477 protein-coding genes, 10 tRNA genes and 3 pseudogenes (2 of these 490 cut by a window edge) are annotated in these 457388 nt (G+C 48.9%); 191 read left to right on the top strand and 299 right to left on the bottom strand.

Translation table 11 applies throughout. From position 1 onward, the window contains the following. The 5 genes in view from hflX to QUE61_RS05430 are tightly spaced (at most 53 nt apart) and all read left to right on the top strand, a layout consistent with a single transcriptional unit that may run on beyond the window. Positions 1 to 613, top strand: the final stretch of a protein-coding gene (hflX, locus tag QUE61_RS05450) for a GTPase HflX (RefSeq protein WP_286306265.1). It extends 644 nt beyond the left edge of the window; the window shows 613 of its 1257 coding nt (coding positions 645-1257); its start codon lies beyond the left edge, outside the window; it ends in the stop codon at positions 611 to 613. Beyond that, positions 570 to 1976, top strand: a complete 1407-nt coding sequence (gene hflK, locus QUE61_RS05445; protein WP_458574705.1) for an FtsH protease activity modulator HflK — start codon at positions 570 to 572, stop codon at positions 1974 to 1976. Before hflX ends, hflK begins: the two co-directional genes overlap by 44 nt. 20 nt (positions 1977 to 1996) lie before the next feature. Beyond that, positions 1997 to 2866 carry a protease modulator HflC gene (hflC, locus tag QUE61_RS05440; RefSeq protein WP_286306263.1) on the top strand — a complete coding sequence of 290 codons (870 nt, stop codon included), beginning with the start codon at positions 1997 to 1999 and terminating at the stop codon, positions 2864 to 2866. An 11-nt stretch (positions 2867 to 2877) separates the two neighbouring features. Beyond that, the gene (locus QUE61_RS05435) at positions 2878 to 4053 is read left to right on the top strand and encodes an ATP phosphoribosyltransferase regulatory subunit (protein WP_286306262.1); all 1176 of its coding nucleotides are present in this window, start codon (positions 2878 to 2880) and stop codon (positions 4051 to 4053) included. Between the two features lie 53 nt (positions 4054 to 4106). Then, positions 4107 to 5438: an adenylosuccinate synthase gene (locus tag QUE61_RS05430; protein ID WP_286306261.1), complete on the top strand. Its 1332-nt coding sequence runs from the start codon at positions 4107 to 4109 to the stop codon at positions 5436 to 5438. On the opposite strand, the gene QUE61_RS05425 is transcribed toward QUE61_RS05430, so the two are convergent. Continuing rightward, complete coding sequence (locus QUE61_RS05425; RefSeq protein ID WP_286306260.1) at positions 5433 to 6728, bottom strand: MFS transporter; 1296 nt, start codon at positions 6726 to 6728, stop codon at positions 5433 to 5435. The genes QUE61_RS05430 and QUE61_RS05425 overlap by 6 nt on opposite strands. Before the next feature lie 61 nt (positions 6729 to 6789). After that, positions 6790 to 6876, bottom strand: a tRNA-Leu gene (locus QUE61_RS05420). Between the two features lie 74 nt (positions 6877 to 6950). On the opposite strand from QUE61_RS05420, the gene rnr reads away from it, so the two are divergent. Together rnr and rlmB are read left to right on the top strand one after the other, a co-directional pair. Next, positions 6951 to 9278: a ribonuclease R gene (gene rnr / locus QUE61_RS05415; protein WP_286306259.1), complete on the top strand. Its 2328-nt coding sequence runs from the start codon at positions 6951 to 6953 to the stop codon at positions 9276 to 9278. After that, positions 9275 to 10036, top strand: a complete 762-nt coding sequence (gene rlmB / locus QUE61_RS05410) for a 23S rRNA (guanosine(2251)-2'-O)-methyltransferase RlmB (protein ID WP_286306258.1) — start codon at positions 9275 to 9277, stop codon at positions 10034 to 10036. Before rnr ends, rlmB begins: the two co-directional genes overlap by 4 nt. Here rlmB and tal read toward each other — a convergent pair whose 3' ends face one another. After that, complete coding sequence (tal, locus tag QUE61_RS05405) at positions 10037 to 10981, bottom strand: transaldolase (protein WP_286306257.1); 945 nt, start codon at positions 10979 to 10981, stop codon at positions 10037 to 10039. A gap of 47 nt (positions 10982 to 11028) precedes the next feature. On the opposite strand from tal, the gene rpiA reads away from it, so the two are divergent. After that, positions 11029 to 11754 carry a ribose-5-phosphate isomerase RpiA gene (gene rpiA, locus QUE61_RS05400; protein ID WP_286306256.1) on the top strand — a complete coding sequence of 242 codons (726 nt, stop codon included), beginning with the start codon at positions 11029 to 11031 and terminating at the stop codon, positions 11752 to 11754. Positions 11755 to 11760: 6 nt separating this feature from the next. Here rpiA and QUE61_RS05395 read toward each other — a convergent pair whose 3' ends face one another. Both QUE61_RS05395 and argA read right to left on the bottom strand, forming a co-directional pair. Further along, entirely contained in the window at positions 11761 to 12033 is a 273-nt protein-coding gene (locus QUE61_RS05395) for an oxidative damage protection protein (protein WP_286224866.1), read from the bottom strand. A 77-nt stretch (positions 12034 to 12110) separates the two neighbouring features. Continuing rightward, positions 12111 to 13460, bottom strand: a complete 1350-nt coding sequence (gene argA / locus QUE61_RS05390; protein ID WP_286306255.1) for an amino-acid N-acetyltransferase — start codon at positions 13458 to 13460, stop codon at positions 12111 to 12113. An 85-nt stretch (positions 13461 to 13545) separates the two neighbouring features. Here argA and hrpA point away from each other — a divergent pair, with 85 nt between their 5' ends. The 10 genes from hrpA to xth all read left to right on the top strand — a co-directional run bounded on the left by hrpA (position 13546) and on the right by xth (position 27120). Further along, positions 13546 to 17496, top strand: a complete 3951-nt coding sequence (hrpA, locus tag QUE61_RS05385) for an ATP-dependent RNA helicase HrpA (RefSeq protein ID WP_286306254.1) — start codon at positions 13546 to 13548, stop codon at positions 17494 to 17496. 65 nt (positions 17497 to 17561) lie between these two features. Further along, positions 17562 to 18548, top strand: a complete 987-nt coding sequence (locus QUE61_RS05380) for a YVTN family beta-propeller repeat protein (RefSeq protein ID WP_286306253.1) — start codon at positions 17562 to 17564, stop codon at positions 18546 to 18548. A gap of 10 nt (positions 18549 to 18558) precedes the next feature. Then, a complete protein-coding gene (locus tag QUE61_RS05375) occupies positions 18559 to 19308 on the top strand; it encodes a polysaccharide deacetylase family protein (RefSeq protein ID WP_286306252.1) in 750 nt (249 codons plus the stop codon). Between the two features lie 13 nt (positions 19309 to 19321). Further along, on the top strand, positions 19322 to 20320 hold the full coding sequence (locus QUE61_RS05370) for a sterol desaturase family protein (protein WP_286306251.1): 999 nt from the start codon (positions 19322 to 19324) through the stop codon (positions 20318 to 20320). Between the two features lie 18 nt (positions 20321 to 20338). Further along, positions 20339 to 21208: an EI24 domain-containing protein gene (locus QUE61_RS05365; protein ID WP_286306250.1), complete on the top strand. Its 870-nt coding sequence runs from the start codon at positions 20339 to 20341 to the stop codon at positions 21206 to 21208. Continuing rightward, a complete protein-coding gene (locus tag QUE61_RS05360; RefSeq protein WP_286306249.1) occupies positions 21201 to 22016 on the top strand; it encodes a competence/damage-inducible protein A in 816 nt (271 codons plus the stop codon). Before QUE61_RS05365 ends, QUE61_RS05360 begins: the two co-directional genes overlap by 8 nt. Before the next feature lie 187 nt (positions 22017 to 22203). Beyond that, positions 22204 to 23619: a type I glutamate--ammonia ligase gene (gene glnA, locus QUE61_RS05355; protein WP_108508496.1), complete on the top strand. Its 1416-nt coding sequence runs from the start codon at positions 22204 to 22206 to the stop codon at positions 23617 to 23619. A gap of 23 nt (positions 23620 to 23642) precedes the next feature. Next, positions 23643 to 24779 carry a nitrogen regulation protein NR(II) gene (gene glnL, locus QUE61_RS05350; RefSeq protein ID WP_286308296.1) on the top strand — a complete coding sequence of 379 codons (1137 nt, stop codon included), beginning with the start codon at positions 23643 to 23645 and terminating at the stop codon, positions 24777 to 24779. After that, a complete protein-coding gene (gene ntrC, locus QUE61_RS05345) occupies positions 24776 to 26239 on the top strand; it encodes a nitrogen regulation protein NR(I) (protein ID WP_286306248.1) in 1464 nt (487 codons plus the stop codon). Before glnL ends, ntrC begins: the two co-directional genes overlap by 4 nt. Positions 26240 to 26268: 29 nt before the next feature. Beyond that, the gene (gene xth, locus QUE61_RS05340; protein ID WP_286306247.1) at positions 26269 to 27120 is read left to right on the top strand and encodes an exodeoxyribonuclease III; all 852 of its coding nucleotides are present in this window, start codon (positions 26269 to 26271) and stop codon (positions 27118 to 27120) included. A 1-nt stretch (position 27121) separates the two neighbouring features. Here xth and QUE61_RS05335 read toward each other — a convergent pair whose 3' ends face one another. Genes QUE61_RS05335 through QUE61_RS05320 form a run of 4 tightly spaced genes read right to left on the bottom strand, consistent with a single transcriptional unit; the run spans position 27122 to position 33306 of the window. Next, a complete protein-coding gene (locus tag QUE61_RS05335; RefSeq protein ID WP_286306246.1) occupies positions 27122 to 29248 on the bottom strand; it encodes a M3 family metallopeptidase in 2127 nt (708 codons plus the stop codon). Between the two features lie 50 nt (positions 29249 to 29298). After that, entirely contained in the window at positions 29299 to 30168 is an 870-nt protein-coding gene (gene folD / locus QUE61_RS05330) for a bifunctional methylenetetrahydrofolate dehydrogenase/methenyltetrahydrofolate cyclohydrolase FolD (protein WP_286306245.1), read from the bottom strand. Between the two features lie 17 nt (positions 30169 to 30185). Continuing rightward, complete coding sequence (locus tag QUE61_RS05325) at positions 30186 to 30818, bottom strand: response regulator transcription factor (protein WP_286306244.1); 633 nt, start codon at positions 30816 to 30818, stop codon at positions 30186 to 30188. Then, entirely contained in the window at positions 30781 to 33306 is a 2526-nt protein-coding gene (locus QUE61_RS05320; protein WP_286306243.1) for a PAS domain-containing sensor histidine kinase, read from the bottom strand. Before QUE61_RS05320 ends, QUE61_RS05325 begins: the two co-directional genes overlap by 38 nt. 234 nt (positions 33307 to 33540) lie before the next feature. Between QUE61_RS05320 and aceE the strand changes: the two genes are divergently transcribed. From aceE to lpdA (QUE61_RS05305), 3 genes are read left to right on the top strand one after another with little or no spacing between them, the layout of a single operon-like run. After that, on the top strand, positions 33541 to 36237 hold the full coding sequence (gene aceE, locus QUE61_RS05315) for a pyruvate dehydrogenase (acetyl-transferring), homodimeric type (RefSeq protein WP_286306242.1): 2697 nt from the start codon (positions 33541 to 33543) through the stop codon (positions 36235 to 36237). A 7-nt stretch (positions 36238 to 36244) separates the two neighbouring features. Continuing rightward, complete coding sequence (aceF, locus tag QUE61_RS05310; RefSeq protein ID WP_286306241.1) at positions 36245 to 37555, top strand: dihydrolipoyllysine-residue acetyltransferase; 1311 nt, start codon at positions 36245 to 36247, stop codon at positions 37553 to 37555. 9 nt (positions 37556 to 37564) lie between these two features. Beyond that, positions 37565 to 39346: a dihydrolipoyl dehydrogenase gene (gene lpdA / locus QUE61_RS05305; protein ID WP_286306240.1), complete on the top strand. Its 1782-nt coding sequence runs from the start codon at positions 37565 to 37567 to the stop codon at positions 39344 to 39346. A gap of 81 nt (positions 39347 to 39427) precedes the next feature. Here the strand turns inward: lpdA (QUE61_RS05305) and QUE61_RS05300 are convergent, their stop codons facing one another. Beyond that, a complete protein-coding gene (locus QUE61_RS05300) occupies positions 39428 to 39988 on the bottom strand; it encodes a phasin family protein (RefSeq protein WP_286223029.1) in 561 nt (186 codons plus the stop codon). A gap of 217 nt (positions 39989 to 40205) precedes the next feature. Between QUE61_RS05300 and QUE61_RS05295 the strand changes: the two genes are divergently transcribed. From QUE61_RS05295 to QUE61_RS05285, 3 genes are all read left to right on the top strand, one after another. Then, complete coding sequence (locus QUE61_RS05295) at positions 40206 to 41069, top strand: histone deacetylase family protein (protein WP_286306239.1); 864 nt, start codon at positions 40206 to 40208, stop codon at positions 41067 to 41069. Next, positions 41066 to 41950 carry a DMT family transporter gene (locus tag QUE61_RS05290; protein ID WP_286306238.1) on the top strand — a complete coding sequence of 295 codons (885 nt, stop codon included), beginning with the start codon at positions 41066 to 41068 and terminating at the stop codon, positions 41948 to 41950. The genes QUE61_RS05295 and QUE61_RS05290 overlap by 4 nt, the downstream gene beginning before the upstream one ends. A gap of 85 nt (positions 41951 to 42035) precedes the next feature. Then, on the top strand, positions 42036 to 43091 hold the full coding sequence (locus QUE61_RS05285; RefSeq protein ID WP_286306237.1) for a serine hydrolase: 1056 nt from the start codon (positions 42036 to 42038) through the stop codon (positions 43089 to 43091). A 3-nt stretch (positions 43092 to 43094) separates the two neighbouring features. On the opposite strand, the gene QUE61_RS05280 is transcribed toward QUE61_RS05285, so the two are convergent. The 10 genes from QUE61_RS05280 to QUE61_RS05235 all read right to left on the bottom strand — a co-directional run bounded on the left by QUE61_RS05280 (position 43095) and on the right by QUE61_RS05235 (position 52632). Further along, positions 43095 to 43901 (bottom strand): IclR family transcriptional regulator, encoded by an 807-nt coding sequence (locus tag QUE61_RS05280; RefSeq protein ID WP_286306236.1) that lies wholly within the window; start codon positions 43899 to 43901, stop codon positions 43095 to 43097. A 97-nt stretch (positions 43902 to 43998) separates the two neighbouring features. Then, positions 43999 to 45027, bottom strand: coding sequence for a quinone-dependent dihydroorotate dehydrogenase (locus tag QUE61_RS05275; protein ID WP_286306235.1), 1029 nt, complete (start codon positions 45025 to 45027; stop codon positions 43999 to 44001). Beyond that, on the bottom strand, positions 45020 to 45781 hold the full coding sequence (locus QUE61_RS05270; RefSeq protein ID WP_286306234.1) for an arginyltransferase: 762 nt from the start codon (positions 45779 to 45781) through the stop codon (positions 45020 to 45022). Before QUE61_RS05270 ends, QUE61_RS05275 begins: the two co-directional genes overlap by 8 nt. Beyond that, positions 45778 to 46515 (bottom strand): leucyl/phenylalanyl-tRNA--protein transferase, encoded by a 738-nt coding sequence (gene aat, locus QUE61_RS05265; RefSeq protein ID WP_286306233.1) that lies wholly within the window; start codon positions 46513 to 46515, stop codon positions 45778 to 45780. Before aat ends, QUE61_RS05270 begins: the two co-directional genes overlap by 4 nt. A 15-nt stretch (positions 46516 to 46530) precedes the next feature. Further along, entirely contained in the window at positions 46531 to 47085 is a 555-nt protein-coding gene (locus QUE61_RS05260; RefSeq protein WP_286306232.1) for an NUDIX hydrolase, read from the bottom strand. Continuing rightward, on the bottom strand, positions 47082 to 48896 hold the full coding sequence (locus QUE61_RS05255) for a chorismate-binding protein (protein ID WP_286306231.1): 1815 nt from the start codon (positions 48894 to 48896) through the stop codon (positions 47082 to 47084). The genes QUE61_RS05260 and QUE61_RS05255 overlap by 4 nt, the downstream gene beginning before the upstream one ends. Positions 48897 to 48900: 4 nt before the next feature. Next, a complete protein-coding gene (locus QUE61_RS05250) occupies positions 48901 to 49476 on the bottom strand; it encodes a peptidylprolyl isomerase (protein ID WP_286306230.1) in 576 nt (191 codons plus the stop codon). Between the two features lie 42 nt (positions 49477 to 49518). Then, entirely contained in the window at positions 49519 to 50814 is a 1296-nt protein-coding gene (locus QUE61_RS05245; protein ID WP_286306229.1) for a Y-family DNA polymerase, read from the bottom strand. 6 nt (positions 50815 to 50820) lie between these two features. After that, positions 50821 to 51267: a LexA family protein gene (locus QUE61_RS05240; RefSeq protein ID WP_286306228.1), complete on the bottom strand. Its 447-nt coding sequence runs from the start codon at positions 51265 to 51267 to the stop codon at positions 50821 to 50823. 57 nt (positions 51268 to 51324) lie between these two features. Beyond that, positions 51325 to 52632: a replication-associated recombination protein A gene (locus QUE61_RS05235; RefSeq protein ID WP_286308294.1), complete on the bottom strand. Its 1308-nt coding sequence runs from the start codon at positions 52630 to 52632 to the stop codon at positions 51325 to 51327. A 76-nt stretch (positions 52633 to 52708) separates the two neighbouring features. Here QUE61_RS05235 and QUE61_RS05230 point away from each other — a divergent pair, with 76 nt between their 5' ends. Next, a complete protein-coding gene (locus QUE61_RS05230) occupies positions 52709 to 53251 on the top strand; it encodes a TIGR00645 family protein (protein WP_286306227.1) in 543 nt (180 codons plus the stop codon). A 15-nt stretch (positions 53252 to 53266) separates the two neighbouring features. Here the strand turns inward: QUE61_RS05230 and QUE61_RS05225 are convergent, their stop codons facing one another. The 4 genes from QUE61_RS05225 to QUE61_RS05210 are packed head-to-tail and all read right to left on the bottom strand — an operon-like array spanning position 53267 to position 56580. After that, complete coding sequence (locus tag QUE61_RS05225) at positions 53267 to 53755, bottom strand: DUF3429 domain-containing protein (RefSeq protein ID WP_286306226.1); 489 nt, start codon at positions 53753 to 53755, stop codon at positions 53267 to 53269. Continuing rightward, a complete protein-coding gene (locus QUE61_RS05220; protein WP_286306225.1) occupies positions 53736 to 54593 on the bottom strand; it encodes a 3-hydroxybutyryl-CoA dehydrogenase in 858 nt (285 codons plus the stop codon). The genes QUE61_RS05225 and QUE61_RS05220 overlap by 20 nt, the downstream gene beginning before the upstream one ends. After that, complete coding sequence (locus QUE61_RS05215; protein ID WP_286308293.1) at positions 54590 to 55306, bottom strand: glutathione binding-like protein; 717 nt, start codon at positions 55304 to 55306, stop codon at positions 54590 to 54592. Before QUE61_RS05215 ends, QUE61_RS05220 begins: the two co-directional genes overlap by 4 nt. A 35-nt stretch (positions 55307 to 55341) precedes the next feature. Next, positions 55342 to 56580: a methionine aminotransferase gene (locus QUE61_RS05210; RefSeq protein ID WP_286306224.1), complete on the bottom strand. Its 1239-nt coding sequence runs from the start codon at positions 56578 to 56580 to the stop codon at positions 55342 to 55344. Positions 56581 to 56628: 48 nt separating this feature from the next. Between QUE61_RS05210 and QUE61_RS05205 the strand changes: the two genes are divergently transcribed. Genes QUE61_RS05205 through QUE61_RS05195 form a run of 3 tightly spaced genes read left to right on the top strand, consistent with a single transcriptional unit; the run spans position 56629 to position 59986 of the window. Beyond that, entirely contained in the window at positions 56629 to 57903 is a 1275-nt protein-coding gene (locus tag QUE61_RS05205; protein WP_286306223.1) for a SulP family inorganic anion transporter, read from the top strand. 51 nt (positions 57904 to 57954) lie between these two features. Further along, a complete protein-coding gene (gene yaaA / locus QUE61_RS05200) occupies positions 57955 to 58734 on the top strand; it encodes a peroxide stress protein YaaA (protein WP_286306222.1) in 780 nt (259 codons plus the stop codon). Positions 58735 to 58774: 40 nt separating this feature from the next. Then, positions 58775 to 59986, top strand: coding sequence for a DUF2863 family protein (locus QUE61_RS05195; RefSeq protein ID WP_286306221.1), 1212 nt, complete (start codon positions 58775 to 58777; stop codon positions 59984 to 59986). Between the two features lie 15 nt (positions 59987 to 60001). On the opposite strand, the gene QUE61_RS05190 is transcribed toward QUE61_RS05195, so the two are convergent. Next, positions 60002 to 60382: a hypothetical protein gene (locus QUE61_RS05190; RefSeq protein WP_286306220.1), complete on the bottom strand. Its 381-nt coding sequence runs from the start codon at positions 60380 to 60382 to the stop codon at positions 60002 to 60004. 37 nt (positions 60383 to 60419) lie between these two features. After that, a complete protein-coding gene (locus tag QUE61_RS05185; RefSeq protein WP_286306219.1) occupies positions 60420 to 61409 on the bottom strand; it encodes a malate dehydrogenase in 990 nt (329 codons plus the stop codon). A gap of 108 nt (positions 61410 to 61517) precedes the next feature. Here QUE61_RS05185 and QUE61_RS05180 point away from each other — a divergent pair, with 108 nt between their 5' ends. The 23 genes from QUE61_RS05180 (at position 61518) to QUE61_RS05070 (ending at position 83249) form a co-directional block, all read left to right on the top strand. Beyond that, positions 61518 to 62252 carry a GntR family transcriptional regulator gene (locus tag QUE61_RS05180; RefSeq protein ID WP_286306218.1) on the top strand — a complete coding sequence of 245 codons (735 nt, stop codon included), beginning with the start codon at positions 61518 to 61520 and terminating at the stop codon, positions 62250 to 62252. Between the two features lie 169 nt (positions 62253 to 62421). Then, on the top strand, positions 62422 to 62847 hold the full coding sequence (sdhC, locus tag QUE61_RS05175; RefSeq protein ID WP_286223006.1) for a succinate dehydrogenase, cytochrome b556 subunit: 426 nt from the start codon (positions 62422 to 62424) through the stop codon (positions 62845 to 62847). 10 nt (positions 62848 to 62857) lie between these two features. After that, positions 62858 to 63223 carry a succinate dehydrogenase, hydrophobic membrane anchor protein gene (sdhD, locus tag QUE61_RS05170; RefSeq protein WP_286306217.1) on the top strand — a complete coding sequence of 122 codons (366 nt, stop codon included), beginning with the start codon at positions 62858 to 62860 and terminating at the stop codon, positions 63221 to 63223. A gap of 3 nt (positions 63224 to 63226) precedes the next feature. Next, positions 63227 to 65002 carry a succinate dehydrogenase flavoprotein subunit gene (gene sdhA / locus QUE61_RS05165; protein WP_286306215.1) on the top strand — a complete coding sequence of 592 codons (1776 nt, stop codon included), beginning with the start codon at positions 63227 to 63229 and terminating at the stop codon, positions 65000 to 65002. A gap of 16 nt (positions 65003 to 65018) precedes the next feature. Then, positions 65019 to 65723: a succinate dehydrogenase iron-sulfur subunit gene (locus tag QUE61_RS05160; protein WP_108508463.1), complete on the top strand. Its 705-nt coding sequence runs from the start codon at positions 65019 to 65021 to the stop codon at positions 65721 to 65723. Then, the gene (locus QUE61_RS05155; RefSeq protein ID WP_286306214.1) at positions 65720 to 65977 is read left to right on the top strand and encodes a succinate dehydrogenase assembly factor 2; all 258 of its coding nucleotides are present in this window, start codon (positions 65720 to 65722) and stop codon (positions 65975 to 65977) included. Before QUE61_RS05160 ends, QUE61_RS05155 begins: the two co-directional genes overlap by 4 nt. A 30-nt stretch (positions 65978 to 66007) precedes the next feature. Next, a complete protein-coding gene (gene gltA, locus QUE61_RS05150) occupies positions 66008 to 67321 on the top strand; it encodes a citrate synthase (protein ID WP_286306213.1) in 1314 nt (437 codons plus the stop codon). A 31-nt stretch (positions 67322 to 67352) separates the two neighbouring features. Beyond that, positions 67353 to 68762 carry a 3-isopropylmalate dehydratase large subunit gene (gene leuC, locus QUE61_RS05145; RefSeq protein WP_286308291.1) on the top strand — a complete coding sequence of 470 codons (1410 nt, stop codon included), beginning with the start codon at positions 67353 to 67355 and terminating at the stop codon, positions 68760 to 68762. Between the two features lie 19 nt (positions 68763 to 68781). Further along, a complete protein-coding gene (locus QUE61_RS05140) occupies positions 68782 to 68994 on the top strand; it encodes a hypothetical protein (RefSeq protein ID WP_286306212.1) in 213 nt (70 codons plus the stop codon). A gap of 2 nt (positions 68995 to 68996) precedes the next feature. Beyond that, positions 68997 to 69644 carry a 3-isopropylmalate dehydratase small subunit gene (gene leuD, locus QUE61_RS05135; protein WP_286306211.1) on the top strand — a complete coding sequence of 216 codons (648 nt, stop codon included), beginning with the start codon at positions 68997 to 68999 and terminating at the stop codon, positions 69642 to 69644. Between the two features lie 53 nt (positions 69645 to 69697). Beyond that, positions 69698 to 70768 carry a 3-isopropylmalate dehydrogenase gene (gene leuB / locus QUE61_RS05130; protein WP_286308289.1) on the top strand — a complete coding sequence of 357 codons (1071 nt, stop codon included), beginning with the start codon at positions 69698 to 69700 and terminating at the stop codon, positions 70766 to 70768. A 24-nt stretch (positions 70769 to 70792) separates the two neighbouring features. Beyond that, entirely contained in the window at positions 70793 to 71956 is a 1164-nt protein-coding gene (asd, locus tag QUE61_RS05125; protein ID WP_286306210.1) for an aspartate-semialdehyde dehydrogenase, read from the top strand. 12 nt (positions 71957 to 71968) lie between these two features. Further along, positions 71969 to 73339, top strand: a complete 1371-nt coding sequence (locus QUE61_RS05120; protein WP_286306209.1) for a FimV/HubP family polar landmark protein — start codon at positions 71969 to 71971, stop codon at positions 73337 to 73339. Beyond that, positions 73340 to 74164 carry a tRNA pseudouridine(38-40) synthase TruA gene (gene truA / locus QUE61_RS05115; protein WP_286306208.1) on the top strand — a complete coding sequence of 275 codons (825 nt, stop codon included), beginning with the start codon at positions 73340 to 73342 and terminating at the stop codon, positions 74162 to 74164. It abuts the gene before it with no gap. Between the two features lie 2 nt (positions 74165 to 74166). After that, entirely contained in the window at positions 74167 to 74850 is a 684-nt protein-coding gene (locus QUE61_RS05110) for a phosphoribosylanthranilate isomerase (protein WP_286306207.1), read from the top strand. 31 nt (positions 74851 to 74881) lie between these two features. Then, positions 74882 to 76075, top strand: coding sequence for a tryptophan synthase subunit beta (gene trpB, locus QUE61_RS05105; RefSeq protein ID WP_286306206.1), 1194 nt, complete (start codon positions 74882 to 74884; stop codon positions 76073 to 76075). 4 nt (positions 76076 to 76079) lie between these two features. Further along, positions 76080 to 76880 carry a tryptophan synthase subunit alpha gene (gene trpA / locus QUE61_RS05100; protein ID WP_286306205.1) on the top strand — a complete coding sequence of 267 codons (801 nt, stop codon included), beginning with the start codon at positions 76080 to 76082 and terminating at the stop codon, positions 76878 to 76880. A gap of 19 nt (positions 76881 to 76899) precedes the next feature. After that, positions 76900 to 77802: an acetyl-CoA carboxylase, carboxyltransferase subunit beta gene (gene accD / locus QUE61_RS05095; protein ID WP_286306204.1), complete on the top strand. Its 903-nt coding sequence runs from the start codon at positions 76900 to 76902 to the stop codon at positions 77800 to 77802. A 30-nt stretch (positions 77803 to 77832) separates the two neighbouring features. Beyond that, a complete protein-coding gene (gene folC, locus QUE61_RS05090; protein ID WP_458574731.1) occupies positions 77833 to 79110 on the top strand; it encodes a bifunctional tetrahydrofolate synthase/dihydrofolate synthase in 1278 nt (425 codons plus the stop codon). Positions 79111 to 79113: 3 nt separating this feature from the next. Then, on the top strand, positions 79114 to 79878 hold the full coding sequence (locus tag QUE61_RS05085; protein WP_286306202.1) for an SPOR domain-containing protein: 765 nt from the start codon (positions 79114 to 79116) through the stop codon (positions 79876 to 79878). Positions 79879 to 79880: 2 nt separating this feature from the next. Then, positions 79881 to 80432 (top strand): CvpA family protein, encoded by a 552-nt coding sequence (locus QUE61_RS05080; RefSeq protein WP_286306201.1) that lies wholly within the window; start codon positions 79881 to 79883, stop codon positions 80430 to 80432. Positions 80433 to 80434: 2 nt separating this feature from the next. Next, positions 80435 to 81973: an amidophosphoribosyltransferase gene (gene purF, locus QUE61_RS05075; protein ID WP_108508449.1), complete on the top strand. Its 1539-nt coding sequence runs from the start codon at positions 80435 to 80437 to the stop codon at positions 81971 to 81973. A gap of 70 nt (positions 81974 to 82043) precedes the next feature. Continuing rightward, positions 82044 to 83249, top strand: a complete 1206-nt coding sequence (locus QUE61_RS05070) for an O-succinylhomoserine sulfhydrylase (RefSeq protein ID WP_286306200.1) — start codon at positions 82044 to 82046, stop codon at positions 83247 to 83249. Here QUE61_RS05070 and QUE61_RS05065 read toward each other — a convergent pair whose 3' ends face one another. Both QUE61_RS05065 and modB read right to left on the bottom strand, forming a co-directional pair. Then, entirely contained in the window at positions 83250 to 84362 is a 1113-nt protein-coding gene (locus QUE61_RS05065) for an ABC transporter ATP-binding protein (protein ID WP_286306199.1), read from the bottom strand. Next, a complete protein-coding gene (gene modB, locus QUE61_RS05060) occupies positions 84355 to 85005 on the bottom strand; it encodes a molybdate ABC transporter permease subunit (RefSeq protein ID WP_286306198.1) in 651 nt (216 codons plus the stop codon). The genes QUE61_RS05065 and modB overlap by 8 nt, the downstream gene beginning before the upstream one ends. Before the next feature lie 154 nt (positions 85006 to 85159). Between modB and QUE61_RS05055 the strand changes: the two genes are divergently transcribed. The 19 genes from QUE61_RS05055 to mnmH all read left to right on the top strand — a co-directional run bounded on the left by QUE61_RS05055 (position 85160) and on the right by mnmH (position 98201). Further along, on the top strand, positions 85160 to 85534 hold the full coding sequence (locus tag QUE61_RS05055) for an ArsR/SmtB family transcription factor (RefSeq protein WP_286306197.1): 375 nt from the start codon (positions 85160 to 85162) through the stop codon (positions 85532 to 85534). 45 nt (positions 85535 to 85579) lie between these two features. Next, entirely contained in the window at positions 85580 to 86953 is a 1374-nt protein-coding gene (soxC, locus tag QUE61_RS05050; protein WP_286306196.1) for a sulfite dehydrogenase, read from the top strand. A 7-nt stretch (positions 86954 to 86960) separates the two neighbouring features. Next, positions 86961 to 88055, top strand: a complete 1095-nt coding sequence (locus tag QUE61_RS05045; RefSeq protein WP_458574704.1) for a c-type cytochrome — start codon at positions 86961 to 86963, stop codon at positions 88053 to 88055. 31 nt (positions 88056 to 88086) lie between these two features. Further along, a complete protein-coding gene (locus QUE61_RS05040) occupies positions 88087 to 88413 on the top strand; it encodes a c-type cytochrome (RefSeq protein ID WP_286306195.1) in 327 nt (108 codons plus the stop codon). A 110-nt stretch (positions 88414 to 88523) separates the two neighbouring features. Continuing rightward, entirely contained in the window at positions 88524 to 88976 is a 453-nt protein-coding gene (gene soxY / locus QUE61_RS05035; RefSeq protein ID WP_108508443.1) for a thiosulfate oxidation carrier protein SoxY, read from the top strand. Positions 88977 to 89028: 52 nt separating this feature from the next. Next, the gene (gene soxZ / locus QUE61_RS05030; RefSeq protein ID WP_286306194.1) at positions 89029 to 89337 is read left to right on the top strand and encodes a thiosulfate oxidation carrier complex protein SoxZ; all 309 of its coding nucleotides are present in this window, start codon (positions 89029 to 89031) and stop codon (positions 89335 to 89337) included. Between the two features lie 45 nt (positions 89338 to 89382). Beyond that, a complete protein-coding gene (gene soxA / locus QUE61_RS05025) occupies positions 89383 to 90231 on the top strand; it encodes a sulfur oxidation c-type cytochrome SoxA (protein ID WP_286306193.1) in 849 nt (282 codons plus the stop codon). A gap of 15 nt (positions 90232 to 90246) precedes the next feature. Next, positions 90247 to 90855 (top strand): sulfur oxidation c-type cytochrome SoxX, encoded by a 609-nt coding sequence (gene soxX, locus QUE61_RS05020; RefSeq protein WP_286306192.1) that lies wholly within the window; start codon positions 90247 to 90249, stop codon positions 90853 to 90855. 20 nt (positions 90856 to 90875) lie between these two features. Continuing rightward, positions 90876 to 92606, top strand: coding sequence for a thiosulfohydrolase SoxB (gene soxB / locus QUE61_RS05015; protein ID WP_286308205.1), 1731 nt, complete (start codon positions 90876 to 90878; stop codon positions 92604 to 92606). 53 nt (positions 92607 to 92659) lie between these two features. After that, entirely contained in the window at positions 92660 to 93067 is a 408-nt protein-coding gene (locus QUE61_RS05010) for a DsrE family protein (protein ID WP_458574730.1), read from the top strand. 141 nt (positions 93068 to 93208) lie between these two features. After that, positions 93209 to 93526, top strand: a complete 318-nt coding sequence (locus tag QUE61_RS05005; RefSeq protein WP_286308201.1) for a hypothetical protein — start codon at positions 93209 to 93211, stop codon at positions 93524 to 93526. 8 nt (positions 93527 to 93534) lie between these two features. Further along, positions 93535 to 94662 carry a YeeE/YedE family protein gene (locus tag QUE61_RS05000; protein ID WP_286308199.1) on the top strand — a complete coding sequence of 376 codons (1128 nt, stop codon included), beginning with the start codon at positions 93535 to 93537 and terminating at the stop codon, positions 94660 to 94662. Between the two features lie 16 nt (positions 94663 to 94678). Beyond that, the gene (locus QUE61_RS04995) at positions 94679 to 95110 is read left to right on the top strand and encodes a YeeE/YedE family protein (protein ID WP_286308196.1); all 432 of its coding nucleotides are present in this window, start codon (positions 94679 to 94681) and stop codon (positions 95108 to 95110) included. A 4-nt stretch (positions 95111 to 95114) separates the two neighbouring features. Continuing rightward, the gene (locus tag QUE61_RS04990; protein ID WP_286308194.1) at positions 95115 to 95552 is read left to right on the top strand and encodes a YeeE/YedE family protein; all 438 of its coding nucleotides are present in this window, start codon (positions 95115 to 95117) and stop codon (positions 95550 to 95552) included. Positions 95553 to 95581: 29 nt separating this feature from the next. Then, positions 95582 to 95926, top strand: a complete 345-nt coding sequence (locus QUE61_RS04985) for a protein tyrosine phosphatase family protein (RefSeq protein ID WP_286308192.1) — start codon at positions 95582 to 95584, stop codon at positions 95924 to 95926. Positions 95927 to 95934: 8 nt separating this feature from the next. Beyond that, positions 95935 to 96240 (top strand): 4a-hydroxytetrahydrobiopterin dehydratase, encoded by a 306-nt coding sequence (locus QUE61_RS04980; RefSeq protein WP_286308190.1) that lies wholly within the window; start codon positions 95935 to 95937, stop codon positions 96238 to 96240. Positions 96241 to 96245: 5 nt separating this feature from the next. Beyond that, positions 96246 to 96683, top strand: coding sequence for a DUF2244 domain-containing protein (locus QUE61_RS04975; RefSeq protein WP_286308188.1), 438 nt, complete (start codon positions 96246 to 96248; stop codon positions 96681 to 96683). A 49-nt stretch (positions 96684 to 96732) separates the two neighbouring features. Then, positions 96733 to 97158: an acyl-CoA thioesterase gene (locus QUE61_RS04970; protein ID WP_286308186.1), complete on the top strand. Its 426-nt coding sequence runs from the start codon at positions 96733 to 96735 to the stop codon at positions 97156 to 97158. Then, complete coding sequence (gene mnmH, locus QUE61_RS04965; RefSeq protein ID WP_286308185.1) at positions 97155 to 98201, top strand: tRNA 2-selenouridine(34) synthase MnmH; 1047 nt, start codon at positions 97155 to 97157, stop codon at positions 98199 to 98201. The genes QUE61_RS04970 and mnmH overlap by 4 nt, the downstream gene beginning before the upstream one ends. A gap of 1 nt (position 98202) precedes the next feature. Here the strand turns inward: mnmH and QUE61_RS04960 are convergent, their stop codons facing one another. Next, on the bottom strand, positions 98203 to 99381 hold the full coding sequence (locus tag QUE61_RS04960; protein WP_286308183.1) for an acyl-CoA dehydrogenase: 1179 nt from the start codon (positions 99379 to 99381) through the stop codon (positions 98203 to 98205). A 96-nt stretch (positions 99382 to 99477) separates the two neighbouring features. On the opposite strand from QUE61_RS04960, the gene QUE61_RS04955 reads away from it, so the two are divergent. The 5 genes from QUE61_RS04955 to QUE61_RS04935 all read left to right on the top strand — a co-directional run bounded on the left by QUE61_RS04955 (position 99478) and on the right by QUE61_RS04935 (position 105078). After that, the gene (locus QUE61_RS04955) at positions 99478 to 100185 is read left to right on the top strand and encodes a queuosine precursor transporter (protein ID WP_286308182.1); all 708 of its coding nucleotides are present in this window, start codon (positions 99478 to 99480) and stop codon (positions 100183 to 100185) included. Continuing rightward, positions 100182 to 101150, top strand: coding sequence for a protein-methionine-sulfoxide reductase catalytic subunit MsrP (gene msrP, locus QUE61_RS04950; protein ID WP_286308180.1), 969 nt, complete (start codon positions 100182 to 100184; stop codon positions 101148 to 101150). The genes QUE61_RS04955 and msrP overlap by 4 nt, the downstream gene beginning before the upstream one ends. Positions 101151 to 101153: 3 nt before the next feature. Continuing rightward, complete coding sequence (locus QUE61_RS04945; protein WP_286308178.1) at positions 101154 to 101762, top strand: protein-methionine-sulfoxide reductase heme-binding subunit MsrQ; 609 nt, start codon at positions 101154 to 101156, stop codon at positions 101760 to 101762. Further along, positions 101759 to 103399 carry a gamma-glutamyltransferase family protein gene (locus QUE61_RS04940; RefSeq protein ID WP_286308176.1) on the top strand — a complete coding sequence of 547 codons (1641 nt, stop codon included), beginning with the start codon at positions 101759 to 101761 and terminating at the stop codon, positions 103397 to 103399. The genes QUE61_RS04945 and QUE61_RS04940 overlap by 4 nt, the downstream gene beginning before the upstream one ends. 71 nt (positions 103400 to 103470) lie before the next feature. Further along, positions 103471 to 105078 carry an ABC-F family ATPase gene (locus QUE61_RS04935; protein WP_286308174.1) on the top strand — a complete coding sequence of 536 codons (1608 nt, stop codon included), beginning with the start codon at positions 103471 to 103473 and terminating at the stop codon, positions 105076 to 105078. On the opposite strand, the gene QUE61_RS04930 is transcribed toward QUE61_RS04935, so the two are convergent. From QUE61_RS04930 to ygfZ, 10 genes are all read right to left on the bottom strand, one after another. Further along, the gene (locus QUE61_RS04930; protein WP_286308172.1) at positions 105075 to 105308 is read right to left on the bottom strand and encodes a DUF1289 domain-containing protein; all 234 of its coding nucleotides are present in this window, start codon (positions 105306 to 105308) and stop codon (positions 105075 to 105077) included. The two genes, QUE61_RS04935 and QUE61_RS04930, sit on opposite strands and share 4 nt — an antisense overlap. Positions 105309 to 105311: 3 nt before the next feature. Next, entirely contained in the window at positions 105312 to 106505 is a 1194-nt protein-coding gene (locus tag QUE61_RS04925) for a GNAT family N-acetyltransferase (protein ID WP_286308170.1), read from the bottom strand. Positions 106506 to 106528: 23 nt separating this feature from the next. Further along, positions 106529 to 106912, bottom strand: a complete 384-nt coding sequence (gene gloA / locus QUE61_RS04920; protein ID WP_286308284.1) for a lactoylglutathione lyase — start codon at positions 106910 to 106912, stop codon at positions 106529 to 106531. A 1-nt stretch (position 106913) separates the two neighbouring features. Further along, positions 106914 to 107660 carry a peptidylprolyl isomerase gene (locus QUE61_RS04915; RefSeq protein WP_353506505.1) on the bottom strand — a complete coding sequence of 249 codons (747 nt, stop codon included), beginning with the start codon at positions 107658 to 107660 and terminating at the stop codon, positions 106914 to 106916. Between the two features lie 73 nt (positions 107661 to 107733). Continuing rightward, complete coding sequence (locus QUE61_RS04910; RefSeq protein ID WP_286308169.1) at positions 107734 to 108012, bottom strand: BolA family protein; 279 nt, start codon at positions 108010 to 108012, stop codon at positions 107734 to 107736. Beyond that, a complete protein-coding gene (locus QUE61_RS04905; protein ID WP_286308167.1) occupies positions 108009 to 108560 on the bottom strand; it encodes a septation protein A in 552 nt (183 codons plus the stop codon). Before QUE61_RS04905 ends, QUE61_RS04910 begins: the two co-directional genes overlap by 4 nt. Then, positions 108557 to 108967, bottom strand: a complete 411-nt coding sequence (gene msrB, locus QUE61_RS04900) for a peptide-methionine (R)-S-oxide reductase MsrB (RefSeq protein WP_286308165.1) — start codon at positions 108965 to 108967, stop codon at positions 108557 to 108559. Before msrB ends, QUE61_RS04905 begins: the two co-directional genes overlap by 4 nt. A 21-nt stretch (positions 108968 to 108988) precedes the next feature. Continuing rightward, positions 108989 to 110455 carry a protein adenylyltransferase SelO gene (locus QUE61_RS04895; protein ID WP_286308164.1) on the bottom strand — a complete coding sequence of 489 codons (1467 nt, stop codon included), beginning with the start codon at positions 110453 to 110455 and terminating at the stop codon, positions 108989 to 108991. Between the two features lie 2 nt (positions 110456 to 110457). Further along, positions 110458 to 111315: an NRDE family protein gene (locus QUE61_RS04890; protein ID WP_286308162.1), complete on the bottom strand. Its 858-nt coding sequence runs from the start codon at positions 111313 to 111315 to the stop codon at positions 110458 to 110460. A gap of 17 nt (positions 111316 to 111332) precedes the next feature. After that, a complete protein-coding gene (gene ygfZ / locus QUE61_RS04885; RefSeq protein WP_286308160.1) occupies positions 111333 to 112265 on the bottom strand; it encodes a CAF17-like 4Fe-4S cluster assembly/insertion protein YgfZ in 933 nt (310 codons plus the stop codon). A 98-nt stretch (positions 112266 to 112363) separates the two neighbouring features. Here ygfZ and mltG point away from each other — a divergent pair, with 98 nt between their 5' ends. From mltG to QUE61_RS04855, 6 genes are read left to right on the top strand one after another with little or no spacing between them, the layout of a single operon-like run. Next, on the top strand, positions 112364 to 113431 hold the full coding sequence (mltG, locus tag QUE61_RS04880; RefSeq protein ID WP_286308159.1) for an endolytic transglycosylase MltG: 1068 nt from the start codon (positions 112364 to 112366) through the stop codon (positions 113429 to 113431). A 3-nt stretch (positions 113432 to 113434) separates the two neighbouring features. Continuing rightward, positions 113435 to 114070 (top strand): dTMP kinase, encoded by a 636-nt coding sequence (gene tmk / locus QUE61_RS04875; protein ID WP_286308158.1) that lies wholly within the window; start codon positions 113435 to 113437, stop codon positions 114068 to 114070. Positions 114071 to 114123: 53 nt separating this feature from the next. Further along, positions 114124 to 115263, top strand: coding sequence for a DNA polymerase III subunit delta' (locus tag QUE61_RS04870; protein ID WP_286308156.1), 1140 nt, complete (start codon positions 114124 to 114126; stop codon positions 115261 to 115263). Between the two features lie 11 nt (positions 115264 to 115274). Beyond that, on the top strand, positions 115275 to 116063 hold the full coding sequence (locus QUE61_RS04865; protein WP_286308153.1) for a TatD family hydrolase: 789 nt from the start codon (positions 115275 to 115277) through the stop codon (positions 116061 to 116063). Beyond that, positions 116060 to 116773 carry an ankyrin repeat domain-containing protein gene (locus QUE61_RS04860; RefSeq protein ID WP_286308152.1) on the top strand — a complete coding sequence of 238 codons (714 nt, stop codon included), beginning with the start codon at positions 116060 to 116062 and terminating at the stop codon, positions 116771 to 116773. The genes QUE61_RS04865 and QUE61_RS04860 overlap by 4 nt, the downstream gene beginning before the upstream one ends. Positions 116774 to 116830: 57 nt before the next feature. After that, positions 116831 to 117310 carry an ion channel gene (locus QUE61_RS04855; protein WP_286308149.1) on the top strand — a complete coding sequence of 160 codons (480 nt, stop codon included), beginning with the start codon at positions 116831 to 116833 and terminating at the stop codon, positions 117308 to 117310. A 4-nt stretch (positions 117311 to 117314) separates the two neighbouring features. Here QUE61_RS04855 and QUE61_RS04850 read toward each other — a convergent pair whose 3' ends face one another. Continuing rightward, entirely contained in the window at positions 117315 to 118295 is a 981-nt protein-coding gene (locus QUE61_RS04850; protein ID WP_286308147.1) for a DUF3108 domain-containing protein, read from the bottom strand. A gap of 36 nt (positions 118296 to 118331) precedes the next feature. After that, positions 118332 to 118907, bottom strand: a complete 576-nt coding sequence (locus QUE61_RS04845; RefSeq protein WP_286308144.1) for an HNH endonuclease — start codon at positions 118905 to 118907, stop codon at positions 118332 to 118334. A 420-nt stretch (positions 118908 to 119327) separates the two neighbouring features. Between QUE61_RS04845 and QUE61_RS04840 the strand changes: the two genes are divergently transcribed. The 3 genes from QUE61_RS04840 to QUE61_RS04830 are packed head-to-tail and all read left to right on the top strand — an operon-like array spanning position 119328 to position 123839. Next, entirely contained in the window at positions 119328 to 122240 is a 2913-nt protein-coding gene (locus QUE61_RS04840; protein ID WP_286308142.1) for a molybdopterin oxidoreductase family protein, read from the top strand. Continuing rightward, the gene (locus QUE61_RS04835) at positions 122233 to 122883 is read left to right on the top strand and encodes a 4Fe-4S dicluster domain-containing protein (protein WP_286308141.1); all 651 of its coding nucleotides are present in this window, start codon (positions 122233 to 122235) and stop codon (positions 122881 to 122883) included. Before QUE61_RS04840 ends, QUE61_RS04835 begins: the two co-directional genes overlap by 8 nt. Further along, positions 122883 to 123839, top strand: a complete 957-nt coding sequence (locus QUE61_RS04830; protein ID WP_286224678.1) for a dimethyl sulfoxide reductase anchor subunit family protein — start codon at positions 122883 to 122885, stop codon at positions 123837 to 123839. Before QUE61_RS04835 ends, QUE61_RS04830 begins: the two co-directional genes overlap by 1 nt. On the opposite strand, the gene QUE61_RS04825 is transcribed toward QUE61_RS04830, so the two are convergent. From QUE61_RS04825 to QUE61_RS04805, 5 genes are read right to left on the bottom strand one after another with little or no spacing between them, the layout of a single operon-like run. Then, on the bottom strand, positions 123836 to 124555 hold the full coding sequence (locus QUE61_RS04825) for a GntR family transcriptional regulator (protein WP_286308138.1): 720 nt from the start codon (positions 124553 to 124555) through the stop codon (positions 123836 to 123838). The genes QUE61_RS04830 and QUE61_RS04825 overlap by 4 nt on opposite strands. 44 nt (positions 124556 to 124599) lie before the next feature. Then, a complete protein-coding gene (locus tag QUE61_RS04820) occupies positions 124600 to 125772 on the bottom strand; it encodes a UxaA family hydrolase (RefSeq protein ID WP_286224676.1) in 1173 nt (390 codons plus the stop codon). 46 nt (positions 125773 to 125818) lie between these two features. Further along, positions 125819 to 126100 (bottom strand): SAF domain-containing protein, encoded by a 282-nt coding sequence (locus QUE61_RS04815; RefSeq protein ID WP_108508403.1) that lies wholly within the window; start codon positions 126098 to 126100, stop codon positions 125819 to 125821. Positions 126101 to 126127: 27 nt separating this feature from the next. Further along, positions 126128 to 127138 carry an Ldh family oxidoreductase gene (locus tag QUE61_RS04810; RefSeq protein WP_286308136.1) on the bottom strand — a complete coding sequence of 337 codons (1011 nt, stop codon included), beginning with the start codon at positions 127136 to 127138 and terminating at the stop codon, positions 126128 to 126130. Beyond that, on the bottom strand, positions 127135 to 128070 hold the full coding sequence (locus tag QUE61_RS04805; RefSeq protein WP_286308133.1) for a hydroxyacid dehydrogenase: 936 nt from the start codon (positions 128068 to 128070) through the stop codon (positions 127135 to 127137). Before QUE61_RS04805 ends, QUE61_RS04810 begins: the two co-directional genes overlap by 4 nt. A gap of 96 nt (positions 128071 to 128166) precedes the next feature. Between QUE61_RS04805 and QUE61_RS04800 the strand changes: the two genes are divergently transcribed. Next, entirely contained in the window at positions 128167 to 129147 is a 981-nt protein-coding gene (locus tag QUE61_RS04800; RefSeq protein ID WP_286308131.1) for a Bug family tripartite tricarboxylate transporter substrate binding protein, read from the top strand. 46 nt (positions 129148 to 129193) lie between these two features. Here QUE61_RS04800 and QUE61_RS04795 read toward each other — a convergent pair whose 3' ends face one another. From QUE61_RS04795 to QUE61_RS04770, 6 genes are read right to left on the bottom strand one after another with little or no spacing between them, the layout of a single operon-like run. Continuing rightward, the gene (locus QUE61_RS04795; protein WP_286308130.1) at positions 129194 to 130915 is read right to left on the bottom strand and encodes an L-aspartate oxidase; all 1722 of its coding nucleotides are present in this window, start codon (positions 130913 to 130915) and stop codon (positions 129194 to 129196) included. A 17-nt stretch (positions 130916 to 130932) separates the two neighbouring features. After that, positions 130933 to 131541, bottom strand: coding sequence for a fumarate hydratase C-terminal domain-containing protein (locus tag QUE61_RS04790; RefSeq protein ID WP_286308128.1), 609 nt, complete (start codon positions 131539 to 131541; stop codon positions 130933 to 130935). A gap of 8 nt (positions 131542 to 131549) precedes the next feature. Then, entirely contained in the window at positions 131550 to 132425 is an 876-nt protein-coding gene (locus QUE61_RS04785) for a fumarate hydratase (protein ID WP_286308126.1), read from the bottom strand. 12 nt (positions 132426 to 132437) lie between these two features. Continuing rightward, a complete protein-coding gene (gene sdhC / locus QUE61_RS04780; protein ID WP_286308124.1) occupies positions 132438 to 132800 on the bottom strand; it encodes a succinate dehydrogenase, cytochrome b556 subunit in 363 nt (120 codons plus the stop codon). Beyond that, positions 132797 to 133147: a succinate dehydrogenase gene (locus tag QUE61_RS04775; RefSeq protein WP_286308122.1), complete on the bottom strand. Its 351-nt coding sequence runs from the start codon at positions 133145 to 133147 to the stop codon at positions 132797 to 132799. Before QUE61_RS04775 ends, sdhC (QUE61_RS04780) begins: the two co-directional genes overlap by 4 nt. Then, positions 133147 to 133878, bottom strand: coding sequence for a succinate dehydrogenase/fumarate reductase iron-sulfur subunit (locus QUE61_RS04770; RefSeq protein ID WP_286308119.1), 732 nt, complete (start codon positions 133876 to 133878; stop codon positions 133147 to 133149). The genes QUE61_RS04775 and QUE61_RS04770 overlap by 1 nt, the downstream gene beginning before the upstream one ends. A gap of 82 nt (positions 133879 to 133960) precedes the next feature. On the opposite strand from QUE61_RS04770, the gene QUE61_RS04765 reads away from it, so the two are divergent. Then, complete coding sequence (locus QUE61_RS04765) at positions 133961 to 134821, top strand: LysR family transcriptional regulator (RefSeq protein ID WP_286308116.1); 861 nt, start codon at positions 133961 to 133963, stop codon at positions 134819 to 134821. Here the strand turns inward: QUE61_RS04765 and QUE61_RS04760 are convergent, their stop codons facing one another. The 4 genes from QUE61_RS04760 to gcl are packed head-to-tail and all read right to left on the bottom strand — an operon-like array spanning position 134822 to position 138972. Continuing rightward, entirely contained in the window at positions 134822 to 135427 is a 606-nt protein-coding gene (locus QUE61_RS04760) for a YqiA/YcfP family alpha/beta fold hydrolase (protein ID WP_286308115.1), read from the bottom strand. Positions 135428 to 135433: 6 nt separating this feature from the next. Beyond that, positions 135434 to 136333: a 2-hydroxy-3-oxopropionate reductase gene (gene glxR, locus QUE61_RS04755; protein ID WP_458574722.1), complete on the bottom strand. Its 900-nt coding sequence runs from the start codon at positions 136331 to 136333 to the stop codon at positions 135434 to 135436. Positions 136334 to 136373: 40 nt separating this feature from the next. Beyond that, positions 136374 to 137150, bottom strand: coding sequence for a hydroxypyruvate isomerase (hyi, locus tag QUE61_RS04750; RefSeq protein WP_286308114.1), 777 nt, complete (start codon positions 137148 to 137150; stop codon positions 136374 to 136376). A gap of 31 nt (positions 137151 to 137181) precedes the next feature. After that, positions 137182 to 138972: a glyoxylate carboligase gene (gene gcl / locus QUE61_RS04745; protein ID WP_286308112.1), complete on the bottom strand. Its 1791-nt coding sequence runs from the start codon at positions 138970 to 138972 to the stop codon at positions 137182 to 137184. A gap of 128 nt (positions 138973 to 139100) precedes the next feature. Here gcl and QUE61_RS04740 point away from each other — a divergent pair, with 128 nt between their 5' ends. The 4 genes from QUE61_RS04740 to QUE61_RS04725 are packed head-to-tail and all read left to right on the top strand — an operon-like array spanning position 139101 to position 143249. After that, positions 139101 to 140015, top strand: coding sequence for a LysR family transcriptional regulator (locus tag QUE61_RS04740; protein WP_286308110.1), 915 nt, complete (start codon positions 139101 to 139103; stop codon positions 140013 to 140015). A 34-nt stretch (positions 140016 to 140049) separates the two neighbouring features. Continuing rightward, positions 140050 to 140682, top strand: a complete 633-nt coding sequence (locus QUE61_RS04735; protein ID WP_286308108.1) for a hypothetical protein — start codon at positions 140050 to 140052, stop codon at positions 140680 to 140682. 40 nt (positions 140683 to 140722) lie between these two features. Next, positions 140723 to 142363 carry a thiamine pyrophosphate-binding protein gene (locus tag QUE61_RS04730; protein WP_286308106.1) on the top strand — a complete coding sequence of 547 codons (1641 nt, stop codon included), beginning with the start codon at positions 140723 to 140725 and terminating at the stop codon, positions 142361 to 142363. 40 nt (positions 142364 to 142403) lie between these two features. Then, on the top strand, positions 142404 to 143249 hold the full coding sequence (locus QUE61_RS04725; RefSeq protein WP_286308105.1) for a M48 family metallopeptidase: 846 nt from the start codon (positions 142404 to 142406) through the stop codon (positions 143247 to 143249). Between the two features lie 44 nt (positions 143250 to 143293). Here QUE61_RS04725 and QUE61_RS04720 read toward each other — a convergent pair whose 3' ends face one another. The 8 genes from QUE61_RS04720 to gltX all read right to left on the bottom strand — a co-directional run bounded on the left by QUE61_RS04720 (position 143294) and on the right by gltX (position 148302). After that, positions 143294 to 144289 carry a Bug family tripartite tricarboxylate transporter substrate binding protein gene (locus tag QUE61_RS04720; RefSeq protein WP_286308103.1) on the bottom strand — a complete coding sequence of 332 codons (996 nt, stop codon included), beginning with the start codon at positions 144287 to 144289 and terminating at the stop codon, positions 143294 to 143296. A gap of 111 nt (positions 144290 to 144400) precedes the next feature. Continuing rightward, entirely contained in the window at positions 144401 to 145474 is a 1074-nt protein-coding gene (locus QUE61_RS04715) for a TauD/TfdA family dioxygenase (protein WP_286308101.1), read from the bottom strand. A gap of 171 nt (positions 145475 to 145645) precedes the next feature. Beyond that, positions 145646 to 145825, bottom strand: coding sequence for a hypothetical protein (locus QUE61_RS04710; RefSeq protein WP_286308099.1), 180 nt, complete (start codon positions 145823 to 145825; stop codon positions 145646 to 145648). Between the two features lie 52 nt (positions 145826 to 145877). Then, complete coding sequence (locus QUE61_RS04705; protein ID WP_286308097.1) at positions 145878 to 146471, bottom strand: hypothetical protein; 594 nt, start codon at positions 146469 to 146471, stop codon at positions 145878 to 145880. 114 nt (positions 146472 to 146585) lie between these two features. Continuing rightward, positions 146586 to 146662 (bottom strand) — tRNA-Asp (locus QUE61_RS04700). A gap of 31 nt (positions 146663 to 146693) precedes the next feature. Further along, positions 146694 to 146769, bottom strand: a tRNA-Glu gene (locus QUE61_RS04695). Positions 146770 to 146788: 19 nt separating this feature from the next. Further along, a tRNA-Ala gene (locus QUE61_RS04690) sits at positions 146789 to 146864 on the bottom strand. A 34-nt stretch (positions 146865 to 146898) separates the two neighbouring features. Further along, a complete protein-coding gene (gltX, locus tag QUE61_RS04685) occupies positions 146899 to 148302 on the bottom strand; it encodes a glutamate--tRNA ligase (RefSeq protein ID WP_286308278.1) in 1404 nt (467 codons plus the stop codon). A 38-nt stretch (positions 148303 to 148340) separates the two neighbouring features. On the opposite strand from gltX, the gene hslO reads away from it, so the two are divergent. Further along, a complete protein-coding gene (gene hslO / locus QUE61_RS04680; protein WP_286308095.1) occupies positions 148341 to 149315 on the top strand; it encodes an Hsp33 family molecular chaperone HslO in 975 nt (324 codons plus the stop codon). On the opposite strand, the gene ftsB is transcribed toward hslO, so the two are convergent. From ftsB to QUE61_RS04660, 4 genes are read right to left on the bottom strand one after another with little or no spacing between them, the layout of a single operon-like run. After that, complete coding sequence (gene ftsB, locus QUE61_RS04675; RefSeq protein WP_286308094.1) at positions 149316 to 149642, bottom strand: cell division protein FtsB; 327 nt, start codon at positions 149640 to 149642, stop codon at positions 149316 to 149318. Positions 149643 to 149655: 13 nt separating this feature from the next. Further along, entirely contained in the window at positions 149656 to 150948 is a 1293-nt protein-coding gene (gene eno / locus QUE61_RS04670; protein WP_286308092.1) for a phosphopyruvate hydratase, read from the bottom strand. Between the two features lie 50 nt (positions 150949 to 150998). Further along, a complete protein-coding gene (gene kdsA, locus QUE61_RS04665; RefSeq protein ID WP_286308089.1) occupies positions 150999 to 151862 on the bottom strand; it encodes a 3-deoxy-8-phosphooctulonate synthase in 864 nt (287 codons plus the stop codon). 10 nt (positions 151863 to 151872) lie between these two features. Beyond that, a complete protein-coding gene (locus QUE61_RS04660) occupies positions 151873 to 153534 on the bottom strand; it encodes a CTP synthase (protein WP_286308087.1) in 1662 nt (553 codons plus the stop codon). Between the two features lie 92 nt (positions 153535 to 153626). Between QUE61_RS04660 and QUE61_RS04655 the strand changes: the two genes are divergently transcribed. Next, a complete protein-coding gene (locus QUE61_RS04655; protein ID WP_286308086.1) occupies positions 153627 to 153815 on the top strand; it encodes a superinfection immunity protein in 189 nt (62 codons plus the stop codon). A gap of 96 nt (positions 153816 to 153911) precedes the next feature. Next, complete coding sequence (gene acnB / locus QUE61_RS04650) at positions 153912 to 156497, top strand: bifunctional aconitate hydratase 2/2-methylisocitrate dehydratase (protein ID WP_286308084.1); 2586 nt, start codon at positions 153912 to 153914, stop codon at positions 156495 to 156497. 81 nt (positions 156498 to 156578) lie between these two features. Here the strand turns inward: acnB and QUE61_RS04645 are convergent, their stop codons facing one another. The 4 genes from QUE61_RS04645 to QUE61_RS04630 all read right to left on the bottom strand — a co-directional run bounded on the left by QUE61_RS04645 (position 156579) and on the right by QUE61_RS04630 (position 162390). Beyond that, positions 156579 to 156836 (bottom strand): hypothetical protein, encoded by a 258-nt coding sequence (locus tag QUE61_RS04645; protein ID WP_286308082.1) that lies wholly within the window; start codon positions 156834 to 156836, stop codon positions 156579 to 156581. 65 nt (positions 156837 to 156901) lie between these two features. Next, entirely contained in the window at positions 156902 to 157675 is a 774-nt protein-coding gene (locus QUE61_RS04640) for a spermine/spermidine synthase domain-containing protein (protein ID WP_286308079.1), read from the bottom strand. Next, positions 157676 to 161662 carry a phosphoribosylformylglycinamidine synthase gene (gene purL / locus QUE61_RS04635; RefSeq protein ID WP_286308078.1) on the bottom strand — a complete coding sequence of 1329 codons (3987 nt, stop codon included), beginning with the start codon at positions 161660 to 161662 and terminating at the stop codon, positions 157676 to 157678. Positions 161663 to 161700: 38 nt separating this feature from the next. Next, on the bottom strand, positions 161701 to 162390 hold the full coding sequence (locus QUE61_RS04630; RefSeq protein ID WP_286308076.1) for an ABC transporter ATP-binding protein: 690 nt from the start codon (positions 162388 to 162390) through the stop codon (positions 161701 to 161703). A 1-nt stretch (position 162391) separates the two neighbouring features. On the opposite strand from QUE61_RS04630, the gene QUE61_RS04625 reads away from it, so the two are divergent. Further along, positions 162392 to 163054 (top strand): arylesterase, encoded by a 663-nt coding sequence (locus QUE61_RS04625; protein WP_458574721.1) that lies wholly within the window; start codon positions 162392 to 162394, stop codon positions 163052 to 163054. 3 nt (positions 163055 to 163057) lie between these two features. Here the strand turns inward: QUE61_RS04625 and QUE61_RS04620 are convergent, their stop codons facing one another. From QUE61_RS04620 to ispD, 9 genes are all read right to left on the bottom strand, one after another. Further along, the gene (locus QUE61_RS04620; RefSeq protein WP_286308074.1) at positions 163058 to 164497 is read right to left on the bottom strand and encodes a peptidylprolyl isomerase; all 1440 of its coding nucleotides are present in this window, start codon (positions 164495 to 164497) and stop codon (positions 163058 to 163060) included. Between the two features lie 13 nt (positions 164498 to 164510). After that, positions 164511 to 164586 (bottom strand) — tRNA-Val (locus QUE61_RS04615). A 26-nt stretch (positions 164587 to 164612) separates the two neighbouring features. Continuing rightward, a complete protein-coding gene (lon, locus tag QUE61_RS04610; protein WP_286308071.1) occupies positions 164613 to 167045 on the bottom strand; it encodes an endopeptidase La in 2433 nt (810 codons plus the stop codon). A gap of 159 nt (positions 167046 to 167204) precedes the next feature. Beyond that, positions 167205 to 168569 (bottom strand): ATP-dependent Clp protease ATP-binding subunit ClpX, encoded by a 1365-nt coding sequence (gene clpX / locus QUE61_RS04605; protein ID WP_286308070.1) that lies wholly within the window; start codon positions 168567 to 168569, stop codon positions 167205 to 167207. A gap of 15 nt (positions 168570 to 168584) precedes the next feature. Further along, complete coding sequence (gene clpP, locus QUE61_RS04600) at positions 168585 to 169202, bottom strand: ATP-dependent Clp endopeptidase proteolytic subunit ClpP (RefSeq protein ID WP_108508366.1); 618 nt, start codon at positions 169200 to 169202, stop codon at positions 168585 to 168587. Between the two features lie 31 nt (positions 169203 to 169233). Further along, complete coding sequence (gene tig / locus QUE61_RS04595; RefSeq protein WP_286308066.1) at positions 169234 to 170565, bottom strand: trigger factor; 1332 nt, start codon at positions 170563 to 170565, stop codon at positions 169234 to 169236. Between the two features lie 51 nt (positions 170566 to 170616). Continuing rightward, positions 170617 to 170703: transfer RNA gene (locus QUE61_RS04590), tRNA-Leu, on the bottom strand. Positions 170704 to 170755: 52 nt separating this feature from the next. Then, on the bottom strand, positions 170756 to 171250 hold the full coding sequence (gene ispF, locus QUE61_RS04585) for a 2-C-methyl-D-erythritol 2,4-cyclodiphosphate synthase (RefSeq protein WP_286308063.1): 495 nt from the start codon (positions 171248 to 171250) through the stop codon (positions 170756 to 170758). A 9-nt stretch (positions 171251 to 171259) separates the two neighbouring features. Continuing rightward, entirely contained in the window at positions 171260 to 172015 is a 756-nt protein-coding gene (gene ispD / locus QUE61_RS04580; protein WP_286308061.1) for a 2-C-methyl-D-erythritol 4-phosphate cytidylyltransferase, read from the bottom strand. Between the two features lie 46 nt (positions 172016 to 172061). On the opposite strand from ispD, the gene mfd reads away from it, so the two are divergent. Both mfd and serB read left to right on the top strand, forming a co-directional pair. Beyond that, positions 172062 to 175676, top strand: coding sequence for a transcription-repair coupling factor (gene mfd, locus QUE61_RS04575; protein WP_286308059.1), 3615 nt, complete (start codon positions 172062 to 172064; stop codon positions 175674 to 175676). 13 nt (positions 175677 to 175689) lie between these two features. Next, the gene (gene serB / locus QUE61_RS04570) at positions 175690 to 176562 is read left to right on the top strand and encodes a phosphoserine phosphatase SerB (RefSeq protein ID WP_286308057.1); all 873 of its coding nucleotides are present in this window, start codon (positions 175690 to 175692) and stop codon (positions 176560 to 176562) included. 3 nt (positions 176563 to 176565) lie between these two features. Here the strand turns inward: serB and QUE61_RS04565 are convergent, their stop codons facing one another. From QUE61_RS04565 to QUE61_RS04535, 7 genes are all read right to left on the bottom strand, one after another. Further along, entirely contained in the window at positions 176566 to 177750 is a 1185-nt protein-coding gene (locus QUE61_RS04565; RefSeq protein ID WP_286308274.1) for an acetyl-CoA C-acyltransferase family protein, read from the bottom strand. Between the two features lie 83 nt (positions 177751 to 177833). Then, on the bottom strand, positions 177834 to 179192 hold the full coding sequence (gene rimO, locus QUE61_RS04560) for a 30S ribosomal protein S12 methylthiotransferase RimO (protein WP_286308055.1): 1359 nt from the start codon (positions 179190 to 179192) through the stop codon (positions 177834 to 177836). Between the two features lie 51 nt (positions 179193 to 179243). Beyond that, positions 179244 to 179804, bottom strand: a complete 561-nt coding sequence (phaR, locus tag QUE61_RS04555) for a polyhydroxyalkanoate synthesis repressor PhaR (protein WP_286308054.1) — start codon at positions 179802 to 179804, stop codon at positions 179244 to 179246. Positions 179805 to 179849: 45 nt separating this feature from the next. Further along, a complete protein-coding gene (locus QUE61_RS04550; protein ID WP_286308052.1) occupies positions 179850 to 180590 on the bottom strand; it encodes a 3-ketoacyl-ACP reductase in 741 nt (246 codons plus the stop codon). A gap of 29 nt (positions 180591 to 180619) precedes the next feature. Next, entirely contained in the window at positions 180620 to 182236 is a 1617-nt protein-coding gene (phaC, locus tag QUE61_RS04545) for a class I poly(R)-hydroxyalkanoic acid synthase (protein WP_286308050.1), read from the bottom strand. A 142-nt stretch (positions 182237 to 182378) separates the two neighbouring features. After that, entirely contained in the window at positions 182379 to 183170 is a 792-nt protein-coding gene (gene pgeF, locus QUE61_RS04540) for a peptidoglycan editing factor PgeF (RefSeq protein ID WP_286308048.1), read from the bottom strand. Then, entirely contained in the window at positions 183167 to 184201 is a 1035-nt protein-coding gene (locus QUE61_RS04535) for an RluA family pseudouridine synthase (protein ID WP_286308046.1), read from the bottom strand. Before QUE61_RS04535 ends, pgeF begins: the two co-directional genes overlap by 4 nt. Before the next feature lie 35 nt (positions 184202 to 184236). On the opposite strand from QUE61_RS04535, the gene QUE61_RS04530 reads away from it, so the two are divergent. Continuing rightward, a complete protein-coding gene (locus QUE61_RS04530; protein ID WP_286308272.1) occupies positions 184237 to 185061 on the top strand; it encodes an outer membrane protein assembly factor BamD in 825 nt (274 codons plus the stop codon). Here the strand turns inward: QUE61_RS04530 and alr are convergent. Next, a complete protein-coding gene (gene alr, locus QUE61_RS04525) occupies positions 185054 to 186139 on the bottom strand; it encodes an alanine racemase (protein WP_286308270.1) in 1086 nt (361 codons plus the stop codon). The genes QUE61_RS04530 and alr overlap by 8 nt on opposite strands. Before the next feature lie 48 nt (positions 186140 to 186187). Here alr and lplT point away from each other — a divergent pair, with 48 nt between their 5' ends. Then, positions 186188 to 187507, top strand: a complete 1320-nt coding sequence (lplT, locus tag QUE61_RS04520; protein ID WP_286308044.1) for a lysophospholipid transporter LplT — start codon at positions 186188 to 186190, stop codon at positions 187505 to 187507. Here the strand turns inward: lplT and QUE61_RS04515 are convergent, their stop codons facing one another. From QUE61_RS04515 to scpA, 9 genes are all read right to left on the bottom strand, one after another. Beyond that, the gene (locus QUE61_RS04515; RefSeq protein WP_286308041.1) at positions 187508 to 188008 is read right to left on the bottom strand and encodes a DNA polymerase III subunit psi; all 501 of its coding nucleotides are present in this window, start codon (positions 188006 to 188008) and stop codon (positions 187508 to 187510) included. It lies immediately after the preceding gene. After that, positions 187998 to 188525: a ribosomal protein S18-alanine N-acetyltransferase gene (rimI, locus tag QUE61_RS04510; RefSeq protein ID WP_286308039.1), complete on the bottom strand. Its 528-nt coding sequence runs from the start codon at positions 188523 to 188525 to the stop codon at positions 187998 to 188000. Before rimI ends, QUE61_RS04515 begins: the two co-directional genes overlap by 11 nt. After that, entirely contained in the window at positions 188485 to 189210 is a 726-nt protein-coding gene (gene tsaB, locus QUE61_RS04505; RefSeq protein WP_286308037.1) for a tRNA (adenosine(37)-N6)-threonylcarbamoyltransferase complex dimerization subunit type 1 TsaB, read from the bottom strand. Before tsaB ends, rimI begins: the two co-directional genes overlap by 41 nt. 16 nt (positions 189211 to 189226) lie before the next feature. Continuing rightward, positions 189227 to 190816, bottom strand: a complete 1590-nt coding sequence (gene aceB / locus QUE61_RS04500; RefSeq protein WP_286308035.1) for a malate synthase A — start codon at positions 190814 to 190816, stop codon at positions 189227 to 189229. 84 nt (positions 190817 to 190900) lie between these two features. Beyond that, positions 190901 to 191362, bottom strand: coding sequence for a VOC family protein (locus tag QUE61_RS04495; protein WP_286308033.1), 462 nt, complete (start codon positions 191360 to 191362; stop codon positions 190901 to 190903). Between the two features lie 5 nt (positions 191363 to 191367). Beyond that, complete coding sequence (gene accC, locus QUE61_RS04490) at positions 191368 to 193380, bottom strand: acetyl-CoA carboxylase biotin carboxylase subunit (protein ID WP_286308031.1); 2013 nt, start codon at positions 193378 to 193380, stop codon at positions 191368 to 191370. 22 nt (positions 193381 to 193402) lie between these two features. Beyond that, positions 193403 to 194935 (bottom strand): acyl-CoA carboxylase subunit beta, encoded by a 1533-nt coding sequence (locus QUE61_RS04485; protein WP_286308028.1) that lies wholly within the window; start codon positions 194933 to 194935, stop codon positions 193403 to 193405. A gap of 8 nt (positions 194936 to 194943) precedes the next feature. Further along, positions 194944 to 195975, bottom strand: coding sequence for a methylmalonyl Co-A mutase-associated GTPase MeaB (meaB, locus tag QUE61_RS04480; RefSeq protein ID WP_286308026.1), 1032 nt, complete (start codon positions 195973 to 195975; stop codon positions 194944 to 194946). Between the two features lie 9 nt (positions 195976 to 195984). Then, positions 195985 to 198162 (bottom strand): methylmalonyl-CoA mutase, encoded by a 2178-nt coding sequence (scpA, locus tag QUE61_RS04475; protein ID WP_286308025.1) that lies wholly within the window; start codon positions 198160 to 198162, stop codon positions 195985 to 195987. A 152-nt stretch (positions 198163 to 198314) separates the two neighbouring features. Here scpA and QUE61_RS04470 point away from each other — a divergent pair, with 152 nt between their 5' ends. After that, positions 198315 to 198953 (top strand): GntR family transcriptional regulator, encoded by a 639-nt coding sequence (locus QUE61_RS04470; protein WP_286308023.1) that lies wholly within the window; start codon positions 198315 to 198317, stop codon positions 198951 to 198953. Between the two features lie 46 nt (positions 198954 to 198999). Here QUE61_RS04470 and QUE61_RS04465 read toward each other — a convergent pair whose 3' ends face one another. Together QUE61_RS04465 and QUE61_RS04460 are read right to left on the bottom strand one after the other, a co-directional pair. Continuing rightward, positions 199000 to 199341 (bottom strand): c-type cytochrome, encoded by a 342-nt coding sequence (locus tag QUE61_RS04465; protein ID WP_286308268.1) that lies wholly within the window; start codon positions 199339 to 199341, stop codon positions 199000 to 199002. 17 nt (positions 199342 to 199358) lie between these two features. Continuing rightward, positions 199359 to 199673, bottom strand: a complete 315-nt coding sequence (locus QUE61_RS04460) for a c-type cytochrome (protein ID WP_458574729.1) — start codon at positions 199671 to 199673, stop codon at positions 199359 to 199361. 195 nt (positions 199674 to 199868) lie between these two features. Here QUE61_RS04460 and QUE61_RS04455 point away from each other — a divergent pair, with 195 nt between their 5' ends. After that, entirely contained in the window at positions 199869 to 200324 is a 456-nt protein-coding gene (locus QUE61_RS04455; protein WP_286308018.1) for a RidA family protein, read from the top strand. On the opposite strand, the gene QUE61_RS04450 is transcribed toward QUE61_RS04455, so the two are convergent. Together QUE61_RS04450 and QUE61_RS04445 are read right to left on the bottom strand one after the other, a co-directional pair. Further along, on the bottom strand, positions 200321 to 203824 hold the full coding sequence (locus tag QUE61_RS04450) for a UvrD-helicase domain-containing protein (protein ID WP_286308265.1): 3504 nt from the start codon (positions 203822 to 203824) through the stop codon (positions 200321 to 200323). The two genes, QUE61_RS04455 and QUE61_RS04450, sit on opposite strands and share 4 nt — an antisense overlap. 5 nt (positions 203825 to 203829) lie before the next feature. Continuing rightward, positions 203830 to 206682, bottom strand: coding sequence for a PD-(D/E)XK nuclease family protein (locus tag QUE61_RS04445; protein WP_286308015.1), 2853 nt, complete (start codon positions 206680 to 206682; stop codon positions 203830 to 203832). A 122-nt stretch (positions 206683 to 206804) separates the two neighbouring features. On the opposite strand from QUE61_RS04445, the gene trxA reads away from it, so the two are divergent. The 5 genes from trxA to QUE61_RS04420 all read left to right on the top strand — a co-directional run bounded on the left by trxA (position 206805) and on the right by QUE61_RS04420 (position 212369). Beyond that, positions 206805 to 207131 (top strand): thioredoxin TrxA, encoded by a 327-nt coding sequence (trxA, locus tag QUE61_RS04440; RefSeq protein ID WP_215372305.1) that lies wholly within the window; start codon positions 206805 to 206807, stop codon positions 207129 to 207131. 274 nt (positions 207132 to 207405) lie between these two features. Then, positions 207406 to 208668 (top strand): transcription termination factor Rho, encoded by a 1263-nt coding sequence (gene rho / locus QUE61_RS04435; protein ID WP_108508340.1) that lies wholly within the window; start codon positions 207406 to 207408, stop codon positions 208666 to 208668. A 120-nt stretch (positions 208669 to 208788) separates the two neighbouring features. Beyond that, positions 208789 to 209151 (top strand): type B 50S ribosomal protein L31, encoded by a 363-nt coding sequence (locus QUE61_RS04430; protein WP_108508339.1) that lies wholly within the window; start codon positions 208789 to 208791, stop codon positions 209149 to 209151. 99 nt (positions 209152 to 209250) lie between these two features. Beyond that, on the top strand, positions 209251 to 210969 hold the full coding sequence (locus tag QUE61_RS04425; protein ID WP_286308011.1) for an ArnT family glycosyltransferase: 1719 nt from the start codon (positions 209251 to 209253) through the stop codon (positions 210967 to 210969). Positions 210970 to 210977: 8 nt separating this feature from the next. Next, positions 210978 to 212369, top strand: coding sequence for an MATE family efflux transporter (locus QUE61_RS04420; RefSeq protein WP_286308010.1), 1392 nt, complete (start codon positions 210978 to 210980; stop codon positions 212367 to 212369). A gap of 2 nt (positions 212370 to 212371) precedes the next feature. Here the strand turns inward: QUE61_RS04420 and QUE61_RS04415 are convergent, their stop codons facing one another. Further along, positions 212372 to 212701: a winged helix DNA-binding protein gene (locus QUE61_RS04415; protein WP_286308009.1), complete on the bottom strand. Its 330-nt coding sequence runs from the start codon at positions 212699 to 212701 to the stop codon at positions 212372 to 212374. Between the two features lie 185 nt (positions 212702 to 212886). On the opposite strand from QUE61_RS04415, the gene QUE61_RS04410 reads away from it, so the two are divergent. Beyond that, positions 212887 to 213102, top strand: coding sequence for a hypothetical protein (locus QUE61_RS04410; protein WP_286308008.1), 216 nt, complete (start codon positions 212887 to 212889; stop codon positions 213100 to 213102). Positions 213103 to 213114: 12 nt separating this feature from the next. Here the strand turns inward: QUE61_RS04410 and QUE61_RS04405 are convergent, their stop codons facing one another. From QUE61_RS04405 to QUE61_RS04390, 4 genes are read right to left on the bottom strand one after another with little or no spacing between them, the layout of a single operon-like run. After that, a complete protein-coding gene (locus tag QUE61_RS04405) occupies positions 213115 to 213579 on the bottom strand; it encodes a glycine zipper family protein (protein WP_286308007.1) in 465 nt (154 codons plus the stop codon). A gap of 59 nt (positions 213580 to 213638) precedes the next feature. Continuing rightward, positions 213639 to 214604: a Bug family tripartite tricarboxylate transporter substrate binding protein gene (locus QUE61_RS04400; RefSeq protein ID WP_286308006.1), complete on the bottom strand. Its 966-nt coding sequence runs from the start codon at positions 214602 to 214604 to the stop codon at positions 213639 to 213641. Between the two features lie 6 nt (positions 214605 to 214610). Continuing rightward, on the bottom strand, positions 214611 to 215174 hold the full coding sequence (locus tag QUE61_RS04395; RefSeq protein WP_286308005.1) for a disulfide bond formation protein B: 564 nt from the start codon (positions 215172 to 215174) through the stop codon (positions 214611 to 214613). Then, complete coding sequence (locus QUE61_RS04390) at positions 215171 to 215329, bottom strand: DUF5993 family protein (protein ID WP_286308004.1); 159 nt, start codon at positions 215327 to 215329, stop codon at positions 215171 to 215173. Before QUE61_RS04390 ends, QUE61_RS04395 begins: the two co-directional genes overlap by 4 nt. A 63-nt stretch (positions 215330 to 215392) precedes the next feature. On the opposite strand from QUE61_RS04390, the gene QUE61_RS04385 reads away from it, so the two are divergent. The 3 genes from QUE61_RS04385 to QUE61_RS04375 are packed head-to-tail and all read left to right on the top strand — an operon-like array spanning position 215393 to position 217791. Beyond that, positions 215393 to 216616, top strand: a complete 1224-nt coding sequence (locus tag QUE61_RS04385) for a CaiB/BaiF CoA transferase family protein (RefSeq protein WP_286308003.1) — start codon at positions 215393 to 215395, stop codon at positions 216614 to 216616. Continuing rightward, the gene (locus QUE61_RS04380; protein WP_286308001.1) at positions 216613 to 217398 is read left to right on the top strand and encodes an enoyl-CoA hydratase/isomerase family protein; all 786 of its coding nucleotides are present in this window, start codon (positions 216613 to 216615) and stop codon (positions 217396 to 217398) included. The genes QUE61_RS04385 and QUE61_RS04380 overlap by 4 nt, the downstream gene beginning before the upstream one ends. 9 nt (positions 217399 to 217407) lie before the next feature. Next, positions 217408 to 217791, top strand: a complete 384-nt coding sequence (locus QUE61_RS04375; protein WP_108508329.1) for a DUF2237 family protein — start codon at positions 217408 to 217410, stop codon at positions 217789 to 217791. A gap of 4 nt (positions 217792 to 217795) precedes the next feature. Here QUE61_RS04375 and QUE61_RS04370 read toward each other — a convergent pair whose 3' ends face one another. From QUE61_RS04370 to QUE61_RS04360, 3 genes are read right to left on the bottom strand one after another with little or no spacing between them, the layout of a single operon-like run. Beyond that, positions 217796 to 218488: a fumarylacetoacetate hydrolase family protein gene (locus QUE61_RS04370; protein WP_286307999.1), complete on the bottom strand. Its 693-nt coding sequence runs from the start codon at positions 218486 to 218488 to the stop codon at positions 217796 to 217798. 8 nt (positions 218489 to 218496) lie between these two features. Continuing rightward, positions 218497 to 218949 (bottom strand): cupin domain-containing protein, encoded by a 453-nt coding sequence (locus QUE61_RS04365; RefSeq protein ID WP_286307997.1) that lies wholly within the window; start codon positions 218947 to 218949, stop codon positions 218497 to 218499. Between the two features lie 8 nt (positions 218950 to 218957). Beyond that, complete coding sequence (locus QUE61_RS04360; RefSeq protein ID WP_286307994.1) at positions 218958 to 219524, bottom strand: 5'-methylthioadenosine/S-adenosylhomocysteine nucleosidase family protein; 567 nt, start codon at positions 219522 to 219524, stop codon at positions 218958 to 218960. A 17-nt stretch (positions 219525 to 219541) separates the two neighbouring features. On the opposite strand from QUE61_RS04360, the gene QUE61_RS04355 reads away from it, so the two are divergent. Continuing rightward, on the top strand, positions 219542 to 220060 hold the full coding sequence (locus QUE61_RS04355; protein WP_286307991.1) for an adenine phosphoribosyltransferase: 519 nt from the start codon (positions 219542 to 219544) through the stop codon (positions 220058 to 220060). On the opposite strand, the gene QUE61_RS04350 is transcribed toward QUE61_RS04355, so the two are convergent. Next, entirely contained in the window at positions 220061 to 220729 is a 669-nt protein-coding gene (locus QUE61_RS04350; RefSeq protein ID WP_286307988.1) for an RraA family protein, read from the bottom strand. 78 nt (positions 220730 to 220807) lie between these two features. On the opposite strand from QUE61_RS04350, the gene QUE61_RS04345 reads away from it, so the two are divergent. Further along, positions 220808 to 221785 (top strand): tripartite tricarboxylate transporter substrate binding protein, encoded by a 978-nt coding sequence (locus QUE61_RS04345; protein WP_286307986.1) that lies wholly within the window; start codon positions 220808 to 220810, stop codon positions 221783 to 221785. A 5-nt stretch (positions 221786 to 221790) separates the two neighbouring features. Here the strand turns inward: QUE61_RS04345 and QUE61_RS04340 are convergent, their stop codons facing one another. From QUE61_RS04340 to QUE61_RS04315, 6 genes are all read right to left on the bottom strand, one after another. Continuing rightward, positions 221791 to 222438: a DsbA family oxidoreductase gene (locus tag QUE61_RS04340; RefSeq protein WP_286307984.1), complete on the bottom strand. Its 648-nt coding sequence runs from the start codon at positions 222436 to 222438 to the stop codon at positions 221791 to 221793. Next, a complete protein-coding gene (locus QUE61_RS04335) occupies positions 222439 to 222615 on the bottom strand; it encodes a hypothetical protein (RefSeq protein ID WP_286307983.1) in 177 nt (58 codons plus the stop codon). Between the two features lie 80 nt (positions 222616 to 222695). Further along, complete coding sequence (locus QUE61_RS04330; RefSeq protein ID WP_286307981.1) at positions 222696 to 223712, bottom strand: DUF6352 family protein; 1017 nt, start codon at positions 223710 to 223712, stop codon at positions 222696 to 222698. Between the two features lie 5 nt (positions 223713 to 223717). Further along, on the bottom strand, positions 223718 to 224170 hold the full coding sequence (locus QUE61_RS04325; protein WP_286307979.1) for a Smr/MutS family protein: 453 nt from the start codon (positions 224168 to 224170) through the stop codon (positions 223718 to 223720). A 2-nt stretch (positions 224171 to 224172) separates the two neighbouring features. After that, a complete protein-coding gene (locus QUE61_RS04320) occupies positions 224173 to 224817 on the bottom strand; it encodes an LON peptidase substrate-binding domain-containing protein (RefSeq protein WP_286307977.1) in 645 nt (214 codons plus the stop codon). 22 nt (positions 224818 to 224839) lie between these two features. Beyond that, positions 224840 to 225106, bottom strand: coding sequence for a hypothetical protein (locus QUE61_RS04315; RefSeq protein WP_286307975.1), 267 nt, complete (start codon positions 225104 to 225106; stop codon positions 224840 to 224842). A 45-nt stretch (positions 225107 to 225151) separates the two neighbouring features. Between QUE61_RS04315 and QUE61_RS04310 the strand changes: the two genes are divergently transcribed. After that, positions 225152 to 225529, top strand: coding sequence for a carboxymuconolactone decarboxylase family protein (locus QUE61_RS04310; protein WP_286307973.1), 378 nt, complete (start codon positions 225152 to 225154; stop codon positions 225527 to 225529). Here QUE61_RS04310 and QUE61_RS04305 read toward each other — a convergent pair. Then, a complete protein-coding gene (locus tag QUE61_RS04305; protein WP_286307971.1) occupies positions 225526 to 225954 on the bottom strand; it encodes a CBS domain-containing protein in 429 nt (142 codons plus the stop codon). The genes QUE61_RS04310 and QUE61_RS04305 overlap by 4 nt on opposite strands. Before the next feature lie 86 nt (positions 225955 to 226040). Here QUE61_RS04305 and QUE61_RS04300 point away from each other — a divergent pair, with 86 nt between their 5' ends. The 3 genes from QUE61_RS04300 to QUE61_RS04290 are packed head-to-tail and all read left to right on the top strand — an operon-like array spanning position 226041 to position 227297. Next, a complete protein-coding gene (locus QUE61_RS04300) occupies positions 226041 to 226451 on the top strand; it encodes a gamma-glutamylcyclotransferase family protein (RefSeq protein WP_286307969.1) in 411 nt (136 codons plus the stop codon). A 57-nt stretch (positions 226452 to 226508) separates the two neighbouring features. Beyond that, a complete protein-coding gene (locus QUE61_RS04295) occupies positions 226509 to 226892 on the top strand; it encodes a glycine zipper family protein (RefSeq protein WP_286307967.1) in 384 nt (127 codons plus the stop codon). Positions 226893 to 226907: 15 nt separating this feature from the next. Further along, the gene (locus QUE61_RS04290; RefSeq protein ID WP_286307965.1) at positions 226908 to 227297 is read left to right on the top strand and encodes a hypothetical protein; all 390 of its coding nucleotides are present in this window, start codon (positions 226908 to 226910) and stop codon (positions 227295 to 227297) included. Here the strand turns inward: QUE61_RS04290 and QUE61_RS04285 are convergent, their stop codons facing one another. The 4 genes from QUE61_RS04285 to QUE61_RS04270 all read right to left on the bottom strand — a co-directional run bounded on the left by QUE61_RS04285 (position 227298) and on the right by QUE61_RS04270 (position 229043). Beyond that, positions 227298 to 227678 carry a BLUF domain-containing protein gene (locus QUE61_RS04285; RefSeq protein ID WP_286307963.1) on the bottom strand — a complete coding sequence of 127 codons (381 nt, stop codon included), beginning with the start codon at positions 227676 to 227678 and terminating at the stop codon, positions 227298 to 227300. 75 nt (positions 227679 to 227753) lie between these two features. After that, positions 227754 to 227894 carry a hypothetical protein gene (locus tag QUE61_RS04280; RefSeq protein ID WP_286307961.1) on the bottom strand — a complete coding sequence of 47 codons (141 nt, stop codon included), beginning with the start codon at positions 227892 to 227894 and terminating at the stop codon, positions 227754 to 227756. 17 nt (positions 227895 to 227911) lie between these two features. Then, complete coding sequence (locus QUE61_RS04275; RefSeq protein WP_286307959.1) at positions 227912 to 228691, bottom strand: heme-dependent oxidative N-demethylase subunit alpha family protein; 780 nt, start codon at positions 228689 to 228691, stop codon at positions 227912 to 227914. Continuing rightward, positions 228675 to 229043, bottom strand: a complete 369-nt coding sequence (locus QUE61_RS04270; protein WP_286307957.1) for a phage holin family protein — start codon at positions 229041 to 229043, stop codon at positions 228675 to 228677. Before QUE61_RS04270 ends, QUE61_RS04275 begins: the two co-directional genes overlap by 17 nt. Before the next feature lie 46 nt (positions 229044 to 229089). On the opposite strand from QUE61_RS04270, the gene QUE61_RS04265 reads away from it, so the two are divergent. Next, a complete protein-coding gene (locus tag QUE61_RS04265) occupies positions 229090 to 229344 on the top strand; it encodes a TIGR02450 family Trp-rich protein (protein ID WP_286307955.1) in 255 nt (84 codons plus the stop codon). After that, positions 229335 to 229745 (top strand): PIN domain-containing protein, encoded by a 411-nt coding sequence (locus QUE61_RS04260; protein ID WP_286307954.1) that lies wholly within the window; start codon positions 229335 to 229337, stop codon positions 229743 to 229745. The genes QUE61_RS04265 and QUE61_RS04260 overlap by 10 nt, the downstream gene beginning before the upstream one ends. A gap of 289 nt (positions 229746 to 230034) precedes the next feature. Here QUE61_RS04260 and QUE61_RS04255 read toward each other — a convergent pair whose 3' ends face one another. Together QUE61_RS04255 and QUE61_RS04250 are read right to left on the bottom strand one after the other, a co-directional pair. Beyond that, positions 230035 to 230601 carry an SRPBCC family protein gene (locus tag QUE61_RS04255; protein ID WP_286307953.1) on the bottom strand — a complete coding sequence of 189 codons (567 nt, stop codon included), beginning with the start codon at positions 230599 to 230601 and terminating at the stop codon, positions 230035 to 230037. A gap of 12 nt (positions 230602 to 230613) precedes the next feature. Then, a complete protein-coding gene (locus tag QUE61_RS04250) occupies positions 230614 to 230919 on the bottom strand; it encodes a hypothetical protein (protein ID WP_286307951.1) in 306 nt (101 codons plus the stop codon). Positions 230920 to 230986: 67 nt separating this feature from the next. Here QUE61_RS04250 and QUE61_RS04245 point away from each other — a divergent pair, with 67 nt between their 5' ends. Next, positions 230987 to 231397 carry a PaaI family thioesterase gene (locus QUE61_RS04245; RefSeq protein ID WP_286307949.1) on the top strand — a complete coding sequence of 137 codons (411 nt, stop codon included), beginning with the start codon at positions 230987 to 230989 and terminating at the stop codon, positions 231395 to 231397. A 2-nt stretch (positions 231398 to 231399) separates the two neighbouring features. Here QUE61_RS04245 and QUE61_RS04240 read toward each other — a convergent pair whose 3' ends face one another. Beyond that, positions 231400 to 231576 (bottom strand): hypothetical protein, encoded by a 177-nt coding sequence (locus QUE61_RS04240; protein ID WP_286307947.1) that lies wholly within the window; start codon positions 231574 to 231576, stop codon positions 231400 to 231402. 31 nt (positions 231577 to 231607) lie between these two features. Next, the gene (locus tag QUE61_RS04235; RefSeq protein ID WP_286307945.1) at positions 231608 to 232198 is read right to left on the bottom strand and encodes a malonic semialdehyde reductase; all 591 of its coding nucleotides are present in this window, start codon (positions 232196 to 232198) and stop codon (positions 231608 to 231610) included. Positions 232199 to 232262: 64 nt separating this feature from the next. Between QUE61_RS04235 and QUE61_RS04230 the strand changes: the two genes are divergently transcribed. Continuing rightward, positions 232263 to 233288 carry an isocitrate/isopropylmalate dehydrogenase family protein gene (locus QUE61_RS04230; protein WP_286307944.1) on the top strand — a complete coding sequence of 342 codons (1026 nt, stop codon included), beginning with the start codon at positions 232263 to 232265 and terminating at the stop codon, positions 233286 to 233288. Positions 233289 to 233294: 6 nt separating this feature from the next. Here the strand turns inward: QUE61_RS04230 and QUE61_RS04225 are convergent, their stop codons facing one another. The 9 genes from QUE61_RS04225 to cysS form a co-directional block, all read right to left on the bottom strand. Then, complete coding sequence (locus QUE61_RS04225) at positions 233295 to 233822, bottom strand: superoxide dismutase family protein (RefSeq protein ID WP_286307941.1); 528 nt, start codon at positions 233820 to 233822, stop codon at positions 233295 to 233297. Between the two features lie 100 nt (positions 233823 to 233922). Next, positions 233923 to 234078 (bottom strand): DUF2256 domain-containing protein, encoded by a 156-nt coding sequence (locus tag QUE61_RS04220; RefSeq protein WP_286307939.1) that lies wholly within the window; start codon positions 234076 to 234078, stop codon positions 233923 to 233925. Next, positions 234075 to 234875: an alpha/beta hydrolase gene (locus QUE61_RS04215; RefSeq protein ID WP_286307937.1), complete on the bottom strand. Its 801-nt coding sequence runs from the start codon at positions 234873 to 234875 to the stop codon at positions 234075 to 234077. The genes QUE61_RS04220 and QUE61_RS04215 overlap by 4 nt, the downstream gene beginning before the upstream one ends. Positions 234876 to 234896: 21 nt before the next feature. Beyond that, a tRNA-Ser gene (locus QUE61_RS04210) sits at positions 234897 to 234991 on the bottom strand. A 22-nt stretch (positions 234992 to 235013) separates the two neighbouring features. Next, positions 235014 to 236264 (bottom strand): aspartate kinase, encoded by a 1251-nt coding sequence (locus QUE61_RS04205; RefSeq protein WP_286307935.1) that lies wholly within the window; start codon positions 236262 to 236264, stop codon positions 235014 to 235016. A 51-nt stretch (positions 236265 to 236315) separates the two neighbouring features. After that, positions 236316 to 237596 carry a tRNA lysidine(34) synthetase TilS gene (tilS, locus tag QUE61_RS04200; protein ID WP_286307933.1) on the bottom strand — a complete coding sequence of 427 codons (1281 nt, stop codon included), beginning with the start codon at positions 237594 to 237596 and terminating at the stop codon, positions 236316 to 236318. Next, on the bottom strand, positions 237556 to 238533 hold the full coding sequence (locus QUE61_RS04195) for an acetyl-CoA carboxylase carboxyltransferase subunit alpha (protein WP_286307931.1): 978 nt from the start codon (positions 238531 to 238533) through the stop codon (positions 237556 to 237558). Before QUE61_RS04195 ends, tilS begins: the two co-directional genes overlap by 41 nt. Before the next feature lie 37 nt (positions 238534 to 238570). Next, positions 238571 to 239209 (bottom strand): DNA-3-methyladenine glycosylase family protein, encoded by a 639-nt coding sequence (locus QUE61_RS04190; RefSeq protein WP_108508298.1) that lies wholly within the window; start codon positions 239207 to 239209, stop codon positions 238571 to 238573. Further along, positions 239209 to 240618 carry a cysteine--tRNA ligase gene (gene cysS, locus QUE61_RS04185; RefSeq protein ID WP_286307930.1) on the bottom strand — a complete coding sequence of 470 codons (1410 nt, stop codon included), beginning with the start codon at positions 240616 to 240618 and terminating at the stop codon, positions 239209 to 239211. The genes QUE61_RS04190 and cysS overlap by 1 nt, the downstream gene beginning before the upstream one ends. Positions 240619 to 240698: 80 nt before the next feature. On the opposite strand from cysS, the gene QUE61_RS04180 reads away from it, so the two are divergent. The 3 genes from QUE61_RS04180 to QUE61_RS04170 are packed head-to-tail and all read left to right on the top strand — an operon-like array spanning position 240699 to position 242806. Further along, positions 240699 to 241487 carry a tetratricopeptide repeat protein gene (locus QUE61_RS04180; protein WP_286307929.1) on the top strand — a complete coding sequence of 263 codons (789 nt, stop codon included), beginning with the start codon at positions 240699 to 240701 and terminating at the stop codon, positions 241485 to 241487. 11 nt (positions 241488 to 241498) lie between these two features. Then, on the top strand, positions 241499 to 242002 hold the full coding sequence (locus QUE61_RS04175) for a peptidylprolyl isomerase (RefSeq protein ID WP_286307927.1): 504 nt from the start codon (positions 241499 to 241501) through the stop codon (positions 242000 to 242002). A gap of 15 nt (positions 242003 to 242017) precedes the next feature. Further along, complete coding sequence (locus QUE61_RS04170; RefSeq protein WP_286307925.1) at positions 242018 to 242806, top strand: UDP-2,3-diacylglucosamine diphosphatase; 789 nt, start codon at positions 242018 to 242020, stop codon at positions 242804 to 242806. On the opposite strand, the gene QUE61_RS04165 is transcribed toward QUE61_RS04170, so the two are convergent. Further along, positions 242799 to 243593: an inositol monophosphatase family protein gene (locus tag QUE61_RS04165; RefSeq protein WP_286307923.1), complete on the bottom strand. Its 795-nt coding sequence runs from the start codon at positions 243591 to 243593 to the stop codon at positions 242799 to 242801. The two genes, QUE61_RS04170 and QUE61_RS04165, sit on opposite strands and share 8 nt — an antisense overlap. 80 nt (positions 243594 to 243673) lie before the next feature. Between QUE61_RS04165 and QUE61_RS04160 the strand changes: the two genes are divergently transcribed. Together QUE61_RS04160 and cysE are read left to right on the top strand one after the other, a co-directional pair. Next, complete coding sequence (locus QUE61_RS04160) at positions 243674 to 244429, top strand: RNA methyltransferase (protein ID WP_286307921.1); 756 nt, start codon at positions 243674 to 243676, stop codon at positions 244427 to 244429. A gap of 23 nt (positions 244430 to 244452) precedes the next feature. Further along, on the top strand, positions 244453 to 245211 hold the full coding sequence (cysE, locus tag QUE61_RS04155) for a serine O-acetyltransferase (protein ID WP_286307919.1): 759 nt from the start codon (positions 244453 to 244455) through the stop codon (positions 245209 to 245211). Positions 245212 to 245235: 24 nt separating this feature from the next. On the opposite strand, the gene QUE61_RS04150 is transcribed toward cysE, so the two are convergent. After that, complete coding sequence (locus QUE61_RS04150) at positions 245236 to 245856, bottom strand: FKBP-type peptidyl-prolyl cis-trans isomerase (RefSeq protein ID WP_286307917.1); 621 nt, start codon at positions 245854 to 245856, stop codon at positions 245236 to 245238. 32 nt (positions 245857 to 245888) lie between these two features. Here QUE61_RS04150 and QUE61_RS04145 point away from each other — a divergent pair, with 32 nt between their 5' ends. Both QUE61_RS04145 and QUE61_RS04140 read left to right on the top strand, forming a co-directional pair. Then, a complete protein-coding gene (locus QUE61_RS04145) occupies positions 245889 to 247223 on the top strand; it encodes a cupin domain-containing protein (protein ID WP_286307915.1) in 1335 nt (444 codons plus the stop codon). A gap of 118 nt (positions 247224 to 247341) precedes the next feature. Beyond that, complete coding sequence (locus QUE61_RS04140) at positions 247342 to 247554, top strand: hypothetical protein (RefSeq protein ID WP_286307913.1); 213 nt, start codon at positions 247342 to 247344, stop codon at positions 247552 to 247554. A gap of 63 nt (positions 247555 to 247617) precedes the next feature. On the opposite strand, the gene bamC is transcribed toward QUE61_RS04140, so the two are convergent. Genes bamC through QUE61_RS04095 form a run of 9 tightly spaced genes read right to left on the bottom strand, consistent with a single transcriptional unit; the run spans position 247618 to position 259008 of the window. Continuing rightward, on the bottom strand, positions 247618 to 248751 hold the full coding sequence (bamC, locus tag QUE61_RS04135) for an outer membrane protein assembly factor BamC (RefSeq protein WP_286307911.1): 1134 nt from the start codon (positions 248749 to 248751) through the stop codon (positions 247618 to 247620). 15 nt (positions 248752 to 248766) lie between these two features. Next, positions 248767 to 249666, bottom strand: coding sequence for a 4-hydroxy-tetrahydrodipicolinate synthase (gene dapA / locus QUE61_RS04130; protein WP_286307909.1), 900 nt, complete (start codon positions 249664 to 249666; stop codon positions 248767 to 248769). Between the two features lie 14 nt (positions 249667 to 249680). Further along, positions 249681 to 250253, bottom strand: a complete 573-nt coding sequence (locus QUE61_RS04125) for a class I SAM-dependent methyltransferase (RefSeq protein WP_286307907.1) — start codon at positions 250251 to 250253, stop codon at positions 249681 to 249683. Positions 250254 to 250264: 11 nt separating this feature from the next. After that, positions 250265 to 251467: a tryptophan--tRNA ligase gene (locus tag QUE61_RS04120; protein ID WP_286307905.1), complete on the bottom strand. Its 1203-nt coding sequence runs from the start codon at positions 251465 to 251467 to the stop codon at positions 250265 to 250267. A 19-nt stretch (positions 251468 to 251486) separates the two neighbouring features. After that, positions 251487 to 252329 (bottom strand): 3',5'-nucleoside bisphosphate phosphatase, encoded by an 843-nt coding sequence (locus QUE61_RS04115; RefSeq protein WP_458574728.1) that lies wholly within the window; start codon positions 252327 to 252329, stop codon positions 251487 to 251489. A gap of 15 nt (positions 252330 to 252344) precedes the next feature. Then, a complete protein-coding gene (gene zapE, locus QUE61_RS04110) occupies positions 252345 to 253448 on the bottom strand; it encodes a cell division protein ZapE (RefSeq protein WP_286307899.1) in 1104 nt (367 codons plus the stop codon). Between the two features lies 1 nt (position 253449). Beyond that, the gene (lpdA, locus tag QUE61_RS04105; protein ID WP_286307898.1) at positions 253450 to 254886 is read right to left on the bottom strand and encodes a dihydrolipoyl dehydrogenase; all 1437 of its coding nucleotides are present in this window, start codon (positions 254884 to 254886) and stop codon (positions 253450 to 253452) included. A 10-nt stretch (positions 254887 to 254896) separates the two neighbouring features. Then, complete coding sequence (gene odhB / locus QUE61_RS04100) at positions 254897 to 256102, bottom strand: 2-oxoglutarate dehydrogenase complex dihydrolipoyllysine-residue succinyltransferase (RefSeq protein ID WP_286307896.1); 1206 nt, start codon at positions 256100 to 256102, stop codon at positions 254897 to 254899. A gap of 50 nt (positions 256103 to 256152) precedes the next feature. Continuing rightward, entirely contained in the window at positions 256153 to 259008 is a 2856-nt protein-coding gene (locus tag QUE61_RS04095) for a 2-oxoglutarate dehydrogenase E1 component (RefSeq protein WP_286307894.1), read from the bottom strand. A 303-nt stretch (positions 259009 to 259311) separates the two neighbouring features. On the opposite strand from QUE61_RS04095, the gene QUE61_RS04090 reads away from it, so the two are divergent. Further along, complete coding sequence (locus tag QUE61_RS04090; RefSeq protein ID WP_286307892.1) at positions 259312 to 259992, top strand: helix-turn-helix domain-containing protein; 681 nt, start codon at positions 259312 to 259314, stop codon at positions 259990 to 259992. A 52-nt stretch (positions 259993 to 260044) separates the two neighbouring features. Here QUE61_RS04090 and QUE61_RS04085 read toward each other — a convergent pair whose 3' ends face one another. From QUE61_RS04085 to QUE61_RS04005, 17 genes are all read right to left on the bottom strand, one after another. Next, positions 260045 to 260383, bottom strand: a complete 339-nt coding sequence (locus QUE61_RS04085) for an H-NS histone family protein (RefSeq protein ID WP_286307889.1) — start codon at positions 260381 to 260383, stop codon at positions 260045 to 260047. 282 nt (positions 260384 to 260665) lie between these two features. After that, positions 260666 to 261070 carry a PaaI family thioesterase gene (locus QUE61_RS04080; RefSeq protein ID WP_286307887.1) on the bottom strand — a complete coding sequence of 135 codons (405 nt, stop codon included), beginning with the start codon at positions 261068 to 261070 and terminating at the stop codon, positions 260666 to 260668. Beyond that, the gene (locus tag QUE61_RS04075; protein ID WP_286307885.1) at positions 261070 to 261483 is read right to left on the bottom strand and encodes a VOC family protein; all 414 of its coding nucleotides are present in this window, start codon (positions 261481 to 261483) and stop codon (positions 261070 to 261072) included. Before QUE61_RS04075 ends, QUE61_RS04080 begins: the two co-directional genes overlap by 1 nt. A gap of 21 nt (positions 261484 to 261504) precedes the next feature. Further along, positions 261505 to 261581, bottom strand: a tRNA-Pro gene (locus QUE61_RS04070). 19 nt (positions 261582 to 261600) lie between these two features. Continuing rightward, positions 261601 to 261951 (bottom strand): MerR family transcriptional regulator, encoded by a 351-nt coding sequence (locus tag QUE61_RS04065; RefSeq protein ID WP_108508275.1) that lies wholly within the window; start codon positions 261949 to 261951, stop codon positions 261601 to 261603. Next, the gene (locus QUE61_RS04060; protein WP_108508274.1) at positions 261926 to 262246 is read right to left on the bottom strand and encodes an integration host factor subunit alpha; all 321 of its coding nucleotides are present in this window, start codon (positions 262244 to 262246) and stop codon (positions 261926 to 261928) included. Before QUE61_RS04060 ends, QUE61_RS04065 begins: the two co-directional genes overlap by 26 nt. A gap of 65 nt (positions 262247 to 262311) precedes the next feature. Then, positions 262312 to 264753: a phenylalanine--tRNA ligase subunit beta gene (gene pheT, locus QUE61_RS04055; RefSeq protein WP_286307883.1), complete on the bottom strand. Its 2442-nt coding sequence runs from the start codon at positions 264751 to 264753 to the stop codon at positions 262312 to 262314. Positions 264754 to 264761: 8 nt separating this feature from the next. Continuing rightward, on the bottom strand, positions 264762 to 265805 hold the full coding sequence (gene pheS, locus QUE61_RS04050) for a phenylalanine--tRNA ligase subunit alpha (protein WP_286307881.1): 1044 nt from the start codon (positions 265803 to 265805) through the stop codon (positions 264762 to 264764). 12 nt (positions 265806 to 265817) lie between these two features. After that, positions 265818 to 266180 carry a 50S ribosomal protein L20 gene (gene rplT / locus QUE61_RS04045; protein WP_108508272.1) on the bottom strand — a complete coding sequence of 121 codons (363 nt, stop codon included), beginning with the start codon at positions 266178 to 266180 and terminating at the stop codon, positions 265818 to 265820. A gap of 16 nt (positions 266181 to 266196) precedes the next feature. Then, positions 266197 to 266394: a 50S ribosomal protein L35 gene (rpmI, locus tag QUE61_RS04040; protein ID WP_108508271.1), complete on the bottom strand. Its 198-nt coding sequence runs from the start codon at positions 266392 to 266394 to the stop codon at positions 266197 to 266199. A 104-nt stretch (positions 266395 to 266498) separates the two neighbouring features. After that, entirely contained in the window at positions 266499 to 267020 is a 522-nt protein-coding gene (infC, locus tag QUE61_RS04035) for a translation initiation factor IF-3 (protein ID WP_215372542.1), read from the bottom strand. A gap of 44 nt (positions 267021 to 267064) precedes the next feature. Beyond that, entirely contained in the window at positions 267065 to 268987 is a 1923-nt protein-coding gene (thrS, locus tag QUE61_RS04030; protein WP_286307879.1) for a threonine--tRNA ligase, read from the bottom strand. A 76-nt stretch (positions 268988 to 269063) separates the two neighbouring features. Next, a tRNA-Val gene (locus QUE61_RS04025) sits at positions 269064 to 269140 on the bottom strand. An 18-nt stretch (positions 269141 to 269158) separates the two neighbouring features. Next, complete coding sequence (locus QUE61_RS04020) at positions 269159 to 271117, bottom strand: RelA/SpoT family protein (RefSeq protein ID WP_458574727.1); 1959 nt, start codon at positions 271115 to 271117, stop codon at positions 269159 to 269161. Positions 271118 to 271189: 72 nt separating this feature from the next. Continuing rightward, on the bottom strand, positions 271190 to 273010 hold the full coding sequence (locus QUE61_RS04015) for an alpha/beta fold hydrolase (RefSeq protein WP_286307874.1): 1821 nt from the start codon (positions 273008 to 273010) through the stop codon (positions 271190 to 271192). Further along, positions 273007 to 273660: a CoA transferase subunit B gene (locus tag QUE61_RS04010; protein ID WP_108508268.1), complete on the bottom strand. Its 654-nt coding sequence runs from the start codon at positions 273658 to 273660 to the stop codon at positions 273007 to 273009. The genes QUE61_RS04015 and QUE61_RS04010 overlap by 4 nt, the downstream gene beginning before the upstream one ends. 36 nt (positions 273661 to 273696) lie before the next feature. Beyond that, on the bottom strand, positions 273697 to 274392 hold the full coding sequence (locus tag QUE61_RS04005; RefSeq protein WP_286307872.1) for a CoA transferase subunit A: 696 nt from the start codon (positions 274390 to 274392) through the stop codon (positions 273697 to 273699). A 103-nt stretch (positions 274393 to 274495) separates the two neighbouring features. Between QUE61_RS04005 and QUE61_RS04000 the strand changes: the two genes are divergently transcribed. Further along, complete coding sequence (locus QUE61_RS04000; RefSeq protein WP_286307870.1) at positions 274496 to 276166, top strand: electron transfer flavoprotein-ubiquinone oxidoreductase; 1671 nt, start codon at positions 274496 to 274498, stop codon at positions 276164 to 276166. On the opposite strand, the gene QUE61_RS03995 is transcribed toward QUE61_RS04000, so the two are convergent. Genes QUE61_RS03995 through QUE61_RS03985 form a run of 3 tightly spaced genes read right to left on the bottom strand, consistent with a single transcriptional unit; the run spans position 276155 to position 279292 of the window. Continuing rightward, the gene (locus QUE61_RS03995; protein WP_286307868.1) at positions 276155 to 277315 is read right to left on the bottom strand and encodes an MFS transporter; all 1161 of its coding nucleotides are present in this window, start codon (positions 277313 to 277315) and stop codon (positions 276155 to 276157) included. The genes QUE61_RS04000 and QUE61_RS03995 overlap by 12 nt on opposite strands. Positions 277316 to 277321: 6 nt before the next feature. Beyond that, positions 277322 to 278425, bottom strand: a complete 1104-nt coding sequence (aroC, locus tag QUE61_RS03990; RefSeq protein WP_286307866.1) for a chorismate synthase — start codon at positions 278423 to 278425, stop codon at positions 277322 to 277324. 15 nt (positions 278426 to 278440) lie between these two features. After that, the gene (locus QUE61_RS03985) at positions 278441 to 279292 is read right to left on the bottom strand and encodes a YihY family inner membrane protein (protein WP_286307864.1); all 852 of its coding nucleotides are present in this window, start codon (positions 279290 to 279292) and stop codon (positions 278441 to 278443) included. A gap of 48 nt (positions 279293 to 279340) precedes the next feature. On the opposite strand from QUE61_RS03985, the gene wrbA reads away from it, so the two are divergent. From wrbA to QUE61_RS03965, 4 genes are read left to right on the top strand one after another with little or no spacing between them, the layout of a single operon-like run. After that, complete coding sequence (wrbA, locus tag QUE61_RS03980; RefSeq protein ID WP_286307862.1) at positions 279341 to 279946, top strand: NAD(P)H:quinone oxidoreductase; 606 nt, start codon at positions 279341 to 279343, stop codon at positions 279944 to 279946. 3 nt (positions 279947 to 279949) lie between these two features. Next, the gene (locus QUE61_RS03975) at positions 279950 to 280336 is read left to right on the top strand and encodes a DUF2069 domain-containing protein (protein ID WP_286307860.1); all 387 of its coding nucleotides are present in this window, start codon (positions 279950 to 279952) and stop codon (positions 280334 to 280336) included. Between the two features lie 9 nt (positions 280337 to 280345). Beyond that, positions 280346 to 281764 (top strand): FAD-binding oxidoreductase, encoded by a 1419-nt coding sequence (locus tag QUE61_RS03970; protein WP_286307859.1) that lies wholly within the window; start codon positions 280346 to 280348, stop codon positions 281762 to 281764. Then, a complete protein-coding gene (locus QUE61_RS03965) occupies positions 281761 to 282315 on the top strand; it encodes a histidine phosphatase family protein (protein ID WP_286307857.1) in 555 nt (184 codons plus the stop codon). The genes QUE61_RS03970 and QUE61_RS03965 overlap by 4 nt, the downstream gene beginning before the upstream one ends. On the opposite strand, the gene QUE61_RS03960 is transcribed toward QUE61_RS03965, so the two are convergent. The 4 genes from QUE61_RS03960 to QUE61_RS03945 are packed head-to-tail and all read right to left on the bottom strand — an operon-like array spanning position 282308 to position 288379. Further along, positions 282308 to 282643: a P-II family nitrogen regulator gene (locus QUE61_RS03960; protein WP_286307855.1), complete on the bottom strand. Its 336-nt coding sequence runs from the start codon at positions 282641 to 282643 to the stop codon at positions 282308 to 282310. The genes QUE61_RS03965 and QUE61_RS03960 overlap by 8 nt on opposite strands. Beyond that, entirely contained in the window at positions 282640 to 285735 is a 3096-nt protein-coding gene (locus tag QUE61_RS03955; protein ID WP_286307854.1) for an efflux RND transporter permease subunit, read from the bottom strand. Before QUE61_RS03955 ends, QUE61_RS03960 begins: the two co-directional genes overlap by 4 nt. Before the next feature lie 11 nt (positions 285736 to 285746). Continuing rightward, positions 285747 to 287093: an efflux RND transporter periplasmic adaptor subunit gene (locus QUE61_RS03950; protein ID WP_286307851.1), complete on the bottom strand. Its 1347-nt coding sequence runs from the start codon at positions 287091 to 287093 to the stop codon at positions 285747 to 285749. Continuing rightward, positions 287093 to 288379, bottom strand: coding sequence for a TolC family protein (locus QUE61_RS03945; RefSeq protein ID WP_286307849.1), 1287 nt, complete (start codon positions 288377 to 288379; stop codon positions 287093 to 287095). The genes QUE61_RS03950 and QUE61_RS03945 overlap by 1 nt, the downstream gene beginning before the upstream one ends. Positions 288380 to 288641: 262 nt before the next feature. Here QUE61_RS03945 and QUE61_RS03940 point away from each other — a divergent pair, with 262 nt between their 5' ends. Then, a complete protein-coding gene (locus QUE61_RS03940; RefSeq protein WP_286307846.1) occupies positions 288642 to 289601 on the top strand; it encodes a sodium-dependent bicarbonate transport family permease in 960 nt (319 codons plus the stop codon). 94 nt (positions 289602 to 289695) lie between these two features. After that, on the top strand, positions 289696 to 290703 hold the full coding sequence (locus QUE61_RS03935) for an MBL fold metallo-hydrolase (protein ID WP_286307844.1): 1008 nt from the start codon (positions 289696 to 289698) through the stop codon (positions 290701 to 290703). Between the two features lie 64 nt (positions 290704 to 290767). Here QUE61_RS03935 and QUE61_RS03930 read toward each other — a convergent pair whose 3' ends face one another. The 12 genes from QUE61_RS03930 to QUE61_RS03875 all read right to left on the bottom strand — a co-directional run bounded on the left by QUE61_RS03930 (position 290768) and on the right by QUE61_RS03875 (position 303579). After that, positions 290768 to 291013 carry a hypothetical protein gene (locus QUE61_RS03930; protein WP_286307842.1) on the bottom strand — a complete coding sequence of 82 codons (246 nt, stop codon included), beginning with the start codon at positions 291011 to 291013 and terminating at the stop codon, positions 290768 to 290770. Between the two features lie 7 nt (positions 291014 to 291020). Continuing rightward, positions 291021 to 292370 carry an FAD/NAD(P)-binding protein gene (locus QUE61_RS03925; protein WP_286307840.1) on the bottom strand — a complete coding sequence of 450 codons (1350 nt, stop codon included), beginning with the start codon at positions 292368 to 292370 and terminating at the stop codon, positions 291021 to 291023. Between the two features lie 23 nt (positions 292371 to 292393). Next, positions 292394 to 295471: an efflux RND transporter permease subunit gene (locus tag QUE61_RS03920; RefSeq protein WP_286307838.1), complete on the bottom strand. Its 3078-nt coding sequence runs from the start codon at positions 295469 to 295471 to the stop codon at positions 292394 to 292396. A gap of 3 nt (positions 295472 to 295474) precedes the next feature. Beyond that, positions 295475 to 296710, bottom strand: coding sequence for an efflux RND transporter periplasmic adaptor subunit (locus QUE61_RS03915; RefSeq protein ID WP_286307836.1), 1236 nt, complete (start codon positions 296708 to 296710; stop codon positions 295475 to 295477). Positions 296711 to 296718: 8 nt separating this feature from the next. Further along, complete coding sequence (locus QUE61_RS03910) at positions 296719 to 297999, bottom strand: TolC family protein (RefSeq protein WP_286307835.1); 1281 nt, start codon at positions 297997 to 297999, stop codon at positions 296719 to 296721. A 64-nt stretch (positions 298000 to 298063) separates the two neighbouring features. Next, complete coding sequence (locus QUE61_RS03905) at positions 298064 to 298447, bottom strand: hypothetical protein (RefSeq protein ID WP_286307833.1); 384 nt, start codon at positions 298445 to 298447, stop codon at positions 298064 to 298066. A 112-nt stretch (positions 298448 to 298559) separates the two neighbouring features. Further along, positions 298560 to 298841 carry an HU family DNA-binding protein gene (locus QUE61_RS03900; protein ID WP_286307831.1) on the bottom strand — a complete coding sequence of 94 codons (282 nt, stop codon included), beginning with the start codon at positions 298839 to 298841 and terminating at the stop codon, positions 298560 to 298562. A 269-nt stretch (positions 298842 to 299110) separates the two neighbouring features. Further along, positions 299111 to 299992, bottom strand: a complete 882-nt coding sequence (locus QUE61_RS03895) for a DMT family transporter (protein ID WP_286307828.1) — start codon at positions 299990 to 299992, stop codon at positions 299111 to 299113. A 61-nt stretch (positions 299993 to 300053) separates the two neighbouring features. After that, positions 300054 to 300245 (bottom strand): hypothetical protein, encoded by a 192-nt coding sequence (locus QUE61_RS03890; protein WP_286224502.1) that lies wholly within the window; start codon positions 300243 to 300245, stop codon positions 300054 to 300056. 97 nt (positions 300246 to 300342) lie between these two features. After that, positions 300343 to 300699, bottom strand: coding sequence for a Rap1a/Tai family immunity protein (locus tag QUE61_RS03885; RefSeq protein WP_286307826.1), 357 nt, complete (start codon positions 300697 to 300699; stop codon positions 300343 to 300345). A 35-nt stretch (positions 300700 to 300734) separates the two neighbouring features. Further along, on the bottom strand, positions 300735 to 301853 hold the full coding sequence (locus QUE61_RS03880; protein WP_286307824.1) for a DUF3300 domain-containing protein: 1119 nt from the start codon (positions 301851 to 301853) through the stop codon (positions 300735 to 300737). Between the two features lie 28 nt (positions 301854 to 301881). Beyond that, positions 301882 to 303579, bottom strand: a complete 1698-nt coding sequence (locus QUE61_RS03875) for a cation:proton antiporter (RefSeq protein ID WP_286307822.1) — start codon at positions 303577 to 303579, stop codon at positions 301882 to 301884. Between the two features lie 388 nt (positions 303580 to 303967). Here QUE61_RS03875 and QUE61_RS03870 point away from each other — a divergent pair, with 388 nt between their 5' ends. Continuing rightward, positions 303968 to 304516, top strand: a complete 549-nt coding sequence (locus QUE61_RS03870) for a GNAT family N-acetyltransferase (RefSeq protein WP_286307820.1) — start codon at positions 303968 to 303970, stop codon at positions 304514 to 304516. Positions 304517 to 304526: 10 nt separating this feature from the next. Here the strand turns inward: QUE61_RS03870 and QUE61_RS03865 are convergent, their stop codons facing one another. The 8 genes from QUE61_RS03865 to hemP form a co-directional block, all read right to left on the bottom strand. Further along, entirely contained in the window at positions 304527 to 304919 is a 393-nt protein-coding gene (locus tag QUE61_RS03865; protein WP_286307817.1) for a VOC family protein, read from the bottom strand. 67 nt (positions 304920 to 304986) lie between these two features. Continuing rightward, a complete protein-coding gene (locus tag QUE61_RS03860) occupies positions 304987 to 305763 on the bottom strand; it encodes an ATP-binding cassette domain-containing protein (protein WP_286307816.1) in 777 nt (258 codons plus the stop codon). A 1-nt stretch (position 305764) separates the two neighbouring features. Continuing rightward, positions 305765 to 306808 (bottom strand): FecCD family ABC transporter permease, encoded by a 1044-nt coding sequence (locus QUE61_RS03855; protein WP_286307815.1) that lies wholly within the window; start codon positions 306806 to 306808, stop codon positions 305765 to 305767. Then, positions 306805 to 307707, bottom strand: a complete 903-nt coding sequence (locus QUE61_RS03850) for a heme/hemin ABC transporter substrate-binding protein (RefSeq protein ID WP_286307813.1) — start codon at positions 307705 to 307707, stop codon at positions 306805 to 306807. Before QUE61_RS03850 ends, QUE61_RS03855 begins: the two co-directional genes overlap by 4 nt. Continuing rightward, entirely contained in the window at positions 307704 to 308786 is a 1083-nt protein-coding gene (locus QUE61_RS03845) for a hemin-degrading factor (RefSeq protein WP_286307811.1), read from the bottom strand. Before QUE61_RS03845 ends, QUE61_RS03850 begins: the two co-directional genes overlap by 4 nt. A gap of 9 nt (positions 308787 to 308795) precedes the next feature. Then, positions 308796 to 311099, bottom strand: coding sequence for a TonB-dependent hemoglobin/transferrin/lactoferrin family receptor (locus QUE61_RS03840; protein ID WP_286307809.1), 2304 nt, complete (start codon positions 311097 to 311099; stop codon positions 308796 to 308798). A 140-nt stretch (positions 311100 to 311239) separates the two neighbouring features. Then, complete coding sequence (locus QUE61_RS03835; RefSeq protein WP_286307807.1) at positions 311240 to 311827, bottom strand: energy transducer TonB; 588 nt, start codon at positions 311825 to 311827, stop codon at positions 311240 to 311242. A gap of 1 nt (position 311828) precedes the next feature. Continuing rightward, the gene (gene hemP, locus QUE61_RS03830; RefSeq protein WP_353506499.1) at positions 311829 to 311966 is read right to left on the bottom strand and encodes a hemin uptake protein HemP; all 138 of its coding nucleotides are present in this window, start codon (positions 311964 to 311966) and stop codon (positions 311829 to 311831) included. A gap of 287 nt (positions 311967 to 312253) precedes the next feature. Between hemP and QUE61_RS03825 the strand changes: the two genes are divergently transcribed. Next, complete coding sequence (locus QUE61_RS03825) at positions 312254 to 313375, top strand: MFS transporter (protein ID WP_286307806.1); 1122 nt, start codon at positions 312254 to 312256, stop codon at positions 313373 to 313375. A gap of 2 nt (positions 313376 to 313377) precedes the next feature. Beyond that, complete coding sequence (gene senB / locus QUE61_RS03820; protein ID WP_286307804.1) at positions 313378 to 314346, top strand: selenoneine biosynthesis selenosugar synthase SenB; 969 nt, start codon at positions 313378 to 313380, stop codon at positions 314344 to 314346. On the opposite strand, the gene egtD is transcribed toward senB, so the two are convergent. The 6 genes from egtD to QUE61_RS03790 are packed head-to-tail and all read right to left on the bottom strand — an operon-like array spanning position 314320 to position 319373. Beyond that, on the bottom strand, positions 314320 to 315237 hold the full coding sequence (egtD, locus tag QUE61_RS03815; protein WP_286307802.1) for an L-histidine N(alpha)-methyltransferase: 918 nt from the start codon (positions 315235 to 315237) through the stop codon (positions 314320 to 314322). The genes senB and egtD overlap by 27 nt on opposite strands. Before the next feature lie 13 nt (positions 315238 to 315250). After that, entirely contained in the window at positions 315251 to 316393 is a 1143-nt protein-coding gene (locus tag QUE61_RS03810) for an SUMF1/EgtB/PvdO family nonheme iron enzyme (RefSeq protein WP_286307800.1), read from the bottom strand. Then, complete coding sequence (locus QUE61_RS03805; protein ID WP_286307798.1) at positions 316390 to 317676, bottom strand: ATP-grasp domain-containing protein; 1287 nt, start codon at positions 317674 to 317676, stop codon at positions 316390 to 316392. The genes QUE61_RS03810 and QUE61_RS03805 overlap by 4 nt, the downstream gene beginning before the upstream one ends. Beyond that, positions 317673 to 318254, bottom strand: coding sequence for an SRPBCC family protein (locus tag QUE61_RS03800; protein ID WP_286307797.1), 582 nt, complete (start codon positions 318252 to 318254; stop codon positions 317673 to 317675). The genes QUE61_RS03805 and QUE61_RS03800 overlap by 4 nt, the downstream gene beginning before the upstream one ends. 10 nt (positions 318255 to 318264) lie before the next feature. Next, positions 318265 to 318993 (bottom strand): cytochrome c biogenesis CcdA family protein, encoded by a 729-nt coding sequence (locus QUE61_RS03795; protein ID WP_286307794.1) that lies wholly within the window; start codon positions 318991 to 318993, stop codon positions 318265 to 318267. Continuing rightward, positions 318993 to 319373, bottom strand: a complete 381-nt coding sequence (locus QUE61_RS03790) for a thioredoxin family protein (RefSeq protein ID WP_286307792.1) — start codon at positions 319371 to 319373, stop codon at positions 318993 to 318995. The genes QUE61_RS03795 and QUE61_RS03790 overlap by 1 nt, the downstream gene beginning before the upstream one ends. A gap of 92 nt (positions 319374 to 319465) precedes the next feature. On the opposite strand from QUE61_RS03790, the gene QUE61_RS03785 reads away from it, so the two are divergent. Then, a complete protein-coding gene (locus QUE61_RS03785) occupies positions 319466 to 319828 on the top strand; it encodes a DUF2784 domain-containing protein (RefSeq protein WP_286307791.1) in 363 nt (120 codons plus the stop codon). Between the two features lie 451 nt (positions 319829 to 320279). Here the strand turns inward: QUE61_RS03785 and QUE61_RS03780 are convergent, their stop codons facing one another. The 5 genes from QUE61_RS03780 to QUE61_RS03760 form a co-directional block, all read right to left on the bottom strand. Continuing rightward, positions 320280 to 320555: a heavy-metal-associated domain-containing protein gene (locus QUE61_RS03780; protein ID WP_286307789.1), complete on the bottom strand. Its 276-nt coding sequence runs from the start codon at positions 320553 to 320555 to the stop codon at positions 320280 to 320282. A 7-nt stretch (positions 320556 to 320562) separates the two neighbouring features. Continuing rightward, positions 320563 to 321024: a hypothetical protein gene (locus QUE61_RS03775; protein WP_286307787.1), complete on the bottom strand. Its 462-nt coding sequence runs from the start codon at positions 321022 to 321024 to the stop codon at positions 320563 to 320565. A gap of 101 nt (positions 321025 to 321125) precedes the next feature. After that, positions 321126 to 321455 (bottom strand): copper-binding protein, encoded by a 330-nt coding sequence (locus QUE61_RS03770; RefSeq protein WP_286307785.1) that lies wholly within the window; start codon positions 321453 to 321455, stop codon positions 321126 to 321128. Positions 321456 to 321553: 98 nt separating this feature from the next. Further along, positions 321554 to 321736, bottom strand: coding sequence for a hypothetical protein (locus QUE61_RS03765; protein ID WP_286307783.1), 183 nt, complete (start codon positions 321734 to 321736; stop codon positions 321554 to 321556). Then, positions 321736 to 321861, bottom strand: coding sequence for a hypothetical protein (locus tag QUE61_RS03760; protein ID WP_286307780.1), 126 nt, complete (start codon positions 321859 to 321861; stop codon positions 321736 to 321738). Before QUE61_RS03760 ends, QUE61_RS03765 begins: the two co-directional genes overlap by 1 nt. A gap of 148 nt (positions 321862 to 322009) precedes the next feature. On the opposite strand from QUE61_RS03760, the pseudogene trxC reads away from it, so the two are divergent. Continuing rightward, a pseudogene (gene trxC / locus QUE61_RS03755) lies at positions 322010 to 322375 on the top strand (thioredoxin TrxC); the annotation flags it as partial. Between the two features lie 4 nt (positions 322376 to 322379). Here trxC and QUE61_RS03750 read toward each other — a convergent pair. Next, positions 322380 to 322892: a class I SAM-dependent methyltransferase gene (locus tag QUE61_RS03750; protein ID WP_286307778.1), complete on the bottom strand. Its 513-nt coding sequence runs from the start codon at positions 322890 to 322892 to the stop codon at positions 322380 to 322382. Positions 322893 to 323092: 200 nt separating this feature from the next. On the opposite strand from QUE61_RS03750, the pseudogene QUE61_RS09535 reads away from it, so the two are divergent. The 4 genes and pseudogenes from QUE61_RS09535 (at position 323093) to QUE61_RS09520 (ending at position 324626) form a co-directional block, all read left to right on the top strand. Then, a pseudogene (locus tag QUE61_RS09535) lies at positions 323093 to 323595 on the top strand (cryptochrome/photolyase family protein). Then, positions 323585 to 324088 carry a cryptochrome/photolyase family protein gene (locus QUE61_RS09530; protein ID WP_353506497.1) on the top strand — a complete coding sequence of 168 codons (504 nt, stop codon included), beginning with the start codon at positions 323585 to 323587 and terminating at the stop codon, positions 324086 to 324088. The pseudogene QUE61_RS09535 and the gene QUE61_RS09530 overlap by 11 nt, the downstream one beginning before the upstream one ends. Further along, positions 324072 to 324308, top strand: coding sequence for a hypothetical protein (locus QUE61_RS09525; protein ID WP_353506496.1), 237 nt, complete (start codon positions 324072 to 324074; stop codon positions 324306 to 324308). Before QUE61_RS09530 ends, QUE61_RS09525 begins: the two co-directional genes overlap by 17 nt. Positions 324309 to 324362: 54 nt before the next feature. Next, on the top strand, positions 324363 to 324626 hold the full coding sequence (locus QUE61_RS09520; RefSeq protein WP_353506495.1) for a hypothetical protein: 264 nt from the start codon (positions 324363 to 324365) through the stop codon (positions 324624 to 324626). A gap of 64 nt (positions 324627 to 324690) precedes the next feature. Here the strand turns inward: QUE61_RS09520 and QUE61_RS03740 are convergent, their stop codons facing one another. Continuing rightward, complete coding sequence (locus QUE61_RS03740) at positions 324691 to 325104, bottom strand: MEKHLA domain-containing protein (RefSeq protein ID WP_286307776.1); 414 nt, start codon at positions 325102 to 325104, stop codon at positions 324691 to 324693. 8 nt (positions 325105 to 325112) lie between these two features. Beyond that, complete coding sequence (locus tag QUE61_RS03735) at positions 325113 to 325295, bottom strand: hypothetical protein (RefSeq protein ID WP_159074887.1); 183 nt, start codon at positions 325293 to 325295, stop codon at positions 325113 to 325115. A 122-nt stretch (positions 325296 to 325417) separates the two neighbouring features. On the opposite strand from QUE61_RS03735, the gene QUE61_RS03730 reads away from it, so the two are divergent. Beyond that, positions 325418 to 325657: a GNAT family N-acetyltransferase gene (locus QUE61_RS03730; protein ID WP_286307774.1), complete on the top strand. Its 240-nt coding sequence runs from the start codon at positions 325418 to 325420 to the stop codon at positions 325655 to 325657. Continuing rightward, a complete protein-coding gene (locus tag QUE61_RS03725; RefSeq protein WP_286307772.1) occupies positions 325657 to 326520 on the top strand; it encodes a ChaN family lipoprotein in 864 nt (287 codons plus the stop codon). Before QUE61_RS03730 ends, QUE61_RS03725 begins: the two co-directional genes overlap by 1 nt. On the opposite strand, the gene QUE61_RS03720 is transcribed toward QUE61_RS03725, so the two are convergent. Continuing rightward, a complete protein-coding gene (locus tag QUE61_RS03720) occupies positions 326490 to 326801 on the bottom strand; it encodes a hypothetical protein (protein WP_286307771.1) in 312 nt (103 codons plus the stop codon). The genes QUE61_RS03725 and QUE61_RS03720 overlap by 31 nt on opposite strands. 103 nt (positions 326802 to 326904) lie before the next feature. Between QUE61_RS03720 and QUE61_RS03715 the strand changes: the two genes are divergently transcribed. Both QUE61_RS03715 and QUE61_RS03710 read left to right on the top strand, forming a co-directional pair. Next, positions 326905 to 327042 carry a hypothetical protein gene (locus tag QUE61_RS03715; protein ID WP_286307769.1) on the top strand — a complete coding sequence of 46 codons (138 nt, stop codon included), beginning with the start codon at positions 326905 to 326907 and terminating at the stop codon, positions 327040 to 327042. 55 nt (positions 327043 to 327097) lie between these two features. Then, positions 327098 to 327697 (top strand): MOSC domain-containing protein, encoded by a 600-nt coding sequence (locus tag QUE61_RS03710; RefSeq protein ID WP_286307767.1) that lies wholly within the window; start codon positions 327098 to 327100, stop codon positions 327695 to 327697. Here QUE61_RS03710 and QUE61_RS03705 read toward each other — a convergent pair. Next, positions 327682 to 328092: a thiol-disulfide oxidoreductase DCC family protein gene (locus QUE61_RS03705; RefSeq protein WP_286307766.1), complete on the bottom strand. Its 411-nt coding sequence runs from the start codon at positions 328090 to 328092 to the stop codon at positions 327682 to 327684. The two genes, QUE61_RS03710 and QUE61_RS03705, sit on opposite strands and share 16 nt — an antisense overlap. A 36-nt stretch (positions 328093 to 328128) precedes the next feature. On the opposite strand from QUE61_RS03705, the gene QUE61_RS03700 reads away from it, so the two are divergent. Beyond that, positions 328129 to 328428 carry a hypothetical protein gene (locus tag QUE61_RS03700; protein ID WP_286307764.1) on the top strand — a complete coding sequence of 100 codons (300 nt, stop codon included), beginning with the start codon at positions 328129 to 328131 and terminating at the stop codon, positions 328426 to 328428. A 3-nt stretch (positions 328429 to 328431) separates the two neighbouring features. Here QUE61_RS03700 and QUE61_RS03695 read toward each other — a convergent pair whose 3' ends face one another. The 7 genes from QUE61_RS03695 to QUE61_RS03665 form a co-directional block, all read right to left on the bottom strand. Then, entirely contained in the window at positions 328432 to 329073 is a 642-nt protein-coding gene (locus QUE61_RS03695) for a hypothetical protein (RefSeq protein WP_286307762.1), read from the bottom strand. A 15-nt stretch (positions 329074 to 329088) separates the two neighbouring features. Next, the gene (locus QUE61_RS03690; RefSeq protein WP_286307759.1) at positions 329089 to 329226 is read right to left on the bottom strand and encodes a hypothetical protein; all 138 of its coding nucleotides are present in this window, start codon (positions 329224 to 329226) and stop codon (positions 329089 to 329091) included. Positions 329227 to 329306: 80 nt separating this feature from the next. Next, complete coding sequence (selD, locus tag QUE61_RS03685) at positions 329307 to 330356, bottom strand: selenide, water dikinase SelD (protein WP_286307757.1); 1050 nt, start codon at positions 330354 to 330356, stop codon at positions 329307 to 329309. Positions 330357 to 330369: 13 nt separating this feature from the next. Further along, on the bottom strand, positions 330370 to 331155 hold the full coding sequence (locus QUE61_RS03680) for a DUF748 domain-containing protein (protein WP_286307756.1): 786 nt from the start codon (positions 331153 to 331155) through the stop codon (positions 330370 to 330372). Between the two features lie 33 nt (positions 331156 to 331188). Then, positions 331189 to 331449: a SemiSWEET transporter gene (locus QUE61_RS03675; RefSeq protein ID WP_286227265.1), complete on the bottom strand. Its 261-nt coding sequence runs from the start codon at positions 331447 to 331449 to the stop codon at positions 331189 to 331191. A gap of 29 nt (positions 331450 to 331478) precedes the next feature. Then, a complete protein-coding gene (locus QUE61_RS03670; protein ID WP_286307754.1) occupies positions 331479 to 331754 on the bottom strand; it encodes a heavy-metal-associated domain-containing protein in 276 nt (91 codons plus the stop codon). Positions 331755 to 331821: 67 nt separating this feature from the next. Beyond that, positions 331822 to 332523, bottom strand: a complete 702-nt coding sequence (locus tag QUE61_RS03665) for a haloacid dehalogenase type II (protein ID WP_286307752.1) — start codon at positions 332521 to 332523, stop codon at positions 331822 to 331824. A gap of 94 nt (positions 332524 to 332617) precedes the next feature. Between QUE61_RS03665 and QUE61_RS03660 the strand changes: the two genes are divergently transcribed. Continuing rightward, positions 332618 to 333763, top strand: a complete 1146-nt coding sequence (locus tag QUE61_RS03660; protein ID WP_286307751.1) for an alpha-hydroxy acid oxidase — start codon at positions 332618 to 332620, stop codon at positions 333761 to 333763. A 1-nt stretch (position 333764) separates the two neighbouring features. Here QUE61_RS03660 and QUE61_RS03655 read toward each other — a convergent pair whose 3' ends face one another. After that, the gene (locus tag QUE61_RS03655) at positions 333765 to 334580 is read right to left on the bottom strand and encodes an ABC transporter substrate-binding protein (protein ID WP_286307749.1); all 816 of its coding nucleotides are present in this window, start codon (positions 334578 to 334580) and stop codon (positions 333765 to 333767) included. 75 nt (positions 334581 to 334655) lie between these two features. Between QUE61_RS03655 and QUE61_RS03650 the strand changes: the two genes are divergently transcribed. Further along, on the top strand, positions 334656 to 335651 hold the full coding sequence (locus QUE61_RS03650) for a substrate-binding domain-containing protein (protein ID WP_286307746.1): 996 nt from the start codon (positions 334656 to 334658) through the stop codon (positions 335649 to 335651). A gap of 13 nt (positions 335652 to 335664) precedes the next feature. Here QUE61_RS03650 and QUE61_RS03645 read toward each other — a convergent pair whose 3' ends face one another. Then, positions 335665 to 336135 (bottom strand): methyltransferase family protein, encoded by a 471-nt coding sequence (locus QUE61_RS03645; protein WP_286307744.1) that lies wholly within the window; start codon positions 336133 to 336135, stop codon positions 335665 to 335667. Next, complete coding sequence (gene yjgA, locus QUE61_RS03640; RefSeq protein ID WP_286307742.1) at positions 336136 to 336651, bottom strand: ribosome biogenesis factor YjgA; 516 nt, start codon at positions 336649 to 336651, stop codon at positions 336136 to 336138. A gap of 69 nt (positions 336652 to 336720) precedes the next feature. On the opposite strand from yjgA, the gene QUE61_RS03635 reads away from it, so the two are divergent. Then, positions 336721 to 337662, top strand: coding sequence for a DnaJ C-terminal domain-containing protein (locus QUE61_RS03635; RefSeq protein ID WP_286308263.1), 942 nt, complete (start codon positions 336721 to 336723; stop codon positions 337660 to 337662). Between the two features lie 11 nt (positions 337663 to 337673). Beyond that, positions 337674 to 337982: a chaperone modulator CbpM gene (locus QUE61_RS03630; RefSeq protein ID WP_108508183.1), complete on the top strand. Its 309-nt coding sequence runs from the start codon at positions 337674 to 337676 to the stop codon at positions 337980 to 337982. Here QUE61_RS03630 and QUE61_RS03625 read toward each other — a convergent pair whose 3' ends face one another. Together QUE61_RS03625 and QUE61_RS03620 are read right to left on the bottom strand one after the other, a co-directional pair. Beyond that, a complete protein-coding gene (locus tag QUE61_RS03625) occupies positions 337983 to 339167 on the bottom strand; it encodes a pyridoxal-phosphate-dependent aminotransferase family protein (RefSeq protein ID WP_286224443.1) in 1185 nt (394 codons plus the stop codon). Positions 339168 to 339445: 278 nt separating this feature from the next. After that, positions 339446 to 340579, bottom strand: coding sequence for an alanine--glyoxylate aminotransferase family protein (locus QUE61_RS03620; protein WP_286307740.1), 1134 nt, complete (start codon positions 340577 to 340579; stop codon positions 339446 to 339448). An 81-nt stretch (positions 340580 to 340660) separates the two neighbouring features. Between QUE61_RS03620 and QUE61_RS03615 the strand changes: the two genes are divergently transcribed. Then, on the top strand, positions 340661 to 341509 hold the full coding sequence (locus QUE61_RS03615) for an ion transporter (RefSeq protein WP_286307738.1): 849 nt from the start codon (positions 340661 to 340663) through the stop codon (positions 341507 to 341509). A gap of 5 nt (positions 341510 to 341514) precedes the next feature. Here QUE61_RS03615 and ppc read toward each other — a convergent pair whose 3' ends face one another. The 6 genes from ppc to QUE61_RS03585 form a co-directional block, all read right to left on the bottom strand. Further along, on the bottom strand, positions 341515 to 344325 hold the full coding sequence (ppc, locus tag QUE61_RS03610) for a phosphoenolpyruvate carboxylase (RefSeq protein WP_286307736.1): 2811 nt from the start codon (positions 344323 to 344325) through the stop codon (positions 341515 to 341517). Between the two features lie 4 nt (positions 344326 to 344329). Then, positions 344330 to 345352 carry a type I glyceraldehyde-3-phosphate dehydrogenase gene (gene gap, locus QUE61_RS03605; RefSeq protein WP_286307734.1) on the bottom strand — a complete coding sequence of 341 codons (1023 nt, stop codon included), beginning with the start codon at positions 345350 to 345352 and terminating at the stop codon, positions 344330 to 344332. Positions 345353 to 345382: 30 nt separating this feature from the next. Further along, complete coding sequence (fba, locus tag QUE61_RS03600; protein WP_286307732.1) at positions 345383 to 346447, bottom strand: class II fructose-bisphosphate aldolase; 1065 nt, start codon at positions 346445 to 346447, stop codon at positions 345383 to 345385. Positions 346448 to 346455: 8 nt separating this feature from the next. Then, the gene (tkt, locus tag QUE61_RS03595) at positions 346456 to 348450 is read right to left on the bottom strand and encodes a transketolase (protein WP_286307730.1); all 1995 of its coding nucleotides are present in this window, start codon (positions 348448 to 348450) and stop codon (positions 346456 to 346458) included. Positions 348451 to 348470: 20 nt separating this feature from the next. Beyond that, positions 348471 to 349478 (bottom strand): class 1 fructose-bisphosphatase, encoded by a 1008-nt coding sequence (locus QUE61_RS03590; RefSeq protein WP_286307729.1) that lies wholly within the window; start codon positions 349476 to 349478, stop codon positions 348471 to 348473. A gap of 80 nt (positions 349479 to 349558) precedes the next feature. Further along, a complete protein-coding gene (locus QUE61_RS03585) occupies positions 349559 to 350017 on the bottom strand; it encodes a tetratricopeptide repeat protein (protein WP_286307727.1) in 459 nt (152 codons plus the stop codon). A gap of 83 nt (positions 350018 to 350100) precedes the next feature. Between QUE61_RS03585 and QUE61_RS03580 the strand changes: the two genes are divergently transcribed. After that, entirely contained in the window at positions 350101 to 350295 is a 195-nt protein-coding gene (locus QUE61_RS03580; RefSeq protein ID WP_286307725.1) for a hypothetical protein, read from the top strand. Between the two features lie 105 nt (positions 350296 to 350400). Here the strand turns inward: QUE61_RS03580 and QUE61_RS03575 are convergent, their stop codons facing one another. The 9 genes from QUE61_RS03575 to QUE61_RS03535 form a co-directional block, all read right to left on the bottom strand. After that, a complete protein-coding gene (locus QUE61_RS03575) occupies positions 350401 to 351840 on the bottom strand; it encodes a PucC family protein (RefSeq protein WP_286307723.1) in 1440 nt (479 codons plus the stop codon). 104 nt (positions 351841 to 351944) lie between these two features. Then, positions 351945 to 352157, bottom strand: a complete 213-nt coding sequence (locus QUE61_RS03570; protein ID WP_108508171.1) for a light-harvesting protein — start codon at positions 352155 to 352157, stop codon at positions 351945 to 351947. Positions 352158 to 352167: 10 nt separating this feature from the next. After that, entirely contained in the window at positions 352168 to 352320 is a 153-nt protein-coding gene (gene pufB / locus QUE61_RS03565; RefSeq protein WP_108508170.1) for a light-harvesting antenna LH1, beta subunit, read from the bottom strand. A gap of 267 nt (positions 352321 to 352587) precedes the next feature. Continuing rightward, a complete protein-coding gene (locus QUE61_RS03560; protein ID WP_286307721.1) occupies positions 352588 to 352986 on the bottom strand; it encodes a VOC family protein in 399 nt (132 codons plus the stop codon). Between the two features lie 34 nt (positions 352987 to 353020). Next, a complete protein-coding gene (locus tag QUE61_RS03555) occupies positions 353021 to 354214 on the bottom strand; it encodes a BaiN/RdsA family NAD(P)/FAD-dependent oxidoreductase (RefSeq protein WP_286307719.1) in 1194 nt (397 codons plus the stop codon). Further along, positions 354211 to 355596 (bottom strand): TAXI family TRAP transporter solute-binding subunit, encoded by a 1386-nt coding sequence (locus tag QUE61_RS03550; RefSeq protein WP_286307717.1) that lies wholly within the window; start codon positions 355594 to 355596, stop codon positions 354211 to 354213. Before QUE61_RS03550 ends, QUE61_RS03555 begins: the two co-directional genes overlap by 4 nt. 10 nt (positions 355597 to 355606) lie before the next feature. Then, entirely contained in the window at positions 355607 to 355795 is a 189-nt protein-coding gene (locus tag QUE61_RS03545; protein WP_108509323.1) for a YgaP family membrane protein, read from the bottom strand. 26 nt (positions 355796 to 355821) lie between these two features. Continuing rightward, positions 355822 to 356127, bottom strand: a complete 306-nt coding sequence (locus tag QUE61_RS03540) for an ArsR/SmtB family transcription factor (protein ID WP_286307716.1) — start codon at positions 356125 to 356127, stop codon at positions 355822 to 355824. Between the two features lie 11 nt (positions 356128 to 356138). Further along, positions 356139 to 357002, bottom strand: coding sequence for an MBL fold metallo-hydrolase (locus tag QUE61_RS03535; protein WP_286307715.1), 864 nt, complete (start codon positions 357000 to 357002; stop codon positions 356139 to 356141). Positions 357003 to 357092: 90 nt separating this feature from the next. On the opposite strand from QUE61_RS03535, the gene QUE61_RS03530 reads away from it, so the two are divergent. Next, complete coding sequence (locus QUE61_RS03530) at positions 357093 to 357914, top strand: sulfite exporter TauE/SafE family protein (RefSeq protein WP_286307714.1); 822 nt, start codon at positions 357093 to 357095, stop codon at positions 357912 to 357914. A gap of 55 nt (positions 357915 to 357969) precedes the next feature. Here QUE61_RS03530 and QUE61_RS03525 read toward each other — a convergent pair whose 3' ends face one another. Then, positions 357970 to 358395: a universal stress protein gene (locus QUE61_RS03525; protein WP_286307713.1), complete on the bottom strand. Its 426-nt coding sequence runs from the start codon at positions 358393 to 358395 to the stop codon at positions 357970 to 357972. Between the two features lie 103 nt (positions 358396 to 358498). Between QUE61_RS03525 and QUE61_RS03520 the strand changes: the two genes are divergently transcribed. Together QUE61_RS03520 and QUE61_RS03515 are read left to right on the top strand one after the other, a co-directional pair. Beyond that, complete coding sequence (locus QUE61_RS03520) at positions 358499 to 359914, top strand: MBL fold metallo-hydrolase RNA specificity domain-containing protein (RefSeq protein WP_286307712.1); 1416 nt, start codon at positions 358499 to 358501, stop codon at positions 359912 to 359914. A 2-nt stretch (positions 359915 to 359916) separates the two neighbouring features. Beyond that, positions 359917 to 360777 carry an NAD(P)H-hydrate dehydratase gene (locus QUE61_RS03515; RefSeq protein WP_286307710.1) on the top strand — a complete coding sequence of 287 codons (861 nt, stop codon included), beginning with the start codon at positions 359917 to 359919 and terminating at the stop codon, positions 360775 to 360777. Here the strand turns inward: QUE61_RS03515 and QUE61_RS03510 are convergent. Further along, the gene (locus tag QUE61_RS03510) at positions 360774 to 361286 is read right to left on the bottom strand and encodes an HPP family protein (RefSeq protein WP_286307709.1); all 513 of its coding nucleotides are present in this window, start codon (positions 361284 to 361286) and stop codon (positions 360774 to 360776) included. The two genes, QUE61_RS03515 and QUE61_RS03510, sit on opposite strands and share 4 nt — an antisense overlap. A 69-nt stretch (positions 361287 to 361355) precedes the next feature. On the opposite strand from QUE61_RS03510, the gene QUE61_RS03505 reads away from it, so the two are divergent. Genes QUE61_RS03505 through QUE61_RS03490 form a run of 4 tightly spaced genes read left to right on the top strand, consistent with a single transcriptional unit; the run spans position 361356 to position 364959 of the window. Then, positions 361356 to 362240, top strand: a complete 885-nt coding sequence (locus QUE61_RS03505; protein ID WP_286307705.1) for an LpxL/LpxP family acyltransferase — start codon at positions 361356 to 361358, stop codon at positions 362238 to 362240. Positions 362241 to 362271: 31 nt separating this feature from the next. After that, on the top strand, positions 362272 to 363063 hold the full coding sequence (gene pcaD, locus QUE61_RS03500) for a 3-oxoadipate enol-lactonase (RefSeq protein ID WP_286307701.1): 792 nt from the start codon (positions 362272 to 362274) through the stop codon (positions 363061 to 363063). Positions 363064 to 363095: 32 nt separating this feature from the next. Further along, positions 363096 to 364085: a Bug family tripartite tricarboxylate transporter substrate binding protein gene (locus QUE61_RS03495; RefSeq protein WP_286307699.1), complete on the top strand. Its 990-nt coding sequence runs from the start codon at positions 363096 to 363098 to the stop codon at positions 364083 to 364085. Continuing rightward, positions 364072 to 364959: an amidohydrolase family protein gene (locus tag QUE61_RS03490; protein ID WP_286307697.1), complete on the top strand. Its 888-nt coding sequence runs from the start codon at positions 364072 to 364074 to the stop codon at positions 364957 to 364959. The genes QUE61_RS03495 and QUE61_RS03490 overlap by 14 nt, the downstream gene beginning before the upstream one ends. 15 nt (positions 364960 to 364974) lie before the next feature. Here the strand turns inward: QUE61_RS03490 and QUE61_RS03485 are convergent, their stop codons facing one another. Both QUE61_RS03485 and sodB read right to left on the bottom strand, forming a co-directional pair. Continuing rightward, the gene (locus tag QUE61_RS03485; RefSeq protein ID WP_286307696.1) at positions 364975 to 365556 is read right to left on the bottom strand and encodes a urate hydroxylase PuuD; all 582 of its coding nucleotides are present in this window, start codon (positions 365554 to 365556) and stop codon (positions 364975 to 364977) included. A gap of 18 nt (positions 365557 to 365574) precedes the next feature. Continuing rightward, positions 365575 to 366156, bottom strand: coding sequence for a superoxide dismutase [Fe] (gene sodB / locus QUE61_RS03480; protein WP_286307694.1), 582 nt, complete (start codon positions 366154 to 366156; stop codon positions 365575 to 365577). Positions 366157 to 366312: 156 nt separating this feature from the next. Here sodB and QUE61_RS03475 point away from each other — a divergent pair, with 156 nt between their 5' ends. Then, a complete protein-coding gene (locus QUE61_RS03475; protein ID WP_286307692.1) occupies positions 366313 to 367257 on the top strand; it encodes a hydroxymethylglutaryl-CoA lyase in 945 nt (314 codons plus the stop codon). A gap of 12 nt (positions 367258 to 367269) precedes the next feature. Here the strand turns inward: QUE61_RS03475 and QUE61_RS03470 are convergent, their stop codons facing one another. From QUE61_RS03470 to QUE61_RS03455, 4 genes are read right to left on the bottom strand one after another with little or no spacing between them, the layout of a single operon-like run. Continuing rightward, a complete protein-coding gene (locus QUE61_RS03470; protein WP_286307690.1) occupies positions 367270 to 368007 on the bottom strand; it encodes an enoyl-CoA hydratase/isomerase family protein in 738 nt (245 codons plus the stop codon). 2 nt (positions 368008 to 368009) lie between these two features. Next, positions 368010 to 369173, bottom strand: coding sequence for a CaiB/BaiF CoA transferase family protein (locus QUE61_RS03465; protein ID WP_286307688.1), 1164 nt, complete (start codon positions 369171 to 369173; stop codon positions 368010 to 368012). Between the two features lie 40 nt (positions 369174 to 369213). Further along, positions 369214 to 370230 (bottom strand): cytochrome d ubiquinol oxidase subunit II, encoded by a 1017-nt coding sequence (locus QUE61_RS03460; RefSeq protein WP_286307686.1) that lies wholly within the window; start codon positions 370228 to 370230, stop codon positions 369214 to 369216. Next, the gene (locus QUE61_RS03455) at positions 370231 to 371586 is read right to left on the bottom strand and encodes a cytochrome ubiquinol oxidase subunit I (protein ID WP_286307683.1); all 1356 of its coding nucleotides are present in this window, start codon (positions 371584 to 371586) and stop codon (positions 370231 to 370233) included. Between the two features lie 101 nt (positions 371587 to 371687). Between QUE61_RS03455 and QUE61_RS03450 the strand changes: the two genes are divergently transcribed. Continuing rightward, complete coding sequence (locus QUE61_RS03450; RefSeq protein ID WP_458574720.1) at positions 371688 to 372314, top strand: cysteine dioxygenase family protein; 627 nt, start codon at positions 371688 to 371690, stop codon at positions 372312 to 372314. On the opposite strand, the gene QUE61_RS03445 is transcribed toward QUE61_RS03450, so the two are convergent. The 4 genes from QUE61_RS03445 to QUE61_RS03430 are packed head-to-tail and all read right to left on the bottom strand — an operon-like array spanning position 372311 to position 376182. After that, positions 372311 to 373639, bottom strand: a complete 1329-nt coding sequence (locus QUE61_RS03445; protein ID WP_286307681.1) for an NAD(P)/FAD-dependent oxidoreductase — start codon at positions 373637 to 373639, stop codon at positions 372311 to 372313. The two genes, QUE61_RS03450 and QUE61_RS03445, sit on opposite strands and share 4 nt — an antisense overlap. 35 nt (positions 373640 to 373674) lie before the next feature. After that, positions 373675 to 374448: a 3-hydroxybutyrate dehydrogenase gene (locus QUE61_RS03440; RefSeq protein WP_286307679.1), complete on the bottom strand. Its 774-nt coding sequence runs from the start codon at positions 374446 to 374448 to the stop codon at positions 373675 to 373677. 40 nt (positions 374449 to 374488) lie between these two features. Further along, positions 374489 to 374989, bottom strand: a complete 501-nt coding sequence (locus QUE61_RS03435) for a YqaA family protein (protein WP_286307678.1) — start codon at positions 374987 to 374989, stop codon at positions 374489 to 374491. After that, complete coding sequence (locus QUE61_RS03430) at positions 374989 to 376182, bottom strand: CaiB/BaiF CoA transferase family protein (RefSeq protein WP_286307676.1); 1194 nt, start codon at positions 376180 to 376182, stop codon at positions 374989 to 374991. Before QUE61_RS03430 ends, QUE61_RS03435 begins: the two co-directional genes overlap by 1 nt. Before the next feature lie 75 nt (positions 376183 to 376257). Here QUE61_RS03430 and QUE61_RS03425 point away from each other — a divergent pair, with 75 nt between their 5' ends. The 7 genes from QUE61_RS03425 (at position 376258) to cynS (ending at position 383488) form a co-directional block, all read left to right on the top strand. Further along, on the top strand, positions 376258 to 377352 hold the full coding sequence (locus QUE61_RS03425) for a choloylglycine hydrolase family protein (RefSeq protein ID WP_286307674.1): 1095 nt from the start codon (positions 376258 to 376260) through the stop codon (positions 377350 to 377352). A gap of 2 nt (positions 377353 to 377354) precedes the next feature. Continuing rightward, entirely contained in the window at positions 377355 to 378524 is a 1170-nt protein-coding gene (locus QUE61_RS03420) for an acyl-CoA dehydrogenase family protein (RefSeq protein ID WP_286307673.1), read from the top strand. A gap of 2 nt (positions 378525 to 378526) precedes the next feature. Then, positions 378527 to 379705: a CaiB/BaiF CoA transferase family protein gene (locus QUE61_RS03415; RefSeq protein ID WP_286307671.1), complete on the top strand. Its 1179-nt coding sequence runs from the start codon at positions 378527 to 378529 to the stop codon at positions 379703 to 379705. Between the two features lie 156 nt (positions 379706 to 379861). After that, the gene (locus QUE61_RS03410) at positions 379862 to 381241 is read left to right on the top strand and encodes a CmpA/NrtA family ABC transporter substrate-binding protein (protein ID WP_286307669.1); all 1380 of its coding nucleotides are present in this window, start codon (positions 379862 to 379864) and stop codon (positions 381239 to 381241) included. Positions 381242 to 381246: 5 nt separating this feature from the next. Beyond that, a complete protein-coding gene (gene ntrB / locus QUE61_RS03405) occupies positions 381247 to 382131 on the top strand; it encodes a nitrate ABC transporter permease (protein ID WP_286307667.1) in 885 nt (294 codons plus the stop codon). Beyond that, positions 382121 to 383029 carry an ABC transporter ATP-binding protein gene (locus QUE61_RS03400; RefSeq protein WP_286307665.1) on the top strand — a complete coding sequence of 303 codons (909 nt, stop codon included), beginning with the start codon at positions 382121 to 382123 and terminating at the stop codon, positions 383027 to 383029. Before ntrB ends, QUE61_RS03400 begins: the two co-directional genes overlap by 11 nt. A 15-nt stretch (positions 383030 to 383044) precedes the next feature. After that, complete coding sequence (gene cynS / locus QUE61_RS03395) at positions 383045 to 383488, top strand: cyanase (protein ID WP_215372525.1); 444 nt, start codon at positions 383045 to 383047, stop codon at positions 383486 to 383488. 38 nt (positions 383489 to 383526) lie between these two features. On the opposite strand, the gene cls is transcribed toward cynS, so the two are convergent. The 4 genes from cls to QUE61_RS03375 are packed head-to-tail and all read right to left on the bottom strand — an operon-like array spanning position 383527 to position 386504. Beyond that, positions 383527 to 384996, bottom strand: a complete 1470-nt coding sequence (cls, locus tag QUE61_RS03390; RefSeq protein WP_286307664.1) for a cardiolipin synthase — start codon at positions 384994 to 384996, stop codon at positions 383527 to 383529. 1 nt (position 384997) lies between these two features. After that, positions 384998 to 385777: an endonuclease/exonuclease/phosphatase family protein gene (locus QUE61_RS03385; protein ID WP_286307661.1), complete on the bottom strand. Its 780-nt coding sequence runs from the start codon at positions 385775 to 385777 to the stop codon at positions 384998 to 385000. Further along, positions 385743 to 385946 carry a hypothetical protein gene (locus QUE61_RS03380; protein WP_286307658.1) on the bottom strand — a complete coding sequence of 68 codons (204 nt, stop codon included), beginning with the start codon at positions 385944 to 385946 and terminating at the stop codon, positions 385743 to 385745. The genes QUE61_RS03385 and QUE61_RS03380 overlap by 35 nt, the downstream gene beginning before the upstream one ends. Before the next feature lie 9 nt (positions 385947 to 385955). Then, positions 385956 to 386504, bottom strand: a complete 549-nt coding sequence (locus tag QUE61_RS03375; RefSeq protein WP_286307657.1) for an LOG family protein — start codon at positions 386502 to 386504, stop codon at positions 385956 to 385958. A gap of 74 nt (positions 386505 to 386578) precedes the next feature. On the opposite strand from QUE61_RS03375, the gene QUE61_RS03370 reads away from it, so the two are divergent. From QUE61_RS03370 to QUE61_RS03360, 3 genes are read left to right on the top strand one after another with little or no spacing between them, the layout of a single operon-like run. Beyond that, positions 386579 to 387274, top strand: coding sequence for an ABC transporter permease (locus tag QUE61_RS03370; RefSeq protein WP_286307655.1), 696 nt, complete (start codon positions 386579 to 386581; stop codon positions 387272 to 387274). Further along, positions 387267 to 387956 (top strand): ATP-binding cassette domain-containing protein, encoded by a 690-nt coding sequence (locus QUE61_RS03365; RefSeq protein ID WP_286307653.1) that lies wholly within the window; start codon positions 387267 to 387269, stop codon positions 387954 to 387956. The genes QUE61_RS03370 and QUE61_RS03365 overlap by 8 nt, the downstream gene beginning before the upstream one ends. 27 nt (positions 387957 to 387983) lie before the next feature. Beyond that, positions 387984 to 388610: a YbhB/YbcL family Raf kinase inhibitor-like protein gene (locus QUE61_RS03360; RefSeq protein ID WP_286307651.1), complete on the top strand. Its 627-nt coding sequence runs from the start codon at positions 387984 to 387986 to the stop codon at positions 388608 to 388610. Positions 388611 to 388657: 47 nt separating this feature from the next. Here QUE61_RS03360 and QUE61_RS03355 read toward each other — a convergent pair whose 3' ends face one another. The 11 genes and pseudogenes from QUE61_RS03355 to apbC form a co-directional block, all read right to left on the bottom strand. After that, a complete protein-coding gene (locus tag QUE61_RS03355) occupies positions 388658 to 388951 on the bottom strand; it encodes a hypothetical protein (protein ID WP_286307649.1) in 294 nt (97 codons plus the stop codon). A gap of 5 nt (positions 388952 to 388956) precedes the next feature. Next, a complete protein-coding gene (locus QUE61_RS03350; protein WP_286307647.1) occupies positions 388957 to 390015 on the bottom strand; it encodes a formate dehydrogenase subunit gamma in 1059 nt (352 codons plus the stop codon). Between the two features lie 27 nt (positions 390016 to 390042). Then, positions 390043 to 390270 (bottom strand): hypothetical protein, encoded by a 228-nt coding sequence (locus QUE61_RS03345; RefSeq protein ID WP_286307645.1) that lies wholly within the window; start codon positions 390268 to 390270, stop codon positions 390043 to 390045. Then, positions 390267 to 390917 (bottom strand): formate dehydrogenase FDH3 subunit beta, encoded by a 651-nt coding sequence (gene fdh3B, locus QUE61_RS03340; RefSeq protein WP_286307643.1) that lies wholly within the window; start codon positions 390915 to 390917, stop codon positions 390267 to 390269. Before fdh3B ends, QUE61_RS03345 begins: the two co-directional genes overlap by 4 nt. A gap of 28 nt (positions 390918 to 390945) precedes the next feature. Further along, positions 390946 to 393924 carry a formate dehydrogenase subunit alpha gene (locus tag QUE61_RS03335; protein WP_286307641.1) on the bottom strand — a complete coding sequence of 993 codons (2979 nt, stop codon included), beginning with the start codon at positions 393922 to 393924 and terminating at the stop codon, positions 390946 to 390948. Between the two features lie 58 nt (positions 393925 to 393982). Then, positions 393983 to 394201, bottom strand: coding sequence for a formate dehydrogenase (locus tag QUE61_RS03330; RefSeq protein ID WP_286307640.1), 219 nt, complete (start codon positions 394199 to 394201; stop codon positions 393983 to 393985). A gap of 142 nt (positions 394202 to 394343) precedes the next feature. Next, the gene (locus QUE61_RS03325; RefSeq protein WP_286307637.1) at positions 394344 to 394979 is read right to left on the bottom strand and encodes a TorD/DmsD family molecular chaperone; all 636 of its coding nucleotides are present in this window, start codon (positions 394977 to 394979) and stop codon (positions 394344 to 394346) included. Between the two features lie 9 nt (positions 394980 to 394988). After that, entirely contained in the window at positions 394989 to 397082 is a 2094-nt protein-coding gene (locus QUE61_RS03320) for a 4Fe-4S binding protein (protein ID WP_286307635.1), read from the bottom strand. A 19-nt stretch (positions 397083 to 397101) separates the two neighbouring features. Continuing rightward, complete coding sequence (locus QUE61_RS03315) at positions 397102 to 397746, bottom strand: DUF3306 domain-containing protein (RefSeq protein WP_286307634.1); 645 nt, start codon at positions 397744 to 397746, stop codon at positions 397102 to 397104. Further along, a complete protein-coding gene (locus tag QUE61_RS03310) occupies positions 397746 to 398306 on the bottom strand; it encodes a DUF3305 domain-containing protein (RefSeq protein ID WP_286307633.1) in 561 nt (186 codons plus the stop codon). The genes QUE61_RS03315 and QUE61_RS03310 overlap by 1 nt, the downstream gene beginning before the upstream one ends. 12 nt (positions 398307 to 398318) lie before the next feature. Continuing rightward, positions 398319 to 399416, bottom strand: a pseudogene (gene apbC, locus QUE61_RS03305) (iron-sulfur cluster carrier protein ApbC); the annotation flags it as partial. Positions 399417 to 399622: 206 nt separating this feature from the next. On the opposite strand from apbC, the gene QUE61_RS03300 reads away from it, so the two are divergent. After that, a complete protein-coding gene (locus QUE61_RS03300) occupies positions 399623 to 400597 on the top strand; it encodes a Bug family tripartite tricarboxylate transporter substrate binding protein (RefSeq protein WP_286307632.1) in 975 nt (324 codons plus the stop codon). Here QUE61_RS03300 and QUE61_RS03295 read toward each other — a convergent pair. Then, on the bottom strand, positions 400594 to 401403 hold the full coding sequence (locus QUE61_RS03295; RefSeq protein WP_286307631.1) for a DUF3047 domain-containing protein: 810 nt from the start codon (positions 401401 to 401403) through the stop codon (positions 400594 to 400596). The two genes, QUE61_RS03300 and QUE61_RS03295, sit on opposite strands and share 4 nt — an antisense overlap. Positions 401404 to 401440: 37 nt before the next feature. On the opposite strand from QUE61_RS03295, the gene QUE61_RS03290 reads away from it, so the two are divergent. Genes QUE61_RS03290 through QUE61_RS03260 form a run of 7 tightly spaced genes read left to right on the top strand, consistent with a single transcriptional unit; the run spans position 401441 to position 408993 of the window. Beyond that, positions 401441 to 402607 carry an MFS transporter gene (locus tag QUE61_RS03290; protein WP_286307629.1) on the top strand — a complete coding sequence of 389 codons (1167 nt, stop codon included), beginning with the start codon at positions 401441 to 401443 and terminating at the stop codon, positions 402605 to 402607. A 17-nt stretch (positions 402608 to 402624) separates the two neighbouring features. Further along, positions 402625 to 403518, top strand: coding sequence for an NAD(P)-dependent oxidoreductase (locus tag QUE61_RS03285; protein WP_286307627.1), 894 nt, complete (start codon positions 402625 to 402627; stop codon positions 403516 to 403518). A gap of 6 nt (positions 403519 to 403524) precedes the next feature. Then, a complete protein-coding gene (locus QUE61_RS03280) occupies positions 403525 to 405042 on the top strand; it encodes an ArnT family glycosyltransferase (RefSeq protein WP_286307625.1) in 1518 nt (505 codons plus the stop codon). Beyond that, entirely contained in the window at positions 405039 to 406052 is a 1014-nt protein-coding gene (locus QUE61_RS03275; RefSeq protein ID WP_286307623.1) for a lysylphosphatidylglycerol synthase transmembrane domain-containing protein, read from the top strand. The genes QUE61_RS03280 and QUE61_RS03275 overlap by 4 nt, the downstream gene beginning before the upstream one ends. A 46-nt stretch (positions 406053 to 406098) precedes the next feature. Next, complete coding sequence (locus QUE61_RS03270) at positions 406099 to 407355, top strand: glycosyltransferase family 9 protein (RefSeq protein ID WP_286307622.1); 1257 nt, start codon at positions 406099 to 406101, stop codon at positions 407353 to 407355. Between the two features lie 8 nt (positions 407356 to 407363). Continuing rightward, positions 407364 to 408137, top strand: a complete 774-nt coding sequence (locus QUE61_RS03265; protein ID WP_286307620.1) for a phosphatase PAP2 family protein — start codon at positions 407364 to 407366, stop codon at positions 408135 to 408137. Then, the gene (locus QUE61_RS03260) at positions 408130 to 408993 is read left to right on the top strand and encodes a 23S rRNA (adenine(2030)-N(6))-methyltransferase RlmJ (RefSeq protein ID WP_286307617.1); all 864 of its coding nucleotides are present in this window, start codon (positions 408130 to 408132) and stop codon (positions 408991 to 408993) included. Before QUE61_RS03265 ends, QUE61_RS03260 begins: the two co-directional genes overlap by 8 nt. Here the strand turns inward: QUE61_RS03260 and QUE61_RS03255 are convergent. Genes QUE61_RS03255 through QUE61_RS03205 form a run of 11 tightly spaced genes read right to left on the bottom strand, consistent with a single transcriptional unit; the run spans position 408977 to position 417531 of the window. Beyond that, positions 408977 to 409627 (bottom strand): SOUL family heme-binding protein, encoded by a 651-nt coding sequence (locus QUE61_RS03255; protein WP_286307616.1) that lies wholly within the window; start codon positions 409625 to 409627, stop codon positions 408977 to 408979. The two genes, QUE61_RS03260 and QUE61_RS03255, sit on opposite strands and share 17 nt — an antisense overlap. Further along, the gene (locus QUE61_RS03250; protein WP_286307615.1) at positions 409621 to 410565 is read right to left on the bottom strand and encodes an LD-carboxypeptidase; all 945 of its coding nucleotides are present in this window, start codon (positions 410563 to 410565) and stop codon (positions 409621 to 409623) included. Before QUE61_RS03250 ends, QUE61_RS03255 begins: the two co-directional genes overlap by 7 nt. Continuing rightward, positions 410562 to 411020 (bottom strand): tRNA adenosine(34) deaminase TadA, encoded by a 459-nt coding sequence (gene tadA / locus QUE61_RS03245; RefSeq protein ID WP_286307613.1) that lies wholly within the window; start codon positions 411018 to 411020, stop codon positions 410562 to 410564. The genes QUE61_RS03250 and tadA overlap by 4 nt, the downstream gene beginning before the upstream one ends. Positions 411021 to 411026: 6 nt before the next feature. Next, positions 411027 to 411485 (bottom strand): 6-pyruvoyl trahydropterin synthase family protein, encoded by a 459-nt coding sequence (locus tag QUE61_RS03240; RefSeq protein ID WP_286307611.1) that lies wholly within the window; start codon positions 411483 to 411485, stop codon positions 411027 to 411029. After that, complete coding sequence (queE, locus tag QUE61_RS03235) at positions 411485 to 412138, bottom strand: 7-carboxy-7-deazaguanine synthase (protein ID WP_286307609.1); 654 nt, start codon at positions 412136 to 412138, stop codon at positions 411485 to 411487. The genes QUE61_RS03240 and queE overlap by 1 nt, the downstream gene beginning before the upstream one ends. A 9-nt stretch (positions 412139 to 412147) precedes the next feature. Next, positions 412148 to 412870: a hypothetical protein gene (locus QUE61_RS03230; RefSeq protein ID WP_286307607.1), complete on the bottom strand. Its 723-nt coding sequence runs from the start codon at positions 412868 to 412870 to the stop codon at positions 412148 to 412150. A 5-nt stretch (positions 412871 to 412875) separates the two neighbouring features. Next, on the bottom strand, positions 412876 to 413574 hold the full coding sequence (locus QUE61_RS03225) for a hypothetical protein (protein WP_286307605.1): 699 nt from the start codon (positions 413572 to 413574) through the stop codon (positions 412876 to 412878). Positions 413575 to 413596: 22 nt separating this feature from the next. Continuing rightward, positions 413597 to 415204 carry a glutamine-hydrolyzing GMP synthase gene (gene guaA / locus QUE61_RS03220; protein WP_286307603.1) on the bottom strand — a complete coding sequence of 536 codons (1608 nt, stop codon included), beginning with the start codon at positions 415202 to 415204 and terminating at the stop codon, positions 413597 to 413599. Positions 415205 to 415223: 19 nt separating this feature from the next. Then, positions 415224 to 416690 (bottom strand): IMP dehydrogenase, encoded by a 1467-nt coding sequence (gene guaB / locus QUE61_RS03215; RefSeq protein ID WP_286307600.1) that lies wholly within the window; start codon positions 416688 to 416690, stop codon positions 415224 to 415226. 54 nt (positions 416691 to 416744) lie between these two features. Next, on the bottom strand, positions 416745 to 417107 hold the full coding sequence (locus QUE61_RS03210) for an RnfH family protein (RefSeq protein WP_286307598.1): 363 nt from the start codon (positions 417105 to 417107) through the stop codon (positions 416745 to 416747). Beyond that, entirely contained in the window at positions 417097 to 417531 is a 435-nt protein-coding gene (locus tag QUE61_RS03205) for a type II toxin-antitoxin system RatA family toxin (RefSeq protein WP_286307595.1), read from the bottom strand. Before QUE61_RS03205 ends, QUE61_RS03210 begins: the two co-directional genes overlap by 11 nt. 34 nt (positions 417532 to 417565) lie before the next feature. Here QUE61_RS03205 and smpB point away from each other — a divergent pair, with 34 nt between their 5' ends. Beyond that, on the top strand, positions 417566 to 418015 hold the full coding sequence (gene smpB, locus QUE61_RS03200; protein ID WP_286224350.1) for an SsrA-binding protein SmpB: 450 nt from the start codon (positions 417566 to 417568) through the stop codon (positions 418013 to 418015). Positions 418016 to 418216: 201 nt separating this feature from the next. Here the strand turns inward: smpB and ppsA are convergent, their stop codons facing one another. Further along, positions 418217 to 420604: a phosphoenolpyruvate synthase gene (ppsA, locus tag QUE61_RS03195; protein ID WP_286307593.1), complete on the bottom strand. Its 2388-nt coding sequence runs from the start codon at positions 420602 to 420604 to the stop codon at positions 418217 to 418219. A gap of 131 nt (positions 420605 to 420735) precedes the next feature. Here ppsA and ppsR point away from each other — a divergent pair, with 131 nt between their 5' ends. Next, positions 420736 to 421572 carry a posphoenolpyruvate synthetase regulatory kinase/phosphorylase PpsR gene (gene ppsR / locus QUE61_RS03190; protein ID WP_286307591.1) on the top strand — a complete coding sequence of 279 codons (837 nt, stop codon included), beginning with the start codon at positions 420736 to 420738 and terminating at the stop codon, positions 421570 to 421572. Between the two features lie 6 nt (positions 421573 to 421578). Here ppsR and QUE61_RS03185 read toward each other — a convergent pair whose 3' ends face one another. From QUE61_RS03185 to rpsB, 16 genes are read right to left on the bottom strand one after another with little or no spacing between them, the layout of a single operon-like run. Next, positions 421579 to 422406, bottom strand: a complete 828-nt coding sequence (locus QUE61_RS03185) for a TrmH family RNA methyltransferase (protein WP_286307590.1) — start codon at positions 422404 to 422406, stop codon at positions 421579 to 421581. After that, positions 422399 to 422980, bottom strand: coding sequence for a ribonuclease HII (rnhB, locus tag QUE61_RS03180; protein WP_286307588.1), 582 nt, complete (start codon positions 422978 to 422980; stop codon positions 422399 to 422401). The genes QUE61_RS03185 and rnhB overlap by 8 nt, the downstream gene beginning before the upstream one ends. 6 nt (positions 422981 to 422986) lie before the next feature. Then, the gene (gene lpxB, locus QUE61_RS03175; RefSeq protein ID WP_458574726.1) at positions 422987 to 424153 is read right to left on the bottom strand and encodes a lipid-A-disaccharide synthase; all 1167 of its coding nucleotides are present in this window, start codon (positions 424151 to 424153) and stop codon (positions 422987 to 422989) included. After that, a complete protein-coding gene (lpxA, locus tag QUE61_RS03170; protein WP_286307584.1) occupies positions 424154 to 424948 on the bottom strand; it encodes an acyl-ACP--UDP-N-acetylglucosamine O-acyltransferase in 795 nt (264 codons plus the stop codon). Further along, positions 424948 to 425394, bottom strand: coding sequence for a 3-hydroxyacyl-ACP dehydratase FabZ (gene fabZ / locus QUE61_RS03165; protein ID WP_286307582.1), 447 nt, complete (start codon positions 425392 to 425394; stop codon positions 424948 to 424950). The genes lpxA and fabZ overlap by 1 nt, the downstream gene beginning before the upstream one ends. 18 nt (positions 425395 to 425412) lie before the next feature. Continuing rightward, positions 425413 to 426489 carry a UDP-3-O-(3-hydroxymyristoyl)glucosamine N-acyltransferase gene (lpxD, locus tag QUE61_RS03160; protein WP_286307579.1) on the bottom strand — a complete coding sequence of 359 codons (1077 nt, stop codon included), beginning with the start codon at positions 426487 to 426489 and terminating at the stop codon, positions 425413 to 425415. A gap of 5 nt (positions 426490 to 426494) precedes the next feature. Then, positions 426495 to 427028, bottom strand: coding sequence for an OmpH/Skp family outer membrane protein (locus QUE61_RS03155; RefSeq protein ID WP_353506494.1), 534 nt, complete (start codon positions 427026 to 427028; stop codon positions 426495 to 426497). Positions 427029 to 427039: 11 nt separating this feature from the next. After that, complete coding sequence (bamA, locus tag QUE61_RS03150; RefSeq protein ID WP_286307577.1) at positions 427040 to 429352, bottom strand: outer membrane protein assembly factor BamA; 2313 nt, start codon at positions 429350 to 429352, stop codon at positions 427040 to 427042. Between the two features lie 29 nt (positions 429353 to 429381). After that, positions 429382 to 430506: a M50 family metallopeptidase gene (locus QUE61_RS03145; RefSeq protein ID WP_286307576.1), complete on the bottom strand. Its 1125-nt coding sequence runs from the start codon at positions 430504 to 430506 to the stop codon at positions 429382 to 429384. Between the two features lie 2 nt (positions 430507 to 430508). Further along, positions 430509 to 431717 carry a 1-deoxy-D-xylulose-5-phosphate reductoisomerase gene (gene ispC / locus QUE61_RS03140; RefSeq protein ID WP_286307574.1) on the bottom strand — a complete coding sequence of 403 codons (1209 nt, stop codon included), beginning with the start codon at positions 431715 to 431717 and terminating at the stop codon, positions 430509 to 430511. Positions 431718 to 431729: 12 nt separating this feature from the next. Further along, positions 431730 to 432566, bottom strand: coding sequence for a phosphatidate cytidylyltransferase (locus tag QUE61_RS03135; RefSeq protein WP_286307571.1), 837 nt, complete (start codon positions 432564 to 432566; stop codon positions 431730 to 431732). A gap of 5 nt (positions 432567 to 432571) precedes the next feature. Continuing rightward, complete coding sequence (gene uppS / locus QUE61_RS03130; protein ID WP_286307568.1) at positions 432572 to 433360, bottom strand: polyprenyl diphosphate synthase; 789 nt, start codon at positions 433358 to 433360, stop codon at positions 432572 to 432574. Between the two features lie 18 nt (positions 433361 to 433378). Beyond that, positions 433379 to 433939, bottom strand: a complete 561-nt coding sequence (gene frr / locus QUE61_RS03125; protein WP_108508077.1) for a ribosome recycling factor — start codon at positions 433937 to 433939, stop codon at positions 433379 to 433381. Between the two features lie 12 nt (positions 433940 to 433951). Beyond that, positions 433952 to 434662, bottom strand: a complete 711-nt coding sequence (pyrH, locus tag QUE61_RS03120) for a UMP kinase (protein ID WP_108508076.1) — start codon at positions 434660 to 434662, stop codon at positions 433952 to 433954. Positions 434663 to 434667: 5 nt separating this feature from the next. Continuing rightward, the gene (gene tsf, locus QUE61_RS03115) at positions 434668 to 435549 is read right to left on the bottom strand and encodes a translation elongation factor Ts (RefSeq protein ID WP_286307566.1); all 882 of its coding nucleotides are present in this window, start codon (positions 435547 to 435549) and stop codon (positions 434668 to 434670) included. After that, positions 435549 to 436298: a 30S ribosomal protein S2 gene (gene rpsB, locus QUE61_RS03110; RefSeq protein ID WP_286307564.1), complete on the bottom strand. Its 750-nt coding sequence runs from the start codon at positions 436296 to 436298 to the stop codon at positions 435549 to 435551. Before rpsB ends, tsf begins: the two co-directional genes overlap by 1 nt. 185 nt (positions 436299 to 436483) lie before the next feature. On the opposite strand from rpsB, the gene map reads away from it, so the two are divergent. Together map and QUE61_RS03100 are read left to right on the top strand one after the other, a co-directional pair. Next, on the top strand, positions 436484 to 437320 hold the full coding sequence (gene map, locus QUE61_RS03105) for a type I methionyl aminopeptidase (RefSeq protein WP_286307562.1): 837 nt from the start codon (positions 436484 to 436486) through the stop codon (positions 437318 to 437320). A 26-nt stretch (positions 437321 to 437346) separates the two neighbouring features. Beyond that, the gene (locus QUE61_RS03100; protein WP_286307560.1) at positions 437347 to 439920 is read left to right on the top strand and encodes a [protein-PII] uridylyltransferase; all 2574 of its coding nucleotides are present in this window, start codon (positions 437347 to 437349) and stop codon (positions 439918 to 439920) included. Here the strand turns inward: QUE61_RS03100 and QUE61_RS03095 are convergent. From QUE61_RS03095 to smc, 4 genes are all read right to left on the bottom strand, one after another. Beyond that, a complete protein-coding gene (locus tag QUE61_RS03095) occupies positions 439881 to 440432 on the bottom strand; it encodes an NUDIX hydrolase (RefSeq protein WP_286307558.1) in 552 nt (183 codons plus the stop codon). The two genes, QUE61_RS03100 and QUE61_RS03095, sit on opposite strands and share 40 nt — an antisense overlap. Before the next feature lie 68 nt (positions 440433 to 440500). After that, positions 440501 to 442525, bottom strand: coding sequence for an NAD-dependent DNA ligase LigA (ligA, locus tag QUE61_RS03090; RefSeq protein WP_286307556.1), 2025 nt, complete (start codon positions 442523 to 442525; stop codon positions 440501 to 440503). A gap of 9 nt (positions 442526 to 442534) precedes the next feature. Beyond that, entirely contained in the window at positions 442535 to 443557 is a 1023-nt protein-coding gene (locus tag QUE61_RS03085) for a cell division protein ZipA C-terminal FtsZ-binding domain-containing protein (protein WP_286307555.1), read from the bottom strand. Then, positions 443557 to 447072 carry a chromosome segregation protein SMC gene (smc, locus tag QUE61_RS03080; RefSeq protein WP_286307553.1) on the bottom strand — a complete coding sequence of 1172 codons (3516 nt, stop codon included), beginning with the start codon at positions 447070 to 447072 and terminating at the stop codon, positions 443557 to 443559. The genes QUE61_RS03085 and smc overlap by 1 nt, the downstream gene beginning before the upstream one ends. 179 nt (positions 447073 to 447251) lie before the next feature. On the opposite strand from smc, the gene dapD reads away from it, so the two are divergent. The 3 genes from dapD to prmB are packed head-to-tail and all read left to right on the top strand — an operon-like array spanning position 447252 to position 450162. Beyond that, positions 447252 to 448079, top strand: coding sequence for a 2,3,4,5-tetrahydropyridine-2,6-dicarboxylate N-succinyltransferase (gene dapD, locus QUE61_RS03075; protein WP_286307551.1), 828 nt, complete (start codon positions 447252 to 447254; stop codon positions 448077 to 448079). Positions 448080 to 448082: 3 nt separating this feature from the next. Then, positions 448083 to 449231 carry a succinyl-diaminopimelate desuccinylase gene (dapE, locus tag QUE61_RS03070; RefSeq protein ID WP_286307550.1) on the top strand — a complete coding sequence of 383 codons (1149 nt, stop codon included), beginning with the start codon at positions 448083 to 448085 and terminating at the stop codon, positions 449229 to 449231. Between the two features lie 58 nt (positions 449232 to 449289). After that, positions 449290 to 450162, top strand: a complete 873-nt coding sequence (prmB, locus tag QUE61_RS03065) for a 50S ribosomal protein L3 N(5)-glutamine methyltransferase (protein WP_286307549.1) — start codon at positions 449290 to 449292, stop codon at positions 450160 to 450162. 6 nt (positions 450163 to 450168) lie between these two features. On the opposite strand, the gene radA is transcribed toward prmB, so the two are convergent. From radA to QUE61_RS03050, 3 genes are read right to left on the bottom strand one after another with little or no spacing between them, the layout of a single operon-like run. Then, on the bottom strand, positions 450169 to 451530 hold the full coding sequence (gene radA, locus QUE61_RS03060) for a DNA repair protein RadA (protein WP_286307546.1): 1362 nt from the start codon (positions 451528 to 451530) through the stop codon (positions 450169 to 450171). A gap of 1 nt (position 451531) precedes the next feature. Beyond that, the gene (locus tag QUE61_RS03055) at positions 451532 to 452026 is read right to left on the bottom strand and encodes a hypothetical protein (RefSeq protein WP_286307545.1); all 495 of its coding nucleotides are present in this window, start codon (positions 452024 to 452026) and stop codon (positions 451532 to 451534) included. Further along, positions 452026 to 453867: a potassium transporter Kup gene (locus tag QUE61_RS03050; protein ID WP_286308257.1), complete on the bottom strand. Its 1842-nt coding sequence runs from the start codon at positions 453865 to 453867 to the stop codon at positions 452026 to 452028. The genes QUE61_RS03055 and QUE61_RS03050 overlap by 1 nt, the downstream gene beginning before the upstream one ends. A gap of 211 nt (positions 453868 to 454078) precedes the next feature. Here QUE61_RS03050 and QUE61_RS03045 point away from each other — a divergent pair. The 3 genes from QUE61_RS03045 to QUE61_RS03035 all read left to right on the top strand — a co-directional run bounded on the left by QUE61_RS03045 (position 454079) and on the right by QUE61_RS03035 (position 455917). Beyond that, positions 454079 to 454155: transfer RNA gene (locus tag QUE61_RS03045), tRNA-Met, on the top strand. Between the two features lie 233 nt (positions 454156 to 454388). After that, entirely contained in the window at positions 454389 to 455069 is a 681-nt protein-coding gene (locus tag QUE61_RS03040; RefSeq protein WP_286307542.1) for a hypothetical protein, read from the top strand. Then, positions 455066 to 455917: a hypothetical protein gene (locus tag QUE61_RS03035; RefSeq protein ID WP_286307541.1), complete on the top strand. Its 852-nt coding sequence runs from the start codon at positions 455066 to 455068 to the stop codon at positions 455915 to 455917. Before QUE61_RS03040 ends, QUE61_RS03035 begins: the two co-directional genes overlap by 4 nt. A 135-nt stretch (positions 455918 to 456052) precedes the next feature. Here QUE61_RS03035 and QUE61_RS03030 read toward each other — a convergent pair whose 3' ends face one another. The 3 genes from QUE61_RS03030 to QUE61_RS03020 all read right to left on the bottom strand — a co-directional run. Next, positions 456053 to 456592 carry a hypothetical protein gene (locus tag QUE61_RS03030; protein WP_286307539.1) on the bottom strand — a complete coding sequence of 180 codons (540 nt, stop codon included), beginning with the start codon at positions 456590 to 456592 and terminating at the stop codon, positions 456053 to 456055. Next, positions 456589 to 457014, bottom strand: coding sequence for a hypothetical protein (locus QUE61_RS03025; protein WP_286307537.1), 426 nt, complete (start codon positions 457012 to 457014; stop codon positions 456589 to 456591). The genes QUE61_RS03030 and QUE61_RS03025 overlap by 4 nt, the downstream gene beginning before the upstream one ends. Positions 457015 to 457177: 163 nt before the next feature. Further along, positions 457178 to 457388, bottom strand: the final stretch of a protein-coding gene (locus QUE61_RS03020) for a recombinase family protein (RefSeq protein ID WP_286307535.1). Its footprint extends 446 nt past the window's final position; only the last 211 of its 657 coding nucleotides appear in the window; its start codon lies beyond the right edge, outside the window; it ends in the stop codon at positions 457178 to 457180.

Here is a 457388-nt window from a genome sequence, read left to right as displayed (position 1 = left end):
TAAGTCCACTTTATTTAATGCGCTCACTAAAGCTGGTACCTATGCTGCTGATCAGCTGTTTGCCACCTTGGATACCACTTCCAGACGGGTTCACTTAGAGGAGGGGCGACAAATTGTCCTTTCTGATACTGTGGGATTTATTCGTGAGCTACCCCATCAGCTGGTGGAAGCCTTTCGGGCCACGCTTGACGAAACGGTGCATGCCGATTTGATCGTGCATGTGATCGACGCCTGTAGTCCGGTTGCCAAGGAGCAGCAGGCTCAAGTGGAGGCGGTCCTCAAAGAAATTGGGGCGGATGGTATCCCGCGCTTAGAGGTCATGAACAAAATTGATTTGATGCCTCAGACCTTTACGAAGGGCGCCCATATTGAGCGCGATATCCATGGAGTGCCCTACAAGGTCTTTATATCCGCTCAGGCCGGCATGGGTTTAGACCTCCTGCGCGAGTGTCTATGCGAGTTTGCGCACAGGACTGATAAACTAAAGGTTGAGCACGCTGACGTCCACCATCAGAAGGCGCATGGCGATCTGCTCCAACCATTAACCGATAGACCAGAAACCGCTGATTTTGATTTCCATTCGACCCGAAACTATTCGCCAAACACTCCATAAAGTAGGTGACTACTTTAGAGGGTTTTTCTCCGTCAATGATCCTGGCTGGGGAAATAACTACCAAGCGCCCAAAGGGGATAAAGATCCTAAAGAGGGTGGTGATCAGGCTCAACCCAATCAGCAACCCCAAGGTAATCGCCGCCCTGAAAATGGACCGCCCGATTTGGATGATCTCTGGCGCGATTTCAATGACAAGTTAAATAATATGTTTGGTGGCAAAAAGCGGCCATCCGGTGGCGGTCAGCCACCAAGTGGCGGTGGTCGTAAACCACCGCAATTTAATGTCGAAGGATTTAACCCCAAGACGGCTAGTTTAGGTGCCTTGGTCATTGTGACCCTAGTGTGGCTCTTTAGCGGTTTCTTCATGATTCAGGAAGGTCAAGCGGGTGTCGTTCTCACCTTTGGTAAGTACGATTACACGGCGCGCCCTGGTATTAACTGGCGGATGCCTTGGCCGATTCAATCAACCGAGACCGTGAACTTGTCAGCCGTGCGTTCGGTTGAGATTGGTCGCTCGGTGATGATCAAGGGTACCAATCAAAAAGATTCTTCAATGCTGACCGAAGATGAGAACATCATTGATGTCCGTTTTGCAGTTCAGTACCGCTTAAAAGATCCGATGGAGTATCTCTTTAATAATCGTGATCCAGACATGGCCGTGATTCAAGCAGCAGAGACCGCGGTGCGCGAGATTGTGGGACGCAGCAAGATGGATACGGTGTTATACGAAGGTCGTGAGAAGATCGCCATCGATCTTGCCATGGATATTCAGAAGATCTTGGATAGTTATAAAGCCGGTATTTTTGTTACCAGCGTCACCGTACAAAACGTGCAACCGCCTGAGCAAGTACAAGCGGCATTTGATGATGCGGTGAAGGCTGGTCAAGATCGTGAGCGTCTCAAGAGTGAGGGCGAGGCGTATGCCAATGACATCCTGCCACGTGCCAAAGGGACTGCAGCACGATTGATCCAAGAGGCGGAAGGTTATCGTGCACGTGTCTCTGCGATGGCTGAAGGTGATGCCTTGCGCTTTAAACAAATTTACAGTGAGTACGCGAAGGCCCCACAGGTGACCCGCGATCGGATGTACATCGATACCATGAAAGAAATTTATAACAATGTCTCTAAGGTCTTAGTGGACACCACGAAGAGTAATAGCCTGTTATACCTACCGCTTGACAAGATCATTAATCAAGTGACTACCGAAGCGCAGCAGGCTGCACAAGTGCAAGGCGCCACATTGCCAGGCGTCGTTTCACCAAATGCCATCTCTAGTCCAGCCCCCAATGCCACACCATCCCCCGCGGAGCGTAGCCCCGAGAAACGGGATGGATTGCGGAGTCGCGATCGTGGTGATCGTTAAGAATCGAGGAAAAAGTCATCATGCCTAATCGTCTCCTTGGTCTTATAGTGGGTCTAGTCCTTGCCTTTTATTTGATTAGTTCCTGCATTTTTGTGGTTGATCAACGTAAATTTGCTGTGGTCTTTGCCTTCGGTCAAATTGTGCGAGTAATTGAACAACCTGGTTTGCAGTTCAAGTTACCTGCACCATTCCAAAATGTGATCTTCTTTGATCGTCGCATTATGACGATTGATAACCCCGATGCTGAACGCTTCATCACTGCTGAGAAGAAAAACCTCTTGGTGGATTCATATGTGAAGTGGCGCATTATCGATCCCCTCAAGTTCTTTGTGAGCTTTCGTGGTGATGAGCGCTTAGCCACCGATCGGATGAACCAACTGATTCGTTCGGCGTTAAACGAGGAGTTCACTAAACGTACCATCCGCGAGATTATTTCAGAGCAGCGTGATCAGGTCATGCAGGGCATCCAGAAAAAAGTTGAGGATGATGCCAAAGCGATTGGTGTTGAGATCGTGGATGTGCGCCTCAAGCGAATTGACTTGCTTGCTGAGATTAGTGACTCGGTTTATCGCCGGATGGAAGCAGAGCGCAAACGGGTTGCCAACGAGTTGCGATCCACGGGTGCGGCAGAGTCGGACAAGATTCGGGCGAGTGCAGAGCGTCAGCGCGATGTGATTTTGGCAGAGGCTTATCGTGATGCTCAGCGGATTAAGGGGGCGGGAGATGCGCGTGCCACGGCTTTATACGCAGATGCCTTTAACCGTGACCCGCAATTTGCTCAGTTCTATCGAAGCCTTGAGGCTTATCGTAATTCCTTCAAGGATAAGAAAGACGTAATGGTGATCGAGCCGAGCAATGATTTCTTCCGGTTCATGCAGAAGAAGAATTAATCGAGTTCACCATGAACCGTTGGTTATTGCCCGAAGATATTGCTGACGTATTGCCAGCCCGGGCTCGCAAGATCGAGGAGTTGCGGCGTCGCTCACTCGATCTGTATCAGTCTTATGGTTACGAGCTAGTTAGCCCGCCGTTACTGGAATTCTTGGATTCGCTCTTGACGGGTACGGGGTCCGATCTTAATTTACAGACCTTCAAGCTCGTTGATCAGCTCTCTGGCCGCACCTTAGGCTTGCGTGCTGACATCACACCTCAAGTAGCGCGTATTGATGCGCACCTTCTTAATCGTGAAGGTGTGACCCGTCTGTGCTACGCGGGATCAGTCGCGCGCGTGCGCACACCGCCAGGCTCAACCTCGCGTGAGGAGTTGCAACTGGGTGCCGAGATCTATGGGTATGCTGGGTGGGAAGCCGATTTCGAGGCGATCCAACTTCTTCTGAAAACACTCAGCCAAGCTGGGATTAGCAAGATCTATTTGGATCTCTCGCATGCCGGAGTTCTCAAAGGAATCTTAGGCGATTTAGTACTAAGTCATGCTGATACCGAGACCCTTTACACCTTATTGCAAACCAAAGACCGGCCAAGCCTCACTCAATGGGTGAGCCAGTTTGCCCCCTCAATTAGTAAACCCCTATTAGCCTTACTGCAACTTAATGGAACCTGTGCCGAGGTCTTAGCCAATGCTCGTTCTGGTCCCTTGGCATTACCCAATCAGCCCATGATTGAGCAGTCTCTCAAAGACCTAGAGCGTTTGATTGAAGCGACCAGTCGCTTATCGAACCATCTTGAGCTTTCACTGGATCTGGCGGATTTGCGTGGCTACCAGTACCACAGTGGCGTGATGTTTGCCGCCTATGTCGATGGTTTACCTCAACCGATTGCACGGGGAGGTCGCTATGACCATGTGGGCCAAGCCTTTGGTCGTTCACGTCCTGCCACGGGGTTCTCACTCGACTTGCTCACACTTGCCGATCTATCGACAATTTCAGTAAAGCGCCAGGCTATTCTGGCGCCATGGTCGGATGACCCCGCCTTAAACCGTCGCATTGCAGAGTTACGCGCCGAGGGTGAGGTGGTGATCCAGGTTCACAAAGGGGATAACGCACATTCTGAAGAGTTTGAGTGCCAACGCGAGCTCATTAAGCAGGGCGCGGGCTGGGAACTAAAATCACGTGCCTAGTGGCTTGATCACTACAATTAGGCTAAATCAATAAAAAATGAAGTGGAATGGATATGAGTAAGTCTCAGGGTCGTAATGTTGTCGTGATTGGTACGCAGTGGGGCGATGAAGGAAAAGGCAAGGTGGTCGATTGGCTCACCGATCATGCACAAGCCGTCGTGCGCTTTCAGGGTGGACATAACGCTGGACATACGCTCATTATTGGTGGTAAGAAAACCATCTTACGCCTGATCCCCTCGGGCATCATGCATCCTCAGGTCATTTGCTATATCGGTAATGGTGTCGTGCTCTCACCTGAAGCGCTCTTTAAAGAGATTGGTGAACTTGAAAGTGCTGGTCTTAATGTGCAGGGACGCTTAAAGATCTCCGAGGCAGCCACACTGATTCTGCCTTACCACGTGGCGATTGATCATGCCCGTGAGAAAAAACGCGGTAGCGATAAGATTGGTACAACCGGCCGTGGGATCGGTCCTGCGTATGAAGATAAAGTAGCTAGACGTGCACTGCGGGTGCAAGACTTCTTCTACCCCGAACAGTTTGCATCCAAACTCCGCGAGAACTTGGACTATCACAACTTTGCATTGACCCAGTATTACAAGGTGGATGCTCTGGACTTCAATCGTGTACTCGATGAAGCCATGTCGTATGCCGAACGGATTAAGCCGATGGTGGTGGATGTCTCAAGTGCACTCTATGCGGCAGAGCAAGCAGGCCAGAACCTTCTCTTTGAAGGTGCACAAGGAACCTTGCTTGATATCGATCATGGCACTTATCCCTTTGTGACCTCGAGTAATTGCGTTGCTGGTAATGCGGCGGCTGGTTCTGGGGTGGGACCCGGTTCATTGCACTACATCTTAGGGATTACCAAAGCCTATTGCACCCGAGTGGGTGCAGGGCCATTCCCGAGCGAGCTCTATGACCATGAGAACCCCAATAAACAGGATCCGGTGGGTATTCGTCTCGCTGAGGTCGGCAAAGAGTTTGGATCAGTAACTGGAAGGCCACGACGCACGGGTTGGCTCGATGCAGCAGCACTCAAGCGCTCCATCCAAATTAATGGACTCTCTGGCTTATGTATCACGAAGCTTGACGTGCTCGATGGGATTGAGACCATTCGTCTTTGTGTGGGCTATAAACTGGATGGCAAGACCTTGGATGTATTGCCACGCGGTGCTGAAGCGGTGGCGCGTTGTGAACCCATCTATGAAGACTTCAAGGGTTGGACCGAAAGTACCGTTGGGATTACCGATTGGAATAAATTACCCAAGACCGCCCAGGACTACCTCAAACGCGTGCAAGAGATCTGCGGTAAACCGATTGCGATGGTCTCTACCGGACCAGAGCGCGATGAGACCATCCTCTTGCAACACCCATTTGAGTTATGACCGATTAAGCTCTTCTGGCAACAATGCATTGCCAACTCGCCAGTCGGAACGCAGCAATAGGGTTAAAAGTGAGATTAGTGCGCCAGCCATAATTACCATAGCAGGTGCCATCAGCAAGTTCTCACGAGAGAGCAAATATTCAGTCAGCATTGGCGCAATCCCACCAAAGAGACCCACCGACAAGCTGTATGCAAAGGAGATACCGGTAACTCGAACTTGGGGCGGTAGTAAATTAGCCATGGCTGAACTGAGAGGTCCCACAAAAAATCCTTGCCCAATGGCTAGGATGGCGCTACCGATGAGCATGGACAAAACATCCCCTGATTGAAAAAGCCGAAATGCGGGCCAAGCACCAACTAGCAAAATAAGCGCACCTAAACGCGCAATTTGAACCCGATCGACTCGATCACCCAGATAACCACCCAATAACGAGGTCAAGGTAACCATTGCTAGCCCAGCCAAATTAATGAGCAGGGCCATATTGGAGCTCACCCCCGCTTCTTTAACCATCCACTGCACCGCATACATAAAGCCAATGAAGGACACAATGCCAGTGGATGTATTGGCAAAGCAGATCGAGACCATGGGGCGCAAGTGATTACGAAACACCTCTTTCACTGGAGACTTAGACCGCATCGACAGATTCAGGGCGGACTCAGATAATGAGCGTCTTGCATAAATGCCAATCACGGTCATCACGACACTCAAAATAAAGGGCACGCGCCAACCCCATGCGTGCATTTGGTCTTTGCCCAGGATTAGTAAGCAAATGAAACAAACGGCAGTTCCTAGGAATAGACCCCCAAAGGCACCCATCGGACTAAAGCTGCCAATAAAGCCGCGTTGATTGGGTGGGGAATGCTCAATCAGAAAGACAATCGAGGATGTATATTCGCCACCAACTGCTAAGCCCTGAAGCATTCGCAAGAGGATTAATAAAATGGGTGCTAAGAGACCAATGGTTTCATAGGTTGGAAGGAGGCCAATGATTAGGGTCGGAATTGCGATCGAGGCAACCGTGACCTGCAAAGCCATTTTGCGACCAATGCGATCGCCAATTCGGCCAAGCAATAAACCACCCACTGGCCGCATAATCATTCCGGTTGCAAATGCGCCATAGCTCGCAATTAAGGCTGCAACGGGATCGTGCGACGGAAAAAAATGATAAGCAAAATAAACTGCCAGGTAGGCGTAAATAATGAAGTCATAAAACTCGATGGCATTGCCAATGGCACCCGCAAAAATGGTCTTACGGAGGTTTTGAGGGTCAATGGTTGGATGATGATTCATAAATAGTGCTTGTAATCATGCCAAAAAAACAATCATGCCAAAATGACCTGATGAGATCAGGTGGTGCCCAAAAGAGGACTCGAACCTCCACAACCTTTCGATCGCCAGCACCTGAAGCTGGTGCGTCTACCAATTTCGCCATTTGGGCATCTCTGCATTATAGGTTGCAGTCATCACATTGTGGTCAAATCACTCTAATGACCTCAATTGCGAAAGCCGTTCATGCGTAAATCGGATCCACCCATTACCCGCGACAGCGATCGCATGGGCACGGTACAGGGGCACCGCGATGGCTTTGGCTTTGTCGTGCCCGATGATGGGGGTGAGGATATCTTCCTCGCCGAGCGAGAGATGGCCCGGGTGATGCACGGTGACCGAGTTTCGATACGAGTGCTAGGCACGGATCGCCGTGGGCGTCCCGAGGGTCAAATTGTGGAAGTGCTGGTGCATGCCAATCGCCTAGTCATTGGACGCCTACTCAATGAGAACGGTGTTCTGATTGTGGCGCCTGAAGATAAGCGCATTGGTCACGACATTCTGATCCCACCCCGTGGACAAGGTATGGCCAAACTGGGCCAGGTAGTGAGTGTTGAGATCATTGATTACCCCGATAGTTATCGCCAGGCTGTTGGTCGAGTCGTAGAGGTTTTGGGTGAGATCGATGATCCTGGAATGGAGATCGAGATTGCGGTTCGTAAATATGGTGTGCCTCATACTTTCTCACCCGCCGCTTTAAAAGAAGCTGAAGCATTACCGAATGAAGTAACGCAAGAAGACCTCAAAGGTCGGGTTGATCTACGTGATATCCCACTGATTACGATCGATGGTGCCGATGCCAGAGACTTTGATGATGCGGTCTATTGCGAGCCAGTGCAGTATGGTCAAACCAAAGCCTGGCGCTTGATTGTGGCGATTGCTGATGTTGCCCATTATGTGAAGCCCGGCCACCCTTTGGATAAGGATGCATTACTGCGGGCCACCTCGGTATATTTCCCTCGCAGAGTGATCCCGATGCTACCGGAGAAAATCTCCAATGGTCTTTGCTCCCTCAATCCCGAAGTCGACCGTTTATGCATGGTTTGCGATGCGGTGGTGGATCAAAAGGGTGAGATTCTGGCGTATCAGTTTTACCAAGGTGTGATGCACTCAGCGCAGCGCTTTACCTACGATACCGTTTGGGAGATCTTAAGCAATACTCGTGGGCCTGAGGCAGTACGCTTTGCCCAGTTTAATGAGCAACTAAATCACCTCTACCAGCTCTACAAAATATTATTTGCTGCGCGTGAGAAGCGAGGCGCGATTGATTTTGAGACCGTTGAGACCCAGATCATCAGTAATGAGCTCGGCAAGATCTTGCGCATTGAGCCCCGATTGCGTAATGACGCCCATCGTTTGATTGAAGAGTGTATGTTGACCGCGAACGTCTGTGCTGCTAATTTTTTGCAAAAGCACGAGCATCTGAGTCTCTTTCGAGTGCACGGTGAACCCTCGGTCGAGAAAGTGCAGACCCTCAAGCAGGTATTGCGAACCACTGGCTTGCATCTGACCGGAAACGAGAAGCCCCATCCCAAAGACTTCTCAAAGCTCATGAAAGAGATCAAGGGTCGGCCCGATGCTAGCACCTTACAGATGTTGATTCTTCGGTCGATGCAACAAGCGATTTACCAGCCAGAGAACGAAGGCCATTTTGGCTTGTCGTATCCCGCGTATGCTCACTTCACAAGCCCGATCCGACGCTATCCCGATCTCTTAGTACATCGCTCGATCAAAGCGATCTTGAGTAAGAAAGCCTACCATCCGCATTTGCCAGACGATGTGCCCATGAACCTCACCATGCCTCGTAAGGGTCAGGGCCGGGCTAATGCTGCGGCTGTGAAGCAGTCACAGCAGGATGCGAAGGGAAGGTCTAAGCGTGCAGGCAACGTTAAAGGATCCAAAGAGGGTGCAGCACTCGCTGTCTGGGCTCAGTTTGGAGTGCATTGCTCTGCCAACGAGCGACGTGCTGATGAGGCCTCACGTGATGTGGAGGCTTGGCTGAAGTGCTATTACATGCGCGACCATTTGGGTCAAGAGTATGCTGGCACGATTACCGGAGTGGCGAACTTTGGCCTCTTTGTACAGCTTGAGAGCTTATTTGTGGAAGGTATGGTCCACGTTACTGAGTTGGGTGGTGATTATTACCAATACGATGAGGCTCGCCAGGAGTTACGGGGGGAGCGCACCGGGATTCGGTATCGGATTGGTGATCGCTTGCACGTTTTAGTCAGTCGGGTGGATCTCGATGCCCGCAAGATTGAGTTCAGCCTCGTGAAAGCCAATGGCAGCAATGAGCGCGATGGTATGCGCTTTAAGCCAACCATCTTAGCGAATGACTCGGGTCGGCCTAGTAAAAAAGCGGCCCACAAGAAAACCCGTCCTCCTGAGAAAGCGCCTAAGCGGGAGGCCGCTACCGCCAGCAAGAAATCAATGACAAAAACGGGTAAGACTGCGCGGCAGTCATCGATGGGTCAGGGTACCGGTCGTAAGAGCCATAAGGGCAAACGTAAATGAAGCAGTTGCTACTGGGATTTCATGCGGTGCAGACGCGTTTGCGGGTTGATCCACAGAGTATTCAATCGGTGTACTACGATCCCGCCCGACGCGATCGTCGCATGGCGGACTTCATCAAGCAAGCTGAGCCCATTTTGGGCAAGCGTTTGTACACTGCCAATGCCGAACGCTTACATAATCTTGCTGGCCACGATCGTCATCAGGGGATCGTGGCGATGGCCGAGGGCATCTCGGTGGCAAGAACCTTGCCAGAACTATTAGATAGCTTGGACACCAAAAGTGATCCACCCTTACTCTTGGTGCTCGATGGCATTACCGACCCTCATAACTTAGGCGCTTGCCTGCGTGCAGCCGATGGTGCAGGGGTGCATGGTGTGATCGTTCCCAAAGATCGCTCAGCCAGCATCAATGCCACCGTGAGTAAGGTTGCTAGTGGCGCTGCCGAGGTGATCCCAATCATTACGGTGACCAATCTTGCTAGAACCATGCGTGAGATGCAAGAGCTTGGGATTTGGATCATCGGTACCGATGATGAGGCCGATGAATCGATTTACGATGTTGATCTCAAAGGACCGACTGCCATCGTCATGGGTGCAGAGGGTGAGGGTATGCGGCGTTTAACCCGCGAGACCTGCGATCAGTTAGTGCATATTCCGATGCAAGGGGCAGTCGAGAGCTTGAACGTCTCAGTGGCCACTGGTGTGACACTGTATGAGGCGCGCCGCCAACGAGCACACGCTAAATCACCGAAGAAGTAATCAACGAATGAGCAAAGCCTCGAGTTTCTCAATATCGGCACAAAAGGCCTTAATACCTTCTTGGAGTTTCTCGGAGGCCATGGCGTTCTCTGCTAAGAGCTTCCCAAACCTTGCCTGATCCAAGTTCAATGGCTCCACATTGGCTGATTTAGCATCGCTAACCAGTAATTTCGGGCTCACTGGCTCGGTACTGGCTTGCAGCTCAGCTAAGAGTTCAGGGCTGATGGTGAGGAGATCGCAACCCGCAAGCTCCAAGATCTGGCTGGTATTACGAAAACTCGCCCCCATGATCTCGGTTTCAATCTCAAAGTGTTTGTAATAGGTATAGATACTACGCACCGATTGCACTCCGGGGTCATAGGCTCCCCCGTACTGCTCTGAAGACCATTGATCGCCTAACGACTTCTTGTACCAATCGCTAATGCGCCCCACAAATGGAGAAATTAATCTTGCTCCAGCATCAGCGCACGCTGCTGCTTGTACCACCGAAAAAAGCAGGGTCATATTGCAATGAATGCCTTCTTGCTCAAGCTCACGAGCCGCCACAATACTCTCCCAGGTGCTAGCGAGTTTGATTAAAACCCGCTCGCGCGGTATGCCCAGTGCCGCGTAAAGCGCCATGATTTCTTTGGCCTTCGCAATTGTGGCAGCGGTATCGAAGGACAGACGTGCATCAACTTCGGTTGAGACCCGACCCGGCACAATGCGCAGGATCTCCGCCCCAAATGCCACTAAGATCCGATCAATTAATTGGGTAGGGGAGGCCTTGGGATGATCACGCTGCACTGATGCAACTAAGGCTTGATACTCCGGCAGTAAGACCGCCTTGAGAATGAGTGATGGATTAGTGGTTGCATCCTGCGGAGCAAAGGCGCGTATCCGCTCAAAGTCGCCAGTATCAGCAACCACGGTGGTATAGCGTTTGAGTTGGGCTAATGTGTCCATAAGGTAATGGCATATGATAGCGAATATCCTTCTGTATCATTGCTTTCATGAACCAAGACGATCTCAAGAAACGCGTTGCCCAGGCTGCCAAAGACTATGTCATTGGGGCTATGCCCAAGGGGCAGTATTTGGGGATTGGGACGGGCTCAACCGCCAACTGGTTTATTGATCTACTTGCACCGCACCGCGATTATTTTGCGGGAGTGATCTCCAGTTCACTGGCAAGCACGGAGCGTTTGCTCAAATTGGGCTTTCATGTGGTCGATGCCAATCAATTGCCTGATGCGATTGCAAAGCAATCCTACCCCATGCCAATCTATGTAGATGGCGCCGATGAAATTAATCCAGAGGGTCATATGATCAAAGGTGGCGGTGGTGCGTTAACCCGCGAGAAGATTATTGCGAGCATGGCCCAACACTTTATCTGCATTTGCGATGAGAGCAAACTGGTGCAGCAGCTGGGTCACTTTCCTCTTCCGGTCGAGATTATTCCTTTGGCACAAACAGCGGTTACTAAAGCGCTTACCCCATTGGGTGGGCAGGCTCAATTAAGGCTCATCAAATCCGGTAAAGCCGAAGGTCAACCCTACCTCACCGATAACAAGGGTTGGATCTTAGATATCCATGGCTTATCCATTCAAGATCCAGTCGCGCTTGAAGCGGCGATTAATCAAATTCCAGGCGTGATTAGCGTCGGACTCTTTGCCAAACGTAAAGCAGATGTATTGCTTTTGGGTAAAAAGGAAACCGTAGAAACTCTACGTTTTAGCTAAGCGCGATTACTGCGTAGGCGGCACATAGCCGCTAGCCATATCCGCACCGCCTTCAAAGAAATACTTCTCGACCTGCTTGAGAAGGTATTGGCGGGCTCGGGGATCGGCCATATTGAGGCGGTTCTCATTAATGAGCATGGTCTGGTGCTTCAGCCATCCAGCCCACGCCTCTTTAGACACCTGATTCCAGATCTTTTTGCCTAGATCACCAGGTAGGGGAGCAAAATCTAAGCCCTCGGCTTCTTTATTGAGCTTAATGCATTGAACCATTCGTGCCATATCAACCTCGATTGAACTAATTGCTTTGATTATAGGCATTCATACCTGAGTTGGTATTGCACCTCTCCATGCGGGGGTTAAATCTTCTTGGTAAGCACCATGGATTTGCGATCCCAGTTGTAGATCTGCTTGCGCTCTTCTGGAAGATCGTCAACGGTGGCACGTACAAAACCGCGCTTGAGGAACCAGTGCTCCGTACGGGTTGTTAAAACAAATAATTTATTAATGCCTTCTTGCTTGGCACGTGCTTCAATGCGTTTTAATAGCCGTTCACCATCGCCTGAACCTTGAGAGTTCGGATCGACCACCAGGCAAGCAAGCTCACCCACGCCATTCGGAAACGGAAAGAGGGCGGCGCAACCAAACAAAACCTTATCGTGCTCGATGACCGAGAACCTGGCGATATCACGCTCGATTACCTCTTGACCGCGCGCAGCCAAAATCCCTTCTGCTTCGAGTGGCAGCGTGAGTTGCAAAATACCACCCACATCGTCTTGCGTTGCCTCACGGAGATTCTCAATATCGGAGGCGGCCAGCATCATGCCAACGCCATCGTGCGTGAACAGCTCTTCTAATAAAACACCGTCTCGATCGCAGGGTAAGAAATGTGCACGGCTCACACCAGAGCGCACTGCGCGCATGGCCGTGTTCAAGAAGTTACGCATATTGCTTGGCAGGTCAGGGTAAAGCTGCAAGTAGTCCTGCAACTGAGCAATCGAGAGCTCAGTAACCAGATGCCCTTCCTCATCTTGCAGGCCTGGGAATGGGGTTAAGAACATGAGCTTATCGGCTTTGAGAGCCGCAGCAGTGGCGGCAGCCACATCTTCAAACGATAAGTTAAACGCCTGACCGGTGGGTGAGAACCCGAGGGGTGAGAGGAGAACAAGTTTGCCACTATTGAGCGACATCCGAATGGACTCCGAGTCCACCTTACGAACAAGGCCGGTGAGGAGGTAGTCGATGCCATCGACTACGCCAATCGGCATTGCGGTAATGAAGTTGCCCGAGATCACCGAGATGCGGGAGCCCGCCATGGGGGTATTGGGTAAACCACGACTGAAGGCCGCTTCAATATCAAGACGCAGTTCTCCAGCCGCTTCTTTCACACATTCCAGGGCTGCAGAATCAGTGATTCGGTAACTGCTCATATGGCCCTTACCAAACTTACTCTTGATCTTACGCAACGATAACTGCTCATCGATTTGGGGGCGAATGCCATGAACTAGGACGATGCGCATACCCATGGCATGCAACATGGCAATGTCCTCAATCAGGTTCTCGAGTTGATCGAAGTCCTGAGCTAGTTCACCAGCAAATGCAATGACAAAGGTTTTCTCACGAAAGGCATGGATATAGGGGGCTACCTCGCGTAGCCAGCCAACGAAAGGGAAGTGAGCGGAATGGGAGGAGGATGGAAGCGCGGACATAATGCGAAAATTATAGGGTGCAAGCGCGTAGATACCAAATAAATCATGGATGCCAATCTCTGCAAACCACGCTCTGGGTTAGACCATGAGCGAGTCGAGTGCCATCATTTGGCAGCCGCTACGGGATAAGCCCATCACCTTCCCAGAGAGTTTGCCGGTCTCCTCGCAGCGTGAGGTGATCGCCAAAGCCTTACTGGCAAGCCCTGTGATCATTGTGTGCGGAGAAACGGGTTCAGGCAAAACCACCCAGCTCCCCAAAATATGCCTGGCCTTGGGTCGAGGCAAAATCAATCAGGGTGGACTCATTGGCCATACACAGCCTCGTCGTATTGCCGCCACAAGTACCGCCAAACGAATTGCCCAAGAGCTGGGTACACCTTTGGGTGAAGACGTGGGCTATCAGGTGCGCTTTGCCGATCACACCAGTAGCCAAGCGTCGATCAAATTAATGACCGACGGGATCTTATTGGCTGAGACCCAGGCTGATCCCCTCCTTAAAAAATACGACACCATCATCATTGATGAGGCCCATGAGCGTAGCCTCAATATTGATTTCTTACTGGGGTATCTCAAGCAACTGATCACTAAACGACCGGATCTCAAGCTCATCATCACCTCAGCAACAATCGATGCGCAACGGTTTGCCAATCATTTTGCAATCCATGGCCAAGCCGCTCCAGTGATTGAGGTGAGTGGTCGACTCTTTCCAGTGGAGCAACGTTATGCACCATTGCAAGTTGATGGTCAGAAGGAGGCCCTTGAGATCCCCGAGGCCGTATGTAAAGCGATTGGTGATGTGTGGCGTGAGGGAGCTGCAGGGGCTGGTGATGTCTTAGTGTTCTTGCCGGGTGAGCGGGAGATTCGGGAGTGTGCCGAGGCGCTCAGGAAGGATCCGTTTTTGCAACAGCGTTTTCATCCGGAGATCCTGAGCCTATTTGCAAGGCAAGCGGTGAGCGAGCAAGAGCGCGTATTCCAAACCGGCAATGGCCGCCGGATTGTGTTGGCAACCAACGTGGCCGAGACCTCGTTGACCGTGCCGAACATTCGGTATGTGATTGACTCAGGACTAGCGCGCGTCAAGCGTTACTCCTATCGGAATAAGGTTGAACAGCTTCAAGTGGAGCCGATCTCTCAGGCAGCTGCTAATCAACGTGCGGGTCGTTGTGGCCGTGTAGCTGACGGTATCTGTATTCGACTCTACAGTGAGGCGGATTATCAAGCGCGATCTGCGTATACCGATCCTGAAATCTTGCGTAGCTCTCTGGCCGCCGTGATCCTGCGGATGGCGGCATTGCGCCTACCCAATATTGCGCAGTTTCCCTTCATTGATAAACCCTTGGGTCGCGCGATTGTCGATGGCATGCAGCTCTTAGAAGAATTAGGTGCGATTGAGAGCGCTACCGAGCCAGACGTGCAGGGCCAACACCGTGTTCAACTTAGCATCATTGGCAAAGCTCTAGCTGAGCTACCTTTAGATCCTCGCATTGGACGGATCTTGCTCGCTGCGCGTGAGCAGCAGGCACTCAAAGAACTCACCATCATTGCTGCAGCCATGGCCTGTCAAGATCCGCGGGAGCGGCCGCTGGAGTTTGCCAGTACCGCTGATCAAGCCCATTTGCAATTTGCTGATGAGCGTTCTGAGTTCCTATCGTTTGTGAAACTGTGGAACTGGTATCAAGAGGCTCTGAAACACAAGCAAAGTAATCGCCAGCTGGAGAACCAATGCCGTAACCTCTTTCTCTCGCCTAGGCGTCTTCGGGAGTGGCGCGATGTGCATGGGCAATTACATGTCTTGCTGGCGGAGAAGGGTTGGAAAGAGAATCAAACCCCAGCAACCTATGAGCAAATCCATACAGCTCTTCTTACTGGGCTTCTTGGCTATATTGGCAAGCGCGACGAAGATGCAAGCGATCAACGGGGCAATAAAGCCGGTGACTATCTCGGGGCTCGGGGTATTCGTTTATTCATTTGGCCGGGATCGAGCCTGGGTAAAAAAGTGGGCGCATGGTTTGTGGCGGGTGAGATTCAAGAGACCACTCGCTTATACGCGAGAACCTTGGCCAAGATCGAGCCTCAATGGATCGAGCGCGTTGCCAAACATCGTCTAGTGAAATCATTGAGTGATCCCTTTTGGGATAAGGAACGTGGCGAGGTCTTAGCCTTTGAGCGTGCCACGCTGTATGGCTTACCCGTCTACCATGGTCGACGAGTGGCTTATGCGCCGCACGATGCAAGGGAGGCGCATGCCTTGTTTATTCAGAAAGCCTTAGTCGAAGGGGAGATGTTTGGTAAGGTCGACACCCAAGCTCTGGAGCGTGAGACCCAAGCGGAAGCAAAACGTCGTTACGGTAAATTATTTGCCTTCTTTTGGCACAACCGTCAAATGATTCGGGAAGTGGAGGCGCTAGAACATCGCTCACGCCGCCCTGATGTATTAGTGGACGATGAGTTGCTATGCGCTTTCTATCGCGAACGAATTCCAGAAATGGTCTATAGTCGCAGCGGTCTCCAAGCGTGGCTTGAGGAGGATCGTGCCAAATTGGAACAAAAGGATCAGAGTCTGCGACTCCAGAAATCAGACCTGATGCGCCATGAAGCTGCGGGAATCAGTGCCGACCGCTACCCCAAAACAATTGTCATGAATGGTGTGAGCTTGCAAACCAGTTATCACTTTGAACCGGGCAGTCCCAAAGATGGCATCACTTTAATCGTACCCATTACCGTTCTGAATCAGGTTGATGCGATTCAAGCGGAGTGGCTCGTACCAGGCCTCTGTGTTGAGAAAGTCCAGCTACTTCTGAAGTCCTTGCCACAAAAGATTCGTCGTCATTGCATCCCATTGCCAGAGAGTGCTAAACAATTTGTTCAAGAACACTTAGACAACAACAGTTTTGGGAAGGGGGGTTTAATCGATCGGTTGATGCGCTATATCCGCGACCAAAATCCAATCGAGGTCAAGCGCACCGACTTTCGACCCGAGACCTTACCAGCGCATTGCTTCATGAACTTTCGTTTGATCGATGAGCATGGTCGACAACTGGAGTTAGAGCGTAACTTCAATCGCTTACGCAGCGAGTATGGCGCGATAGCACGTGACGCCTTCCAGAGCCTTGCTGATGCCAATATAAGAACGGTACAAACGGATCAAGCACAGGCATTACCCATTCAGAAGGGCAGTTATCAGGCTTGGGATTTTGGTGAGCTAGCGCAGACCGTCACCATGACACGTGGAAGCCAAACCATCCAGGGCTATCCGGCATTAGTGGATCGTAAGACAGCGGTAGAGCTGGAGGTATTTGATGACCCAGCGGAGGCGAAACGAATCCACCGCCAGGGTTTATGCCGACTATATAGCCTGGTCTTAAAAGAGCATACCAAGGCTTTGCATAAACAATTACCGCATGCGCGTGACATCGGTTTACTCTTTATTCAATTAGGATCGGTCGAGGAGCTCATTGAGAACATTGGCATGATGGCGATTGAGCGTGCCATGCTGCAGCACCAACAACCGACCAACAAAGCGCAGTTTGAGGAATCACTAAAACAAGGTAAGCCCCGTCTCATGCTGATTGCTGGAGAAATTGCTAAGCATGTGTTGGCTAGTTTGCAAGAGTATGCTGAATTGCATAAGAAATTAATTGCTGCCAAAGCCCTATCCAGCAGTGCGTATGAAGACATGCGCTCGCAATTGCAGGGGTTGATTCATGCGCAGTTTGTGAAGCAAACCCCTTATGAGCATTTGGTTCATATACCGCGCTACCTTAAGGCCATTGGGCTAAGAATTGAAAAGCTGCGCAGTAATGCCAGCCGTGATGCCCAAAATCAGCGCGATTGGGAATCGGTCGCACGACCTTGGCAGAGGATGATGCAAGAGAGTAAAAGTACCGTGGGTATTAATGATGAGCACGATGCGCGCTTGCGTGAGTTCCGGTGGCAACTTGAAGAGTTGCGGGTTGCCTTATTTGCTCAAGAGCTCAAGACCCCCATGCCAATGTCGGTCAAACGCCTCGAAAAGGTCTTGGCTAGTCTGCGTTAATAAGCCCAGAGTTCTTAGGCCTTTGGGTATGTCAGCCGCTTGAGGTCGGGCCTTACAATCACGCTATGCAAATTATTCAACGAATCTCAACCATTACAGCTGCCTCGCTGCTATGGATCTCAGTCGCACTTGCCGCCCCCACTGAACCCAAGCTCGCGATTGTGCTGAACTCCGGCGAAGCAACCGTGAGCCTTATCGATATGCAAACCCGCAAGGTCACAAAAACCTTTTATGTTGGCAAGGAGCCGCATCATTTGATGATGACTCCGGATGAGAAAACTCTCTTGGTCGCCAATGCGGTGGGTGACGATATTGCCTTATTGAACCCGCTAAGCGGTGAGATTACTGGGCGGATCCCCAAAATTATCGATCCTTATCAAATTGGGTACTCACCGAACAATAAATGGTTTGTGGCGGCTGCTAATCGTTTAGACCGTGTTGATGTCTATGCTGCGAATAGTGCGGATTTCAAGCTCGCCAAATCAATTCCTGCTGCGAAGACCCCCAGTCATATTGCCTTTACTGCCGATAGCAAATTGGCATTTGTGACGCTGCAAGATTCGGCCGAGGTAATAGCGATTGATCTGGACAAGCAAGTCATTGTCTGGCGGATGCAAACGGGACCGGTTCCTGCAGGCTTGTGGATGACACCGAATGATCAGTACTTATTGGTGGGGATTACTGGGGCGGATTATGTGCAGGTGATTGATTGGCGTAATCAAAAAGAGATTAAACGCATCAAAACAGGCAACGGAGCGCATAACTTTCGACCCATGGGTGATAAGAAGCATGTGTTTGTCACCAATCGTGTAGCAAACTCAATTAGCTTATTAAATATGCAAACCCTTGAGAAGATTGGTGATGTCACGGGATTGCCGGCAGGGCCTGACGATATGGAATTAACCCCGGATGGGAAAACCTTGTGGGTCACCTTGCGTTTCTCAAAACGAGTGGGTGTGATTGATGTGCCCTCGATGAAACTGATTGATGTGATTCCGGTAGGGCGTTCTCCACACGGTGTCTTTTTCTATCCCCGCGCTAAGTGGGAGTAGGGTGTCTGGCATGCGTATGATTCGTTATCCACTCATCACCGCATGCATTCTCTGGAGCCAGGTTGTCACTGCGCAAACCAGTACTTGTAAAAATACGGCATACCTCACGTTTGATACAGGCAATATGGCGGTTGCCGAGTACATTGCCCAAGTACTCAAGCAACAGAACATCAAAGCGACGTTCTTCTTAGCCAATGAGAAAACCAAACAGGGCGGCTATTCATTAGATGATTCATGGAAGGGGTATTGGCAAGAAAGGCTTCAAGAAGGCCATCGCTTTGGTAGCCACACCTATGATCACAGTTATTGGGTTCAGGATATTGGGGAGGGTGATGTGATGCTTAGACCCCAGTTTGGTAAGGATGCCGGCAAGGCGATTCGTTTTAATCAAGCCCAACTTTGCCAAGAAATATCCAGAGTGAGCATCCGTTTTCAGGAGCTCACAGGTAAGCCGATTGATCTGATCTGGCGTGCGCCGGGTGGTAAAACCTCCCCTCGACTAATTGCTATGGGTGAGCGCTGTGGTTATCGCCATATTGGGTGGTCCCCCAGCGGCTTTCTAGGTGATGAGTTGGACTCTAAACGTTTTCCAAACGCAAAGTTGCTTGAAGAGGCCAGTCGAGGTCTCAAGAATGGTGATATCGCCATTGCCCATTTAGGGATTTGGTCCCGCGAGGATCCGTGGGCGCCCGCGGTTCTAGAGCCCCTCATTGAGAACTGGAAAAAACGCGGCTTCTGCTTCGCCTTAATCCCGAATTGACGATAATAGGGGCATGAGCCTGATTCAATCGATTCAAGACGCTTACGCGGATTTGCATACTTGGTTGTATACGCAAATGGTCGAACCCATTTTGTTCCACACTGGGGCGATGGCATGGGCGGAAGATCTGTTTGATGGCACCGAATGGTTTATGTTGGGCGTGATTCAGATCATGATCATTGCGATTGTGTTTCGGACCTGGGAGCGGATCAATCCTGCTGAATCTCAGAACAATGCAAGACCGTATGTGCGGACGGATATTCTCTATACCCTGATTCATCGCCTTGGTTTATTCCATGGGCTATTCTTCATCTTGTTCTCAAGCCTCTTTTTCTATTTATCGGGCGTCTTGCACGATTGGCGCTTTGAGCGTTTTAATGTCGAAGGCTGGATCCCCGGTGTAACCACTATCCCCATCGTCAGTTTTCTGATCTATTTGGTCATTCTCGATTTCATTGATTACTGGTATCACCGCGCTTCACATCGCTTTCATTGGTGGTGGCAGTTGCATGCCTTGCACCATAGCCAAACGCGGATGACCGCTTGGTCGGATGACCGTAATCACATCATTGATGATGTGATGCGTGCGATGGTCTTTGCTTTCTTTGCTTTGATCTTTGGTGTGCCGCCTGGGCAATTTATCTTCTTGGTGGTGGTCGGACAGTTAGTCCAAAGTTGGCAGCATGCCAATCTGAAGATTGATCTTGGCCTTGCAAAGTATCTATTGGTATCGCCTATGTTTCATCGCTATCACCACGCAGTAGGCTATGGCCATGATGCGCCAGGGAAGCCCGGGGTATTAGGTGGTTGTAATTTTGGTGTGTTATTTCCATGGTGGGATCTGGCATTCGGTACGGCCGTGTTTGAGAAGCGCGTCTTTCCAACCGGTGTTCGTCATCTTGAGGTATCGAATAATCTATTGGTGCAGCAATGGCAGGGCCTCACGCACTCCTTGCGTGATTTATTGGATCTACCTCGGTCCACAGAGACCAAATCTAAATCGATCAGCTAAGTTGATAAAGGAGCATGTTTGTCTGATTTAATTCGTTCACTGGGTCTTGCATTGGTTGGCACCATGCACCCAAAAATGCTGTGGCTAAGCTTTCGCCCATTTTTAATCGTGTCAATCTTCTGGGGCGTAGTGATTTGGCTTATTTGGTCGCCTGCACTGGAAATATTGCGGACCTTCTTAACGGCATCGATCTTCACCAGTTGGATTCAATCGGGCCTTGAATACGTTGGCTTTGATGAGGCGCGTGCTTGGATTGCACCCTTGTTCTTAGTGATCCTATTGATCCCGGTCATTGCCATTAGCCTCTTGGTCTTTATTGCATTCTCGACCGTACCTGCTGTGGTTGATTCGGTCGCCAAACAAAAAGCCTACGAAGGAATCATGCGAATCAAGGGAGGCAGTTTTGTTGGCAGCTTCTTTTATACCCTGTGGTCCGCACTGATTTGCTTGGCTCTGGTGATGCTGACCTTACCGGTATGGTGGATCCCCCCATTGTTTGCGATTCTGCCACCGCTCTTGTGGGGCTGGTTAACGATGCGTTTGATGGCCTATGATGTTTTACTAGATCACGCAACATCAGAAGAGCGCAATCAATTACTGGAGGAGCATCGCTGGACTCTTTTGGGAATGGGCGTGGTCGCAGGGATGATTGGTGCGGTTCCTACCTTCTTTTGGGCCACCTCGGTATTGGCTTTAGTCCTCTTTCCATTTGTATCTTTTGTGGCACTGTGGATCTACTCACTCATCTTTATCTTCTCCGCTCTTTGGTTTAGTCATTTCTTATTGCATGCGCTCAAGCAATTACGTCAGAAGGAGCAATTGAACACGATTGATACCTCGGCAACCTTGATCGCTAATGCATCAAATCCAGGAGTGATTGATGGCTAAGGAGCGTCGTTTTGGCTTAATCGTGATTGGGGATGAGATTCTGTCGGGGCGCCGCAGTGATAAGCATCTGAGCAAGATGATTGAGCTCCTCAGTGAGCGGGGCATGCATTTGTCATGGGCTCGTTATGCGGCGGATGACCCCGATCAGATTACCCAAACCCTTAAAGAAACCTTTGCAAGTGGTGATGTGGTCTTCAGTACTGGCGGTATTGGGGCAACACCGGATGACCATACGCGTCAGGCCGCTGCTCGCGCATTAGGTGTTGAGCTTGCCTTGCATCCGCAAGCGAAAGAGCTTATTACCGCACGCATTATTGCCAGTGCCGAGGGCGATCCCATTAAAGCCGATCTCAATCGTCCTGAGAACCAACATCGTTTTAAGATGGGTGAGTTTCCACTGGGTAGTGAGATTATTCCCAATCCATACAACCAGATTCCGGGATTTCGAATCCGTGAGCACCATTTCTTTCCAGGATTTCCAGTAATGGCTGCGCCGATGATGGCCTGGTGTTTGGATGAGCACTACCGTGATCATTTTCATCAAACGAATTGGTTAGAGCAAAGTTTCATTGTTCCTAGTGGTATCGAATCGACCTTAACCCCACTCATGGAATCCATTGAGTCTGAATTTCAAGGGATTAAAGTGTTTAGCTTGCCTTCGGTGGGTGATCCGATTCGGGGTGGCGTGTTTGCTAGACGCCACATTGAGTTGGGCGTGAAGGGTGATGCAGATATCGTGCCAATGGCCCTTGAAAAGCTCAAAATAGGCACCGCTGATCTTGGTTTTGAGGTCTTTATTCACCAATAAATCCACTTTATTGCATCAAAATAGTGCAATATTGGCTTAAATCGCAATTTATTCACCAAAGTAGTGCAAAATGTCTAAATCGTGCAATCCTGCACGAGTACAGTTCAACCTATGTATTAAATCGGAATTGGCATGGTTAAAACCATGTTGTTGAAAAACGCTTTATCTATTCATCGAGGAGAGTTGCATGACCAAAACTGTCGCAGACGTAATGAAATTAGTCAAAGAAAAGGAATGTACTTTTGTGGACTTCCGCTTTGTGGATACCAAGGGAAAAGAGCAGCACGTATCGGTTCCTATCTCCGCCTTCAACGAAGATAAATTTGAGAGTGGTCATGCGTTTGATGGTTCATCGATTGCCGGATGGAAGGGTATTGAGGCGTCGGACATGTTGCTCATGCCAGACCCAACCGCAGCGTATGTTGATCCGTTTTATGAAGAGCCAACCTTGGTTCTCACCTGCGATGTGATTGAGCCATCCGATGGCAAGGGCTATGATCGCGACCCACGCTCGATTGCTAAGCGCGCTGAAGCGTATTTAAAGAGCTCTGGTTTAGGAGATACGGCTTACTTTGGTCCAGAGCCAGAGTTCTTTGTATTTGATGGCGTGCAGTGGAATGTCGACATGCAAGGTTGCTTCGTGAAGATCAACTCTGAAGAGGCGCCATGGTCATCCGGTGCGGATATTGAAGGTGGTAACACGGGCCATCGTCCTGGTAAGAAGGGCGGTTACTTCCCAGTTGCGCCAGTCGATACCTTCCAAGACATGCGCTCGGAGATGTGCTTGATTTTGGAGTCCTTGGGTATTCCAGTGGAAGTCCATCACCATGAAGTTGCGGGTCAAGGTCAAAATGAATTAGGTACCAAGTTCAGCACGCTCGTGCAACGCGCGGATTGGACCATTTGGCAAAAGTACGTGGTGCAAAATGTGGCACACGCTTATGGCAAGACTGCAACCTTTATGCCAAAGCCAGTGGTAGGCGATAACGGCTCAGGCATGCACGTGCATCAGTCGGTCTGGAAAAATGGTGAGAACCTGTTTGCAGGTAATGGCTACTCTGGATTGTCTGAGTTTGCACTGTATTACATTGGCGGCATTATTAAGCACGCTCGTGCACTTAATGCGATTACCAACCCTGGTACGAACTCCTATAAGCGTTTAGTTCCAGGCTTTGAAGCTCCTGTGAAGTTGGCATATTCAGCACGTAACCGCTCGGCATCGATTCGTATTCCATACGTTGCCAATCCAAAAGGGCGTCGGATTGAGACCCGCTTCCCTGATCCATTAGCCAATCCATACTTAGCGTTCTCCGCCTTGTTGATGGCGGGCTTAGATGGTGTCCAGAACAAGATTCATCCAGGCGAAGCCGCTGACAAGAACCTCTATGATCTGCCACCCGAAGAAGATGCCAAGATCCCAACCGTATGCCATAGCTTGGATCAAGCTTTGGAGTGCTTGGATAAGGATCGCGAGTTCTTGACCCGTGGTGGCGTGTTCACAAATTCGATGCTAGATGCTTACATTGATCTGAAGATGGAAGAAGTTACACGCTTCAGAATGACCACGCATCCGATCGAGTTTGATATGTATTACTCGCTGTAATTATTTGATTGGTTGCGCGCGCTATGTTGCGTAATCCATTAAGTAAAGGGGCGGTTGCTGGTGCGCCAGTAGCTGCCCCGTTTGTTTCTAGCATGCTCGACCAAATGCCAAACTCGGTGTTGGTCTTTGTGGGGGCTACGAAAGACTTGGTCTACGCCAATGCCGCTGCCGAAGCATCCCTTGATTTATCCCGAAAAAGCTTACAAGGCTTAACCTTGTATGATCTCTTTGGCGAGAGCCAATCCCTAAATCACATGATTGACGAGGTCTTTGCAGGCCGTGCTGCAGCCCAGCGCCAAGAGTTAGTGCTGTACTCGGTTCTCGGAAAAATCTATCGCGAGCCACTTGCAGTGCATGTGGTGATTGCGATGTTAGAAGATCCAACCCTCATGATGATGGAGTGGTTTCCGATCGATCAACAATTGCGCAGTGAGCGTGACGAGCGCGTCTCGCATCAAGTCGAAGCGAATAAACAACTCATGCGTAATCTCGCCCATGAGATTAAAAATCCGCTCGGTGGTATTCGGGGGGCCGCTCAATTACTTGAGTTTGAGTTGCCGGAGAAGGGTCTGCGTGAGTACACCCAAGTCATTATTAAAGAGTCGGATCGCCTACAAACACTGGTGGATCGTTTGCTCGCACCGCATCGCAAAGCCCATGCGATGGAGCTACTGAATATTCATGAGGTCTTGGAACGCATTCGTAGCCTAGTATTGGCCGAGTTCCCCCAGGGCTTAAAGATTATCCGGAACTATGACACCAGCTTGCCCGATATATTGGGTGATCAAGAACAACTGATTCAGGCAGTCCTCAATATTGTGCACAACGCGGCTCAAGCCTTAGCCGATGAGATCCGCCGAGGAACCGCGCAAATTGAGTTGCGTACCCGCGTGGCACGCTCGGTCACGATTGCAAAGCAACGCCATAAGTTAGCCTTGGATCTGCATGTGATCGATAACGGTCCGGGCATCCCCGATGAGATTCGGGAGCGGATCTTTTTTCCCTTGGTATCGGGACGCGAGGGTGGAAGTGGTTTGGGTCTAACCCTTGCACAAACCTTCGTGCAACAGCATCAGGGCTTTATTGCCTGTGAGAGTCGTCCAGGCTATACAGATTTTCATATACAGATTCCTTATCGGAAGCAGGAGATAGCGGCATGAACAAACCAATCTGGATCGTGGATGACGATCAATCTATTCGCTGGGTCCTCGAGAAGGCACTGAGTCGTGAGAAGATTCCGCATCGAAGCTTCAGTAATCCCAATGATGTGCTCAATGCCCTTGAAAAAGAGTCCCCCGAGGTGTTGATTTCCGATATCCGCATGCCACGTGGTAATGGGATCGATCTATTACAGCATGTCAAAGCAAGTCATCCGGACTTACCCGTCATTATCATGACCGCTTACTCCGACTTAGAGTCAGCGGTTTCATCGTTTCAGAGTGGTGCCTTTGAGTATCTCACCAAGCCGTTTGATATCGACAAGGCCGTGGAGTTGATTCATCGGGCGGTCAGTGAAGGCAAGCGCTCACCAGGCCCCAATAAAGAATCCAATGCCTGGCTTCAAGAGGCTCCGGAGATTATTGGTCAAGCGCCGGCTATGCAAGAGGTCTTTCGTGCTATAGGGCGCTTATCGCAGTCTCAGGTCACGGTCCTAATTACCGGTGAGTCTGGAACGGGTAAAGAGTTGGTAGCGCACGCACTGCATAAACACAGCCCAAGGGCCAAGGGCCCCTTTATTGCCCTGAACACCGCGGCTATTCCGAAAGACCTACTTGAGTCGGAGTTGTTTGGTCATGAGCGGGGCGCATTTACGGGTGCGCAAGCCCTGCGTCGTGGACGTTTTGAGCAGGCTGAGGGCGGCACACTATTTCTAGATGAGATCGGTGATATGCCCTTTGATCTGCAAACCCGGCTCTTAAGAGTGTTATCGGATGGACATTATTACCGCGTGGGCGGGCATGATCCGATTCGAGCGAACGTGCGCATTATTGCAGCGACCCATCAGAACCTTGAGGCACGGGTGGCGCAAGGATTGTTCCGGGAAGATCTATTGCATCGCTTAAATGTGATTCGGATCCGTTTGCCGGCATTGCGTGAGCGTTCGGAGGATATTCCTGCGCTTGCTCGGCACTTCATGATTTCCAGTGCGAAGTCCTTGGGGGTTGAGGCAAAGCGTCTATCGGATGAGGCCATTAAGGCGATTAGCCAAATGTCCTTTCCCGGAAACGTGCGCCAGCTTGAGAACCTTTGCCACTGGATGACCGTGATGTCACCCTCCACCATTGTTGGAGTTCATGATCTCCCTGAGGATTTACTGCTATCCGCTAATCCACCGGCTACGAGTTCAAGCACATCAGCAGCCACTTCAACCCCGAGTCTAGAAGCAAGTATTAGTCAGCGGGGCGGGGATTGGGAGAGTAACTTACATCGCTTGGCGGTCAAGATGCTGCAAGAGAACCAAGACGAGGTATTTGATTCTCTCTTATCGAGGTTTGAACGCTCGGTCTTAAGTGCGGCACTGGAGGTCACCCGGGGTCGCAAGGTCGAGGCAGCAACCCGCTTAGGGATCGGGCGCAATACCATTACTCGCAAACTGCAAGAGTTACAGATCGAAGCCTAGTAGATATTGCTGGCCTTTACAATCCAGTGATGTCTACTAATTCGAGTATTCGCATCGCTGCTTGGAACGTTAATTCCATTAAGGTACGTTTGCCGCATGTGATTGCCTGGCTACAGGGCCAAGAAAAAGCACAAAGTCCAATCGACGCTTTGTGCCTTCAAGAACTTAAGCTCACTGACGACAAATATCCTCATCACGAGTTGGAGCAAGCCGGCTACTTGAGTCTTACCAATGGTCAAAAAACCTATAACGGCGTAGCGATTGTGGTACGCAAGGCTGCGCTCAGTGCAATCAGTACGGATCCTCAAACCACCTTTCTGAAGGTGACCAAGAACATTCCAAACTTCGCTGATGAACAGCAACGGGTAGTTGCAGCTACGATTTCATTTAAAGAAACTCAACCCATCCGTATCATCAGCGCGTATATGCCCAATGGCCAAGATCCAGCGAGTGACAAATTTCAGTACAAATTAGCTTGGTTGCAAGCTTTGCAAACCTGGTTGCGTGAGGAGTTAAAAACACACCCCTGCCTTGCTCTTCTTGGTGACTTTAATATTGCACCAGAGGATCAGGACGTGCATGACCCCAAAGCTTGGGAAGGACAAAACCTTGTATCTCCAGAAGAGCGTGAGCAGTTTCAGAAACTGATTCAATTGGGATTGAATGACTCATTCCGACTATTTGAACAAGCCCCAAAATCCTATAGCTGGTGGGACTATCGCATGATGGGATTTCGTCGTAATGCGGGTCTGCGCATCGATCACATTCTGCTTAGCAACGCCCTTAGAGAAAAATGCATGGCCAGTACGATTGATAAAACCCCTAGAGGCTGGGAGCAGCCCTCGGATCATGCTCCGGTGATTGTGGAGATCGCTAAATAAATTAATGTGCAGTCACTAAGCCGCCGTGACGCAGTAGCGCATCAATTTGTGGAGGGCGCCCCCGAAACGCCGCAAATGACTCAGCAGCGGGACGACTACCGCCCACCTCCAAAATCTCTTGGCGATACCGAATGCCGGTTTCTGGATCTAAGACCGTGCCCTTAATCTTGGCGGCTTCCTCAAATGCCGCATAGACGTCAGCTGATAAAACCTCGGCCCATTTATAACTGTAATAACCAGCGGCATAACCGCCCGCAAAGATATGGCTAAAAGTATTGGGCCAGCGCGAGATTGATGCTTGGGGGATCACGTGGTATTCGTTATTGATCGATCGGGCCAGGTCTAAGACCGCCTGCCCTTGAGCGGAGCTCGCATCAAAGCGCGAATGCAAACGCCAATCGGTTAATGAGAACACCAGCTGACGCATGGTGGTTAAGCCATTTTGGAAGTTCTTGGCAGCGAGCATTTTGTCAAATAAGGATCGAGGTAAGGGCTCGCCTGTATCAATATGAGCGGTCATGCCTTGTAATACCTCCCACTCCCAGCAGAAGTTTTCCATAAACTGGCTGGGTAACTCAACCGCATCCCATTCAACGCCATTGATGCCAGAGACTCCTAGTGTACTGACTTGCGTGAGAAGGTGGTGAAGACCATGACCGCTTTCATGAAAGAGGGTAATTACATCATCGTGAGTAATCGTTGGTTGGCGCAATTGACCATTGACCTCGACAGGCGCTGCAAAATTACAGACTAGGTACGCAACCGGTGCTTGCACTTCACCATTGCTGAACACACGACGACCACGAGCGTCATCCATCCATGCGCCACCGCGTTTACCCGGACGCGCATAGGGATCCAGATAAAAATAAGCAATGGTTTGCTGCTGGTCATTTTGGATCTCAAACGACTGAACGCTGGGATGCCATGTGGGCAAGGATGCAGGGCGGATACTAACGGAAAATAGAGTTTGGATGACCTTAAATAATCCCTCTAAAACCTTTGGCAGAGGAAAGTACTGTTTGAGCTCATTCTCAGAGAATGCATAGCGCGCCTGCTTGAGCCTCTCGGATACAAAGGCCATATCCCATGGTTCGATTGTTTGAAGACCTAAGGACTGGCGCCCAAACTCTTGGAGCTCTAACCAATCCTTTTGTGCAAATGGCTTGGCGCGTTGGGCAAAGTCACTTAAAAAGGTATCGACCTCAGCCACATCTCGTGCCATCTTGGGAGCTAAGCTAAGCGCCGCATAGTTTGCAAACCCAAGCATTCTTGCTTCCTCATCCCGAAGACGTAATTGATCAATCATGTTTTGGGTGTTATCCCATTCCAGTTGACCACGACCATATTGCGTAGCCAACTCGGAGGCGCGGGTGACGTATGCCTCATACATGAGACGCCGCAGTGAGCGATTCTCAGCATACTGTTGCACAGGGTAATAGGATGGAAAGTGCAGAGTAAATGCCCAACCTTCCAAACCCTTTTGTTTGGCAGTATCAGCCGCTGCCGCAATCACATCCTCAGGCAATCCAGCCAGATCGTCAATCGAGGTCACCACATGCACAAAAGCGTCGGTGGCATCGAGCACGTGATCTGAAAAAGCTTTAGCCAAAACCGCCTGTTCATCCTGGATCTGGGCAAAGCGGGGCTTATCAGTATCGGGTAGCTCCGCACCTCCCAAACGAAAGTCACGCAAGGAGTTCTCAATTACTTTTTTTTGATCAACACTCAGAGCCTCAAATGAAGAGCTATTCCTTAACTCTTTATAGCGCTGGTAGAGGGCTAAGTTTTGCCCAAGACTGGCAAAGAAGGCGGTAACTTTGGGTAACATCGCACCATACGCTGCACGAAGTTCTGGAGTATCAGCGACTGCATTGAGGTGCGATACCACCCCCCATGAACGACCCAATTGCTCAGTAGCATCTTCAAGGGGCTCTACTAAATCAAGCCAGGTCGCTGGTGTTTTAGCATCTACCGCCTGAGTGACCGCGGTCTCGCAAACACCTAGCAAGTGCTCAATGGCAGGAGCAATCTGCAGAGGACGCACGGCATCGTACTGCGCAATGCCGCGACCAAAGGATAAAAGGGGATTATGGGAATCGAGGGAGGAGGGATTGATTGGAGCATTCATAGGAATAGCTTACCCGAATGCAGAAAAACTGGTATTCCCCTCAATACTAATTAGCTAAGCTTACTCACTGGCTTCATACTGCGCTCAACCGCCTCCAGGGTGTTCATCAGGAGCATGGTGATGGTCATGGGGCCAACGCCACCTGGCACGGGGGTAATCCAACCTGCCACATACTTGGCCGTATCAAAATCCACATCGCCACAAAGCTTGCCATCAGGTAGGCGATTAATGCCCACATCGATCACTACCGCACCAGGTTTAATCATATTGCCCGTAATCATCTTGGGCTTACCAGTTGCAACCACGAGGATATCGGCCTCTTTAGTGTGCGTAGTGAGATCTTTGGTCTTGCTGTTGCAAATTGTGACTGTGGCTCCTGCTTGGAGTAACAGCATCGCCATGGGCTTGCCCACAATATTGGATGCCCCAATTACGACCGCACGAGCGCCGCGCAGTGGGTACTCAATGCTCTCGAGCATCTTCATGCAGCCATAAGGGGTGCAGGGTTTAAAGAGTGGGGCGCCAACCATGAGGGCGCCAGCATTAGCAACATGAAAGCCATCCACATCTTTCTCAGAGGCAATTGCCTCTAAGACACGATCAGCGGCGATATGCTTCGGTAAAGGTAACTGAACCAAGATCCCATGGATACTGGGATCGGCATTAAGAGTCGCAATCCGCGCTAGGAGTTGGGCTTCATCAAGCTCAGCGGGGTAGCGCTCTAACACCGAATGAAATCCCACATCCTCACAGGCTTTCACTTTATTACGAACGTAGACTTGGCTCGCAGGGTCATCCCCCACCACAATGACTGCTAATCCGGGGCGCACACCTTTGGCGGTCAGAATGGCCGAGCGGGTTGCAATCTCTGCCCGAAGTTTTTTTGAGAGAAGATTGCCGTCAATCAGTTGGGCTGGCATCGCGCTTACTCGAATGATTAAGAGAGTGCTAGACGAAGTAGGTCTGCAACGGTATTGACGTTGAGCTTCTCCATGATATTGGCACGATGGGCTTCAACGGTCTTGATAGAGATACTGAGATCGTCGGCGATTTGTTTGTTGAGACGACCTGCCACAATGCGTTCCAAAACCTGGCGCTCACGACCGGTGAGTTTACTCAAGAGGCTCTGAGTGTTCTTGCGATGATCAGCCTGTGCAAAGTCAACGCGTGCCTTGGTTAGCATCCGCTCCACCAGAGCGCACAGTTCATTTTCTTTAAAGGGCTTTTCAATAAAGTCAACCGCACCACGTTTCATCGTAGATACTGCCATTGAGACATCTCCGTGACCAGTAATGAAGGAGATAGGCATTGGCAAGTTCTCGCTGATGAGACGCTCTTGGAGTTCCAGACCCGACATACCGGGCATGCGTACATCCAAGATTAGGCACGAGATGGTTGATTTATCGGTATTTTGGAGGGATTGCAAGAAGCGCTCTGCACTGGCATGGCAACGGACGGTATAACCATTACTCTCAAGTAGCCAGGTTAGTGAGTCGCGTACTGCCTCATCGTCATCAACCACATATACGACTTCAGCCTGGGTTGTTTTCGGTGGATTGCTCATGTTCATTATTATTTCCTATTGACGTCTTTGTTATTTGACTAGATTCCAACGGTAACAGAATTGTAAAGGTGCAGCCGACCAAGCGGGTGTGCTCAGTATCCATGTGATTTTTGGCCCAGAGCCGACCATGGTGGGACTCGATGATGGAGCGGCAAATATTCAGGCCCATGCCCATCCCGTCGGATTTGGTACTAAAGAAAGGTTCAAACATGCGGTTGAGAACCGATTCGGCGATGCCAGCCCCGGCATCCGTTACCCGAATCCGCAACATACTGGGAAAGGTACTGGTTTCAAGGTCAGCGCTAATCTTCACTGGTGGGGCTGACCAGCGTGAAGATAGCGGGTAGACCTCGCGCAGACTATCTAAGGAGTTCTTCAGAAGATTGACCAAGACCTGCTGAATCAGAACAGGGTCAAGCTCCACCTGAGGAATATCAGGGGCTATTTCAGCGACAATTTTGAGGCGGTGTCGATTCGCTTCAATCTCAACAAGGCCAACAGAGTCAGCGATGATGTCACCAATGTTGCATAACTTACTTTGGGGCTCGCTGCGCTTTACAAAGCTACGAATGCGCGAAATGATGGTGCCTGCCCGATGGGCTTGGTCGCTGGCTTTCTCTAATGCAGGAACTAGCTCATTGGAGAGCGGGTTTTGGGTGCTCGATAGGCGTTTGGCAATTCCCATGCAATAGTTCGAGATGGCAGACAGTGGCTGGTTGAGCTCATGTGCGAGCGAGGAGGCCATCTCACCCATGGTGGTAAGGCGGCTCGTAAATTGCATCCGTTCTTCTTGTTGCCTGGCAAGCTCTTCGGTGTTCTTGCGTAAAGTTATGTCAGTTGCAATGAGTAGCTGTGCAAGGTGGCCATCCACCCACGAAATATAACGACGTCGCACTTCATACCAATGCGTTGTATCGCCACGCAACTGAATCTCCTCCGATTCAATCTCATTGGATTGCTTTAAGGCAAAGGCAGGCAAGCCTGCTAAGGCATCGACGTTATCACCTTCAAAATGGAAGATTGAGGATGGATCCATTTCATGACCCGTCAGATCTATATGCCCCTTGGCAGTATCGCCAAAGCGCTCACGGTAATAGCGATTGGCAAAGAGGAGTTCGCCAGTTTCAATGGAGACCACCGATACCGCGGCATCCAAGCCCTCAAGTACCGTTACAAAGCGTTCTTGAGTGGCCGATAATTCTTCCCGAATCTTTTTCGGTTCAGAGATATCAATTACCGATGTCACCCAACCGGTTTGCTGGCCCTTGTCATTAATTAATGGGGCGATAAAGGTGCGTGTTGCAATTCGGGTTCCATTTTTGCGCTGAATCGTACCTTCGACTCCGCTCTTGATGTTACCTTCGAGCGCACCAGCCATTTTTTCCATCAGCTCATCATGGAGCTCGGCTGGCCAAAATGGGAAGGGTGGCTTTAAGCCGAGTAATTCTTCCTGGGCCCAACCCGTCATTTCTGAGAATGAGCGATTGACATAAGTAATACGCTTCTCCATATCATGCGCCCGGATTCCAACTGGCATGGAGTCTTCCAGCACCCTACGAAAGCTACTCTCGGTACGCAAGTTGGCTTCGGTGAGTTGACGCACTTGCATCTGTTTCAGAACCGACCATAAGCTCCAGACCACAAAGGCAGACAAGCCAATCACAACCCCTAGGAGCATCCGAAAGGTGAGGTCGGTCGGTGGCGGGTAGGTATCGACGCGGAGCATGATGTTCGGACCTAGGGCGCCAAAGTCGAGGCTGGTTTCATTACTCAGTGAGCGCGTCGGTGTATCGCGGTCCGATGAGATGGCGAGCACCCGGTTATCTTTACTGATTAACGAGTAACGATGCTGGCTCTTGAGCTCGGGCGGAATAATGTATTGCAAGATTCCTTGGCTGGAGTACATCACTGCCAGTGCGCCTGTGGCTTCCCCATCTTTGACGATTGAAATGACCTCCCAAAAAACCGATTGACGCTCACTCATCATGGGGTCATCTTTGGGAACGGTGAGACTGATCACCTGGCTATATGCGGGACGATTGGTCTCACGACTTAAGAACAGAGCTTTCTTCAGTTCACGATCAATATCGGCCGCTTGGGGCACACTATCAAACCACTCATGATTGCGAGCAGGGGGAGGAACCATCCATTGTCGCCACTCGTTGTCGTTTAACCAGATGAGCTGCAATATCTCGGGGTTACCTAAAATAAAGGACTCGATTTGAGCTAAGACCTTGTCGCGTGCTACACGATCGTTTTGGGTTTGGGCGAGATCACGACTAAAGGATTGCAAGGCTTCACTGTTGTTGATAAAGCGCAGCTGAATCCGCTGCTTCACCAAACTTAATTCGCGAAAGAGGGAACCCTCTTGTTGTTGTCGTTCTTGAACTTGCAGCGTTCCGAGAATGATGGCCATTACCACTAAAAAGATCACGATCGCCATTAGCGGCGTATAGACCAGGCGCGACCCAATAAAGCGCCGGATCGAAGGCATCCGTTTAAATGCTTCGTAGAGCCTTACTTGTAACGAATTCCCAGTAGCCAATCTTAGGGTCTTTCTATTTAGTGGAAGCTCTTAATATAAAGGGCTTTGCACCGCAATATTATTCCATATAGTGATAAAGATTACCGGAATGTGGAAAATTAATTGTCACAATCGTTACCTATTCTTAAAATATTAGGTGTAGGGGGACACAATCCCTCGTAACAGATAAAACGGAGGCAAACCATGGCAGCTGTACCCGAGCAAGTGGCAGGTCAAATGAATCAATTGGATGTGGATCCAGTTGAAACCAAAGAGTGGTTAGAGGCACTCGATGGCGTGATCAAGCATGAGGGTACTGACCGTGCCGCGTATTTGATTGATCAACAAATTGCGCATGCCCGTGTGAATGGTGTTGATCAACCCTTTCATGCCGAAACACCCTATATCAATACGATTCCGGTAGAAATCCAAGCGCGGATCCCTGGAGATCAAAACATTGAGCATCGTATTCGATCCTTTACTCGGTGGAATGCCATGGCAATGGTACTGCGTGCGAACAAGAACACGAATGTTGGTGGGCATATCTCTTCCTTCCAATCGGCTGCTACTTTGTATGACGTGGGATACAACCACTTCTGGCATGCGCCGTCCGAACAGCATGGCGGCGATTTAATCTTCGTACAGGGACACTCGGCACCCGGTGTGTATGCACGTGCCTATATGTTGGGCCGTCTAAGCGATGAGCAGCTGAATAACTTCCGCCAAGAGGTGGATGGTAAGGGGATCTCAAGCTACCCCCATCCTTGGTTAATGCCTGACTTCTGGCAGTTCCCCACGGTATCGATGGGCCTAGGTCCCATCATGGCCATTTATCAAGCACGCTTTATGCGTTACCTCGAGGATCGGGGTTTTGCCAAGACCGAAGGTCGTAAGGTGTGGGCTTTCTTGGGCGATGGTGAAACCGATGAACCCGAGTCGCTTGGTGCTATTGGTATGGCGGGCCGCGAGAAACTCGACAACTTGATTTTTGTGGTGAACTGCAACCTGCAGCGCTTAGATGGACCCGTTCGTGGCAACGGCAAGATTATTCAGGAACTCGAGAGTGAGTTCCGAGGCGCTGGATGGAATGTCATCAAAGTGGTTTGGGGTGGTCATTGGGATGCGCTCTTTGCTCGCGATAAGAATGGCATCTTGATGCAACGCTTGGGTGAGATTGTGGATGGTGAATACCAGACCATGAAAGCCAAAAATGGTGCCTATGTGCGTGAGAAGGTATTTAATACCCCAGAACTAAAAGCCTTAGTGGCTGACTGGAGTGACGAAGATATTTGGAACCTCAACCGTGGTGGCCATGATCCCCATAAAGTTTATGCTGCATTTCATTCGGCAGTAAGCCATCGCGGTCAGCCAACTGTCATTTTGGCGAAAACCATTAAAGGCTATGGCATGGGCGGCTCGGGTGAGGGCATGAACATTGCTCACCAAGCGAAGAAGATGAGCCATGACGATGTGGTGCGCTTTAGGGATCGCTTTGAGATTCCGGTAAGCGACGATCAATTGGCCGATATGCCCTTTGTAAAGTTCCCTGAGGGCAGTCCTGAACTCGAATACATGCGGACACGACGGATGGAGCTGGGTGGCTATCTACCGCAACGCCGAACTAAAGCCGAGAGCTTGCCAGTTCCTGCGCTCGATGCCTTCTCACCTCTTTTAGAGGCAACGACTGAAGGACGCGAGATCTCGACCACCATGGCCTTTGTGCGTCTGTTGAATACGGTCGTGCGTGATAAGACCATTGGTCGCCGGGTTGTGCCCATCGTACCTGACGAGTCACGTACCTTTGGTATGGAAGGTATGTTCCGCCAACTGGGTATCTGGAATCAACTGGGACAGCTTTACACCCCAGAAGATCACGATCAGTTGATGTTCTACAAAGAAGATAAAGCTGGACAAATTCTGCAAGAGGGTATTAACGAAGCAGGTGGCATGTGCGATTGGATTGCAGCCGCGACATCGTATTCCACCCACGGCGTGCCGATGTTACCGTTCTACATTTTCTATTCCATGTTCGGCTTCCAGCGCATTGGTGATTTAGCATGGGCTGCCGGGGATATGCGCAGTCGCGGTTTCCTGTTAGGCGGTACTGCCGGTCGCACGACTCTAAACGGTGAAGGCTTGCAACACGAGGATGGCCATAGCCAGATCTGGGCGGCAGCCGTGCCGAACTGCGTGAGCTATGACCCAACGTTTGCATTTGAGTTGGCGGTTGTGATTCAGGATGGAATGCGTCGCATGCTGACCGAGCAAGAGGATGTCTATTACTACATCACCTTAATGAATGAAAACTATGCCCACCCAGCGATGCCTAAGGGTGCTGAGCAAGACATCATCAAGGGAATGTACAAGTTGCAATCGATGGGTGATGCAAAAAATGCATTACGCGTTCAATTGCTCGGCAGTGGCACCATCTTCCGCGAAGTGATTGCTGCCGCAGAACTGTTAAACCAAGATTGGGGAATTGCCTCCGATCTATGGGGTTGCCCCAGCATGAACGAACTTGGGCGGGATTGGAATGAAACCAATCGTAGTAATTTGCTCAACCCAACTGCCACACCTAAGTTATCGCATGTCGAGCGCTTACTGAAAGAGAGTCAGGGTCCGGTGATTGCTGCCACCGACTACATGCGCTTGTTTGCCGAGCAGATTCGTCCAGCGATGCAGAATCTGGGTCGTCGTTATGAGGTATTGGGAACCGATGGCTTTGGTCGTTCGGATACGCGCGAGCAACTGCGTCACTTCTTTGAGGTGGATCGCCGCTGGGTTACGGTTGCTGCACTCAAGGCCTTAGCCGACGATGGGAAGATTGATCGTAGCAAAGTTGCGCAAGCGATCGCCAAGTACCAAATCGATCCCAATAAACCTAACCCCATGACGATGTAAGGCCATCATGAGTCAATTACTTGAAATCAAGGTCCCTGATATTGGGGACTATCAGGATGTGCCGGTTATTGAGGTGCATATCAAACCAGGTGATCGCGTTGAGAAAGAGCAATCCCTTATCACGCTCGAGTCCGACAAGGCCACCATGGATGTGCCATCTTCGCATGCAGGAGTTGTGAAAGAGGTCAAGGTTAAGGTGGGAGACAACATCTCGGAAGGTGGTGTCGTGCTTTTATTGGAAGCAAGTGAAGCGAGTGCGTCTGCTCCTGCTCCCTCTGCAGCTCCAGCAGCGCAAGTTGCACCTGTAACCCCAGCACCTGTGGCATCCACACCAACACCCCCGCCAGTAGCAATACCTGCTGTCACTCCTGTGCGAGCTGAGCCAGTAAGTTCAATTGATGGCGCAAGTCATGCCAGCCCATCGGTTCGTAAGTTTGCCCGTGAGTTGGGCGTGACGATTGCACAGGTCAAAGGCACAGGCCCCAAAGGGCGTATTTCGCAAGAGGATGTGCAGGCTTTCGTTAAATCCGTGATGACCGGAGCAGGTGCGCCTGCAAGTCAAAGCCCAGGCGGCAGCTTAGGAGGCCTCAATCTTCTGCCATGGCCTAAGGTTGACTTCAGTAAATTTGGTGAGACTGAGCGTCAACCGCTCTCCCGAATCAAGAAACTATCAGCCGCCAATCTGGCGCGGAACTGGGTCATGATTCCGGCGGTCACCTATCATGAGGATGCTGATATTACTGACCTTGAGGCATTTAGAGTCCAGACCAATAAAGAGAACGAGAAGCAGGGTAGCAAAATTACGATGCTCGCATTCTTGATTAAGGCTTCCGTAGCCGCATTGAAAAAGTACCCTGAGTTCAATGCTTCGCTCGATGGTGATGATCTCGTTCTCAAAAAGTATTTCCATATTGCCTTCGCTGCCGACACCCCCAATGGTCTGGTTGTACCGGTGATTCGTAATGCGGATCAAAAAGGGATCTTCGAGATTGCCAGAGAAACCGCAGAACTCGCAGCGCTTGCGCGTGAAGGCAAATTAAAGCCTGAGCAGATGCAAGGGGCTAGTTTCACGATTTCCTCCTTGGGTGGCATTGGTGGTACCTACTTTGCACCCATCATTAATGCTCCTGAGGTAGCGATTTTGGGCGTTAGTAAAGCTGTTATGAAACCGGTTTGGGATGGCAAAGCATTTGTGCCGCGATTAATCTGCCCTTTATCACTCACAGCGGATCATCGGGTGATTGATGGTGCATTAGCCACACGGTTTAATGTTTACATTTCGCAGTTACTCGCCGACTTCCGTCGTGCTGTTTTGTAGGAGAGGGTGATGAGTCAACATGCGATCGTAGTGCCAGATATTGGCGATTACTCGGACGTACCGGTCATTGAGGTTTTAGTGAAGGTCGGCGATGCCATTGAGAAAGAGCAGCCTCTGATTGTTCTGGAATCCGATAAGGCCACCATGGAGGTTCCCGCGGATCAGGCAGGTATCGTTACGAGCCTTGCGGTGAAAGTGGGCGATAAGGTGGGCAAGGGCTCTATGATTGGGCAGCTTGAGGTATCGGGTGCGGCTTCATCGGCCTCTCCTGCGACTACAAAATCAACTGCACCGCCAGCACCACTAGCGCCACCGGCGGCGATTCCGGTTCCAGCAGGCGCGTATCAGGGGAAAGTGCAGCATGAATGCGAGGTGCTCGTGTTAGGTGCGGGCCCCGGTGGCTATAGTGCGGCATTTCGTAGCGCAGACCTCGGTGCCAATGTCATTTTGGTCGAGCGTTATCCAACCCTTGGTGGCGTTTGTCTGAATGTCGGTTGTATTCCATCCAAAGCACTTTTGCATACCGCAGCCGTGATGGATGAGGTGAAGCATATGGCCAAGCATGGCATTGAATTTGCACCTCCCAAAATTAATCTCGATCAATTGCGCCAACACAAAGAGGGTGTGATTGCCAAGTTAACCGGTGGCTTAGCGGGCATGGCCAAGATGCGCAAGGTCAATGTCGTGAGAGGTCTCGGACGTTTTTTGGATGCGCATCATGTTGAGGTCGATTTATGCACAGGCAGCGGACAAGATCTATCGGGTCAGAAAGAAGTGATCCGTTTTCAGAAAGCCATTATTGCGGCTGGTAGTCAACCAATCGCTTTGCCCTTTATGCCCAAGGATCCCCGCGTGGTGGATAGCACGGGCGCATTGCTATTGAAGAGTATTCCGAAGCGCATGTTGGTGATTGGTGGCGGCATCATTGGTTTGGAGATGGCTACCGTCTATAGTGCACTGGGCTCACGCATCGATATTGTTGAGATGATGGATGGCTTGATGGCTGGTGCTGATCGCGATCTCGAGCGCGTTTGGGAGAAGATGAATGCACATCGCTTCGACCACATCATGCTTAAAACTCGTGCGGTTCGCGCAGAAGCCAAGCCAGATGGCATCGAGGTTTATTTTGAGGGTGAAAAGTCACCAGGTAGCCCACAACGTTACGACCTTGTGTTAGTAGCAGTGGGTCGCACCCCCAATGGCAAGAAGATTGATGCAGGTTCTGCTGGTGTGCAGGTTGATGAGCGCGGATTTATTCCTGTAGATACGCAAATGCGAACCAATGTAGCCAATATCTTTGCGATCGGCGATATTGTTGGGCAACCCATGTTGGCGCACAAGGCTGTGCACGAAGGCCATGTTGCAGCAGAAGCAGCAGCCGGTCAGAAATCCTATTTTGATGCTAAGCAAATTCCGTCGGTAGCCTATACCGATCCAGAGGTGGCGTGGGCTGGTCTTACCGAGGAGCAGTGCAAGGCACAAGGTATTGCCTATGAGAAAGGTTTATTCCCATGGGCAGCCAGTGGACGAGCGATTGCCAATGGTCGTGACGAAGGCTTTACTAAATTACTCTTTGATGCCAACACCCACCGCATTATTGGTGGAGGGATTGTGGGAACCAATGCGGGTGACCTGATTGGCGAGGTGTGTTTAGCAATTGAGATGGGAGCCGACTCGGTCGATATTGGTAAGACCATTCATCCTCATCCAACTCTTGGAGAATCTGTGGGATTGGCAGCAGAAGCTCACCATGGATCATGCACCGACTTACCTCCTGCCAAGAAGAAGTAACGCACATAAAAGATTTACTATTCTTGGGTCCCAAGAAAAAACCCCGCCGTAGCGGGGTTTTGACTTCATGCGTTCTGTGAATTACTCAGATGACTTCTTAGCAGCCTTCGCTGCCTTGCTAGCCGCTTTGGTCACAGTATCGGCTGCATTTTGCATATTGGCTTGAGCAACTTCCATAGCGTGCTTAATGGCCTTTTGGCTGGTCTCATAACTATTATTTGCCGCTGCGATCGCTTGCTTCATCATTTGTACAGCAGCATCGGAACCAGCTGGAGCGTTTTTGGTCCACTCATCTACCATGGATTGCAATTTTTTCTGATTAGCAGCGAACTCTGCTTCCGCAGTTTTGGTAAAAGCATGGGAGCTATCTTGTGCAATCTCATAGAGATCACGACCGTAGTTCATCATACGCTCGGCCATTGGCTGAATCATTTCAGCTTGCTGGGTAATGAGTTGCTGGACGTCGCGCACCTCGAGTGCTTTCTTGGCATTGCTCATGCTCTCGCTCAAACTGTTTTTGGCGATTTGCATGTTCAGCTCAACAAGTTTCTCAACGCTTTTGAGGGCTTGGTTGGTAAGACCGGCAAGGGTCTCCAGGTTGGCCTTTTGGGCGGCCGCAATTTGTTCAGGGGTTAAGTTCATCATGGACTCCTTCGGTTAAATGGGGGTGACAATTTATAGTCATCTTATTGCTAATTATAGAGGATGATTTGTTGCGATGCAACATCAATCATTGCTCGTGAAATTAGTATGAATAATCCAATATAATCAAATACTTATACAATAAACCTTAGATTCCTTGAAAGCCTACTACAGCGATCACTTTGTGCTCCCGTTGCCCACAGGGCACCGGTTTCCAATGGCGAAGTACAAAATGCTGCGTGATTTAGTTCTTGGTCTTCCAAGTGCTCAATTGCTTGAAGCGCCAAGGGCAAGCGACACGGAACTGCTCCTGGCCCATGATCCTTCGTATGTGCAACGGGTGATTGGTGGAACCCTGAGTGAGGCAGAACAGAAAGAAATCGGATTTCCTTGGTCAGAGAAAATGGTGGAGCGCTCCCGCCGCTCGGTGGGTGCCACGATTGCTGCATGCCACTCTGCCATCGAGGAGGGTATCGCAGTTAATCTAGCCGGCGGTACACACCATGCCTACCGCAATAAGGGCTCAGGCTTTTGTGTCTTTAATGATGCCGCGATTGCGGCGCGGGTGCTAATGAAGCACCCAATCGGTCTTCAAAAAATCGGCATTTTGGATCTCGATGTTCATCAAGGTGATGGTACCGCAGCGATTTTGCAGCATGATCCTGCGATTTACACGGTTTCAATCCATGGTGAGAAAAACTACCCATTTGCAAAGACCAGCAGCGATCTAGATATTGCCTTAGCCGATGGCACTGGCGACGTGATCTATTTAGAGGCACTTGAGCGGGCCCTCGGGTTTCTTGCAAATCAGGAGATTGAGTTTCTGATTTACTTGGCAGGGGCCGACCCGTTTGAGGGCGATCGTTTGGGTCGTCTCACACTCACTAAAGAGGGGCTAGCGCTACGTGATCAACAGGTCATGGCATTTGTGCGAGAGCGGGGCATCCCAATCGCCATTGCGATGGCAGGAGGATACGCCAACCCAATTGACGATACGGTGCAGATTCATTATCAAACGATCCAAATTGCAAGTGCGCATCAGCATACAATGACTGTTTCCAAGCCTCCTTTCACTTCATGAAGTCAGCCACTCCGATTGAGGCATTTGCCGCGCCATTGTTTGTTTTTATCTGGAGTACGGGCTTCATCATTGCGCGCTTTGGCATGCCGTATATGGAGCCCGCCACATTTTTATTCCTGCGCTTTACTGGTGTACTGCTCGTGATGGGCCTCATCATTTTGTTCTGGAAACCCATCTGGCCTAATCGCTCCCAGACCATCCATATTGCAGTCGCTGGGGTGCTCTTGCAATTTGGGTATGTGATGGGCGTGTGGAGTGCGGTTCGTCTGGGAATGACCGCTGGACTGATCGCATTGATTGTGGGATTGCAGCCCATCCTAACGGCGTGGAGTGCTTCATGGGTTGCTGAGCGGGTTAACTATCGCCAATGGCTAGGCCTGGTTCTGGGAATTGGTGGTGTGGCTTTGGTAGTGGCTGATAAAACCAGCTTTTTAGATATTCCAATGAGTGCCTATGGTTTTGCCATTGCTGCCTTATTTGCCATTACCTTTGGTACGCTCTATCAAAAAAAATACTGCCCTGATTTTGATCTTCGGGCCGGATCAATGATTCAGTTTTCGATCTCGGCTCTCTTATGTTTGATTGTTGCCTTACTCTTTGAGAACCGCCAGATTGTCTGGAATACACCGGTGATTGGGGCCTTGCTCTGGGGTATTTTGCCCACCTCGATTGGAGCGATTAGTTTGTTGTTTATCTTGATTCGTAAGGGGGCTGCCACAAAGGTCACTAGCCTTTTGTATCTGACACCACCAACCACGGCGCTGATGGCCTGGATATTATTTGATGAGCCCCTGACCCTCATGATGCTAGCTGGGCTATTGCTCACCATGACCGCAGTGATCTTGGTGAACTACCAAGGAAAAATACTAGCCAAGCGCTAATCCGGTTATTATTGTGCAACTGTACTCAATTCTGGGATTCACATTGAGATTGTTTCAGGTGTTCATTTATTCAGTTACTCGTCATTTGTCTGAACAGCAGACAGGGGCCCGACGCCCCCTCCAGATTCTTCTCCTTGGCATTCTTAGTCTCACACTCGGTATCACTGAGCCGGTCTTAGCGCAGTCCTCAAGCGCTACCCAAGTGAACAAACCCAAACAAAGCGCCCAAGGAAACAAGTCGACTGTGGCCCAAAAGCCTAAGTCTGCCAATCCCAAGCAGGTGCGAACCACGGTCAATCGCCCCAAGAATCCCCCGCAGGCAGCTGGTCGTCCATCATTTGCAACCGCAATGGGTTTGCGAAATCAACCCGATGACCTCAATCTCAAGTCGAGTGTGGCGATGGTGGTGGATCAGCATTCTAAAGATATCCTCTTTGAGAAAAACCCCGATGTTAGTTTGCCCATCGCATCGATTACCAAACTCATGACGGCGATGGTGGTGCTTGACTCGAATGCACCCCTTGACGAGGTGCTGACCATTACGCAGGAAGACGTCAAGATTTATGCTAAATCCCGCTTGTCTCTGGGGACCAAGTTAACCCGCGAGGAAGCCTTGTTGCTCGCACTGATGTCTTCAGAGAACCGTGCTGCGTATTTATTGGCACGAAATTATCCTGGTGGTGCTAAGGCCTTCGTTGAGGTCATGAATCACAAAGCCTACTCCTTGGGAATGACCCATTCCAACTTTACCGATCCAACCGGTTTATTAGCTACCAATGTATCAACCGCCGAGGACTTGGCCAGAATGTTGGTTGCATCGTATAACTACAAATTGATTCGGGAGTTCTCGGTATGGCCCGATACCACCTTGGTGATTAATAAACGTCCACAGGTGTTTCTGAATACCAACCGTCTCGTGCGCGCGGGCGATATGGAAATCGGTTTGCAAAAAACCGGGTTCATCAGCGCGGCCGGCAGGTGCTTGGTCATGCAGGCGAGGGTTAATGGCCTACCATTGCTGCTAGTTTTCTTGGATTCAGTCGGAACTCAATCGCGCTTTGCGGATGCGGTACGAGTGCGCGATTGGATTGAAAGTTATCAGCCCGGCGAGCCAAAAGCCGTTCGCCGTCTCACAATGTAAAGACTAATCACCCTTGGGGATTGATTGGGGTTTATAACCTAAGCCTTTGGAAATTTGCAGGGCAGTTTCTTGTAAGGCCTTGAGCCAATCCGGTTGCATGCGATCGGTTGGCGAGCTAAGCGAAAGACCCGCGACTAACTTCCCCGTGTCATCCAAAATGCCGGCAGCGAGGCAGCTTACTCCAAGTTCAAGCTCCTCGTTATCCCGCGAGTGGCCTACATGGCGAACGCTCCCAAGCTCACTCTCGAGCTTGGCTATTTGGGTGATGCTATTGCGCGTGTGCCCGGCTAGCCCGGTGCGGGTTGCATAGGCGCGTACTTGGTTGGGGTCATCTAAAGCCAAGAATAATTTGCCAACGGAGGTTAAGTGCAAGGGAGCACGACCGCCAATCGCCCGAACTACCTGCATCCCAGAGCGTTCACTATAAGCACGGTCGACATAGACGATCTCATCACCCTGACGAACCGAGAGGTTAACGGTCTCGCCGGTGAGCTTATGAAGGGCTCGCATGGGCAGTTGAGCGGCTTCTCGAACTGATAAGCGTTCTTTGACCAAATTACCGAGTTCCAAGAGTCTTAGGCCTAACTTGTAGGTACCGCCATCACCACGCTCGACCAGGCGACAGGCAACCATGTCGTTGAGAATACGATGTGCGGTGGAGGGGTGTAGACCAGTTTTTTGAGAGAGTAGCTTGAGGCTACTCGCTTCCTCTTGATCGGCCAAGCAATCAAGAAGGTTCATCATACGCTCAACGACCTGAATCGCCGTCTTGCTGACGTCACCCGAGTTTTTGTTTGCCTTGCTATCCATATCAATGATTGTAATGAGTTTTTACAGCATTGCGTATTATGAAATCCAATAGTAAATCAACACGGGCAATTGAACAACTGAGAAGCAAATGAACTATTTAAGGAAAGGCCCGCACACAATCTGCAATTAGTTTAGGACCTTGATAGATGAGCCCGGTGTAGATTTGCACCAAACTAGCGCCCGCATCCAGTTTCTGTTTGACGTTCTCACCAGACAGGATGCCACCAACCCCAATGATGGGAATGCGGTTGTGCAGGACCTGAAATAAATCATGAATGACTTGATTGGAGCGGGCCAAGACCGGTGACCCTGAGAGGCCGCCCGTTTCATGACCATGCTCGAGCTGTTCTACACCGGTGCGAGCAATGGTAGTGTTCGTGGCGATCACGGCATCGATCTCAAACTCGATTAAGAGATTGGCAATCAACTTAAGGTCCGCTGCCTCGAGATCGGGTGCAATTTTTAGAAAGAGTGGCTTGCGCACGCCCAACTGGTTGCTTAAATCCTCGCGGGTTTGATGAAGTGCTTGCAATAGCTGACGTAACATCGCTTCGCCCTGAAGATCGCGTAAGTTTTTAGTATTGGGTGATGAGATGTTGGCCGTGATGTAGCTTGCCACCGGATAGACCTTGCGCATGCAGATGACATAGTCATTGACAGCATCTTCGATGGGTGTGCTGGCGTTCTTACCAATATTAAGACCAATCACACCACCTTCTTGATAAAACCGAGCGCGTTTGACGCGTTCGATACAGGCATCAACTCCATCGTTATTAAAGCCCATGCGATTAATTAAGGCGTGTGCGCTTGGTAGACGAAACATGCGCGGCTTGGGATTGCCGGGTTGTGGCAAAGGGGTCACCGTGCCAATTTCTAAGAACCCAAATCCAAGGCTTGCAAGTGCGTCAATATACTTACCATCTTTATCTAAGCCGGCGGCCAAACCCACTGGATTACGAAATCGCACGCCACAGAGTTCAACCGGCTTGATAATGGGTTTGCCAATCAAGGCCTTCAGAAGCCCACAGCGCTCTAGACGATCTAGTTGTGCGAAGGAGAAGTCATGAGCCTCTTCGGGGTCCAGCGAGAACAGTAGGGGACGAACAAGCGGGTAGGTATTAATCATCAGTATGCTGATGCGGCAACAAGCGTTGCCACTGATCGTTGATCAATCCTTCCAGTGGTTGAAATTTAATCTTATAGGACATTTTAGGGCTTTGTGCGATGTAGTAGCCCAAATATAAATAGGGTAGACCCAGTTGCAAAACCTGATCAATTTGCCACAAGACGCTATAGGTGCCATAGCTGGTGCTCGCTTGAGTGGAATCATAAAAGGTATAAACCGAGGAGATGCCTTGCTCCAACACATCAATCATGCTCACCATGCGCAGACGACCAGGGTGCAGATCATTTGGCCCATCCCGAAACTCCACCATGCGCGAGTTAACGCGGCTTTGCAATAAGAATTGTGTGTATTGCTCTTGGTTGTCGTACTCCATTAAGCTGGAGTGATGACGGGTCGATTGATATTGTTGATAGAGTTGGTAGTGCTCGTCAGTAAACGCAAGGCTTAAGACCTGCGTTTGCAAGCCGGCGTGTTTTTGCCAAGTACGGCGTTGACTGCGATTGGGAGTAAAGGAAGCCACCGGAATACGCGTCGCAATACAGGCTTTGCAATGATCGCAATAGGGTCGATAGGTATACGAGCCACTGCGACGAAAACCTGCATTGACTAGATTGCTATAAACATCAGCGCCAATCGAATGCGTGGGGGTAGCAACTTGTGAGCGGGCAATTTGCTCTGGAATGTAGCTGCATGGGTATGGTGCCGTAGCGTAGAACTGAATCGCTGTAATCGGGAGTTCGTGGACGCGGCTCATTGCAGATATCTCTCTAAAATGGACTTATCCATCGCCCATATTCCTTGGATTGGAGTAAGCGCAGAGCGCGCTACGTGCCCTAGGAACTCAGAGCGGCTAATGGGCATGGCTCCTAAGGAGCGAAGGTGGGCGGTCTCTTGTTGGCAATCAATGAAGGTCACCCCATGATCGTAGCACCATGCGCATAAGGCTGCTAAAGCGAGCTTGGAGGAGTCGCGAACCCTCGAAAACATCGACTCACCAAACACCATGGCCCCAAAGGAGACGCAATACAGGCCACCAATGGCATGCTGATTCTGCTCTAAGGTGATGCAATGGGCATGACCTTGCTCATGCAATGTCGTATATGCATCCATGATTTCATGGGTAATCCACGTGCCATCTTGACCCTGGCGTGCGGTGGTGGCACAGGCGCGCATCACCCCCGAAAAATCATGATCCACCCGCAACGTCATGCTTGGATCATCCAGGCATGCGCGGATCGTTTTGCGTAATGACTGACTAATTTTGAGATTTGCAGGCTTGAGAGTCATGCGTGGGTCGGGCGACCACCACAAGACCGGCTGATGATCGGAGTACCAGGGGAAAATACCGCTGCGGTAAGCGCGCTCTAACTGCCCAGGATAGATCCGTTCACTCACTGCCAGCAGTCCCGGAACCTCCGGGTCAGGATCAGGCTGAGTGAGTGGGTTAGGGAATGGATCGCTTGGGCCAAGCCACGGGATGGTGCTCATGATCGGTGATACAACTTACTCAATGCGCTCACCAGGCAAAATATCGCGCGAGCGCGTGCGTCCCTGAAAAATCCCGCTGCCACGGAGATCCTCAAAATACCACTGCAAGGTCTGCTTTACTGTCGGAAAGGCTAGCTCCGACCAGGGGATCTGTGCTTCGGTAAATAAGCCAACCTCTAAACTTTCGATGCCCGCTTCAAAGTGAGGTGTGCGCATCTGTGCCAAATAAAACAGGTGAACTTGCTCGACGTGTGCCACATTGAGAAGTGAGAAGAGGGGGCCAATATCGACGTGTGCTCCAGCCTCCTCAAAGGTCTCGCGTGCAGCACCGTGTTCAGTGCTCTCACCAACCTCTAGGAAGCCCGCTGGCAGAGTCCAGTAACCATGTCGAGGTGCAATCGCGCGTCGACACAGAAGGACTTGGTTCTCCCAAATGGGAATCGTACCGACCACATTACGCGGGTTACGATAATGAATCTCACCACATTGCGCGCAAACATGACGCATGCGCGTATCGTCAGGCGGTATTTGCAGGCGGACGTTAGAGCCGCAGGAGGAGCAGTAGTTCATAAATGAGCCGGAATCATTCCACGCAAAGCATTGCATAGCATTATTTCATTTGCGTTTACTACCTGGGCAATAGTCAGGTTCGCCTCGCGGGCATTCATGCTCGGATCGGCCAAGATGATCGAACGCATCACGCCTGGTAGTACACCCGCTGATAAGGGTGGCGTAAGCCATGGCCCATTGACGTCCTCGCGGATCAATACACTCGTGCGCCCACCTTCGGTGACGTGCCCATGCTCATTGATAAATAGGGCATCAAAGCCACCCAGCTCGACCGCCTTATGCCAAGCAGCATCATAGATTTCACGTTCGCTAACCTTATGACGCAATAAGGGGTGATGCGACTGCATGGTGAGTTGCTGGGGGGTGTAATCGCCTTGCAAAATCTCATGGGCCCAAAATAATTGAACAGGACCGGGGGGCATCTCAATCACGGAATGCGATAGCGATAGTTGGCCGGTTGTACTTAAATCAATCCGTACACGATGGATGCGATCGTGAGCCAAATCGGTTGCAGCCGCTCGCACCATACTTTGCAAGACTTCGTCATCAAATTGAATTCCTAAATCACGGGCTGAGCTCGATAGGCGCTCGAAGTGCTTTGACCAATTTGCAATACGGGTGGGATCGCTACCTGGATCAAAACGGATGGTTTCAAAGATCCCAACACCGCTTGGTAGGCTCGTTAAGAATGCTGCCTTCAGTTGGCACTCTTGGTATTCCGTGTTGGCATCGGAGTCTATGGTAATTCCGGCACCAACACCTAAGACAAAAGACGATGAATCAGATTGTGCATATTGATCCATCTGTAGCGTGCGGATTGGCACACTCATCGCAAAGTCGCCATTAGGATCAAACCAACCCAATGCCCCGCAATACCAGCCACGCGGTTGATCCTCTAACGCTTGAATAATCTCCATACTGCGTTTTTTGGGAGCCCCTGTTACTGAGCCGCAGGGGAACACAGCCCGCAGCACATCCTCAACCCGAAGATTAGGTCGTGGCTTTGCCTGTACGGTCGAGGTCATTTGTAAAACCTGACCATGTTGCTTGACCTCAAAGAGTGCGGGAACATGAACCGATCCGGTTTGTGCAATGCGCCCCAGATCATTACGCAAAAGATCCACAATCATGACGTTCTCCGCTTGATTCTTGGGATCATTGGCTAACTCACTGGCCTGTGCCAAAGCGGCATCGGCCGTGCCCTTCATGGGTTCTGCTATTAGGGTATCGCCAGAGCGCCGAATCAACAGTTCGGGGGATTGGGATAAGACTGCCTGATGGCCATCTGCAATGAACGCACCATAACGCCCCGGTTGCCGTTCTCGCAAGCGCGCATAGAGAGCGAGTGGTGAGCCATAGGCTTGGCCATACACCCGATAGGAGTGATTAATTTGATAGGTATCGCCCGCTGCAATCCATGCTTGAATACGCCCAATATCCTCGGTAAAACGTGCTTGATTGATGGAGTCGTGCCGATTGAGGATGCCACTGGGAGTTGACTCAATCGCTAGGCGTTCGTGTAAAAACGCATCGACCGCCTCTTTGGAGAGTTTACTAACTTCTGCAAAAGACCATGCCCTGAGTAAAGGCAGTGGCTCTGGGTGTTTGCACGTAATGCCCTGCCAGTAATAACCGAGCTCATAGGCAAAGAGTGCGACGACATATTGACCCTGGCCTAGAGCGGTCTCGATGCCATCAAAGCAAGCGTCTAACTCATGAAATCGATTAGCGCACCACTCGTGTTGGACGTATTGATAGAGTCGACTGGTGGGTTGTTCCCGACTACTCTCAACATCGTCTAGCAATAGCATTGGCTTATTTGAGGATGGTGACCGACTCAATCACAACAGGCGTATTGGGCACATCGGCCATGCGACCGCGTGGGGTTGAAGCAACTCCGGTTGGTACTTGCTTGATTTTATCGATGGTTTGTGTCCCTGAAATCACTTTTCCAAAGACGGTATAGCCATTACCCATCGCATTGGGAAAATCCAAGCCTGGATTGTCTTTGACATTGATATAAAACTGCGCAGTTGCTGAATCGGGATCGGAGGTTCTTGCCATGGCAATGGTGTAGATCTGATTCTTTAAACCATTTTGTGCTTCAGAGACCACAGGTGGCTGCGTTGGTTTTTGTACCAGCTCGGTAGTAAAGCCACCACCTTGCACCATAAAACCATTAATCACGCGGTGGAATACGGTACCGTTATAGAAACCGCTCTTTACATACGCCAAAAAATTATTGACGGTCTTGGGGGCTTTATCGGAGTCAAGGTCGACAACGAAGTTACCGAGATTGGTCTTAAATTCCACTTTGGGTCCTGCGTATGAGAACCCTGAGAGGGTGGTGATACTAATAGCGAGACCCAGTGAGAGCCAAAATTTGCGCATCGTATTTCCTTTAATTGCAATGATTATGGATGCTTCATTGTATTAGCGATTGGCGCATGCTTGGGCAAGCTCATGCCAGGCCGTAGTGTAGTTGGGGCTGCGCTGGGAAGAGCGCATAGTCCACTGCGGACGTAAACCAGCAGCTGCTAGGCGTAGGGTATTAGAGCCGTACTCTTGATTGAGTCGATCCATCACTTGCATGAGTTGCGATGAGCGCTCACGTTGTGGCGGATTGCAAAAAAGATCGCCAAGATCTTGACCGGCTGGATGCAGACCTAACAACATCACCCCCGCTTTCTTATACGCAAAGCCAGGACGATAAATACGCTCAATACCTGCGCTAACGTATTGGGCCAAGATGCGCGTGTCATCCGTGCCTATCAATAATGGAATGGTAATGCTCTTGGCGTATTGAGGGTGATGGGGTGCAAATGGATTGGTGCGCAGATAAACCAGAAGATGGGAGCACCATGAACCTTGTTGGCGTAATTTCTCGGCAGCGCGCGTGACGTAACTCACCACCGCTTGGCGTAGCTCATCGAGCTCATGGACAGGCTTGCCAAAACTTTTACTCGAAATAATTTGGTGCTTACGGGTCGTCTGATGGTCTTCGGTATCTTCTAAATCAAGGCAACTAATGCCATTGAGCTCATGCACGGTACGCTCAAGCACGACACCAAACCGTTTACGAATCAAACTAGTTGAGGCATATTTCAGATCACATACGCTCCGTATACCGCATTGCTCGAGTTTGATCTTTAGGCGTCGACCTACGCCCCATACTTCACCAATCTCAATATCGGCCATCAAGGCATCGGCCTCCAGGCGATTGCAATGCGACCAACTAAACACACCTTGATAGTGCAAACGTTTCTTGGCAATATGGTTCGCTAATTTAGCTAAGGTCTTGCTGTGCCCAATTCCCACGCAAGTTGGCAGCCCTAAGTATTGCTTAATGCGCCTACGCATTTGCTGGGCATGGGCTACCAAGTCATTCGAGATGCCGGTTAGATCCAGAAAGCATTCGTCGATGGAGTAGATTTCTTGGTGAGGTGCAAACTCGCCTAACAGGACCATCAGGCGAGCGCTCATATCGCCATACAGAGTGTAGTTGGAGCTGAGCCAAATGAGGCCGTGCGAGCGCATCAAATGTTTGGCTTCAAAGAAGGGTGCTCCCATCCGAATACCGAGTGCGCGCGCTTCTTGGCTGCGGGCAACGATGCAGCCATCATTATTGGACAACACCACAACAGGTTTGCCTTCGAGGCGAGGGTTAAAGACGCGCTCACACGAGACATAAAAATTATTGCCATCCACCAGAGCAAAAACAGGGCGCATGGATTACTACACCTTATGGATCACGTGCGCGACGACCCCCCAAATTTGTAACTCTTGCCCCTGACGAATCTCGATCGCAGGGTAATCGGGGTTATCAGCGCAGAGCAAAATCTTGCCGCGTTGTTGGTGTAAGCGTTTTACGGTGAGCTCTCCATCAAGCGCTGCAATCACGACGCGACCATGACCGGGTTCAAGCGAGCGATCCACTACCAATAAGTCACCATCATGAATCCCCGCACCAATCATCGAGTTGCCTTTGACTCGTAAGAAAAATGTAGCCTCCGGATGCAAGACCAGGTGCTCGTTGAGATCAAGGCGTTTGTCGTAATGATCGGCAGCGGGTGATGGAAACCCGGCAGGTGCGCGTCCAGCGATCAGGGGTCGATAGCAAGACCCACGCCGGATGGGGGCGAAGCACGAAGACAGAAGAGGGTTTAAATCAGGGGATTTCATATACTGTATATTTATACAGTATATAGTAATTTTGTTAGTTCAGAAACGGTCAATGCATTACGTTTTATTCGCCTGCTCATCCAAGTCACGCAAGAAGGCCATGCGCTCCGCAATCTTAATTTCGAGGCCACGCTCAACCGGCTCATACCAGCGCGGCTCTGCCATCCCTTCGGGTAAATACGATTCTCCTGCAGCGTAGGCATGAGGTTCATCATGTGCATAGCGATAGGCATGACCATGCCCGAGGTCTTTCATGAGTTGGGTCGGGGCATTACGCAAATGCACCGGTACTTCGCGACTGCGATCGCTTGCAACAAAAGCACGAGCTGCATTAAATGCGTGATAGCTCGCATTGCTCTTGGGTGCAATCGCCAGATAAACCACGGCTTGACCTAAGGCTAGCTCCCCTTCAGGGGATCCCAAGCGCTCATAGGTCTGTGCAGCATCATTGGCAAGTTGCATCGCCCGTGGATCGGCTAGACCAATGTCTTCCCAGGCCATCCGAATAATCCGACGTGCGAGATAGCGCGGATCGGCCCCGCCATCGAGCATGCGGCATAACCAATAGAGCGCGGCATCGGGGTGCGAGCCGCGTACCGATTTATGCAAGGCCGAGATCTGGTCATAAAACTGATCACCACCTTTATCAAAGCGCCGCGCATTGAGATTAAGGGTGTTCTCAATCAGAGCCCGATCTACCGAAGTAATGCCTTGTGTGCGGACGGTTTGTTGCAATTGCTCGATTAAGTTCATTAAGCGCCGTGCATCCCCATCGGCATAGGCCACGATGGTTGTCATGGCATCGTCACTGAGCGTAACGCTTGGTAAAGCATGCTCGCACGCACGCGCTAGGAGTTGCCTTAGCTCATCGCTGGTGAGTGGTTTGAGAACATACACTTGAGCGCGTGAGAGGAGGGCAGCATTGACCTCAAAAGAAGGGTTCTCAGTGGTTGCGCCAATCACTGTGAAGAGACCTGATTCCATATGCGGTAGCAATGCATCTTGCTGACTCTTATTAAATCGATGAATCTCATCAATAAATAAAATCGTTTGCCGACCAAACTGAGCCATGTCATGGTGCGCCCGCTCAATCGCCTCCCGGATTTCTTTAACGCCCGCAAGGACAGCAGAGATCGCAATGAAGGAGTGATGAAAGGCGTGTGCAGATAATCTAGCAATCGTAGTTTTGCCAACCCCAGGCGGCCCCCATAAAATCATTGAATGCGGTTGACCACTTTCAAACGCTAAGCGTAATGGTTTGCCGGGTCCCAACAAGTGCGCCTGACCAATCACTTCCTCGATGGTCTTGGGGCGCAAAGCCTCGGCTAATGGCGCAATGGGTTTGGAGTCAAAAAGGCTGGGCATCATCTTCGTATTCTCGCACTTTTGTACGCTGTTATATCGTCACGACCAAGACATAAAGTCCGCTAAAATACAGTCTATGAACGAAGATAAAGAATTCTTAATCGAAAAGAAATTACGTCCCTTGCCGCGTTGGATCTTTATGTCCCGTTGGCTACAGGCTCCTCTTTATATCGGCCTCATTGTCGCCCAAGGTGTTTATGTTTGGCAGTTCTGGTTAGAGCTAATTCATCTCATCACGATGATGAAAGATAAGGAAATGACCGAGACTGCCTTGATGCTAATTGTCTTGGGGCTCATTGATGTGGTGATGATCTCCAATCTCTTGGTGATGGTGATTGTGGGTGGCTGGGAGACCTTTGTCTCACGCTTAGATCTTCATGATCACCCCGATCAGCCCGAATGGCTCTCGCACGTCAATGCTGGGGTTTTAAAGGTCAAACTGGCTACCGCGATTATTGGGATCTCTTCGATTCATTTGCTAAAGACGTTTATCAATGCCGCTTCGTATGATGAGAAAACCTTGCTTTGGCAAACCATGATTCATATAACGTTTGTTCTATCGGCATTAGCGATTGCGTATACCGAGAAGATCATTGCGGCCGCCCACCAGAAACACTAGCAGCGAAAGACTCCATTAGTAATTGCGAATGAGGCTGGTTAGACCCGCCCAGATCAAACACACCGAAGCCACAATCGTTAAATGGGTGCGCATGTGCAGGAATGCGTTTGCCATTTGAGCGTTCGCAAAATAGTATGCGTAGGTGCGTTGATCAATTGCGCGCTGAACGATCAAAGTGGCTGCGAGTAAGAGCAGTGCCAATGGGATAAAGATATGAATCGCCAACCACGCAATCAGTGCTGGCATGATCCCCCAAATCCAAACGCTGTGATCCAGCCAGCGATTTTGGGTCGACTCGCCGATGGTCTTAAAGCAAGCGCCCCAGTGCAAAGCGCCCAAAAACGAGACGATCACTGCGCCATAAGCGACCAATGACTCAAGAGCAATCATATCGTTAGGGCTATCCGCTAACTGGACCATGAATGCCAGTCCAATAAATGGAATGAGCCCCGCGTATCCGAGGATCCGCACAATCGTTGGTAACTCACTTTTTGTCGTAGGCATACACTCCACGTCCAGTCTTGCGCCCCAAATTTCCCTTAGCCACCAAATTAATCAGTAGAGGGGATGGGCGATATTTATCGTCTTTAAACTCGTGGTGATACACCTCCATGATCGCCAGACAAGTGTCTAGACCAATGAGGTCAGCCAACGCTAGGGGGCCGATGGGGTGATTACAGCCCAGCTTCATACCCGTATCAATATCTTCGGGGCTGGCAATTCCTTCATGTAAGACAAAGAAGGCTTCATTGATCATTGGCAAAAGGATGCGATTGACGACAAAGCCAGGTGAGCTTTGGACAGTAATAGGCTCCTTGCCCATACGCGTGGCCATCGCCAGCACAGTCTTTAGGGTCTCGGGACTAGTTTGCTTGCCCATGATGACCTCGATGAGGGCCATGAGGGGTGGGGGATTAAAAAAATGAATCCCAATAAAGCGCTCGGGCCGTGAGTTGCGTAAACCCAAATGCGTAATCGAGATGGATGAAGTATTGCTCGCAATGATCGTATCGTTACTCACCACCCGATCGACTTGCTGCAAGATCGATTCTTTGATGGCTTGATTCTCTGTGGCGGCCTCAATGACTAAAGAGACTTGAGCCAGATCAGCGTAATGTGTCGTTGTTTTAATCCGCGCCAATGTTTGGGATTTTTGCTCCGCATTCATCACTTCTTTTTTAATCAGGCGATCAAGGCTATTACTCAGTGCTGCCAAACCTTTCTCGAGTGCCGCATCGCTAACATCCAGTAATACAACATCGTATCCAGCGCTGGCGGCCACTTGAGCAATGCCATTACCCATCGTACCAGCGCCAATAATTCCAATCGAGGTAATGGTCATTTTGCTAGCTTCCTGCGTTGATATTGAGTTGCACCAAACAACTGTTCCTTTTCCTTCGGATCCATCTCAGGCTTACGCAAAGTGGTTAATACCTCAACACCGCGTTGCACTGCAGGTCGTGCACCAACCATCTCAAACCAGCGTTTGAAGTTTGGGTAATCCTTGAGATCCATCCCTTGTTTATCCCAACGTCGTGTCCAGGGATAGATAGCAATATCAGCGATGGTGTACTCATTACCAACGATGAACTTATTTTTCTTCAAACGCTCATCCAAGACACCATACAAACGCTTTGCTTCATTGGTATAGCGCTCTATGGCGTAATCAATTTTCTGGGGTGCATATAAACGAAAGTGATGATTTTGGCCCAACATCGGACCTAAGCCACCCATCTGAAACATCAACCATTCCATTGTCTCGTACTTACCCCGAATTGATTTGGGCAAGAAGCGCCCCATTTTATTAGCAAGATAGAGCAAGATAGCGCCCGATTCAAATAGATGAATCGGTTTGCCATCGGGGCCATTGGGATCAACAATCGCGGGGATCTTATTATTGGGGCTGATTTTCAGAAAAGCGGGTTTAAATTGATCCCCTTTGCCAATATCAATTGGAATGGCACGCCAATCGCGATCTAAGCGATAGCCGCATTCTTCCATCATGATATGGATCTTATGGCCATTGGGAGTGGCCCAGCTGTATACATCAATCATGGATTTTTTCATCATGGTTCTCTTGTCGGTATTGATTAGGGTACTAAGGCTTGTAAACGAAGCAGTGCGGTTTTCAGTGTTGACTCTTGTTTGGCAAAACAAAAACGGATGACACCCGATTCCGTTTGCTTGGCATAGAAGGCGGAGTTTGGAATGGCTGCAACGCCCAACTCTGTGGTTAACCACCGACAGAACTCTGCCTCTGGAAGACTGGCCTCTTTGCGTGGCAGGGCGGTGTAATCAACGCATTGAAAATAACTACCCGCACACGGTAATAACTTCAGTGGAGTACTTGCAAGCTCCGCCCGGAAGAAATCGCGCTTGGCTTGGTAAAACGCTGGAAGATTAAGGTAATGCTCGGGGTTTTGCATGTACTGCGCAACCGCGTATTGCATGGGTGTATTGACTGAGAACACATTAAATTGGTGCACCTTGCGATATTCATGCATGAGTGTAGCGGGCGCAGCAATCAATGCGAGTTTCCAGCCCGTCACATGAAAGGTCTTGCCAAAACTAGAAACCAAGAAGCTGCGCTCTGCCAGTGCCGCATGGCGCGCGATACTCTCGTGAGGTTTGCCATCAAACACCATGTGTTCATAGACCTCATCGCTCAGGATCAAGATCGAGGTATCTTTGACCAAGCTATATAAGCGTTCCAAATCGGTGGCTTCCCAAATGCTGGCCGTAGGATTATGTGGCGTGTTGGTAATAATTAAACGGGTTTTTGAAGTAATGGCATTCGCTAGCGCTTCCCATGGCAAGGCATAGGCATCGACAAGTCCATCATGATCGCGCACAATCTCCATTGCTACAGGAACCGCTTTGCCACCAGCCAATTGGATCGCTGGTAAGTAACTATCAAAAGCAGGTTCAATCACAATCACTTCATCATTAGGGCCAACGCAAGTTTGAATCGCAGTAAAGATCGCTTGGGTTGCCCCAGCGGTGACCGTAATCTCGGAGTGCGGATCGTAGTGATGGCCATAAAGGGTTGCAAGCTTCTGCGCAAGTGCCTCACGCAGTTCAAGAATGCCTGGCATGGGGGCATATTGGTTATGACCCAAACGCATGGCGTGATTGACGGCATCGAGTAGGGCTGGGTCGCACGGAAAGTCCGGAAACCCTTGACCGAGATTAATGGCCTGGTGCTCAGCGGCTAAAGCCGACATGGTGGTGAAAATCGTGGTGCCAACTTGCGGTAGTTTGGAGGTAAACCAGCCCTCGGGCGGAAGACTATCGCTAGAATGTGGAGTTTGGAGCAGCGGTGATGGCATGACTAAATTGTGCCACGCTGACTCTATGTACTTAGGATCATTCATAAATTGCGGTTCTCTTTGCCCTTTGCCCGTTGGTTACCGGAATATCAGAAGCCGGGAGTAGTGCGTGCGGATCTTCTCGCTGGCTTAACGGGTGCCATTGTGGTGTTGCCCCAAGGGATTGCATTTGCTCTATTAGCAGGCATGCCCCCGCACTATGGTTTGTATGCTGCGATGGTCCCGTGCATCATCGCTGCACTCTTTGGATCAAGCCGCTTAATGGTGACCGGACCAGCCAATGCGATCTCGCTCACCACCATGGCTTTGATTGCACCCTTAGCAATTCCGGAGAGTGAGCATTACGTAGTGCTGGTACTCACGCTCAGTTTTCTGATTGGCGTGATTCAGATTGCATTGGGTTTGGGTGGCGCAGGGAAGTGGGTTGAGAAAGTGCCGCACTCCGTGATTGTGGGCTTTACTGCTGGCGCTGCTGTACTGATCATTAATAGCCAAGTTGGAACCTTGTTGGGGATTGAGATCGGGCGTGGCACGAGTGTGCTCGACACTATCCTGCAAACCATCATTGCGATTCATCAAGGCCAGTGGCGACCACAGGTCTTGGCTTTAGTACTGATTACCTTGGTGACCATGCGTTTATGGAAGCCGCTCAATCGATGGATTCCCGCCATGCTGATCGCAGTAATTGTGGGTAGTGTTGCTCTGCTGGTTCTGGAGCAGTACTTCACCGAATTTTCTGGGATCCGTAAGGTGAGTGCGATCCCTGGGGCGTTGCCGCCACTATCTTATCCCGTCCTGTCACTAGAGCATCTGCAACTCCTGTTTGGGCCGGTCTTGGTGATGACTTTGTTGGCCTCGACTGAGGCGATGGCAATCGCACGTGCTTTGGCACTGAAACGCAATGACTCATTTGATGCAAACCAAGAGTTCATTGGTCAGGGGCTTGCGAATGTGGGTGGATCTTTCTTCTCAGCCTATCCATCAAGCGGATCGTTCAATCGCTCTGGTGTGAACTTGGCAGCCAATGCGCAAACGCCGCTCGCCGCGATTTGTGCCGCAGTTTTCTTATTAGTAATCTTGATCTTTGTTTCGCCTTTGGCGGAGCATCTGCCTTATGCCGTCATTGCCGCCTTACTCTTAGCGGTGGCTTGGAACTTGATTGATCTTGCGCAGATTCGCCATGAATTTCGCTCAGGGGCGCAAGAATGGATCCCAATGGTCATTACGGGGGTTGGTACCGTGACCATCTCTTTGGAATGGGCCGTTTTAGCTGGTATTTGTAGCGCCGCGATTGCCAAGCGGATTAGCGCTTCTGCAAAATAATTGAAGGTGACTAGAATAGTGTACTAAGCACTATTAAACGAGCCATCATTTATGTTAATTGTTTTATCGCCTGCTAAATCCCTCGATTACGAATCACCGTTAAAGGTTAAGAAACACACCCTATCTGATTTTGTGGGGGAGTCAGCCAAGCTCATTGCAGATCTCAAAAAACTTTCCCCCCAGCAGGTGGGCAAATTAATGGGAATCTCAGACCCATTAGCGGTACTGAACGTGGGCCGTTATCGCGATTGGTCCAAAACATTTACGACTGAGAACAGTCGGCCAGCGCTCCTCGCTTTTAATGGGGATGTGTACGAGGGCTTTGATGCAAAATCCTTGGATGCGAAGGCACTAGACTTTGCGCAAGAGCATGTGCGGATTTTGTCAGGCTTGTATGGAGTCTTACGCCCCTTAGACCTAATGCAACCCTATCGCTTGGAAATGGGTACTGCCTTGAAAAATGCCCGTGGTAAGGATTTGTATGCCTTTTGGGGCGATCGCATTACGAAAGCCCTTGAGAAAACACTGAGTCAACAGAAAAAACCATTCTTACTGAACTTAGCATCAGAAGAATATTTCAAGGTACTGCAAGCCGATGCCTTGGGGTGCCCAGTGATCTCGCCGGTTTTTCAGGATGAGAAGGATGGCAAGTACAAAATCATCTCTTTCTATGCCAAGCGAGCACGGGGACTCATGGCGCGCTTTGTAGTGGAGAATCGCATTACAGACCCGGCAGAGCTCAAGCACTTTAAATCCGAAGGCTATCGCTATAGCGCCGCAGAATCGAAGCCGGATAAACCCGTATTTCGTCGTGCGGAACAAGCGAAGTAAATTTTGAAGTAAATATATTTAGCAGGAGTGCTTATTCATTATGGCGGTTCATCGTTCCAAAACATCTCAACGTACCTCGCCTGAGACCGAGCGCTTGGTAGCGGATTCCATTTCCTTGGCCGCATCGGGTAGTCAGGTTGAAGATCGGTTTTGGGAGGAGCGTTTACGAACTCGTCTTCTCAAGCTTCTGAAGAGTCATCATCAATCAGTGATTGATGCGGCGCTTGATCAAACCTTTCGGATCAATACGGTTGCCTTTGAAGTGTTAGCCGATACCGCCGAGACCTTGGCCGAGTCCATGAGTTTTGAGCATGAGGGTTCGCATTGGGATGCATTACTCATTGCCATGCCCATTGTGGCCCATACTCGTTATCAAATTCCCTCAGGGCCCTTGCCCGTTTCCTTAATTGAAGCATCAGCTAGCGCATTGCAACGCGCAGTGGCTGCCGAGGGCACCCAATTTGCGATCGTGCCCTGGCTCTACAGCATTGATCAAATGCCCCATTCGCATACCCAAACTCGTACCTTACTTGAAACCCTAGCGAATGCCGCCGTATCCGGTGGTGAAATGAAACTCGAGCTGCGTGATATGTCGGAGACCATTGCAGTTCTGGCTGATCCCCGCTTCATTCTGGCGGTGATCATTGCGCCACATCAACAGCCGATCTTTCGGTGGCAAATGGATGGGCCTCAGCGCCAAGAGCGCGGTGTAGCCTTAGTCGAGTGGCAAAGTGCCATGTACGATCCACTGTGCCAACTCTTACCTGGCTGTGAGTTTGAGCTTCTCTTGCCCGAGGCGTATTTCACGAACTGCCGCTTGGCCGATAAACATGTGCGGCCCTTGAGTATTCGTGCAGCCGTGAACTTTCTAGAATCGACTCTTGGCGTTCTACCCGCTGGCTTGTCATGTGTGGTCGGTGCCTTTGGTGAAGAGCAAGCCGATGAGTACCGCATCGCGTTTAGCCTCAAGGGCTCCTCAGAAATTATCTATGGAGTGATTTGGCCCTTATACGATCGTGAGAGTGTGGCCAGTGACGCCCTTAATGATGTCTCGGACGAAGAGAGTCCGATTAAACGGATTTGCGATGCCTTGCATGACGCTGGTGTGGAAGATGTATTCCGGCACGCCGTGTTATTTACACCCGAGTTATGTGACGATTGTGGGGTACCACTATTTCCAGATCGGCAGGGTGAGGTAGTTCATGCCGAGATGCCCGAAGATAGTCCTTCGCAGCAACCGTTATTTCATTGATTGGTATTGGATGGATTATTTCTCGAGGGCGAGAAGGTGGGCTTCCTTGCCTTCTTTCATCGCCACGGTCTTACATTCATCTGCCACCCGAACACCCGTTTTGATGTTAAATAGCATTGCTTTTGGACCAATCACCACTAAATCAAGGCCGCTGTCGTAGTTCTTAAACCGCATACTGCCTGGTAAGGACTGCTCCTTGAGCATGGCATAGGATTTAGAGCGCCATTGCACTTCGAGCTTTTCAACGGGGCCGCTCGTAATAAAGCGCTCATTGTTACTACAGGTCCAGACATGCGGCACAGTCAATGCGCTCTGTTGAGCATGAACTTGTTGCGCAAGACCAAGCGCCATACTCACGAGCAATACTGCAAGTAATGAGCTTGGTAATTTGCGCATGCTGTCTCCTGAAATAAGTCTTTTGTAAAAATTGATCTTAACCCAAAAGATGCTTAACGCCCGCTTGTTCCTCGAGCAACTCGTTTAAGGTCAAGGTCATGCGTTCGCGGGAGAACGCATCAATTTCTAAACCCTTCACGAGGGTGTATTCACCATTGGTGCAGGTCACGGGGAAGCCATAAATGATCTCAGCAGGGATCTCGTAATCACCAGCGGACGGAATGCCCATCGTGACCCATTTACCGTTGGTACCCAAGACCCAATCGCGCACATGATCAATCGCGGCATTGGCTGCAGAGGCGGCTGACGATAAGCCGCGTGCTTCAATGATGGCGGCACCACGCTTGCCCACCGTTGGAATAAAGACATCTTTGTTCCAAGCGGGATCATTAATGAGGTCTTTCACTGACTGACCATTGACCGTCGCAAAGCGATAGTCGGGGTACATGGTTGGACTGTGATTACCCCACACAATCAGTTTCTCAATATCAGCGACTGCTTTATTGGTCTTGCTTGCCAATTGGGAGAGGGCACGGTTGTGATCAAGACGCAACATGGCAGTGAAGTTTTTGGCTGGCAGGCTTGGCGCAGACTTCATGGCAATGTAGGCATTGGTATTGGCAGGGTTGCCAACCACTAATACCTTGACGGTGCGCTTAGCGACTTGATCGAGAGCCTTGCCTTGAGCCGTAAAAATTTGCGCATTGGCGGAGAGCAAATCTTTGCGCTCCATACCTGGGCCACGTGGTCGAGCACCGACGAGCAGAGCCACATCAATATCTTTGAAGGCGGTCATTGGATCGCTATGAGCAGTCATTCCGGCCAACAATGGGAAGGCGCAGTCTTCCAGTTCCATCATGACCCCTTTGAGGGCTTTTTGTGCCTTTTCATCCGGAATCTCTAATAACTGCAAAATCACGGGCTGATCTTTGCCCAACATATCGCCATTAGCAATACGAAACAGTAGGGAATAACCAATTTGACCTGCTGCACCAGTGACAGCGACACGCATAGGGGCTTTTGCCATTACAAACTCCGGATAAAGGGTTAATGATGAATTTGCTTACAAACCATTAGTTTACATTTACACTAGAGCTAAGTCTTTTATAAGATAAAAGAATCACGATTAATCACGATGCGATCCGTAGAGCAATCCGCTAGCTTTAGCCCTCTGTATCAACAGATCAAAGAGCTCTTATTGGAGAGCTTACAAGCTGGTGAGTGGCAACCTGGGCAGCCAATCCCCAGTGAAATGGACCTAGCCGAGCGCTATAAGGTCAGTCAAGGAACTGTGCGCAAAGCCATCGACGCCCTTGCGGCTGAAAATGTGGTGGTGCGACATCAAGGGAAGGGCACCTTTGTAGCCAGTCATCGGGAAGATGCGGTGCAATTTCGGTTCTTACGTCTTGCGCCAGATGATGGCAAAGAGCTAATTCTGAAGAGCACTTTCCTGAGCTGTGAATCACGCCAGGCCGATGCGCATATTGCTGTGCTTTTGGAACAGAAGCCAAGCGACCCAGTAATCGAAGTCAAAAGAATTCAGCGCTTTGGTGGGCAACCAACGGTCTTTGAGACCATTTATCTTGTATCAAAGCGTTTTGAGGGTATTAGCCTCGAGCGCTTGAGTGCTTGGCATGGTCCCTTGTACGGCTTTTATGAGAGCGAATTTAATACCCACATGGTCTGGGCCGAGGAGCAAATCAAGGCTGTGAATGCCAGTGCTGAGTTGGCCAACCATCTCAACCTTGCCCCTGGTGCAGCGCTTTTGTCTGTAGAGCGCCGTAGCTTCACGTATGGCAATAAACCGGTAGAGGTCCGTATGGCGTATTACGAGACGACAAAGTTGCATTATGTGAACGAATTAAGCTAATGCATTAAGGATAAACACCCAAAGATATATTAATTAATTTACATAAAATCAATAAGTTAGGCTATTCGATGCAAAAAAGTGTCCACTAAGTCTGACGTTTCTAATAGAATATGTTGCAATACAACAATTTAACAATTTGGCCCATCATTCGTCAGGATTACAACCAGCTATGAGTGACTCACACCAGGACTCAAATCCAGCCCAGCAGCGGCCAGTGTTCCGGAACATCGGGATTGCACAACTTGCCCAATATCGACTTCCTTGGCCTGGCAAAGTTTCCATCCTTCACCGCATTTCTGGCGCCGCCTTATTTCTGTTTCTTCCCTTCATCCTTTTTTTATTCGATAAAAGCCTAGCTTCCGAGGTCAGCTTTGCATATTTCTCGAACTTGCTGGGTAACCCGCTTGTGAAATTGATTTGCTTAGGCTTAATTTGGGGCTATTTGCATCATTTCTGCGCCGGGATTCGTTACTTGTTCCTTGATCTTGAGATTGGAGTGGACAAGGCAGCCGCCAATCGTTCGGCGGTATCGGTCATGGTAATTAGTCTAACGTTGACTGCGATACTGGGTCTGCGTTTATTTGGTCTCTTCTAGGTCGAACGCTATGTCAAAAAATAATATTGGTCCTAAGCGTCTGGTGGTTGGTGCTCATTACGGGCTTAAAGAATGGATTATTCAGCGCGTTACCGCGATCGTCATGATTGCATTCACTGTTGTTTTATTGATCGCTTATCTTCTGAACGGTAATCCCAGTTATGACGGTTGGGCAGGCTTGTTTGCCAATCAGTTCATGAAGGTGCTGACCCTCCTTGCCTTGCTCAGTCTTTTCTACCACGCTTGGATTGGTGTGCGTGATATTTGGATGGATTATGTGAAGCCCGTTGGCATTCGCTTGGGTCTACAGGTGCTTACTGTTTTATGGCTCGTCGGCTGTGCTGCGTATGCCATTCAGATCCTATGGAAAGTGTAAAAAATGACAGCCATTAAAAAATCACTTCCCCGCAGGCGTTTTGATGCTGTGATCGTAGGGGCCGGCGGTTCCGGGATGCGGGCAGCCTTGCAACTCTCGGAAGCAGGACTCAGCGTTGCAGTCTTATCAAAAGTATTCCCAACCCGTTCGCATACGGTCGCTGCCCAAGGTGGTATTGGCGCATCGCTTGGCAATATGAGCGAGGACAATTGGCACTATCACTTTTACGATACGGTGAAGGGTTCCGATTGGTTAGGTGACCAAGACGCGATTGAGTTTATGTGCCGCGAGGCACCGAAGGTGGTGTATGAGCTTGAGCATTTCGGTATGCCGTTTGATCGCAATGCCGATGGCACGATTTACCAACGTCCATTTGGCGGCCACACTGCGAACTATGGCGAGAAACCTGTACAGCGCGCTTGCGCAGCGGCTGACCGAACTGGGCACGCCATGCTGCACACTTTGTATCAACGCAATGTCAGAGCCAAGACCCATTTCTTTGTTGAGTGGCTCGCGCTTGATTTAATTCGGGATGCAGAGGGTGATGTCGTGGGTGTCACCGCACTTGAAATGGAAACGGGTGAGGTTTATATCCTCGAAGCCAAGATTACCTTGATGGCCACTGGTGGAGCAGGCCGTATTTGGGCTGCATCGACCAATGCATATATCAATACGGGTGACGGTATGGGCATGGCGGCGCGCGCTGGCTTACCGTTGGAGGATATGGAGTTTTGGCAGTTTCATCCAACTGGTGTTGCGGGCGCGGGCGTTTTGCTTACTGAGGGCTGTCGTGGTGAAGGCGGGATCTTGCGCAACAAAAATGGTGAGCGTTTTATGGAACGCTATGCACCCACACTGAAGGATTTAGCTCCCCGTGATTTTGTATCGCGCTCAATGGATCAAGAAATTAAAGAAGGGCGTGGTTGTGGTCCGGATGGTGATTATGTAGTGTTGGATCTCACACATATTGGCGCAGAGACCATCATGAAGCGCTTACCCTCGGTCTACGAAATTGGTATGAACTTTGCGAACGTGGATGTGACCAAAGAACCCATTCCTGTCGTACCAACGATTCATTATCAAATGGGTGGTATCCCCACGAATATTCATGGTCAAGTAGTGGTTCCGAAGAATGGCAACCCCAATACGATTGTGAACGGCCTCTACGCGATTGGTGAGTGCTCATGCGTCTCAGTGCATGGTGCAAATCGTCTGGGCACCAACTCGCTATTGGATCTATTGGTTTTTGGTCGTGCCGCAGGTAATCATGTCGTGCAGGCCAACTTAAAAGCCCGCGAACACAAACCATTGCCTGCGGATGCTGGTGAGTTCACGCTCGAGCGTATTGCGAAGCTTGATAACAGTAGTTCGGGTGAGTATGCGCAAGATCTCGCGAACGATATTCGTAAGACCATGCAAACCTACGCTGGCGTGTTCCGTAACCAAGAGTTGCTCGATGAGGGTGTGCGCAAGATGGCAGAGCTCACCGAGCGTGCGAAACACCTGTGGGTCAAAGATAAATCAAAGATCTTTAATACCGCACGGATTGAAGCCCTAGAAATTGATAACTTAATTCAGACGGCTAATTCCACCATGGTTTCAGCAGCCGCGCGCAAGGAGAGTCGCGGCGCGCATGCCCATGATGACCATCCCAAGCGCGATGATGCCAACTGGATGAAACATACCCTGTGGTACGAAGGCAATCAGTTAGATTACAAGCCAGTACAACTTAAACCCCTGTCGGTGGAGTCGGTTCCACCCAAAGAGCGCACATTCTAATACCTGGATAAACACTATGAGTGATACCCGTATCTTTGAAATCTATCGTTACGATCCAGAGGTTGATAAAGCCCCTCGGATGCAACGCTATGAGTTAGAGCTCAAGGGTGAGCGCATGCTCCTAGACGCCCTGATCTCGCTGAAGAAACAAGATGAGAGTATTTCCTATCGTCGTTCTTGTCGTGAGGGCGTTTGTGGCTCTGATGCCATGAACATTAATGGTAAAAATGGCCTTGCATGTTTAACCAATATGCGATCCTTGCCGCAAAAGATTACTCTGCGTCCTTTGCCAGGGTTACCAGTGGTACGTGATCTCATTGTGGACATGACTTTGTTCTTTAAGCAATACCTCTCGATCAAGCCCTACCTAATTAATGACATGCCACCGCCCGAGAAAGAGCGTTTGCAAAGTCCGGCAGAGCGTGAAGAGCTAGATGGTTTGTATGAGTGCATTCTGTGTGCGTCGTGCTCAACCTCGTGCCCATCGTTTTGGTGGAACCCCGATAAATTTGTCGGACCTGCGGGCCTACTTCAAGCCTATCGATTTATTGCCGATAGCCGCGATCAAGCAACTGCCGAGCGCTTAGATAATTTGGAAGATCCGTATCGCCTGTTCCGTTGCCACACCATCATGAACTGCGTTGACGTATGTCCGAAACATCTCAACCCAACTAAGGCGATTGGCAAGATTAAAGAATTGATGGTGCGTCGGGCAGTATGAGCCTTGACGCTAAGCAGATTTATCAGCTTCGCAGTGCAGCGCGACGCGGTTTGTTGGAAAACGATTTAATTCTGGAGCGTTTCTTTCATCGATACGCTCATGAACTAAATGATGAGCAGGGTAGGGCGTTATCAACGCTCTTAGAATTGGATGACAATGATTTGCTGGATTTATTATTGGCTCGCAAAGAGTTAAATCCAGCGATGGATTCTGAGCCTGCTCGAGCGGTGTTGGGTATGTTGCGTCAACGATAATGAATTGCATTGACTGATTGGGAATAAATCATGATTGAATCAAACATCAAAGCCAAACTTTCTTTTTCTGACGGTACGCCCGATATCGAGCTGCCAATCTATAAGGGTACCCAAGGTCCTGATGTGATTGATATTCGGAAGCTCTATGGTCAAACCGGAAAGTTTACTTACGACCCTGGCTTTTTATCGACTGCTGCTTGCAGTTCAAAGATCACCTTCATTGATGGCGATAAAGGCGAGTTGCTCTATCGCGGATACCCGATTGAAGATCTGGCCAAGAATTGCGACTTCCTGGAGGTTTGCCAACTTTTAATTAATGGTGAGTTGCCGAATCAGAAACAAAATCGCGAGTTTCAAGACATGATCATGCATCACACCATGGTGCATGAGCAAATGCAGTTCTTCTTGCGTGGATTCCGGCGTGACGCACACCCCATGGCTGTCTTAACGGGCTTAGTTGGCGCGATGGCCGCCTTCTATCATGATGAAATTGATTATGGTGACGCCAAGGCGCGGGAAATTGCGCAAATTCGGTTGATTGCCAAGATGCCAACTTTAGTGGCCATGTCATACAAGTACTCGATTGGCCAACCGTTTATGTACCCAGACAATAACCTGTCGTACACCGCAAACTTTATGCGCATGATGTTTGCGACGCCATGTGAGCCTTATAAAGTCAATCCGGTCTTGGTTCGCGCGCTCGATCGCATCTTCATCTTGCATGCCGATCATGAGCAAAATGCATCGACCTCTACCGTTCGCTTGGCTGGATCATCGGGCACCAACCCGTTTGCTGCCATCTCTGCCGGTATTGCATGCCTTTGGGGTCCAGCCCATGGCGGTGCCAATGAGGCCTGCCTTGAGATGTTGAACTCCATTCAGGCAAGCGGTGGCGTGGAGAAGATTGGTGAATTTATTGCCCAAGTGAAAGATAAAAACTCGAATGTACGTTTGATGGGCTTTGGTCACCGCGTCTATAAGAACTTTGATCCCCGCGCCAAGCTCATGCGTGAGACCTGTCATGAGGTTCTAAAAGAGCTTGGATTAGAGAACGATCCACTTTTCAAACTCGCCATGACCCTCGAGAAAATCGCGCTTGAGGACGATTACTTTGTGGGTCGTAAGCTCTATCCGAACGTCGATTTCTACTCCGGCATCGTGCAGCGAGCACTCGGTATTCCGACCGAGATGTTTACCTGCATCTTTGCGCTCGCCCGAACCGTTGGTTGGATTGCCCAGTGGGAGGAAATGATTACCGATTCTGAATACAAGATTGGTCGTCCACGTCAGTTGTTCATCGGCGCAACCCCACGAGCCGTACCTCCTGTTTCTGAGCGAAAATAAGCGTTATATTGCTTCTTTTGCTTTAAAGGGAATTATGCGTACGCTTTATGACAAGTTGTGGGATGAACACGTCGTTCATTCGGAGGAAGATGGCACAGCAACCATCTATATCGATCGACAGTTACTTCATGAGGTGACCAGCCCGCAAGCTTTTGAGGGCCTAAGTCTCGCCGCACGCCCAGTCTGGCGTGTGTCAGCCAACCTCGCGGTCTCGGATCACAATGTCCCAACTACGGATCGTTCTGAAGGGATTGCCGATCCGGTATCGAAGTTGCAAGTGGATACCTTAGATCAAAATTGCGATCGCTTTGGTATTACCCAATACAAGATGAATGATCAGCGTCAGGGTATCGTACACGTGATTGGCCCTGAGCAGGGCGCTACCTTACCTGGGATGACCGTGGTGTGTGGAGACTCTCATACCAGCACGCACGGTGCGTTTGGAGCGTTGGCCTTTGGGATTGGCACATCCGAGGTTGAGCATGTGCTTGCAACCCAAACCCTGCTCATGAAAAAGAGTAAGAACATGTTGGTGCGGGTTGAGGGTCGTCTACAACCCGGAAGCACGGCAAAAGACATTATCTTGGCTGTGATTGGCAAGATTGGTACCGCCGGTGGCACGGGCTACACCATGGAGTTTGCGGGTGAAGCCATTCGTCAGTTATCGATGGAAGGGCGCATGACCATTTGCAACATGGCGATTGAAGCCGGCGCGCGCGCTGGCTTGGTTGCCGTTGATGAAACCACGATTGAATACATCCAAGGTCGACCCTACGCCCCCAAGGGCGAGGCCCTGCGTCAAGCGTTGCAGTATTGGCGTACCTTGCATTCAGACCCCGGCGCTCATTTTGATCGCGTGGTTGAGTTGCGCGCAGAAGAGATCGCACCGCAAGTGAGTTGGGGTACCTCCCCAGAAATGGTGCTGCCGATTGGTAGTCGCGTACCTGATCCAGAGCGAGAGCGTGATCCTGTCAAGCGTCAAGCGATGGAGCGCGCCTTGCAATACATGGGGCTTGAGCCCAATTTGCCACTTGATACGATCTATGTCGATAAAGTTTTCATTGGCTCCTGCACCAACAGCCGGATTGAAGACTTGAGAGCCGCTGCTAAAGTAGTTGAGCGTTTGGGTAAGAAAGTTGCAGTCAACGTGAAGCAAGCCTTGGTTGTTCCTGGCTCTGGTTTGGTAAAAGCGCAAGCCGAGCGCGAAGGGCTTGATCGGGTCTTTAAGGCTGCAGGTTTTGAGTGGCGTGAGCCGGGTTGCTCAATGTGTCTGGCGATGAATGCTGATCGTTTGGAACCCGAAGAGCGCTGTGCCTCAACCTCCAACCGCAATTTTGAGGGTCGTCAGGGGGCGGGTGGTCGAACTCATTTAGTAAGTCCCGCAATGGCTGCTGCCGCAGCGATTGAGGGGCATTTTGTGGATGTGCGCAAGATTGCCTAATATTTCCTAGAATATCAATATGAACTCTTTAATGCGATCTGGATTGATTCTTCTGTCAGCGATTATGCTGGCAGCTTGCTCTAACACCTGGACAGGTGTTGGTAAGGATTTGCAGGAGATGGGCAAGAAAATGGATCCTCAGGCAAAGCCCGCGGAGACTGCACCGAATCCAGCCAGTAATCCAAGCACAAATACCAATAACAAAGACGTTACAGTCACACCGGTCAAATAATCATGGATGCATTTACGGTTTATCAGGGACTAGTTGCCCCATTGGATCGCGAGAACGTCGATACCGACGCGATTATTCCGAAGCAGTTCCTAAAATCGATTCAGAAAACTGGTTTTGGTCAGAATCTCTTCGATGAGTGGCGCTATCTGGATCAGGGCGAGCCTGGTCAAGACTGTTCGAAGCGCCCCCTAAACCCTGACTTTGTCTTAAATCAGCCGCGTTACCAAGGAGCCGGTATCTTGCTAGCTCGTAAGAACTTTGGTTGCGGAAGCTCCCGTGAGCATGCGCCGTGGGCCTTGGCGCAATACGGATTTCGGGCCATTATTGCCCCAAGTTTTGCGGACATCTTCTTCAATAACTGCTTTAAGAATGGCCTCTTACCTGTGGTTTTATTGGAGCAAGAGGTTGATCATTTATTCAATGAGACCAAGGCTTTCTCTGGCTATCAGCTCACCATTGACCTTGAGAGCCAAGAAGTGATTGCCCCAGATGGGCGCCGCTATCGTTTTGAGGTTACTCCATTTCGGAAGTATTGTTTGCTCAACGGTCTAGACGATATTGGCCTGACTTTGCGGCATGCCGATAAAATAAAAGCTTTTGAGGCAGAACGCATATTGCGCATGCCATGGCTTGCGACCCAGCTCCCGTAGTCTGACGCATTCCTGGCGCTCAATGGGCTAGCGCCATTACATAAAGGTTCATGATGAAGATTGCTGTTCTCCCGGGCGATGGCATTGGTCCGGAAATCGTTGCGCAAGCCGTAAAAGTTCTAGAAGCGCTCAAGTTGCCTCTTGAGATGGAAACTGCTCCAGTTGGCGGGGCCGCCTATGACGTGGCGGGTCATCCCTTACCCCCAGCCACTCTCGATTTAGCCAAAGCAGCCGATGCCATCTTATTTGGAGCGGTGGGTGACTGGAAATACGACACTCTAGCGCGCGAGTTCAGGCCCGAGCAAGCGATCTTGGGTCTACGCAAGCATTTGAGCCTCTTTGCAAACTTCCGCCCAGCGATTTGTTACAAGGAGTTAACCGCTGCCTCGAGCCTAAAACCTGAAATTGTGGGTGGCCTCGATATCTTGATCGTGCGCGAACTCAACGGCGATATCTATTTTGGCTCACCCAAGGGTATTCGTAATGCTCCTGATGGTCTTTTTGTGGGGGCACGCGAAGGCTTTGACACCATGCGTTATAGCGAACCCGAGATTGAGCGCATTGCGCACGTCGCATTTGCAGCGGCACGCAAACGTAATCGCAAAGTGTGCAGTGTGGATAAATCCAATGTGTTGGAGACCTCTCAGTTATGGCGCGAGGTCATGACCCGCATCGGCAAGGAATATAGCGATGTGGAGTTAAGTCACATGTATGTGGATAACGCTGCCATGCAATTGGTACGCGCCCCCAAATCATTCGATGTGATCGTGACCGGCAACTTGTTTGGAGACATTCTCTCTGATGAGGCTGCTATGCTCACGGGCTCCATTGGCATGTTGCCTTCCGCATCGCTTGATAAGAACAATAAAGGTTTGTATGAGCCCAGTCATGGTTCGGCACCCGATATTGCTGGAAAGAATATCGCCAACCCTTTAGCTACTATTTTGTCGGCAGCCATGATGTTGCGCTTTTCTCTTAACTTAGAAAATGAAGCCGAGCGTATTGAGAAGGCTGTGCAAACGGTGCTGGCTCAAGGTTATCGCACGGCCGATATTGATACAGCTGGAATGAAACGCGTATCCACCTCCGAGATGGGTGATTCCGTGGTTGCGGCTCTTCGTTAATTAAATCATCAAAAGAACTTGAATATGGCATATACCCCTTTAGTAAATCCTGTAGTAGGTTTGGTTGGCTGGCGCGGTATGGTTGGCAGTGTGCTGATGCAACGCATGCAAGACGAGAACGACTTTACTCATATCGAACCTGTCTTCTTTAGCACTAGTAATGCCGGTGGTGAGGTGCCATTGATCAATGGTCAACGGGTTACTAAAAGTGAGACCCGTTTGCAAGATGCCAATGATGTGAAGGCCTTAGCCCGTTGCGATGTCATTTTGACCTGTCAGGGCGGTGATTACACCAAAGCAATTTACCCCCAGCTGCGCGCAGCGGGTTGGCAAGGGCATTGGATTGATGCAGCGAGCACACTGCGGATGGAAAACGATGCGGTGATTGTGTTGGATCCCATTAATCGTCCGGTGATTGATAAAGCACTAGACTCTGATGGTAAGAACTGGATTGGTGGTAATTGCACGGTTAGCTTGATGATGCTGGCAATGGGCGGACTTCTCAAAAGCGGCAATGTCGAGTGGATTAGTGCCATGACCTATCAAGCAGCCTCTGGTGCAGGAGCCGCCAATATGCGTGAGCTGCTCGAGCAAATGGGCACTTTGCATCACAGCGTAGCCAGTGAACTTGCCAATCCGGCCTCATGGATTTTGGATATTGATCGCAAGGTAGCGCAGACCATTCGTTCGGCAGAGTTCCCCAAAACCAACTTTCGGAACACTGCATTAGCTGGGAGTTTGATTCCTTGGATTGATGTACCGGTTGAGCATGGTCAGACCAAAGAAGAGTGGAAGGCGGGAGCCGAGTGCAACAAGATTATGGGTAATCCGCCATTTCGGTCACCAGGCAGTATTCCCATTGATGGCATTTGTGTGCGGGTTGGCGCGATGCGTTGCCACTCACAGGGCTTAACCGTCAAGTTAAAGAAGGATATTCCGCTGGCTGAGATCGAGAAGATGTTGGCGGCCGACAATCAGTGGGTGAAAGTGGTTCCTAATGAGCGGGAGATCACCGAGCGTGAGCTATCGCCAGCAGCAGTAAGTGGCACCATGACGATTCCGATTGGGCGCTTGCATAAATTAGCGATGGGCCCGGAGTATCTCGGTGCGTTCACGGTCGGCGATCAGTTACTGTGGGGTGCTGCTGAACCTTTGCGTCGCATGTTGCGTATTTTGCTTAATACCTAATACAAGACTAAGATGCCTTGGCGTTGCGTCCTGCAAACCTTATTTAACTGGCTAGTGCTGGCCATCGTGATCTTTTTCATGTGGCCCACTGCGCAAGCGGTAACTTTGGGATCCCCCATTATTTTGTCCAATCCCAAGGAGCCCTTGCGTGCGGAGATTCCGGTGCGCACCGGTATTGAGGATCGACCCTATTTGGAGTCACTAGTGATCGAGCCAGTGATGAAAGTTGACTATGAGCGCTTGGGGATCTCTCCACGCGTTTTAGATTACAAACCATCCATTACTCTCAAGCGTAATCAGCCTGAGCAATTTCTGATCGTGGTGCAAACCGAGAACCCCATTGAAACCGGTAAGGATCCATTTGTTGACATCATCTTAGGGCTCAAATGGATAAACGGCGGCATTGCTAAGACCTATAGCTTGATGGTTGGTGACGTTACTCAGGTCACGGTGCGACCCGGTCAAAGTTTGAGTGAGATCGCTTCGCAAATCAGGCCGCAATTGGGCAGTGCCGATTTGGATGAAGCGCTGCTTGCTTTATACAAAGCCAATCCCGATGCATTTATTGGAGGCAGTATCCATCGCTTAAAGGCCGGTACGCAACTCAATAAGCCCGATGCTAGCTTGTTGGGTTCCATCACTCCTGCACAGGCTAAAGAATTTGCACAAGAGGTAAACCGTGCATGGCTCGAACAGCAGGGTGAGCCAGGTCAGGGCGTGTCCAAAAGTAAAACTAGTAATCAAGCTCCAACCGCGACATCCGCCACTGGCGAAGATCGCTTGCGGATTGGCCCAGGTGCCGGTAGCGAGGCGGATACACGGCGTTATGTAGAGGAGATGGTTGCCCAAGAAAAGGCCTTGGCACAAAGTAAGGCACGCGTAGCAGAGCTTGAGAAAAATATTACTGACCTCCAAAAGCTTTTGGAGGCACGCAAAGAGGGTGTGAGCCCGGGTGATTCAGTTGCGCCGAAATCAGGCATGGATCAATGGGGACCAGCCGTCGTAGGGGTTGGGTTAATTGGTATCACGGGCTTACTGCTGTGGTCACTGGCACGCTACACACGCCGCGCAGAGTCGCACGCTCATGAATCATCAGCGGGCACCAAAGAGGCTAAGGTAGCTTCGAGCACCACAGCGATTCCACCCAAAGCGGCCGCTATTCTGTCGAGTCTTGACCTCAATCTAGACTCACCTAAACAGCACGATACTGACGCTTTGCGGGTAAAGCTCAATTTGGTGAAGGCTTACATCACCATTGAAGACTTTATCGCAGCGCGCAAAGCCTTGGAAGAGATTCTTCTGGTGAGTAGTCAGGTTGATCCACAGATCACCATCGCCGCGCGTGGCCTGTTGGCCGAGATTAATCAACGCAACCATCGTTAAATGACACGGATTGCTCTAGGCGTGCAGTATGATGGCCGCGCTTATTGCGGCTGGCAAGTGCAGCCCAATCAACCGACCGTTCAAGCCACTCTTGAATCCGCTATTAGTCAGTTCATCGGTGATGGACAAGCAGTACGAGTCACTGCAGCAGGGCGAACCGATACCGGAGTGCATGCTCTGGGGCAGGTGCTGCATTTTGATGCGCAGGTAGAGCGCGAAGATTGGTCATGGGTGCGGGGGATTAATACCTTCTTGCCACCCGATGTGGTGGTGAACTGGGCAAAGCCCGTAAGCGATGCTTTTGATGCACGCTTTAGTGCCCAAGAGCGCACCTATATTTATGCCTTACTAGCTGGGCCAACACGCTCGCCCGTCTTGCATCAGCGTTATGGTTACCAGATGCTACCAGCCGGCCAATGGTTTGATATCAAAGAAATGCAAACCGCCGCGCAGTACTTGGTGGGTGAACATGATTTCTCATCATTTCGGGCATCGGAGTGTCAGAGTAAGACCCCTGTAAAGCATCTCTACGAATGCGCCATCTGGGATCAACAGCCCTTTGTGTATTTCAAGGTCAGGGCCAATGCCTTTTTACATCACATGGTGCGTAATATTGTGGGGAGTCTTTTGCATATTGGCCAAGGGCGGCAACCCAGTGAGTGGATGAGTAAAGTTCTCGCCGGCAAAAATCGGGACTTAGCAGCGCCAACCTTTGCCCCTGATGGCTTGTATTTGGTACGGGTGTCCTATCCAGACGAATTTGCAATGCCAGCACCGCATTTACATAATGCCGGTTTTCCAAAAGAGCTTATGCTCCAATCTTAACCATGGGCTTACTAACTTACACCCCCAAGCAAACCCGGATCAAGATCTGTGGCTTGCGCACACCTGGAGATATTGAAGCCGCGGTAGCGGCCCAGGTCGATGCCGTAGGTTTTGTCTTTTATCCCCAAAGCCCCAGAGCAATTAGCCCAGAAGACGCCGGCACTCTCATTACCCAATTGCCTGTCTCGGTGGATGCAGTAGGGCTGGTGGTTAATCCCACCCCCAATCAGATGGAGAAGATTCGGGCGAATGCTGCCATAACCCTTTGGCAATTTCATGGGGACGAGACCCCCGAGCAATGTCGGCGGCTTTCAGGGGGCTTACCCTGGATCAAAGCCGCCCGAATTGGCCAGTCCTTCAATTTCCCAGAATTTTCCCTACAATATGAGGATGCCACCGGCTTTTTGCTCGATGCACTAGTCGATGGCTACGGCGGTAGTGGTACCGCCTTTAATTGGAACCTTATACCGGACACATGGGCAAACGTAAACGCGCATCGGGTCGTTTTGAGTGGTGGATTGAACTCGCACAACGTTGGCGAGGCGATCGCTCGTCTGCACCCCTGCGCGGTTGATATCTCGAGCGGAGTCGAGGTTCGTAAAGGGGTGAAAGACCCGGCATTAATCAAGCAGTTTGCGGAGGCAGTGCGTAGCGCCGATCAAACAAATCCAACTAGTCGTTCCTAACGCGCAGGCGTTAAACCAAGTCGAGGTTCCTATGTACGATAAACCAGATGAACGTGGCCACTTTGGCCCTTATGGCGGCATCTTTGTTTCTGAAACATTGATGTATGCATTAAACGAGCTCAAAGAAGCCTACGCAAAATACCAACATGACCCGGCATTTATTGAAGAGTTTCATTACGAGCTCAAACACTTTGTGGGTCGCCCATCCCCGGTCTATCACGCCAAACGCTTAAGTGAGCAATTGGGTGGGGCGCAGATTTATCTCAAGCGCGAAGATCTCAATCACACTGGGGCTCACAAGATTAATAATGTGATTGGCCAAGCGATGTTGGCCAAGCGCATGGGCAAGCCTCGCATCATTGCCGAAACTGGTGCGGGTCAACACGGTGTGGCAACCGCCACTATCTGTGCTCGCTTTGGTCTGGACTGCACGGTTTATCAAGGCTCTGTCGATGTTGCGCGCCAAGCCCAAAACGTCTATCGCATGAAGTTGCTCGGCGCCAAAGTGGTGCCGGTCGAGTCAGGTAGTAAAACGCTCAAAGATGCGCTCAATGAAGCGATGCGCGATTGGGTTACCAATGTAGAAAATACCTTCTACATTATTGGTACCGTCGCCGGCCCTCATCCTTACCCCATGATGGTGCGGGATTTTCAGAGTGTGATTGGAGAAGAATGCAAAATCCAAATGCCAGAGATGATTGGTCGGCAGCCCGACTATGTCTTAGCGTGTGTGGGCGGCGGATCGAATGCCATGGGTATTTTCTATCCCTATATCGATGTGCCCAATGTGCGCCTGGTTGGTGTTGAGGCTGCGGGTCGTGGCATGAAAACCGGTGATCACTCTGCCGCACTATGCGCTGGTAAGCCGGGCGTCCTTCATGGCAATCGCACCTATCTCTTGCAAGATGAGAACGGTCAAATTGCCGAGACCCATTCAGTATCGGCTGGTATGGACTACCCCGGCGTAGGACCTGAGCATGCTTGGTTAAAAGATTCTGGTCGAGCAGAGTATGTGGCGATTTCGGATGAGGATGCATTGAAGGCCTTCCATGATTGCTGCCGCATTGAGGGCATTATTCCGGCGCTTGAGTCTTCCCATGCAGTGGCATATGCCTGCAAATTAGCACCAACCTTAAGTAAAGATAAAGTCATTTTGATCAATCTCTCGGGTCGCGGCGATAAAGATATGCATACCGTTGCTCAAGCAACTGGCTCGGAAGGCTAGGTTCATGTCGAAGATTGCTGGCGTATTTGCAGATCTCAAAGCCAAGAATAAAAAAGGGCTGATCCCCTTCGTAACAGCGGGTGACCCGCATCCCAATTTAACCGTTGATGTGATGCACGCCTTGGTCAAGGGCGGCGCCGATGTGATTGAGTTGGGCGTTCCATTCTCAGATCCCATGGCCGATGGTCCCGTGATTCAGCGCTCATCTGAACGCGCACTCGCCCAAGGAGTGACACTCAAGCAATGCTTAGCCAATGTGCAGGCGTTTCGACAAAAGAATCAAACGACCCCCGTTGTGCTAATGGGCTACGCCAATCCAGTCGAGCAAATGGGTCACGCGGCATTTGCACAAGCCGCTAAAGCAGCTGGTGTCGATGGGGTGTTGATTGTGGATTATCCACCCGAAGAATGCGAAGAGTTTGCCAAGCAAATGCGCAGTGAGGGCATTGATCCGATCTTCTTATTGGCACCTACCTCAAGTCAAGAACGCATCCATCATGCAGCACAAATTGCAGCGGGTTACATCTACTACGTGTCGCTGCGTGGAGTAACCGGCGCCAGTAACTTAAATACGCAAGATGTTGCGAGTGTATTGCCCCTGATTCGGCAAGAGACCACGATTCCAGTTGCCGTTGGATTTGGAATACGGGATGCAGCGAGTGCCAAAGCGGTTTCTAAAACCGCCGATGCGGTGGTGATTGGCAGTCGGATTGTGCAGTTACTCGAAGAGGCAAAAAAGGGTGAAGAGTTAGCGGTGTTAGAGCGCTTTATCCATGAAATCCGACAGGCTTTAGACCAGGATTGAAGGTCGTTACAATACCGCTATGAGCTGGATTGACAAAATACTTCCGCCCCAGATCCAACAAAGTGATCCGGCCAGTCGGAAGACCGTCCCTGAAGGTTTATGGGTCAAATGTGGCGGGTGCGATGCGGTTCTTTATAGCACCGATATTGAAGCTAATCTGTCGGTTTGCCCAAAATGCTCACACCATATGCGCATCAATGCGCGCAAACGCCTTGATCATTTATTGGATCCCAAGCCACGCGTTGAAATTGGTGAATCGGTATATCCGGTCGATGCTCTCAAGTTCAAAGACAGTAAAAAATACCCCGATCGTTTAAAGCAAGCCAGTGACGCATCGGGCGAATCGGAAGCTTTAGTAGTAATCGCTGGCAAGATTGAATCCATCCCAGCGGTGGTGGCCTGCTTTGAGTTTGAGTATATGGGCGGATCGATGGGTTCCGTGGTGGGTGAGCGTTTTGTGCGCGGTGTTCAAGAGGCCATCCAGAAGAAATGCGCCTTCATTTGCATCACAGCAACCGGAGGCGCACGCATGCAAGAGAGTTTGTTATCACTCCTGCAAATGGCCAAAACAAATTCGATGCTGACCAAGCTCTCGCAAGCAGGCTTGCCCTATATTAGCGTATTGACCGATCCGACGATGGGCGGTATCTCAGCCAGTTTTGCATTTATGGGTGATGTGGTAATGGCTGAACCAAAGGCCTTAATTGGTTTTGCAGGCCCACGGGTGATTGAGCAAACCGTGCGTGAGAAATTACCTGAAGGATTTCAGCGCTCCGAGTTTCTGATGCAAAAGGGCGGTATCGACATGATTGTTGATCGTCGTCAAATGCGCGCAGAGCTCGCCAAATTACTCGCCCTATTGCAAAAGATTCCGGCTGAGAAGTTACCGAAGCAGTTGCTGCAAACCAATAGTTCGAGCTAAGTCGTGCTTGAACCCCAGCAGAGCCAACCAATCCTATTCACAAACCTAGACGAGTGGTTATACCACTTGGAGACCGCGCACCCGGTAGGGATCGATATGGGTCTCGCCCGCATTACCCGGGTTAAGAAATCTCTGGGACTGCAGTTTCCATGCCCCGTGATTACAGTGGGTGGAACCAATGGTAAAGGCTCCACCTGTGCCTTTCTAGAAAGTATTTTGCTGGCCGCCGGATATAAAGTGGCGTGTCATACATCCCCCCATCTCTTGCGATTTAATGAGCGCGCCAGAATCAATGGGGCTGATGTCAGCGATGCGCAATTACTCAATGCATTTGAGCGAGTCGAGCGTGCCCGCTGTCGATTAAGTGATCCACCAACTCTCACGTATTTTGAGTTCACCACCTTGGCCATCATGGATCTCTTTGCTAATGCCGCAGTGGATGCCGTGATCTTAGAGGTCGGGATGGGTGGGCGTCTCGATGCAGTCAATATTGTGGATGCCGATTGCGCGATTGTGACCAGCATTGATCTGGACCACATGGCCTATTTAGGTAATACCCGTGAGGCGATCGCTTTTGAGAAAGCGGGTATCTTCCGCGCGAAAGCGATTGCGATCTGTGGTGACCCAATGCCTCCCGCGTCTTTGATCAATCACGCTAAGGAGATTGGCGCTGACTTGTGGTTGATGGGTAAGGATTATTCATTTACGGGCGATCAACAGCAATGGGGTTGGTCAGGACGGGGTAAGCGTTTTAGTGGGCTCGGGTATCCGGCATTGCGGGGTGCTAATCAGCTTCTCAATGCCTCAGCAGTGATCGCTGCTTTGATCGCTTTGCATGATCGTTTACCGGTTAGTGCGCAGGATATTCGGAATGGCTTGGCACTGGTGGAGTTGCCTGGACGCTTTCAGGTCTTGCCCGGCAGACCTACGGTGGTCTTGGATGTTGCGCACAATCCGCACGCAGCGGCGACCTTGGCGCAGAGCATTGAGGCCATGGCATATCACCCTTATACCTATGCTGTGTTCGGGGCAATGGCCGATAAAGACGTTGAGGGTGTGCTTCAACCCATGTTGGATATTGTTGATTATTGGTATTGCACCGATTTGCCGACGCCACGAGCAGCCTCGGCAGATGATTTAGCAAAGCGCCTGCAGGTACTCAATAAAGAGGCCCTAGTGTTTCCAAATCCTGGAGCCGCCTATCAAGCGGCGTTGGATAAAGCGGGTGAGGGTGATAGAATTACAGTCTTCGGATCCTTCTATACCGTTGCAGGCGTAATGGCTTATCGAAATAACCAGGCACATTGATCCATGACCTTCTTATCGAATCTGTTTCGACGCAAGCCTGCCCCCCAAAAAATGGAGCCCCTGGCTCGCCGCACCTTTCCAAAACGTGCAAAGTCTGGCGAAGAAAGTACTGAAGATCTTGCGTTGACCGAGGACCCTGAAAAGCAACGTGCGCGCCATCGCTTAATTGGTGCGGCCACGTTGGTATTGATCGCAGTGATTGGCTTGCCACAAATTTTGGATCAGAAACCCAAGCCGGTTGCTAATGACATCACAGTGCAAATCGTCAGTAACTTACCCAATCCAGCAGCTGGTGTACTGAATGCCGAGCCCGATAAAAAACCACCGGTGGAAGTAAAGGCGGAGCCTAAGCCTGAAGTTACACCACCGCCCACTGTAAACCCTCCGGTGGCGGCACCAAAACCAGCTAGCCCAACCCCTGCAACTTCGAGTCCTACAAGTAAAAGCTTAGGCCTAGCAGCCGGCGAAGAGTTGGTGAGCACCAGCAATGAACCTGCCAGCGCAGCCGATGCCAAGGTGGCAGCGAACGGTAAGTTTGTGATTCAGATTGGGGCCTTTGCTTCCGAAGAGCGGGCCAATGGTTGGGTTACCAAGTTAAAAGAGAACAAGATTCCGTATTACGTGCTTACTCGCAATAATGCTGAGGGCGTCAAGCTCTATTTACTGCGAGCTGGCCCATTTACTGAACGAGAGGCGGCAGAGTCGGCCGAGAAACGAATCCGCTCCCTCGGCTTAAGTCCGCGCATCGTTGAGCTAAATAAGAGTTAATCATGCAATCACTCGGCGCCATTCAACTAACGACCTTAGATTATTTTGCGATTGGCATCTTGATAGTTTCAGCAATGGTAGGTTTGTGGCGCGGATTTTTTCGGGAGATCATTGCGCTCGCATCGTGGTTTGCTGCTGCGTGGCTCGCTTACCATTTCTGTAATTATTTGGCCACCGAATGGCTCTCGGCATTTATTCCCAATGAGACCGCGCGCTTAGCCGCAGCTTTCCTCCTGATCTTTGTTGTGATCCTCATTGCCGCTGGTCTGTTGGCTCGCGCCTTTCAATCCCTGCTTTCGACCGCAGGGCTCACCTTGGTTGATCGATTCTTTGGATTACTGTTTGGTTTTGTGCGGGGCGCCTTGGTACTGGTCGTATTGAGCACCCTGGGGGCGCTTACTGGTGCGCAGGAAACACAGGCATGGCAAGCGTCTGCGATTCGGCCAGTACTTGAGCAGGGAACGGGCCTAATCCGTTCGTGGTTGCCCGAAAACTGGGCAAAGCACTTCAATGCAATTTCAATGACCGATCGTTCCCGATCGGCAGGGGGCTAACTATGTGTGGTGTTGTCGGAACGATTTCACATCGACCTGTAAACCAACTCTTGTATGACGCTTTGCTCCTGCTGCAGCATCGTGGACAGGACGCAGCTGGGATTGCCACCATGAGTGGTAATTCATTTGCAATGCACAAGGCTAACGGCTTGGTGCGCGATGTATTCCGTACTCGCAATATGCGCAGTCTCGTAGGTAATGCAGGTATTGGCCAAGTGCGTTATCCCACCGCTGGCTCAGCGAGCAGTGAAGAGGAGGCGCAACCGTTTTATGTTAGCGCACCCTTTGGCATCATCTTGGCACACAATGGCAACCTAACCAATGCCCCCATGCTGCGCAGTGAGATGGCTTATCGTGATCGCCGCCATATTAATACCAGCTCCGATACGGAGGTTTTACTCAACGTACTTGCCGATGAGTTACAAAAAGAGACCAATAGCGCTGCCCTAGATGACGACTCGATCTTTAAAGCTGTCGCAGGACTTAATAAGCGGGTGAAGGGATCCTATGCAGTGGTGTCGCTAATTGCTGGATTTGGTTTATTGGCATTTCGGGATCCCTTTGGGATTCGTCCGCTGTGCATTGGTAAGGTCGATACACCCGATGGGCCCGAGTGGATGCTGGCTTCGGAATCGGTTGCACTTGAAGGCTTGGGCTACACCTTTGTACGCGATGTGGCACCGGGTGAGGCGATCTACATTGATCTCGACGGGAACTTCCATACGCGGCAGTGCGCACCCAATGCCAGTCTAAATCCCTGTATTTTTGAATACGTCTATCTAGCCCGCCCTGACTCGACGATCGATGGGGTAACCGTGTACAACGTGCGCATGCGCATGGGGGACTACTTGGCCGAGAAGATTCGGGCGGAGACCGACGTGAGCAAGATTGATGTGGTGATGCCCATTCCAGACTCCAGTCGACCTGCCGCACTTCAAGTAGCAAAACGTTTGGGCATCTCGTATCGCGAAGGATTTTTTAAGAACCGCTATATCGGTCGCACCTTCATCATGCCTGGCCAGGCGGTGCGCAAGAAGTCTGTGCGCCAGAAGTTAAATGCCATGCGCATTGAGTTTAAGGATAAGACCGTCTTAATCGTGGATGACTCGATTGTGCGTGGTACGACCTCGTATGAGATCGTGCAGATGGCGCGCGAGTCGGGTGCCAAAAAGGTGATCTTTGCCTCTGCCGCACCCCCGGTGCGCTTTCCCAATGTTTACGGTATTGATATGCCAACCCGTAGTGAGCTGGTTGCGTATGGCCGCACCCACGATGAGATCAATGATCTAATCGGAGCCGACCAGCTGATTTATCAAAGTGTTGAGGATATGAAAAAAGCGGTTCAAGACATTAATCCCAACATCAAAAACTTTGAGGCATCGTGCTTTGATGGCCATTACATTACGGGCGATATCACCGAGGCTTATTTGGATGCACTCGAGGCAGCACGCAATATTGCAAACAAGGAAGAAGATCGCAAGAGCGACCCCAGTGACTTTGCACGCTCACAATTGCATTTGCATCTAGCCAACGGAGACTAAACAACAGTTGTGGCGTTTGCAGCATGCTCTGCGTGACAGTCGGTCATTTACCTGTCAAACTTGACCTGTTATGAAAAAATCCATACGGCCTAAACCTAATCTCAAAACCTTGGCACCCGAGACCCTGGCGGTCCGGGCTGGCACTCGTCGTTCAAGCGATTATCAGGAACACTCGGAGGCGATGTTCTTGACCTCCAGCTTTTGCTTTAACTCAGCCGAAGAAGCAGAGCATGGCTTTGCTCATGCTGATCAGGGATTTATCTATTCACGGTTTACCAATCCAACGGTCAGTATGTTTCAGGACCGTCTCGCGGCACTCGAAGGTGGCGAGGCATGCATTGCCACATCCTCTGGGATGGCTGCGATTCTGACGACGGCGATGGCGCATCTGCAAGCAGGTGATCATGTGGTGTGCTCAAAATCCGTGTTTGGTGCAACCACGCAATTGTTCTCCTCGATTCTGAGTCGCTTTGGCATTACCACAAGCTATGTGGCGATCGCTGACCTAAAGGCATGGCAAGCAGCAGTGCAAAGCAATACGAAACTATTCTATCTGGAGACCCCATCCAATCCTCTAACCGAGATTGCGGATATTACAGGGATCGCCAAGATTGCTAAGAAAGCCAAGGCGCTATTGGTGGTGGATAACTGTTTCTGTACCCCAGCCTTACAAAAGCCTCTGGCGCTCGGTGCGGATGTGGTGATCCATTCGGCGACCAAGTATCTTGATGGGCAAGGGCGGGTGGTCGGTGGAGCAATTGTGGGTAGCCGTGATTTTGTCATGGGTAAAGTATTTCCTTTTGTGCGCACTGCGGGACCCACACTCTCCGCATTTAATGCATGGGTATTTCTGAAAGGGCTTGAGACCTTAGCACTGAGAATGCAGGCGCAAAGTGCGAATGCCTTGGCATTGGCGCTCTGGTTAGAAAAACAAACCGGAGTCGAGCGCGTGTATCACCCGGGTCTGAAGAGTCATCCGCAGCATGCCTTAGCAAAGCGCCAGCAAAAAGCGGGTGGCCCGATTGTGTCATTTGTGCTAAAGGGTGGCAAAAAGGCGGCTTACAAGCTCATTAATCAAACACGCTTGTGTTCAATCACAGCAAACCTTGGCGATACGCGCACTACGATTACGCATCCAGCCAGTACGACCCATGCCCGCATTACACCGCAAGCGCGCAAGGATGCGGGTATTGTTGATGGCTTAGTGCGAATCGCTGTCGGTCTTGAGAATATTGACGATCTCAAGCGTGATCTAGCGGCTGGTTTAAAGAAGTAATTAAGTAACGCCAACAAAACGACGTGGGTCGTTAATCGGGCGCAGCGGCATGATATGAATCAGCTTGCAATCGAGCTCGAGATACACCTGCGCATCCCGAGCTAAACCCAGACGCTTAACCTCTGCGACCGAGGCTTCCCACGTTAAACATTCATCAAGACTATCGATTGAGAACTCAATGAGTGCAATTTGACCCAAAGCACTAATGGTATTGACGCGACACGGAATACGACGACCCTCCGAATCTGCATGTACACTGAGCCCTTCTTGAGGAATGACCCATGCCACCTCGGCATTGGGTGGAATGCGACCCTTATCAATCACTTGAAAGGTCCAAGGGCTTGAACCCCACGACAGGGTGCCGCCATTAAATACCCCATGAAAGAGGTTGGGGATGCCAACCAGCTGGGCAACTCGCGCGTTCCGCGGCTTCGTAAATAGAGATTGTGGATTGGCAGTCTGCAAACCCACACCCTGATCTAGTACGGTAATACGGTCGGCCAATAAATGAGCTTCACGCAGATCGTGTGTGACCAAGATGATGGGTATGTTGAGTTGCTTACGAAGCTTGGCCAGCGTTTGATAAAGCTTTTGGCGAGTCGGTATATCAATAGCGGAGAAAGGCTCATCAAGCAAAAGTATTTTGGGTGAACGTGCTAAGGCACGCGCCAGAGCAACACGTTGTTGCTGCCCACCCGATAACTGTTTGGGTAAACGTTCTCCAAGCTCACCGATATTGAGTTCATCGAGCCAGCGCTGAGCCTCGGTCCTACGCATCTGAGGATCGCCAATCGTGTTGTAAAGCGCCATGCACACGTTATCGAGGGCGCTGAGATGAGGAAAAAGAGCGTATTGTTGGAATAAAAATCCGCACGAGCGCTGGTTCGGTGGCAAGGTCGTTATGGGCCCACGGGCCGGATCACGATTAAGCCAGACCTCGTGGTCGCATTCGATGTAAGCAAATTCAGGATGATGAAGTCCGGCAATGGAGCGCAAGATACTCGTCTTACCACTACCAGAGGGGCCCACGAGAGCATGAACCTCACCAGCATCGATTTCTAACTGGATCGAGAGGGGATTGGGAAGGGTTTGCTGAAGGTGAAGCTTAAGCACGGCGCACCCCGGCAGTGTTGCGACCAAAGACCCCATAGGAAATGGCAATGGCAATGAGCGAGATCAGCAACAGGATCACCGAGAGGGCGCCAGCCCCTGCGCTATCGAATGTTTGAACCTTATCGTAGATCGCAATCGATGCAGTTTTGGTCTCCCCAGGAATGGCACCGCCTACCATGAGGACCACCCCAAACTCTCCCAAGGTATGGGCAAAGGTCATGGCCGCAGCACTTAAGATGCCACGCCAGGCCAAGGGCAGTTCAATCAAGCGAAAGCGCTGCCAAGTACTAAGCCCGCTGACCTTAGCCGCTTCCTTGATCTCGGTGGGGATTGCCTCGTAGGCCCGCTGGATGGGTTGGATGGCAAACGGTAGGTTAACGATGATGGAGGCAATCAAGAGGCCAGTGAATGAGAACACCAGGGGCTCACCAAAGAGACTCTTACCCGCAAATGCCACGATGAAGTAATAACCCAAGACCGTGGGTGGCAACACTAGGGGCAGGGCAAGCGCTGCCTCAGCCCAAGATTTCCAGGGGCCAGCCTCGGCTAAGTGATAGCCAAGCCAGATCCCAATGGGGATCAAGACCACCAAAGTCCAAAAGGCCAACTGCAGGGATAGGAAAATCGCTTGGGTATCTAACAATTATTTATTTAATTCAATTACTTATAGAATGTTTCTAGAATAAATCTTGGTCTTGATATCTACGAAGTCTCTATTCTAGTCGGATCGAATCAGGGTATCTCTGTATATTTATTTAGACAAATATTCGGTGTAATATGCGCAATTACGCATATTTATGTCAAGTCCATTAACCCTAAAACAAAACTCTGCAGCCCAGGGCTTCGCGGATGGCTTGTCTAAAAAACACTTATCCCCGGAACAAATGGAAGCTCTTTTCAAAGAGGTGTCTGCGTTCTTTGCGGTTCTTGCTGAGCCATCCCGTCTGCGCATCATGTATGCATTATGCGAGGGTGAAAAATCCGTCAGTGAGGTGATTGAGTTCTCGAAATCCAGTCAAGCGAATGTATCGCGACATTTAGGCACCCTCCATCAGGCTGGAATATTGGCGCGTCGTAAGGTTGGCACTACCGTTTATTACTCGATCTGCGACGATGCCACCCTAGAAATTTGCCAACGGGTATGTGGCCGCGTCATGAATGAATTGTCTTGATTAAGTCTGATGAATTTTTGTTTAACCATCTAATCCTTGATGAATATGAGTGAACGAACCAAAACCATACAATCCCTCGATATCCCGAATCTCATTCGGAGGGCGCCCGAGAACTTTCTATCGCAAGAAGCAATCGCTGAAATCAACCAACATGGTGCTGATGAGACCCGTCGTGGATTTCTGCGCAAGAGTTTCATGGCGGCCCTTGGTGGTGTCGGTGCTGCAGGCAGTGGCCTAGCCCTTGCAAATCCCCAGGGCGACCCAGCGATTCTGGAGAAGCAAATCTGGCAAACGACCTTGGGTAAGAACGTTGCCACCGAGCCCTATGGCACACCATCTATATATGAAAAGAACTTAATTCGTCGCGAGTCACCGGGATTAACCCGCGTATCGGCGGCATCGGTTGCGTTCACACCACTGCAAGGGCTGTTTGGCATCATTACACCAAATGGCTTGCACTTCGAGCGCCACCATCAAGGTTGGTACAACATTGATCCTAATAAGCACCGCCTAATGATCAATGGCCTCGTGAAGAATGAAAAAGTATTCACGATGAACGATCTCATGCGCTTACCATCGGTATCGCGCATTCACTTTATTGAGTGCGGAGCGAACACCGGCTTAGAGTGGGGCAATGTGGCCGTACCAACGGTGCAATATACCCACGGCATGTTGTCATGCTGCGAGTTCACGGGCGTGCCACTATCAACGCTTCTGGATATCTGTGGCGCTGATTTAAAGAAGGGCAAGTACATTTTGGCCGAGGGTGGCGACGGCTCCGGTATGACCCGCACGATTTCCATGGAGATGGCGCTGGATGATGTGATGGTTGCTTGGGCGATGAACGGTGAGATGCTGCGCCCTGAGAATGGCTTCCCAATTCGTCTCGTGGTGCCAGGTGTGCAGGGCGTTAGTTGGGTGAAGTGGTTACGCCGGATTGAAGTCGGTGATATGCCTTATGCAGCGAAGGATGAAGCGATTCACTATATAGACTTGATGCCAGATGGTTTGCATCGTCAATACACCTCGATTCAGGAATGCAAATCGGTGATCACTACCCCATCAGGTGGCCAGCAACTCTTTGATAAGGGTTACTACAACGTGAGCGGTTTAGCGTGGTCGGGTCGTGGCAAGATCAAGCGTGTGGATGTCTCGTTTGATGGTGGCAATAATTGGCGTACGGCACGTCTTGAGACCCCCGTTTTGACGAAGGCTCTCACACGCTTTAACATCGATTGGGTCTGGGATGGTTCACCCACCATCATGCAATCGCGCGCGATCGATGACACGGGTTATGTACAACCCACCATTCGTCAATTACGAGCTGTACGGGGTACGCGCTCGATTTATCACAACAATGCAATTCAATCGTGGAAGGTTGATACCAATGGCGAGGTCAGCAATGTTCAAGTCGGCTAATGTTTTGATGAAACCCATTCTTGCGAGCGCGGTAGTTGCCACCGCTATTTTCTCAAGTGGTGCTGTGCATGCGCAAACGGCTCAAGCGACTCCAGCAGCAAACAAACCAAAGCCCTATATGAATATGGGCCGGAACGCGACCCCTGCAGAAGTAGCGGCTTGGGATATTGACGTGCGCCCTGACTTTAAGGGCTTGCCACCCGGTTCTGGTTCCGTAGCAAAGGGTCAGGCGGTTTGGGAACAAAAGTGCGCAAGTTGCCACGGTACCTTTGGTGAATCCAATGAGGTGTTTACGCCGATTGCTGGAGGAACGACAAAGGATGATGTTAAAACTGGTCGTGTAGCATCGCTGACGAGTGAGAAGCAACCTCAGCGAACCACGCTGATGAAGGTCGCAACAATCTCAACCCTCTGGGATTACGTCCATCGCGCTATGCCATGGAATGCACCGCGTACTCTGACGGTCGATGAAACCTATTCTTTAGTGGCTTTCATGCTGAACCTCAGTGAGATCGTTCCTGATGACTTTGTGCTCTCGAACAAAAATATTTCACAAGTGCAAGGCATGATGCCTAATCGCAATGGCATGACCCAGAAGCACGGTTTATGGACCGTGAAGGGTACACCCGATGTGAAGAATACGGCGTGCATGACCAATTGCGCCCAACACGTTGCAATTGGATCAGTCTTGCCTGACTACGCTCGCAATGCGCACAATAATCTTGCAGAGCAAAACCGTGAGTATGGCCCGTATCGTGGCGTTGATACCACGAAGCCGCCAGTGGCCGCTTTGCCGTCTGCCGGCATGATGATGGTATCGACCGCGAGCGCTCCTGCAACTAAAGCAGCAGGCCCTGCGGATTTGTTTAAGAAAGAAAACTGCTCAGCTTGCCACGCACCTGCAGCGAAATTAGTGGGTCCATCGGTCGCTGATATTGCTAATAAGTACAAAGGCGTTGCGAATGCACAAGCGATGCTTGAGAAGAAAGTGAAGGCAGGTGGTGCAGGTGTTTGGGGTGCAATTCCCATGCCTGCGCAGACTCAGTTATCCGATGCTGACAACAAGATCTTGGTGCAGTGGATGCTCAATGGTGGCAAATAAGATTAGTTAACACTTGGAATAAAGAAACATTATGAAAGTTCGTAATTTAGTTGGAAAAATGGCAGTACTTGGTTCAGCGACTCTATTCGCGGGTGCGGTCTATGCCTCGCCAGGAGAGCTCTTCAAGAAGAACGGTTGCGCTGCATGCCATGCCCCAGCGGCCAAAATGGTTGGCCCTTCATTGGCAGATATTGCCAATAAATACAAAGGTCAAGCCGATGCTCAAGCTAAATTAGAGAAGAAGGTCAAGGCAGGTGGATCAGGTGTTTGGGGTCCGATTCCAATGCCTGCTCAAGCACAGTTATCTGACGCCGATAACAAAGCACTTGTGCAATGGATTTTGAGTGGAGCAAAATAGATATTCTGTAAGAAATTAGGGGTTATTACTGACGAAGGTAATGCCCCATCGGCTTTATAGTTTTAGGTAAGCAACAACTAATGAGTAGCAGTTGATAACAAGGAGTTTTTATGGATATGCAACGACGTGATGTACTGAAATACTCAGCCATTTTTGGCTTGATGGCTTCAGCAGGTTTGATTACTCCCGCACAAGCGCAAGAGTGGAATAAGGCCGCCTTCGAAGGTAAAACTTTGGATGACGTTTTCAAAGTATTAGGTGCTGGTAAGCCAGAGACCTCAGCCGCAATTACGATGATTGCTCCCGATATTGCTGAGAACGGTGCTGTAGTTCCAGTTGGCATTAATACCACCCTCAAGGCCCAGCAAATGGCAATTTTGGTCGATAAGAACCCAAGCGCCTTGGCAGCTCAGTTCTTTATTCCAGCCGGTACCGAGCCATTTGTTACAACTCGTATCAAAATGGGTCAAACCTCCAATGTCTACGCTTTAGTGAAAGCCGATAACAAGTGGAGCGTAGCGGTGAAAGAAGTGAAAGTAACCCTGGGTGGTTGCGGCGGTTAATGATTAAACCGAATAGTCAATTACTTATTTAACGAATTAGAGAGGAAGCAAAATGTCAGATCCGATGCGCGTACGAGCAACCGAGAGCGGCGGTGTAGTGGATGTCAAAATCCTAATGAAACATGATATGGAAACCGGTCAGCGCAAAGATGCGTCTGGTAAAGCGATTCCAGCGTGGTTTATCGGCACCGTAACAGCAAAAGCCAATGGCAAAGATGTGTTCGTGGGTGAGTTTGGCCCAGCAGTATCTAAGGACCCATTCTTAAACTTCAAGTACAAAGGTGCTAAAGGTGAGAAAGTGACTGTGACCTGGGTTGATAACAAAGGTGGTAAGCGGACCGATGAGGCAACCGTTTCGTAAGCTGCAGTTTGTTATTTAATGATCGAAAACAATAAGAGGGATATCATGAGACAACATTGGACTCGCGGGGCACTGATTGTGTCATCGCTATTTGTTCTGCAAGCGTGTACTACACCAGAACCGCCTAAGAAAGCAGCAGCCCCGGCAGCTGCTCCAGCTGCGGCTCCAACGGCTGAGATTGAGAAGTACCGCGCAATGATTGCTGATGGCAATCCCTCTGATTTGTACGAAATGGCTGGTGAGGAGCTCTGGAAGAAAAAAATGGGCCCCAAAAATGCCAGCCTCGAGAAGTGTGATCTTGGTATGGGCCCTGGCGTAGTCAAGGGTGTTTATGCCGTCTTGCCGAAATACTTTAAAGACACCAACAAAGTTCAAGATTTGGAGTCACGCATTGTGACTTGCATGGAACGCCTGCAAGGTTTTGATGGCAAAGAAATTATTGCCGGTAGTTTTGGAAAAGGTAAGCGCAAAGACGTAGAGGCAATTGTGGCTTATGTGGTCGCCAATTCTAAAGGGGCAACCATTAACGTCTCAATGAAGCATCCTAAAGAAAAAGAGATGTACGAGCTCGGTAAGAAGTCGTTCTTCTATCAAGCTGGTCCGATGGATTTCTCCTGCGCTTCTTGCCACGCCGATCCAGGTAAGCGCATTCGCTTGCAAGATTTACCGAACTTAACGACCCAAGCCGGGGCATCTCTGGGTTGGGGTGCTTGGCCAGCGTATCGTGTATCCAGCGGTACCTTCTGGACTATGCAATACCGTTTGAACGATTGTTATCGTCAGCAACGTTTCCCAGAGCCGATCTATATATCCGATGACACAATTGCGGTCTCGATGTATATGGCAGTCACGGCAAATGGCGGCAAGATGGCTGCCCCTGGTTTGAAACGCTAATCGCTGGAGAACACCATGAAGAATAAATATCTAATTACAGCAGCAACCTTATTAGCATTGCCGATGGGCTCAGCGATGGCTGATGCGAAGTTTGACAAGATGATGAAGGATAGCTTTCAAACAAAAGGCATCGCCTCGGTTGATCGTCTCAAGCAAGACGCTGCACAAAAGTATTGCTCCGATCCTGCGGTATTGGCTGGAAAGGGTAACCCCAAGCAGGCTGAGTCGATTCAGAAGGCCAACATGGAAACCATCAAACAACCGGCTGATGGCAAATACATCGGTGATTGGAAGGCTGGTGAGCGAGTTGCTCAGAGTGGTCGAGGTGCAACATGGACGGACAAACCCGGAATGGCAAATGGCGGTGGTTGCTATAACTGCCATCAAATTAATAAAGCAGAACTTTCCTATGGAAACATTGGCCCAAGCCTCTGGAACTACGGCAAGTTACGCGGTTACAGCAAGGAAGTGGTGACCTATACCTGGAATCGGATTTATAACTCCAAGGCTTACAACGTGTGCAGCAATATGCCGCGCTTTGGTCACTTCAACTTATTGACCGAGAAGCAAATGCAAGACGTGATGGCTCTGTTGTTAGACCCGAACTCCCCCGTTAATCAGTAAACCATTTTCAAAGGAGTTGTATGTCTTTTAGTAGACGGGAGTTTCTGCAGGCCCTTGCAGTGGCATCGGCTGGCGGAATGAGCTTACAATCCAATTTTTCTCATGCTCAAAGTGCTGCACAGAAGTTTTATGACCTGCCAAAGTTTGGCAATGTGCATTTCTTACACTTTACCGATTGCCATGCGCAATTACTCCCAATCTACTTTCGTGAACCCAATGTCAATTTAGGCATTGGTGCGCAAGAGGGCAAGCCACCCCATTTGGTGGGTGAGTATTTATTGAAGTTCTATGGGGTGAAACCTGGCACACGTGATGCCCATGCGTTTACCTATCTGGATTATGCGTCGGCTGCGAAGACCTACGGCAAGGTCGGTGGCTTTGCCCATCTCGCTACTTTGGTGAAACAAATCAAGGCTAACCGTCCCGGCGCATTATTACTCGATGGTGGCGATACCTGGCAGGGTTCAGGAACCGCACTTTGGACCAACGGTCAAGATATGGTGGATGCCTGTCTAGCGATGGGTGTAGACGTAATGACCCCCCATTGGGAAATGACCTTGGGTGAGAAACGCGTCATGGAAATTGTGGAGAAGGATTTCCGGGGCAAGGTCTCGTTTGTGGCACAAAACATTAAGACTGCCGACTTTGGTGATGCGGTCTTTGCACCGTATGCCATGAAGACCATGAATGGTGTTCAGGTCGCCGTAGTTGGCCAAGCATTCCCATATACACCGATTGCGAACCCGCGTTATTTCACGCCCAACTGGACCTTTGGTATTCAAGAAGAGAATATGCAAAAGGTAGTTGATGAGGCACGCGCGAAGGGTGCAAAAGTTGTGGTGGTGCTCTCGCACAATGGTATGGATGTGGATTTAAAGATGGCCTCTCGTGTACGAGGTATTGATGCCATTATGGGTGGCCATACGCACGATGGCGTTCCAGCCCCCGTTAAAGTGAAAAATCCAGGTGGCGTCACCTTAGTTACCAACGCTGGATCGAATGGTAAGTTCTTAGGCGTTTTGGATTTTGATGTGAAGGGCGGCAAAGTAAGCGACTTCCGTTACAAACTCCTGCCTGTGTTCTCCAACTTATTACCCGCAGACGCAGGGATGAGTGCCTTGATTAAGAAGATGCGGGCGCCGTATGAGTCTAAGCTTGCTGAAAAGCTCGCAGTGACCGATGGCCTCTTGTATCGCCGTGGTAACTTCAATGGTAGTTTTGATCAAGTGATCTTGGATGGTCTTTTAAAGCAAAAGAATGCCGAGATCTCATTCTCACCGGGCTTTCGTTGGGGTACCTCTTTATTGCCTGGTGAGTCCATCACCATGGAACATCTGCTTGATCAAACGGCAATTACCTATCCCTACACCACGGTTACTAATATGAGTGGTGAGATGATCAAAACCGTATTGGAAGACGTGGCTGATAACTTATTCAACCCTGACCCTTACTACCAACAGGGCGGTGATATGGTTCGGGTTGGTGGCTTGCAGTACACGATTGATCCAGCGGGCGGTGCTGGCAAACGTATTTCTGAGATGCGCCTGAATGGCAATCTGATTGAAGCAGGCAAGACCTACAAAGTAGCTGGCTGGGCGCCAGTTTCGGAAGAGGCTAAGAATGCCGGTGGCGAAGCCATTTGGGATTTAATGGCGCGGCATTTGCGGGAAGTGAAAACCATTAAGGCGGTCAAGCTCAATGAGCCCGTCATTAAAGGTGTTAAAGGCAATCCGGGGATGGCCCCAATCTAGTCGTACCTTTTTAACAGGAGAGTGGCATGAAAGCATTCATTCGCACAGTATTGATGGGCTTTCTAGCCATCGGCTTTTCAATTGGCTCTAATCTAGCAAGCGCCGATCCAACCCGGGTGGTTTATCACATCGATGATGCTGCCACCCAGGGCTTGAAAGGCTTGCGGAATATTCGTAATCACCTCGATGTCTCACCACAGACCAAAATTATTGTGGTGACCCATGCCAATGGGGTTGATATTCTAATGGAGGGTGGTAAAGATAAGAGTGGGACCGAATATGCGCCACTGGTTGCCGCCTTAAAGTCGCGTGGCGTACGTTTTGAGGTCTGTGAGATCACTTTACGTAACCGCAACCTCAAGCGTGATCAATTTATCCTGGATGCCGAGTTCACCCCTTCAGGCGTGGTGCGCATTGCTGACCTGCAATTTAAGGATAAATACGCCTATATCCGGCCCTAATTACTCATTACTTTATAACTTTTGCTTATATTAGTATTACCGAATAATCTTGATTTTAGCTTCTAAAACCATGATTTTGCTGTAGTTTTTTCATTCAGTCCGATAGAATCACATTTTCTGAAATGAATATATATTGAGACTATGAAGACTTTAGCGACTTTAGTAATTCTCATTGGTGTTATGAGCGGATTAGCTGCGCAGCCTGCGCTGGCGGCACCGAATCTTGCCAATGGCAAAACCATTGAAGATACCAAGTGCTACAAGTGCCATGCTGAGAAGTCTGGCTTTGGCGATGGCACCTTGATTTACACCCGTAAAGATCGTAGGGTCCAAGGGTTGGATCGCTTGAAGGTGATGGTTGCACGTTGCAATACCGAGTTGCGCCTTGATCTATTCCCTGAGGATGAAGCAGACGTGGTGGCTTACCTCAACCAGCAATACTACAAATTTAAACCCTAGGAATCATCATGACTGATTTATCACCAGAGCAGATTCGCTCTCTGGGTAGTCAGGCTTTGCTGATTACCTTTGCCATCACCGCAGCGTTGGGTGCCATCATGCAACGCACGAACTTTTGCACACTTGGCGCTATATCCGATGGCATTTTGATGGAGGACTGGTCACGGATGCGCCAATGGTGTTTAGCGATTGGTATCGCAATCTTGGGGGTTGCCTTCATGTCCCATCTTGGCTGGATTGATGTCACCAAATCGCTTTATACCGGTAACCGCGTACTCTATCTTTCTACCTTCATTGGTAGCGTTCTGTTTGGGATCGGCATGGTGCTCGCATCGGGATGCGGTAGCAAAACCTTAGTTCGGATCGGCAGCGGCAATCTCAAATCCATCGTGGTGTTTATTGTGTTGGGACTCGTTGCCTATATGACCATGCGTGGATTTTTAGGAGTCCTGAGAACCAATTCGATCGACCAAGTGGCATTGAATCTCAAAACTTCACAAGATTTACCAAGCGTTCTTTCCGCCAGCGTTGGTATAGGCAAAGAACAACTACGTTGGATTTTATCGCTTGTGATTGGCGGTGCCTTCATCGCTTATGCGCTTTTGAAGAAATCGTTTTGGAATGTTGAGAATCTCATAGCAGGAGTGGGGGTTGGCCTAGCAATCACCGCCATTTGGTGGGTATCTGGGCACTTTGCGCACCTTGAAGAGGACCCCAATACTTTGCAAGAAGCCTTCTTGGTTACCGATTCAGGTCGGATGGAAAGTCTCTCATTTGTGGCGCCGTATGCCTATTCACTCGATTGGTTAATGTTCACGAGCGATAAATCCAAAGTGCTCACAATTGGGATTGTGGCGGTCTTGGGCATGATTGCTGGTTCGGCGATCAGCGCTCTTATTAGTAAGCGTTTTCGTTGGGAGGCATTTCGGGGTGTGGAGGATACGGCCAATCATCTCGTGGGTGCTGCACTCATGGGATTTGGTGGAGTTACCGCAATGGGTTGCACGGTAGGCCAAGGCTTAAGTGGGATTTCAACTCTGGCTCTCAATGCATTTATTGCACTCCCCGGATTTTTCTTGGGAGGCTATTTGGGGCTTCAATATTTGCAGTGGCGCATGAGTCCCAAACCCTGTTAAGTATTAAAATGATGCCATGACAATTGATTGGACATCCTTTACCCCAGGGCCCGCACTAGCTGGTGGCATTTTGTTAGGAATCGCAGCCGCACTGTATGTTTTGATCAACGGTCGCATTCTCGGAATCAGTGGCATTTTGGGTGGCCTGATTGGCCCCAAGAAAAGCGATTGGTTGTGGCGCGCCAGTTTTGTGTTGGGCTTATTAACTGCCCCTTTGTGGGGGAAGTATGTGTTGCAGATGAATACGACCGCAGTCATTGATGCGGATTACATCACGCTCATCGTCGCTGGTTTATTGGTAGGCTTCGGTGCTCGCTATGGATCGGGTTGCACTAGCGGTCATGGTATTTGTGGCTTATCGCGCTTATCGCCACGCTCCTTGCTTGCGACCCTCACCTTTATGGGGTGTGGTTTCTTAGTGGTATACCTCGTACGGCATTGGATCTAAGTCAATGAATCAAAATCAATCCTTTTTCTCAAACGGTAGCGAGTATCTCATCGGCGTTTTGTTTGGTCTTGGTTTAATGATTTCGGGCATGACCAATCCTGCCAAAATCTTGGCCTTCCTTGATCTGGCTGGTAACTGGGATCCATCTCTCATTTTTGTGATGGGCGGTGCTGTGCTTGTAGGGCTCATTGCTTTCTACTTAGCCAAGAAACGCACCCAGAGTTTTTTGGGTGGCGCCATGCATATCCCAACGCGGCGCGACATTGATCGCCCCTTAATTATTGGTAGTGCAATGTTTGGTGTGGGTTGGGGACTTGCTGGTTTTTGTCCGGGGCCCGCGCTGGTCTCTCTTGGTTCCGGTGAAACCAAAGCCTTAGTTTTTGTCATTGCCATGGTTGCGGGGATGTGGTTGTTCGAGCGAACCCAGAAAAAGTCTGTTTAAATTCTTGATGAGATATTTGTAAGGATCATATGAGCGTTCATATTTCATGCCATAACTCTAATTTTGGAACCGCTGGTCAAATTGAACCTAGCGATGTTGCTCAAATTGCAAAGCAGGGCTATAAGAGCATTATTAATAATCGTCCTGATGGCGAGGAGGGCCCAGAGCAACCGAGTAATGCCTCCATCGCTGCGATGGCTAAAGAGCACGGTCTGGAATATGCTTACTTACCGGTTGTGAGTGGCGCAATTACTCCTGAGCAAGTGGTGGAGATGGCTATGCTCCTCAAAGCAATGCCGCAACCGATCTTAGCCTTTTGCCGCTCGGGAGCTCGCTCAACCTTTTTGTATCAACTGGCCTTACAAAACTCCTAAGTATTACGATGGCAAGCCTTCTCAGTTCAGACGAGCGCTTGGCCATAGCCACTGATCTCTCGCAATGGTCAATGGTTACCAATCGAGATGCCATCACCCGTTCATATCAGTTTAAGGATTTCAAAGAAGCCTTTGCATTCATGACCCAATGCGCACTGATGGCAGAGCAAATGAATCATCATCCCGAGTGGTTTAATGTTTGGAATCGGGTAGAGGTCACGCTCTCGACTCATGTCGCAGGCGGTCTCACAAAACGCGATCTGGATTTGGCGCGATCCATGGATCGATACGCCAATACTCTCTTAGCGAAATAATCTCCATGCGTACGTGGCATACGAAACGAAATTGTTCGTTCACGCCACGCCAGGTTGGTTATTTCTATTTATCGATGTTTCTGTTTTCATCGTTTATCGCCACCTACTTCTTGCTTCATGGGGTTTGGATGATTTTGATCTTCACCGTGATTGAATTAACCGTACTAGGAATTGCGCTTCTCGTCTACGCACGTCATGCACTCGATTATGAATCGATCGCCATCGATGGCACGGCCTTGAAGATTGAGAAGAATATTGGTGGCAAGATCGAGCATCATGTATTTAATACCCGTTGGCTAACGCTCACGCAAGAGGAGAGCGGTAAGCGCTTAATTCGGGTGGAGGAGAGTGATCGGGAGATGCCAATCGGTATCTTCGTGCCCCTTGATGCAAGGCCTCAGTTCTATCGGGATCTGCGCGCCCAAATACGGATGGAAGCATAAGCCTGGGGGTAAACTAGCACTTTGCTTTGTTATTAAGACCTTCTCAATCATGCGCATTGACATTCCTGCTGATAAGACATTTGTTCATGAAACGATCATCCCATTGCGTTGGGGTGATATGGATGCATTTGGTCATGTCAACAACACGCTTTACTTCCGCTACATGGAACAAGGCCGTATTCATTGGATCGAGTCCTTTGGATTCGGTGCGCATCATGATGAAGGTGGCGCCTTAATTGCGAACGCATTTTGTAACTTCTATGCCCAAGTGAGCTACCCAGCCGATATCGTGGTACGAACCTATATTGGTAAGGTAGGGCGCACCAGTGTGGATACCTATAACCTCATGTCGCTTGCTAGCAATCCAGAAGAGCTATGTGCAGCTGGTGGAGCAACCTTGGTGTGGGTCAATCTCAAGACCAATCGTCCTGCACCGTGGCCAGAACCCATTAAGCAAAATTTAGGACTACGTTGAGTTCAGCATTACTCTCGCCCGAGGTATTGGGTCAGGATTTAGATCAATTTGATTGCATCATCGATGCGCGCTCTCCTGCTGAGTACGCACTTGATCATATTCCAGGTGCGATCAATTGCCCGGTATTAAATAATGAGGAACGTGCTACTGTTGGCACCCTCTACAAGCAAGAATCTCCTTTTGCAGCGAAGAAATTAGGTGCGGCTCTAGTTGCTAAAAATATCGCCAGTCATTTGCAAGAACATTTTATTCATCAGCCGCGGGAATGGCGACCCTTGGTTTATTGCTGGCGAGGCGGTGAGCGCAGCGGTGCCTTTGCCCATATTTTGCAACGCATCGGCTGGAAGGCCCAGCAGTTGCAAGGTGGCTATCAAGGGTATCGGCGCCAAGTGATTGCTGATCTGGAGCGATGGGCACCGCTCGCAAAGTTCACTGTCATTTGTGGCATGACGGGTAGCGGTAAGACTCGCTTGTTGCAAGCCTTAAGTGGTCATGCTCAAGTTCTGGATCTCGAGGGCCTCGCAGCCCATCGCGGTTCAGTACTTGGAGGCTTGCCCAATCAGGCACAACCCAGTCAAAAAATGTTTGAGAGTCGTTTGTGGAATGCGCTGCGGCAATTCAAGTTTAATCAAACGATTTATGTGGAGTCAGAGAGTAAGAAGGTAGGTTGCCTACATATTCCAGATGCTATGATGGATCAAATTCGGCAGGGGGATTGCCTTGAAATAAAGGCCGATCGCTTGGTACGGGTCGATGTTCTGATGGAAGAATACGCCCATCTCTTAACGGATCATGATGGACTGCGGCATTTGCTCGGCCTCTTGACGCAACGCTATGGTAAGGAACAAATTACCAAATGGCAGCAACTGGCCGCTGAGGGGCTCCACCCAGTTTTGGTTGAGGAGTTACTGATCAAGCACTACGACCCAGCGTATCAGGACTCGATTGCTCGCAACTTCAGCCAATATCAAAAGGCCCGTACTTTAACGGTCAAAAGTGCGCAGCAGACGAGCTATCTCGAATTAGCGCAGCAACTTCTGTAATCTAGCTAAACGCCTGGATACCGGTTTGGGCTCGACCCAAAATGAGGGCGTGAATATCGTGGGTGCCTTCGTAGGTATTAACGACCTCCAGATTAAGCATATGACGGATTACGCCATACTCGTCCGAGATGCCATTGCCCCCCAACATATCGCGCGCCATGCGTGCAATATCAAGTGATTTGCCACAGGAGTTGCGCTTCATGATGGAGGTAATCTCAGGGGCGGCGGTTCCTTCATCCTTCATGCGACCCAATCGGAGAACGCCTTGCAGTGCTAAGGTAATCTCGGTTTGCATATCAGCTAATTTCTTCTGGACGAGCTGATTGGCTGCTAATGGTCTGCCAAACTGTTTACGATCCAAGGTGTATTGGCGTGCTGCGTGCCAACAAAATTCCGCAGCACCGAGTACGCCCCACGAGATCCCATAACGTGCTGAGTTCAGGCAAGTGAAGGGGCCCTTCAGACCCGTAATTTCTGGGAACTCATTTTCGGCTGGTACGAACACTTCATCCATCACGATCTCTCCCGTGATTGAGGCACGCAAACCCTGCTTGCCTGTAATCTTCGGAGCACTCAAGCCCTTCATCCCTTTTTCAAGGATAAAGCCCCGAATCTGATCCTCATCGTTCTTGGCCCAGACTACAAACACATCGGCGATGGGGGAGTTGGAGATCCACATCTTCGAGCCTGTGAGCGAGAATCCACCAGGAACTTTCTTGGCACGCGTGATCATGCCGCCGGCATCGGAACCGTAATTGGGTTCTGTGAGACCAAAACATCCGATCCATTCACCAGTGGCTAATTTGGGGAGATACTTTTGCTTTTGAGCCTCGCTACCGAATTCATAAATGGGGACCATGACTAGTGAGGACTGCACACTCATCATGGAGCGGTAGCCAGAGTCAACCCGTTCAATTTCACGAGCAATGAGGCCATAGGATACGTAATTGAGGTTGGCGCCGCCGTATTCTTCTGGGATGGTAATTCCAAGAAGGCCCAATTCGCCCATTTCCCGAAAGATGGCGGGATCGGTTGTTTCGGAACGAAAGGCCTCATGTACTCGTGGGGCCAGCTTTCCCTGGGCATACTCACGGGCCGCATCAGCAATCATGCGCTCCTCGGTGGTCAATTGGTCTTGCAAGAGGAGGGGGTCTTCCCAATGAAACTGCGGCTTACTCATTTTCTACCTATTCTGTGAATTCATGCCAATACCGCTATTCTATGAAATATTTACTTTTTTAACCGCCGCACTGTCCCTATAAGGCCCTCATACCCCATGCGTCGCCAGTATCGCTATTACGACCTTATTCTGGGGGCATTTGTCGCCGTACTACTTTGCTCAAATTTCATTGGGGCTGGTAAGGCCGCCACAGTTGAGCTGCCTTATTTTGGTTATGTCATCTTTGGCGCCGGGATCCTATTTTTCCCCATCTCCTACTTCTTTAGCGACATTCTGACTGAGGTCTACGGCTATGCCTATGATCGCCGTGCAGTATGGGCTGGATTTACTGCCCTCGGTTTTGCTGCCATCATGGCCTTGATCGTGATTGCGCTACCGGTGGCGCCAGGATCGTATATGGCGAATTATCAACACGGTCTAGAGACTGTCTTTGGTAATTCTTGGCGGATTGCATTAGCCTCCATGCTGGCATTTTGGTGCGGCAGCTTTACCAATAGTTATGTACTCGCCAAGATGAAGATCTGGACCCAAGGGAAGTATTTATGGACCCGCACGATTGGCTCAACCGCAGTCGGTGAGTTAGTGGATTCTTCATTATTCTATTTCTTGGCCTTTTATGCCATTTGGCCTACGCATGAGATTATTCAGATAGCGATTGCTCAATACATTCTCAAAACCTCGTGGGAGATTTTGGCAACCCCATTAACCTATGCGGTGGTGGGATACTTAAAGCGCAAAGAGAATGAAGATTATTACGACATCAATACGAATTTCACACCATTTCAGTTAAAGGTAGATCGATGATATTTAAGGACCCAAGAATTCATCCCAGTCAAATCACTCCACGCGCGATTGTTGAGAACCGTCGTCAATGGCTAAAAACCATTGCCCTGGGAAGCGCAGCAATGGGCATGGGATCCTGGCTTGAGCGCGATGCCTTTGCTAAAACGACAGCACCGCGCGAGAAGCTTCCAGCAAAGCTTAATGAACAGTACTCCACCCGCGAGACCCAAACCTCGTATGAGGATGCAACTACCTACAATAATTTCTATGAGTTTGGAATGGATAAGGATGATCCTGCTAAGTTTGCCGATCGTCTGCAAACCAGACCCTGGACCGTATCAATCGAGGGGATGGTAAAAAAACCGGTCACACTCGATATTGATGCACTACTGAAGTTGGCACCCATGGAAGAGCGCGTTTATCGACTGCGCTGCGTGGAAGGTTGGTCGATGGTGATTCCATGGAATGGCTATGCCTTATCGCATCTTCTCAATCGAGTAGAGCCTCTAGGATCAGCGAAGTATGTCGAGTTCATTAGCCTGGCTGACCCAAAACAAATGCCTGGATTAAAGCGACCCGTACTCGATTGGCCCTATCGTGAGGGTCTACGAATGGATGAGGCCATGAACCCATTAACTCTTCTTACATTTGGGATGTATGGCGAGTTATTGCCCAAACAAAATGGTGCGCCCATTCGTCTGATTGTGCCCTGGAAGTATGGCTTTAAGAGTTCCAAATCATTGGTCACCATTCGCTTGACCGAGAAACAACCGCTCACCAGTTGGAGTGCATCAGCCCCAAGAGAGTATGGTTTTTATTCGAACGTTAATCCAGCTGTGAGTCATCCACGTTGGAGCCAAGCCACCGAGCGTCGCATTGATGGTCGGGGGATCTTTGCGCCTAAGATTAAAACCGAGCCCTTTAATGGCTATGGCGATTATGTTGCCAAGCTTTATGCAGGGATGGATTTGCGTAAGTTTTACTAAACCATGGTTGCAATCGCGCAGATTAAGCGCTGGGTCTTTGTTGTAGCGCTGATTCCGCTTGCCCGTTTATTTGTGCTTGCCTATGCTGGACAGCTGGGTGCTAATCCTGTCGAGTTCATTACTCGTTCAACTGGTACCTGGACCATTACCTTTTTGTGCATCACCTTGGCCATGAGTCCAATGCATTGGTTAACCGCGTGGTCGGGGTGGATCCAAATGCGACGGATGCTCGGGCTATTTACATTCTTCTATGCATTCTTACACTTCACGATTTGGTATTGGCTGGATCACAATCTTGATTTCCAAGAGATGTTTGCAGACGTGATTGAACGCCCATTCATTACAGTAGGGTTTGTTGCCTTTGTTTGTATGAGTCTATTAGCAATCACTTCGAACCGAGCGTCGATGCACTGGCTGGGGCGCCGCTGGAGCAGCCTGCATCGCCTTATTTATTTGATTGCCATCCTTGGAGTGCTGCATTACTTTTGGCATAAGGCAGGTAAAAATGATTTTCAGACCGTTTACATCTATGCTGGGATAATCTTGGTATTGTTAGTGGTGCGGATTCCCGTTATCCGCGAACAACTTCGAAGAATAAAGACACGATCATGAGCTCACCGTTTAATTGGCACAACCCATATCCCACTGTACGGATGCCCGTTTTTGGCCGCAATATTTGCTCAACCTCCCATCCCTATGCCGCTCAAGCAGGATTGAAGATGATGCAGCAGGGGGGTAACGCAATTGACGCTGCTATTGCTGCCGCAGCGGCCTTAATGATCGTTGAGCCAGTTTCGAATGGTTTAGGTAGTGATTGTTTTGCCATCGTTTGGGATGGGCATGAACTACATGGTTTAAATGCCTCAGGGGTCTCACCAGCCGACTGGAGTATTGACTACTTTGCCAAGAAGTATGGTCGTGATACACACGGCATGACCAATCGCCCCATGCGAGGGTGGGATAGTGTGACCGTGCCGGGCGCCATTGCTGGCTGGGAGGCGCTTCATCAGCGCTTTGGAGCCTTGCCTTTGGCTGATATCCTGCAGCCCGCCATTGAGATTGCAGAGCGCGGGCATGCGGTCGCACCAATCGTGGCGCATAAGTGGGCTGCCGCTGTGAAGGAGCTTAGCCCCCAGCCAGGTTTTGCGAAGGCATTCATGCCAAATGGTCGAGCACCACACACGGGTGAGATCTTTCATTTTCATGCAGCCGCCCGAGCATTGAAGCAAATTGCCCAAAAGGGCATCCGCGATTTTTATGAAGGTGAGATTGCCAAATCAATCATTGAATTTGCTCAGGAGCACCAAGCGGCATTGAAGGCCAGTGATTTAGCCAACTATCAGCCAGACTGGGTTGGCACCATCTCAACACGGGTGCAGGGCTATGACGTGCATGAGATACCCCCAAATGGCCAGGGGATTGGCGCCCTAATGGCGATGGGGATCTTAGAGAACCATGATCTATCAAAGTATCCAGTAGACGGTATCGATAGTCAGCATTTGCAAATCGAGGCCATGAAATTAGCCTTCGCAGATATTTATCGCTATGTAGCGGATCCACGCTCGATGGAGGTCAGCTCCGAACAAATGCTCAATCCCAAGTACCTTGCCAAGCGAGCAGGAGAAATTGATTTGCAACGCGCTACCCAATTTACCTTTGGCATGCCCAATACGGGAGGCACTATTTATTTAAGTGCCGCCGATGAAGAGGGGCGCATGATCTCGTTTATTCAAAGTAATTACATGGGTTTTGGTTCAGGAGTGGTGGAACCGAATTGGGGAATTAGTTTTCAGAATCGGGGATATGGATTTTCATCCGACCCTCAATCACCCAATGTGGTGGCAGGCAATAAGCGACCATTTCATACGATCATTCCGGCATTCTTAACTAAAGAAGTGAATGGTAAAACCGTTCCCCAAATGAGTTTTGGGGTGATGGGTGGCGATATGCAGCCGCAAGGGCATTTACAAACACTTTTGCGCATGTTGGTCTATCAACAGCAGCCTCAAGCTGCGTGTGATGCACCACGCTGGAAGGTGAATCGAGATTTCAGTCTGGATGTGGAAGCCAATATGGACCCCCAAACAGTTAAGGGCCTCATCGAACGGGGGCATATTCTGAAAAAGGTCGATGATCCGTATATGGATTTTGGTTCTGGCCAATTTATCTGGCGCCTATCCGATCAAATTGGCGATGGCTATGTCGCAGCGAGCGATAGCCGTCGGGATGGGCTTGCAGCCGCATTTTAAGCATCTTGAGCATGGAAGACCGTTAAAATAGTGAGCTTTGCCAGCACGGCATCATTATTGAGAAAGTTCTTGTGTTAAACGCGTCTAATATCACCATGCAGTTTGGGGCAAAACCCCTGTTTGAAAACATCTCCGTCAAGTTTGGTGGCGGTAATCGCTACGGCTTAATTGGCGCCAATGGTTGTGGCAAATCAACCTTTATGAAAATCCTTGGCGGAGAGTTGGAGCCATCGGCTGGCAATGTCAGTCTTGAACCCAATATTCGTCTTGGTAAGTTACGCCAAGATCAATTTGCCTATGAAGATATTCGTGTGCTCGATGTGGTGATGATGGGTCATGCTGAAATGTGGCAGGCCGCGGCAGAGCGCGATGCCATTTATGCCAATCCCGATGCGACCGATGAAGACTATATGCGCGCAGCCGAGCTCGAAGCCAAGTATGCCGAGTTTGGTGGCTACACCGCTGAAGCACGCGCTGGCGAGTTGCTACTTGGCATTGGTATTCCACTCGAACAACACAATGGCCCCATGAGTAATATTGCGCCGGGCTGGAAATTGCGCGTCTTGCTTGCTCAGGCTTTATTCTCAGACCCAGATGTCTTACTGCTTGATGAGCCAACCAATAACTTGGATATTCATTCGATTCATTGGCTCGAAGAAATCCTGAATCAACGCAATAGCACCATGATTATCATTTCGCATGATCGTCATTTCTTAAATGAAGTGTGCACGCATATGGCCGATATGGACTACGGTACGCTGAAGGTCTATCCCGGGAACTACGATTCCTATATGTTGGCATCCACCCAGGCACGGGCTCAGCAAATGGCGGCTAATGCCAAGGCCAAAGAGAAGATGGCTGAACTTCAGGCATTCGTGAGTCGCTTCTCGGCCAATGCCTCAAAGGCTAGACAGGCGACCTCACGCCAGCGCCAACTCGAGAAGATTGAGCTGATTGATATTAAGCCGTCATCGCGCCAAAACCCGTTTATTCGGTTTGAGACCGAGAAGAAGTTACACAATATGGCAGTAGAGTGCAATGCCCTCACTAAAAAATTTGATCGGGTAATTTTCAAGAATTTCAAGATTGCGATTCGTCCCGGCGAGAAGATTGCCATTATTGGTCAGAATGGAGCCGGCAAGACCACCTTACTCAAAACCATGTTGAGTAAACGCTTCGATGGCATTGCTGCAGATACTGGGGATGTGAAGTGGGCTGAGAATGCCAATGTAGGTGTGATGCCGCAAGATACCAGTGAATACTTTCCTAAGGATGAGAACCTGATTGAGTGGATGACTCAATGGCGCAAACCAGGCGATGACGATCAGGTTGTACGTGGCATTCTAGGGCGTCTCTTGTTCTCAGGGGATGAGATTGGTAAATCGGTGAAGGTGGTTTCGGGTGGCGAGAAGGGACGCATGATTTGGGGTAAGTTGATGCTTCAAAAGCATAACGTGCTTGCAATGGATGAGCCGACCAATCATATGGATATGGAATCGATTGAGAGTTTACAAATCGCTCTCGAGAAATTTGATGGCACTCTGATTTTTGTCTCCCATGACCGCGAGTTTGTCTCGGCGCTAGCGAACCGAATTCTGGAGATCAAGCCGGACGGCACGATCAATGATTATTCAGGAACGTATGAGGAGTATTTGCGCAGCCAGGAGTTGGCGGGTTAAGATTTTTGCTCGCGGGTAAAGCGCATGGCAGTACCTTCTGCCTGAATGCGAGTCCAGACAGATTGTTTCTCCTCCGGGCTCATAAAGACCCAGTTACTGACTTCTAAGGCGGTGCGGCCACAGCCTTTGCAGATTTCATCAAAGAGGGTTGAGCAGATCCCAATGCACGGGGAGTCAGAATCGCTATCTCCGATTCCTAAAGAATTAGCACCACTATTGATTGAGCTCATGCCTTACTTTAATGCATCAAGTTCAATTCTGCCGAGGCTGCTTGAATTAGGGTCATGGCGCAAGGGGCTATGTTCAGCCAGCTCATCCAGGTATTGACCAATCCCTTGACACTCACGTTCCAGAAATCGTGCCACTGCAGCAGCAAATCGTGGATCACCCAGATGGTGGTATGACGAGACGGTTGTTGGCATAAACCCCCGTGCCATCTTATGTTCACCTTGTGCACCCCCTTCCAGAGTTTGGATTCCTTCGCGGATGCAATAGTCAATTGCTTGATAGAAGGCGGTCTCAAAATGAAGACAGGGATGTTGCTCCACGCACCCCCAATACCGGCCATAGGCTTTACTTTGTTCACGATCAACGACCAATAGAGCGCTGGCAATTGCACGGCCTTCATGCTTGGCCACAATCAGATGAAGATTGCGGGGCATCTGCTGGACCCACTCCTGAAAAAAGAGTTGATTCAGGTAAGGAGTAGAGTAGTGGTTCTGATAGGTATTGCGATAGCACCGGTAGAAGAACAGAACATCTTCCTCGGTCATCGATTCTCCAGGAAGGTGTTCAAAGGTAATGCCCGCACTTTGAACCTGCTTGCGTTCACGCTTAATGTTCTTGCGGCGTTTCATGGTGAGGGTGGATAAAAAGCCCTCGAAATCACGATAGCCCTGGTTATGCCAATGAAACTGAACCGACTCGCGCTTTAAGAATCCCGCTTCCCGAAGAAGCTTTGCCTCCTCCTCAACGGGAAAAAGAATATGAGCGGACGATAAGCTTAGCTCGCCAACCAATTGTTTTAAACCAGTGATTAGGGCTTCTTGATGCTCGGGTGATCTGGCCAACAAGCGCGAAGAGGTAACCGGAGTAAAGGGGATGGCGCTCAGTGCTTTGGGAAAGTAGGGCAGCCCTGCTTGGGTATAGGCCTCGGCCCAGGACCAATCAAAGACATATTCTCCATAGGAGTGGGTTTTAAGGTAAAGAGGTAATGCGCCAAGAAGCGATTCTCCACCAGCTTCATAAAGCGCCAGATGCGATGGCTTCCATCCCGTTTCTGCACTCACGCAGCTGGATTTCTCTAAAAGACTCAGAAATGAGTGCCGCATGAAGGGGCCGGCCGAGGGCGGCAGGATTGAGTCCCATGCCTGCCGAGGGACATCCAAAGTTTGATTTAGAACCCGAACCTCATACTTAGCTTGCATATAAATCAGCCAAGTCTTTCAAATCAACGCTGAATCAGCTCGATCTTGTATCCATCGGGGTCGGTGATGAAGGCAATTAATGTTTTGCCACCCTGAACTGGGCCAGCAGGACGAGTAATCGTTCCTCCAGCAGCAGCAATGTCCTCGCATGCCTTGTAAACATCGGGGACCGCAATGGCGATATGACCATAGGCAGTGCCATGGTCATAGGTCGCTACCCCATAGTTGTAGGTGAGCTCAATTTCTGCCTGCCCATCCTCATTGCCGCGTCCAAAACCCACAAAGGCGAGGGAGTACTTTTGCTCCTCGCGATTGGTTGTGCGCAATAGGTTCATGCCCAATACGTGGGTATAGAAATCAACCGAGCGGGCAATGTCGCCCACTCGCAGCATGGTGTGTAAGATCATCTTACTCAATCCGAGCTTTTTCGCGAATCTTTTTCATCATTTCAGAGAACTTAGCCTTTTGCCAAGCCTGATCTTGCATCAACATGGATTTCAATTGTTCTTTGATTTCAGCCATCGGAGGTATCTTCACATCGCGCACATCTTCGAGCTGAATAATATGCCAGCCAAATTGAGTCTTCACTGGCTTATCGGTCATCTGACCTTTTTGCAAAGAGGTCATTACCTTAGAAAACTCAGGAACTAAGGCCTTATCACTCACCCAACCAAGCTCTCCACCTTCAGGAGCAGAGCCCGGATCTTTAGAGTTGGCCTTCGCCAGATCCCCAAACTTTGCACCGGCTTTAATCTTGGCAATGAGAGCTTTGGCATCCGCTTCTTTTTCTACCAAGATGTGACGCACTTTATATTCTTTACCACCAAATTGACCCTTAATCGAGTCGTATGCCGTTTTGTAATCTTCTTCGGTAATGCCACCTTTATCAATGTAATCATCAAATAGGGCTGCCACCAATACACCCAAGCGTGCTTGCTCGATTTGATCCTTCACATCATCTTTTTGACTAACACCACGCTTATCCGATTCCTGAATAATCAGTTCACGGGTAATGAGGAGTTCACGGCCTTGCTCACGAATCTTTGGATCGGTTGCGGACTGGCCGGAATTTTTAATGAGGCGATCAAGCTGTGCTTTGGGGATGGGCTTGCCGTTCACAATTGCTGCATTTTGAGCCATTACAGAGGTGCTCATGAAGCCAATGGAGCAGGCGAGGATTATTTTTTTGGTCAGGTGCATATAGAGGATTAAGAGGCTAAAAAAAGAATTATGACTCATTTGGTGCATGTGCATGGATGGCAAGAGCGTGAATCTCGTGTGGCATGAACTCTTTCAATGCGCCATATACTAAGCGGTGACGTGCCACGCTATTAAGACCCGTAAATGCCTGCGCTGTAATTTTGATCCGAAAGTGACCTGCACCCCCGGCGGCACCCGCATGACCAGCATGCAAGTGACTCTCATCGTCGATGGCGAGCTGAGTTGGTTGTAGTTGCCTTTGCAAGCTAGCCTGAAATGCAGCAATGCGTTCTTGATTGGTCATCATGCTTCATCCGTCTCCATATGACGACTTAACCATAGGCCTTGGGCAATGATGAAGAGAATTAGCAAACCAACACCGCCAAAGAGTTTGAAGTTCACCCACACATCCTCAGAGAAGGTATAGGCAACATAAAGATTCAGAACACCCATGAAGAAGAAAAATGCCGCCCAGGCATGATTGAGCTTAATCCAAATTGAACGCGGACTGCCGGGTTTCAAGGTTACTTGCTTTCCCATCAGACTCTCAATCCAATTTTTCTTAAAGAACTGGGCGCTAAAGAAGAGCACTGCTGCAAATAACCAATATAAGACGGTGGGCTTCCACTGGATAAAGGTTTTATCTTTTAAGAGTATGGTGAGACCACCAAAGACAACAATGAGCACTAAGCTCGCCCACTGCATGCCCTCAATTTTTTGCCGACGCAGATAAAGCCACACGATTTGGGCAATAGTTGCAATGATCGCCACGATGGTTGCTACATAGATATCGGCAAGCTTGAATGCAGCAAAAAAGAGAATGACCGGGAATAGGTCAAAGAGAAATTTTTTCATGAGGATTGCTTGAGGGTGGCGTTTTGACTTGGCTCAAAGCGCAATGACGCAGAATTAATGCAATAGCGCAGTCCAGTAGGCTCTGGACCGTCTTCAAAGACGTGTCCAAGATGGGCATCGCAGTTTGAGCAACGGACCTCGGTTCGGATCATGCCGTGGGTCAAATCCCGATGCTCGCTGATGACTTGAAGATTGGCGGGACTGTGATAACTTGGCCAACCACAACCCGCATCAAATTTGGAGTTTGATACAAATAATGGGGTGCCACAGCAGACACAACGGTAGAGGCCATTTTCCCAATGATCCCAGTAGCGACCCGAGAAGGGTGGTTCGGTTGCCGCCTGGCGCGTCACCCGATACTCAATTTCCGATAATTCTTGACGGTATTGCTCATCACTTTTGGTCATAGATTAGATTGTAAAGAAGGATTAAGAGGAACAGCTAAGGATGATATCCTCAAGTTCTTTCGGGGGAGGGGCTGAGTAAGCCTCATGTTCAGGCTGTTCTGCAAACGGATTTTCAAGGATCTGGAGGAGTTTTTGAACTTCTGAAAAATCATCCTGCTGGGCGAGTTCAATGGCGCGCTGTGCCAAGTAAGTACGCAAAACAAATTTCGGATTAGTATTGAGAATCATATTCTGGCGAATGAGATCAGACTGCTGTTCAATTTTCAATCGATCCAAATAGGATTGCATCCAAGCATCAAAGGCTTGTCGGTCAATGAAGTGATCTCGCAATGGATTAGATTGATCATCGGCTTGCGATTGGACCTGAGCAAAAAGACGGAACGTTGTTGTGAAATCCACTCGATTCTGATGCATCAGTTGTAATAAGTTCTCAATCAATACGAAATCATTGGCATGCTCATCCATTAAACCCAGCTTTGCTCGAAAGCGCCGTAACCAAGCCTCACGGTATTGAGTCGGAAATTGCTCGAGGGCGGTTTGTAATTTCTGCTGAGCCTCTTGGGTTGAATACCTCTTCTCCAATAAAGGCAACATGCCGCCTGCCAAACATGCCATATTCCAATGCATAATTTGTGGTTGGCGATGATAGGCATACCTTCCTTGCGAATCACTGTGGTTGCAGATGTGATCCATTTGAAAGCGATCCATCATTCCAAAGGGGCCGTAATCGATGGTAAGACCTAAAACACTAATGTTGTCACTATTGAGAACCCCATGGCAAAAGCCCAAGGATTGCCAATGTGCCACCAGCTCAGCAGTGCGACGACTAATCGCTGAGAATAATGAAAGATAAGGATCATCACCATCTCTGCACTCTTGGTAATGGCTATCGAGAAGATATTCGGCCAATTGCTGGAGATGCTTGGTTTGGCGCGCAGCCGCATAGTGCTCAAAATGACCTACGCGCAGAAAGCTGGGGGCTAAGCGCGTACAGACCGCTGCAGTTTCCAGGATCTCACGAACCACTGGCTTTTTGGATCCTGTCACGGCCAGCGCTCGACTAGTTGGTACGCCAAGAGCATGCATGGCCTCACTAGCCAAAAACTCACGGATGGATGAACGCAATACAGCTCGTCCATCCCCCATGCGCGAATAGCGGGTGATCCCCGAACCTTTTAATTGAATCTCATAAGGCCCAATGTCGCCCAAAAGAATGGCGCGACCATCGCCCAGTTGCCCAGCCCAGACACCAAATTGGTGACCGCTGTACGCTGTGGCGATTGGGTTAGAAAAAGCATGTTCTTTGGTAGCTAATGTATTACCACTTAAGACATCCAACCAAAGTGGGTCGGCAGGAAGACCAGACTCATTAAGGGCAATACCGAGCTCTTGTCCGAGCAAAGATGAGAATCCGACCCAATAGGGCTCTGGTAGGGGTGTTGGTGTAATCGATTGGCAGGTATCGTCACCCTGAAGGGGAAAAGCCATTGCTACACCGAGTAATTGGCCCAAGCGGAGCCAATTAAATTTCCGGTAATTACATCGTGCGCAATCACGCCCTTGGCATCAAAGCGCCGCTCCACCATCTCATAGTTACCGTCGTTACGAACTCGCAATACTGTGCTTGAACGCGTACCGTAATGTTCGGTCCGAATAAAAGCCGAGGAAAGCGCTTTCTCCCATTCCAAACTAACACCGGTGCTTGGAAGTTCACGTTCTGGGGCCTGATGGTCATCGGCTAATACATGGAGATAGGCATCGGCATTTTTTAAGCCGCCAGCATCCATGGCTAGAGTTTGAGCAAACGCAGCAATCCGGTGATTCACTTTGGGCCATGGAGTATCGAGCATGGCATTCGATAGCCCATAGACGCCTGGAGTTAGTGGCTGACTTGGAAATGTTTTGCGCGGGCGCACGGATTTGCCCATCAACACGCGATTACTCACCCAGTGCATTTGAGCGTCACTTGGATCGCTCAGATCGGCCATCAGTAGATTAAAACCGTTGTACTGATCAAAGCGCTTGCTATGCTTTTCAATGAAGTGCTCCGGTTTATCTGGGTTCGTAAGATATAAAAAGGGTAGCTCACCTCGGGTTCTCGCATCGGGTTTTTTCTCACTGGGTGAGCGCACGTTCGTAAGTGCAGAAAAACGCCCCTGCCGATTGAGCCCTAACCAGGTGCCTGGACTACCAATCACATCAGCATGATCTCGACCGGCCAATACATCTGGATGCTCAGGCCACCAAGCAATGCCAGTGGTATTGCGCTCGTAGAACTCATCCCGATTGGCAGCTACCACCAATGGGTATTTTGGGTGCGATTTCCAGGCAAATAAAATGAGGCACATATCAATACTATGCCTGATTAAATCTCAACTAGGGAATAGGGTAGTGTTCCAAGCTCCAGACTGGGGCCGCTAGCGTCACCAAGGTGAAGTTTGCCGCTTTGCGCAAGTTCTGATTTGCATTCAATTTGAAGATCTATCCAATCAGGGTTATTCGAATTAGGCGCTGAGAGCACGACCATTCCGGCCGGCTGGCCTGGATCCTCTTCATGAAAAATCTCGGTTGCTGGCGGGCAGGACTCAGAAGGAATTTGTGCTTTAGCCAAATAGAGGCGACGCTTAATCGCCCCTCGATATTGGCTGCGAGCAACGACTTCTTGGCCTGGGTAGCACCCTTTCTTGAAATCGACCCCACCCACGGATTCCAGGTTCACCATTTGAGGAACAAATTGGTCCTGCGTAGCCGCCACAATTCGGGGAATGCCACTGGCTACTTCTGCTGCATTCCACTCGCTTGAATTGAGTTGGGCGTCGACTGTCATTTGGGAGGCAAACACAATCCGCTTTGTAGGATTTGTGTCAGCGGGGGATTGCATCGCTAAGGCAATTGCATCGGCCGGAAGGCGAGGGAGAAGCCCTTCAATAGTCTCAAGAGAGCCATATACGAGCCAATCATCACTGACGTCACGAATCACGACCTTGGAACGCAAAACGAACATGCTCAGTCGTTTTGCAAATGCCGCAGCAAGATCGCGTGAGACAAATAAAGCATATTGAGTTACTGCTTGGGATGAATGCAAACTAATCCATGCAGAGGCGAGTAAGCGACCCTTTGCCGTGCAATATCCAGTCAATCGGACGGCTGAACTTCCATGAGCAACTCCTCCGGTGGGGGTGGCAGCTAACCCAAGCACTGAATTCGTTAATTGACCTTGCAAAAAAGTACTTGCATCGGATCCTTCGACCAGAATCAGGCCCCAGTCTGGTAAGCGGCAAGTTGTGGGTGGGTTCATAGCGATACTTGATCAATAACGGTCATTTACTTCCTTAGCCTTTTATCATAGTGCTATGTGCAAAAACTTTCTAAGTCATCAATTCCTTATTGCTTGCCATGGCTCTGAGTAAACGATTAGTGGGTCTTGGGTTTCTATCGCTCATCGGTATTACCTGCCTGTATTACCTTGCTTTATTCACATGGGGGGTGGTGCCACCCAAATCTGCTTTGTCCAGCCAGGCCAAGGTAGAAGATGCTGTCGTGCGGTTTAAGGTGTTACCGAAGTCGGGGGTCTCAAAGATCGCAAGCCAGTTGCAAGAGCAGGGAATTGAGGTGCCTGTTTTGGTCTTCCAAATCGGTGCTCGATCGCTTGGTGTTGCTTCATCATTAAAGCCAGGCACTTATGAGTTTCCGGCCAATGCAAGCTTGGGCAGCATACTGCTGCAAATGGCTCGGGGCGATCGAGTTCGGGAGGTTGTGAAGCTTATTCCTGGCATGACCATATGGCAGGTTCGGGCAGCAATTGATGCGCACCCAGCACTAACTCATCAAACGAATTCGCTCAGTGATGCTCAGCTCGCTAAGCTCTTAGGGCTAACGCAGCCGAGTGCAGAAGGATGGTTATTTCCAGACACCTATGTATTTGATCCCGATGATTTGGATTCGAGTATTTATCAACGTGCGTATGTAGGTATGCAAAAGCAATTAGCGAATGCATGGGATCTTTATCTGCAAGGCCAGCCTAATGATCAGGTCTTAAAGAGCCCATATCAATTACTGATCCTTGCCTCGATTATTGAGAAGGAAACTGGCCAAGCGTCTGAGCGTGGATTAATTTCTGGGGTATTTCATAATCGGCTCAGAAAGGGCATGATGTTGCAAACCGATCCAACAGTCATCTATGGAATCGGCCCACGATTTGATGGCAATATCCGAAAAACCGATTTACGCCGCGATACTCCCTACAATACCTATATGCGCTATGGCTTACCTCCAACCCCGATTGCAATACCCTCCAAAGAATCGCTAATTGCCGCTGCGCAACCCGCTCCCACCAATGCACTGTATTTTGTTGCCAAGGGCAATGGCAGTAGTCATTTTTCTCCATCCTTGAAAGAGCATGAGGCTGCGGTTGATCGCTATCAGCGCTTGCCTGCCCAATCGTCGACCAAGTCGGTAAAGTAACCAATGGATATCAATCGTCCCGGTTTTTTTATTAGCTTCGAGGGCATCGATGGTGCTGGGAAGAGTACTCACCTTGAAGCCTTTGCCAAGCATTTAGGGCAGCGCTATCCCAATCATGAGGTTGTGCTTACTCGTGAGCCAGGCGGCACCCCTTTGGGCGAAAAACTCAGACAACTTTTATTGCAAGAGCCGATGCATATTGAGACTGAAGCCTTGCTCATGTTTGCCGCTAGACGTGAGCACCTAGCTCAGGTTATTGAGCCCGCCTTACAGGCTGGCAAGATTGTGATCTCGGACCGGTTTACCGATGCCAGCTTTGCGTATCAGGGGGGTGGAAGGGGTTTAAGTCTCGATACCTTAAATACACTTGAGACTCTGGTGCAGGGGAGGGGGGCTGAATTGATACAGCCGGACCTCACGCTCTTATTTGACCTACCTGGCGAGATTGCGGAGCAGCGTCGCTCGAAGGCGAGAACCCCCGATAAGTTTGAACGCTTAGATCTGCATTTTTTTGAGAACGTTCGCAATGAGTACTTGCGACGTGCTAAGGCCGATCCCGGCCGCTTTATGGTGATTGATGCACGGCAATCGCAAGAGCTGATCTGGAAGCAATTATCAGAAATTCAGTTGAATTACTGATGCAAATTACTGATTTATATGAATAATTTCATGATAGGTTTTTTCTAAAATCCATGCCAATAGAAAATATTCATCATGAATCAGTGAAGCTATTGCCATGGTTTGATGCGCTTGGTAAAGCATTCAATTTGGAGGCAACCACCCAGGCAATTTTGTTTCATGGGCAGCCGGGCATAGGTAAATTTGATTTTGCCCGCTGGCTTTCTAAGGCAATGCTGTGTGAGGCTGATTTGTTCTCAACAGGGCATAAGCCTTGCAATTCTTGCGAGGCATGCCGTTGGTTTGATACTGGAAATCATCCAGACTTTATTGCTTTACTACCGCAAAGCTTAAAAGGGCGCTTGGTCCAAGCTGAACTGGAAGGAAGCCCAAAAATCGACCCTGCGGCCTCTGAGAACCAAGACAATAGCGATGGAAAGAAAGAGAGTGCTTTCATCAAAATTGACGAGGTGAGAGGGGCGCTTGGGGGCATCAATATTGGTTCGCACCGGGGTGGCAAACGCATCATTTTAATTTATCCCTTAGAAAGTTTGCGAGAGGATGCATCCAACACCTTGCTCAAATCATTGGAGGAGCCAAATCCCGACACAATTTTTATTCTGGTGAGCGACCGCATTGATCGAGTGCTACCAACCATACGGTCACGTTGCCAACTGATTGCCTTACCAAAACCAAGTCGGGATGTGGCGCTTGAGTGGTTGCAATCGGAACTGAAATTATTGTTGACTGATACGGTTCGAACCGAGGAATTAGAAGCTACGATCGATGAGCAGGCGGGTGCACCGCTAAGTGCAAGGGATCAGATTCTGGCAAGGCATCTCGGCGACGATAAGGATGGCATTGGTCTTGCCATCCATGCCACGAGAGTGTTGTTAGAGGCTTTAAGCAAAGGGCCCCAGATTGCTTACTTGGAATGCGCAGAGAAGGTTCAAAAAGCCCCGTATTCCGAATTGTTAATGTGCATGCAACGCTGGCTGTTTGATTTGCAATTATCTCGCCAGTTAGGGGAGGTGCGCTACTACCGCCGGCATGCCCAACTCATCGGGCAACTAGCGTCCCAACTGCAATTGGCAAAAGCTCAGCGATTGTGGTCAACCCTAACGCTCGCTCGTCGTCACGAGAATCACCCCTTGTCCACACGGGTTCAAATGGAATCGATGCTCTTGCAATATCAACAGCTCTTTGCAGACTAAAATTAGCTGTTATGTTTATTGATTCGCACTGCCATCTCGATTTCCCAGAGTACCAAGATCGTCTTCCCGAGGTTTTGGGGAACATGACGCGCGCCAAAGTGAGTCATGCGCTTTGCATCTCCGTTGATATACCAGATTTTCCGAAGGTAAAGAAACTCGCCCACACTTACCCAAATTTATTTGCCTCGGTTGGTGTTCATCCGGATTACGAGGAAACCCCCGAGCCAACACTTGAGTTTTTGGTCGAGGAAGCCAAAGACGATAAAGTCATTGCGATTGGTGAAACCGGGCTCGATTACTTCCGAATGGGAGATCGATCGTATGACTCCATGGAGTGGCAACGCGAACGCTTTCGGACCCATATTCGCGCTGCCTTATTGGCCAAAAAGCCTTTGATTATTCATACGCGTTCGGCTTCTGAAGATACCTTACGGATCATGCGAGAGGAGGGCGCTGATGCAATTGGTGGTGTGATGCATTGCTTCACAGAGTCTTATGAAGTGGCCAAGGCGGCAATTGAACTTGGGTTTTACATCTCTTTTTCTGGAATCGTGACCTTTAAGAATGCCAAGGATCTTCAGGCTACCTGCAAGGCCTTACCATTGGATCGATTGCTCATTGAGACCGATTCACCATATTTAGCTCCCGTACCACACCGTGGCCAAACCAACGAGCCGGCCTGGGTGGCACATGTAGCCAGCTATATTGCGCAATTGCGTGACGAATCCGTTGAAGAAATAGCCAAGCAAACTACAAATAATTTTTTTCAATGTTTTCAATTAAATAGAAGTTATTTATGATGTTACGTCGCATTTTTACTATTCTTGCCGCCCTGAGCCTTTTCTCTGGTTTCGCCATCGCTCAATCCCAAGAACAGGCCGATCAAATGGCTCGCGCCGTGCAATTTGACGACCTTGCGCAAGTGAAGAGGCTCCTACAAGACGGCGTAAGTCCTAATTTACTCGTTCGCGGCGGCAATCCGATCTCGGTTTATGCGGTGCGAGAGAACTCGCGCACAACCCTCGATTACCTTCTCACTTTGAAGAATCTGGATGTAGACCAACCAAATCTCTCTGGTGAAAACGTCCTGATGATGGCATCGCTGTATGGTTTCTTACCAGAGGTCAAGACCCTCATTGATAAGCGGGCCGCCACGATTAATAAATCGGGTTGGACACCGCTGCATTACGCTTGTACCAACGGTCATTTGCAAGTTGCGGAGTTCCTCTTGGATAAGGGTGCTCAGGCGAACGCCTTATCGGATAGCGATACAACACCTCTGATGATGGCTGTCCGCTCTGGCAATATTCAATTAGTGAGGCTATTGCTTGATCGTGGCGCTGATTTGCAAATCCGGAATCATCAAGGCTTTAGTGCCATTGATGTTGCAGATTTATTCAATCAAGAAGAGATATCCAGGGGTTTGCGATCGCGCTGGGAAAAGCTCTATAAAACCAAATATGAAGGGGGTCCAAAGCCTGTAGCCGTTGATTCCCAGCCCAAGGGCTAAATATCATATTTGCGTATAATCATTATTATGTCAAATAACATATAACATTCAATGGCGATGTCATCCCTTCCAAACTTCTTTACTCTGGCGCGGCAAGTTGGTGAAAGCTTCCCAGACCAGCTAACCGTAGTCTTTATGACCGCGATCGGTATGCTAGTTGCTCATGCACTACTGATTCTATTAATTGGCAAGATTTACCAAGTGCTGATTGATTGGGCGGATAAGCGCAATATCTTTTGGCTGTCGATCCCGTTCTATATGATTGCTGTTGGCCTGGTGTTGACGACCCATTTAGTTGATATTGTGGTGTGGTCCTACGCACTGATTGCTCTCAAGATTTTTGAGATCGATACGAACGCTTTTTACTTTGCTGGCGAGATGTACACCACGGTTGGGTATGGAAGCTTTCCATTACCGGATAACTGGAAAATACTACCGATCGTTGTTGCCTTTAGCGGCATATTTGCTGCCTCGATGTCTGGTGCGGTGCTCTTTAATATGATTGGCCAGATTATTCGCAAGAAAACGGTCAAATAATCGTTTACTTAGGCAAGTCTGCAATTGGGTCGACTTGCTTGAGAAATAGTTCAAAGGTTCGACCCTTTTCATTCTCAAGGCGCACCCTACCCGGTATCCAGCCAAAATCTTTCACTAACCATATGTCATTTCTGCGCTTGTGATCCATTTCCTTGACAGGTAAACGCTTGTAATGCCGCAGGACCGTGGGTCCCAAAGTCGATACTGCATCGGATAATTCTTCACCTTGGCTTTGAAAACGCCAAGTTTCAACTGTATCGAGATTGGCAATCGGAATTTCTCGCACCGTTCCTTTTTCATCAATCTGATCATTCCCTGCAAGCAAAGAGGCCAACTGCATCATGAGGCTAAAGCGATCCTGAGTCCCCGGTGGAATGTCTTTTAATTGATCCGGCTTTTGGGAGAAGAATAACTTCCCTCCCCCCTTATCATCGCGATCAAATCGGGTAAATCGTGCAGGCCGGCTCCCAAGGTTCTCCACATAAAAATCAGGGGCTAAACCGTATGCGTCAATTTTTCCTCGGGATTCAAAGATAAATGGCCCAACAAATGCATAGGGAATATTGATAAACAATCGATACCCAAGCTTAGGATCGAATTGCCACTCAATTGAAGCCGTTTGCAAGTATTGGCCATCGAGATAGGCATCATAGTAATAAACACCAGGATCGGGAACCCGAAAAGCTTGGCCCTCTTGCTCTATTTGCCCTGTGCCGTTACCTCCACCAGATTCAATGACTGCACCATCGCCAACTGCGTTTGAGCTTTGATCCCGCACGCTTGGCTCAGGTGCGGCCGGTTTACTTAACTGAACTTTTTTAACAGGCTCGACACGCAGCTCGGCGACGGTCACATCTTCTAATGGAGCCGCCTTAGAGAATAAAAAACTGGGAAACCCAACAAATATGTAAAGATGGACCAATACCGATATGGTGATTGCAAACAGCACAATCGTACGCGGTTTGAGTAGGCGCAAACCATTCATAGAAAAACTCAGAGAGCGATTGCTACTAGCAATCAATTAGACCCAAAATGGGTCTTGCAAGATGCGACTATCCTTCGGCAGATTAGCAGCCAGAAAATCCATCTGATCAGCCAAAATATTCCTGCCCTTCAAAATCATATCTTCGTACAAACTAGGCGTATAAGGAGCGTAAAGAAGACTCATTCCCGCTTTCTCAGGCGTACGATTACCTTTACGCTGATTGCAGGGACGGCATGAGACAACCAGATTCATCCAGGAGTAACCACCGCCTTTGCTGTTGGGAACAATATGCTCTGCTTCGGCATCGTGCTCTGAGATTCGACAACCACAATAAGCGCATAGGCCGCGATCACGCCGGTAGAGCTTACGTTTTGTGATGGCTGGAACTACATCAAATAAATTTATTTTTGCAGAGCCTTTGACAGCAATGATGGAGTGCAGCTCAATAATCGATTGTTGGCCAGTTAAACGAGAGATACCACCACGCATGATGGCGATGGGATCGCCTAGCGTCCATGAAACGCTGTCATCTGCATAATGTCGGGTTGCATCCTCAGCATCTATCCAGCACTGGGGGATACCGCCCGCATCTAACTTCAAAATGCTGAGCACCACTCCTCCTCTCTGCCATGGTATCGAGCGCCACAGCACGCCTATCTTTTAATATTAGTCTAAGTTTCCTATAAAAAGATGGCGTTTTTCAAGCCCCTAGAGGATTTATGCTTAATCGAGCGATTAAAGGTGGATCCTAATCAAATCGCTTGCATACCCATTCTTTGCGTCCCCATTCCCCTGGGTGCTCAGCGAATACCAACCAAACAATCCATTCCAATAGTTTTTTCATGACCCTCTCCTAGTTTCGAGAGATCATTGTGGTTCACTAAAGGCTCATAAAATGAGCTTTACGGTAACTATCCAAGAATATCTTCAAATCATTGATTTCAATCATGAATTTATGAGACAAATGCTGTTGTAATAAGAGTGTATTCACTTAAATGTCGCTACAATCAAGAGATAACTATAAGTCGCTGCATGTTCAAATTTATATCTTCGCAACCAGTTCACGATCCGGTTCATTCACAGAATCCGGCGACCGAGGTGAAGACCACGACCTGCTATATGTGCGCTTGCCGCTGTGGCATCCGGGCTCATTTGCGGGATGGCGAACTGGTTTATATCGATGGCAATCCCAACCATCCGCTGAACCAAGGGGTCATTTGTGCCAAGGGTGCATCTGGAATCATGAAGCAGAAGTCCCCTGCTCGGATCACCAAGCCACTCTTACGTAAGCCAGGCTCAGAGCGTGGCCAATCGGAGTTTGAAGAAATCTCTTGGGAACGAGCCTTTAGTATTTTGGAAGATCGTTTACGAGGTATCCGAGAAACCGATCCCAAAAAATTTGCACTGTTTACTGGACGCGATCAAATGCAAGCTCTTACAGGCTTATTTGCTCGTCAATTTGGCACCCCTAACTATGCAGCCCACGGAGGTTTTTGTTCGGTCAATATGGCCGCGGGCATGATTTACACCATTGGGGGTAGTTTTTGGGAGTTTGGCGGCCCCGATTTAGAGCAAGCCAAATTATTTGTGATGATCGGAACTGCAGAGGATCATCACAGTAATCCGATGAAGATCGCGTTGTCGAAGTTTAAACGCAATGGTGGGCGATTCATCTCGATTAATCCTGTGCGTACCGGATATTCTGCGATCGCCGATGAGTGGATTCCAATTAAACCAGGTACCGATGGCGCGCTATTTATGGCGTTGATGCATGAGTTGATTGTAGCCAATCAAGTCGATCATCCATTCTTAAAACGGTATACCAACTCATCGCAGTTGGTTTGTCTTGATGCGGGTCCTGAAGAAGGATTATTTTTATTTGATCCTGAGTCGGATCCAATTAATACCGACATTCCTCATAACAAATACATTTGGGACATCAAAAGCAATGCTGCAAAAGCCTGTTTTGCAAATGATGTCGACCCTGCCCTATCAGGCGAGTATGTCATGGGTCCCGGCCCCCATCAGGGCAAGCGGGTTGCGCCTGCATTTGAATTATTGCGCCGGCAAGTAAAGTCTTGCACGCCCGAGTGGGCCGAGAAGATTACTTCCATTCCAGCCTCGCGTATCCGCTTACTAGCCAAAGAAATGGCGCACACGGCATTTAAGCAATCCTTTGAGCTACCTATTGCTTGGACTGATACGTTTGGGCAGCACCATACATCAGTAACTGGACGTCCCGTTGCATTTCATGCGATGCGCGGCCTATCTGCCCACTCGAATGGTTTTCAAACGACACGTGCCTTAGCTGTATTAATGACTCTGCTGGGCACCATCGATCGTCCAGGCGGCTTTCGTCATAAAGCCCCCTATCCCCGTCAGATTCCTCCGAACATCAAACCACCCTCTTCGGAAAATGACATTCAGGTGAATACGCCGTTAGCGAAAGCGCCGCTTGGTTGGCCAACTCGCCCAGAGGATTTGGCACTTGATCAGGATGGCAAGCCTCTTCGAATCGACAAGGCCTACACCTGGGAGCACCCTTTAGCTGCTCATGGATTAATGCATAACGTCATTACCAATGCTGTCAAAGGCGATCCCTATTCGATTGATACCTTGATGATTTTCATGGCTAATATGTCATGGAACTCCACCATGAACACCATGGAAGTTAGACAGCATCTCAATGCCAAAGATGAAAATGGACAGTTCAAGATTCCATTTCTTGTGATTTGTGATGCATTCCAATCCGAGATGGTGGCCTTTGCTGATCTCGTGCTTCCTGACACGACCTATCTTGAGCGCCACGATGCAATGAGTATGTTGGATCGCCCTATCTCTGAATTTGACGGGCCATGCGATTCAGTACGTATCCCAGTTTTGCCGCCGACCGGACAATGCAAACCTTTTCAAGATGTCTTAATTGAGCTTGCCTCCCGCTTAAAGTTCCCTGCGTTCACAACCGCGGATGGACAAAGAAAGTTCAAGGATTATCCCGACTTCATTACCAACTTCCAGACGGCACCCGATTCCGGTATTGGGTTCTTAATGGGTTGGCGCGGCAAGGATGGTGATAAAAGTATTCGTGGTGAACCGAATCCCAACCAATGGGAGCGCTACCAAGAAAATAATTGTGTTTTTCACTACAGCATGCCCCCCGAACATCAATACATGCGTAACTGGAACCAAGGCTATTTAGACTTTGCCAAAGCCAACGCCTTACGCCAAAAGAACGATCCGATTATTTTGGCGGTGTATTCAGATATTGTTCAACAGTTTCGACTGGCTGCCAAAGGCCAACGCCCCGGTCGCGTACCGCCGGATCACCTCAAAGAACGGATCATCCAATTTTTTGATCCGCTGCCCTTTTGGTATCCACCTTTAGAGGATGCGGTTACTAATTTAGACGAGTACTCCATCAACGCCATTACACAACGGCCGATGGCGATGTATCACTCGTGGGACTCACAAAATGCCTGGTTACGACAAATCCACAGTCATAACTTCCTGTTTATTAATGCAGCTACGGCCATTGATCATGGTATTGAGGACGGTGCTTGGATTTGGGTGGAATCCCAATGGGGCAAAGTACGCTGCATGGCCCGTCATACCCAGGCTGTTGAAATGGGGACTGTTTGGACTTGGAATGCCATTGGTAAAGCAGAATCCGCATGGCATCTTGATCCTAATGCGGATGAGTCTAAGAAGGGCTTCCTACTTAATCATTTAATTACCGAAGAGCTGCCCATGGGCACACGCGAGGGCAGCTTCCGTGTCAGCAATTCAGATCCGATTACTGGTCAAGCGGGATGGTACGATGTGCGCGTCAAGATATCCCCTGCTGGATCAAGTGAAAATCTAGATACTTGGCCAGCGGCACAAGCCAAAGAAGTTCCTGGCATGCTCAAACTATCATCGTACGAAATTAAGAAGCCGAATGAGTAAACAGTTAGCACTCGTAATTGATTTAAATGTGTGCGTGGGCTGCCATGCATGCGTTACCTCATGCAAAGAATGGAATACGCAGGGATCAGCTGGCCCGATGACCGATCAAGATCCTTACGGCGCTCATCCCAGCGGCACCTTTTTTAATCGGGTCCAAACGTTTGAGGCTGGTGTATTTCCAAAAATGGAGACCGTGCATTTCCCGAAATCCTGTTTACATTGTGAGGATCCACCATGCGTGCCCGTTTGCCCAACCGGAGCTAGCTATAAGCGCAAAGAAGATGGCATTGTGCTGGTTGATTATGACAAGTGCATCGGTTGTAAGTATTGTGCTTGGGCTTGCCCGTATGGAGCTCGTGAGCTCGATGAGGACCGGCAGGTGATGACTAAATGCACCTTATGTGTCGATCGTATCTATAGCGAGACCCTACCAGAGTCAGAGCGCCAGCCAGCCTGTGTGCTGGCCTGCCCAACCAGTGCACGAATCTTTGGTGATGTACATGATCCAAAGTCGGATGCCAGCAAAGCGATTGCTGAACGTGGTGGGTATGGACTAATGCCCGAGTGGCAGACCCAACCAGCCAATCACTACTTGCCCCGCTCGATTACTGAAACCATTGCGGCTGTAAAGGCAGAAAACTAATGCATCCCGCTTTCTCACTCATCTTCTTTACCGGTATGGCCGGTATGGCTCAGGGTATGGTGATGAGTCTTCTCGTTTTGCATCTAGCAGGTGATCCATTACCCAGTCACTTCATGAACTACCTGGCTTTTCCAATCGTGCTATTGCTATTGGCTGGTGGATTACTAGCCTCATTTTTTCATCTGGGGCACCCAGAGCGTGCATGGCGCGCCATTTTGATGTGGAGAACTTCCTGGCTCTCGCGCGAGGTGTTAGTTTTGCCAAGTTTCATCGCCCTCACAGTTCTAGCCTATATTTACTCCTGGCAAATGGGTGCGATTCCCAATTGGCTGTGGTTGTTACTCGGTATTTTTGCAGTTCTTCTGTGGGTGTGCACTGCCATGATTTACCAATGCATTCGGTTTATTCAAGAGTGGGCCCATCCGATGACCATGGTTAATTTCATTGCACTTGGGTTTGCTTCAGGATGGTTTTTGCTAATGACCCTATTTACCATTTGGTCAGCATGGCTACCTGAACAAGCTATCGTCACCTCTCAAAACATTGCTGGTGTGACTGGTTTTACAGGATTCTTATTGTTGCTATCACTCACTCTGAAACTTTGGATCTGGAAACGAAATCGCAGCCTTAAGCCAAAATCAACCTTGCAGTCGGCGACTGGAATCCAGCAAGGCCCCGTTCGACAAATTTCGATGGGGATGATGGGTGGTAGTTTTAATACGCGTGAGTTCTTTCATCAGCAATCCAATTTCTTTGTTGCCAATGTTCGCAAGCTGGCATTTTTTGGGGCTTATCTGCTTCCTGTCACCCTACTGGTATTTGCGGCAAGTCAAGCTAGCTTAAATTTAATTATCGTAGCGTTTTTAGTGCATCTGCTTGGTCTAATTGCAGAGCGCTGGCTATTTTTTGCTGAATCCAACCACCCACAAAATCTGTATTACCAGCGTATTGCTTAAGTCCCTAGTTCGCTGAAGTACTCGTAATGCTGGGTATTTAGGGTTGAGACTCGCCACTCAATCGACTCGTCTTGCATTCCAATCGCTAGACGACGAATCACAATTACGGGGTCACCAACCTTTAAGTGAAGCCATTCAGCATCTTGTTTACTTGCTGCACCGGCTCGTAATCGCTCACTGGTTCGCGCAACCACTTGTCCATATTGGGCCTGATACAACTGATAAATACTGCCCTGACGATGCTGAAAAGCACTTCGAGTCAAGGTTGGAAATCGCTCTTTGCTGAGCGTAAGTCGATCGACGATGACACATTGGCCATCAAGTGAGAGGCGATTGACAATCCGCCATACTGGCGAACCCTCTTTTAGTTGAAGCTTTTTTGCTTCTTCGCTATTTGCGCTTGCACTTTGGAACGAGACTAATTCAACCGTTGGATATTTTTTGTGGTCAGCGTCATGCTTAATCACATGAAAGAAGTAATACAACAAGCGCTGTTCGTCATGCTCGGCAATAAAGGTGCCCTTCCCTTGCCGTCGAATCACAATACCTTCTGATACAAGCTCATCCACTGCTTTGCGGAGCGTGCCAATTGATACCTTCAGCTCTTTTGCCAACTCCTTTTCAGCAGGCAGGGCCTCGCCCATAAAGTAACGACCACGGACGATATCGCCCGTGATCTTCTGTTTTACTTCTTGATACGCAGTAATTGCTTTCATACCAATCCGGGCCAGTCAGACGTCTGAATGGCCCATGAGACAAATTAGGCCGATTCGTATAAGCGAGTGAGAACAAACTCGCGATGACCCAAAATCTCAGCAGCGGTTAGCTCGCCATTCGCAGTTCGCAAGAGGCAATCTAATAATTTCTCTCCGGCGGTATCCATGTTTTCCTCGCGGCGCAAGATTCCAGAAACATCGACATCAATGTGCTCAGACATCGTACGCACTGTTTTTGGATTCGCGCATAGCTTAATCACTGGAAGAATGGGGTTACCAATCACATTGCCCTGTCCGGTTGGGAAAAAATGGGCTGCATACCCGGCGGCCGCACATAAGGTCACCATCTCAGCAGCTGCTGATGAGGAATCCATAAAGTACAAACCTTTACCAGTTGGGGTTTCGGCTTTATCCAATACGCCATCAATCATGCACTTTTTACCAATCTTTTGAATATTACCTAGTGCTTTTTCTTCAATAGTTGTTAGGCCACCGGCAATATTTCCTTTGGTTGGTTGTGAGTCAGAAAGATCACTGGTTTTGTGACGCTCAATCACATCTTGGTAACGATCAAAGACTTGTTTGAACTTCGCTTTGATTTCAGGGGTACGGCAACGCGCTTCTACTAGATGCTCACCGCCGGTTAATTCAGTGGTTTCACCAAACACCAAAGTAGAGCCAATGTCATAGAGCTTGTCGAAGGCATTGCCAACGGTCGGATTGGCACCGCAACCTGAGGTGGTGTCGGATTCACCGCATTTGGTAGAGACCCAGAGCTCAGACAAGGGTGCAGAGACACGCTGTAACTTCGATGCGTGCTTCATCATCTTGTAGGCAGCTTTGCTTGCAGCAGCAATGGTCGCTGTATCACCATTGCCTTCAATCCAGAATCCTTCAACAGGCTTACCTGATTTCTTGATCCCCTCAACCACAGTATTGGTCCACTGGGGCTCAATTCCAATCACTACAACTGCAGCTACATTAGGATTGCAGCCAGTACCGATCAGAGTGCGGAAATGGAGTTCCAGATCAGCACCAAACTGCAAACGCCCGTAAGGATGTGGGATTGCCATGGTGCCTTTGATATTGTTTGCTACCGCCTCGCAGGCCGCATTCGACAAATCATCAAGGGGCAAAATAATTACGTGATTACGAATACCCATGCGTCCATTTTCACGACGATATCCCATAAAGGTCGCTTTTTTCAAATCAATCATTTGTTCTTCTCTCAATCAAAAATTAGTTAATCAGTTGGCCAATCGATTACCAACGCTTTGTCTTGACGTTTTGAACGTGCAAATGTTCGCCCTTTTTAATGGGGGCAACTACTTTGCCAATGTCAATTCCGTACTTAATCACGGTATCACCGACCTTCAAATCTTTTAATGAGATCTTGTGACCAATTGGAATATCGCTCTCGGATTTAATATTGAGCGTGGTATCACCATCCATCACCCAACCTGTTAGGTCATTACCGGCTTTCACGCCCTCCACGACTACGACACCCACCACATCTCCGGGTTCATGTACGACAAAGTGAATCATGCTTTCTCTCCTTTAAAGATTGATTTATTAATTATTCCAACCGCTTTGAATACCATTCTGAATTTCTTGCAATACCGCTTCATTGACTACGACCCCTGAGTTCATTGCTTTCTGGCGAACTGTAAAGCGACGCTGTCCAGGCAGGCGCACTCCGGCATCGCTTGCAAATGTATTAATTAAATCGAGCATTCGGTTTCGGTAAATACCTTTTCCAGGCAAACCAGGGTCAATCGTAATGATGAGTTGGCCTAATCGTGGCTTATTACCCTTCATTGAAAAGAAGCTATCAGCTTCATAGGAGTACTGACTTCCCGACAAACCAACTGCAAGTAGTTCGATGATGAGTGCCAATAACGCACCTTTATCACCACCGAGCGGAACCATTAAACCCTTAAGACCTTCATTCGGATCGGTGGTGGGCTGGCCGTCAGCAGTTAGAGCCCAACCCAATGGAATTGACTCCCCTTTTTTGGATGCCACTAATAATTTGCCTCGCGCCACTGCAGAGAGTGACATATCAATGACCAAAGGATCCTTGCCCTGAACTGGAAAGGCAGCAGCCAGTGGATTGGTTCCGAAGACCGCTTTGGTGCCGCCAGCCATCGGCATTGCCGCAGGGGTGTTACCGAGCAAAATCGAGATGTATCCAGCTCTAGCTGCGGCTTCTGTATAGTGACCCGCGACACCAAAATGATGGGTGTTCTTAATTGCCACCAAGCCAACGCCATGGCGATGTGCAAGATTGACTGAAAGATCTGTTGCGTACTTCAGCGCAGGAAATGCAAGACCATCTTGACCGTCAACCAATGCTGCCGCAGATTTATAGGGATGCGTCTTAATGACTGCTTGAGTATTAATTCGCTGATGTTTAGCATGCCCCGAATACTGTGCAACCCGTGCTAGGCCATGAGAGGCTAATCCATCAATCTCTGCTAAGGCTAAAAATAAGGCGGTATCTGCTGCTGCCTCATGTTTAACTCCAGCGGCACATAAGCCCTGATAAGCAAGTTGTACTAGCTCCTGAAATGAATGACTCACGTATTCTTCTCCAAAAATAGATTCACTTCTTGGGCAATCATGGTACTCACCCGATCATTACTCTCTTCAGTGACGCCCGCTACATGTGGCGTCAGAATTAAATTCGGCACACCCATAAAATGACTCAGATCCTTTGCGGGCTCAAGCGCAAATACGTCCAGCGCAGCACCACCAAGCTTGCCTGATTTCAAAGACTGTGCGAGCGCTAGCTCATCCACAATGCCGCCACGAGCTGTATTAATTAGATAAGCACCTTCTTGAATCTGGTTGAGCAAATTCTGATTGAATAGACGCTTAGTCTCAGGGAGTAATGGCAGATGCAGGCTAACAATTTGGCTGTTTGCAAGCACTTCCGATAGCGAGCGCATTACAACATCCCCACCCTTTATGGCAATAGAGGATTCTTTAATGACGGGATCGTAGGCAATGCAGCGCATTCCCAGCGCGAGTGCTTTTTCAGCAACGACACGACCAATACTCCCAAATCCGACGATGCCAATTGCTTTACCAGCTATTTCGTGGCATTTGGAGTAAGTCGGTCTGGGCCATTTTCCTGCGAGAGTTTCTAACGTGGCCTCGCGATACGAGCGCATGAGTGCCATCGCAGTACCAAGCACATACTCGGCTACCGACTCAGCATTCGCACCGGTGGCCGGGATCACCCGAATGCCTCGCTCTGCACAGGCAATCAAATCAATATTCTCAAGACCAACGCCCAAGCGACCAACCACCTTCAACTGCTTGGCCCCATCAACCAATTCCTTAGAAACTTTGGTTAGATTTCGCACAATCCAGGCATCGGCGCTGGCCAAGGAATCAGCCATTTGTGTTGGGTCTGGGTAGGCATCCGGCTGATAAATAACCGTATGCTGAGCCTTAAGGGTTTCTAGGGCTTGACTGGTAATAAACTCCGAGATGAAAATATTCGACATATCCATATCATATAGATGACTTAGATCTCTTGCAAGAGGCGGTTGTTCAAATATGTGATTAAATGGATCAAAAGATAGATAACCAAGGAGATCAATATGTATAAAACCGTGCTTAGTCGAATGAAGTTTGCCTTGGGTCTTGTGGCGGCCAGTTCGATCGCCTTCACAAGCCCCTCGCTTCAAGCTCAAAGCTGGCCTGATAAGCCTGTAAAGCTTGTGATTCCCTTTGCTGCTGGTGGTACCACCGATATTTTGGGTCGTTTGTTGGCCCAGCAATTAAGCACCGAGTGGAAACAAAACGTGATTGTGGAGAACAAAGGCGGTGCGGGAGGCAATATCGCTGCGGATTTAGTAGCTAAGTCCCCTGCCGATGGATACACCATCATGCTGGCTTCAGGCAGTATGTTGACCGTAAATCCCTACCTTTATAAGAAGTTGCCAATCGATTACGACAAGGATTTCAAGGTTGTAACCAATGTCGCAAGCGGCCCAATGCTTCTATCGGTGAACCCAAAGGTGCCTGCGAAGAACGTTAAGGAATTAATTGCATTGGCCAAAACCAAGAACCTCAACTTTGGTTCTGCAGGTATTGGTAGCCAAGTGCATATGGCGGGTGAAAACTTTACCTATGCTGCTGGCATCAATGCCACCCACGTTCCTTACAAGGGTGAATCTGCAGCATTAAACGACTTGGTTGCTGGTCAAATTGATTTTATGGTGGGTAACTTAACTGCTGCGACTGGCTTTGCAAAATCGGGGCAGATTCGTCCTCTGGGCGTTACCAGTGCGAAACGCGTTCCACAATTACCAGACGTACCTACCATTGCAGAGACAATTCCTGGTTTTGAAAACACGGGTTGGTTTGGTTTGGTGGTCCCTTCTGGCACACCCAACGCGATTGTCGACAAAATTTATCGCTCAACTCTAGAAGCCTTTAAGAACCCTGAGTTCAAGGCACGCGTTGAAGGTGCTGGCTTAACCCCGGTTCTTAATACACCACAAGAATTCGCAGCTCAGATTAAAAAAGAAGGTGCAAACTGGGAAAAGATTGTGAAGGCTCGCAATTTAAGTCAATAACAATAAAACCCTTCATATCTCTTAAGCCCAGTTGATCTGGGCTTTTTTATGCCTCGACCAAAATCGTTTCACCTGGTTTGACCATACTGAATATCACGGGTTTTTTATCAATTCTTAATTGATCCCCATCCATTTGCACAGCGGTGTAGTAGGAAGTCTCCAGATCACCCTCCTCGGGATAATCCTCTCGGTAGTGGGCTCCTCGAGAGTTCTCACGAACCAAGGCAGCCTCCACCACTGTTTTACTAACCAGCAATAAGTTACGTAGATTCATCCAATCCTGCCAGGTCAGATTGAATGCTGGGTTGGTATCACCCACCCCCATGGTTTGCAACATCGCATCAAGTCGATCCAAGCGCTCACGTGCTGCCACCAAATCATTTTGATTACGTAAGATGCCTACTTGATCCCACATGCAATCGGCTAACTCGTCACGAATGAACTCAATATCGCCTTGGGCTTGCGTGAGCGGTTTGCGATGCATCGCAATACTTTGCTCAATCGATTCTTGATTGGGCTCTAAGAATTCTCGATTGGATACATAGTGCGCCATCGTGTCTCCGGCAATCCCGCCAAACACCGTGGAGTTTGCAACCCCATTACCGCCCAATCGATTGGCACCATGTACACCACCGGTATCCTCACCAGCAGCAAATAAGCCGGGTAAATCGGTACTGGTATCGGCATGAAATACTACGCCACCCATCATGTAGTGAGCGGTGGGAACCACTTCAACCAGTCCGCCCGCTAAATCAAAGCCCGAGTCGGCACACCGTTCAACCATTCCTTTAAATAATTTACGTACATTCTCGGGTCCCAGATGATGCATCTGAATATAAACCCCACCATTTGGACTGACTCGACCAGCACGCATCTCGGAGTAAATTGAGCGCGAGACAATATCACGCGTAGCACGCTCGTTGCGCGGATCGTAGTTACCCATGAAGCGCTCTTTATTACCGTTCAGTAGGTAACCCCCTGCTCCCCGTAAACCCTCCTCCAGAACCGTTCCGGTCATGCGGGTATCGGGGCCGGCAAGCATTCCGGTCGGATGAAACTGCACCATCTCCATATCACGCAAGGTCAATCCTGCTCGAAGGGCCATGGCCAATCCATCGCAGCTTTTATCACCCGATGGTGTATGGTATTTGTACATTGTGGGGCCGCCACCCGTTCCTAATAAGACTGCCTTAGCACGCACCATCACAAATTGACCAGTGCGCATATTGAGCATCAATACACCCGCGATTGCTTTGCCGTCGGTGCTTTTAATTAATTCGATCGCACGATGTTCCTCTAAACGATGAATTCCACGAGCCCAAACTTGCTCGGCTAAGCGATTAATGATTTCGATACCGGTGAGATCGCCCTTATGAACCGTGCGATCGAAGGTTTGCCCAGCAAATGCTTTTTGATGAATCGTGCCATCAGGGTTGCGATCAAAGAAGCAACCCAACTCATTCTCGAGCTCATGAATTCGTTCAACCGATTTCGTCACCAAGGTCCAAGCCAGCTCTTGGTCAGATAGCCACTTGCCGCCTTCAATGGTATCCATAAAGTGGCGCTCAACCGAATCGCCTTCAGCCAGCGCAACGTTATAGCCGCCTTGAACCATGCGGGTGCAACCGCATTTACCCAAAAGACCCTTTACTGCAATCGTAATATGCAGGTTGGGATTGGCTTGGTGTGCATGCAGTGCCGCAAAGAGACCCGCCCCGCCGGAACCGAGAACCAAGATATCGGTTTGAATGGTTTCAATCGATGGCATACCGACCTTCTCTTTCTTTAGACAATGCCTAAGCTTTTAAGTACCGCCTCTTTGTTGCTTGCAACATCCGATTTCACTTCTTGATAGATGCTGCCCCCGTGGCTGTCCATCGCCACCAACAGAGGACCAAATTGATTAATCTTGAACTTCCAGAGCGATTCAGGGTTTAGATCATCGAGATCCACATCCTCAATCTGGTCAATCCAGGTAGTCTCAAGAGCCGCAGTGCCGCCAATAATGGCAAGATAGACTCCACCAAACTGCTCAAATGCCTTAGCGGACGATTCCCGTAAGCCACCTTTGCCAACAATCATCCGAACACCATACTCCCGCATAAGAGGTTCAGTAAACCGCTCCATCCGATCCGATGTGGTCGTACCAATGCAAATCGGTTGATAACCTGCTGGGAACTGAGTACTAACAGGCACTTTACGAACATTAGGTGCCGTATGAATCACCGCATGCCCTTGAAGATCAAATTTGGTTTTTCGTCCCCGATCAAATAAATGAATTTGGGTTGCATCGCGGATACCAAATAAGGTCTGTTGTAAGGTGACGGTGTCATTAATTCTCAACTTGCGGATATCGCTTTCACTGACTGGTGTTGCTAGGTTGTAGTGCGCCATGATCGTCCTTAAAAGCCGTATTCAATACCGTGTGATCCAATCGATGCCCGCGCACGTCGCGCCGAATGGCATTGCATATTGACTGCAACGGGGTTCATGGTGATATGCGTGGCAGCCAATTCCACATGCACTGCAAACGCCGTGCCATCACCCCCCAACCCCTGGGGACCAATTCCGAGTTGATTGACTGCGGCGCTTAGTTCCTTCTCCAACTTGGCGCCTTCAGCATCGCTGCAGATACTACCAAGCGGGCGGGTGGCAGCGCGCTTAGCAAGTGCGACGCATTGGTCAGACGTACCACCGATACCTACTCCAACGATGGTCGGGGGGCAGGTTTTGCCGCCAGCATTGACAACGCTCTCAATCACAAATGCTTTAACCCCTAAGATTCCTTCCGCTGGAATGGCCATCTTCAGAAACGAATTATTCTCCGAGCCACTGCCTTTGGGGATCATTTCAATCTCAATCACGCCAGGCTTGTCCATAAAATCAATATGAATCGCTGGCATGTCAATACCAGTTGAGGTGTGATTATTTTTTCGGGTGATGGGGTGCACAACGGATGAGCGTAAGGGGTATTCGGTTGTGGCTCGCTCACAGCCCTTTCGAATCGCCTGCTTCAGCTGGACTCCATCCAATTGAACATCTCGACCAATCCAAACGTTATAAATTGGTAATCCCGTATCCTGACAAAGCAGGTTATCTTCACGTTCTGCCACGGCAATATTCGTCACCATTGTCCCCAATACGACTTGCGCGCGAGCATCGCGCTCTTTGCGTTTGAGATCGTTAATCCCCTCTTTAATATCATCAGGTAATAATTTCAGGGCCCGGATGTAAAGCTCTTTGCATGCATCTTCAACGTATTGCAGATTCAGTTCCATAAATGATTCGCCTTAGCGAGAAAGAATTAAAAATAAAGCTCCGCAAATTAAGGAACCAATCAAGGTCACCTGAACCCAGGCTTTGCGTAGGCCCTTCCAGATCCCAAATTCGATCACCAATAAACGGGTCCCACCAATCAGATGAAGTGCTAACAAGGTAACCAATCCCCACTCACCAAACTTAACCATGGGGTGATCAGTAAATTGCAGATAACGCCCGAGCTCCGCTTCACCATATAAAGAGCGCGAGAGGAGGAAAAAATGCAGTGGCAAAAAGCACGCTAGCAAGAGTCCGGAGACACGATGCAAGTAGTAAGCAAAGTAAGACCAATGCGCCTTCGTTCGAAAGTCGAGTCGACGCCCTACCTGGCTCATGGCGCACCCCACACCACGCCGATGACTGCGGCTGTTCCTAAGATTAGGATGAATGCTGCAAGTAAGAGGGGAAGCGCTCGAATCAGAAACGCGCTTCGGATGTTCTCGCGCAGAATATTCGCTAAGCCAATGGGGGCATGAACAAAGCAGGTCAAAACAAAGATCTCATAGAAAAGAGCAAAGGCAAGATTACCTCGCGTACGCGCCAAGATCTCTGCAGCACTTAGGCCATCCTGAATGGCGTAATAGATGATCACGAGATGGATTGCGACACACAGTGTAAGCACCATTGCGCTGATGCGTTGGTAGTACCAAAGTTTGGCTTGAAGAATCGCGCTGCTGGTCATTACAGTTTGCCCCACTTGCTACCTCTAACCGCTGCACGACCGACGATCTTCTTCAAACCTGCAATACCAGCGGTTGGCTCAATCTGCTTAGGGCAACGTTCTGAGCAGGTGCCTTGCGTATGGCATGAATGGCAGCCTGCATCTCCAGCGACCGCGCGCAAACGATCCAATTGCTGGGTATCACGCTCATCGTTCACAAGTGTCCAGGCACGATTTAGGGCGGCCGGACCTAAATAACTGTCTCGAGCTGAAACCACTTCACAGGAGGCGTAGCAGACCCCACAACCAATGCACTCAATACCAGCATTAGCCAGTTGACGTTCTTCAGAATCTGGTTTGACTTGCGCAAAATCATCAAATCGGGTTTTATCACCTTTAAAGTAACCCACCGCCTTACTCATCTTGTCAAAGAACTCGCGCATATCGGTGGCTAGGTCTTTGATGATGGGTAGATTATCGAGAGGCGCAATCTCAAGGGTATTTTGATCCGCAATTTTCGCCACATGGGTCCGGCAGGTCCAACGCGCTTTACCATTCACGGTCATCGCACAGGAGCCACACATTCCTACACGGCAGGCAAAGCGATAGCTTAGAGTTGGATCAATTTTGCGTTGGATGTAGGTCACCACATCGAGTACTGTTTGATTCGCGGCGCGCGGCACATCGTACTCCACAAACTCACCGTCATCGGTGCCCCGCCAGACTTTTACTTTGAGGATGCTTGGATTCATATTGCCATTATAGGGATAGACAATAAAAAATAAATCGAATAGTATTTTAATTCAGATAAAAAAATACTTTACAATCGAGTTCATGTCCAGTATTCGGGTTCTCAAAAACTTCATTGCCATTACGCGTCACAGTAGCGTGGCTGCCGCAGCCCGTGAGATTGGCTTAACCCCTGCCGCAGCTGGACAGCAGCTCGCCCAGTTGGAGGCTGAATTAGGGGTCACACTGTTTGATCGCAATAAACGCTCATTGATCCTTAATAATCAAGGCCGCGCTCTGATCGAACCCATCCAAGATATTCTCTCCCGCTATGAATCCCTCGGAAGTCAGTTTCGGACTGGGCTCTCTGGCTCGCTCACCGTGGGCGCCTTAGTGTCAAGCCTGATGGGCCAGTTTGGCAAAACATTGGATCATTTGAAAGATGAGTATCCAAGCCTTGAATTAAAAATTAGCACCGGCCTCTCGAATGATTTTCTGCAACAGGTGATTGATGGCATGCTCGATGCAGCCATCGTGACCGAATCCCCATACGCATTACCCAAAAGTGTTCGCTGGACCTTGCTGTATGAAGAGCCCATGATATTGATTTATCCCAAAGGCAGGGATCCATCACATCTCCCCTTCATTCGATTTGAACCCAAAACCTGGACTGGTGAACTTGTTGATCGGTTTATCCGAGCCAATGGCTTAGAGATCCGTAATAGCATGGTGGTCAATTCAGTAGAGGCGATTATTGAATTGGTTCGCCAAGGCTTTGGCTATGCCGTGGTGCCAAAACTTGCGAATGTCGAGTGGGACAAAGACAAACGCATCGTGATTGCAAATCCGCCTCGTAAAACGATTTATCGCCGGGTAGGTCTGCTAGAGCGCAAGAATCATGCCCGCACCAAAATCACCAAGGCTATCGAAGAGCAGTTTAGAACCGGAGCTAACACGAGTCATTAGTTAGTCGAGATAACTGGCAAAGTGAAGCACCCGGTCCAGATACAAGGGATACTCGGTAATGCCGTGATCGCTACCCTCAATGACTTCATGGTTCGCATTGGGGTAAAAGTCGACCATCTCATGCCAATCAAGCAACTCATCACCGGTTGCAGCAACCAGTAAATAGCGTTCGGGATGCGTTATCTTTTCCACCTGTTGTAGACGCAACTGCTCGGCATACTCCGCGCGCCAATCAAAAGGCTCATCACTGTCATAAGCAGTCAGTTGTCCAACGTAGGGCGCCAACTCCCGAGCGGCTCGCACTGCTGGATTTAGTAACACAGCACGCGCATTAGGAAATTGCTCGGCCAAATGCGTTGCATAGAAGCCACCAAGCGATGAGCCAATAAAACTAATTCGCTTGGGATTTGCCGCTTCAATTTTCGCCTTAATCATGGCGATCGCCTCTGCGGGCGATGGGGGCAGTTGAGGACAATACCAATCAATGGATTTGCCTTTTTCAACTAAAGATGCAACCGCATCCCTGGTTAATTGAGCCTTGGAGGAGTTCGGGGATGACCGAAATCCATGCAAATAGACGATCAGCAGATCAGGATGATCGGGCATGGCGTCTTAGTTTGCTTTTTGTCCAATCTCAAAGTTCGCTAGGGTCTCGAGCGCCTTGACCATGGCCGAGTGATCCCAGGCCTTGCCGCCGTGAGCGGCGCAGGAGTTAAACAACTCTTGGGCAGTTGCCGTATTGGGCAATGACACACCGAGTGCTTTGGCGCTGCTCAGAGCTAAATTTAAATCCTTTTGGTGCAACTCAATCCGAAAGCCTGGATTGAAGGTGCGATTGACCATGCGCTCACCGTGTACTTCCAAGATCTTTGAGCTTGCAAAGCCACCCATCAAGGCTTGACGAACCTTGGCAGGATCGGCGCCTGCTTTAGCAGCAAATACGAGAGCCTCACCAACCGCCTCAATATTGAGAGCCACGATGATTTGATTGGCCACTTTTGCGGTTTGCCCTGCTCCGTTGCCACCCACGAGGTTGATGTTTTTACCCATTAATTCAAAGAGCGGTTTGACTTGATTAAATACCGCTTCGTCTCCTCCAACCATAATTGAGAGCGTGGCGTTTTGTGCGCCAACTTGACCACCCGATACTGGGGCATCGACATAGTCGCACCCAAGAGCATTGAGTTTTTTAGCAAACTCTTTGGTCGCAATTGGCGAGATGGAGCTCATGTCCACCACAATCTTGCCTTTGCTAATTCCAGATGCAATACCATTCTCACCAAACAGAACTTTTTCAACATCGGGCGTATCAGGAACCATCGTGAAGATGATGTCGGCATGCTGAGCAACCTCTGCGGGCGACTTGCAAGCAATCCCTCCTGCCTTTACAAGCTCTTCAGGCACTTGGCTACGGGTAGCTAGATAAACTGTGTGACCACCTTTGATTAAGTGACCGGCCATTGGAGAACCCATAATGCCTAATCCAACAAAACCCAATTTCTTTGCACTCATAGCAATCCCTTTGAAGAAAAATAACGAACTAAATAGATTTTTAGGAAACCGACTTCAACCAACCTAAGCCAGCTTCAGTGGTGCTGGCAGGCTTATATTCGCAGCCGATCCAACCTTGATAACCTAGTTGATCAATGAACTTGAACAAATAGGCGTAATTAATTTCACCAGTTCCGGGCTCATTGCGACCGGGGTTATCCGCTAACTGCAGATGCGCAATTCGATTGAAGTACTTCTTCATAGAGTTTGCCAACTCCCCTTCCATGCGTTGGGCATGGTAAATGTCGTATTGCAAGAAAGCGTTGTCCGCACCTATCTCATCTAAGATCGCAATGCCTTGAGCGGTGGTGGACAAGAAGAAGCCAGGGATATCAAATGTATTGATCGGTTCAATCAGTAACTTGAGCTGATGCTTTTTCAACTCTGCTGCTGCGTATCGCAGATTACTCACAAACGTTGCATGCAAAGTCTTATGATCGACGCCGTCTGGCGCTTTACCAGCTAAACAATTGAGCTGACCGACACCGAGGGCCTTGGCGTACTCAATTGCCTTGGCAACACCAGACTTAAACTCATCGACCCGATCGGGCAAGCATGCAATGCCTCGTTCACCCGCTTCCCAATTACCAGCAGGCAAATTATGCAATACCAGCTTGAGTTGATTACGATCTAATGCTGATTTGATTTCACTCGCAGCAAAGGGGTAAGGAAAGAGGAACTCGACTGCCTGAAAACCACAAGCGGCTGCACGATCAAAGCGCTCCATAAAGGGCACTTCATTAAACAACATGGTTAGATTTGCAGCAAACTTTGGCATTCCAGTTCCTCTGAGTGAGTTTAAAAAAGACTTATTCTAAAAGACCGGCTGTTACCAAGCCTTCAGTACCGGCTGGGTGACGGCAATCAATATCTTCAAACTCGTTGACATTATTGATCTCGGTACCCATTGCAATATTGGTGACCTTCTCCAAAATGATTTCAACGACTACGGGAACCCGATACTCTTTAGCCATCTTCTGCGCCTCGATCAAAGCCTCCTGAATCTTGCCTGGATGGGTAACGCGCAAGGTTTTGCAACCCAAGCCTTCAACCACCTTACCGTGATCCACGCCATAGCCCTTCAGGTTCTCATCGTGGACGTTAATGTTGTCAAACGCGAGTTGGACACAGTAATCCATATCAAAGCCACGTTGTGCCTGACGGATGAGACCCAGGTAGCTGTTGTTTACTAAAACCATAACGAGCGGCAACTTAAACTGGGCACCAACGGCCAATTCTTCAATCAGGAACTGGAAGTCATAATCACCTGCAAGACCAACGACGGTACGAGTTGGATCAGCAGCCAACACGCCGAGTGCAGCAGGTACTGTCCAACCTAAGGGGCCTGCTTGACCACAGTTAATCCATTGACGCGCGCCATAGACATGCAAGAACTGGCCGCCGGCGATTTGTGAAAGACCAATGGTTGATACATAAACCGTATCGCGTTTGAAGGCTTGGTTCATCTCTTGATAAACACGCTGTGGCTTGATCGGCACATTATCAAAGTTCGTTTTACGTAGCATGAGGCGCTTGCGTTCTTGGCAACGTGAGACCCAATCGCTGTAATTGTTGAGCTTGCCTTTTGCCTTCCACTCTTTGGCTACTTCAACGAAGAGTTCGAGTGCAGCTTTGGCGTCAGACACAATACCGTAGTCAGGATTAAATACGCGACCAATCTGAGTTGGCTCAATATCCACGTGCACAAACTTACGGCCTTTGGTATAGACCTCTAGCGAGCCAGTGTGGCGATTGGCCCAACGATTACCGATACCCAATACAAAGTCGCTGGCCAACATCGTGGCATTGCCATAACGATGCGAGGTTTGTAAGCCCACCATGCCAGCCATCAAAGGATGATCATCTGGAATCGCACCCCAGCCCATCAAAGTTGGGATCACTGGAACACCGGTGATCTCGGCAAACTCCACTAATAGATCTGCAGCATCCGCATTAATGATTCCGCCGCCAGCCACGATTAATGGCTTCTCGGCTGACATCAACATCTCCATGGCCTTTTCAATTTGCTTCTTATTGGCAAATGGTTTGTAAACCGGCAATGGCTCGTAGGTATCGATATCAAACTCGATCTCGGCTAACTGCACATCGATGGGTAAATCAATCAGAACAGGTCCAGGACGTCCTGAGCGCATCACATGAAACGCCTGCTGAAATACGCGAGGTACCAAACCAGGCTCGCGTACGGTTACGGCCATTTTGGTCACTGGCTTGGCAATACTCTCGATATCAACCGCCTGGAAATCTTCTTTATAGAGACGGGCACGTGGAGCTTGGCCAGTAATACACAGAATTGGAATCGAGTCTGCGCTTGCTGAATACAAGCCAGTAATCATGTCGGTACCAGCGGGGCCAGACGTGCCAATGCAAACACCGATATTGCCAGCCTTGGCACGGGTGTAGCCTTCAGCCATGTGGGAAGCGCCCTCAACGTGGCGCGCCAGAATATGGGTGATGGATTGACGCTCGCGTAATTGTGCGTACAGGGGATTAATCGCAGCGCCAGGAACGCCAAATGCGGTGGTGATGCCCTCTTTTTCCATTACCAAAACAGCTGCCATTGCGGCTTTCATGAGTGCCATTGTTGCCTCCTTTTGAATAAGATGAATGAATCATCCTTAAATTGAGGTATTCTGAGAAGTGTGATACCTTAATATCATCTATTCTAATTTGGAATATATTAGTTTTATCTTATTTAAATCAATATCTTATGGATCGAATTCAAGGCATTTCCTTATTCATACGAGTGGTCGAAACGGGATCATTTAGCAAAGCTGCGAGCAGTTTGGGAATAACTCAACCCACCGCCACCAAGCATGTCGCCGCCCTTGAAAAGCGTCTAGGATCCCTTCTGCTCCATCGCAGTACCCGCGGGGTAACGCCCACTGAAATTGGCAAGATCTATTACGAGAAGTGCAAGACGATTATTCATGAAGTTGAAGATGCCGAGAACCTAGCTGGACTCTTGCAATCCGAGGTACAGGGCAAACTCAATATCAGTAGCTCAGTAGCCTTTGGTCGACGTGTACTAACGCCATTGGTACTGGAGTTTATGAGGGATCATCCGCAGTTACAGGTAAGCCTCAACTTGGATGATCGCTACATTAATTTGGTCGAGGAAGGCGTCGATCTTGCGATTCGGATGGGGCGTCTATCCGATTCCAGTTTGGGCGCACGCTTTTTGGGTCTGAATCCCTGGGTTCTGGTCGCCACCCCTGAATACCTCATGCAGGCTGGTACGCCATCTATACCCAGTGACTTAAGTCGTCATACCGCACTCATTTACAGTTCGGTTCAGGGAGACCATCGTTGGCAATTTACCGGTCGCGACGGCTCCAACAAGTCCATTCAGGTGCAAGGCCCCCTCTACACCAATAATCTCTCAGCACTTCTATCTGCAACCAGGCAGCATCTCGGAATTGCAGCCCTTCCCTGGTACGTAGCTTATACATCGGTTCAAAGCCGACACCTCAAGCCCTTATTAGAAGATTGGACGATGCCTGTCCAAGAAATTCATGCGGTCTATAGCTCACCACGACTGCTAACCAGCAAGGTTAGTAAATTAATCGATTGGCTCGCGGGTCAATTTAAGGGAAACTGGTGGGCCAGAGAAATCGGGTCATAATCAATTGGTATTTCATTAACTATTCATCAAAATCATGAACTCATCCTTATTTATCTCAAAAAATCTTGTAATCCTCGCTTTTGGCGTTGGTCTCTCCTCTGTCAGTCTGGCGCAAACCAAGCCCGCAATGGTTGACCCCAACAAAGCGCCCATCGCGGCTGCCGGGATTGATGAGGTCTATCAACTAGTTGATGCGGTAGTGACTAAGGTCGATAGTAAGACGCGCACCGTAACCCTAAAAGATAAGGATGGCACAGTCACTAATTTTGTTGCAGGGCCTGAGATTAAGAACTTCCCTCAAATTAAGGTGGGTGATCGTCTTACCGTCACGCATGAGTTGGCAGTTGTGATTGAATTGGCCAAGGTCAACAACCAAGGCATTCGCAGTGAAGTGCAAACCACTAGCCAAACCTCTGCTCCGCTGGGGAGCAAGCCTGCCTCAGTTATTTCCAACACCACCACGATTGTTGCCACCGTCATTGGTATTGATCGCCAGAAGATGACGATTTCGGTCAAGGGTCCCAAAGGTAAGCCCGATACCTACCGTATCAAGAATGCAGCTTTATTGAAGGATATTGCGGTCAACGATGAGGTCAAGATTGTTTTATACGATGCAATGGCTGCATCCTTTACGGCCCCTACTGCTGCTGCGAACCAGAAAAAATAAGAGCGTCTAATTAAAATAAAGTATTCATCAAGGAGTAATCATGGCAGAACGGCTTGGTGCGCATTCATTGGTGGATGCCTTTAAAGCGCAGGGTGTGAATTCAATTTTTACGCTTTCGGGTAATCACATCATGCCCATTTTTGATGCAGTGATTGATCAACCCATTAAATTAATTCATACGCGCCATGAAGCGGCAACGGTTCATATGGCTGATGCGTATGCTCGCTTGAGTGGCAAAGTCGGTATTGCAATGGTCACTGGAGGCCCGGGTCATGCCAATGCGGTTTCTGCCCTATATACAGCAGCGATGGCCGAAGCCCCAGTAGTGCTCTTATCGGGTCATGCTCCTTTAAATCAATTAGGCAAAGGCGCCTTTCAAGAAATGTCCCAAGCCGATATTGCGGCGCCATTATGCAAAGCATCATGGACCTGTGCAGGCCCACAATATTTAGCAGCAGATTTTGAGTTAGCCTGTGCGATTGCCCAATCGGGTCGACCAGGCCCCGTGCATCTAAGCCTGCCATCCGATGCCCTTGAGAATCCCTTGACCGCTGCATCTGCAACGCCAAGTCCTACTGCACCCAAACTAGCATCAAACCCTCCCCTAAATTCGGAGAAAGCACAGTCGATCGTCACCCAGTTACGTACTGCTCACAAGCCGGTAGTTTTGGTTGGTCCGCGTGGTTGCTACCAATACGCTAAAGAACTACAGCAATTAAGTGAAGCGCTTGGTGTGCCAGTGATTGCAACCGAGAGTCCGCGCGGCGTTGGTGATCCGAGCTTAGGTGCTTTTGCCGAGGTCCTTGCGCAAAGCGATTGTGTTTTATTGTTAGAGAAACGCTTGGACTTCACACTCAAGTTTGGTAACTCGCCAACCTTTAAAGCCGATGCGCGCTTTATGCAAATTGACTCTGAGGCCGCTGAACTTCAGCGCTCTCAGAATACACTTGGCTCCAGGCTAGAGTTGGCTGTACAAGCTGATTTACTGCCTTCCATTGAGACCTTATTGCAAACTGCCAAGAGTATTCAGGCTAAAGCTCACGATGCTAGTTGGTTGCCATGGGTCAATGAGGCAATTGCCTATCGTCCCAATACCTGGTCGGCCGCCACATCCAAGACCCCCAACCATGCGCATCCCGGCAGAGCAATGCTTGCTTTACAAGCCATTCTTGACTCCCATCCAGACTCGGTATTGGTGGTTGATGGGGGTGAAATTGGCCAATGGGCGCAGGCTTGCCTGCATGCCCCAAACCGCGTGATTAATGGTGTTGCTGGTTCGATTGGTGCAGCACTGCCATTTGCGACTGCAGCTGCGTACACCAAGCCAGGCGTGCCAGTTGTTGCCGTGATGGGGGATGGCACCTTTGGCTTTCATTCATCGGAGCTTGATACCGCCGTTCGCTATCAACTGCCATTTATTGGTGTGGTGGGCAATGATGCCTGCTGGAATGCCGAGTATCAGATTCAGATTCGGGAATATGGTCAAGAACGGGCCAAGGGGTGTGAGCTTTTACCCTCCCGCTACGATCAAGTCGCAGAGGCGTTTGGTGGCGCTGGAGAACTAGTCACCGATGCAGTTGATGTCTTACCCGCTGCGCAGCGCTTACAAGCCAAAGGTTTGCCAGCGATCTTGAACATCTTGATCGAGGGCTTACCTGCGCCAAATCTTAAACGTAGTTAGTTCGGGTCATCCGCTGTTGCCCATCAGACGTTTATCCACTATGAACCTGATGTATCGCCCGCGTTTTATTCAAACAGTGGTTAGCATTTTGGTAGCATGCTGCCTCTTGGTGGCGTGTGCCAATACCAGCCGTCCTGGGGTTGTAGGCGTGCAACGCTCGCAGTTCATGATGATCTCCGCAGCGCAAATCGATCGGATGTCGGCCATTAGTTTTGAGCAACAGGCCAAGGCGGCGCAGAAGAAAAAGATACTCATTACCAGTGGCCCTGAATATGAGCGCCTTAAGACCATTGCCAATCGCTTGATTCCGCAGACAGCGGTATTTCGTGATGACACTCGTGGCTGGAATTGGGGCTTGCAATTAATTGATTCGCCAATTGTGAATGCCACTTGCGCACCTGGAGGTCGCATTACTTTTTATACCGGGATTATTAATAAACTCAACTTAACCGATGATGAGATTGCTGCGATCATGGGTCATGAGATTGCTCATGCGGTTCGGGAGCATGGACGTGAGCAGGTCTCGCAAGCACTTGCTCAAAACATCATTAGTAATGTTGCGCTTGCCGCAGCAGGTGCAGGTTCGGCTCAATCGATTGATGCGGCCAATCAAATCATGCAGTACGTATTGGTATTACCAAACTCGCGGCAGAATGAACGTGAAGCCGATGCGATTGGCTTAGAGCTGGCGGCACGAGGCGGCTATGATCCGCGGGCTGCCATTACATTGTGGCAAAAGATGAGTAAAGAGAGTCAGGGTAAGAACCCACCTGAGTTTTTATCGACCCACCCTTCCAATGAGAATCGCATCAAGGAGCTATCTACATTGATTCCGAAGGTTATGCCTTTGTATGAGGCAGCAAAGCGGGATGACTTAGCCAAATAAAAACGGCCCCAAAATATGAGGCCGTAGTTTTTAAGACAATTTGTTTACTTCTTGAGATTAAGCTCTGCGCCCAATTTGCTGTAGAGCTCAAACTGCTCGCGGGCAAATTTCTCAGTCTCTTGGGGTGACCGAATCGCTGGAATTGCACCAACCGTATCGTTACCGCGCAACCAAGCTGGATCTTTAGCAACTTCCTTCAAAACGGCTTGCCATTTGTTCACAACCTCAGCAGGCAACCCTGGGGGTCCATATAAACCACTCCATCCCATCACCTGTTCTAAGGATGGGATACCCGATTCCTTAGCGGTTGGTACATCTGGAAACTCTTTTAAACGATTGGAAGTAGAGGTCACCAAGGCGCGCATGGCGCCGCCTTTAATTTGTCCAACCATCGTTGTTAAGTTATTGCAAAGAAAATTAACTTCACCACCCAATAAGGCTGCGCTAGCTTGGCCACCACCCTTATAGGGAATCATCATCGCCGCACTGGATGGCAAACCAACGTCGCGCAACATAACCTCTACAGCCAAATGTTGTGTGGTGCCAGGGCCGGCAGTAGCGTAATTTAATTTTCCTGGGTTCGCTTTTATCCCATCAATTAATTCCTTAATTGTTTTGTATGGAGAATCTGGCTTAACAACGCATACCACGGGATTAAAATCCAACAAGGAAATCATCGTAAAGTCATTCCACTTATAAGGAGTGTTGCTATCTAGTGCCGGAGTAATTGCTTGAGATCCACCGCGCGATATTAACAATGTATAGCCATCAGGAGGCGAGGTTCGGACCTTCTGTGATCCAATGGTTCCCGATGCACCGGCAACGTTTTGCACAATGACAGGCTGACCAATTAATTTATTCGCAACTGCCGCTAGATTTCGTCCAGAAAAATCACTATCGCCGCCTACACCATATGGCGCAATCAAAGTGATGGTTTTATTGGGATAGTTTTGCGCAAGCACTGGGCTAACGCCAAGCGCACTAGCGACCAATCCCGCAAGAATCGATTTGCCGATGAGGCGTTTACTAGACTTCAACATAGTAGGTCTCCTCCACAATGGGATGTTTTTATAGGTACAACAACCCATACTACAAGTCGATTTTTGGGAAACCAATCAGGGTTACAACTAGGTTTTTGCTCTTTTGGGGTCCTAAATGCTCAATTCCACCGAGAGTTTGGTGCCCGGCACAATAATGCCGCCCCGATCCCCTGGGATGGTATTGCCCCAACGGGATGCAAAGTAATCAGGTAAGGGTCGTCCAGATGGTGGGGCAATCCAGAGTCTTAGCAAATGACGATGGCGCTCCGGTTCGGGCCAGTTCTCGAAGTCATTCCTAGAGTGCAGAATTTGATGGTTGTGCAAGAGCTGAATATCTCCGGGCTCGAATGCCATCTGCAGAGGAAATCCAGGTTCTTGCAAGATCGCATCAATCAAGTCCATGACCTCCACTTGCTCCTTAGTTAAGCGCGGAGCATTGGGAAAGCGGCGTTGCGCTTCCTCAATATAGTGGCGCAGATAAACGCACGATAGTTCACCGTGATACCAATTAAAGATTGGAATCTCAAACCACGGGTCACGGCCTTCAGGAACCTCGCCGCGGCGATCGGTAGGATATGGAGTAAACATCGCCGGGATGAGATCAGGGCGACGCTTAACGAGTACGTTATAAATAGCCATTGAGCTGGCGATAAATGACTCACCGCCCTGTTTCGCCTTTTGCAGGCACAACAGACCCACAATGTCCGCAGAGTCAGTGTGGTAGTCCAGCTTCTTATTGGTTTGGTAAAAACGCGCACCCGCCTCCACTTTAGCGCCTTGATCGCGCACGTGACCCAAGAGATGGCCTTTGCCATTGGAGCTGCGCAAGCTCCCCATGTGGCGACCGATCCCCATGTAAATGGTAGCCGCCTTCTCAATCGACCAGTTTGCGATTGGCAAACCGCGCAGCATCACGAATCCGCGACCATGCAAGAGCTCTTGTAATTGCCCCTGAATAAATGGTTCTAGATTGTGAAGGGGGAAACTCTCAGGTGTAATATTTTCCAGCGCAAGTCCGGTGCTAGCAAAGTGCTCTGCCGCGCGCTCGAGTTCGGCAACTTGTTCCGGTGTCCAGTGCACGATCCAATCCGATCTCTGAGCAAGGTCAGACCCTCGCCATGCGCAAGGTCCATCAATTGCTTTTGGAATGCTACCCACTGCATTAATTGATTGACTTGCACTCATTACGACCCCCATTGAAATGATTACGGTATGAATTCACTGAAATTAGTCTATTACAAAAATAGCCTAAATTTAAGCAAAAATGGGGCTAATCAGATCAATTAGTTTGGATATTCATTTGCTTCATATGCAAATCAACTAGATGAGTCTAGATGACTGCGGGGTAATACTAACTCACGACTTTGATTCGTCTTGTTTCGTTTTGCTCAGTATTGACTGCAAAAGAGGTGCAGGTTTAGCGCTTGATTTTGACTTTGTTTGCTTGTTTTGCAAATCGGCCTTGCTGGCATTTTTCAGGCGCAGTGCGATCTGCAGACCTTGACGTTTTGCTAAATCGGTTTTCTTGAGGGTCATGATGAAAAAACCCGTCTAGTTCAAACTAGACGGGCCTTTACCAATTCATGAATTACTTCTTAGGTGCAGTTACTTCAATCGCGATGATTTCGGTAACGGTTGCTTCAACTTGCGTACCCACTTTTACGCCTTTGAGCACTTTTGGATCCTTCACTTTCAGATCCAATGTACGGGTAGCACCACGCAGAGTGATGGTACCTTTCTTTTCATCTACAGCGGTTACATCAGCAACCACAGTCACTTGACGCTCGATCGCAGCAGCAGGTTTATCACCCAACTTCGCACGCGCTGCTTTTTCGGTTTCAATGCGCTCGCGGATTTCAACTTTGCTTGGCTTCTTAATATCCGCTACCAAGATCTCAACATGAGTCAGAGTGACGATATCGCCTACTTTGATTTGATTAAAGTTTTTGACCTCATCGCCTAAGACGGTTTTAAATTCATTACCGTTGGGACCAACAATTACTACTTGACGGGTCTTTGGATCAACCGATTTGAACTTGCCTTGGAACTGAACACCTTCAGCTACTTTTAAGACGCCTGGGGCAGTTTCAACAGCAACTACCGCCTGTGGTTTATTTTGTGCCATGACAGCGGATGTGCCCATCATTAATACGGCTGCGCTTACAAGTGCAATTTTCTTCATGAAATTCCTCTATGGTTAATTGACAAAAATACCTCAAACGAGAATATTGTTGTAATGATAGTGGTTTTCATGACCGAGAAATGAAAAAACCACCCGAAGGTGGCTTTTGGAATCTGGCGGAGCGGACGGGACTCGAACCCGCGACCCTCGGCGTGACAGGCCGATATTCTAACCAACTGAACTACCGCTCCAGATACTGCATCATGCGCGTCACTGCATGACTGGCGTCCCCAGGGGGATTCGAACCCCCGTACTCACCGTGAAAGGGTGATGTCCTAGGCCTCTAGACGATGGGGACCTTGGACTACTTGTTTTGTTGGTGGAGATAAGCGGGATCGAACCGCTGACCTCTTGCATGCCATGCAAGCGCTCTCCCAGCTGAGCTATACCCCCTTATATTGGTGCACTTTCAAAACAATCCAAGATTTTAGCCTATTTTTGAGAGACGCTCGACGACTTCGTCTTTACCCATCACCGCAATCACTGCATCAAGCGCTGGTGTTTGAGTGGTGGCAAATAGCGCATACCGAATGGGCATTGCCAAGGCGGGCATCTTAAGTTGAAACTGGGCAAGCGTCGCTTTCAGTTGGGCGGCAACCTCTTCCTTGGTTTTGGGATTTGATGCTGTTAGTCGCTCTCTAAAATCTGCGATGGCTGGAATCACAGCATTTGGGATATTTTGAGCAATTTGTTCGCTATTTAGATTGGGTCGGCCCTGATAGAAAAGCTTGGCACCTTCGACGATCTCTAGCAAGGTGTTCGCACGGTCTTTAAGTAGGTTGACCACCGACTCAAAATCTGGACCCCGTGAGAGATCAATCCCCTGCTGTTGAATAAGCGGCGTACATAACTGCGCAAGGCGTTTTGCCTCACCCTGCTGAATATAGTGATGATTGAGCCAGAGTAATTTCTCAGGATTATGTTGTGCGGGTGAGCGCCCCAAGTGCTCCAAATCAAACCATTTCACAAATTGCTCTTGCGTAAAGATTTCGGCATCACCGTGCGACCAGCCTAAGCGCGCGAGATAGTTCAGGACGGCTTCAGGTAGATAGCCCATTTTTTGATAATCGCGCACGCTCAGGGCGCCATTGCGCTTACTCATCTTCTCACCACTTTCATCCAAGACCGTTGGTAAGTGCGCATAGACCGGCGGCGTGCCACCAAGCGCCTTCATGATGTTAATTTGCCGCGGGGTATTGTTGACATGATCATCACCCCGAATCACATGGGTAATCTCCATATCGAGATCATCGACCACCACGCAGAAGTTATAGGTAGGAGTGCCATCAGGACGAGCGATGATGAGATCATCTAGCTCATCATTACTAATTTCAATCACCCCTTTAACCGCATCTTTCCAAATGACAGAGCCGCCAATTGGGTTTTTGAAACGAATCACGGGCAAAGCGTCTTTGGGGGGTTCAGGCAACGTCTTACCAGGTTCGGGGCGCCAAAAGCCGTTATACCGCGGCTTTTCTTTATTGGCCATTTGCTGATCACGCAAACGATTGAGCTCATCTTCGCTCATATAACAGTAGTATGCCGAGCCATCCGCTAGCATTTGCTTGAGGACTTCGCGATAGCGATCCATACGTTGCATTTGATAGACCGGGCCCTCATCGGGATCCAAGCCCAGCCAATGCATACCCTCTAAGATCACCTCAACGGCCTCCAAAGAGGAACGCTCTTGATCGGTATCTTCAATCCGCAAGATAAAGTCCCCGCCCTTGCTTCTAGCAAAGGCCCAGGGGTACAAGGCACTACGCAGATTACCTAAATGAATAAAGCCAGTTGGGCTTGGAGCAAAACGGGTTCGAATACGCATGGGCAGTATTATCTCAGGTCAGAACTGCTTAGGATATTTTTCGGATGAATCAGCTTTTGGTCTTTGTGTGTGACGGCGCCCCCGTGCGGGGTGAGTTTGTCTCGATTGGTAGTGCATGGCAGAACATCTTGGCCCTGCGCAATGACCCACCGGCGGTGCAAAAGGTGATGGGCGAGTTTATTGCAGCAGCCACGCTCTTAACGGCTAGCATCAAGCTCGATGGCACTTTAATTATTCAAGCCCAGAGTAAGGGGCCAATTCAGCTCTTGGTGGTTGAATGCACATCCCACCTTGAGATTCGGGCGAGTGTCACTCTCAATCCGGATTTTGGTCAAATTCCTGACAATGCCACTCTCGCTGAATTACTCGACGCAGAGGGCTCTGGACGCTTGGCGATTACTCTCGATCCAGTTGATCGCAAGCCTTCTCAAACACCTTATCAAGGAATCGTGGCATTAAAGCGCCCCTCTAGCACCCACCCCGGTTTCGATGAGCCGATTGAAACGGTCAGTGAGGCCATCATGCAATACATGCAACGCTCTGAACAAATTGATACGCGCATCTGGCTTGCCTCAAGCTCACAATCCTTGGGCGGTTTTTTATTACAGCGCATGCCTGATGCTGGCGGCGCTTCTCAGTATGACCCCAAGATGATGGCTGAGGGTTGGGAGCGCATTCAGATGCTGAGCAATACGATTACCAATGAAGAGCTATTAGAAGTTACGCCTGAGACCTTATTGCGTCGCTTGTTTCTCGAGGAATCGGAGCGCTTTGGTGTGCGCAGCTTTCCGACGCGCCTCATTCGGTTTGTCTGCCGCTGCTCGCGTGAGCGGGTTGCGGATGTGATTCGGATGTTAGGTCAAGACGAGGTCGACAGCATTTTGGCCGAACTCGGCGCTGTTGAGACCCGCTGCGACTTCTGTGGCATGCAATATCGTTTTGATGCGGTCGATTGCAAACAAGCGTTTGCCAGTGCGACGCTCAGTGATGCCGTACGACCGGCCTCCAAAGGGCATTAATTATTGCTTGGGTGTTGCGGGTACCGGGGTAGCATTGGGGCTTGGAGGCACACCGTCTTTAGGAACGATTTGTACAAAATACTCGCCCTCTTTGAGCATCCCATGCTCTGATCGGGCCCGCTCCTCAATCGCGCGTGTACCCTCTTTTAGATCCTTCACATCGCCAGCCAATTTATTGTTCCGAATTTCTAAGGCTTTATTTTTCTGGATTTGCGCATCGAGCTGACGCTCTAGCTCATAGGCCTTGAGCCATCCGCCCTGACCAAACCAGAGCGGATACTGAATCACGATCAGCAACCCTAACATCGAGTAGATAATCAGGCGCATTGCGCAAGCAGGCTTACTTTAGATTGTGCAAGTTGTAGAACGCAGCCTTACCAGGGTAGCTCGCTACATCACCCAAATCCTCTTCAATCCGCAGGAGCTGGTTGTACTTAGCAATCCGATCGGAGCGAGACAGGGAACCGGTTTTAATTTGGCCGGCATTGGTACCTACTGCAATATCGGCAATTGTGCTGTCTTCGGTCTCACCGGAGCGATGAGAAATCACCGCGGTGTAATTAGCGCGTTTGGCCATCTCAATCGCCGCAAAGGTTTCAGTGAGAGTGCCAATTTGATTAATCTTAATCAGAATCGAGTTTGCAATTCCTTTGTCGATCCCCTCTTTGAGAATGCGAGTGTTGGTAACAAAGAGATCATCCCCAACCAATTGGATGGTTTGGCCAAGCTTTTGGGTGAGGGTTGCCCAGCCATCCCAATCGCTTTCATGCATTCCGTCTTCAATCGACACGATCGGGAACTGATTAGCTAGATTACCAAGGTAATCGGCAAACTCAGTAGAACTTAGTTGTAAGCCCTCGCCGGATAAATGGTACTTACCATCTTTATAGAACTCACTCGCTGCACAATCTAAGGCTAGCAATACATCGTCACCGGCGTGATAGCCCGCTTTCTCAATGGCACTCAGAATGGTTTCTAAGCACTCTTGGTTGCTCTTGAAGTTAGGTGCAAAGCCGCCTTCATCGCCTACCGAGGTTGGCATATTTTTGTCGTGCAATATTTTCTTGAGCGCATGAAAGACCTCGGCACCACAGCGTAGCGCCTCCCGAAAGCTGTCGACACCCACGGGCATGATCATGAACTCTTGAATATCCAAACTATTGTTGGCGTGGGCACCACCATTGACGATGTTCATCATGGGTACAGGCAATTGCATGGCGCCTGAGCCACCAAAATAGCGATAAAGTGGCAAGCCAGCCTCTTCAGCGGCAGCACGCGCTACGGCCATGGATACTGCTAAAGTGGCATTTGCCCCAAGACCGGCTTTATTGTGGGTACCATCAAGATCATTGAGGGTATGATCCAAAAAGGCCTGCTCACTGGCATCCAAACCCAATACGGTTTCAGCAATTTTGGTATTGATGTTCTCAACCGCTTTCAATACACCCTTGCCCAGATAGCGATTGGCATCACCATCGCGTAACTCAATCGCCTCACGCGAACCGGTCGATGCTCCAGATGGAACGGCAGCGCGCGCCATGACACCCGACTCTAGTAAAACGTCGCACTCAACGGTGGGATTACCACGCGAGTCCAGGATCTCGCGACCAATAATGTCAACAATTGCGCTCATGCTCTCTCCTAAATATTTATTCGGTGATGAAGGTCGATGATTAGCTAGGGTCAACCCACAAATCGGTCTTCTAAATACATATTGCTTTGTTTCACAACACGATCCAACTGTTGCAGTGTTGCTAATAGCTCTTTTAAGTAATTGAGCGGCACTGCATTGGGACCATCCGATAATGCCTTGGCTGGATCCGGATGGGTCTCCATAAATAGACCGCTGATACCAACGGCTACCGCTGCACGTGCTAGCACTGGCACAAACTCCCGCTGTCCACCACTACTGCTGCCTTGACCACCGGGCAATTGCACCGAATGAGTTGCATCAAATACAACGGGAGCTTGCGTAGCGCGCATGATGGCTAGGCTACGCATATCCGAGACTAAGTTGTTATAGCCAAAGCTGGCGCCACGTTCACACACCATAAACTGATCGGGTAGGTTTTTCTCACGCGCAGCAGCACGTGCCTTATCGACCACATTACCCATCTCATAGGGGGACAGGAATTGCCCCTTCTTGATATTGACCGGTTTACCACTTTGAGCAACAGCAGCAATGAAGTCTGTCTGGCGACAGAGAAACGCTGGGGTTTGCAAGACATCAACTACGGAGGCTACTGCGCTCACATCGCTGATTTCATGTACGTCGGTGAGGACTGGTACCCCAATTTGCTTCTTAACCTTTTCTAAGATCGCTAAGCCCTTTTCCATTCCCAGTCCCCGAAACGAGGATCCTGAGGAACGATTGGCTTTATCGAAGGAAGACTTGTAGATAAAGGGAATATTAAGATCTGCACAAATTGCTTTGATCTGACCGGCCGTGTCAATGGAAAACTGTTCCGACTCAATCACGCAAGGGCCCGCGATCAAGAAGAACGGTTTGTTTAAACCAATCTCAAAGCCACACAAATGATTCAACATAAGGATCCAATTACGCGGCGACTGCCGTTTTAGCAGTCTGACGCGCGAGGGCTGCGCGAATGTACGCCAAGAACAAGGGGTGCCCGGCTCTTGGGGTTGAGGTGAACTCAGGGTGGAACTGCACACCGAAGAACCATGGATGCATCGATTTAGGCAACTCCATCATCTCTGGCAAATCCTCATTGGGGGTACGCGCAGAAATAATCAAGCCGGCTTTCTCAAGCTTTGGGGCATAGATGTTATTGACTTCATAGCGATGGCGGTGACGTTCATTCACCTCAGAACCATAAATGCTATGAGCGAGGGTATTGGGCTTCACCGGGCATTTTTGTGAACCTAGGCGCATCGTGCCACCCATATCGGAGTCCGCTGCACGTTTTTCAATCTTGCCCTCACGATCGAGCCACTCGGTAATGAGTGCCACAACTGGATTGGGGGTCTCTGGGTCAAACTCGGTGCTGTTGGCTGCTTCGATCTTGGCAACATGCCGTGCGAACTCAATCACAGCAAGCTGCATTCCTAAACAAATACCTAAATAGGGCACGACGTTCTCACGCGCATACTGAATGGCTTTGATTTTTCCTTCGGTGCCGCGCTTACCAAATCCACCCGGTACCAAAATGGCATCGAGATCATAAAGGCACTCTAGATTCCCCTGCTCTAAGCGCTCGGAGTCAATGTACCGAATATTAATTTTGGTGTGATTATGAATACCAGCATGGCGCAGCGCTTCAATCAATGATTTATACGACTCGGTGAGGTCCACATATTTGCCCACCATGCCAATCGTGACCTCATACTGAGGATGCTCAAGCTCATACACCAGGGAATCCCACATCGAGAGATCGGCAGGCTTAGCTTGAATATTGAGCTCCTTGCATAAGAGCTCATCCATCCCCTGCTCATGCAGCATCTTCGGAATCTTATAAATCGTATCGACATCCCACACTGAAATGACCGCTTCTTCACGTACATTCGAGAACAAAGAGATCTTGGCACGCTCGTCATCGGGGATCTCGCGATCGGCGCGGCACAGTAAGACAGTGGGCAATATACCGATCTCGCGGAGCTTTTGCACCGAGTGCTGCGTGGGTTTGGTCTTCAACTCCCCTGCACTCTGAATCCAAGGCACTAGGGTGAGATGCACGAATGCGCAATCGCCTTTGGGGAGGCGCAAACTCATTTGACGTGCCGCTTCTAAGAACGGTAAGGACTCGATATCACCGACGGTACCGCCAATCTCGCAAATCGCAATATCGGCATGGCCATCGTGACTCGCTTTGGCACCCTTTTCCACAAAGGCCTGAATCTCATTGGTAATGTGGGGAATCACTTGAACGGTCTTACCGAGATACTCGCCACGGCGCTCTTTCCGAATCACCGACTCATAAATTTGGCCGGTGGTGAAGTTATTGCTCTTGCGCATCTTGGCGCTCACAAAGCGTTCGTAATGACCCAAATCGAGATCGGTCTCAGCGCCGTCTTCGGTCACGAATACCTCTCCGTGCTGAAACGGACTCATCGTTCCAGGATCGACGTTAATGTAGGGGTCTAATTTTAGGAGGGTGACTTTCAGGCCGCGTGATTCAAGAATCGCGGCAAGCGAGGCGGCTGCAATTCCTTTTCCGAGAGAAGAAACTACACCACCAGTGACAAAAACGTATTTGGTCATCGCTTAACGTCTATTGGTAATACGCAATTATAACGATAGCTGGAGCAGATTGAAAAAAAGAGACTTCGGACTTGCCCTAAGTAAAATTGGAAATGCGCTTATTTTTCGCCATCCTCATCACCCTTCTATCCCTGTTTTACCTCCTGCCGGTGGCCATTGCGTTCTACCGCAAACGCGCCAATACCGGGGCTATTTTTGCCCTGAACCTCTTTTTAGGGTGGTCCTTGATTGGCTGGGTGATTGCCCTGGTTTGGGCACTGAAGGACGAAGAGATCCTGTAAATATCAGGCGGATTAGAGGTATTTTCACTAGATCCACTGTCAGTAAAGTTTTACAATATAGCCTGTTCTTTTGGCCCACTTCTGATCAGGAATCTTATGTTAGACGCATACCAATCCCATGTAGCCGAACGTGCCGCGCAAGGCATCCCCGCCCTCCCATTAACCAAGGATCAAACCGCAGAATTGGTCAAAATGCTGCAAAACCCTCCCAAGGGTTTAGAGGCACAACTCCTTGATTTAATTACCTATCGTGTACCTGCTGGCGTGGATGAAGCCGCCAAGGTGAAGGCTGAGTTTTTGGATGCGCTTGCCAAAGGGAAGCTGCAATCGTCCGTTATCTCCCGAGTCAAAGCAACTGAGCTCTTGGGCACCATGCTTGGGGGCTACAACATCAAGCCATTGGTTGAATTGCTTGAGGACAAGGAGTGTGGCGCTGCAGCGACCGAAGCCCTCAAGAAAACCTTGCTCATGTTTGATTACTTTAATGATGTCAATGAGTTAGCCGAGAAAGGTAACGCAAATGCTAAGGCTGTGATTCAGAGTTGGGCCAATGCCGAGTGGTTTACCAGCCGCCCCGCCGTCCCCGAGTCGATGACCCTGACGGTTTTCAAGGTAACCGGTGAGACCAATACCGATGACCTCTCCCCAGCCCCCGATGCGTGGAGCCGTCCAGATATTCCGCTCCATGCGACCGTCATGCTCAAGAACCCCCGTCCAGGTATTGAACCTGATGAGGCTGGAGTGCGCGGCCCCATGAAACAAATTGAGGCGCTCAAGCAAAAAGGTCATCAAATTGCCTATGTGGGCGATGTCGTTGGCACTGGGTCGTCTCGTAAGTCAGCCACCAACTCCGTTCTGTGGTGGACCGGTCAAGACATTCCATTTGTACCCAATAAGCGCTATGGTGGTGTTTGCTTAGGCGGCAAAATTGCACCGATCTTCTTTAACACCATGGAAGATGCTGGCGCCCTCCCCATTGAGCTCGATGTCAATCAAATGAATACGGGTGATGTGATTGAACTGCGCCCCTATGAAGGCAAGGTTTACAAAGATGGCAAGGTGATTGCCGAGTTCACATTGAAGTCGCCAGTAATCCTCGATGAGGTTCGCGCTGGTGGTCGTATTCCACTCATCATTGGTCGTGGCTTAACGGCCAAGGCGCGTGCCTCCTTAGGCTTACCCGCATCAACCGAGTTCCGAGTACCGATTAGCCCACCTGATAACAAGAAGGGCTTTAGCTTGGCACAGAAGATGGTCGGTCGTGCCTGCGGCCTACCCGAAGGCCAAGGCGTTCGTCCAGGAACCTATTGTGAGCCCCATATGACCACCGTTGGTTCGCAAGACACCACGGGTCCAATGACCCGCGATGAACTAAAAGACCTCGCTTGCTTGGGGTTCTCAGCAGACTTAGTGATGCAGTCGTTCTGCCACACCTCGGCCTATCCAAAGCCAGTGGACATTCGTACCCATCATGAACTGCCATCGTTCATGACCAATCGCGGTGGCGTCTCATTGCGCCCGGGCGATGGTGTGATCCATAGTTGGTTAAACCGCCTGTTGTTGCCCGATACGTGTGGCACCGGTGGCGATAGCCACACTCGCTTCCCAATTGGCATCTCTTTCCCTGCCGGGTCGGGTCTCGTCGCATTCGCGGCTGCCACCGGTGTCATGCCTCTGGATATGCCCGAGTCCGTCCTAGTTCGCTTTAAAGGTCAAATGCAACCTGGGATCACCTTACGCGACTTGGTCAATGCGATTCCTCTCTTTGCGATTAAGCGTGGCTTACTCACCGTTGAGAAAAAAGGGAAGAAGAATGTGTTCTCAGGTCGTATTCTCGAGATTGAAGGCTTACCTGATCTCAAGGTCGAGCAGGCTTTTGAACTATCCGATGCATCAGCCGAGCGTTCTGCCGGTGGTTGCACCGTGCATCTCAATAAAGAGCCCATTATCGAATACATGCGCTCCAACATTACGCTCATGAAATGGATGATTGCGAATGGCTACGAAGATAAGCGCACCCTCGCACGCCGTATCAAAGCGATGGAGAGTTGGATTGCAAATCCACAATTACTCAAAGCCGATGAGAATGCGGATTACGCCGAGATTATTGAGATCGATCTAAACGAGATCAAAGAGCCAATCTTGGCTTGCCCCAATGATCCAGATGATGTGAAGTACCTCTCTGAGGTTCAGGGTGACAAAATTGATGAAGTGTTTATTGGTTCGTGCATGACTAATATTGGACACTTCCGTGCAGCTGGCAAAATCCTCGAAGGCAAAACCGATATCCCAACCCGCCTCTGGGTAGCACCGCCCACCAAGATGGATGCCATGATCCTCACCGAGGAAGGCTACTATGGCATTCTGGGTCGCACCGGTGCGCGCATGGAGTCCCCCGGTTGCTCGTTATGCATGGGTAATCAAGCTCAAATCCGCAAAGGCGCTACGGCGGTTTCCACTTCAACACGTAACTTCCCCAATCGTTTAGGGATTGATACGCGGGTGTATCTAGCTTCCGCTGAACTTGCTGCAGTTGCCGCCCTTTTGGGCCGCATACCTACTATGGCCGAATACTTGGAGCAGTTCCAAGCGGTCAATGCCAAAGCCAATGATGTGTATCGTTACATGAACTTTGACAAGATCAAAGACTTTAGTGAGGTTGCGGATACCGTCAACGTTTAAGCGGGTCCGTAAACAAAATAGCCCAGGGGTTTTAGCCTTGGGCTTTTTTATTTCAGTTCTTACTCTTCGGTGATTCAAATATCAATGCAAGACGACCGGCTTCGCTTGCTTTTTGCGTTTGTGAAGCAGCCAAGCGCTATGGATTCTGGTCACGACCATGATTGGCCAGAGTAATGCGCATAGCAGGACCCAAAACGTGCGAGTCTCAAATAGACTGTCATCCGTGCCCTTTGCCTGGTGAGGTCCCTCACTATACAGGTGACGCTGTGCATAGGTGAGAAAGCCAAAGCATGCACCAAAGAGGATAAACAGGGTAATAAAAGTTGTATCGGTCATCATTAAAACCCCAGATTAGGTATGTAAAGTAAATATTACATATAAATCTGTAAAAGAAAAAGGTTTATTTAGATGGCTAGAGCTTCCTCTTGATGAGCATTCACTGTCCGTAAGCCCTGTACCCAAGGCTTGGTTGGAAGTCCCGTCGTTGTTTCAATCATTTTGGCGCGTTGCACAATAGGGTCCCAATCCGTCTTGATCATGGGGCCTTTAAAAGCAATGGCGACCGCATTGCAATCGTGCGATTCTGGGAAGATGAGTACCCTGCCCTTAAACGCTTTGCAGATATTGTTGAGATTAATGTCAAAGCTTTTATGCTGTGAGAACAAATTAACGGTCATCACTCCAACTACTTTTAAGCTTTGGTAGCAGGCTTGGTAAAACTCGAGTGAGCTCAATACCGGCCCTTTGGCTTGTGCATCGTACAGGTCCACTTGCAAGACATCAGACTGTTGTTGATAGCGTGTGTTCTTCACATACGCGAATGCATCATCTTCAACAATCGTTAAGTTGGGGTCTGTGGGTAGATCAAACATGGTCTTAGCCGCAATGATCACCGCTGGATTAATTTCCACGATGGTGTTGTGTACACCAGGACAATGTTCGAGGGTGAACTTTGCTAAGGATCCAGTACCAAGACCCAATTGAGTGACTTGCATCCGGGGATGACTTTGTAAAAATAGAAGCCACGCCATCATTTGCTGGGAGTACTCGAGATAGATTTCGTTCGGATCCCGAATGCGCATCGCGCCTTGAATCCAAGGCGTACCTAAATGCAGATATCGAATACCACCAGACTCGGAGAATGTAACCGGGGGAAACGATGTTTTGTTGCTTGCCACCTAGTTCACCCAAACGCGGGCATTACGGAACATGCGAAGCCACGGGCTTGCCCCATCCGCGAGCTGATGCCATTCTTTGGGATACCAACTCATTTGCACATTTCTGAACACTCGCTCGGGGTGCGGCATCATCACTGTGAAGCGACCATCGGTAGTCGTTACACCCGTGAGTCCATGAGGCGAGCCATTGGGATTAAATGGATAGCGCTGCGTTGACTTGCCGTAGTGATCAACAAAGCGCATGGCTGCTAAGTGATTGGATTCAATCTGTTGATCATTGCCTTGGTGTTTAAAGTTCGCATAGCCTTCACCATGTGCTACCGCAATGGGTAAATGACTTCCAGCCATGCCTTTGAAGAATAGCGATGGAGAATCTAACACTTCCACCATCACCAAACGCGCTTCGTATTGCTCTGATTGATTGCGAGTGAACTTCGGCCAGGCATCTGCCCCTGGAATGAGTTTCGATAAATTACTCATCATCTGACAGCCATTGCAAACGCCTAATGCAAAACTGTCCGAGCGGTTGAAAAATGCCCTGAACTGATCACTGAGCATTTGGTTAAAGAGAATGGTCTTAGCCCATCCTTCACCGGCGCCGAGTACATCGCCGTAACTGAATCCACCGCAGGCAACTAGGCCTTGAAACTCGTTAAGGTGTGTACGGCCCGCAAGCAAATCGCTCATATGAACATCGTGCGTAGCAAAACCAGCAAGATCCATTGCATAGGCCATCTCCAGATGCGAGTTCACGCCCTGCTCGCGCAAGATGGCGATCTTTGGACGAATGGCATTTTGGAGGTATGGCGCACTGATGTTCTCGTTGGGATCAAACGTGAGCTTCGGGCTCATGCCCGGGTCCTTGGCGTCATCCAAGGCGTTGAACTCACTATCAACGCACTCGGGGTTATCGCGTAGACGTGCAATTTGATAGCTGGTGTTTTGCCAAAGTTTTTGCAAGGTCATGCGGCTCTCTGAGTAAACGCATTTTGCATCACGCCAGATCTCTAAAGTGTCATTCGGATTGGGTTTACCGATCACATGACTAAAGGCACTAATGCCCTGTTCTCGCAAGATAGCAAAGACCGGATCGCGCTGCGAACGCTCAATCTGAATCACCACCCCAAGCTCTTCATTAAAGAGCGCCCGAATGGTTTGTTCATGGCGGCGACCGCTGACTTGGCTCGCCCAATTCTTCGCATCGCCGTAATCCTGTTCGGTGCGCGCATCAATACAGAGTAAATCAACGTTGATGGAAATACCGCAGTGACTGGCAAAGGCCATCTCCGCGACACAGGCGAGTAGGCCTCCATCGGATCGGTCGTGATAGGCCAAGACCATTTGCTTGGCACGCAGTTGCGTAATCGCGCTGGCAAAACCTTTGAGGACCTCAGGTTTATCAACGGATGGTGCTTCGCTATCGGTTTGATCAAATACTTGGGTGAGAATGCTGCCCGCCATGCGATTTTGGTTACATCCCAGATCAATCAGAATGAGTTCGGTATCCGCGATCTCGGTGTTCAGTTGTGGTGTCAGTGTTTTGCGAACATCATTTACTGGGGCGAAGGCCGAGATGATGAGCGACACGGGAGCAATCACTTGCTTGGCTTGATTCTGATCCTGCCAGGAGGTAGCCATTGATAAAGAATCCTTCCCGACTGGGATCGAGATCCCCAGTGCAGGACAGAGCTCCATACCGACCGCTTCTACTGAGGCGAAGAGTTTGGCATCCTCGCCCGCCTGACCACAAGCAGCCATCCAGTTCGCCGAGAGCTTAATGTCTTCAATGCCTTGGACATCCGCTGCCAGAATATTCGTGATGGCTTCACCCACTGCTATCTTGGCCGCCGCGGGCGCATTAAAGAGAGCTACGGGGGTGCGCTCACCCATACTCATCGCTTCTCCACGATAGCCCTCATAGTCCATGGTGGTGACCGCGCAATCAGCCACCGGCACTTGCCATGGACCCACAAATGGGTCCCGCGAGTTCAAGCCTCCTACGGTGCGATCCCCGATCGTGATTAAGAATGATTTACTGGCTACCGTTGGTTGTTGTAATACCGCCTCAATCGCCACTTTGAGATCAATCTCATTGCAATTGATGGGGGCAAACTGCTCGTGCGTACTTTCTACATCACGGTGCATTTTAGGAGGCTTACCTAGGAGCACCTCCATGGGCATATCAATTGGATAGCGTTGATCTGGATTGGTACTTTGCTGCTGATCGTGCAATTGCAGCTGCCGATCTTGGGTGGTATGCCCAACGACCGCATAGGGACAGCGCTCCCGTTCACAGATGGAGGCAAAACCTTCGAGATCCTTAGCGTGGATGGCAATGACATACCGCTCTTGCGACTCATTGCACCAGATCTCGGCAGGACTCATGCCGCTCTCTTCTAACGGAATCTTGCGAAGCTCAAATTGCGCACCGAGCTTGGCACTATCAGCAAGCTCAGGGAAGGCGTTCGATAATCCACCTGCACCCACATCGTGGATTGACACAATCGGATTGTTCTCTCCTAGGGAGCGGCATTGATTAATCACCTCTTGCGCACGACGCTCAATTTCTGGGTTACCGCGTTGAACGGAATCAAAGTCAAGGTCGGCGGTGTTGGTACCTGTTGCCATCGAGCTTGCTGTGCCACCACCCATGCCAATGCGCATCCCGGGACCTCCCAACTGAATGAGCAGATCGCCATCCAGAATCGTTTTCTTATGGGTATGGATATCTTCAATCGCGCCAATGCCACCGGCGATCATGATGGGCTTGTGGTATCCGCGGTGCTTACCTGCAATGGTTTGCTCAAAGACCCTGAAATACCCGCCCAAATTAGGGCGACCAAACTCGTTATTGAAAGCAGCGCCACCCAGTGGGCCATCGATCATGATTTGTAAGGGGGTCGCGATGCGCTCTGGTTTGCCATAAGGCTTTTGCTCCCAGGGCAAGTTCGTGCCAGGGATATGCAAGTTCGATACTGAAAACCCAGTAAGTCCTGCTTTGGGTTTACCACCAATGCCGGTTGCGCCCTCATCGCGGATCTCGCCACCCGATCCAGTTGCCGCCCCCTGAAAAGGCGCAATCGCAGTGGGATGGTTGTGGGTCTCAACCTTCATTAAGGTATGCACCAGAGTTCGCTTGGTGTGGTATTGCCCGGCGGGGCCTCTGGAACTCCATACATCCGCTTCGCACCCTTCCATAATGGCCGAGTTATCTGAGTAAGCCACTACTGTCCCTTTGGGTTGTAAGCGGTGCGTATTCCGAATCATGGCAAAGAGCGAGTGTTCCTGCTCCTTTCCATCGATTGTCCAACTCGCATTAAAGATTTTATGGCGGCAGTGTTCACTGTTCGCTTGTGCAAACATGATTAACTCAACATCGCTAGGATTACGACCTAAGCGTTTGAAGTTCTCTTCAAGATACGTGATCTCATCAGTAGAGAGAGCCAACCCCAAAGCGTGGTTTGCATCATCAAGCGCCTTTTGACCCAAGCCAATCACATCAATACGGGTGAATGGACGATCAGGTAAGGTTTGATAGAGGGCGTTCGCCTCATCTGACGAGGTAATGATGACTTCGGTCATGCGATCAAACAGACTAGCTTGAAGAATACGTTCTTGTTCTGGGCTTAGGGTGCGTTTAGTACTCCATTGATAAGCGATGCCCCGCTCAATTCGCAGGACTTTTAATCCGCACTGATGGGCGATATCCGTCGCCTTACTTGCCCACGGAGAGACCGTGCCAAAGCGTGGAATCACGATCGCACGATTCGGCGCTGCTTTTGCTTCGAACGGTTCACCATACTGCAGCAGTGCATTTAAGGTCGCTAGCTCATCGCTTGTCAACTCATTGGTGGACCAAACAAAATGCAGATACTGAGCATGAATCGACTGAATCTCAATCCCCTCCTGATGGAGGTAACTCAGAAGCCGTTGTTGACGGAATACAGAGAGGGCGTCAGCCCCGGGCAGACAACGGAAAAAGGACATGTCTTAATTATAAGAGCCCTGCGATCCCAACCATGGTTTTAGACCAGACGACCACCTTGCAGGGTTAATTGACGGCTACAGCGGTTTGCGAGTTGGGGGTCATGGGTCACCAGAATTAAGGTGGAGCCATTCTCACGGTTGAGCTCAAAAAGGAGTTCAATGACTTTGGAGCCGCTTGCCTCGTCCAAACTTCCGGTAGGCTCATCGGCAAACAGAATAGATGGCTCACTCACAAATGCACGGGCTAAGGCCACGCGTTGCTGCTCACCACCCGATAAGGTTTTAGGGTAATGCATCAAGCGTTGCGATAAACCGACGCGTGCGAGGCAATCGCTTGCGAGCTTGCGCGCTTCGGTCAGAGTCGTTCCGCGAATCTCCAAAGGTAGCATGACGTTCTCAAGGGCATTGAGATGCGGTACTAGCTGAAAGGACTGAAACACAAAGCCCACGAACTGACCCCTGAGCTTTGCCCGACCGTCTTCATCCAATCGACCAAGATCCTGTTGCATAAGCTCAATCGAGCCGCTCGTGGGTAGATCTAGGCCAGCCATCAATCCCAACAGTGTGCTCTTACCAGATCCCGATGCTCCCACGATGGCAACCGACTCTCCTGATCGAATCGTGAAATTAATGTCTTGCAAAATGGCAAGCAGCCCATCACTGGTCTGAACCGTTTTACCCACACCTTTGGCCTGCAAGACTGGGGCAGATTCATGCACAATAGTCAATGTGAATCCTTTGTTTAAACAATTTGTTGTTGGATTGGCCTCCATCTTACTCGTCAGTGCCGCACCCGTGCAGGCACAAACTGCTAAGACCCCAAGCGCGACTCCACAACTCCTCGTTCTGGGCGATAGCCTTTCTGCAGAGTACGGACTGCCACGCGGCAGCGGTTGGGTGGGATTGCTCCAAAATCAATTACGTAAGGATGGCAGTATTTGGCAAGTTGCCAATGCCAGCATTAGCGGTGAGACCACCGCAGGTGGCTTAAGTCGTCTGCCAGATCTCTTAAAACGCATCAAGCCTCGTTTAGTGATTATTGAACTGGGCGCCAACGATGCCCTGCGAGGACTCTCACTCGCGGCTACCCAGAAAAACCTCAAAGAGATGATCGTGATGAGTAAGAAAAGTGGCGCTGAGGTCTTGCTCCTAGGGATGCAAATCCCTCCCAACTATGGTCAGGAATATACCAAGCAGTTTGCCCGACTCTTTGTGACCCTATCGCAGTCGGAGCAAGTTCCTCTGCTGCCATTTTTTCTGGAGGGTGTCGCTACCCGGCCTGAGTTATTTCAGGCGGATCGGATTCATCCAAATGAACAGGCACAACCAATCCTGTTTAATAATGTCTGGAAGGCTCTCGAACCATACCGAGAGCTTCTTAAAACCAATTGATTATTACTTCAGAGGATTGATAATTTTCACATCCGCCAAGATGCGCATGTGATTGAGGAAGGCTGCAAACTCAGCTTGGGCTGCTAGTGCTTCCATTTGTTGTGCTTGTGCGACTCTCATTTTGGGGTCTGCGGCTGGTGGTTGACGCACTTGATCAATACGATACAGAGTAATTCCGCCATCCGAGCCCTGGGCAGATACCACCACCGGTAGTTTGGCTGGATCAACCGCCATTACGGCATCCAATTGTGGGCCAATCAGATCGATTGGCTTATTGCGCGAGACCCATACTGGCTTACCAAAACCATTGGTGTCATTGGGATTCTTTTGCAGGGCCTCAAAGCGCGTACCCGCTGCTTCGGCGGCTAGTTTTTGAGCAGCCTTCAGACTGTACTGGCGGCGCACTTCAGCGCTCACTTCTTTATAAGGCAGAACCTTGGCAGGGTAGAAGGTCACCACCCGCGCTGACACAAAGGTGCCAGGGGCAATTTGTACTGCTTCGATGTTGCGTTTGTTCTTGAGCGCTTCATCATTAAATAGCGCTTGCACCACACGTCGGTCATTCATGGGGTGATCTTTGGAGAGGCTCGCTTGACCATTACGCCCCACCCCTTTGGCCGACTGAATGGAGAGCTTTAATTTATCCGCTGCTGGTTTAAGACTGTCTGCTTGATCATAGGTGATGTTTGCAAACTGATCGGCCTTGTCATTAAATACCTTAGCATCCTCTTTAGGATCGGCTTTGAGAACCAAGAACTCCACATCGATGGTCTCTGGGGCCTCGAACAGTTTGGTATTTGCCTCGTAGTACTCTTGCAACTGGGCATCGGTCGGGGTCACCTTGTTTACAAACTCATTGGCTGTGAAGCGCAAGGACTGAACCTGGCGTTCGGTCTCATACATGGTTGAGATCATGCTCGCTAATTTTGGATTGGGTAATTCGGTACGCGCCACTGCGGTAACCAGTTGCTGAATCATGAGATCAAAGCGCTGGGCGTTCTCAAATTGATCAACGGTCATCCCCACATTGGCTAAGAGCTGACGATAGCGTGCCGAGTCAAAACTGCCATCTGGTTTATACATGGCCTTAATCTCGGGGATCTGAGCTAAGCTTTGGCTGAGATAGGCATTGCTAATGCTGAGCTTGAGGTCGCGTACGGCAAATGCCAAGAGGCGCTGCTGGATCAACTCATCCAAAACCGCTTGACGGAACGGCAGACTCTGAGCAATCTGAGCGGTCCCACCAAAGCGCTCGGCTTGACGCTTGGCGTTGTTATCCACCTCTTGGGTGGTAATCGGTTTGCCATCAATCTTGACGAGATCGGTATCTTTGTCAAAGAAATCCGTATAGCTCGAGATGCCAAAGAGCGCAAATGACGGAACAATAAAAAGAAGCAGGATGATCTGCGCTAGTTTTTGGTGTTTACGTACGGAATCGAACATGGATTAGAGGAAATGGTGGGTGCTAACGGGATCGAACCGCTGACATTCTGCGTGTAAGGCAGACGCTCTACCAGCTGAGCTAAGCACCCTTAAAACTGACAACCGAGATTGTAACTTAATGTTTGATGACGTCTCCACTTGCAGGGCTGCTGGTTTGCTTCGCAGCCTCAGCAGCCTTTTTGGCCAACTCCTCAGGGCTGGGATCAGGTAGGGGTTCAGCCTTGCGCTCGAGGGCAAGCTCTAAGACCTTATCAATCCAGCGAACTGGAATAATCTCGATCGCATTCTTCACATTATCCGGAATATCAATTAAATCCTTAACGTTCTCTTCCGGAATCAAGACCAACTTAATCCCACCGCGGTGTGCCGCGAGAAGCTTTTCTTTCAGGCCGCCAATCGGGAGTACCTCACCTCGTAAGGTGATCTCACCGGTCATGGCAATGTCTGAACGCACGGGGATTCCGGTAAATACTGAAACCAGTGCAGTTGTGATTGCTATACCTGCCGATGGACCATCTTTGGGGGTGGCGCCCTCTGGGAAGTGAATATGAATGTCTTTCTTCTCGAAGGCCTCATCGACAATACCGAGCCCCTTGGCGCGCGAGCGCACCACTGTTCTGGCAGCCTCGACGGATTCTTTCATCACATCACCAATGGAGCCAGTGCGCGTAATTGTGCCCTTACCTGGCATCAGCGCTGCTTCAATGGTGAGCAAATCACCGCCGACCTCAGTCCATGCCAGACCCGTAACCTGCCCAACTTGGTTCTCCTTCGCGGCGGAGCCAAAGTCAAACATGCGCACCGATAGGAATTTCTCGAGATTGTCAGCATCGACTTTAATCGGTGCGCTCTCTTTTTTGAGGAGCAGCATCTTCACGGTCTTGCGACAGATTTTGCTAATCTCGCGCTCGAGTGCACGAACCCCTGCCTCACGCGTGTAATACCGAATGATGTTACGAATCGCGCTCTCATCAATGGTGAGTTCACCGTCTTTCAAGCCATTGTTCTTGATTTGCTTTGGAATGAGGTAGTTCTTCGCAATGCTAAGTTTCTCATCCTCGGTATAACCGGCTAAGCGGATCACTTCCATTCGGTCTAGCAGAGGACCTGGGATGTTGAGCGAGTTCGCAGTTGCCACAAACATCACGTCCGAGAGATCAAAGTCCACTTCAACATAGTGATCTTGGAAGGTATGGTTTTGTTCTGGGTCCAAGACCTCAAGCAAGGCGCTAGCGGGATCACCACGGAAGTCCATTCCCATCTTGTCAACTTCATCAAGTAGGAACAATGGATTACGAACACCCACTTTGGTGAGACTACTCAGAATCTTGCCTGGCATTGAACCAATATAGGTACGACGATGCCCCCGAATCTCGGACTCATCCCGGACCCCACCCAAGGCCATGCGCACGAACTTACGGTTCGTGGCGCGTGCAACCGATTGCCCAAGCGAGGTCTTACCCACTCCGGGCGGTCCAACCAAACACAAAATGGGTGCTTTGACGCGATCTACCCGTTGTTGAACCGCAAGGTACTCCAAAATACGCTCTTTAACCTTATCCAGACCATAGTGGTCTTCGTTCAATACTTTCTCGGCATTGCTGAGGTCATTATTGATCTTGCTCTTCTTGCGCCAGGGCAAGTTCACCAAGGTATCGATGAAGTTACGGATCACCGTCGCCTCAGCCGACATTGGTGACATGAGTTTTAATTTCTTGAGCTCAGACTCGGCCTTTTTCAAGGCCTCCTTGGGCATGCGTGCCGCTTTAATGCGCTTCTCCAGCTCTTCGAGATCAGCACCCTCTTCGCCCTCACCCAGTTCTTTCTGAATGGCTTTAACCTGCTCATTGAGATAGTACTCACGCTGACTCTTTTCCATCTGGCGCTTCACGCGACCACGAATCCGCTTCTCGACTTGCAAGATATCAATTTCGCTCTCAAGATCCGTTAAGAGACTTTCTAAGCGTTGCATGACTCCGTTCATTTCCAGTAAGCGCTGCTTTTGCTCCAGCTTCACCGGCAGGTGTGCGCAAATGGTATCGGCTAAGCGGCTAGGATCATCGATACCAGCAAGCGATGCCAAGATCTCTTGGGGGATTTTTTTATTGAGTTTGACGTACTGATCAAACTGAGCCATGATCGCACGGCGCAGCGCTTCGGTCTCATGCGCATCGACCACCTCAATCTCTTTGGGAGTCGCTTCGCAACTGAAGTAGCCCAGGCTATCTTCAATCTGACTCACTTCAGCCCGTTGCGAGCCTTCGACCAGGACCTTCACTGTACCGTCAGGGAGTTTGAGCATTTGCAAGATGCTGGCAATGCAGCCCACTTCATAAAGGTCTTCAACTGAGGGCTCATCTTTGGCTGCGGCTTTCTGTGCCACCAGTAAGACACTCTTGCCGGTTTCCATCGCGGCCTCGAGGGCTTTAATGGATTTGGGGCGACCCACAAACAATGGGATCACCATATGGGGAAAGACCACCACGTCCCTTAAGGGCAACAAAGGTAACTGGATGGGTTCAGAAGGAAGTAATAATTGTCCTGGCATTGCATTGTTCTCCAGTTAGATCTACGGCTAGCATACTACCTATATGGGGAGTTCATCGAGAAACTCAATACCAATCATACAAAAAAGATCAAAAATACCCTAAACTAGGGTTCATTTTGCAAAAAAGGGGCTGATTTCAGGGGGTTTTGTGACAAAGGCCTAAGCCTTTTTGCTTAGGGATGACTCTACGTCATCACCACCCTGCTTGTACACAACCAAAGGCTTGGCGCCAGATTGCACGGTGCTATCGTCAATCACGACTTTTTGGACATTCTTCATCGATGGAAGTTCGTACATGACATCCATCAGCACCCCTTCGAGCAGAGATCGCAGGCCTCGGGCACCGGTTTTACGAGCAATCGCCTTTTTGGCAATCGCACTTAAGGCCTCTGGGCGAACCTCCAACTCCACGCCCTCCATCCCAAGTAAGGCTTGGTATTGCTTCACCAGTGCATTTTTGGGTTCGGTCAAGATCGCGACCAAAGCGGTCTCATCAAGCTCCGCCAAGGTTGCGAGAACTGGTAAGCGTCCGATCAACTCCGGAATCAAGCCAAATTTGATGAGATCCTCGGGCTCCACTTCCGCTAACAGCTGGCCGATACCCCGGCTGTCTTTGGCAGCGACCTCTGCCCCAAAACCAATCCCGGTCTTTTGCGTACGTTGCTGAATCACTTTCTCTAAGCCATCAAAGGCACCGCCACAAATAAAGAGGATGTTAGTGGTATCCACTTGCAAGAAATCTTGATTGGGGTGTTTACGTCCACCTTGGGGAGGTACTGAGGCCATCGTGCCTTCAATCAACTTGAGGAGCGCTTGTTGCACACCTTCACCTGAGACATCGCGAGTAATCGATGGGTTATCCGATTTACGCGAGATCTTATCGATCTCATCGATATACACAATGCCGCGTTCGGCCTTCTCAATGTTGTAGTCGCAGTTTTGCAAGAGTTTCTGAATGATGTTCTCGACATCCTCGCCTACGTATCCGGCCTCGGTCAATGTGGTGGCGTCGGCCATCACAAACGGCACATCCAGCATGCGGGCCAGGGTCTGTGCTAACAAGGTTTTACCGGAACCCGTGGGGCCAATTAATAGAATATTGCTCTTGGCCAGCTCCACACCATCGACTAGTGGCTTGTTATTGCCAGCTTGCGCCGCAGTTTTCTTAGCATCTTTGGGCGCCTCTGCTTTATCGCCCTCTCCCTTTTTCACTTTCGGTGCAGGCAGGTGCAATAAGCGCTTGTAATGGTTGTAAACAGCGACTGCTAGTGTTTTTTTGGCGAGATCCTGACCGATCACATACTGATCAAGGTTTAAGCGAATCTCTTGCGGAGATGGGAGCGCATCGCCTTTGTTGGCTAGCGGCTCTTTGGCAATTTCTTCTTGAATTATATCGGTGCATAGATCGATGCACTCATCACAAATAAACACCGATGGCCCGGCAATTAGTTTTTTGACCTCATGCTGGCTTTTGCCACAGAAGGAACAGTACAGCGTTTTATCCGTGGTGGTGGTTTCGCTCATCGCTTGTTCTACGTATTAGCTACCGCGTTGATCAATCACTTTATCAACCAAGCCATAATCACGCGCTTGCTCGGCTGACATGAAATTATCGCGATCGGTATCTTTGGCGATGGTCTCAATCGTTTGACCAGTGCGTTGCGACAAAATTGTGTTCAAGCGTTCGCGCAAATACAAGATCTCGCGGGCTTGGATCTCAATATCAGAGGCTTGACCGCGGGCACCACCTAATGGCTGATGAATCATCACACGTGCATTGGGCAAGGCATAGCGCTTGCCCTTTTCACCAGCGGCCAGCAAGAAGGCGCCCATGCTGGCAGCCATTCCCATGCACAAGGTACTCACATGCGGCTTAATAAATTGCATAGTGTCATAGATTGCCAAACCAGCAGACACCGATCCACCCGGGGAGTTGATATAGAGCGAGATCTCCTTATCGGGGTTCTCACTCTCCAAAAATAGCAATTGCGCAATCACCAAGTTGGCGGTTTGATCATTAACCTCACCCACCAGAAACACCACCCGCTCTTTTAATAAACGTGAGTAGATATCGTAGGCACGCTCTCCTCGTCCGGAGGTCTCTACCACCATCGGGACTAAACCAAGGGCTTGGGTCTCAAGTGCGCTCATGCTCATTGACTTTCTAGATTGATCATTGGCTATTAGATTAACTCATTTTGCTGAGCTCTTCGAAACTAACCGATTGATCGGTTACCTTCGCGAGGCCGCAAATATGTTTCACGACGTTCTCCTCAAGAACCACGGCTTCCACCTCCTTAAGGCGGCTTGGATCGCTGTAATACCAACGAACCACCTCTTTGGGATCCTCATAGGTCGCAGCGGTCTCTTCGATCGACGCTTTAATTTGATCCGGGGTCGCAGTTAAGCTGTGAAGCTTAACAAGATCCGACAGAATCAATCCGAGCCGTACGCGCTTGTCAGCCTGCTCAGCAAACATCTCGGCAGGAATCGGTGCATCCTTTGCATTGGGGATGCCGCGTTGCATGAGATCTTGGCGAGCACCTTCAACTAAACGCTCTTGCTCGCTAGTAATTAATGATTTAGGCACATCGAGTTGGCATTGCTTGATTAACTCGTCCATGACCTGGTTCTTAAGGAGAGCCTCGGTGCGACGCTTGACCTCGCGCTCCATATTGGCCTTGATCTCGCTGCGCATCTTCTCGACGCCCCCTTCGGTAATCCCCAGGGATTTAGCAAACTCCTCATCCGCTGGAGGCAAATGAGGCCAGGCGACATCCTTCATCGTAATCGTGAACTGAGCGGTTTTACCTGCCACCTCTTTACCGTGGTAGTCGGCTGGGAAACTTAAGGGGAAGGTTTTGCTCTCGCCCTTTTTAAGACCTAATGCGGCGGCCTCAAACTCTGGCAACATCTGACCGGCACCGATTACGAACTTAAAGTCATCGGCTTTGCCGCCTGCAAACTCGACGCCATCAATCGTGCCAACAAAATCCAGAGTCACTTGATCATCTTTTTGAGCGCTGGTATCAGAACCACCATCACCGTGGTCGCCGGCTTCACCGCGGGAGTGATAATGCACGCGTTGTTTGCGAAGAACATCGAGCGCCCGATCGATTTCGGGATCGTTCACATCGGTGGTGTAGCGGGTTAACTCGGAGCCACTGAAGTCACCAATCTTCACTTCAGGCAAGACCTCAAAAAAGGCATCAAACACAACTTCATCGGCGCCAATCTCACTTTTAGGTTCCAAGCGGGGTTGGCTGGCTAATTTGATTCCTTCTTTTTTGCTGACCTCATAAAAGAGTTGCGACGCTTTGTCATACTGAACCTCGAAATCCACTTGCAGGCCGTATTGCTGCTCCACCATTTTCTTGGGCACCTTGCCTGGACGAAAGCCCGGCATCTTCATGGATTTACCAATCTTATTTAAACGGGCCTCGCGTGCTTGGTTCACATCAGCACGATTAAATTGGAGAGTAATTTTGCGATCTAAGCTACCTAAGTTTTCGATTTGCACTGCAGCCTCTTTAATGAAGGTTAGATGTGAAGACTAAGCCAAGCAGCCGTGTGGTGCGAGGAGGGGGACTCGAACCCCCACACCATTTCTGGCGTCAGGACCTAAACCTGGTGCGTCTACCAATTTCGCCATCCTCGCATTTCAGCGATGCAGACACGAACCGGCTCAGAATTCACGTAAAAGGTAGATTCTACAATGCCTTATAGAGGAGAGCCACGGCGTGGACTGCAATTCCCTCACCCCGACCCAGATGGCCCAAGGATTCATTGGTTTTGGCTTTCAAATTGATATGGCTGTCGGTCACCTTCAAGTCGCTTGCAATATTGCGCACCATCTCCGGAATATATGAGGCTAATTTTGGTTTTTGACAGATCACAGTGGCATCGACATTACCAACCTGATAGCCCATGGCTTGGATCTCTTGCAAGGCTGCCCGCAGTAGCACTCGGCTATCCATGTCTTTGAAGCGCGCATCGTCATCGGGGAACATTTGCCCAATGTCATGCAAACCAGCAGCACCTAAAAGTGCATCGGTAATCGCGTGTAGCAATGCATCAGCATCCGAGTGTCCAAGTAGACCTTTTTCATAGGGAATGTGAACTCCCCCAAGAATTAATTTGCGAACAGGTACCAAGGCATGAATGTCATACCCCTGTCCGATCCGAAATGGAATGCTGGTCATCATGGCAGTATTTTACCGACGCTCACTGAGTACCAGCTCCATCAACTCCCAATCGGCAGGATGGGTTACCTTGAAGTTCCGGGTAGCACCCTCGACCAAAAGAGGTTGCCCACCTAAGCGCTCAATCGCGCTCGCTTCATCGGTAATATTGGCCCCAGCTTCAATGGCTTGACTTAATGCATCATGGAGCACTTTGAGAGGAAACATCTGTGGGGTTTGTGCTTGCCACAGACGCGAGCGATCAATCGTGGTTTTGGCACGCATCGCATCATGCGTGGTCTCTTTCATCGTATCGGCAACCGGCATCGCCAAGAGGCCGCCGGATTGCAATGCCTGATGGTGGTTCTCAGCCTGTTCTTGGGCTTTTACTAAGGTAATTAGTCGGGCAATCAATTCAGGGGTGATTCCTGGGCGGGCTGCATCGTGCACCAATACCCAATCGTGGGGATCAACCCCCAAATCAAGCATCGCCGCAAGCGTATTTAAGACCGTTTGCTGCCGCGTGGGACCACCCGTTTCCAGAAACTCAAAGCGTTTGACTGGATTGGGGTAGCGTGACTTGAGATCATGGATCAAAGGATTGGAGCCAGGACTCATGCCGATCCAGACGGAGTTCACTTCAGGGCAGGCAAAGAAAGCATCCAAGGCATAGAGCAACATGGGCTTACCCGCCAAATGCCGAAACTGTTTAGGTTGATCGCCACCCAAGCGCACGCCCATGCCCGCGGAGGGTAAAACGGCATGGCAAGGTTTATTTAGGGTTGCCATGACAGGGTCAGAATGGGATGCATACCTGATTCTATAATGCTTCTAGATGTCGGATGCTGTCAATCCAGCGGCAGCGCCAAGGCCTGCTGCTTTACTTACACCCCCTATTCCCGTGCTACGGGCGGGGCAGCGCTTTACCTTCGATTCCATCGTTGGCTCTGCCGATGCGGCGCTCCTGGCACAAATGGCGAGCGCCTATCGCGCTAATTACAGCCAATTTGTAGTGCTATGCGCCAATGCGACCGATGCGCAACGATTATTGGAGGAGATCCCTAGCTTTGCCCCCCAATTGCGCATTCGCTTACTGCCAGATTGGGAGATCCTTCCCTACGATCATTTCTCGCCGCATCAAGATTTAATCTCTGAGCGCTTGGCCACCCTCCATGAAATGCAAAACGGCACGTGCGATCTGATCCTCATGCCGGTGACCACTGCATTGCAGCGCCTTGCCCCACCAGCATTTTTATCCGCTCATACTTTTTTCTTTCGCCAAGGTGAGCGCTTAAATGAAGAGGCGCTCCGTTTGCAATTGCAACAGGCGGGTTACGATCCGGTTAGTGCAGTGATGCGCCCTGGCGAGTACAGCATTCGCGGTGGCTTAATTGATTTGTTCCCGATGGGCTCATCCCTACCCTATCGCCTTGATCTCTTTGGCGATGAGATTGAACATATCCGTGCTTTTGATCCGGATACACAACGCAGCTTGTATCCAGTGAAAGAAATTCGCTTACTGCCGGGCCATGAGTTTCCCTTTGATGAGGCCTCACGCACAGCCTTTCGAGGGCGCTGGCGGGAGTATTTTGAGGGAGACCCAACGCGCTGTTCAATCTACAAGGATGTGAGTACCGGAATTCCGACGGCGGGGATTGAGTCTTACTTACCGCTGTTTTTTGACGAGACCGCTACCATCTATGATTACTTTGTACGCAGCGACAAGGTCGATCGCTCTGAGGATATCTGCCTTGGCTATATCGGTGATATTGAAACCAGTATCACGCAGTTCTGGAAAGATACCGAGCAACGCTATGCTTTTCTAAAGCACGATCTCGAGCGTCCTGTACTAAAGCCTCAGGATTTGTTCTTGAGCTTAGAGCAGTTTTATACGATTGCGAAGTCCTATCCGCGCTTTGTGCTCCAAACGCAAGCCGCATTGGATTCAACGACGGAACCTGTCTTTACCCAATTACCAGATGTCGCCATTCATCGACGCGATGCCGATCCCCTCAAGCGCTTGCGGCAATTAGTTTCTCAAAATGAATGGCGCATCCTAATTTGTGCAGAGAGTGCAGGACGACTCGAGTCAATTCGGCAACTCATTGAAGAGAGTAATTTAGGGTCTTCTAAAGATGCAGCGTTTGCTTTACACCCACAGGGTGTAAACACCATCGCTGATTTTGTAAAAGGTGATGAGCGCTTTGGGTGTTGCGTATCTCCCCTCTTTAATGGCTTTGTTTGGCAACCCCAGCAATTACTCATCATTACGGAGGCTGAGCTCTTCACGCAAACGGCGCGTCAGCGTCGGGGTAAGGAAACCAGCAATACCGATCCCGATACCCTCTTTAGGGATTTATCCGAGCTCAAGGTCGGCGACCCTGTGGTTCATGTTGAACATGGCATTGGTCGTTACCAGGGCTTGGTATTACTCAATATGGCGGGTCCTAAAGAAGCACCCGCCTTCGAGGAATTTTTGCACCTCATTTACGCGCACGATGCAACCTTGTATGTGCCAGTCCAGCAACTGCATCAGGTCACGCGCTATGCGGGGGCCGATCCGGATTCAGCGCCCTTACATCAATTGGGCTCTGGTCAGTGGGATAAAGCCAAGCGCAAGGCTGCTCAGCAAATACGAGATACGGCAGCAGAGCTTCTCAATCTCTATGCCGCACGAGCAATCCGCAAAGGTCATGCCTTCGAGTTCTCGGCACATGACTATGCCGCGTTTGCAGAGAGCTTTGGTTTTGAGGAGACCCCCGATCAAGCCAATGCAATTGCAGCAGTCATTGGCGATATGACCAGTGGTAAGCCGATGGATCGCTTGGTTTGTGGCGATGTGGGCTTTGGTAAAACCGAGGTGGCACTCCGCGCTAGTTTTGTGGCGGTGATGGGTGGCAAACAAGTGGCCATCCTAGCACCCACCACCCTACTAGCCGAGCAACACGCCTCTACCTGGAAAGATCGCTTTGCCGCCTGGCCCGTTCGGATTGTGGAGCTCTCGCGTTTTAAGACCGCGAAAGAAATTAATGCGGCATTGGCTGCGATTGCTGCGGGTGAGGCCGATATTGTGATTGGTACGCATAAGTTGCTATCCAAAGAAACGCAATTTGCTCGCCTTGGTTTGGTGATCGTTGATGAAGAACATCGTTTTGGTGTGCGTCAGAAAGATGCCTTGAAGGCACTGCGTGCTGAGGTGGATATCCTCACACTCACTGCCACCCCAATACCGCGCACTTTGGGCATGGCGCTCGAGGGCTTGCGTGAGTTCTCAGTCATTGCCACTGCTCCTCAGAAACGTCTAGCTATTAAGACCTTTGTGCGACGTGAGAGCGATGGCGTGATTCGGGAAGCGGTCCTTCGCGAGATCAAGCGCGGTGGTCAGGTGTACTTCTTACACAACGAGGTGGAGACCATCCAGAATCGCAAGCAAGCCTTGCAGATGCTCTTGCCCGAAGCCCGAATTACCGTGGCACATGGTCAAATGCACGAACGCGAGCTCGAGGCCGTAATGCGGGATTTTGTCACTCAGCGCAGCAATGTCTTACTGTGCACCACCATTATTGAGACCGGCATCGACGTACCAACCGCGAATACCATCATCATGCATCGCGCCGATAAATTTGGTTTGGCGCAGCTCCACCAATTGCGCGGCCGTGTGGGTCGCTCGCATCACCAAGCGTATGCCTACCTCTTAGTGCCCGATCCGGATGCGCTCACGAAGCAAGCCCATTTACGCCTAGATGCGATTGTGGCGATGGAGGAACTCGGTTCTGGTTTTTATCTCGCCATGCACGATCTAGAGATACGAGGGGCTGGTGAGGTCTTGGGTGATAAGCAATCGGGTGAGATTCATGAGATTGGGTTTCAGCTGTATACCGAGATGCTCAATCGTGCCGTCAAGTCCTTGCGCAGTGGCAAGGAGCCCGATCTCCTCTCACCCATGCAAGCGGTGACTGATGTCAATTTAGGGGCGCCTGCTCTGTTACCCGCTGATTACTGTCCGGATGTGCATGAGCGCCTATCACTCTACAAACGCTTTGCCAGCTGCGAAGCCTTTGATGAGTTGACTCAATTACGTGAAGAACTCGTTGATCGCTTTGGTAACTTGCCCGATCCCGCCAAAGCGTTTTATGAAACCCATCGCCTGCGCCTTGAAATGGTGCTCTATGGCATCCAGAAAATGGATGCAAGTCCCAATGGCATTCAGGTAACGTTTATTACACACCCCCCATTGGATCCCGTGAAATTGATTCGTTTGGTTCAATCCAACCCTCAAGTGCAACTCAATGGTCAAGATCGCATTAAATACTTACCTGCTAAGGGATCCGCGTTTGATCAGCTTGAGCAGCGCATCGAAGCGATTCGCCAGCTCATGAAACTCTTAAGCACCGCTCTGGTGGCTTCGGCACATCCTCTACCAACTCCTGCGCTCTCATGGATCGCTTAGGCATAATTGATTCATGATGTCTTCATCATCCCATCCATTCCCTAGTTTGCAGATCTTAGGATCAAAAGCGGCCGATCCCCAATTGATCTCGGGTCTAGAGCGTGCCATGCAAACCTTGGGGATCGGTTTTCAGAATACTGCTGGGCGATTCTTGTTAGCACGTGAGATTGAAGCATTTGAGCGCAATGGTCTACGCCAGTATTGCGCAGAACGTGTTTGCGATCTCGCCATTCTGCCAGCCGGTTTTGATTCCAAGGCAATGAAGGTCTTAGCCATGGACATGGACTCAACCTTAATCAATATTGAGTGCGTTGATGAAATTGCTGACTTTACTGGCAAGAAAGCAGCGGTCGCAGAAATTACTGCAGCTACGATGCGCGGTGAGATCCCAAACTTTGCAGAGAGCTTGCGTCGCCGTGTTGCCCTGTTAGAGGGTACGCCCATTACCGCATTGCATTCGGTCTATGAGGAACGCTTGCAACTCAATCCCGGGGCAGAGCTCTTAATCAGTGGAGCACATGAGCGTGATATGCACACCCTACTGGTTTCGGGTGGCTTCACATTCTTTACAGAACGCATGCAAGAACGCCTAGCTTTGTGCGAGACCCACTCCAATCAATTAGAGATTGTGAATGATCGGCTCACTGGTAAGGTCTTGGGCGATATTGTGGATGGTGTTGCCAAGAATCGATTCGTGGAAGCCGCATGTGGACGCTTTGATCTTGATAAGCGCGCAGCAATTGTGATTGGTGATGGTGCGAATGATCTACTCATGATGGCCGACTGCGGTTTAAGTGTCGCCTATCGCGCCAAGGCGATTGTTAAAGAAAAAGCCGACGTCGCTTTAGACAACGTCGGCTTGGATGCAGTCCTCGAACTGCTCTAAGGCTTAGAGTCGCTCAAATACCGCGGCAATGCCTTGACCACCACCAATACACATGGTGACTAAGCAGTATTTACCATTGGTGCGATGTAATTCATAAATGGCTTTAGTGGCAATCGCAGCGCCGGTGCAACCCACTGGATGGCCAAGAGCAACTGCACCACCGTTCACATTGGTCTTGGCTGGATCCAAGCCCAACCCTTTGGTCACCGCAATCGCTTGAGCAGCAAAGGCCTCATTAGATTCAATCACATCCATCTTGTCAAGCGTTAATCCAGCACGCTGCAAGGCAATCTTGGTTGCGGGGATTGGGCCCTCACCCATGATGTGATTTGGTACTCCTGCAACCGCATAAGAGACCAAACGCGCAATCGGTTTTTGTCCAGCTTTGGCAGCCACATCAGCCGCTGCTAAAACCATGAAGGCAGCACCATCGTTCACACCCGATGCATTTCCTGCGGTCACTGTGCCACCCTCTTTTTTGAAGGCGGGCTTCATTTTTCCTAAGGTCTCCATGGTGGTATCCGGTTTGCAATGCTCATCGGTATCAAACACCACATCGCCCTTTCGGGTTTTTAATGTAATCGGTACGATTTGGGATTTAAAGCGGCCTTCTTTGATCGCAGCAGCAGCACGGCGATGCGACTCCACTGCAAAGGCATCTTGATCTTCGCGCGTGATCTTCCATTTCTCAGCCAAGTTCTCTGCCGTGATGCCCATGTGGCCAACACCAAAGGGGTCGGTGAGTACAGCAACCATGAGGTCAATCATCTTCGTATCACCCATGCGCGCTCCATTACGCATCGCTGTGGCTCCGTACATCGCGCGCGACATCACTTCCACACCGCCGCCCACACCATAGTCATAGTCGTTGAGCATGATGCCCTGCGCGGTAGTCACAATTGCTTGTAATCCAGAACTGCACAGACGATTAACGGCCATGGCAACGGAGTCCATCGGCAGTCCCGCTTGAATCGCCGCCACACGAGCCACATAGGCATAGCGTGAATCGGTTGGCATGGTATTGCCGACCGTTACGTAGTTAATCTTGGTAGGATCCGCGCCAGATCGGGCAACCGCCTCTTTCATCACCACGCCAGCCAACTCCGATGGCTCCATGCCACTGAGACTGCCACCATAACTTCCAATTGCAGAACGCGCTGCACTTAAAACCACGACATCACGACTCATCATTTTTCCCCTCTTTGCAAATTAGCCAATTAACCGATACTTTCAATTATCTACCCAAGTATTACTCATTCATTACGAATTATCTAGACTTCTACAATCAGATCATGTCCTTGAGTTTCTAGGACCGTAGCCCTCACGAACTCCCCAACCCGGTAGCGCTTGGAAGGCTTACTGGGTGGCAAGATTTTTACAATCCCATCAATTTCTGGGGCATCGGCGGCACTCCGACCGATTCCGCCCTCAGGGGTTACATGGTCAACTAATACCCGAATGCGTTGGTCGACTAATCGACGTAAGCGCCGGCTCGATTGTTCCTCGGCAAGGGCCATGAAGCGGGAGCGTCGCTCCTCACGAAGGGACTCAGGCACGGGGTGGTCGAGCGCATTCGCAGTAGCGCCTTCTACCGGTGAATAGGCAAAGCACCCGGCTCGATCGATTTGCGCCTCTTCCATAAATTGCAGTAAGGCTGAAAACTCATCTTCGGTTTCGCCAGGAAATCCGGCAATAAACGTACTACGAATCACAAGATCTGGGCAAATCGCTCGCCATGCAGCAATACGATCGAGATTTTTTTCTCCGCTCGCAGGTCGCTTCATGCGCTTGAGGACGTCCGGGTGTGCATGCTGAAACGGAATATCCAAATACGGCAAGAGCCCAAATCCCTCATCCTTGAATTTCGCCATGATCGGCAAAATCTGATCCACATGGGGATAGGGATAGACATAGTGCATGCGCACCCAGGCTTGATGCCTTAGCGCAAGTTCATGCAGTGCAAGTGCCAAATCGTACAAGCGTGTCTTGATCGGCTTACCATCCCAAAAGCCGGTGCGGTACTGAATATCAACGCCATAGGCACTGGTATCCTGCGAAACCACCAAGAGCTCTTTGACTCCTGACTCAAAAAGTTTTTGGGCTTCTTGCAATACATCGCCGATGGGGCGTGAGACTAGATCACCTCGCATACTGGGAATAATGCAAAAGCTACACCGATGATTACAACCCTCTGAGATTTTGAGATAGGCGTAATGCTTTGGCGTCAGTTTGATACCCGCTGGGGGCACGAGATCCATAAACGGATCATGCGGTTTAGGTAAATGAGTGTGCACGGCTTGCAAGACTTCCGCGGTTGCGTGTGGCCCCGTCACCGCGAGCACTTTAGGATGAATGCTGGTGATGAGATCACTGCCATCGGCATTTTTCTTGGCACCTAGGCAACCGGTCACGATCACCTTGCCGTTTTCAGTGAGCGCTTCACCGATCGCCGATAAACTTTCCTCGACAGCCGAATCAATAAAGCCGCAGGTGTTCACAATGACGAGATCGGCTCCTGCATAGTCTTTTGCGGTCTCATACCCCTCAGCACTTAATTGGGTCAAGATCAGTTCAGAATCCACCAATGCCTTGGGGCACCCCAATGAAACAAATCCTACTTTTGCAACCACGAATAATGCCCGATCTTGAAATAATGAAATGAGAGTCTCTAAGCCCTGCGCTTAAGAGTTGGAATTCGATGTGTCGGATTTGCCCTTGAATGGGAAGCCTGTAAAGAGTTGGTTTGAGCCTTGCATTTGTTCCTGCATTTTTAGGAATAAGTCCTTGCTCTGATCCATATAGCTGGTCATCAGATTTTGCATAAAGGGGTTTTGCAAGTTCATCATTTGGGTCCAGGCTTCCGTGCCACCACCGGTCATTGACTTGGATTGCTCCGATAACTTTTGCTGCATATCCATGAAAGATTGCATGGTGCGCTCCAAATGGCTACCCATTAAACCTTGCATCGAGTGACCATAAAAACGGATCATTTGCTGGAGCATCTGAGTCGTGAAAATCGGCACCCCGCAGGCCTCTTCTTCAAGGATGATCTGCAAAAGAATGCTGCGGGTCAGATCCTCATCGGTTTTGGCATCCAGAACCTTAAAACTCTCGGACGCCATCACCAACTGTTTAATGTCAGCGAGGGTTACATAGGTACTGGTCTGGGTATCGTAGAGACGCCGATTGGGATACTTTTTAATCAGGCGTTCGTCGCCAACCCGTTTTGTTCGTGTAGCCATGGTTATTCCCTTGCTCGTTGTTGCAATGCAGAATTTCCCTTTAGTTTAGCCTGTATGGATCCCCCCATTGACTGAGAAGTCGGCACCGGTTGAGAAGGCGCCATCATCAGAGGCAATCCAGGCGCAGATTGAGGCAATCTCATCGGGGGTTCCCAGGCGCTTGACTGGGATAGTACCGACAATCTTTTCAAGCACGTCCTCACGGATCGCTTTGACCATATCGGTCGCGATATAGCCTGGGGAGACGGTATTCACGGTCACGCCCTTGCTGGCAACCTCTTGGGCGAGCGCCATGGTAAAGCCATGCAAGCCTGCCTTGGCAGTGGAATAGTTGGTTTGACCAAACTGACCTTTTTGACCGTTGACCGAGGAGATATTAATAATCCGGCCCCAGCCGTTATCGATCATGCCATCAATCACTTGTTTGGTGACATTAAAAAGTGAGTTCAGGTTCGTATCGATCACAGCCTTCCAATCCTCGGGGGTCATCTTCCGAAACACGCTATCCCGGGTGATGCCGGCGTTGTTTACTAAGACATCAACGCGACCGACCTCAGCTCTCACCTTCTCAAAGGCCGCTTTGGTACTCTCCCAATCGGATACATTACCCTCAGACGCAATGAACTCATAACCTAGGGCCTTTTGCTCACCAATCCAGCGATCCTTACGGGGGGAGTTTGGGCCACAGCCGGCGATCACCTTAAAGCCACCTTTGGATAGGCGCTGGCAAATCGCCGTGCCAATTCCGCCCATACCACCCGTTACATATGCAATCCGTTGTGCCATCATCTTCTCCTTGTATTCAGATCAATCGATTAAACCTTTTGCGCCTTTTCTTTGACGTAGGTGCCAGGTGCTGCAACCAATTTTTTGTACTTGCCATGCCCATAATTTTTCGGTGCAGGAATCTGTTTACCACCATATTGAGCGAGCCATTCGGTAAAGTCGGGCCACCAACTACCCGGCACTTCCTTGGCGCCTTTGAGCCAAGCATCCGCGGTTTTTGGTAAATCAGAATTAGTCCAATAATTGCGTTTTTTCTTATGCGGAGGATTAATTACACCCGCAATATGACCCGAGGCTCCCATCACAAACCGAATCGGCCCCTTCAAAATTTGAGTACTCTGATAACCGGAGTGCCACGGCACGATATGATCATCGCGGGATGCGTAGATGTAAGCAGGGACCTTGATCTTACTTAGATCAATCTTCTCTCCACAGACCTTGAGCTTGCCCGGTTTGGCTAGATCATTTTGCAAGTAAGTATGGCGTAGATACCAGCAATACATCGGGCCAGGTAAATTGGTGGAGTCCCCATTCCAGTAGAGCAAATCAAATGGCGGTGGTGAGTTGCCCTTGAGATAGTTATCGACCACGTAGTTCCACACCAACTCGTTAGGCCGCAAGAACGAGAAGGTATTCGCTAACTCCAAACCGGATAAGAGGCCATAGCGCCCTTCGGCGCCGCCGATGGATTTCTCCCGCAGGTTAACCAAGGACTCATCGATGAAGACATCCAGGATTCCCGTGTCCGTGAAATCCAATAAGGTGGTGAGCAGTGTCAAGCTTTCGATGGCATCCTGTTTGCGTGCAGCCAGCACTGCGAGTGCGGTGCTCACTAAGGTGCCGCCCACACAGAAGCCCAAGATATTGATTTTGTCTTGCTGACTGATTTCCTGTGTAACCCGAATTGCTTCGAGCACGCCAGTACCCACATAGTCTTCCCAGGTGATGCGATTCATGCTGGTGTCTGGATTTTTCCAGGAGACCAAGAACACCGTATGCCCTTGGCTCACCATATACCGCACCACGGAGTTGTCGGGTTGCAAATCCAGAATGTAGTATTTATTAATGCACGGTGGAACCATTAAGAATGGTCGTTCATAGACCTGGTCGGTCAGTGGCTTGTACTGAATTAGTTCAAATAGCGCGTTCCGAAATACCACCGCGCCTTCGGTCTGCGCCAAATTTTTACCGACCTCAAAACCACTCTCATCGGTTTGGCTCACTTTTCCTTTGCCAAGATCGCCCAATAAGTTGAGGATGCCTTTTTGAATCGATTGGCCCTGGGTCTTCAGGATGGTCTCCAGTGCCTCTGGATTCGTTGCTAAGAAGTTCGCGGGCGATAAGGCATCGATCATTTGATTGGTGGCAAACTCAATGCGCTGTCGGGTTTTGGTATCGGTCTGCACCGCTTGCACGAGCTCATTGAGATAACGTGCATTCAATAAATAGGTGGAGACCAGTGCTTTGCTCCAAGGGTTTTGCCAAGCTTCACCCATAAAGCGTCGGTCTTTAAGCTCCAAGGCATTGGGATCTTTGCCCAATTTACCCAGGTCTTCCAGATACTTCGTTTGAATTTCAGAGAGCTTATCCGGGGGAATCATGGCCATGTATTGCGGAGCCAAGCTTGGTGAATTACCCAAATTCATGATGATGGTGATTTTCTTAAAAGTGTCAATCAAACTAAACAGTACGTCTCTATTCTCAGGTGATTATGACGCTAGGGTTATAAGCACTAACCCTAGCATTTATCAGGATTGCTGGGCAAGGATCCGGCAATTACCCTGATTGCTAGAGCTTCGGATTGAACCAAATCAAGCTGGCAAAGCGTCCCGTGGGGGTTTCACGGCGGTAGGAATAAAAAAGCTCAGGGTCACTGAAAGTGCATAAATCGCCGCCATAGATCGCGCCAATACCCAAAGCTTGTAGTCGGGATTTGGCGATTCGTGGCAGATCGGCCCAATACTTCTCAGAACAGGATGTGCGGTTGGGAATAAAACATGCATCGTCGAGTGGATACTTAAATTGCACTGCTGACTTCATAAACGCAGCACGCACTTCAGCGCCCACTTCGTAATGCGCGGCCGAGATACTCGGACCAATCCATGCAAGTACATCGGATGCAGTACTTGAGGACTCCTTCAGAAGTTTGACTACCGTATTTTCCAGAACGCCGGCACATAGTCCACGCCAACCAGCATGCGCTGCAGCGACTGCTGTTCCTGATCGATTGGTGAAGAGCACTGGCATGCAGTCGGCTGCCAAGATGCTCAACACGGTTTGCGGATCGGTCGTCACACTTGCATCGGCTTCAATGATGGAGTCGCCGATGCCCTCGTGAATACCTTTTGCTAAGACCACATCGGTACCATGCACTTGCTTAATCCAAAATGGTGCTTGCGGTAATAAAGCGTTGAGCAAGGCCCGATTTTGTTGCACGATTTTTAGATCCTCGCCAGCAAATGCCCCTAAATTGAATAGATCGTATGGCGCTTGACTAAAGCCACTTTGCCGTGTGGTTGTAAAGGCATGCACATTGGCAGGTGCCGACCAATCGGGTCTGAGAATACGAAGCGGGCTCATGAGGAAGGCTCATGAAATGGTTTGGGAAGATCGGCAAGATCCATATGCACTTGTGCGTGCAGCTCCAAGAGATCATCTGGAATTTCTGCAAACCATTGCATCGGTTCGTGTGTGTTGGGATGTACGAACTCTAACGCGAAGGCATGGAGGGCTTGGCGCTTTAAGAACAATTGACTCGCAGCCGCTGGGATTCGTTTGCGATACACCGGATCACCCAATAATGGATAAGACAAGGACTCAAGATGAACACGAATTTGATGGGTTCGACCGGTCTCTAAGCGACACTCCAACAATGAGACCTTACTCTGTTGGTAGGTACCGAGGGCCAAGCGCTTGTAATGGGTGCGCGCTGCTTTGGCATTGGCCACTTTAGAATCCGCAGGCACTACGGCAATCTTGAGTCGATCGCGTGGGTCACGTGCTAAGGCAGCATTGATCGTACCGTGTAATGGGGTATCACCCCACACCCAGGCCAGATAGCGCCGCTCAACCAAATGATCTTGCAAGAGTCGCACCAAGGCGGTTTGGGCCAATGCCGTTCGGGCCACCACAAAGAGTCCTGAGGTGTCTTTATCGAGTCGATGCACAATCCCGGCACGTGGCAACTGAGCGAGCTCGGGGTAGTGAAACAGTAGGCCGTTAAGAACGGTTCCGGTCCAATTACCAGCCGCCGGATGCATCACCATCCCAGCCGCTTTATTAAAGACTAATAGATGATCGTCTTCATAGATGCAATTGAGGGGAATATCTTCTGGCTCAAATGCATGTTGCTCTGGCATCTCTTGCGGAAAGACCCGAATCGCTTCACCGCCCCGCAGAATCTGGCGAGACTTGACAACCTTGCCGTCGACCAGGACCGCCCCCTGATTGGCCCATGCCTGTATCCGATTGCGCGAGTAGTCGGTTAAAAAATGGGCTAAGACTTTATCCAAACGCTCACCCGCCCATGCATCTGGGATCTCAAGCGCAATGAAATCCTCATCATCGATATAATCAGAGGGATTCGGATCAGGAGTTTGCGGCAATGCCACGCTGGAAGGACCTTATTGTGTTATCAATTCCCCCTATGGGGCACCATCGTGCTAGTTTAAGGCTTGTTGTTCTTGCTTCGCTAGTTTCTTCTGTCATGCTTCTCACGTCATGCGCCAATACCAGCACTGATGAAACTTTGGGGTGGTCCGAGGCAAAGTTGTATACCGAGGCGCGCGACAAAATGAATGAGAGTGATTTTGATAAGTGCGGTCAGTACTTTGAGAAACTCGAGGCACGCTTTCCATTTGGTCCCTACTCCCAACAAGCGCAAATTAATTCTGCGTATTGCTTTTGGAAAGCCCAAGAGCCTGCTCAAGCTCTAGTACAAATCGATCGCTTTATTAAATTGCATCAAGGCAATCCTAATTTAGATTACGCGTATTACCTCAAGGGCCTCATCACCTTTAATGACGATTTAGGCTTTATGGGAAAGTTCACGGGGCAAGATCTAAGTGAACGTGATCCCAAGGCAGCCAAAGAGGCCTTTGAATCCTTCAAGGTAGTGGTTGAGCGCTTTCCTAATAGTAAATATGCTCCTGACTCGCTCGATCGCATGCGCTACATCGTCAACTCCTTAGCCGAGGCTGATGTGATTGTAGCGCGCTATTACTATGATCGCGGAGCCTACCTGGCTGCTGCCAACCGTGCGCAGCTCGTGATTCGAGATTACGATCGTGCGCCAGCGGTCGAGGAGGCGCTCTACATTTTGGTTCAGTCCTATCAAGCCTTAGGTATGTATGACTTAAGTTCTGATGCCATGCGGGTCTTTAAGCTTAATTTCCCTGATAGCCAGATCTTTAAGACCGGCAAACGCGTTCAGAAAGAACGCCAGTGGTGGCAGTTCTGGGTCACTAAATAATTTCAACAGGTACCCGAGGCGCAATCGCGCACACCAGTTCGTAACCAATCGTTTGGGCATGCCCTGCCACATCATCGACGGGTAGGTTTTTGCCCCATAGTTCTACTTTGGTACCGACGGTTGCCCATGGCGCATGCGTAAGATCAATCGTCAACATATCCATAGAGACCTGACCTGCAATCGGGCAAATTCGGGATTGACTGGGATCGTTCCCATAAACCCAGACCGGGGTGCCATCTTTTGCATGACGGGGATAGCCATCCGCATAGCCACACGCGATCACTCCAATTCGCATGGGTTGAGTTACCCGATATCGGGATCCATAGCCCACGGCGTCGCCGGGTTCTAAGTCTTGAATCGCAATGATGGAGCTTGATAAGGTCATCACCGCTTGCAAATTGGCGTGGGCAATATCTGCAAACTGACCCGATGGAGAAATCCCATGCAACATAATCCCTGGACGGACCCAATCGCCTAAGGCATTGCGATGCCATAAAACTGCTGCTGAGTTCGCAAGCGAGGTCTCACCCGCCAAGCCATCAATCGTCTTGGTAAAGCACTCCATTTGGGCGCCCACCGACGGCTCGCGATCGACGTAATCGGCGTTCGCAAAATGGGTCATGTGGTTCATGCGGTGCCCAGCGGCATGGAGCCGATGGTAGGCTAATCGATACGCCTCGGGTCGAAATCCAAGACGATTCATTCCAGAGTTGAGTTTGAGAAAGATGGTGACGGGATGGGCTTGCTTTTCAAGCCAAGTCACTTGATTGGGGCTGTGGACCACCACATCGCAATCCAACTCGATCACCGACGGGATATCACTTTCCTGAAAGAGGCCTTCGAGCAGCAAAATGCGCTTGGTCCAACCCTGAGCTCGCAACCAACGGGCGTCATCCAAATCCAAGATTGCAAAGCCATCGGTCTGCGAGAGTCCTGCCAACGCCGCCCTTAGACTATGACCATAGGCGCGAGCTTTAACCACAGACCATATGCGAGAATTACCAACCAGTTCCCTAACCCGCCTTAAATTGTGGCCTAATGCAGCAGAGTTAATTGTTGCCAGAATTGGGCGCTCCAGAAATCTCCCCTTTCATGCTTTAATCTAGTAAATGAAGCAATTGTACGAATGAAACCAGGTTTTTACACCATTATGGCGGCGCAATTTTTTTCGTCGCTCGCCGATAACGCCCTGCTAATTGCGGCCATTGCCCTCTTAGCCCAGCTCGCTGCCCCAGCGTGGATGACTCCGCTTCTCAAACTTTTCTTTGTGCTCTCGTATGTGTTGTTGGCCGCCTTTGTTGCGGCCTTTGCTGATTCCAGGCCCAAAGGGCAAGTGATGTTCATCACCAACACCATCAAAATTATTGGGTGTGCCGCCATGCTCTTGGGCGCCCATCCATTGGCTTCGTACGCCATCGTGGGTCTTGGAGCAGCTGCCTACTCACCAGCGAAATATGGCATCTTGACCGAACTACTTCCCCCTGAAAAGTTGGTGGCGGCAAACGGCTGGATCGAAGGCCTAACCGTGGGCTCCATCATTGCTGGCACGGTATTGGGTGGCGTGTTAATTAGCAGCAAGGTATCTACCACGCTCATGAGTTTTGACTTGCCGATGGTTACGACCGGGGTGGATAGTCCTGCGGAGTCCGCCATCTCAATCATTATGTTTATTTACTTGATTGCGGCACTCTTTAATCTGCGCATTCCGGATACCGGGGCACGCTACCCTGAGCAGCGCCTAGACCCCATTCAATTGACCAAGGATTTCTTTGTCGGTTTTCATATTTTGTGGCGTGATCGCTTGGGCCAAATCTCTTTAGCAGTCACCACCCTATTCTGGGGCGCAGGCGCAACCTTGCAGTTCATTGTGCTGAAGTGGGCTGAGACCGCGCTGAATATGAACCTCTCACAAGGGGCCATCTTGCAAGCGATTTCAGCCATTGGCGTCGCCGGCGGTGCAGTTTGGGCGGCATCGCGCATTCCATTAAAGTCTGCTTTAAATGTTCTACCGTATGGCGTCGTGATGGGCCTACTGGTATGCATCATGGCGATCTACCATATTGAATACATTCCATCGATCGTGCTCTTTAAGATTGGTGTCTTAGAAGTTAACTTTAATCTCCTACCTGCCTATGTCCTACTGATCACCGTAGGCTGGTTGGCAGGTTACTTCGTTGTTCCCATGAACGCCCTTTTGCAACACCGTGGCCACGTCTTACTGTCTGCGGGCCACTCCATTGCGGTTCAGAACTTCAATGAGAACCTCTCGGTGCTCATGATGCTGATGCTGTATGCGCTCCTAATTTGGCTGGATGTGCCTGTTCCGATTGTGATTACGGGATTTGGCTTAGCAGTTGCACTCACCATGTGGCTGGTGATTAAGAAACATCAAGCCAATCAAGCCGAGTATGACTCACTGCATCTGATTGGTGAAGCCAAGCACTAATTAGAGGGATTGCAATACGGAGCGAGCTAGCAATAGGTCTTGCCAGAGTAAGGCTTTATCTTTTGGCCGGCTTAGGCAGTGCGCCAGATCAAAGCTTGCAATCAAGGGGATATCTTGACCGACAATCTCAAGCACGACGTCGCGCAGCTGGCTTAGCGGCTCTTGCTCACCACTTAACGCCTGCGCTGCTGGCTCACCAAAGGCAAAGGCGACGCATGGTAGCTGCGTATTCGGTGCTTGCGTATTGCTTAGAGAGCGCCATTCCCATTCTTTGGGTAAGAGCCCGAGAGCCAAAATGATGTTCTGAAATAAGCGCTCTTGATCACCACCGGGTGCTTGACCATAAAACAACCAATACACCTTGGGCTCTTGGTTGGAGATAACTTGATGGGCTTCTGCGCTTGGAGTGACGCTGGGCGCTAAGTCTTGTGCAGCAGAACGCAAGGACCACTCGGTAATACCCATCTCTTTCAAGTAGCGTAAGCGATCATCAATGTGCATAAGGTTTTACTGAGCAGTCGATATTTTTTACCATCACAATCGCGTCTTCGCGAATTCCAGAGGAAGATTCTACTGGGTAATACGCTTTGCGCCGTGCTAACTTCTCATACCCCGCCCTCTCATATAGAGCGATCGCCGCCTCATTGCTTGGACGAACCTCAAGCAAGATGCGCGGGATTGATAAATTTGATGCAATCGCTTGGATAGCTCCCATGAGGCGCATCCCCACGCCCTGACCGCGTAGATCGGTATCCACCGTAATGTTCAGCAGGTGCAGATCATCGACCGCTGGGAGCAAAATGCAGTAGGCCCATATTCGTTTACTGGGATCGCTCACCTCACGCAGGCAATACGCCCAATGGCCCGCTTCGATCGAATCACTAAAGTTTTTGCGCGACCATGGGTGCTGATGCGAAATTGCTTCCATTGCCATGACCGCATCCAGATCGGATTCGGTCATCAGCTCCAGAACTAGCTCAGCCAAGCAAATGACCGGTTGGGGTGCGGCTTGCTGCATCGTGACGTTCTTGGGTAGTGAGAGCAACTTTATTACGAATATAGAGGGGTTCAAGCTGTTCAACCGGAATCGTTTGGCCGGCCTGATAACGCAATTGCGCGAGACCCAAGATACCAAGTGCGTTGGGTACTAACTGCGCATCACTCTGTCGATCCACAAAATGATTCTTGAAATCATCGGCATACTCGGCAAGGGCATTCCCAGCTATCAAATCCTGATTGTTATCCTCAATCGCCTCTGGAACCGTCAGTTGGATTGGGCTGATCGGTTTAGCTTGTGAGGTATCTTGCTGATAGCGAGCCCAATACACTTCGCCCATGCGGGCATCCAGAGCAATGGTGAATGTCGTGTATTGAGGGATTTGATGGTGTTGTACAAACTGCGATGCCATGGCATCAAGACTGGTCACTGGGATCACTGGCAATTGCCCGCCTACAGATAGTCCTTGGGCAACCGCAACCGAGAGGCGCACTCCTGTGAATGCGCCGGGCCCGACTCCCACCGCGAGCGCATCAAGATCTTTAAAACCCGCACCAACCTGTTGAAGTAGCTCACTGCACCATGGCAAGAGATATTGACTGGCTTTTGATCCGAGTAGCTCATGCCGATGCACAATCGGCTTGTCATCAAAACACAAGGCCACCGAACACCACGAGGTCGAAGTGTCGATGGCCAAGATGCGCATGCCTAGCGTCCTAAATTTAGAATTCTTCGTACAGCGGCAGGGTTAAGAACTCTACGAAATGATCATTGGCAACTAAGTCCTCAAAGATCTTGGCAGACCGGTCAAACTGTCCAACGGCACCTGAATCCTTGACCTTTTTTAACTCTTCACTAATTAGTTGGCGAACCAACTCAAGGGTTACTTTGCGACCGTCATCGAGAACCCCTTTGGGTGACCGAATCCACTGCCATACTTGCGAGCGGCTAATCTCAGCGGTAGCGGCGTCTTCCATCAAATTATGGATGGGTACGCACCCATTACCAGCCAGCCATGCACCCATGTAATGAATACCCACGTTAATGTTGTAACGCAATCCCGCTTCTGTGATGGGTCCTTCTGGAGCAAAGTTGAGTAGGTCCGCAGCGGTGACTTGAACATCCTCGCGTTGACGATCAAATTGATTGGGCTTATCACCCAATACTGCTTTGAACTCATTCATACACAGCTCAACCAAGCCTGGATGGGCAACCCAACTACCATCGTAGCCATCGGTTGCCTCGCGACGTTTATCGGTCGACACGGCTGCGAGCGCGATGGCATTCTTCTCAGGATCGTTCTTAATTGGGATGAAGGCGCTCATACCGCCCATTGCTGGCGCACCGCGCTTATGGCAGGTCTTTAATAAAAAGAGTGCATAGGAGCGCATAAAAGGTGAGGTCATGGTCACCTTCACACGATCGGCCAAGCAGAAGTTTTTATCGAGCTTGAATTTCTTAATCGCGGAGAAGATGTAATCCCAGCGACCGGCGTTTAATCCCGAACTATGATCGCGCAACTCATAGAGGATCTCGTCCATCTCAAAAGTTGCGTTAATGGTCTCTACCAATACTGTCGCTTTGATGCTGCCGTGCTTCATGCCCAGCTCTTTCTCAGCCATAGTGAAAATATCATTCCACAAACGCGCTTCAAGATGGCTTTCGATCTTAGGCAAATAGAAAAATGGGCCCAAGCCTCTCGCTTCTAAATACTTGCCGCTATTAAAAGTAAAGATAGCAAAGTCAAAAATGCCACCTGATACGCGCTGACCATCAACCAAGACATGTTTCTCATCAAGATGCCAACCGCGAGGACGAACAATTAGCGTTGCAGTTTTCTCATTGAGCTTATATTCCTTACCAAAGAGATTAAGCTCGATATCGCGGCGCGCAGCTTTCTTTAAATTAACGTGTCCTTGGACGATGTTTTCCCAGTAGGGACTATTGGAATCCTCAAAGTCCGCCATGTATGAATCGGCACCAGAGTTCAGCGCATTAATCACCATCTTGGCGTCAACGGGACCAGTAAGCTCTACGCGGCGAGTTTCCAGTGCTTTGGGTACTGGAGCAATTTTCCAATCGCCCTCACGAATCGATTTCGTTTCTGGCAAGAAATCCAGCTTTTGGCCAGCGTCTAATTTTTTTGCTAGCTCAACCCGTTTCTTGAGGAGTTCCTGACGGCGTGGCTCGAAGGCACGATGCAATTTAGCAACAAATTCCAGGGCTTCAGGGGAAACAACGGTTGCGAAATCCGGATTGAGTTTAGCTTTGAGCTCAATGCCACTGGATTCGATGGTTGGGGCGCCAGACATGAATACTCCTAATCGGTTTTAAGGATTAAATGACAAATTAATAACTATTATGCCTGATTTGTTGCACTGCACACAAATTGGGGCTTATGCCAATGCAGCAATCACATCGGGTGGCGCTTGAACTAACTCAATCAAGACCCCCTCTCCTGAAAACATAAATTCTTCATTGGCTTTGGGATGAACAAAAATAATGTCATGGCCAGCCGCTCCTTTGCGGATACCGCCAGGGGCAAAGCGCAGTCCTTGTTGCGTTAACCACTCCACTGCTTTTGGTAAATCATCGACCCACAGGCCAATATGATTGAGAGGCGTTTGATGCACTGCTGGCTTTTTCTCGATATCAAATGGTTGCATCAAATCAATTTCAACTTCGTGGGGGCCATGACCGATGGCACAAATATCCTCATCGACGTTCTCGCGCTCAGATACGAAGGTGTCTTTGTATTGCAGTCCAAAGAGATCCACCCACAAGGCTTTCAGTTTTTGCTTGTCAGTGCCACCAATGGCAATTTGCTGAACGCCCAGAATTTTGAATGGTCGACTCATGGTGATTACTTCGCAAACTGAATAATGATTTGATCAACTGCTAGACTCGATCCTTCACTAGCGCAGATATCTGCCACGATGCCATCTTGTGCGGCAAACAAGGTGTTTTCCATTTTCATGGCCTCAATCACAACGAGCTTTTGACCCGCGGTGACCTTCTCCCCTTTAGCCACATGCAACTTCGTTAAGAGACCAGGCATGGGCGATAGCAATAACTTTGAAGTGTCAGGAGGCGCCTTGTATGGCATACGGCGTTGCAACTCTGCCCCAAAGGGACTTAAGACCACGCAGTCAAAATGCACACCGTCTTGCATCAACACATAGCCCAAACCTGGACGCTCCACTTGCGCGCATGCCATGGGTCCATCGTTTAAGCGATATGCCAAGCGAATCGAGCCCGGTTGCCAATCACTCTCTAGAAAATAATCCGTGATTGTGTGCTTGCCCTGATTGGCTTTGACGGATATTTGGTAACCGTGATCACGCTGCTCAATCTTGGTGTTGTAGGAGCTCTCACCATGCATCACGACAAACTCTTGGGTGATCTTCATTTCGTGGCCCAAGAGCTGCCCTTCAAGCAATTTGGCGCGCTCCAAATAGCGACGGTGCACAAAACTTGCGAGGGCTGGTAAACGACTAGGGTCACTCGGCTCGACCGATCCTTTTAAAAAGCCCTTGGGGAACTCCTCAGCAATGAATCCAGTATTGAACTGTCCCGAGAGAAAGCGTGGGTGTTGTAATAAAGCCGATTGGAATTGAATGTTTGAATGAATCCCCCGAATCACAAACTCATTGAGCGCCCCGCGCATTTTGCTCATGGCCTCCTCGCGGTTGGCACCATGTGTAATGAGTTTTGCAATCATGGAGTCGTAATACATTGGGATCTCACCACCCTCATACACACCCGTATCCACTCGGACCCCATCTTTGGATGCCGGAGGCTGATACTTCACCAAGCGACCGGTCGATGGCAAGAAGTTACGTAATGGGTCCTCGGCATTGATGCGGCACTCCATGGCCCAGCCTTTACGTGGGATTTGGTTTTGGGTAAAGGCTAACTTCTCGCCTGCAGCCACCCGAATCATTTGCTCCACGAGATCCAGTCCTGTGATGCATTCGGTGACCGGATGCTCAACCTGCAAGCGGGTGTTCATTTCTAAGAAGTAGAACGATTTATCCTTGCCAACCACAAACTCCACAGTACCTGCTGATTGGTAGTGAACGGCTTTAGCTAATGCCACTGCTTGTTCGCCCATGGCTTTACGGGTGGCGTCATCCAAAAATGGGGATGGTGCCTCTTCAATCACTTTTTGATGGCGGCGCTGGATTGAGCACTCACGCTCCCACAAATACACCACATTTCCATGCGCATCGCCCAATACCTGGATCTCAATATGCCGAGGTTCTTCCACAAACTTCTCAATGAAAACACGATCATCTCCGAAACTATTGAATGCTTCATTCTTGCAAGCCACAAAGCCTTCGGCGGTTTCTTGATCGTTATACGCAACGCGCAGACCCTTACCGCCCCCGCCGGCAGAGGCTTTGATCATCACGGGGTAACCAATACCCTGCGCAATTTTTACCGCAGCCTGTGGGTCATCAATGGCTGCATTGTGACCAGGTATGGTATTGACCTTTGCCTCCAAGGCGAGTTTCTTGGAGGCAATCTTGTCGCCCATCGCAGCAATCGATTGGTATTTGGGACCAATGAAAACAATGCCCTCTTCCTCAACCCGTTTGGCAAACTCTTCGTTCTCAGATAAAAACCCGTAACCTGGATGCACTGCTTGCGCACCGGTTTCTTTACATGCCGCAATGATGCGATCTATTTGCAGGTAGGACTCGCGCGATGGTGGCGGTCCAATGCAAACAGCCTCATCGGCAATGCGCACATGACGGGCCTCAGCATCTGCCTCGGAGTACACCGCAACGGTTTGTATCCCAAGCCGCTTAGCGGTTAGCATCACTCGGCAGGCAATTTCACCGCGGTTTGCAATTAAGATTTTCTTAAACATAGTGATTCGTCAGTCGATTAAATTAAAGAGGGATGTTGCCGTGCTTTCGGGGAGGATTTTGCAAATCCTTGTCTTGCAACATCGCGAGTGATCGTGCGATGCGCTTGCGTGATTCATGGGGCATGATCACATCATCAATATAGCCGCGCCGTCCTGCCACAAAGGGGTTTGCAAACTTCGTTTTGTACTCCGCTTCACGCTCGGCAATCTTTTGCGAATCACTTTTTTCTTCGCGGAAAATAATTTCAACAGCGCCCTTCGGTCCCATCACCGCAATTTCTGCCGAGGGCCAGGCAAAGTTCACATCACCTCTTAAATGCTTGGATGCCATCACATCGTAGGCGCCGCCATAGGCTTTGCGGGTAATTAAGGTGACCTTTGGAACCGTGCAATCGGCGTAGGCATAGAGCAACTTGGCACCGTGCTTAATAATGCCGCCGTACTCTTGAGCGGTGCCTGGCATAAAGCCTGGCACATCAACCAAGGTCACCACTGGGATATTGAAGGCATCACAAAAGCGCACAAACCGCGCGGCTTTAATCGATGATTTGATATCCAGACACCCTGCGAGTACCAGCGGTTGATTGGCAACAATACCCGCGGTCTGACCGCCAATGCGGGCAAAGCCAATGATGATGTTCTTCGCATAGTCGGGCTGCAACTCAAAGAAGTCTTCATCATCCACAATCTTATGAATCAGCTCTTTCATGTCATACGGCTGATTGGGATTAAGGGGCACCAATGTATCGAGCGAGTAATCAGGCTCATCCGACCAAACGAGACCGCCCAGAAATGGGGCCTTTTCTTTATTCGAGAGCGGTAGATAACTGTAGAAACGGCGCAGCATCATGATCGCCTCAACATCGTTATTAAATGCCAAGTCACAGACTCCGGATACAGTGGAATGGGTGTTCGCACCACCCAAATCTTCTGCGGTGACATCTTCGTGGGTCACGGTCTTTACCACCTCAGGTCCAGTGACGAACATGTACGAGGTGTCTTTCACCATGAAGATGAAATCCGTCAATGCGGGTGAGTACACGGCCCCACCTGCGCAAGGACCCATAATCAAAGAGATTTGCGGGATCACACCCGATGCAGATACGTTCCGCTGGAAGATCTCCGCATAACCGCCGAGCGAGGCGACCCCCTCCTGAATCCGCGCACCACCCGAGTCATTCAGTCCAATCACGGGTGCACCCACTTTCATGGCCTGATCCATAATCTTGCAGATTTTCTCGGCATGGGCTTCGGATAAAGAGCCGCCCAAAACTGTGAAGTCTTGCGAGAATACGAACACCAAGCGGCCATTAATCATGCCGTAACCAGTGACAACGCCATCGCTCGGTACAGTTTGATCGGCCATCCCAAAATCCGTGCAGCGATGCTCCACAAACATATCCCACTCCTCAAAGGAGTCTTCGTCAAGCAACAACTCGATCCGCTCGCGTGCGGTGAGTTTGCCTTTGGCGTGCTGAGCAGCAATGCGTTTTTGACCGCCACCGAGACGTGCTAACTCGCGCTTGGATTCCAATTGAGAAATAATGTCTTGCATAGAAACTCCTATTGAATATCGGGTGTTTGCATCGCGTCGAGCAAGCGACGCGCTGCCACAGAGGGTGCGATCGTGCCCGCATTCACGGCGGCACTGAGTTCGGGTAATAACTGCTGTACGCCGGGATGGTTCTTAAAATTACTTTTGAGCGCGCTATCGATGCGCTCCCACATCCAAGCCGTGGCTTGCTGACGACGGCGCGCCTGCAGATGACCATTCTTCGTTTCGAGGGACCGAAAGCGTGTGATCTCATCCCATAACTGCGCTACGCCCTGATTGAGTAAAGCGCTCATTTGCATCACCACGGGATGCCATTGCTCCGCATGATGAGCGGCGTGGTCTGGGTTCCCCTGAAATCCCATTAAGCGCAAGGAGCTGGTAATAAATGCTTGGGCACGGGTTGCCGCATTGGGATCGAGATCGGCTTTATTGATCACGATGAGATCGGCGATCTCCATCACCCCCTTTTTAATCGCTTGCAGATCGTCGCCGGCATTGGGGAGTTGTAACAACATGAAGAGATCGGTCATGCCAGCCACCGCAATCTCGCTTTGCCCTACCCCAACGGTCTCCACGATCACCACGTCATGACCCGCAGCTTCCGCTAAGAGCATCACCTCACGAGTGCGCTCAGCAACACCACCTAAGGTTCCAGAGGATGGGCTTGGACGAATAAAGGCATTCTCATTGACGGAGAGAAGTTCCATGCGGGTCTTATCCCCCAAGATCGATCCGCCGGACAAACTTGAGGATGGATCAATCGCAAGAACAGCGACCCGATGGCCTTTTGAAATTAAGTAAAGACCTAAGTTCTCGATGAGGGTGGATTTACCTACCCCAGGCACTCCTGAGATTCCAAGACGAAAGGATTGCCCGGTATGCGGCAAGATCGTGTTGAGTAATTGATCGGCGCGAGTGCGATGATCGAGTCGCGTTGACTCCAACAAAGTAATGGCTTTGGCCAGAGCTCGGCGTTGCTCCGCACAGGGCTTGCCGAGCAAGGCTGCCACTAACTGCTCATCGCTTGGGGCATTGGGCATAAAGAGGACTTAACGCAGGTTATTCCGAATTTGCTCGAGTACGTCTTTCGCGGACGCGGGGATCGGCGTACCGGGTCCATAGATGCCCTTGACACCCGCCTCATATAGAAACTCGTAATCCTGACGTGGAATGACACCACCCACAAACACAATGATGTCATCGGCACCTTGTTTTTTGAGTTCCGCCACAATTGCTGGGACTAAGGTTTTATGACCCGCTGCTAAGGTAGAAATACCCAACGCATGCACATCGTTTTCAATCGCTTGGCGCGCGCACTCTTCAGGCGTTTGGAACAAAGGTCCCATATCGACATCAAAGCCCAGATCGGCATAAGCAGTGGCTACCACTTTGGCACCCCGATCATGCCCATCCTGGCCAAGCTTCGCGATCATGACCCGCGGACGGCGTCCATGTTCTTTGGCAAACTCAGCGATCTCCACTTTGAGTTTTTCCCATCCTTCGGCTGAATCGTATGCAGCTGCGTACACTCCGGTCACCTTTTGTGTATCGGCACGGTGGCGCCCATAGACTTTCTCCAAAGCATCCGACACCTCGCCCACCGTTGCGCGTAAACGAATTGCTTTGATCGCTAAATCCAATAAATTACCTGTGTTGTTCTCGGCTGCTGTTGTCAGATCCGCCAAGGCTTGATCGACCTGCGCTTGATTGCGTTTGGCCTTGATGTCCTTTAAGCGAGCGATTTGGTTATTGCGAACCATATCGTTATCGATGACTAAGACATCAACTAAGCTCTCCTCGTGCAGTTTGTATTTATTGACACCGACAATCACATCCGACCCAGAGTCGATCTTGGCTTGCTTTTGGGCAGCAGCTGCTTCGATCTTTAACTTAGCCCAACCACTTTCCACAGCTTTGGTCATGCCACCCATCTGATCGACTTCCAGAATAATTTCCCAGGCGGCATCGGCCATCTCTTGGGTGAGTCTCTCCATCATGAACGATCCTGCCCAAGGATCAACCACGCTCGTGATGTGGGTCTCTTCTTGCAAAATTAATTGGGTATTGCGCGCAATTCGGGAGGACATCTCCGAGGGCAAGGCAATTGCCTCATCAAATGAGTTGGTGTGCAGCGATTGCGTACCGCCAAAGACCGCAGCCATGGCTTCGATGGTAGTACGCACCACATTGTTATAGGGATCTTGCTCGGTGAGCGACCAGCCAGAGGTTTGGCAGTGGGTGCGCAACATAGATGACTTTGGATTCTTGGGATTGAACTCTTTCATGATGCGCCACCACAGCATTCGTGCTGCGCGCAATTTGGCGACCTCGAGATAGAAGTTCATACCAATGGCAAAGAAGAACGAGAGACGCCCAGCAAACTCATCTACATCGAGACCCTTGGCCAAAGCAGTCTTGACGTACTCCTTGCCATCAGCCAGTGTGAATGCCAGCTCGAGGGCTTGATTCGCTCCAGCTTCTTGCATGTGATAACCCGAGATCGAGATCGAGTTGAACTTGGGCATATTCTTTGCGGTGTACTCAATGATGTCACCGACGATACGCATCGAGGGTCCGGGTGGGTAGATATAGGTATTACGCACCATGAACTCTTTGAGAATGTCATTCTGAATCGTGCCGCTCAATTGCTCTTGCTTCACACCTTGCTCTTCACCCGCCACGATATAACCTGCCAAGACCGGTAAAACCGCGCCGTTCATGGTCATCGATACGGAGACTTTGTCCAAGGGGATGCCATCAAACAGGATCTTCATGTCTTCTACTGAGTCGATCGCGACCCCTGCTTTACCCACATCACCCACCACTCGCGGGTGATCCGAGTCGTAGCCCCGGTGGGTTGCCAGGTCAAATGCCACCGAGACCCCTTGGCCACCGCCCTCGAGGGCTTTGCGATAGAAGCGATTGGACTCTTCGGCCGTTGAGAATCCCGCGTATTGACGAATCGTCCATGGGCGCACTGCGTACATCGTCGCTTGTGGCCCACGCAGATAAGGTTCAAATCCGGGAAGCGAGTTCACATAAGGCAAGCCATGAAGATCATGTTGGGTATAGAGCGCCTTGAGGTGAATTCCGTCGGGGGTATCCCAGCCTAAGGCGTCCGGGTTGCCGTTGGGCGCTGATTTACTCGCTGCCTTTTGCCATTGCTCAAGAGATTGATCTGCTGCAGTTGGCCACTGCCCGCTGGGTTGTGATGCGTTCTTCGTCATAAGCGCCCCATATGTGCATGAATGTGCATTGATATTTTTATTATTTTCCTTGACTTTTATGGTTTTGTCCATAGAATTGGATACATAATTATAAATTCATAAATGTATTTTAATGAATTGAAATCATGAATAAACAATGACTTACAGAGATCATGAGTAAATTACTTTCAACTCGCCCACTCTATGAAGAGGTGGCAGATCAGCTGCGTAGCCGCATATTTGCTCATGAACTAGCCCCTGGCGCTTGGATCGATGAACAAAGCCTTGCCAAAGAGTTTGGGATTAGCCGCACCCCCATGCGCGAGGCCATTAAGGTATTGGCTGCTGAGGGCCTCATCACCATGAAACTGCGCCGTGGCGCTTATGTCACCGAAGTCAATCGTGGCGATCTGGAGCAAATTTTTACGGTTCTCTCCTTACTTGAGGGAGAAGCCGCCAAAGAAGCTGCTACCAAAGCAAAAGAAAGTGATCTCAATGCCTTAGATGATCTGCACCTACGCCTTGAGAAGGCGGCGGCTGATCGCAACCTCGATTTATTCTTCGAGATCAATGTGCGCTTTCATGAGCGCATTATCTCGATTGCCGCAAATCCCTGGATGACCAGCGTGATTGATGATCTACGTAAGGTTCTAAAACTACAACGCAAGGACTCTTTATCACGCTCAGGGCGTCTGCAGCAGTCCTTAAGTGAACACCGTGAGATCTTAAAAGCGCTCCTCAAGCGCGATCCAATAGCTGCCAAAGAGGCGATGCGCACTCACCTCGCCCATGGTTTGGAAGCTGCTAAATAAAAAGCCTCCAGGTTTTAAGTGGAGGCCTTTGCGATCAAACGATGATCTATTTTTTTACGATGAGATCGCTCGATAGAGATGCGATATAAGCAGCCATATCTTTTAAGTCTTTGTCGCTATATTGCTTCACTTGCGATTGCATGACGGCATTGTTGCGACCCACTAAAGAATTACCATCCGCTTGGTAGGACTTCAGTGCGTAATACAGATAATCTTCGTATTGACCGGCAATTTTTGGATAGGCTGGAGCAACTGGGGCTTTAAGGCCAGCGCCATGGCAGGCTGCGCAATTGTTTTTCTCAACCAGTTCTTTACCCTTGGCAACATTACCAGCGTGAGCAAACCCAATCGAGGCACTTAACAAGGATAGGATCAGAGCGGATTTCATCATGTTCTCGATTCCAATTACTTTAAGGGGTTACGGGGAGAGGTTGGCGTTTGTGTCGAGTAGTAGGCGGCCAAGTCAGCCATATCTTGATCGTTCAAGCTTCCGGCAATCGCGCGCATGGTTGGATGCTTGCGCTCACCCGATTTGTAAGCTTTTAGCGAGGCAACAATATAGTCCGCATTCTGACCACCAAGCTTGGGAACTCGGTAGACCTGAGGCCAATCGGCACGGTAGTCATTGATGGCATGGCAACCCACGCAGATCCAAACTTTGGCTTCGCCTGCTTTCGCAGAACCTTTAACCTCTTGAGCATGGGCAGTGATTGAAAACATTCCGGCGAATACCGCGGCGCCGAGGAAAGTAACGATAGCTTTATTCATATGCGTGATCGTGTTGCAAAATGGTTGATATTTTGTAGGCTGAAGTATAGCGGACAGCGAATATTGTCAGGTAATTTTGTCATATCCCTATACTCTAAGCGTTTGTCGGATGATTTCGTATTGAACCCCGTTCCTTGAAGGATTTTCATGAGTGTGATTTCTCAAAAACTGAGCGACCTAGGAATTACCCTAGTGAGTCCTGGTGCACCAGCAGCCGCCTACGTCATGGCGGTAACCACCGGTCATCAGGTATTTTTATCGGGCCATATTGCCAAACGGGATGGCAAGCCATGGGTTGGCAAATTGGGTTTTGATATGGATACCGCCACTGGTCAGATGGCGGCACGCAGCATCGCGATTGATTTACTCTCAACCCTAAATGCTCACCTCGGTTCGCTCGATCGAGTGCGTCGGGTGGTGAAGGTCATGGGTCTCGTCAACTCCACCCCCGAGTTCACCGAGCAGCATTTGGTCATGAATGGCTGTTCCGAACTTATCGTCGAGGTATTTGGTGAGCTTGGTAAACATGCCCGCAGCGCCTTTGGGGTCGCACAAATCCCCTTGGGGGCTTGTGTCGAAATTGAAATGATCGTCGAGATCTAAGCTAGCAAATCAGTACTGTGACCCTGCCCGTCAATCAGCAGACTACGCACCCTTTTGCCTGGAAATAGTCGTCGCACGGCTTGACAATAGCGCTCGAGCTGAATCTGATATTGAGAATAAAGAGGGTCGGTTTTTTCGGGGATGCTGAGTTTGTAATCCAAGACCACAAGCTCGTTTTCAAACTCAACCAAGCGATCAATCCGCAAGCACCGCTCTTCATAGACAATATCAAGCTCATTCCAAGCATTGCAATAGATTTTGGGGTCAAAGAATGAAAGTAACTCGGGGCTGTTAGAAACGGAGTGGGCGCGTTCGATCGTTCGCTGGGCGCCGGCTTCATCCATGCCCATTCGCTTTACAAGCAACTGAGCATCAGGAATGGCTTGCACCACTCGGTATTGGGCAGACGTGACCCGTTCAAGGAGTGCATGAAACCATTCGCCCTCTTGCATGCGCCGCTGCTCATCCACACTGTATGTCTTGGGTCCGGGTGCTGGGTTTGGTTGACCTTGCCAGGTCAATACCAAATCAGGGTATTCAAATGGTGCGTCACTGTGTGGTGATTGGGGTTGGCTTGAATCAAGGGAGTCACCCTGCACCTCGTCAAGATCGGTAAAGACTGGAACTTGGCCTTCGCAAGCGCGCTCATACCAACTGTCAGGCACTAAACCACTCTGCTCGCGATTGCGGGTGCTTTCCACCCCACTTAACCAAAGTCCCTGCTTGGCGCGGGTGAGTGCTACATAGAAAAGGTTCCAGTTCTCATGCAAGGCAATATCTTTCTCTTGTGCCAGTAAATCTTCACGCGCTTTAGATAGGCTGAGCTTGGTGAACATCGACAGATGATCTGGCGCTTGCCGATCGGGGTCCCAATCGAGCAATATCCCACGACCTGGGTTGGTGATCGCTGTATGGTTGCAATCCAGAATAATCACAAATGGAGCCTCGAGTCCTTTTGCGCCATGAATAGTCATTAAGCGGATGCGTTGTTGACGGTGCGTGATTGAGTGGCTGTCTAGATCAAAATCCCCGTCCTCCAGCTGATCGCTCTCATCCTCCAAGGGAACCTCACCGCGCATCTCACCCTCATCGGGTGTCTCATCTTGATCACCACGCCGCATCTGCTTGAGTTGAGTGATAAATCGTCCTAAGCTGGGGTAACGCCCACCATCGAGATTGAGGGCGAGCTCCAGAAAAGCATCTAAATTGGCTAAGACCTGGTCCCGGTCACCTGCTTGGCACGCGCTGGCGTATTTGCAGCGAATATCGCCCGAGAAATACACGTGATCAAGGAGATCATGCACTGGCAAGTGTTTCGCCAACTCCATCCAGGCTATGAGTTGCTTAGCAATACCTAAAAAGACCTCGGCATAGGGATGATCATCGGCATGCGTTAGTGCTTCCCACCAATTGCGATAACCGCGATTACTTTGCACCAACTCAGAAAGTGTTTGCATCTGCCCTTCACTCAGACCATACAAGGGGCTACGCAAGACCTGCGCCAGCGCAAGATCATGATTGGGATTACTCAGAATGGTCAGTAAGGCGATCAGGTCATCGACCTCAAGGGTCTCGAGTAAGCCGCCCAAGCGGGGACTCTCAAAGAGAAGATTGGCATGCCGCAATGCTTCCTCATACTCAGGTAGGTATTGACGACGTTTGACGAGAACTAAGAAATCACCCAGACGCGCTGGTCGCCACACTTTATGACGCTGCTGATGATTGCTTGGGTCAATCATTTCATCAAGCACCAAACGAGTTCGTAGTACCTCGTGGATTAACTGCGCTAGACGCTGTCCTTCCAACAGCCGTTGCTGTTTGGCGCCCGTATCGCGGGTATCAGTGAATGGCATGACCAAGGCGTTCTCGCGGGCAATGGTCTGTGGCTCATCAATGATCGGGATTAATGGCAGACGATAAGCCTCGCCTTGGGCGAAATTTGAATGGCTGGGTATATCGGGAGCGGTCCAGAGAGTTGCCTGTACCTGAAATGGATAGGTGCTGGGGACTCGATTGGTCGTGAAGATGCAGTTCACTGCCGCCACAATCACGGGTGCATTGCGCCGTGTGGTGTTCTGTTGTTCAAGGTGAGCCTGATCGTGTGCTTGCAAGAAGCGGGTTGCCGCTCCAAATAAACGGGGGTCGGCACGACGAAAGCGATAAATGGATTGCTTGGGGTCTCCGACAATAAATACCTTAGGCTTATCTTGATCATCACCGTAGGCTGCAAGCCAGGCGCGCAGAATTTGCCACTGCAAAGGATTGGTATCCTGAAACTCATCAATCAGTATATGGCGATAGCGTGCATCCAGACGTGCTTGCCAATACGCTGCCACACGTGGATCCGAAATTAGTTGTGCCACACCAAGTTCTAGATCATCAAAGTCGCGGACTCGCATGCGCTCTTTGGTGCGCTCAATATGTTTGAGCATGGCTGCACCGATGGCAAACCAGGCTTGATTAAGTGCAAGCGCCTGCTGCTGCGCTTGCCATTCAATCCACTGCTCACATGCCATCGCCCAGGATTGCCGAGTGGCAATGAATCGATTGGGATCCTGGTTCTGCGCCTCCAAATACGATTGAATCGCTTTCGAGGCACTGTCGTTGTCCTTGCGATAGCTTGGGAGCTCATCACGCGTCATAAAAACGGGGATCAGTAAACCAATTGCTGTATCGAATTGTTTTTCCTTTAAGGCCTCAAGTGCTGCGCCCAACTCTGCAAGACCCTGCTGATCACGCACGCCGCCATGAGACAAGACCTCATACAACATGGAGAGCTCTTGCAACGCTGTACTCTCCTGGAGTTTGATGAGTAAGGGATTGGGTTGAGAAAGCGTGTTACAGCATCTGCGCAAGGCCTCGGTGATGGGTTCACCACGAGCTTCGCAGGCTTTCTTGAAAAATACCCACGCACCCTTTTGCTGCACTAGCCCATTGGCTCCCAATAAAAACTGATGGGCTTGTGCTGACCCCAGTTGCTCAATCAAATACTCATAATCTGGCAAAACTTCGGCAGGCATCGACGCCCACCAATCCTCTAAGCACTCCTGTTGTAAGCGTTTAGCGTCCTCGCGTAGAGTAAATCCGGACTGAGCCCCCATCGATACCGGCGCTCCAGCCAGCAAGCGTCCGAACCAGCCATGAAAGGTATCAATGGAAACGGTATGGGGATTCGATAACAGGCGATCATAGAGTGTACGTGCGGACTGAAGATGCGCTTGTGCTGTTTTGTGATCGAGTCCTCGCTCCACCAGCGCATGCATAAGCTCGGTGTCACTCATCGTGGTCCAGGATTGCAACAGTTGATACAGACGTTCACGCATTTCTTGCGCGGCCTTGCGTGTAAAGGTGAGGGCCAAGATGGATTGCGGCGACTCCCCGGCAAGCAAAATGCGGACTAAGCGTGCAACCAATAACCAGGTTTTCCCGCTACCAGCGCATGCGGAGACCACCACCGAGCGCTGTGGGTCACAGACGATTGCGATATTGAGTGTTTGCATGCTGCTCACCACATCCCTTTGCGGCAAATACCGCGTGCATCGCAATAACGACAGGTGCTCTCGGGTGCAAAGGCCTGCATGGTGCCTCCAGACCAAATGCTCCCCAGATCATTTTGCAACTGCGCATCAAGCTGCTCCATCGCAAGTGGGATCTCTGAGATGCCAACAGAACGTTGGTCTGCATTTTTTTTCTTGAGGTTCATCTTCAGAGAAACCCAATCCAATTGATCAAGCGGACCTTGTGGGGATAACGCTTTGGCATACAGCAGTAACTGGGGGTCATCCATGAGTTGCGTACCACGTTCCATCACCTTCTCACGGCTTTGATGCTTATAGTCCAGAATCCCCAGTGATGAGGTATTGGGCTTTATATCAATCCGGTCAGCGTACCCCTCAATCCGAATCTGATGGGATTGCCCATACTCGTCTGAGAAATTGAACTCAAAGCCAAGTTTGCGTTCGGCATCATGAAAGCGCCAACCCTGTGACTCCCGATCTAGCTGCCATTCCACAAAACTAGGGATTTGTTTTTGCCAATCGCGTAAATGCCCTAAGACCCGCTGATCACCCGCTAGCAATCGACTAAAGCCTCGTTCAGAAGCGCTCATCAGGTGCGTGATCATCCACGCTTTACGAAACTCCAAATCATCTTCGATCTGGGCATCGCGAGCCTCGGTACTTTTGAGTTCCTGGAAAAAATTACGCAGTATCTGGTGCAGGGTTTGACCAATCACCGATGCATCGAGCTCGTCATCAAGGTCCTTGCGTTTACGAAGACCCAAGAGACTCCGCACATAGTACTGGTAGGGGCAGGCCCGCAGTGCCCGATACGCGCTCGGGCTCATGCGCGTTGGCATGGGTAACCCATCGAGTCGGGTTGCGTGAGCCATGGTCATCGGCCTTCCTAAAGCAGATCGTGCAAAGCGATTGGACTCACGGGTTGCGAGTTGCGGTTGATGTTCTTGTAAGCGCACGATCCATGGAGATGCACGCAGGGGCTCACCACTAGCGCCCTCGCTTTGCCACAAAAGATCAATGTGGGCGTAGGAAGCAAAGAGTTGTGAAAGATCCCGCGCCTGTTGACGGTATTGCCGAGCAATATCACTGCCGCCCAGGGTCTGACTCAGACTCTCTGAGAAAAATAGTGGGGTCTCGCCATAACTCGGCAGTTGACGCTCATCGCAGCCAACCATCACCACGGCATCAAAGCGACGCAATCGGGTCGCACTCAGTGGCAAGATGGTCACGCGTGCAGAGGCATCACCTCCCTGCTCGCGGTACACCTCTTCCTCCATTCGGGTCTTTAAAAAGATAATCCATTCGGCTAGGGGCATACATAGTGTTGGAAGCTGACCCTGCTCTAAGCCGAGTTTGTCGAGCATCGCAAGCAACTGCAGGCCAGCGGCGTCTTGCTCGAATTGCTGACGCATTCCAAAGTGGGACAAATCATCATGCAGTTGTGCAAGGGCTTTTGCACACGGCAAATTTTGCATCTCACGATTCTGCCAAATACTTACCCGCTCTCGAATGGATTGCAGTAGACGATGCAAACGTGGATCAAACTCAGGGCTTGCTCCCGCCTCGATTGCCAAATAGAAGCTAACCCACGAAGCTCTTGCTTGCTTGAGCAATAACATGCTCTCAAGCTCACTGATTAGCAATGCAATCTCGTCCGGGCTGACGTTCAGTAATCCACTGATATCCAAAAATGGGTTTTTGAGGAACTCCAGTAAGGTAATGGCGCTTGGCCCCTGCGGTGGACAACGTAACAACTCAAGCCAGGCGTGGAGCGCTGCGGCTGCACGGGTGGTTGAGAGTTTCCAGCCCGTTTCGTCTTCGATGGATAAACCAGGACCAAGACGTGCCAATAGAGCACGAGTACGGCGAGCCAATAAACGGTCTTGTGCCACGAGAGCAATCTGAGTGTGCCCTGCATGAAGATGCCCTTCAATGCAATGCGTTGCCTCCCAAGCCAGGTCTTCAAACCGTTTTGCGCTCAGACAGGTGATCTGTTTTTGATTCAGCGCAGCCCGATTGATTTGCAGATGCTCATTGTGTGATGCATCGATCTCCATGGTCTCGGGCCAAAGGCCGACCTCAGTCCAATCTATGACAAATCGGTGCACGGGGATGAACGCCTCACAATGATCAAGAAACGTCTGATGAGCGCGTGCTTGCGCGTCATTCTCTTCAATGGTCTCAATCCAGATGATTGGTCGGCGCGTCTCTGGGTTGATTTGCCATTGCTGCAGATGCGACGCCAGTGCGAGATGCTGCGTGATGATGGGATCACGCACGGAGCTGAGATAACGCCAGAATGCCAAAAGAACTGCAGACTCTTTGCTTACAAGCTCTTGAGCCAAGCGTGGATAGGCGTCGGCAATGGCTTGGCTTAGCTTGATTTGTACATGCTCGATCCCTTGTTCGAGCCCTAAATGATCCATGTTCCAAGCTAATTGCGGCATGACACTTTGCGATAGAAGATCACAAGCGCTGACAATCGCATTGGCCAAGCTCCAGGCACCCCCTTCCCCGTCAGCAGCAAACCAGGCACGTAGATTGGAGTTGGTCTCAATCGAAGCGTAGGTTTGCAAAACCCGTTCCGTATTTGACTGTGGCTGCGGTAGACGCAATCCATCCGGAGCCAGTGCGAGCCAATCAGCCAAGCTATGTACCTCGGGTAATAGCAAGGTATTTGAGGAACGAGTGTTCTCCAACGCCAAGCGCAAACTAAGATTGGGTCCAGCTGTGGGCAAAATCACCAAGGGGCGCGCATCGCTTGCCGCTGCAATTGCCCAAACTTGCAAAGCGATTTGCGTTAACGCATCTTGGTTCGGAGTGATCGAATACGTTTGCATAACACCGGGTTCACTGAAGGCTTGGGCAAGGTTTTGGCATGAATCGTGGCTTATTGATAATATAGGGTTTGGAGTGACCGTTTGATGAGTTATTCCATCCACTTAAACCATAAGGAATTTTCATGAGTGCCGGCATTAAACACGTTAGTGATGCATCGTTTGAACAAGATGTTCTCAAGTCTGACAAACCCGTTCTCCTCGACTTTTGGGCCGAGTGGTGTGGTCCTTGCAAGATGATTGGGCCCATTTTGGAAGAACTCTCAACTGAATACGGTGATCGCATCCAAATTGCCAAGATGAACGTGGACGAGAACCAAGGGGTTCCAGCCCAGTTCAATATTCGGGGGATTCCAACGCTTATTTTGTTTAAAAATGGCACGGTCGCAGCTCAAAAAGTGGGTGCGCTCGCCAAATCCCAACTCACGGCATTCATCGATAGCAATCTGTAATTGAATTCGTTTTAGTATGGCTGGAGTCAGGCTCACGATTCAAGCTAGACCCAGCCCAGCGATGATGGGTAACAAAAATTACGGGTTTTGCCAATTTTTAGTGTAGTATCTAGTTTCAATAACGGTCTTACTTAGGCCCTCCCCCAACTTAATCCCAATTTCAAACGACTAATTCACCGTAACGTTTTTCTCCGTTGATCGTTTTTCACGCCTAATCGGCACCCTCCACGTTCATCTTATTTTTTCTTTTCTAGTTTTATCCTAAGCACACATCATGCAATTAACCGAACTCAAAGTACTCCACGTCTCCCAACTCCTCGAAATGGCAGCAAGCCTCGAGATTGAAAATACGCAACGGATGCGCAAACAAGAACTGATGTTTGCCATTCTGAAGAAGCGGGCCAAGGCCGGCGAGCAAGTCTTTGGCGATGGCGTCTTAGAGGTATTGCCCGATGGCTTTGGATTCTTGCGCTCCCCCGAGTCGTCTTATATGGCATCTCCCGATGATATTTACATCTCCCCTGCGCAGATCCGTCGTTTTAACTTGCACACTGGTGACAGCATTGAAGGCGAAGTGCGCACCCCTAAAGAGGGTGAGCGTTACTTTGCTTTAGTGAAGGTTGACAAGATCAATGGCATGGCGCCTGAGGATCTTAAAAATCGCATCATGTTTGAGAACCTCACGCCGCTTCACCCCAATCGCAATATCGCACTCGAGCGCGATATCAAGGCTGAAGAGAATCTCACCGGTCGCATTATCGATATGATCTCGCCAATTGGTTTTGGTCAGCGTGGCCTGATCGTGGCATCTCCCAAGTCTGGTAAGACCGTGATGATGCAGCATGTGGCTCATGCGATCTCTCAAAATTATCCGGATGCGATCTTGATTGTTCTACTCGTCGATGAGCGTCCTGAAGAAGTAACTGAGATGCAGCGCTCGGTCCGTGGCGAGGTCGTTGCCTCCACCTTTGATGAGCCAGCCGTTCGTCACGTTCAGGTTGCTGAAATGGTGATTGAGAAAGCCAAGCGTCTGGTGGAAATGAAAAAAGACGTCATTATTTTGTTGGACTCCATTACTCGTCTAGCCCGCGCGTACAACACGGTAGTTCCCTCCTCAGGCAAAGTGCTCTCCGGTGGTGTTGACGCCAACGCCTTACAACGCCCTAAGCGTTTCTTTGGTGCCGCTCGTAATATCGAAGAAGGTGGATCGCTCACGATTTTGGCCACTGCACTGATTGAAACCGGTAGCCGTATGGACGATTTGATCTATGAAGAGTTCAAGGGCACTGGCAATATGGAAGTTCATTTAGAGCGTCGCTTAGCCGAGCGCCGTGTCTACCCCGCTATTAACCTCAATAAGTCAGGTACCCGTCGCGAGGAACTCCTTGTCAAGCCCGAAAACCTCCAGAAAATCTGGGTCTTACGTAAGCTTCTGGCCGATATGGATGAGATTGAGGCCATGAACTTCATCGTTGACAAGCTCAAGTCCACCAAGAATAACGCTGAGTTCTTTGAGCTCATGCGCCGAGGCGGCTAGCCATTGGAGCTTAAGCATTGATTTTGTGGCATAATCTTACTTTTGCTGCATTAAACCCTGGGCAAGTATTGTGGGATCACGCGTGACGCACAACGGCTACCCGTACCAAGGATATTGATTATGAAACAAGGCATTCACCCCGATTATCGCGAAGTTGTGTTCGTAGACGTTTCCAACAACTTCAGCTTCAAGACCCGGTCCACCATCATCACCAAAGAGACGATTAAGTGGGAAGACGGTCAAGAGTATCCCCTAGCAAAGATTGAGACCTCCTCAGAGTCCCATCCTTTCTTTACAGGCACCCAGAAAATTATTGACACCGCTGGTCGTGTTGAGAAGTTCCGTCAAAAGTTTGGTGGCAAAGCGGCTGCTAAGGCAACGGGTGATGGCGCTGCGAAGACTGCTGAGAAGCGTGCCGCTGCTGCAGAAGCTAAAAAAGCAGAGCCTGCTGCAAAGAAAGTGGCTAGCAAGAAAGCCAAGTAATCACCGCAGGTGGTTTGTATTACCGAAGGCAGCACACGCTGCCTTTGTTATTTCTGGGAATATGGATCAAGGTAGTATTCAGGGATACGATGAACTAGTATGGTCAAACTGACTGCCGCTGCCACAGCATCCATTCCTCGGATTGTGATCTTTGCCCTCACAATCGTCTACGGCTTGGCTGGACTCTTTGGTCGTGATCCCTGGAAAAATGAAGACTCGATTGGGTTTGGTGTGATGTGGCATCTGCATACCAGCTCTTGGCAGGATTGGCTAATCCCATCACTCTCTGGACGTGAGCAATCCATGGGGGCACCATTGCCCTACTGGTTGGGTGCAAGCTCGATGGATTTGTTTGGCTCATGGATTGGTGATAGTAATGCCGCGCGTCTTTACTCGGCACTGTGCTTCTTTGCGACCGCAATTGCCATTTGGTATGCCTGTTATTTATTGGGGCGTCGCAAAGAAGTGCAACCCATGAGTTTTGCACTGGGTGGCCAGCCCAATACCCGTGATTACGGGATGACCTTGGCCGATGGGGCGCTACTCATTTTCTTGGCATGCGTGGGTTTGGCCCAGCGCACCCACGAGACCACGCCGATGATGGCGCAACTCATGGGTTTATCGATTGTGATGTATGGCACAATCCGTGGCCTTGATAAACCCTGGCAAGGCGGCGCATGGACCGGTCTCGGATTAGTCATTCTGGGTCTCTCCAGTAATTGGGCGTTGACCGGATTGATTGCAATAGCAACCGCACTGGCTGTTTTCTTCTGTCAAGTGAAACTGCGGTTTCGGTGGACACTGAGTTCGCTGGTGATTGCCATTGTGGGGATTGGTATTTGGCCACTCTTATGGCAACTCTTTGCAGTCTCCCCTGCCGCACAAGAATCAGCTCTCCAAGCGTGGGCACAAACACCTCCAATGCATCGCTACATTGCTTGGAACTCCTTGCAATTTATGGGAGTGAACTTTTGGGCATACGCATGGCCGGTCTGGCCCCTGGCATTAGTGGCCCTCGTTCATTGGGTGCGTCATGAGGATACCGGTACGTGGCGTGCACCCCATTTATGCATTCCCTTGGGCTTACTGCTAGCTGGTCTTCTCTATGTATTGTTTCGGGTGGATGCCAATGAACATGATTTGATCATCCTCATCCCACCAATGGCCATCTTGGCTGCCTTTAGCCTTCCCATTTTGCGACGTAGCGTCATTAGTTTTATTGACTGGTTTGCAATGTTGAGCTTTACGATCATTGCGATCGCCATTTGGCTGATTTGGTTTGCAAAGACCACAGGCTTTCCTGCCAGCACTGCCGATAATGTGGCGCGTTATGTTCCGGGTTTTGAGGTTCAGTTTAGTTGGATCACACTCCTCATCGCGCTTGGCATTACCGGTCTTTGGCTTTGGGTCGTGCAGTGGCGTACCTCACGTGCTCCCAAGGTAATATGGCGTTGCTTAATTATTTCGGCATCGGGCACGACTCTCATGTGGGTATTGCTCATGACCTTATGGTTACCCACCATCAACTATGCCAAGACCTATCGTTTTGTCGCAGAGCGTCTTGTACAAGCTGCGCCAGCCAATGCTACTTGCATCGATACCAGCAATTTAGGGGCAGCACAATTAGCATCGTTTAGTTACTTCACGCGCTTACCACTAGCCGATAATCTTACCTGCCCTTATGTTCTAACCCACAATGCCAGTACAGCAACCGCATTCTCCGCGCTACATGACAAGAAGCTCAAACTGCTCTGGGAAGATCGACGCGCTGCCGATCGCGATGAGCGTTTGCGCTTATACGAAGTAATCCCTGAGTAAGACCACGCATGACATTTTTTCGGGTCTCGCGCTTACGAGAGGATGTTCCTGAACTCCTGAAATTAGCGGGTCCATTATTGGTGGGCCAGTTAGCAGTGATTGCCTTTGGTGTATTGGACACCGCCATGACGGCACGCTACTCGTCTGAGGATTTAGCAGCTCTGGCGATGGCCTCAGCAATCTACATCAGTATTTATGTTGGGCTCACAGGAGTCATTGCCGCTCTTACCCCCATTGCCGGGCAATTATTTGGAGCTAAACGGTATAGCGAGATCGGCGAAGAAGTTCGTCAAGCCGGTTGGCTTGCTGTTGGTTTAACCGTGGTGGGTACGCTAATCCTTTTAAATGCCGATCTCTTACTTGGAATCTCACAGGTTGAGCACGATCTAGAGAGCAAGGCACGCCTCTATTTGGAGATCTTGGCTCTTGGTTTACCGGCTAGTATGGGCATGCGAGTTTTGATGTCCTTTCATAATGCGGTCTCGAGGCCCGGCATTATTACGATTGTGCAATTAGTGGGCTTAGGTCTCAAGTTTCCGCTCAATGCCTTATTTATTTATGGTGGCTTTGGCATCGCCGCAATGGGCGGCCCAGGCTGCGCAGTCGCTACGGTAATCATTAACTGGCTATGGTTTTTTGCCACTCTCATCATTGTGCTATCGGGTCGATTTTATCAACCGTTTGAACTCTTTGCACAATTTAGTTGGCCCAACTGGCATCGGATCTGGACTCTTTTACGCTTAGGAGCGCCAATTGGCCTCAGTTACTTTATCGAGGTGACCTCGTTTACCTTCATGTCTCTGTTCATCGCGCGCTTTGGTACCACAACGCTTGCAGGCCATCAAATTGTTGCTAATCTGGGTACGGTAATTTATATGGTGCCGCTAGCACTTTCGATTGCAACCATGACCTTGGTCTCCCAGTCGATTGGCGCAGGTCGACAGCAACGCGCTGAAGAGATTGGTTGGTCGTCAGTGATCTTCACCAGTAGTCTATGCATTGTGATTGGACTATTTGTGTGGGTGTTTCGGTTCCATTTGCTTGATCTCTATGATCCGACACCGGATGTCAAATTATTGGCTGCACCGCTCTTTTTATTTATTTGCTTTTATCAATTAGTTGACTCAGTGCAAGTGGTTGCGGCATTTATCTTGCGCGCATATCGCATCTCGTTTTTGCCGATGTTGGTCTATGCAGGCTCACTGTGGTGTGTGGGTCTAGGAGGCGGCTACCTACTCGGCTTTAATGTATTGGGCAGTACACCCCAGATTTTGCAGGGGGTGAATGGGTTTTGGATTGCTAATAGCGTAAGCTTGGCCATTGCCGCCGCATTACTACTGTGGATTTTTAGAAAGACTGCAGCACACTATAAAAAGACTAACCCGCCAGTGACGGTGTAAGATCATTTTGTTTTGACTAATAGCATACCTAGCTCTTTGTAGAGCTTGATGGCTTTCTCCGTTGGAATTAATTTCTTAACGCGAGCATCCTTGGTGCAGGATATGTTCTCAATCAACTTCTTTTCAATCAAGGATTTGAGGGCAGCATGGGATGTTGCCGGCGAGGCAATCGACTTCATCTGAATCACATCTGACACAGTGAGCTTGTGTCCCTCATGAAACGCGCTAGCAATCATGCGTAAGATAATGCACTCGCGGTGAGTGACCTTGTACTTGGCATGTATTTTGTCCCGACTACTTGCGAACTCAAAGTAATTGGCTAAGACGTCCATAATCTTGTCCCCACAAGTAATCGTTGTAATGGAAGACTTTCTTTATTTCCTGGTCTCAGTTTAATCGCTTTCGAGCTAATTACTCAATAGCTTTAACCCCCCCCTGAGATTATTTGTCAAGAGGTGAGAGTCCGCATTCCCCATGATGTATATATTTTTTATAAAGTTATATAGTTTATAAATATATGCTTGATAAATTATTTCCACGCTCTGACCACTTTTCGATTAAAGCGATCGATCGCAACAATAAATTGGTAATTGTTGAGGATAAAGAATTAGGGTTAGAGATACAGCTCAGCTGGGGCAATAAAGAATTAAAAAGTGCCGAGATTGTGGGTCAGTATGAAGTGCGTTTTCTTTATAAAGACGGAAGCGAGCGCATTGTCCAGATTCTTAGTTGAGCAAACCACTAACTACTGAATCTTTTTAAATTCGCCAATGGGTTTAAATCCAGGCACTTGATTGCCCTTGGTGTACATGCACTGTTGATACGCGGTGTTATATTGGGTTTGAGCCTGCGATTCTTTACTGGCGGCGCCCATGGCTCCTACAGCAGCCCCACCAACCATGCCAATCGCTGCACCAGTTCCGACGTTAGTACTGCTTCCACCTTGATATAGGGCTCCGGCCGCGGCACCAATGGCTGCGCCCGTGGCAGCACTGATAGCTCCCTCTTTTAAGGCTGCAGTATTGCCATCCTTAACGGATTGGGCTGCGAATGCACGGCACTCCTCATCATCCTTTTTGAACTCCTCAAAGGATTTTCCCTCACGCGGCATGATGGTGATGGTTGGGCCAGTGGGTGCGGATACGCAGGCAGTGAGTACGGTGATACCAATACTACTAATGAGAATTGTTTTACAGGCCTGAAGTCGCATGAAGTGCTCCGGTTGATCTCTCTAACTATTTAACGCTTCTGGAGTGGGTTTGGTAGACATCATTCTGCCTTTGCGCCAGATTGTTTAACAATTTTGCGCCATTTATTGGATTCCAGTTGGATATAACGGGCTAGATCCTCTGGACTACCCGGGTTTGGCTCGAGTCCACCGCTCATCAATCGTGCTCTCACCTCTGGCTTAGCTAGGGTCTGCTGGGTCAATTGATTCAACCGCATCTGAGTATCGCGAGGTAATTTGGCTGGGCCCATCAGAGAGAACCAGGATATTGCCTCAAACCCTTTGAGCCCTTGCTCGTTGAGTGTTGGGATCTCCGGGGCGGATGGAGAACGCTTGAGTGTGGTGACTCCTAGCGCAACCACTTCATTGGCTTTAATTAAGGGTAATGCGGATGCTAAATTATCAAAGAGCATCGAGATGCGGCCACTCACGAGATCAGGCAAAGATTGCGCTCTGCCCTTATACGGAATATGCCGAATCTCTACACCTGCCATCTCCTTAAAGAGCTCCCCGGACATATGAATCGAGGTGCCCGTTCCCGATGATCCAAACGTCAGCTCATTCGGTTTTGTTTTGGCTAGAGCAATCAGTTCTTTGAGTGACTGCACCCCAAGTTGCTTACTCACAATTAGTACGTTTGGGGTGCTCGCCAAGAAACTAATTGGGGTGAAATCAGCCACAGGGTCATAGGAGAGCCTTTCATAAAGGGCGCCATTAATCGCATGAATCCCCACCGTACCAATTAGCAAGGTATAGCCATCGGGCGCACTCTTAGCGACCAGATCAGCTCCAATATTACCGCCATGACCAGGGCGATTCTCGACAACGATAGGAACGTTTAGGGATTTTTGCCAATCCTCTGCCAGAACCCTTGCCAGGGTATCGGGTGCGCCACCTGGGGGAAAGCTCACAACGATGCGAATGGTCTCGCGTGGCCAGACGCGTTCCGCTTGCGCCGACGCAAGCAGGCCAAATGCAAGTGTACAAATGAGAATGAATCGTTTCAAAGCAGATTACTTAGCAAGCCACTGACGCAGCTGCACAATACCGTCATAGTGCAAGGGGTTATCCGCACAAGCACCTAAACCACAAATTGATAAGGTCGAGATTACATTACCCACTAATAATAGGATGAACCACAAACAGATAAATTGAGCAAACCAATGACGGCTGCGAGTGCCCCGATCCGGAATGATTAACAGAATTGCGATCCCGATCAGCAAGGAGACAAATCCAACAAAAGCCCAAGTATAAAAATGCAGACGAAAGAAGGTATCACCATAACCCAGGTCATCTGGGGCAACATGCAAGAGCACTTGGCGCAAAGAAACTGATAAGCCTAAGATCGCAAACAGAATGGCAAATCCGTAGTGCGCGGGCTGCGCACCCGAACGGATATTGAGCAAGAACATCAGCCCAATTAAGGTAAAGCCCATGCGCTGCAAGATGCAAAGTGGGCATGGCAGATCATGATTGATGAACTGATCGAGGAACGCTAGTGTGAGCACCAAATTGATGACCATGAGGAGAACCATGTTCCCTAAGCCACTGAGCGATGGTAAGGTGAGCTTACTCATAAACTGACATTGAGTTTATCGGAGGCATGATGCAAGAACCATGCTACCGTGATCACGGCGCTAGTGAATGCGAGCAGCAATCCAAGCACGCGCTTCTCAAACCAAATGAAGATGGCGGCTAGCAATGCGATTGCAAAAGGTAGATACATGTACATGCTGTCCATTTTAATAGACGGATGTGCACAAACAGAAAATGGTTTTGTGTTTAGAATGCCATGATGAATTCTTCTGCACCCCAAACCAATCGCTCCTTACCGCTCGCCGGTGTTAAGGTTCTTGATGTTAGTCAAGTGATGGCGGGCCCCTACTGCTGCATGTTGCTCGCCGATATGGGTGCCGATGTCATCAAGGTCGAGCCGCCAGGTTCGGGTGACCAAACCCGGGGTGCCATGGGTTTCAAGATGAAAGGCCCCGATAGCATGGGCTTTTTGAACATGAATCGTAATAAACGCAGTATCGCGATTAATCTGAAATCCGATGCTGGCAAAGAGATTTTGTTTGAGTTGGCCAAAGATGCCGATATCCTGGTCGAGAACTACCGCCCTGGGGTCATGAAACGCCTTGGCGTTAGTTACGAGGTGATGCGCAAGATTAATCCGGCGCTCGTGTATGTCAGCATCTCGGGTTTTGGTCAAAGTGGTCCATGGGCAGAGCGTCCTGGTTTTGATTTAATGGCTCAGGCGATGTCAGGAGTAATGAGTGTGACCGGGCATGGCGATGGCAAACCCGTGAAAGCCGGTGTTCCGGTTGCCGATATTGGCTGCGCCCTCTTTGCGGTCTATGCCGCCCTGTCAGGGTATATTGGTGCCAAGAACACAGGTCAGGGTCAATACATTGACGCATCCTTGTTTGATTCAGCACTGGCGTTCTCGATTTGGGATACCTCCGAATACTGGGGCACCGGTCAACCACCCGTTGCGCTGGGCACAGCAAACCGTATGACTGCACCCTATCAGGCTGTGAAAGCAAAAGATGGTTACTTCGTAATGGGCGCCACCAATAACAAACTTTGGCAAAAACTCTGTGAGATCTTGGTTCGCCCGGATCTCTTACAAAACCCGGATTACCAAACCATCGCTGGTCGACTCGGTCATCGCGAAGCATTAATCGCTGAACTTGAGAAGTCTTTTGCTAACAGGGATGCAAGCGAGTGGATTGATCTCATGTTGGCCGAGGGGATTCCGGCTGGTCCCATCTTGGATTATCCGCAGGCATTTGAGAGCGAGCATGGCAAGCATCGACAAATGAAGATTGAGATCGATCATCCACTCGAGGGTAAAGTTCCGAACATTGGTTTTGCGGTCAAGATGCAAGGCACCCCGCAGCAAGTTCGGCGGCATCCACCGTTATTGGGTGAGCACACCCAAGAGGTTTTGGAGCAAGCTGGATTTACCTCGGCTCAAATTGAATCACTGCGCGCACAGGGTGCATTTGCTGCATGAGTGATGCAATGAACGCTCGGGTGTATTGCGAGATCAAGGACTCGATCGCGCATCTCTTTTTTGATCATCCCCAAGCGCGCAATGCGATGACGCAGGCGATGTATGAGCAATTACGCACGATTTGTTTAGAGCTTGCTCAAAATCCTTCCGTGCGCGTCGCCATCTTGCGAGGGATTGGTGGTAAGTCTTTTGTCTCGGGTAGTGATATTGCCCAGTTTCAATCCTTTCAGGGTGGTGCCGATGGGGTTCATTACGAAGGCATGATTGATCACTACTTAGGGCCCCTCCAACAACTACCCATGCCAACAATTGCAGTGGTCGACGGACTCGCGGTTGGTGGCGGCCTGGCGATTGCGGCCTTATGTGATTTTCGGCTAGCGACCCCAACTGCAAAATTTGGGGTTCCAATTGCGCGCACCCTTGGTAACACCCTCTCGCCAAGTAATATCGCTTGGCTAACCGCTCATCTCGGGGTTGCGATTGTCAAGCGCATGCTCTTACTTGCTGAGTTGGTTTCGGCACAAGAGCTTCTTGCACACGGGTTTGTCTACCAAACCGGTGAATCAGACGATCTTGATCGGATGAGTATGGATTTGGCCAAGCAATTAGCTGTCTTGGCACCAATCACTCAAAAGGCATCTAAACTCATCATGGCGCGCGTGATCGGACATGCATTACCAAATTGCGATGATTTAATTACCGAGGTGTACGGTAGCGCAGACTTCAAAGAGGGTGTGACGGCATTTTTAAGTGGTCGCCCCCCAAATTGGCAAGGGAAGTAAGGAGGTCAAATGCCCGAGATTGTGCGTAATGTGTTTGGTGAGCCACTCGTGCCTTGTTCGTTTGATCCACTCACTGGTTTCTTTCGGGATGGTTGTTGCAAGACCAATGACGAGGATGTTGGCTTGCATTTAGTGTGCGCAATCATGACCGATGAATTTCTGGAGTTTAGCCATCAGCGCGGCAATGATCTCATCACCCCCAGACCAGAATGGAACTTTCCGGGGCTTAAAGCGGGTGATCAATGGTGTTTGTGTATTACCCGCTGGCAAGAGGCTTTAGCCAATGGCTGTGCACCACTCCTTAAGCTTGAGAGTACCCACATCAATGCACTAGATCATGTGGATTTTGATACGCTCAAATTATTTGCGCTCGAGAATCAGTCAGAGCTCTAGAGCCTTACACAATTTTGGTATGGAGAACCGGTAGGCCTTCTACATGGCCTTCCAAGACATCGCCGCGTTGGACCGCAGCAACTCCTGCAGGGGTTCCTGAGAAGATCAAATCACCCGGCATTAGTGTAAAGAGCGTGGATAGGTAAGCAATGGTCTCTGGCACATTCCAGATCATCATGGCGAGATCACCGTCTTGCTTCACTTGACCGTTCACCGTCAGGTAAATACGGCCCCTGGATAAATGACCGCATTGGCTTACTGGCACCAAGGCCGAGCATGGCGCAGACTGATCAAATGCCTTTCCGGTATCCCAAGGACGTCCCATTTTTTTAGCTTCGCCTTGCAAATCTCGACGGGTCATGTCAAGCCCCAGACCGTAGCCCCACACATGATCTAAGGCTTGGTCTACTGTAATGTTAGATCCGCCCTTGCCTAAAGCAACCACCATTTCTAACTCGTGGTGGACATCTTTCGATAAGGCGGGATATGCCATCGCTTGTCCGTCGGTCACAATTGCTGTCGCGGGTTTCATGAAAAAGAATGGTGGCTCGCGGTCGGGGTCATGTCCCATCTCGCGAGCATGATCGGCGTAATTACGGCCAACGCAGTAGATGCGATTCACGGGGAAGCGCTTGCTATCTCCGACAACGGGTAAGGATGGAATAACTGGGGCTGGAATAACGAATGATGTGCTCATGAATCGTCCTAATCAGGTTTTATACAGTCTTCTGAAATCGCAAGGTCTGGATTTTTTTGTCCAAGATAAACAGCAATGATTCTAACGGACTGATTACCCAGGGGCTTACCGAAGTGGCACCAGTTGATGGCCTCCACAAACGATGTGCCGGATCGCACAATCTTTTTGCCCTTGCTACCGTAATCAAGCTCTAGGTCGCCGCTGGCGATATAGGCAAAGAGTGGTACGGCATGACGATGTAATGTGGTTTGCTGACCTGGGGGTATCTCAATCTCAAAGACCTGAATCTTGGGTGTTCCAGTGGGGTAACGAAAGTCTTGATCAATAATGGTCTTTGCGCTTTCCATCGGAATCGGTTTAACACGAATCGTGCCGGTGGATTTTGATGGTTCTTCGCCGGCCAATGCGCTAGTTTGGATTAATAGCGCAGTCGCGAGCAGAATGCTAATTCGATTAAGCATAGGCACACTCATGATAGTAACTGTTTAAGCTCTTCTAAGAATAACTCTTCCCCATGATTAATTTTTTTGTGCCACTGCTCACCTGCCTGATCATCTGCAGCATCACTAATAAATTTGTACGAGCGCCAAGGGATTTGATACTGATGGGCGATCGCTGCAATGGCAAATAGCTCCATATCGACGACATCGACCTTTTGCTCAATCAGCCAAGGATCCGTGCTAGTAACAAAACTATCCCCGGTGCCACAGGTGTATTTGCCCGACTGAGATAGATACTCGGCGGGTTTGGTGCAAAACGGGGTGATGCCACGCGGTGCCAGGGGCTGGGCATTCATATCGCGCTGAATCACACGTCCGATCGTCACTAACTCACTGAGCTTGGGATTCAATCCCCCGGCGGTTCCGAAGTTGATGATCAAACTCGGTTGATAATGAATAATCGCGCTTTGAGTAACCGTAGCTGCATTGATTTTGCCAATTCCGGTGTACGCCACTGCAATGTTTTTGGGAATGGTAATTGCCTCGAGTTCATTTTTGAGCGCAACTACCAGTAAGATGGATTGTTTAATCGTCATGATTGGATTCTAAACGGATGAAGCTTGAAGACTACTTGCCTGGCATTTTGGACTTTCCAAAGCCTGGGATCGTATTTCGGGACATTGGCCCCCTACTGGCCAATGCGGATGCCTTTGCTCATGCCGTTCAATCGCTGGGTAAGCTAAGCACCGAGTACTCCTTTGACTATATTTTGGGTATTGAGTCCCGCGGCTTTATTTTTGCATCCGCGCTTGCCACTCATCTTCATAAAGGGTTCGTGATGGTCCGTAAGCCCAACAAATTACCGCCCGATATCCATCAAGAGTCCTATGGCTTGGAGTACGGTTCAGATACTCTTGAGATCAGTCAACGTATTTTGCAGCCTGGCGCATCTGTGCTGATTGTTGATGACGTCTTGGCGACTGGTGGCACCATTGCCGCAGCTGCACGCCTTGTTCAGAAAACCGGGGCACAAGTTGCTGCAGCGGTCTGCGTTCTTGAGATTGCTGGTTTGAGTGGTTCTCAGGTTTTAAACCAAGCAGGGATTGCTAATCGGTGTGTGATCACTCTGTAATTAGAGCTTGACCCCTTTTTTGATGAGCAGCTCATCAACCCATGGGGTCGCATAGGTCCCGGATTCAATCGTTTTGAGGATCTCTTGTTCTTGTTTGATCTTTTCTTGCCCGAGGCGCGCCGCTTCTGCAGCAAGCGCTGGGGGAATAGCGATGACACCGTCGCGATCGCCCAACATGATGTCTCCAGGGTTCACGATCATCCCGCCAATGGAGACCGGTACATTGATTGCCCCTGGTCCATCTTTCATGGGGCCTCGTAAACTAATACCACGAGCCCAACATGGGAAGGCCATCTCTTCGAGCGCATCGACATCGCGCACTGCACCATCAACCACGATACCCACTACACCCCGACTTTTGGCAACCCGCGTCAAGATCTCACCAATGACCGCGCAACCGGTATCACCCTCAGCGTCAATCACCATCACATCCCCTGGGCGCACCATTTGTAATGCTTTGTGAACCATGAGGTTATCTGCAGTGTGTACTTTGATGGTGAAGGCATTACCGCAAACCGACATTGGTGCGCGATGAACCGGCAGAATATCTTTGGCAACTAGTGTGCGTCCCAACATATCGCTTATTACGGTGGATGGCATACCGCGCAGCGCATGAATGCCTAGGTCTGCGGGCTCTTTTCTGGGAAATATTTGGATAGGATTCATCATAGTGTAGCTTCATTGTATTGCCGTTTTGCATCATTTCAAATCCAGTATGATGGATACATTCTACTTTTTGGAGATGCTATGGCTTCCCTGATTCGAATCCTTACTACTCTATTGATTGCCGTTGGTTTTGCTGCCCCCACCATGGCACAAAGTGACCTTGGTAATTGGCCAACGCAACGTCCCATCAAGATGATTGCCGTCTTTCCTCCGGGTGGCTCTGTGGATCAAGTGGCCCGCATACTGGCCCCCGTCTTACAAGCAGAACTCAAACAGAATATTGTGGTTGAAAACATTGGTGGCGCCTCGGGGGTCATTGGTACAACCGCCGTAGCACGAGCACCGGCAGACGGCTATACCTTTGGTCTAGTGTTTGATACCCATGGTGTTAATCCATCCCTTAAAGACAATTTGCCGTATGACACGCTTCGGGATTTAGTGACTGTCAATCTGGTTGGGACCTCACCCATGGTTTTGGCTGCCAGTAAGAAGTCTGGAATTACAAGCATGAAACAGCTCATGGCTGAATCGAAGGCGAAGAAGCCATTTACGTATGGATCCATTGGTATTGGTAGCTTGGGGCATTTGGCGATTGCCGACTTTGCCAAGAAAACCGGGGTTGATTGGGTGCATGCCCCCTATCGCGGTGGCGGCCCAATGGTGCAAGATGGGCTTGCTGGCCAAATCCCTCTGGTGGTTGGCAGTATGTTCCTTATCAAGCCACATGCCGATAACGGTGGATTAATTCCGTTGGCGGTAACAACAGCAAAGCGGACTGCCGATATGCCAAACGTTCCCACCTTAGCTGAAAGTGGCTATCCAGGATTTGAGGCTCCAGCCTGGTGGGCAGTGATTGCTCCGGCAAAAACACCGCCAGCCATTGTGAATGCGATGTATAAGGCAGTCGATAAAGCGCTCAAAACTCCAGCGGTTGCCGAGAAGCTAAAAACTCAAGGAATCCAAATTCTTAGTCTGAATCCCGACTCTGCAAACGCTTTTGTAACAAAACAAATTGGAGTCTGGGGTAAGTTTGTGATCCAAAACAATATTAAGGAATAACGCGTTTAGTGTGCGTACTCGAGGATGGCTTGCGCAAACACCTCGGGTGCTTGCGCCCCTGAAATCAGATGGCGTTGATTAAAGATCACTGCCGGTACTGAGCTAATCCCCAGTTGGCCATATTGCTGCTCGATGTCTCGCACTGCCTGAGTAAATTCATCACTCGCGATCACAGCTTGCGCCCGAGAGACTGGTAGGTTTGCGCGTACTACTGCGTCTAGTAGATGTTGGGGCTCATCCATACTGACCGCCAAGGTAAAGTAGGTATGAAACAGAGCTTTCTTTAACCGCAATTGCGCGGCTGCATCAAATTCTTCGCTCGCCCAATGCAAGAGGCGATGGCCATTGAAGGTGTTATAGACTCGTTTGCGTCCTTCTGGATGAAAGGTAAATCCGATGTCTGCAGCACGTTGATAAATTCGTTCTTGATTGATCTTAACTTGCGAAATTGGGTTACCGTATTTTTCTGAAAGATACTCAAATACATCCCGTCCGCCCAGGGGCATCTGCGGGTTTAATTCAAAGGGCTGAGTATGAATCTCTACGGATACTTGATCGGACACTTGGTCGACTGCCCGCTCTAGGGCAGTTAGACCAATTGCACACCATGGACAGGCGATATCCGATACAAAGTCAATACGGACTGATTTCAATTATTCCCAACCGCCACCTAAGATGGCATGTTTTTTATATTCCACCCGGGACTCTTCCCAGGCCTTACCAATCATACGCAATGTTTTGAGGATTACAGCGATAGTATCTGGGCTTGATCCAGCGGTGTGTCCAATGGAACTTCCAGCTAAGGTTGGTTTAATGGTATTGGTTGTCATTGTCTTCTCCTAAGGGTTTATACCTAATAGTATACCCTAAATCTTGCTGCATTGCACAAGAGACAAAAAGAGAAAAATGCTTAAGAAACAGGACTTAAGGGAAGGTTAAAGAGCAGATTCTGGGGCTTAAGCTTAATCTGCGACTGATCGTTCATCGCCAGACCCAAATACACAGGCTTGCCACGAACCTGGCTAAGCACTGGGCTCGTGTCCTTAAATTCCAGCCTAAAGAGGCAAATTAAGCGGTTGAGAACGGACTCATCGAGACTTTGCTCTTGGTATAGCCCATTGAGAATCTCGGTCGCAGCGGCATCCAAGCCAACATGCCATACCCATTTAGAGTCAGAGATCTCCTTCATCGGGGTAATTGTTGTATCGATCCCCAAAAAATGCTTGATCCATTTTTCAAGAAGACGCGCTAAGGCGGGTAATGCCGGTTGATCAAAATTGAGCTGAACTGCAAAGTCATAGAGCTCGTCACGGCCCCAATAGGCTTTGGCATTATCAGGGTGCAACACATCTAAATCGATGGTGCGCGCCGCTAACGATTGACTCTTCAGAAGATCAACAATATTGCCAAAGTCCGAAGCCTGTGCATTTCGCTCAATGGTCTCATGATCAGCCGCCATCAACACACCACTCTCCAAAATACTGACCTTTTGGGTGCGAAAGAAGAACTCTGCCATTCTTAGCTCATAAGGGTCTGGGTCCTCACCTAATATATGCCGAAGGAAAATTTGGGTGAGCTGACTCACAAATAAAGGTGGTACGTCCACACCCTTTCCTTGGAACAAACTCATATAAAAATGCTCGAGGGAACTTGCGGCCAACAACTTACTCCGATACCGAAACCAAATCTCATAGTTAGCCTGCACGTCGGTATCGGCGATTTTCTGAATCTCGGTTTGGCTAATTTCTTCGCGGGGCGAATTCAATAGGCGCTGATGAATAGCGCGCTCCTGGGTGCAAGACTGGGGAATTAGACTCAGCTCGGGGCGCGCAAGATAGGTTCTAAGAAAATCATCGGTCACCACGAGATGGCGATCCGCATTCACTTTCAATGTATCAAAACCGCTGGTGGACCAATAATTAGGCATCGCTCTTAGGGCTGTGAGTGCATCATTAATAAGGTGATTCCGGCATTACCCTCTTTGAACAATTTGAAGTGCTTCTTGAGTCCAGGGCGTCGTTTGATGACGTCCCGGTACAAATCAGATTGATGCCTGAGATCTTCACCGTGATAATACTCGCTCACGCGGTCGGCAAAATAATTGTGCTCCAGGGCTTCACGAACCTTTTTACGAATATTCCCACCTTTGCCGCTTGAGCCATACCCATGAATCACCACCAAGGCCCGAATTTGCGCCTCGCTAGCAGCCCGAATGTAATGCGTTAGTTGGTCAAGAGCCTCATCGCTCGTGGGGCTATCCAGCTCTAGGTTAATGACATCCGTATCGGAGTGTGCAAGCGGTGCAATCGCGGTATTACAAAATGGGCACTCGCCAGTGACGGGACGGGCGTTCCCACAAACTGAACATTCATAGGAATAATTCATGGTTACTTGACAGCTTTGTAGACGCCCATCTCTTCTAGCAGCTCATGAATCAGATCCAGCCGCAAACGAGGACTCTCCTGCTCTAGGAAAAATTGCTTCTGACCGGGGCTTAATTGCAAGAGCTCGCACCAACGATTGGCAACCCAGCCGCATTCGTTAAAGCGATAGGGTTTACTGAAGGGTAGCTCTTTCCCAAGAGCTGCACCCTGCTCTTTAAAAGACTGAATCACCTTACCCAATACCGTGGAGGCAATTTTTAGATCCTCTGGGACCTCCATGAAGGAATCGTCTTCGATGAAATCAACCTCGGAGACAATCAAGCCATTGCGCTTGGTTTCGCTAGTTTTGACACGAAAACGTTGCTCCCCCTGGCATTGAATCATGAATAGACTAGGTTGTACCGGGTCAAATTCTTTAATCCGGGCAAAGGTTCCCACCGGATTGAAGCCAACCTCTTGACCCGGCATGCGCACCTCATTCCCACTGTTTAGAGTGACCACACCAAAGCCGGAACCTTCACGCACGCACTGTTTGACCATATCGAGATAACGTACTTCAAAGATTTTGAGGAGCATGACGCCATCGGGAAATAAAGTGGTTCCCAATGGAAATAGCGGAATGGTTTGGGTATGGGTATGAATCGACATTAGATTAGGTGGCTAGGTATGACTAGCGTAGACATTGGTAAATATAAATCATTGGAAATTTGTCATTATGGGTGGTGCGCGCCTCTGAAATTCGGGCAACGGATTTTCCATTCTTTTTGCACTCTTTACTTGCTAGCTCTTGCGCCTCGATCTCTTTAGCACCTTTCACTGCCTGCACCCCAATCATGCCGTCGGAACGTTGAACTACACGAAAGCCACTCTCTGGGGTTCCGCAAGCAGAGAGGCCCAAAGCTATGATCAAAATTCCGTGAATCCAACGTGTATTCATGCGTATAACTATACTGCTGTTTAGTCAATCAATGAGGAGACAGCCATGAATCGTGATGCTTTTGAAAAGGGATTAAAAACCCGTCGTGAGGTGCTCGGCGCCGAGTATGTGGATCAATCGATTCGCAATGCCGATGCGTTTAACTTACCGCTCCAAGAGTTAGTGACCGAATACTGCTGGAATGAAATCTGGAATCGGCCTGGCCTCGATCGGAAAACCCGCAGTATTGTTAATTTAGCGATGCTCACCGCACTCAATCGCCCCCACGAACTCAAACTGCATGTGAAGGGGGCAATCAATAATGGCTTAAGCAAGGATGAGATTGCCGAGATATTTTTGCAATCAGCAATTTATTGCGGCGTGCCTGCAGCGATTGATAGTTTTCGTACTGCCAAGGACGTTTTTAAAGAAATGGGCCTTTAAGAATTAATATACGCTTCAAGTTGTGCAATCGTAGCAGCCTGCTCTGCAAGTGCAGCTTTGAGCAAATCCCCAATCGATAACATACCAATTAAGCGGCTACCATCTAATACCGGCAGATGGCGGATGCGTTTTTCCGTCACGAGCTCCATGCAGTAATCCAAGCTGTCCTCAGGCTTGACCGTAATTAGTTTGGTGCTCATCACATCTCGCACCAAGGTATTTTGTGAGCTTTTGCCCTGCAGGACTAATTTTCGGGCGTAATCGCGCTCAGTAAAAATTCCGACGAGGTTGCCAAACTCAATCACTAGAAGTGAGCCTATGTCTTTCTCTAGCATGAGTTTTAGGGCATCAAACACATGCACATTTGGAGTAATAGTTTCGATTCGGTGATTTTTTCCTGCGAGCAACTGACTAACGGTTTTCATCTTGATGCACCTTCTTCATCGATTAAGATTTTGATTGTGAATAGGCTTTTTGCTTCCTCCTATTAGGGTTTTCATGTAAAACCATCATGAGCACTGATTTACTGTTTGTCTATGGGACCTTGATGCGCCCTTTTGACCATCCCAATGCCATGCAATTTCATAAGGGGGCCGAGTATTTGGGTGCGGCGCAGATGCCTGGTCTGCTCTATCGAATATCCTGGTATCCTGGCGCCACGGATCGGCCCAGCGAATCAATCCAGTTTTTAGATCGTTGGGTTCATGGGGAATTATGGCGCCTAAATGACATGCAATTACTGGATGCGATTGATCAGTATGAAGAGTGTTCCCCCAACGACCCTAGCCCTCATGAATATAAGCGCGTGTTGCGCCACATCCAGCTCATTGGAGCATCTGAATGGCAGATCGCCTGGGTTTATCTCTATCAACGGGATCCGCAGGATTTAGGGCGCATTGAAGATGGTCGATTTAAAGATTGATACGCAAGCCTTGACGATCCCCATCGCCTTTGATTTAATGATTTAGGAGGAAATTACTTGAAACTTCATCAGCCAACCAAGCTCTATCTCGTACCCCTAACAGCATTACTACTAGCCGCTTGTGCTGGTGCCGATGTGCGTCCGATTGTGGATATGAAAGGTGTCAATGAGGCACGCTATGAGAAAGATCTCGCTGAATGCCAAAACTATGCCAAAGAAGCAAATGGCATGGGTGGGACGGCTGCCAAAGGTGCGGGCGCAGGCGCGGTTGTCGGTGGCTTATTAGGGTTGGTTACTGGTGGCAATACCACGGGAATTGTTCAGGCTGCTGGAGCTGGTGCGGTGATCGGGGCTGCGGGTGGAGCCTATCAAGGGAACGAATCGCAAGAGGCCATCGTCAAAAAATGCCTCGTGGGACGCGGCTACAAGGTTCTCAATTGATCTAATTTTTGCATCATGAAGAAGCGCTTCATTAACCCTTTATTGTGCGTAGTGCTACTTCTATCAAGCCCCTTATTGCAGGCAAGTTGGTTTGACCGTAACGATGATCCAGTCGATTTAATTATGAATCAAAAGGATTGCATCTATATGAAGACCTACCGCGGCAAACTGGTTAAGGGTGACTTCATTCGACCCGACCGTTGGACGGGCTCTAAATTTAGTATTGGTGAGCCGACCATTATTGCAAGCTTAAAACGGATTGACAGTAAGACCGCACTCTTTACCAATGTTAATAATATTGGTGATGGCAAAGGAGTAAAGGTTTACGTATTAAAGACCGATCAGTATGTGCAGGCAAGCTTGCAAGATGGATACCCCATCATGCAATGTGAGTTACAAAAATAATTAGAGCTTGAGGTCGGGGTTGGCGGAAGTAATTTCTTCTTGACCACACAAACGCATTGACCAGTTAGCAAAACGCCTAGAATTAATACGTTTCATGCCGAGCGATACCACATTCGAATGGCGGGGATCTCGCTGGATAACCTCCCATAGCAATTCCACATCCTTAGGCTTGCCCTCCAATATCTGACCAAAGCGACCATTGTCAAAGGATAAAACGCCCGTGATGTTTAAGCTCTTATTGCGACGCGATGCCTTATCAACTAACTGCATCAATGCCAGAATGCCAAACTCTTCGGTCGCATCGCTCACATAAGACAAACTGACCAAATCGAGTTCGGTATAGTTCTCTTCAGGAAAGTATTTAGTGGCTGGTTTTGGCACAGTAAGTTCATCTTAGTGTAATTCTAATTTTTAGCAAGTATTTGTGGCGGTGTCTATCGATGCACTGCAATATGCTCAGGACTTTTCCTCTTCCCTCTTTTTTTGATCCTTCTCGCGTTCTCTCTTGAGATCGCGCAATTGCCACCATGCAAAGAGCAGTACCCCGCCAAATACGAGGATGACCTCAATCAAAATAATCGGTCCAAAATTATCCATGGCACAACCTTATTTCATCACTCATTCTGAAGCAGTAAGGCTTTAATCGAGTACAAATTTTTGTATTCCAATACTGCCTCGCTCATGGATTGAATACTCGCACAGATTTGGGCGCGTTGCTCTGGGTTTTGCCAAAACACCATCAACGGGCAAACCTCAACCTTCACAAGAAATAGACTGGCTCGTCCCTGAGAAGCAGTGATTGGCATGGTGGTTTGGGTCTCTAGGCGGTAATACAAATCCTCAACCCTTGTTGGGATGGCATTTGATTTTCGGGATGGATGCTGACTTAGCTCGGGACTATTGCTAATCGTCCAGACATGGCGACGAAAAGATCCTTGCTGGGGATCACTCATGACATGGGCGATCTTTGGGCTAGCCTGTACCAGGCGCTCTCCATCCGCTACCGGATGATGAATTTGTGCGAGGGCCATACCAAGCCGTTTAGTAGGTACCCAACTACTGGGAAAGCAAAAGCAGATGGCCGTGAGGATATCGTTTTCTAAGAGAGCTACATCTTCATTGAGGCACAAAGCTAAATCCTCAATCTTCCGAATAGTTCTGGCTTCTGGCAAATTGAGAGCGTGTGCCGCTTTGGTAATCAGTTCCCGCGTTTGCTCGGCGTCCTGCTGGGCACATAACTCTGACCCAAGAAGAGCAAGCTCATGGTTCTTAGCTTCTAAATAACGAGGGTCCGGATGAGCATCAATTAATGAGCCCGCATACCGACTCATCTTTGGCGAGGTGGTATAGGGCACCTCAACTACGAAGGCAGGATGGTTAGCGGATGCGCTCAATTTTGATGCGATGAATGCTAAACAATGAGCCGATGATGGCGTTCAGAATGGCGATAAAGATACTGGCAAAGAAGGCAGTCCAAAATCCGGAGAGGACAAAGCCATTCACCACCTGAGCGACTAGCATGAGTACCAAGGCATTAATCACTAATAAGAAGAATCCAAGACTAAGAATGGTAAGCGGTAAGGTAAACAGGATCAATAAGGGGCGAACGATGGCATTGGCAAGGCCCAAGACCAGAGCAGAAATAATCAAAGCTCCAGAATCGTTAAATTGCAAGCCATCAAATACATAGGTCGCCGCCCATAGGGATAAGGACGTTATTGCCCAGGTCAGCATGAATAAGGTCATGGTTTTCTCTTTATAGGAATGATTAGAATCGAGTATAAGGATAAACATGGTCTTACCAGATAAGTCACAAAAGCGCCCTCTCTCGAATAAAAAATTATTACTCACGAAGTGGACGGCAATTAAGCCCCAACATCGAGAGAAACATTTTCTGGTGAGCCGGGTGCATGATCCGCTATTGCCGAACGACCAAACAATTCCAAAAAACTATGTCGAGCTCGAGGCAGTTTTAACCAAGCGGCGCTATCTTCTGATCTGGACAGAACTAAAGGATTTATCGCGTTGGCTACAGGGATGGCAATAAAAACTCTAATTCTGGACACCAATATCGTGCTTGATCTCCTGGTATTTCAAGATCCACGAGCCAATTGGATTCGGGATGGGACTGCTCAGGGGCAGTTTGAGCTTATTTACAGCTCCGAAACGCTCCTTGAGCTCACCGATGTCATCGCCCGTCCACAATTTGCTCAAAGTTCATACGATCAATCAACTGTGCTGAGTTCTTGGACTCAGATGGCGATTCATAAACCCACGCCACCCCGCTGTTCATTTCGTTGCGATGATCCAGATGACCAAGCCTTCATTGATTTGGCTTACCACTACCGTCCCAGTCAGTTACTCAGCAAGGATCGAAAAATTTTACAGATGCAACGCATCTTAAGTTCACATGGTGTACAGATCCTTACATATGCCGATTTCTATTGAGCATTAATTGTTACATTGCAATAAGTCTGCAAAAACATTGGCTTATACCGATTTGCTTCAATCAATTATTGATAAATAAATTTCATGATTACTTTGCTTGACAGTGCTTCGTACCAATCCTAAGATGAAGTCGTGGTGTCGCAGTCATTGTGTGACCCGCCTGGTAGCAGTACCAGTCTTAGTGGGTACATTCCTGTGCCCCTCTCAATACGGGACAGCAAACTCCCGTAGCGACGATAACCACTCAGAAGAGTGGTACGGCCCGGCGGCATACCCGTCGGGCTTTTTGTTAAGGGCAGCTTAGTTTTAGTGTTGCGGCGCGCTGATTCGCGTTCTCTGCCATCATTTCAAAGCGCTTACTCATTTGGTTCTTAATAAAGTATTCAACAATAAAATTTGGCACGATGGAATCGAGCTCGACATTTGCTCGAAACTGGAGGCGGCTTGCATTTCCTTCAGGCTCGATTCGCCACGTTCCTTGATACAACTTAGCGTCACCACTAATTTGTTCAAAGTCGATGATTTGATCTGAAAGCTCCTTGTACTGCACGGTGGAGCGTAACTCAATGGGGATTAAGAGAATTCGGTCCTCCACCACTCGCTCTACGATCACTTGGTTTCCGCTTCTTCTCAGAATCTTTGATTCTTTAATTCCGGGTATCGATTTCGCGCCCTCATAGTCCTTGAGGTATAGCAAAGCCTGACATGGACTCAAGGTAACTTTGTAATTGGCAATGATCTGAAATCGATCCCCCTTGGGGTAGACCTGAAGATTGAGATCATAAGGATTGGATGAGGCCCATACCAAAGAATAAGATGCCCAAAGCAAAACACTGCAAAGCGAACGAAACAACATCAATAATGCGAATTAATTAAATGGGATCGTGATTAATCCCTCACGGGGGTTCATGGGTTGCACTGAATTGTCCTCTAAAGACTTCGCCTCTGCTTCACCTCGGGTGTCGCTTTGATAGCTGGGACCCACAATGATGCCTTGCGGTGCGGTCTCTGGTGGCAATGGCTTAGGTTTACCCATGACACCTTGTTGGGGCACTAAGGGTTGCTCATTGATGGCCTTCAGTTCATTGGGCTGGAGCGGTGATACCTGCGCAAGTGCTAGGTTAGCGGTCGCGGCTGATATCAGAAAACTGGAGAGAGAAATAGAAATACGCATCCCTGTATTAAACCACTCTTTGGGCTCGCCTAAAATGATTGATCCAATCAATTAGGATTCACTTTGTATGTCAGCTACCCGAGACCAAATCGCCGCCTTCTTGAAGAAAGATTTTCCGCAAACCAAGTGTCAGATCAAGGAAGTGGGTGATCGTACAGCATTGGTTATCCATCCGGTGGGTCAGGATGAGCTACGCCCAGGTGGGACGGTTTCAGGTCCAACCATGATGGCACTTGCTGATGTTGCAGTCTATGTGGCGATTCTTGGTGAGATCGGTATCGTGCCACTCACCGTCACTACTAGCTTGAATATTAATTTCTTACGACGGCCAAAGCCCAGCCCTGAAATCCGTGCTCAGTCTCGACTGCTGAAGCTGGGCAAGAGCCTAGTGGTTGGAGAGGTCTTCATTTACTCAGGAACTGACCCCGATCCAATCGCCCATGCCACGGCGACCTACTCGATACCCCCGCAATCCTGAACTTATTCTTTGCGTTTGAAGATGCCAATCACAGTGGCCAAGATCTTTGGTGAAAGTGACAAGGCAAACAGGATATCCACAATAAAGAACCATGATCCACGGCTTAGCTCAATGATCGCGAGGATCACAAAGATCGCCATCATCACGCGGCGCAGTGTATCGCTTGGAAAATAGCCCATGGTTCTTCCTTTTGTTAAATGAGTTCTCAGTTTAGAGGATCTGGGCAACATCCCCAAAGGCTAAACGTGGACCTCGTGGATAGATCCCGCTCGGATTTGCAATACCAATATTCATCAAGAAATTTGCGTGATAGCGACCATCTGGAAAGAATGCTTGGTTTACTTTAGTAGGATCAAACCCTGACATCGGCCCACAATCCCAACCCAAACTACGTGCAGCTAATAGTAAGTAAGCGCCCTGTAAGGAGCTATTCCGTAAAGCAGCCACTTCGGTCGCTGCTGGCTTTCCTTCAAAGAAGGGTTTGGCGTCCATGGCCGGATATAGACTTGGTAAGTGCTCATAAAATTGCGTGTCGTAAGCAATAATCACGGTGACCGATGCGCTTTTCACTTGTGCAACGTTTCCTGGGCTCAACGCAGGCAATAAGCGCTCTTTTGCTGCTTCACTGCGCACAAAGACATAGCGTGCAGGCTGTGCATTAAACGCGGTCGGCCCCCACTTCATCAGCTCATACAACTGGCTAATTTGTTCGTCACTGATGGGGTGTGATTCAAAGGCATGTACGGTTCTTGCTTGAGTAAAGAGTTGCTCTTGGATGTTGGTTGGTATTGGATTGGTCATTTTGTCGAGTGCTCGCTCAAAGGATCTAAAATAAAGAATTCTGATCATAATCTAAGCACCCATCATGAGTTCATCGAAGCCCTTGACCGCTACCCTCATCCCCGGAGACGGAATTGGCCCTGAGATCGTCGAGTCGACCATCCAGATCTTTGAAACCCTAGGCAGCCCATTTGCCTGGGACGTTCAGCAAGCCGGGGTTGCAGGTGTTGAGGCACTGGGTGATCCCTTGCCCGCTCAAACTCTGGAAAGTATTCGTCAGAATCATCTGGCCTTAAAGGGGCCTCTCACCACGCCTGTTGGTGGCGGCTTTCGTTCCTCCAATGTTCGCTTGCGTGAGGAGTTTGAGTTGTATGCCAATGTGCGCCCTGCGAAAACGATGATCCCTGGTCGCTATGAAGACATCGATATCGTGTTGATTCGGGAGAACTTGGGTGGTTTCTATGTAGCCCATGAGTACTTAATTCCGGTGGGTGACAATCCCAAAGCCGTAGCCGTCTCAACCGGCATGAACACCTATGAAGGTAGTAAACGAATTGCGCGCTTTGCCTTTGAGTATGCCCTCAAGAATGGTCGCAAGAAGATTACCGTTGTACATAAAGCCAATATTCTGAAGCTTCTCACTGGCGTCTTTTTGGATGCCGCACGGGATGTATCGAAAGAGTATGAAGGTCGGGTTGAGATCGAAGACATGATTGTGGATGCCTGCGCCATGCAGCTGGTCATGAATCCCTGGCGTTTTGACATGCTGCTATGTACCAATCTCTTTGGCGACATTTTGTCGGATCAGATTGCAGGCTTGGTTGGTGGTCTTGGAATGGCACCGGGGGGAAATATTGGTACCAACACTGCGATTTTTGAGGCTGTGCACGGCTCGGCTCCCGATATTGCTGGCAAAGGGATTGCTAATCCGATCTCCATTCTGTTGGCATCGGCCATGATGCTCGATCATGTGGGTAAACAGGATTTAGCAACGCGTTTACGCACTGCCATTATCGATACACTCAATGTTGACCAGATCCGCACTGGGGATCTTAAAGGTACAGCAAGTACCAAGCAGTTCACAGACGCCGTCTGTAAACGCTTGGTCTAAATTGATTTAAGTACTACGAATCAAGCCACAAGCAAGTCTAGGGCCTGAGTTACCCGCGGGTTGTGATTTGTAGTCATCCGGATCGCGATGGATCACGACTGAGCGGCCAACGATTCCGGCAGGACCAGTGTTCACTGTAATACCATGAACTTTCGCTGAGTAATTTGCGTTGCCATTGGCATCAGCCTTGAGATTTGGCAAATCACCAGAATGGCTGTGTGAGCTTCCGGGAGATCCATGGGCCTTTCCATCGGGATTAAAGTGCCCCGCAGCACTCATCGCATCTGGCGCAGAACAATCACCCTTCTCATGGACATGAAAACCATGTTCGGAGTTTGGCTTGAGTCCACTAACCCGAGCGGTCACCATGACATCGCTACCTTGCCATACAAATTGCACATCACCTTTCACACTGGAGCCCGATCGCGACTCTAAGTTCGCGCTTGCTTTTTGTCCTGAGCCCCCACCCATGGGGTTACATCCGGCAACGAGACCAGCAACGGATAGTGCGGCCAAGATTTTTATGGTGTTCATGATCGTCTCCTTATGGTGTCGATTATTCACTCTACGCCTTAATGAGGGTGAAGGCTAGGCGACTTAGGGTTTTAGCTAAGTAAATACCTAACAAACTAGGCTATTTAGCTGATTTTTTCTTACGACATGCATCAGAGCAGTACAACACACTCTCCCAGTTTTTGGCCCAAGACTTACGCCAGGTCATGGTGCGGCCGCATACCACACAAGGCTTACTGGGTAAATAGCTTTTATTGCCTTTAAAAGATTGATTCACGGCTTCGTAGTACTTACTTTTTTAACCCAATTCAACACTTGCGGAGCAGCTTCCTCTGGGGTTGTGGCGTGGTCAGCGCTAACCACCACATAGGTATTATTGGGGTTTGGTGGCACACGATCAAATGCATAGGCAGATCCTGATGGATACAGAGGGTCTAAACGCCCGATGACCCACATAAAAGGCGTGCTTTTCTTGAACTGTTCAGCGGTTAAGGTCATATTGCCAAGGCCATTGGGATTAAAGTAACTCCAAAATACATCGGCCCGAATTTTAAAATCTCTCTGTCGACCTTGATTCAGATCTGTAAATGAAATTAGAGTGTCTGGTTTCCCATCAGCAATTGCCTTTTTGGCGCGGTCGAGGTCTGATCCAGTCATGCCACGCTCGTACATCAAACTTGGGGAGTGTCCTGGAGCCAACGCAATGATTGCATCGGCATCACCAATATAGGCTTGATATGCCATAGCAGCGTTAGCACCAAAACTCTGCCCGCCAATAAAAACTAGCCGAAAGCCTTTATTTCGATACCCTTTAACACTTCCTGCTAATTGATTGAGGGCACTCTCGTAGGTTTCATCGTAATTACGGTTCCGTGACCATGGCATTTCGCGGAGCTCGACCTCGCATACTGTACTTACTTGCTTGGCTAATTCCTTGAGATAGGGAGATTGCGGGCCGCCCCACTTGCCATGCATCAAAACAAACATGCAATCTTTAGTTGCAGCCTGAACAAAGCTTGTAAAGCAAAAAAGAATTGAGACTAAAGCGAAACGACAGATAAGAGGAAGTTGCATTGAATTCTTCCCTTTAGTGATTGGCGGAGACGAGAGGATTCGAACCTCCGATCCGTGTTTTAGCACAGATGCTCCCTTAGCAGGGGAGTGCCTTCGACCAGCTCGGCCACGTCTCCGTATTACTTCAATATCGCTAGTTTACTTCTGATCCAATTCAAAGGCTTTATGAAGGGCTCTGACTGCGAGTTCCATGTATTTCTCATCAATCACGACTGAGATCTTAATCTCACTAGTTGAGATCATCAAAATATTGATGCCCTCTTCCGATAAAGTTCTAAACATCTTACTGGCTACACCAACGTGGGAGCGCATTCCAACACCCACTACGGATACTTTCGATACCTTGGGGTCGCCAATAATATCTTTCGCATCAATATGCGCTTGCACACTCTTTTTCAGCAGATCGAGGGCTTTTTGATAATCAGCGCGTGGTACGGTGAATGTGAAATCGGTCTTACCTTCAACCGATTGATTCTGAATAATCATGTCCACATCAATATTGGCTTCAGCAATGGGGCCCAAGATTTGATAGGCGATGCCAGGACGATCTGGTACATCAATCACAGTGATCTTGGCCTCATCGCGTGCAAATGCGATTCCTGAGATTACAGCGGCTTCCATGGTGGTGTCCTCTTCAAAGGTAATTAAAGTACCCGACTTCATTTCTTGATCAAGCGGAATTAGCGGATCGGTTAGTGATGACAACACACGGGTCTTCACTTTGTACTTACCAGCAAATTCCACTGAGCGTATTTGCAAGACCTTAGAGCCAAGGCTTGCCATTTCCAGCATCTCTTCAAAGGTAATCTGATCGAGGCGACGTGCGTCCTCACAAACGCGGGGGTCGGTGGTGTAAACGCCATCCACATCGGTATAGATTAAGCACTCATCAGCCTTGAGGGCTGCGGCCACAGCAACTGCAGAAGTATCTGAACCACCACGACCTAGGGTGGTCACGTTACCCTGTGGATCAACCCCTTGGAATCCGGTGATCACGACTGCCCTGCCGGCATCTAAATCTTTTTTGATCTTGGCATCATCAATGCCCATGATCCGTGCCTTGGTGTAGGCCGAATCGGTATGCACCGTGACCTGCCAACCTGAGTAACTAATCGCATCAATTCCTTGTTCTTGGAGGGCGATAGCAAGCAGACCGGAGCTGACCTGCTCACCGGTTGCGGCAATTTGATCGAGTTCTCTAGGGTTTGGGGATGTGCTTAATTCTTTTGCAAGCCCTAACAGGCGATTAGTCTCGCCCGACATGGCCGATGGCACCACCACTACTTGGTGACCTGCGCGCATCCACTTCGCAACCCGTTTGGCCACATTTTGTATGCGCTCGATGGATCCCATCGAAGTGCCACCGTACTTATGAACAATTAAAGACATATTCGTTTTACTGAATTGCAAAACTGATGATTTTACAGGGTTTTGTTTTTCTTAATCCAAATAGGACCACTCGGGCCAAACGCGCGGGCCCTTGGTCGTTAAGTGAGTAATGCTCACCCCGAGGCCCTCAGCGGCAATGAGGGTGCCATCGATAAATAAAAGTGGGATTTGGCGTTGCCAAGGTGGCACCCCGGCTTCTTGATATAGATTTTTAAGACTTTTACTGGGGGTATTGGGCTTGATCTTCAAACGCTCGCCTCCAGCGCGAGGTCTACTCTCAATCGATTTGGCCTGTTGGCAGTATTCCCATGAAAGACCTGCTTGATTGGAGCGTTCGGGGATTGGCACAAAAATCCATTGGCCGCGCTTGGAAGTTTGCGCAGATTCAATTCGCAAGGCATTGCGCCACGCTCGGATGGCATGACGATCATGCAACCACTCTAATTTCGCACCAGCACGCAAGGACTGGAGATCACGCCACCAGGATTGCAAACGCTCTGTCGAGGGCATGGATAGTTGGTTGCGTTTGAGCCAATAGCGCATCACATTGGTAGCGCGAGCAGGATCTTGGCAGTAGAGCGCTATCAATGGCGCAATAGTGAGTTGATTGCGATTGATCCAGGTACGCGCATCGTGCTGTGCAAGCTGATCCATCAAAACTTGCGACTGAGCAAGCCATTGCGCACTGCGCGCTAGGTTTGCAATTGCCCCACCCTGAATCTGCTCTAACTCTGGCAGAATTTTTTTACGGATGGCGTTGCGGCGATAGCGCGTGTTTTGATTACTGGGATCCTCCACCCAAGACAGCTTGTGTTGCTTGGCATAGGTCTTTAATTGGGTACGGTCTTGCTCCAATAGAGGTCGCCATACGTGGACGGTTCTACCATTAGGGGTTTGCAGTTCTTTATGGGCAGGCATTCCAGCAAGGCCTGCAGGGCCAGCGCCTCGCAAAAGTTGCAAGAGCACGGTCTCGGCTTGATCGTGCTGATGATGCGCAAACAATAAATGATCAAGTTCATATTGATCACACAGCCCAAGCAATGCCTCATAGCGCGCTTGGCGTGCATGGGCCTCAATGTTCGCAGTGATTGGCAAATGCAGTAGTCGGAAGTCAAAGGCAATCTTGTAGCGTTTTGCTTGACGCTCACAGAACAGCAACCACTCATCTGCCTGAGCTTGGAGCCCATGATGCACATGAAGCGCATACACCACATCGTTGGGATAGGCCTTACTGACAGCATCAAGCAACACCACGGAATCGAGGCCCCCACTGAAGGCCACACCAATTCGTTTAGCTTGCGTCTTTGACTTTGACTTCTTTGAACTGGCCATAGCTCATGAACCGTTGATGACGGCGCTCGAGCAGTTCTTTCTCAGACAGGTCTTCGACCTCCGAGAGAGCGCGTGCAAGTGCTTTATTCATATTGGCCATCATGGCTTCGTAATCTCGATGCGCAGCACCCACGGGTTCTGGCACGATCGTATCAATCAATTTAAGATCTTTCAGACGTTGTGCAGTGAGCGCCAATTGCTCGGCTGCATCGGGAGCCTTCTCGGCGGTCTTCCATAAGATCGAAGCACATCCTTCGGGTGAGATCACGGAATACGTTGAGTATTGCAACATCATGACGACATCGCCCATGGCAATAGCCAGTGCGCCGCCCGAACCGCCCTCACCAATGATGGTGGTAATGATGGGCACTTTCAGTTCAGCTTGAGTATACAGATTGTGACCAATGGCTTCGGATTGGTTACGCTCCTCGGCATCAATTCCTGGAAATGCACCGGGGGTATCAACGAAGGTAAAGACCGGTAAGCCAAACTTCTCAGCAAGACGCATCAGTCGCATGGCCTTGCGATAGCCTTCAGGCCGACTCATTCCAAAATTACGCATCGCGCGCTCTTTGGTATCTCGACCCTTTTGATGACCAATCACCATGCAGGGTTTGCCATTGAAGCGCGCAAGGCCGCCAATAATCGATTGATCATCGGCAAAAACCCGATCGCCGTGCAACTCATGAAAGTCAGTGAACAAAGCTTGGATGTAATCAAGCGTATAGGGGCGCTGTGGATGACGCGCCACCTGAGAGACCTGCCAAGGCGTTAAGCCCTCATAGATCTCTTTGGTGAGCTGTTGGCTTTTTTCTGAGAGCGCCTTGAGCTCGCTTGAGATATCCACCGAGGACTCGTCTTGTACATAGCGGAGTTCTTCGATTTTGGTCTCAAGCTCAGCTACCGCTTGCTCAAAGTCTAGGAAGGTGGTCTTCATGGCCTAATTTTATGTGCTTTTTGGGTTTACCCCAAAATTAGTACTCCACGGGAATGGGGTCAATGCTGCGCCACATATACCAAGTGGCCACAGTCCGCCATGGCGCCCAATTGGCCGCCACCTCGCGGGCCTCATGACGGGTTACGGGCTCGCCACTAAAATAATTGATCGAGATCGCCCGAATGAGCCCTATATCGTCGAGCGGCAGTACATTGGGACGCATCAAATTAAAGATCAGAAACATCTCAGCGGTCCAGCGCCCAATCCCCCGAATCGCACTCAACTCCTTAATCAGCTCCTCATCGTCCATTTTGGGCCAACGCTCGGTTTGCAAGCGTCCATGATGAAAGTGATCGGCGAGGTCGCGGATGTACTCCACCTTGCGCATGGATAGGCCGGAAGCGCGTAAGGCGTCATGTTTAGTATCGAGCACGCGTTTCGGCGTTACCTCGTGACTCAGAGTCTCCAAGGTTCGGTTCCACACCGATTGTGCAGCAGCCACTGAAATTTGCTGCCCAACGATCGAGCGCGCTAGGGTTGTGAATGCATCGCCACGACTTCCCAGCATTCCATCGCCATACTTGGGAATCAGTTTGCGCAAGATCCGATCTTGCTTCATGAGCTCAGCACAGGCGTCTTGCCAATAACTTGGCTTTTTGGTTCGTGGTTTTGGCATTAGGCGCGTCGCCAGATGGTTTGGCCACCAGGCTTATCTTCCAAAATGACACCCTCGTCTAGTAATTGCTGACGAATCGCGTCAGCACTGGCAAAGTTCTTGGCCTGCTTGGCCGCCTGGCGTGCCGCAATCTGCTCCTCAATCTGCTCTGGGCTCAAGCCGGCTTTAGGCGTGCCACTTTGCAAGAACTGTTGCGGTGACTGATAAAGAAGCCCGATCGTGTTACCTAAGTGATGAAGGGTATTGAGAAGCACGTGCTTGCGTTCCGTATCCTGCGTCTTATGACTCTCGGTCACTAACTCGAATAACACCGCCAAGGCCTCAGGGGTATTGAAGTCATCGTTCATGGCTTGCACAAAGCGGTCATTCCAGGTAGGGTCGACCTTATTGCTTTGACTAGCTGGTAGTTCGCTAAGCGCGGTATACAAACGGGTTAGTCCGGTGCGCGCTTCTTCAAGCTGATGATCAGAATAATTAATGGGGCTACGGTAATGAGCCTTAAGCATAAAGAAGCGCACTACCTCAGGGTCAAACTGCGCCAGTACATCTTTGATTAAGAAAAAATTGCCCAAGGATTTTGACATCTTCTCGTGGTTGACGCGGATATGGCCGTTGTGCATCCAGTAACGCACAAAGGGTTGATCAATGGCACCCGATCCATACAGCGCGCCTTCGCTTTGCGCAATCTCGTTCTCATGGTGAGGAAACTGCAAATCCGCCCCACCGCCATGAATATCAAAATGCTGTCCTAGTAACTCGCAGGACATCGCCGAACACTCAATATGCCAACCAGGACGTCCCTCTCCCCATGGAGAAGCCCAGCGAGTGTCAGCGGGCTCTTCGACCTTGGCGGATTTCCAGAGCACAAAATCAAGGGGGTCACGCTTACCCCCGCTAATGGCGACCCGTTCACCAGCCTGGAGTTCGTCAATCGATTTGCCAGATAACTTGCCATAGCTGGGGAATTGCCGTACCGCATAGTTCACATCGCCATCATCGCCTTGATAAGCCATCTCACGCTCAATTAGACGACCAATTAATCCTTGCATCTGGGCAATGTAGTGAGTAGCCCGCGGCTCATGATCGGGTGATAGGAGATTGAGGGTTTTAGCATCCGCATGCATCGCGTCAATGAAACGCTGAGTGAGTGCTGCAATCGGTTCTTGGTTCTCAAGCGCTCGGGTAATGATCTTGTCATCAATATCGGTGATGTTACGAACGTAGTTCACCTCATAGCCGCTGGCTCGCAACCAGCGTACTACCATGTCAAACACAATCATCACCCGCGCGTGCCCCAAATGGCAATAGTCGTACACGGTCATGCCGCACACATACATTTTTACCTTACCGGGCTCAATGGGTTTAAAGGCCTCTTTGGTTCTCGATAGCGTGTTGTAAATCGACAGCATGATCAGTAGTTGGGGATGACGGGGCTTGAAAGGTATTGAGTGAGCGGCACACGAATTTGTTAGACTGATGAGTATATCGAATGATGCGCCTTCTTAGTGATCTTCTTGCCATGACAGCCAATGCCCCAATCTCCAGAAAATTAAGCAAGATCCCACCATGTTGGCTAATGCTATTGAGCCTCATGGCAATGGGTACGAGTGTTGCGCAGCCCTCTTCCACAAGCAGCAATCCCCAACCCTACCTTGGTGGCTATGGTCCAACCGATCCACCGCGCATGAGCACCAACCCCAATCCAGAAACAGGCAATAACCAACTTTCAGAATCCATCGCGGTGCCGTTTCTGTCCTTTTTGATTATTGAGCCCGATCCGGTCATGAAAAATGCGATTCCCACGCATATCGAGAAACTGATCAAGGAACGCAAATATCCGGACGCCATCAAAGCGATTGATGCGGCTTTGGTGAAAACGCCGCGCAATGTGCAACTACGATTTATCAAGGCGCGCCTACAAGTGGAATTGCGTGATGTCAATGCAGCACGCGCAACCTGGATCGAGATTACCCAGCAGTTTCCGGAGTTACCAGAGCCCTATAACAATCTAGCTGCATTGGCAGCCAATCAAGGGCAATGGATTGAGGCCCGCGATTATTTAGAGCTCGCCCTCAAACTAAGGCCTGACTATGTGCTGGCCCAGGGCAATCTTGCAGAGGTGTACTTGCGCCTAGCCGATCGCTATTACTCCAGTGCGAGTAAACTTCAACCCAGCCAACGTGAGTATGGGCAGCGGGCCCGGGCCATCAAGGAGATCTTGAACCCTCCGCCACCCAAACCCAGTAGCCAACCTAATCCCTCGATTTCTAAACCATAAGAGAGTTATTTATGCCAAGCGTTCTTCTAAAAACCAATCACGGTGATATCACCCTTGAGCTCGATGCTGCCAAGGCACCAAAATCCGTTGCTAACTTTTTGGCCTATGTAAAGAGTGGCCATTACGATGGCACGATTTTTCATCGGGTGATTGATAACTTCATGATTCAGGGTGGCGGTATGGCAGCGGGCATGAAGCAGAAGTCGACGCTCGATCAAATTGAGAACGAGGCAAATAATGGCTTAAAGAATGAACGCGGCACGATTGCGATGGCACGTACTAGCGATCCACATTCAGCCACCGCTCAGTTTTTTATTAACGTTAATGACAATGATTTTCTTAATCACACTGCTCCCACTCCACAGGGTTGGGGCTATGCCGTGTTTGGAAAAGTAAGTAATGGCATGGATGTGGTTGATAAGATTAAGAAGGTTAAGACTGGCAATGCTGGGTACCACCAGGATGTTCCGACTGAAGATGTGGTGATTGAGCAAGCATCGGTCATTGCCGACTAATACTTTGATCTAAGCATGCAAGAGCACGCCAGCGCCCTGCTGATCTCCGATCTTCATCTTACCCCGTCGATGCCCTTAACGGCTCAGCGTTTCTTTGACTTTATTGAAAAAGAAACGAACGATGTCGAGTCGGTATTTATTTTGGGTGATCTCTTTGAATACTGGGTGGGCGATGATGCTGGCGCACGTTCGCCATTTCAGCAAGAGGTCCTGCGAGCGCTCTTTGCTTTATCCAGCAAGACCAAAACCTATTACATTCATGGCAACCGTGACTTTTTAATCGGCCAAGACTTTCTCAAGAAATCTGGGATGCAGCTGCTGCCCGATCCGTCCAAGGTCATGATCGCTGGGGATGAATGGGTCATTAGTCATGGTGATGCGCTGTGCACCAATGATCTTGGCTATCAGGTGTTTCGTAAATGGGTACGCAAGCCCTGGCTCCAAAAATTATTTTTGCGACTCCCCCTGGAGTGGCGACGTGGGATTGCCCGTACCTTGCGCAGCAATAGCACGGCAAAGTATGAGCGCGCAGCGCGATATACCCCGGATGTCGCTCGCTATAAGGGCGATGTCACCTTGGTGGCCTGTGCCAACCTGATGGGAGCCTACGGCTCCGAGCGTCTGATTCATGGGCATACCCATTTACCGGCACGGCACCATGAAAGTATGGGTAATAAAGAATGGCAACGCTATGTACTCTCTGACTGGGATCTAGATCATCCGGAGACCGTGTTACCAAAAGCAAGCGCCTTGCGCATTGACCTCAATGGTGTGCGCTACATTGATTTGGTGAAATCTACGTAGCTGTTCTTGAGTACTTGCTAAGAATATTTGCCATTTGGGCAAAGATCCTCGGGTTGGCGGCCATAATCTCACCGCTTTCCATAAAGCCTTCTTCGCCACGGTAGTTTCCAACAAGGCCACCAGCCTCGGTGACAATCAGGGCCCCTGCTGCCATATCCCAGGGCTTGAGTTCACTCTCAAAGAATCCGTCATAGCGGCCCGCTGCTACATAGACAAGATCCAGGGAGGCTGCACCAGGACGTCGCAGACCCGCGCATTGGCGAGTCATGTCAGCGAAGATTTTCAAGTAGAGATCCACGTCTTGATCGTGTCGATACGGAAATCCTGTACCGAGTAATGCATTCTCTAATTTGGTTTGCTCGGCCACTCGCAAGCGGCGGCGATCCACATAGGCGCCACTGCCCTTGGTAGCAGTGAACAGCTCATCCCGATTGGGGTCGTAGACTACGCCTTGGGTCACAACGCCATTCACCGAAAGAGCGATCGATACCGCGTATTGCGGAAATCCATGAATAAAGTTGGTGGTGCCATCTAAGGGATCAATGATCCAAATGTGATCGGAGCCATTCGTGGCTTCGCCCGTTTCCTCGGCCAAAAAACCATGGCTTGGATAGGCTTCGCTGAGGGTCTCGATAATCGCCTCTTCGGCGGCTTTGTCCACTTCGGTTACATAATCATTATGTTGCTTGCGATCAATTTGCAAACGCTCTAAATTGAGTGATGCACGATTGATAATCGTTGCGGCACGGCGAGCGGCTTTCACAGCCACGTTTAACATGGGGTGCATAATAAGTGGACAAATTAAATAAGAACAAACTAGTCGACAAGGTCTCTAGCGCAATAACGACATTCTAAACGAATTCATTCATGGCTCAGACTCCCTTTACTCAATACAGCGACCAGGTCCGCTGGATCATGGTCGAAACCAGTCATGCGGGCAATATTGGTTCAGCGGCGCGTGCCCTCAAAACCATGGGGTTTGATACGCTGCATCTGGTACGGCCCCGCGAACCGGCCATGCATACCCACCCCGATGCGATGGCATTAGCCAGTGGTGCCAGTGATGTATTGGCTCAGTCCAATACTCACGACATGCTCTCTTCCAGTATTCAAGGGTGTGCCGTGGTACTGGGCTTAACCAGTCGCGATCGAGAGTTTGGTCCACCCCCACTATCTTGGGCAGATGGTCTTCATTTGCTCACCGATGCATTGCAATCGAACCGCTCGGTTGCATTGGTATTTGGTCCTGAGCGGACTGGGCTTGAGAATGAAGATCTTGCCTATTGCACCCACCGGGTCTTCTTGCCCGCCAATCCTGCATATCCCTCATTAAATCTGGCCCAGGCTATGATGGTCTGTGCATTTGGGTTGCGCCAAGCCCTTCTCCAAGATCCATCGCCATCGGTTGCGAATGAGGAGCTCTCAGAACTTGCTGATCCTGCGGCTGTTGCTGCCATGCTCGACCATTGGCAAGCAGGCTTAGAGGCGATTGGCTATTTGGATCCTAAAAATCCCAAGAAGCTCATGCCGCGTCTGCAAGCGCTGTTTGCCAGAACTCGCTTACGCAAAGAGGAGATTGATCTCTTACGCGGCATTGCCAAACAAATGCTCCTGAGAAAATAAGGCGCACGGATTACACTATCCTTATGTTGAGTTCTCTATTTGAAGATGTAGACGCGATTATTGCGCGGGATCCTGCTGCACGGCACCGGCTGGAGGTAATCACCTGCTACCCCGGTTTACATGCGATTTGGCTACATCGTCTCAATCATGCCCTATGGAATCTCGGTCTTAAATGGCCCGCCCGTTTTCTGGCATCGCTGGCACGTTTTCTGACCAATATTGAGATTCATCCAGGTGCACACATCGGCCGTCGGGTATTTTTAGATCATGGCCTTGGCATTGTGATTGGCGAGACCGCAGAGATTGGCGATGACACCACAATCTATCAAGGGGTGACTTTGGGTGGTACCTCGCTCTACAAGGGTGTCAAACGTCACCCCACGCTTGGTAAAGGCGTGGTCGTGAGTGCGGGAGCCAAGGTGTTAGGTGGATTTACTGTGGGCGATGGTGCTCGGATTGGATCGAATGCAGTGGTTCTCAAAGAGATACCTGCGGGTGCAACAGCAGTGGGTGTGCCAGCTCGGATCTTGCATCCCGATCTTCCGAAGGAGGCTAGCGATGCCAGCAAAGCAAGTTTCTCGGCATATGGCATTACACCGAATGCAGATGACCCTGTTTCGTTAGCATTGAAGAGTTTGATTGATGCCACCATCGAACAAGAACACAAGATCAAAGCCCTTGAAGAGGCCTTGGCGAAGTTGGGTGGTAAGGCCAGCGACACGCAAGCGCATGAAGAAACGCAGCGCGAGCTCGACGCCATCAAAAATCTTCTCAAAGAATAAGGCGCTACTTTGGGTGTAAGCCCATTAGTGCAGGGTTCGTGGACCTTGGTCGCGTTGCCCTGTGCCCGATAAATCGAGATCATCCAGATCATCATCATCGGCTAGGTCCATCCCAAAGCCGTCTTCATTTTGCGGATGTTGATTGGCAATCTCATCGTCAGTCGCCTGACGAACGTCTTCAACCTGCAACCAGAAGCGCAGTGCCATTCCAGCAAGCGGATGATTACCATCGAGCACGACTTGTTTATCAGCGAGGTCGGTCACGGTATAGATTAAGGTATCCGATTCTTGATCGTCCTCATCATCCACCTCATCGGCTTCGGCAGCTTCAATCTCTTCGGCACTTTGTTCCTCAGGTACGCCTTCAAATTGCATACCAATCTCCAATGGCTCGGGGAAGCGCTCGCGCGGTTCTATTTTGAGAAGATTGGGGTCGTATTCTCCGAATGCATCTTGAGGTTCGAGTTGAACCGTGGTCTCAAAGCCAATATCTTTGCCATCCAATAAACTCTCAATCTTTGGGAAGGTTCCTGCGTATCCCCCGTGCAGATAAACCATCGGGGTATCGGGTTCTTCGATAATATTGTTTTGAGCATCGCTAAGTTTGTAACGAAGAGATACGATGGTATTTTTTTCAATCTTCATAGCGATGTATTTCCTTAATGAGGCTATTTTACTTGACTAAGACTCGCGCTCGCTACCAACCCCCCAAAGCCCCAGCCACACTACCGCTTGATCTGCCGTGGCCACTTTTGGGCAATCTGAGTCCCCAAATATTTATGCAGAAGTATTGGCATAAATGTCCACTCCTGGTCCGCCAAGCCATACCCGCTTTTGCACTGAGCAAGAATGCTGGCTTTCCAATGTTAAGTCCAATCTCTGATAAAGCCCTATTTGGATATGCATGCGATGGTCTGAGCGAGGGGCGTCTAGTGAAAGCTAAACCATGGCGTCTGCAACACGGTCCGTTTCGGAAAAAAGAGATCCCCGCGAGCAGCGCTCGAGATTGGACGCTATTGATCCAAGGAATTGAAGCACGGCACCCAGCTGCCGCCCATGTTTTATCCTGGTTTCGGTTTATTCCCGACGCACGCCTAGATGACCTAATGATCAGCATCGCGGGTATTGGGGGTGGTGTGGGTCCCCATGTCGACTCCTACGATGTATTTTTAATCCAGATGGAAGGTCGACGCCGCTGGAAAATTTCTGGGCAGGCCGATCTAAGCTTGCGCCCTGATTTACCACTCAAGATCCTTGCACGCTTTAAGCCTGAACAGGAATGGGTATTAGAGCCTGGTGATTTACTGTATCTACCACCCCATATTGCCCACGAGGGAGTGGCGCTCGATGCGGGCTGTCAAACCTGGTCGGTGGGGTTTCGGTCACCCTCCTACCGTGAGCTCATTAGTGAAGGTTTATGGCGTCTTGCTGAATCCCTAGAGTCCGACCCTGCACTCGCAGCGATGTATGCAGATCCGAAACAGAAAGCCTCCTCTGATCCTGCGCGTCTGCCCTCACAACTCGAAGATGAAATCCGCCAACGAATTCAGACTATCTCTTTCGATCAGAACCCTGCGTTCATTGATGGGATTACCGCTTACTTGAGTGAACCGAAACCCCATGCAATCTTTACCCCACCCGACCCAGTCTTGAGTCCCCGCGCAGTTCGAGCCTGTCTGCAGAAAATGGCCTTGGTACCCCATCCCCAAACCCGATTATTGATCCGTGGTGAGACCGTTTTTTGCAATGGGGATGCGGTGACTGAAGGGCAGGATCGGGCCACTGTCAAAGCCTGGCAAACACTAGCGCAGCAGCACTTCCTCACCCAAGGGCGAATACAAAAAGCCAGCAAATATAAGGATTTATCAAGGGTGCATTCGGAAAAGACCGATCGGGGGCTGGATCTCCCACCTTTAACAAAAGACAACTCACTGTACGAAGCCTATTGCGTTGGTTGGCTATCACTTGAGCAGGTGCCCATTTTGCCGGATGGCGTTGAACAAATAATGTAGTGATTGCTATAATCATCAATGGATCTGAGTCGTATTGCATCCGTAATATGTGCTCAAGGTCTTACAACAATTACCGGTAATTGATGTAAATCGTCTTAAATTTAAAGGAAATAAATCAATGAAGAAGTCACTCCTCTTGGCCGCGATGTTGGCCGTTGCTTTATCTGCTTGCGGTAAGAAAGAAGAAGCTAAACCAGCTGCTGCTCCAGCCGCTCCTGCTGCTGATGCTAAACCAGCTGACGGTGCTGCTCCTGCTGCTGCTCCTGCTGCTCCTGCTGCTCCTGCTGCTCCTGCGGCTCCTGCTGCACCAGCCGCTCCAGCCAAGAAGTAATTCTGAAGCTGTATGAAGAAAGGCGCTCATTGAGCGCCTTTTTTCTTTGGTAGTGTGCCGAGATTATTTAATGAGCTGTCGGTCAAGCGTGGTCAGTAACTGATTACCAGTGGCGGTGTTCTCGGGCTTGCCTTCGGAGTCTTGCACCAAAATGACGACTTGATTATCGCCTCGCACTTGAACCACGACCCGATAGAGCTTGGCCTTCTTATCTGAATCATTACTCGAGCCAAAGGTACGACTAAACCAACTGCGGCTCTCTCCTAGATCTTTTGGATTCACGTAGCGAACAAAGTAAATACCGCGTGAACGATCACGGTCTTCAACCGTAAAGTTAGAACGATCCAAGGCAAGACCTACATCGCGCCAAGCACGATCAAAGCTGGAGGTCATTTCGATGCGGGTGGTAGAGCCCTCTTCCACTAACTTCGCTCTCGGTGTTTTGGGTGCCATGGCAGTTGCCGCGACTTGAGCCTTTGCTTGCTCTTGGGTCATGCCAAGACGTTCCATCAAACGGGTCAAGAAAACGGCTTCCAGCTCAGGGTCGGTTGGACGAACAGTCCACTGGGTAGTAATCATCGCCCCAGAGCTGTCTTTTACTGGGGTCTCGATGGCCCCTTTGTGAGTAATGTAGATCTCGGTGACATCAGGTTTTTGCACCTCAAGACGAGTGCGGAATTTATCGCGCTCCCCAGAATCATAGGCAGAGTCCAACACACGCCCTAAGGTTCTTCGAATAATGTCCTGCGGAATCTTGGCCCGATTTTCAGCCCAGTCGGTTTCCATAATCCCAGTCGATGGTGAATCAATCACTAGTAAGAAACCATTCTCTTGCCAAAAATCTTTTACTTGAGGGTAAAGATCGGTTGCTGACTTATCAACCACCAACCAACGCCGATCACCGTCACGCTCAATCTTCATCCCAGGGATACCGGTCAGCACGTTCGAACGCATTTGGGAGGACTTTTTGACCGCTTGGTTGTACTCCGACATGGTTGCCGTACCATCCTGAACGACATAGCGGCGATCTGCTTGAGCCGTAATTAAATCTGGAGGTAATGCTAGATTGGGACCGCGCACTTCGCCAGACTTTTTATAGTCCACCTTATCGCTAGCGGTCATGCTGCTGAAGCTACTACATGCAGTCAGGGCAATAGCCGCGCAAGCCAAGGATAAAGTATGAAGAACTGGGCGCATTCGATCCTTACGAAATTACAGCAAGCCGGCGTGGCCCAGCGCCTGACGCAGGGGCTCACGCAATGGCTCGCTAAGTGGCGTCAATGGTAACCGAATTCCGGCTGGAATCTTACCCATCTGATGCAAGGCCCATTTCACGGGTATGGGATTAGCCTCGATAAACATCATCTTGTGAACTGCCAACAATTGATACTGAATCTCGCGCGCGCGCTTCGCATCGCCTGCGATCGCCGCTTTGCAAAGTTCGCTCATTAAACGAGGTGCCACATTGGCGGTTACCGAAATATTGCCATGCCCACCCATCAGCATCAGGAATATGGCGGTTAGGTCGTCACCTGAATAGACCGCAAACTGGTTCAGCTGTTTATGTTTAAGCTCGGCCAGTAGGAGCGAGCCGCGCTCCAGATTACCGGTTGCATCTTTAATGCCAATCACGCCCGGCACCTGTGCCAACCGGACGGTAGTCTCATTAGCAAGATCGGCCACCGTGCGACCAGGAACGTTATACAAAATGACCGGCAGATCGACGTGCTCGGCGATCGTTTTAAAGTGGGCGTACATTCCCTCTTGTGTAGGCTTGTTGTAATACGGCACCACTTGCAGGCTAGCATCCGCACCCACCTTTTTAGCGTATTGCGTTAATTCAATCGCTTCTCGGGTTGAATTGCCGCCAGTTCCAGCAATGACCGCAATACGCCCTTTGATATGTTCAACGGTGATGCGGATTAACTCACAATGTTCTTCAACCGAGACCGTAGGTGACTCGCCGCTGGTACCAACGATCACAATCGCATCGGTGCCCTCGCTCACATGCCAATCGAGTAAGGAACGCAATGCGGGGTAATCAAGACTACCGTCTTCATGCATTGGGGTTGCAATTGCAACCATACTTCCGGTCATCATGGCTGATTTCATAAGGGCTTTATTGATTAAGCGACTGTCGTATTGAATTGTAACGGATGGCGTATTTTGGGCAGTCCCCGGCTAGCACATAGGCTTTGAACCATGGCTGGCTTAGGGATCTCACGATAGCCATCTTGATAAGCCATCACATGCAGATCATGTCGCTTGGCGAGATCCAATAACTCGCCATGCTGGAGTAAAAAGTTTGGATTGGAAGGCTTACCAAATTCTTCATTGCCAATTGCAAAGGTCTCGTAGAGCAAAATACCGCCCTCTTCCAAAAGATGCGGCAATTGATCCAAGTAAGGTCGATAGAGATAGTTGCTCACCACGATGGCATTCCATTTGCCAAACTCGGATTCGGGGAGTGGCCATACCTCCCCTTCCAGATCGATTGGCTGGGTCATTACAAAATCATGCTGAATGCGAGCCAAGGATTCTGCATCACGATCAACCGCGAACACCATGAAGCCACGATTGGCGAGGTAGATCGCATGACGTCCACCGCCACAGGCAAGATCGAGAACCTTGCCCCCAGGAACAATCAGGTCAGCGTATTGGGCAATCCAAGGAGAAGCGGTTTCTAGAGGGGCGTGCACGTGACTCGAAATTAATCAACGTCCAGACCCATGGCCTCACGCACATCCCGCATGGTTTCTTGGGCAACCTTACGCGCCTTGTCTGAACCATCCGCAATGATGGAGCGCAATAGGCTAGGATCGTCTAGATACTGCTGTGCTCGTTCAAACATGGGTTGCTGCTCTCGCAAAATGGCATCAATCACGGGTTGTTTACAGTCTAGGCAACCAATGCTCGCAGATTGACAGCCCTTCTGAGCCCAGTCTTTCGTCGTTTGGTCCGAATACACCTGATGAAACTGCCACAGAGGACAATGGGCTGGATTACCCGGATCGGTGCGTCGTACTCGGGCAGGATCGGTTGGCATGGTCCGCACTAACCGAATCACCTCCTCAGGCGCCTCCCGAATGGATATGGTGTTCGCATAGGACTTCGACATCTTTTGCCCATCGAGACCTGGCATGCGCGCTGCTTCAGTTAACAAAGCCTGGGGCTCGACCAAAATAATCTTGCGTGCCCCCTCGAGGTATCCGAACAAACGTTCACGATCGCCCATCGATAAACTTTGCGCCTCTTGCAAGAGTGCTTGTGCTTGCATGAGCGCCTCGTCTTCACCACGTTCCTGGTAGGCATTGCGCAACTCCAGGTAGAGCTTAGCGCGCTTACTACCTAATTTCTTAACCGCCTCAAGAGCCTTCTCCTCAAAGCCTGGCTCACGGCCATACAAATGGTTAAAACGCCGAGCGACTTCACGGGTCATCTCCACATGAGGAACTTGATCCTCGCCCACCGGAACGTAGAGTGCTCGATAGATCAAGATATCAGCTGCTTGCAGCAAGGGATAACCTAAAAAGCCATAGGTCTGTAAATCTTTTTCTTTGAGTTTTTCGATTTGGTCTTTATAGGTGGGCACCCGTTCTAACCAGCCCAAGGGTGTGCCCATCGCTAGGAGTAGAAATAACTCTGAATGCTCTGGGACCCGACTCTGAATAAATAATGTAGCTTGATTGGGATCCACTCCCGCCGCTAACCAATCGATCACCATCTCCCAGACCGACTCCTGAATCACCTCGGGGGTCTCATAGTGGGTTGTCAATGCGTGCCAATCAGCGACAAAGAAAAAACAGGGATACTCGGCCTGAAGGCGAACCCAATTTTTTAGGACGCCATGGTAGTGACCTAAATGCAAGGCGCCTGTGGGACGCATGCCGGATAAAACGCGTTCTGCAAACATAAAGAGGATTGTCGCTTATTTAATGAAAGGCCGACCAAATGGGCTTGAGGTGCTCTGGGAGATGAGGAAGATGCCCCAAATCAATATCGCTCTCCTGCGGATCATGAAAATCCGAACCACGCGAGGCCATAAAGCCATAACGCTCAGCAACCTTTGTATAGGTTTGGTATTGATCAGGGCTATGGCTACCGGTCACCACTTCAATCCCAGCACCCCCGAGATCCTTAAAGCGAGCATAAAGCTCATCCATTTGCATCGTATTTAGGCGATAGCGACCAGGGTGGGCAATCACTGCCTCGCCACCGGCACCTGTAATCCACTCAACCGCCTGATCCAAGCTTGCCCATCGATGCGAGACATAACCGGGCTTACCGGCGACTAGGTATTTTCTGAATACCTCATCCATGTCACGACAGACATTTTGCTCCACCAAAAAGCGTGCAAAGTGGGTACGGGCAATGAGTTCTGGGTTACCAGCAAACTTTAGGGCACCCTCATAACTATTTTCAATCCCAATTTGCTGAAGTTGGGCTGCCATTTGGCGGGCTCGTACTTCACGACCATCGCGTGTGGCACGCAAGCCCTCCTGCAAGATTGGATTGCTGGCGTCAAACCCTAATCCAACGATGTGGACGGTTTGCCCCATCCAACTAATCGAGATCTCGACCCCCGATAGATAATCCATGCCCAGATTGAGGGCGGCTTGGCGCGCACGCTCCTGACCACCTAGGACATCATGATCGGTCAATGACCACAGGTGCACGCCATTTTGATGGGCGCGTAAGGCCAGCTCCTCAGGCGTTAAGGTGCCGTCAGAAACCACCGAGTGACAATGCAAATCCGCATTAATAGGGGTTGGCATACTCATAACCCTATTTTAGGTCAGTTGCGCATTAATGAGACGCCGTGGCGCCTCAATGTACTCTCGGGATTGCATCTCGATTAAACGCGAGACCGTTCGGGCGAATTCACTGGCGACCTGCCCCTCGGTATAAAGCTGGTCAGGGGGCACCTCAGCGGACATGATTAACTTCACGCGATGATCGTAAAGTACATCAATCAGCCAAATAAAACGTCTGGCCTCATTGGTTAAACGAGGGGGCATATACGGCACCTCGGAGACCATGACCGTGTGAAAGGTATTGGCAATCTCCAGGTAATCATTTTGAGAGCGCGGGCCCACGCAGAGGGTTTGGAAATCAAACCAAACGACGCCTTCAGCTAAATGCAAAGCTCGGATCTCGCGAGACTCAATTTTAAGAACGCGGTTCGTAGCTTCCATTTGTTTACCAATGAGCTCATGAAAGTAATCCTCCATCTGCCGATGGGTTGTTTCATTTAGAGGCGTTAAGTAGGCCTGAATCCGCGTCATCTGAATTTGTCGGTAATCACTGCCTGCATCGACATTCAAGACATCGAGTTTTTGCTCCAAGAGCTCAATGGCTGGTAATAGTCGATCACGGTGCAAGCCATTGGGATAGAGCTGATCCGGTCGATAGTTGGAGGTCATGATGAACTGCACTCGATCAATGAACAACGCCTTTAAGAGACGATACATGATCATGGCATCAGCAATATCGTTAATATGAAACTCATCAAAACAAATTAAGCGATATCGATCGGAGATGCGTTTGGCTAACTCATCCAGAGGATCGGCCAATCCCGAAAGCTCATGGAGCTCACGGTGAACCTCGCGCATGAACTCATGAAAATGAATCCGGATTTTCTTTTGAACGGGTGATGCCTCGTAGAAGCAATCCATCAAAAAGGATTTGCCACGACCCACCCCACCCCACAGGTAAACCCCGCGCGGTAACTCAGGATGAAAGAGTTTTTTAGTCAGCGCGTTGCTCCGAATTTCTTTGTAAGCAACCCACTGATCCTCGCATTGCTGCAACCGAACAATGGCTTGCTCCTGCGCAGGATCTGGCTGATAACCGCGCGCTTTACACTCCTGATAGTAAAAGTCAGCGACTTTCAACTTACATATTGAGTGCGCGTTGATCCGTTGCTAAAGCTGCTTCGCGCATAACCTCCGATAAGCTGGGATGAGGGTGGCAAACACGAGCAATGTCTTCAGCAGCTGCTTTGAACTCCATCGCGAGAGCGGCTTCCGCAATCAAGTCTGACGCATTGGGGCCGATAATATGCACCCCTAGAACCTCATCGGTTTTAGCATCCGCCAGGATTTTGACGAAGCCATCCGCACGATCCATTCCGAGTGCGCGGCCATTTGCCATGAATGGGAACTGACCCGCCTTATAGGGACGCCCTTCGGCTTTGAGCTGTTGCTCGGTTTTACCAACCCAGGCAATTTCCGGGTCGGTGTAGATCACCCAAGGAATGCAGTTGTAATCAATGTGTGGTTTTTGACCAGCGAGTAACTCAGCAACAAGCACCCCTTCATCCTCCGCCTTATGAGCCAGCATTGGTCCACGCACCACATCACCAATTGCATAGACTCCGGGTGCTGAAGTAGCGCAGGTGTGATCATTAATCGGGATAAAGCCACGCTCATCGGTTTTAATCTGAATCGCTTCCAGATTAAGTCCTTCGGTATTGGGTACGCGACCGACTGAAACAATCAAGCGATCGCATTCCAGCTTTTGAGGTTTGCCTGTGCTGTCCTGATACGAGACCACCACACCCTTCTTGTCGGCTTTCACGCCATCAATCTTGACCCCCATATAAATATCAAGACCCTGCTTGGTGAAAATCTTTTTAGCTTCCTTCGCGATGCCTTCATCACAGGCACCCAAGAAGCTTGGCAAAGCTTCGAGTACCGTGACCTGTGAGCCAACGCGGCGCCAGACTGAGCCAAGCTCAAGGCCAATCACACCGGCACCAATCACGCCTAAACGCTTAGGGAGAGAGTCAAATTTAAGCGCACCCTCGTTATCGCAAACCAGTACGTTATCTACAGGGATATTTGGCAGGTGTCTGGCCTTTGAGCCAGTCGCAATAATGACGTTCTTAGCAGTGATAGTTCCGGCATCTTTACCGGTAATTTGGATTTGATAACCATCTGCTGTTTTACCTACAAAGGAGGCATGTCCTTTGATGCTAGTGACTTTGTTTTTACGAAACAGGAAACTAATACCACCGGTCATTTTGTTGACGATCTCATCCTTGCGCGCCAGCATCTTTTTGATATCAATGCTCACACTTCCCACTTGGATCCCGTGATTAGCCACATGATGACCAATCTTTTCAAACTCCTCGGAAGACGCCAACAGAGCTTTGGATGGGATGCAGCCCACGTTTAAACAGGTCCCGCCCAGGCGGGGCTCCCCTTTGGGATCTGCGTATGGGTTTGACTCTGCGCACGCTACCTTAAACCCCAATTGCGCAGCCCGAATCGCCGCGATGTAACCGCCGGGGCCAGCTCCAATCACTAGCACATCAAATACTTGGCTCATGGTTTACTCCTTACAGATCAAGTAGTAAACGAGCAGGATCTTCTAATAGCTCCTTCATTGCCACTAGACCAAGGACTGCCTCGCGACCATCGATAATCCGGTGGTCATACGACAGAGCTAAATAGTTAATCGGACGAATCACGATTTGTCCATCCTCAACGACAGCACGCTCCTTGGTTGCGTGGATCCCCAAAATAGCGGATTGGGGTGGATTAATAATGGGGGTCGAGAGCATCGATCCAAACACGCCGCCATTCGAGATAGAGAATGTTCCGCCGGTTAGCTCTTCAATACTTAATTTGCCCTCACGTGCTTTATTACCGTAATCCGCAATTTGCTTTTCAATCTCGGCCAAGGTCATTTGATCGACGTTACGCAAGATGGGTACCACCAGACCGCGTGGTGAGCTCACTGCAATACCAATATCAAAGTAACCGTGATAGACAATGTCGTTACCATCAACCGATGCGTTCAAGATTGGGTACCTCTTTAATGCATAGGTCGCTGCTTTCACGAAGAAAGACATGAACCCTAACTTGACACCATGGGTTTTTTCAAAGACATCCTTATAGCGAGAGCGCATTGCAATCACAGGGGCCATATTGACCTCATTGAAGGTGGTCAAGATGGCATTATTAGCTTGTGATTCTAGGAGGCGCTCGGCAATGCGAGCACGCAGACGGGTCATCGGCACCCGTTCTTCAGTACGATCCCCTAGTGAGACGCTTGACATGGGCAACGGTGCAGCGCTCGTTGCTGGTTTAGCACCGCCTGCAATTGCATTCTGAACATCACCTTTAGTGACACGACCATCGCGACCGGTACCGGCAACTTGATTAGACGTTAGATTATTTTCAGCCATGAGTTTGGCTGCAGAGGGAGCGGCAATCGAGCCTTTGTTTGAAGTAGAGGCTGGCGCTGGTGCTGCGGCTTTGGCTGGTGTAGGAGCTGCGGCAGTTGCTGCAGTTGCCTTGCCTTCGCTATCAATCTTGGCAATCACTTGATCGGCCACAACGGTTCCGCCATCAGCGACCAAAATCTCAGCCATCACACCCGCGGATGGGGCTGGCACTTCGAGTACCACCTTATCAGTTTCGATCTCGATCAAGATCTCGTCTTGGGCAACGGCTTCGCCCGGTTTTTTCTTCCACTGCAAGAGAGTTGCTTCAGCAACTGATTCGGAGAGTTGTGGAACCTTTACGTCAAATAAAGCCATGATATGTCCTATGAATAAGTTAGATTAAATCGCTGTTCTACGTGTACCACCTATTTGGTGGCCACAAATCCTTTAAGCTTGGCAAATGCTGCATTCAGTAATGCCTTTTGCTGACTCTGGTGCAAATGGGCATAACCAACAGCCGGCGAGGCCGATGCGGGTCGACCAGCATAACCAAGACGCATACCCTCGCCCATGTTCTCCAATAAATTGTGTTGCACGAAGAACCAGGCGCCCTGATTTTGGGGCTCGTCTTGACACCACACTAGTTCAGAGAGATTGGGGTAAGACTTGATGATGCTTGCGACCGCCTTGTGCGGGAACGGATACAGCTGCTCAATACGCACAATCGCTGTAGTATCAATTTTCTTATCGGCACGCTGCTTGACTAAATCGTAGTAGACCTTACCCGAGCACACGATCAAGCGCTCTACCTTTTTAGGATCGAGCGAATCGTCTTGCTCCGGAATCACCGTCTGAAACTCACCCTTAGTAAACTCAATCAGCGGTGACGCTGCATCTTTATGACGTAGCAAGGATTTGGGGGTCATGATGATGAGTGGCTTTCTAAATTGCCGAATCATCTGACGACGCAAGAGGTGGAAGATTTGCGATGCGGTCGTGGGTTGAACCACTTGCATATTGGTATCAGCGCACAACTGCATAAAGCGCTCCAGACGCGCTGAGGAGTGCTCTGGGCCCTGACCTTCGTAACCATGTGGCAACATCATCACCAAGCCGTTCACTCGACCCCATTTCACCTCACCAGAAGCAATGAACTGATCGATGACCACCTGGGCGCCATTCACAAAGTCACCAAACTGGGCTTCCCAAATCGTTAGTGTATTGGGCTCAGCCGCCGCATAACCGTATTCGAAGCCCAAAACCGCCTCTTCGGAGAGAATGGAATCAATGACCGTAAAAGGTGCTTGGTCCTTGCTGACATGTTGCAAGGGGATATAAGTGCCGATATCCCACTTCTCACGATTTTGATCATGTAATACAGAATGACGATGGCTAAAGGTACCGCGACCGCTATCCTCGCCCGATAAACGAATCGGGTAACCACTCGCGAGCAAAGAAGCAAAGGCCATTGCCTCCCCCATGCCCCAGTCCACATTGATTTCTCCGCGACCCATGGCGGCTCGGTCTGCGTAGACCTTTTGAACCAAAGGGTGTGCCTTGAAGTCCTCGGGAATGGTGGAGAGTTTTTCTGCTAAGCGTTTCCACTCAGTGAGTGGAATGGCGGTATCGGCTTGATCAGTCCACTTCTTGTTTAAAAACGGCGACCAATCAACCGCAAACTTTCCTTTGAAATTACTCAAGACTGGGTCAAGCGTTTGCTTACCGGCATCCATCGCGGTACGATAGGCTTTCACCATCTCGTCACCAGCCCCTGGGGCGATCACGCCTTGTGCTTCAAGCCGGTCTGCATACAACTTACGAGTTCCAGGATGCTTACCAATAATGCTATACATCAAGGGTTGGGTCATGGCTGGCGTATCTTGCTCGTTATGACCTAATTTACGGAAGCAAATAATATCGACCGCAACATCTTTCCTAAACTGGGTTCTGAACTCAAGAGCAAGTTGAGTCGCCAGTACCACTGCTTCCGGATCGTCACCATTGACATGCAATACCGGTGCGTCAATGGTTTTCATAATATCGGTGCAATACAGGCTCGAACGTAGATCACGAGGGTCGGATGTTGTAAAACCAATTTGGTTATTAATCACGATATGGACCGTGCCTCCCGTGGAATAACCGCGCACTTCCGATAGAGCTAAGGTCTCTTGCATCACACCCTGACCTGCAATCGCAGCGTCACCGTGAACCAAGACCGGCAATACTTGACTGCCAAGGAGATCGTTACGACGCTCCATCCGCGCACGGGCCGAACCCTCAACCACAGGGTTCACAATTTCTAAGTGGGATGGATTAAAGGCGAGCGATAGATGCACTGGACCGCCAGGGGTTGAGATATCGCTCGAGAATCCTTGGTGATATTTCACATCACCCGCTGGCAAATCCTCTGGGGCCGTGTGATCGAATTCAGCAAAGAGATCTTTTGGGGATTTGCCCAAGACGTTGACCAACACATTTAAGCGGCCACGATGAGCCATGCCAATCACAATCTCTTGCACACCTCGCTTACCTGCCCCTTGAATCAACTCATCCATGGAGGGAATAAAACTGTCACCACCCTCGAGTGAGAATCGCTTTTGACCCACATACTTTGCTTGCAGGTAACGCTCAAGACCCTCAGCGGCGGTTAAACGATCCAAGATCTGCCGCCGTTGCTCATTGGTGAACTTTGGCGTGGAACGAATCGACTCTAATTTCTCTTGCCACCATTTTTTGATTTTTTGGTCGGCAATGTACATAAACTCGGCACCCAAGGTACCGCAGTAGGTCTCGCGCAAGGCTTGCAGCAAATCGCGCAAGGTCATTTGGTTTTTACCAAAGAAGGTATTGCTGGTGTTGAAGACGATATCCATATCGCCATCGGTAAATCCATAGAACGATGGATTTAGTTCTGGAATATCTGGGCGTTCCGTGCGCTTTAGCGGATCTAAATTGGCCCAACGATTACCGACGTTACGATAAGCAGCTATGAGCTGCTGGACCGCCACGCGTTTGCGACCCATCTCAGAGTCAGCTGAGTCCTGAATCGTTTTGATGGGGCCTTGCTTCGCTCGTTCGGCAAATGACGCCACGATTGGGGCGTGGGCAATATCGCGCCCATTGGAACCATCAACAGCTGGAACCTGAACGACGTTATCAAAGTAATCGCGCCAATGCTGCGCTACGGATGTGGGATCTAATAAATACGATTCGTAGAGTTCTTCTACGTAGGGGGCATTACCCCCAAAGAGGTATGAAGAACCTCTGTAGGACTGCATCATGATGCTCACCTTTCATCGGGTAACCCGAAAAAAACTGTGGTTTTAACCATCCGCGACACGGCTTAACCGATTAGCAGAACGCAAAGCAAATGCCTTATGTACCATTAGGATAGCATGGGTTAAGGGAAAAAACACCCCAAGATCAATGAATTAGTGAAAGTCCTAGGGGATCCCTCACCGGGTAACCAAGCTATCCCTACCTCTTTATAGGAAATTTCCTACCCACATTTCATCCCTGCCTGACAGATCTCTATTCAATTGATTTTTATGCTCTTTCTATCCCAATTTACAAAAGGAGAAAGCATGAAACCGATTAATCTGAATCAGCCCTACTTGAGCACTCGACAGAGTGCCAAGGTTCTACAAGTATCACTGGGAACCGTTCAAAAAATGGTGGAGCTCGGCGAGTTAACTGCCTGGAAAACTCGGGGTGGACACCGCCGCATCCTGACCAGCTCACTCAATCAGCAGCTACGCCGCCGCAAAGTAGGCATGCAGCAACGTGCCAAACACCATCAGCATCTTGCCTTGGGGGTCTTTAAACGCCAAGAGAACCTCGATGAAATGCAAAAAGCGATGCGAGGATGGGCCCTCCCTTTTGAACTAATCCACTCCCTCGATAGCCTTGAGGGCCTGATGCAAGCCGTGTCGCATTACCCCGATGTGATTTATTTAGATTCGTTAATCCCGCCAATCGAGCAATTGCATTTAATCCACTATCTCAGTAAGAATATTCAGACACGTCGTATTCCCCTCTTGGTGGACGAAGCCTTTGTGCAACTTCATCCTGGTGTATTGGAAATGGCCAAAGAGAATGGGGTTCATTTAAAACCGCAAACGAGCGATACGGAAGCGCTCACCCATGAACTCAATACCCTACCTGAAAAGACGAATGTCATGACCTATAGTGCGAGTGGCGATAAGCAGCCTTATCAACAATTAGAGAAATTATTTATCGAAGCAGTCAATACCGTGTTTGAGTAAAGAAAAAGCCAGTTCACTGAACTGGCTTTTTAGTTAGTAAAGGAGAGCTAATTTACTTGATCGCAAATTTACTGCGATCTTTTCCGGCAATCCATTTCGGGGCCTTGCCGCGTCCGGTCCAGGTCTCTCCAGTTGCAGGATTCTTATACTTGGGAGCAACCTTACCGCGCTTCTTGCCAACCCGCTTTTTAGTAGCCGCTTTTTTGGCAGGACGACCGCGCTTACCGGCACCCGCAGCCTTGCGGCCAAATAAGTCGCTCGCAGTTAAGCCAAATTCATCAATGATCTTTTTGGCCTTAGCAATTCCTTCAGACTTTTCACGCTGCATCAAGGTCTGGATCTGGCTGTCTAATTTCTCACGCTGCGCAAGTAACTCTTTATACGATGACATATTAAATAATTCCCTTGAATATTAAAATAATGATGAGGGGTAATAAATAAAAAAATTTAGAAGGAATAAATCGTTTATTGATTAATCTTTTTTAATTATTCATTATTACTAACAAAGAATTATATCTGAATAAATGATTAATATGGTCTGGATTAATCACCCTAGAGTGAATAATCAATTCATAGTTTAAATGATTTATTTATTATATTAATCAGTTACTTATGATTATTAAGTACTAAAATATATAATAATTAATTGAATAATTAAATTAACTAATTTGATTTAATTAGCTTGGTTTTTAGCTCGGCGCAGCATAAAACTACCAGTGGATTTAGCGGTCAATTGGCCGGCTTCATTAAAAATACTGCCCTCACAGTAATTGACGGTACTGCCAACCTTTAAGACCCTGCCTTCCGCAATCAGCAGGCCTTTAGAGGGTCTCAAGAAACTCGTGGTCATATCAATGGTGATCACCCCGAGGATATGCTCGTGCGAGCTACGCGCAGCTGCGGCCATAGCAAAATCCAAGATAGTCATCACCACCCCGCCATGCGCCACATGAAAACTATTGAGAAGCTCGGGACGGAGGTTTAGGCGAATCCGGGAATGGCCATCTTTGGCAAACTCGGGCTCCACGCCCAAGACATCCAAGAATGGAATGGTTAAACCAAAATAATTCTGACTCATTATTTGGCAAACAAGCGATCAGGATGCGCCATGGCCTTAAACTCAATCGCATTGCCTGAGGGGTCTAAGAAAAACATGGTGGCCTGCTCACCCACTTCGCCCTTAAACCGAATATAGGGCTCAATCACAAACTCAATACCAGCCTTTTTTAATTTATCAGCCATCGCTTCCCATTCGGGCATGGATAGCACGATACCAAAATGACGAACGGGTACTTTTTTGCCATCAACATCGGAGTGGACATCATTTTTTGCTTCGCCATCGGCCAGGTGCGCCACGATTTGATGGCCAAATAAATTGAAATCAATCCATTCCTCCGAACTTCGCCCTTCAGGACAACCGAGTAAACCACCATAAAACGCGCGTGCGTCTTGTAAGTTATCGACTGGAAAGGCTAAATGAAATGGATGCATGGTCTATTCCTCTAATGCAGATGGTCGGGGCGAGAGGATTTGAACCTCCGACCACTTGCACCCCATGCAAGTACGCTACCAGGCTGCGCTACGCCCCGACGAAACGAATATTGTATCTCAGCGGCTTAAGACTTGAAGGACCTCTTGGAGCTCCTCGCGCAGACGTAACGTCGATTTACTCTCATCTAAGCGATTTTTTGCACCGCTGATCGTAAATCCCTCCTCGTACAATAATGTACGAATTTGACGGATCAAGACCACCTCATGATGCTGGTAATAGCGGCGATTACCACGGCGCTTTTGCGGTCGCAGTTGAACAAATTCTTGCTCCCAATAGCGCAATACATGGGGCTTTACCCCGCACAACTCCCCTACTTCGCCAATCGTGAAATACCGCTTGCTTGGGATTGGGGGAAGCAGCGAAACTGTGTTCGCTTTGGAATCAAGCTCTGTTTTGGTTCTGAGCATGGGACTCGACCGCGTCCTTTAGCTTCTGACTGGCATGAAAAGTGACAACACGTCGCGCTGCAATCGGGATCATCTCACCCGTCTTTGGGTTACGCCCAGGACGCGCAGTTTTATTGCGCAACTGAAAATTACCAAACCCTGAGATCTTGACCTCAACTCCAGATTCTAGAGTCTCACCGATTCGATTAAAAAAGGCATCAATCATGTCTTTTGCTTCGCGCTTATTCAGACCAACCTGATCAAATAAGGCTTCCGAGAGTTCGTTTTTGGTCACGGTTTGATTATTTGCAGTCATAGCGACACTCTTTTCTGATTCTAATAAATTGGTTTACTGACTAATATAGCAAATCTGAATTGGCACTAACGCAATCGCGCTTTGCACTGATTCTTTAAAGCATCCAATAAGGCGGTCATACAGGTCTCCACTTCTTTGTCTTGCAGTGTATCCTGATCATTCACTAGGGTGACTCGAAACGCAAGGCTTTTCTCATGAAGCGCCATCGAGCCGCTCTCTTTTTGAGGACGAAACTCATCAAAGAGCTCAATCGTGCGAACGAATGGTTGACGTTGTGCCATCATCACATCAAGCAAGGTCTGCGCTGGTACGGATTGGTCCACGACGACAGCCAGATCGCGTTGCACTGCAGGAAACTTACTAATCTCGCTTGGCGCTGGTAAACCTACATCACAAATCGCGTCCCAATTGAGAGAAAACAATACCGGGGCGGAGCTCAGCTCATAGGCTTGCTGTAGACCTGGATGTAACTCACCAATCCAACCAATCACATGATCGCCTAAATAAATGTGGGCGCTGCGGCCAGGATGTAAGGCGGGATGCGCCTGCTCTGCCGCTTTGGTCTGGAGCTGCAAAGGAGTTAGCACGCGCTGCAAATCGCCTTTGACATCAAAGAAATCCACTAAGCGATTGGGTGTCCCCCATTGTTCGGGGCTTGCATAACCATAGGCTAAGCCACCTACTTGTTTAGTTTGATCAAAGCCAGCCACGATACCAGGGGCCTCCATCTGACTGGCATCCCTAGCAAACACTCGACCGATCTCAAAAATACGAACCCGTCCAGCACCGCGATTGAGATTACTGCGTAAATTCTGTAACAGACCGCCCCATAAATTGCTGCGCATCACACCATACTGACTCGCAATTGGATTCAATACAGTAATGGAGTTGTGCTGCCCCATCTGCAGTTCAGTTTGGGGGTCAATGAATCCAAAGTTCAAGACCTCTTGATAGCCTTCGTGTGCCAAGCGGTGACGTAACGCATGCACGGGTCGTTGGCGCTCCTGCGGCGCACTCATCTTCAGCTCAGCTTTTGGTGGAGAATCGGGAATGTTCTCGAATCCATATAAACGGGCTACTTCTTCGATGAGATCCTCTTCGATATCCAGATCAAAGCGATAACTTGGAGCCTTTACTGTAAATACACTAGCCTCGCCCTGTCCTGAAACAGTGAACTCAAGACCCAAGCGCTTAAACACATCACCCACTTGCTCGCTGCTCAATGGAATGCCAATCACACGTTGCGCTCGCTCTAGGCGCATCGATACCGCTTTACGTTCTGGCAAATGCGTGATTTGATCATCGATCGGACCCAATTGACCACCACAGATCTCCACAATGAGCTGACTGAGGTAATCCAATGCAGAAATGGGTAATTGCGGATCAACCCCACGCTCAAAGCGATGGCCTGCATCGGTTGTAAAGTGATAGCGCCTTGCACGCCCCGCAATCGCTGCTGGCCACCAAAAGGCTGCCTCAACATAAATGTTCTGAGTTGCATCACTCACTGCGGTACGATCGCCGCCCATGATGCCAGCAAGGCTGATGGGGCCTGCTTGATCCGCAACCACGCCGACGCGCAATCCCTCGAGATGGGCGTCCACCGTTTGATCGTTGAGTAACTTCAACGACTCACCAGGCTTACCCCAGCGCACTTCAATCGGAGCCTTTAGTTGATCAAGGTCGAAGATATGATTAGGTTGACCAATCTCGAGCATCACATAATTAGAGATATCCACCAATGGTGAAATACTGCGCTGACCAGCGCTCGCCAGACGTTCTTTCATCCAGGCTGGGGTTGCTACTTTGACGTTCACTCCACGGATCACGCGTCCGGCAAACCGACCGCACAGATCTGAATCCATGATGCTGACCGACACACGATCATTGAGCGTTGATGCAAGCGGCTCTCGCTTTGGAACACAAAGAGCAGCGCCTGTAATCGCGGCAACTTCTCTTGCAATCCCGATGATGGATAAGCAATCGGCTTTATTGGGAGTTAATTTGATCGTAAAGAGTTGATCGTCAAGGTGCAAATAGGTTCGCAGATCTTGCCCGATCGGTGCATCACTGGGCAGCTCCAAAATCCCGGCATGGTCCTCGCCCAGACCCAACTCGCGCCCCGAACATAACATCCCATGACTTTCCACTCCGCGCAACTTACCAACCTTGATCTGAAATGGTTTTCCACCAACTTCACTCGGCGGTAACTCAGCCCCAACCAATGCACACGGAATTTTGATGCCAGCACGGGCATTCGGTGCGCCACACACAATTTGCAAGTTGGGATGATCGGGCCCTGCATTCACGCGGCATACCCGTAAGCGATCGGCATCGGGGTGCTGCTCTGCTGAAATAATTTCAGCAACCACGATCTTAGTGAATGGCGGTGCTAGTGAGCGTCTCTCCTCAACCTCAAGACCGGCCATGGTCAGAGCATGCGACAGTGCCTCACTATCAATGGGTGGATTAACGAACTGGCGTAACCAGGATTCAGAAAATTGCATGATGGGAACTAGGCTGGAAATTGCGCAAGAAAGCGCAGATCGTTATCAAAGAAAAGGCGTAGATCGTCGATACCATAACGTAACATGGTTAGACGCTCGAGCCCCGATCCAAAGGCAAAGCCCATATACCGCTCAGGATCGATGCCCATATTACGCAATACATTGGGATGAACTTGGCCTGCCCCCGAAATCTCCAACCATCGACCCGCTAATTTACCGCTCGCAAAGGCCATATCAATCTCAGCTGAGGGCTCAGTAAATGGAAAATACGATGGCCGAAAGCGTACTTGCAAGGCATCGGTCTCAAAAAAGGTCCGCAAGAAATCGGTGTAAACGCCTTTGAGATCAGCAAAGGAAACATCCTTCGCAATCCATAAACCCTCCACCTGATGGAACATGGGTGAATGCGTTGCATCGCTATCCACACGGTAGGTCCGGCCCGGCGCAATCACTTTGATTGGCGGCATATTGTCTTGACCATAACGCTTTACGTGCTCACTTGCATAACGCACTTGAATCGGACTGGTGTGCGTTCTGAGCAAAAGCGGTTTACCTTGCGCATCCTTGCCGTCAACATAAAAGGTGTCTTGCATAGAACGTGCAGGGTGATTCTCAGGGCTATTGAGGGCCGTGAAATTAAACCAATCGGTTTCAATCTCTGGGCCATCAGCGACATCAAAACCAATCGAATGAAAGATGGTTTCAACCCGCTCCCAGGTTCGCATCACAGGGTGCAGACTACCAAATGCCTGTCCACGACCTGGTAATGAGACATCAATCGCTTCGGCAGCAAGTCGAGCTTGTAATACTTGATCAGCTAAGGCTTGACGGCGCGCATTTAAGGCATCTTCGACGGCTGTTTTGGCCTGGTTGATCTCCGCGCCAGCGCTTTTGCGCTCTTCAGGCGACATTCCACCAAGCGCCTTTAAGCGCTCAGTTAAAAGTCCTGATTTACCGAGATACCGAGCTTTTGCATCCTCCAAAGCAGCGGGGTCGCTGGCTTTGGAGAAATCGCGTTTGGCATCCTCGACAAGTTGGTCGAGAGAAACCATGGCTGCAGGAACTTAAGCGTGTGCTACAGCAGATTTGACGCGTGTGACTAAGGCGGCAAATGCGTCCTTGTCAAACACGGCCATATCCGAGAGAACTTTACGATCGAGTTCGATCGACGCTTTCTTCATGCCATTCATGAATACGCTATAGGTCATATCGTGTTCACGCACAGCAGCGTTGATCCTGGCAATCCATAAAGCACGGAATACGCGCTTCTTGTTACGACGATCGCGATAGGCGTATTGCCCAGCGCGCATAACCGCTTCTTTAGCGATTCGGAATACGTTTTTACGACGTCCACGATAGCCAGTTGCGGCATCGGTGACTTTCTTATGACGGGCTCTCGCTGTAACCCCACGTTTTACTCTTGGCATTGTGCTCTCCTAAGATTTATGCGTAAGGCATCATGGCGCGAATCGACTTCACATCGGATTTCGCAACCGGAGCGGAACCCCGCAACTGACGCTTGTTCTTGGTGGTTTTCTTGGTGAGGATGTGACGCTTAAACGCCTGTCCTCGCTTGATTGATCCACTTGCGCGGACCTTGAAGCGCTTGGCTGCGCCACTTTTGGTCTTCATTTTGGGCATGACTGCTCCCTTTTCTTCTCTGTGCGATTACGGTGGCAACCGACGGCTGCTCTTCCTGTACCGATGATTCGCTACTTGGTACTACCTACTGCAACTACAAACTCTTACTTCTTCTTGGCGGGCGCTAAGACCATCACCATTTGTCGGCCTTCCATCTTCGGAAACTGCTCGACTTGACCATAAGGCTCTAAATCCACCTTCAGTCGATCCAACATCTTTGCACCGATTTCTTGATGGGCCATTTCGCGACCCCGAAACCGAAGCGTAATTTTTGTTTTATCGCCGTCTTCTAAAAAGCGAATCAGATTCCGTAGCTTCACACCATAATCACCGTCATCGGTACCAGGCCGGAATTTCACTTCCTTTACCTGAATCACCTTTTGCTTCAGCTTAGCTTCGTGCTGACGCTTGGCTTCTTGGTATTTGAACTTGCCAAAGTCCATCACTCGGACTACAGGTGGATCAGCATTCGGAGCAATCTCGACTAAGTCGGTATCTTCTTCCTCAGCCAACCGCAAGGCTTCATTCAACTTAACTACACCGACCACATTGCCGTCGGATCCGATCAAACGCACTACAGGGGCAGTAATTTCCTGATTGATGCGTTGCAATTTTTCAGTAGCGATCTTCTAATTCCTCTCTCAAAAACAATCAAAAGCCATCACACCCCCTAGCTAGGCTCGGGTCCGACTTTCTGGGCAATATCCTGCTGGAGTCGGGTGACGAAGGCATCTACGGGCATAACCCCTAAATCAATTCCGCCACGGGCACGAACGGCCACCGTATTACTTTCACGCTCTTTATCGCCAACAACAAGCAAATAAGGCAGTTTTTGTAATGCGTGCTCGCGTATTTTATACGTAATTTTCTCGTTTCGCAAATCGGATTCCACTCTAAACCCTTGTTTTTTCAGCATTTGCTGGATTTTTTGGGCATATTCGGCGGAATTTTCAGAAATATTCAACACAATTGCCTGGGTTGGAGCGAGCCAAACCGGCATGGCGCCAGCGTGGTTTTCAATCAAAATCCCAATAAAACGCTCCAAGGAACCCACAATAGCACGATGCAGCATCACCGGCACTTTACGGCTGTTATCTTCGGCCACGTACTCCGCCCCCAAACGGGCTGGCATGGAAAAGTCGACCTGCATGGTGCCGCACTGCCACGAACGCCCAATCGAATCCTTTAGGTGGTATTCAATCTTGGGCCCGTAGAAAGCGCCCTCGCCGGGCAGCTCTTCCCAGGTTTGACCGGATGCTTTCAGTGCTCCACGCAACGATGCCTCGGCCTTATCCCAAATGGCATCATCCCCAACCCGCTTAACAGGACGCAGGGCTAATTTCACAGCCACTTCTGTAAAGCCAAAATCGCGATAGACCGCTCGAACCGCCTGGTCAAATGCGGCGACCTCTGCTTGAATCTGATCCTCGGTACAAAAAATGTGGCCATCGTCTTGGGTAAATCCGCGCACCCGCATCAATCCATGGAGTGCGCCTGAAGGTTCATTGCGATGGCATTGCCCAAACTCACCAAAGCGTAACGGTAACTCACGATAACTATGCAACCCTGAATTGAAGATTTGCACATGGCCCGGGCAGTTCATGGGCTTTAGCGCATAGGCACGGTTCTCCGATTCGGTCGTGAACATGTTCTCTTTGTAGTTATCCCAATGACCAGATTTTTCCCAAAGACCGCGATCGAGGATTTGTGGAGCCTTGACCTCTTGATAACCCTCTTGCTGATAAACGCGGCGCATGTACTGTTCAACTTCTTGCCAAATGGCCCAACCTTTGGGGTGCCAGAACACAAGACCTGGCGCCTCATCCTGAAAATGAAATAAATCAAGCTGTTTACCTAAGCGGCGATGATCGCGCTTCTCAGCCTCTTCGAGCATGTGCAAGTAGGCATCTTGATCTTCCTTCTTGGTCCAAGCAGTGCCGTAAATCCGCTGCAGCATCTCATTCTTGCTATCACCGCGCCAATACGCGCCAGCGAGCTTCATAAGCTTGAATACTTTTAACTTACCAGTGGATGGCACGTGGGGGCCACGGCAGAGATCGGTAAATTTGCCCTCGGTGTAAAGCGAGACCTCTTCATTTTGCGGAATGCTCGCAATGATCTCGGCTTTATAAATTTCGCCTTGCTTTTTGAAGAACTCAACCGCTTGATCGCGAGGCATGACTTGACGAACGACTGGCTCATCCTTCTTGGCTAACTCCAGCATTTTTTTCTCAAGCGCAGCGAGATCATCTGGAGTGAAAGGTCGGTGATACGAGAAGTCGTAATAAAAGCCGTTCTCAATTACTGGACCAATCGTGACCTGCGCATCAGGGAACAATTCTTTAACAGCATATGCAAGTAGATGGGCAGTGGAATGACGAATGATATCAAGGCCTTCGGGGTTTTTATCGGTAATGATGGCCAAGTGCACATCATGGTCGATCGTGTGACTCAGGTCCACTAGACGGCCATCCACAGAGCCGGCGAGCGCAGCTTTGGCTAAACCGCTCCCAATCGATTGCGCAACTTCAGCAATGGTCACCGGCGCAGCAAACTCGCGCTTCGAACCATCAGGAAGAGTAACCGCAACCATACACACTCCATGCATAAAAGAGAATGCGCGTTCGTCCCAAACACTATGAACACAACGCGCATCCGATCTGTTTCGTTGGTAGGCTCGATTGGACTCGAACCAACGACCCCCACCATGTCAAGGTGGTGCTCTAACCAGCTGAGCTACGAGCCTATATTTATCAAGAGTTTATCACCGCCGGCGCACTTCGGTAACGCCGCGCAATCCCTCCAGCCCCGTTTGTACTAAACGAAGTGCCTCCGCATTCGAGATTTCAACGGTTAATTGAATATGCGCCACCCCTTTACGAACCGATTTTTTGAGATCAATCACATGGACACCAATCTTGGAAGTGATCTCAAAGAGTTCCCGCATCAGTTCAGGGCGATCAAGTGCAATGATTGATAAATCGGCAGGAAAAACACGTTCTTTATTACTGCCCTGCTCTGGATCTAATTTGGCACTCCACGCGGTTTGGATCACACGCTCTGGTGCGCGCTCTAGGAGCCCTCGAAAAGTTCTGCAACTGCGCCGATGAATCGATACCCCACGGCCTTGGGTCACAAATCCAGCGATTGGATCGGGGGGAACCGGTCGACAGCATTTGGCCAATTGCGTCAGTAAAGAATCCACTCCCACGACCAATACATCACCACGCTGATTGGCTGCACTCGCGCGCGTGCGAATCTGTATTTCATCTTTTTTATCAAGTGGCTTATCAGCACTCTTATCGAGCTTGCTATCACTTACTTTAGTAGGCGCTTGACTCACTTCATCATCAAGTGCATTGAACCACGCACGCACCCGCGCCCGCGCCCGCTGGGAACGCAAATAGCCACGCTCAGGGTTAAGCCAATCCCTGGAAGGACCACCTTGCTTCACCGAAATAATTTCCACGGTTTGACCATTGTGCAAGGCGGTATCGAGTGGCACCATCGCTCCATCAATCCGAGCACCACGACAGCGATGGCCAAGATCGGTATGCACTGCATACGCAAAGTCGATCGGCGACGAACCCTTCTCCAAAGCGATTACTTTTCCTAGTGGAGTGAGAACATAAATATGATCATCAATCTCATGATGCTTGAGCTGTTCCCAGGCATCCTCTTTCCATGAGATTAATTGCCGCGCCCAGGCAATTTGGCGCTCATAGGCTACTGCAGCACTATGGGTTCCGAGATCTTTTGCTTGCGCGGCATACGCGCCCTCTTTATAGCGCCAGTGTGCCGCTAAACCGTACTCTGCTTGGCGATGCATCTCTTGGGTACGAATCTGAATCTCAAATGCAATCCCGTCTTCATCAATCACAACAGTATGTAGGGATTGATAACCGTTTGGTTTAGGCCTGGCAATATAGTCATCAAACTCTTTCGGCACCGGTTGCCAAATGTTGTGCACTAAGCCCAGAGTCGCATAGCAGGCTTTGACATCATCAACCAGAACCCGAAACGCACGCACATCATAGAGATTGGCAAACTCCAAGGATTTGCCCTGCATCTTTTTCCAGATGCTATAGATGTGCTTGGGTCTTCCTTGAACATCAGCCGTGATATGAGCAATCGATAGCTCATGATTGAGGCGCTTGATAACATCGGCAATAAATTGCTCACGCTCTACGCGTTTGGCATCCAATAGCCCCGCAATTTCTTGATAGGTATCTGGCGCTACAACCCGAAACGCCAGATCCTCCATCTCCCATTTCATTTGCCAAATACCTAAGCGATTCGCGAGACTCGCATCAATATCCAAGATCTCCTGAGCCCAGGATGGCTTTACTGAAAACCGTTGTTTAGCAATCCAGCGCAAGGTTTGTAAGCGTGATGCTAAATAAATAAGTACCACCCGAAGATCGTTCCCAAATGCCAATAGCATTTTGCGTAAGATCTCCTCCTGACCGGCTACCCGTGACTGCCCGTCGTTCTTAATCAGCTTCGCTTGCGCCTGACGCAGGCCGCGGTAACCAATCAATAAGGTGGCAGCATCTTGCCCAAGCTGCTTAACTAAAGCTTCTTTACCTAGGGTGCTGTGTAAATGATGAGCAGCAATGATGCTTGCCTCATCCAAACGTAGCGTTTGTAAAATCTCTGCGACAGCATCGGAATGAGCTTCCTCAGGCTCACCAAACCAGGCATCGCCCTCCAGCGCTTGCATGGCATTTCTCGATAACGGCAATACTGACTCGTTTGGACTCACGGCAATGAATAGTGATTGGCGGATAAGCCACTATAGAAAGAATTGGCGCGCAATGTCAATTTGCTCTTTTTTGATAAAGGCTGGGGCATGACCGACATTGGGGATCTCAATACTCTTTGCATGCGGATTTAATTGACACATCTCGTCCACCGTTTGCCTCGATAGTAAATCCGAATCCGCGCCACGCACAATCAAAATGGGGCATTCAATTTGCTGAAAACTTTGCCACATGGCTAACTCACCTGCTTGAGCTAAGGCCGGGGTTACCGAAGCAAATGGTACTGAGATGGCAGAGTCATAGTGCAATATCCACTGCTGATCTTTCTGAATCAGCATGGGTCCATTGAGAAGCTCCCATTCGGCATCCGTGTGCTTGCCAAAGGGAGCGCAAATCGATTTGAGTTTATCCATCGCTACATCACGATTGACATAGGAAAATGGTTTACCGACATAACTCGCCAACCGAATCAATGCCGCTGGCTCAATGCGCGGTCCGACATCATTGAGCAATAGTCGCTTGACACTATTGCCATGCATTGCTGCGTACACCATACCAATTAAGCCACCCATCGAGGTTCCGAACCAATTGACCGAGTGAACGCCTAATTTAGCGCTTAGGGCGGTCATATCGGTCACGTATTGTGGAACGGTGTAGAACATCGGATTACTTAAGTAATCAGAATCCCCTCGGCCGACGATATCTGGGCAAACCACAAAATGGCGATCGCACAAGGCCTCAGCCATTGCCCGAAAATCACTGCCCCGGCGCGATAGGCCATGCACGCAATACAGCACACTCGGATTCTGTGGATCGCCCCAAGTATGAAACGCCATGCGGTGCGATCCAGCTGGACTAGTACATTGCACATAATCGGTGTGACCATGATGGTCTCGATTGAGTAAGGCGGTATGACGCGCCTGCTCAACACTGGCTGGAGGCGACTCAAGCTCTTGCTTACCAGCTTCTTCGGGTTGCAGCGTAATGTGGTCGATACCGTATGACTCCCGCAGCATGGTGGTCAAGTTTGCAAGAATCCGCGGCCACTGCTTAAATTGTTTGATCTCCACGTGGGCGATCAATGCGGGATGACCAGGGCTCATTTCCCAAACATGCAGATCATGAATCGCCATGACCCCTTCAATACGGGTTAAATCTTTCCCCACCTTCACATAGTCAATATGCAGGGGCACACCTTCCATCAAGAAGTGATACGACTCTTTGAGAATGGCTGCCGTAGATTTTAGGATTAAGAGCGCTACAAAGATCGATAAGATGGGGTCAATCGGCATCCACCCTGTGAACTGAATCACAACTCCCGCTACCAAGGCAGCAATCGATCCCAAGAGATCGCCCATCACATGCACCAGTGCGGCGCGGGTATTGACGCTCTTTTGATCGCGTGACAGCACCCAAGCAACGATCAGATTTACAGCAAGACCCAGAGCAGCCACAATCGTCACGGTCATCCCAGCCACTGGGTGCGGATCCTGAATGCGACTCACGGCCTCAATCACAATCCATATGACTAGACCAACCATCACCAAGCTGTTCACAAAAGCTGCAAGTGCTTCTGCACGACCAAATCCAAAGGAATGCTTGGCAGATGGCGGACGTCTGGCAATGTATTGCGCCAGAATAGCAAGACCCAGTGCAGCAGAGTCAGTCACCATATGTCCGGCATCGGACATCAGTGCTAAGGAACCTGAAATTAGACCAGCAAAGAACTCAACGCATGCAAATCCAAGTGTAAAAAACATAGCAATCCACAAAAAGGATTGCTTTCGATCAGCTACCGCGTGGGCATGGCTTGCATCCCCACGTTTATGAGCATGTAATGGGGCGCTATTCAATGAACCGCACTAGTATCAATGGGGGCGCCGGTCTTCGCCTGAATCTCTTCTTTGGTTACACCAGGCGCCAATTCCACCAACTTCAATCCTTTGGGTGTGATATCGAGTACACCCAAATCGGTGATGATGCGATCAATCACACCTAATCCGGTTAATGGCAAGGTGCACTTGGGCAGAATTTTGATTTCTTCGGTACCGTCTTTTTTCTTGGCCACGTGTTCCATCAATACCACGACGTGTTTCACGCCGGCAACCAAGTCCATCGCACCGCCCATGCCCTTCACCATTTTTCCGGGGATCATCCAGTTGGCTAAATCGCCATGCTCACTGACCTGCATTGCGCCCAAGATCGCAATATTGATCTTGCCACCCCGAATCATTCCAAAGGAGTCCGCCGATGAAAAAATAGCGGACCCTGGCAAAGTGGTCACGGTTTGCTTGCCGGCATTAATCATATCGGCATCCACTTGTGCTTCGGTGGGAAATGGTCCGATCCCTAACAAGCCATTCTCAGACTGCAACCAAACTTCCATCCCAGCGGGAACATGGTTTGCTACCAAGGTGGGCATGCCAATACCTAAATTGACGTAGTAACCATCTTTTAACTCTTTTGCAGCACGGGCTGCCATTTCATCGCGATTCCAAGGCATTGCAATTTCCTCTGTATGATCTTTTCAAGTGAATGCTTATTTAGTAAGCGTGCGTTGCTCAATCCGTTTTTCGGGTTGAGGATTGAGCACAATCCGATGGGCATAAATACCAGGAGTATGAATTTGATCGGGGATAAGCTCGCCGTTCTCCACGATCTCTTCAACTTCCACCACGGTGATCTTTCCTGCCATCGCCACCACTGGATTAAAGTTACGAGCCGTTAAGCGATACAACAAATTACCTGCTTTATCCGCTTTCCATGCTTTGACGAGCGAGACATCGGCAACCAATGAGCGCTCAAGGATGTATTGCTCGCCATCAAACTCACGCACATCTTTACCCTCAGCCACAATTGTTCCAACACCCGTTTTGGTATAAAACGCAGGAATACCGCAACCACCTGCGCGCAATTTCTCTGCGAGGGTACCTTGCGGAGTAAATTCCAGCTCGAGTTCGCCAGCCAAATATTGGCGCTCAAACTCTTTGTTTTCTCCGACATAGGAGGCAATCATTTTTTTGACTTGCCGAGTGGCCAAGAGAATCCCTAATCCAAAATCATCGACTCCGGCATTGTTGGATATTGCCGTGAGGTTTTTAGTCCCCAAATCTTTAACCGCAGCAATGAGGGCCTCCGGAATACCGCATAAACCAAAACCGCCAACCGCGATGGTTTGCCCATCTTTCATAATGTCCTCAAGAGCAGCGCGGGCATTGGGAAATATCTTATTCATTCGCCTAACTTTCTTTCACGTTCTTCAATCAATATCTCATATCACCTAAATGATAACCGCTCGGCATGACCGATTCGTGGCTCAAAAGCACTAAACTAGGGCTATGAATACCGAGGAATTGCTTGCTCAATACGGCCCGCGCGAGGCCATGGACTATGACCTCGTGATCGTCGGGGGTGGCCCCTCTGGGTTATCGGCAGCAATCCATGCCAAACAAATTGCCCAACGCGAGGGTCGCGAGATCTCGGTTTGCGTGTTAGAAAAGGGTTCTGAGGTCGGCGCTCATATTTTGTCGGGCGCAATTATGGATCCGCGTGCCCTCAATGAATTATTTCCCGATTGGCAGGCACTGGGGGCTCCGCTCGAGACCCCAGTTAGTCAGGATGAATTCATCTTTTTGACCGAATCGAGCTCATTTACGGTGCCCCACCTTCTGCTCCCGAATTGTTTCAGTAACCGGGGTAATTACATTTTGAGCTTAAGTAATTTCACGCGCTGGCTGGGCGGTCAAGCCGAGCAACTGGGGGTCGATATTTTTCCAGGGTTTGCTGCTGCAGAAGTTTTGTTCAATGCCCAGGGTGCGGTGTGTGGAGTCGCTACCGGTAATTTAGGAATCCATAAAGATGGGCAGGTCTCAGAACAGTTTCAGCTCGGTATGGAATTACGAGCCAAGTACACCTTATTTGCTGAGGGCTCACGCGGCCATCTCGGTAAACAACTTATCACCAAATACCAACTCGATCGTGAGTCTGATCCGCAGAGTTATGGCATTGGCATTAAAGAACTCTGGGAAGTAACGCCTGAGAACCATCGCCCAGGTTTAGTGATTCATACGGCAGGATGGCCCTTAGATCGCCAGACCTATGGCGGATCTTTTTTGTATCACTTTGGTGAAAACAAGGTTGCAGTTGGCATGGTCGTTGGCCTCTCCTATCGTAACCCTTATCTCAGCCCCTTTGATGAGTTCCAGCGCTATAAATTGCATCCTGCGATTCGTCCGACGTTCGAGGGCGGTAAGCGCTTGGCCTATGGTGCACGTGCCATTACCGCTGGCGGCTTAAATAGTTTGCCGCAAACGGTGTTCCCTGGCGGCGCCCTGATTGGCTGCGATGCGGGCTACCTCAACGCATCCCGCATTAAAGGCAGTCATGCAGCGATTAAATCCGGTATGTTAGCGGCCCAGGCAGCCATGTCTGCGCTTTCTGAAAATCGGGCCAATGATATTTTGAGCGCTTACCCCAGTGCCTTTAAAAATAGTTGGCTGTATACCGAACTCAAGCAGGCGCGTAACTTTAAAGCATGGATGTCTAAAGGTTTATATCTCGGCACCCTCATGGTTGGTATTGAACAAAAAGTGTTTGGTGGAAATGTGCCATGGACTATTCATCAGAAAAAAGCCGACTACGAATATCTTGAACCGGCGCGCTTACATCAGGTGATTGAATATCCAAAACCCGATGGCAAAATTACTTTTGATCGACTCTCCTCGGTATTTATCTCCAATACCAATCATGAGGAGAATCAACCAGCCCACTTAACCCTCAAAGATGAAAGTGTGCCAGTAGCCATTAATTTGGATATTTATGCGGGTCCTGAGCAACGCTATTGCCCTGCCGGTGTTTACGAATACATCGAGGTAGAAGGTAGGCCCAAGCTCCAAATCAATGCCCAAAACTGCGTGCATTGCAAAACCTGTGACATCAAAGATCCTACCCAAAATATTGTATGGGTTACCCCTGAAGGGGGCGGTGGACCCAATTACTCAGGAATGTAAAGCAGTTTGTTTGGTTTTAACCTGCGCAATCGCAACACCGGCTACGGCGCACGCCACCGCTGCCATACCAAACACTTGATTGGGACCCCAATGATCCCAAATCCAACCTGCGCATAAGCCACCCAAGGTTCCACCAAAGCCATAGGCAACCGTCGTAAAGAGTGCCTGACCGCGAGCTTGTAAGGGGCCACTGAACCAACCCTGAATTAATTTGGTACTAGCGCTGTGATGTGCTGCGAAGGTGGCAGCATGCATGAGCTGCGCTAGGATCAAGAGACTGGTACTTGCAAAGTAGCCAATTAATACGAAGCGGATTACTGCAATCATGAATGTTGCTTGCAACACACTCGTTGGCGAATATCGCGACATGACCTTACTCTGAAAATAGAAGAAGATGACTTCCGCGGTCACACCCAATGTCCAGAAAAACCCAATCTCAGATTTGCTGTAACCCAAATCTGCAAGGTATAGAGAATAGAATACATAGAGTGCAGCATGACCAAAGATCATGGCAAATGCTGAGACCAAAAACCAGCGCACCTCTACGCGCCGCAATACCGTTCGAAGCTCCCCGCGCACCAAGGGTTGACGCTCTATTTTTGGTTCTCGTAGTAAAAAGGTATCGATGGCTAATGCAATCAATACGCCTAGACCTAACCATGGAAAGACTTCAATCCCCCACCATTGAAATACTTCACCAGCGAGTAAGACCATGGCAATAAAGCCAATCGATCCCCATAGGCGCAGCCGTCCATAGCGATGGTCAAACGAGTCATCTTTAAATAAGGCGTGTACAGTCGCTGCCTCCCCAAGGGGCACCATGCTGCTCAGAATAGTGTGGAGAATAAACATCCAAATTAAAAATGGGATGTACTGTTCTAAATAGAAAATGACTAAGAAACATAGAACCGCTAGAACGCCACAAAAGCGCATGATGCCCACCCGGTTGGATAAATAATCCGAGAGCCAGCCCCAGGAGAACGGCCCCAAGATGCGGGTTACCTGCAACATCGACATCAAGGCGGCGATTTCGAGCGCACCAAATCCGAGCTCTGCAAAATACAAGCTTGCATACGGCGACATGAGGCCAATGTAGGCGAAGTACAAAAAGAAAAAGGCCCCGAAGGCCCAACGCGAAGACGCTGTCATGAATCCTTAGGTGCTACGGGAGCCCGGAATTGCGGGAGGACTCACCGTGACATCACCGCACTGAGCACGATGACGCAAGGCATGATCCATTAGCACCAAGGCCAACATCGCTTCAGCGATTGGTGCGGCACGAATTCCGACGCAGGGATCATGACGCCCTTTGGTCTGAATGGTGGCAGGTTTACCGTGCACGTCCACTGTCTCTTTCGGGCTCATGATGCTTGAAGTCGGCTTAATCGCAATCGATACACGAATATCTTGCCCAGTGCTAATACCGCCTAGAACACCGCCGGCATTATTGCTTGCAAAGCCATCCGGATGCATCTCATCACCATGAGCACTTCCCTTTTGGGCTACTACCCCAAATCCTTCGCCAATCTCAACACCCTTCACGGCATTAATACCCATCATCACATGGGCGATATCGGCATCTAACTTATCAAAGAGTGGCTCACCCAAACCAATCGGTACGTGGTGAGCCACAACCTCAATTTTGGCTCCGCACGAATCACCCGCCTTACGCAATTGATCCATATACTCTTCGAGCTTTGGAATGATGCTGGCATTCGCGGCAAAGAATGGATTGCGAGCGATTTCTTCTGCATCTTCGAATGGAATGGCAATTTCACCCAGTTGGCTCATATGTGCCACGATTTGAGTACCGTAGTGTTCCCGCAACCATTTTTTTGCGATTGCCGCGGCTGCAACCACGGGGGCGGTTAAACGTGCTGAGGAGCGCCCGCCACCGCGTGGGTCTCGAAAGCCATATTTATAGTGATAGGTGTAATCAGCGTGACCTGGCCGAAAGGTTTGTAGGATCTCGCTGTAATCTTGGCTGCGTTGATCGGTATTGCGAATCAACAAACAAATGGGGGTACCCGTGGTTTTACCTTCAAAGACGCCAGACAAAATCTCGACCTTGTCCTCTTCTTTGCGTTGGGTTACATGGCGCGAGGTACCTGGCTTGCGACGATCCAGATCCACCTGAATATCATCGACCGATAGTTCCATTCCTGGGGGACAACCATCCACCACCGCACCAATTGCAGGACCGTGCGACTCACCAAAGGTGGTTACAGTAAATAGAAGACCTAAGGTATTTCCAGACATACCATCATTATGGCATTAGGCAGGCGCCTGTTCCCGCTGACGGTTTTGCCGAATGGTTGGCAAGTTCGCCACAATCACTGCACCGGCAAGCGTAAGCCACCAGGTGATATAGATCCAAATCAACATGAGGGGCACGATTGCAAAGGTACCGTAGACGGTTTTATAGAAGGCAGCCTGGGTCATGAAATAGGCAAATCCAAACTTGGTGATCTCGTAGGCCGCGGCCACAAAAGCGGCACCTGTAAACGCATCACGCCAGGTCACTGGGGCATAGGGCAGGATTCGGTAGGCTAGAGCAAAAACAATGAATGCTAATAGACTAGGAATGATAGTACTGATGAATTTAAATCCTGCCGATAAGGTCGGGAACCAGCCGCTAGCCGAACCCAGCAATACGCTGCTGAGATAAATCCCTAGACCTAAGAGAATGGGGCCGATCACGGTTGCTACTGAATAGATGATGAGTTTTTTAAGAAAGGGTCGGCGCTCCTTGACCTTCCAGATCTCATTAAAGGCGCGCTCAATCACCACCATCGTTAGAATCGTCGTAATCACCAGCCCCAGAGAGCCCACAATCGTTAATCCCTTGGCTTTGGCTGAGAACTGGTTGAAGTAACTAAATACTTGTTGGCTGATGCCACCGGGGAAATAGTTCTTTAGTAGCCAGGTTTGAAAGGCATTACGTAGATTAATCACCGCCGGGAATTGACTCAGCAGAATTGACCCAATGGTCAGCATCGGCACCAAGGACAAAATGGTGGTGAAGGCCAAACTGGCCGATACCTGGCTCAAACGTAAATGTTGATTGCGATCCCAGAGCTCTTTGCCTAGGGGCAACCAACGCTCAATCGGAAAAGATAATGGCATGACCGTATCATAGGGGATCTGTCTGAAATTCCAAAGAAAGTGCAGTGTATGCGTTCATCCGAGATCCTGGTGTTGTACTACTCCCGCTACGGCGCGACCGAGCAGCTCGCTCGACTGATTGGTCAAGGAATTGAGAGCGTGCCCGGAGTTAGCGCCCGTCTACGGACGGTGCCTGCGGTATCAACGGTTTGCGAGGCGAGCGAGCCACCCGTACCGAAGGATGGACCTCCCTTTGTCGAATACTCTGATTTGGAGGAATGCATTGCTCTAGCACTGGGGTCACCGACCCGCTTTGGCAATATGGCTGCACCGCTCAAGTATTTTTTGGACGGTAGTACCTCACAATGGTTAAGCGGTGCACTGCAAGGTAAGCCCGCCTGTGTATTTACCAGCACCGGTAGTTTGCATGGCGGTCAGGAGACCACCCTCCTCTCGATGATGATTCCTCTTTTTCATCACGGCATGGTGGTGCTTGGTCTACCCTATAGCAATCCTGAACTCATGAACACCACGAGTGGTGGAACACCGTATGGTGTATCGCACCTTGCGCACGCTGATGGCAGCGCCCCGATCAGTGCAGAAGAATCTCGCTTAGCCATTGCACAAGGTAAGCGTTTGGCTGAAATCGCTTTACGTCTTCACGGCGGCAAATAAATCATGCTGAGTGGATTACTGAAAAAAGATAAGTATGTGTTGATTGCCAGTGCTGCAATCGTTGATTTAATTATGGTGTGCGTAGCTTGGGAATGGTTAATCTCACCACTAAGGCCTGGGGGCTCATGGTTAGTGTTAAAGGCAGTCCCTTTAATCATCATGCTGCCTGGAGTATGGCGCGCAAATATCTACACCATGCAATGGAGCAGTATGGCGATCCTGATCTACACCACCGAAGCCTTGACGCGTATTACCGAATCGGGTTGGAATATGTGGATGGCCATTCTCGAACTGATCCTATCCATCACTGTTTTTGTTGCCTTACTGATGTACCTCAAGCCGATTAAAGAAGCGGCTAAGGCGAAAGCAAAAGACGAATCGAAGCACTAGAATGCTTTCATGAATCACTCTGAATTTATCTCGCATTGTCAATCGATTGTTGGTAATGCTTATGTATTAGTCGAGCCCAATGATCAAGCGCCCTATCTAAGTGATTGGCGCAATCGTTATCACGGTAAAGCGCTCGCTGTTTTGCTTCCCAAAACAACCGAGGAGGTTGCTAAGATTGTCAAAGCGTGCGATCAAGCATCGATTTCCATTGTTCCGCAAGGCGGCAATACCAGTATGTGCGGGGCAGCAACCCCCAATGACTCGGGCCAACAAATTGTTCTGAATCTCAAGCGGATGAATACGATCCGTGAAATTAATCCGAGTAACCAAACCATGGTGGTCGAGTCAGGCTGTATTTTGCAAACTTTGCAAGAGGCTGCTAAAGCGCAGGGGTTCTTATTTCCACTCAGTCTAGGTGCGCAGGGGAGCTGTCAGATTGGCGGCAATCTGGCCACCAATGCGGGCGGTACTAATGTTCTGCGCTACGGCAATGCCCGTGAGCTGTGTTTGGGCCTCGAAGTGGTCACTGCGCAAGGCGAGATCCTGCATGGTCTGCGGAGCTTACGGAAAGACAACACTGGATTTGATCTGCGTGATTTGTACATTGGTTCCGAGGGCTGTCTTGGCATCATTACTGCCGCGGTGATGAAGCTATATCCCTTGCCGCTGACCCAGTGGACTGCCTTAGTGGCTGTCCCAAATATTCCGGCAACGATTGAATTGCTGAGTCTTTTTCAGAAACGTACTGCTGCCCTACTCACTGGCTTTGAGATGATGTCAAAGGACTCTTTGGACCTCACCGCCAAGCAATTTCCCCACATGAAAAATCCCCTTGCCAATGACCCTGCTTACACGGTCTTGGTCGAGCTATCCGATCATGAGGGCGAAGAACATGCCCGCAACCTAATGGAACAGGTCCTCGAGTCTGCGTTTGAAGCGGGTATTGCGATTGATGCGGTGATTGCGAGCAATCTCTCGCAAGCCCAATCATTTTGGACCATGCGTGAGCATATCACCATGGCACAAGCGCAAGAAGGCGCCAATCTCAAACACGATATCTCGCTACCAATCTCAGGACTTGATGCCTTTATCACCGAGACCGATCAATTGATTCGGGGGAAATTTACTGGGGTGCGTATTATCAATTTTGGGCATTTGGGTGACGGTAATTTGCATTACAACATTGCTCCGCCACTTGGGACTAATGCCAGCGAGTTTAATCGTGCTCATGAAGCAGCCATTCATGATGTGGTCTATTCTCAGGTCGAGAAACACTACGGCTCCATTTCGGCCGAACATGGCATTGGGCAACTCAAACTCCCTGACCTAGAGGCGCATCGCGGATCGGTGGCACTCCAGCTAATGCGCTCCATTAAAACTGCGCTAGACCCCAAGAACATCATGAATCCGGGTAAGGTGTTGCCGTGAAACGCCTACTGCTGGTTCTCTTGGGGGTTTTCTGTATCCCGCCTGTTGCCAATGCGAATTTACTCTCTGAACTGCAGTCTGGCTCAACACTGATTGTGATGCGTCATGCTGATGCCCCTGGAATTGGTGATCCATCTGGGTATCGACTGGGCGATTGCTCGACTCAGCGTAATCTCGGTGAGCATGGCCGTCAGCAAGCCAAAGAGATTGGTGCGTGGTTAAGTAAACAAGGAATCGGTGAGGCGCGCGTCTTCAGCAGTCCCTGGTGCCGCTGCCTCGATACGGCGGTTTTACTCAATAAAGGGCTTGTGACTTCGGAGCGTTCGCTTGGTTCGTTCTTTAATGAAATGAGCGATAGTGGTAAACAAACCAGAGAGTTAGAAGCATTTGTGCGGCAGCAACTGTCAAAGTCAAACAAGTTACCGCTGATTTTGGTGACCCATCAGGTCAATACCCATGCCTATACCGGTATGTCGGTTGGCGTAGGTCAAATGCTTCTTGTGAAAGTAAATGCGCAAGGCAAAGCCATCAGTAGTCGCGCGCTTAATTAATTGGGTTTGGGTAGTTCTTCGCAATAAAGAAGGCTCGGTCGACATTGACCTTCCACACAATGCCATCCCCTACTTGCCCGGTCTGGCAAGCCTGAACTAAGCGATCCATGATCGTATCGGCTACCTCATCGTTGCAAACGATCTCAATCCGAACCTTTGCTGTGTAATCGGTTAGCTCATCTTTGATAGTAGTTTTTTCAACTCGAGTGGGAGCACTGCAACCCTCAACCTTCGTGACTGTCATCCCAGGAAAGCCAGGAGTATCTATCAGTGCGGCCCGCACCATCGGTAATTTATTGGGACGAATGACTGCTTTTATTTCAATCACGCTTCAACCTTTTTCTCTTCAAACCAACCGTATAAGACCGGTAATACCAGTAATGTTAAGCCCGTTGAGGTAATTAAACCTGAAATAACCACAATAGCAAGAGGTCTTGTGACCTCCGATCCCGGACCTCCCGAGAACAGCATGGGAATCAAAGCCAACATCGCCACCGACGCGGTCATCATCACAGGTCTAAAACGATGTGCGCACCCATCAATGAGAGCCTCACGCAAAGGCATGCCATCGTCGCGCAATTGCTTGATGAATGAGATTAATACCACGCCGTTTAGCACCGCAATACCCCAAAGATTAATGAATCCGACCGCAGCGGGTACCGATAAATACTCGCCGGTAATAAAGAGGCCGAAGATACCCCCGATCGACGCAAACGGTAGAACTAAAATAATCAGTCCAGCCAAGCGAATCGATTGGAAAAGCGTAAAGAGTAAGAAGAAAATCGCGGCAATCGTAAGCGGAATAATGATCATGAGACGCGCCATGGCACGCTCCATGTTCTCAAACTGACCGCCCCACACTAAGGTGTAGCCCTCGGGTAATTTCACATCCTGCGCAATTTTCTTTTGGGCCTCATCCACAAAACCGCCCAAATCTCGACCTTGTACGTTCACCCCAATGACTAAGCGACGCTTACCCGACTCACGTGAGATTTGCGGTGGTCCATCGAGTAACTCGATCTTTGCTAGATCTTTCATCAGTACCTGGGCGCCATTGGGTGATAGCAGAATGATGTTCTCGATCGCATCAATCTTGTCTCGGTAAGGGGCCGGGTAGCGCAATACCATCGGGAAGCGGCGCTCACCCTCGTAGACCGTGGAGGCCTGTTTACCACCGATTGCGGTTTCGATTACGTCGTTGACATCGGCCACATTGATACCGTAACGTGCAATCGCATCGCGATCAATCTTGATATTGAGATAGTTCTGGCCTGAGGCTTGCTCGATCCGCAGATCAGTACTGCCCTTCATGCGCGATAAGATTTGACTAATCTGAGTACCCAGTTTAATGAGCGTCTCGATATCGTCACCAAAGATCTTAATAGCGACTTGTGAACGCACACCCGAGACCATTTCATCGACCCGCGCGGCAATCGGTTGAGAGATCACCAACTCCACACCGGGCAAGGTCTTTAATTTCTCACGAATTTGATTGGCAATCACCTCTTGACTCAAGTCCCGGTCACCCAAGGGCTTCAAGGTCACAATCGGATCGGACTCAAATGGTTGACCCGGGTCGGCCGGAGATTCACCACGTCCTAAACGGGATACCGCCATCTCCACACCAGGAATGGTCATGATTCGTTTGAGGGCCTCAAACTCCAACTTAATCGATTCATCAAGTGCAATATTGGCTGCACGCACAATCACGGGAGTGATTGAACCCTCTTGCATGACCGGGATAAATGATTTACCCAAGAAGATAAAAAGAACAACACTGGCACCCAGCGCGATCAAAGCGCGTTTTACGACTAAACGCGGATGCTTCAAACTCCAATCGAGCATGAAGCTATAGGGCTTACGTAATTTAGCCACAATCTTGGTGTCATCCTCACTGCCGCCTTTTAGGATGTACGAACATAAGACAGGGGACAGCACAAACGATAGGATCAATGAGATGGTAAGCGCAATCGCAATCGTGATCGCCATCGGGGCAAACATCTTGCCCTCCATCCCCTCGAGAGCAAGCAAAGGCATAAACACCAAAATAATAATGCCCACTCCAAAGAGTACGGGCTTGCCAACCTCGGTGGCTGCCTCCAAGATAATCCGGTTACGGGATTCGCCCATCTTTAGGCGAGCACCTAATTTAGCAAAGGTGTTTTCAACCACCACGACTGAGCCGTCAACCATGATGCCGATTGCAATCGCGAGACCACCCAAGGACATCAAGTTCGCTGAAATACCATAGCGGTTCATGACGAAGAATGTGAGCAGCGGAGTCAAGATCAGGGTGGCCACCACAATGATCGATGACCGCACATCGCCCAAGAACAAGAAGAGCAACACAATCACCAAGATGATGCCCTCAACTAAGACCTTGGCAACGTTGAACATCGCCGCATTGACCAGATCGGTTCGATCATAGAACGGAACAATCTGCAAACCTTCGGGCAATAACTTGCGCTCGTTAATCTCAGCGACCTTGGTCTTAATACGATTAACTACCTCCCGAGCATTCGCGCCGCGGTTCATCTGAATAATACCGGCCACACCCTCGGTAACACCATTTTTAATGATGGCGCCTTGCCGAATCTCATTACCAATCATCACCTCAGCCACATTACGTACATAAACTGGGGTACCCTTTACTTCCTTCAGAATGATCTTACTAATGTCTTCTGGCTTTGCCACGAGACCAACCCCACGAATCAAATAGCGCTCCGCATAAGTCGGTAATTGGCCACCTCCAGAATTAGCATTGTTCCGAGCCAGCGCCACATACACATCCTGCAAGGTAATCCCGTAGTGCCTCAAGCGCTCTGGATTGACTAATACCTGATACTCTTTAGCGAAGCCACCTTGGGTATTAATCTCAGCAACACCTGGAATCGAGCGCAACATGGGGCGTACTACCCAATCCTGGATCGTGCGGCGCTCTTGCAGCTCATCCTCAGTCAGGGGGCGATCTCGATCAGACGGATGCTCGAGGGTGTACTGATACACCTCCCCAAGTCCCGTGGTCGGTGGCGCCAAGACGGGAGTGATTCCATCGGGCATACGGGACGCAACCTCAATGAGACGCTCCAGAACAAGTTGGCGGGCAAAGTAGATACTGGTCTTATCCGTGAAAACCAAGGTCACAATGGAAATACCGTTACGGTTGAGCGAACGCATCTCTACCAAGCCGGGTAAGCCGGTCATGCCTAACTCAATCGGGATGGTGACAAAACGCTCGACCTCTTCGGGTGACTTACCAGGGGCCTCGGTCGCGATTTGCACCTGAATGTTCGTTACATCTGGAAAGGCGTCGACTGATAAGCGCTTGGTGGCAAAGAGGCCCACAAAGAACAAACAGATGGAGATCACCACCACCAATAGGCGTTGCTGAAGAGCAAAGCGGACAATACGCTCAATCATATTAAATGGTCTTAACCACCGCCACTGAGCTGACGCTTACGTTCCGCGTTTAAATGAAACGCACCCTCAACGGCAATTTCCTCACCCTCTTTGAGGCCAGAGAGAATCGCGCGCATGCCTTTACCCTCAGGGCCAGCCTTAACAGCAACCATTCGGTAGCGATCATCGTCGCTTCGAATAAATACGTAATCTTGGTTATCTTCCCGAATCACCGCAGAATTTGGCACTACCAAGCGCTCAATGGGTTCACTATCAATTAACATCGTGGCCAACATCCCTGGACGAATTTGCCCCGTCGAGTTTGGAATATCCATGCGCACCACGACCGTACGGGTTTGTGGGTTAACGATGGCATCCACGTGCGAAATAACGCCTTCTATCACGCGATTACGTAAGGCAGGAATAATCACCGAGGATTTTTGACCTTTTTGTAACAATGAAGAGTTCCCTTCGGGCACTTCAGCAACTGCCCACAGGGTGCTGAGGTCTGCAATCGTAAAGAGCGCCTCGGAGGGTTGAACGACTTGGCCTTTATTAATTTTGCGCTCCACAATTTGACCAGGGATTGTCGCCACAACATTGTTAATAGACTCAATCACACCGGTCTTAGCGAGTCGATCAATGCTTTTTTGATCCATACCCTGCACGCGTAGTTGATCGTTTGCTGCACGTAACTCAGCCTTAGCACTCATAGCCTCGGCTTCCCGGCGTTGCAACTCAGCCAGAGCGATCACATCTTCTTTGTAGAGGATCCGCGCGCGATTAGCGGCTTGCTCAGCCAACTGGCTAGCAGTGCGTGCTTTTAAGTAAGCAAGTTGTGATTGAGTGAGCTCGGTTGAGGTAATCTTCGCCAAGATCTCACCCTGTTGAACTTCTTGACCGGGCACACCTAAGATGTCAGACACACGTCCAGTTACATTGGCACCAATCCGTGCTAAGAAGCGCTCATTGAAATCAATGCGGCCAGAGACTCGCAGCTCCTCAACAAAGGGGGCTAACTCAACCTTGCCATTTTTGATTAACTTACCGAGATCATCGTTCACATACACAATGCTTGGGTCTTGGACCAGGCGGGGTGTTGACTTGGAATCAAATACATCAAAGTAATACAGAGTTAATAAAACAACCACCACCCAAGGCAGAACAAAGAACCCGGTTTTGACCCAAGCTGGACTAGCATCGTACTTTTGTAAAACTGCGGGGGCTTTTTGATGAACAAACTCCCGAATCTGGGCATAGCCCTGCTTTTGCCAATCGCGCACCGCATGAATTGATGACGCAACTTGCTCCCTAATCAGGGCACGCCCTGCTTGAATGTGGTCAGTTAACTTTTTACTGAGCTTAGGTTCAGCACTCATTATTTTTTACCTTCAATCATGGCCACCCATTCCGGCGAGGCACTCAAACGTTCAATCTCATTCACAATCGATGCCAACTCAAAGCGGGCTCGGATTAAATCATTACGAGCGGCCCGAAAGGTTCGTTGCGCATCTAAGAACTCCAACATGCCACGCTCACCAAAGCGATAGGAGGTCTCGGCAATCTTGCGGGCGCTAGCCGCAAGTTGTACGACCCGCTCGTCCAACGTTTTGACCTGAAAGCTCGTGATCTCATAGAGTTTGTAGGCTGACTCCAGCTGGGTCTCGAGGCTTTGTGTCTGCGCGTTCAATTGATTGCGGGCTTTCGAGGCATTGGCCTCGGCTTCCGTAATTTGGCCTTGGCGGAAATCCCAAATTGGGATGCTCACCACTAAACCGTAGAGGCGATCGGTAAAGTTTGGATCGTTGTATTGCTGCGCCTTAATGGCCAATTGCGGCAAGCGCGAGTTTTGCTCAAAACTTAATCGTGACTCGCTGGCCTCAACCTCGGCCTTGGCGCGCTTTAGCTCAGGACTCTGATTGCGTAAGTTATCCAATAAGAGTTTGAGATCGGGTAATTTGGGGATGGAATCGACTTTGGCCGCAATCTCAAAGTTTGCGGGTAGATTAAAGCCCACGACTTTACGCAATTGACTGCGTGCTTGCTCAATTCGCAGTTTGCTTCCTTGGGCCACAATCTCAGCATTGAGAAACTCGGTCTGTGCACGAATCAACTCAAAGCGTGCGGTTTCGCCAACGTCATAGCGCAGCTGCATGCGATCACGGATTTGTTTGGTGAGATCCAGGTCTTCATCCGCAGCGCGCGATTCAGCTTCGCGGCGCACGAGCTCATAGAAACTTTGGCGCACACGTGCAATGGTTTCAACTTCAAATGCGATCCGATTTGCTTCCGCTGCTCGCATACTCGCCTCGGCAGCGTTCACACGTGGGAAACGGGTATACGGCATATCGAGTGGTTGAGTGACAACCCATTGCGAGAGGTTGCCGGTACTTAAACCGCCCGAGGTTCCACGTTGCTGACCCGTGTTGACCTCAAACTCTGGGTTTGGAATCGCTCTCGCGCTTCGCAATTGACCGCTAACCGCCCGGGTCTGATCACGAGCCGCCATCACCTGCGGATTGCTTTCCAAGGCGAGCTGGATCAGTTGGTCAAGAGTGAAAACTGTTTTTGTTGATGGCGCTTGCGCCCAAATGAGGGATGCAGTACATACCCAAATTAGGGCAATATGAAAGAATGGTCGAATCACGCTTAAATAGGGGTCCACAGTTTTCCAATACTAAAAACTGGTCTGGCCAAGGACTGATTCCCCTCGCGCACCGGGTCAGCTCTTAACGGCTTTCCGGAATGTCGATGCACAAGACCCATTACTAGGCAGGCTACTCCCCAAAATCGATAAGAGAATTTAACCATAGACTGCGAATCAGTAATTTCCCTAATAAATATAGGTCTATTCTAAGGTGGCCCATCCATACGGGCATGTTGCACTTTTCCAATCATGGATTACAAAAATGAGAAAATAACAACTCATGAGTACCATTATTGATCCCGCCATCCTATTTTTTATCTTTGGCGTGTTTGCAGGATTGGTTCGTTCCAACCTCGAGATCCCGCAACCCATCACACGCTTTCTGTCTCTTTACCTTTTAATGGCTTTGGGCCTTAAGGGTGGGTTCGCTTTGCACCAATCTGGGCTTACCTTCGCAATTACCACCAGTTTGGGGATTGCGATTGTCCTTGCTTGCATTATTCCGCTCGTCAGTTATTACTTTCTAAAGACCAAACTCAACGCTCTTGATTCAGCAGCGATTGCAGCGACGTATGGGTCGGTTAGTGCGGTGACCTTCATCACTGCCACTCAATATCTCAACCATGTTCAGATTGAATATGGTGGTCATATGGCTGCTGCGATGGCACTCATGGAATCCCCAGCAATTATTTTGGCGATCTTCCTCGCCAATCGTGCGAAATCTTCCATGTCGCAAACCAAGCAACCCATGAAAGTTGGCAAACTACTGCATGAGTCATTCACGGACGGCGCGCAGCTATTACTGCTTGGTGCGATGTTGATTGGCATTATCTCGGGACCCGATGGGCAAAAGGTAATGGCACCATTCTCCGTGGATTTATTTAAAGGCATGTTGGCATTCTTCCTGTTGGACATGGGTTTAATGAGTGCCAAAAGTTTTGTTGATCTTAAGGGCAAACCCAGCCGTTTGATTGTGTATGCCTTTGTAGCACCTCTTTGCCACTCCCTCTTCGCACTTTTACTCTGCTACATCTTTAAGGTGGAATTGGGTAATACGATTTTGTTGATGGTCTTGGCTGCCAGCGCATCTTACATTGCTGTACCGGCAGTATTACGCCATGCCTTACCCGAGGTGAGCCCCGCTTTATACATGGGCATGTCGTTGGGCATTACCTTCCCCCTCAATTTGATTATCGGTATCCCGCTCTATACCCAGATTGCCAAGCTAATCATGGGTTAACCCTTTCATTGATGAACAAATTACTCAAGTAATCACTCAAATTGATAAGCTGGGTAAATATTCGCTAAACTGAATATATCAATGGGGGTACGCAATGGTTGCTGATACACGTCGTCGAGCACTTAAATGGATCGCGGGAGCCGGGGGAGTCATGCTTGCACCGCAAGCCATGCGGTTTGCGAGTGCGGCTGAGGAATTTTTTAAAGGGCCGCCGGTCAAGGATATTCCTGCCAAGCAAATTAGTAAGCACGTTTGGTTAATCTACTCACCCGATGGCTTCCCAACTCCCGAGAACCGGGGCATGATGGCCAATGTCACCTTCGTGGTCACCAGCAAAGGGGTCGTTATATTAGATACTGGCGCCTCCCTACAAATTGGGGAGATGGCAATCCGCATGATCAAGCGGGTCACGAATAAACCGGTGATTGCGATTTTTAATTCGCATTACCACGGCGATCATTTTTTAGGCAATCAGGCGTTTGTTGAAACCTATAGCAAAGATATGCCCATTTATGCGCATCCATACTCCGTCAAACAGATCAAAGGTATTGAAGGGAATACCTGGCGTAATTTAATGGAGCGTTGGACTAATCAAGCGACTGCGGGTACCAAAGTGATTCCACCGACTCACGACGCTAATCAAGGCGATGTATTTAATTTTGGTGATGTGCGCATTAAGGTTCATCACCATGGCACTGCGCACACCCCCGGGGATATTTGTATGCAGGTGATTGAGGATAAGGTGACCTATGTTGGCGATATCGCGATGGGCAATCGCATTGCCAATATTGATGATGGTTCTTATGTCGGTACCTTTAAGACCTATAAGAATTTACAAGCGACCGAAGGTGATCAGTTGTGGGTGCCCGGGCACGGCGAACCTAGCAAACAGCTCCTCAATGAATACGGTGAGTTCTTAGCAGGCATTTACGATACCTGCGTCAAAGCAGTCAAAGACGGTCAGGATCTAAGCGTTGCCAAATCATTGGTGCTTAAGGACCCCCGCGTCAGTAAGCGAGCCAAAACCATGCAGGGTTTTGATGGAAATATTGGTAAGTACACAAGTCTTGCCTATTTAGAGGCTGAGAAAGAAGCATTCTAATTAATATTGGCTTTCAGCCTGAGCTTTTGAATACCAAACCGACTCCCAAGAAAATAAAGTAAGTTTAGCGACAGTCAAAGACAGCAACGAGCAAATTATCACCCTTGCGATACACCGCTTTCTTGCCGTACTGTTGGCAGTAGGCATTCGCTTTCTCTGTCAGTTGAGGAAGTGACTCATCTGCACTATTCAAAAAGGTGACATGATTGGCGTCTGATGCATCCGTAAAGACAGCGGCACAACCCTGAAGTGCTATTAAGGCGGACAATATGACGAATGTGGACTTTGAGCGATTCGAGAGTCGTTTCATAATCGTGTTATTGAACGGATGAGCTAGGCATCCAGTTTAATCGGATTGCTTTGGCGAGTTGCTCAGCTTGCTTAGCAATCGCGCTTGCCGCAATCACATCCCCCAAGCTGCCCATGGTCGCCGGCCCAATCATCCAAAGGCTTTGATAGGCCTTACCTTTCGGATTGAGAACGTTGAACTGAGGATCGATTGTGATTGAACTCTTGAGTACATCAGGGCTTGCAATGGCGTCGCTTATCAATTGATCAAGTAATCGATCGCGCGCCACCCCAGTGCAGTTAATTAAATGATGGCCATGTACGACCTCACCCTGACTTAGGGTTACATGAATCGCTCCATCGCGAACAGCAATCGCCTTGGCGCGTCCACATCGAAACTCAATTTGTTGCTGATCGCGTAATTTTTGGTACGCTGCAATGGTTTGCGGTGAAGCCCGAAAGCGATAGAGATTCCAAAGCCAGCCAAAGCGTTTCATCAATATTCTACGCTGATGGGCATTGAATCCCTGCCAAATACGATTGAGATCGGGGCGCAGCTCTTCCCAGGCACATTGCCATTCCGATTGATCGGTTGGGATATTAGGAAGATAGTGGCGCATGAAGCCCACCAAACATGCAGGTGTAATGGGATTAGGCCATTGCGGTTGCTTGGTTCTAACCCACGGCGCCTGAGATGGGGGAAAAAGTGCCCGCGGAGAAATCACTGAGACTTTTCCTTGGTGGCCCTGCTCCACCAAACCATTAATTGCATCGAGCGCCGTTAATCCACCCCCAAGCAAAAGAACATGATCCTTTGCGGGTATCCGTCGGAGGTAATCACTCGGCCATGGGTTTTCGGTCAAAGTGAGATTGCTAAAGATCTGCTCAATCTGAACTGGACATGGCCAGGTCGGGGTCGGATTACCAGTCGCCAGAATCATTGCTTTTGCATCAATATGTTCACCGGTCTTGAGTTCAACCCGCCAATGGCCATCAGACCCAGTGATGCGCTGTGCCACGCCCTGAATATGATTGAGAGCTCTACCGTCAAGTTGGTCATGAACCAATTGATTCATGTAGACGCCAAAATCACCCCGGCGATAGAAGTGGCCTGCGCTTGTTTTAGCTTGGGGATCCTTAATATGCTCATTTGCCCACTTGGCAAAATGCAGCGGGTCTTCGGAGAAAATGATTGGAAGATCTTCACGAACGTTTAATCGAAATGCTGGGCTTGTGCACCCATATGCATTACCCCGTCCAGGAGAGTGCATACCAAGAATCGCAATCGATTGCGTATCGACTCCTTGACGCAGCAGATGAATTAAGGCAACGGCAGCTGAAAATCCGTCGCCAACAATAAGTAGGTCTTTAAGTGCCACTATCAATACTGAATGGATTCAGGTTACACAGTATAGAGATTACTTGCTTTCCGTGAACGAACCCATGCATAGAAAACAGGTAGCACAAACAGGGTAAGTATGGTGGCTGTAATCATGCCACCCACAATCACCAGGGCTAATGGTCTTTGGGCTTCCGATCCAATCGCATGCGACAAGGCAGCAGGTAATAAGCCCAAACCTGATAACAAAGCGGTCATTAAGACGGGTCGGACTCTCAAACTAGCACCTTCCACCATCGCATCTTTCATTTGCGACTCATCATCAATACTAGCCTTGTTAATAAATGAGATCAGAATAACGCCGTCTAAAACAGCAATCCCAAAGAGCGATAGGAACCCAAACAAGGCAGAAATGCTAAGGGTCTCATTGGCAAGGTGTAAGGCAACAATACCCCCAATTGCAGCAAAAGGGACATTGATTAGTACAACTATTGCATCGCGGATATTGCCAAAAACACTCAATAGCAAGAAGAAAATACCTAACAATGCAAGTGGCACGATAATCATCAATCGCTTTTGGGCTTCTTTCATTTGATTAAACTGACCATCCCAAGATATCGAATAGTTTGGAGGCAAATGTAATGATTTTTCAATTAAAAATTTAGCATCCTCAACAGCACTACCAAGGTCTCTACCACGCACGCTAAATTTAATCGCTATATACCGCTTTCCATACTCACGATAAATAAAGAACGGACCATCCCCAATTTTTACTTTTGCAACCATGGATAACGGAATGCGCCCTCCCCCGGGCACATCAATTAGCAAGGCAGCAATATCAGAAATATCATTGCGGTGATCCTCTTGCAAACGAATTGCGATCCCGAAACTCTTCTCATCCTCAAGTAATTGGGTAATCGGCGCACCGCCAATTGCGTCAGCAACCAGTAACTGAATCTCGTCCATCTCTAGGTTATAGCGGGCAGCACGTTCTCGATCAATTTCAATATTGAGAGTAGGCTGTCCCAGTTCTTTTAAGATACCCTCGTCGGCAATTCCTCGTACCTTCTTCAGTAGTTTTAGAACCTCTTGCGCCTTTTCATCCAAAACTTCTAGATCGGGTCCATAAATCTTGATGGAGTTCTCCCCTTTCACCCCAGATAAGGCCTCATTCACATTATCTTGAATGTATTGTGAAAAGCTGTAATTTAATCCTGGTATTTTTTTAAGCTCTTCTTCCAGATTCGCAATTAATAATTTTTTACTACTACCATTAGGCATTTTGTCAGGTGGCTTTAGATATAAGCCATATTCTTGATTAAATACACCGGTAGGGTCTGTTCCATCATCAGGACGTCCAATTTGTACGGCAACCTTCTCAATTTCAGGTTGTTTTCGAAATAACTCGCGAAGTTCATTTGCAATCTTCACTGAGTAATCCAAATCAACGGTATTGGGTAAGGTTACGCGTAGCCAAATATTATTTTCTTCAAGCGTTGGTAAGAATGCGGTTCCCAAGCGTGTGGTGCTTAACAAAGCAAGGCCCAAAATAAAGACTGAGAAAGCGGCAATCGTTCTGGGCTTATCCATCCAACGACGTAATACTGGTCGATACCAAGTCAATAATGCAGTGATAAAACGTGGGGGTTGGTGATGAAAATTTTCACCAAAAATGAATGACATCATGGCAGGCAAGAAGGTCAAACTCAAAATCATGGCTGCAATCAATGCAAATCCCATCGTAAACGCCATGGGTTTAAAAATGATTCCCTCAACGCCTCCCATTAAGAACAAAGGTGAATAAGCCACAATGATGATGCAGACTGAATAAATCATGGCGCGCTGTACTTCGCTAATTGCCACCACAATACTTTGATTAAGGCGTTTTTTGCCATCCTCTAAATGACGCATCACGTTCTCGGTCACAATCACGGCGGCATCAACAATCACGCCAAAGTCAATCGCTCCCAGCGAAATCAAATTGGCAGGAACATCAAACAAGTCCATTTGAATAAAGGAAAAGCACAATGCCAGTGGAATCACGGCAGCAACTACTGCAGCAGCTCGTAAATTGCCCAAAAATACATAAAGAACGATGAGTACAAGCGAAATCCCAAAAAATAAGGTGTGTTTCACTGTGCCTACCGTGATGTCGAGTAAGTTCTGACGATCATAGAACGGTTTGATTTCTATACCAGGAGGTAATATATGGGTATTTAAATATTGAATCTTTTGTCGCACCCGAGCCAAGACCTCCGTGGCATTCTCTCCGCGTCGCAAGTAAATAACACCCTCAACTTCGTCTGGTTTATCGTCAAACTGAAACACTCCTAAACGGGGTGCATGACTAATTTTGACTTCGGCAATATCGCCAACCCGAATAGGTATGCCATTATTTGTAGCTACCACCACTTGCTTAATATCTTGAATATTCTTAAGAAGACCAACGCCGCGCACAACAAATTGCTGTTCACCGCTGGGTAGTAGCCCCCCTCCGGTATTAGTATTAGAGCTTGATAAGGCCGTTACTAGTTGTGAAAGAGTAACTCCTTTTGCTTGCATCTTCTCTGGCAGGATGACAATTTGATATTGGCGAACCTTACCACCGAAAGAAGAAACTTCAGCAACTCCTGGAGTTTGTTTTAATTCTTTATAAATCTCATAGTTCTGGAGTGTTTTTAAACGTGTTGAATTAGCATGATTCGATTGAACTTGGTACCGCATGATCTCACCTGTGGCATCCGAATCAGGGCTGATGCTCGATATAACCCCCGGTGGAAAATCTACCTTTGATAGATTGGCAATGAATGTTTGTCGAGCCCTAAATGGATCAGTTTTATTGTTGAACTTTAAAGTGACTACCGATAAACCAAATAAGGATACGGAACGAAAAGTTTGAACCCCAGGAATACCGGCCAATGCATTCTCAACTGGTATCGTGATCTGTTGCTCGACTTCCGTAGTGCCCCTGCCTGGCCATTGGGAAATGGCCTGGATGGTAAGAGGTGCAACTCCGGGATATGGCTGAATCGGTAACGATCGGAGCGCCATTACCCCAAGAATCAAGAGCAAGGCGCAACAGGCCAAAACAATAATTCGTTTGTGAATAACACCGCGGACAAATGAACTAATTACACTCACAAACTACTCCTGCTTGGCAAAACGTTCATTTAGAAGCACTGCGCCTTTTACTAAAATCTCTACGTTTGGCTCAATACCCTCTGTGATAGCAAAACGATTTCCATCAAAATCAAAGCCTTTCACGATCATGCGTCGATAGTTTTCAGGTCCTGTTCGTATGAAAGCGTAATGTGATTCTTTATCTCGAACAATTGCAGTTTGCGGAACCACAATAGCTTGAGTAGTACCGATTTGTAATTTTCCATTGGCATACATATCCGGACGCAAACTGCCATCTGTATTCGTAATATCGGCACGAATTAAAATTCCACGTGACTGGGAATCAACCGTGGGGGATACGTAATTAACTTTGGCGAGGATTTCCCTGTTTGGGAAAGCCTCAAGATGGATGCGCATTGGTTGACCCCGCTCAATTAGGCGCGCATCTTGCTCAAAAACATTACCCGCAAACCAAAGTGCTTTAGGATCTGCAAGAAAAACCAATGGTTCACCACTGACGACAATCGCTCCTGGCTCTACATTGCGTTTTACGACAACGCCCTTAATGGATGAGCGCATCAACAGATTTGGGCTCGTCTTGCCAGTTTTTTCTAGGGTAAGAACATCCGACTCTGCAAAACCTAAATTACGCAATCGATTGGCGGCAGCTTCTTGCGTAATTTTTGCGTCGGCCAATAAATTAGTCAGTGAATTTGATTCACTTAAGATTTTGACCGTCTGATACGTTAATAAAAACTCCTGTTGCGCTGAATTAAATTCAGGGCTATAGAGCTCAACGATTGGACTGCCCATCTCAACTGGAGCGCCCTCAAAAGCAAAGATTCGCTCTACCCGTCCTGGCACGCGGGCACTTAATAACTTCCCTTTTTCGGCATTAAACACTAATCGTCCTGGTACCCGAAGCTCTTGTGGGACGCTTTGCAAACCGGCTTTTTCAAAGCGATAAATCTCGGGATTTAATGTAATCCCAGGCATACTGAGTGAAATCATGCCCGATTTATCAACTACCATTTCCTTTTCCATTTGCTCGGTTTTAATCACCCGATGAACAGTTGTTAATCGACCAGCAATAAAACCAAGTACTAAGATACCGAATGCAAACGCAGCTAAACGAATTCGATATCGTTTTTCTGGTGCCAGCTCCCAATACGCATCTGAAATTACCTTCAGTTTTTGTTGTAAATGACTAAAAGTCTTTTCTAGAATTTCAATTAGTTTTGGATTGAAATGATGTTTCATAATGGTTCCTAAAATGGTTCGCGTCCCGCAGCAACCATTAACACAGCGTATGCTTGCAATAAGTCGCTCTCAGCGACCGTGAGTTGATTCTGAACGAGCCTTAACTGATTTTGTGCGGTTAGAAGATCATTAAAGCCCTGACCGTTGTTGGAGTACTGAGTTAGGGCAACCTTATAGGCGGCATCGGCTTGTGGTAATTGGCTATCGCGAATAAATTGCATGCGATTCTTAGTTTGCTCAAATACCGTATAGGCATTTGCTACCCCTAAAATAATTTGTTGACGGTTCGCTACATTACTCGCTTCTACAGCCGCTTGTTTACGAACAGCTTGCTCTACCCCGTACTTTTCTTTCATGAAAAAATACAACGGAATCACGATATCGAACTCAAATTGATAAAAAAGTGCGCCATTGTTCGGGGCAAATGGACCTCTTGGGGTATAGGAAGAACCAATGACCTGGAAATCTGGCAAATAGGCCTTTTTAGCGAGACTGACGCCTTTACGCGCAGCATCCACATCGAGTTGGGAGCTACGTAATAAGGGATGGCTAGTTTCAGCATAATTTTCCAACTCAATTAGAGTTGGTACCGAGCGAACCGCCTGTTGCACGTTTCCAGATAATGTAATTTTTTCTCTGGGATCGCGGCCAATCAATTGATTAATACTACGATAAGCCAGTTGCAGCTGCTTCTCCAAATTAAATTGATCTGCTACAGCAGCACTTTGGGCTACTTGCGTATTTAAAAACTCAACATAGGCTGCTGAGTTATTGGCATAGCGCGATCTCGATACATTTTTGATTAACTCAAAACGAGCGACCATTTCCTTTGACACCTGAAGCTGTTTTTGTGCCGACAACGCGTTGTAATACAAGGTGGATAGTTGAGCGCCCAGTTGTAAATAGCTGGATTCACTTTGTGCTAGCAGTGATTCCGCTGAAGTGTCCGCAATTTCTGAAGCAAGGCTTTTTTTACCAGGAAACTGAAATGGTTGCGCAACAGAAATTGAATTATTACTACTGACACTATTATTTGCAGTCCCTAATGCAAATGGTGAATTAGCTGGCATCCCGGACCAAACCAGTCCTAACTGAGGGTTCGCAGGTGCTGCAATTTGGGGGACGGTAGCCTTTACGGATAAATAGTTCTCTCGTAACGAGGTGAGCTGAGGATTATTGAGTTTGAGCTCTGCCCATAACTGACGCAAGTCCATATCCCGCGGTGGACTTTGCGCCAACGCAGAACTAATCAACAAACATAAAGCGAACAAGCTAAAAACTGACTTCATCAATCCAAATATTCCCAAGATAGGGGTTTATCAAATGTAGAGTGATCTCTCTACCCAAAAAACGTTACAAATTAATCGACGCTAATGGAGGGGCTCGAGGGAGATGAGAGCGAATCAGGGAAGAATGAAATACTTCTAGATTGAAAGTATGAAAACTTTCTTTTGAAGGAGATACATAGGGAATGTGGACAGTATGTATTGATAGCTGCTCAAGATCATCCGCCACTCCAAAAGATGAGGCCAGAAGTTGAGTAAGCTCTTTGTTGTGCCAAGAAATGGAATTTGGATCAAACTGCACGGCTGGCGGTGTTGTAACCAGCTGCGTGATTTCCTCAAAGTCATCCAAGTCCTCTTGAAACGACGGTGTCGCAGCTTGGACAGAGCACCCGAAGACAATAGATGCAATTACAAAGCAATGTATAAATTTTTTGCCAATTGATTCAAGCATGTATGGATTCTAGCGTATTGCACTTGAATTACAAGGCTTTGCGGCTTTGAAATGTTGCGGAGCAACAAAAAGCCGCCTCGTGGGCGGCTTCTCTGGCAATACCGAAACGGTATTATTTGCGTTTGTTGACAGAGTCTTTGAACGCTTTACCGGCAGAGAACTTTGCGGTTTTTGATGCAGCAATCTTAATTGCTTCACCAGTCTTTGGATTGCGACCAGTACGTGCTGAGCGCTTACCTTGGCTGAAGGTTCCAAAACCAACTAACTGAACGGAGTCACCTTTCGTTACTGCTTTGATAATATTTTCAATCGCGGAGTTTAGAGCACGCTCTGCACTAGCTTTTGAAAGTTCAGCATCATCAGCAATTTTTTCTACGAGTTCAGCTTTATTCATATTTTTCCTTTAAACAAACAATTAATAAACTTTACAAAAATGGACTGCTACAGCAGCCCAAAATAGAAGTCTCCTAAATATAAATTACCATTTGCCAAGTAATTTGCAACTGATAACGACTAGAGTTTGCAACACAGATTACGTGAATACAAGGGGATTGCTCTAGGGATAATCCCGCATTTTTTACGATCTTGACCGCCATCAGACCCTTTACTGGCTTGATTCTGCGGTTAATTTCATAATCTGAATACTTCCACCCGTCAATCAAATTAGACAGCTGGCCCCCGACGTACCAACATCTGACGCCCAATCATGACTGTTGTAATCACCAAACCGGCAAAAAGAATGTTCATCCAGGTAATGGGTTCAGAGACCAAAATAGCAGAGGCCAATAAGGTACAAAAGGGTTGTATTAATTGAACCTGACTCACGCGTGAGATTCCACCAATCGCCATACCGCCATACCAAAAGAAGAATCCAATAAACATTGAAAAGATCCCTAGGTATAAAAAGCTAATCCAAATACTGGCATTAGCTATTAAATAGGATTCTTGAAATGTGAAGACGCTTCCAATCACGTTGATCGGCAATGAGAGAACTAAGGTCCATGAGATTACTTGTTTGGCATTCATCGTACGCGATAAGTTGCCGCCAATCGCATAGGCAATCCCATTGGCTGCACAAGCAATCAATAGCAAGAGATCGGTATACCGAAACCCCCCTTCACTATTTAAATAGGCATAGGTACAGACGAAGAAACAGCCTATCAAAGCGCTAATCCAAAAGCCCAAGGACGGCCGCTCTTGAAAAAGTAGTACTCCCGCAACGACCGTAGCCAATGGCATGATCCCCAAAATAACACCAGCGTGAGAGGCCTCACCCGTAGTCATGGCAATATTAATAAATAGGGGGAAGATAAAGACTACCCCGAGCGCCACCATCGCAAATTGACGAATTTGCTTAGCGTCTGGAATCGGTGCTTTGGTGAAGATTAGATAGGCTCCCGCCAAGATTCCAGCGAGTAATGCGCGCGCAAAGCACAAAAAATAGGGATTAAGAATCTCAACGGTTATTTTAGTAACCGGTAGGGTCAGGCTGAATATAAAGATACCTATGAAACCAATCAGCATGCCTTTGGTTTCATTTTTCATTGAGTGCTCTTAAAAATAAAATGGCTCCGCAATGGAGCCATCAAGGGATGAATCTATTTAATTAGTTTCGGGATTTTTGTTTGATTGCAAATGACAAATAACCAAGGGCAAGACCAGAGCCCAAAGAGAAGATAAACACAGCAGTTTTGGAGTCAGGGGCACTTGCGGAGAAGATCAAGTAAAAGGCAACCGTAATACTAACCACCATACCAATAAAACCAGCAATTTTCATGATCTTATCTGTCGTACTCATTGAATCATTAATTAGCATCTGGAGCATGTTTTTTCCTTTCGGCAAAGAGAATCGGCGGAACTCAAAACGATTGTATAACGATTGTCTAAATTAGCCACTATTTACAGGGGTAGCGTTGTTTGAAGAAGCGGATTAGGGTTTTAGCGGCCTGCTCTGGATTAAATTGCGGATTTTGCTGATTCCATTTGAGAAAATCCTCGAGTACTTGCTCGCGCGTGTGGTTACTGGATGCAAAGCAGATACTAGGCTTTGAACCCGCTGGGCGACTGGCTAAATAAGCCTGATAAACCCCCTCACCAAATCCAAAGCAAAAGTTTTGAGCATCTATATCGTTTCGCGCTTTGCAAAGTTCCACCATGGCAGCAGTCGACGCATCATGCGGTTTTGCTTGCCCATAACTGATCACCGGAATGATTGCCAAATATCCGAATGCTAATCCCAAAAGTATCTTCATTGTTTTCATTGATCGTATTTTGATTGATAGCATGATTAGCGCCTAAATCCACCCATGCGACCACCCCCAAAGCCTCCTCCACGGAAGCCTCCGAAGCGATCCCGATTCTCATCAAAGCGCGCCTGTTCCCGCATCGCATTTTCTTGAGCAGCTTCTCGAGTTGCATTGGGGTTTGCTCGATCCGCTGCAATTGCGGAGCGCCCTTCTTGATCAAGACGGCTGGCTTGAGCCTTTTCTTGGGTTGTAGCATTTTTCTCAAATGCACTATCGGCGCGCTGCGCAGCATTGCGCGCATCTTGTCGCTCTTGTGGAGTGGCGTTATTTTTCCAATCGTTCAAAAGGCGTTGCTGGTTAGCAATGCTGCTCGGACCAATTAAGCCTCGGTTCGGACGTTGCTCATTATTATTTACATTAATCGTGCCGCTTGACCAAGCTGGCGTTGCCCATAAGGCCCCTCCAACCGCTAAACCCACCCCAAAGGACATAGCGCCCCAGGCCGGATCATACGCGGGATATGGTGGGTAATCGGGATAGGGCCATGGACCATAAACCTGGGTTGGGTTGTAGGTTGGCACATACACAATTTGCGTATTGGGCGGCGCGATGATGATATTCCCGCTGGCATCGGTACTCACGGTCATTTGGGCATTACTTTTTAAGGTACCGGCAGTTTGTGCTTTCTTGCGGAGAGCTTGAACAGCTTTCATCGTATCTGCCGGTTGCAACTTATACGCATTTCCGAGATTTTGTGTCCACTGCAACTGCTTCCCCATCATAGTTAGCGCTTGAGGAAATGTAATTAATGACTTCACACTATCGTTCCACGATTGAGCATTGATTGCATTCGTAAGCGCACTGCCCTGCAAACTCGTATTGCTCGAGCGCCAGTTATAGGCTTCAGCAACTTCAAGCGGATAGGTTGAAGCCAACAACATAATAGATAGCAATGAATCAGGGTATAGGGCGATTGGAGAAACCAAAGACTCTATCTGTGCATTCGATAACATTTGAGGGCTCGCGCTCACGGTTGCAGCGTTACCAAAGTCGCTATTCGATTGACCCCCAGCACAGGCGCCCAGCAATATCGTTGCTACAACGCTCACCGCAAGGAAAATAGGCTTTCTGGATTTAGCCATCATGATTTGGTGGTTCATTATTTTCAGTACTAAACAAATAGATAAATTATTTTGCCATCTCCGCGATGACCTCACCGGCTATGCGTGCTGCCAACTCATCTTCGGGGGTAAAGGATTTACCCCAGCCCTCTTTCTCATAGAGCTCGATCTCTTCAGGGCTTCGCGCCCGGATAAAGATTTTGACCTCGGGATTCAGGGTTCGCGCAGTTTCCACCATCTTGCTAATATCAATTGAATCTTTTGTTGCAATGACCAAGATTGCCGCACGAGCAATATGCGCCTGAATCAAAACAAAGGGATCGGCTGCATCACCAGTCACCGCGGGAATATTTTGCTTACGAAGCTCCTCAACCATACCGCGCTCTTTTTCAGCGATCACACAATTAATATTGTGTGCCTTGAGGCTCTCAAAGACTTTCTTACCAACGCGACCGTAACCTACGATCACCACTTGCTTATGTAAGAGCGATTCGTTAACGGTGGTGGGTAATAATGACAAGGGATCCAGCCGCTCATCCAGCTTACGTGCCAGGTGTGAGCGCTTTCGAGCCCATACTAAAGCTGGCTCGATACCGTTAAATAAGAAGGAGTTCAAGGCGATCGATAAAATCGCTCCCGCCAAGATCAAGCTGTACACCTCATTTGGAATTAGATTCATGGCAAGACCCATGCCAGCAAGAATAAATGAGAACTCCCCAATCTGAGCCAAGCTTACACCGACCGTTAAAGCGGTCCCAAGTGGGTAATTAAATAGGAGGACTAGAAGAACACCAACTGCCATATTTCCAATCAGAATGATTGAAATAACGATTAGTAATTTAAGCGGCTCTTGCCAGATGATCTCCGGATTAAAAACCATTCCAACCGATACAAAGAATAAGACAGCAAAGGCATCACGTAACGGTAAAGACTCATCAGCAGCGCGTTTACTAAGCTCCGACTCACCCAGCATCATGCCCGCAAAGAAGGCGCCGAGCGCAAACGATACATCAAATAACTCAGCCGAAAAAAAGGCAACCCCAATTGCAGTTGCAATAACCGCTAAAGTAAATAATTCCCGCGAGCCACTCTTTGCCACCAACCACAACATCTTGGGTAATAAACGCTTCCCAACGACTAGCATGAGTGCGATAAATGCAGCAACTTTTGCAAGGGTTATACCAATCATTGACAGCAAATCGCCAGAACTCGCCTGCTGAGTAGCGGCTGCGTTATCTCCATAAATACTAGCTAACACAGGCAATAGAACCAGGGCCAAGACCATGACCAGGTCTTCGACGACGAGCCAACCAACCGCAATCTGGCCATTCGCTGTTTCTAATAAACCCTTTGATTCAAGTACTCGCAAGAGAACAACGGTACTGGCAACCGATAAACTGAGGCCAAAAATAATGGCGCCGATGGTTGATAAATCCCAATAGCTTGCAACCATAAAACCAAGTGCGGTAACCACAATAATCTGTAGTAATGCACCGGGTACAGCAATTTTTTTGACGGCCATCAGATCATCAAATGAAAAATGCAGTCCGACACCAAACATCAATAGCATGACACCAATCTCTGCTAACTGCTGCGATAGCCCAATGTCTGCCACGAATCCAGGAGTTGCAGGTCCAATCATGACCCCAGCAATTAAATAGCCGAGCAATGGCGGCATTTTTAAATATGAGGCAGCCAAGCCAAAGATCAGAGCCAATCCAAAACCTCCAGCAAGAGTTGCAATCAGCGTAACGTCATGTGGCATAGATCAGGATAGTTATTCGTTATCGATACAAACCATTCGATAGTATCAGTTTTGTTTTTATAAGCCCCAGCAAAAAAGCCATATTCCACAAGCATTCCCCGTTTTTTCTTAGTCGTTGTTGAGGTATGTCACCTGCAATGGCAAATGCGGAGAGTTGGGATAAAGCCACGCTTGCAAATGCTGTCATGCAGCATTCTTAAATTAAGCGTATAGTAGATTTAGGGTTAACCCTTAAAAAGGGTTTATTCCTATTTAAATCAAACCTTTACAAGAGGATAGAGTATGAAAAAACTAATGAAATACCTTAAAAGCATCGTTGAAGCCTGGTCTGAGGCTCGCTTAGCGTACATCGCAAGGAAGCAAAAAAGTTACCCCCTGGGGTCCTAGGATGACGGTCTTTACTCACTTTCTGCCAGATACCCAAATCAGTCGGTATGGATCGTGGCTAAAAACCTTAGATCCCCAGACGCTGAGAAACTACTTTGGGATTAGCTTAAGCGCTGAGGGCATCAATCGCCTCATCCGTAAATTTAAACAGGACAAAGCGAATCATCACTTTCTGATTGCTCATCACGATGGACACTGGGCCGGTGTAATTCATATTGCCCGTCTCAATGATGCAGTTGAATTTGGCGTGATTGTGAAAAAAGAGTTTCGTCGACATGGCATTGCCGATCAACTATTGAGCGAAGCAATTACTTGGGCTCAAAACCGTGGCTACCATATGCTCTATATGCATTGCGTCATCGAGAATCAAGCGATTCGATATTTATGCGATAAGCACGGCTTGCAATCCAGGAATATCTACGGCGATGTTGAAGGTCATATGGACCTACCCAAACCCAGCTGGCGATCCCTATGGAAGGAATATTGGCAACGTCAAGCCAATTGGTATTACTTTGTCGAAGACCGGCTGAAGGACACAAAGGCCATCTAAAGCTAAGCTCTTAGAGCAATTCACTGATCTCGATTAGATTTTGGTCGGGGTCGCGAAGATAGACTGAATTTATTTTAGTCGTTGCGCCAGTCCGAACAACGGGCCCTTCGATGATTGGCCAATTTAGAATTTTTAATTGCTCAATCACCTCCTTTAATGGACGGTCTGCAATAAAACATAAATCAAGCGAACCAGGTGTTGGAACATCTGCCTTGGGTTCAAATTCTTTACCTTTGATATGAAGATTGATCTTTTGCTGACCAAACTTGAATGCTTTACGCTCAACCGGTGGTGTTCCCCCAATAAATGACTCAAGTTTCATCCCAAGTATGCGTGTATAGAAATGGATGCACTGTTCCTCGTGTGCAGTTGTTAAAACCAAATGATCCAGATGATCAATCATGTCCCCTCCATCACAGTTGCTAATGAATGGATCATATGGCATCCAACAAATAAATTAAAGTGTTCGGTTATGGGTAAATACCGGATGGGTGAACCTGAATCAGCACACTTCTCCCCTGGCTATCGCGAAGATGCTCTAACTTAATACCATATAAGCGCTCTAGGTCTTCTAGGGCATGATGATCAGCCGGACAATCTTGAATAATGCATCCATGCTCAACAAGGAGTAAGCGCTCAAAATCCAGGGCATGATTAATGTCATGCAGAACCGCCAGCACTGCATGGTTTCTTTCTCTCGCAAAACAGTCAATCGTACCCAGCAATTGATACTGCAGCCCTGGGTCTAATGCTGCCACTGGTTCATCGACCAAAATTAGACCATCGCGGACATCCCATAGCTGAGCAAAGATCCGTGCCAGATGAATTCGTGCCTGCTCACCACCTGATAGCGTACTAAATGTTCGCCCTAAAAGATGCTCTGCGCAGGCCATCTGGGCTGCCTGCATAACAATTGTTTCTTGGTTGACCTTACTCGGGGCGCTCACCCTCCCCAGCTCAATCACAAAATCGGTCATGAGTCCAAAAGCAATCTGGGTGTGCTGAGGCAAAACCCCTCGTATTCGACTTAGTTGCGCCGATGAATACTGATCCATCGAAGCACCATTTATCAAAATCATGCTGCTTTTGATTTGATACTCTCGCGCAATCAATCGAATAATGGTCGACTTGCCGGCACCGCTTTTACCTAAGATCGCAATCCGCTCACCTGACTTGATTGTGAAATCAAATGGCCCAAAGAGTTTTTTTTCAAGCTGTAAAGAGGCATGATGGAGTTGTAGTTTCATATCAATTAAGCCTTGATCGATATTGCCGCAATAAGATCAAAAATAATGGGCTGCCTAACAGGGCAGTGAAAATACCGACAGGCACCTCTGCAGGGATTGCAATGGTTCTGGCAATCGTGTCGGCAATGAGTAGCAGAATAGCCCCTACCCCTGCGGAATAGGGAACTACCCTCCTTTGATCAGACCCCAAGCAAATACGCACAAGGTTGGGTGCCATCAAACCAATAAAACCAATCATGCCGCACCATGCAACGGCCAATCCAGAAAGAGTGGCAACCAAAACGATGACGTTCGTTCGTAGGTGTAAAACATCTACCCCGAGATGATTGGCAATATTCTCACCCAATGTCAAGGCGTTGAGATCCTGTAAAAGAGTTCGAATCCAGACCCATCCGATGACTATGGCTCCAACCAGCACCCCGACCATCATCCAGCGTGCACTTGCGAGAGACCCAAGGGTCCAAAAGGTAAAGCTACGCAATTGTTCATCGTTGGCTAAATAGGTACATAGACCGATCACGGCACCCGCTAAGGCATTGAGTGCAATGCCGGTTAATAGCAGACTAGCAATCGATCCCGGAGATACAACACGGGCGACATAATCAAGACAGAAACAAACTGCTATAGCACCCAAGAATGCAAAAAATGGGATTGCCCAGACCCGTAGCTCCTCCGTCGTAATAAAACGAAAACCATCTAATATCACGATACCGATCGCTACGCTACAACTGGCTCCCGCAGAGACCCCCAATAGACCTGGATCAGCTAAGGGGTTACGAAATAAGCTTTGTGCGAGAGCGCCTGCAACGCCCAGTGCTGCACCAACCGTAATGGCTAATAAGGCACGCGGGATCCGAATGGTCCAAAGCACATAACTAGCACCCTCATAACCATTCTTGGGATTAAAAACTTGCAACCAGTCCAAACCATGAATATCCACAGCACCTAAGTTGACTGCGATTAGAAATGCAAGCAACCCTATAAGAAATAACCCAAGCCTTGCACCCCAGGCTGAGTAGTCAAGTGGACTGATGCCCTGTCTCATCCTAATATGGTGCGCGCTTGACGATGCAGCGTTAAGACCGCCTCAGGCATTCGTGGACCAAACCCCAATAAATAAACAGCATCCATTGAAATAATCTTCTGACCAAGAATCGCTTTCGTTCTTTCCATGCCGGGCAGGTGCGCAAGCTGACTACGTCCGCCAATCGCTTGCAGCCCTTGGTCTGTGACCAGGATCAAATCAGGGTTGGCCACAATCACTGCTTCGGGAGTAAGGGGTTTATAGCCCCGAAATCCATCCATCGCATTTCGTAGACCAGCGTAACGGATCATGGCATTGGCATTGGTTTCTTGGCCAGAGACCATCACTTGGGATGGGTTCATTGAATGAATGTAGAGCACACGAGGGGCTGCACTTGGAAAGGGTTTAGCTTTCACCTCATCTACGATACGAGCCCACTGCTGCTGCAACTGAAGCTCCAATTGATCGGCTCGAGTTGGTTGATGAATCGCTTGACCAATCGCAATCACCCGATCACAGATTCCGGTAAAGGTGTGGTGGGCAGGCAAGCGCCTTATCTCAATCCCGGCATCTTGAATCTGTCGGAGTACCACTGGGGGCCCCGCATCCTCGGTCAATAAGATTTGGGTTGGGGATAGCGATAAAACTCCCTCTGCCGATAAGGTTCTTGAGTAGCCAACACTAGGTAACGAGCGTGCGGCATCCGGATAAATCGAGGTTGTATCAACCCCCACAATCAAATTACTAGCATTTAATGCATACACAATTTCTGTAACTGCTGATCCAATGCAAATCAGACGTTGGCGACCTAGGGTAGCTTGAGTTCGCTCTGCCCAAGCTGGCTTCTCAAGCCAAGCCATCGGGACGGCTGCCATTGCGCACAGTAAACGACGACGCCCTGTATGAGCAAGATTACTCATTGGCAGACCTCCATCAATCCATGCTCACCCTCAATCTGGGTTACCAGATCTCGCCAGGATGTAAGTTCAGCCTTACCAGGCTTACGCTCTCCGAAAAACATTGCAATGGCCTCGCCGCTCTGATCAAAAAACTCAATGGAAGTAACAATGCCATCTACAGTTGGCTTACGAACAATCCAGGCATGCTCAATCAGATCCTGACGAACATGCAAAATAAAGCGGGGGTCCATCACATTGATCCAAGACCCTTGTTCAATGATCCGATCAATGGGTCCTGAATGAATCTGAATCATTCCAGGATTACCAACAAAAACCATAATGGGGGTTTTGGTCTGCGCCGCACGCTGCAATATCGATCGTAAGCAGTCTTTAGAAAGCTCCCGAACAAACTCCGGCTCTGCCAAACGAAGTGCCTGAGTACGTGTGAGTGTGTATTTTCGTAAGAGCGGATAAAAATCATGGGTATCCTTGAGATCTCTCCATGCCTGCCAAAATCCGGCGCGATCGATCTCTGTATCTGGTGCTGGGGGCGGCTTTTCCTTGAGCTTTGATACCTCAAGACCAGGCTCTTGTTGGGGGTTCGCAAACAATGAAACGATTGCGTCAAATGCCGACACATCACTCTGTGGCTTCAGATGAACCTTATGAATCGCCTGTCCCTGCGCATCAAAGAATTGCAAGCTACGCTGCTCTCCCTGAGAACCACTTTCAGTAACCGCAAATCCAGCAAACCAATGTTGATAAAAGATCCGCAAGTCAATCTCACCCACGACCAGACCTACCGACCCCTCTTGGCTTACCTGACGGTATTGACCCATTTTTTCATGGATGCAGGCTTCGTTACGGGTGAGAGCCATGACCTCCCCAATCGACTCAATCGAGGCTATCAGCGCAGGCCAATTAGTGTCCAGACGAATTGCTCTTAAGCCCTTAGCTGCTGTAGCACCAAGTCCAACATGAGCGGCAATCAACTCTCCCTCAGAAATAGTAAGCATCGCAGCAATTTCTCGATGCCGTAAGCGTCCCTCTTTGCGCAAGGTGATAAACGATTGACGAATACGATGAATCGGCGGTTTCATAATGCCTCCTTAAAAGTCGTAGCGAGCTGAGATTTGCCAGTTCCGCGGCGCTGCCGTGGCTGATTGCTGAGCAGCTTGGGCGTTGTACCCCGAAAATCCGCCAGCCGCCGCTCGGTTTTGAGTTAAAACAGAACCTTGAACATCCGACCAGTTCCAATAGGTGGTGTTAAAGACATTATTGAGATTGGCATTGATCGTTAGTTTTTTAAGAGGCTTCCAGTAGCCCGTCAGATTTAGAACGGTGGATGTGGGCGACAAAAATTGATTGGCTGTACCACCGGTAGCGTTATTAAAGTTCACACGATCAGCCGATTTACCCTGATTCCAAATAACATTGGCAAACGCTCCCCAAGTACTAGCGTCATACCGTAATCCTGCAATGGCGCGCAAAGGTTGAATCGTATTTAGCGGTGCTGAAATCCCATGTTGGGTTTGCTCTCCATCGCTATAGGCCATTGCTGCATTCGCCTGCCAACCATGTGCAAACGCCCAATCCGCTCGAACATCCCATCCCCAAATATTGACGTTGGATAAGTTCTGAAATTGATACAAGGTCTGAGGTGCACCACCGTTATACGAACCTAAGTAATTAACCTGAGAGATAAAGTCTTTGTAATAGTTTGTATATCCCGATACTTGATACCGAAACCGATCCAACTGACCGCGAGCACCGACCTCAAAGCCATTACCAGTTTGCGGCTTTAGATTAGGATTGGGTATGTTGGTGTAGCCACTCCCAGCAAAATAGGAAAGTGTTTGATCTGGTGTGGGCGCTGTAAATCCAGTTCCCCAGTTTACAAATGGACGAAACTCGCGAGCTATATTCCAAATAGCCCCAATTCGAGGCGAGACCGCTGATCCGGAGTTCGATGGTAATGAACCAGTAACTGGTGTAATCGAGTAACTATCATAGCGAAGTGCTGGAATCACACTCACTTGATTGAACTCCATTTCACTTTGCAAAAACGCGCCGCCTAGGTTGTACGTTGATTTGGGTGCGGGTGTAATTGAGCTTCCATTACCCGCCGCATTGAGTTGACTCGAGATGCGTGAAGAACTCCAATCAAATCCATAGGTCAGTCGCTGATTGACGATACTGGTGGTATTACTCTCTAGGTTCGTATTGATGCCGTAGGTGTCTTGGCTATAGGTGTTGTTGCGGCTGCGCCATGATGAGAGACGTGAATTGCCAACTTGCTGCTGGTAGGCATTTTGAGTGACATCTGCATCTTGGTAATACACCATGACATTAGCTTTTTGAACATACAGCGCCCCACTGTCCTTAAAGTCGTATTCACCCGAGACACGATTACGAGTTGTTTTATCTTGCATGGTGGATGTCGCGACATTGTTATAGGTAAATCCGCCGGGCCCTCCAAAGGAAATCCAGCCTCCGCCGGTTCCCAAATCCGATAAGTTATTCACGTTTTGCGTGACGTTTTGAGACTCATAGGTAATGCCCAGTTTTTGCTTGCGATCGATTTGGACAAATCCCTTAGTCAGAACATACCAATTGCTGTAATCCGCTGGATTGGGCGCCGTCCTGGTGATGCCGGTTGAGTTATTGGATCCTTGGTTTTGATATTGATGGCCAGCTTGAAAGCTTCCAAGGACCATCCCCTGCAAGTGGTCTTGAATACCACCATAGCCAAATGTCGTATTCGAAGATGTATCGACGCTCGAGTAGCCGGTACGAGCAAATCCGCCGTGAGTCTCACCCTTTTTGATGAAATCACTTGGATTAAAGGTCTGAAAGTTCACAATTCCAGCAAGGCCATCGCTACCATACTGAGTTGACGATGGGCCCCGTACCACCTCAACACGACGAAACCCATCAACATCCAGAAAGTTTCCTCGCCCGACCGATAGGGCCCCAAACGAGAAGGCATTGGGTACCCGAATCCCATCCACAAGTAGCAAAACATTATTGCCCTGCAGACCACGAATATTGATACTTTCATTTCCTGCCCGGCCCTGAGATCCTACAGCCAAACTGAAACGTTGTGTTTGCTGTGGAACCATAACATCGACGGAGTTATTAAATAGGTCTTTAATGTTCCGGTCGCCCTTTTCTTGGATTTCTTCGGCCGTTGTTACAGTGACGACATTGGATACGTTATCAACCTTACGAGGGGACCTGGTCGATGTTACGGTAACCTCTTTCAGAATGACATCCACCTCGCCCCGCTCACCACGGGATTGTTCAATGGGTCTTCCATCCTCGGTGGTCACTATCTGACTATGAGCACTCATGGCAATACTCGCCATCGTGATGGTTGCAATAGCCACAAATGGGTGTTTTCTTAGATTCATGCTCGCTAGAATTTGATGGCACTAGCTAGCGGCGGCGGGCTGTGACGTTTACATAATCATTTTTAGTTAAAACGAATCTTCACTTTAATGAGAATGATTCTCATTGTCAAGTGATATTGATAATATTCAGCGTATGGAAATTAAGTTAATACAAAGACAATCGGTAATCGATAGCAGTACGGGATAGCGGCGCCATTTTGGCGCGCCGGATGAAATTTCCAGTGCGTCACCGTATTCAAGGCTGAACGATCGAGCGCTGGATGCCCAGACGATTGAGCTAATTGCAAGCGGCTAATAGCACCATGCTCAGATACACATAATGAAAGCCATACCCTGCCCTCCTCCCCATTTTCTCGACTAGCGATTGGATACGGTGGCTTTGGATTATTGAACCTTGGGTCAGTAGCGGATGGCAAGGATATGGGTGCGGATGAAACGCTCGAGCTTCTGCTCTCCGGCTGTTGACTAGTTATGGGGACCTGGCTACTCTCCATCAGAGGCATATCCGGTTGATTCATCGGATCTTGTTTTGCATGAATTGGCGAAGTTACTTTTTTTTGAATCGTATTTGACTCGCTCTCAACCAATTGACCATAGAGGATGGCGGAAGATTCTGGCAGATGATTGCTTATGGCGGTCATCATCCATCCAATAAGTAACGCATGACCCACGCATACCACTAAAGTAATCTTGAATGATGGCGAACGCAGAAACTGCTCTGAATCCATATTACTTGGTTAAGATCAATTTACCGAATTGGGTAATCCGTAGGGTGTAGATCACTCCACGATGATTAATCTGAATCGCGCTTTCCAAACCAAACAGCTCCTCACTTCGGTATATCCGAATGTAATTTGTTTTATTCATCGTCTTTATTTTGTATGAACATAATCAAATGCTACTACAAATGAGAATGATTATCAATAACTATTCATAGTTAAATACTTCCTTTAGTCCTCTAGGTTTTTGGGTTACCGCAGGAGCGGAACTTAAATGGAGTAAGTAAGCCTTTGCGAGAGCTGCATGGCATTGAAGAAGTACCATAATAGAAGCAACTAAAGTTAGTCCTATTATTTATTCAATTGATTACTTCGACACCCTCTCGAACCATTAGCCCAAATATAGCTTCGTTATTTATTGTGATTGCGGAACTCATGGGGACTTCCTTGTGGTTCTCGATCAATGGCGTGGCTGATAATTTAATTGGTTCCTGGAATATCAATCTTGCAGGTATTGGTGTTTTGACCAATGCCGTGCAATTGGGTTTTGTAGCGGGCACCTTAGTATTTGCCTTAAGTGGTATTGCGGATCGGTTTAGACCCAGTCATCTATTTGCCGCTTGTGCCCTACTTGGGGCCCTGTTCAATACCGCATTTGCGGTATGGGCCGACAGCATCTGGATGGGCTCTGCACTGCGTTTCTTGGTTGGAATTTGTTTAGCCGGCATCTACCCCATCGGCATGAAACTCATCATGACTTGGGATCCTCAAAAGGCATCCTCGCGTATCGCGCAATTGGTTGGCATGCTCACTCTGGGAACGGCCATCCCCCATGCCACACGCTACTTCGGTGTTGATTGGCCTTGGCAAGAGGTGATTCTGTTCTCCTCCTTCCTGGCAGTCATTGCGATGGGAATTATTTTTTGGCTTGGCGACGGCCCCCACCTCAAATTAGGCACCGCCTCACGGGTCAAACTAAGTGGCTTTCGTCAGCTCTTTGCAATCCCCGAATATCGTCGATCTGCATTAGGTTATTTCGGTCATATGTGGGAACTCTATGCGTTCTGGGCGCTGGTGCCATTTCTGATTGCCAGTACGTATCCCGTTCAAAATCCTTTGAATTTATCTGGATTGGCATTTTCGGTCATCGGGGTCGGTGCGCTCGGATGTTTTCTTGGAGGGCAACTTAGCAAATCAATGGGTGGGGTCAAGGTTGCCTCAACCGCTTTAGCGCTATCGGGTATCTGCTGTCTTCTCTATCCATGGATTGCTGGGTTACCACTGTGGGCGCAAATTTTGTTTTGGCTTATTTGGGGCATGAGTGTCGTCGCTGACTCGCCACAGTTCTCGGCCCTATCGGCCCAAGCTTGCCCACCCGAAATTGTCGGTACGGCACTGACGATTCAAAATGCGATTGGCTTTACCATTACGATGATCTCAATTCAAATCAGTACCCTGGTCTTGCCCCTCGTGGATCACTACATTACCTGGTTATTACTCCCCGGCCCTGTATTAGGGCTCATTTTTCTGAATCGCATTTCAAAGAATAGGCCTTGAATATGCGCCGCATCGAAATCGTCACCCCAGCTCCCCCTGGAAGCCTCCATGGTAATCGCGTGACCGCCAAACGATGGCAAGGTTTTTTAAGACGGCTTGGTTACCGAGTCCCCATCACTGAATCCTGGTCCAGAAAAGATGCCGACCTCCTGATTACCTTGCATGCCTATCGAAGTCATGCGTCAATCAAGGCATTCAAGTTAGCGCACCCTCATCGACCTTTAATTCTGATTCTGACGGGCACCGACCTATACCGGGATATGGCAAACCACCCGGAGGTTCATGAATCGATGGCACTGGCTAATGCATTAGTGGTTTTACAGGCAGAGGCATTACAAATCATCCCCACAAAATGGCGTCATAAGGCAACGGTCATTCATCAGTCGGTACCTCAGATACCAAAGCAACAAAAGCCCAAAGGTCAATTCAGCGTGAGTGTGATTGGGCATCTTCGCCCTGAAAAAGATCCTTTTTGTATCGTTCGTGCTTTACCTCACATGCCTAGCAATAGCCAAATACGCATTCAACACTTGGGAATGGCTATGAATTTGGAAATGGAGAAAACCGCATTACAAGCCACTAAAGAATATGGTCGCTATATCTGGCATGGCATGGTGAGTCATCAGACAACACTAAAGATCCTGGCGCGCAGTCATATGATGGTTATCTCTAGTCGCATGGAAGGTGGTGCTCATGTAGTTTCTGAGGCAATTGCTGCAGGTGTTCCAGTGCTTGCCTCAAAGATAGCTGGCAATTGTGGGCTGCTGGGAAAAGATTATTTGGGATATTTTCCGGTTGGTAATGAAAAAGCCCTAACTAGACTTCTGCTCCGTGCAGAAACCGATCAATTGTTCTATAAGAAACTTCAAGAACAAGTGAAGAAGTTACAAAAGCTTGTCCAACCTAGCCATGAGCGGTCTTCTCTAGAAAAACTCGTGACCCGCTTACTTAAATTCAGCAAAACACACTAAGAAATTAGACTCTGGATCAGTCCAAGCAGTCACCTGAGTAAAACCAGCCTCCTGGATCATTTTTAGAAATGTGGCTTTGGGATATTTATAGCTATTTTCGGTATGAATCATTTCGCCCGCACGAAACTGACGGTGACCACCAGGCCAACTTACCAGCTGATCCGATTTAGCTCGAAGATGCATCTCAATACGATTAAGGGTTTGATTAAAGAACGCGTAATGCTCCCAATCTGAAATAGCAAAATTACTTCCAATCAGGTGATTAAGATGTCGCAACGCGTTCAAATTAAACGCTGCAGTCACGCTCAGAATATCGTTGTAAGCTCGCTCTAATACGTGAATGTCTTTGACTAAATCAACCCCAATGAGTAAGCCGCCGCTTCCATGACACTCCCTGGCTAAATTTGAGAACAGACGGGAGGCCTCTGGAGGGGTAAAGTTCCCAATCGATGAACCGGGATAAAAGAATAATATTCGCTGATCTTGTAAATCTGGAAATGAAAGTTCTTGGGTAATGTCCGCAGCGATCGCCCGCATATCGATCGCTGGATAATCGTGATGTAAATTAGCTAAGGCAGTCTCTAGAAAATCTGCTGAAATATCTAAAGCTCGATATTGCTTAGGCGCGATAGTTTCCAATAAGGGTCTGACCTTTTCGCAATTACCAGCCCCGAGCTCCACAATAACATCAACCGAAGCTATGGCTTGTGTAATCTGGGAAAGCTTGGATTGCATAATCCCCCGCTCTACACGGGTTGGGTAATACTCCTCAAGATGAGTAATCGCCTGAAAAAGGCTAGATCCCAGTTCGTCATAAAAATACTTTGGGGAAATTGAAGCCGGATTCGCTTGTAAGCCGTCAATAATTTCTTGGAAAATTTTACCCTTCATCACTAATGTCATATCACTCGATTGAACAGGTTCGAAATCCACAAAATATGTCTGCACGCTGGATCTCGTAAAAATTACGAAACGCCGTACGGCGTAGACGCTCTGGCGTATAAGCACTCCAACCCTTTAAGACTTGATGGCGACCATCAAACCATGGCCTCGAATAATCTCGGTATGGGTCTTCAGTAAAGCCTGGAAAGGGCTGAAATGTACTGCTACTCCACTCCCATAGGCCTGTCGATTGATAAGTATTCGCCTCACTAGAATACAAAGTCGTTAGTTCGTGCTCCGTAGGTAGTCGTCGACGACGCCACTCACAATACCTTTGAGCCTGATCATGCCGAATATGTCGCACAGGATTGTTTTCTTGCAAAATTTGCCATTGATCAAAATGGCGCTCATACCATTGCCTACCATCCTGCTTCCAATAGAAAGGGGTCCAAGCCTCTAACTGATTAGCCTGGGATTGTAAAAACTCAAGATACTCACCATTTGTCACCGGATGGGATGCGATTGAAAAAGGCTCAAGTTGAATTGGATGGACCCACTTTTCGTTATCAAAGATAAAGCCCTCATCTAATTGCGATCCAAATTGTCGAGTTTGACCAGAAAACGCAAGATCACGGATTGGAATTTGGAGGTTCGTACTTTGATGGTTTGGCATGAAGGGCTGGGGATAGCCAAGGGTTTGCCACATATAGGCAAAGGCCTCGTTATGCATATCCTGATGAAAAATTGATAGCGTAATGAAGTACAGCTGTTCATTTCTTAAAGGTCGACCCAATAGATCAGCGGTTCGCTCAAATGTCGCTTGGTTATAGGCAAAAAGTTTGTCGAGATCAGGAATCTGAAGCTCCCAGCGCGTAGCATGCGATACCAGTGATGAATTAAATAATCCATCCGCGTTAGAGAGCCAGGATTGATTAGCCTCTAATCCGGATCGATGAACCCAAAACTCATGAAACCAGCTGATATGGCCGAACTCCCAATGAGGGGGATTCAGAATTTCTTGCTGAGGAACGGATTCTTGCCCGGCTTGCAGATTTTGCAGGATATACCTGGTCAAGGAGTTTGAATCCTCAAGCCAAGTCAGCAGCGTCGCTTGACTTGGGTATGGGGTATATCGCAAGTAATCAGGAATCACGAATTGCATCATGTACCGCTTAGTTCAAATGGATAATCAAACTGCAGTGTATGGGAGATTGACTGACATCGCTCAAAAAGATCACTACGATTTATTCCACCAAGATTGAGAACGGCATACCGATAACTTCCTAGCCATTTCAACTCACGCTTTAATTGAGATCCCTTTTTGAAGTAAAGCATCAGATTGGCATCTGGATAAGGTTCCAGGGCTTGTTGGATTTGGTCTGACGTCGGAATACTTTGGACTGCAGTTTCACCAAACTTCCGAAAAACAAAGCTGGCTGCCGCTTGATATTGAGACGGCTCCTTCTCTACTTTTGGCTCTTCACCAACCGCGAGCTCAAAAAGAATATCGTATGGGTTATACCCATCTACCCGCTGGTACAAATTAACCAGCTGAGATGCCATCCGAGGATTAATTTCGATGATTTTTAGTTGATCATTACTTTTGTTATAGATGAATTCAATATTAAAGAATCCATGCTGATAATGAATCGCACCAAGAACTTTTTTAGTGATGATCTTGGCACGCTCTAAAATAGACGGCGGTAACTGTGATGGATATTCAAAACGCATGAAGGCATCGGTACCCGAATACATCACTTCATCAATCGTGCCCAGAAAATACAGTTGGCCCTGATAGCAATAGCCATCTATATTGATTTGATCCCCGGTCATGATTTCTTCAGCAAGCATGCCACTGGGATCAATCGTATGGTCGCTATAGAGGGGCATGATATCGGCAAAGGGTTTTATAAGTCGACGAATTATCCACTCCTCAAAATAGCCAAAATGGAGAAGATCGACTAATTCCGATCGCTGCTGAATGGTCTTTGCTAGTACTGAATACGTTGCTTTAATCGGCTTCACAAAAAATGGGTAAGGTAAATCGATGATTTGATCCTTTTTTAGAGGAAATGGAATTGAGACATAACGCGGGAGCGCCTCCGGAACAATCCTTTCTTGAATCATGCGGCTGTAATACTTGTGCTGACTAGCGATAATGGCTCGTGGATCATTTCCGGGTAGGCCTAAGCGCTCCGCTAGAACCGCGGCAATTAAGGCGCCATACTGCTCGTGATTACTGACAACGCCATCGATTCCAATGTTGCGGTATTTCTGTTCTAGATGACTAATGTAATTAAGGACCCGAAAATGAAGTAATCGAGCATTTTGTGGGAACTGGAATAAATCAAAGCCTTCAAAATAGAACTGGTATCTACCACTCTCTTGATATGCTTGAATCGCGAGCTGATCCCAGTCCTTCATAAATAGCACTAGGATTTTTTTCATTGGCAGCGCTCTGGTATGAAATCTTTTTTTCGATTGGCACGATTTGCCATTTTCTCAAAGCGCTGCTGGACTCGATTGTTCATGAAATGCTCAATCAAAAACATTGGGATTGATGATTCAGGTAGGATAAATGCTTGATAGGTAAATAAGGTGCCGCCCTCTTTAGGAATTAAGCGCCAACTACCACGATATTCTTTGAAGTAGCCCTTAACCTGACGAAGATCCATGCCACGTATAGGATACTCGGTGTAATCAATGATGGATTCAAATTTAGTAGTGAAGAAGAGAAATCGATCTTCTACCAATTGCTCTACCCGAATAGTCTGATCCGACAAACGAGTCATTTTTGAGGATTTAATTCCCTCGGATGGCTCATCAGAGGAAAAATCAGTTAACAACACATAGGCCTGACATTGGGTTAGGGGTGACATATAACTCCCCTGAATATCAAATCCGCCCCCAGTTTGACGAATCTCAACTGAAATCGCAGCAGCCGAGGCTAACCCAGTCCATGCAATTACGATTAAGCCTAAGCAATAGCGAATCGTTTTATTACTCATCGCAGAACCAGCATCCATTAATCTGGGTTTAGAACATCGTGGTTAAGTCTGTGAGCCATGCGGGCGAGTGCTTGAGTAGGAAGGCTTCTACAGGCTTATCTAATCCGGTTAAAACTAATCCACTAATGAGGATCAAAAATCCTCCCAAAAATTGTTTACCAAATTTACCTGCGTGGCCAAGCGTTCCCTTGGCTTTCATCAAAACATTTCTTGATAAAACACCGAGTAATGCTAACGGTAAGCCGGCCCCGAGACCAAAGACCATCATGACAAATACGATTTTCTCAAGGTCCTTACCTTGACTGGCCAAGGTAATGGCTGCCCCGAGGGTAGGCCCAACGCATGGAGTCCAAACTAAGCCGAGCAAGATGCCAATCAGAAACTGCCCAAATAAGCCATCGATGCTCACTTTGGATAGCAAGGTATTACCTGCACCACTAATACCCGACATGGCAACCGCAAACCGCTCTTGTAAATGTGTAGAAATTAAGACGACGCCAATGAGACCCATGATGATCGCTGCAAACAAACGAAATCCGTCCTGAGCAATTCCGATCGATGCCCCGAGACCAGCCAAGATAGTACCAATCACAGCAAACGATAACGTTAGGCCGCCTGCCAAAGCAAGTGGTCCGAGTCGATGCTGGTTAGTGGCCGCCCCAATAATGATGGGAATTAGGGGTAAAACACAGGGTGATAGAGTCGATAAAACGCCTGCTAGAAAAGCGAAGAGAAATGACCCGACCCCAAAATCCATTAAATCGCCTGCTTCGTTAACTTTGCAAGCGCTGACTCTTTTGTATCCCCTGTCGCGCGCGCAACTTCTTTGCCATTCTTGAAAACAATAATCGTACTTTGCGAGCGTACCTTGAGGGTTTTTAAGAGATCTTTCTGGGTATCGTATTCAAGCTGATAGAACGTAACATTTTTGTACTCTGGATTTTTCATAAACTCGGACAAAACTTTGTCTTGCGTTTTGCACGTAGAACACCAATCCGCATGGACGGAGATTACTGCTGACTTTCCTTGTTTTTCGATTTCCGCCAGCTGTGTCGCTGTCATTGGCTGACCAGCAGCAAATACACTAGTAACACTGAATACCCCAAATCCAATAAAAAACTGTAAGAATGATTTCATGAAGGAAAGCTCCTGGTGAAATAGGTCAAATAGCTATGAATTCATTCTATATCGAATCGATGACAAGGGTTGTTTTATCCTAAAATGATCGTATGGCATTCATTGCAGATCTTGTTTTGGCCTTTCACTTTGCCATCGCCCTGTTCATTACGTTGGGCTTGCTTTTCATTCCGCTTGGATTTATGTATTCCTGGCCTTGGATTCGTAACCGTCGTTTTCGTCAGATTCATGCCGGCCTCATGCTCTTTGTTGCCATCGAGGCAGTGTTTGCCGTCACCTGTCCATTAACGGTATTAGAAGCACAGCTTCGCCAAACAACCGCCCCGCAATCATTCTGGGCCTATCAGCTCAATCAATTGCTCTACTGGGATTTGCCACCTGCATTCTTCTTGGGGCTCTACCTACTCTGTAACATCTGGGTTATCTATCTGTGGAAGCGAATACCACCGATATAACACGCCCAATCTACAAAAGTGGTTGAATAAATGCAAACCAAGCCCCAATCAGTAGCAGAATTAGGCTGAACCAATAAATTCGTAAGGAATTTTTCCTGGTCTTAAGACACGCGTCTCGAAGCCTTGAATCAATGGGGCATGGCGCATTTCGGTTACGCCACTGCAAAATTCCACCGAAAACCATCAACAAAGTGCTGATTGCAAAGATAGTTTCTTTATGTTCACTAATCCATACAATTTGAGGAAAAACAGCAACCAACGAGGCCAGCGCAGCCCCAGCACCCAAGCTAACTAGTAACGCAGGAATCGCGCAGCAAATTAGCGTGCTGGAGCTTGCTAGCAAGGTTATGGCCGAGCTGATAAATCCCGATTTTGATTCCTGCAAACCATCAGTGGTCATTTCTTCTCTTTCTGCTGGGCTTTAAATTGCACAACGGTTTGTGGAATTGTTTCAATCTTCATACCACATCGTAGCCCGCGTCTTTAATTTCGGCAGAAATTCTTTCTCATTGAGTGTTTTTCCATCTTTGGGCTCAATCACTACGACCTTATTTTTGAGATCCACAAAGACTGCTTTGGTTTCACCCATCTTCGAGATACTTTTCTCAATTCCTTGGGCACAAAACGAACACACCATGCCGTTCACCGTCACCTTCATACTGGCATGTGCTGCCGATCCCAAACCCATGAGCGTAATAAATAATATGGAATAAATTGATTTCATCATAATTCTCCTAATAGTTGTACATAAAGTTAAAGCGCCATTGTCCTGATAAATTGGCGCCCGCTTCCACGAAATAACGGTTATGAATCACTCGTAACATCGGGGTAAATTCATATTGCTTGGAGACAAAGGTCATTCGCCTCGCCTCAATCACCAGCCAAGGCTGAGCCTCGTCATATTCAACTTCATAAAATGACGCGCCCAATCGTGCGGTTGTGATATTGCTCGTTGCCCCCTCTGCGGCATACACTCGGGCCGAGGCCATGGAATAAAACCGGGTAGTTTCATAATCCACCTGAATGCCCGGTGAAGCCATTGCTTTTGTTCCCACAAAGGTGTTACTGTTGTGGCGCCCAACCCACCAACAAACCAAATATTGGCTTGTGCTTCGGGCATATTCCAGCGCACGAGCTTGCGGGTAATAGACTGCCTCCGCATTTTGCTGTTTAGATACCGAGTTATCGGTCTGCATTGCACTGGTTGAGAACCGAATGCATCGTTTGCTGTAGTTGCATAATTGAGAGCAAACTCTTGGGAGTCTTCGAGAAGTCCCCCATAATCATCCAGCTGTTTTTAAAACCCCATGGGGCAGCACTTACCGGACCAGTCAATACCAACATCCCAAGCAATAAAAGTTGGGGAAGTCGATTCATTCAGCTTCTCCAGCGCAGTGACATCTAGACTGCCGCCGGCTTCCTTAAACTGAAATTGCACGCGATCCCCTGATTGATACGAATCGAGTGGAACTTCTTTAGCCACGCCAAAGCGCATAGTCATAGACGGCATTTTGATACTGGGAATCGGCTCATGCTTGAGAACAATCCGCTGCTTTGCGGTGTCCACACGAACGACTTCCGCCCCTAACCCACTCTGAGGCAGCGGCAGCCGATAAAGAAAACACACTAACGATTAGTAATAAAAGATATTTCATTTAACTCTCCAAAGTGAAAGAAACCCAAAATTTGGGCGGACTTATCCTAGGGAGTTAAAGAATCGGGGGCTTATTTTCCTAAAACAAGATCTTCACTACTAAATCTTTGAAGAACGGTAAATAAACTTTGCGTTGGTGATTCAAAGCGCAAAATAGGATTGGTGATCAAGGTAGCACCAAAGGCCATGCACAAACTGCAGGCATAACAACTCGCTTGATTGCTTTCAGTGCTCTGATCATCAGCATTTTGCACTACCTCTTGGTGGCAAGGATGATGAGCATCTTGGGAGGAATCACTGTATTACCAAACTGTAAAGCCTCTTTTTGCAAACTCATATCCACTACCGCCCACGATTGAATGGGTAGAATGGCAACCAAAGAAGTAATGTTAATTTTTTTAACATGATTTAATCCTATCACCCTTCAGAAAAATTTGCTTAGTCTTGATCGTTAGGGAGCAAACTAAATGCTGATTCAATGCCCGTCTTGTACAAATTAAACCGTCTACCCCCTTCAAAAAGCGGCTAGCAAGCCTATTTGTGGCAGTTGCCAGCATGATTTACTCTCAGCCCCAGTCGAGGCGAATGCGGGCGACTTTGGAGAACTCATTCACCAAACCCAGATACCAGTCTTAGTAGACTTCTGGGCACCATGGTGCGGCCCCTGCAAAATGTTTGCGCCCACCTTCGCCCAGCTTGCCAAGAAATACACCAATCAAGTTTTGTTTGTGAAACTCAATACCGAGGAAGAGCAAGGTATTGCCGCTCAGTTTGGGATTCGGTCTATCCCCACCCTCGCATTCTTTAGGGGCGGTCAAGAAACCAATCGAGTCAGCGGCGCATTAGGGCACGGGGATCTGGATCGCTACATCCAACATCAATTGGCCGTGTGAGATCTCAGCGTTTGCGAGCGACGACGCCCATGAGGGCAGACATGCCACGGTGTCCCTCACCCTCATGGATTTCTGCTTCGTATTCTTGCCAATCGCAGATTTCCATTCCTCTTAAGAGATCCTGAATTAATTCAGTGGTGTAGAGATGATCAATACTCGGTGGGCCACCCGTCTTGTACTCCAATTGCTTGGGCGTATACCCTTGAAGAATTAAATATCCACCGGGTTTTAGGGATTGGCGTATGTGGGCAAAGAGGTCAACACGCATATTGGGGGTCGCAAACTGAATAAATATGGCTGCAATGAGATCGTAATGATTGGGTTTCCATTCCCAAGAGTGGGTACTGGCAACACTTAAGGCAACCGATACCTGTTCCTGATTTGCTAACTCCTTTGCTTTTTCTATGGCTACTGGCGATATATCAAAGGCCTCGACAGCCATCCCCTGCTTTGCTAACCACACACTATTGCGTCCCTCACCATCAGCGACACATAGGGCATTAATACCCGGCTTCATATACTTGGATGCTTGATTCTTTAAATATGCATTTGGCTCTTTACCAAACACATACTCAGATTGAGAAAACGTTTATCCCAGAATTGGGCTGCGTCTTTACTGAAATCAATACTCGTCATCGCATTAACAATAAGTTATCAATCTTTCAAGGATAATTGATCTCATGATTAACGTATCTTAATATCTGTGATTTAAAAGCCATGCGGAACCTTATCCTCGTTCTTGGCGACCAGCTCAACCGGGATGCGAGCGCATTTGACGGCTTTGATGTGAAGCAGGATGCGGTGTGGATGGCAGAAGTGGATGAAGAATCCACCCACATTTGGTCCTCAAAGCAACGGATTGCGTTATTTATTAGTGCGATGCGGCATTTTGCACATTCGCTGCATCAGGAAAAGATTAGCCTGTACTACAGCAAGCTCGATGATCCTAGCAATACCAAACGCTTGAGGGTGAGCTTTTAAAGGTTATTGGCCAATCTAAGCCAAACCGTTTGCTCATGACCGCCCCCGGAGATTGGCGGGTTCTCGAGAAAATCAAACAGCTGTCATTGCAAACCGGCATTGAACTTGAAATCCGTGAGGATCGGTATTTTTTCTCGACCGTGCGCGAGTTTTTTGACATGCCAAAGGTCGTAAGCAACTACGGTTGGAGTATTGGTATCGCGAGCTTCGGAAAAAGCATAGCGTGCTATGGATGGTGATGCACCTGTTGGGGGAGAATGGAACTTTGATTCCGAGAATCGTTCCTCCTTTGGCAAAGAGGGTCCCCCACCCATACACCGCCACTGCGTCTCAAGCCCGATCGCATTCACCCAAGAGGTGATTCAACTAGTTGAGAGTCGCTTTGCATCCCATCCAGGTTCTGTTGCCGCAAGCACCTCTGGCTTTGGCTGGCCGGTCGATCGGCATGATGCTCTGCGTGTCTTGGCTGACTTTATTCAAAATCGTCTTCCAAAATTTGGTTTGTACCAAGACGCGATGTGGACTAATGAGCCATGGTTATTTCATTCGCATATCGCAAGTGCCCTAAATCTCAAGTTGCTATCGGCTCAAGAGGTAGTGGCTGCCGCAGAACAATCCTATCGTCAAGGTCGGGCACCGATTGCCGCGGTTGAGGGCTTTGTTCGTCAAATCTTAGGGCTGGCGCGAATATGTTCGCGGTATCTATTGGATGAATATGCCAAAGTACCTTGAACTCAATGCGTTAAGGGCTAATCAACCGCTACCCGCATTCTTCTGGGACGGTAATACCCAAATGCATTGTTTATCGCAAACGATTACTCAGAGTTTGCGTACGGGCTATGCACACCATATTCAACGCCTGATGGTTACCGGTCTCTACGCCCTACTTCTTGGTGTCAAGCCCAAAGGAGATTCATGCGTGGTATCTAAGTATGTATGTGGATGCCGTTGAGTGGGTTGAGCTGCCTAATGTCATTGGCATGAGTCAGTTTGCTGATGGAGGTTAATGGCGAGTAAGCCTTACATTGCGACTGGCAAATACATTGATCGCATGAGTAACTATTGCAAGCACTGTGCATTTAAGCCCGATCAATCCACTGGTCCCAACGCCTGTCCATTTACCACGCTGTATTGGGATTTTCTGATTCGTCATGAAAGCGCCATGAGTAAGAATCCGCGCATGCTGATGCAGGTTCGCAATCTCGCACGCATGACGGATGAAGCCAAATTGGCAATTCAGGATCAAGCCTCGGAACTGCGCGATCCTTAGGCTGGTAAATAATCCCAGTGATCAAACGAGCAGCTTGACCCCACCCGTACACCATTCGTATCGATTAAATTCCATACCGTTGCATTGCGGATCCAAACCGTTGACCAGTTTTGGATATCCGAATTCCGGAGTAATCATCGATAAAACCAAACTGTTGCACGCGCTGCAATAAGGATTGGCGCTCTTCTTGTAAGACCGGCTCTGCCGACTGGCGTGATGGAATCGATGTGATTTCAGCCCAAGTCATTTCAAATGCATTCTGAGCCATCCGATTGGCGTAGGCAAAAATTGGGTCTGCGCGCGTATCATGCGCCACTACCGCAAAAGGGGCTTCATAAAGCATTTGCGCTATATTCATTGAGCTGGTTAATTGAATGCAAGACTTGCCTAGAAAATGCTGATAACTATCTAATATCAACTGAGCCTCGATGGGCATAAATTGATTATTTGGGCCCGGCTCAATGCGTGAGAACGGCATGCCAAGCCTTATCGGCCTAGCAATGAAATAATTTTGTAGCGACCGTCACTACTCATTACTTTTAAGGTGTATTCCTCAATGAAAACAGCATCACTGAGTTTTGGGAAGTAAAACTCAAAGGACTTCCCTTTCGGTTCGTCTGCAACGTAGACCAGCTCTTTGACGGGATCGATTTTTATTATTCGGTACATAAATGCTAGGCAATACAAATTGGCTTGCAATACTAGAATTCAAAACTAAACATAAAATATCCAGATTCATTCTACAGGCGATTTAGGAAATAATGCAATCAGTCAATCTTATGGACTACTCGATGGAAGTTGAGCAACAAACGATCTGGATTAAAAACCCAAACACCACGATCGCTTACTGCCGGTATTCCAATAACGGTGTTATTGAGTACATCTATGTTCAACCCATGTACCGCTTAATGGGGTTTGGACGCAAGCTAGTCCAGGAAGTCCAACGAATAACTGGTCAAGTCGGCGTCCCTCATCAGCCTGTTTCGCCGATGGGGCAACGTTTTTTTGCTGCGCTTAAGAAATATTCTTAATGAGTACCATTAATAAAATTTATCTAGGCTGCTACCTTCTCCTTGTGAGCATTACTGCGACTGCAAACTCAATTATTGATCTTCGCAGTCAAACCCCCGTTAATCAAGAACAGTTGGCTACTCATCTGATCAGCGCTGACTATGTTTTGTTGGGTGAGTTACACGATAACCCCCATCACCATGAAGCACGCGGTCAATTGATCGCTGCAATTACTAGCAAAAAATATGCAGCGGTTGTTGAGTATCTGCCAACCGGTCCATTAGTCCGATTAACTGGATCGACTCTGCAGTCGCTGGAGCAAGCAGGGTTCTCCCCAAAAGCGTGGCCATGGAAGCTCTATCAACCCCTATTTGAAGCGATTCGGGTATCTGGCTTACCGCTCTATGGCTCCAATCTAGATCGTTCAATTTCTAAAACCATCTTCTCTGGTGGGTCCATCCCGGCTGCGATGGAATCGGATTACCAAAAAAGTGCTTTGACAGGTGAGGCAAAACGCAGTCTGGAGAACGATTTGATCGACGGGCATTGTGGCAAGCTTCCCACCCAGTATTTAGAACCCATGTTTCGGGTGCAGCGCTTGACGGACATCTCGATGGCGCAGGTCATGATGCGCCATTCCCCTGCAATTCTGTTTGCCGGTAATGGCCATGTTCGCAATGATTATGGGGTGCCCCAAGTTTTAAGGTCTCTTGAGCCCTCTAAGAAACGTGTGAGTGTTGGTTTTGTTGAAGAGGATCGACGTAACCCTAAAGCACTGGCGGAGCTAGCCAAACTCTATGATTTTGTTTGGATTAGCCCCAGCATCGAACGTGCCGACCCCTGCGCTACCCTTCATTTTGGTAAATCCGAATCCTCTAGGTAGTACGCATCGGCAACAAATGCTGGGCCTTTCATTAAATACACGATAAAGGCACATAAAGCGGCAATGAAAAGCATCGTCCAGAAGAAGATGAGTCCCGCTATTAAATAGAGCTCCCAGAGCCTGGATGATCCGCTAGGCTCTATGCCGTATTGCAAAATGGCAAGCGGTATAACAAATATGCAGGTGCCATAGAACATCAGCTTTGGCGTAAAGCGCAAAATGACCCACTCAAAGCCAGGCGGTTCTCGACGTGTTGGGGGAAGCCTCTTTAACCAGTTCATCGTTTGATCTTAATCGATCGCCCTTGAATTTTCACGGGCAGAGCCCTATATTCCTTTCGCAGGACTTTTCCTGACTTTTTTAATCATCAATAAAGGAGTCTTTATGTCAAATTCCAATCAAGCGAATGTGCGTTATTCCATCGCCGATTGCAAAGCGTCACTCGACAAAAATAATCACCATCCGCACTATAACCATAGCATTCGCGAGTGCGATCAATCGATTCGCGCCGAGAAGAAGTAAGTCAATCCCTGTGGCCCCGAGTTTGAGCTTGGGGCTTTCTTCGGCATAATGGCTTATGACAATTCGTCTAGAAACCATTAGTGCTGGGCTGGTAAAACCCCTGTGGGTTCGTGACGGGGAGGACCTCCGTACGGTCATATCGGCCATCAACAAAACTCCAGTTAGTACCATCATTCAACCCCAAGCAATTGAAGTGACTGCAACTGGGGTCTTTGGTGATGAGCAAGCCGATCCTCAAGTTCATGGTGGGACTGAAAAAGCCCTTTATATGTATCCGCAAGAGCATTATCCCTTTTGGTCCTCACTACTCTCTGAGGCCAAAGGCCAATCCATCCATTTAGAGCATGGTTACCTGGGCGAGAACCTAACCATTAGTGGGCTTACTGAGCATGATGTCTACGTTGGTGATCGCCTTCGCATTGGAGCCATTGAATGTGGTGTTACAAAATTACGCGAGCCCTGCTATAAGTTCACAGCGAAGACCGGGGTTGCAAGTGTAGCTAAGGCAATGATCCAAGGCGCTCGCAGCGGTTGGTACCTTCGCGTACTGCAGGGAGGACGCATTCAAGCGGGTGATACCATCAGGGTCATTCCTGGGCCTCGCGAATGCTCAATCGCCCAACAAAATCATGCGCTACGTCATCGGGGTGATTGAGTCATCCGTTTGACCAGTTTTAATGCGAAGGGTCCGATGGCACCTGATATCGCATGGCGATTCTTTGCAAAAATTCGATATGCAAGATTCAAGATGGGTCTCAGTATTTTTCTTGAAAATAACCAAGCCAAAATGGGTAAATTAGCACGCCGATAAGCCTCTGCAAAGACAGGGACTCCACGAATCGGGGCCTGCCCCTCAATTTGCCCAACCATCTGATCAAGCGCCGCCTGGCACGAAACGCCGACGCGCTCTGGGTTGAATGCACTGCTGTTGACATCGACAAATTGAAGCAATTGCTGTTGATTGCGGGTTTGCAAATAAAGAATCTCTGCCTGACACAGTGGACAGGCACCATCATAGAAGAGGGTCAGCGGCAATAGGGTTTGGCTCATACAATAGTTTTAATGTAATTATCGATTTTCCTGTAAATGCGCATTTTTTACTTTCTTCCCCTAGTTCTTCTACTTTCGGCATGCGGCCAAGCCGACTACACCACCTGGAACTGCATTCCCGAAAATGACTCCAGCAAAAAGGTGGTCATGGTCTTGCAGCAATCGACCATGAAATTTGGCGATCAACAGTTACGCTTTTGTGGCAGTCTTGGGCTAATCAGCTACTTTGATGAGAGCTGCAAGGTCGGCGACGTCAAGGCATCGATCGCGCAACTAATTCAGAGCGAATCGCGCTTAGCCATTGGCTCCGAGCAGTATCGCTGTGAAAAGCTCTAGGCTTTAATCGGAGCGCTTTAGCAAGATCTGCGCAGTCATCTTTCCGGCAAACACTAAGTCCATCTCCAGGCCATCATTAGCAGACTTAATATCAACGCCATCTTGAGTGGCTGGTTTGGTTTCTTGAACGGCAAGCAGTTTATCTGGCCAAGAGAACTTCATGTTTGCGGTCATGGGTAAATAGCCATCAAAGAGTCTGCGCATCAAAGGGCCAGCATTGAGTTGATAGAGGCCATTACCGAGTGAGTCCAACGCCTTGGACTGCAAATCAATGCAAATCGATCCTCCTTTTTGCACCTCACTGAGGGTGACGCGATTGTCTTTGACTTCGGCCATCGCAATACCATCCATGGTCCGAACTTGAATATCTCGGATACGGTCCTTATTAAACAAAATGATCACTTTGCGAATCGGATCCAATTTTTTGTGGCAAGTCTGGATTTGCACTAAGCCAGAATCAAGACTGGTCTCTAGAATAGTTACCTTCGATTCGTAGGTATATGAGTTCGGATCAGGCTTGGTTTTGAGAAACCGAATCTGCCCTTCACCAACTACATCCGCAAGACCGGCTGCCGATACGCTGATGGGTAAAACAAAAAGGCACACCGCTAAGTGTGTGCCCCATTGAGTCGCGGTTGATCGCATTCGATCAAACTATGATTAGTAGATCTTTTTACGCAAGCGCTCATCACGCTTATCGATCATCAGCTGCAAAAACCATTCGCCCCGCTTCATTGGGGAACCCATCATGCTTTGCATGAAGGACTGAAAACATGCTACAAAACTCTGGTTTTTCATGGTGAGGCCTTTACTTTCTAATGAATGTTGATTGTAGCTAGTTTTATGGCAATTGGTGAGACCGAGACCCAGCCTAGTTCCTAGGTCATAGCAAGGCCTTGACCACTCCCAAAATGGCCAATTGCCTTAGCCTCATGAAACCCCGAGCGATGGAGTAAATCCAGAACCTGATCCTTGGCCTCCGGTGCGCAAGCAATCAGTAACCCACCACTGGTTTGCGGATCGGTGATTAAATGCTGTTGCCAGGGTTGGATGTCTGAGCTAAACGAAACCTCCCCGCCATAGGCCTGCCAATTTCGGGTTGAGGCGCCGGTATAGATATCCGCTTTAACAAACTCCACTGCCTCGGCAATGACTGGAATATCACGCCAGTTCAGATAGGCTCTCAGGTTTGCCCCGCGACTCATCTCCAAAAGATGTCCTGCCAAGCCAAAGCCTGTGACATCCGTCAAGGCATGAACTTCTGGCATTTTCGAGAGCGCGATGCCAGGCTGATTTAGCTGAGTAGTATAGGCAATCATTGACTCATACCCCTTGGCTGACAAACGCTCTTTCTTTAGGGCGGCACTCAAAATACCAACCCCTAGGGGTTTACTCAGGATAATCGCATCCCCTGCTTGAGCACCGCTATTGCGCTTCACGTTCGCTGGATCGACGATACCAATCGCGACCAAGCCGTAAATGGGCTCAACCGTATCAATCGAATGCCCACCAGCAATCGGAATACCTGCCGCATGGCATACCGACTCACCGCCCGCGATGATCTTTTGAATCACCTCTAGAGGCAATACATTAATTGGCATACCAAGTAATGCGAGAGCAAATAAGGGTTGAGCACCCATCGCATAGATGTCTGAGATCGCATTGGTGGCCGCGATTCGACCAAAGTCAAAGGGATCATCAACGATAGGCATGAAGAAATCCGTAGTGGCCACAATCGCTTGATGCTCATTGATTTGATAAACCGCTGCATCCTCATTATTTTCTGAGCCCGCCAACAAAGCGGGTGGAATCATTTTGAGGGGCGAAGCTCGTAAGATATCGCTTAAGACCCCCGGTGCAATTTTGCAGCCGCAGCCACCTCCGTGCGAAAGTGAGGTCAGGCGTCCGTTGTATGCATTAAGAGTCATCGGTTTATCTTGGTTATTTTTGAAAAAGCTTCTTGATGGTGGTGACGGCATCTTTGCCAAGTTGCTGAGCACTACCAGTGACATCGCGCAACGTATCAGTGGCGATGTTTAAATAGGTATTGACACTTTTTAGAGCCGCATTCTTAACGACTGGAATAATGGCATCAATGATTTTTCCGACCGCCTCTTTGGTTCCTGCACCATCTTTACCAGTATCGATATTTACGATCTGAATATCCTCCAATTTGAGGTTAACGTTTGTTCCTAAGATTCGCATATCCTGATACACCAGATCTGCCCCCTGAATATCAAACTGCTTAATAAGAATGCGTGGCTGCTTAGAATCACCAGCTTTACCAGCTTTGCTTTGAGCATCTTCTTTTTGATTGGCTGCGCTATATTGCCTAGCATTATTTTGTAGAACCGATAGATTGTCAGTGTCTTTCGTTTTGACATACCGAACACTGGGCTGGTTCAAGAGCACTCGATCAATCACCACAGAGTCTAGTTTGGATTCTTTCGGGTTTAACACAATCTCAATCGTTCCGGCTTTAAATGCATGAGCTCCATCAAAACCCGGGGGGTTGGCAACCTCAAGATTACGAATGGTTGCTTGGGTTTGACGCAGACTCAGATTAACCTCGCCAACAGTTACCTTGGTACCTAAAGATTGCGTGGCATAGTTCTCGATCGAGCGCTTCACATACCCATCTAATTTGCTGGCGGTGTAATACGCGACGCCGATTGCAATCGCTATCGCCAATACGATCAAGAGTACAAGCATTTTAAGAATTTTCATTATCAAAATTGAGTCATAACAGTGCGCACTCTACTATTTTGACATTTGTTTCAATTTCATGAGCAAGATGCTCAGGGCAAATAAGAAAGTTAAAGCATTGGTCACGATAAGAGGCCAACTCTCAATCACAATTCCATAGATTAGCCATAATGCCACCCCTAGAGTAAACATACTGTACATGCCCACCGAAATGCCTGAGAGGTCTCTTGTTCGCCAAGATTGAATGGCCTGAACAAGAAAAGAGAAAGTGGTCAGTAACGCAGCTAAATAGCCAATGATGTCAATATGAAACATCCTGGCATCTTAGCCGATTGATGGACCACTTAGCTAATGCGGCCGATCGCGCAACTCACAAATGATTTAGCGGTTGCAATTCCTTTATCAAGACCTGCTACAGAACCCTTTTCTGGGTAGCCCATACTTAGCAACTTATCGACAATCTGCTGGCGCAAACGAGAGTCTGCATCCAGAACAACGGCTCTGTTTGCATGATCGACTGTCACCGCTTGAACACCCGTAATCGCTTTTAAGCCTTTTACGATGGTGTTCTCACAACCGCCGCATTTTAGGTTCTCAATTTCAATGGTTAGGTTTGCCATAGGATTCTCCGTTTATTTTCTCAGTATGATCTTTTCTTCGGACTTAGGTTTGATCTAGATCATTATTTTACGAGGCGGCTTTGAGTTGCGCTGATAGGTCGATAAAGTCTTTGGCGTGGTAGGTCGTCCAGGACTCTTGCCCAAGGTCTGTTCGGGTTATCTTTGGCCCAAACTCATGAGGGCGTTCAATAAATGCCGTTTGCAAGCCACACGCGTGAGCGGCCTCCAAATCGTCCTTGTGAGCAGCAACTAGCATCACATCGTGGGGCTCTAGATCAAAGGTTTGGCAAACACCCAGATAGGTTTCTGGATCGGGCTTGTAGTGCCGAAATACCTCAGCGGAGAGAATCAGATCCCAAGGTAAGCCGCCATTTTTTGCCATATTGGCAAGCAAACCTAAATTACCATTTGACAGAGTCACGATCGTAAAGTCTTGTTTTAGGAGCGTTAAACCGCGCACCGTATCTGGCCATGGTTTTAAACGATGCCAGGCGAGATTGAGACGCTTCTTTTGGGCTTCGGTTAGATGATCAATTTTTAGATCATCTAGCACCTGATCCAAAATCATCCGATGCAGATCGTCAATCCGAGTCCAGCCCAACTCGCCACTACGAACTCGAGCCATAGCAGGCTTATAGCCAGACCGCCAGGCGCTTGCAAATGCAATAGGGTCTATCTGGGGAATCAGTTGGGCGACCTCAGCCGCAATCGAGCCGTGCCAATCGACTACAGTTCCAAATACATCAAAGGCTAGTACGGATGGTTTCATCTTGGGGCTTAGGGTTTAGTTAGGATCATTCATAATAGACAAATCGTTAGTCTGTCCGATACAGTCAATCGTATTAACCTGAGAAGAACTCATCATGCCCATTATTACCAATATTGAAGATCTGCGCGTTCTCCATCAAAAACGCACCCCCAAAATGTTCTATGACTATGCGGATTCTGGTTCATGGACCGAGTCTACTTACCGGGCAAACGAATCGGATTTTCAGAAGATTAAGTTACGCCAACGGGTGGCTGTCAATATGCAAAATCGCACCACCAAGACGACCATGGTCGGCCAAGAGGTGGCGATGCCAGTTGCTTTGGCACCCACCGGCTTAACCGGTATGCAGTACCCCGATGGGGAAATTTTGGCTGCACAGGCTGCTGAGAAATTTGGTGTCCCCTTCTGTTTATCAACCATGAGTATTTGCTCGATTGAAGATGTGGCTGAACGAACCACGAAACCATTTTGGTTCCAACTCTACGTCATGAAAGATCGTGGTTTTATTGAACGCTTGATTGAGCGGGCTAAGGCTGCCAAATGTTCGGCACTCGTACTCACCTTGGACTTGCAAATTTTAGGTCAGCGTCACAAAGATATTAAAAATGGTTTAAGCGCACCACCGAAACTCACGATTCCAAACATCATCAATATGATGACCAAGCCGCGTTGGTGCATGGGGATGCTACAAACGCCACGCCGCACCTTCCGAAATATTGTTGGTCATGCCACGGGTGTAGGGAATATGTCCTCCTTGTCATCATGGACTGCCGAACAGTTTGATCCCGGCCTCAATTGGGGTGACGTTGAGTGGATTAAAAAACACTGGGACGGCAAACTGATTATTAAAGGTATTTTGGATCCAGAGGATGCGCGTGCGGCAGTTGGATCAGGTGCGGATGCGATTGTGGTCTCCAATCACGGCGGTCGACAGCTCGATGGTGCAATGTCGAGTATTCAGGCACTACCACCGATCGTCGACGCGGTTGGTAACGATATCGAGGTTTGGATGGATGGTGGCATTCGTTCAGGTCAAGACGTTCTTAAAGCGTGGGCATTAGGTGCACGCGGTACGATGATTGGTCGCTCGTTCCTCTATGGTCTTGGTGCCATGGGCGGCCCAGGCGTAACCAAATGCTTAGAGATTATTCATAAGGAACTGGATCTCACGATGGCATTTACTGGCCACCGTGATATCCATAATGTCACCAACGATATTTTGGTGCCTGGTACCTACTAGGTTACTTCTTCGCGTTTGGAAAAAATAGCTGCTCACCGCCTACTTTGTAGGAAGCTATCGAATCTTGACCTTCTTTCGAGGTAATCCAGTCCACAAATGCCTGGCCTTCGGCTTTTTTGACATTGGGGTATTTGGCTGAGCTCACTAGCATCACACCATACTGATTAAAGAGCTTAGGATCGCCTTGCACCAAAATAGCTAGATCACCGCGGTTCTTAAAGGTAAGCCACGTTGCCCGGTCCGATAAGATATAACCATTCATGCCGGATGCTGTATTTAATGCAGGACCCATGCCAGATCCAGTTTCTTTATACCAAGGCAAATTAGCTGATACTGCGATATCCGCACCCTTCCAATACCGCAACTCAGCGGCATGGGTACCACTCTTGTCACCTCGCGATACAAAGGTTGACTTACTGTCAGCGATTTTCTTAAGCGCCGCTTGAATGTCTTTGCCACCGGCAATTTTTGCTGGATCACTCTTTGGACCAATGAGTACAAAGTCGTTGTACATCACTTCAATCCGTTTATCGGCGAACCCTTCGGTAACAAATTTTTCTTCAGCGACCCTGTCGTGAACAAATACCACATCAGCATCCCCACGACGACCAATGTCCAGGGCCTGCCCCGTTCCCACAGCAACCACTTTTACTTGAATCCCGGTCTTCTTCTCAAAGGGCGGCAGGATATGACCAAATAAACCCGATTGCTCCGTCGAGGTCGTCGATGAAACTACGATGCTCTTTTGTGCATACGCAGCCGTAGAAAGCAAGAATGAAAGAGTTAATACCGAAACAATGGAACGGAGATTTTTCATGATGATCAATAGTTATTTGAAAACGTTTTATCATCAAGAGATCGATTTAAATAATCAATATGCAAAAATATTCATATGAAGCTCGTGATCCAGCCCACCCTCCTCCTGAAGACCCCAAATTACCATCAGCGTACCCTCGACTTAACGCATATTGGTAATTTGTTGCGCAGTGTGGATCAGGGGCGTACCCTTGCAGCCGCTGCAAAGGACCTCAATGTCTCCTATCGAACGGTTTGGAATGAACTGCGAGAGGCTGAGCAAGAACTGGGCTGTAAGCTATTAGAACGGATTAAGGGGCACGGTTCCAGAATTACTCCCGCCGGCCAATTACTAATTCATTCGCTCGATCGCTTGGATTTACAGCTTTCTAGTGAGGCTCAGCGCTTAGCTGCGGATATTGGCGAAAAGCTCTCTAAGCATCTAGAAAAAATCCTTGATCGTTATATTTTTTGTACTAGTAACGACCCACTCATTGAGCAAATTCATTCAAAATTTGATGAAATTGACTATAAAACAATGGGGTCGGGGCATGCACTCGATCGACTGATCGAGAACAAAGCAAGTATTGCAGGTTTTCATGTATCGGATCCAGGTGAAATTAAAGCCATCGAAGATCATCTGCGCCGTGCTGGTCTGGTGACCGTCCCCTTAATGCAGCGCGTTCAAGGATTATTGTTAGCAAAAGGCAATCCGCTGAGGATTCAATCCATCCGAGATCTGGCTCGGCCCGAGGTACGCATGATTAATCGACAAAAGGGTGCGGGTACGCGCCTCTTGCTTGATCGACTCTTAGAACGCGAAGGTCTGAAGACTAAGTTAATTAAAGGATATGGTCACGAGGAGTTTACCCATAGCGCTGTTGCGACCAGCATCTTAGCTGAACAAGCCGATGTCGGAATTGGTTTGCAATACATCGCCAAAGAGTATAAGTTGCACTTCATTCCACTTGAGACCGAAACGTTTTATCTCGCCATGAAACCAGAGTTCAGGCGTAATAAAACGCTGATCGCATTCATTAAAGCCATCCAGAATCGTTCCAATAAAACACCGGGGTATAAAGCGCTTAAATGAATCGGATAGTCACTTAGTAGATCAGTGGGATCAGTTTCTTGGTGCGTTGTTGATAGTCTTGATAGCTCGGAAATTTTTCCAGTAGCCACTCCTCTTCTTTGCGGGACTTCAGATCAAAAAAGATGAGTAGAGCAATTGCAACGGCTAGGGTATACCAACTTTGTAGGGTTGCTGCCCAGCCAAAGCTCAATAGAATCACCCCAAAATAAATCGGGTGCCGAACCAGCTTATAAATCCCTGTCTGGATCAACTCACCATTGCGCTTAGGTTTTGGCATTGGGGTGAGATTGGGCCCCAAGGCAATGGCAGCCCAGAGCGCAATGCCCAATCCTAAATAAAAAAGAGCTCTTCCAGCCAACCATAGCGGGTAATAAACAGTTTCTGGCTTGCCAAAGAGATCGGCGGGGCCAAAAAATAACGCGATCAATAAGACCGCCTGGATCAATACGTAGATTTCGCCACGATCCTGTTTGATTTTATTCATTTAGGCCTCAAGCTCTCTTAGGTATTGAAAAATCTCGCGATAGGCTTTTGGAGGTTTGTTAGCCTCTCGCTCCTTCTTCGCATTACGAATAAGAGTACGAATATTCTGAATATCGAGCGTGGGATGTTCGGTAATAAGTTCTTGCAGGGCCTCATCACTTTGCAATAAGCGCTCACGTAGGCGCTCTAGGCGATGTAACTTTGCGGTTTCGACCCGACCAGGCCCCTCAATCACTTCAAGCTGCCTCTTAATGGCCGCAATATCCTCATCCGATAATGCGCGCATCCGTTTACCAAGGTATTGCTTATGGCGCCGAATTCCCTCAAAAGAGCGAACGCGTGACGTTTCTGCAATCGCATCACGCAAGTCTTCATCGATTGGAATCGACTTTAATGCATCACTTGTGAGGGTGCTTAAAGCCTCAGCTAATTTTTGGCGCTCGGCCATTTGACGTTTGAGCTCTGATTTACTAGGTGGTAAATCATCGTCAGCAGTTAAAGGATCAATTTCAGGCATATACCCATTCTACTGAATGGTTTAATCCGATTAAAATGAAGCTTATTGATTGACTTCCTTTGTGCATTCATGGAATACCAAGACTATTACAAAATACTCGGCCTTGAACGAGCTGCAACACCTGATCAAATTAAACAGGCCTATCGCAAGCTGGCGCGCAAATATCACCCTGACGTCAGTAAAGAGGCGGATGCCGAAAAGCGCTTTAAGGAAATCGGTGAGGCCTATGCCGTTTTGAAAGATCCTGAGAAAAAAGCGGCCTATGATCAGATGGGTAGCAACTGGTCAGGTGGTCAAGGCTTTAATCCCCCACCCAACTGGGACTCCGGTTATGAGTTTCGGGGCAATGGTTGGGGCGATGGTGCTAATCCAGACCATAGCGAGTTCTTCGAATCCATTTTTGGACGCCGCGCCCAACAAGCCAATCAACAAAGCGCACAGTTCAATATTCCGGGTGAAGATCACCACGCTAAGATCGAGATTGATTTAGTTGATTCGTATCTGGGTGCGCAACGAAGTATTGGACTCAAAATGCCTGCGCTGGATGAGCAAGGTCATCTACGCATGCAAGAGCGGACCTTAGAGGTCAAAATACCAAAAGGTATTCGAAACGGTCAACATTTGCGCCTCGCCGGGCAAGGAAGTCCAGGATTTGGGAATGGCAAAGCGGGTGATCTCTATTTAGAGATTGTGATCAAACCAAACAGCCTGTTTAAGGTTGATGGCAAGGACGTGACGGTGGAGTTAAACCTTGCTCCCTGGGAGGCAGCATTAGGAGCGACCGTCGATCTCCCCACTCCCACCGGTAAAGTTGAATTGAACATACCAGCCAATACCATGGCGGGCAAGAAACTCCGTCTCAAGGGCAAAGGCATTCCGAGTCAAGAGCCAGGTGATCTTTACGCAGCCATTCGGCTGGTTACCCCTCCAGCCGCCTCTGATTCAGATAAAGAGGCTTATCAAGCAATGGCAAAGTCATTTGCTGCATTTAATCCACGTGCAAACGGTTAGGAGCAATCGATATGAGTACAAATCGTTCAGTGTTACTAGAGGGTGTAGTCGTTGAAGAACAACTGCATTTGACCGTGACTGAAATCTGCCAAGCATGCTCAATTACCCATACGCATATAGAAGAATGGGTCGCCGAGGGCGTGCTTCAGCCGCAAGGCTCGAGCCAGAGTGAATGGCGCTTTACGGGGCATTCGTTGCGTCGCGCCAAGATCGCTAGCCGTTTAGTGCGAGATCTGGAAGTGAATACCCCAGGCGTTGCTTTGGCGCTTGACCTCCTCGAGGAGATCGAAGCGCTACGCAAACAATTGAATCAATCGTAGTTACTGCAAAGCCTCTTGGGCCGCAAGAATACCGCTGCCTTTGAGTTTGATGCCAAACCGGTTCATACCCATTTCGCAACCGCTGATGGCGGCAAGCAATGACAACTCATTGCAGTCACCCAAGTGTCCAATGCGGAACAACTGACCTTTTACCTTACCCAAGCCTGTACCAAGGGATAGGTTGTAGCGTTCAAAGATTAATTTACGCAAGGCATCAGCATCGACACCTTCTGGGGTGCGCACACCAGTCAATACCGGGGAGTAAACCGCAGGATCTTTACACTGCACTTCTAACCCCCATGCCTCAACTGCAGCACGGCAAGCCTTGGCAAGGCGCTGATGGCGAGCAAATACATTGTCCATACCTTCGTTCAAGATCATCTCAATCGCCTCGTGCAAGCCATAGAGTAAATTGGTTGCAGGCGTCGAGGGCCAATAACCCGTTTTATTAGACTCCAGAATTTCATCCCAAGCCCAATAGGCTTTTGGCAAGGTCGCACGCTTACTGGCTTCCAATGCTTTCGGAGAAATCGCATTAAATCCGATACCTGGTGGGAGCATCAAGCCCTTTTGTGAGCCGCTCACGGTCACATCAACGCCCCACTCGTCATGACGGAAATCCGCTGAGGCCAGACCCGAGATGGTGTCGACCATTAAAAGCGCAGGATGTTTTGCCGCATCAATCGCTTTACGTACCGCAGCGATATTGGAAGTAACACCCGTTGAAGTCTCGTTATGAACCACACAGACCGCCTTAATTTGATGGCCCGTATCAGCCTTTAAGCGCTCTTCAATTTTGGCGGCATCAACACCATGACGCCAACCTTCAGCACCGGGTAAGCCGATAAACTCAGTTTTGATACCTAAACGTTGGGCCAACTTATTCCAAAGGGTTGCAAAATGACCGGTCTCATACATCAGGACAAGATCACCAGGAGACAGAGTATTTACGAGAGCACCCTCCCACGCACCAGTTCCCGAGCTTGGATAAATGATCACTGGGTGCTTGGTCTTAAAAATAGTTTGCATACCAGCCAATAATTGCAGGCCTAACTCACCAAACTCTGGGCCACGATGATCAATGGTTTGATAACTAATCGCACGTAAGATCCTTGAGGGAACCGGACTGGGTCCTGGAATGTGTAAAAAATGTCTACCCGATGGATGTTGGTCAAGTTTCAGCATATTTTGTCTGTCGCTGTCGTTTTAGTTGGGAATGGTTTTAAAAAAGCGAAGCCCCATTTATACCAGTTTCAGCGCTGCTTTGCCTTGACCTGTATAGGACATTGGCTATCAAGCCAATTGGATGCAGTAGCCTGTCAATCCAGGCTGACAGATAGCAAATAAGAATCACAACTCAAATTATGTTTTGGTCGTGGACCCCTGAAAAAGTGAAGGCGCTTAAAGGGATTTACCCCCAGCGCCTTCAGGCTGCCTTTGCTGTCTTAAAGATCGAAAAGTAATTACTTTGCTGTGATCTTGTCCATCGCAGCTTCAAGATGCGTGATGGCACGCTCAATATGAAGTAACTTCTCGAGACCAAATAATCCAATGCGGAAGGTTCTAAACTCGGGGCCCTCGCCCACTTGCAATGGAACGCCAGCCGCAGTTTGTAACCCAACCTCCATAAATTTCTTACCGGACTGCATATCTGGATCGGTGGTGTAACTCACCACGACACATGGCGCTTGATAACCCGAAGCAGCTACGCTTGGAAACCCTTTAGCAACCATTAGGGCTCGAACGCGAGCGCCCAATTCAATCTGCTGTTGCTTGAGGTAGTCAAATCCATGCGATTGGGTTTCCTTCATGGCGTTACGCAGAATCTTGAGCGCATCGGTTGGCATCGTCGTGTGATACACATGCGCACCCTTCTCATAAGTCTCCATAATCTGCAACCATTTTTTGAGATCAATTGAGAAACTATTGCTTTGCGTATGCTCAATTTTTTGCCGTGCGCGCTCAGAGAGACCAATCAAGGCACAACACGGGGAGCTACTCCACCCCTTTTGTGGGGCACTAATTAAGACGTCTACTTTGCTAGCCTTCATATCAACCCACATTGCACCAGAGGCAATGCAATCCAATACAAATAATCCATCAACCGATTCCACGGCATCGCCAATAGCGCGCAAATACTCGGGTGGCAGAATAATCCCGGCAGACGTTTCAACATGGGGAGCAAATACGACGTCTGGCTTTTCTTTTTGAATAAAAGCCACAACCTCTTCAATTGGAGGCGGTGCATAGGCACCTTGCGTGGTATGTTCGACTTGGCGACCCTTAATGACATGAATATCTTGGGTGAACTGTTCGAGATCAAAAATTTGCGTCCAACGATAACTGAACCAGCCGTTACGAATAATTAAACATTTTTTGCCAGGAGCAAACTGTCTTGCCACTGCCTCCATGCCATAGGTCCCGCTTCCAGGAACTACTACAGCAGAGTGTGCCTTGTACACATCCTTGAGAATTGCAGAAATATCAGTAATAACTTTTTTGAATTCCGCTGACATGTGATTCAAAGAACGATCGGTATAGACTACCGAGAATTCCAATAGACCATCCGGGTCTACATTGGGCAAAAGGCCTGGCATGCAAATTCCTTCTTATTTAGGCTAAATTAATGATTACTTGGTAAACCATTATTCTAATTGTTTTGAACCCCCAGGGCCGATATGACCATTAAGCCTCAGATCCATGAAGAACAGACTCTGAAAGAGACCTTGTATCGGGTTATTTTTGAGTCCGATACCCATGCCGGCCGGCTCTTTGACCGAATCCTGATCTTTGTCATTCTAGTTTCCATTCTGGTGGTGGTGCTCGATAGCGTGCAAAGCATATCAGCCAAATTTCACTCCATTCTCTTTGCCTTAGAGTGGTTTTTTACCTTCATTTTTACAATCGAATACCTTGCGCGACTCTACTGTGCTCCCAATCGACGCACATATGCGCTGAGCTTTTTTGGAATCATTGACCTCATCGCATTTTTACCCACCTACCTCGCGCTCTTCTTTCCAGAGTTGCATTCGCTAATCGATGTTCGCATCTTGCGACTTCTGCGCATATTCCGAATCTTCAAGCTCACCAGTTTCTTGGTGGAATACACCCACCTAGCAAATGCCCTGGCTGCCAGTCGGCGCAAAATCATGGTGTTTCTATCGGTTGTGCTAATGATTGTGATGGTGATGGGAACGCTGATGTATGTGGTTGAGGGTCCAGAACATGGTTTTACCAGTATTCCAATCAGCATTTATTGGGCAATTACTACTATGACCACCGTGGGTTTTGGAGATATCACGCCTAAGACCGATTTGGGTAAATTGATTGCATCAACCATGATGCTGATGGGCTGGGGCACATTGGCTGTCCCCACAGGGATCGTAACGAGTGAGATGGCACTGCGGCGCCATCGGCTAGATCTAGATCCAAGAACTTGTCCGAACTGCTTGGTAGATAACCTCGATATAGGTGATAAGTATTGCCGTGCGTGCGGTACTGAACTACCTAGTGATCAACACAAATAATTTAATCATCCCGTATTACGCAGCCCAGATGCAATGCCATTGATGGATAAGTGGATACCCCGCTTAACCCGCTCATCGCTTTGCCCAGCACGATAGCGCCTCACCAACTCAACCTGAATATGATGCAAAGGGTCGATATAAGGAAAACGATGGCGAATGGACCGGGCTAAGATTGGGTTATTGGCAAGTCGCTGCTTCTCCCCCGTGATTTGTACGAGTGCATCGATGGTCTTATCCCACTCCTCACACATGGCTGCAAAGATCTTCTTGCGTAAGCGTGTATCCGTAACTAGATCACTATAAAGAGCTGCCAGATCAAGATCTGCTTTAGATAGCGCCATATCCATGTTCGATAAAAGGGTTCGAAAAAAAGGCCACTGACGATACATCCGTTTTAATAAAGCTAAATTAGTCGCGCGCTCTTTTGGCTTGGCGTCGTGCAATAACTCGTGAATGGCAGATCCAAAACCAAACCAACCAGGTAATGTGAGACGGCATTGGCCCCAACTAAAGCCCCATGGAATGGCTCGAAGATCCTCGATGCGCTGGGTCGCTTTGCGTGATGCAGGTCGTGAACCAATGTTGAGCTCGGCAATCTCACGAATTGGTGTGGCCTGAAAAAAGTATTGGGCAAAGCCCTCGGTTTCATAGATCAAGCGGCGGTAGGCTCGCATACTGGACTCTGAAATCTGGGCAGCGGTTTTGAGGAATAAGGGTGTTGCGGGCTTAGTTGGCTGCAATAAAGTAGCCTCAAGAGTAGCTGCAATTAATGCCTCTAAATTTTGTCGACCGATCGCTGGATTCGCGTATTTGGAGCCAATCACCTCACCCTGCTCCGTCAAACGAATTTGGCCCCTGACCGTTCCCGGCGGCTGCGCCAGAATGGCTTCATAGCTTGGGCCACCACCCCGCCCGACTGTTCCACCGCGCCCATGAAATAAGCGCAGCTGGATGTTGTGACTGTTGGCTAGCCGCTCAAAGAGCTCGACCAAAGCAATCTCAGCACGGTACAGCTCCCAATTACTGGTAAAGATCCCGCCATCTTTATTGCTATCGGAATAGCCCAACATAATGTCTTGCTCGCCACCTGACCGTTTCACCAGATTGGCAATGCCAGGCAAGGCATAAAAATCCCGCATGATGGGTGCTGCATGACGAAGATCTTCAATGGTTTCAAATAAGGGTACGGTGATGAGATCAATGCGCGCCCTGGACTCCAAGGTACCATGCATGAGACCTAGCTCTTTTTGCAACAACATGACCTCTAGCAAATCGCTGACGGTCTCGGTATGACTAATGATGTAGTGGCGGATCGCATCGGCACCAAAACGCTCACGCAGGCCCTTGGCAAGGGCAAAAATGGCAAGCTCACTCATCGTGTGCGGGGAATACTCTGCGCCAACCACCTGCAGTGGCCGTGCTTCATTGAGTAAGCGAATTAATAATGCCTGCTTAGCAGCCTCATCTAAACCTCGGTAGTTACTCTCAATCTTGGCGACAGCCAACAACTCTTGCAGAACCTCCTCATGCTGATCCGAGCTCTGACGTAAGTCCACGGTCGCCAAGTGAAAACCAAATACTTCAACCGCACGGATCAGTGCTCGAAGGCGTTGATTAATGAGCGCCTCAGCAGAGTGAGACCGCAGTGAGCTCTCAATAATCTGTAGATCACCTAAGAATTCTTGGGCACTTTGATACGGATTTTGGGGTGGTACGGCGTGTCGTGCTGCGTCGCCTCCGGTTAAGTGTTTGAGTGTGGCAGCGAGTCGTGAGTAAATCCCGGTTAAGGCTCGCCGATAAGGCTCATCCATGCGATGTTCATTCTCGTCAGGGGAGCGATTCGCTAAGGCTTGCATGGCCTTTGGAAAGCCCACCAAGAATCCGGACAGAGAGAGCTCCGTTCCCAAATAATGCACTTCGGTTAAGTAGTGCCGCAATATCATCTCAGCTTGCCGTTTTAGGGCATATTCCAAGGTTTGGGCAGTGACATTAGGATTGCCGTCCCGATCGCCACCGGTCCATTGACCCATCCGCAGAAAGGATGCAATATGCGGTTGCCCAAGACGGTCTTCCAGTTCAGCGTAGAGCTTAGGGATCTCCCGTAAAAAAGTAGCCTCGTAATAACTCAAGGCATTTTCAATTTCGTCGGCAACCTTCAGTTTGGTGTAGCGTAATAAACGGGTTTGCCATAACTGAATCACGCGTGCTTTGATTTGTAATTCATTATCTGCAAGCTCACGCTCGCATAGCAGGTCTTTTTTGAGTTGATACGCTTTCGCTCGATCTTTAATCTGATCACGATTTAGTAATAATTGAGCAATGCTTCGCTCTGCATCCAAAATACTTTTGCGTTGTACCTCGGTTGGATGCGCGGTCAGTACGGGCGACAAATAACTATCAGTTAGGGTCTTAACAATGGTTGCTTTACTAATACCCGCCGCATGAATTCGTTCTAAGGCCAAATCGATACTGCCAGGCTGCTGGCTAGCAATACGCTCTTGGGCGGCTTGACGTCGCAATTGATGACGATCCTCTGCCAAATTTGCCAAGTGACTAAAGTAGGTAAAGGCACGAATGACCTTGACTGCATCATCGGCACTCAATCCTTTTAAAAGCTTCTTAAGCTCCTTATTGGCATTCTCATCACCATGGCGATGAAACCGGACCGATAGGACCCGAATCTGCTCAATCAAATTAAATACTGCAACGCCCTCTTGCTCCCGAATCACATCCCCTAAAATGCGCCCCAGCAAACGAATATCGTCAACCAAGGCCGAGTCAGGGTCTTGTTTTCGGGTAGAGGGTCGGCTGGCCAATGCCTTATACCGCCATCAGGGTTTCTGCTGCATTGAGCATTTGCACGGAGTAGCCCCATTCGTTGTCGTACCAGGCTAGGACCTTGACCAGCTTGCCATCGCTCGAGACCCGTGTTTGCGAGGCGTCATAGATACTGGGTCGGGGGTCATGATTAAAGTCAATCGATACCAAGGGCAACGTATTAAAGCCCAAAATGCCTTTGAGCTCATGCTCACTAGCCGCCTTCAGTATTTGATGAACTTCATCCACGGAGGTAGGACGCTTGGCAATAAAGGTGAGATCAACGACCGAGACATTAATAGTAGGTACACGCATCGCAAAGCCATCAAAGCGGCCAGCTAGTTCTGGCAGGACGAGACCAACCGCTTTTGCAGCACCGGTTTTGGTGGGGATCATGCTGCTCACGGCTGAGCGTGCCCGACGCTTATCCTTGTGATACACATCGGTGAGCACTTGATCGTTGGTAAACGCATGAATCGTGGTCATGAGGCCAGATTCAATTCCAATCTTCTCTAGTAGCGGCTTAACGAGGGGTGCCAAGCAATTGGTGGTGCAGCTTGCATTAGAGACCACCACATCGGTGGGTTTTAAGACCTTCTGATTGACGCCATACACAATCGTAGCATCGACATCCTTTTCACCAGGGGCTGAAATCAATACCTTCTTGGCGCCCTGCTGTATGTGTACCATCGCCTTTTCTTTGGAGGTGAACTTACCTGAGCACTCGAGCACCAGATCAACACCCTCTTTGCCCCATGGGGTTTCGAGGGGGTTACGGGTTGAATACATCCGAATCCGATCGCCATTGACCACCATGTAATCACCATCCACAGTTACCGTGCCAGGAAAACGGCCATGGGCGGAGTCATATTGGGTGAGGTGCGCATTGATATCAATATCGCCCATCGCATTAATGGCGACGATTTGGATATCGCGTTTTTTATTTTGCATCGCCTCTTCGTAGAGAGCGCGCAATACCATCCGGCCAATCCGGCCATATCCATTAATTGCAACTCGGATCGTCATGTTTTCCTCTTGATTTCTTGTACTTAATCATTACTGCACAATCGCTTTTAGTTCTCCCTTGGCGTAGCGCGCTGCCATCTTCTCCAAAGGAATCACTTTAATCTTGCTCGCTTGCCCAGCGCATCCAAAGGATTTGAAGCGTGCCTCGCAAATCCCTTTAGCAGCCGCTGTAGCAACCTTGAGAAAAGCGCGTGGATCAAATTCTTCTGGGTGTTCTGAGAAAAATTTCCGTATTGCCCCGGTCATCGCTAAACGAATATCGGTATCGATATTAATTTTGCGCACACCGTGCTTAATTCCTTCAACGATCTCTTCTACTGGCACACCATAGGTCTCTTTAATGGTGCCGCCATGTTCACGAATAATCGCCAACCACTCTTGCGGCACACTCGATGATCCATGCATCACTAAATGCGTATTGGGTATCCGTTGATTGATAGCCTTAATGCGATCGATGGCCAAAATATCCCCAGTGGGTGGTCTAGTGAACTTATACGCACCATGGCTGGTACCAATGGCAATCGCTAGTGCATCCACCTGGGTCTTGGCAACGAACTCAGCTGCCTCGTCTGGATCTGTGAGGAGTTGCGAGTGATCGAGAACACCCTCTGCACCACTACCATCCTCATCGCCCGCTTGACCAGTTTCCAAAGAACCCAAGCAACCCAACTCACCTTCCACTGAGACGCCAACCGCATGCGCCATATCCACAACCCGACGGGTCACATCCACGTTATAGGCAAAGTCAGCTGGGGTCTTGGCATCTTCTTTTAGTGAGCCGTCCATCATCACACTAGAAAAGCCACTACGAATTGAGGCTTGGCAGACGGCGGGTGATGCGCCATGATCCTGGTGCATGCAAATCGGAATATGAGGATACTGCTCAACAGCCGCCAGCACTAGCATCCGAAGAAATGGCTCCCCCGCATATTTGCGCGCGCCTGCTGAAGCCTGCAAAATCACGGGGCTATCGACTTGATCAGCGGCCTGCATGATGGCATGGATCTGCTCCATATTATTGACATTGAATGCTGGCAGTCCGTAATGATGCTCAGCGGCGTGATCTAAAAGCTGTCTTAATGAAATTAATGCCATTTTTTCCTCTAGGACAAAACAAGTTCAACAATCCGGTCAACGGTAACACCCAAGGCTTGATAAACCGCTGGTGCAGGCGCAGATTCTCCAAACCGGTTAATGCCAATAACAGCACCATCTAAACCGACATACTTCCACCAAAGATCACCCTGCCCGGCTTCAATCGCAATCCGGCGAACACCCTTGAGCAAGACCTCCTCTTGCCACTCTAGAGACTGACGATCAAAAGCTGAGGTGCATGGCATGGATACCACGCGTACCGACTTACCTTTGGTGCGCAAGAGCGCTTGGGCTTGCATCGCTAGACTCACTTCGGAGCCGGTTGCGATCAGTACCGCCTCAGGATTGGGGGAGTCGGATAAGACATAACCACCCTTCAATACCTGGGCTTCAGTGATTGTCTGGGTGAGCTGGGGTAAATTTTGGCGAGATAAAAAGAGTGCGCTGGGTCCATCGGTGCGCTCAATGGCAGCAGTCCAAGCGACGGCAGTTTCAAATCCATCGCAGGGGCGCCAGAGATCAAGATTTGGGATCAGTCTCAAACTAGCCGCATGTTCAATCGGTTGATGGGTCGGGCCATCTTCCCCCAGACCAATCGAGTCGTGCGTCAACACATAAATGACCCGCTGGTGCATGAGAGCACTCATACGCATGGCATTACGGGCGTAATCTGAGAACACCGCGAAGGTGCCTCCATAAGGGATGAAGCCTTTATGCAATGCAATGCCATTCATGATGGCGCTCATACCAAATTCGCGCACACCATAGGATAGGTAGTTTGCTACTTGATCAGGCTTTTGATGCCAGGTGACACTGGCTTTCGCAGCGGTCAAGTTAGAACCGGTGAGATCAGCAGAACCACCTAATAGCTCAGGTAGAGCTGGGACCAAGACCTCCAAAACCTGTTGCGATGACTTGCGACTGGCTGTCGGTGCCTCAATCGCTTTCATGCTCGCAAAGAGTTGCGACTTGGTATTGGCCCAACCCTCAGGGAAGGTTTCAGCGACGCGGCGCAGTAACTCTTTGGCAAGCTCAGGGAACTCACGCTGGTAGTTAGCAAAAGCTGCATCCCAAGCAGCCTGTTTGGCCTTACCTGCCGCGATCGCACTCCATGCATCTTTGATGGGTTGCGGAATCACAAACGGCGCATGTGTCCAGCCCAATGCTTGGCGGGTTGCTTGGGCTTCTTTCTCACCCAAGGGTGCACCATGTACATCATGGGTGCCCGCCATGTTGGGGGCTCCCCATCCAATCGTGGTTTTGCAAATAATCAGGCTCGGGCGCTTGGACTCACTCTTGGCTTGCCCGATGCCGTGTGCGATGGCATTGGCATTGTGACCATCAATCGGGCCAATCACATTCCAACCGTAGGCCTCAAACCGCTTAGCGGTATCGTCTCGAAACCAACCATCGACATGCCCATCAATTGAGATGCCGTTGTCGTCATAAAAGCAAATGAGTTTATTTAAGCCCCAGACTCCTGCTAAGGAGCAGGCCTCGTGACTCACGCCCTCCATCAGGCAGCCATCTCCTAAAAAAGTATAGGTGTGGTGATTAATGATGGAGTGGCCAGGGCGATTAAAGCGCTTAGCGAGTAGCGATTCGGCCAGAGCCATCCCCACCGCATTGGCGAGGCCTTGGCCAAGGGGGCCGGTAGTCGTTTCGACGCCGGGCGTGATGCCGACTTCGGGGTGGCCAGCCGTGATGCTATGCAACTGGCGGAACTTCTGAAGATCGTCAATGCTGACGGCATAGCCGGTGAGATGCAGTAAGGCATAGATCAGCATCGATCCATGGCCATTGGAAAGCACAAAGCGATCCCGATTAATCCATGCCGGGTCGGCAGGATTATGGTGCAGGTGATCGCGCCATAAGACCTCGGCAATGTCTGCCATGCCCATCGGTGCGCCCGGATGACCCGACTTGGATTTTTCAACGGCATCGATGGCCAAAAAGCGAATAGCGTTAGCCAGTTCGCGACGATTCAGTGATGTTGTACTCATATCCATACTTGTTATTAGTGTTACGCGCGATCATGTTCGCGGTGATACTCCTCAATACGCTCTACTTCATTTTTGGATCCCAAAATGACGGGGATTCGCTGATGAATACTCTCCGGCTGAACGTCCAAGATACGTTGACGCCCCGTAGAACCCAAGCCGCCAGCCTGCTCAATAACAAATGTCATCGGGTTTGCTTCATACATGAGACGCAAGCGCCCTGGCTTACTTGGATCCTTTGTATCTTTGGGATACATAAATACTCCACCGCGCATTAGGATGCGGTGTACATCTGCCACCATGCTCGCAATCCAACGCATATTAAAGTCACGTCCCCGCACGTTGGTTTTTCCTTGCTTACATTCATTGATGTAGCGACTCACGGGTGGCTCCCAGAAGCGCTCATTGCTCGCATTAATGGCAAACTCGCTAGTGTCCGCAGGAACCTGAATATCTGGATGCGTCAATATGAATTCGCCCGACGCCGCATCAAAGGTAAAGCCATGTGTGCCGTGCCCCAAACTAAAGACCAGCATGGTTGCCGGTCCATAAATCGCATACCCTGCTGCAATCTGTTGGCGACCCGGACGCAGGTAATCGCTCACGGTCAGCGTGGTGTTCGGAGTTGTCGATAGTATTGAAAAGATCGTTCCGACAGAGACATTGACGTCAATATTGGATGAGCCATCGAGTGGGTCAAATAAACATAGAAAGGATCCACCCTTGGGATTACTCAGTGGCTCATCATTCTCTTCGGACGCAATTCCAGCCACGAGATTGCCAGATCGAAAGGTCTGAATCAAAATCTCATCGGAGAGAACGTCTAATTTCTTTTGGGTCTCGCCCTGAACGTTTTGACTCTCTAAACTGCCCAATACGCCAGCAAGCGCTCCTTGAGAGGTTAATAAAGCGATTTCTTGAACAGCTTTGGCAATTTCTAATACAAGCGAACCAAGATCAGGGTGGAGTGATGGGTGCTGAGCCGATTGCTGGCTTAAATACTCTGAAAGCGTGGTTCTCCCTGCTGGCATGGTGGCGGGTCTTTAAACTCATTAATCAAAACTCTATTTTCTCAGATATTGAGACCCGGGCCCCGATTTTTAGCTGAGGCCTACTTTATGCCTTTTTGAGCCTTGTACTTAGCAATTTCATCTTTTAGCTCGCGATACTCCTCGCACGGCAAGAAGCAGGCCTTATTGAGTCGGGCAAGCATCTGTTCGGCTCCAGCTAAATCATTTTTCATTAAAAATAACTCGCCGTAGTACTCTAAGGCACCACGATGTTTTGGATCAATCTTGAGGGCGGCCTGATAGTAGCGCTCTGCAGCAGCTAAATCCGGCGGGGTCTTTTTACGTTGTGCATAACCGAGCAAATTATTCCAATCTGCTGAATTGGGTTGATTGGCTGCAAGTAGTGTTTTGATGGCAGCATCATAATTATTTGCCTTAATCTCTTTTTGCGCATCCGCTTGCCAAGAGGGGGCTGACTCACTTGGGGTCGTATCTGCTGCGATCGCGCCCAATGAAAACACGATTGAGAAGACAGTAATAGCTAGCCTTTTTATCACCATAATGAATCCTCCAAATGATGATTCATTATGATCCAACCCCATGAAAATTGCTGATTGGAACGTCTCCAGCTAAGATGGTACCCATGAAGAATCTTCGCAACTATCTCTTTTGGATCCCCTACCTGATTGCAGTGGGTATCGGCCTGAAATTTGGCTATGCGTTTGGTATGCAAATCAGCGGTCCAATCATGGCCGTGATCACCGCCCTTCTAGGGGCGGTATTTTGTTCGATCATCGTGGAATCGTTTTTGGGCAAAAAGCGCAAAGGCGATTCCTAAGCAATACTTACTTGCGGCGATTCATGTTCCGAATGGTGACCATAGCGCCAATCGCAACGATCAAAATTGCAACAACGTAACCTGCTTCCATCGCTTTCTCCTTGATTAAGAACTACGACCCATATTGCCTGAACTCGTTTGCAAGGGTTGCGGCATTACCCGTTGCTTGATGAATGGAGCCATCGCAACGATCGTTGCAACCAAGAGCACGATCTCAATGGCATATACAGCAATATATCCCGTGCTTGGATCTACTAGAGCGGCACCGAAGTAACTGTTTATCGCGAAGTAATTGACAAGATCACGAATCACTCCGCCCAGAGCCATTGCAATCCCTGCTCCCGTGGCCTGCACAGCACCCCAGGCACCCAAAGCCAATCCGCGTTGCTCCGGCGGCGCTAGATTCATGGTGGCGGTTAATGTGCCATGACCAAATAAGCCACCTCCAAAACCAATAAGAAAGACCCCGAAGCTAAAGAGCGATGCGGAGGCTAAGGGGGCTGCAAGAATCACTGCCACAAAGGCGGGTAAGCCAAGCAGCGCACCCATACTGGCCATCCGAAATGGATCAGCCCCACGACTGAGCACACGCGATGCAAGACCAAATCCGATTAAGCCACCGATTGCCAAGGTTGCCGTCAAGAATGTGGTGGAGCTAACACTGAGTTTTAGAATCTCGCCACCATAGGGCTCTAACAGAACATCCTCCATGGTGAACGCCATGGTTCCCAAACCAACTGCAGTTAAACGACGAATAGCGTGATCGCCTTTGCAAAAGAGCTCCCAAGATTGTTTAAACGTGGGTTGGTCGGGATTCTTAAAACGACGATTTCGATCACGGGTCTCCTGCTTCCACAGCGCAATCACATTCAGAATCATCGTCGTAATTGCGCATCCCTGAATCACCTGAATCAGACGACCTGGTGAAAAATCCTCTAAGACTGCTGCAAACACAAAAGCGCTCACAATCATTCCAAGGAGCAGCATCACATACATGAGACCAACCACTTTGGGTTGCGATTCTTGTGGCGCTAAGTCAGTCGCTAGCGCCAAGCCAACGGTCTGGGTGATATGAATACCAGCGCCTACCAGCAAAAATGCCAATGCGGCAGAGGCCTGACCAATCCAAGCAGGAGCATTTGCGGACTGACCGCCGCCAGATAGAACTAGTAAGGCAAATGGCATGATTGCAAGTCCGCCAAACTGTACGAGTGTTCCCATCCAAATGTATGGGACGCGTCGCCAGCCAAGCTCAGAGCGATGGGTGTCGGAGCGAAAACCAATCAATGCTCGAAATGGTGCAAACACGAGCGGCAATGAAACCATCATCGCCACTAAGGAAGCAGGCACCCCAAGCTCAACGATCATCACGCGATTGAGCGTGCCAATCAATAAGACCAAGGCCATACCAACCGAAACTTGAAATAAAGAAAGGCGCAGCAGTCGCGAAAGGGGTAAATCGGGAGTAGCGGCATCCGCAAACGGCAGAAATTTAGGACCAAGGCTGGTCCAGGATTGCACGAGTTTCTCGCTTAAGCGTTTCATGTATAGCTATCTCACCATCAGGATCAACCGGCGTCAAGACTCACTATCAAAATGCAAAAAGTCCGAGGCCCGCCGACCTCGGACTAGTGAAAAATTAAAGTACTTTACTTCTTCACTGCAGGTGCTGCAGGTGCTGCTGCTGCCGATGCTGAGGCGCTAGCCACTTTATCAGCATTGCCATTCAAAAATGCTTTAACCCACGTTGTATTGTTGAGAATCATTGTATGAACAGCAAATGAACCAACTGCGCAGGCGCCCAAGAACAATGGGATCCCGACGGATGGTTTTACGACACACCACATTTTTCCGTAAATCATTTTTATCTCCTTATTTCAGCCAAGGCGAATAAATGTACGCAAGCAAATGGGCAAGAGCTGCGATCATGCCAAAAAACTGCGTGCCCTGAATCAGATTACGGTGTAACTCTTCAGATTCAGCCTCCGTTAAGCCGGTGGGCCATACCTTGTTTGGGTCTGACATAGTTTTCTCCCTTTGAAAGACACCCTACTACTCGTGCTCCACCCGCACGCGGGTTTTATGACACCCTCTGCCACAAAATCGTAATAACCTACTTTTCATAAGTGTAATTCTAATTTTACATATATCTTTGTCAATAAAAATATACATATTTAGGTGTCAATATGCCTTTATATGGGAATAAGGATAAAAATATCCTTTTAAATCAATTGTTTAATAAAATAGAAAAAAGCCCCATATTGGGGCTTTTGAGGGACATAGTAGTGAAAATTAGACGTACTCGGCCACTTCAACCAGGTTTCCATCTGGATCCCTAAAATACACCGAGCGAATGGGGCCCAAGGCGCCTCGCCGTTGCACGGGTCCGGTATCGATCACCACGCCAACTTGTTGGAGGTGCGCAATGACGTCATCGAGTGGCACCTTAGAGATCAAACAAAAATCACCTGCCCCAATAGTTGGCACTTTTGCCTTGGTCGGGGTCTCGGTATTTTTATCTTGCAGATTGATCTTGTATTGACCAAATAACAAAGCATAACGAGGTTGCCCTTCAGGCCCTTTAAAAAACTCCCGTTCAAAACCGAGCGCCTTTTCATAAAACTGCGTGGTTTTCTCGATATCTGTAACCGTTAGCACCAGATGATCAACACGATCAATTAGTAAGCCCATCACCACTCCCCATGTAATCTATTGAAATCGAATTCTAGCCAGCCAGTGCATTTGCACAAACAAACGCCGACGACCAGGCCCACTGGAAATTATGCCCTCCAAGATGGCCCGTAACATCCACGCACTCGCCAATGAAGTAAAGATTCTGATGTTGTTTAGCCATCATGGTTTTGCCATCCAATGCTTTGGTATCGACCCCACCCAACATGACCTCCGCTTTTTTCCATCCCAAAGTTCCCGCGGGCTTCATCTGCGCCTTGGTTAAATGATTGCGCAAGGCTCCTCGATCTTTCTTAGATACCTCTGCCCAATTGCGTCTATTGAGCTTGAGTTGCTCAGTTAGTAATTGTGCAACGCGTTGCGGCAATATCTCCGTAAGGATGGCATCGACCGTTTTCTGGTGCGCCTCAGAAAAGAGCGCATCAAAATCAGTCTTTCCCAGCCAATTGATATGGATCGCTTCGCCCTCTTGCCAATAGCTGCTGGCTTGCAAAATGGCGGGGCCAGAGAGTCCTTTATGGGTAATCAATAGATCTTCATCAAAACGATAGGTTCCATAACCATGGTTACGATGTCCTGCCTGGACGCTGGCTTCAAAGCTGATCCCAGCCAAGCTGGTGAATACTGAAAACTCGCTAGAGGTGAACGAAAGTGGCACCAATGCGGGGCGCACCGGAGTAGTTGGGATTTCAAACTGCTTGGCAATTTGCAGAGCAAAATCACTCGCGCCAATTGCGGGAACCGGCAACCCCCCGGTCGCAATAATCAAATGAGTGGTTTGCTTGATTCCATCGGTTGTTTCTAAAGTCCAGTTCGATTTCGATTTGATAATTTGGGTAACAGATACTGGATGCTGAATAGTGACACCACCCTTATGGCACTCAGTTAGTAGCATCTGAATAATGTCTTTTGCAGAATCGTCACAGAATAGTTGGCCACGATGTTTTTCATGAAACGGAATGCGGTACTCACGTACGAGACTAATGAAGTCCTTTGATGAATACCGCGCCAGGGGGCTTTTTACAAAATGGGGATTGAGGGATAAAAAATGCTCGGGAGCTGAGTTCAGATTTGTGAAATTACATCGCCCGCCACCACTGATACGAATCTTCTCTCCCAATGCTGGGGCGTGATCCAGTACCAGAACTTTTTTACCGCGTTGACCAGCAATTCCAGCACAAAAGAGCCCAGCAGCTCCGCCACCAACAATGATGGCATCCCAAATCAAATGGAACTCTCACGACCCAGAATTTGATGATCGCCCCGATTCAGTGCGTTGCGTACATAATCGATACTACCTCTTAGCGTATAAAAATCGCTGGAAATGCTCTTTGGAACTTTTAGGGCTAAAGCACGCCTTTCCATATCCGCTAGCCTTTCCAAATACTCGGGAATCTTATTGGGATCGTAGCTAATTAATAAATTATTCTCAAACAACTTTAGCTCTCCATAGATGCGATTGAGTTTTGCTCGCACGCGCCTTAAACGATAACTCGGCAAAGAAAGAACAATGGGGTAGGCAATCGCAAAGAATGGCAGTAAGGTAAAGAACATCCGATGAATAAACTCAGCTACCCAAAATGGCAAGAAATCCATTAAGACCGGTAAACCGCGCTGCTGAAACTGTTGCGCAATGGGGCTTTCTGGAAATTCCGAGTTCATAAATGCAGGGAACTCGCCACGCTTAGCAAAAAAGGATTCTTTGCCATTAATCTCTTGTGCTGCCATTAAAAATAGAAACTGAATGGCTGGGTGCATCCGATCATCAATTAACAAATTGGTGACGGTCGAAATCATTTTGGTATCAGTGGGCGGAAAATTACGCGCAATATTAAAGCTGCCCATAGGCACTTCGAGTTCTTCAAGGTAATGAATATTTTTTGTGTAGGCAGCGGCTCGAACAAAGTTGAGAATATTAATATTCGGATCATTTAATAAAGTCTGTACATTTTTAGCGCGCAAGCCATCCACCATGACTACCATGTCAACTTCGCCCTTTTGTAGAGCAACCACTGCTTGATCGTTTTCGAGTGATAAAAAGGTTGGCATACGGGTAACGCCTCCCGCTCCCAAGATTTTCATCGCCTGAACATGGGTGCCACTACCCTCGGGACCGATCGCTAAGCGAGCCTTAGCAAATCGATCGAGATCTAAAAGGCCGTTTTTTACAAATGACCCTTTATAGAAAACCCAGATCGGCTCATAGTCAATACTGCCAAGCGACTCAATACCGGGAACTTGTTTGACATGCAAGGATCCGCCCTGAACAAAAGCCGCTTGGACCGGATCTTTACGATCGGCGAGACGATTAATGTTTTCTTGGGAGCCTTCGGTACGCACCAGCTCAATGGTGACACCTTTTTTTGCAAAGAACTCCACATACTTCGCTGCCAATTGCTCGTACGACCCCCCTTCGATGCCAGAGGCCATCACAATATGCCGCGGAGGCGGTGGATTCCAGTAGGCGATGAGGCCAATTAGGATAATGGCCAAAAGAACAAGCAGAGGCCATGTTTCTTTAACGAAACTGACGGCATCACGGTACTGGTCCTGAGCCGTTTCAAGAAGCGCAACAGCGGTCTCTTTGACGTCTTCCTTAAAACTACCCATGATTAATCTGCTACTTTTTCTTGGCAGTATTCATCCCTAAGAGCGGATACGCTGGGCAGAAACGAAAGATGCCGGTTGCTAATGGCACAACCCCGATCCAGCCCCATGCTCCAATCACTCCGCTTAAAGATAAAAGAATTAATAAACTTCCTGCAGTTATTCGCAAGACCCGATCTGTATGGCCAACATTACATTGCATCATAAACCTCCTTTTAAATCCATTCGTTATTTACAGTAGTTTTGGTATAGCAAGTTCATTACCGACATCGCCACAGGGTTAGCGCTGGAGTAATAAATTTGCTTACCATCGCGACGTGTTTTAACCAGTTTTTTCTTTCGGAGTACCGTTAGTTGCTGTGAGAGGGTTGGCTGATGAATATCCAAAGAATCTTCCAACTCGCCCACACATTTTTCCCCCTGGTTAATTTCACATAACAACATCATTCGGTCTCGATTTCCCAAAACTTTCATCAAATCAACTGCCTTATCAGCCGATTGGCGCATTTTCTTTAAATTGATATTGATAGCCATCGAGTCACCAATTAGAGAACGTTAAACGGGATTTTGAGATAGGTCTTACCGTTTGCTTCGGCCGGAGGTGGGTGACCGGCACGAATATTGACCTGAATCGAAGGCAAGATCAAAACTGGCATCTCCAAGGTCTGATCACGCTGATTACGCATCTCCACAAACTGAGCTTCGGTGACCCCCTGATGCACATGAATATTTTTCCGCTTCTCCTCGCCTACCGTGGTTTCATAGGCGATCGGGCGATCGGTAGGTGGGTAATCATGGCACATGAATAAACGTGTGTCATCTGGGTAGGACAAAATCTTTTGCATCGACTGGTACAGCGTATTGGCGTTCCCGCCCGGGAAATCACAACGTGCAGTCCCAACATCGGGCATGAAGATCGTATCGCCAACAAAGATGGCGTCACCAATCACATAAGCCATGCATGCTGGTGTATGTCCGGGAACAAATAAGGGGTGGATGATTAATTTACCTGCATGCAAATCCCGGCCCTCTTCGATCAAGTAATCAAATTGGGAGCCATTGGTCGGAAAGTCACTCTCAAGATTGAATATTCCTTTAAATACTTTTTGCACATCCTGAATATGCGAACCAATGGCGATCTTGCCACCAAGATGCTTTTGAAGATACGGCGCAGCACTGAGGTGATCCGCATGTGCATGGGTCTCTAAAATCCAATCCACGGTGAGCCCCTGTTCTTTGACGAAGGCAATGACCTCATCGGCAGACTTCGTCTTAGTACGGCCAGATTTTGGGTCATAGTTCAGCACCGAATCAATCACCACGCATGGCGTATTCGGTTTTTCATAAACCACGTAGGTAAAGGTCCATGTTCCCTGATCGAAAAAGGCTTTAACGATTGGCTTTTGCATGCTTTACCCCCTATTCAAGATGAATTACAATATATATAAATATATAATATATTATAGTTTAACTAATGGCAAGTCGTTGATACTATCTTGATGGATTTAATCGGTCTTTTACAACCCCACCTCATCCCCGCAGGGCTTGGTGTATTCGTTGGCCTCATCATGGCGCTAACGGGTGCCGGGGGTGGGATCTTATCGGTTCCTTTGCTTGTCTTTGTTCTCCATCTGCCCATGGTTGAGGCAAGTCCTATTGGACTATTGGCAGTAACCGTAGCATCCGCACTAGGTGCCATCATGGCATTACGAACTGGATTATTGCGTTACCGCGCTGCCATGCTATTAGCTTTAGCAGGCTTGCTGCTCTCCCCCGCAGGGCTTTGGTTAGCCCACCAAATTCCCAATCGACCCTTAATGCTGATTTTTTCTTTGGTTCTCCTCTACGTCGCTGGACGAATTTTCATAGAGGCCTACCAGCAATCCAAGGGCGTATATAAAGAACCAAAAGCGGTACCCTGCTCCCTTGATTTATCGATTGGTCGTTTGATTTGGACCGTCCCTTGCGCACGGGCTCTGATTGGCTCTGGAGCGCTGGCAGGATTTTTATCAGGTCTTTTAGGTGTTGGGGGTGGCTTTGTAATTGTTCCAGCACTCAAACGCATCAGTGATCTACCAATACAATCGATCGTTGCTACCTCTTTGGGCGTTCTGTCTCTGATTTCACTCGGAGGTGTTGTGGGCTCAGGGCTGGCGGGGACCATGAACTGGTTAGTGGCGATCCCGTTCGCAATCGGCGCCATTGTCGGAATGATGGCAGGTCGCCTAATCGCTCCTCGCATCAGTAGCCAATGGACTCAGCTCATTTTTGCCGGATTCTCGGGGCTCGTTGCAATTGGTTTGATAATGAAAGCGCTTTAGGTCAAACAAAAACAAAGGGCTGCCAAGGCAGCCCTTCTATCGTGTTCATGGCAAATTACTTCACCAAGAGAACAGGCTGCTTGGCTGATGATACAACCCGTTGAGCAACTGATCCAATCAAGAGATCGAGCATACCGCCACGACCTTTAGCGCCCATCACAATCATGTCAAACTTTTCTTTTGTGGCAGTTTGTAGAATTTCTTGCGCCACATGACCGCGCTTGATGATCATGTTGTGCTTAACGCCTGCTGCATCCAGAACTTTCTGGGCGGGCTTTAACTCTTTCTCACTGATTTCACGTAAATAGTCATCCACTACGCTTTTACTGACAAATTGCTTAACGTGATTGAGGCCGAAGTCATCGTGGACATTAATCAGAGTAACGGAACACTTACTGCGCATATTGCCAACTAATTGAGCAACGTATTTGGCCGCACTCAACGAAGTCTTTGAGCCGTCAATTGGTAGTAGTATTTTCATATGATCCTCCTCCACAATGTAATCAGTGCTAGCAGTGTAGCAATATTATTGGGTATTCCCTTGATCCATATCAAATTCAGCCGCCTATATCCCTAATTTTTTTATGCATATTCAATTCCTTGGCGCGGGCCAAGAGGTCACCGGCTCCAAATACCTTATCCGCGGCAAAGCATGTGGGGTTCACCACTGCTTTATGGTGGATTATGGAATGTTTCAAGGAGGTCGAGAGGCGGACGATAAAAATTTGGCTGAACTCCCAATTTCTCCCCGTGAGCTCGATTTTGTGGTTCTGACCCACGCACATATTGACCACAGTGGATTATTGCCGCGCTTATGCGCCCAAGGGTTTCGGGGGGCTATCTATTGCACTCCTGCGACAGCCTCTTTACTCAAAATCATGCTTTTGGATAGCGCGCATCTGCAAGAAGCCGATTATGAACGCGCTCAACGCAAACAAGCTCAGGGCCGCTGGAAAGGTGATCTTCCAGTTCCTCTTTATAGCACCCTCGAGGCCATCGATTGCTTAGCGCAACTTAAGGCCGTACCTTATCACCGCCGCTTTAGCCCTGGTCAAGGGATCGAAATTGAATTTTTAGATGCCGGGCATATCCTGGGAGCCGCAATTACGGTGATCGATATTCAAAAAGAAAATCAACAAAGTCATCGCACCGTCTTCTCGGGTGATTTAGGAATGTTTGAGCGGCCGCTAATGAACGACCCTGAGCTAATTGAGCATGCTGACACCTTAATTGTGGAATCGACTTATGGCGATCGCTTACATCGATCGCTACAGGACACAGAGAATGAGCTCGTAGAGGTCATTACGAATACACTCAAGCACAATGGCAATATCATCATTCCCGCATTTGCGGTTGGTCGCACCCAAGAAATCATTTTTGTATTAATGGATTTAATTCGGCGCAAACGTTTGCCGTATCTTAATATCTGGGTTGACTCGCCAATGGCTACATCTGTGACTCGATTGACCGAGGAATATCGTTCCTCCCTCGATGAAGCAGCGCAGGCTATCTTCGATTGGTATCAAAACAACCCTAACCGCCTAGATTTACGTTTTATTGCCGACGTTGAAGAGTCCAAAGCACTCAATCGCATTAAAGGCGGCGCCATTGTGATCTCTGCTAGCGGCATGTGCGAGGCCGGTCGCATTGTGCACCATCTCAAATGGAATCTACCTCACCGTAATAATGCGATCATCATCACCGGTTTTCAGGCAGAAGGGACATTGGGACGGCGGCTTGTTGATCAAGCAAAAATCGTTCATCTATTTGGTAAGGAAATTTCTGTCAAAGCCTCTATCCATACCATTGGCGGTTTATCAGCCCATGCTGATCAGGCTGGACTCATACGTTGGTTAAAAGGATTTCGACAAGCTCCAACGCATATTTATATTACGCATGGAGAACCCTATGCTGCAGAACAACTGAAGGCAGCCATCCATTCACAACTGGGCTGGGACCATATTCATCTGCCTCAGCTTCATAGCACCTACCCTCTCTAGTCATGCCAAACCTAAATACCCTTGCGCTGCGTGCCCGCTTGATTCGTAAGCCCCATGAGCATAAAGGCGATATGGGGAAGGTATTGCTAATAGGTGGTGCACCAGGTATGGCAGGTGCTATTTTTTTATCCGCGTATGGATCGCTTTATAGTGGCGCGGGCTGGACGATTATTGGGGTCTTGGATTCTAAATCGGCTCATGTGCAGATTGATCAACCGGAGTTGATGGTTCAGGACATTAGTGAGGTGGTCAACGCCCATGATTTCATTGAGCGCATACAACCGGATTGCCTTGCGATTGGTCCCGGCTTGGGCTTGGGTGACCAAGCTTTGCAATTCTTGGAGGCAGGTCTTGCCTTCTCTGGTCCACTGATCTTAGATGCGGATGCCTTAAATCTGATTGCTGACCACCCACGGTTAGCGCAATTATTACGAGAGCGTAAAGATCCCTGCACAATTACGCCTCACCCCGGCGAGGCGTCTCGTTTATTGGGTGTATCGGCGGGTGAGATTCAGGCCAATAGATCAGGGGCTATTCAGTTACTAATTGATCGATTTCGATGCTATGTGGTTCTCAAAGGTCACGATACATTAGTTGGTTCGCCAGCTGATGCGATCTATACCTGTCAAGCGGGTAATCCTGGCATGGCAACCGGTGGCATGGGGGACGTCCTAACAGGCCTTATCGCCTCACTTGCGGCTCAAGGGATTCGCCATCATCTCAATTTATGGGAGGCAACTTGTCTTGCCGTTGAGCTTCATGCGCGCGCCGCTGATCAACTGGTTCAATCCGGAATCGGGCCTAATGGCATGACTCCACTCGAATTAGCCAAAGCGGTTCGTTTGTTAATTAATCAAGCTTAGACTGATCCCCAAGGACCCCAATGGGGTCCGGGCGGAGACTCCTGATTCCATTTGATAGGGTACTTTGCAGTGCCGATCCCAAGTCGTGACCAAACAAATGTGGTGGCAGCCAATACGAGGACGCCCAGCAGAACATGGGTCCAAATATCCATAAACCCAGCATGCGCATGAATCATGATCAAGGGGTTGGCTCCTGCGGGCGGATGCACTGTCTTCGTTAGCAATAACACCGCGATCGTAATAAGCACCGATACGACCAATACCCAAGTTGAATCGCCAAAGACTTGATAGCAGATCACTCCAATGAGGGCAGATAGGAGATGGCCACCAAATAATGCCCTGGGCTGCGTCGGCGGCAGTGTTGTTAGACCAAACAAGAATAGTGTTGAGCCACCCAAGGAGGCAAGTAATAAGGTGGAATCTTGTGGACGAACCACATGCAAGGCCAAAAACAACGCCACACTTGCCCCACCCAAAACCCAGAGGATCCGCAAAATGGTTTGTCTCATGTACGCAGTTTACGCTATAGTTTGTAGGGTCTTTATTGAGGTATATAGTGATACCTCACGAGGACTTATTTGCAAACCTTTTTTAACCACCTCTCTGTATCACTGTTACGCTTTGTCCTAATTCTTCCATATGCATGGATTATTCAACTGGGTCGTGGTTTAGGATGGATCGTCGCCCATATACCAAGCGATCGTCAGCGCGTGGTCTTAATTAACTTACGTCTTTGTTTTCCAAAACTATCTGCTAAAGAAATTGAGGTGTTGGCTTTGCAACATTGGCAGTTATTTGGGCGCAGTATTTTGGAACGCAGTCGGATTTGGCTTGGCACCCCCGCTCAGATCAATGAAATGATTCAGATTGATTCTGAAATTGAATTAGGGGACCGAAAGCCCCGCATTTTGGTCAACCCCCATTTTGTAGGCATTGAAGGTGGCATTGCTTTGTGTGCCTTAGCCGAGAAAATGGATTGGCCGCGGGGAGTGACGCTCTATCAAAAGATGAAAAATCCATTTTTTGATCAAAAGATCATCGAGTGGCGCGGTCGCTTTGGTGGACGATCCATTCCAAGGCAAGGGCATCTCATCGAGACGGTCCGAGAGATTAAAAATGGTAATTTTGTTTTCATCGCACCTGATATCGATCTTGGTATCAAAGACTCGGTATTTGTTCCATTCTTTGGTGTTCAAGCCAATACGATTAACGCGATTTCACGATTAGCCAAACTCAGCGGTGCCGAAGTTTGTATTATGCAAACAACTCTTAATCCTGATCGCTCTGGATACATTTGTCATATCGGTAAAGCACTTGAGTCATTTCCAAGTGATGATGAAGAAGCCGATACCGCTCGACTTAATCAATGCTTTGAAAATGCGATTCGTCTGCGTCCAGCCGAATACTATTGGGTCCATAAGCGTTTTAAGAATCGACCTGCTGGAGAAGCTAAGATTTATTAGTGTAAAAATAGCGTCTCAAGGAGATAAAACCATGAGACAGTTTATAAATGCTAATCAAATCAAGATCGCTTATCAAATCGATGGTCCGGAGAATGGTCCCCCCGTTTTCTTGAGTAATAGCCTGATGTCCAGTTTAGAAATGTGGGATCGCACTCTGCCTGCGCTCACTGACCGCTATCGAGTGATTCGTTATGACACGCGCGGCCATGGTCAAAGCGAAGTAACGCCGGGCCCCTATAGCATTGCCCTTCTAGCGGAAGATCTGGTTGCCCTGATGAATGCTCTGGGAATTAAGAAGGCGCATTTTGCAGGTCTCTCCATGGGGGGCATGATTTGCCAATACATTGGTGCTAACTATCCAGAGAGTGTTCTATCGCTAAGTCTTTGTGATACCGCCAGCGAGATGCCTCCGCGCAGCATGTGGGAGGAGCGTTTTGCCATTGTGAGATCACAAGGAATCGCCGGCCTCGTAGATGGAACGATCAAACGTTGGTTCTTAAACGATTTTATTGAGCGCGAGCCAGATCAAATTGAACGGGTACGAAAGATGATCTTAGCTACACCAGTGGAGGGCTATCTGGGCTGCGCCAGTGCCGTTCGGGATATGGCGCAATCGACGATGCTCTTGAAAATTAAGGCGCCAACTCTGATTTTGTTAGGTAGGCAGGATCCAGCGTGTACCTATGAGCAATCCACCGTCCTGCATCGGCTTATTCCCCATTCTTCGCTGATCGCGATTGATCAAGCGGCCCATCTATCCAATATCGAAAAACCGGCTGAGTTCAACCATGCACTGCGGGGATTTTTAGATTCTGTGGCATAGTAGACAAGCAGTCATAATAAAAAGGAGACATCATGCAATTTAGTTTCAAGAAATATCTGATTGGCGTAACCACGCTTGCATTTGCTGGGGCATTTAGCCTGCCAATTCAAGCACAAAGCGCGGCAGCTAACTATCCTAACAAAACCGTCAAAATGGTCGTGCCTCTCACGCCTGGATCGGGTGCTGACATTGCTGGGCGTATTGTTGCTAAAAGCCTTTCAGAAACCTGGAAGCAACCCGTCATTATTGAAAACCGTCCCGGTGCTGGTGGCTTGCTAGGTACTGGTGTGGTGGTGAACTCTGAACCTGATGGTTATACCCTTTTGGTTCAATCCGCATCCTATGCCGCCAATCCTGCCATTTATAAAAAACTGCCTTATGACCTAAAGAGCCTCACCGATGTCAATATTTTAGGAAGCAGTCCATACGCCCTTGTTGTGTCGGCTGATAGCCCCTATAAGACTCTTAAAGACTTGATTAATGCCGCCAAAGCAAAACCAGGTGATATTCCATTTGCTAGCGCTGGTGTCGGTAGCTCAACCCATTTAGCGGCTGAGTATTTCAATCAAACCGCTGGTATCAAAATGCTGCACGTCCCCTTTAAAGGATCTCCTGAAGCGATTCAAGAAACTATTGCTGGACGTACCGCCTACTACATGGCTCCTTTACAAACTGCCATCTCACAAATTCAGGGTGGTAAAGTTCGCGCATTGGGCGTAACCGGTGCCACCCGCGCTGAGGCAGCCCCCAATATTCCCACGATTGCTGAGCAAGGTTTTTCTGGCTTTGAGATTGGTTTGTGGGTCGGCGTTTGGGCACCATCAGCAACACCGCAAGCGGTCTTGCAAAAACTCAATACGGATATCAATCGTGCCCTAGGTGACTCTGAGGTGAAATCGGCATATGCCAAAGCAGGCATCACCATCAAACCAATGAATCTTGCCGAAACCGAAAAGTTTGTTCGGAGTGAAATCAGCAAGTACACCAAGATTGCTAAAGACGCTGGGATTGAACCACAATAACGCTCCCCTTTGCCAAGCACCAGACCAGGCCCTCAAAAAGCCTGGTCTCGTTCTTTCTGAGAACGCAACGGATTGCCATGCGCACATCTGTGGTCCTCAATCCTTGTATCCCTACATACCAAATCGGATCTATACGCCCCCAGATGCCTTACTTTCACAATATCAGGCACTACTCGACAGCCTAGGCGTTCAACGATCGGTATTGGTCCAGCCCAGTATTTATGGAACCGATAATCGTGCATTGCTTGCAGCAATTAAAACCAATCCATCGCGCTTTCGGGGAGTCGCGGTGGCGGATTGGCATATTAACGATACAGCATTAGAAGATCTTCATCGTGCTGGAATTCGTGGAGTGCGCTGCAATATTGTCGATCTTGCTGAAGCGAAAGGTGTTTTACCAATCAAGCAATTAACCAAATTAGCGAACCAGATTGCACCCTTTGGCTGGCATTTAGAGTTTCTGATGCACGTTAATGAGTTCCCCGACCTCGCACAACTCTTATCGAATTTCCCGGTCCCAGTCGTTCTAGGACATCTTGGGTATTTAAAAACAAATCTTGGCGTCAAAGATCGTGGATTTCAAAACCTGTTATCGCTAATGCGCGAGGAGCGGGCTTGGGTCAAGCTTACCGGCCCCTATCGAATTACAACCGAGGAAAGAATCCCCTACTCCGATACCAATCCATTTGCACATGCCTTGATTGCTGCGAATTCAAGGCAGGTGGTATGGGGCACGGACTGGCCCCATGTGATGGTCAAAGGAACGATGCCAAACGATGCAGATCTTTTAGATTTACTACACGTGTGGATCCCTGATCCAGAGATTCGTAAGCAGGTTCTGAGCGAGAACCCAGGGTGTCTTTATCAGTTTTAACGACTGAAGGCTTTCTTACAAACCGCCGTTTTGCTGAGCTACCATCAAATACAACATGGGGATCGATAGAATCGTATTGATCCGCGAGGTGAGCATGGCGATACGTGCGGACTTGGCTTTGGTTGCTGCATCAACTTCAACAATCCCGAGTGCACGTTTCTGATTGGGCCAAATCACGAACCAAACATTAAACGCCATTATTAAGGCAATCCACATGCCTAGGCCAATTGCTAAAAAAGGTTGCTGGAGTGTGAATGCTTGATGGGCATAGCCATTGAGTACAGCGAGAGTAAATCCGGTTAATACCGTAGCCATTGCTGCATAACGAAACCATTTCAAGGCCATTGGTGCAATCACTTTCGCCACCGCAGGCTTTTGTTCATCCGGAATCTTTGGCATGGATGGAATCTGTACAAAGTTGAAATACCACAACAGGCCCACCCACATCACCCCAGAAATCACATGCAGGAAACGAAATGCAAAGGTTACCCACGCTGAGCTCCCCACATTGGATCCCCCTAGGGTGACCACAATGAGGGCAAGCAGGATAAATCCGACTAGGACGGTCTTACCTAAAGAGCTCAGAATCGATGTCATATGGGTTCTTTGTTGTATTTAGGATGCGAAGTTTTTGCTAACAAAATCCCAATTCACGAGATTCCAGAAATTCTCGACATACTTAGGACGAGCATTCCGAGTGTCAATGTAATACGCGTGCTCCCATACGTCACAGGTCAACAGTGGCTTCGCATCGGTTGTTAATGGTGTCGCAGCATTGCTAGTCGATACTAAATCGAGACTACCATCCGCTTTCTTAACCAACCAGGCCCAGCCCGATCCAAACGTACCCACTGCGCACTTGGTGAACTCTTCTTTGAACTTATCAAACGAGCCCCACTTCGCATTGATCGCATCTGCTAAGGCACCCGATGGCGCACCGCCACCGTTTGGCTTTAAACCAAACCAATAGAAGGTGTGATTCCATACCTGAGCGGCATTATTAAAGATGCCGCCTGATGATTTTTTAACAATCTCTTCGAGGCCAGAGTTCTCAAACTCGGTTCCCTTGATGAGATTATTCAGATTGGTCACATAAGTCTGATGATGCTTGCCATAGTGATACTCCAATGTCTCTTTTGAAATATAAGGCGCTAGTGCATCAAGTGCATAAGGCAACTGGGGCAATGTATGTTCCATTTTTTTCCTTTATTAGTAACAGAGCGAACACGTTGATAAAAACTCAGTGCTGTAACTATAGACCATTCTGGAATTTTTGTTTTATCCATCCCGAAATCGGGTTTTCTTAATTAAAATAAGGTTTTGCATAACCATTAGTCTAATCAACGAGGTCATATGCCCAGTCAAACTCAAGCCAATCCGTCAAGTCGGATTTACATCCAAGAGGTGGTTACCCGCGATGGCTTTCAGGCAGAACCGCGTTTCATTCCCACAGAGGAGAAGATTCGCTTAATTAATCGCTTAAGTCATGCTGGCTATGCCAAGATTGAGGTGACCTCCTTTACAAGCCCCAAGGCTATTCCGATGCTGGCTGATGCGGAGGCCGTGATGCGTGGCATTGAGCGCGTCCCTGGGGTCGAATATACAGTCCTAATCCCAAATCTACGCGGTGCTGAGCGCGCTCTTGCAGTCGGTGTTGATGAATTTAATCTCGTGATGTCAGTTAGCGAGACCCACAATCAATCCAATCTGCGTATGTCTCGTGCTGATTCTGCCAAAGCTCTGAGCGAGGTAATTGTCTTGGCACATCAATCCAAGGTGGCCGTCAATATCTCGCTTTCAACTAGCTTTGGGTGTCCGATGAGCGGCATGACTCCCATCCATGAACTAATGCATTGGATTAATCATTTTGTTGATCAAGGGGTTCGCGGTATTAGCATTTGCGACACCACTGGTATGGCCAATCCTCGTCAAGTCACTGAAATTTGCGAGCAAGCGCAATCCAAGTACCCCAATACGCAGTGGACGTTGCATTTTCATAATACGCGTGGCATGGGCTTAGCTAATGCTCTAGCTGCTGTACAGGCCGGGATTGTGCGCTTTGATTCGTCTTTAGGTGGACTGGGCGGCTGCCCTTATGCCCCAGGAGCCACTGGCAATATCTGCACCGAGGAATTGGTTCATATGTTGGATCTGATGGGGTCTCATACCAATATGAACCTGGATTTATTACTCGAGTGCGCAGCAGATTTACGCACACTCGTTGATCGCCCCTTGCCAAGCCAGGTACTCCTGGCAGGCAAAGTTGATCGCTTGTACGACACGATTTGTCAGGGTTAAATTATTTCTTAGCTATTTCTTCGCTGCGGCTTTCACTTTTGCTAGATACTCGGCAACACGATGCTTAATATCAGGCACCGAGCCCGATTGCACCAGATCATATAAATCAACGGCACGGGTATCGCGTTTGCAAGCATGAAGCGCCATGGCTCGAGCATCCGCCGGAATCTCCAGAATATGCTCTAGAACCTGTGCCTCATAGGCATGCCAATCGGTCGCCTCTAAAACGGCGGTCAGGATGCCAAAATCTTTCGCTTGATGCGCATCAATACGGCGCGGGTTTCCAATCAACTGTTGCGCTCGATCAGGACCAACGCACTCTGCTAATCGACGGGAACCCAAGATCAGACCAAAACGAGCCCCAGGAAACATCATGCGCATATCCTCCGAACCCGCCCGATGACGACACGCCAAGAGTAAATCCGCTCCCGCCCCAATCGTCTGTCCATGGGCTAATGCCATCGTGTCAAATGGCGCATGGGCAATGGCTTGAAGCATTTGCTCAATGCGCACAAAATGCAATAGCAGATCGCCAGGGCTCGCATCATCAAAGTCTGAGAAATCAAAGCCGGCACAGAAGCCCTGGCCCTCGCCTCGTAGAATCAGCAATCGAGTGCCATCAGTTTCTGCCTCCTTGGTGACGGCGAGCAACTCGGAAGCTAACTCATAGCTAATTGCATTGCGTTTCTCGGGACGATTGAGGGTGACTCGTTTAATGTGCCCCGAATGCTCTACCCGTATGGTGTTCATATTCACTCCACGATCTCCGAATTATGCTCACCCAAGCGCGGCGGTCTGCGCTCAATGGGAGCCGTTGCACCATTAAATTTAATGGGATTAATCACCGTTTTAGTTTCTTGACCATTGGCCATCACCATGGGTTGTACCCAACCCATCGCAAGGGTTTGTGGATCATTCAAAACAGCGGAATATTGATTGATTGGACAGCATGGCACACCTGCTTGGCTAAATTGTGTAATCCAATTAGCAGCGGTATCTTTTTGTAAGATTGCTTCGATCAACTCTTTTAAAGCGATTTGGTTTTTTGCCCGCAGTGCCGTGCTAGTAAAGCGTTCGTCTTGCAAAAGTTCAGGACTCTTCAAGATCTGACAAACGGCTTCCCAAAGAGCTTGCGTACCAGCAGCCATGACCAAATAGTCGTCTTTGGCCTTAAATGCTTGATAGGGGGCATTACGAGGATGGGCTGAACCTAATTTAACTGGATCTTTGCCAACCCCAAAATACTCCGAGGTTTGCAAGGCAGCAATTGCTAATGATGTACCCATCATCGGTACATCAATATGGACGCCCTTACCCGTTTGCGCCACGGCCCGCAATTGCGCACAGATACTCATTGCTCCGTACAAACCAGCCGTGAAATCCGCAACTGGCACACCGCATTTGACGGGGGCACCATTGGGCTCTCCGGTCACACTCATGATGCCACTCATCGCCTGAATGGTGACATCAAAGCCACCTTCGTTAGCACGTGGTCCAGTTTGACCATAGGCCGAAATCGAGCAATAAATCAGTTTTGGATTGATGGCAAGGGCTGAATCAAAATCTAGGCCGAGGCGTTTCATCACACCGGGACGGTTGTTCTCAATCAGTACATCCGCGTTGGCAATTAAATTTTTAGCTTTTGCGTTATCGTTTGGGTTTTTTAAGTCCAAAGTAACAGAGCGTTTATTGCGATTTAAGGAAGCAAAGTTCTCACTGAGGCGATCATTTTCAGGGCCGGTATGGGGAGGCCACGCGCGGAGTGTATCTCCTGCACCGGGGTTCTCTAGTTTAATGACATCAGCGCCGAGATCAGCGAGCAGCAAAGCGCAAAATGGTCCTGCGGCGACATTGCAAATCTCGAGAACACGAATTCCAGCAAGCGGTTTTAAGGCAGAGAGATCAGCGGCGTTCATGGGCACTCTTTAAAAGGAATACCCTATTCTAACGATCTCTTTAGTAGTAGCTCAGTGGCTGTGTTTTACCCTTAAAGATGCGGTATGAGAACAAGGTATAAGCCAAGATGGTTGGTAACACCACGATGGCTCCCCAGAAGATAACCCAAAGGGATTGGGTGGATGAGGCCGCTTGCCACACCGTCATGCGATCGACGATTAAGTAAGGAAACAAACTATAGGCAATCCCAAAGAACGATAACCAAAAGATCGCAACCGTTGATGTGAATGGTAGCCATTCTCGCCGGCTGGGGTTCGCTTTCAGTTGATGCAGTGCACGATCCGTGATTAGAAATAAGAGCGCGGTCGCAATCGGAATCGGCGCCAACCAAACAATGTTGGGATAGCTAAACCAACGGCTCATGATCTCCGGGCTGAAATACGGCGTTGCTGCTGAGATCAAGGCAATGCCTAATCCGGTTAACCATAAACTTGCCCGCGCCCACGAAATCGCTCGCAACTGCAGCGCACCCTCCGTTTTCATGATGAGCCAGGTTGATCCCAGCAAGGCGTATCCCGCTGGTAAGCAGATACCGACTAGGGCAGCAAAGACCCAACCCAATACCCCCGATTCATACCCAATAATATGACGCCCAATCATTACGCCTTGGGATACCGCGGTTACTAAGCTACCAAAATAGAATAAGAAGTTCCAAAGCGGCTTTTGCGCTAAGTTCACCTTGGCCCGAAAATCAAATGACACGCCCCGCAGAATCAATCCAGCCAACATAATCGCGACTGGCAAATAGAGTTCGGTCAGAACAATGCCATGTGCGAATGGAAATGCAACCAGCAAAATACCCACACCAAGTACCAGCCAGGTCTCATTGGCATCCCAAAAGGGTCCGATCGAGGAGATCATCACATCTTTATCAGCATCTCCAGCACGATTGAGCAAAATACCAACTCCCAAATCGTAGCCATCCAACACGACATACGACAACATCGCAAAGCCCATCGCCCCCAAGAAAAATAGGGGGAGCCATACAGAGGCTTGCGACCAATCAGCTGGGATCATTTAGGTTTGAAATGAAGCAGATGCGGGCTGGATTGAGATAGATGATTGCGCCTCCGCACTCTTTTTATCCGCCTGTCGTGCCATGTAGAAAATGGCCCAGATATAGGCAACGATTAAAGTGAGGTAGAGAAACAAATACATCATCAAACTACTAAACACCATGCCACCAGGCAATTTCGTGGCCGCTTGCGCAGTAGTGAGCACACCATGTACCAAATATGGCTGACGTCCAATTTCAGTGACATACCAACCAGCAACGACTGCGATCCAACCTGAGAAGGTCATCCAGACAAAAGCGCGAGCTAACCAATTGGGCAAATCTTGACCATGCCGCATCCGCCACCACCCATACCAAGATAAAGCCAACATCAACATGCCAATTCCAACCATGATGCGAAAGGCAAAGAAGACGGGTTTGACTGGTGGGGCCTTGTCAAAATCTTTAAGGCCCTTGACCTCGCCATTCCAATCGTGAGTTAAATAAAACGAGGCGAGCTTCGGAATCGCAATCTCAAACTTATTGGATTGGGTTTTTTCATCGGGAATGGCAAATAAAACAGCAGGAACGCCATTACCAGTCTCCCAGATTCCTTCCATTGCCGCCAACTTAGCCGGTTGATGCTTGAGAGTATTGAGACCGTGCATATCCCCCAAGAAAATCTGAATGGGGGTCAAAATTGCAGCCGCGACGATGCCAAACTTGAGAATGGCCTTATTGGCCTGAGTTCGACTGCCTTGCAGATAACGATAGGCTGATAAACCGGCTAGTAAGAAAAATACCGTTAGGAATGAGGCGGTCATCATGTGTGCAAAACGATATGGCATCGATGGGTTAAATACGATCTCCATCCAACTCACCGCATGGGCCTGACCGTTGATCATCTCAAAGCCTTGTGGGGTTTGCATCCAAGAATTGAGCACGATAATCCAGAATGCCGATAAGGTGGTGCCAAAGGCTACCAAGAAGGTTGCTAGGGTATGAACGCGCTGTGAAACGCGCTTTGCACCAAATAACATGATGCCAAGAAAAGTGGCCTCAAGAAAGAAAGCGGTGAGTACTTCGTACGCAAGCAATGGTCCGGCAATATTACCGACGGTCTCCATATAGCCTGGCCAATTAGTGCCAAACTGAAAACTCATCGTGATGCCGCTCACAACCCCTAAAGCGAAGGTGAGCGCAAATACCTTGACCCAAAATTGGTATGCTTCTTGCCAATACACTTCCCCAGTACGATTGAACTTGATCTTGAAATAAAACAGGACCCAGCCTAAAGCAATCGTGATGGTGGGAAATAAGATATGGAAGGTGATGTTGGCGGCAAACTGGATCCGACTCAACATAATGGGGTCAAACATGACAATCCCTTGTTATTAATTGATTAGAACATGGTTATTTTAAGGGTCTTTGCCAATCGCTGCTTGCTAGAGAAATGATCAAAAATTCATATAATGGTTATATGACAAACCCTGCTGTAACCGACCAAATCGCGCCCTTGCGGCATTTTGTGGCTGAAATGACCCAATTGGTAGGCCAGAGCCAGGCCGAGGACATTGTCCGTCCCAAAGCCAAGGCCTTGTTACAAGATTTGATCAAGACCGATGATTGGTTGCCCGATTTCTGCGCAGTTCCCCACCCCCAGTATTACCAGCAGTATTTATTGCATGCCGATCCACTCGAACGCTTTTCAGTTGTCAGTTTTGTTTGGGGACCAGGCCAGGCCACTCCAATTCATGATCATATGGTTTGGGGGCTTATTGGCATGCTGCGAGGTTCAGAAAAGGGTCAACGCTATGCCCGCAATGCCGCTGGTCAATTAGAGGCAATCGGTCACGAAGAAACCTTATTACCTGGTGATGTGGATGAGGTCAGCCCAACCATCGGGGATATTCATATTGTGAAGAATGCCTTTGATGACAAGCCGTCAATCAGCATCCATGTTTATGGAGGCAATATTGGGGCTGTGAAGCGCCATGTCTACGACCCGCAAACAGGATCTGTCAAAAACTTTGTCTCAGGCTACTCTTCACCACAGATCCCTAATCTCTGGGATCGCTCGGCTCAAGTTCGCAGCGAACTAAATTAGTGCAACTTCACGTGGGGCTCGGTGCGACGCGTAATCATGCGCGCCAAGGTATCAAGACTCACCTTTGCCCAACCATGCAATGCCAACTCATGCATTTTGTACAAAGATAAATACATCAGTTTGGCAAAAACACCCTCAATCATGAGGTTGCCACCAATGAGGCCGCCCATCATATTGCCAACGGTGCTGTACTTTCCTAAAGAAACCAAGGATCCAAAATCACGATAGCGGTATGGTTTCAGGGGCTTATTCTCAAGACGCAATTGGATTTGCTTAAATAAATGAGAGGCTTGTTGATGCGCTGCTTGGGCACGCGGCGGTACAAAGCCACCCTGCCCCTCATTTGCTTCCGGCCAAGGGCAAGCTGCGCAATCGCCCATGGCGAAGATATCGGGATCACGCGTGGTTTGAAGCGTGGGCAACACCACGAGTTGATTAATCCGGTTTGTTTCCAAGCCGCCAATATCTTTTAGGAAATCAGGCGCCTTGACCCCGGCTGCCCAAACAATCAATTCGGCGGGTAGACTCGTGTTATCACTAAACTGAACCTCTTTCGGAAACACCCGCGCCACTTTCTTATTCGTAATCACCTCAACACCCATCTTTTGCAATAAAGATTCAGTTGCATTTGATAGACGTCCCGGTAAGGCTGGCAAGATTCGGGGAGCGGCCTCGATCAGACTGACCTTCAAATCTTTATTGGGGTCTACCCGATCAAGACCGTAGGAAACAACTTCGCGGGTGGTGCGATGTAGTTCAGCAGCAAGCTCAACACCGGTTGCCCCTGCGCCAATGATGGCCACGTGCAATTGGTCGGGTGAGAGAGGATTACTTTGCGCCTGTGCCCGAATAATCGCATTGAGCATTTGATGATGAAAGTTTTTAGCATCATCTTGAGACTCTAGGCGCAAAGCATATTCTTCAACGCCAGGGGTCGCAAAATCGTTGCTGAGGCTGCCAATACTCATGACGAGAATGTCGTAAGGAATTGAGCGTTGCGGGGTAATTTCAGTACCAAGGTGATCCCGGTACGGCGCAACAATGACCTCTTTGCGCTCGCGATCCAAACCGATCATCTCACCAATGCGATAGGTAAAGTGATGCCAGTGGGCCTGCGCAATGTAATCAACTTCGTGGTCACCCAAATCCATGCTACCAGCCGCAATCTCATGGAGTTTTGGTTTCCAAATATGAGTACGATTTTTATCAATCAGCGTAATGGATAACTTTCCAGGTTTTCCTTTGCGAGAGCCATAACGATCCCCCAAGCGAGTAGCCAGTTCTAGCCCGCCTGCTCCCCCGCCTACGATGACAATTCGATGCATGACAAAGTTCTTTTTATTCTGATTTTGGTAGTGATTTATTGCGCTGTCCAACCGCCGTCCATATTCCATGCGGCACCACGGACTTCCGATGCATCCGGTCCGCACAGAAATACAGCCAACGCAGCGAGCTGCTCCGGCTTTACAAACTCACCCGAAGGCTGCTTCTCGGAGACCAGCGCTAATTTGGCTGCATCATTGGAAATCGTCTCGCGCTGTGCACGTGCGTCGACTTGCTTTTGTACCAAGGGGGTTAACACCCAACCTGGGCAAATTGCATTGCATGTGACTCCCGTACGGGCAGTCTCTAGTGCAACCACCTTGGTTAAGCCGATAATGCCGTGCTTGGCTGCGACATACGCTGCTTTTTGTATCGAGGCCACGAGTCCATGAACGGAAGCAATATTAATAATACGCCCCCAATTGCGTTTTTTCATTCCAGGAAGCGCCAAGCGGGTTGCATGAAATGCTGAACTCAGGTTAATTGCAATCACTGCATCCCAGCGCTCTACAGGGAAATCTTCCACGCTCGCAACATGCTGAATCCCAGCATTATTAATGAGCACATCAATTGCTCCAAAACGTTTTTCGGTAGCAGCAATCATCTGCGCGATCTCATCGGGCTTACTCATATCAGCACCGTGATAATCGACCTCTACTCCATAAGCCCTAACCTCGGCGATCGCTGCATCCTTCTCGCCAAACCCATTCATCATCACATTAGCACCTTGAGCGGCCATGGCTTTGGCCATCGCTAGACCAATACCACTCGTTGAGCCTGTGACTAAAGCGGTTTTACCTTTTAGAACCATCCTGACAACCCTCGTATAAAGCAATAAAAGAATTATCTTCTCATAGACCCACTAAGCGTCCCAATTCTTGCCAAAAGGACTTGGGTATCGAGGTCAGCAACCACGTTAAGGTCATGTAACGAAGTAATTTACCGATTGCCATGTAGATTAAACATGGTAGCCATCTCAGACGTAGCCAACCAGCCACGACACACAAAGGATCACCGATGATTGGCAACCACGAAAGCAGCAGCATCGGGGGGCCGCGTTTCTCAAGCCATGCCTGTGCACGTGAATGGGTCTCTCCCCGTAATGACTCATAGGTATTACGGGCAAGTAATCCCAAACCCCAATTAATCATCCCGCCCAAGGTATTGCCTAAGGTAGCAACTCCAATCGCCAACCAATAATCATCCGGATTTAAGCTGACATAAGCAAATAAAACGGGCTCTGAACCCATCGGGATTAGCGTTGCGGATACCGCTGCCACAATAAAGATTGCTGGCAAGCCCACGGTAGGCATACCAAACCAATCCATTACCGAATGAATAAAAGCTTCCATTACTGAAGTACGCCACCGTCCTTCAAGGTCTGGATCTGCTCGGCAGTAAATCCATGTTGTTTGAGAATGGATTCAGTATGCTCGCCAAGTGTCGGTGCGCGGTGCCGAATTTGCCCAGGATTTTGGGAGAGCTTTGGAATGATGCCTGGCATCTCCACTTTCAAACCGTCTGCACTCACAATGGTTTCAATCACACCGCGCGCACGGTAGTGCGGATCCTCCGCAATATCTTTCGCACTATAAATACGTCCAGCAGGAACGGAAATGCTCTGCAGGGCCTCCAGAATCTCCTCAAGAGTTCGTTGACTGGTCCATTGACCGATTACTTCATCAATGACATCCGCACGTTTAGCCCGTCCATCGTTGCGCGCTAGTTCGGGATCGTTACCTAAATCAGCGCGATTCATCAGATCCATTAGGCGCTTAAATAAGGAATCCCCATTCGCGGCAATCAATACATATTGACCATCCTTGCAGGGGTATGCGTTCGATGGAGCAATGCCCGGTAGAGCACCGCCGGCTGGTTGGCGGATTGCTCCGAAAACGTGGTACTCTGGCAAAAGGCTCTCGGTCAAATTAAAGACCGCTTCGTAGAGTGCCACATCGATCATTTGCCCTTGACCACCTCGGGCATCACGCTCATAGAGAGCGAGCAAAACACCAAGTGCACCATGCAAACCAGCAATCGTGTCACCAAGCGATAAGCCCGCACGTGCGGGCACCTGTCCAGGATGCCCGGTTAAATACCGCAATCCAGCGGTTGCTTCGGCAATCGCCGCAAAGCCAGGCTCATCACGACGCGGCCCATCTTGGCCATAGCCAGAAACGCGCAACATAATTAACTTTGGATTTAAGGCATGCAATGCATCCCAACCCATCCCCCATTTCTCCATGGTGCCGGGTCGAAAGTTTTCAATCAAAACATCAGCGTCTTGGGCTAAACGTCGCACAATATTCTGACCCTCGGGTTGGCGTAAATCAATGCAAATCGATTGCTTATTGCGTGACTGCGCTTGCCACCAGACCGAGGTTCCCTCATGCAGCATGCGCCACTTGCGTAATGGATCACCCTCTTGTGGCGACTCGACTTTAATAATCTCTGCCCCAAAATCTGCCAAGGTCTTGGCTGCGAAGGGTCCCGCGATTAATTGGCCAAGCTCTAGAACGCGAATACCGGAGAGGATTTGTTGCATAGCGATCAGCCCCATCAATCAAGAAAGTATCTAGATTAAACTACAAGATTGCGAATCCTGGGTTGGAGAATCTCAATGAAACAATGGTTGGTTAGCCTTACGCTGCTCAGTTTTTTTCACAGTTCATTGGCTTGCACCGCTGTGAATATTCAGGCTAAAGACGGTACAGTAATTGCCGGTCGCACCATGGAGTGGGCCTTTGATATGAAATGGACCATCAATAGCATCCCCCAGGGAACTAAATTTCGCACCACAGCCCCTGAGAATCTCAAGTTGCCCCCAATTCAGTTCATTACCAAATATGCCTTGCTGGGAATCTCCCCAGGAATCTTGCCAGGCGCACCGGCTCTTCTCGAGGGACAAAATAGTGCTGGCTTAGGGATGAGTGGCAATTTCCTTCCTGGTTTTACTGAATATCAAACTGTTACCCCCAAAGATTTGGACTATGTCTCGATTCTGGATTTTGGGACGTTTGCTTTGGGTATGTTTGCCAATGTCGCCGAATTACGTAAAGAGATTCCACGCTTCAAAGTTTGGTATGACTCAAGCCTCCCCTCAGGCCCAACGCCCCCCTGGTTACATTTTGTGTTCACTGATCGCACTGGTGCCAGCATTGTGGTGGAATTTGTGAAGGGGCAAATGCGCATTCATGACAATGTGGCGCAGGTATTAACCAATGCACCTACCTACGATTGGCATATTCTGAATGCCAGAAATTATCTGAATCTAACAAACTTTGCTCGAAGCTCAGTAAGCGTCAATGGTCAAAATGTCACTGAGATTGGTCAAGGTGGTGGGCTAATGGGCTTGCCTGCGGATTACACCCCGCCCTCCCGATTTATTCGGGCGGCGTATCTACGCCAACTCGCTACACCACCAAGCAACCGGGCTGAGAGCGTACAGCTCACTGGGCACATTTTGAACAATGTCGATATTCCAATTGGTGTAGCTGCCTCAAAGGATGGTGACAAAGTGGTTTCCGATTACACCCAATGGGTCAACATTAAAGATCTGAATAATCAACAATGGCATATTTCTAATTATGCAAATCGCACCAGTTATGTCACCTTAGATCTCAAAAAGATTTTTGATAGCAATAAGTCAGGCGCCTGGCCGGTTGACCAACTCCCCTATCAAAGTATCGACATCACCAACAAAATCCTAAATTAATCATGGCATTGACGATTCCAAAACCCGATCAATATCAGGAGATGCGCGAGGCGCTTCGTGATCTTTGCTCGCGCTATGACTCTGCCTATTGGCAAAAAATTGATCACGAACGCGGCTATCCTGAAGCATTTGTAAAAGCAATGACAGATGCGGGTTGGTTGGCAGCTTTAATTCCTGAGGAATATGGTGGCTCTGGGCTGGGTCTTGCTGAAGCCTCCGTCATCATGGAAGAAATTAATCTCGCAGGAGGCAATGCTGGCTCTTGCCATGGGCAGATGTACAACATGGGCACTTTGTTACGCCACGGCTCAGACCAACAGAAGCAACTCTATCTCCCCAAAATCGCCTCCGGTGAATGGCGACTACAAAGTATGGCAGTCACCGAGCCCACTACCGGAACCGATACGACCAAGTTGAAAACCACTGCGACCAAAAAGGGGGATCGCTACATCATTAATGGTCAGAAAGTCTGGATCTCACGTATTCAGCACTCAGATTTAATGATTTTGCTTGCACGCACTACCCCCCTCTCCGAGGTCAAGAAAAAATCTGAGGGCATGTCGATCTTCATCGTCAATCTTCATGAAGCCATCGGCAAAGGGATGGAAGTGCGTCCCATTGCGAATATGGTCAATCATGAAACCAATGAGGTTTTCTTTGATCAATTGGAGATTCCTGCCGAGAATTTAATTGGCGTTGAGGGTCAGGGCTTTAAGTACATTTTGGATGGCTTAAATGCAGAGCGTACTCTGATTGCTGCGGAGTGTATTGGTGATGCCTACTGGTTTATCGAGCGCGCGCGTCGCTACGCTAGTGAGCGCGTAGTCTTTGATCGTCCGATTGGCATGAACCAAGGTATCCAGTTTCCGATTGCGGATAGCTACATCGAGACCGAGGCGGCGAACTTGATGCGCTTTAAAGCCTGTGAGCTTTTTGATCGTCATGAGCCCTGCGGAGCGGAGTCCAATATGGCCAAGTATTTAGCCGCTAAGGCATCCTGGGAAGCTGCCAATGTTTGCTTACAAACGCATGGGGGTTTTGGCTTTGCCTGTGAATACGATGTCGAACGCAAGTTCAGAGAGACCAGGCTCTACCAAGTCGCCCCAATCTCGACTAATCTGATCTACTCCTATGTAGCCGAGCATTTGCTAGGCTTGCCACGCTCTTTCTAGTGATGCGGCCCTTAGACGGAATTACAGTCGTTGCTCTCGAGCACGTCATCGCAGCACCTTTTGCCACGCGTCAATTAGCCGATCTTGGTGCACGCGTGATTAAGATTGAGCGTCCCGGTGCGGGTGACTTTGCACGTAACTACGATCAACGTGCCAAGGGGATGTCATCGCATTTCACCTGGGTGAATCGCTCCAAAGAAAGTTTGACTCTTGATCTCAAACAGGATTCTGCGCTTGCTATCCTGCGTCAATTACTGGAGACCGCTGATGTGTTCGTTCAAAACCTCGCCCCCGGTGCAGCGGCTCGAATGGGGCTCACCGCCCAAGCATTACAAGCAAGCAATCCTCAATTAATTTATTGCAATCTCTCTGGCTATGGTGAGAATGGACCGTATCGGGATAAAAAAGCCTATGACCTTCTGATTCAAAGTGAGGCAGGACTCTTATCCATTACTGGAACACCTGAGACCCCCAGCAAAGTTGGTATTTCCATTGCAGATATTGCGGCAGGCATGTATACCTATACCAATATCTTGGCAGCGCTATTACAGCGTCAAAAGACGGGCAAAGGATCGGTCATTGATATTTCCATGCTAGAGGCGCTTGGAGAGTGGATGGGCTACCCGATGTATTACAGCATGGATGGTGCCACCCCTCCACCGCGCACCGGTGCTTCGCATGCCACCATCTTTCCCTATGGTCCTTATTTGGCCGGTGATGGCAAAACGATTATGTTGGGCCTTCAGAATGAGCGTGAGTGGGCATTGTTTTGCGAGAAAGTACTCTTACAACCCGAACTGGCAACCGATCCACGATTTGATAAGAACTTTAAGCGCAACGAGAACCGTGTGGAACTCAATGCGATTATCTTAAAGATCTTCTCTGCAATGACGAGCGAACAGGTTTTAGCCAAGCTTGAGGAGGCTCAAATTGCCAATGCCTCCCTAAATGATATGCATCAGTTTTGGGATCACCCACAATTGCGTGTACGTGGACGTTGGCATTCGGTGGAATCACCGAATGGCCCCATCCCTGCCCTATTACCCCCAGGCATCAATACTGCATATGAATATCGCATGGATAAGATTCCGGCGGTTGGTGAACATACCGAAAGAATCTTAAAAGAACTGGGGTATTCGGATGATCAGATTCAAAATCTCAAAGAGAATCAGAGTATTTAACTTTTTGGTGCATTGATGCACCAATTTGGGATTTAAATCCCCATCAAGCACCTCAATCAATCATTGCGCTAATTTGCGCCCTTTTTAAATAGGCGTATCAGAACTGGCACGATTCTTGCAGTGTTATTTATAGAACATTTCTATAAGGAGCCAGCAATGAGTATTCATAAGCCATTTGATCCTGATCGTCCTCTTTTCAGCAATCGCTGCAGTTGTGGAAAGCATGCTTCAGCCGCTGAACACGAGGCTGCCAATCTACAAAAAATCAATGAAGAGCAAGAAAGTGCCAATTTCATTGAGGCCAGTCTTGTAAAGGCTCTTTTTCCTCAAGAGGCGCGCCGTCGAGCTTTCTTAAGAGCAGTTGGTACAGGTGGTGCGATGAGCGCCCTGTCAGGATTCCTTCCGGTTGGCGCATTGCAGGCTATGGCTCAAGAGAAGGCCCCTTTAGAGAAAAGAGACCTCAAAATTGGGTTTATTGCGATTACCTGTGCAACACCCCTCATCATGGCCGACCCGCTTGGCTTTTATAAGAAACAGGGTTTAAACGTCACATTAAATAAGACCGCCGGCTGGGCTTTGATACGCGACAAAATGCTGAGTAAGGAGCATGATGCATCACATTTTCTCTCACCGATGCCGATTGCGATGTCGATGGGACTCGGCTCCGATCCGAGTCAGATGCGGGTTGCAACCATCCAAAATACCAACGGTCAAGCGATTACTTTAGCCAATAAACATAAAGACAAGCGCGATCCGAAGATGTGGAAGGGCATGAAGTTTGCAGTGCCTTTTGAGTACTCCATGCACAACTTCTTACTCCGTTACTACGTAGCCCAGGCTGGACTTGATCCCGATAAAGATATCCAGATTCGGGTAACGCCGCCACCGGAGATGGTTGCTAATTTACGCGCCGGCAATATCGATGGTTTCCTTGGTCCCGATCCATTTAATCAGCGCGCTGTTTATGACGAAGTTGGGTTTATCACCATTCTGACAAAAGATATTTGGGACGGTCATCCTTGCTGTGCATTTGGCACCTCTGAGGAATTTATTCGGAAGAACCCCAATACCTTTGCAGCGCTTTACCGCGCCGTCATCAACGCATCCACAATGGCTCGCAACCCAGAAAACCGTCCATTAATTGCCAAAGTGATCTCGCCACAAAACTACCTCAATCAACCCGAGACAGTAGTGATGCAAGTATTGACTGGTAAGTTTGCTGATGGACTGGGTAATGTACAAAACGTACCGGATCGAATCGATTTCAACCCCATCCCCTGGTACTCCATGTCAACTTGGATGCTCACCCAAATGCAGCGTTGGGGATATGTCAAGGGTGATGTGAACTATAAGGATATTTCTGAAAAAGTATTCCTGCTCACCGATGCTAAAAAGTACATGCAAGAAACCAATGCGCCAATGACTGCGCAAGCGAAGGCCAGTAGCGGAAATCCAAAGTTCAAAATTATGGGTCGTGAATTTGATCCTGCAAATGCGGCTGCCTATAGCAAGTCATTTGCGATTTCAAAAGCATAGGATCGATGATGAACTCCATCAAGCTAAAAGGTGCCCTGCTGTCCGTCATTCTATTTTTAATGATGTTGGCAGTATGGCATCTAGCCACGGCTCCGAAGTCAGGCATTAATCAACCGGATCGGGTATCGACAGCGACCGCGTCTAGCGGAAATTCTGAATATGACCTACTAATGGGCAAAGGTAGCAAAGATGTGGCTCCTGATCAGAAATCCGGATTTCCAACGCTGACGCAAATGGGAGAGACTTTTTATAAACAACTCTCTGACCCTTTTTATGACAAAGGTCCAAACGACAAGGGCATTGGGATTCAACTGGCGTATTCATTAGCCCGCGTTAGTCTTGGATTTTTATTGGCGCTCGTAGTAGCCTTACCGGTTGGCTTTTTAATTGGCATGTCCCCACTACTTTCGGCGGCGCTTAATCCATTTATTCAAATATTAAAACCAATCTCACCGCTCGCCTGGATGCCAATTGCACTCTATACGATTAAGGATTCATCCATATCTGGTGTTTTTGTGATTTTCATCTGCTCAATCTGGCCGATGTTAATTAACACAGCCTTTGGGGTTGCGAGCGTTCGCAAGGAATTGCTAAATGTTGCTAAAACTCTCGAGGTCAATCCGATCCGCAAAGCATTCAAAGTGATTCTGCCGGCGGCAGCACCAACCATTCTCACAGGAATGCGGATTTCAATGGGCATCGCCTGGCTGGTGATTGTTGCTGCTGAAATGCTGGTTGGCGGGACTGGGATTGGCTACTTTCTTTGGAACGAATGGAATAACTTAGCGATTTCAAGCGTGTTATTTGCCATCGTGGTGATTGGTTTTGTAGGAATGCTCCTCGATATGTTGTTTGCCAAATTACAAAAGATGGTGACTTATGCAGACTAATATTGATTTCTTGAAGGTTGAAAACCTCTCTAAAACGTATGTCGCTGGCTCCCCTCCTGTGTTTGAGAACGTCAATTTCGACATCCAACAAGGTGAATTTGTATGCATTATTGGTCACTCTGGTTGTGGCAAAACTACCATTTTGAATGTTTTAGCTGGTTTAGAAGAGGCAAGCTCGGGGTATGCGTACATGTTGGGTCGTGAAATTAAAGGGCCCAGTCTAGAACGTGGCGTGGTGTTTCAAGGGCATGCGTTAATGCCATGGATGACGGTATTGCAGAACATCAATTTTGCTGTGAAATCAAAATATCCAGAGTGGCCCAAAGCAAAAATTACCGCCCATTCAGAGAAATACATTGAGCTGGTTGGGCTAGGTGCTGCGAAACAAAAAAAGCCTTCTGAATTATCTGGCGGTATGAAGCAACGGGTCGGCATCGCCCGCGCCTTCGCCATCGAACCAAAAATGCTGCTGTTAGACGAGCCTTTTGGAGCGCTTGACGCTTTAACCCGTGGGGTGATCCAAGATGAGCTACTCAAAATCTGTGCGTCAACTAAGCAAACCGTATTCATGATTACACATGATGTGGATGAAGCAATTTTGCTATCTGACAAAATCATGCTTATGAGCAATGGTCCGAATGCTCGAATTGCAGAAATCGTTGAGAACACCTTACCAAAAAATCGGGAACGTGCCACCATGCATCACGATCCCATGTACTACCCCATGCGCAATCACCTGGTTGATTTCCTAGTACATCGTTCAAAATTGGTGCAGCAAAGTTCGCATACGACTCAGAACCAAAATAATATCCGGGATATCACTCAGCGCTTAAAGCCACGTCTTGTTCGGCCCGGGAAAGATCAAATAACTACAAATCAATTAACTCAAATCAACTAAGGAGCTTTCAAAATGATGAATCGTGAAGTTGTCACTCAAAAAATTATTGAGGCAAAAGTTAAGAAGAAATTAAAGTGGGCCGATATTGCCAAATCGATTGGAGAATCCAAAGAATGGGTTACCGCTGGATGTTTAGGACAAATGACTTTTACCAAGGCTCAGGCAGAAGCCGCCGGGAAATTATTTGACCTAACCGATGAAGAGATGGCATGGCTACAAATCGTTCCCTACAAAGGATCACTACCAACAGCAGTGCCAACTGACCCACTTATTTATCGCTGGTATGAAATTGTTAGCGTCTACGGTACAACCATCAAAGAGTTGATTCATGAGGAGTTTGGTGATGGCATTATGAGTGCGATTGACTTCTCAATGGATATTCAACGTGAACCAGACCCAAAAGGTGATCGCGTTCAAGTTGTTCTGTCTGGGAAATACCTAGCTTATAAAACCTACTAATTAAGGTCTGCCCTGCTGAATATTCATTTGGCAGGGCCTTAAAGTAAAGGCGATGCTAGGTGCGCTGTATTCTCCAGCAGTCTGCGCCACCGTGGCCGTCGTTCCCAGCCGATCCGATTAATAATCTGTGAGCGTTTTAGATAGCTGGTGGTTAATTCTTTGAGTTGAGTACAGAAGGTTTGATCGTAGACAATGAGGCTGATCTCGAAATTAAGACGTAAGCTACGCTGATCAAAGTTTACCGATCCAAAAATAGCTATCCGCTCGTCAATCAGGAGACTCTTGGTGTGCAGCAATCCGCCTTTGAATTCTGCAATTTCGACTCCTGCACCCAGTAAGGCACTATAGAAACTGCGACTGCTCCAGGCAACTAAGGTTGAATCATTTAAGCGTGGCACGATTAGCTTCACCTTCACTCCTCGGTGAGCCGCAGCCATTAATGCTTGCACCAGGCCCTCATCCGGGACAAAGTACGGGGTAGTAATCACCAGCTCTTGACGTGCGTCTAATACAGCTGATAGCAGGACTTGATACAGAATATCGTCTCGATAAACTGGCCCCGATGAGAACTCCTGAGCCAAAGCGGTACCAGCCGGCTTTTTGCTAAGACCATCACGATCGCTAAAGTGCATCACCCTTGGGTTATCAACGCTCCAATCATATGAGAAAGTAAGCTCAAACTGGGACACAACGGGCCCCTCAATCCGTATCATCGCATCGACCCACTCCCCCACCCCAGAATCCTGTTTAAACGTTCGGGGATCAACCAAGTTCATACTTCCAGTCCATGCAATCTCGCCATCAATGATGAATATCTTGCGATGCAAACGCAGATCGGCGCGCCGAAACTGAAAGCGGCCAAACTGAATGGGAAGGGCTTCAGTCACCTCAATCTTGGCTTTCGCAAAACGATCGGGCCAGGCGGATTTAAACCAACTAGAACTTCCCAAGGAATCAAGCAAAACTCGGCACTTCACTCCACGCTCGGATGCGGCGATCAGGGCTTCACCGACTCGATCAGCATCGCCTCCTAATGACCAAATGTAAAACTCCATGTGGATCGATTGTTGGGCACGATTGATCTCCTCAATGAAGTGCTGCAAGATATCAAGCGAGTTCGTAAAGAGTTCAATATGGTTCCCAGCGGCTACTGGTGTGCCATTCTTAGCTTGCGCAAGAAGGCTTAGGGCATGCGCATCGGGATGCAGGAGGGTTCGGTCGGGCTCATGCAACTGGCGCATCGCCTTACTAATTTTGGCGTACTCCTTTTCCATGCGAATGATCTTGCTTGTGAGTGTTCGGCCAACTGGCCGCTCACCAATGGTCAAATAGAGAATCAGGCCAATCATTGGAAAGGAAACAATAATCAGTAGCCACGAGACTGCCACGCCTACTGGGCGTCGAACCCAGATGATTCGAAGAAAGAACAGGATCGCAATCACCACATGCAGGATCACAAACCACGGGACGTGATACCCAAAAATAGTACCGGTGAATAAGTGCATCATGTTAGTGACCCAACTCTGCGTATACAGCTAAATGATCCGATAATTTTGACCATTCGGTTAATACCTGCGCCTTCTGAATCTTTAAGCCGCGCACGTAGATACGATCCATCGCCAGCATCGGCCTCGCACTTGGGAAGGTTTTAGCTGGGGCGCCATACAAACTCTCAAACGCATCCACAAAGCCCGCCTCATTCATCGGCTCACTTGCAGAATTACGCCAGTCATTAAAGTCACCTGCAATGATGCTAGGTTCATGCTTTGATAAAGTCTCAATATGCTGCAAGATGGTATCCACCTGGCGCTCGCGCCCGCGTTGCAATAAGGCGAGGTGCACACAAAAACAATGAATGGGCGGGCCCTCTGCTAATTGAATGGTGGAATGCAAAAGGCCGCGACGTTCAAACCGGTAGGCTGAGATGTCGTAATTATGTCCTTTATGCAATGGAAACTTGGAAAGAATGGCGTTACCGTGATGGCCATGTCGATATTCGGCATTTTTTCCATAATGCCAGTCCGCATAAAATCCATCGGCCAGAAAATGAGTAATCTCATGCTTAGGCCAGCTGGATAAACGCTTCTGACGACGTAAATTTTCCTGCTGCAACTCTTGAATAAAAATTAAATCCGGATGCTGAGACCTTAAGCGCTGACGCAAGCGATAGACAGTCGAGTCAATTTTTAGGGGGGACATCCCTTTGTGCATATTAATCGTGATCACCCGTAAGCCTGAGGCCGGCTGAATTGCACTAGGATGAATGCTGCTGGCGTCGAATGCGCGCATGATAAATTTCGGTTTGAACAAGCTCTTCGCATTGCATGCATTTGTTACAAATTGATGCCTCTTGGCGCAACTCCTCGATGGAGTTAATTTCATGGGTTACCAAGTACTCTCGCAAATCTTCGTCCCAAATTTGGTTACATAAACAAATGACATCCGCCATAGCAATCATGATACTGAATTACTGCGCCCTCAATTGGAGAAATGCAATTGCCTCAGGGATTGTGTTCACTACCGTGATATAGCTGAAATGACGTTCAATTAAAAACCCATTCTCATATTGCTTCTTAGCAAAGGTAAGGAGCTCATCGAAAAATCCATCGAGATTGACGATCAAAATTGGTTTGGAGTAGGCCTTGACATGATTTCCGGTCCAAACCTCAAAGAGCTCCTCGATCGTGCCAATCCCGCCAGGTAAAACAATAAAGACATCCGAGAGATCAACCATCATCTCTTTACGCTCAATCATGCTTTCAACCACATAAAGCTCCGATAGATCCTGGATAACGGGTTCATCCTCCGTAAGGAAATTTGGAATAATCCCAATCACCGTCCCATGCGCTGCAATAGCGCCCCGGGCGAGCTCACCCATCAGACCTCCCCCGCCTCCCCCAAAGACCAAGCGCCAGCCATGCTTGGCAATTGCTGAGCCCAATTGGCTACTAGCAGTCGACCAGCCAGGATTAGAGCCAGGGCGTGATCCGCAAAATACACAAACAGTAATTGACATTGCATCATTGTGCCACCGAGACTCGGGGGGCATTGATTGTTAGAATCCAATGATCTTCATAATGATTCGTACCCATGAGTTCCACGTTTATTGATGCCTTTGCACTCTTGGCCCATCTCGATGCGGCCATCGTGCGTATTGTCATCACCTCCTTACAGGTCAGCATCACAGCGTTGATACTAGGAACCCTGGTCGGGCTTCCCCTTGGAGCTTGGCTGGCTACTGAAGAGTTTGCAGGTAAACGCGTAGCGATTGTGATCCTCAATAGCATGATGGGGATACCGACGGTGATTGTGGGTGTTTTGGTGTACTTGATTCTGTCAAGAAGCGGTCCTTTTGGCGAATGGGGCTGGTTATTTACGGTCAAGGGAATGATCGTGGCTCAATTTTTTATCACCACCCCTTTAATTGCAGCGCTTAGCCGCCAATTGCTGGAGGATTCTTGGAAGATTCATCGCGATACCTTCATGGCCTTGCGCCTACCTTATTTTTCCCGTCTGAAATGGTTGATTTGGGATTGTCGCTTCTCATTAACCATCGCCATTCTGGCTGGCTTTGCCCGCGCAATCTCGGAGGTCGGGGCCGTAATGATCGTTGGCGGCAATATTGATCGAGTAACGCGCACGATGACCACTGCGATTGCACTTGAGACCAGTAAGGGTGATCTTGCATTTGCTTTATCGCTTGGTATCGTCCTGCTTGGTATTGTGATATTGGCAAATATATTCATATTTGTGGTTCGACAGATTGCGGAGCGGCGGTATGGATAAATTACTAAGTCTGCGTAATGTTGGGGTCATCCGAGATGGGCGCACCATTTTGCAATCCGATGATCTCCATATTCCATTAACAGGCATTACCGCCCTGGTTGGCCCAAATGGAGCTGGCAAAACAACCTTATTGCGTTTAATCCATGGCTTGATTGAACCCTCGATTGGTCAATGCGAGCGACCGTTTGCGCCCAATGAGAGCGCCTTGGTCTTTCATTACACGCCGATGCTCAAAGCGACCGTTCGCGAGCACCTCACCCTCCTAAGAGATACCGATCGAACCATTCGCGATGAGGCAATTGATGAAGCCTTGCAATCGGTTGGAATTGCGCATTTAGCCAATAATCCCGCGCAACGCCTCTCTGCTGGAGAGCGTCAAAAGCTGTGCTTTGCCCGAGCGCGCTTGCAAAACCCCAAATTAGTCCTTCTCGATGAGCCCACCGCCAATCTAGACCCGAATGCAAGCGATGATGTTGAGCAGATGATTGTTGACTTAGCCAGAGATGGAAAAGCGGTTTTATTTGCCTCCCATAATATGGCCCAGGTCAAGCGTCTCGCCTCTAATCTCATCTTTATGCAAGACGGCAAAATCCTTGAAATTACCCATCCTGATGACTTCTTTAAAAACCCTCAGACCAAAGAGGGTTCCCAGTTTCTTGCTCGAGAATTTATTGCACAATAAGTGAATCGTTCAATATTAGGAGACCCAATGCGACTCACGAGCTCAAGCTTTCAAGATGGTGCCGTTATTCCCGGAGAGTATGCGTTTTGTATCCCCAATGATCGCGGGCATGTTTGCCTTGGGTCAAACCACAATCCCCATCTGCGGTGGGTAGATATTCCCACTGGTACGCAATCATTTGCTTTGATTTGCCATGATCCCGATGTTCCCTCCAAACCGGATGACGTCAATCAAGAGGGAAAAACGGTGCCCGCATCCCTACCCCGCATTGACTTCTTCCACTGGGTCATGGTCGATATTCCTAAAACCATTACTGAGATCCCAGCAGGTCGCTACTCAAGCGAGGTTGTACCCCGAGGCAAACCCGGCCCTGGAACGCACCATGGAGCCCAGCACGGGATTAATGATTACACGGCATGGTTCTCAGGTGACGCTGAGATGAAAGGGAATTACTTTGGTTATGATGGCCCCTGCCCCCCATGGAACGACAGCATCTGGCATCACTATATTTTTACGATTTACGCTTTAGATACCCCATCGCTTGGATTGGGTTCCACCTTTGATGGCAAGACTGCCCTGGCAGCCCTTCAGCGTCATATTTTGGGTAGTGCTCAGATTACAGGTCGTTACACCCTCAATCCCGCTGTTAAATAAAAAATCCCCAAGTAAAAGCTTGGGGATTCTTTTGAAAAGCTACCGAACTATTTTTTTGCAGGTGCGGCAGCAGGCGCTGGCGCAACAGCCGCAGTTGGAGGCGGCACAAATGGAGGAGGCGCAACGCAAGGGGCGGGATTAGGCGTTCCAGCCGTTTTGTATTTCATGGCTACTGCATTAATGGACTGGCAAAGCTGATAGCTAGCAACGGTTCCGGCATAGGCAGTTTTTGCTTTAGCAAGGGCTGCTGCTTCGGCTTGTTGTGGAGTTGGGGGTGGCAATGCGGCTAAGGTGACGGCTGATCCGAGCGCACAAACGGAGCCAACAAACAAACGTTTCATATGAATTACCCCTTTCCTAATTTTTTGTACCAAAGTTCATGATGCTCTTTGGCCCAGGTCTCATCGCAATACCCTGTTTTCATGGCATCGATTGAACCTTGCATACCAATCGTACCAATGTAAATATGCCCAAACGCAAGCGCGGTCATCAAAATGGCTCCTACGCCATGAATAATGTTGGCAATCTGCATGGTGCCGCGCCAGTATTCAATCTGGATAAAGGGGACGATCATGTCGAGTACCCAACCGGATGCAGATACTGCGGAGCCCAAAATCACCATTCCTACCCAAAACCAGAATTTTTCACCGAAGTTAAAAAATCCAGCAGGAATATGCTTGCCTGAGATCAAACCACCAAATCCGAGCGCCCACGCCATATCGCCCTTCTCTGGAAGGTTTCTGCGAACAAAAAGAATAAAGAACACCACGATACTCACAGTGAAAGCGGGTCCCACAAAGTTATGCACATTCTTGCAAACAAGCAAAAAGGCTCCAAAGAATGCTGGTCCTGTTAATGGCAATAAGAAATGCTTACCCCAAAGGATCATGATGCCCGTAAAAGCCAGAGCAACAAAGGTAAAGGCCATGGTCCAATGCGTTATACGCTCCAGCAACGTGAAGCGTTGAATCTTGCGGCCCGACATTGGTTCATGTAATTTAATCGTACCCTTGACGACATACATAGCAACAATGCCACATAAAGCAATGGTTAATAACCAAGCTCCATAGACAGTAATCACACCGTTACGGATTAAACGCCACTCTTGACCCGTCTTTTGAATTAATACACCGGCTTCTTTATTAGGAATAGAAACATAGTTCACTGTTTCACTATTGACCGCTCTCCATATTGGCGCATTATTGCCCGGTTGATTTTTTCCTGCCTCAATCGCAGCTTGCGAAGTTGCATTTGGAGATCTACCAACATCCATGATGTTGACTGACTCCACTTTTTGCGGGGTTGGTGACTGAGCGGTTCCTTGCTGAGCAAAACTAAAAGAACTGATGGCAAGACTTGCTACCAACAGAATAGATCGCATTACCGAGCCAAATGATGCATTCATCGGATCATCTCCAAATTATTCTAATTTTTATTTGATTCTGCTGTACTCAGACTGAAGCTGATTTCGCTTGGTAATCTCGGCGTTCCAGCTGGCTTGATCGCCTGGTTTCCAACCTTTTGCCATAAACCCATTATCGGCGCCCATGTATGGAGCGATATCAGGACGTTTAGACGCCGAGGTACCCACATTCGCCTCGTTACAGCCAGTCAACAAGACGGTGGCTGCAACCAGGGCGCTCGTTATCGCGAGTTTCATGATTTACCTCCAGCAGCTGGTTTAGCAGCAGGTGCAGGAGCATTCGGTTTACCGTAGGCAGTTGCCCAACCAAATACATCCGCTCCAGCATTCTTGCCAGCAGCCATACGCTTGACAACTCGAGTACGGAATACATCGGCAATCACATCACCGTCGCCACCAATCAGTGCTTTGGTTGAGCAAAGTTCTGCGCACAAAGGCAACTTACCTTCAGCGAGGCGATTACGGCCATATTTTTCAAACTCAGCGACGCTACCGTTTTTCTCGGGGCCGCCACTGCAGAAGGTGCACTTATCCATCTTTCCGCGTAAGCCAAATGTGCCAGAGCTTGGGAACTGAGGTGCTCCAAATGGGCAGGCATACGAGCAATAGCCGCAGCCAATGCAGGTGTCCTTATTATGGAGAACCACACCCTCATCGGTGCGATAAAAGCAATCGACTGGGCATACGGCCATACATGGTGCATCTGCACAGTGCATACAGGCTACTGAGATGGATTTCTCAGCACCAACCACGCCATCATTAATGGTTACCACACGACGGCGATTAACACCCCATGGGACCTCGTTCTCGTTCTTACACGCTGTAACGCAACCGTTGCATTCAATACACCGTTCTGCGTCGCAGATAAATTTCATTCTTGCCATAGTTAATCTCCTGACTTTGCGGTGTTAGTTAAGCAGCCTTTTCGATCTGACAGATCGTGGTCTTGGTTTCTTGCATCATGGTGACACGGTCATATCCGTAGGTGGTACCCGTATTGACAGCCTCACCACGAACGATCGGATACGCTCCTTTTGGATAAAAATCGAGCAGATCCTTGCCTTCCCACCATCCTGAGAAGTGGAAGGGCACGAAGGCAGTATCTGGTGCAACGCGTTCAGTGACCAATGCGCGTACCTTGATCTTGGCACCGGTTGGCGATTTCACCCAAACAAAATCCCAATTTTTGATACCACGCCGAGCGGCTGCACTTGGATTAATCTCCACGAAGTTCTCTTGCTGCAACTCAGCAAGCCATGGGTTCGAACGAGTTTCCTCACCGCCACCCTCGTACTCCACCAAGCGACCAGAGGTCAGAATGATCGGGAACTTTTCATAGAGCTTGTCTTCGATTGCTTTGTTTTGAACTGTCTTAAATAAAGTCGGCAAGCGCCAGAAGGTCTTCACGTCATCGTGGGTTGGGTACTTCGCAACCATGTCTGGACGAGTACTATAAAGAGCTTCACGGTGAATTGGAATGGCATCTGGGAAGTTCCACACCACCGCACGCGCCTTCGCATTTCCAAACGGATGGCAGCCATGGTTTTTCATGGTGACACGGATGATTCCGCCAGAAAGGTCAGTCTTCCAGTTCTTTCCTTCAGCGGCTTTTTTCTCATCTTCGGTTAGCTCATTCCACCAGCCTAATTTCTTCATGAAGACATGGTCGACCTCTGGGTAACCAGTCTTGATGTCAGCGCCCTTCGAGAACGAGCCATCAGCAGCCAAGAGCGACTTACCATCCTTCTCAACACCAAAATTAGCTCGGAAATTACCGCCGCCATCCATCACGTGCTTACTGGTGTCATAGAGGTTAGGTGAACCAGGATGTTTGAGGGCAGCATTACCAAAGCAAGGCCATGGCAATCCAAAATAATCCCCTGCTGTGTCGTAACCACTGACAGGATCTTTACCGCCACGCGAACGCAAGGTCTTTGGATCAAAGACACTCATCATGCGCATGTGTGCCTTTAAGCGCTCTGGGGTATGGCCGGTGTAACCAATGGTCCAAACTGCTTGATTAATTTCGCGCAGAATGGATTCAACTTCGGGCTCTTTCCAGTTCTTGCCAGCAAACTTGGAATCAAGCATCTTGTAGTTTTTCGAGAGCTCTTTTCCAAAGCCCAAGCGGTCAGCAAAAGCTTGCATGAGGACATGGTCAGGAACGGACTCGAAGAGCGGATCAATGACCTTTTCGCGCCACTGCACGGAACGATTGGATGCGGTCGCTGAGCCTGAGCACTCAAATTGAGTTGTGGTTGGTAGCAAATACACTGCGCGGTTTTTATTAACTGCGCCACCTGGAGCAGGAGGCATTGCTGCCATCGCTGCAGTTGCACTTGGATAAGGATCAACCACAACGAGGAGATCCAATTTATCCATGGCGCGCTTCATATCTAAGCCACGGGTTTGGGAGTTTGGTGCATGGCCCCAGAAGAACACGCCCTTCACTGCAGTGGCTTGATCGACCATATCGTCTTTTTCAAGAACGGCATCAACCCAACGAGACACGGTGGTACCTGACTTCTCCATCATATTGGGAGCATAGCGGCCTTTGATCCACTCATAGTCAACACCCCACACAGCCGCGTAATGTTTCCACGAACCAGCGGCAAGGCCATAGTAGCCTGGCAAAGAATCAGGATTAGGGCCCACGTCAGTAGCACCTTGAACATTATCGTGACCGCGGAAGATGTTGGCGCCACCACCGGATACACCAATATTGCCAAGTGCTAATTGCAAGATGCAAGAAGCACGAACCATAGCGTTACCAACGGTGTGCTGCGTTTGACCCATACACCAAACAATCGTTCCTGGACGATTCTTAGCCATGGTTTCTGCAACCTTCTTCACCTGCGCCTCTGGAACTCCGCAAGCCTCTTCGACATTTGCTGGAGTCCACTTTTCCATCACCTCTTTGCGAATGTCATCCATGCCAAAGACACGGTCGTTGATGTATTTCTTGTCTTCCCAACCATTTTGGAAGATGTGATACAGCACACCGAAGAGAAATGGGATATCAGTACCGGAACGAATCCGCACATACTGATCGGATTTTGCGGCGGTTCGGGTATAGCGTGGATCAACCACGATCACTTTGCAACCATTCTCTTTCGCATGCAGCATATGCAACATGGATACAGGGTGCGCCTCAGCAGCGTTCGAGCCGATATATAACGCTGCCTTCGAGTTCATCATGTCGTTATAGCTATTGGTCATTGCACCATAGCCCCAGGTATTGGCTACACCCGCAACCGTGGTGGAGTGGCAGATACGCGCTTGGTGGTCAGTATTGTTCGTACCGTAAAGAGATACAAACTTACGGAGCAAATAGGCTTGCTCGTTGTTGTACTTGGATGAGCCAATAAAAAAGATGGAGTCTGGCGTGTACTTTGAACGCAGATCTTTCATTTTGGCGGTAATTTCATCAAGCGCCTGGTCCCAAGAAATTTTTTGGTATTTGCCGTCAACTAATTTCATGGGGGTACGCAAGCGATAGTCGCCATGACCGTGCTCGCGCAGTGCCGCACCCTTTGCACAAGCGCCGCCCATGTTGATGGGGGACTCAAATACAGGGTCTTGACGAACCCAAACCCCGTTTTCAACGGTTGCATCAAACGCACATCCCACTGAGCAATGGGTACAAACTGTGCGCTTTACCTCAATCTTACCTTTGCCATCGAGCATCGCCTTGGTCTCGGCCGCATTAGCCTTTTGGAGCATGTTCAATTGAGTGGCAGCAATACCAGCACCAACACCAATACCGGAACGTTTTAAGAATGTTCGACGATCCATGGTCGGTACCGCTGAGCGCAGTCCGCGCGAGAGGCTACCGATCAATTGGGAAGGAACCCGGCTAGAGGCTGAGGTGGATTTGCGAGTTAGGCTCATGGTGAGACTCCTGCGATGTGCGAATAAATAAATTGGTTAGTTCAAAAAAAACGCTCTATTAAACGAGCGTTGTTTGGTAGTACTTCTTAATGTGTGCGGAAAGGTGATAGCCATCTGGTTTCGTAGTGACCGCCTCAGCAACATTTTGAACAACGGCTTGCCCTAATGGAGTTTGGGAAGCAACCGCAGCTGCACCAACTGTGACTCCTGCGCCAATAAAAAATGTGCGACGCGAGGATTTTGCTTTTTGATTTGCTTCTGGTTTTTTGCTGTCCATAAATATTCCTTTATACGAATATAGTTAGTGCATTTCTACAGATTTAGTTTAGAGGAATTAAATTATTTATGTGAGTTTTTGCATGTTTTTTTCGCTAGGACATACCCTTAAATACCAAAGCTATTGTGTCAATTAAATTTGACTAAACCATATCAAAACTCTGACTCTCAATCGCTAAAAACTCTCGGGTCAGTGCGGAAACGGATTTGTACAAATGGGTTTCCGGATCGGCATCGATAGCGTCACATAAATCGTCATACCAAGGCCGAATGTGATCGTTGAAAAAAACCCTTTGATTTGTAAGGTTAGAAACACCCGCATCCTCTCCCGCGATCAAGTAACGCATGACCTCAAACAAGGCTGCGATGTGATCCTCGGTTTCCGCGACTGAATCAGAGGCTTCCAGCCCGAATTGCAACAGTGAGCGCCTAATATCGAGGAGTGGCTTTTCATGCAAATGTCCAGCGAGATAGTAAGAACCATATAAAAAAACATTAGGTTTGCCAACGCCCAAAAAACTACTGTCGTATTCCGCTTTCCAATCCGACGATTTGCTGTTTTTGGCAGCCTCGACCAAATTCATCCAGGCATTGGCTAATGGCGCCTGATTATCTTGCGCCTCAGAATTTTCCGAGGCACTAATTTGATCAAGCAACATCTGATCCGGTGGCTGAAAAAATAAGTTTGCAAGCAAGCCATACAAATCGGCACGCGCCAAGTCTTCAGCGAGGCCGTCTTGGCTAAGTTCTGGTGTCTGGGGGGTATTTGCTTCGCTCATGAATTTTGTTCACAGTTCTTTTTTCATCATGTCTACAACACGGCAATCGCTACACATTTTCAAACGATCAAGTGCGTCGCCTGAAAAGGCATGATGGGTTCCAATACGGCCAAGCATTAATTCGACCATTTTCAGGGTTCCAAATGCTTTGCCACAGCTAATGCAATGGAATGGCTCGGTTTTATTGAGCAAAACTTTTTGCTTTCGTTGCTCAATCGAGCTTAAACGGGGGCTTAAGGCAATAGCCTGCTCAGGGCAGGTTTGTTCGCATAGTCCACACTGGACACACTGTTTCTCTATAAATGAGAGCTGTGGCTCATCGGGGTTATCCAACAAAGCACCCTCTGGGCAAGCTCCCACACAGGACATGCAAAGCGTGCACGCATCTTTATTCACTACGATTGCACCCAAGGGTGAGTGCGCTGGTAATGGCACGCCCTCGGCTGGTAATGCCTGTGGAGCAAACTGCAACAAATGCTCAAGACTCATTTCAAGGGTCTCGCGCTTTTGAGCAGCCAGTGCAAAACTAGCTGGCGGAGCCATCAATTTTTGGGCTTTACGGGTCAGCAACTCCATCATGACCCGATTGACTGTATCCACGTCTGAGCTTGAGGAGGCCATCATGCAACGCACACGCAAGCCATAGCCTAATGCTTGTGAAATCGAATTGGCTAAGTCGGCCTGCTCGGTGAGCGCACTTCGATATCCAGGGTCTTCGTCACCACTGAGTAGCAAAACAACTTCACCAAAACCATAAGACATTGCACCGAACCATAAATCAATTCCGGTTGAAGCAATATGTTCAACGGCAAATGGAATGACAAATGCAGGCAGTCCAACAACTTCTTTGGGTTTCGTACGGGCAGCTCGCCCAAGATTCTCCAAAAGAGTGGTACCAGCCTCTTGGCTATGTATCAATAAGGTTGGCGCATTCTGACCGGGCTTCGAGCTACCAATAGCGGTCAAGTAGGTTTGTGCCAATGCTTTGATCTGTCGGCCCTGATACGCAACGCTTGGAAAGTTGTAGCGCATCGCCCCTGAGGGGCAAACGGTGGCGCAGGCGCCACATCCCATACAAAGATTGGGATTGACTTCTACCTTACCCTGACCATCTTTAAACACCGACTGAATTGCTTGCGTTGAACACACATCAATGCATGCGGAGCACCCTACTTTGCCATTACGCCCATGGGCACAAATTTTTTCGGTATACACAAAATACTTTGGCTTCTCAAACTCACCGACCATTCCAAGTAATTGGCTAGCTGCCATTGATTGTTTGAAGCGATCTGAGCCGGGAGCAAAATATCCTTGTGGTTTTTGACTAATTTGAATACTGGGATTGGTTTGTAGATCAAGAATCAAATCAAACTCACCCTCACGAGAACGCTCTACTCGATCAAAATTAATTGCGCCGATGCCAGCGCATGCAGTAACACATGCGCGGTGTGACTTGCATTTATCCAAATCAATCTGAAACGACAAATCAATCGCATTTTCAGGGCATACGGCAACGCATGCTCCGCAACGTGTACACATCTCTGGATCAATGGGATTGTTCAGTTCCCATTTAGCGATAAAGCGCCCTAGATAACCTTCAAGGCTTGTCATCTTTCCCGTAAAAACGGGATAGCTGCGACCAGTAGGCAAAGAACTGGGCTCGGTTGATAAAACATTCACTTCCAATGACTGACCGAGTTGCTCAGCCCAATACAAAGCTTGCTCTCCAGGGCCAATAATTAGGATACGCCCATCGCTGTGATAGTCGACAATTGGAACCGGGTCTGGCTCGGGCAAATCGGTAACCGATAGCAATGCTTTAATTTTTGGATGTGCTTCGGTAGCATTCTTGGACCAACCCGCCATCTCACGAATGTTGACAAATTTAAGGGGCGCAACCAGGGGTTTTTCTGCCTGAGTCGCAAGCTCAGAAAATAGAGCACGCTCTTGCGTGCAAGCCACCACAATCGGCTCAGACTCATTTAAAGCATTAAGAAACTGTCCGACCTCCTGACGACACAAAGCCGTATGAATGGGCAAACCCAATTCCTTGGGGTCAAGGGGCATGCTGCGATTGCAATCGCAGACTAATTTTTTACTCATTTTGTTTTAAAGCTTCACGCTAAGACCCCGATGAATCGGAATCGCGTTTTGCCTGTCTCTCTCCACTAGGTTTCTCATCAACCACTTTTGGGTTTAATGCCTCTGATTCTATATCGATTGGCTGGGCAGCGTCCTGGTTGACCATGGGAGCCGCTTGTGATGATTGCTCAATTTGCGCAGGTTCTTCAGCAGATGTCTGAATGGCATCGGCTTGATCTAACCCACCTTCTTTACTCTCGGGATAGAGCTCTTCTGCCGATTTGAATAGCCCCAGAAGTTCGGATTGCTGCATGCGCTTGAGCATATCCAATGGGATTGGATCCGATTTGGTGTAATCGTCAATGTAAATATCGAGGCCATCCATCACATTAAAGTGTGGGTCACTAAACATCTTCTTAAGAGCAGCCTGCTGCACTAGGGGATCGACATCGGGGCGCATAAACGCTGAGAAATCAGGGGCCTTTACATCGATTTTTTCAACATCCTCGATGGTTGGGGGTGGGGGTTGCTGTACCAGGTCTGGAGCAGAAGTTGCTTGATTTGCTTCTTCTAGTAATGGTTCGGGCACCTTCGCAATAGGAGCAGTTGATGGGGCTGAAGTCGTCTCTTCAGTCAGCCCTGCTTTTTTTCGGGACCAGCGGGATAAAAAATTATTTTCAGCCATTAAGGCTCCGCCGGGCGATTAGCGCCTTTAAAGGAGGCTGGCTTTGCACGTTTTTTTGGTTCTGGTTTGTAATTCTCTGCAACGTATTGGGCCAAAAATGCTTTCATCTCTTCTTGAAGTGGGCTTGTATCGACTTGCTCCCCACCATCAACTAATCGTGCTGCTTCGTTATAACTCAACATCAATCGATGCGGTATCGCAAGCCCAGCCCCATCATCATTGCTGACCATCGGAATTGAATTGGGTTCTAAATAAGTCTCGAAATCAGTTTCGAGCCGCCACATCACAAACCAACATGGACTGGGTGATGTGGAATTTAAATAGTAGCCTTCAGCCTCATCCCGAAAAAATTGGAAGTCAAAGCCTGCAAATAACCAAGACTCGCCATCATCATCCCGCTCCAGAAATCGTCCGACCACCTTCGGGTTGATTTCGGTACCCGCCTGTTCCAAAACGTTGCCAAACTGCCCAATATCGGGAACAACTTCAACCACGCTCCAACGATAGTTTTGCCATGGATTATCAATCTTTTGCTTTCGCAGAACGATGGCAAAGCGCATAATGCGATCCCTTTAGGTCTTTTGCACCACAATGCTGGGGAACTTGCTGGTCATGTCTTTGCTAAGGTTCGCAATCCGAATAGCGACTTGACGTGCAATCCCTTTATAAATCGCACTGATTGCACCATCGGGATCAGCTACAACCGTTGGTCTTCCCGAGTCCGCCTGCTCACGAATGGAGAGATTTAATGGGAGGGCCCCAAGGAAGTCAACGCCATAGTCTTGGCACATTTTTTTGCCACCGCCCTCACCAAAGATATGTTCCTCGTGGTTGCATTTGGGGCATACGTACGTACTCATGTTCTCAATAATGCCGATGATGGGTATCCCCACTTTCTCAAACATTTTGAGGCCCTTGCGAGCATCAAGCAGAGCAATATCTTGAGGTGTAGTAACAATGACTGATCCGGTGACCGGAACCTTTTGAGAGAGTGTTAACTGAATATCGCCAGTGCCTGGTGGCATATCCACAATCAGATAATCAAGATCACGCCAACGCGTTTGGCGCAACAGTTGCTCTAAGGCAGAGGTCACCATAGGTCCCCTCCAAACCATAGGATTGTCTGGCTCAATCAAAAACCCAATTGAACTCGCTTGCAAACCATGCCCTTCCATCGGCTCAATCGTGTTCTCGGCGAGCGACTCAGGGCGCCCAGTGATACCCAGCATCATCGGCTGACTTGGACCATAAATATCAGCATCCAAGATTCCGACCTGAGCACCCTCAGCAGCTAATGCCAAAGCTAGATTAACTGCGGTCGTTGATTTTCCGACGCCACCCTTACCGCTGGCGACTGCAATAATATTTTTTACACCAGGGAGTAACTTCACACCGCGTTGCACCGCGTGCGCAACGATATCGGTAGTGATGGCTACGCTAACATTCTTTACCCCAGCAAGCTCTCGAATGGTACTGACCACCAATTGACGAATTAGATCAATTTGGCTCTTGGCTGGATAACCCAAAACAATATCAAGAGAGACATCTCCGTCATTAACTTTAAGATTACGAACTGATTTTGAGCTTACAAAATCAATTTGTGTATTTGGATCTTTTACCCCTTTGAGGGCTTGTTGAACCTGTTCCGTACTAACCGACAATTTTGTCTCCTTGCTGACTTTTTTACCACTTCTGAGGACTAATAAACTCTAAACCCATAATGATAGACCTCTATTGAAATTCAAGCAGAGGGGTCTTTTTCTTCGGCCCGATTAATGATTAAGCTCTATAAATACCCAAATAAAGTTGGGATGGATTGTTAATTTTTTTGCTTCTAAAGTCTCCCTAAATTCGGTAGTTTTGATAAGCTCGCCATATGAGATTCTTACGCAATGGGTTTTTCGTACTGATTTCGTTACTCGGTCTAATAACGCACTCTGTAGCTAATCCCTCTTTTCCCAATAAACCAATCAAAATCATTATTGGTTTTCCTGCGGGAGGGCCCCTTGATGCCCACATTCGCCTCTTGACAGATCGCCTTCAAACAACGCTTGGCCAATCGGTCATTATTGACTACAAAGCTGGGGCTGGCGGTACCGTCGGGGCGCAATTTGTAGCCCAAGCCCCTGCTGATGGATATACCCTGTTGTTAGCGAATACCGGAACCATGGTGATTAATCCAGCCATTTACAACCAACTACCCTATGACACTCTCAAAGATTTTCAGCCAATTGCTCGGACTGCACAACAGCCGTTGGCTCTCATTGTTAATAATGAAGTACCTGCGCAATCGCTCCGTGAATTTATAGACTATATTCGACGCAATCCTGGAAAGGTGAATTACGGATCTGCTGGTAATGGGGGCATTTCACATTTAGTCCCTGAAATGCTCAAGCAAGAAACCAAGACATTTATGGTTCATATTCCGTATCGCGGGAGTGCGCCGGCTTTTATGGATTTAATGGCTGGGCAAGTTCAATTCATGGCCGAATCCATCCCCCAGGCCGCGAATTATGCAAAGCAAGGCAAGCTACGGGCGCTGGCTGTAACCAGCAGCAAACGCAATCCAGCGCTTCCCGATGTTCCTACCGTAAATGAAACTGGGGTTGCCAAATTGGAGATTGTGGGGTTTTATGGAGTTTTGGCGCCAAAGAACACGCCACCTGACGTTGTTTTGAAACTCTCGAATGCCTTTAAACAAACGCTGGAATCAAAAGAAATACAACAAAAGATGGTCTCTCAAGGTGCTGATCCTGCGTTTTTGAATGCTGAGGATTTTTCTGCCTTCCTAAAAAAGGAAATGCCAAAGTGGGCTGTTGTTGTTAAACAAGCGGGAGCAAAAATCGATTAGTTTTTTGGATGAGTCTTTAAGAATGGTTTGTATTTCAGCTCAATATCACCGTAATACGCTTTGGTCTCTGCGTTGGTATTGTCCGTATCCGTCAACAGCGCAATACCAATGACATTTCCTGGGGCATAGCCATAAGCCGCCTGGTAATCCGCAGTTAGGTCTCTACTGTGCTTGCGCCATTGACCGAGATTTTCTTTGCCAGCATCGACTGCAATCATCTTGATCCGGTTCGTATGTGAATTTGGCTTGATTTGATTGAGCTGACCATTAGGCGACCAGATATACATTAATGTGGCATATGGCATTTCTTGTCCACTCATGATCTGCGCAAGCTCACCGACCATTTTGTCTTTTAAAGTTAACGTTGATCGATCGCCATCAAACGCGACTAGGATTCGGAGTGGTGCATCATCCGCATACCGATCTAAATTATTGGCAAGATCTAAAGTAGCAGTGGCTTTCCATTCCCACTCCAACCAAAGATGTTGCGATGGCCGAGGCTTGAGTTTTATCGCTAATCCTGAGGCTGATTTTTTTGCATTTGCGCTTAGCACTGTTCGACCCTGGTAGCTCTCAAGCCGATACGTAGTATTCTTTTTAAAAGGTGCTAAGCGATAAAAACTCCAACCTCTTAAGGGTTCATTCGCAGGTTGTGCTGAAAACTTCTTAATATCGTCACGCGCCACCAAGGGGTCGAGCTTATCTGCGCCCGACTGACTTGAGTCGGCGCCAAACCCAGCGCAACCCAGCATGAGAACACTCAAACAAAGATAAAGGCTGATTTGTCTTAGACGTAGGTGCATCATGCGATGCATTATCGTAGAGCTTTTATGACCGTGCAGAATGAATAAAAATCTTTGGTTTCTGACCCTGGCACAAGGGCTCTATCTCACCAATAACGTTACCTTTATTGCCATTAATGGTTTAGTGGGCTTTGCGCTAGCACCCGAACCTTGGTTGGCAACCCTGCCAGTCATGGCCTATGTGGTGGGCAGTGCCATGGCAACGACCCTGGTGGCCAAAGTTCAGCAGCGCTTAGGTCGCAAGCGCTCCTTTCAGATTGCCTTGCTCGTAGCCCTGTTCTCATCGCTCTTGTGTGCCTTTGCTACCTTAGAGAAACAATTTTGGCTTTTAAATCTTGGAACAATCATTGCGGGGTTTTATAACGCCAATGCTCAACTCTATCGGTTTGCAGCTGCTGAACTTGCCGACAAAACCACTAAAGAGAAAGCGATCTCTTGGGTGCTAGCTGGGGGTATCTTGGGCGCTGTTTTAGGACCCAATATGGCAAGCTGGACGCGTGATTGGTTTATGCAACCCTTTGCGGGTGCCTATATCACCTTAGCTGGTGTTGCGGTGATCGCATTCGCAGTGATTAGTCAGATTCAGTTTCCTGAAAAACGCGTGGATTCCAATCAAGAGCCGGGTCGCCCTCTTTCTGAAATCATGCGACAGCCCCTATTCATTGTTTGCACTCTGACTGCTGCACTTGCCTACGGTGTGATGAACTTACTGATGGCTGCTACGCCCTTAGCGATGGAGGCCTGTCAATTTAGTTTTGATAAAACGGCGTGGGTTCTTGAGTGGCACGTGATTGGCATGTTTGCCCCAGGATTTTTTACTGGTGCCCTGATTAAGCGCATCGGTGTGATGTGGGTCTTGCGCATGGGCGTAGCGCTCAACATCGCCTGTGTCTTGATTGCACTCTCAGGAATTACCTTTTTTCATTTTTTGACCGCACTCTTTTTACTCGGAGTGGGTTGGAACTTTTTATTTACCAGTAGTACGACCTTAGCCCTGGAGGCTTATCGCCCATCGGAACGTGATAAAGCCCAGGGTGCCATTAATTTCTTTGTGTTCTTAGCAACTGCTTTGTCTGCATTGAGCTCCGGTGTTTTAATTACGACGCAAGGCTGGACTCTCCTTAATTTAGGATCGATTGTTCCGCTCACAATCATTGGCCTTGCCCTGATCTGGCTCGGGGTTCAGCGCAAACCTGCAAAAGCCTAGCCCTTTAAAATACATTCATGAATTCTTCAATACCATCCTTACCAGCCATTGGTTTTATTGGCACTGGCATCATGGGCAAGAGTATGGCTTCGCACCTATTAAAGGCGGGCTATCCATTGCATCTTTTTAACCGCTCGCCCGAGAAAGCAGCGGCATTACTTGAGCAAGGTGCGATTTGGCATTCTTCCCCAAAAGAGTTAGCTGCTCAATGTGATGTGGTCATCACCATTATTGGTTATCCCAAAGATGTTGAGGAGGTTTATTTAGGAACGAATGGTATTTTGGCTGGCGCCAAGCCAAACTGTATTGCGATTGATATGACCACCTCGAGTCCGGCATTGGCTGTACGTATTGCACAACATGCTCGCGAGCGCCAAGTCTTTGTTCTGGATGCGCCTGTATCTGGTGGCGATATTGGCGCACGCGATGCACGTCTGTCGATCATGGTCGGTGGTGAGCCAAGCGCATACGAATGTGTTTTACCCATCCTCCAATGCATGGGCAATAACATTGCGCTACTGGGCCCTGCTGGATCTGGTCAACATGCCAAACTCTGTAATCAAATTGTGATTGCATCGACCATCATGGGGGTTTGTGAAGGTATTCGCTATGCCCAAGCGGCGGGGCTTGATGCCTCGGCGGTCCTCAAAGTCATTGGGAGCGGTGCAGCAGGTGGAACTCAGCTCAATGTGCAAGGGCCGCGCATGATCAAGGGTGACTTCGCCCCAGGGTTCATGGCTGAGCACTTTATGAAAGACATTGGTCTTGCAGTTGAATCTGCAGAGCAGATGGGACTTCATTTACCTGGCTTGGAGCAAGCAAAGCGTCTCTACCAACTAATGCTCGATGACGGGATGGCACGCGATGGCTATCACGCTCTTTACCAACTTTACATAGCTAACAAAGTCTGACGTTCTATGTCGACGCTAATTACCAAGCAAACACCCTACGCTTGGGCATTTATTCTGATTGCGATCGGCACAATTGTTCACTTAGTGTTGGGCTTTACAACCGAGCTATCGGTTGATGAGGCGCATTATGCCCTCTATGCAGATCGCCTTGCATGGAGCTATTTTGATCACCCACCACTGGTGGGGTGGATACAGTGGCCGCTGGTGGCGATCAATGCACCGGATGGTATTTTGCGTCTCATCCCGATTGTGCTGTGGATCATTTCCTGCGTAATGGTCTATCAGATTGCCGAGCAAATATGGAATCTCTATCATCCACAATCTGAGTCTCAGTCCGCCTCCCGTGCGGGATTGTTTGCAGTTGCTGTGATTGTTTTTGCTCCCCTACCGCATGTCCTTGCGGTGGGATTGGTGCCGGACTCCCTATTAACGCCTCTTGCCCTGGGTATTGTGTGGATGGCCCTGCGGTGGATTGTGCAGGATGGGCAATATCGTTTTAGCCAATGGATTCTGTTGGGAGTGTTATTCGGATTGGCCGGACTAAGTAAATACACAGCTGTTTTATACGCACTAGCATTTAGCGTTACTTGCTTGACCGTCCCACGGTGGAGCGCCTTGAGGGAACCAGGGTTTTATATTGCCATCCTGATTGCACTGCTTCTCATTAGCCCGGTAATTTTGTGGAATGCAACCCATGACTGGATCTCATTTCGATATCAAATGGATCATGGTGCCGGTGGTGAGTGGCAATGGCGCCGAGTGGCTGCCTTCATTGGAATTCAGATCGGCGTTTTTGGATTTCTGCCCCTGCTGGGCTCGTGGAGCGTGCTGCGCTGGTCATTAGCCCAGCCTTCCAAGAAGTTGGTGGCATTATTTATTTTCTTTGCCCTCCCCTTTGCAGTGTTTGCCGCCTTATCCGGAGGTGGCGGCTTACCGCACTGGACTACACCGGGATGGTTTTGCTTAGCCCCCTTAGCGGGTATTGGCCTGGCTGTTTGGTGGGAGCAAGGTAAGCGTTGGTTCATCAGTTTATTTTTGGCGATTCAAGGAACGCTGGTTGTGGTCGGACTAACACTCGTAATGACCGCTGGCTATCCGATTGCTAATCAGATGAAATCAAATCCATTAGCTGATTTATATGGTTGGCGTTCCGCATCCACACTTGCTAATCTTTTGGTGAAAGAACTCAAGGCAAGTGGTATTGCAGTCCAGAACTGGACCTTGGCAAGCCGAGTCGCTTGGTATGCAAGACCAACCTCTGTTTTTGTATTGGATGATCGATTTGATCAATTTGATCTATGGTTTGGGTCACTGCCCGAGGGATCGAATGTTATTTTGCTCAATTGGTCACAAATGTCCTTTAAGCCTCCGGTGGGGGAAGGCCAATTTCGGACCTGTCGCCCCTTGGATCGACTGAGCATTGGACATATGGGTGAAGCACTTAGCCAATTTGAGCTCAGTTACTGCCAGGGTTGGGGCGGAAAGGCAAACCCGCAGCGAGAGGCATTATCCTTACGCCCATGAGCGCCTCATGGAAAACCGTATTAAAGAAGAGTTGGCCCACGATTCGGATCATTCTGTCGATTGCTTTGTTATGGAAAGCAACGAGTGGGATTGATTGGAAAACCCTGTTTGAATCCGAGCTGCAACTACAAGCCCAATGGCTGATTGCTGGTGCGTTGTGCATCACTGCCGCCTTTGTTTGCGGTGGCTTGCGTTGGGGATTGTTCATGCGACGCGCAGGATTTCAGGGGAGTTTAGTGGGATACATTGGGCTGTATTTCTCGGGAGGCTTGATTAATCAAGGTTTACCCAGCACTTTAGGGGGCGATAGTTATCGAGCCATTGCTGGTACGCATTTAACCCGAAGCGGACAACTCGGTCAACAACACAAACTGACTGAAGAGCTATCTCACGCTGAAGAATTAGCAAAACAGAATCCCAAATTACGACTGGGATTTGCGATGACCCTCTTAGATCGCGTGGTCGGCCTCATGGGCAATAACATTTTGGGTGGGATTGGTTTGGTATTGGGTGGGGCTACCCTGGCCTCCTGGGGAACTGAATTAGGCTATTGGGTCTTGGCACTGATGCTGGGGGGCGGCGTTGTATTAGCCTTTGCGCTGACCTATCAACCATTAATGACCATGATTCGTTCGCTCTTAGCACGCTTTTCTTTGGATCATGCCTTATCTGGAATTCGGTTTGCCTTTGCGTGGCCAACGAATATTGGGCAGGCTATTTTTGCTGTCGGTATTCATTGTTTTAATATTCTGGCGCTTGGCTTTTGCTTAAAAGCCTATGGAGCGGATGTTCCCACCGAAGCTCTTATGATCGGTTTACCAGCCTTGAGTTTGCTATTAATGCTGCCCATTAGTATTTCTGGTTGGGGTCTGCGTGAGGCCACCTTGGCATCAGTGTTGGCCCTCTGGGGCGTGAGCCCATCATTGACTGTTTTAGGGTCAATTAGTTATGGGGCCATTACCCTGTTATGTGTTCTTCCAGGCGCCTATCAACTACTTAAACGGAAGTAGGCCCCGCTCAGCATAAAATACAGTCTTCGACTGTTAGGAAAATAGAATGGCAATCAGCGTTAACGCAATGCGAACCATTGATCACTGGGTGGGTGTCCCGCTTTGCGCTCTTGCCAGTCCAATTGTGGCTTTATTCGATTTGATTGCAAAACCATTCAGAAAATCAGGCCCGCCCAAGCGACTCCTATTTATTGAACTCTCTGAGATGGGTAGTGCAATTTTGGTGGACCCTGCCATGCGTAAAGCACAAGCAAATGGTGCAGAGATTTACTTCTTAATCTTCAAGAGCAATGCAGCAAGCTTGAGTTTGCTCAATACTGTAAATCCCAAGCATATTTTTACGATTGATTCATCGAGTCTTTGGAAATTAGCACTTGATACTCTGGGATTTTTAATCAAAGCCCGCGTTCATCGCATTGACACCGTGATTGATCTCGAGCTTTTCTCACGCTTTACTGCCCTATTGACTGGTTTATGCGGTGCAAGACGGCGGGTGGGGTACGATATTTTTCATGGTGAAGGTTTATGGCGTGGCACCATGCTGACACGCAAAGTGCACTACAACCCCCATATCCATATTGCCAAGAATTTTATTTCCTTGGTATACGCTGCCTTTGCTGAGCAGGAGGAGTTGCCATTTAGCAAAATTGCGATTACCGATGATGAAATTCGTCTCGCTAAGGCGGTCATCGATCCTAGTGTCAAACAAAACTTACAGATCCGGATTGAGAATTTAGCTCAGCAAGCCCTCATTCCATTCAAAGTGGGCCAGCAGCGCATCATTTTGATTAATCCAAATGCGAGTGATTTATTACCTCAACGGCGTTGGGCTCCTGAACGCTTCTCCGAACTCATTATGGCAGTTCATCAGCGCTATCCCGAAGACTTAATCCTAATTACCGGATCACCTGCAGAGCATACCTATGTTGAGGGTGTACGCTTGGCAGCCAACGTCAAGCGCGCTCTGAATTTTGCTGGCCATGTTCGTTTCTCTGAACTCCCTGCCCTCTATACGCTTGCGCATGCGATGGTGACCAATGATTCGGGTCCTGGGCATTTCTCATCCGTTACTGCGTTACATACGGTGGTGTTATTTGGACCAGAGACTCCGGCTCTATATGGCTCACTTGGTAAATCAATTCCGATTACCGCTAATCTCGCCTGCTCACCGTGCGTCAGTGCTGCTAACCATCGCAAGACACCCTGTCAGGATAATGTTTGCATGAAATCCATTTCGGTGTCCCAGGTGATGGAGCAGTTGGCCGTGCAAATTACTGCGGCTGATCGCGCCCACGCGTCATAAGGATGCCCATGTCGCTGGGTCGTGCTTGGGCGGTTCCACTTCTGCCACTCATCCTCTGGCTCGCCTTAGTATTAAGTGGGCGCGAAGTTGAACTCTTTTTGTGGATGAATCAAGCTGCTCAAGTTCTACCAAACTGGGTGTGGGCATGGTTTACATTCTTAGGCAATGGTTGGGGAGTATTTGCCTTGTGCTTTCCCCTGCTCATCATTGCTCCTCGGCAGCTCTGTGCCGCTCTACTCGCAGGCGGCTTTGCCGCCGTCATTAGCCTCATCTTAAAACCCTTGATTAATTTACCCAGGCCCGCTGGTGTGCTAGCCGAGAATAGTTTTACGATTTTGGGCAACCCTCTGCTTCAACATGCTCTACCCTCCGGTCATACCCTCACGGTGTTCTCGGTAGCGAGTGCTCTATTTTTTGTCACCAATCCAACGCGTCGTAATTTATTGCTGGTGTTATTTGTGATTGCCACTCTCACCGGTATCTCACGCAGTGCCGTTGGTGCCCACTGGCCGGGGGATATTTTGGTGGGATCCGCACTCGGTATCTGGTGTGGGCTGATTGCTAGTCGCCTCATGAATCATGTGAAGTATCAATACCTTACCCCAACTAGCCTCATTCCTCGGATCATTGCAGTAGCGGGGATCTTGGAGCTCTATATTTTGCAAACTACGGTTTTGGATTTTCCGCACAACCAACTTTTACAACACCTCGGTAGCGCGCTTGTCCTCATCACACTGCTGGTGTTTGTAATGCGCCAGAATAAACCGCAATCCAATGTTTAGTTACCGCCACGCATTTCATGCGGGTAATCATGCCGATGTTTTAAAACACGTGGTACTGATTCATAGCATGCAATATCTGCAAGAAAAAGATGCGGCAGTGATGTTTGTTGATACCCATGCTGGTGCTGGTATCTACTCATTACGCGATGGTTATGCGGCAATTAGCCAAGAATGCCAAGGCGGAATTGATCGTCTATGGGCAAGCCCTGAGTTTGATGAACCCGACTTTAAGTCGTATCGAGAGGCGATTAGCCATTTCAATCCCAAGGGGGCGCTGGATGCATATCCCGGCTCTCCATTTATCATGTCGCATCTCCTGCGCCCTCAAGATCGTCTCAGACTGTTTGAGCTGCACCCAAGTGATACTGGTATTTTGGAAACCAATATTGCAAGCTTAGGCAAGCGCTCCCAGATTGATATACGTCAACAGGATGGCTTTGTATTCTTAAAGTCCCTGTTACCACCACCAAGCCGGCGGGGCTTGATCCTAATGGATCCATCGTATGAGCTCAAGTCGGATTACCGAGCGGTTGAAGCGAGTGTGCGTGAGGCCTTAGACCGATTTGCAACTGGTACGTATCTCATTTGGTATCCCGTCTTACAACGCTCCGAATCCAACCAACTCGTCAAACGCTTACGCGCTTTATCTAAGGAGTTCGAACGTCCATGGTTAAGAGCCGAGCTGCGTATCGCTCATTTGGTTGGCGAGAGACGACTCCAAGCGAGCGGGGTATGGGTGATTAATCCAGTTTGGACCTTGGCGCCCTTTCTAGAAAGAACCTTACCGATCTTACAAAGGGTTTTGGGTGAAGATGCGGGTGCGACTTTTGACTTAGAAACTAGTAGTCCAGCATAACTTCATTGCGTCGCAGAAAGGGAATGCTCCAAGGCGGGTTGTAACGCGCCAATTGTGGCTCACCTAATGGGGTTAGATTCTTCGATTTCATCCAAGCCCTGAGTTCCTCAGTTTTCTCTTGTGTCTTTTCTTCTGAGTTAAACCCAGTAAAACTAATAACTGCCTTCCGCTGCGCCGGAATCTCCTTGAGCTTAACCTCAGGGCTTAGTGGTGTTGGTAGGGTGGCTAAGGTGTACTGACTAGGCATGACAAAGAACATACGCCATTGATTAGGGCCCGCTTGGTTTTCCATGGTGACTGGTGCGGTCATGGCAATCTTCTCACTGGCCGGCTCCATCGTGACTGGAACAGTCATTGCAATCTTTTCATTTGATTTGGCGTCGTCCAATCGATTGGCCTTGGTTTGATTTTTACCAAAAATATATCCAGCGATTAAGCGAAACCCCTTGCTTCCCGCATCACTCATATCCCCATCCACAGTGACCTCAGCGATGATCATGGGCGCATATTGGCGTAACTCAAATGGAGCAGCGCTTTCAATCACAGTGTATTTCGGTTCTTCGAGTGCCATGAGTGGTGTGGATACCAAAAAAATCAGGCTGGAGATAATTGCTTGTAATACACGTTTTACCATTTTCCTTCCAATACAAATCCTTTTAAACTCGCTTGTAGACTCACTTGAGCGCCAACGGGTAGCGTTAATTTATCGGTCACATGACCAAATGGCAGGCCTGTAAGAATCGGGATCTTCTTGGTCAAACGCTCCCGAATGTATCGAATCGCACTATCCAATTGATAACCACGATCGACTTCGTATAAACGGTATTGATTAAAGTGTCCCAAAATAATGGCTTGTTGACTAGCAAGTACACCAGCCTCATGCAGTTGCAAGAGCATTCGTTCAATGCGATAGGGATGTTCATTCACGTCTTCAAGGAATAGGATGCCACCCTGAATCTGCTTCGCATTCGGAAAATAGGCGGTTCCTAACAGAGTAGTGAGAATACTAAGATTACCGCCCCACAACATCCCCTGAATATTTTGGGAGAGATCGACTTCGCCAGCAAAGTGCTGAAGATCGGGTACCGCAACACTCATGCGGCGCGACTGAATCGCTGTTTGAAAGTGACGCCAGGTGAAAGCGCTTGGGGTCTGAGGCTCACCATACTCGTTCAGTGGTCCAAAATCATAATTCAGCATCGGCCCAGCCAAACTCATCGCGCCAGTTTTAGCAAGCAGTCCCATATGAAATCCCGTGAAATCACTATGCCCACAAATTTGCAAACCCTGTTTTACTGAAATTGCTATCTCTTTCCAGGCAATTGCATCAAGCAAGCGATGAAGTCCATAACCACCCCGAACCGCCATGACGACCTCGTTGGGATCAATTGTAGGAATCGCATTCATCTCCGCTAAACGCTCTTGGTCCGTCCCCGCAAAACGCTCAAATACTCGCTCAGTGCAGGCTGCGTTATGCACCATAACACCCTGCTCTTTAAGCCAGCGCAAGCCAGCTTCTGGACTACGCATATCAGGACTTGCGCCAGATGGAGCAATTAAATGAATCTTCATGAACGTCGTTGTTTAAAAAACTCTCTCAATAGGTTGCCACACTCATCCGCCAGAACACCGCCCTCAATGTTTGTTTGATGATTAATCGCTTTCAGGTCAAAGAGGTTGGCGACGCTACCGGCCATTCCTGTTTTGGGATCGGCCGCACCAAACACCACACGTTTGACTCTAGCATGAAGAATGGCTCCACAGCACATCGCGCAGGGTTCCAATGTTACATAAAGGGTTGATTGCGGAATACGGTAGTTCTCAAGCGATTTAGTTGCCTCCCGAATTGCCATCATCTCAGCATGAGCGCTGGGATCGTGCAAACTAATTGGCTGGTTGTAGCCTTGACCGATCACCTGATCGTCAAATACGAGGACCGCACCCACCGGAACCTCGTTACATGCTGCCGCCTTTTGAGCCTGCAAAATGGCAAGACGCATAAACGATTCGTCTTGTGGCGCTACCATTCGTCCTTAAGCCACTCGAACAGGATAATCAGCCCAGCAATTGGGGGTCTCGTAGAGCCGCACACTAAAGAGCGAAAGTTTTCCTTGGGTCTCGGCTGCAAAAATTGGTGCTAAACGATCAAAAGCAAACTTGACTAAGTTCTCAACGGTTGGCACATCATCCAATACGACGGTTTTATGGTTGGGCAGGCTTTTGAGGAAGTTCAGTAGTAAGGTGTCCTGCTTGGCAACCAAAAATGCATGATCCCAAGGCTCCACCAAATGGGTCAATGCAATTCGTTTGATATCACCAAAGTCAATCACCATGCCGTCATCTGCCTGGCCGCGACTTTCATGGACAGGGCCTTGAACGGTTAACTCAATTGCATAGCGATGGCCGTGCAAATGGCGGCATTGCCCACCATGATTGGGAATGCGATGACCCGCATCAAATTCAAGACGGCGTGTAATCGTGAGTTGCTGCATTACCGAATTCCAATCATTTTGTGGGTTTGCACACTTAAGCGCCATAGTGGGTGCTTTTGGCACAGTTGAACCGCAAAGGCTATATTGTCGCTTAGATTGGGGCCATCCATCGCTTGGATGTAACGGTGACGAAAGTCCATTGCTTCAAAGCGTTGCAAAACCGATTCAATCGGCTGGTGCCCTACTTGCGGAACGACTAACTTAATTTCATGAGCCTGCTTCACAATCAATTCAGCCCCCGCCTTAGGGCTTAAGCAAACCCAGTCAATCCCCTTGGGAACAGTAATCGTACCATTCGTTTCAATCGCAATTTCAAATTGCTTGGCATGCAAGGCGTTGATTAAGGGTTCATCGAGCTGCAATAACGGCTCTCCGCCGGTCATGACCACATAGCGATAACGATGGGTTCGCATCGAATCAATCCAGGCGTTTTCAATGGCCTGCGCAAGCTCTTCGGGGCTTGCGAACTTACCACCCCCAATGCCATCGGTTCCAACGAAGTCCGTGTCACAAAACTGGCAAATAGCGGATGATCGATCTTCCTCGCGCCCAGACCACAGATTACAACCTGCAAATCGGCAAAATACAGCGGCACGCCCGGCCTGGGCACCCTCACCTTGCAAAGTTGCAAAAATTTCTTTAACGGAGTACATAGGCGGCGCTTACTTCCACGCAATCAGTTCCCAGCGCAGATAGTCTTCTTTGATGGATTGCGACCAGCCAGTCATACCCAACCAGAGGTACTCACCAAAACTCTCACGTACCACCCAGCGCCCAATTTGTGGGACAAACCAAACTTGATCCCGGCGATTATTGACGTAGCGCATGAAGTCGTCGCTCTCAAAATAATCTGCGGTGTTCACATAATAGAGAGCATCAAACTCACCGGCCTGCGTTTTAATCCGATTCCAGGCATTTGCTTGAATGGTTAAGCCCCAATAAAAATCATTATCTGGGAATCCAACCACCTGATAGCGGGTCCGGTAAAAACCAGACCAGCCAGGCTTCATTTCTTGTGGCCAGAGTGGCACAACCTTAGTAAATCGTTGCGGTGGGGTCCAGTGGGGATCTTGCAAATTCATTCCCCAGGGCTCCTGAATCTCATCAGGTAACTTCCCTAGTTTTTTACCCTCTCTAGCAATTTGTACTTTGGGGCCCACTGACACCACGGTCTCGGTCAGAATATCAACCAACTCGCCATTAAAAACATTACGAACTTCATAGACCCACTGCTGCCCCACTGCAGGGGCTCGAACGACTGGGGTACGTTGAGGGGGCGCAATCTCGGTCTTTGGAATATGCGACACGGAACCCAAGCATGCGGTCAATAACAAACTAGCCGTAACCGTGACTGCGCTTCGCCACGAAAGGTATTTAAGTAACATCTGGACTACTTCCAGGAGCGCAGTTGCCAAGCTGTGCTGTTCTCAAGTAACACCGCACCAATTTGGCCCTGGATCTGATAGGAGCCAGAGGATTCACGTGCGACCCAACGACCAATTTCTGGAGCGAACCAAATAATCTCATGACGAATGCAATCTACCTTATTAGCATCATCACTCTGAAAATTAATCAGGTTCTGATAGCGCAAACAGGTGAACTCGCCCGCTGGAACCCTAAGCTTTTCCCAACCCGCGCAATACATATACTGCTGCCAACCAAAGGAGTTATCGGAATATCCCGCAATCGAATAGCGCGTTGTAAATTGTTTACTCCAATTGGCCTGCATTTGTTCAGGCCAAAGAGGAATCGCAGGACCATAATTCAGAATGCGACCCCAATGCGGATCGGTTGCAATTATCCCCCACGACGATTGAATCTCACTTGGAAGAGTTGCGCCATCTTGGTTGCTGCGAGAGATCGTGGCTCCTGGCCCGACAATCTCAACACGCTCGGTCACCACATCGAGCAACTTGCTGGAGAATGTATCAAACTTCAGATAGGTCCATTCCTGACCTATTTGGGGTGAACGCACACTGGGGATTTTTTTGGGAGCGGCGACTGGGATGCCGCGATCAAAGGTGGCGGTAGCGCAACCCAAAGGGGCTAAAGCAGCTGAACCAATGACCAGGCGACGTAGGGGGTTCATAGAAACTCCTTAAGACAAATAGCTATTCCCACTCGATTGTGGAGGGTGGTTTACCACTGATGTCAAAGACCACACGATTAATACCGCGCACCTCATTAATGATGCGATTCGATACCTTGCCAAGCAGTTCGTGTGGTAGATGCGCCCAATGCGCAGTCATAAAGTCTTGGGTTTGTACAGCACGAAGTGCGACGACGTATTCATAGGTGCGCCCATCCCCCATCACCCCAACCGATTTCACGGGCAGAAACACCGCAAATGCCTGACTCGTCAAAGCGTACCAGGATTGCTTAGTGCTTGGATCAATCGTATGACGAAGCTCTTCGATGAATATAGCGTCCGCTCTACGCAAAAGATCCGCAAACTCAGGTTTGACCTCTCCTAAAATTCGGACGCCCAGTCCCGGACCTGGGAAAGGATGGCGATCGACCATCTCTTTTGGCAAACCTAGTTCTTCACCCAAGGCTCGCACTTCATCTTTGAATAACTCCCGCAATGGCTCTAGAAGTTTAAGGTGCATATCTTCAGGCAGGCCGCCAACGTTGTGGTGACTCTTAATGGTATGGGCACTATTTTTACCCTGACCTGCCGACTCAATCACATCCGGATAAATCGTACCTTGGGCAAGCCACTTCGCATTTTTGATCTTGCCGGACTCGCGCTGAAATACCTCAACAAATTCTTTACCGATGATTTTGCGCTTTTGCTCCGGGTCGGTCACACCTTTTAACTGGGACAGGAACTCATGCGAGGCGTCCACATGAATCACTTTGACTCCCAAGTTTCGGGCGAACATATCCATCACCATCTTACCTTCGTGAAGGCGCAATAAGCCATGATCAACAAATACACACGTTAGCTGAGGGCCAATGGCCCGATGAATCAGGGCTGCAGCCACGCTGGAGTCCACACCACCCGACAGACCCAAAATAACTTCGTCGCTACCGACCTGCTCCTTGATCTTCGCTACTGCTTCAGCAATGTAATCACCCATCACCCAATCAGCTTGGCATTGGCAAATTCCATGCACAAAACGATTTAAGATCTCTTTGCCCTTAAGGGTGTGGGTTACCTCGGGATGAAATTGCAAACCATAAAAATGCTTCTCTTCGTTGGCCATCCCCGCAATTGGGCATGACGGCGTTGAGGCCATTAATTTAAAACCGGGTGGCAACTCGGTCACCGAGTCGCCATGACTCATCCACACTTTGAGAATTCCATGTCCCTCGTCTGTACGATGGTCTTCAATATCATTTAGCAAATCGGTGTGGCCACGGGCGCGTACCTCGGCATACCCAAACTCACGTGCTTTACCCAATGACTCTGCCGAGGCAACCTGACCACCCAGTTGGGCCGCCATCGTTTGCATACCGTAACAAATACCTAGAACCGGAACATTGAGTTGGAAAACAATTTCAGGGGCCCTGGGGCTATTGGGCTCTGTAACCGAACTTGGTCCACCTGAAAGAATGATTCCTTTACAGCGACCCTCTTGAACAAATGTTTTGATTCGTTCGGGATCCGAGTCATAAGGCCAGATCTCAGAATAGACTTTTGACTCCCGCACACGGCGGGCAATCAATTGAGTAACTTGTGAACCAAAATCAAGAATCAGAATCGTATCGTGCACAGTTTTGCCTAAGCGACTCTTAATCAACGTGGTAGTTAGGGGCTTCCTTCGTGATCTTCACATCATGGACATGCGACTCTCGCACACCTGCAGAAGTAATCTCCACAAAACCGGCCTTCTCATGTAATTCCGCAATGGTTTTGCAACCACAATAGCCCATCGACGAACGAATACCGCCACTCAGTTGATGCAAGATACTGAGGACGCTTCCTTTGTAAGGCACCTGCCCCTCAATCCCCTCGGGGACCAATTTCTCGGCATTGGCAGCACTAATGTCCTCTTGGAAGTAACGATCGGCTGCACCATCGGCCATGGCGCCTAAGGAACCCATGCCACGATAACTCTTATAGGATCGCCCTTGATATAAAAAGACTTCGCCAGGCGCCTCTTCTGTCCCAGCAAACATACCACCCATCATCACGCTATTAGCACCAGCTGCAAGGGCTTTTGCAACATCTCCAGAATAGCGCACACCACCATCCGCAATCAATGGAATACCGCTTCCCTTGAGCGCATTGGCAACATTCACCACGGCCGTAATTTGTGGAACTCCGACACCCGCCACGATGCGGGTGGTACAAATCGAACCTGGACCAATGCCGACTTTTACACCATCAGCGCCATGGTCCGCGAGCGCTTTTGCAGCGTCGCCAGTCGCAATATTGCCACCAATCACTTGCACCTGAGGGTAGTTTTTCTTGACCCACTTCACGCGATCGAGAACACCTTGACTATGGCCATGCGCGGTGTCGACCACAATGACATCAACGCCTGCCTTAACCAGCAGATCAACGCGTTCATCATTATCCGGGCCCACACCAACGGCAGCGCCAACGCGCAACTTTCCTTCGCCGTCTTTGGCAGCATTGGGATGCTCGGTGGCCTTCAAAATATCCTTAACAGTAACCAAGCCGCGTAACTCGAAGGCGTCGTTGACTACTAGTACGCGCTCTAAGCGATGCTTACTCATCAAGCGCTTAGCCTCTTCAAGACTTGCGCCCTCCTTCACGGTGATGAGGCGCTCACGCGGGGTCATCTTAGCTTTTACGCTCGCATCTAAGTCCTCTTCGAAACGAAGATCGCGATTGGTGATGATGCCAACCACTGTTTTTCCTTGAAGCACCGGGAACCCAGAAAAGCCATGCTCCCTCGATAAAGCAATGACCTGACGCACGGTCATTTCTGGAGGAATGGTAATGGGATCGCGCAGAACCCCTGACTCAAAGCGTTTTACCTTAGCTACCTCTTTAGCTTGCTCAGCAGGCTTTAGATTTTTGTGGATGATTCCGATACCACCTTCACTAGCCATGGCAATCGCGAGCCTTCCCTCAGTGACCGTATCCATCGCAGCTGATACCAAAGGAATATTGATCGTAATATCGCGAGTTAATTGGGTGACCAAACTGGTGTCACGAGGAAGGACGGCCGAATAGGCCGGCACAAGGAGCACGTCATCAAAGGTCAGTGCTTTTTGTATGAGTCGCATGCAAAACCCCTAGTCGCAAAATCCGATTATAAAGGTTCTGGGTCGAGGACTCCTTTACGGTCTGGGTTTTGCAGCTTGGCGGCGCAGGGCCTTAGCTTTTAGAAGGCTATCTTTATCCCGATTGGCCTTCTTTCGCCTGGCTAATTTAGGGTCAATGCGTAATGGTGCATAAAGCTCCAAACGGTCTCCGGCATAGAGCGGGCTATTCCAATCCTTGCGCTTACCAAATACACCATAACAGCCCTTACGACTAATTGCTGGATCATCTTGACCTGTAGCGATACCCAAGATTTGAAGCGCCCAACCCACCGTCGGCTTTGAGACATCCTTTAACGGAAGATAATGAATCTCTAGCGCTGGGGGATCCTGGCGTGCATCGCATACGAGTATTTCAATGGACTGGGCTTTAGTGGCCATACAGTTGCTCCGCACGTTTTACAAAGCAATCGACAAAGGTGCTGGCGATATAAGAGAACACCGGACCAATGATCTTATCCAAGATGGCACTTTTGAACTCCCAGTGCAAATTGAACTCAATCTTGCATGCATCATCACGCAAGGGAATGAAACGCCACTGGCCAGTGAACTTTTTAAACGGGCCGTCAACAAATTGCATATCAATTGAATCAGGGCGATGATTGGTATTCCGTGTGTGGAAGAATTGTTCAATCCCTTTAAAGTGGATCTTGATTTTGGCATCGAGCACCGTCTCGGTTTGCTCATAAATATCCACACCGCCGCACCAGGGTAAAAACTCTGGATAGCGCGCAACATCCGTTACTAGGCTGTACATGCGGTCAGAGGATTGACCAATCAAAACCGTCTTATTGACGTCTGCCATAATGAAACCGTGGAACCTATAAAAACTCTAAACCATGAGTATCGTTGATAACAAAAAAGCGTTCTTTGATTATTTTATTGAAGAACGCTATGAAGCGGGCCTTGTCCTCGAAGGGTGGGAGGTTAAGGCAATTCGTGCTGGGCGTGCGCAAATTAAAGAAGCGTATGTCGTGGTGCGCAATGCTGAAATTTATTTGATTGGTTCTCACATCAGCCCACTCTCCTCGACATCGACTCATATTCATGCTGACCCCACCCGAACCCGCAAGCTCCTCTTAAATGAGAGCGAGATTCGGAAATTGATCGGCAAGGTTGAGCAGCGAGGCTATACCTTGGTCCCCCTCAATTTGCACTTCTCAAAAGGCCGAGTCAAATGTGAAATTGGGCTTGCCCGCGGTAAGAAACAACACGACAAGCGCGAGGCCAGTAAAGAGCGAGACTGGGAGCGAGAAAAGGCTAGAATCGTTCGCGGTCAACTCTCCTGAATCTTTATTTGCACCATTTAGGTGCATATTTCCATCAAAAAAGGTGTGATGAAAGTACTACCATTTATCGTCCTCAAAACGGCTTGGCACCCTACCTATCCACAAATCGAATTGCATAGCTTACGGCCAAGTAAAACGACCAAGAAGTAAATAAATAAGGCGGGTCTTGCCCGCCCCTTATTGGTCTTGTTGGATACGAAGCTACGTTCCGTTCTTGGCCAAAAACTCCCAGGTTTGTACGACACTATCTGGGTTGAGTGAGATTGAGGTAATTCCTTTTTTGACTAGCCACTTGGCAAAGTCTGGGTGGTCCGATGGGCCCTGTCCACAAATGCCAACATACTTTCCTTGTTTGACGCAGGCATCAATCGAGCGCTCAATCATGAACTCCACAGCAGGATCGCGCTCATCGAAATCAATTGCTAAGAGCTCCATGCCAGAGTCGCGATCAAGCCCCAAAGTTAATTGGGTCATGTCGTTTGAACCGATTGAGAAACCATCAAAGAACTCCAGGAATTGATCGGCCAGAATGGCATTCGATGGAATCTCGCACATCATGATCAATTTCAGGCCATTCACTCCACGTTGCAAACCAAACTTGGCCATCATGTCAATCACACGCTTTGCCTGAGCAATGGTTCGCACAAACGGAACCATGATCTCCACATTATCCAAGCCCATTTCCTCGCGTACCCGCTTCATCGCGGCGCATTCGAGGGCAAAGGCTTCCCCAAAATCCTCCGACACATACCGCGATGCTCCCCGAAAACCGAGCATGGGGTTTTCTTCATCTGGCTCGTAGCGCGATCCACCAATCAACTTCTTATACTCATTGGACTTAAAGTCCGACAAGCGCACAATCACTGGCTTGGGATAAAAAGCCGCTGCAATCGTTGCGACCCCTTCGACCAATTTATCCTCATAGAACGCTCGAGGACTTGAATAGCCGCGCGCCACACTCTCCACTGCCCGCTTTAGATCAGCATCAATATTGGGATACTCCAACACAGCGCGTGGATGCACGCCAATGTAGTTATTGATAATGAATTCCAAGCGAGCTAAGCCAACACCTGCATTCGGCAGTTGGCAGAAATCAAACGCCAACTGAGGGTTACCGATGTTCATGGTGATCTTGACTGGTATCTCTGGCAGAACACCGCGCTTCACCTCAGTAACCTCGGTTTCAATCAGGCCATCATAAATACGTCCTTCATCACCCTCAGCGCATGAAACGGTAACTACCGCACCATCTTGTAAGACATCGGTTGCATTACTGCAACCAACAACCGCAGGAACACCAAGTTCACGCGCAATGATGGCCGCATGGCAGGTTCTTCCACCTCGATTAGTAACAATCGCCGAGGCACGCTTCATCACGGGCTCCCAATTTGGATCGGTCATATCGGCTACTAACACATCGCCAGGCTGAACCCGATCCATTTCGCTCGCATCTCGAATCACGCGCACTGGGCCACCGCCAATTTTTTGACCAATGGCTCGGCCAGTAGTGATGACTTTTGAATTTCCCTTTAAGCGATAACGCAGCTCCACTTGATCGGCCGCTTGGCTCTTTACGGTCTCTGGACGCGCTTGAAGGATGTAGATCTTGCCATCCACACCGTCTTTGCCCCATTCAATATCCATGGGTCGACCATAGTGCTTCTCAATAATGACCGCATACTTCGCAAGTTCTGTGACATCTTCATCGCTAATTGAGAAACGATTGCGCTCTTCGGGGGCTATCTCAACGGTTTGCACTCGCTCTGAAGAACCTTGAGGAGCAAATTGCATCTGAATTAATTTCGATCCCAATGACTTTCGAATGATGGCTTTTTTACCTTTGGCTAGGGTTTCTTTAAAGACATAAAACTCATCGGGGTTGACTGCGCCCTGCACCACGGTCTCGCCCAAACCATAGCTTGAGGTAATAAAGACCACCCCAGGAAAACCAGACTCGGTATCGAGCGTGAACATCACGCCTGCTGCTCCAAGGTCTGAGCGCACCATGCGTTGCACACCCGCAGAAAGCGCCACATCGGCATGGGCAAATCCTTTGTGGACGCGATAGGAAATCGCTCGATCGTTATACAGGGATGCAAACACTTCACGAATCTTTTTTAATACATCATCAATGCCCGATACGTTCAAAAAGGTTTCTTGCTGACCTGCAAATGAAGCGTCAGGTAGGTCCTCAGCCGTTGCCGAAGAGCGGACCGCAAACGATCCTTTGCCGGATGCATCGAGTTTTTGAAAAGCTGCCCGTATATCGGCTTCTAACTGAGGTTGAAAAGCGGCTCCTTCGATCCACGCACGAATCTGCGCACCCGCTTCTGCCAAAGCGCGAACATCATCCACATTGAGCTTAGCAAGCCGTTCTGAAATCTTTTGATCCAGTTGATTATGTTTTAAGAAATCCCGAAATGCGATCGATGTGGTGGCAAAACCGGTTGGAACACGCACCCCTGCAGATGCCAATTGTGAAATCATTTCACCCAGTGAGGAATTTTTACCACCTACCGATTCAACATCGCCAACACGCAGCTCCTCAAAAGGCAAAACATAGGCGTTTTGCTTATTTTGCATAGACATAAAGACTCTCGTAAAGTTAAAAAACTGGCTAAAGCGTTGCTCCTAAAATCGGGCATACTTGAATGAGCATTATTGTATTACCGGACCTTAATTTGCCTATTTTTTAATCAATCTTTGTCTCGCTAAACACCATGACTCTTCCGGCCAATACCCCACCTCGCATTGTTTACATCGTCTCGGATGGAACAGGTATTACCGCTGAAAACTTTAGTCAATCGATCCTGGCTCAGTTTGAGGCTAGCTTTCGACAGGTTCGTATTCCATTTGTGGACACGGTGGATAAAGCCCATGATGCGGTATCTCAAATCAATGGTACTGATCCCAAGTATGGCCAAGCAATTGTCTTTACCACTCTGGTTAATCCAGAGGTGAATCAGATTGTTGGGCAAGCTAAAGCCCTAGTACTTGATATGTTCCAAACCTTTGTGGCCCCTCTTGAGCAAACTCTAGGAATGCGCTCAACTCATGCGATCAATCGCCTGCATCACAATGCCGATACCGATGCCTATAAAAATCGGATTGAAGCAATTAACTACTCCTTAGCCCATGATGATGGCCAGTCCAATCAAAATCTGATCGATGCGAATGTGATTCTGGTGGGCGTGTCTCGGGTTGGCAAAACACCAACCAGCCTTTACCTAGCGATGCAATATGGCTTAAAAGCAGCCAATTACCCCTTAATCCCTGAAGATTTTGAGCGCGGCCAGTTGCCCAAGGATCTTATGTCTCATAAACAAAAGATTTTTGGTTTAACGATCGACCCCGAGCGTCTCTCAGAGATTCGAAACGAACGCCGCCCAGGAAGTAACTATGCCAAATTAGAAAACTGTCGATATGAGATTAATGAAGCCACTGCCATGATGCGACGCGAGTCCATTCCATGGGTCTCCACCACTAGCAAATCGATTGAAGAGATTGCAACTACCATTCTTCAAGCTATTCGTTCCGACAAAACGATACTGGGCTAAGGATACTTAGGAATTAAATTGCCCTCGCGCACGTAAGGTCTCGTACAAACAAACCGCGGCGGTGCTCGCCACATTTAAAGACTCCAGCTTCGGATTTTGGGGAACCCGAATTAGAGTAGCTTGTCCTAAAAGCCCTGGGGAGACTCCTTGCCCCTCATTACCAAATACCCAAGCAACCGACTTTTGTAGACGCGCTTCGATTGAATACAGTGAGTGCTCAGCGGTCATGGTGGTTGCTAACAAGGGCGCCTCAATATTACTGGTTACATCATCGATGCTTTGCCCTTCATAAAAGGTCAGGTAGCGATGCGCCCCCATGGCCGCACGAAGCACCTTGGGCGACCAAATATGGGCGGTTCCTGCCGTACACACAATTTGATTGAAATGACAGGCTAGGGCGGTACGCAAAATCGTTCCGACATTGCCAGCATCCTGAATGGCATCCAGAATAATGGTGTCCCCCCGCAGATTCTTCGAGGTATTTTTTGGGAACTCTAGGCGAACTAAGCCCATGATTTGCGGAGCCCGCTCAAGCTCGCTGATAGAGGGCCATAAAGCCTCTTCAACCAACTGGATCTCAACTTCTGGGCATTGTTCACAATGGCTATCAATAATCGCTGCAATCTCCGCATTCGTAAGCGCGGCTGGAGTAATCAAGATACTTTGTAAACGCGGGTCGCCTTGCCAGACTTGCAATAAATGAATGCCATCCATAACCGCAAGCTGAGACTCCTGGCGAGCCTTCTGCCCTTTGCTGCCCGCTTGCTGAAGCTGACGAATGCGCTTGAGCAAATTATTTTCTTTCGATGAAATAACACTCTTAGAGTTATGCATTGATGAGCTCCCGAACCGGCGCAAATGAGCGCCGATGCTCTAAGCATGGGCCGTAGTGCTTCAGAGCTGCAATATGGGCCTCAGTTGGATAACCCATATGCTGATTAAAGCCATATTGAGGAAATTGTTCATGCAGGATTTGCATTTGTCGATCGCGATACACCTTCGCCAAGATCGATGCAGCTGAGATGGCTGGCTCTTTTGCATCCCCTTGAATAATTGCGCGCGCCGGGATGGGCAGGGATGGGCAACGATTGCCATCGATCAGGGCTTCACCTGGCCACTCACCCATCTGATCAACCAGGGACTGGATCGCACGTTGCATCGCCAACATGGTCGCTTGCAAGATATTGAGCGCATCGATCTCTTGAGGGGATGCCTCACCAATACCCCAAGCCTTCGCTTTTGAGGTAATTTCAGCATAAAGCACTTCGCGCTTGGCAGGGCTTAACTTTTTTGAGTCTTTTAGCCCAATAATGGGTTGCCCGGGATCCAGAACGACTGCTCCAGCGACGACTGCACCAACCAATGGACCGCGCCCCACTTCATCAACCCCGCAAATCCAAATACTCATGGTGAACTAGACTCTCTCACGCAAGGTTTGTTCAATCGCTTGGGCTACTAAAAGCCCGGTTGGCCTTTTCAGTATGCGATGCAGCTCTTCAAACCGCTTTTGGAGTTTTTGAACGGCTGCGGGGTGACTCAGCCAATGCATCACTTCGCGAGCCAAGGCCTCGGGCTTGGCTGCATCTTGTAAAAGCTCGGGCACCACAAACTCGCCACACAGAATATTAGGTAAACCCACGTATGGCAAATACCCTTGTCGCTTCATAATCTGGGCCGTTAGCCAAGGCACCTTATATGAAATCACCATGGGTTTTTTCCAAAGAGCTGCCTGCAAGGTTGCAGTCCCGCTGGCGATCAAGACCACATCAGCAGCGGCTAACGCTCGGTTGGCATCTCCGTCTAATAGGATCAATTGGACCTCGGGATGACTCATTAGGAATTGTTGCTGTAAACGCTCAATGGCAGGTCGTAAATGAGGTGCGGCAATAGGAAGAACAAAATGAAACTTTTGCCCCTTCAATTGGTTTGCCAGAATAGCGATGGTCTCAAAAAATAGTGGGCCGATTAGTTCAATCTCCGACTGACGACTGCCGGGTAACACCGCAATCGCGATGCCATCAATTCCCAAACTGTTCTTCGCTGCAGTCTGATCCACGATTTCTGGGATCTCACTTGCTAAGGGGTGGCCAACATAACTTGCAGCAATCCCAGCCTTCTCATAAATCTCCGGTTCAAATGGAAACAGGCACAGAACCCGATCGACCGCACGAGCAATTTTGTGAATCCGGCCACCTCGCCAAGCCCAAATGGATGGGGAGACCAAATGGAGCGTTGGGATTCCATGCTGCTTTAGGCGGGTCTCGACCCCCAAATTAAAGTCAGGCGCATCAATACCTAGAAAGACATCGGGCCTCTCGACCTTTAAAAGATAGTGCAATAACTCAGAACGTAATCGCAAAATGGCAGGTAGTTGCGCAAGTGCTTCGACGTATCCCCTCACACTCAAGGTCTCCATCGGCCAACGGGAGATAAAACCTTCTGCTTGCATGGCTGGCCCGCCAATCCCAAACATCCTGAGATCACGGGTAGACGGTATTTGCTTTAGGGCTGAAAGCGCAGGGGCTGCGATTAAATCCCCAGAGGGCTCTCCTGCAACACAAGCCAGGCTCGGCAAAATCAGTTACCGGATAATGCCGCGACTGGAGGCGGCTAAGAATTGATGAAACTGAAGCAAGGCTTCTTGAGTCTTGGTATCTGCTTGTTGCTTTGCCATGGCGTCAATAGCGACTTTTGCCTCTTCAAAACTTAACCCATCTTTATATAAAACCTTGTAGGCATTACGCAGTTCCATAATTGCCTCAGGCAAATAACCACGTCGCTTTAAGCCCTCGACATTGATTCCATGCGGTCCAGCTTTATCACCAGCTGCCATCACAAAAGGGGGGATATCTTGCACGAGCGCCGAAGCCCCGCCCAACATGGCATGCGCACCAATGCGCACAAACTGATGAACGCCGGACATTCCACCAAGAATCGCCCAATCCCCTACTTCGACATGCCCTGCAATTTGGGCATTACTTGAAAAGATGGTGTGATTACCAATTTGGCAATCATGCGCAATATGCACATAAGCCATAATCCAATTGTCATTCCCGATCCGAGTGATGCCCTGATCTTGCGCAGTGCCTGTATGAATAGTCGTGAACTCCCGAATCGTATTTCGATCACCAATCATCAATTGGGTAGGCTCACCACGGTATTTCATATCCTGCGGTTCGCCACCGATGGCCGCAAAGTGACCGATCCGATTATCTTGTCCGAGTGTTGTGTGCCCTTCAATCACGCTGTGTGAACCAACTGTGCAACCTGAACCCATGGTGACATGAGGCCCAATCACCGCATAGGGACCAATAACGACGTTATCAGCTAATTGCGCCTTGGAATCAACGATGGCACTTGCATGGATTGTGGCCATTACGCACTCTTCTTTCGAACCGCACAGGTAATCGATGCTTCAGCTGCTAATTCATCTTGGACGGTCGCCTTGACCTGAAACTTATAAATTCCAGCCTTACCGCGCTCAAATGTTGCGTGCATGATGAGCTGATCACCGGGCAATACGATCCGTTTAAAACGTGCGCCATCAATTCCTGCAAAGTAATACACATCTTCGGGGTCATGCTCTTCAGAAAATGTTAAGAGTGCTGCAGTTTGAGCGAGGGCTTCAATAATGAGAACACCGGGCATCACCGGAAAGTCAGGGAAGTGACCTTGAAAGAATGGCTCATTCATCGTGACATTTTTCAATGCTTTGATGGTTTTTCCAGGATCTAACTCAATGACCCGATCGACCAACAAAAATGGATATCGATGGGGTAGTAGTTTCAGAATCTTGTGAATATCAATCACTGCTTGACTCATAGCGTATCCATAAAATAGTTACTGATCGGGTTTACTAACCGAATCGGATGGTTTGCTCTCAAGGCTCCGAATCCGCTCCCGTATTTTATCCAGTCCGCGCAAAATCGCAGCATTTCGCTCCCAGGCGGAATGGGGCATCGATGGGAATACACCGGTAATGTGGGTACCAGGCTCGGTTATAGAACGAATTACAGGGGTGCCACCCGATACGGTGGTTCGGTCTGCAATCTGAAGATGGCCTGCAAAATTGGCATTGCCGCCAATCACGCAGTAATTACCAATGGTCGTACTACCGGCGATGGCGGCGCATCCAGCGATCACGGTATGAACACCAATTTCCACGTTGTGGGCAATTTGTACTTGGTTGTCAATCTTGCAACCATCGCCAATCGTGGTGTTCGCCATCGCACCCCGATCAATCGTCGTACAAGCACCCACTTCAACATCCTGACCAATCCTCACCCCACCCGTTTGTGGGATTTTGAGCCATTGACCACCTTGCGATGAAAAGTCAGGGGCAAAGCCAAAACCGTCGGCACCAATCACGGCACCGCTATGAACAATGCAACGATCACCCACTGCACAATTGTGATAAATCGTCACGTTGGGGTAAATGAGGCAATCATCCCCTAAGCTAGCGCCCTCACCAATGCTGATTTGACCTAAAAGAACCGTGCGCTCTCCCAAACGAACTCCAGGGCCAATCTGGACAAAGGGTCCAATATGACATGAGGCGGGGATCACGGCAGTTTTATCGACGACTGCCATGGGACTAATTCCTGGATGGTAGATTGGAGCACTTTGCTTTGCAAACCACTGCGCTATTTTGGCGAAGCTGGCATAGGGATTTTTTGAAACAAGGTAGGCCGTCCCAGCAGACCGAGAATGGTCTTGCAAGAACTGCAAGTCTGCTTCACTGAGAATTAATGCACCCGCACCACTTTCAAGCGCCTGTTGGCGATAGAGGGGATTCGATAAAAAGGAGATCTCGTCAGATTGGGCTCGCTCAAGCGGAGCAAGCCCTCGCAATAATCGGGAACCATCCCCCACCAAGCTAACTTGAAATTGTTCGGCTAGCTCGAGGGCGGTTGGCATCTGAATTACTTGAGATTATTTAAGACCTTTATAACCTCATCGGTCACATCAAGTCTCGGATTGAGGTAGGCTGGGGGTTCTTGAAAAATCACGTCGATCTTACGCTGTTCAGCCACCTGCCGAATGGCAAGATTAGCCTTTTCAGCAATTTTTGCTCGCTCTTCCGCATTACGTTGATTGGCATCATCGTTTAACTCGCGATTCTTGCGTTGCAACTCACGGTCAAAGTCGGCCAACTCCCTCTGCTTGCGAATTCTCTCAGCCTCAGGCATCACGGCAGCGTCTTTATCCAATTTCTCTGCAGCGGCCTTAATTTTCTGAGCGCCATCCCGAATTTCATTTTGACGTTTTGCAAACTCATTTTGCAAACGCGATTGAGCTGCTTTTGCCATATTGGACTCAACAAAAATCTTCTCGGCATTCACAAACGCAATACGAGGTGCAGCTTCTTGAGCAAAAGCGACAGAACAAATACCCGTCAAGAATGCGGTTATAACTAATTTAGACCCTTTGGTCATTAATCCCTGAATCATCATCATTTTCCTTACGATTAAAACGCTGTACCCACCTGAAACTGCAGTCTTTGGATATTATCCGTTGGCTGTGCATTGATTGGAATACCGTAGCTAAATTTTAACGGACCCAATGGAGATATCCATGATAAACCGACCCCGTAGGAGTACCTTAGAACTAAGTTGATGTCCTGGAAAGCATTACCGCCGTCAGCAAAGGTAAAGAGACGCAAGGTTTTATCTGCCCCCGAGCCAGGAACTGGGAAGGTGTACTCAATATTAGTGACAATCTTGGACTGACCGCCAGTGGGTAAGAAAGTGCCCGTGGTGGTGTTGAAATACTTCGGCCCAAGCGATCCAGGGGCGTACCCCCTGACAGAGCCAATACCACCTACGAAGTAGTTCTTGGTAATGGGGTATGGCTTGTTACCATAGCCCTCACCGTAGCCGATTTCACCATTGAAAGACAAGATATTGCCCTTGGAGAATGAGTGGTATTGCTGATACTGAGCGTTTAATTGGTAGAACAGCAAATTACCCAAAGGCGTTCCAACCTCTCCTGATAAACGCTGTAAAGATCCTTTGGATGGAATCAGAGCACTGTCGCGACCATCGCGTGCCCAGCCAACCGTAATTGGAATGTTATAAGTTTGTAGTCGACTTGGTATGGTCTGACCCCAATCCTGCACATAGGTCTGATAGGGTTGCGGAGTATTTTGAGTCACGTAGATATCAAAAAACTCGAGGCCAGTTCCAAAAAATACCCGATCAACCTCAGTGTAAGGCACCCCAAACTTTAAGTTCGTACCAAAAGATTTAATCTGATAGTCAGGATCACCCACGTAATACAGAGGCTTATTGGAACGATAGAAAAGGTCAGTGTAGCGACTAATACCGTCTTCCGTAAAGTAAGGGTCATACTGCGAAAGTGCTAAGGATTGATTAATCTTACCGAGCGAGAAATTAAGACCAATACTGGTTCCAGTTCCAAACGCATTCTCTTGGTTAATACCGGCAGTCAAGATCAATTTTTCAGTAGAAGAAAATCCAGCACCAATCGAGATCGCACCGGTTGGCTTTTCCTCAACCTTCACGTTCACATCGACTTGATCGGGCGAGCCAGGAACATCAGCGGTGGTGATTTCACTATCCTTCACATAGCCGGTTCGACCAATCCGCTCCTTAGAAATTCGGATCTTATCACTATCAAACCAGGCACTTTCAAACTGTCGCATTTCACGCCGAATTACCAAATCTCGGGTCTTTGAGTTGCCCGTAATTTCGACTTTGCGCACATACACTCGCCGCCCCGCATCAATCACCAGCGTGATATCGACCTCATTCAAATCGCGCCGGATGTCGGGTTGTGGATTAATTACCGCAAAGGCATAGCCATACGAACCTAACTTCTCAGCAATAGCCTTAGTACTTTCGGCTAACTTTGCCGATGAGAAAGTATCACCCGCTTTAATCGTCAAGAGGGACTGAAACTCTTTTTCCTTGCCCAACAATTCCCCGGCCAGACTAATGTTCTTGACGGTAAATTTATTTCCTTCACGAATGCTGATTGTCAAATAGATATCCCGTTTATCCGGGGTAATAGAAACCTGGGTCGATTCGATCACAAACTCGAGATAGCCCCGATTGAGATAATACGAACGAATGGTCTCGAGATCAGCGGTTAGCTTTTGCTTTGAGTACAAATTATCTTTGGAGTACCAGGACAGCCAACCACCGGTTTGCAACTGCATCTCACTGCGCAAAGTACTTTCACTAAATACTTTGTTGCCAATAAAGTTAATCTCTTTAATCTTGGCTACCGGCCCTTCATCAATATTAAAGAAGATCGCCACTTGGTTACGAGCTCCTGGGGTTACCGTTGTAACCACCTCAGCGGCAAACAATCCCTTACTCACATATTGACGCTTGAGCTCCTGCTCCGCTTTATCAATTAAGGCCTTGTCATAAAAACGTGCGTCTGCGACCCCGACGCTTCGCAATGATTTGCGAACCACTTCAGGGTCAAACTCCTTCATACCTGTGAACTCAATACGAGAAATTGTGGGACGCTCGTCCACAATCACAATTAAGACATCACCCTGCGCCTGAATCTGAACATCCCGAAAAAATCCAGTCGCATATAAGGCCTTAATCGAATCAGCCGCCTTTTCAGGAGTAAAACGCTCACCCACTTGAACGGGGAGATAGCTAAATACGGTGCCAGGCTCAACTCGCTGCAAACCTTCAATCCGAATGTCTTTGACAATAAATGAGTCCGCAGCAAGGGCTGGCTGATTAAATCCGGCAATGGCCAACAGAATGATGCAAAAGCATGAAGCTAAATATTGCATCAGACGATTGGGAATTGACGAAAAACGGATCATGAAGACAGAAATAAGCGTTGTAGATCGTTAAATACAGCAAATAGTGTGAGCACAATAATTAATATAAAGCCAAATCGCTGAAAAACTTCTTGCAACTGAGTGGATAGGCGCTTTCCAGAGACCAACTCCCATGCATCATACAGGAGCTGACCGCCATCTAACATGGGCAAAGGGATAAGGTTTAGTAATCCAATGCTGATGCTAAGAAGTGCCAAAAAAGAAACGAAGGATTGCCAGCCAAACTGGGCAGATTTACCCGCCATATCAGCAATGCTAATCGGGCCACTTAGCTGTTTTAAGGAGGTCTCCCCGGTAATTAAGCCAATCATCATCCGGGTCGAGACCTTGGTAATCAACCAAACCCGTTCGCTGGCATAAACCAGAGAGTCGATAGGGCCAAGCTGGAGCTCAAACCATGTAGACTTCCCCTCGGCATCTTTACCTGGAATGGGTAGGATGCCCAACCGGGCAAAGGGGTCCGTGCCCGGGGAGAGGCGGGGCAATGCATCTCCCTTAAATTCCACGATGTGGCGCTTACCAGACTCCGCCTCAAGCTCCAAGGAGAAGCCGCGCTCTGCGGTGATTGCATCTAATAAACGCCAGCGTAGATCATTCCAACTCACAATCGGTATAAATTGGTCTTCACCTGCAGTCTTCCAAGCCAAAATCTCATCACCCTTTTCCATATCCAACTGGGCTGCCAAGGTTTGTTCGGCCGGCGCTTGAATCTGAGCGGGAAGTTGCGGGACACCATTGATGTATATGAATGCCAACAAGATGACCGCTAATAAGAAGTTGGCAAGCGGGCCAGCGGCAACAATGAATGAGCGCTGCCACAGAGGTTGCGTATCAAAGGCAATCGCTTGCTCCTCGGGCGCTATCTGCTGCTCTGAATCACGTCCATCTAAAAGCTTTACATAACCACCCAAAGGAATCGCGGCAATGACCCATTCGGTTCCTGATTTTGATTTCAGGGTCAGGAGTGGTTTACCAAATCCAACTGCAAACCGTAATACCTTCACCCCGCACATCCGAGCGGCGCTGTAATGGCCGAATTCATGAAAACTCACCAAGATCCCAATGGTGATTAAGAAATAAAGAAGTGTTGAAATCGCTTCCATGGTTATTGGCGTGTAATCCAATCGCTGGTTTTGAGGCGAGCCTCTCGATCAACCGTTAAAACCTCATCCAAGGATCCCGCCTTTTGACTGGGAAGCTGATTGAGTGCGAACTCAACAGCCTGCGCTATTTTTAGGTATGGCAAACGGCCTTCTAAAAATGCGGCGACGGCAATCTCATTGGCAGCATTGAGAACCGTGGGGCTTGTTCCCCCTTGCCTTGCAGCGGTAAAGGCAAGACCTAAGCATGGAAAACGCAAAAGATCAGGCTCGGTAAAGTGCAAACCCGATAACTGGGTCAAATTGAGAGGCGCAACGCCAGCATCAATGCGATTGGGCCAAGCTAAGCCAAATGCGATGGGTGTGCGCATATCTGGCTGTCCGAGCTGAGCCATGACTGAGCCATCTCGATACCGCACCATGGAATGCACCACGCTCTCCGGATGAATCAGCACCTTAATTTGCTCGAGCGGCAAACCAAACAACCAATGCGCCTCAATCACTTCGAGGCCCTTGTTCATCATGGTTGCAGAATCAACTGAAATTTTGCGACCCATCACCCAATTTGGATGAGCACATGCCTGATCCGGTGTGATGTTCGCTAGTTGATCGATTGGGGTATTGCGGAAAGGGCCTCCGGAAGCCGTTAACCAAATTTCCTCAACCCCCAAATGCTCTTTCATCCGCGAGGTATTTTTGGGACTTGTGAAGTGCGGTGGCAAGCACTGAAAAATTGCGTTGTGTTCACTATCGATTGGCAATAACTCTGCGCCACCTCGGATTGCGGCATTCATAAAAATATCTCCGGACATCACTAGAGATTCTTTATTCGCAAGCAGTACCCGCTTACCAAGCTCAGCCGCGCGTAAGGTGGGCAAAAGACCCGCGGCACCAACAATGGCTGCCATCACGGTATCGCAGTCACTTTCTGAGACTGCGGTAATAAGACCTGCCTCGCCATGATGCACAGCAATCGACAGACCCTTGCCTTCTAGGAGTTCCTTTAGCGTTCTTGCGTCAGTCGCAGAGTGAACCGCTGCGATCTTGGGTCTGAACTCCAAACATTGCTCAGCCAAACGTTCGATTTGCCGACCAGCAGTGAGCGCACTTACCTTAAATTGATCTCGATGAGCGCGCACCACATCAAGCGTATTCATGCCGATTGATCCGGTGGATCCTAAGATACAGAGATTTCGGGTGATGAGATCGTGCATAAAGGGAGTCGTTTATTGGCTTCTCACCATTATCGAGAATAATGCAGCAATTGGCATGACCGGCAATAAAGCATCGACACGATCCAAAAAGCCTCCATGCCCGGGCAATAAATGGCTGCTGTCCTTCACTTTCGCGATCCGCTTGAGTTGCGACTCAAATAGATCTCCCATAATGCTGTAAGCCACCAAAACCGCCGTCATGAGAAGCATCCATCCCCAGCCCCATTTCGACTGAAACGATCCAAATAGGGTATCGCCCTCCGGTAAATAGTGTGCACAGCCGATGGCGTACACCAAACAGAGGGCTAAGCCACCGAGAGCCCCTTCCACAGACTTACCAGGACTAATTTGGCTCGCAAGCTTTCGTCGACCAAAGGACTTACCAACAAAATAAGCACCAATATCAGCAAGCCAAACCAATATCAAAGCACTTAATAACCACCATAAGCCGATTTCACGAAGCACATCCAAAGATAGCCACGCGGTTGGCAAAATAATGAAGCCAAGGACACTAAAAATAAATCGCCACCGTAACAAAGAAAGATGAATCCCTTGAGATAGGATCATTGGCATGCCAATGATCCAAAACGCAAGCGCGATACTCAGTAAAGCGATTTCCACCGTTGGAATTGCAAAGAGCCAGAGAAAAAGAACGACCATGGCGCACACCAGCGCATAAAAGTAGGCTGCATACGATGCATTGGGAGCAATTAAGCGACTCCACTCCCAAGCGGCTGCCACTAGGATTAGCAAAAATAATCCGGAGAGATAGATCGGGGGTAACAAAAACAATACTGGCAACAAAATGGCCAGCATGATGACGGCAGTTACGATCCGAGTTTTAAGCATGCCAATTAGACGGCATCGGACAATGGAATGGGGCTGGACTCTTCTACCAGCTGTGCGCTGGTTCGACCAAAGCGACGCTCCCGCTGGGCATACCAGAGAAACGCTTTTTGTAACTCAGTCGCATCAAAGTCTGGCCAAAGAATGTCCGTGAAATAGAGTTCGGTATATGCCAATTGCCACAAGAGAAAATTACTCACCCGCTGTTCACCACCAGTCCGAATAAATAAATCAGGCTCGGGCGCATAGGCCATCGAAAGATGGGGGGCCAGCCACTCCTCGGAAATACTCTTTGGATCAAGATGCGGGTTTTGCGCAAGTGCTTTTTGCATCGCCTGCAAAATATCCCAGCGTCCACCGTAATTGGCGGCAATGGTGAGAGTTAAGCGATTGCAATCCTTCGTTTTTTCTTCCGAGAACTCGACCATCTCTGTAATCGCGGTTCCAAAGCGACTCAGGTCACCAATCATCTTCAGACGAATATTATTTTCAGCAAGGCGAGCAACCTCTTTGCGGAGGGATTTGAGAAAAAGTTTTGCTAAAAAGCCAACTTCCTCAGGGGGCCTGCGCCAGTTCTCTGAACTGAAAGCAAATAAGGTCAAGTATTGAACGTTTTGCTTGACACACTCCTCAACGACCTTCCGAACCGCTTCAAGTCCTTCTGAATGACCCGCTACGCGCGGCATAAATCGTTTAGTTGCCCATCGACCATTACCATCCATGATGATGGCCACATGTCTAGGAACACTACCAACGGCAGGAACAGCGAGCGTGGAACTGGTAGTGGCTTGGGTCATCTGACCAAATCATGACGGTTAAACCGTCATGATTTCCTTTTCCTTTTCAACGACCAATTTATCCACATCGGCCACAAACTTATCCGTCAGTTTCTGGATCTCGTCTTGGGCACGACGCTCATCATCTTCCGAGATCTCTTTATCTTTGGTCAAACGTTTTAAATGCTCATTGGCATCGCGTCGTAAATTACGAATCGCCACCTTAGTCTCTTCGCCCTCTGCTTTGACAACCTTGGTCAGCTCTTTGCGACGCTCCTCAGTTAAGGGGGGCATTGGCACCCGAATCACTGTACCCTGAGTTGCAGGATTTAGACCGAGGTCTGATTCGCGAATCGCCTTCTCAACCACCGCGACCATATTTTTTTCCCAAGGGGTCACATTAATGGTGCGTGCATCGGCCAGCCCTAAATTAGCCACTTGCGAGATTGGCGTGGGATTACCGTAGTAATCCACCATGAGGTGCTCCAAAATACCTGGGTTGGCACGACCCGTTCTGATTTTTGCGAGATTAGCTTTAAACGCTTCAATCGACTTTTGCATTTTTTGATCTGCATTGGTCTTTATTTGTCCAGCCGACATGCCACTCTCCTTTTAAACGTGAACTAGGGTACCTTCTGGCTCGCCCCGCACAACACTTAATAATGCGCCTGGTTTTAAGATCGAAAATACACGGATAGGTAATTTTCGATCGCGGCATAAAGCAAATGCAGTTGCATCCATCACTTGAAGATTTTTGATGAGGCACTCATCAAAAGTAATAGTGGAATACAACGTTGCACTTGGATCTTTATTTGGGTCGCTGCTGTAGATGCCATCCACCTTAGTTGCTTTGAGCATCACCTCGACACCCATTTCTGCAGCACGCAATGCGGCAGCAGTATCAGTTGTAAAGAATGGGTTACCGGTACCAGCAGCAAAGATCACGACCTTACCCTCTTTCATGGCTCGAATGGCTCGCGGTCGAATATAGGGCTCGACCACTTGATCCATCCGCAAAGCAGATTGCACTCGGGCCTCAACGCCTTTTTGCCTGAGCGCATCTTGCAAGGCCAACGAGTTCATCATGGTGGCCAACATCCCCATGTAATCAGCGGTGGCCCGATCCATTCCAGCTGCGCCACCGGCTACACCACGAAAGATATTGCCGCCACCAATGACGATGGCGATTTCAACGCCTAATTGAACCACCTCAGCAATTTCGGTGACCATGGAATCAATCGTCTTTGGATTAATTCCATAGGCATCCTCACCCATTAGGGCCTCGCCCGACAACTTTAGTAGAACGCGCTGATATCCCGGCATATACCTTAGGCAGTTGCCTTTGCAGCAGCAACCTGAGCAGCGACTTCTGCAGCAAAGTCATCTTGGCGCTTTTCAATTCCCTCACCAACAACATAAAGAGTGAAGGATTTAATGGTCGTATTGGCTGCTTTTAGCATTTGCTCAACGCTTTGTTTGTCGTTCTTAACAAAGGCTTGGTTTAACAAAGAAACTTCCTTCAAATACTTTTGAACCGAACCCTCAACCATTTTGGCAGCGATATCAGCCGGCTTGCCAGACTCTATAGCCTTTTGCTCAGCAATCTTACGCTCGGTTGCAATATTTTCTGCTGGAACATCTGCAGTCGATAAAGAAACAGGCTTCATTGCAGCAATGTGCATAGCGACATCTTTAGCCGCTGTTGCATCACCCTCGTACTCCACCATCACGCCAATTCGGTTGCCATGGAGATAAGAAACTAATTGGCCGCCACCAGTAAAACGCTTAAAGCGACGGGGGTTCATGTTCTCACCGATCTTACCGATCAATTCAGTACGTACAGCCTCGACAGACTTACCATTGAGCTCTAAAGCAGCCAAGGCGGTGACATCTGCGGGATTTTTCTCGGCAACCAGTTTGGCACAGCCATTACTAAATGCTAAGAAGTCATCGTTTTTCGATACAAAATCGGTCTCACAGTTCACTTCCAATAGGGCACCTGTTGTTCCATCAATAAAGGAAACAATCACACCCTCTGCGGCAATCCGTGATGCAGCTTTGCTAGCCTTGCTTCCCAACTTCACACGCAGAATCTCTTCGGCTTTGACTAAATCACCATCGGCTTCCGTTAATGCCTTTTTGCACTCCATCATAGGAGCATCGGTTTTGGCGCGGAGTTCGCCAACCATTGCTGCGGTAATCGCGGGCATCAGTCTTCCTTCCCTTCTTCAACAAACTCTTCTTCGCCCTCTTTTACAGACTCGAGGACTTGCTGTACGGCATTTGCCTTACCCTCTAGGATGGCATCTGCAATACCGCGCACATAAAGAATGACCGCTTTACTTGAGTCATCGTTGCCGGGAACAATGTAATCAACGCCCTCTGGAGAGTGATTGGTATCCACCACAGCAATCACAGGAATACCCAGTTTGTTGGCTTCGGTGATTGCAATTTTGTGATAGCCCACGTCCACGACAAAAATAGCGTCAGGTACACCGTTAAGGTCCTGAATACCACCAAGTGATTTTTGCAACTTATCAAACTCACGCTCGTTGGTGAGGGCGTCTTTTTTCGAGAGCTTCTCCCAATCGCCCGCCTCTTTTGCAGCAGCCATATCTTTTAAGCGCTTGATCGAACCCTTCACCGTTTTGAAATTAGTAAGGGTGCCTCCAAGCCAACGGCTATCAACGTATGGCATACCAGCACGGGTTGCCTCTTCGGCAATAATTTCTCGCGACTGGCGCTTGGTACCAACAAAGAGAATCGTGCCGCGGTTGGCAGCTACCTGACGCACAAATTTCAGGGCATCCTGAAACATGGGCAGGGTTTTCTCTAAATTAATAATATGAATTTTGTTGCGATGACCAAAAATATAGGGGGCCATCTTGGGGGACCAGAAGCGCGTTTGGTGGCCAAAATGGCACCCAGCTTCCAGCATTTCACGCATTGTCACTGACATTACAATCTCCTAAGGGTTGGTTCTAAGATCAAGTCCTGACTGCGCTCAAAAGCGCCACCCTGGATGGCTTGATCTGGGATTTCAGTCTCACCATGAGACCGATTTATGAATTATACCTTAAATATCAATCCACTAGTGATTGAGCAATTACTCGAAATCGACCAGATTCGGCCATAATATGCGCTATGCACAGCGTATTTACGGATGAAAAAGATCTTCAAGGCATGCGAGAAGCTGGCCGCCTTGCGAGCGAGGTTCTCGATTACATTGGCCCCTTTGTCAAACCCGGTGTAAGTACTGGGGAACTAGACCGTCTTTGTCATGCGTATATGCGTGATGTGCAAAAGACTATTCCCGCCCCATTAAATTATCAACCTCCAGGCTACCCCCCTTTTCCGGCATCAATCTGCACCTCGGTCAATGATGTGATTTGCCATGGTATTCCAGGTGACAAGGTGCTTAAAAATGGGGATGTGGTTAATCTCGATATCACGGTTATTACCCAAGCCGGCTACTATGGCGACACCAGCCGGATGTTTGCAGTTGGCGACATCTCGATCTTGGCCGCTAGACTGAACCAAATCACGTTTGAATGCATGTGGCTTGGCATCGCCCAGGTAAAACCTGGAGCCCGTTTAGGAGATATTGGCTTTGCGATTCAGTCGCATGCCGAGCAGGCTGGCTACTCGGTAGTGCGCGAGTACTGCGGCCATGGCATTGGTAAAGTATTCCATCAAGATCCTCAGATTCTTCATTATGGAAAACCGGGTACGGGGGAAGCATTAGAAGAAGGGATGACCTTCACGATTGAACCCATGATTAATGCTGGTCGACGTGAGATCCGAACCATGCCAGATCAGTGGACCGTGAAAACAAAAGATCGTAGTCTTTCAGCTCAATGGGAACATACTGTTTTAGTCACTCACCATGGCGTTGAGGTCTTAACCTGGTCTGCGGATACACCAAAGGCTCCCGCTTGTGTTGGCAGCCTAAACTATCGGCCCAGCGTAATCGCTGCTTAGATTCCCCTCATCCTTAAAACGCGCTCATGAGTTCGGAATCCCATCCACTCAACGATGCACGGAGCTTGGCGTGTTCTGATTTTTTAGTCCACCAGAATGTTGGCAAGTTAATGCAGCGTTTAACCCAAGCAACCGATCAGCAGTTGCTGGATTTATGGAATCGCTGCAATCTCAGTACAGATGCTGCCTTGCTTGCCGTTGGTGGCTATGGTCGCTCTGAATTATTTCCTAATTCGGATATTGATATCTTGATTTTGCTTGATGATGCGAGCAGCGAGAATCCCCTACTGCAGTCCAACCTAGAATCCTTTATTGCGCTGTGTTGGGACTCGGGTCTAGAAATCGGCTCTGCGGTTCGCACGCTGTCCGAGTGTTTATCAGAAGCCCAACAAGACATTACAGTACGTACCTCGGTTTTAGAGGCACGCCTCTTGGGCGGTCATCGTGGTTTATTTAAATTATTTAAGCGCAGTCTTGATCAGGCGATGGATCCCAAAGCATTCTTTCAAGCGAAGTTACTAGAACAGCAGCAGCGCCACTATAAGTTTCAGGAAACGCCCTATGCGCTTGAGCCCAATTGCAAAGAGAGTCCGGGCGGATTACGTGATCTGCAAATTATCTTATGGGTTAGTAAAGCTGCAACCCTTGGTAATAGCTTTGCTGATTTATTCAAAAAAGGGTTAATCACGGAGCGCGAGCTCAAAGAACTCAACCGTAATCAGAAGTTACTGCAAAACATTCGGGCGAATTTGCATTTGCTTGCCAAACGCCGTCAGGACGTTCTGGTGTTTGATCTTCAAGCGGGTCTAGCTAAGCAAATCGGGATTGATCAAGAATCTGGCCGACTGGCCAGCGAAGAGCTGATGCGACGCTATTACTGGGCGGCCAAGGCCGTGAGTCAACTCAATACGATTCTGCTCCAAAACATCGAAGCAATCTTATTTCCCAATGAATCCCGTACAACCTATCCCATCTCGGGTCCCGATAACACGATGTTTATCGAGCGCCAAGGTTTATTAGATATTGTTGATCCTCAGCTGTACCAAAAGTACCCCGAGCAAATATTACGGACCTTTTTGGTATTTGCCCAAAACCCCGCGATCAACGGTCTATCAGCTAGTGTCTTTCGAGCGCTCTATAACGCACGTCAGCTCATGAATGCCTCGTGGCGCAAAGACCCACGTAATCGTGCTGTGTTTATGGAATTACTCAAACTACCGGATGGGGTAACCACCGCCTTTCGTCTCATGAACCAAACCAGTGTTCTGGGGCGTTACTTACCCTCGTTCCGTCGTATCGTCGGTCAAATGCAACATGATTTATTTCATGTATACACGGTTGATCAACACATCTTGATGGTCTTGCGTAATGTGCGACGTTTCATGATCCTTGAGCATACGCATGAGTTTCCATTCTGCAGCAACCTGATCGCAAGCTTTGATAAAAACTGGATTATTGTCTTGGCTGCCCTCTTCCATGATATTGCCAAAGGGCGTGGTGGCGATCACTCCGAACTGGGAAAACGCGATGCGCGCACCTTTGCCAAAGACCATGGCCTAACCCCCGATGAAACCGAGCTATTAGTTTGGTTGGTTGCCGAACATCTGACGATGAGTCAGATTGCTCAAAAGCAAGATATTACCGATCCCGCGGTCATTACTGCCTTTGCAAAACGCATGCGGGATGAACGTCATTTAACCGCACTCTATTTACTAACCGTTGCGGATATTCGGGGTACTAGCCCTAAAGTCTGGAACGCCTGGAAAGGCAAGCTATTGGAAGATCTCTATCGGGCAACCCTTCGCGTCCTGGGGGGCGCCAAACCCGATCCATCCTCCGAGTTGATTCAGCATAAAGAGGAGGCGCTGACCCAACTACGTCTGGCAGGAATTGACGACGATGCGCCACAAGCTTTGTGGCAGCAATTAGATGTGGCCTTTTTCTTGCGCCAAGAAGCAAGCGATATTGCGTGGCTCACCCGACATCTCTTTTCAAATGTGCATACGGATGAGCCCATTGTCCGCGCCCGACTTTCTCAAGCAGGCGAAGGTTTGCAAGTTGCGGTTTATGTCAAAGACCAATTAGATTTATTCGCCCGTATCTGCGCCTATTTTGAGCGTCATCATTTTTCTATTTGGGATGCACGGATTCATACAACAAAGCATGGCTACGCCTTAGATACCTTCCAAATATCTGGTAGTCATTTGGTTGATGAAGGTGGCAGCTATCGCGACTTGATTCAGCTAGTTGAGTATGAGCTTGCGGAGTCCATCAAAAAATCAGCGCCACTACCTGAACCCAATATGGGTCGCCTATCCCGACAATCGAAGAGCTTTCCAATCCAAGCACGGGTTAGTTTGCAGCCGGATGAGCGTAATCAGTACTTTGCCCTCACCTTATCAGCGGCGGATCGTTCAGGGCTTTTGTATGCAGTAGCAAAAGCGCTTGCTAAGCACCAAATCTCTCTTCATACCGCCCGAATTAATACACTGGGCGAGCGTGTGGAAGACATCATGCTGCTTGATGGTAGCAATCTCAGTAAGAATCCAAAACTACAAATTCAGCTCGAGACTGAGTTACTGGAAGTGTTAGCAGCCTGATCAAGACGCATTGCTTTTTTAAATGCCCTACGAACTCTTGGGGATTCAACACGACCAATCTCAATCCATTCGGCAGATAGGCTCTCGCTTGCAGCAGTTTGCTCTATAGGATTCAACTGGTAGCACAGATCAATGTGCCAATGGGCACCCTCAAACTTTTTTGCATTCTCAGGTATCAAATGCACGTCGATATCCAAAACATGACCGCATTCTTTTGATGGAACGCATATCCAACCTGTTTCCTCATGCACTTCACGAATTGCGGCTTCCAAATAAGTCTCATCATCATCAATATGTCCTCCAGGCTGAAAATACTTACCAATATAAGGATGTCGGATTAGAAGAACCTTATCGTTCTTGATAACAAGTCCGCTGGCGGTAATGTGACCGTGAATTTGAAACTTATTACTCCATATCAACTTTGAGTTGATCAAAGTAAATTGATAAATTTGACGAAGTAACTCAATAGGGTTGGTAGTAAAGTACTTTGTAAACAAATGGGCTGAATTCATATTTATTGGTCAATTGAGAAACCAAAAGAATAAGGTTCAAAGCCCTAAATACCAAACTGATTTTGTTGTCAGTTTTTTCCTACATCTAACATTATGAGTAGTGTTGCTTCATCCAAAATAGGTATACCAAGCTCAGTCGCTTTATCTAACTTGCTTCCGGCTTCTGAGCCAGCAACCACGAATGAGGTTTTTTGAGAGACTGAGCCTGCCACTTTAGCTCCGGCAGCCTCGAGGAGTTCTTTTGCTTGATCTCGAGAGAGTGTTGGGAGTGTTCCGGTCAGAACAAAGGTCTTACCACTTAAATCAACGGCTTCGATTCGTTCTTCTTTCTGAAATTCGATACCAGATGCGAGTAGTTGCTCAATGACCTCGCGGTTATGGGGTTCTGACATAAAACTCATGATTGAATCAGCGACCACCGGTCCAACATCATGAACCGTGAGTAATTCATCCATTGGGGCATCCATTAAGGCATGGATATCTCCAAAGTGCTTCGACAGATCTTTAGCAGTACTTTCGCCCACATGACGAATCCCTAATCCAAAGATAAATCGGGCCAAGGTAGTTTTCTTCGATTGAACAATGGATTGCAAGAGGTTATCAGCGGATTTCTCGCCCATGCGTTCCATGTTGACTAAAGCAGTAAATCCCAGGCGATAGAGATCTGCTGGAGTACGAACCAAGTTGAGATCAACCAACTGATCCACAATTTTGTCACCCAAGCCTTCAATATCCATCGCGCGGCGTTGTGCAAAATGCAATAACGCTTGCTTGCGTTGGGCTGCGCAGAATAGGCCCCCACTACAGCGGGCAACCGCTTCGTCCGATAAGCGCTCAATATGCGACTCACACACCGGGCAGCGGGTTGGCATGACAAAGATCTGTGCATCAGCTGGCCTGCGATCCAAGACGACGGATACCACCTCTGGGATCACATCACCCGCTCGACGAACGACTACCGCGTCACCGATGCGGACATCTTTACGTCGCACTTCATCCTCATTATGTAAGGTGGCATTGGTTACGGTGACGCCACCCACCAAAACCGGTGCTAAGCGAGCCACGGGTGTAATCGCCCCGGTTCTACCTACTTGCACATCAATTCCAAGGACCGTGGTGATTTCTTCTTGCGCAGGATATTTGTGCGCAATGGCAAAGCGTGGTGCACGCGATACATACCCCAGTTGCGCTTGCTCAGCAAAGGAGTTCACCTTATAAACTACGCCATCAATCTCATACGGTAACTGTTGACGCTTGGCAGCAATTTCAGTGTAGAACGTCATTAAGCCATCGAGCGAATTCACTACCCTTCGCTCTCGGCAAACAGGTAAACCAAGCGCTTCGTACTGATTGAGCAACTCACTATGGGTTGAGGGTAGCCATTGACTTGGCTCTAAAGCGCCCAGGCCATAGGCAAAGAAGCTTAAGGGGCGTTTTGCAGTGATCTTTGAATCCAGCTGACGCAAGCTTCCAGCGGCGGCATTGCGTGGGTTTGCAAACTCTTTTTCACCATTTGCTGCAGCAATTTTGTTCATCTTCTCAAAATCCGTTCGATGCATAAATACCTCGCCACGAACTTCAATCACCTTTGGAAGATTGGGCCCCAGTAAACGTAATGGGATTGCCCGAATGGTTCGGATATTACTCGTCACATCCTCGCCACTCGCCCCGTCGCCGCGGGTTGCTGCCTGGACCAAGACGCCGTTCTCATAGCGCAATGAGATTGCCAAGCCATCAAACTTCAGTTCACATGCGTACTCCACGCGATCTAAACCCAAGCCCTCACGACAACGTCGATCAAACCCAATCAGTTCAGACTCCTCAAAGGCATTGTTTAAAGAGAGCATCGGGACCGAATGCTTGATCTCCATAAATTCTTTAAGAGGAGCGCCTCCCACCCGCTGCGATAAAGAGTCGGGGGTCACCCAATCCGGGTGCTGCACCTCAAGATCCAATAACTCGCGATACAAACGGTCGTACTCAGCATCAGGAACTAAGGGCTGGTCTAAGACATAATATGCATGCTCAAGACGAGCAAGCTCTTGCTGTAAATAATGATAACGATCCGCGGCCGAGGATCTATCTTGACTCAAGATCGAGTCCTAAGAGAATAAACGGAGTGCTGTACTTGACCCTGCTGGGATGCCTGCTTTGTCAAGCTGAGCATAAAGAGAGTCAAGTTGCTGGCGAATCACATACACCGAGTTCTCGGTCAAGTGAACCCCATTGTCATCAACCAAGCGTCCTTGCAAGGCCTGCGCCACATCGGCAGCCTCATTGAGCATGAGCTCAAAGGGTCGCAAATGCTGTGCAACTATAGGTACTTCTAATAAGAAGGTAATTTGTTCAATCGGCGCTTGCCGATCAAACGCCCCTGTCCGAAATACCGGCTTGCCATCCACTGCATATTCAAAGACGTACCCCTGTGGGCTCATACGGTAGCCTCTTTGGGTGAGAGCGGACTCAATATGGGGCCAAGACCATGTTTGCTGATCAAACACAATATTCATTCCCAATAAGATATCGCTTTGCGCCGCAAGGGCATCTAACTCTTTTGCGCTCTCAAGCATGGCATTCACCGCCGGCATATCGATTTGGGCGTCCAGAGACTCCGCCAATGCCTGAACACGGGAACAGAAGTCCGATAACTCAAGAACCCCAATGGGGCCCCGTCGACTGGCAAGCTGAACCGCAAGCTGAATCTCAAGATACGAATGATCTGCCTCAAGGGTCTCCCAAACGCCCTCATTTGGGCCGGTTGCATGAAGCCCATCAGCCATCCATGCAATTGGAAGATCGCTCCATGATTTGAGAGCATCTAAGATTTCCACTCCAGAAATGGCTTGGTTAAAACGTAAAGTGATCACACAATCGATCCGGGGATCAATCGTTTGAGGTGCGGGGAATTGGTTTACTGGATGAACAGAAACAGGGGAGACCTCGCTTGGCTCCTCATGAAAGACATTAGAACTTGGCTCAACACGCTCTTCTGTTACTTTGGATTTTGCTCGAGCATTACGAACGTTATAGATCACCACCCAAACTAAGAAAAGAACCCCAACCACTCCAAGCGCCAGTTGAAGCTCAGACAAACCCAATTGAGATGCGAATTGATCAAGCGGCATTAAGCCGCCTCCACCATCGAAACAGCCGATGCAATATCAACGGCAACAATCCGCGATACGCCTTGTTCCTGCATCGTGACGCCAATTAATTGGCTGGCAATTTCCATGGTGATCTTGTTGTGTGAAATAAAGACGAACTGAGTTTTATCCGACATCCGCGCGACCATCTCAGAATAGCGCATCGTATTCGCATCATCAAGGGGGGCATCCACCTCATCGAGCAAACAGAACGGTGCTGGATTTAGTAAGAATAAGGAGAAGACTAAGGCGATAGCTGTCAGAGCCTTCTCCCCACCGGAGAGTAAATGAATTGTGCTATTTTTCTTACCGGGCGGCTGCGCCATCACTTGGACACCTGCATCTAAGATCTCTTCGCCTGTCATAACGAGCTGCGCATTACCACCACCAAAGAGCTCAGGGAACAATCGCCCAAAATGGGTGTTCACCTGATCAAACGTGCCTTGTAATAGATCACGCGTCTCAGCATCAATCTTTGCAATCGCATCTGTCAATGTCTGGATCGCCTCATTTAAATCGGCTGATTGCGCATCTAAGAATGACTTGCGCTCACGGCTACTCGATAGCTCATCAAGAGCCGCCATATTGACGGGTCCCAATGATTGAATCTCATTATTAAGGCGAGTGACCTCCCCTTGCAGACTGCTTGCACGCAGATCAGGGCTATAGCGCTCAGCAAGCGCTTGGTAATCCGCTTCATCGTCATTCAATAGGGTTGTGAACTGCTCATAACTTAAGCGAGCTGCTTGCTCTCGCAACTGCAGATCAACCACTCGGTCGCGCATCGGCTGTAAGGTTTGCTCAAGCATTAAACGCGCTTCATCCGCCTGACGTAACTGGTGCTGCATCGCCTCTTGCTCTGTTCTTGCCTTCGCTAACGAAGCCTCGCGCTCAGAACGGGTGACCAACAAACTTTGTAATTTGTTTTGTGCCGCCTCATCACTTAAGGTCTTTAACTCATTTTGATTAGCATCAAAGCGGTCTTGAAGCTCCATAATTTGAGTTCTGGCCGTACTTTGATCACGCTGCAGATCGTTGATGCGTTGTTGTAAGGAACGACTATTAAATGCGGCTTCTTGAGCGGTCATTTCTGCTTGACGCAAGGCAAGGCGTAATTGCTCGCGCGCGGTACTCGCTTGCTCTAAACCACTCTGAGCAGTCGTGAGCTGAGATTCCAGATCCACTTTTTGAGCGTTCGCATCACGAAGCTGCCCTTCAGTTTGAGTCTTCGCCTCTGAAATACTCCTCAACTGCTGATTAATTTCCGATAACTCAGAATCGATTTGTGCAGCCCGAGTACTGTACTGCTCTTTAGCTTGCACCAGCTGCATTTTTTCAACTTCAAAGGCATGTGCTTCTTGAACCGCTTGTTCGGCTGCAACTCGGGATTGATCGGCAGCAGCAAGTGCGGCCTGATAGTTCGCATTGGCTTGCTCGAGCTCACTTTGTAACTCGCTCTGAATTAACTGCTGTGCCTTAAGTTGCTTCTCAAGGCTTACCATCTCCTGTGCACGGGCCAACATTCCCGCCTGCTCAGAATCTGGTGCATACAACTGGACTCCAGCACGTGTCACCAAATGTCCTTGTGCGGTAACCAAAGCAGCGCCGCGGCCGAGTTGCGTGCGTCGCCGCAAAGCATCCTCCAAGGTATCAGCGATATAAATATTACTCAACCACTCTTGCAAAACATTGGCGATGACACCCGATGCCTGCACACGTGAGATGAATGGCATAAATCCGGATGGAGCCTTCATTTCCCCAGACTCCAAATCATCGGTCAAGAGAATTGCCAGGCGGCTTGGCGGCGCTTCTTTAGCAAGGCTTAGGGTCTCATTCAGACTTTTACCTGTCAATGCCGCTAGGCGTTCGCGTAATACTGACTCCAGGGCAGGTTCCCAACCCTTTTCAACTTTAAGCTCCTGCCATAAGCGTTTGCTCTCTTTTAAACCTTTACTTTCTAACCAAGGGCCAATCTTGCCTTGTGCTTGAACACTTGCTTGTAAAGCAGCCAGTGCGCTGAGTTTGGCCTCGCTTTGCTGCACATCCTGATTGGCTTTTTGAATCTGATCCAATGCGGCCTGACGCTTGGCGTCAGTTACCGGTACGTGCTCTTGGTTCTGAAGAGCCTTCGCTTTTGCCTCATCCGCTTTGCGCAAAGCCATGATGTGACGATCTGTAGCCATTTGTAAGGCTTGGTCATCCGGTTTTCGCATCGTCGCCAACTCATCCTGTAAACGAGTCGACCGTGAGCTGGCATCTTCAAACTGGGCTTCACCAGCATGAATCCGTTCTTGCAAACTAACGAGTCGCTGCTCAAGGCTTGCTAATGAAGAGCGCGCCCCATCGAGTACTTGGGTTGCCAATTGGAAACGTTCATCGTAAGAAGGAGCTTGCGATTGAAGAGCCTGAAACTCTGCTTGCAGTTTTGTTTCGTTCTCACTCGCAGACCGAAACTCCTGCTCGGCCTGACGCTGTGCCTGAGCAGCCTCCTTCTCTTGCGTGGTCCAGCGATCAAGCTGGGCCTGCAAATCAGCGACTTGCTCTTGAAGGCGCTGGCGGGATTCATGAACGTATTTAATCTCGGCTTCAACTTGACTAATTTCCGCATTGGTCTCGTACAAATCGCCCTGTGCTTTTGATACGACGTCCTGCAGCGCATACTGCTGCGTGCGCATTGTTTCTAGTTCGGATTCTGCATGACGTAACTTTGCAGTTTCTTCTTCTAGTTTGACTTGGGTTTCCCGAATCGAGTTAGCGTGTTTCTCTTGTTCCTTACCCGACTCCGTTTGCTTTACAAACCAAAGTAGTTGCTGCTGGGATTTCATTTGCGTCAGAAGTTCGTTATGGCGGCTAGCCACCTCGGCCTGCGCCTCCAAGCGTGCCAGCTGTTGTTCCAGTTCCCGCAAAATGTCCTGTACGCGAACCAGGTTCTCTTGAGTATCTTCTAGGCGAGCGGCGGTTTCTTTGCGACGCTCCTTATATTTCGAGACGCCAGCAGCCTCCTCCAAAAACACGCGCAGCTCCTCGGGCTTGGACTCCAAAATACGCGAAATCGTGCCCTGACCAATAATGGCATAAGCACGTGGACCAAGACCGGTTCCCAGAAAGATGTCTTGCACATCTTTGCGGCGTACTACTTGATTATTAATGTAATAGCTCGAGTTACCGTCGCGGGTCAAGACACGCTTAACCGAGAGCTCAGCAAAACTAGACCATTGACCCTGCGCGCGACCATCGGCATTATCAAAAATGAGTTCCACGCTGGCTCGACCAGATGGCTTACGTAAGCCAGAGCCATTAAAGATCACGTCTTGCATCGACTCACCGCGCAACTCGCTTGCTCGTGACTCCCCGAGCACCCAACGAACCGCATCAATGATGTTTGACTTGCCACAACCATTGGGACCAACCACACCAATTAACTGGCCAGGTAACTCAAAATGGGTTGGGTCAACAAAAGATTTAAAGCCAGATAATTTGATTGATTTGAGTTGCACGGATGTTCTTCTTAGTGAGGCAAATTAGGGGATTAATGGTCCAAACGTTCTAATCCATGATGATAACAATCCCAGGACCATTTAACCCTTCCGTACAAGCCCCAATATAATGATTGATAAGCATCCAAAATTGAGTTTTTTCTAAAAATCCTTATCAATCCTATAGTTATCCACACCTTATGACGCAAGCCCTACAAAACACCATTGATCAAGCCTGGGAAAACCGTGGCAATCTATCTCCAAGCTCAGCGCCGGCCGATATCAAACAAGCGGTTAGCACTGTTTTAGAGGGTCTTAACAATGGCTCCATTCGTGTTGCTCAGAAACGAGCCGTCGGTCAATGGGACGTTAATCAATGGGTCAAAAAAGCGGTTCTGCTTTCGTTTCGCCTCGAGGATAACCAACCAATGGCTGCAGGTGGGTTTACTCAGTTTTACGACAAGGTACCCAGCAAATTTGCAAATTACTCACCCGAAGACTTTGCAAAAGGTGGATTTCGGGTGGTGCCACCGGCTTTTGCACGTCGCGGGTCATTCATTGGCAAAAACGTTGTTCTCATGCCCTCCTATGTCAACATTGGCGCCTACGTGGACGAAGGCACGATGGTCGATACCTGGGCCACGGTTGGATCGTGTGCACAAATTGGTAAAAACGTACATCTCTCTGGCGGCGTTGGCATTGGTGGTGTTCTAGAGCCCATTCAAGCGGGCCCTGTCATTATCGAAGACAACTGCTTTATTGGCGCTCGCTCCGAAGTGGTTGAAGGAGTGGTGATTGAAGAAAACAGCGTTCTTTCGATGGGAGTCTATATTGGTCAGAGCACCAAAATTTATGACCGCGAGACCGGTGAGGTTCATTACGGTCGTGTACCCGCAGGATCCGTCGTGGTTCCAGGATCGATTCCAGCGAGCAACGGCAAATACAGCTTGTATGCCGCAGTGATTGTGAAAAAAGTTGACGCTCAAACCAGGGCAAAGACCGCTATTAACGAACTCTTGCGTGACTAGTTGATGACCTCGGCCCTTTCGCTTACCAAAGAGCTAATTGCATGTCGCTCGGTGACTCCTGCGGATGGTGGATGCCAAGAACTGATTGCAAAGCGCTTAGCAGCAATTGGCTTTGAGGTCGAAACCATCGTCAGCGGACCGGAGCATTTCTCGGTCACTAATCTTTGGGCGATCAAGCGAGGCTCAAACCCCCAAGGTAAGGTACTGGCGTTTGCTGGACATACGGATGTTGTTCCAACCGGACCACTCGAGCAGTGGACCAATGACCCGTTTGCCCCTACCGAGCGCGATCAATTTTTGTACGGTCGCGGCGCGGCAGATATGAAAACCTCGCTTGCCGGTTTTGTAGTGGCAAGCGAAGAATTTGTCAAAAAGCACCCGAATCACTCTGGATCGATTGCCTTTTTAATCACTAGTGATGAGGAGGGTCCTGCCCATGATGGCACCGTGATCGTATGCGACCTCCTTAAAAAGCGGGGTCAGAAACTGGATTACTGCATCATTGGTGAGCCCACTTCCGTAGAGCGCCTCGGTGACATGATCAAAAATGGGCGACGTGGATCGCTTTCAGGAAAATTAAAAGTCAAAGGAATTCAGGCGCATATTGCTTACCCTCATTTAGGTCGTAATCCAATTCATGAGATCGCTCCAGCGCTAGCAGCATTGGTTGCCAAAGAGTGGGATCGCGGCAATCAATACTTTCAGCCGACCAGTTTTCAGATCTCAAACATTCATGCCGGTACCGGTGCAAACAATATCATTCCGGGCGAGTTGGTGATTGACTTTAATTTCCGATTCTCAACCGAAAGTACGCCAGAGCAGTTAAAAGCTGGGGTCGAATCGATCTTGCGAGACACCAAGCTTCAGTTCAGCATCGACTGGACCTTAGGTGGCGAACCGTTCTTAACGGGGGATAGCGAATTAGCTGGCGCTATGCGTGAGGCCATTTTGGCTGAAACCCAAGTTCAAACGGAGCTCTCGACTACTGGTGGCACCAGCGATGGTCGGTTCATTGCCAAAATTTGCTCCCAGCTCATTGAGTTTGGACCTGTGAATGCAACCAGTCACAAGATTGACGAACGCGTGGCACTTAACTCGATTGAACCTCTAAAGAATATCTATCGTCGCGCACTCGAAAAGCTAATTGCCTAAGGATTTGCTGGGTAAGCTATTGCGCATGGACCCCACTCCCATACCAACCAATTTGCCGATGATGACAATTGATGCGTGTTGTCAACGCGTTCAGAATCTTTTGGAGTCGGCCGATCTTCATTACGGTCATGGTGCGAGTAATGCACAATCTGAGGCATTGTGGATTGTTAGTAAGCAATTGGAGCAATCGCCCTCAGAAACTCTTGAGCATTTGGACTCGATGATTTCTGGGGAGCTTAGCCAAAAGGCTCTCGCGGTGGCTCAACAACGGATTGAGTCACGTCAGCCTCTTGCCTACCTTTTGGGCGAGGCGTGGTTAATGGGGGTGCCCTTTGACTGCACTCCGCAAAGCATCATCCCGCGCTCATTCATCGCCGAGTTAATCGCTCATGAATCCCTTGAGTCTTGGTTACCCGCGGATGGCAAGGTGCTTGATTTATGTACTGGTAATGGTTCACTGGCAGTTCTCATGGCCCTTCACTATCCTGACTTGCGGGTTGTGGCAAGTGATCTCTCTTTACCGGCCCTGGCTCTGGCTGCTCGCAATCTCGATCGCCATCACTTATGCGATCGCATTGAATTACTGCATGGCGACCTATGGGAGCCCATTGCAGAGCAGGATTTACGATTTGATTTAATTGTTTGCAATCCACCCTATGTGAATGAGCAATCAATGCAAGCTCTGCCTCCAGAATACCGTGCTGAACCGCACGAGGCACTTGCTGGTGGATCAGATGGCATGGATCTGGTTCGTCAGATCATTCACTCGGCCGGCGAATATCTCCATGAACGTGGCGCATTAGTACTTGAGATCGGTAATGAATATGATCATTTTCAAAAGGCTTTTGGGCATCTTTCTCCGATTTGGATGGATGTATCTGCGGGCGATCGGCAGGTCTGCTTGATTGAGGCAGGGGAATTACGTCGCTAGCACTTCCTAGAACAGGTCGTTGACAGCAGCAATCGCCTCATCAATTCGCTCGACTGCAATCATTTGTAAATCAGCAATTTTTGATTTTGGCAAATTAGCCTTTGGAATGATCGCGATCTTAAATCCTAATTTGGCAGCTTCCTTGAGTCTCTCCTGACCTCGCGGGCATGGGCGAATTTCTCCGGCCAAACCAACCTCACCAAATACCACCAAATGTTTTGGTAGGGCGCGATTGCGGATTGAGGATGTGATGGCAAGGAGAACAGCAAGGTCAGCGGCGGGCTCGGTAATTTTGACCCCACCCACTGCGTTGAGGAAAACATCTTGATCAAAGCAAGCGATTCCAGCATGACGGTGCAAGACGGCTAATAACATCGCCAAACGCGCCTGTTCTAAACCGACTGCTAAGCGCCTGGGGTTAGGGATATGCGCCGTATCAACCAGTGCCTGAATCTCAACCAATAGCGGCCGACTCCCCTCCTGCGTTACCAATACACAGGAGCCAGGCACCGTTTGCGGATGTTGCGATAGAAAAAGAGCGGACGGATTATTGACACCCTTGAGACCTTTCTCAGTCATTGCAAAAACGCCAAGCTCGTTAACTGCGCCAAAACGGTTTTTAATCGAGCGCACTAAGCGAAATGACGAATGGGTATCGCCCTCGAAATACAAAACCGTATCGACAATATGTTCAAGTACGCGTGGACCAGCTAGATGACCATCCTTGGTCACGTGACCAACCAATAAAATACAGATGCCACTTGACTTTGCGAGACGTGTTAACTGGGCGGCGCACTCACGCACCTGAGCGACTGATCCAGGTGCGGATGTGAATGCCTCGGAATATAAAGTTTGGATAGAATCAACCACCAATACCTGCGGCTGCGCAGCCTCAACCGATAGCAATAACTTTTCTAACTGAATCTCTGCCAAGATTTCAAGTTGAGGCGCATTTAAAGAAATTCGCTGAGCACGCAATGCAATTTGAGCGGCGGACTCCTCCCCGGAGCTATATAAAACATCAATCCCTTGCATACTCAGCTCAGCGAGGGCTTGTAATAATAAGGTGGACTTACCAATCCCAGGATCACCGCCGAGCAAGACCACACCGCCCGCCACCAATCCCCCACCCAGCACGCGATCGAGCTCCGTAATTCCTGTGGGCAAACGAGGCGAATCCTGCGCATCAATGCTCACTAATTTTTGTCGCGGGATTGACTTGGCCAATCCCTGAAAACGATGGTTGGCGGTCTCAGCCAAAGACTCTTCAAGCGTGTTCCATGCATCGCATGCAGGACATTGGCCCTGCCATTTAGGAGAGCTACCTCCACACGCTTGGCAAACATAGAGGGTTTTGGTCTTCGCCATATCAGTCTAATTTCACGCCTGATTTATTTTCTTGGGCACGTCGTGGGGCATCCTTGCGACGCTCCTCTATGTCTGCAGCACGGGCTGCCGCATCCTTTTGTTTTTGTAAAAATGCTTTTTCATTCTCAGCGCGTTCTTGAGCACGTTTCGGATCAGCTCGCTCAGCAGCCCTGCGAGCATCGCGTTCAGTCTTGATACGCTCTTTAATAATACGTTGGTTTTCATTGAGTAAAACCTCTTGCGCCCGAATCGGATCAATTTCACGCCGGTACTTCGCACGCGCATCACCAAGGCAAGAGTTAACAAAGAACTTGTCATAACACTCCGCACTCGTTTTCTTCCAACGATATTCGGCCCATTCGCGCTGCAAGGTAAGTTGGGTCTCGATTTGATTAAGCTTTTCAAGCTCAAGCTCGTCACTTGTCGATGCATTGACCGGGGCAATCGTCAATCCAAAAAGAATGGCAAAGGCGAATGATCGATTTTTATACGTCATTAAATCTCAACCTTGGCGCCCAACTCGACTAAGCGATTGGCCGGAATGTTATAAAAATCCGATGGCTTAGCAGCGTTTTGCATCATCCAGGCAAAAAGACGCTCACGCCATACCGCCATGCCTGGTGATTTGGATGGGGTAATGGCATCACGCGCCAAGAAAAAGGTGGTATCCATGAGATCAAAGGGTTGGCCATACTGCTTGGTAATCAATTCGAGAACTTTATTCATATCTGGCGTTTCTTTAAAACCATGCACGCTACGAACTACAAACACGTTACCACCCAAATCTTTAATCGATAAGCGCTCATCGTCGCGCACAAACGGTACATCCCATGTACTCAATTTAAGAAAAAAGATTCGCTGATGCATCACATGATTATGTTTGAGGTTGTGAAGCATGGCTGCCGGCACAAAATCAATATGCGGCGTCAGAAAGATAGCGGTACCATCGACCCGATGGGGTGGATGCGCCAACAAGTTTTTAATGAACATCTCCAATGGAATTGATTCTTTAATGAGCTTATTGCGCAGTAGCTGACGGCCTCGATACCATGTAATGATGCAAGTAAAAAGTAAGAAAGCCAGGGCAATTGGGTACCAACCCCCCGCTTTAATTTTGATCAAAGTAGCTGTCCAAAAGGCAAAATCGATAACAAAAAATAAGATGATCATCACAAAAATAATGATTGGATTAATATGCCACTCACGCCGCATCACAATGCTCAATAAAATGGTGGTGATCAGCATGGTCGAGCTCACTGAAATCCCGTACGCTGCTGCGAGATTGACTGACTCTCCAAATTCAACGGTAGTCACAATGACCATGATCAATAAAGTCCAGTTCACTGTAGGAATATAAATCTGACCTCGCTCAGAGATAGAGGTGTGCAAGATATTCATACGAGGGACAAAGCCAAGAAGAATAGCTTGGTTAACCAGAGAGAATGCCCCTGAAATCACAGCCTGCGAGGCAATCACGGTTGCGGCAGTAGCCAAACCAATCACTGGCCACAAAGCCCACTCTGGCACCATCAAATAAAACGGATTAGTCACTGCAGCAGGATTAGCAAGAAGTAGAGATCCTTGGCCTAAATAGTTGATTAATAAACACGGCAATACTAAAAAGAGCCATGCATAGCGCACTGGCCTTTTACCGAAGTGGCCCATATCTAAATAGAGTGCTTCCACACCAGTAACCACTAGGACTACCGCGCCCATGACGATATAAGCAGTTAAGGGATAGTCCACTACAAATTGCAATGCATACATCGGATTAAATGCACCCAGGATCTCAGGGGCATGACCGATATTCATGAGTCCCAATATGGCGAGCACAATAAACCACATCAAGGTAATCGGGCCGAATAAATTACCGACCGCTGCAGTACCAAAACGTTGAATCACAAAAAGTACCACCAGAATAATGACAGATATAGGCAACACAGCGTCAGCTAGGGTCGGTGTTGCAATCGCAATTCCTTCGACAGCGGATAGCACCGAAATTGCGGGGGTAATGACCGATTCACCAAGCAACATGCAAGCGCCCAACATTCCCATCACCATAATCAGAAAATATTGTCGACTATCACTTTTAATCGAACGCAGTGCTAAGGCCATCAACGAAAGTACACCACCCTCACCTTTGTTATCGGCACGCATCACTACAAATACGTACTTGAGCGTTACAACAATTAAGAGCGCCCAAATCATCATAGAAATCACACCAAAGAGCGCCTCACGACTATAGGCAATACCATGTGTAGGATCAAAACATTCTTTAAGGGCGTAAAGAGGGCTTGTGCCAATATCACCAAAGACGACCCCAATCGCAGCAAGCATGATGAGGGGCAGACTCTTTTTAGGATGCTCATCGGTGCCGTGAATTTCAACCGGCTTAAGCAAGGATGAATTGGAAAATTCTGGGTTACTAATGGACATCCGGAGGGCTACCCGATAGTTACAGTGCCTATATGATACGCTCACTTGAGGTGTCACAGTACCCCTCAACTAGACAAGGATGCACCATAAATGGTAGAATCTAAAATTCAGACGCGGGGTGGAGCAGTCTGGCAGCTCGTCGGGCTCATAACCCGAAGGTCATAGGTTCAAATCCTATCCCCGCAACCAGTTTTCAGACTTAGAGCCCTTATTTTATAAGGGCTTTTTGCTTTTTAGGGATTTCATTTTCTCCACAAAACCATCAAACTATTTACTTTGATGGTTTTCACGTCTTCCAAAATCTCGGGCGATCCATCAAACTACAAAATACCTAAGAATATTTAAGCTTCTAAAAACTAGCTTGTTTCACTTACTTTTTAGCTACGCACAAAGCATATCCCTACTGAGATGAAAGCTACAAGTTGAATACACAAAATCTTTTTGATCTAGATGAGCTTCTCAATATTGAGCAGCTATATTCAACCGAGGGTTTATTTTATAAACCGTTTTTTGAATTCGAGAGTAAATTTGCTTCGCTTCAACGTTATTTTTTACTTAATTTAAAAGCATCAAGACAGTTTATTTTGGAGTCAAAAACATCATCGATAATTACAAAAGCCAAGGAAAATTCTTCTGAACTTAACGATATTCATTTCGAAATAACTTCATCAGATATTGAATATTTTGACAACTTTATTTTTTCGGCTATGTTGACACAGATGTTTTCATTGTTTGAAAGTTTTTTACTTGAAGTCATAGAATCAGCTCGAATTGAAATGAACTCTGATGGGGCGATTCCAAAAGAAAATATTCCATTAGCTAATCGCTATATTAAATGGCTTAAAACAGTTGCTGGGTGTGAAATAAGCATTCCATCTCAAACATGGGCGACATTTGATGTGCTTAGAGAAATTCGAAATCGGTTTGTACATGGTCACATTGGAAAAGTTCCAATTCAAATGAAATCAAAGTTCACTGAAATTAAATTAAAAGCAAATTCTATTTCTTTAACCGAAAATGAAGGTTACGTCTATATCGGCTTCAAAACAATTGCTGATGCTGTAAAGCAAGTAGAGCTTGGGTTTTTAGGTAGATTTTCATGACAACTAAACTACCAACTTCACTCCTCCCAATTAGCGATCAAGTTATTGATCATTTTTATAAAAAAACACCATTACCAGTGAATATTGGGGAATTGGTTAATTGGTATGAAACGGAAGCTTGGGATGACTTGGTGTCTGGGTGGGGTAATGATGAGCTGATCGTTTTAAATCTTAACCATCTGGCTTGGTTGAAATTTTCGGACTCTGAACTAATCGCTAACCAAGAGTCGGATGAGCCAGTAACCAATAAGTTACGAATTAAGTATGCTCGTCAATTGATTTCTGAGGTTCTGGAAAATAGCGACGGCTATGACTGTCCAACTGTTCACGCAGTGAAATTAAATAAGGGTGATGGAAATACCGCCATCCTCGGTTGGACTATGGAGATTCATGGTCAAGGTGGAGCGGTTGCGGTATTCCAAGGTGCGTTTGCTGATACCGAACACTTTTATCAAAGTTTGCGTAATTGTGATTTTTTATTTTCTACCGAGCAAGATCACTTAAGTGATGAGGCGATTTTAGAATTATGGGAGAAGCCAAAAGAATCTGTTCAGCCAATAGTCATATCTGTGGAATGGGGTAATGAGCTACATGGCTGTTCCGTGTCAGAGAAAACATGGAAGCTTATCGTTCAGGGTAAAGCTGTCAGAAGAGTGGAACCATATTGGTATGAGGGGAAGAGGTACAAAGGTGAATGGCTCTTCAATTCAAAAGACTTAGGTCATTTAATCGTCAACTACGATGATGGTGGAGTTGGTTTTGAAGGTGAGTTAAGCGAAGCTACCATCACGAATAATGGTGAAAACATGTCTTGGAATAGCGAATTAAAAAAATATACCGCTAACTAAAATAGCTTTATGACTATAAAGTTTATAAAAGAGATGTTACTGTGGAGTGCGACATCTTCAGATTGCGGACTTGTTTACCTTTTAGAAGATCTCAGTTTGAGGGTGAGTTTTATGGTTTTTAATATATTGAACTGATTACTTGTATTGCTCAAGCTTAAGTAAAATTAAAGCTCTCAAAGCTTCATACTTTGGTATTTCTACTTCAGCCATTTCCTTAGCGAATTTGTAGTTACTATCCACTTCAAGATCATCAGCCTTTTGTTTGAGCTGACTAACTTCATGGGAGTTTTGGATTAATTTCTTTTCATTATCTGATTTTACTTCGCTTAGTCTTTTTAAATAGGAATCTTCGGTAATTTTATTACGAAGTCTTCTGCTATCCAAGATATTGCTTGTGTAATCTCTATCAATATTTCTGTAACTCGCTAGCCTCCTGTCAACCTGATTAAGCTGATGAACCCAAAATTGTTTACCTTTGTTTTTTTCAAGTTCTTTAAATTTAGAGTCTGAAAAAGATCCATCTAGTTTCAAATAAATTTTGATTTCACTTGAATCCTCAAGCATCTTGTCATACTTTGTTAAATCTTCATATCCAATCCATAAAAGAATAGCAAGACAAAAAGTCCCATACCAAAAGTAGCTTGTGTATTTTTTATATAAAAGAGTAATTTTCAAAAAATCTCCTTATTTTCAAAAAAGATTTTCTCTTTTGACTGTATTACGTATGGCGGATAGTAAGTTAATTTAATCTTTATTTCAAATTTTTTTGATAGGAACTTAAGAAAAGCATCTGGAATTTTTTCCAGTATCTCAAATGATAGCCATAAACTATCTCCCTCTTGAGTAGCGACTGGACTGTCTTTAATAGTCCATCTGCTGATTGTCTCAGTCGGACAATTGAGCATGCGCCAACCTAATTTGGTGAATGGGCTTAGAGTACAAAATGCTTTTTTAATAGGATCGTAAGCAACTGGTTTAGCAATAAACTTTACATTACAGTGAATCCACTGATGACTCTTTATATCCTCACATCCACCTAATGAGTTGTACTTTCTTGAATAAGGATGATCTGGAATGATTAAGTTTATTTCTTTCAAAATTAGGTCTCCATAATCGAGTTCTTTTTTTATAGAACAACAAAATTACGGAAGTCACAAGCATTTTTTTATAACAGACTCAAAAGAATTTTTTAACTAATTACTAAAGTAATTAGTTAATTTAATGTCTCTATTAAGTAACAGGACACGCCATAATTAGTAATCAAGCTATTAATGTGGCTACTGTCGAGTGCGACATCTTCAGGTTGTGGGCTTGATTTAACCAACCTGAAATTCTCCTGAGGCTCATCCCCCTCCTTCGCATATCCCTCATCTCTTTGATGATCTTTTGCTGTGCGGGGTTTTTTACTAGTCGCTCATTAACCACCTTGTATCCGAAGCGAGTAAAACCTCCTAAAAATCGACCCTCAGCC

Source organism: Polynucleobacter sp. HIN5 (assembly GCF_030297555.1).
In the GTDB taxonomy this organism is placed as follows: Bacteria; Pseudomonadota; Gammaproteobacteria; order Burkholderiales; family Burkholderiaceae; genus Polynucleobacter.
This window is presented reverse-complemented; position numbering and strand designations above follow the sequence as displayed.

Coding starts and splice junctions, on each gene's coding strand:
- hflC (WP_286306263.1), top strand. CDS start 1,997: ATGCCTAATCGTCTCCTTGGTCTTATAGTGGGTCTAGTCCTTGCCTTT.
- QUE61_RS05435 (WP_286306262.1), top strand. CDS start 2,878: ATGAACCGTTGGTTATTGCCCGAAGATATTGCTGACGTATTGCCAGCC.
- QUE61_RS05430 (WP_286306261.1), top strand. CDS start 4,107: ATGAGTAAGTCTCAGGGTCGTAATGTTGTCGTGATTGGTACGCAGTGG.
- QUE61_RS05425 (WP_286306260.1), bottom strand. CDS start 6,728: ATGAATCATCATCCAACCATTGACCCTCAAAACCTCCGTAAGACCATT.
- rnr (WP_286306259.1), top strand. CDS start 6,951: ATGCGTAAATCGGATCCACCCATTACCCGCGACAGCGATCGCATGGGC.
- rlmB (WP_286306258.1), top strand. CDS start 9,275: ATGAAGCAGTTGCTACTGGGATTTCATGCGGTGCAGACGCGTTTGCGG.
- tal (WP_286306257.1), bottom strand. CDS start 10,981: ATGGACACATTAGCCCAACTCAAACGCTATACCACCGTGGTTGCTGAT.
- rpiA (WP_286306256.1), top strand. CDS start 11,029: ATGAACCAAGACGATCTCAAGAAACGCGTTGCCCAGGCTGCCAAAGAC.
- QUE61_RS05395 (WP_286224866.1), bottom strand. CDS start 12,033: ATGGCACGAATGGTTCAATGCATTAAGCTCAATAAAGAAGCCGAGGGC.
- argA (WP_286306255.1), bottom strand. CDS start 13,460: ATGTCCGCGCTTCCATCCTCCTCCCATTCCGCTCACTTCCCTTTCGTT.
- hrpA (WP_286306254.1), top strand. CDS start 13,546: ATGAGCGAGTCGAGTGCCATCATTTGGCAGCCGCTACGGGATAAGCCC.
- QUE61_RS05380 (WP_286306253.1), top strand. CDS start 17,562: ATGCAAATTATTCAACGAATCTCAACCATTACAGCTGCCTCGCTGCTA.
- QUE61_RS05375 (WP_286306252.1), top strand. CDS start 18,559: ATGCGTATGATTCGTTATCCACTCATCACCGCATGCATTCTCTGGAGC.
- QUE61_RS05370 (WP_286306251.1), top strand. CDS start 19,322: ATGAGCCTGATTCAATCGATTCAAGACGCTTACGCGGATTTGCATACT.
- QUE61_RS05360 (WP_286306249.1), top strand. CDS start 21,201: ATGGCTAAGGAGCGTCGTTTTGGCTTAATCGTGATTGGGGATGAGATT.
- glnA (WP_108508496.1), top strand. CDS start 22,204: ATGACCAAAACTGTCGCAGACGTAATGAAATTAGTCAAAGAAAAGGAA.
- glnL (WP_286308296.1), top strand. CDS start 23,643: ATGTTGCGTAATCCATTAAGTAAAGGGGCGGTTGCTGGTGCGCCAGTA.
- ntrC (WP_286306248.1), top strand. CDS start 24,776: ATGAACAAACCAATCTGGATCGTGGATGACGATCAATCTATTCGCTGG.
- xth (WP_286306247.1), top strand. CDS start 26,269: ATGTCTACTAATTCGAGTATTCGCATCGCTGCTTGGAACGTTAATTCC.
- QUE61_RS05335 (WP_286306246.1), bottom strand. CDS start 29,248: ATGAATGCTCCAATCAATCCCTCCTCCCTCGATTCCCATAATCCCCTT.
- folD (WP_286306245.1), bottom strand. CDS start 30,168: ATGCCAGCCCAACTGATTGACGGCAATCTTCTCTCAAAAAAACTTCGG.
- QUE61_RS05325 (WP_286306244.1), bottom strand. CDS start 30,818: ATGAACATGAGCAATCCACCGAAAACAACCCAGGCTGAAGTCGTATAT.
- QUE61_RS05320 (WP_286306243.1), bottom strand. CDS start 33,306: ATGCCTTCGATCCGGCGCTTTATTGGGTCGCGCCTGGTCTATACGCCG.
- aceE (WP_286306242.1), top strand. CDS start 33,541: ATGGCAGCTGTACCCGAGCAAGTGGCAGGTCAAATGAATCAATTGGAT.
- aceF (WP_286306241.1), top strand. CDS start 36,245: ATGAGTCAATTACTTGAAATCAAGGTCCCTGATATTGGGGACTATCAG.
- lpdA (WP_286306240.1), top strand. CDS start 37,565: ATGAGTCAACATGCGATCGTAGTGCCAGATATTGGCGATTACTCGGAC.
- QUE61_RS05300 (WP_286223029.1), bottom strand. CDS start 39,988: ATGAACTTAACCCCTGAACAAATTGCGGCCGCCCAAAAGGCCAACCTG.
- QUE61_RS05295 (WP_286306239.1), top strand. CDS start 40,206: ATGGCGAAGTACAAAATGCTGCGTGATTTAGTTCTTGGTCTTCCAAGT.
- QUE61_RS05290 (WP_286306238.1), top strand. CDS start 41,066: ATGAAGTCAGCCACTCCGATTGAGGCATTTGCCGCGCCATTGTTTGTT.
- QUE61_RS05280 (WP_286306236.1), bottom strand. CDS start 43,901: ATGGATAGCAAGGCAAACAAAAACTCGGGTGACGTCAGCAAGACGGCG.
- QUE61_RS05275 (WP_286306235.1), bottom strand. CDS start 45,027: ATGATTAATACCTACCCGCTTGTTCGTCCCCTACTGTTCTCGCTGGAC.
- QUE61_RS05270 (WP_286306234.1), bottom strand. CDS start 45,781: ATGAGCCGCGTCCACGAACTCCCGATTACAGCGATTCAGTTCTACGCT.
- aat (WP_286306233.1), bottom strand. CDS start 46,515: ATGAGCACCATCCCGTGGCTTGGCCCAAGCGATCCATTCCCTAACCCA.
- QUE61_RS05260 (WP_286306232.1), bottom strand. CDS start 47,085: ATGAACTACTGCTCCTCCTGCGGCTCTAACGTCCGCCTGCAAATACCG.
- QUE61_RS05255 (WP_286306231.1), bottom strand. CDS start 48,896: ATGCTATTGCTAGACGATGTTGAGAGTAGTCGGGAACAACCCACCAGT.
- QUE61_RS05250 (WP_286306230.1), bottom strand. CDS start 49,476: ATGCGCAAATTTTGGCTCTCACTGGGTCTCGCTATTAGTATCACCACC.
- QUE61_RS05245 (WP_286306229.1), bottom strand. CDS start 50,814: ATGCGCCCTGTTTTTGCTCTGGTGGATGGCAATAATTTTTATGTCTCG.
- QUE61_RS05240 (WP_286306228.1), bottom strand. CDS start 51,267: ATGAAATCCCCTGATTTAAACCCTCTTCTGTCTTCGTGCTTCGCCCCC.
- QUE61_RS05235 (WP_286308294.1), bottom strand. CDS start 52,632: ATGCCCAGCCTTTTTGACTCCAAACCCATTGCGCCATTAGCCGAGGCT.
- QUE61_RS05230 (WP_286306227.1), top strand. CDS start 52,709: ATGAACGAAGATAAAGAATTCTTAATCGAAAAGAAATTACGTCCCTTG.
- QUE61_RS05225 (WP_286306226.1), bottom strand. CDS start 53,755: ATGCCTACGACAAAAAGTGAGTTACCAACGATTGTGCGGATCCTCGGA.
- QUE61_RS05220 (WP_286306225.1), bottom strand. CDS start 54,593: ATGACCATTACCTCGATTGGAATTATTGGCGCTGGTACGATGGGTAAT.
- QUE61_RS05215 (WP_286308293.1), bottom strand. CDS start 55,306: ATGATTGATGTATACAGCTGGGCCACTCCCAATGGCCATAAGATCCAT.
- QUE61_RS05210 (WP_286306224.1), bottom strand. CDS start 56,580: ATGCCATCACCGCTGCTCCAAACTCCACATTCTAGCGATAGTCTTCCG.
- yaaA (WP_286306222.1), top strand. CDS start 57,955: ATGTTAATTGTTTTATCGCCTGCTAAATCCCTCGATTACGAATCACCG.
- QUE61_RS05195 (WP_286306221.1), top strand. CDS start 58,775: ATGGCGGTTCATCGTTCCAAAACATCTCAACGTACCTCGCCTGAGACC.
- QUE61_RS05190 (WP_286306220.1), bottom strand. CDS start 60,382: ATGCGCAAATTACCAAGCTCATTACTTGCAGTATTGCTCGTGAGTATG.
- QUE61_RS05185 (WP_286306219.1), bottom strand. CDS start 61,409: ATGGCAAAAGCCCCTATGCGTGTCGCTGTCACTGGTGCAGCAGGTCAA.
- QUE61_RS05180 (WP_286306218.1), top strand. CDS start 61,518: ATGCGATCCGTAGAGCAATCCGCTAGCTTTAGCCCTCTGTATCAACAG.
- sdhC (WP_286223006.1), top strand. CDS start 62,422: ATGAGTGACTCACACCAGGACTCAAATCCAGCCCAGCAGCGGCCAGTG.
- sdhD (WP_286306217.1), top strand. CDS start 62,858: ATGTCAAAAAATAATATTGGTCCTAAGCGTCTGGTGGTTGGTGCTCAT.
- sdhA (WP_286306215.1), top strand. CDS start 63,227: ATGACAGCCATTAAAAAATCACTTCCCCGCAGGCGTTTTGATGCTGTG.
- QUE61_RS05160 (WP_108508463.1), top strand. CDS start 65,019: ATGAGTGATACCCGTATCTTTGAAATCTATCGTTACGATCCAGAGGTT.
- QUE61_RS05155 (WP_286306214.1), top strand. CDS start 65,720: ATGAGCCTTGACGCTAAGCAGATTTATCAGCTTCGCAGTGCAGCGCGA.
- gltA (WP_286306213.1), top strand. CDS start 66,008: ATGATTGAATCAAACATCAAAGCCAAACTTTCTTTTTCTGACGGTACG.
- QUE61_RS05140 (WP_286306212.1), top strand. CDS start 68,782: ATGAACTCTTTAATGCGATCTGGATTGATTCTTCTGTCAGCGATTATG.
- leuD (WP_286306211.1), top strand. CDS start 68,997: ATGGATGCATTTACGGTTTATCAGGGACTAGTTGCCCCATTGGATCGC.
- leuB (WP_286308289.1), top strand. CDS start 69,698: ATGAAGATTGCTGTTCTCCCGGGCGATGGCATTGGTCCGGAAATCGTT.
- asd (WP_286306210.1), top strand. CDS start 70,793: ATGGCATATACCCCTTTAGTAAATCCTGTAGTAGGTTTGGTTGGCTGG.
- QUE61_RS05120 (WP_286306209.1), top strand. CDS start 71,969: ATGCCTTGGCGTTGCGTCCTGCAAACCTTATTTAACTGGCTAGTGCTG.
- truA (WP_286306208.1), top strand. CDS start 73,340: ATGACACGGATTGCTCTAGGCGTGCAGTATGATGGCCGCGCTTATTGC.
- QUE61_RS05110 (WP_286306207.1), top strand. CDS start 74,167: ATGGGCTTACTAACTTACACCCCCAAGCAAACCCGGATCAAGATCTGT.
- trpB (WP_286306206.1), top strand. CDS start 74,882: ATGTACGATAAACCAGATGAACGTGGCCACTTTGGCCCTTATGGCGGC.
- trpA (WP_286306205.1), top strand. CDS start 76,080: ATGTCGAAGATTGCTGGCGTATTTGCAGATCTCAAAGCCAAGAATAAA.
- accD (WP_286306204.1), top strand. CDS start 76,900: ATGAGCTGGATTGACAAAATACTTCCGCCCCAGATCCAACAAAGTGAT.
- QUE61_RS05085 (WP_286306202.1), top strand. CDS start 79,114: ATGACCTTCTTATCGAATCTGTTTCGACGCAAGCCTGCCCCCCAAAAA.
- QUE61_RS05080 (WP_286306201.1), top strand. CDS start 79,881: ATGCAATCACTCGGCGCCATTCAACTAACGACCTTAGATTATTTTGCG.
- purF (WP_108508449.1), top strand. CDS start 80,435: ATGTGTGGTGTTGTCGGAACGATTTCACATCGACCTGTAAACCAACTC.
- QUE61_RS05070 (WP_286306200.1), top strand. CDS start 82,044: ATGAAAAAATCCATACGGCCTAAACCTAATCTCAAAACCTTGGCACCC.
- QUE61_RS05055 (WP_286306197.1), top strand. CDS start 85,160: ATGTCAAGTCCATTAACCCTAAAACAAAACTCTGCAGCCCAGGGCTTC.
- soxC (WP_286306196.1), top strand. CDS start 85,580: ATGAGTGAACGAACCAAAACCATACAATCCCTCGATATCCCGAATCTC.
- QUE61_RS05045 (WP_458574704.1), top strand. CDS start 86,961: ATGAAACCCATTCTTGCGAGCGCGGTAGTTGCCACCGCTATTTTCTCA.
- QUE61_RS05040 (WP_286306195.1), top strand. CDS start 88,087: ATGAAAGTTCGTAATTTAGTTGGAAAAATGGCAGTACTTGGTTCAGCG.
- soxY (WP_108508443.1), top strand. CDS start 88,524: ATGGATATGCAACGACGTGATGTACTGAAATACTCAGCCATTTTTGGC.
- soxZ (WP_286306194.1), top strand. CDS start 89,029: ATGTCAGATCCGATGCGCGTACGAGCAACCGAGAGCGGCGGTGTAGTG.
- soxA (WP_286306193.1), top strand. CDS start 89,383: ATGAGACAACATTGGACTCGCGGGGCACTGATTGTGTCATCGCTATTT.
- soxX (WP_286306192.1), top strand. CDS start 90,247: ATGAAGAATAAATATCTAATTACAGCAGCAACCTTATTAGCATTGCCG.
- soxB (WP_286308205.1), top strand. CDS start 90,876: ATGTCTTTTAGTAGACGGGAGTTTCTGCAGGCCCTTGCAGTGGCATCG.
- QUE61_RS05010 (WP_458574730.1), top strand. CDS start 92,660: ATGGGCTTTCTAGCCATCGGCTTTTCAATTGGCTCTAATCTAGCAAGC.
- QUE61_RS05005 (WP_286308201.1), top strand. CDS start 93,209: ATGAAGACTTTAGCGACTTTAGTAATTCTCATTGGTGTTATGAGCGGA.
- QUE61_RS05000 (WP_286308199.1), top strand. CDS start 93,535: ATGACTGATTTATCACCAGAGCAGATTCGCTCTCTGGGTAGTCAGGCT.
- QUE61_RS04995 (WP_286308196.1), top strand. CDS start 94,679: ATGACAATTGATTGGACATCCTTTACCCCAGGGCCCGCACTAGCTGGT.
- QUE61_RS04990 (WP_286308194.1), top strand. CDS start 95,115: ATGAATCAAAATCAATCCTTTTTCTCAAACGGTAGCGAGTATCTCATC.
- QUE61_RS04985 (WP_286308192.1), top strand. CDS start 95,582: ATGAGCGTTCATATTTCATGCCATAACTCTAATTTTGGAACCGCTGGT.
- QUE61_RS04980 (WP_286308190.1), top strand. CDS start 95,935: ATGGCAAGCCTTCTCAGTTCAGACGAGCGCTTGGCCATAGCCACTGAT.
- QUE61_RS04975 (WP_286308188.1), top strand. CDS start 96,246: ATGCGTACGTGGCATACGAAACGAAATTGTTCGTTCACGCCACGCCAG.
- QUE61_RS04970 (WP_286308186.1), top strand. CDS start 96,733: ATGCGCATTGACATTCCTGCTGATAAGACATTTGTTCATGAAACGATC.
- QUE61_RS04960 (WP_286308183.1), bottom strand. CDS start 99,381: ATGAGTAAGCCGCAGTTTCATTGGGAAGACCCCCTCCTCTTGCAAGAC.
- QUE61_RS04955 (WP_286308182.1), top strand. CDS start 99,478: ATGCGTCGCCAGTATCGCTATTACGACCTTATTCTGGGGGCATTTGTC.
- msrP (WP_286308180.1), top strand. CDS start 100,182: ATGATATTTAAGGACCCAAGAATTCATCCCAGTCAAATCACTCCACGC.
- QUE61_RS04945 (WP_286308178.1), top strand. CDS start 101,154: ATGGTTGCAATCGCGCAGATTAAGCGCTGGGTCTTTGTTGTAGCGCTG.
- QUE61_RS04940 (WP_286308176.1), top strand. CDS start 101,759: ATGAGCTCACCGTTTAATTGGCACAACCCATATCCCACTGTACGGATG.
- QUE61_RS04930 (WP_286308172.1), bottom strand. CDS start 105,308: ATGAGCTCAATCAATAGTGGTGCTAATTCTTTAGGAATCGGAGATAGC.
- QUE61_RS04925 (WP_286308170.1), bottom strand. CDS start 106,505: ATGCAAGCTAAGTATGAGGTTCGGGTTCTAAATCAAACTTTGGATGTC.
- gloA (WP_286308284.1), bottom strand. CDS start 106,912: ATGATCTTACACACCATGCTGCGAGTGGGCGACATTGCCCGCTCGGTT.
- QUE61_RS04915 (WP_353506505.1), bottom strand. CDS start 107,660: ATGAGCACCTCTGTAATGGCTCAAAATGCAGCAATTGTGAACGGCAAG.
- QUE61_RS04910 (WP_286308169.1), bottom strand. CDS start 108,012: ATGATGACCAATCAAGAACGCATTGCTGCATTTCAGGCTAGCTTGCAA.
- QUE61_RS04905 (WP_286308167.1), bottom strand. CDS start 108,560: ATGAAAAAATTTCTCTTTGACCTATTCCCGGTCATTCTCTTTTTTGCT.
- msrB (WP_286308165.1), bottom strand. CDS start 108,967: ATGACCAAAAGTGATGAGCAATACCGTCAAGAATTATCGGAAATTGAG.
- QUE61_RS04895 (WP_286308164.1), bottom strand. CDS start 110,455: ATGGCTTTTCCCCTTCAGGGTGACGATACCTGCCAATCGATTACACCA.
- QUE61_RS04890 (WP_286308162.1), bottom strand. CDS start 111,315: ATGTGCCTCATTTTATTTGCCTGGAAATCGCACCCAAAATACCCATTG.
- ygfZ (WP_286308160.1), bottom strand. CDS start 112,265: ATGAACCCACCCACAACTTGCCGCTTACCAGACTGGGGCCTGATTCTG.
- mltG (WP_286308159.1), top strand. CDS start 112,364: ATGGCTCTGAGTAAACGATTAGTGGGTCTTGGGTTTCTATCGCTCATC.
- tmk (WP_286308158.1), top strand. CDS start 113,435: ATGGATATCAATCGTCCCGGTTTTTTTATTAGCTTCGAGGGCATCGAT.
- QUE61_RS04870 (WP_286308156.1), top strand. CDS start 114,124: ATGCCAATAGAAAATATTCATCATGAATCAGTGAAGCTATTGCCATGG.
- QUE61_RS04865 (WP_286308153.1), top strand. CDS start 115,275: ATGTTTATTGATTCGCACTGCCATCTCGATTTCCCAGAGTACCAAGAT.
- QUE61_RS04860 (WP_286308152.1), top strand. CDS start 116,060: ATGATGTTACGTCGCATTTTTACTATTCTTGCCGCCCTGAGCCTTTTC.
- QUE61_RS04855 (WP_286308149.1), top strand. CDS start 116,831: ATGTCATCCCTTCCAAACTTCTTTACTCTGGCGCGGCAAGTTGGTGAA.
- QUE61_RS04850 (WP_286308147.1), bottom strand. CDS start 118,295: ATGAATGGTTTGCGCCTACTCAAACCGCGTACGATTGTGCTGTTTGCA.
- QUE61_RS04840 (WP_286308142.1), top strand. CDS start 119,328: ATGTTCAAATTTATATCTTCGCAACCAGTTCACGATCCGGTTCATTCA.
- QUE61_RS04835 (WP_286308141.1), top strand. CDS start 122,233: ATGAGTAAACAGTTAGCACTCGTAATTGATTTAAATGTGTGCGTGGGC.
- QUE61_RS04830 (WP_286224678.1), top strand. CDS start 122,883: ATGCATCCCGCTTTCTCACTCATCTTCTTTACCGGTATGGCCGGTATG.
- QUE61_RS04825 (WP_286308138.1), bottom strand. CDS start 124,555: ATGAAAGCAATTACTGCGTATCAAGAAGTAAAACAGAAGATCACGGGC.
- QUE61_RS04820 (WP_286224676.1), bottom strand. CDS start 125,772: ATGATTGATTTGAAAAAAGCGACCTTTATGGGATATCGTCGTGAAAAT.
- QUE61_RS04815 (WP_108508403.1), bottom strand. CDS start 126,100: ATGATTCACTTTGTCGTACATGAACCCGGAGATGTGGTGGGTGTCGTA.
- QUE61_RS04805 (WP_286308133.1), bottom strand. CDS start 128,070: ATGTCGAATATTTTCATCTCGGAGTTTATTACCAGTCAAGCCCTAGAA.
- QUE61_RS04800 (WP_286308131.1), top strand. CDS start 128,167: ATGTATAAAACCGTGCTTAGTCGAATGAAGTTTGCCTTGGGTCTTGTG.
- QUE61_RS04795 (WP_286308130.1), bottom strand. CDS start 130,915: ATGCCATCGATTGAAACCATTCAAACCGATATCTTGGTTCTCGGTTCC.
- QUE61_RS04790 (WP_286308128.1), bottom strand. CDS start 131,541: ATGGCGCACTACAACCTAGCAACACCAGTCAGTGAAAGCGATATCCGC.
- QUE61_RS04785 (WP_286308126.1), bottom strand. CDS start 132,425: ATGGAACTGAATCTGCAATACGTTGAAGATGCATGCAAAGAGCTTTAC.
- sdhC (WP_286308124.1), bottom strand. CDS start 132,800: ATGAGCCAGGTAGGGCGTCGACTCGACTTTCGAACGAAGGCGCATTGG.
- QUE61_RS04775 (WP_286308122.1), bottom strand. CDS start 133,147: ATGACCAGCAGCGCGATTCTTCAAGCCAAACTTTGGTACTACCAACGC.
- QUE61_RS04770 (WP_286308119.1), bottom strand. CDS start 133,878: ATGAATCCAAGCATCCTCAAAGTAAAAGTCTGGCGGGGCACCGATGAC.
- QUE61_RS04765 (WP_286308116.1), top strand. CDS start 133,961: ATGTCCAGTATTCGGGTTCTCAAAAACTTCATTGCCATTACGCGTCAC.
- QUE61_RS04760 (WP_286308115.1), bottom strand. CDS start 135,427: ATGCCCGATCATCCTGATCTGCTGATCGTCTATTTGCATGGATTTCGG.
- glxR (WP_458574722.1), bottom strand. CDS start 136,333: ATGAGTGCAAAGAAATTGGGTTTTGTTGGATTAGGCATTATGGGTTCT.
- hyi (WP_286308114.1), bottom strand. CDS start 137,150: ATGCCAAAGTTTGCTGCAAATCTAACCATGTTGTTTAATGAAGTGCCC.
- gcl (WP_286308112.1), bottom strand. CDS start 138,972: ATGGCACTCATGAAAGCCGCAATGGCAGCTGTTTTGGTAATGGAAAAA.
- QUE61_RS04740 (WP_286308110.1), top strand. CDS start 139,101: ATGGATCGAATTCAAGGCATTTCCTTATTCATACGAGTGGTCGAAACG.
- QUE61_RS04735 (WP_286308108.1), top strand. CDS start 140,050: ATGAACTCATCCTTATTTATCTCAAAAAATCTTGTAATCCTCGCTTTT.
- QUE61_RS04730 (WP_286308106.1), top strand. CDS start 140,723: ATGGCAGAACGGCTTGGTGCGCATTCATTGGTGGATGCCTTTAAAGCG.
- QUE61_RS04725 (WP_286308105.1), top strand. CDS start 142,404: ATGAACCTGATGTATCGCCCGCGTTTTATTCAAACAGTGGTTAGCATT.
- QUE61_RS04720 (WP_286308103.1), bottom strand. CDS start 144,289: ATGTTGAAGTCTAGTAAACGCCTCATCGGCAAATCGATTCTTGCGGGA.
- QUE61_RS04715 (WP_286308101.1), bottom strand. CDS start 145,474: ATGAGTGCAAGTCAATCAATTAATGCAGTGGGTAGCATTCCAAAAGCA.
- QUE61_RS04710 (WP_286308099.1), bottom strand. CDS start 145,825: ATGACCCTCAAGAAAACCGATTTAGCAAAACGTCAAGGTCTGCAGATC.
- QUE61_RS04705 (WP_286308097.1), bottom strand. CDS start 146,471: ATGAAGAAAATTGCACTTGTAAGCGCAGCCGTATTAATGATGGGCACA.
- hslO (WP_286308095.1), top strand. CDS start 148,341: ATGAATCAGCTTTTGGTCTTTGTGTGTGACGGCGCCCCCGTGCGGGGT.
- ftsB (WP_286308094.1), bottom strand. CDS start 149,642: ATGCGCCTGATTATCTACTCGATGTTAGGGTTGCTGATCGTGATTCAG.
- eno (WP_286308092.1), bottom strand. CDS start 150,948: ATGAGCGCAATTGTTGACATTATTGGTCGCGAGATCCTGGACTCGCGT.
- kdsA (WP_286308089.1), bottom strand. CDS start 151,862: ATGTTGAATCATTTGTGTGGCTTTGAGATTGGTTTAAACAAACCGTTC.
- QUE61_RS04660 (WP_286308087.1), bottom strand. CDS start 153,534: ATGACCAAATACGTTTTTGTCACTGGTGGTGTAGTTTCTTCTCTCGGA.
- QUE61_RS04655 (WP_286308086.1), top strand. CDS start 153,627: ATGCGCTTATTTTTCGCCATCCTCATCACCCTTCTATCCCTGTTTTAC.
- acnB (WP_286308084.1), top strand. CDS start 153,912: ATGTTAGACGCATACCAATCCCATGTAGCCGAACGTGCCGCGCAAGGC.
- QUE61_RS04645 (WP_286308082.1), bottom strand. CDS start 156,836: ATGATGACCGATACAACTTTTATTACCCTGTTTATCCTCTTTGGTGCA.
- purL (WP_286308078.1), bottom strand. CDS start 161,662: ATGTCCTTTTTCCGTTGTCTGCCCGGGGCTGACGCCCTCTCTGTATTC.
- QUE61_RS04620 (WP_286308074.1), bottom strand. CDS start 164,497: ATGTTCGATTCCGTACGTAAACACCAAAAACTAGCGCAGATCATCCTG.
- lon (WP_286308071.1), bottom strand. CDS start 167,045: ATGCCAGGACAATTATTACTTCCTTCTGAACCCATCCAGTTACCTTTG.
- clpX (WP_286308070.1), bottom strand. CDS start 168,569: ATGAGCGAAACCACCACCACGGATAAAACGCTGTACTGTTCCTTCTGT.
- clpP (WP_108508366.1), bottom strand. CDS start 169,202: ATGAGCATGAGCGCACTTGAGACCCAAGCCCTTGGTTTAGTCCCGATG.
- ispF (WP_286308063.1), bottom strand. CDS start 171,250: ATGATGACCAGCATTCCATTTCGGATCGGACAGGGGTATGACATTCAT.
- ispD (WP_286308061.1), bottom strand. CDS start 172,015: ATGGCAACCCTAAATAAACCTTGCCATGCCGTTTTACCCTCCGCGGGC.
- mfd (WP_286308059.1), top strand. CDS start 172,062: ATGTCGGATGCTGTCAATCCAGCGGCAGCGCCAAGGCCTGCTGCTTTA.
- serB (WP_286308057.1), top strand. CDS start 175,690: ATGATGTCTTCATCATCCCATCCATTCCCTAGTTTGCAGATCTTAGGA.
- QUE61_RS04565 (WP_286308274.1), bottom strand. CDS start 177,750: ATGAGTCGTGATGTCGTGGTTTTAAGTGCAGCGCGTTCTGCAATTGGA.
- phaR (WP_286308054.1), bottom strand. CDS start 179,804: ATGGCTACACGAACAAAACGGGTTGGCGACGAACGCCTGATTAAAAAG.
- QUE61_RS04550 (WP_286308052.1), bottom strand. CDS start 180,590: ATGGCACAACGGATTGCATATGTAACGGGTGGTATGGGCGGAATTGGC.
- phaC (WP_286308050.1), bottom strand. CDS start 182,236: ATGAATTTGGGTAATTCACCAAGCTTGGCTCCGCAATACATGGCCATG.
- pgeF (WP_286308048.1), bottom strand. CDS start 183,170: ATGAGCCCGCTTCGTATTCTCAGACCCGATTGGTCGGCACCTGCCAAT.
- QUE61_RS04530 (WP_286308272.1), top strand. CDS start 184,237: ATGGGGCACCATCGTGCTAGTTTAAGGCTTGTTGTTCTTGCTTCGCTA.
- lplT (WP_286308044.1), top strand. CDS start 186,188: ATGAAACCAGGTTTTTACACCATTATGGCGGCGCAATTTTTTTCGTCG.
- QUE61_RS04515 (WP_286308041.1), bottom strand. CDS start 188,008: ATGCACATTGATGATCGCTTACGCTACTTGAAAGAGATGGGTATTACC.
- rimI (WP_286308039.1), bottom strand. CDS start 188,525: ATGCAGCAAGCCGCACCCCAACCGGTCATTTGCTTGGCTGAGCTAGTT.
- tsaB (WP_286308037.1), bottom strand. CDS start 189,210: ATGCGCATCTTGGCCATCGACACTTCGACCTCGTGGTGTTCGGTGGCC.
- aceB (WP_286308035.1), bottom strand. CDS start 190,816: ATGTCTGGCGCCCCAACCATCGAATCCAGTGGCATTGAGCTCAAAGCT.
- QUE61_RS04495 (WP_286308033.1), bottom strand. CDS start 191,362: ATGAGTCGACCATTCAAAATTCTGGGCGTTCAGCAAATTGCCATTGGT.
- accC (WP_286308031.1), bottom strand. CDS start 193,380: ATGTTTAAGAAAATCTTAATTGCAAACCGCGGTGAAATTGCCTGCCGA.
- QUE61_RS04485 (WP_286308028.1), bottom strand. CDS start 194,935: ATGCAAGACATTATTTCTCAATTGGAATCCAAGCGCGAGTTAGCACGT.
- meaB (WP_286308026.1), bottom strand. CDS start 195,975: ATGCCCAATGCCCCAAGCGATGAGCAGTTAGTGGCAGCCTTGCTCGGC.
- scpA (WP_286308025.1), bottom strand. CDS start 198,162: ATGACGAAGAACGCATCACAACCCAGCGGGCAGTGGCCAACTGCAGCA.
- QUE61_RS04470 (WP_286308023.1), top strand. CDS start 198,315: ATGAGTAAATTACTTTCAACTCGCCCACTCTATGAAGAGGTGGCAGAT.
- QUE61_RS04465 (WP_286308268.1), bottom strand. CDS start 199,341: ATGAAATCCGCTCTGATCCTATCCTTGTTAAGTGCCTCGATTGGGTTT.
- QUE61_RS04460 (WP_458574729.1), bottom strand. CDS start 199,673: ATGTTTTCAATCACTGCCCATGCTCAAGAGGTTAAAGGTTCTGCGAAA.
- QUE61_RS04455 (WP_286308018.1), top strand. CDS start 199,869: ATGAGTGTGATTTCTCAAAAACTGAGCGACCTAGGAATTACCCTAGTG.
- QUE61_RS04450 (WP_286308265.1), bottom strand. CDS start 203,824: ATGCAAACACTCAATATCGCAATCGTCTGTGACCCACAGCGCTCGGTG.
- QUE61_RS04445 (WP_286308015.1), bottom strand. CDS start 206,682: ATGCAAACGTATTCGATCACTCCGAACCAAGATGCGTTAACGCAAATC.
- trxA (WP_215372305.1), top strand. CDS start 206,805: ATGAGTGCCGGCATTAAACACGTTAGTGATGCATCGTTTGAACAAGAT.
- rho (WP_108508340.1), top strand. CDS start 207,406: ATGCAATTAACCGAACTCAAAGTACTCCACGTCTCCCAACTCCTCGAA.
- QUE61_RS04430 (WP_108508339.1), top strand. CDS start 208,789: ATGAAACAAGGCATTCACCCCGATTATCGCGAAGTTGTGTTCGTAGAC.
- QUE61_RS04425 (WP_286308011.1), top strand. CDS start 209,251: ATGGTCAAACTGACTGCCGCTGCCACAGCATCCATTCCTCGGATTGTG.
- QUE61_RS04420 (WP_286308010.1), top strand. CDS start 210,978: ATGACATTTTTTCGGGTCTCGCGCTTACGAGAGGATGTTCCTGAACTC.
- QUE61_RS04415 (WP_286308009.1), bottom strand. CDS start 212,701: ATGGACGTCTTAGCCAATTACTTTGAGTTCGCAAGTAGTCGGGACAAA.
- QUE61_RS04410 (WP_286308008.1), top strand. CDS start 212,887: ATGCTTGATAAATTATTTCCACGCTCTGACCACTTTTCGATTAAAGCG.
- QUE61_RS04405 (WP_286308007.1), bottom strand. CDS start 213,579: ATGCGACTTCAGGCCTGTAAAACAATTCTCATTAGTAGTATTGGTATC.
- QUE61_RS04395 (WP_286308005.1), bottom strand. CDS start 215,174: ATGAGTAAGCTCACCTTACCATCGCTCAGTGGCTTAGGGAACATGGTT.
- QUE61_RS04390 (WP_286308004.1), bottom strand. CDS start 215,329: ATGTACATGTATCTACCTTTTGCAATCGCATTGCTAGCCGCCATCTTC.
- QUE61_RS04385 (WP_286308003.1), top strand. CDS start 215,393: ATGAATTCTTCTGCACCCCAAACCAATCGCTCCTTACCGCTCGCCGGT.
- QUE61_RS04380 (WP_286308001.1), top strand. CDS start 216,613: ATGAGTGATGCAATGAACGCTCGGGTGTATTGCGAGATCAAGGACTCG.
- QUE61_RS04375 (WP_108508329.1), top strand. CDS start 217,408: ATGCCCGAGATTGTGCGTAATGTGTTTGGTGAGCCACTCGTGCCTTGT.
- QUE61_RS04370 (WP_286307999.1), bottom strand. CDS start 218,488: ATGAGCACATCATTCGTTATTCCAGCCCCAGTTATTCCATCCTTACCC.
- QUE61_RS04365 (WP_286307997.1), bottom strand. CDS start 218,949: ATGCTTAATCGAATTAGCATTCTGCTCGCGACTGCGCTATTAATCCAA.
- QUE61_RS04360 (WP_286307994.1), bottom strand. CDS start 219,524: ATGACGATTAAACAATCCATCTTACTGGTAGTTGCGCTCAAAAATGAA.
- QUE61_RS04355 (WP_286307991.1), top strand. CDS start 219,542: ATGAAGCTTGAAGACTACTTGCCTGGCATTTTGGACTTTCCAAAGCCT.
- QUE61_RS04350 (WP_286307988.1), bottom strand. CDS start 220,729: ATGATGAATCCTATCCAAATATTTCCCAGAAAAGAGCCCGCAGACCTA.
- QUE61_RS04345 (WP_286307986.1), top strand. CDS start 220,808: ATGGCTTCCCTGATTCGAATCCTTACTACTCTATTGATTGCCGTTGGT.
- QUE61_RS04335 (WP_286307983.1), bottom strand. CDS start 222,615: ATGACAACCAATACCATTAAACCAACCTTAGCTGGAAGTTCCATTGGA.
- QUE61_RS04330 (WP_286307981.1), bottom strand. CDS start 223,712: ATGCCTAATTATTGGTCCACCAGCGGTTTTGATACATTGAAAGTGAAT.
- QUE61_RS04325 (WP_286307979.1), bottom strand. CDS start 224,170: ATGAATTATTCCTATGAATGTTCAGTTTGTGGGAACGCCCGTCCCGTC.
- QUE61_RS04320 (WP_286307977.1), bottom strand. CDS start 224,817: ATGTCGATTCATACCCATACCCAAACCATTCCGCTATTTCCATTGGGA.
- QUE61_RS04315 (WP_286307975.1), bottom strand. CDS start 225,106: ATGAATACACGTTGGATTCACGGAATTTTGATCATAGCTTTGGGCCTC.
- QUE61_RS04310 (WP_286307973.1), top strand. CDS start 225,152: ATGAATCGTGATGCTTTTGAAAAGGGATTAAAAACCCGTCGTGAGGTG.
- QUE61_RS04305 (WP_286307971.1), bottom strand. CDS start 225,954: ATGAAAACCGTTAGTCAGTTGCTCGCAGGAAAAAATCACCGAATCGAA.
- QUE61_RS04300 (WP_286307969.1), top strand. CDS start 226,041: ATGAGCACTGATTTACTGTTTGTCTATGGGACCTTGATGCGCCCTTTT.
- QUE61_RS04290 (WP_286307965.1), top strand. CDS start 226,908: ATGAAGAAGCGCTTCATTAACCCTTTATTGTGCGTAGTGCTACTTCTA.
- QUE61_RS04280 (WP_286307961.1), bottom strand. CDS start 227,894: ATGGATAATTTTGGACCGATTATTTTGATTGAGGTCATCCTCGTATTT.
- QUE61_RS04270 (WP_286307957.1), bottom strand. CDS start 229,043: ATGACCTTATTCATGCTGACCTGGGCAATAACGTCCTTATCCCTATGG.
- QUE61_RS04265 (WP_286307955.1), top strand. CDS start 229,090: ATGGTCTTACCAGATAAGTCACAAAAGCGCCCTCTCTCGAATAAAAAA.
- QUE61_RS04260 (WP_286307954.1), top strand. CDS start 229,335: ATGGCAATAAAAACTCTAATTCTGGACACCAATATCGTGCTTGATCTC.
- QUE61_RS04255 (WP_286307953.1), bottom strand. CDS start 230,601: ATGTTGTTTCGTTCGCTTTGCAGTGTTTTGCTTTGGGCATCTTATTCT.
- QUE61_RS04250 (WP_286307951.1), bottom strand. CDS start 230,919: ATGCGTATTTCTATTTCTCTCTCCAGTTTTCTGATATCAGCCGCGACC.
- QUE61_RS04245 (WP_286307949.1), top strand. CDS start 230,987: ATGTCAGCTACCCGAGACCAAATCGCCGCCTTCTTGAAGAAAGATTTT.
- QUE61_RS04240 (WP_286307947.1), bottom strand. CDS start 231,576: ATGGGCTATTTTCCAAGCGATACACTGCGCCGCGTGATGATGGCGATC.
- QUE61_RS04235 (WP_286307945.1), bottom strand. CDS start 232,198: ATGACCAATCCAATACCAACCAACATCCAAGAGCAACTCTTTACTCAA.
- QUE61_RS04230 (WP_286307944.1), top strand. CDS start 232,263: ATGAGTTCATCGAAGCCCTTGACCGCTACCCTCATCCCCGGAGACGGA.
- QUE61_RS04225 (WP_286307941.1), bottom strand. CDS start 233,822: ATGAACACCATAAAAATCTTGGCCGCACTATCCGTTGCTGGTCTCGTT.
- QUE61_RS04215 (WP_286307937.1), bottom strand. CDS start 234,875: ATGCAACTTCCTCTTATCTGTCGTTTCGCTTTAGTCTCAATTCTTTTT.
- QUE61_RS04205 (WP_286307935.1), bottom strand. CDS start 236,264: ATGTCTTTAATTGTTCATAAGTACGGTGGCACTTCGATGGGATCCATC.
- tilS (WP_286307933.1), bottom strand. CDS start 237,596: ATGGCCAGTTCAAAGAAGTCAAAGTCAAAGACGCAAGCTAAACGAATT.
- QUE61_RS04195 (WP_286307931.1), bottom strand. CDS start 238,533: ATGAAGACCACCTTCCTAGACTTTGAGCAAGCGGTAGCTGAGCTTGAG.
- QUE61_RS04190 (WP_108508298.1), bottom strand. CDS start 239,209: ATGCCAAAACCACGAACCAAAAAGCCAAGTTATTGGCAAGACGCCTGT.
- cysS (WP_286307930.1), bottom strand. CDS start 240,618: ATGCTGTCGATTTACAACACGCTATCGAGAACCAAAGAGGCCTTTAAA.
- QUE61_RS04180 (WP_286307929.1), top strand. CDS start 240,699: ATGATGCGCCTTCTTAGTGATCTTCTTGCCATGACAGCCAATGCCCCA.
- QUE61_RS04175 (WP_286307927.1), top strand. CDS start 241,499: ATGCCAAGCGTTCTTCTAAAAACCAATCACGGTGATATCACCCTTGAG.
- QUE61_RS04170 (WP_286307925.1), top strand. CDS start 242,018: ATGCAAGAGCACGCCAGCGCCCTGCTGATCTCCGATCTTCATCTTACC.
- QUE61_RS04165 (WP_286307923.1), bottom strand. CDS start 243,593: ATGCACCCCATGTTAAACGTGGCTGTGAAAGCCGCTCGCCGTGCCGCA.
- QUE61_RS04160 (WP_286307921.1), top strand. CDS start 243,674: ATGGCTCAGACTCCCTTTACTCAATACAGCGACCAGGTCCGCTGGATC.
- cysE (WP_286307919.1), top strand. CDS start 244,453: ATGTTGAGTTCTCTATTTGAAGATGTAGACGCGATTATTGCGCGGGAT.
- QUE61_RS04150 (WP_286307917.1), bottom strand. CDS start 245,856: ATGAAGATTGAAAAAAATACCATCGTATCTCTTCGTTACAAACTTAGC.
- QUE61_RS04140 (WP_286307913.1), top strand. CDS start 247,342: ATGAAGAAGTCACTCCTCTTGGCCGCGATGTTGGCCGTTGCTTTATCT.
- bamC (WP_286307911.1), bottom strand. CDS start 248,751: ATGCGCCCAGTTCTTCATACTTTATCCTTGGCTTGCGCGGCTATTGCC.
- dapA (WP_286307909.1), bottom strand. CDS start 249,666: ATGAAATCAGCCATGATGACCGGAAGTATGGTTGCAATTGCAACCCCA.
- QUE61_RS04120 (WP_286307905.1), bottom strand. CDS start 251,467: ATGTTTGCAGAACGCGTTTTATCCGGCATGCGTCCCACAGGCGCCTTG.
- QUE61_RS04115 (WP_458574728.1), bottom strand. CDS start 252,329: ATGCCAACCCCTATTAATGCGGATTTGCATTGTCACTCGGTGGTTTCT.
- lpdA (WP_286307898.1), bottom strand. CDS start 254,886: ATGAGCCAAGTATTTGATGTGCTAGTGATTGGAGCTGGCCCCGGCGGT.
- odhB (WP_286307896.1), bottom strand. CDS start 256,102: ATGGCTTTATTTGACGTAAAGGTTCCACAACTCTCCGAATCAGTTGCT.
- QUE61_RS04095 (WP_286307894.1), bottom strand. CDS start 259,008: ATGATGCAGTCCTACAGAGGTTCTTCATACCTCTTTGGGGGTAATGCC.
- QUE61_RS04090 (WP_286307892.1), top strand. CDS start 259,312: ATGAAACCGATTAATCTGAATCAGCCCTACTTGAGCACTCGACAGAGT.
- QUE61_RS04085 (WP_286307889.1), bottom strand. CDS start 260,383: ATGTCATCGTATAAAGAGTTACTTGCGCAGCGTGAGAAATTAGACAGC.
- QUE61_RS04080 (WP_286307887.1), bottom strand. CDS start 261,070: ATGAGTCAGAATTATTTTGGTTTAACCATTCCATTCTTGGATGTCTTG.
- QUE61_RS04075 (WP_286307885.1), bottom strand. CDS start 261,483: ATGCATCCATTTCATTTAGCCTTTCCAGTCGATAACTTACAAGACGCA.
- QUE61_RS04065 (WP_108508275.1), bottom strand. CDS start 261,951: ATGCTCAGAACCAAAACAGAGCTTGATTCCAAAGCGAACACAGTTTCG.
- QUE61_RS04060 (WP_108508274.1), bottom strand. CDS start 262,246: ATGACTGCAAATAATCAAACCGTGACCAAAAACGAACTCTCGGAAGCC.
- pheT (WP_286307883.1), bottom strand. CDS start 264,753: ATGCAATTTTCTGAATCCTGGTTACGCCAGTTCGTTAATCCACCCATT.
- pheS (WP_286307881.1), bottom strand. CDS start 265,805: ATGGTTTCTCTCGACCAACTTGTCGAGGATGCCAAACGCGATTTCTCC.
- rplT (WP_108508272.1), bottom strand. CDS start 266,180: ATGCCAAGAGTAAAACGTGGGGTTACAGCGAGAGCCCGTCATAAGAAA.
- rpmI (WP_108508271.1), bottom strand. CDS start 266,394: ATGCCCAAAATGAAGACCAAAAGTGGCGCAGCCAAGCGCTTCAAGGTC.
- thrS (WP_286307879.1), bottom strand. CDS start 268,987: ATGGTTGCGGTTACTCTTCCTGATGGTTCGAAGCGCGAGTTTGCTGCG.
- QUE61_RS04020 (WP_458574727.1), bottom strand. CDS start 271,117: ATGCAAGCGCTGGAGGGCGATGCCTGGTTTGGTGAGCCTGAGGAAGCT.
- QUE61_RS04010 (WP_108508268.1), bottom strand. CDS start 273,660: ATGCCTTGGAATCGCGATGAAATGGCAGCCCGTGCTGCAAAAGAGTTA.
- QUE61_RS04005 (WP_286307872.1), bottom strand. CDS start 274,392: ATGAATAAGATATTTCCCAATGCCCGCGCTGCTCTTGAGGACATTATG.
- QUE61_RS04000 (WP_286307870.1), top strand. CDS start 274,496: ATGAATACCGAGGAATTGCTTGCTCAATACGGCCCGCGCGAGGCCATG.
- QUE61_RS03995 (WP_286307868.1), bottom strand. CDS start 277,315: ATGACAGCGTCTTCGCGTTGGGCCTTCGGGGCCTTTTTCTTTTTGTAC.
- aroC (WP_286307866.1), bottom strand. CDS start 278,425: ATGTCTGGAAATACCTTAGGTCTTCTATTTACTGTAACCACCTTTGGT.
- QUE61_RS03985 (WP_286307864.1), bottom strand. CDS start 279,292: ATGCCATTATCTTTTCCGATTGAGCGTTGGTTGCCCCTAGGCAAAGAG.
- wrbA (WP_286307862.1), top strand. CDS start 279,341: ATGCGTTCATCCGAGATCCTGGTGTTGTACTACTCCCGCTACGGCGCG.
- QUE61_RS03975 (WP_286307860.1), top strand. CDS start 279,950: ATGCTGAGTGGATTACTGAAAAAAGATAAGTATGTGTTGATTGCCAGT.
- QUE61_RS03970 (WP_286307859.1), top strand. CDS start 280,346: ATGAATCACTCTGAATTTATCTCGCATTGTCAATCGATTGTTGGTAAT.
- QUE61_RS03955 (WP_286307854.1), bottom strand. CDS start 285,735: ATGATTGAGCGTATTGTCCGCTTTGCTCTTCAGCAACGCCTATTGGTG.
- QUE61_RS03950 (WP_286307851.1), bottom strand. CDS start 287,093: ATGAGTGCTGAACCTAAGCTCAGTAAAAAGTTAACTGACCACATTCAA.
- QUE61_RS03940 (WP_286307846.1), top strand. CDS start 288,642: ATGAGTACCATTATTGATCCCGCCATCCTATTTTTTATCTTTGGCGTG.
- QUE61_RS03935 (WP_286307844.1), top strand. CDS start 289,696: ATGGTTGCTGATACACGTCGTCGAGCACTTAAATGGATCGCGGGAGCC.
- QUE61_RS03930 (WP_286307842.1), bottom strand. CDS start 291,013: ATGAAACGACTCTCGAATCGCTCAAAGTCCACATTCGTCATATTGTCC.
- QUE61_RS03915 (WP_286307836.1), bottom strand. CDS start 296,710: ATGAAACATCATTTCAATCCAAAACTAATTGAAATTCTAGAAAAGACT.
- QUE61_RS03910 (WP_286307835.1), bottom strand. CDS start 297,999: ATGAAGTCAGTTTTTAGCTTGTTCGCTTTATGTTTGTTGATTAGTTCT.
- QUE61_RS03905 (WP_286307833.1), bottom strand. CDS start 298,447: ATGCTTGAATCAATTGGCAAAAAATTTATACATTGCTTTGTAATTGCA.
- QUE61_RS03900 (WP_286307831.1), bottom strand. CDS start 298,841: ATGAATAAAGCTGAACTCGTAGAAAAAATTGCTGATGATGCTGAACTT.
- QUE61_RS03895 (WP_286307828.1), bottom strand. CDS start 299,992: ATGAAAAATGAAACCAAAGGCATGCTGATTGGTTTCATAGGTATCTTT.
- QUE61_RS03890 (WP_286224502.1), bottom strand. CDS start 300,245: ATGAGTACGACAGATAAGATCATGAAAATTGCTGGTTTTATTGGTATG.
- QUE61_RS03885 (WP_286307826.1), bottom strand. CDS start 300,699: ATGAAGATACTTTTGGGATTAGCATTCGGATATTTGGCAATCATTCCG.
- QUE61_RS03880 (WP_286307824.1), bottom strand. CDS start 301,853: ATGAACCACCAAATCATGATGGCTAAATCCAGAAAGCCTATTTTCCTT.
- QUE61_RS03875 (WP_286307822.1), bottom strand. CDS start 303,579: ATGCCACATGACGTTACGCTGATTGCAACTCTTGCTGGAGGTTTTGGA.
- QUE61_RS03870 (WP_286307820.1), top strand. CDS start 303,968: ATGACGGTCTTTACTCACTTTCTGCCAGATACCCAAATCAGTCGGTAT.
- QUE61_RS03865 (WP_286307817.1), bottom strand. CDS start 304,919: ATGATTGATCATCTGGATCATTTGGTTTTAACAACTGCACACGAGGAA.
- QUE61_RS03860 (WP_286307816.1), bottom strand. CDS start 305,763: ATGAAACTACAACTCCATCATGCCTCTTTACAGCTTGAAAAAAAACTC.
- QUE61_RS03855 (WP_286307815.1), bottom strand. CDS start 306,808: ATGAGACAGGGCATCAGTCCACTTGACTACTCAGCCTGGGGTGCAAGG.
- QUE61_RS03850 (WP_286307813.1), bottom strand. CDS start 307,707: ATGAGTAATCTTGCTCATACAGGGCGTCGTCGTTTACTGTGCGCAATG.
- QUE61_RS03845 (WP_286307811.1), bottom strand. CDS start 308,786: ATGAAACCGCCGATTCATCGTATTCGTCAATCGTTTATCACCTTGCGC.
- QUE61_RS03840 (WP_286307809.1), bottom strand. CDS start 311,099: ATGAATCTAAGAAAACACCCATTTGTGGCTATTGCAACCATCACGATG.
- QUE61_RS03835 (WP_286307807.1), bottom strand. CDS start 311,827: ATGGATTCAGAGCAGTTTCTGCGTTCGCCATCATTCAAGATTACTTTA.
- hemP (WP_353506499.1), bottom strand. CDS start 311,966: ATGAATAAAACAAATTACATTCGGATATACCGAAGTGAGGAGCTGTTT.
- QUE61_RS03825 (WP_286307806.1), top strand. CDS start 312,254: ATGGGGACTTCCTTGTGGTTCTCGATCAATGGCGTGGCTGATAATTTA.
- senB (WP_286307804.1), top strand. CDS start 313,378: ATGCGCCGCATCGAAATCGTCACCCCAGCTCCCCCTGGAAGCCTCCAT.
- egtD (WP_286307802.1), bottom strand. CDS start 315,237: ATGAAGGGTAAAATTTTCCAAGAAATTATTGACGGCTTACAAGCGAAT.
- QUE61_RS03810 (WP_286307800.1), bottom strand. CDS start 316,393: ATGATGCAATTCGTGATTCCTGATTACTTGCGATATACCCCATACCCA.
- QUE61_RS03805 (WP_286307798.1), bottom strand. CDS start 317,676: ATGAAAAAAATCCTAGTGCTATTTATGAAGGACTGGGATCAGCTCGCG.
- QUE61_RS03800 (WP_286307797.1), bottom strand. CDS start 318,254: ATGGATGCTGGTTCTGCGATGAGTAATAAAACGATTCGCTATTGCTTA.
- QUE61_RS03795 (WP_286307794.1), bottom strand. CDS start 318,993: ATGGATTTTGGGGTCGGGTCATTTCTCTTCGCTTTTCTAGCAGGCGTT.
- QUE61_RS03790 (WP_286307792.1), bottom strand. CDS start 319,373: ATGAAATCATTCTTACAGTTTTTTATTGGATTTGGGGTATTCAGTGTT.
- QUE61_RS03785 (WP_286307791.1), top strand. CDS start 319,466: ATGGCATTCATTGCAGATCTTGTTTTGGCCTTTCACTTTGCCATCGCC.
- QUE61_RS03780 (WP_286307789.1), bottom strand. CDS start 320,555: ATGATGAAATCAATTTATTCCATATTATTTATTACGCTCATGGGTTTG.
- QUE61_RS03775 (WP_286307787.1), bottom strand. CDS start 321,024: ATGCAGACCGATAACTCGGTATCTAAACAGCAAAATGCGGAGGCAGTC.
- QUE61_RS03750 (WP_286307778.1), bottom strand. CDS start 322,892: ATGAAGCCGGGTATTAATGCCCTATGTGTCGCTGATGGTGAGGGACGC.
- QUE61_RS09530 (WP_353506497.1), top strand. CDS start 323,585: ATGGATGGTGATGCACCTGTTGGGGGAGAATGGAACTTTGATTCCGAG.
- QUE61_RS09525 (WP_353506496.1), top strand. CDS start 324,072: ATGCCAAAGTACCTTGAACTCAATGCGTTAAGGGCTAATCAACCGCTA.
- QUE61_RS09520 (WP_353506495.1), top strand. CDS start 324,363: ATGGCGAGTAAGCCTTACATTGCGACTGGCAAATACATTGATCGCATG.
- QUE61_RS03740 (WP_286307776.1), bottom strand. CDS start 325,104: ATGCCGTTCTCACGCATTGAGCCGGGCCCAAATAATCAATTTATGCCC.
- QUE61_RS03735 (WP_159074887.1), bottom strand. CDS start 325,295: ATGTACCGAATAATAAAAATCGATCCCGTCAAAGAGCTGGTCTACGTT.
- QUE61_RS03730 (WP_286307774.1), top strand. CDS start 325,418: ATGGAAGTTGAGCAACAAACGATCTGGATTAAAAACCCAAACACCACG.
- QUE61_RS03725 (WP_286307772.1), top strand. CDS start 325,657: ATGAGTACCATTAATAAAATTTATCTAGGCTGCTACCTTCTCCTTGTG.
- QUE61_RS03720 (WP_286307771.1), bottom strand. CDS start 326,801: ATGAACTGGTTAAAGAGGCTTCCCCCAACACGTCGAGAACCGCCTGGC.
- QUE61_RS03715 (WP_286307769.1), top strand. CDS start 326,905: ATGTCAAATTCCAATCAAGCGAATGTGCGTTATTCCATCGCCGATTGC.
- QUE61_RS03710 (WP_286307767.1), top strand. CDS start 327,098: ATGACAATTCGTCTAGAAACCATTAGTGCTGGGCTGGTAAAACCCCTG.
- QUE61_RS03705 (WP_286307766.1), bottom strand. CDS start 328,092: ATGAGCCAAACCCTATTGCCGCTGACCCTCTTCTATGATGGTGCCTGT.
- QUE61_RS03700 (WP_286307764.1), top strand. CDS start 328,129: ATGCGCATTTTTTACTTTCTTCCCCTAGTTCTTCTACTTTCGGCATGC.
- QUE61_RS03695 (WP_286307762.1), bottom strand. CDS start 329,073: ATGCGATCAACCGCGACTCAATGGGGCACACACTTAGCGGTGTGCCTT.
- QUE61_RS03690 (WP_286307759.1), bottom strand. CDS start 329,226: ATGAAAAACCAGAGTTTTGTAGCATGTTTTCAGTCCTTCATGCAAAGC.
- selD (WP_286307757.1), bottom strand. CDS start 330,356: ATGACTCTTAATGCATACAACGGACGCCTGACCTCACTTTCGCACGGA.
- QUE61_RS03680 (WP_286307756.1), bottom strand. CDS start 331,155: ATGAAAATTCTTAAAATGCTTGTACTCTTGATCGTATTGGCGATAGCG.
- QUE61_RS03675 (WP_286227265.1), bottom strand. CDS start 331,449: ATGTTTCATATTGACATCATTGGCTATTTAGCTGCGTTACTGACCACT.
- QUE61_RS03670 (WP_286307754.1), bottom strand. CDS start 331,754: ATGGCAAACCTAACCATTGAAATTGAGAACCTAAAATGCGGCGGTTGT.
- QUE61_RS03665 (WP_286307752.1), bottom strand. CDS start 332,523: ATGAAACCATCCGTACTAGCCTTTGATGTATTTGGAACTGTAGTCGAT.
- QUE61_RS03660 (WP_286307751.1), top strand. CDS start 332,618: ATGCCCATTATTACCAATATTGAAGATCTGCGCGTTCTCCATCAAAAA.
- QUE61_RS03655 (WP_286307749.1), bottom strand. CDS start 334,580: ATGAAAAATCTCCGTTCCATTGTTTCGGTATTAACTCTTTCATTCTTG.
- QUE61_RS03650 (WP_286307746.1), top strand. CDS start 334,656: ATGAAGCTCGTGATCCAGCCCACCCTCCTCCTGAAGACCCCAAATTAC.
- QUE61_RS03645 (WP_286307744.1), bottom strand. CDS start 336,135: ATGAATAAAATCAAACAGGATCGTGGCGAAATCTACGTATTGATCCAG.
- yjgA (WP_286307742.1), bottom strand. CDS start 336,651: ATGCCTGAAATTGATCCTTTAACTGCTGACGATGATTTACCACCTAGT.
- QUE61_RS03635 (WP_286308263.1), top strand. CDS start 336,721: ATGGAATACCAAGACTATTACAAAATACTCGGCCTTGAACGAGCTGCA.
- QUE61_RS03630 (WP_108508183.1), top strand. CDS start 337,674: ATGAGTACAAATCGTTCAGTGTTACTAGAGGGTGTAGTCGTTGAAGAA.
- QUE61_RS03625 (WP_286224443.1), bottom strand. CDS start 339,167: ATGCTGAAACTTGACCAACATCCATCGGGTAGACATTTTTTACACATT.
- QUE61_RS03620 (WP_286307740.1), bottom strand. CDS start 340,579: ATGCCAGGCCTTTTGCCCAATGTAGACCCGGATGGTCTATTGGAATTC.
- QUE61_RS03615 (WP_286307738.1), top strand. CDS start 340,661: ATGACCATTAAGCCTCAGATCCATGAAGAACAGACTCTGAAAGAGACC.
- gap (WP_286307734.1), bottom strand. CDS start 345,352: ATGACGATCCGAGTTGCAATTAATGGATATGGCCGGATTGGCCGGATG.
- fba (WP_286307732.1), bottom strand. CDS start 346,447: ATGGCATTAATTTCATTAAGACAGCTTTTAGATCACGCCGCTGAGCAT.
- tkt (WP_286307730.1), bottom strand. CDS start 348,450: ATGAGTACAACATCACTGAATCGTCGCGAACTGGCTAACGCTATTCGC.
- QUE61_RS03590 (WP_286307729.1), bottom strand. CDS start 349,478: ATGCCAGCAGGGAGAACCACGCTTTCAGAGTATTTAAGCCAGCAATCG.
- QUE61_RS03585 (WP_286307727.1), bottom strand. CDS start 350,017: ATGGTGATAAAAAGGCTAGCTATTACTGTCTTCTCAATCGTGTTTTCA.
- QUE61_RS03580 (WP_286307725.1), top strand. CDS start 350,101: ATGAAGAATCTTCGCAACTATCTCTTTTGGATCCCCTACCTGATTGCA.
- QUE61_RS03575 (WP_286307723.1), bottom strand. CDS start 351,840: ATGAAACGCTTAAGCGAGAAACTCGTGCAATCCTGGACCAGCCTTGGT.
- QUE61_RS03570 (WP_108508171.1), bottom strand. CDS start 352,157: ATGATTTACGGAAAAATGTGGTGTGTCGTAAAACCATCCGTCGGGATC.
- pufB (WP_108508170.1), bottom strand. CDS start 352,320: ATGTCAGACCCAAACAAGGTATGGCCCACCGGCTTAACGGAGGCTGAA.
- QUE61_RS03560 (WP_286307721.1), bottom strand. CDS start 352,986: ATGGGCTTACTAATTGATCGTGTTGATCATCTGGTGCTAACGGTTACA.
- QUE61_RS03550 (WP_286307717.1), bottom strand. CDS start 355,596: ATGGGTAGTTTTAAGGAAGACGTCAAAGAGACCGCTGTTGCGCTTCTT.
- QUE61_RS03545 (WP_108509323.1), bottom strand. CDS start 355,795: ATGCAATGTAATGTTGGCCATACAGATCGGGTCTTGCGAATAACTGCA.
- QUE61_RS03540 (WP_286307716.1), bottom strand. CDS start 356,127: ATGGCTATCAATATCAATTTAAAGAAAATGCGCCAATCGGCTGATAAG.
- QUE61_RS03535 (WP_286307715.1), bottom strand. CDS start 357,002: ATGCAAAAGCCAATCGTTAAAGCCTTTTTCGATCAGGGAACATGGACC.
- QUE61_RS03530 (WP_286307714.1), top strand. CDS start 357,093: ATGGATTTAATCGGTCTTTTACAACCCCACCTCATCCCCGCAGGGCTT.
- QUE61_RS03525 (WP_286307713.1), bottom strand. CDS start 358,395: ATGAAAATACTACTACCAATTGACGGCTCAAAGACTTCGTTGAGTGCG.
- QUE61_RS03520 (WP_286307712.1), top strand. CDS start 358,499: ATGCATATTCAATTCCTTGGCGCGGGCCAAGAGGTCACCGGCTCCAAA.
- QUE61_RS03515 (WP_286307710.1), top strand. CDS start 359,917: ATGCCAAACCTAAATACCCTTGCGCTGCGTGCCCGCTTGATTCGTAAG.
- QUE61_RS03510 (WP_286307709.1), bottom strand. CDS start 361,286: ATGAGACAAACCATTTTGCGGATCCTCTGGGTTTTGGGTGGGGCAAGT.
- pcaD (WP_286307701.1), top strand. CDS start 362,272: ATGAGACAGTTTATAAATGCTAATCAAATCAAGATCGCTTATCAAATC.
- QUE61_RS03495 (WP_286307699.1), top strand. CDS start 363,096: ATGCAATTTAGTTTCAAGAAATATCTGATTGGCGTAACCACGCTTGCA.
- QUE61_RS03485 (WP_286307696.1), bottom strand. CDS start 365,556: ATGACATCGATTCTGAGCTCTTTAGGTAAGACCGTCCTAGTCGGATTT.
- sodB (WP_286307694.1), bottom strand. CDS start 366,156: ATGGAACATACATTGCCCCAGTTGCCTTATGCACTTGATGCACTAGCG.
- QUE61_RS03475 (WP_286307692.1), top strand. CDS start 366,313: ATGCCCAGTCAAACTCAAGCCAATCCGTCAAGTCGGATTTACATCCAA.
- QUE61_RS03470 (WP_286307690.1), bottom strand. CDS start 368,007: ATGAACACCATACGGGTAGAGCATTCGGGGCACATTAAACGAGTCACC.
- QUE61_RS03465 (WP_286307688.1), bottom strand. CDS start 369,173: ATGAACGCCGCTGATCTCTCTGCCTTAAAACCGCTTGCTGGAATTCGT.
- QUE61_RS03460 (WP_286307686.1), bottom strand. CDS start 370,230: ATGATCCCAGCTGATTGGTCGCAAGCCTCTGTATGGCTCCCCCTATTT.
- QUE61_RS03455 (WP_286307683.1), bottom strand. CDS start 371,586: ATGTTTGACCCCATTATGTTGAGTCGGATCCAGTTTGCCGCCAACATC.
- QUE61_RS03450 (WP_458574720.1), top strand. CDS start 371,688: ATGACAAACCCTGCTGTAACCGACCAAATCGCGCCCTTGCGGCATTTT.
- QUE61_RS03445 (WP_286307681.1), bottom strand. CDS start 373,639: ATGCATCGAATTGTCATCGTAGGCGGGGGAGCAGGCGGGCTAGAACTG.
- QUE61_RS03440 (WP_286307679.1), bottom strand. CDS start 374,448: ATGGTTCTAAAAGGTAAAACCGCTTTAGTCACAGGCTCAACGAGTGGT.
- QUE61_RS03435 (WP_286307678.1), bottom strand. CDS start 374,989: ATGGAAGCTTTTATTCATTCGGTAATGGATTGGTTTGGTATGCCTACC.
- QUE61_RS03430 (WP_286307676.1), bottom strand. CDS start 376,182: ATGCAACAAATCCTCTCCGGTATTCGCGTTCTAGAGCTTGGCCAATTA.
- QUE61_RS03425 (WP_286307674.1), top strand. CDS start 376,258: ATGAAACAATGGTTGGTTAGCCTTACGCTGCTCAGTTTTTTTCACAGT.
- QUE61_RS03420 (WP_286307673.1), top strand. CDS start 377,355: ATGGCATTGACGATTCCAAAACCCGATCAATATCAGGAGATGCGCGAG.
- QUE61_RS03415 (WP_286307671.1), top strand. CDS start 378,527: ATGCGGCCCTTAGACGGAATTACAGTCGTTGCTCTCGAGCACGTCATC.
- QUE61_RS03410 (WP_286307669.1), top strand. CDS start 379,862: ATGAGTATTCATAAGCCATTTGATCCTGATCGTCCTCTTTTCAGCAAT.
- ntrB (WP_286307667.1), top strand. CDS start 381,247: ATGATGAACTCCATCAAGCTAAAAGGTGCCCTGCTGTCCGTCATTCTA.
- QUE61_RS03400 (WP_286307665.1), top strand. CDS start 382,121: ATGCAGACTAATATTGATTTCTTGAAGGTTGAAAACCTCTCTAAAACG.
- cynS (WP_215372525.1), top strand. CDS start 383,045: ATGAATCGTGAAGTTGTCACTCAAAAAATTATTGAGGCAAAAGTTAAG.
- cls (WP_286307664.1), bottom strand. CDS start 384,996: ATGATGCACTTATTCACCGGTACTATTTTTGGGTATCACGTCCCGTGG.
- QUE61_RS03385 (WP_286307661.1), bottom strand. CDS start 385,777: ATGCGCGCATTCGACGCCAGCAGCATTCATCCTAGTGCAATTCAGCCG.
- QUE61_RS03380 (WP_286307658.1), bottom strand. CDS start 385,946: ATGATTGCTATGGCGGATGTCATTTGTTTATGTAACCAAATTTGGGAC.
- QUE61_RS03375 (WP_286307657.1), bottom strand. CDS start 386,504: ATGTCAATTACTGTTTGTGTATTTTGCGGATCACGCCCTGGCTCTAAT.
- QUE61_RS03370 (WP_286307655.1), top strand. CDS start 386,579: ATGAGTTCCACGTTTATTGATGCCTTTGCACTCTTGGCCCATCTCGAT.
- QUE61_RS03365 (WP_286307653.1), top strand. CDS start 387,267: ATGGATAAATTACTAAGTCTGCGTAATGTTGGGGTCATCCGAGATGGG.
- QUE61_RS03360 (WP_286307651.1), top strand. CDS start 387,984: ATGCGACTCACGAGCTCAAGCTTTCAAGATGGTGCCGTTATTCCCGGA.
- QUE61_RS03355 (WP_286307649.1), bottom strand. CDS start 388,951: ATGAAACGTTTGTTTGTTGGCTCCGTTTGTGCGCTCGGATCAGCCGTC.
- QUE61_RS03350 (WP_286307647.1), bottom strand. CDS start 390,015: ATGAATGCATCATTTGGCTCGGTAATGCGATCTATTCTGTTGGTAGCA.
- QUE61_RS03345 (WP_286307645.1), bottom strand. CDS start 390,270: ATGAAACTCGCGATAACGAGCGCCCTGGTTGCAGCCACCGTCTTGTTG.
- fdh3B (WP_286307643.1), bottom strand. CDS start 390,917: ATGGCAAGAATGAAATTTATCTGCGACGCAGAACGGTGTATTGAATGC.
- QUE61_RS03335 (WP_286307641.1), bottom strand. CDS start 393,924: ATGAGCCTAACTCGCAAATCCACCTCAGCCTCTAGCCGGGTTCCTTCC.
- QUE61_RS03330 (WP_286307640.1), bottom strand. CDS start 394,201: ATGGACAGCAAAAAACCAGAAGCAAATCAAAAAGCAAAATCCTCGCGT.
- QUE61_RS03325 (WP_286307637.1), bottom strand. CDS start 394,979: ATGAGCGAAGCAAATACCCCCCAGACACCAGAACTTAGCCAAGACGGC.
- QUE61_RS03320 (WP_286307635.1), bottom strand. CDS start 397,082: ATGAGTAAAAAATTAGTCTGCGATTGCAATCGCAGCATGCCCCTTGAC.
- QUE61_RS03315 (WP_286307634.1), bottom strand. CDS start 397,746: ATGGCTGAAAATAATTTTTTATCCCGCTGGTCCCGAAAAAAAGCAGGG.
- QUE61_RS03310 (WP_286307633.1), bottom strand. CDS start 398,306: ATGCGCTTTGCCATCGTTCTGCGAAAGCAAAAGATTGATAATCCATGG.
- QUE61_RS03300 (WP_286307632.1), top strand. CDS start 399,623: ATGAGATTCTTACGCAATGGGTTTTTCGTACTGATTTCGTTACTCGGT.
- QUE61_RS03295 (WP_286307631.1), bottom strand. CDS start 401,403: ATGATGCACCTACGTCTAAGACAAATCAGCCTTTATCTTTGTTTGAGT.
- QUE61_RS03290 (WP_286307629.1), top strand. CDS start 401,441: ATGAATAAAAATCTTTGGTTTCTGACCCTGGCACAAGGGCTCTATCTC.
- QUE61_RS03285 (WP_286307627.1), top strand. CDS start 402,625: ATGAATTCTTCAATACCATCCTTACCAGCCATTGGTTTTATTGGCACT.
- QUE61_RS03280 (WP_286307625.1), top strand. CDS start 403,525: ATGTCGACGCTAATTACCAAGCAAACACCCTACGCTTGGGCATTTATT.
- QUE61_RS03275 (WP_286307623.1), top strand. CDS start 405,039: ATGAGCGCCTCATGGAAAACCGTATTAAAGAAGAGTTGGCCCACGATT.
- QUE61_RS03270 (WP_286307622.1), top strand. CDS start 406,099: ATGGCAATCAGCGTTAACGCAATGCGAACCATTGATCACTGGGTGGGT.
- QUE61_RS03265 (WP_286307620.1), top strand. CDS start 407,364: ATGTCGCTGGGTCGTGCTTGGGCGGTTCCACTTCTGCCACTCATCCTC.
- QUE61_RS03260 (WP_286307617.1), top strand. CDS start 408,130: ATGTTTAGTTACCGCCACGCATTTCATGCGGGTAATCATGCCGATGTT.
- QUE61_RS03255 (WP_286307616.1), bottom strand. CDS start 409,627: ATGGTAAAACGTGTATTACAAGCAATTATCTCCAGCCTGATTTTTTTG.
- QUE61_RS03250 (WP_286307615.1), bottom strand. CDS start 410,565: ATGAAGATTCATTTAATTGCTCCATCTGGCGCAAGTCCTGATATGCGT.
- tadA (WP_286307613.1), bottom strand. CDS start 411,020: ATGGTAGCGCCACAAGACGAATCGTTTATGCGTCTTGCCATTTTGCAG.
- QUE61_RS03240 (WP_286307611.1), bottom strand. CDS start 411,485: ATGCAGCAACTCACGATTACACGCCGTCTTGAATTTGATGCGGGTCAT.
- queE (WP_286307609.1), bottom strand. CDS start 412,138: ATGTACTCCGTTAAAGAAATTTTTGCAACTTTGCAAGGTGAGGGTGCC.
- QUE61_RS03230 (WP_286307607.1), bottom strand. CDS start 412,870: ATGTTACTTAAATACCTTTCGTGGCGAAGCGCAGTCACGGTTACGGCT.
- QUE61_RS03225 (WP_286307605.1), bottom strand. CDS start 413,574: ATGAACCCCCTACGTCGCCTGGTCATTGGTTCAGCTGCTTTAGCCCCT.
- guaB (WP_286307600.1), bottom strand. CDS start 416,690: ATGCGACTCATACAAAAAGCACTGACCTTTGATGACGTGCTCCTTGTG.
- QUE61_RS03210 (WP_286307598.1), bottom strand. CDS start 417,107: ATGGCCACTAAAGCCCAGTCCATTGAAATACTCGTATGCGATGCACGC.
- QUE61_RS03205 (WP_286307595.1), bottom strand. CDS start 417,531: ATGGCAGACGTCAATAAGACGGTTTTGATTGGTCAATCCTCTGACCGC.
- smpB (WP_286224350.1), top strand. CDS start 417,566: ATGAGTATCGTTGATAACAAAAAAGCGTTCTTTGATTATTTTATTGAA.
- ppsA (WP_286307593.1), bottom strand. CDS start 420,604: ATGTCTATGCAAAATAAGCAAAACGCCTATGTTTTGCCTTTTGAGGAG.
- ppsR (WP_286307591.1), top strand. CDS start 420,736: ATGACTCTTCCGGCCAATACCCCACCTCGCATTGTTTACATCGTCTCG.
- QUE61_RS03185 (WP_286307590.1), bottom strand. CDS start 422,406: ATGCATAACTCTAAGAGTGTTATTTCATCGAAAGAAAATAATTTGCTC.
- rnhB (WP_286307588.1), bottom strand. CDS start 422,980: ATGAGTATTTGGATTTGCGGGGTTGATGAAGTGGGGCGCGGTCCATTG.
- lpxA (WP_286307584.1), bottom strand. CDS start 424,948: ATGGCCACAATCCATGCAAGTGCCATCGTTGATTCCAAGGCGCAATTA.
- fabZ (WP_286307582.1), bottom strand. CDS start 425,394: ATGAGTCAAGCAGTGATTGATATTCACAAGATTCTGAAACTACTACCC.
- lpxD (WP_286307579.1), bottom strand. CDS start 426,489: ATGCCAACCGCCCTCGAGCTAGCCGAACAATTTCAAGTTAGCTTGGTG.
- QUE61_RS03155 (WP_353506494.1), bottom strand. CDS start 427,028: ATGATGATGATTCAGGGATTAATGACCAAAGGGTCTAAATTAGTTATA.
- bamA (WP_286307577.1), bottom strand. CDS start 429,352: ATGCAATATTTAGCTTCATGCTTTTGCATCATTCTGTTGGCCATTGCC.
- QUE61_RS03145 (WP_286307576.1), bottom strand. CDS start 430,506: ATGGAAGCGATTTCAACACTTCTTTATTTCTTAATCACCATTGGGATC.
- ispC (WP_286307574.1), bottom strand. CDS start 431,717: ATGCACGATCTCATCACCCGAAATCTCTGTATCTTAGGATCCACCGGA.
- QUE61_RS03135 (WP_286307571.1), bottom strand. CDS start 432,566: ATGCTTAAAACTCGGATCGTAACTGCCGTCATCATGCTGGCCATTTTG.
- uppS (WP_286307568.1), bottom strand. CDS start 433,360: ATGACCCAAGCCACTACCAGTTCCACGCTCGCTGTTCCTGCCGTTGGT.
- frr (WP_108508077.1), bottom strand. CDS start 433,939: ATGTCGGCTGGACAAATAAAGACCAATGCAGATCAAAAAATGCAAAAG.
- pyrH (WP_108508076.1), bottom strand. CDS start 434,662: ATGCCGGGATATCAGCGCGTTCTACTAAAGTTGTCGGGCGAGGCCCTA.
- tsf (WP_286307566.1), bottom strand. CDS start 435,549: ATGCCCGCGATTACCGCAGCAATGGTTGGCGAACTCCGCGCCAAAACC.
- rpsB (WP_286307564.1), bottom strand. CDS start 436,298: ATGTCAGTGACAATGCGTGAAATGCTGGAAGCTGGGTGCCATTTTGGC.
- map (WP_286307562.1), top strand. CDS start 436,484: ATGCACAGCGTATTTACGGATGAAAAAGATCTTCAAGGCATGCGAGAA.
- QUE61_RS03100 (WP_286307560.1), top strand. CDS start 437,347: ATGAGTTCGGAATCCCATCCACTCAACGATGCACGGAGCTTGGCGTGT.
- QUE61_RS03095 (WP_286307558.1), bottom strand. CDS start 440,432: ATGAATTCAGCCCATTTGTTTACAAAGTACTTTACTACCAACCCTATT.
- QUE61_RS03085 (WP_286307555.1), bottom strand. CDS start 443,557: ATGCCGCTTGATCAATTCGCATCTCAATTGGGTTTGTCTGAGCTTCAA.
- dapD (WP_286307551.1), top strand. CDS start 447,252: ATGACGCAAGCCCTACAAAACACCATTGATCAAGCCTGGGAAAACCGT.
- dapE (WP_286307550.1), top strand. CDS start 448,083: ATGACCTCGGCCCTTTCGCTTACCAAAGAGCTAATTGCATGTCGCTCG.
- prmB (WP_286307549.1), top strand. CDS start 449,290: ATGATGACAATTGATGCGTGTTGTCAACGCGTTCAGAATCTTTTGGAG.
- radA (WP_286307546.1), bottom strand. CDS start 451,530: ATGGCGAAGACCAAAACCCTCTATGTTTGCCAAGCGTGTGGAGGTAGC.
- QUE61_RS03055 (WP_286307545.1), bottom strand. CDS start 452,026: ATGACGTATAAAAATCGATCATTCGCCTTTGCCATTCTTTTTGGATTG.
- QUE61_RS03050 (WP_286308257.1), bottom strand. CDS start 453,867: ATGCTTGCTGCGATTGGGGTCGTCTTTGGTGATATTGGCACAAGCCCT.
- QUE61_RS03035 (WP_286307541.1), top strand. CDS start 455,066: ATGACAACTAAACTACCAACTTCACTCCTCCCAATTAGCGATCAAGTT.